The organism is Streptomyces sp. NBC_00986, from assembly GCF_045162565.1.
Lineage (GTDB): Bacteria > Actinomycetota > Actinomycetes > Streptomycetales > Streptomycetaceae > Streptomyces.
This window is the reverse complement of the sequence record NZ_CP108733.1, coordinates 7055286-7516658: the sequence shown is the minus strand read 5'-3', so window position 1 is coordinate 7516658 and position 461373 is coordinate 7055286. Positions and strand designations below refer to the sequence as shown.

Annotated in this window: 400 protein-coding genes, 8 tRNA genes, 3 rRNA genes, 1 other RNA gene, 3 pseudogenes and 1 riboswitch (1 of these 416 cut by a window edge); of the genes and pseudogenes, 187 read left to right on the top strand and 228 right to left on the bottom strand. The window is 69.2% G+C overall.

What is annotated here, in order from left to right; all coding sequences use genetic code 11:
- Positions 1-618 precede the first annotated feature (618 nt).
- Positions 619-801: a winged helix-turn-helix domain-containing protein gene (locus OG504_RS33650; protein WP_405993161.1), complete on the top strand. Its 183-nt coding sequence runs from the start codon at positions 619-621 to the stop codon at positions 799-801.
- Between the two features lie 362 nt (positions 802-1163).
- Here OG504_RS33650 and OG504_RS33645 read toward each other — a convergent pair whose 3' ends face one another.
- Positions 1164-1925: a GntR family transcriptional regulator gene (locus OG504_RS33645; RefSeq protein WP_405996500.1), complete on the bottom strand. Its 762-nt coding sequence runs from the start codon at positions 1923-1925 to the stop codon at positions 1164-1166.
- 197 nt (positions 1926-2122) lie between these two features.
- Between OG504_RS33645 and OG504_RS33640 the strand changes: the two genes are divergently transcribed.
- The 3 genes from OG504_RS33640 (at position 2123) to OG504_RS33630 (ending at position 3389) form a co-directional block, all read left to right on the top strand.
- A complete protein-coding gene (locus OG504_RS33640) occupies positions 2123-2560 on the top strand; it encodes an ATP-binding protein (protein ID WP_405993160.1) in 438 nt (145 codons plus the stop codon).
- Between the two features lie 80 nt (positions 2561-2640).
- Positions 2641-2940 (top strand): hypothetical protein, encoded by a 300-nt coding sequence (locus tag OG504_RS33635; RefSeq protein ID WP_405993159.1) that lies wholly within the window; start codon positions 2641-2643, stop codon positions 2938-2940.
- The gene (locus tag OG504_RS33630) at positions 2937-3389 is read left to right on the top strand and encodes a type II toxin-antitoxin system VapC family toxin (protein WP_405993158.1); all 453 of its coding nucleotides are present in this window, start codon (positions 2937-2939) and stop codon (positions 3387-3389) included. Before OG504_RS33635 ends, OG504_RS33630 begins: the two co-directional genes overlap by 4 nt.
- A gap of 75 nt (positions 3390-3464) precedes the next feature.
- On the opposite strand, the gene OG504_RS33625 is transcribed toward OG504_RS33630, so the two are convergent.
- Positions 3465-4016 carry an HXXEE domain-containing protein gene (locus OG504_RS33625; protein ID WP_405993157.1) on the bottom strand — a complete coding sequence of 184 codons (552 nt, stop codon included), beginning with the start codon at positions 4014-4016 and terminating at the stop codon, positions 3465-3467.
- Positions 4017-4171: 155 nt separating this feature from the next.
- Here OG504_RS33625 and OG504_RS33620 point away from each other — a divergent pair, with 155 nt between their 5' ends.
- Positions 4172-4963 (top strand): VOC family protein, encoded by a 792-nt coding sequence (locus tag OG504_RS33620; RefSeq protein WP_405993156.1) that lies wholly within the window; start codon positions 4172-4174, stop codon positions 4961-4963.
- A gap of 112 nt (positions 4964-5075) precedes the next feature.
- Here the strand turns inward: OG504_RS33620 and OG504_RS33615 are convergent, their stop codons facing one another.
- The 4 genes from OG504_RS33615 to OG504_RS33600 all read right to left on the bottom strand — a co-directional run bounded on the left by OG504_RS33615 (position 5076) and on the right by OG504_RS33600 (position 10049).
- Entirely contained in the window at positions 5076-5660 is a 585-nt protein-coding gene (locus OG504_RS33615; RefSeq protein ID WP_405993155.1) for a hypothetical protein, read from the bottom strand.
- Positions 5661-5811: 151 nt separating this feature from the next.
- Positions 5812-7497: a thiamine pyrophosphate-binding protein gene (locus OG504_RS33610; protein WP_405993154.1), complete on the bottom strand. Its 1686-nt coding sequence runs from the start codon at positions 7495-7497 to the stop codon at positions 5812-5814.
- A 43-nt stretch (positions 7498-7540) separates the two neighbouring features.
- On the bottom strand, positions 7541-8509 hold the full coding sequence (gene speB, locus OG504_RS33605) for an agmatinase (RefSeq protein WP_405993153.1): 969 nt from the start codon (positions 8507-8509) through the stop codon (positions 7541-7543).
- 73 nt (positions 8510-8582) lie between these two features.
- Positions 8583-10049 (bottom strand): sodium:solute symporter, encoded by a 1467-nt coding sequence (locus OG504_RS33600; RefSeq protein ID WP_405993152.1) that lies wholly within the window; start codon positions 10047-10049, stop codon positions 8583-8585.
- Between the two features lie 164 nt (positions 10050-10213).
- Between OG504_RS33600 and OG504_RS33595 the strand changes: the two genes are divergently transcribed.
- A complete protein-coding gene (locus OG504_RS33595) occupies positions 10214-11977 on the top strand; it encodes a PucR family transcriptional regulator (protein ID WP_405993151.1) in 1764 nt (587 codons plus the stop codon).
- An 80-nt stretch (positions 11978-12057) separates the two neighbouring features.
- Positions 12058-12846 carry a phosphatase gene (locus OG504_RS33590; protein WP_405993150.1) on the top strand — a complete coding sequence of 263 codons (789 nt, stop codon included), beginning with the start codon at positions 12058-12060 and terminating at the stop codon, positions 12844-12846.
- Positions 12847-12868: 22 nt separating this feature from the next.
- On the opposite strand, the gene OG504_RS33585 is transcribed toward OG504_RS33590, so the two are convergent.
- From OG504_RS33585 to OG504_RS33570, 4 genes are all read right to left on the bottom strand, one after another.
- Positions 12869-13840 carry a cation diffusion facilitator family transporter gene (locus tag OG504_RS33585; RefSeq protein WP_405993149.1) on the bottom strand — a complete coding sequence of 324 codons (972 nt, stop codon included), beginning with the start codon at positions 13838-13840 and terminating at the stop codon, positions 12869-12871.
- A gap of 4 nt (positions 13841-13844) precedes the next feature.
- Positions 13845-14726 (bottom strand): acyl-CoA thioesterase, encoded by an 882-nt coding sequence (locus tag OG504_RS33580; RefSeq protein ID WP_405993148.1) that lies wholly within the window; start codon positions 14724-14726, stop codon positions 13845-13847.
- A gap of 35 nt (positions 14727-14761) precedes the next feature.
- On the bottom strand, positions 14762-15919 hold the full coding sequence (locus OG504_RS33575; RefSeq protein WP_266768942.1) for an acyl-CoA dehydrogenase family protein: 1158 nt from the start codon (positions 15917-15919) through the stop codon (positions 14762-14764).
- A gap of 168 nt (positions 15920-16087) precedes the next feature.
- Positions 16088-16684, bottom strand: a complete 597-nt coding sequence (locus OG504_RS33570) for a TetR/AcrR family transcriptional regulator (protein WP_405993147.1) — start codon at positions 16682-16684, stop codon at positions 16088-16090.
- Positions 16685-16789: 105 nt separating this feature from the next.
- Between OG504_RS33570 and OG504_RS33565 the strand changes: the two genes are divergently transcribed.
- The 4 genes from OG504_RS33565 to OG504_RS33550 all read left to right on the top strand — a co-directional run bounded on the left by OG504_RS33565 (position 16790) and on the right by OG504_RS33550 (position 22591).
- Positions 16790-18406, top strand: coding sequence for a carboxyl transferase domain-containing protein (locus tag OG504_RS33565; RefSeq protein ID WP_405993146.1), 1617 nt, complete (start codon positions 16790-16792; stop codon positions 18404-18406).
- 68 nt (positions 18407-18474) lie between these two features.
- Positions 18475-20463, top strand: a complete 1989-nt coding sequence (locus OG504_RS33560; RefSeq protein WP_405996499.1) for a biotin carboxylase N-terminal domain-containing protein — start codon at positions 18475-18477, stop codon at positions 20461-20463.
- Positions 20464-20486: 23 nt separating this feature from the next.
- Positions 20487-21425 carry a hydroxymethylglutaryl-CoA lyase gene (locus OG504_RS33555; protein WP_405996498.1) on the top strand — a complete coding sequence of 313 codons (939 nt, stop codon included), beginning with the start codon at positions 20487-20489 and terminating at the stop codon, positions 21423-21425.
- Positions 21426-21430: 5 nt separating this feature from the next.
- Positions 21431-22591 (top strand): acyl-CoA dehydrogenase family protein, encoded by a 1161-nt coding sequence (locus tag OG504_RS33550; protein WP_033283850.1) that lies wholly within the window; start codon positions 21431-21433, stop codon positions 22589-22591.
- 9 nt (positions 22592-22600) lie between these two features.
- Here the strand turns inward: OG504_RS33550 and OG504_RS33545 are convergent, their stop codons facing one another.
- Both OG504_RS33545 and OG504_RS33540 read right to left on the bottom strand, forming a co-directional pair.
- Positions 22601-23239, bottom strand: a complete 639-nt coding sequence (locus OG504_RS33545) for a biliverdin-producing heme oxygenase (protein ID WP_405993145.1) — start codon at positions 23237-23239, stop codon at positions 22601-22603.
- On the bottom strand, positions 23236-24378 hold the full coding sequence (locus tag OG504_RS33540) for a polyprenyl synthetase family protein (protein ID WP_405993144.1): 1143 nt from the start codon (positions 24376-24378) through the stop codon (positions 23236-23238). Before OG504_RS33540 ends, OG504_RS33545 begins: the two co-directional genes overlap by 4 nt.
- A gap of 256 nt (positions 24379-24634) precedes the next feature.
- On the opposite strand from OG504_RS33540, the gene OG504_RS33535 reads away from it, so the two are divergent.
- The 6 genes from OG504_RS33535 to OG504_RS33510 all read left to right on the top strand — a co-directional run bounded on the left by OG504_RS33535 (position 24635) and on the right by OG504_RS33510 (position 31821).
- On the top strand, positions 24635-25684 hold the full coding sequence (locus OG504_RS33535; protein WP_405993143.1) for an ABC transporter substrate-binding protein: 1050 nt from the start codon (positions 24635-24637) through the stop codon (positions 25682-25684).
- Positions 25685-25793: 109 nt separating this feature from the next.
- Entirely contained in the window at positions 25794-26627 is an 834-nt protein-coding gene (locus OG504_RS33530; protein WP_405993142.1) for a siderophore-interacting protein, read from the top strand.
- Positions 26628-26779: 152 nt separating this feature from the next.
- Positions 26780-28222: a lysine decarboxylase DesA gene (gene desA, locus OG504_RS33525; RefSeq protein WP_405993141.1), complete on the top strand. Its 1443-nt coding sequence runs from the start codon at positions 26780-26782 to the stop codon at positions 28220-28222.
- Positions 28206-29489 (top strand): lysine N(6)-hydroxylase/L-ornithine N(5)-oxygenase family protein, encoded by a 1284-nt coding sequence (locus tag OG504_RS33520; protein WP_405993140.1) that lies wholly within the window; start codon positions 28206-28208, stop codon positions 29487-29489. The genes desA and OG504_RS33520 overlap by 17 nt, the downstream gene beginning before the upstream one ends.
- On the top strand, positions 29486-30046 hold the full coding sequence (locus OG504_RS33515) for a GNAT family N-acetyltransferase (protein WP_405993139.1): 561 nt from the start codon (positions 29486-29488) through the stop codon (positions 30044-30046). The genes OG504_RS33520 and OG504_RS33515 overlap by 4 nt, the downstream gene beginning before the upstream one ends.
- On the top strand, positions 30043-31821 hold the full coding sequence (locus OG504_RS33510) for an IucA/IucC family protein (RefSeq protein ID WP_405993138.1): 1779 nt from the start codon (positions 30043-30045) through the stop codon (positions 31819-31821). Before OG504_RS33515 ends, OG504_RS33510 begins: the two co-directional genes overlap by 4 nt.
- 71 nt (positions 31822-31892) lie before the next feature.
- Here the strand turns inward: OG504_RS33510 and OG504_RS33505 are convergent, their stop codons facing one another.
- The gene (locus OG504_RS33505) at positions 31893-33482 is read right to left on the bottom strand and encodes a beta-N-acetylhexosaminidase (RefSeq protein WP_405996497.1); all 1590 of its coding nucleotides are present in this window, start codon (positions 33480-33482) and stop codon (positions 31893-31895) included.
- Between the two features lie 95 nt (positions 33483-33577).
- On the opposite strand from OG504_RS33505, the gene OG504_RS33500 reads away from it, so the two are divergent.
- The gene (locus OG504_RS33500; protein ID WP_405993137.1) at positions 33578-34456 is read left to right on the top strand and encodes a DUF4429 domain-containing protein; all 879 of its coding nucleotides are present in this window, start codon (positions 33578-33580) and stop codon (positions 34454-34456) included.
- A gap of 71 nt (positions 34457-34527) precedes the next feature.
- On the opposite strand, the gene OG504_RS33495 is transcribed toward OG504_RS33500, so the two are convergent.
- Complete coding sequence (locus OG504_RS33495) at positions 34528-36108, bottom strand: purple acid phosphatase family protein (RefSeq protein WP_405993136.1); 1581 nt, start codon at positions 36106-36108, stop codon at positions 34528-34530.
- A 165-nt stretch (positions 36109-36273) separates the two neighbouring features.
- Between OG504_RS33495 and OG504_RS33490 the strand changes: the two genes are divergently transcribed.
- Positions 36274-36531, top strand: a complete 258-nt coding sequence (locus OG504_RS33490) for a hypothetical protein (RefSeq protein WP_019056583.1) — start codon at positions 36274-36276, stop codon at positions 36529-36531.
- A gap of 12 nt (positions 36532-36543) precedes the next feature.
- Positions 36544-38361, top strand: coding sequence for a glutamine--fructose-6-phosphate transaminase (isomerizing) (glmS, locus tag OG504_RS33485; RefSeq protein ID WP_405993135.1), 1818 nt, complete (start codon positions 36544-36546; stop codon positions 38359-38361).
- Positions 38362-38510: 149 nt separating this feature from the next.
- Here the strand turns inward: glmS and OG504_RS33480 are convergent, their stop codons facing one another.
- Positions 38511-39074, bottom strand: coding sequence for a GPR1/FUN34/YaaH family transporter (locus OG504_RS33480; protein WP_405993134.1), 564 nt, complete (start codon positions 39072-39074; stop codon positions 38511-38513).
- A gap of 135 nt (positions 39075-39209) precedes the next feature.
- Positions 39210-39737: a universal stress protein gene (locus tag OG504_RS33475; RefSeq protein WP_019065779.1), complete on the bottom strand. Its 528-nt coding sequence runs from the start codon at positions 39735-39737 to the stop codon at positions 39210-39212.
- Between the two features lie 321 nt (positions 39738-40058).
- On the opposite strand from OG504_RS33475, the gene OG504_RS33470 reads away from it, so the two are divergent.
- From OG504_RS33470 to OG504_RS33455, 4 genes are all read left to right on the top strand, one after another.
- The gene (locus OG504_RS33470; RefSeq protein WP_405993133.1) at positions 40059-40379 is read left to right on the top strand and encodes a hypothetical protein; all 321 of its coding nucleotides are present in this window, start codon (positions 40059-40061) and stop codon (positions 40377-40379) included.
- 386 nt (positions 40380-40765) lie between these two features.
- A complete protein-coding gene (locus tag OG504_RS33465) occupies positions 40766-42028 on the top strand; it encodes a helix-turn-helix domain-containing protein (protein WP_405993132.1) in 1263 nt (420 codons plus the stop codon).
- 120 nt (positions 42029-42148) lie between these two features.
- Positions 42149-42751: an oligoribonuclease gene (orn, locus tag OG504_RS33460; RefSeq protein ID WP_405993131.1), complete on the top strand. Its 603-nt coding sequence runs from the start codon at positions 42149-42151 to the stop codon at positions 42749-42751.
- Positions 42752-42833: 82 nt separating this feature from the next.
- Positions 42834-42906: transfer RNA gene (locus OG504_RS33455), tRNA-His, on the top strand.
- Positions 42907-43004: 98 nt separating this feature from the next.
- Here OG504_RS33455 and OG504_RS33450 read toward each other — a convergent pair.
- The 6 genes from OG504_RS33450 to OG504_RS33425 form a co-directional block, all read right to left on the bottom strand.
- Positions 43005-43793: a serine/threonine protein kinase gene (locus OG504_RS33450; RefSeq protein WP_405993130.1), complete on the bottom strand. Its 789-nt coding sequence runs from the start codon at positions 43791-43793 to the stop codon at positions 43005-43007.
- Positions 43794-43853: 60 nt separating this feature from the next.
- Positions 43854-44909 (bottom strand): LacI family DNA-binding transcriptional regulator, encoded by a 1056-nt coding sequence (locus OG504_RS33445; RefSeq protein ID WP_405993129.1) that lies wholly within the window; start codon positions 44907-44909, stop codon positions 43854-43856.
- 108 nt (positions 44910-45017) lie between these two features.
- Complete coding sequence (locus OG504_RS33440) at positions 45018-46472, bottom strand: GH1 family beta-glucosidase (RefSeq protein WP_405993128.1); 1455 nt, start codon at positions 46470-46472, stop codon at positions 45018-45020.
- A gap of 169 nt (positions 46473-46641) precedes the next feature.
- On the bottom strand, positions 46642-47562 hold the full coding sequence (locus OG504_RS33435) for a carbohydrate ABC transporter permease (protein WP_405993127.1): 921 nt from the start codon (positions 47560-47562) through the stop codon (positions 46642-46644).
- Positions 47563-47576: 14 nt separating this feature from the next.
- Positions 47577-48569 (bottom strand): carbohydrate ABC transporter permease, encoded by a 993-nt coding sequence (locus tag OG504_RS33430; RefSeq protein WP_405993126.1) that lies wholly within the window; start codon positions 48567-48569, stop codon positions 47577-47579.
- A 270-nt stretch (positions 48570-48839) separates the two neighbouring features.
- Positions 48840-50159, bottom strand: coding sequence for an ABC transporter substrate-binding protein (locus OG504_RS33425; protein ID WP_405993125.1), 1320 nt, complete (start codon positions 50157-50159; stop codon positions 48840-48842).
- A gap of 492 nt (positions 50160-50651) precedes the next feature.
- Here OG504_RS33425 and OG504_RS33420 point away from each other — a divergent pair, with 492 nt between their 5' ends.
- The 4 genes from OG504_RS33420 to OG504_RS33405 all read left to right on the top strand — a co-directional run bounded on the left by OG504_RS33420 (position 50652) and on the right by OG504_RS33405 (position 55791).
- Positions 50652-51695 carry a LacI family DNA-binding transcriptional regulator gene (locus OG504_RS33420; protein WP_405993124.1) on the top strand — a complete coding sequence of 348 codons (1044 nt, stop codon included), beginning with the start codon at positions 50652-50654 and terminating at the stop codon, positions 51693-51695.
- Between the two features lie 120 nt (positions 51696-51815).
- Positions 51816-53240 carry a GH1 family beta-glucosidase gene (locus OG504_RS33415; RefSeq protein ID WP_405993123.1) on the top strand — a complete coding sequence of 475 codons (1425 nt, stop codon included), beginning with the start codon at positions 51816-51818 and terminating at the stop codon, positions 53238-53240.
- Between the two features lie 177 nt (positions 53241-53417).
- Positions 53418-54950 (top strand): histidine ammonia-lyase, encoded by a 1533-nt coding sequence (hutH, locus tag OG504_RS33410; protein ID WP_405993122.1) that lies wholly within the window; start codon positions 53418-53420, stop codon positions 54948-54950.
- Positions 54951-55086: 136 nt separating this feature from the next.
- Positions 55087-55791 carry a hypothetical protein gene (locus tag OG504_RS33405; RefSeq protein ID WP_405993121.1) on the top strand — a complete coding sequence of 235 codons (705 nt, stop codon included), beginning with the start codon at positions 55087-55089 and terminating at the stop codon, positions 55789-55791.
- 12 nt (positions 55792-55803) lie between these two features.
- Here OG504_RS33405 and OG504_RS33400 read toward each other — a convergent pair whose 3' ends face one another.
- The 6 genes from OG504_RS33400 to OG504_RS33375 all read right to left on the bottom strand — a co-directional run bounded on the left by OG504_RS33400 (position 55804) and on the right by OG504_RS33375 (position 62900).
- Positions 55804-56697, bottom strand: coding sequence for a carbohydrate ABC transporter permease (locus tag OG504_RS33400; RefSeq protein ID WP_405993120.1), 894 nt, complete (start codon positions 56695-56697; stop codon positions 55804-55806).
- Positions 56694-57674, bottom strand: coding sequence for a carbohydrate ABC transporter permease (locus tag OG504_RS33395; RefSeq protein ID WP_405993119.1), 981 nt, complete (start codon positions 57672-57674; stop codon positions 56694-56696). The genes OG504_RS33400 and OG504_RS33395 overlap by 4 nt, the downstream gene beginning before the upstream one ends.
- On the bottom strand, positions 57671-58969 hold the full coding sequence (locus tag OG504_RS33390) for an ABC transporter substrate-binding protein (RefSeq protein WP_405993118.1): 1299 nt from the start codon (positions 58967-58969) through the stop codon (positions 57671-57673). The genes OG504_RS33395 and OG504_RS33390 overlap by 4 nt, the downstream gene beginning before the upstream one ends.
- A gap of 264 nt (positions 58970-59233) precedes the next feature.
- Positions 59234-60688, bottom strand: coding sequence for a cellulose binding domain-containing protein (locus tag OG504_RS33385; RefSeq protein ID WP_405993117.1), 1455 nt, complete (start codon positions 60686-60688; stop codon positions 59234-59236).
- A 107-nt stretch (positions 60689-60795) separates the two neighbouring features.
- Entirely contained in the window at positions 60796-62199 is a 1404-nt protein-coding gene (locus tag OG504_RS33380) for a sensor histidine kinase (protein ID WP_405993116.1), read from the bottom strand.
- Positions 62196-62900 (bottom strand): response regulator transcription factor, encoded by a 705-nt coding sequence (locus tag OG504_RS33375; RefSeq protein WP_405993115.1) that lies wholly within the window; start codon positions 62898-62900, stop codon positions 62196-62198. Before OG504_RS33375 ends, OG504_RS33380 begins: the two co-directional genes overlap by 4 nt.
- A gap of 111 nt (positions 62901-63011) precedes the next feature.
- Here OG504_RS33375 and OG504_RS33370 point away from each other — a divergent pair, with 111 nt between their 5' ends.
- Positions 63012-63554, top strand: a complete 543-nt coding sequence (locus OG504_RS33370; protein ID WP_405993114.1) for a hypothetical protein — start codon at positions 63012-63014, stop codon at positions 63552-63554.
- A 14-nt stretch (positions 63555-63568) separates the two neighbouring features.
- On the opposite strand, the gene OG504_RS33365 is transcribed toward OG504_RS33370, so the two are convergent.
- Together OG504_RS33365 and OG504_RS33360 are read right to left on the bottom strand one after the other, a co-directional pair.
- A complete protein-coding gene (locus tag OG504_RS33365; protein ID WP_405993113.1) occupies positions 63569-64438 on the bottom strand; it encodes a spermidine synthase in 870 nt (289 codons plus the stop codon).
- Between the two features lie 142 nt (positions 64439-64580).
- Complete coding sequence (locus tag OG504_RS33360) at positions 64581-65015, bottom strand: hypothetical protein (RefSeq protein WP_390159884.1); 435 nt, start codon at positions 65013-65015, stop codon at positions 64581-64583.
- Positions 65016-65285: 270 nt separating this feature from the next.
- On the opposite strand from OG504_RS33360, the gene OG504_RS33355 reads away from it, so the two are divergent.
- Positions 65286-66758: a hypothetical protein gene (locus OG504_RS33355; RefSeq protein WP_405993112.1), complete on the top strand. Its 1473-nt coding sequence runs from the start codon at positions 65286-65288 to the stop codon at positions 66756-66758.
- 84 nt (positions 66759-66842) lie between these two features.
- Here OG504_RS33355 and OG504_RS33350 read toward each other — a convergent pair whose 3' ends face one another.
- Positions 66843-67439 (bottom strand): histidine phosphatase family protein, encoded by a 597-nt coding sequence (locus OG504_RS33350; protein ID WP_405993111.1) that lies wholly within the window; start codon positions 67437-67439, stop codon positions 66843-66845.
- Positions 67440-67648: 209 nt separating this feature from the next.
- Between OG504_RS33350 and OG504_RS33345 the strand changes: the two genes are divergently transcribed.
- The 8 genes from OG504_RS33345 to OG504_RS33310 all read left to right on the top strand — a co-directional run bounded on the left by OG504_RS33345 (position 67649) and on the right by OG504_RS33310 (position 74918).
- Positions 67649-68650, top strand: a complete 1002-nt coding sequence (locus OG504_RS33345; RefSeq protein WP_405993110.1) for a phosphatase PAP2 family protein — start codon at positions 67649-67651, stop codon at positions 68648-68650.
- Positions 68601-69815, top strand: coding sequence for a hypothetical protein (locus tag OG504_RS33340; RefSeq protein WP_405996496.1), 1215 nt, complete (start codon positions 68601-68603; stop codon positions 69813-69815). The genes OG504_RS33345 and OG504_RS33340 overlap by 50 nt, the downstream gene beginning before the upstream one ends.
- Positions 69812-70216 carry a hypothetical protein gene (locus tag OG504_RS33335; RefSeq protein WP_405993109.1) on the top strand — a complete coding sequence of 135 codons (405 nt, stop codon included), beginning with the start codon at positions 69812-69814 and terminating at the stop codon, positions 70214-70216. The genes OG504_RS33340 and OG504_RS33335 overlap by 4 nt, the downstream gene beginning before the upstream one ends.
- A complete protein-coding gene (locus OG504_RS33330; protein ID WP_405993108.1) occupies positions 70207-71805 on the top strand; it encodes a hypothetical protein in 1599 nt (532 codons plus the stop codon). Before OG504_RS33335 ends, OG504_RS33330 begins: the two co-directional genes overlap by 10 nt.
- On the top strand, positions 71802-73142 hold the full coding sequence (locus tag OG504_RS33325) for an AAA domain-containing protein (RefSeq protein ID WP_405993107.1): 1341 nt from the start codon (positions 71802-71804) through the stop codon (positions 73140-73142). The genes OG504_RS33330 and OG504_RS33325 overlap by 4 nt, the downstream gene beginning before the upstream one ends.
- A gap of 291 nt (positions 73143-73433) precedes the next feature.
- Positions 73434-73805, top strand: coding sequence for a hypothetical protein (locus tag OG504_RS33320; RefSeq protein ID WP_405993106.1), 372 nt, complete (start codon positions 73434-73436; stop codon positions 73803-73805).
- Positions 73806-74239: 434 nt separating this feature from the next.
- Positions 74240-74854, top strand: a complete 615-nt coding sequence (locus tag OG504_RS33315; protein ID WP_405993105.1) for a bifunctional DNA primase/polymerase — start codon at positions 74240-74242, stop codon at positions 74852-74854.
- A tRNA-Lys gene (locus OG504_RS33310) sits at positions 74845-74918 on the top strand. Before OG504_RS33315 ends, OG504_RS33310 begins: the two co-directional genes overlap by 10 nt.
- A 61-nt stretch (positions 74919-74979) precedes the next feature.
- On the opposite strand, the gene OG504_RS33305 is transcribed toward OG504_RS33310, so the two are convergent.
- Positions 74980-76317 (bottom strand): M6 family metalloprotease domain-containing protein, encoded by a 1338-nt coding sequence (locus OG504_RS33305; protein WP_405993104.1) that lies wholly within the window; start codon positions 76315-76317, stop codon positions 74980-74982.
- A 366-nt stretch (positions 76318-76683) separates the two neighbouring features.
- Here OG504_RS33305 and OG504_RS33300 point away from each other — a divergent pair, with 366 nt between their 5' ends.
- On the top strand, positions 76684-78573 hold the full coding sequence (locus OG504_RS33300; RefSeq protein ID WP_405993103.1) for a putative bifunctional diguanylate cyclase/phosphodiesterase: 1890 nt from the start codon (positions 76684-76686) through the stop codon (positions 78571-78573).
- Positions 78574-78580: 7 nt separating this feature from the next.
- Here OG504_RS33300 and OG504_RS33295 read toward each other — a convergent pair whose 3' ends face one another.
- Together OG504_RS33295 and OG504_RS33290 are read right to left on the bottom strand one after the other, a co-directional pair.
- The gene (locus OG504_RS33295; protein ID WP_405993102.1) at positions 78581-79714 is read right to left on the bottom strand and encodes an LLM class flavin-dependent oxidoreductase; all 1134 of its coding nucleotides are present in this window, start codon (positions 79712-79714) and stop codon (positions 78581-78583) included.
- Positions 79715-79757: 43 nt separating this feature from the next.
- Positions 79758-81188, bottom strand: a complete 1431-nt coding sequence (locus OG504_RS33290; RefSeq protein ID WP_405993101.1) for a DHA2 family efflux MFS transporter permease subunit — start codon at positions 81186-81188, stop codon at positions 79758-79760.
- A gap of 71 nt (positions 81189-81259) precedes the next feature.
- Here OG504_RS33290 and OG504_RS33285 point away from each other — a divergent pair, with 71 nt between their 5' ends.
- Positions 81260-81679 carry a MarR family transcriptional regulator gene (locus OG504_RS33285; RefSeq protein ID WP_405993100.1) on the top strand — a complete coding sequence of 140 codons (420 nt, stop codon included), beginning with the start codon at positions 81260-81262 and terminating at the stop codon, positions 81677-81679.
- A 262-nt stretch (positions 81680-81941) separates the two neighbouring features.
- On the opposite strand, the gene OG504_RS33280 is transcribed toward OG504_RS33285, so the two are convergent.
- Together OG504_RS33280 and OG504_RS33275 are read right to left on the bottom strand one after the other, a co-directional pair.
- Positions 81942-82673, bottom strand: coding sequence for a decarboxylase (locus OG504_RS33280; RefSeq protein ID WP_405993099.1), 732 nt, complete (start codon positions 82671-82673; stop codon positions 81942-81944).
- Positions 82670-83455, bottom strand: a complete 786-nt coding sequence (locus OG504_RS33275) for an aspartate/glutamate racemase family protein (RefSeq protein ID WP_405993098.1) — start codon at positions 83453-83455, stop codon at positions 82670-82672. Before OG504_RS33275 ends, OG504_RS33280 begins: the two co-directional genes overlap by 4 nt.
- 170 nt (positions 83456-83625) lie before the next feature.
- Between OG504_RS33275 and OG504_RS33270 the strand changes: the two genes are divergently transcribed.
- Positions 83626-84588: a D-2-hydroxyacid dehydrogenase gene (locus OG504_RS33270; protein ID WP_405993097.1), complete on the top strand. Its 963-nt coding sequence runs from the start codon at positions 83626-83628 to the stop codon at positions 84586-84588.
- 22 nt (positions 84589-84610) lie between these two features.
- On the top strand, positions 84611-86014 hold the full coding sequence (locus OG504_RS33265; protein WP_405993096.1) for an amidase: 1404 nt from the start codon (positions 84611-84613) through the stop codon (positions 86012-86014).
- Here OG504_RS33265 and OG504_RS33260 read toward each other — a convergent pair.
- The gene (locus tag OG504_RS33260; protein WP_019056630.1) at positions 85995-86489 is read right to left on the bottom strand and encodes a DUF3830 family protein; all 495 of its coding nucleotides are present in this window, start codon (positions 86487-86489) and stop codon (positions 85995-85997) included. The genes OG504_RS33265 and OG504_RS33260 overlap by 20 nt on opposite strands.
- A gap of 47 nt (positions 86490-86536) precedes the next feature.
- Between OG504_RS33260 and ehuB the strand changes: the two genes are divergently transcribed.
- The 6 genes from ehuB to OG504_RS33230 all read left to right on the top strand — a co-directional run bounded on the left by ehuB (position 86537) and on the right by OG504_RS33230 (position 90742).
- The gene (gene ehuB / locus OG504_RS33255) at positions 86537-87454 is read left to right on the top strand and encodes an ectoine/hydroxyectoine ABC transporter substrate-binding protein EhuB (protein WP_405993095.1); all 918 of its coding nucleotides are present in this window, start codon (positions 86537-86539) and stop codon (positions 87452-87454) included.
- Positions 87451-88158, top strand: coding sequence for an ectoine/hydroxyectoine ABC transporter permease subunit EhuC (ehuC, locus tag OG504_RS33250; protein ID WP_405993094.1), 708 nt, complete (start codon positions 87451-87453; stop codon positions 88156-88158). The genes ehuB and ehuC overlap by 4 nt, the downstream gene beginning before the upstream one ends.
- Positions 88155-88805, top strand: coding sequence for an ectoine/hydroxyectoine ABC transporter permease subunit EhuD (ehuD, locus tag OG504_RS33245; RefSeq protein WP_405993093.1), 651 nt, complete (start codon positions 88155-88157; stop codon positions 88803-88805). Before ehuC ends, ehuD begins: the two co-directional genes overlap by 4 nt.
- Positions 88795-89592 carry an ectoine/hydroxyectoine ABC transporter ATP-binding protein EhuA gene (gene ehuA / locus OG504_RS33240; protein ID WP_405993092.1) on the top strand — a complete coding sequence of 266 codons (798 nt, stop codon included), beginning with the start codon at positions 88795-88797 and terminating at the stop codon, positions 89590-89592. The genes ehuD and ehuA overlap by 11 nt, the downstream gene beginning before the upstream one ends.
- A 220-nt stretch (positions 89593-89812) precedes the next feature.
- Complete coding sequence (locus tag OG504_RS33235) at positions 89813-90571, top strand: IclR family transcriptional regulator (RefSeq protein WP_405993091.1); 759 nt, start codon at positions 89813-89815, stop codon at positions 90569-90571.
- A gap of 97 nt (positions 90572-90668) precedes the next feature.
- Positions 90669-90742, top strand: a tRNA-Lys gene (locus OG504_RS33230).
- A gap of 395 nt (positions 90743-91137) precedes the next feature.
- Here the strand turns inward: OG504_RS33230 and OG504_RS33225 are convergent.
- Both OG504_RS33225 and OG504_RS33220 read right to left on the bottom strand, forming a co-directional pair.
- Positions 91138-92070: pseudogene (locus OG504_RS33225) on the bottom strand (hypothetical protein); the annotation flags it as partial.
- 367 nt (positions 92071-92437) lie between these two features.
- Positions 92438-93145 carry a helix-turn-helix domain-containing protein gene (locus OG504_RS33220; protein WP_405993090.1) on the bottom strand — a complete coding sequence of 236 codons (708 nt, stop codon included), beginning with the start codon at positions 93143-93145 and terminating at the stop codon, positions 92438-92440.
- A 137-nt stretch (positions 93146-93282) separates the two neighbouring features.
- On the opposite strand from OG504_RS33220, the gene OG504_RS33215 reads away from it, so the two are divergent.
- The 3 genes from OG504_RS33215 to OG504_RS33205 all read left to right on the top strand — a co-directional run bounded on the left by OG504_RS33215 (position 93283) and on the right by OG504_RS33205 (position 95532).
- On the top strand, positions 93283-93528 hold the full coding sequence (locus tag OG504_RS33215) for a hypothetical protein (RefSeq protein ID WP_405993089.1): 246 nt from the start codon (positions 93283-93285) through the stop codon (positions 93526-93528).
- 581 nt (positions 93529-94109) lie between these two features.
- Positions 94110-94913 (top strand): hypothetical protein, encoded by an 804-nt coding sequence (locus OG504_RS33210; protein WP_405993088.1) that lies wholly within the window; start codon positions 94110-94112, stop codon positions 94911-94913.
- 103 nt (positions 94914-95016) lie between these two features.
- On the top strand, positions 95017-95532 hold the full coding sequence (locus tag OG504_RS33205; RefSeq protein WP_405993087.1) for a hypothetical protein: 516 nt from the start codon (positions 95017-95019) through the stop codon (positions 95530-95532).
- Positions 95533-95784: 252 nt separating this feature from the next.
- Here the strand turns inward: OG504_RS33205 and OG504_RS33200 are convergent, their stop codons facing one another.
- From OG504_RS33200 to OG504_RS33185, 4 genes are read right to left on the bottom strand one after another with little or no spacing between them, the layout of a single operon-like run.
- Positions 95785-95970 (bottom strand): DUF397 domain-containing protein, encoded by a 186-nt coding sequence (locus OG504_RS33200; RefSeq protein WP_405993086.1) that lies wholly within the window; start codon positions 95968-95970, stop codon positions 95785-95787.
- Between the two features lie 9 nt (positions 95971-95979).
- A complete protein-coding gene (locus OG504_RS33195; protein WP_405993085.1) occupies positions 95980-96834 on the bottom strand; it encodes a helix-turn-helix domain-containing protein in 855 nt (284 codons plus the stop codon).
- 7 nt (positions 96835-96841) lie between these two features.
- Entirely contained in the window at positions 96842-97366 is a 525-nt protein-coding gene (locus tag OG504_RS33190; protein WP_405993084.1) for a DUF6879 family protein, read from the bottom strand.
- Positions 97338-97745: a hypothetical protein gene (locus OG504_RS33185; protein ID WP_405993083.1), complete on the bottom strand. Its 408-nt coding sequence runs from the start codon at positions 97743-97745 to the stop codon at positions 97338-97340. Before OG504_RS33185 ends, OG504_RS33190 begins: the two co-directional genes overlap by 29 nt.
- Positions 97746-97937: 192 nt before the next feature.
- Here OG504_RS33185 and OG504_RS33180 point away from each other — a divergent pair, with 192 nt between their 5' ends.
- The 8 genes from OG504_RS33180 to OG504_RS33145 all read left to right on the top strand — a co-directional run bounded on the left by OG504_RS33180 (position 97938) and on the right by OG504_RS33145 (position 105887).
- Complete coding sequence (locus OG504_RS33180; RefSeq protein ID WP_405993082.1) at positions 97938-98297, top strand: hypothetical protein; 360 nt, start codon at positions 97938-97940, stop codon at positions 98295-98297.
- A 506-nt stretch (positions 98298-98803) separates the two neighbouring features.
- Positions 98804-99058 carry a hypothetical protein gene (locus OG504_RS33175; protein ID WP_405993081.1) on the top strand — a complete coding sequence of 85 codons (255 nt, stop codon included), beginning with the start codon at positions 98804-98806 and terminating at the stop codon, positions 99056-99058.
- A gap of 159 nt (positions 99059-99217) precedes the next feature.
- Entirely contained in the window at positions 99218-100324 is a 1107-nt protein-coding gene (locus tag OG504_RS33170; protein WP_405993080.1) for a radical SAM protein, read from the top strand.
- Entirely contained in the window at positions 100321-100953 is a 633-nt protein-coding gene (tmk, locus tag OG504_RS33165; RefSeq protein ID WP_405993079.1) for a dTMP kinase, read from the top strand. Before OG504_RS33170 ends, tmk begins: the two co-directional genes overlap by 4 nt.
- A complete protein-coding gene (locus OG504_RS33160; RefSeq protein ID WP_405993078.1) occupies positions 100943-101764 on the top strand; it encodes an endonuclease/exonuclease/phosphatase family protein in 822 nt (273 codons plus the stop codon). Before tmk ends, OG504_RS33160 begins: the two co-directional genes overlap by 11 nt.
- 71 nt (positions 101765-101835) lie before the next feature.
- Positions 101836-102159: a MazG-like family protein gene (locus OG504_RS33155; protein ID WP_405993077.1), complete on the top strand. Its 324-nt coding sequence runs from the start codon at positions 101836-101838 to the stop codon at positions 102157-102159.
- A gap of 440 nt (positions 102160-102599) precedes the next feature.
- A complete protein-coding gene (locus tag OG504_RS33150) occupies positions 102600-105350 on the top strand; it encodes a TIGR02391 family protein (protein ID WP_405993076.1) in 2751 nt (916 codons plus the stop codon).
- Positions 105351-105557: 207 nt separating this feature from the next.
- Complete coding sequence (locus tag OG504_RS33145; RefSeq protein ID WP_405993075.1) at positions 105558-105887, top strand: Lsr2 family protein; 330 nt, start codon at positions 105558-105560, stop codon at positions 105885-105887.
- A gap of 226 nt (positions 105888-106113) precedes the next feature.
- On the opposite strand, the gene OG504_RS33140 is transcribed toward OG504_RS33145, so the two are convergent.
- Genes OG504_RS33140 through OG504_RS33130 form a run of 3 tightly spaced genes read right to left on the bottom strand, consistent with a single transcriptional unit; the run spans position 106114 to position 108793 of the window.
- A complete protein-coding gene (locus tag OG504_RS33140) occupies positions 106114-106527 on the bottom strand; it encodes a hypothetical protein (protein ID WP_405993074.1) in 414 nt (137 codons plus the stop codon).
- 44 nt (positions 106528-106571) lie between these two features.
- Entirely contained in the window at positions 106572-107612 is a 1041-nt protein-coding gene (locus OG504_RS33135) for a hypothetical protein (protein ID WP_405993073.1), read from the bottom strand.
- A 50-nt stretch (positions 107613-107662) separates the two neighbouring features.
- Positions 107663-108793, bottom strand: coding sequence for a hypothetical protein (locus OG504_RS33130; protein WP_405993072.1), 1131 nt, complete (start codon positions 108791-108793; stop codon positions 107663-107665).
- A gap of 304 nt (positions 108794-109097) precedes the next feature.
- On the opposite strand from OG504_RS33130, the gene OG504_RS33125 reads away from it, so the two are divergent.
- Both OG504_RS33125 and OG504_RS33120 read left to right on the top strand, forming a co-directional pair.
- The gene (locus tag OG504_RS33125) at positions 109098-109367 is read left to right on the top strand and encodes an HAD-IA family hydrolase (RefSeq protein WP_405993071.1); all 270 of its coding nucleotides are present in this window, start codon (positions 109098-109100) and stop codon (positions 109365-109367) included.
- Positions 109368-109657: 290 nt separating this feature from the next.
- Positions 109658-110890 carry a hypothetical protein gene (locus tag OG504_RS33120; RefSeq protein WP_405993070.1) on the top strand — a complete coding sequence of 411 codons (1233 nt, stop codon included), beginning with the start codon at positions 109658-109660 and terminating at the stop codon, positions 110888-110890.
- A gap of 79 nt (positions 110891-110969) precedes the next feature.
- Here the strand turns inward: OG504_RS33120 and OG504_RS33115 are convergent, their stop codons facing one another.
- From OG504_RS33115 to OG504_RS33065, 11 genes are all read right to left on the bottom strand, one after another.
- A complete protein-coding gene (locus tag OG504_RS33115) occupies positions 110970-112541 on the bottom strand; it encodes a recombinase family protein (protein WP_405996495.1) in 1572 nt (523 codons plus the stop codon).
- A 107-nt stretch (positions 112542-112648) separates the two neighbouring features.
- On the bottom strand, positions 112649-112849 hold the full coding sequence (locus OG504_RS33110) for a hypothetical protein (RefSeq protein WP_405993069.1): 201 nt from the start codon (positions 112847-112849) through the stop codon (positions 112649-112651).
- Between the two features lie 81 nt (positions 112850-112930).
- The gene (locus OG504_RS33105) at positions 112931-113914 is read right to left on the bottom strand and encodes a DUF932 domain-containing protein (RefSeq protein WP_405993068.1); all 984 of its coding nucleotides are present in this window, start codon (positions 113912-113914) and stop codon (positions 112931-112933) included.
- A 93-nt stretch (positions 113915-114007) separates the two neighbouring features.
- Positions 114008-114190: a hypothetical protein gene (locus OG504_RS33100; protein WP_093627084.1), complete on the bottom strand. Its 183-nt coding sequence runs from the start codon at positions 114188-114190 to the stop codon at positions 114008-114010.
- A gap of 113 nt (positions 114191-114303) precedes the next feature.
- Positions 114304-114891 carry a hypothetical protein gene (locus OG504_RS33095; protein ID WP_405993067.1) on the bottom strand — a complete coding sequence of 196 codons (588 nt, stop codon included), beginning with the start codon at positions 114889-114891 and terminating at the stop codon, positions 114304-114306.
- A gap of 144 nt (positions 114892-115035) precedes the next feature.
- Positions 115036-115329 carry a hypothetical protein gene (locus OG504_RS33090; protein WP_405993066.1) on the bottom strand — a complete coding sequence of 98 codons (294 nt, stop codon included), beginning with the start codon at positions 115327-115329 and terminating at the stop codon, positions 115036-115038.
- A gap of 57 nt (positions 115330-115386) precedes the next feature.
- Positions 115387-116202 carry a replication-relaxation family protein gene (locus tag OG504_RS33085; RefSeq protein WP_405993065.1) on the bottom strand — a complete coding sequence of 272 codons (816 nt, stop codon included), beginning with the start codon at positions 116200-116202 and terminating at the stop codon, positions 115387-115389.
- 136 nt (positions 116203-116338) lie between these two features.
- Entirely contained in the window at positions 116339-118627 is a 2289-nt protein-coding gene (locus OG504_RS33080; RefSeq protein WP_405993064.1) for a type IV secretory system conjugative DNA transfer family protein, read from the bottom strand.
- Positions 118628-119091: 464 nt separating this feature from the next.
- The gene (locus tag OG504_RS33075) at positions 119092-119364 is read right to left on the bottom strand and encodes a hypothetical protein (protein ID WP_405993063.1); all 273 of its coding nucleotides are present in this window, start codon (positions 119362-119364) and stop codon (positions 119092-119094) included.
- 62 nt (positions 119365-119426) lie between these two features.
- Entirely contained in the window at positions 119427-119969 is a 543-nt protein-coding gene (locus OG504_RS33070) for a class I SAM-dependent methyltransferase (protein WP_405993062.1), read from the bottom strand.
- Positions 119970-120097: 128 nt separating this feature from the next.
- Positions 120098-120640 carry a glycine-rich domain-containing protein gene (locus tag OG504_RS33065; RefSeq protein ID WP_405993061.1) on the bottom strand — a complete coding sequence of 181 codons (543 nt, stop codon included), beginning with the start codon at positions 120638-120640 and terminating at the stop codon, positions 120098-120100.
- Between the two features lie 129 nt (positions 120641-120769).
- Here OG504_RS33065 and OG504_RS33060 point away from each other — a divergent pair, with 129 nt between their 5' ends.
- Positions 120770-121402: a TetR/AcrR family transcriptional regulator gene (locus tag OG504_RS33060; protein ID WP_405993060.1), complete on the top strand. Its 633-nt coding sequence runs from the start codon at positions 120770-120772 to the stop codon at positions 121400-121402.
- A 150-nt stretch (positions 121403-121552) separates the two neighbouring features.
- Here the strand turns inward: OG504_RS33060 and OG504_RS33055 are convergent, their stop codons facing one another.
- Positions 121553-122641: a J domain-containing protein gene (locus OG504_RS33055; protein ID WP_405993059.1), complete on the bottom strand. Its 1089-nt coding sequence runs from the start codon at positions 122639-122641 to the stop codon at positions 121553-121555.
- A 102-nt stretch (positions 122642-122743) separates the two neighbouring features.
- On the opposite strand from OG504_RS33055, the gene OG504_RS33050 reads away from it, so the two are divergent.
- Positions 122744-122841: transfer RNA gene (locus OG504_RS33050), tRNA-Lys, on the top strand.
- Positions 122842-122946: 105 nt separating this feature from the next.
- Here the strand turns inward: OG504_RS33050 and OG504_RS33045 are convergent.
- The 5 genes from OG504_RS33045 to OG504_RS33025 form a co-directional block, all read right to left on the bottom strand.
- A complete protein-coding gene (locus OG504_RS33045) occupies positions 122947-124569 on the bottom strand; it encodes a long-chain-fatty-acid--CoA ligase (protein ID WP_405993058.1) in 1623 nt (540 codons plus the stop codon).
- A gap of 39 nt (positions 124570-124608) precedes the next feature.
- Positions 124609-125061 (bottom strand): DUF3592 domain-containing protein, encoded by a 453-nt coding sequence (locus OG504_RS33040; protein ID WP_405996494.1) that lies wholly within the window; start codon positions 125059-125061, stop codon positions 124609-124611.
- Positions 125062-125151: 90 nt separating this feature from the next.
- The gene (locus OG504_RS33035) at positions 125152-125760 is read right to left on the bottom strand and encodes a lytic polysaccharide monooxygenase (RefSeq protein ID WP_388114515.1); all 609 of its coding nucleotides are present in this window, start codon (positions 125758-125760) and stop codon (positions 125152-125154) included.
- Between the two features lie 127 nt (positions 125761-125887).
- A complete protein-coding gene (locus OG504_RS33030; RefSeq protein WP_405993057.1) occupies positions 125888-127015 on the bottom strand; it encodes an SPFH domain-containing protein in 1128 nt (375 codons plus the stop codon).
- 52 nt (positions 127016-127067) lie between these two features.
- Positions 127068-128420: a peptidoglycan-binding protein gene (locus tag OG504_RS33025; RefSeq protein WP_405993056.1), complete on the bottom strand. Its 1353-nt coding sequence runs from the start codon at positions 128418-128420 to the stop codon at positions 127068-127070.
- Between the two features lie 180 nt (positions 128421-128600).
- Between OG504_RS33025 and OG504_RS33020 the strand changes: the two genes are divergently transcribed.
- From OG504_RS33020 to OG504_RS33005, 4 genes are all read left to right on the top strand, one after another.
- A tRNA-Lys gene (locus OG504_RS33020) sits at positions 128601-128674 on the top strand.
- A 283-nt stretch (positions 128675-128957) separates the two neighbouring features.
- Complete coding sequence (locus tag OG504_RS33015; protein WP_405993055.1) at positions 128958-129671, top strand: FadR/GntR family transcriptional regulator; 714 nt, start codon at positions 128958-128960, stop codon at positions 129669-129671.
- Positions 129672-129990: 319 nt separating this feature from the next.
- A complete protein-coding gene (locus OG504_RS33010; RefSeq protein ID WP_405993054.1) occupies positions 129991-131943 on the top strand; it encodes a glycosyltransferase family 2 protein in 1953 nt (650 codons plus the stop codon).
- A complete protein-coding gene (locus tag OG504_RS33005) occupies positions 131940-133874 on the top strand; it encodes a galactose oxidase-like domain-containing protein (RefSeq protein WP_405993053.1) in 1935 nt (644 codons plus the stop codon). The genes OG504_RS33010 and OG504_RS33005 overlap by 4 nt, the downstream gene beginning before the upstream one ends.
- A 126-nt stretch (positions 133875-134000) precedes the next feature.
- Here OG504_RS33005 and OG504_RS33000 read toward each other — a convergent pair whose 3' ends face one another.
- On the bottom strand, positions 134001-135032 hold the full coding sequence (locus OG504_RS33000) for a glycoside hydrolase family 6 protein (protein ID WP_405993052.1): 1032 nt from the start codon (positions 135030-135032) through the stop codon (positions 134001-134003).
- A 177-nt stretch (positions 135033-135209) separates the two neighbouring features.
- Here OG504_RS33000 and OG504_RS32995 point away from each other — a divergent pair, with 177 nt between their 5' ends.
- Positions 135210-135953 (top strand): ANTAR domain-containing protein, encoded by a 744-nt coding sequence (locus OG504_RS32995; protein WP_405993051.1) that lies wholly within the window; start codon positions 135210-135212, stop codon positions 135951-135953.
- Between the two features lie 254 nt (positions 135954-136207).
- On the opposite strand, the gene OG504_RS32990 is transcribed toward OG504_RS32995, so the two are convergent.
- Positions 136208-136891 carry a class F sortase gene (locus OG504_RS32990; protein WP_405993050.1) on the bottom strand — a complete coding sequence of 228 codons (684 nt, stop codon included), beginning with the start codon at positions 136889-136891 and terminating at the stop codon, positions 136208-136210.
- Positions 136892-136897: 6 nt separating this feature from the next.
- Positions 136898-137446, bottom strand: a complete 549-nt coding sequence (locus OG504_RS32985) for a hypothetical protein (RefSeq protein ID WP_405993049.1) — start codon at positions 137444-137446, stop codon at positions 136898-136900.
- A gap of 146 nt (positions 137447-137592) precedes the next feature.
- On the opposite strand from OG504_RS32985, the gene OG504_RS32980 reads away from it, so the two are divergent.
- Positions 137593-138372, top strand: coding sequence for an HAD-IIA family hydrolase (locus OG504_RS32980; RefSeq protein WP_366432490.1), 780 nt, complete (start codon positions 137593-137595; stop codon positions 138370-138372).
- A gap of 15 nt (positions 138373-138387) precedes the next feature.
- Here OG504_RS32980 and OG504_RS32975 read toward each other — a convergent pair whose 3' ends face one another.
- The 10 genes and pseudogenes from OG504_RS32975 to OG504_RS32930 form a co-directional block, all read right to left on the bottom strand.
- On the bottom strand, positions 138388-139443 hold the full coding sequence (locus OG504_RS32975; RefSeq protein WP_405993048.1) for a 2-aminoethylphosphonate ABC transporter substrate-binding protein: 1056 nt from the start codon (positions 139441-139443) through the stop codon (positions 138388-138390).
- A 51-nt stretch (positions 139444-139494) separates the two neighbouring features.
- The gene (locus OG504_RS32970; RefSeq protein ID WP_405993047.1) at positions 139495-140292 is read right to left on the bottom strand and encodes an ABC transporter permease; all 798 of its coding nucleotides are present in this window, start codon (positions 140290-140292) and stop codon (positions 139495-139497) included.
- Complete coding sequence (locus tag OG504_RS32965; RefSeq protein WP_405993046.1) at positions 140279-141112, bottom strand: 2-aminoethylphosphonate ABC transporter permease subunit; 834 nt, start codon at positions 141110-141112, stop codon at positions 140279-140281. Before OG504_RS32965 ends, OG504_RS32970 begins: the two co-directional genes overlap by 14 nt.
- The gene (locus OG504_RS32960; protein WP_405993045.1) at positions 141105-142151 is read right to left on the bottom strand and encodes an ABC transporter ATP-binding protein; all 1047 of its coding nucleotides are present in this window, start codon (positions 142149-142151) and stop codon (positions 141105-141107) included. Before OG504_RS32960 ends, OG504_RS32965 begins: the two co-directional genes overlap by 8 nt.
- On the bottom strand, positions 142148-142834 hold the full coding sequence (locus OG504_RS32955) for a phosphonatase-like hydrolase (protein WP_405993044.1): 687 nt from the start codon (positions 142832-142834) through the stop codon (positions 142148-142150). The genes OG504_RS32960 and OG504_RS32955 overlap by 4 nt, the downstream gene beginning before the upstream one ends.
- A 5-nt stretch (positions 142835-142839) precedes the next feature.
- On the bottom strand, positions 142840-143964 hold the full coding sequence (locus tag OG504_RS32950; RefSeq protein WP_405993043.1) for a TIGR03364 family FAD-dependent oxidoreductase: 1125 nt from the start codon (positions 143962-143964) through the stop codon (positions 142840-142842).
- Positions 143965-144118: 154 nt separating this feature from the next.
- The gene (locus OG504_RS32945; RefSeq protein ID WP_405993042.1) at positions 144119-144874 is read right to left on the bottom strand and encodes a GntR family transcriptional regulator; all 756 of its coding nucleotides are present in this window, start codon (positions 144872-144874) and stop codon (positions 144119-144121) included.
- Positions 144875-144905: 31 nt separating this feature from the next.
- Complete coding sequence (locus tag OG504_RS32940) at positions 144906-145706, bottom strand: hypothetical protein (protein WP_405993041.1); 801 nt, start codon at positions 145704-145706, stop codon at positions 144906-144908.
- Between the two features lie 271 nt (positions 145707-145977).
- Positions 145978-147165 (bottom strand): ROK family protein, encoded by a 1188-nt coding sequence (locus OG504_RS32935; protein WP_405996493.1) that lies wholly within the window; start codon positions 147163-147165, stop codon positions 145978-145980.
- Positions 147166-147450: 285 nt separating this feature from the next.
- Positions 147451-147555, bottom strand: a pseudogene (locus tag OG504_RS32930) (hypothetical protein); the annotation flags it as partial.
- A gap of 149 nt (positions 147556-147704) precedes the next feature.
- Here OG504_RS32930 and OG504_RS32925 point away from each other — a divergent pair.
- Genes OG504_RS32925 through OG504_RS32915 form a run of 3 tightly spaced genes read left to right on the top strand, consistent with a single transcriptional unit; the run spans position 147705 to position 150229 of the window.
- On the top strand, positions 147705-148790 hold the full coding sequence (locus OG504_RS32925) for a Gfo/Idh/MocA family oxidoreductase (RefSeq protein WP_405993040.1): 1086 nt from the start codon (positions 147705-147707) through the stop codon (positions 148788-148790).
- Positions 148787-149302, top strand: a complete 516-nt coding sequence (locus tag OG504_RS32920) for a heme-degrading domain-containing protein (protein WP_405993039.1) — start codon at positions 148787-148789, stop codon at positions 149300-149302. The genes OG504_RS32925 and OG504_RS32920 overlap by 4 nt, the downstream gene beginning before the upstream one ends.
- A gap of 60 nt (positions 149303-149362) precedes the next feature.
- Positions 149363-150229 (top strand): LLM class F420-dependent oxidoreductase, encoded by an 867-nt coding sequence (locus tag OG504_RS32915; RefSeq protein WP_405993038.1) that lies wholly within the window; start codon positions 149363-149365, stop codon positions 150227-150229.
- Positions 150230-150337: 108 nt separating this feature from the next.
- Here the strand turns inward: OG504_RS32915 and OG504_RS32910 are convergent, their stop codons facing one another.
- The 4 genes from OG504_RS32910 to OG504_RS32895 form a co-directional block, all read right to left on the bottom strand.
- Positions 150338-151195: a fumarylacetoacetate hydrolase family protein gene (locus OG504_RS32910; protein ID WP_327403741.1), complete on the bottom strand. Its 858-nt coding sequence runs from the start codon at positions 151193-151195 to the stop codon at positions 150338-150340.
- 128 nt (positions 151196-151323) lie between these two features.
- Entirely contained in the window at positions 151324-151998 is a 675-nt protein-coding gene (yidC, locus tag OG504_RS32905; RefSeq protein WP_405993037.1) for a membrane protein insertase YidC, read from the bottom strand.
- 84 nt (positions 151999-152082) lie between these two features.
- The gene (locus OG504_RS32900) at positions 152083-152373 is read right to left on the bottom strand and encodes a DUF6412 domain-containing protein (protein ID WP_318016554.1); all 291 of its coding nucleotides are present in this window, start codon (positions 152371-152373) and stop codon (positions 152083-152085) included.
- Between the two features lie 40 nt (positions 152374-152413).
- Positions 152414-152941, bottom strand: a complete 528-nt coding sequence (locus OG504_RS32895) for a winged helix-turn-helix transcriptional regulator (RefSeq protein WP_405993036.1) — start codon at positions 152939-152941, stop codon at positions 152414-152416.
- A 68-nt stretch (positions 152942-153009) separates the two neighbouring features.
- Here OG504_RS32895 and OG504_RS32890 point away from each other — a divergent pair, with 68 nt between their 5' ends.
- Entirely contained in the window at positions 153010-154425 is a 1416-nt protein-coding gene (locus OG504_RS32890; protein ID WP_405993035.1) for an MFS transporter, read from the top strand.
- A gap of 61 nt (positions 154426-154486) precedes the next feature.
- On the opposite strand, the gene OG504_RS32885 is transcribed toward OG504_RS32890, so the two are convergent.
- The 3 genes from OG504_RS32885 to OG504_RS32875 all read right to left on the bottom strand — a co-directional run bounded on the left by OG504_RS32885 (position 154487) and on the right by OG504_RS32875 (position 157195).
- A complete protein-coding gene (locus tag OG504_RS32885; RefSeq protein ID WP_405993034.1) occupies positions 154487-155617 on the bottom strand; it encodes a CU044_5270 family protein in 1131 nt (376 codons plus the stop codon).
- A complete protein-coding gene (locus OG504_RS32880) occupies positions 155614-156312 on the bottom strand; it encodes an RNA polymerase sigma factor (protein WP_405993033.1) in 699 nt (232 codons plus the stop codon). The genes OG504_RS32885 and OG504_RS32880 overlap by 4 nt, the downstream gene beginning before the upstream one ends.
- Before the next feature lie 97 nt (positions 156313-156409).
- Complete coding sequence (locus OG504_RS32875; RefSeq protein WP_405993032.1) at positions 156410-157195, bottom strand: class E sortase; 786 nt, start codon at positions 157193-157195, stop codon at positions 156410-156412.
- Positions 157196-157422: 227 nt separating this feature from the next.
- Here OG504_RS32875 and OG504_RS32870 point away from each other — a divergent pair, with 227 nt between their 5' ends.
- The 6 genes from OG504_RS32870 (at position 157423) to OG504_RS32845 (ending at position 164497) form a co-directional block, all read left to right on the top strand.
- Positions 157423-158898, top strand: coding sequence for a beta-1,6-galactanase (locus OG504_RS32870; protein WP_405993031.1), 1476 nt, complete (start codon positions 157423-157425; stop codon positions 158896-158898).
- A gap of 50 nt (positions 158899-158948) precedes the next feature.
- Positions 158949-160136, top strand: coding sequence for an MFS transporter (locus OG504_RS32865; protein WP_405993030.1), 1188 nt, complete (start codon positions 158949-158951; stop codon positions 160134-160136).
- A 221-nt stretch (positions 160137-160357) separates the two neighbouring features.
- Entirely contained in the window at positions 160358-161395 is a 1038-nt protein-coding gene (locus tag OG504_RS32860) for an SEC-C domain-containing protein (protein WP_405993029.1), read from the top strand.
- Between the two features lie 108 nt (positions 161396-161503).
- The gene (locus OG504_RS32855; RefSeq protein WP_405996492.1) at positions 161504-161929 is read left to right on the top strand and encodes a very short patch repair endonuclease; all 426 of its coding nucleotides are present in this window, start codon (positions 161504-161506) and stop codon (positions 161927-161929) included.
- On the top strand, positions 161922-162944 hold the full coding sequence (locus tag OG504_RS32850; RefSeq protein WP_405993028.1) for a DNA cytosine methyltransferase: 1023 nt from the start codon (positions 161922-161924) through the stop codon (positions 162942-162944). The genes OG504_RS32855 and OG504_RS32850 overlap by 8 nt, the downstream gene beginning before the upstream one ends.
- Before the next feature lie 11 nt (positions 162945-162955).
- The gene (locus tag OG504_RS32845) at positions 162956-164497 is read left to right on the top strand and encodes a DNA cytosine methyltransferase (protein ID WP_405993027.1); all 1542 of its coding nucleotides are present in this window, start codon (positions 162956-162958) and stop codon (positions 164495-164497) included.
- A gap of 8 nt (positions 164498-164505) precedes the next feature.
- Here the strand turns inward: OG504_RS32845 and OG504_RS32840 are convergent, their stop codons facing one another.
- From OG504_RS32840 to OG504_RS32830, 3 genes are read right to left on the bottom strand one after another with little or no spacing between them, the layout of a single operon-like run.
- Positions 164506-165384 (bottom strand): DUF6339 family protein, encoded by an 879-nt coding sequence (locus OG504_RS32840; RefSeq protein WP_405993026.1) that lies wholly within the window; start codon positions 165382-165384, stop codon positions 164506-164508.
- Positions 165381-166376: a hypothetical protein gene (locus OG504_RS32835; RefSeq protein WP_405993025.1), complete on the bottom strand. Its 996-nt coding sequence runs from the start codon at positions 166374-166376 to the stop codon at positions 165381-165383. The genes OG504_RS32840 and OG504_RS32835 overlap by 4 nt, the downstream gene beginning before the upstream one ends.
- Positions 166377-166380: 4 nt before the next feature.
- Positions 166381-168516, bottom strand: coding sequence for a helix-turn-helix domain-containing protein (locus OG504_RS32830; RefSeq protein WP_405993024.1), 2136 nt, complete (start codon positions 168514-168516; stop codon positions 166381-166383).
- A 364-nt stretch (positions 168517-168880) separates the two neighbouring features.
- Between OG504_RS32830 and OG504_RS32825 the strand changes: the two genes are divergently transcribed.
- From OG504_RS32825 to drmB, 5 genes are read left to right on the top strand one after another with little or no spacing between them, the layout of a single operon-like run.
- The gene (locus OG504_RS32825) at positions 168881-169093 is read left to right on the top strand and encodes a hypothetical protein (protein WP_405993023.1); all 213 of its coding nucleotides are present in this window, start codon (positions 168881-168883) and stop codon (positions 169091-169093) included.
- 59 nt (positions 169094-169152) lie between these two features.
- Positions 169153-173910 carry a sacsin N-terminal ATP-binding-like domain-containing protein gene (locus OG504_RS32820; RefSeq protein WP_405993022.1) on the top strand — a complete coding sequence of 1586 codons (4758 nt, stop codon included), beginning with the start codon at positions 169153-169155 and terminating at the stop codon, positions 173908-173910.
- Positions 173907-175811 (top strand): UvrD-helicase domain-containing protein, encoded by a 1905-nt coding sequence (locus OG504_RS32815; protein WP_405993021.1) that lies wholly within the window; start codon positions 173907-173909, stop codon positions 175809-175811. The genes OG504_RS32820 and OG504_RS32815 overlap by 4 nt, the downstream gene beginning before the upstream one ends.
- The gene (locus OG504_RS32810; protein ID WP_405993020.1) at positions 175808-179062 is read left to right on the top strand and encodes a helicase-related protein; all 3255 of its coding nucleotides are present in this window, start codon (positions 175808-175810) and stop codon (positions 179060-179062) included. The genes OG504_RS32815 and OG504_RS32810 overlap by 4 nt, the downstream gene beginning before the upstream one ends.
- On the top strand, positions 179059-180921 hold the full coding sequence (gene drmB, locus OG504_RS32805) for a DrmB family protein (protein ID WP_405993019.1): 1863 nt from the start codon (positions 179059-179061) through the stop codon (positions 180919-180921). Before OG504_RS32810 ends, drmB begins: the two co-directional genes overlap by 4 nt.
- Positions 180922-181049: 128 nt before the next feature.
- On the opposite strand, the gene OG504_RS32800 is transcribed toward drmB, so the two are convergent.
- Entirely contained in the window at positions 181050-181652 is a 603-nt protein-coding gene (locus OG504_RS32800) for a nitroreductase family protein (protein ID WP_405993018.1), read from the bottom strand.
- A gap of 613 nt (positions 181653-182265) precedes the next feature.
- Between OG504_RS32800 and OG504_RS32795 the strand changes: the two genes are divergently transcribed.
- A complete protein-coding gene (locus OG504_RS32795) occupies positions 182266-183687 on the top strand; it encodes a DUF4157 domain-containing protein (protein ID WP_405993017.1) in 1422 nt (473 codons plus the stop codon).
- Positions 183688-183845: 158 nt separating this feature from the next.
- Here the strand turns inward: OG504_RS32795 and OG504_RS32790 are convergent, their stop codons facing one another.
- Positions 183846-184199, bottom strand: coding sequence for a hypothetical protein (locus OG504_RS32790; RefSeq protein WP_405993016.1), 354 nt, complete (start codon positions 184197-184199; stop codon positions 183846-183848).
- 199 nt (positions 184200-184398) lie between these two features.
- Between OG504_RS32790 and OG504_RS32785 the strand changes: the two genes are divergently transcribed.
- The 3 genes and pseudogenes from OG504_RS32785 to OG504_RS32775 all read left to right on the top strand — a co-directional run bounded on the left by OG504_RS32785 (position 184399) and on the right by OG504_RS32775 (position 186983).
- A complete protein-coding gene (locus tag OG504_RS32785) occupies positions 184399-185250 on the top strand; it encodes a hypothetical protein (RefSeq protein ID WP_405993015.1) in 852 nt (283 codons plus the stop codon).
- A gap of 354 nt (positions 185251-185604) precedes the next feature.
- A pseudogene (locus tag OG504_RS32780) lies at positions 185605-186537 on the top strand (hydrolase); the annotation flags it as partial.
- Between the two features lie 125 nt (positions 186538-186662).
- The gene (locus OG504_RS32775) at positions 186663-186983 is read left to right on the top strand and encodes a hypothetical protein (protein WP_405993014.1); all 321 of its coding nucleotides are present in this window, start codon (positions 186663-186665) and stop codon (positions 186981-186983) included.
- Between the two features lie 263 nt (positions 186984-187246).
- On the opposite strand, the gene OG504_RS32770 is transcribed toward OG504_RS32775, so the two are convergent.
- From OG504_RS32770 to OG504_RS32755, 4 genes are all read right to left on the bottom strand, one after another.
- Positions 187247-187612 carry a VOC family protein gene (locus OG504_RS32770; RefSeq protein WP_405993013.1) on the bottom strand — a complete coding sequence of 122 codons (366 nt, stop codon included), beginning with the start codon at positions 187610-187612 and terminating at the stop codon, positions 187247-187249.
- A gap of 13 nt (positions 187613-187625) precedes the next feature.
- Positions 187626-188060, bottom strand: coding sequence for a hypothetical protein (locus tag OG504_RS32765; protein WP_405993012.1), 435 nt, complete (start codon positions 188058-188060; stop codon positions 187626-187628).
- A gap of 114 nt (positions 188061-188174) precedes the next feature.
- Positions 188175-189689 (bottom strand): MFS transporter, encoded by a 1515-nt coding sequence (locus OG504_RS32760; RefSeq protein WP_405993011.1) that lies wholly within the window; start codon positions 189687-189689, stop codon positions 188175-188177.
- A gap of 78 nt (positions 189690-189767) precedes the next feature.
- Positions 189768-191120 carry a DUF445 domain-containing protein gene (locus OG504_RS32755; protein ID WP_405993010.1) on the bottom strand — a complete coding sequence of 451 codons (1353 nt, stop codon included), beginning with the start codon at positions 191118-191120 and terminating at the stop codon, positions 189768-189770.
- A gap of 106 nt (positions 191121-191226) precedes the next feature.
- Here OG504_RS32755 and OG504_RS32750 point away from each other — a divergent pair, with 106 nt between their 5' ends.
- Complete coding sequence (locus OG504_RS32750) at positions 191227-192561, top strand: SGNH/GDSL hydrolase family protein (protein ID WP_405993009.1); 1335 nt, start codon at positions 191227-191229, stop codon at positions 192559-192561.
- A gap of 24 nt (positions 192562-192585) precedes the next feature.
- On the opposite strand, the gene OG504_RS32745 is transcribed toward OG504_RS32750, so the two are convergent.
- The 4 genes from OG504_RS32745 to OG504_RS32730 all read right to left on the bottom strand — a co-directional run bounded on the left by OG504_RS32745 (position 192586) and on the right by OG504_RS32730 (position 196145).
- Entirely contained in the window at positions 192586-193443 is an 858-nt protein-coding gene (locus tag OG504_RS32745; RefSeq protein WP_405993008.1) for a DUF1707 domain-containing protein, read from the bottom strand.
- A gap of 56 nt (positions 193444-193499) precedes the next feature.
- On the bottom strand, positions 193500-194477 hold the full coding sequence (locus tag OG504_RS32740; protein WP_405993007.1) for an ATP-binding cassette domain-containing protein: 978 nt from the start codon (positions 194475-194477) through the stop codon (positions 193500-193502).
- Positions 194478-194479: 2 nt separating this feature from the next.
- Positions 194480-195256, bottom strand: a complete 777-nt coding sequence (locus tag OG504_RS32735) for an ABC transporter permease (RefSeq protein ID WP_405996491.1) — start codon at positions 195254-195256, stop codon at positions 194480-194482.
- An 88-nt stretch (positions 195257-195344) separates the two neighbouring features.
- The gene (locus OG504_RS32730; protein ID WP_405996490.1) at positions 195345-196145 is read right to left on the bottom strand and encodes an ABC transporter permease; all 801 of its coding nucleotides are present in this window, start codon (positions 196143-196145) and stop codon (positions 195345-195347) included.
- 223 nt (positions 196146-196368) lie between these two features.
- Here OG504_RS32730 and OG504_RS32725 point away from each other — a divergent pair, with 223 nt between their 5' ends.
- Positions 196369-198822, top strand: a complete 2454-nt coding sequence (locus OG504_RS32725) for a transglycosylase domain-containing protein (RefSeq protein ID WP_405993006.1) — start codon at positions 196369-196371, stop codon at positions 198820-198822.
- 13 nt (positions 198823-198835) lie between these two features.
- On the opposite strand, the gene sugE is transcribed toward OG504_RS32725, so the two are convergent.
- From sugE to OG504_RS32710, 3 genes are all read right to left on the bottom strand, one after another.
- Complete coding sequence (gene sugE, locus OG504_RS32720) at positions 198836-199156, bottom strand: quaternary ammonium compound efflux SMR transporter SugE (protein WP_405993005.1); 321 nt, start codon at positions 199154-199156, stop codon at positions 198836-198838.
- A 34-nt stretch (positions 199157-199190) separates the two neighbouring features.
- A riboswitch (guanidine-III (ykkC-III) riboswitch) is annotated at positions 199191-199262 on the bottom strand.
- Positions 199263-199330: 68 nt separating this feature from the next.
- Positions 199331-199687 carry a co-chaperone GroES gene (locus OG504_RS32715; protein ID WP_026150372.1) on the bottom strand — a complete coding sequence of 119 codons (357 nt, stop codon included), beginning with the start codon at positions 199685-199687 and terminating at the stop codon, positions 199331-199333.
- Positions 199688-199743: 56 nt separating this feature from the next.
- Entirely contained in the window at positions 199744-200091 is a 348-nt protein-coding gene (locus OG504_RS32710; RefSeq protein ID WP_019056704.1) for a DUF3618 domain-containing protein, read from the bottom strand.
- A gap of 94 nt (positions 200092-200185) precedes the next feature.
- Between OG504_RS32710 and bcp the strand changes: the two genes are divergently transcribed.
- Positions 200186-200653 (top strand): thioredoxin-dependent thiol peroxidase, encoded by a 468-nt coding sequence (gene bcp / locus OG504_RS32705; protein ID WP_405993004.1) that lies wholly within the window; start codon positions 200186-200188, stop codon positions 200651-200653.
- Here bcp and OG504_RS32700 read toward each other — a convergent pair.
- On the bottom strand, positions 200650-201204 hold the full coding sequence (locus tag OG504_RS32700) for a GNAT family N-acetyltransferase (RefSeq protein WP_405993003.1): 555 nt from the start codon (positions 201202-201204) through the stop codon (positions 200650-200652). The genes bcp and OG504_RS32700 overlap by 4 nt on opposite strands.
- A 110-nt stretch (positions 201205-201314) precedes the next feature.
- Here OG504_RS32700 and OG504_RS32695 point away from each other — a divergent pair.
- A tRNA-Leu gene (locus tag OG504_RS32695) sits at positions 201315-201398 on the top strand.
- Between the two features lie 54 nt (positions 201399-201452).
- Here OG504_RS32695 and rdgB read toward each other — a convergent pair.
- From rdgB to OG504_RS32675, 4 genes are all read right to left on the bottom strand, one after another.
- On the bottom strand, positions 201453-202055 hold the full coding sequence (rdgB, locus tag OG504_RS32690) for an RdgB/HAM1 family non-canonical purine NTP pyrophosphatase (RefSeq protein WP_405993002.1): 603 nt from the start codon (positions 202053-202055) through the stop codon (positions 201453-201455).
- A 31-nt stretch (positions 202056-202086) separates the two neighbouring features.
- Positions 202087-202500, bottom strand: coding sequence for a hypothetical protein (locus OG504_RS32685; RefSeq protein WP_405993001.1), 414 nt, complete (start codon positions 202498-202500; stop codon positions 202087-202089).
- A 155-nt stretch (positions 202501-202655) separates the two neighbouring features.
- Positions 202656-203393 carry a ribonuclease PH gene (rph, locus tag OG504_RS32680; RefSeq protein ID WP_405993000.1) on the bottom strand — a complete coding sequence of 246 codons (738 nt, stop codon included), beginning with the start codon at positions 203391-203393 and terminating at the stop codon, positions 202656-202658.
- Between the two features lie 145 nt (positions 203394-203538).
- Positions 203539-203898, bottom strand: coding sequence for a PTS glucose/sucrose transporter subunit IIB (locus OG504_RS32675; protein ID WP_318016591.1), 360 nt, complete (start codon positions 203896-203898; stop codon positions 203539-203541).
- A gap of 15 nt (positions 203899-203913) precedes the next feature.
- Here OG504_RS32675 and OG504_RS32670 point away from each other — a divergent pair, with 15 nt between their 5' ends.
- Together OG504_RS32670 and OG504_RS32665 are read left to right on the top strand one after the other, a co-directional pair.
- Positions 203914-205206: a PTS transporter subunit EIIC gene (locus tag OG504_RS32670; RefSeq protein ID WP_405992999.1), complete on the top strand. Its 1293-nt coding sequence runs from the start codon at positions 203914-203916 to the stop codon at positions 205204-205206.
- A gap of 204 nt (positions 205207-205410) precedes the next feature.
- Positions 205411-206661 carry a PTS transporter subunit EIIC gene (locus tag OG504_RS32665; protein WP_405992998.1) on the top strand — a complete coding sequence of 417 codons (1251 nt, stop codon included), beginning with the start codon at positions 205411-205413 and terminating at the stop codon, positions 206659-206661.
- A 77-nt stretch (positions 206662-206738) separates the two neighbouring features.
- Here the strand turns inward: OG504_RS32665 and OG504_RS32660 are convergent, their stop codons facing one another.
- On the bottom strand, positions 206739-207491 hold the full coding sequence (locus OG504_RS32660; protein WP_033286049.1) for an MBL fold metallo-hydrolase: 753 nt from the start codon (positions 207489-207491) through the stop codon (positions 206739-206741).
- Between the two features lie 214 nt (positions 207492-207705).
- On the opposite strand from OG504_RS32660, the gene OG504_RS32655 reads away from it, so the two are divergent.
- On the top strand, positions 207706-208125 hold the full coding sequence (locus tag OG504_RS32655; RefSeq protein ID WP_405992997.1) for a type II toxin-antitoxin system PemK/MazF family toxin: 420 nt from the start codon (positions 207706-207708) through the stop codon (positions 208123-208125).
- 84 nt (positions 208126-208209) lie between these two features.
- Here the strand turns inward: OG504_RS32655 and OG504_RS32650 are convergent, their stop codons facing one another.
- The 7 genes from OG504_RS32650 to clpS all read right to left on the bottom strand — a co-directional run bounded on the left by OG504_RS32650 (position 208210) and on the right by clpS (position 212917).
- The gene (locus tag OG504_RS32650; RefSeq protein ID WP_405992996.1) at positions 208210-209160 is read right to left on the bottom strand and encodes a PLP-dependent cysteine synthase family protein; all 951 of its coding nucleotides are present in this window, start codon (positions 209158-209160) and stop codon (positions 208210-208212) included.
- Between the two features lie 16 nt (positions 209161-209176).
- Positions 209177-209455: a MoaD/ThiS family protein gene (locus tag OG504_RS32645; RefSeq protein ID WP_033286046.1), complete on the bottom strand. Its 279-nt coding sequence runs from the start codon at positions 209453-209455 to the stop codon at positions 209177-209179.
- A gap of 104 nt (positions 209456-209559) precedes the next feature.
- Positions 209560-209655, bottom strand: a complete 96-nt coding sequence (locus OG504_RS32640) for a putative leader peptide (RefSeq protein WP_019056721.1) — start codon at positions 209653-209655, stop codon at positions 209560-209562.
- Positions 209656-209745: 90 nt separating this feature from the next.
- Positions 209746-210174 (bottom strand): Mov34/MPN/PAD-1 family protein, encoded by a 429-nt coding sequence (locus OG504_RS32635; protein ID WP_393762112.1) that lies wholly within the window; start codon positions 210172-210174, stop codon positions 209746-209748.
- A 77-nt stretch (positions 210175-210251) separates the two neighbouring features.
- Complete coding sequence (locus OG504_RS32630; protein WP_405992995.1) at positions 210252-211679, bottom strand: amino acid permease; 1428 nt, start codon at positions 211677-211679, stop codon at positions 210252-210254.
- A gap of 302 nt (positions 211680-211981) precedes the next feature.
- Positions 211982-212587, bottom strand: a complete 606-nt coding sequence (locus tag OG504_RS32625) for a DUF2017 domain-containing protein (RefSeq protein ID WP_405992994.1) — start codon at positions 212585-212587, stop codon at positions 211982-211984.
- Between the two features lie 12 nt (positions 212588-212599).
- Positions 212600-212917, bottom strand: a complete 318-nt coding sequence (gene clpS / locus OG504_RS32620) for an ATP-dependent Clp protease adapter ClpS (protein WP_019056726.1) — start codon at positions 212915-212917, stop codon at positions 212600-212602.
- A 160-nt stretch (positions 212918-213077) separates the two neighbouring features.
- Here clpS and OG504_RS32615 point away from each other — a divergent pair, with 160 nt between their 5' ends.
- Both OG504_RS32615 and OG504_RS32610 read left to right on the top strand, forming a co-directional pair.
- Positions 213078-214424 (top strand): nicotinate phosphoribosyltransferase, encoded by a 1347-nt coding sequence (locus OG504_RS32615; RefSeq protein WP_405992993.1) that lies wholly within the window; start codon positions 213078-213080, stop codon positions 214422-214424.
- Positions 214425-214548: 124 nt separating this feature from the next.
- Positions 214549-215133 (top strand): isochorismatase family protein, encoded by a 585-nt coding sequence (locus OG504_RS32610; protein WP_405992992.1) that lies wholly within the window; start codon positions 214549-214551, stop codon positions 215131-215133.
- On the opposite strand, the gene OG504_RS32605 is transcribed toward OG504_RS32610, so the two are convergent.
- The 3 genes from OG504_RS32605 to OG504_RS32595 form a co-directional block, all read right to left on the bottom strand.
- The gene (locus OG504_RS32605) at positions 215130-217370 is read right to left on the bottom strand and encodes an MMPL family transporter (protein ID WP_405992991.1); all 2241 of its coding nucleotides are present in this window, start codon (positions 217368-217370) and stop codon (positions 215130-215132) included. The two genes, OG504_RS32610 and OG504_RS32605, sit on opposite strands and share 4 nt — an antisense overlap.
- A 330-nt stretch (positions 217371-217700) precedes the next feature.
- Positions 217701-218054, bottom strand: coding sequence for a hypothetical protein (locus tag OG504_RS32600; RefSeq protein ID WP_033286088.1), 354 nt, complete (start codon positions 218052-218054; stop codon positions 217701-217703).
- A 135-nt stretch (positions 218055-218189) separates the two neighbouring features.
- Entirely contained in the window at positions 218190-220532 is a 2343-nt protein-coding gene (locus OG504_RS32595; RefSeq protein WP_405992990.1) for an immune inhibitor A domain-containing protein, read from the bottom strand.
- Positions 220533-220967: 435 nt separating this feature from the next.
- On the opposite strand from OG504_RS32595, the gene OG504_RS32590 reads away from it, so the two are divergent.
- Positions 220968-221285, top strand: a complete 318-nt coding sequence (locus OG504_RS32590) for a hypothetical protein (RefSeq protein WP_405992989.1) — start codon at positions 220968-220970, stop codon at positions 221283-221285.
- 100 nt (positions 221286-221385) lie between these two features.
- On the opposite strand, the gene OG504_RS32585 is transcribed toward OG504_RS32590, so the two are convergent.
- The gene (locus OG504_RS32585; RefSeq protein WP_365612889.1) at positions 221386-222033 is read right to left on the bottom strand and encodes an RDD family protein; all 648 of its coding nucleotides are present in this window, start codon (positions 222031-222033) and stop codon (positions 221386-221388) included.
- A gap of 89 nt (positions 222034-222122) precedes the next feature.
- Entirely contained in the window at positions 222123-223847 is a 1725-nt protein-coding gene (locus OG504_RS32580) for an RDD family protein (protein ID WP_405992988.1), read from the bottom strand.
- Positions 223848-224110: 263 nt separating this feature from the next.
- Between OG504_RS32580 and OG504_RS32575 the strand changes: the two genes are divergently transcribed.
- Entirely contained in the window at positions 224111-224584 is a 474-nt protein-coding gene (locus tag OG504_RS32575) for an SsgA family sporulation/cell division regulator (protein WP_405992987.1), read from the top strand.
- A gap of 67 nt (positions 224585-224651) precedes the next feature.
- Here the strand turns inward: OG504_RS32575 and OG504_RS32570 are convergent, their stop codons facing one another.
- Complete coding sequence (locus OG504_RS32570; protein WP_405992986.1) at positions 224652-226058, bottom strand: FAD-binding oxidoreductase; 1407 nt, start codon at positions 226056-226058, stop codon at positions 224652-224654.
- 92 nt (positions 226059-226150) lie between these two features.
- Here OG504_RS32570 and OG504_RS32565 point away from each other — a divergent pair, with 92 nt between their 5' ends.
- Positions 226151-227617, top strand: a complete 1467-nt coding sequence (locus OG504_RS32565) for a tetratricopeptide repeat protein (RefSeq protein ID WP_405992985.1) — start codon at positions 226151-226153, stop codon at positions 227615-227617.
- 28 nt (positions 227618-227645) lie between these two features.
- Here OG504_RS32565 and OG504_RS32560 read toward each other — a convergent pair whose 3' ends face one another.
- Entirely contained in the window at positions 227646-228512 is an 867-nt protein-coding gene (locus tag OG504_RS32560; protein ID WP_405992984.1) for a Teichoic acid biosynthesis protein C (Precursor), read from the bottom strand.
- A gap of 32 nt (positions 228513-228544) precedes the next feature.
- Positions 228545-229690 carry a 4-hydroxyphenylpyruvate dioxygenase gene (gene hppD, locus OG504_RS32555; protein WP_405992983.1) on the bottom strand — a complete coding sequence of 382 codons (1146 nt, stop codon included), beginning with the start codon at positions 229688-229690 and terminating at the stop codon, positions 228545-228547.
- Positions 229691-229815: 125 nt separating this feature from the next.
- On the opposite strand from hppD, the gene OG504_RS32550 reads away from it, so the two are divergent.
- The 7 genes from OG504_RS32550 to OG504_RS32520 all read left to right on the top strand — a co-directional run bounded on the left by OG504_RS32550 (position 229816) and on the right by OG504_RS32520 (position 234839).
- Positions 229816-230310, top strand: coding sequence for an Lrp/AsnC family transcriptional regulator (locus tag OG504_RS32550; protein WP_405992982.1), 495 nt, complete (start codon positions 229816-229818; stop codon positions 230308-230310).
- Between the two features lie 12 nt (positions 230311-230322).
- Complete coding sequence (locus OG504_RS32545) at positions 230323-230970, top strand: ABC transporter permease (RefSeq protein WP_405992981.1); 648 nt, start codon at positions 230323-230325, stop codon at positions 230968-230970.
- Positions 230963-232210 carry a betaine/proline/choline family ABC transporter ATP-binding protein gene (locus tag OG504_RS32540; RefSeq protein ID WP_405992980.1) on the top strand — a complete coding sequence of 416 codons (1248 nt, stop codon included), beginning with the start codon at positions 230963-230965 and terminating at the stop codon, positions 232208-232210. Before OG504_RS32545 ends, OG504_RS32540 begins: the two co-directional genes overlap by 8 nt.
- Positions 232207-233022 (top strand): ABC transporter permease, encoded by an 816-nt coding sequence (locus OG504_RS32535; protein ID WP_405992979.1) that lies wholly within the window; start codon positions 232207-232209, stop codon positions 233020-233022. The genes OG504_RS32540 and OG504_RS32535 overlap by 4 nt, the downstream gene beginning before the upstream one ends.
- Positions 233019-233975, top strand: a complete 957-nt coding sequence (locus OG504_RS32530; protein WP_405992978.1) for a glycine betaine ABC transporter substrate-binding protein — start codon at positions 233019-233021, stop codon at positions 233973-233975. The genes OG504_RS32535 and OG504_RS32530 overlap by 4 nt, the downstream gene beginning before the upstream one ends.
- An 81-nt stretch (positions 233976-234056) precedes the next feature.
- A complete protein-coding gene (locus OG504_RS32525) occupies positions 234057-234629 on the top strand; it encodes an ArsR/SmtB family transcription factor (RefSeq protein WP_405992977.1) in 573 nt (190 codons plus the stop codon).
- 15 nt (positions 234630-234644) lie between these two features.
- On the top strand, positions 234645-234839 hold the full coding sequence (locus OG504_RS32520; protein ID WP_405992976.1) for a hypothetical protein: 195 nt from the start codon (positions 234645-234647) through the stop codon (positions 234837-234839).
- Here the strand turns inward: OG504_RS32520 and OG504_RS32515 are convergent.
- The 6 genes from OG504_RS32515 to OG504_RS32490 all read right to left on the bottom strand — a co-directional run bounded on the left by OG504_RS32515 (position 234836) and on the right by OG504_RS32490 (position 241100).
- Positions 234836-235630 (bottom strand): S16 family serine protease, encoded by a 795-nt coding sequence (locus tag OG504_RS32515; protein WP_405992975.1) that lies wholly within the window; start codon positions 235628-235630, stop codon positions 234836-234838. The two genes, OG504_RS32520 and OG504_RS32515, sit on opposite strands and share 4 nt — an antisense overlap.
- 65 nt (positions 235631-235695) lie before the next feature.
- A complete protein-coding gene (locus tag OG504_RS32510; RefSeq protein WP_405992974.1) occupies positions 235696-236337 on the bottom strand; it encodes an IclR family transcriptional regulator in 642 nt (213 codons plus the stop codon).
- Positions 236338-236690: 353 nt separating this feature from the next.
- Positions 236691-238490, bottom strand: a complete 1800-nt coding sequence (locus OG504_RS32505) for a DEAD/DEAH box helicase (protein WP_033286019.1) — start codon at positions 238488-238490, stop codon at positions 236691-236693.
- A gap of 249 nt (positions 238491-238739) precedes the next feature.
- Positions 238740-239159, bottom strand: a complete 420-nt coding sequence (locus OG504_RS32500; protein ID WP_405992973.1) for a type II toxin-antitoxin system death-on-curing family toxin — start codon at positions 239157-239159, stop codon at positions 238740-238742.
- Positions 239156-239401, bottom strand: coding sequence for a hypothetical protein (locus OG504_RS32495; RefSeq protein ID WP_405992972.1), 246 nt, complete (start codon positions 239399-239401; stop codon positions 239156-239158). Before OG504_RS32495 ends, OG504_RS32500 begins: the two co-directional genes overlap by 4 nt.
- Before the next feature lie 241 nt (positions 239402-239642).
- Positions 239643-241100: an MFS transporter gene (locus OG504_RS32490; RefSeq protein ID WP_405992971.1), complete on the bottom strand. Its 1458-nt coding sequence runs from the start codon at positions 241098-241100 to the stop codon at positions 239643-239645.
- Between the two features lie 208 nt (positions 241101-241308).
- On the opposite strand from OG504_RS32490, the gene OG504_RS32485 reads away from it, so the two are divergent.
- Positions 241309-241383: transfer RNA gene (locus OG504_RS32485), tRNA-Cys, on the top strand.
- 499 nt (positions 241384-241882) lie between these two features.
- On the opposite strand, the gene OG504_RS32480 is transcribed toward OG504_RS32485, so the two are convergent.
- Positions 241883-242572: an HAD family hydrolase gene (locus tag OG504_RS32480; protein WP_405992970.1), complete on the bottom strand. Its 690-nt coding sequence runs from the start codon at positions 242570-242572 to the stop codon at positions 241883-241885.
- A gap of 391 nt (positions 242573-242963) precedes the next feature.
- Between OG504_RS32480 and OG504_RS32475 the strand changes: the two genes are divergently transcribed.
- Complete coding sequence (locus OG504_RS32475) at positions 242964-243341, top strand: antibiotic biosynthesis monooxygenase family protein (protein WP_405996489.1); 378 nt, start codon at positions 242964-242966, stop codon at positions 243339-243341.
- A gap of 278 nt (positions 243342-243619) precedes the next feature.
- Positions 243620-244153: a DUF4328 domain-containing protein gene (locus OG504_RS32470; RefSeq protein ID WP_405992969.1), complete on the top strand. Its 534-nt coding sequence runs from the start codon at positions 243620-243622 to the stop codon at positions 244151-244153.
- 69 nt (positions 244154-244222) lie between these two features.
- Here the strand turns inward: OG504_RS32470 and OG504_RS32465 are convergent, their stop codons facing one another.
- From OG504_RS32465 to OG504_RS32410, 12 genes are all read right to left on the bottom strand, one after another.
- On the bottom strand, positions 244223-244942 hold the full coding sequence (locus tag OG504_RS32465; protein WP_405992968.1) for a DinB family protein: 720 nt from the start codon (positions 244940-244942) through the stop codon (positions 244223-244225).
- Between the two features lie 121 nt (positions 244943-245063).
- Positions 245064-246239 carry an SUKH-4 family immunity protein gene (locus tag OG504_RS32460; RefSeq protein ID WP_405992967.1) on the bottom strand — a complete coding sequence of 392 codons (1176 nt, stop codon included), beginning with the start codon at positions 246237-246239 and terminating at the stop codon, positions 245064-245066.
- Between the two features lie 166 nt (positions 246240-246405).
- Positions 246406-246936: an AAA family ATPase gene (locus OG504_RS32455; protein WP_405996488.1), complete on the bottom strand. Its 531-nt coding sequence runs from the start codon at positions 246934-246936 to the stop codon at positions 246406-246408.
- 17 nt (positions 246937-246953) lie between these two features.
- On the bottom strand, positions 246954-249284 hold the full coding sequence (locus tag OG504_RS32450) for a xanthine dehydrogenase family protein molybdopterin-binding subunit (protein ID WP_405992966.1): 2331 nt from the start codon (positions 249282-249284) through the stop codon (positions 246954-246956).
- Complete coding sequence (locus tag OG504_RS32445) at positions 249281-250924, bottom strand: 2Fe-2S iron-sulfur cluster-binding protein (protein WP_405992965.1); 1644 nt, start codon at positions 250922-250924, stop codon at positions 249281-249283. Before OG504_RS32445 ends, OG504_RS32450 begins: the two co-directional genes overlap by 4 nt.
- Complete coding sequence (locus OG504_RS32440; RefSeq protein WP_019056386.1) at positions 250921-251814, bottom strand: xanthine dehydrogenase family protein subunit M; 894 nt, start codon at positions 251812-251814, stop codon at positions 250921-250923. The genes OG504_RS32445 and OG504_RS32440 overlap by 4 nt, the downstream gene beginning before the upstream one ends.
- 234 nt (positions 251815-252048) lie before the next feature.
- Positions 252049-253671: a beta-N-acetylhexosaminidase gene (locus OG504_RS32435; protein ID WP_405992964.1), complete on the bottom strand. Its 1623-nt coding sequence runs from the start codon at positions 253669-253671 to the stop codon at positions 252049-252051.
- 1 nt (position 253672) lies between these two features.
- The gene (locus OG504_RS32430) at positions 253673-254536 is read right to left on the bottom strand and encodes a carbohydrate ABC transporter permease (protein WP_405992963.1); all 864 of its coding nucleotides are present in this window, start codon (positions 254534-254536) and stop codon (positions 253673-253675) included.
- Positions 254533-255450: a carbohydrate ABC transporter permease gene (locus tag OG504_RS32425; RefSeq protein ID WP_405992962.1), complete on the bottom strand. Its 918-nt coding sequence runs from the start codon at positions 255448-255450 to the stop codon at positions 254533-254535. Before OG504_RS32425 ends, OG504_RS32430 begins: the two co-directional genes overlap by 4 nt.
- A gap of 43 nt (positions 255451-255493) precedes the next feature.
- Positions 255494-256798, bottom strand: a complete 1305-nt coding sequence (locus tag OG504_RS32420) for an extracellular solute-binding protein (RefSeq protein WP_405992961.1) — start codon at positions 256796-256798, stop codon at positions 255494-255496.
- A gap of 242 nt (positions 256799-257040) precedes the next feature.
- Positions 257041-257328 carry a DUF3039 domain-containing protein gene (locus tag OG504_RS32415; protein WP_026178118.1) on the bottom strand — a complete coding sequence of 96 codons (288 nt, stop codon included), beginning with the start codon at positions 257326-257328 and terminating at the stop codon, positions 257041-257043.
- An 85-nt stretch (positions 257329-257413) separates the two neighbouring features.
- Positions 257414-257986 carry a YqgE/AlgH family protein gene (locus OG504_RS32410; RefSeq protein WP_405992960.1) on the bottom strand — a complete coding sequence of 191 codons (573 nt, stop codon included), beginning with the start codon at positions 257984-257986 and terminating at the stop codon, positions 257414-257416.
- A 252-nt stretch (positions 257987-258238) separates the two neighbouring features.
- Between OG504_RS32410 and murA the strand changes: the two genes are divergently transcribed.
- Complete coding sequence (gene murA, locus OG504_RS32405; protein WP_033286008.1) at positions 258239-259585, top strand: UDP-N-acetylglucosamine 1-carboxyvinyltransferase; 1347 nt, start codon at positions 258239-258241, stop codon at positions 259583-259585.
- Positions 259586-259889: 304 nt separating this feature from the next.
- On the opposite strand, the gene OG504_RS32400 is transcribed toward murA, so the two are convergent.
- The 6 genes from OG504_RS32400 to OG504_RS32375 all read right to left on the bottom strand — a co-directional run bounded on the left by OG504_RS32400 (position 259890) and on the right by OG504_RS32375 (position 267045).
- Entirely contained in the window at positions 259890-260171 is a 282-nt protein-coding gene (locus OG504_RS32400; protein ID WP_019056394.1) for an HU family DNA-binding protein, read from the bottom strand.
- 407 nt (positions 260172-260578) lie between these two features.
- Positions 260579-262018 (bottom strand): NAD-dependent malic enzyme, encoded by a 1440-nt coding sequence (locus tag OG504_RS32395; protein WP_405992959.1) that lies wholly within the window; start codon positions 262016-262018, stop codon positions 260579-260581.
- 306 nt (positions 262019-262324) lie between these two features.
- The gene (locus OG504_RS32390) at positions 262325-264637 is read right to left on the bottom strand and encodes a HelD family protein (RefSeq protein ID WP_405992958.1); all 2313 of its coding nucleotides are present in this window, start codon (positions 264635-264637) and stop codon (positions 262325-262327) included.
- A 163-nt stretch (positions 264638-264800) separates the two neighbouring features.
- Positions 264801-265562, bottom strand: coding sequence for an anti-sigma factor family protein (locus OG504_RS32385; protein ID WP_405992957.1), 762 nt, complete (start codon positions 265560-265562; stop codon positions 264801-264803).
- A gap of 38 nt (positions 265563-265600) precedes the next feature.
- Complete coding sequence (locus tag OG504_RS32380; RefSeq protein WP_019056398.1) at positions 265601-266122, bottom strand: sigma-70 family RNA polymerase sigma factor; 522 nt, start codon at positions 266120-266122, stop codon at positions 265601-265603.
- A gap of 329 nt (positions 266123-266451) precedes the next feature.
- Positions 266452-267045 carry a CGNR zinc finger domain-containing protein gene (locus OG504_RS32375; protein WP_405992956.1) on the bottom strand — a complete coding sequence of 198 codons (594 nt, stop codon included), beginning with the start codon at positions 267043-267045 and terminating at the stop codon, positions 266452-266454.
- Positions 267046-267297: 252 nt separating this feature from the next.
- Between OG504_RS32375 and OG504_RS32370 the strand changes: the two genes are divergently transcribed.
- Both OG504_RS32370 and OG504_RS32365 read left to right on the top strand, forming a co-directional pair.
- Positions 267298-267537: a hypothetical protein gene (locus tag OG504_RS32370; RefSeq protein ID WP_405992955.1), complete on the top strand. Its 240-nt coding sequence runs from the start codon at positions 267298-267300 to the stop codon at positions 267535-267537.
- Positions 267534-267929, top strand: a complete 396-nt coding sequence (locus tag OG504_RS32365) for a type II toxin-antitoxin system VapC family toxin (RefSeq protein WP_405992954.1) — start codon at positions 267534-267536, stop codon at positions 267927-267929. The genes OG504_RS32370 and OG504_RS32365 overlap by 4 nt, the downstream gene beginning before the upstream one ends.
- A 6-nt stretch (positions 267930-267935) precedes the next feature.
- Here OG504_RS32365 and OG504_RS32360 read toward each other — a convergent pair whose 3' ends face one another.
- The 7 genes from OG504_RS32360 to OG504_RS32330 all read right to left on the bottom strand — a co-directional run bounded on the left by OG504_RS32360 (position 267936) and on the right by OG504_RS32330 (position 277489).
- A complete protein-coding gene (locus tag OG504_RS32360) occupies positions 267936-269096 on the bottom strand; it encodes a uroporphyrinogen-III synthase (RefSeq protein WP_405992953.1) in 1161 nt (386 codons plus the stop codon).
- Positions 269097-269220: 124 nt separating this feature from the next.
- Positions 269221-270576, bottom strand: coding sequence for a nitrate/nitrite transporter (locus OG504_RS32355; RefSeq protein WP_405992952.1), 1356 nt, complete (start codon positions 270574-270576; stop codon positions 269221-269223).
- A gap of 221 nt (positions 270577-270797) precedes the next feature.
- The gene (locus OG504_RS32350) at positions 270798-271256 is read right to left on the bottom strand and encodes an acyl-CoA thioesterase (protein WP_405992951.1); all 459 of its coding nucleotides are present in this window, start codon (positions 271254-271256) and stop codon (positions 270798-270800) included.
- Between the two features lie 298 nt (positions 271257-271554).
- The gene (locus tag OG504_RS32345; protein ID WP_405992950.1) at positions 271555-272850 is read right to left on the bottom strand and encodes an acyltransferase; all 1296 of its coding nucleotides are present in this window, start codon (positions 272848-272850) and stop codon (positions 271555-271557) included.
- Positions 272847-274979 carry a glycosyltransferase gene (locus OG504_RS32340; RefSeq protein WP_405992949.1) on the bottom strand — a complete coding sequence of 711 codons (2133 nt, stop codon included), beginning with the start codon at positions 274977-274979 and terminating at the stop codon, positions 272847-272849. Before OG504_RS32340 ends, OG504_RS32345 begins: the two co-directional genes overlap by 4 nt.
- A gap of 236 nt (positions 274980-275215) precedes the next feature.
- The gene (locus OG504_RS32335; RefSeq protein WP_405992948.1) at positions 275216-275929 is read right to left on the bottom strand and encodes a hypothetical protein; all 714 of its coding nucleotides are present in this window, start codon (positions 275927-275929) and stop codon (positions 275216-275218) included.
- Positions 275930-276517: 588 nt separating this feature from the next.
- Positions 276518-277489, bottom strand: a complete 972-nt coding sequence (locus OG504_RS32330) for a LysR family transcriptional regulator (RefSeq protein WP_405992947.1) — start codon at positions 277487-277489, stop codon at positions 276518-276520.
- 101 nt (positions 277490-277590) lie between these two features.
- Here OG504_RS32330 and OG504_RS32325 point away from each other — a divergent pair, with 101 nt between their 5' ends.
- From OG504_RS32325 to OG504_RS32295, 7 genes are all read left to right on the top strand, one after another.
- Positions 277591-278775, top strand: a complete 1185-nt coding sequence (locus OG504_RS32325) for an MFS transporter (protein ID WP_405992946.1) — start codon at positions 277591-277593, stop codon at positions 278773-278775.
- A gap of 229 nt (positions 278776-279004) precedes the next feature.
- A complete protein-coding gene (locus OG504_RS32320) occupies positions 279005-280300 on the top strand; it encodes an extracellular solute-binding protein (protein WP_405992945.1) in 1296 nt (431 codons plus the stop codon).
- Complete coding sequence (locus tag OG504_RS32315; protein WP_405992944.1) at positions 280297-281265, top strand: carbohydrate ABC transporter permease; 969 nt, start codon at positions 280297-280299, stop codon at positions 281263-281265. Before OG504_RS32320 ends, OG504_RS32315 begins: the two co-directional genes overlap by 4 nt.
- Positions 281262-282086, top strand: a complete 825-nt coding sequence (locus OG504_RS32310; RefSeq protein WP_365612970.1) for a carbohydrate ABC transporter permease — start codon at positions 281262-281264, stop codon at positions 282084-282086. Before OG504_RS32315 ends, OG504_RS32310 begins: the two co-directional genes overlap by 4 nt.
- Before the next feature lie 15 nt (positions 282087-282101).
- Positions 282102-284342 (top strand): alpha-xylosidase, encoded by a 2241-nt coding sequence (gene yicI / locus OG504_RS32305; RefSeq protein WP_405992943.1) that lies wholly within the window; start codon positions 282102-282104, stop codon positions 284340-284342.
- Positions 284342-285352 carry a LacI family DNA-binding transcriptional regulator gene (locus OG504_RS32300; RefSeq protein WP_405992942.1) on the top strand — a complete coding sequence of 337 codons (1011 nt, stop codon included), beginning with the start codon at positions 284342-284344 and terminating at the stop codon, positions 285350-285352. Before yicI ends, OG504_RS32300 begins: the two co-directional genes overlap by 1 nt.
- Positions 285353-285409: 57 nt before the next feature.
- Complete coding sequence (locus OG504_RS32295; protein ID WP_405992941.1) at positions 285410-288319, top strand: glycoside hydrolase family 3 C-terminal domain-containing protein; 2910 nt, start codon at positions 285410-285412, stop codon at positions 288317-288319.
- Positions 288320-288370: 51 nt separating this feature from the next.
- On the opposite strand, the gene ssrA is transcribed toward OG504_RS32295, so the two are convergent.
- The 5 genes from ssrA to ftsE all read right to left on the bottom strand — a co-directional run bounded on the left by ssrA (position 288371) and on the right by ftsE (position 292403).
- Positions 288371-288758: a transfer-messenger RNA gene (ssrA, locus tag OG504_RS32290) on the bottom strand.
- 100 nt (positions 288759-288858) lie between these two features.
- Positions 288859-289407: an SsrA-binding protein SmpB gene (gene smpB / locus OG504_RS32285; protein ID WP_033286711.1), complete on the bottom strand. Its 549-nt coding sequence runs from the start codon at positions 289405-289407 to the stop codon at positions 288859-288861.
- 81 nt (positions 289408-289488) lie between these two features.
- The gene (locus OG504_RS32280; RefSeq protein ID WP_405992940.1) at positions 289489-290673 is read right to left on the bottom strand and encodes a S41 family peptidase; all 1185 of its coding nucleotides are present in this window, start codon (positions 290671-290673) and stop codon (positions 289489-289491) included.
- A 67-nt stretch (positions 290674-290740) separates the two neighbouring features.
- Positions 290741-291658 (bottom strand): permease-like cell division protein FtsX, encoded by a 918-nt coding sequence (gene ftsX, locus OG504_RS32275; RefSeq protein ID WP_405992939.1) that lies wholly within the window; start codon positions 291656-291658, stop codon positions 290741-290743.
- 55 nt (positions 291659-291713) lie between these two features.
- Positions 291714-292403, bottom strand: a complete 690-nt coding sequence (gene ftsE, locus OG504_RS32270) for a cell division ATP-binding protein FtsE (protein WP_033286714.1) — start codon at positions 292401-292403, stop codon at positions 291714-291716.
- A 260-nt stretch (positions 292404-292663) separates the two neighbouring features.
- On the opposite strand from ftsE, the gene OG504_RS32265 reads away from it, so the two are divergent.
- Entirely contained in the window at positions 292664-292855 is a 192-nt protein-coding gene (locus tag OG504_RS32265; protein WP_043679302.1) for a hypothetical protein, read from the top strand.
- 96 nt (positions 292856-292951) lie between these two features.
- On the opposite strand, the gene OG504_RS32260 is transcribed toward OG504_RS32265, so the two are convergent.
- The 4 genes from OG504_RS32260 to OG504_RS32245 all read right to left on the bottom strand — a co-directional run bounded on the left by OG504_RS32260 (position 292952) and on the right by OG504_RS32245 (position 298372).
- Entirely contained in the window at positions 292952-293569 is a 618-nt protein-coding gene (locus tag OG504_RS32260; protein ID WP_405992938.1) for a hypothetical protein, read from the bottom strand.
- Between the two features lie 314 nt (positions 293570-293883).
- Positions 293884-294990 (bottom strand): peptide chain release factor 2, encoded by a 1107-nt coding sequence (prfB, locus tag OG504_RS32255; RefSeq protein ID WP_405948365.1) that lies wholly within the window; start codon positions 294988-294990, stop codon positions 293884-293886.
- A gap of 262 nt (positions 294991-295252) precedes the next feature.
- Positions 295253-296491 carry a serine/threonine-protein kinase gene (locus tag OG504_RS32250; protein WP_405992937.1) on the bottom strand — a complete coding sequence of 413 codons (1239 nt, stop codon included), beginning with the start codon at positions 296489-296491 and terminating at the stop codon, positions 295253-295255.
- Between the two features lie 177 nt (positions 296492-296668).
- A complete protein-coding gene (locus OG504_RS32245; RefSeq protein ID WP_405992936.1) occupies positions 296669-298372 on the bottom strand; it encodes a serine/threonine-protein kinase in 1704 nt (567 codons plus the stop codon).
- Positions 298373-298715: 343 nt separating this feature from the next.
- Between OG504_RS32245 and OG504_RS32240 the strand changes: the two genes are divergently transcribed.
- The 8 genes from OG504_RS32240 (at position 298716) to OG504_RS32205 (ending at position 314555) form a co-directional block, all read left to right on the top strand.
- Positions 298716-302459, top strand: a complete 3744-nt coding sequence (locus OG504_RS32240) for an FHA domain-containing protein (protein ID WP_405996487.1) — start codon at positions 298716-298718, stop codon at positions 302457-302459.
- A 155-nt stretch (positions 302460-302614) separates the two neighbouring features.
- On the top strand, positions 302615-304000 hold the full coding sequence (locus tag OG504_RS32235; RefSeq protein ID WP_405992935.1) for an ABC transporter substrate-binding protein: 1386 nt from the start codon (positions 302615-302617) through the stop codon (positions 303998-304000).
- Positions 304001-304066: 66 nt separating this feature from the next.
- Entirely contained in the window at positions 304067-305347 is a 1281-nt protein-coding gene (locus OG504_RS32230; RefSeq protein ID WP_405996486.1) for a carbohydrate ABC transporter permease, read from the top strand.
- Positions 305344-306252, top strand: a complete 909-nt coding sequence (locus tag OG504_RS32225; RefSeq protein ID WP_405992934.1) for a carbohydrate ABC transporter permease — start codon at positions 305344-305346, stop codon at positions 306250-306252. Before OG504_RS32230 ends, OG504_RS32225 begins: the two co-directional genes overlap by 4 nt.
- Before the next feature lie 155 nt (positions 306253-306407).
- Positions 306408-308669, top strand: a complete 2262-nt coding sequence (locus tag OG504_RS32220; protein WP_405992933.1) for a CDP-glycerol glycerophosphotransferase family protein — start codon at positions 306408-306410, stop codon at positions 308667-308669.
- 150 nt (positions 308670-308819) lie between these two features.
- A complete protein-coding gene (locus tag OG504_RS32215) occupies positions 308820-311012 on the top strand; it encodes a CDP-glycerol glycerophosphotransferase family protein (RefSeq protein WP_405992932.1) in 2193 nt (730 codons plus the stop codon).
- A gap of 7 nt (positions 311013-311019) precedes the next feature.
- Positions 311020-313242 (top strand): CDP-glycerol glycerophosphotransferase family protein, encoded by a 2223-nt coding sequence (locus tag OG504_RS32210; RefSeq protein ID WP_405992931.1) that lies wholly within the window; start codon positions 311020-311022, stop codon positions 313240-313242.
- Positions 313239-314555: a hypothetical protein gene (locus OG504_RS32205; RefSeq protein ID WP_405992930.1), complete on the top strand. Its 1317-nt coding sequence runs from the start codon at positions 313239-313241 to the stop codon at positions 314553-314555. Before OG504_RS32210 ends, OG504_RS32205 begins: the two co-directional genes overlap by 4 nt.
- Positions 314556-314654: 99 nt before the next feature.
- Here the strand turns inward: OG504_RS32205 and OG504_RS32200 are convergent, their stop codons facing one another.
- Entirely contained in the window at positions 314655-315068 is a 414-nt protein-coding gene (locus OG504_RS32200; RefSeq protein ID WP_366490449.1) for an organic hydroperoxide resistance protein, read from the bottom strand.
- 131 nt (positions 315069-315199) lie between these two features.
- Here OG504_RS32200 and OG504_RS32195 point away from each other — a divergent pair, with 131 nt between their 5' ends.
- Positions 315200-315673 (top strand): MarR family winged helix-turn-helix transcriptional regulator, encoded by a 474-nt coding sequence (locus OG504_RS32195; RefSeq protein ID WP_405992929.1) that lies wholly within the window; start codon positions 315200-315202, stop codon positions 315671-315673.
- Here the strand turns inward: OG504_RS32195 and OG504_RS32190 are convergent.
- Positions 315633-318047, bottom strand: a complete 2415-nt coding sequence (locus OG504_RS32190; protein WP_405996485.1) for a hypothetical protein — start codon at positions 318045-318047, stop codon at positions 315633-315635. The genes OG504_RS32195 and OG504_RS32190 overlap by 41 nt on opposite strands.
- A 179-nt stretch (positions 318048-318226) precedes the next feature.
- On the opposite strand from OG504_RS32190, the gene OG504_RS32185 reads away from it, so the two are divergent.
- The 3 genes from OG504_RS32185 to OG504_RS32175 all read left to right on the top strand — a co-directional run bounded on the left by OG504_RS32185 (position 318227) and on the right by OG504_RS32175 (position 321660).
- On the top strand, positions 318227-319498 hold the full coding sequence (locus OG504_RS32185; RefSeq protein ID WP_405996484.1) for a glycosyltransferase family 87 protein: 1272 nt from the start codon (positions 318227-318229) through the stop codon (positions 319496-319498).
- 85 nt (positions 319499-319583) lie between these two features.
- Positions 319584-320564, top strand: coding sequence for a UDP-glucose 4-epimerase GalE (gene galE, locus OG504_RS32180; protein WP_405992928.1), 981 nt, complete (start codon positions 319584-319586; stop codon positions 320562-320564).
- A 43-nt stretch (positions 320565-320607) separates the two neighbouring features.
- Entirely contained in the window at positions 320608-321660 is a 1053-nt protein-coding gene (locus OG504_RS32175; protein WP_405996483.1) for an ADP-ribosylglycohydrolase family protein, read from the top strand.
- Here OG504_RS32175 and OG504_RS32170 read toward each other — a convergent pair.
- On the bottom strand, positions 321609-322235 hold the full coding sequence (locus OG504_RS32170) for a TetR/AcrR family transcriptional regulator (protein WP_328682918.1): 627 nt from the start codon (positions 322233-322235) through the stop codon (positions 321609-321611). The genes OG504_RS32175 and OG504_RS32170 overlap by 52 nt on opposite strands.
- 512 nt (positions 322236-322747) lie before the next feature.
- On the opposite strand from OG504_RS32170, the gene OG504_RS32165 reads away from it, so the two are divergent.
- Together OG504_RS32165 and OG504_RS32160 are read left to right on the top strand one after the other, a co-directional pair.
- Positions 322748-323665, top strand: a complete 918-nt coding sequence (locus OG504_RS32165) for an ABC transporter permease (RefSeq protein ID WP_405992927.1) — start codon at positions 322748-322750, stop codon at positions 323663-323665.
- Complete coding sequence (locus OG504_RS32160) at positions 323658-324533, top strand: ABC transporter ATP-binding protein (RefSeq protein ID WP_405992926.1); 876 nt, start codon at positions 323658-323660, stop codon at positions 324531-324533. Before OG504_RS32165 ends, OG504_RS32160 begins: the two co-directional genes overlap by 8 nt.
- A 10-nt stretch (positions 324534-324543) precedes the next feature.
- Here the strand turns inward: OG504_RS32160 and OG504_RS32155 are convergent, their stop codons facing one another.
- Both OG504_RS32155 and OG504_RS32150 read right to left on the bottom strand, forming a co-directional pair.
- Positions 324544-324996, bottom strand: a complete 453-nt coding sequence (locus OG504_RS32155; RefSeq protein WP_366432352.1) for a GtrA family protein — start codon at positions 324994-324996, stop codon at positions 324544-324546.
- Between the two features lie 158 nt (positions 324997-325154).
- Complete coding sequence (locus OG504_RS32150; RefSeq protein WP_405992925.1) at positions 325155-330086, bottom strand: NAD-glutamate dehydrogenase; 4932 nt, start codon at positions 330084-330086, stop codon at positions 325155-325157.
- 635 nt (positions 330087-330721) lie between these two features.
- Here OG504_RS32150 and OG504_RS32145 point away from each other — a divergent pair.
- Positions 330722-331288, top strand: coding sequence for a DJ-1/PfpI family protein (locus tag OG504_RS32145; RefSeq protein ID WP_019056759.1), 567 nt, complete (start codon positions 330722-330724; stop codon positions 331286-331288).
- 180 nt (positions 331289-331468) lie between these two features.
- Here OG504_RS32145 and OG504_RS32140 read toward each other — a convergent pair whose 3' ends face one another.
- On the bottom strand, positions 331469-332134 hold the full coding sequence (locus OG504_RS32140; RefSeq protein WP_405992924.1) for an HAD family hydrolase: 666 nt from the start codon (positions 332132-332134) through the stop codon (positions 331469-331471).
- An 86-nt stretch (positions 332135-332220) separates the two neighbouring features.
- Positions 332221-332736: a DUF6912 family protein gene (locus OG504_RS32135; protein ID WP_366432348.1), complete on the bottom strand. Its 516-nt coding sequence runs from the start codon at positions 332734-332736 to the stop codon at positions 332221-332223.
- A gap of 332 nt (positions 332737-333068) precedes the next feature.
- Here OG504_RS32135 and OG504_RS32130 point away from each other — a divergent pair, with 332 nt between their 5' ends.
- Complete coding sequence (locus OG504_RS32130; RefSeq protein ID WP_405992923.1) at positions 333069-333800, top strand: Rv3235 family protein; 732 nt, start codon at positions 333069-333071, stop codon at positions 333798-333800.
- A gap of 386 nt (positions 333801-334186) precedes the next feature.
- Here the strand turns inward: OG504_RS32130 and secA are convergent, their stop codons facing one another.
- Complete coding sequence (gene secA / locus OG504_RS32125; RefSeq protein WP_405992922.1) at positions 334187-337003, bottom strand: preprotein translocase subunit SecA; 2817 nt, start codon at positions 337001-337003, stop codon at positions 334187-334189.
- 268 nt (positions 337004-337271) lie between these two features.
- On the opposite strand from secA, the gene OG504_RS32120 reads away from it, so the two are divergent.
- On the top strand, positions 337272-337850 hold the full coding sequence (locus tag OG504_RS32120) for a GNAT family N-acetyltransferase (protein WP_405992921.1): 579 nt from the start codon (positions 337272-337274) through the stop codon (positions 337848-337850).
- A gap of 69 nt (positions 337851-337919) precedes the next feature.
- On the top strand, positions 337920-339095 hold the full coding sequence (locus OG504_RS32115; RefSeq protein ID WP_405992920.1) for a winged helix-turn-helix domain-containing protein: 1176 nt from the start codon (positions 337920-337922) through the stop codon (positions 339093-339095).
- 25 nt (positions 339096-339120) lie between these two features.
- Here OG504_RS32115 and OG504_RS32110 read toward each other — a convergent pair whose 3' ends face one another.
- From OG504_RS32110 to mtnA, 7 genes are all read right to left on the bottom strand, one after another.
- Entirely contained in the window at positions 339121-339867 is a 747-nt protein-coding gene (locus OG504_RS32110) for a response regulator (RefSeq protein ID WP_405992919.1), read from the bottom strand.
- 205 nt (positions 339868-340072) lie between these two features.
- Positions 340073-340765, bottom strand: a complete 693-nt coding sequence (hpf, locus tag OG504_RS32105; protein ID WP_019056767.1) for a ribosome hibernation-promoting factor, HPF/YfiA family — start codon at positions 340763-340765, stop codon at positions 340073-340075.
- A 313-nt stretch (positions 340766-341078) separates the two neighbouring features.
- A complete protein-coding gene (locus OG504_RS32100) occupies positions 341079-341477 on the bottom strand; it encodes a ComF family protein (RefSeq protein ID WP_405992918.1) in 399 nt (132 codons plus the stop codon).
- Between the two features lie 1225 nt (positions 341478-342702).
- A complete protein-coding gene (locus OG504_RS32095; protein WP_405992917.1) occupies positions 342703-344535 on the bottom strand; it encodes an LpqB family beta-propeller domain-containing protein in 1833 nt (610 codons plus the stop codon).
- Complete coding sequence (mtrB, locus tag OG504_RS32090) at positions 344525-346600, bottom strand: MtrAB system histidine kinase MtrB (RefSeq protein WP_405992916.1); 2076 nt, start codon at positions 346598-346600, stop codon at positions 344525-344527. The genes OG504_RS32095 and mtrB overlap by 11 nt, the downstream gene beginning before the upstream one ends.
- A gap of 1 nt (position 346601) precedes the next feature.
- Complete coding sequence (gene mtrA, locus OG504_RS32085; protein WP_187284748.1) at positions 346602-347291, bottom strand: two-component system response regulator MtrA; 690 nt, start codon at positions 347289-347291, stop codon at positions 346602-346604.
- 8 nt (positions 347292-347299) lie between these two features.
- Positions 347300-348439 (bottom strand): S-methyl-5-thioribose-1-phosphate isomerase, encoded by a 1140-nt coding sequence (gene mtnA / locus OG504_RS32080; protein WP_405992915.1) that lies wholly within the window; start codon positions 348437-348439, stop codon positions 347300-347302.
- Positions 348440-348579: 140 nt separating this feature from the next.
- Between mtnA and OG504_RS32075 the strand changes: the two genes are divergently transcribed.
- From OG504_RS32075 to OG504_RS32055, 5 genes are read left to right on the top strand one after another with little or no spacing between them, the layout of a single operon-like run.
- Positions 348580-349953 (top strand): hypothetical protein, encoded by a 1374-nt coding sequence (locus tag OG504_RS32075; RefSeq protein WP_405992914.1) that lies wholly within the window; start codon positions 348580-348582, stop codon positions 349951-349953.
- A 4-nt stretch (positions 349954-349957) separates the two neighbouring features.
- The gene (locus OG504_RS32070; protein WP_405992913.1) at positions 349958-350743 is read left to right on the top strand and encodes a DUF4129 domain-containing protein; all 786 of its coding nucleotides are present in this window, start codon (positions 349958-349960) and stop codon (positions 350741-350743) included.
- Positions 350740-351933 carry a DUF4350 domain-containing protein gene (locus OG504_RS32065; protein WP_405992912.1) on the top strand — a complete coding sequence of 398 codons (1194 nt, stop codon included), beginning with the start codon at positions 350740-350742 and terminating at the stop codon, positions 351931-351933. The genes OG504_RS32070 and OG504_RS32065 overlap by 4 nt, the downstream gene beginning before the upstream one ends.
- Entirely contained in the window at positions 351933-352922 is a 990-nt protein-coding gene (locus OG504_RS32060; protein WP_019065410.1) for a MoxR family ATPase, read from the top strand. The genes OG504_RS32065 and OG504_RS32060 overlap by 1 nt, the downstream gene beginning before the upstream one ends.
- Positions 352922-354232, top strand: a complete 1311-nt coding sequence (locus tag OG504_RS32055; protein WP_405992911.1) for a DUF58 domain-containing protein — start codon at positions 352922-352924, stop codon at positions 354230-354232. The genes OG504_RS32060 and OG504_RS32055 overlap by 1 nt, the downstream gene beginning before the upstream one ends.
- A 108-nt stretch (positions 354233-354340) precedes the next feature.
- Here the strand turns inward: OG504_RS32055 and rrf are convergent.
- The 4 genes from rrf to OG504_RS32035 form a co-directional block, all read right to left on the bottom strand.
- Positions 354341-354457 (bottom strand): 5S ribosomal RNA (gene rrf / locus OG504_RS32050).
- Between the two features lie 93 nt (positions 354458-354550).
- Positions 354551-357673 (bottom strand): 23S ribosomal RNA (locus OG504_RS32045).
- A gap of 316 nt (positions 357674-357989) precedes the next feature.
- Positions 357990-359517 (bottom strand): 16S ribosomal RNA (locus OG504_RS32040).
- The 16S, 23S and 5S rRNA genes sit together here, the layout of an rRNA operon.
- Positions 359518-360093: 576 nt before the next feature.
- Positions 360094-361101, bottom strand: coding sequence for a stage II sporulation protein M (locus tag OG504_RS32035; protein ID WP_405992910.1), 1008 nt, complete (start codon positions 361099-361101; stop codon positions 360094-360096).
- A gap of 128 nt (positions 361102-361229) precedes the next feature.
- On the opposite strand from OG504_RS32035, the gene OG504_RS32030 reads away from it, so the two are divergent.
- Entirely contained in the window at positions 361230-362243 is a 1014-nt protein-coding gene (locus OG504_RS32030; RefSeq protein WP_405992909.1) for an RDD family protein, read from the top strand.
- A 30-nt stretch (positions 362244-362273) separates the two neighbouring features.
- Here the strand turns inward: OG504_RS32030 and OG504_RS32025 are convergent, their stop codons facing one another.
- Together OG504_RS32025 and ahcY are read right to left on the bottom strand one after the other, a co-directional pair.
- Positions 362274-362888, bottom strand: a complete 615-nt coding sequence (locus OG504_RS32025; protein WP_405992908.1) for a hypothetical protein — start codon at positions 362886-362888, stop codon at positions 362274-362276.
- A gap of 177 nt (positions 362889-363065) precedes the next feature.
- Positions 363066-364523 carry an adenosylhomocysteinase gene (ahcY, locus tag OG504_RS32020; protein ID WP_405992907.1) on the bottom strand — a complete coding sequence of 486 codons (1458 nt, stop codon included), beginning with the start codon at positions 364521-364523 and terminating at the stop codon, positions 363066-363068.
- A 470-nt stretch (positions 364524-364993) separates the two neighbouring features.
- On the opposite strand from ahcY, the gene OG504_RS32015 reads away from it, so the two are divergent.
- Positions 364994-367252: a fructose-specific PTS transporter subunit EIIC gene (locus tag OG504_RS32015; protein ID WP_405992906.1), complete on the top strand. Its 2259-nt coding sequence runs from the start codon at positions 364994-364996 to the stop codon at positions 367250-367252.
- A gap of 88 nt (positions 367253-367340) precedes the next feature.
- A complete protein-coding gene (gene lepB / locus OG504_RS32010) occupies positions 367341-368027 on the top strand; it encodes a signal peptidase I (protein ID WP_405992905.1) in 687 nt (228 codons plus the stop codon).
- Positions 368028-368087: 60 nt separating this feature from the next.
- Here the strand turns inward: lepB and OG504_RS32005 are convergent, their stop codons facing one another.
- From OG504_RS32005 to OG504_RS31980, 6 genes are all read right to left on the bottom strand, one after another.
- The gene (locus tag OG504_RS32005) at positions 368088-369068 is read right to left on the bottom strand and encodes a cation diffusion facilitator family transporter (protein WP_405992904.1); all 981 of its coding nucleotides are present in this window, start codon (positions 369066-369068) and stop codon (positions 368088-368090) included.
- Between the two features lie 146 nt (positions 369069-369214).
- Positions 369215-370366, bottom strand: coding sequence for a mannose-6-phosphate isomerase, class I (gene manA, locus OG504_RS32000; RefSeq protein WP_405992903.1), 1152 nt, complete (start codon positions 370364-370366; stop codon positions 369215-369217).
- 109 nt (positions 370367-370475) lie between these two features.
- Positions 370476-371603, bottom strand: coding sequence for an SIS domain-containing protein (locus OG504_RS31995; protein ID WP_405992902.1), 1128 nt, complete (start codon positions 371601-371603; stop codon positions 370476-370478).
- A 31-nt stretch (positions 371604-371634) separates the two neighbouring features.
- Positions 371635-371805: a Trm112 family protein gene (locus OG504_RS31990; RefSeq protein WP_019072213.1), complete on the bottom strand. Its 171-nt coding sequence runs from the start codon at positions 371803-371805 to the stop codon at positions 371635-371637.
- 645 nt (positions 371806-372450) lie between these two features.
- Positions 372451-373815 (bottom strand): phosphomannomutase/phosphoglucomutase, encoded by a 1365-nt coding sequence (locus tag OG504_RS31985; protein WP_405992901.1) that lies wholly within the window; start codon positions 373813-373815, stop codon positions 372451-372453.
- A 325-nt stretch (positions 373816-374140) separates the two neighbouring features.
- A complete protein-coding gene (locus OG504_RS31980; protein WP_078532602.1) occupies positions 374141-374572 on the bottom strand; it encodes a DUF3499 domain-containing protein in 432 nt (143 codons plus the stop codon).
- Between the two features lie 278 nt (positions 374573-374850).
- Here OG504_RS31980 and OG504_RS31975 point away from each other — a divergent pair, with 278 nt between their 5' ends.
- On the top strand, positions 374851-375300 hold the full coding sequence (locus tag OG504_RS31975; protein ID WP_405992900.1) for a metallopeptidase family protein: 450 nt from the start codon (positions 374851-374853) through the stop codon (positions 375298-375300).
- 30 nt (positions 375301-375330) lie between these two features.
- On the opposite strand, the gene OG504_RS31970 is transcribed toward OG504_RS31975, so the two are convergent.
- The 3 genes from OG504_RS31970 to OG504_RS31960 all read right to left on the bottom strand — a co-directional run bounded on the left by OG504_RS31970 (position 375331) and on the right by OG504_RS31960 (position 380978).
- Entirely contained in the window at positions 375331-376821 is a 1491-nt protein-coding gene (locus OG504_RS31970; protein WP_405992899.1) for a DUF5719 family protein, read from the bottom strand.
- Positions 376818-380540, bottom strand: a complete 3723-nt coding sequence (locus OG504_RS31965; RefSeq protein WP_405992898.1) for a glycosyltransferase — start codon at positions 380538-380540, stop codon at positions 376818-376820. Before OG504_RS31965 ends, OG504_RS31970 begins: the two co-directional genes overlap by 4 nt.
- Before the next feature lie 174 nt (positions 380541-380714).
- Entirely contained in the window at positions 380715-380978 is a 264-nt protein-coding gene (locus OG504_RS31960; RefSeq protein WP_003975777.1) for a WhiB family transcriptional regulator, read from the bottom strand.
- Positions 380979-381588: 610 nt separating this feature from the next.
- Between OG504_RS31960 and OG504_RS31955 the strand changes: the two genes are divergently transcribed.
- The 4 genes from OG504_RS31955 to OG504_RS31940 all read left to right on the top strand — a co-directional run bounded on the left by OG504_RS31955 (position 381589) and on the right by OG504_RS31940 (position 385561).
- Entirely contained in the window at positions 381589-382098 is a 510-nt protein-coding gene (locus OG504_RS31955; RefSeq protein ID WP_405840679.1) for a cysteine dioxygenase, read from the top strand.
- A 44-nt stretch (positions 382099-382142) separates the two neighbouring features.
- Positions 382143-383102: a 2-phospho-L-lactate transferase gene (gene cofD, locus OG504_RS31950; RefSeq protein WP_405992897.1), complete on the top strand. Its 960-nt coding sequence runs from the start codon at positions 382143-382145 to the stop codon at positions 383100-383102.
- The gene (locus tag OG504_RS31945; protein ID WP_405992896.1) at positions 383099-384415 is read left to right on the top strand and encodes a coenzyme F420-0:L-glutamate ligase; all 1317 of its coding nucleotides are present in this window, start codon (positions 383099-383101) and stop codon (positions 384413-384415) included. The genes cofD and OG504_RS31945 overlap by 4 nt, the downstream gene beginning before the upstream one ends.
- Before the next feature lie 138 nt (positions 384416-384553).
- Positions 384554-385561 carry a DNA-3-methyladenine glycosylase family protein gene (locus tag OG504_RS31940; protein WP_405992895.1) on the top strand — a complete coding sequence of 336 codons (1008 nt, stop codon included), beginning with the start codon at positions 384554-384556 and terminating at the stop codon, positions 385559-385561.
- 626 nt (positions 385562-386187) lie between these two features.
- Here OG504_RS31940 and OG504_RS31935 read toward each other — a convergent pair.
- Positions 386188-387270, bottom strand: coding sequence for an NDP-sugar synthase (locus OG504_RS31935; RefSeq protein WP_327403563.1), 1083 nt, complete (start codon positions 387268-387270; stop codon positions 386188-386190).
- Between the two features lie 155 nt (positions 387271-387425).
- Entirely contained in the window at positions 387426-388760 is a 1335-nt protein-coding gene (locus tag OG504_RS31930) for a peptidoglycan recognition protein (RefSeq protein WP_405992894.1), read from the bottom strand.
- Positions 388761-388898: 138 nt separating this feature from the next.
- On the opposite strand from OG504_RS31930, the gene OG504_RS31925 reads away from it, so the two are divergent.
- The 4 genes from OG504_RS31925 to OG504_RS31910 all read left to right on the top strand — a co-directional run bounded on the left by OG504_RS31925 (position 388899) and on the right by OG504_RS31910 (position 394661).
- On the top strand, positions 388899-389642 hold the full coding sequence (locus tag OG504_RS31925) for a TIGR03089 family protein (RefSeq protein WP_405992893.1): 744 nt from the start codon (positions 388899-388901) through the stop codon (positions 389640-389642).
- A gap of 274 nt (positions 389643-389916) precedes the next feature.
- Complete coding sequence (locus tag OG504_RS31920; protein WP_405996482.1) at positions 389917-391032, top strand: LCP family protein; 1116 nt, start codon at positions 389917-389919, stop codon at positions 391030-391032.
- A 208-nt stretch (positions 391033-391240) separates the two neighbouring features.
- The gene (locus OG504_RS31915) at positions 391241-392968 is read left to right on the top strand and encodes an LCP family protein (RefSeq protein ID WP_405992892.1); all 1728 of its coding nucleotides are present in this window, start codon (positions 391241-391243) and stop codon (positions 392966-392968) included.
- 130 nt (positions 392969-393098) lie between these two features.
- On the top strand, positions 393099-394661 hold the full coding sequence (locus OG504_RS31910; RefSeq protein ID WP_405996481.1) for an LCP family protein: 1563 nt from the start codon (positions 393099-393101) through the stop codon (positions 394659-394661).
- A gap of 32 nt (positions 394662-394693) precedes the next feature.
- Here OG504_RS31910 and OG504_RS31905 read toward each other — a convergent pair whose 3' ends face one another.
- Entirely contained in the window at positions 394694-395743 is a 1050-nt protein-coding gene (locus OG504_RS31905; RefSeq protein ID WP_405992891.1) for a glycosyltransferase family 2 protein, read from the bottom strand.
- Positions 395744-395869: 126 nt separating this feature from the next.
- Between OG504_RS31905 and OG504_RS31900 the strand changes: the two genes are divergently transcribed.
- A complete protein-coding gene (locus OG504_RS31900) occupies positions 395870-397327 on the top strand; it encodes an LCP family protein (protein WP_405992890.1) in 1458 nt (485 codons plus the stop codon).
- Positions 397328-397388: 61 nt separating this feature from the next.
- Here OG504_RS31900 and OG504_RS31895 read toward each other — a convergent pair whose 3' ends face one another.
- Positions 397389-397913 (bottom strand): acyl-CoA thioesterase, encoded by a 525-nt coding sequence (locus tag OG504_RS31895; RefSeq protein WP_266769310.1) that lies wholly within the window; start codon positions 397911-397913, stop codon positions 397389-397391.
- Positions 397914-398031: 118 nt separating this feature from the next.
- Here OG504_RS31895 and OG504_RS31890 point away from each other — a divergent pair, with 118 nt between their 5' ends.
- On the top strand, positions 398032-399324 hold the full coding sequence (locus tag OG504_RS31890; protein ID WP_405992889.1) for an LCP family protein: 1293 nt from the start codon (positions 398032-398034) through the stop codon (positions 399322-399324).
- A 7-nt stretch (positions 399325-399331) separates the two neighbouring features.
- Here OG504_RS31890 and OG504_RS31885 read toward each other — a convergent pair whose 3' ends face one another.
- Positions 399332-400168, bottom strand: a complete 837-nt coding sequence (locus tag OG504_RS31885; protein ID WP_405992888.1) for a class I SAM-dependent methyltransferase — start codon at positions 400166-400168, stop codon at positions 399332-399334.
- A gap of 84 nt (positions 400169-400252) precedes the next feature.
- Entirely contained in the window at positions 400253-401410 is a 1158-nt protein-coding gene (locus OG504_RS31880; protein ID WP_317885619.1) for an acyl-CoA dehydrogenase, read from the bottom strand.
- Between the two features lie 178 nt (positions 401411-401588).
- Between OG504_RS31880 and OG504_RS31875 the strand changes: the two genes are divergently transcribed.
- Positions 401589-402932, top strand: coding sequence for a UDP-glucose dehydrogenase family protein (locus OG504_RS31875; RefSeq protein WP_405992887.1), 1344 nt, complete (start codon positions 401589-401591; stop codon positions 402930-402932).
- A 124-nt stretch (positions 402933-403056) separates the two neighbouring features.
- Here the strand turns inward: OG504_RS31875 and OG504_RS31870 are convergent, their stop codons facing one another.
- On the bottom strand, positions 403057-403557 hold the full coding sequence (locus OG504_RS31870; RefSeq protein ID WP_405992886.1) for a CGNR zinc finger domain-containing protein: 501 nt from the start codon (positions 403555-403557) through the stop codon (positions 403057-403059).
- Between the two features lie 101 nt (positions 403558-403658).
- On the opposite strand from OG504_RS31870, the gene OG504_RS31865 reads away from it, so the two are divergent.
- Both OG504_RS31865 and OG504_RS31860 read left to right on the top strand, forming a co-directional pair.
- Positions 403659-404024 carry a VOC family protein gene (locus OG504_RS31865; protein WP_405992885.1) on the top strand — a complete coding sequence of 122 codons (366 nt, stop codon included), beginning with the start codon at positions 403659-403661 and terminating at the stop codon, positions 404022-404024.
- A gap of 34 nt (positions 404025-404058) precedes the next feature.
- Positions 404059-404442 (top strand): VOC family protein, encoded by a 384-nt coding sequence (locus OG504_RS31860; RefSeq protein ID WP_405992884.1) that lies wholly within the window; start codon positions 404059-404061, stop codon positions 404440-404442.
- 18 nt (positions 404443-404460) lie between these two features.
- Here OG504_RS31860 and OG504_RS31855 read toward each other — a convergent pair whose 3' ends face one another.
- The 4 genes from OG504_RS31855 to OG504_RS31840 form a co-directional block, all read right to left on the bottom strand.
- Positions 404461-405603, bottom strand: a complete 1143-nt coding sequence (locus tag OG504_RS31855) for a dipeptidase (protein ID WP_405992883.1) — start codon at positions 405601-405603, stop codon at positions 404461-404463.
- Between the two features lie 119 nt (positions 405604-405722).
- The gene (locus tag OG504_RS31850) at positions 405723-406901 is read right to left on the bottom strand and encodes a dipeptidase (protein WP_405992882.1); all 1179 of its coding nucleotides are present in this window, start codon (positions 406899-406901) and stop codon (positions 405723-405725) included.
- 5 nt (positions 406902-406906) lie between these two features.
- On the bottom strand, positions 406907-407443 hold the full coding sequence (purE, locus tag OG504_RS31845) for a 5-(carboxyamino)imidazole ribonucleotide mutase (protein ID WP_405992881.1): 537 nt from the start codon (positions 407441-407443) through the stop codon (positions 406907-406909).
- Complete coding sequence (locus OG504_RS31840; protein ID WP_405992880.1) at positions 407440-408579, bottom strand: 5-(carboxyamino)imidazole ribonucleotide synthase; 1140 nt, start codon at positions 408577-408579, stop codon at positions 407440-407442. The genes purE and OG504_RS31840 overlap by 4 nt, the downstream gene beginning before the upstream one ends.
- Before the next feature lie 163 nt (positions 408580-408742).
- Here OG504_RS31840 and OG504_RS31835 point away from each other — a divergent pair, with 163 nt between their 5' ends.
- Positions 408743-409273, top strand: a complete 531-nt coding sequence (locus OG504_RS31835) for a GtrA family protein (RefSeq protein WP_405992879.1) — start codon at positions 408743-408745, stop codon at positions 409271-409273.
- Positions 409274-409294: 21 nt separating this feature from the next.
- Here OG504_RS31835 and OG504_RS31830 read toward each other — a convergent pair whose 3' ends face one another.
- Both OG504_RS31830 and OG504_RS31825 read right to left on the bottom strand, forming a co-directional pair.
- On the bottom strand, positions 409295-410572 hold the full coding sequence (locus tag OG504_RS31830) for an ATP-binding protein (protein WP_405992878.1): 1278 nt from the start codon (positions 410570-410572) through the stop codon (positions 409295-409297).
- 138 nt (positions 410573-410710) lie between these two features.
- Positions 410711-411388 carry a response regulator transcription factor gene (locus OG504_RS31825; protein ID WP_174447603.1) on the bottom strand — a complete coding sequence of 226 codons (678 nt, stop codon included), beginning with the start codon at positions 411386-411388 and terminating at the stop codon, positions 410711-410713.
- A gap of 514 nt (positions 411389-411902) precedes the next feature.
- On the opposite strand from OG504_RS31825, the gene OG504_RS31820 reads away from it, so the two are divergent.
- A complete protein-coding gene (locus tag OG504_RS31820) occupies positions 411903-413399 on the top strand; it encodes an oligopeptide:H+ symporter (RefSeq protein WP_405996480.1) in 1497 nt (498 codons plus the stop codon).
- 1229 nt (positions 413400-414628) lie between these two features.
- Here OG504_RS31820 and OG504_RS31815 read toward each other — a convergent pair.
- From OG504_RS31815 to OG504_RS31785, 7 genes are all read right to left on the bottom strand, one after another.
- Complete coding sequence (locus OG504_RS31815) at positions 414629-415969, bottom strand: hypothetical protein (protein WP_405992877.1); 1341 nt, start codon at positions 415967-415969, stop codon at positions 414629-414631.
- Positions 415966-417084, bottom strand: a complete 1119-nt coding sequence (locus OG504_RS31810) for a hypothetical protein (RefSeq protein ID WP_405992876.1) — start codon at positions 417082-417084, stop codon at positions 415966-415968. The genes OG504_RS31815 and OG504_RS31810 overlap by 4 nt, the downstream gene beginning before the upstream one ends.
- Entirely contained in the window at positions 417081-417893 is an 813-nt protein-coding gene (locus OG504_RS31805) for a hypothetical protein (protein ID WP_405996479.1), read from the bottom strand. Before OG504_RS31805 ends, OG504_RS31810 begins: the two co-directional genes overlap by 4 nt.
- A gap of 36 nt (positions 417894-417929) precedes the next feature.
- Positions 417930-418649: an LPXTG cell wall anchor domain-containing protein gene (locus OG504_RS31800; RefSeq protein WP_405992875.1), complete on the bottom strand. Its 720-nt coding sequence runs from the start codon at positions 418647-418649 to the stop codon at positions 417930-417932.
- A gap of 157 nt (positions 418650-418806) precedes the next feature.
- The gene (gene serS / locus OG504_RS31795; protein ID WP_405992874.1) at positions 418807-420081 is read right to left on the bottom strand and encodes a serine--tRNA ligase; all 1275 of its coding nucleotides are present in this window, start codon (positions 420079-420081) and stop codon (positions 418807-418809) included.
- A 529-nt stretch (positions 420082-420610) separates the two neighbouring features.
- Positions 420611-421138, bottom strand: a complete 528-nt coding sequence (locus tag OG504_RS31790) for an ATP-binding protein (protein ID WP_405992873.1) — start codon at positions 421136-421138, stop codon at positions 420611-420613.
- 208 nt (positions 421139-421346) lie between these two features.
- Positions 421347-421724: an STAS domain-containing protein gene (locus tag OG504_RS31785; protein ID WP_033284379.1), complete on the bottom strand. Its 378-nt coding sequence runs from the start codon at positions 421722-421724 to the stop codon at positions 421347-421349.
- 324 nt (positions 421725-422048) lie between these two features.
- Here OG504_RS31785 and OG504_RS31780 point away from each other — a divergent pair, with 324 nt between their 5' ends.
- The 3 genes from OG504_RS31780 (at position 422049) to OG504_RS31770 (ending at position 425534) form a co-directional block, all read left to right on the top strand.
- On the top strand, positions 422049-422930 hold the full coding sequence (locus tag OG504_RS31780) for an RNA polymerase sigma factor SigF (RefSeq protein WP_033284378.1): 882 nt from the start codon (positions 422049-422051) through the stop codon (positions 422928-422930).
- A gap of 199 nt (positions 422931-423129) precedes the next feature.
- Positions 423130-424629: a ricin-type beta-trefoil lectin domain protein gene (locus tag OG504_RS31775; protein ID WP_405992872.1), complete on the top strand. Its 1500-nt coding sequence runs from the start codon at positions 423130-423132 to the stop codon at positions 424627-424629.
- A gap of 104 nt (positions 424630-424733) precedes the next feature.
- Positions 424734-425534: a DUF5995 family protein gene (locus tag OG504_RS31770; RefSeq protein ID WP_405992871.1), complete on the top strand. Its 801-nt coding sequence runs from the start codon at positions 424734-424736 to the stop codon at positions 425532-425534.
- Between the two features lie 24 nt (positions 425535-425558).
- On the opposite strand, the gene OG504_RS31765 is transcribed toward OG504_RS31770, so the two are convergent.
- Together OG504_RS31765 and OG504_RS31760 are read right to left on the bottom strand one after the other, a co-directional pair.
- The gene (locus tag OG504_RS31765) at positions 425559-426458 is read right to left on the bottom strand and encodes a hypothetical protein (RefSeq protein WP_405992870.1); all 900 of its coding nucleotides are present in this window, start codon (positions 426456-426458) and stop codon (positions 425559-425561) included.
- Entirely contained in the window at positions 426458-426871 is a 414-nt protein-coding gene (locus OG504_RS31760) for an ATP-binding protein (RefSeq protein ID WP_405992869.1), read from the bottom strand. The genes OG504_RS31765 and OG504_RS31760 overlap by 1 nt, the downstream gene beginning before the upstream one ends.
- Positions 426872-427080: 209 nt before the next feature.
- On the opposite strand from OG504_RS31760, the gene OG504_RS31755 reads away from it, so the two are divergent.
- The 3 genes from OG504_RS31755 to OG504_RS31745 all read left to right on the top strand — a co-directional run bounded on the left by OG504_RS31755 (position 427081) and on the right by OG504_RS31745 (position 428743).
- The gene (locus OG504_RS31755; protein ID WP_405992868.1) at positions 427081-427932 is read left to right on the top strand and encodes a helix-turn-helix domain-containing protein; all 852 of its coding nucleotides are present in this window, start codon (positions 427081-427083) and stop codon (positions 427930-427932) included.
- Between the two features lie 8 nt (positions 427933-427940).
- Positions 427941-428138 (top strand): DUF397 domain-containing protein, encoded by a 198-nt coding sequence (locus OG504_RS31750; RefSeq protein WP_405992867.1) that lies wholly within the window; start codon positions 427941-427943, stop codon positions 428136-428138.
- A 65-nt stretch (positions 428139-428203) separates the two neighbouring features.
- Positions 428204-428743, top strand: a complete 540-nt coding sequence (locus tag OG504_RS31745; protein ID WP_405992866.1) for a hypothetical protein — start codon at positions 428204-428206, stop codon at positions 428741-428743.
- Between the two features lie 21 nt (positions 428744-428764).
- Here OG504_RS31745 and OG504_RS31740 read toward each other — a convergent pair whose 3' ends face one another.
- The 6 genes from OG504_RS31740 to hutU all read right to left on the bottom strand — a co-directional run bounded on the left by OG504_RS31740 (position 428765) and on the right by hutU (position 435931).
- Positions 428765-429730 carry a CehA/McbA family metallohydrolase gene (locus tag OG504_RS31740; protein WP_405992865.1) on the bottom strand — a complete coding sequence of 322 codons (966 nt, stop codon included), beginning with the start codon at positions 429728-429730 and terminating at the stop codon, positions 428765-428767.
- Positions 429720-430070, bottom strand: coding sequence for a hypothetical protein (locus OG504_RS31735; protein ID WP_405992864.1), 351 nt, complete (start codon positions 430068-430070; stop codon positions 429720-429722). Before OG504_RS31735 ends, OG504_RS31740 begins: the two co-directional genes overlap by 11 nt.
- Positions 430071-430195: 125 nt before the next feature.
- Positions 430196-431383 carry an imidazolonepropionase gene (hutI, locus tag OG504_RS31730; protein WP_405992863.1) on the bottom strand — a complete coding sequence of 396 codons (1188 nt, stop codon included), beginning with the start codon at positions 431381-431383 and terminating at the stop codon, positions 430196-430198.
- A 35-nt stretch (positions 431384-431418) separates the two neighbouring features.
- Positions 431419-432765, bottom strand: a complete 1347-nt coding sequence (locus tag OG504_RS31725; RefSeq protein WP_405992862.1) for a formimidoylglutamate deiminase — start codon at positions 432763-432765, stop codon at positions 431419-431421.
- Positions 432762-433970 carry an allantoate amidohydrolase gene (locus OG504_RS31720; RefSeq protein WP_405992861.1) on the bottom strand — a complete coding sequence of 403 codons (1209 nt, stop codon included), beginning with the start codon at positions 433968-433970 and terminating at the stop codon, positions 432762-432764. The genes OG504_RS31725 and OG504_RS31720 overlap by 4 nt, the downstream gene beginning before the upstream one ends.
- A 296-nt stretch (positions 433971-434266) precedes the next feature.
- Entirely contained in the window at positions 434267-435931 is a 1665-nt protein-coding gene (gene hutU / locus OG504_RS31715) for a urocanate hydratase (RefSeq protein ID WP_405992860.1), read from the bottom strand.
- Between the two features lie 149 nt (positions 435932-436080).
- On the opposite strand from hutU, the gene OG504_RS31710 reads away from it, so the two are divergent.
- The 5 genes from OG504_RS31710 to OG504_RS31690 all read left to right on the top strand — a co-directional run bounded on the left by OG504_RS31710 (position 436081) and on the right by OG504_RS31690 (position 439870).
- Positions 436081-437511, top strand: a complete 1431-nt coding sequence (locus OG504_RS31710; protein ID WP_405992859.1) for a diaminopimelate decarboxylase — start codon at positions 436081-436083, stop codon at positions 437509-437511.
- Between the two features lie 183 nt (positions 437512-437694).
- Positions 437695-438093, top strand: a complete 399-nt coding sequence (locus OG504_RS31705; RefSeq protein WP_405992858.1) for a hypothetical protein — start codon at positions 437695-437697, stop codon at positions 438091-438093.
- The gene (locus OG504_RS31700; RefSeq protein ID WP_405992857.1) at positions 438090-438908 is read left to right on the top strand and encodes a transcriptional regulator; all 819 of its coding nucleotides are present in this window, start codon (positions 438090-438092) and stop codon (positions 438906-438908) included. Before OG504_RS31705 ends, OG504_RS31700 begins: the two co-directional genes overlap by 4 nt.
- A gap of 34 nt (positions 438909-438942) precedes the next feature.
- Positions 438943-439473, top strand: coding sequence for a roadblock/LC7 domain-containing protein (locus OG504_RS31695; protein WP_405992856.1), 531 nt, complete (start codon positions 438943-438945; stop codon positions 439471-439473).
- Positions 439474-439495: 22 nt separating this feature from the next.
- Positions 439496-439870 (top strand): hypothetical protein, encoded by a 375-nt coding sequence (locus tag OG504_RS31690; protein ID WP_033284364.1) that lies wholly within the window; start codon positions 439496-439498, stop codon positions 439868-439870.
- 10 nt (positions 439871-439880) lie between these two features.
- Here the strand turns inward: OG504_RS31690 and OG504_RS31685 are convergent, their stop codons facing one another.
- The 3 genes from OG504_RS31685 to OG504_RS31675 all read right to left on the bottom strand — a co-directional run bounded on the left by OG504_RS31685 (position 439881) and on the right by OG504_RS31675 (position 443482).
- A complete protein-coding gene (locus OG504_RS31685; protein WP_405992855.1) occupies positions 439881-440474 on the bottom strand; it encodes a hypothetical protein in 594 nt (197 codons plus the stop codon).
- Positions 440475-440729: 255 nt separating this feature from the next.
- Positions 440730-441623 (bottom strand): MurR/RpiR family transcriptional regulator, encoded by an 894-nt coding sequence (locus tag OG504_RS31680; protein WP_405996478.1) that lies wholly within the window; start codon positions 441621-441623, stop codon positions 440730-440732.
- 23 nt (positions 441624-441646) lie between these two features.
- The gene (locus OG504_RS31675) at positions 441647-443482 is read right to left on the bottom strand and encodes an aromatic amino acid ammonia-lyase (protein WP_405992854.1); all 1836 of its coding nucleotides are present in this window, start codon (positions 443480-443482) and stop codon (positions 441647-441649) included.
- A 142-nt stretch (positions 443483-443624) separates the two neighbouring features.
- Here OG504_RS31675 and OG504_RS31670 point away from each other — a divergent pair, with 142 nt between their 5' ends.
- The 7 genes from OG504_RS31670 to OG504_RS31640 all read left to right on the top strand — a co-directional run bounded on the left by OG504_RS31670 (position 443625) and on the right by OG504_RS31640 (position 449971).
- Positions 443625-444680, top strand: a complete 1056-nt coding sequence (locus OG504_RS31670; RefSeq protein WP_405992853.1) for an ABC transporter ATP-binding protein — start codon at positions 443625-443627, stop codon at positions 444678-444680.
- A complete protein-coding gene (locus OG504_RS31665) occupies positions 444677-445318 on the top strand; it encodes an ABC transporter permease (protein ID WP_405992852.1) in 642 nt (213 codons plus the stop codon). The genes OG504_RS31670 and OG504_RS31665 overlap by 4 nt, the downstream gene beginning before the upstream one ends.
- Positions 445318-445980, top strand: a complete 663-nt coding sequence (locus OG504_RS31660) for an ABC transporter permease (protein ID WP_033284358.1) — start codon at positions 445318-445320, stop codon at positions 445978-445980. Before OG504_RS31665 ends, OG504_RS31660 begins: the two co-directional genes overlap by 1 nt.
- A 158-nt stretch (positions 445981-446138) precedes the next feature.
- The gene (locus OG504_RS31655) at positions 446139-447074 is read left to right on the top strand and encodes an ABC transporter substrate-binding protein (protein ID WP_405992851.1); all 936 of its coding nucleotides are present in this window, start codon (positions 446139-446141) and stop codon (positions 447072-447074) included.
- Between the two features lie 109 nt (positions 447075-447183).
- Positions 447184-447852 (top strand): carbonic anhydrase, encoded by a 669-nt coding sequence (locus OG504_RS31650; protein ID WP_405992850.1) that lies wholly within the window; start codon positions 447184-447186, stop codon positions 447850-447852.
- A gap of 60 nt (positions 447853-447912) precedes the next feature.
- Positions 447913-449514, top strand: a complete 1602-nt coding sequence (locus tag OG504_RS31645; protein WP_405992849.1) for a SulP family inorganic anion transporter — start codon at positions 447913-447915, stop codon at positions 449512-449514.
- Between the two features lie 19 nt (positions 449515-449533).
- Positions 449534-449971 (top strand): hypothetical protein, encoded by a 438-nt coding sequence (locus OG504_RS31640; protein ID WP_405996477.1) that lies wholly within the window; start codon positions 449534-449536, stop codon positions 449969-449971.
- A 9-nt stretch (positions 449972-449980) separates the two neighbouring features.
- On the opposite strand, the gene OG504_RS31635 is transcribed toward OG504_RS31640, so the two are convergent.
- Positions 449981-450742, bottom strand: a complete 762-nt coding sequence (locus OG504_RS31635; protein WP_405992848.1) for an SDR family oxidoreductase — start codon at positions 450740-450742, stop codon at positions 449981-449983.
- 149 nt (positions 450743-450891) lie between these two features.
- Between OG504_RS31635 and OG504_RS31630 the strand changes: the two genes are divergently transcribed.
- Complete coding sequence (locus tag OG504_RS31630; protein ID WP_405992847.1) at positions 450892-451719, top strand: helix-turn-helix transcriptional regulator; 828 nt, start codon at positions 450892-450894, stop codon at positions 451717-451719.
- Positions 451720-452050: 331 nt separating this feature from the next.
- Here OG504_RS31630 and OG504_RS31625 read toward each other — a convergent pair whose 3' ends face one another.
- Positions 452051-453442, bottom strand: coding sequence for a cystathionine beta-synthase (locus OG504_RS31625; RefSeq protein ID WP_405992846.1), 1392 nt, complete (start codon positions 453440-453442; stop codon positions 452051-452053).
- A gap of 317 nt (positions 453443-453759) precedes the next feature.
- Here OG504_RS31625 and OG504_RS31620 point away from each other — a divergent pair, with 317 nt between their 5' ends.
- From OG504_RS31620 to OG504_RS31610, 3 genes are all read left to right on the top strand, one after another.
- On the top strand, positions 453760-454830 hold the full coding sequence (locus OG504_RS31620; RefSeq protein WP_405992845.1) for an SGNH/GDSL hydrolase family protein: 1071 nt from the start codon (positions 453760-453762) through the stop codon (positions 454828-454830).
- 166 nt (positions 454831-454996) lie between these two features.
- On the top strand, positions 454997-456217 hold the full coding sequence (locus tag OG504_RS31615; RefSeq protein WP_405992844.1) for an acetyl-CoA C-acetyltransferase: 1221 nt from the start codon (positions 454997-454999) through the stop codon (positions 456215-456217).
- 274 nt (positions 456218-456491) lie between these two features.
- Positions 456492-457280, top strand: a complete 789-nt coding sequence (locus OG504_RS31610) for a hypothetical protein (protein ID WP_405992843.1) — start codon at positions 456492-456494, stop codon at positions 457278-457280.
- A 254-nt stretch (positions 457281-457534) separates the two neighbouring features.
- On the opposite strand, the gene OG504_RS31605 is transcribed toward OG504_RS31610, so the two are convergent.
- Positions 457535-457846 carry a hypothetical protein gene (locus OG504_RS31605; RefSeq protein ID WP_405992842.1) on the bottom strand — a complete coding sequence of 104 codons (312 nt, stop codon included), beginning with the start codon at positions 457844-457846 and terminating at the stop codon, positions 457535-457537.
- A gap of 102 nt (positions 457847-457948) precedes the next feature.
- Between OG504_RS31605 and OG504_RS31600 the strand changes: the two genes are divergently transcribed.
- Positions 457949-458179: a DUF4287 domain-containing protein gene (locus OG504_RS31600; protein WP_026178224.1), complete on the top strand. Its 231-nt coding sequence runs from the start codon at positions 457949-457951 to the stop codon at positions 458177-458179.
- Positions 458180-458286: 107 nt separating this feature from the next.
- Here OG504_RS31600 and OG504_RS31595 read toward each other — a convergent pair whose 3' ends face one another.
- The 3 genes from OG504_RS31595 to OG504_RS31585 form a co-directional block, all read right to left on the bottom strand.
- Positions 458287-459174 (bottom strand): Bax inhibitor-1/YccA family protein, encoded by an 888-nt coding sequence (locus tag OG504_RS31595; RefSeq protein WP_393751946.1) that lies wholly within the window; start codon positions 459172-459174, stop codon positions 458287-458289.
- A gap of 171 nt (positions 459175-459345) precedes the next feature.
- Positions 459346-460542, bottom strand: coding sequence for a 4-hydroxybenzoate 3-monooxygenase (locus OG504_RS31590; protein ID WP_405992841.1), 1197 nt, complete (start codon positions 460540-460542; stop codon positions 459346-459348).
- Between the two features lie 189 nt (positions 460543-460731).
- Positions 460732-460818: transfer RNA gene (locus tag OG504_RS31585), tRNA-Leu, on the bottom strand.
- A gap of 426 nt (positions 460819-461244) precedes the next feature.
- Here OG504_RS31585 and OG504_RS31580 point away from each other — a divergent pair.
- Positions 461245-461373, top strand: the start of a protein-coding gene (locus OG504_RS31580; protein WP_384286947.1) for an ABC transporter ATP-binding protein. It continues 642 nt past the right edge of the window; only the first 129 of its 771 coding nucleotides appear in the window; it begins with the start codon at positions 461245-461247; the stop codon falls past the right edge of the window.

Here is a 461373-nt window from a genome sequence, read left to right as displayed (position 1 = left end):
ACGTTCGCCCCTAAGGGTTGCTTTTGGGCGACTGGGACTACGACTTTAACTATGACTCTGATTGGGACGTCGACTGCGTTTCGGCCTGCGCTTCGGACGTGGACTGGCGATTGCGACTGAGCAACGGCAAGAGACTCGGACTGTCGGCTCCCTGCGGGAGTGACATAGATCACTATAGCTAGGGACCTCCACCCATACATTAGGTTTCCCCGAGCCCGTTGCCAAGTCGAGATCAGGTAGAAGGAAGCCCCGCCGACAACAGGCCACTGACCGAGCGGGCGCTCTCATCGCTCGTCACAACCCAGGACCCTCCGCAGGCGATATGCCGTTGGCATGAGGTGTGTGCAGGGCGTGAACGATGAGCGTCGGCGGTTCTGTGAGGGCATCCGGCTGATGGCCTCCGCGCGGTTCGCTTGGGCGAGCCGAGTTCGGTGGTCGCGGAGGAGTTACGAGTCAGCGTCCAGTCGGTACAGCAGCGCGGTCCTGAAACAGCGATGGACCGCAGGCCTTGCGTTCGGCGGATTCGGCCTCGCTGCCACAGTCGACCGGGGCCAAGTTCGTAGTACTGGAGCGGGAGTTGACCAAGAGGCCGATCGCACACGGCTCGCCGGATCAGCGATGGACGCTGTCGAGAATCAAGCCCGCGATCGGGGCGCGCTCCACAAGAGCTACACCCTGCAGAGCGTACGCAAGCTGCTGATCCGGCATGGCTTCCCCTGTCCGATCCCGGACAGACGGCCTGTCGAACGTGACGAAGAGCAGGTCACCGACTGGGGAAGGAGACTGGCGCTCGACGCATAGATCTTCTTCGAAGACGAGTCACGCTTCCGCAGCTCGAAGCCGCAAAACTGCGCCTCCGTCAGCTCCGTGACAAAACCAACGGTTCGACCGCGCCAGGTGAAGACACGATCGCCGCCACAAGCGCGCCAGATCGTGCGAGGAACAACGGAGAACCACAATGAAAGCGGCCACGCCCGATGCGACACCAGCCCGGCCATTCATGCAGGTCAATGGTCAAAGCATTCCGGAATGATCACAGCTTCCCAAGCCAATGACACGACAGCTCAGTACAACCGGGGAAGTTCATGCATACCCCGCACCCCCCCATGCCGGGCCAGCAGAGCAGGAAGGAATCCAACACCACACACCCGCGTGAGCCGCCCTCAACCCTCGAAGTCGTACTCCAAGATGTACGACGCCGCATCCAGCACCATGTCGTTCACCTCGACCGGAACTCCCGCCGCGTCAAAGGCAGTTCGGACGACCAGCACCACCGGCACACCGGACGGGAGGGCGAGCCGGTCGGCCTCGTCCGCGCTCGGCATGCGGGAGCGGATCTCCTCGCGGAAGCGGACGGGCCTACGGCCGAGTTCCTCAAGCCTGGCGTACATACCGCCGGGGCCGGTGTCGGGCTGCGTGATCCGCGTACCGGCGACCAGTTCGGCCAGCAGGTACGAGGTGGACAGCAGTACCGGCTTGCCGTCGAGAACGTACCGGCGGCGGCGCACGCAGACCCGTGCCCCGTCGTCACCCAGTCCCAGCACACCCGCGATCACGGTCGGGGCATCCTCCTCGCCCACCTCGACCGAGTCGACGACGAGTTCACGGTTCCCGGCATCGGCCGCCCAGATGGAACGCCCCTCGCCCCACCGCGCGTGCGCGAGGCGTTCGAGCCCGCGCCGCCGAATCGGCTTGAAGTCCCGGACGAAGACGCCGGCGCCCTTGCGCGCCTCGACGAGCCCCTCTGCCTGCAACGCACCGAGCGCCTGCCGAGCGGTCATACGGGCGACACCATGCTCGGCCATGAGGTCGTTCTCACCGGGAAGCCGCTCACCGGGCCCGTACTCCCCGGCCTCGATGGCCGCCCGCAACTGCGCCGCGATGCGCTGGTACTTCGGCTGACGCCCCGTGTCCCCGCCGCTCATCCAGGCCTCTCCTCCGGTCATCTCTAGACATCCTAGGCACCAGCCGCCACACCCTGACAGCCGACCATCGGTCCCCGGCGAGCAAATTCACACATCTCTAGAGATCTATTGACGCGCCCGCGGGCAAGCGGCTTCACTGGACGCGGCTCACATCTCTAGAGATGTGAGCCTGCCAGCAGCCTGCCGTGGAGGTCTTCATGTCAGCCCATACCGCGCCCGCACAGCCCGCAAGGCCCGACATGCGGGAGGCCCAGTGGCAACTCCCGCGCGACCCGCGCAGCGCCGGCCATGCCCGCGCGCTGCTTCGCCTACAGCTCATCGAATGGAAGATCACCGGCGAAGTCACCGACACCGCCGAGCTGTTGCTCTCGGAGCTGGTCACCAACTCCATCCGGCACGCGCGGACTCCGCCCGGCCGCGAGATCGGTCTGCGTTTCGCCACGTACGACCGGCGGCTGCGAGTCGAGGTCGCCGACGCGAGCGACCGTCGGCCGCGACCCCGGGAAGCAGCCCTCGAAGACGAAGGGGGTCGCGGGCTCACCCTCGTGCAGGCGTTGGCGGAACGCTGGGGATGCTGCCCTCGCCCGCACGGCATCGGAAAGGCGACATGGGCGGAACTGTCCCTGCCACGATGAACACACGCAACACAGCGATACGGCCGATACCGTTGAAATCGCCGTACACCGCATCTCGCAGCGCATACGAGGAGATCCCCGTGGCCGACGCCTCCGTTCCCCCGCCGGACCGACCGGCCACGCCGGACGACGCCGTCACGGTGACACTCACCTACACCGGTGACCAGGCCGAAGTACTGCGCACCCTGGCCCTCTTGGAGGGACGTACGCCCGAGGAAGTGGCGCTTGACCACATTGCGCGTGGCGTCCCGCTGGCTTTCTCGTCCTCCTTGGGAGAGGACTCGGAGGCGATGGCCGTTCTGGCGCGGGCGATGTTCGACGGCCCTTCCGACCTGGCCGCTCGATCTGGCGAGGACCTCTTCGAGGAGCGGGGCCGTTGAAGCGTCATCTGTTCGGCGTCGCGGACACGTCGGTCCTCCTCGCCGTCTACAACCGGAAGGACGCCCACCACGAGTCCTCCGTACAGGCCCTCTCCCTGGTCGACCGACTCGTGGTGTCACCGATGGTCCTGGCGGAACTGGACTACCACCTCACGACGAAGATCAGCGGCAAGGCCGCAGCGGACGCCCTGGCCAGCATGCGCGCCTGGGCCAGCACGGATCGGCTCACGCTCGCCACGGTGGGCTGGCCGATCCTGAGCGAGGCCGAGCGTCTGATGCGTACGTACGCGGATCATGACGCCATCGGCATGACCGACGCAGTCAACGCCGTTCTGGCCTGGGCGTTGCCGCAGCCGGTTGTCCTCGCCCTCGACCATCATTACCGGGATGTCATTGCGCCCAGGACCAGGGCCGAGGTTCCGCTGCACGTGCTCCCAGCAGTCGAGTAGCGCGTTTTCCGCCTTGACGCGAACATCCGCAGTACCGCGAGGAGTTCAACCACTCCGATCGAGTCGGGACACCGTTCACCCCCGGCCCAGCAACCGCCGCGCCACCACATGCGTCCCAACCGTGGCCGCCGCGGCGAGCGCCAGCCCCTGTGCCACGTCACGCGGTCGCGCGGGACGCAGGACACCGGCCCGCCGCAGCCGACCTCGCGCCCACAGCGTGAACGGGATGACCACGAGGGGTGAGGTGACCACCCCGGGCGTGTATCCACGGATGGCGGCGGCCTGGCCCAGATGCGCCAGGGCGTGCAGCCCGAATCCGTTGAGGGCCATTTGGTAGAAGCTGGAACGTCCACCGGTACGGTGCCCGTCAGCGGCGGCGATCGCGACCACCCCGCCCATCACGGCGACGGCCGTCGCGAACTCCCGCCCGTCCGTGGCCTCTAGCCGCCGCCACACCCGTTCCGGCACCCGCGGATACCGCTGCCGCAGCCCGGGCACCTGCCCTCGGGCCCAGCCCGGCATCGCGGCCACCTCCTCCAGATCGTGTACCGCCCACGCGGCCAACAGCCCGAAGGTCACACCGACTTCGACCGCCCGGCCGCCCTCGCCCACCTCGTGTCCACCCATGGCGGGAAGTCTGTCAGCGCGCGCGGCGCCGGCACTGGCGAACGTTCGGCCGTTCGGTGGAAACCGGAGTCCTGTCAGTGCTCGTACGCGGACGGCGCCGGTCGGGACGGCATCGTGGCTCCCGTCCCGGCCCACCCCCCGTCCAGGAGGACTTCATGCTCGGCACCGACTTCACCACCGGATCGCCCAACTGGCTCGACCTCGGCAGCCCCGACACCGAGGCGGCGGCCGCTTTCTACGGCGCCGTCCTCGGGTGGCGGTTCGTCTCCGCCGGTCCCGACACGGGTGGATACGGCTTCTTCCAGGTGGACGGGAAGACCGTCGCCGCCCTCGGGCCGCTCACCGAGGAAGGGGCGAACTCCGCCTGGATGCTCCACTTCAAGACCGACGACATCACGGCCACCGTCCAGGCTGTCACGGCAGGCGGCGGGACCGTCCGCATGGAGCCCATGGAGCCCATGGACGTCATGGGCGAGGGCATGCTGGCCCAGGCCACCGACCCGCAGGGCGCCCAGTTCGCGCTCTGGCAACCCGGCAGGACCGCGGGCCTGGAACTCACCTCCGCCCCCAACACCCTGCTCTGGGCGGAGCTGCACGCCCCCGACCCGGAGGCGGACATCGCCTTCTACCAGGGCCTGTTCGGCTGGCGCAGCCAGGACATGTCGGCGCCCGGGATGACGTACCGGGTACTGAGCACGAACGAGGGCGACCAGCAGGAGGCTTCCTTCGGCGGGGTCGCGCCACTGAACGCGGGCGAGGGCGAACTCCCGCGCTGGGTACCGTACTTCCACTCGACGGACGTCGACGCCACGATCACGACGGCCCAGTCCAACGGCGGTTCTGTCCTCATGCCGGCGACGGACGTACCGGAGGTCGGCCGGATGGCTTGGCTCGGGGACCCGTTCGGCGCGGCGTTCGCCCTGCTGACGCCGGATCCGCGGATGTGAGTCCGAAGCCCCGGCACCCCGGGCCGGACAGGGCCCTGGTCCCCTGCACCACAGGGGATCGGAAAGGCGGCCTTGATCACCGACCCCAAGGGACCGAGGCCTGCTCGGTCCTTCACCGCCAGGCGGGATTCCGGCTCGGCAGCCAGGGGCCGAAGAGCGGTTCGTACGCCTCGCCCGTCTCGTCGGCGAGGACGAAGTCAGGCGTCGTGGCAGAGACCGCAGCATGCAGGCGAGCCAACAGGGCCGGGAAAGACCCGAACTCCAAGCCCAGTGCCGCAGCCAGGCGTACTCGATGCGCGCCGATCTCGGGTTGGTCCTCGAGCTCGTCGTGGCGAAGGTGGTCGGCCGCCGTCCGCATGACCGTCAAATCACCGGATCCGGAGAACTTCAGACAGTCCCACCAGGACGGCAACCCGACCATGATCTCCAGCGCCTCGGTCAGGCTCTGGCCAATCAGGCCGGCCTGTCCTTCGGAGCTGGCATACAGCACAGGTCGGTCCTTGCCGCCGTCACCACAGAGGAAGAACGTCCCGCCGGTGAAGTCGCCGGCAACGACCTCCAGAGCGAGCCCGGAGGAGAGCCGGACGGGCTCCCCGTGATCGCCCCGCGAGAGATCGAACTCGCAGACGCGCCACAGCAGTTCGGCAAGGCCGGAGTCTCCTCGTATCGAGTCCAGGATTGCTTCGTCGCGAGTCACGCCGCGGACGATAGCAGTGGCCTGAACGGCGCGCTTCATACCGTTGACCGGGGAGTGCCAGGGTACGAAGGTATGCGAAGACGCAACGGAGCTGCGGAAACCGACCGTTGAGCCGCAGCCCCGACACGCACCACCGCCCTCGAACCGCCCGTCACCCCAAATGCGTGGCCGCGAACATCCGCAACACAGCCGGAAGTACGACCACGGAAGGCCCCGGTTCCGCCAACGCCTTCGCGAGGTCCGTCTCCAACGCCTCCGGCGAAGTCCGCACCCCCCGCACCCCGAACGACTCCGCCAACGCCACGTAATCCGGCCGGGTCAGCTCCGTCGCCGTGGCCTCGCCGAACGCGTCCGTCATGTACTCGCGGAGGATGCCGTAGCCGCCGTCGTCGACGATGAGCCACGTGACGTTCAGGTCGTACTGCTTGGCCGTGGCCAACTCCGCGATGGAGTACAGCGCACCGCCGTCCCCGGACACCGCCAGCACCGGACGCGTCGGATCCGCCGCGGCCGCGCCCAGTGCCGCCGGGAAGCCGTAACCGAGGCCGCCGGCGCCCTGGGCGGAGTGGAGATGGTTGGGGCCCTTCGCGTCGAAGGCCGACCAGGCCCAGTAGGCGAGGATCGTCATGTCCCAGAAGGACGGGGAGTTGGGCGGCAGGGCCCTGCGTACCGAATCCAACACGCCCTGTTCCAGGGTCAGTTCCTGGGACGCGATGCGTTCCCGGACCTTGTCCAGCACCTCCGCCACCCGCACCGGCGCCGAAGTGTCCGCCCGTTCCGTCACCGTCTCCAGCAGTGCCTGCAAGCCGTGCCACGCGTCCGCGTGGATGCCCAACGCCGGGTGGTTCGACTCCAGTTTGCCGAGGTCCGCCTCGATCTGGATGACGCGGCCTCGTGGTTTGAACGTGTGGTAATTGGAGGAGAGTTCGCCCAGACCCGAGCCGACTACCAGTACTACGTCCGCGTCCTCCAGGAAGTCCGTCGTATGGCGGTCCTCCAGCCACGACTGCAACGACAGCGGATGGGTCCACGGGAACGCGCCCTTGCCGCCGGGGGTCGTGACCACCGGCGCATGGAGTTTCTCCGCCAGTTGCCGCAGCTTCTTCGACGCGTCCGCCCGTACGACTCCCCCGCCCGCGATGATCGCCGGGCGGGCCGCCTTCGACAGCAAGTCGGCTGCCACGGCGGTCAGTTCGGGGCGCGGGATCAAGTCCTCCGGTGTCGCGTCCACCGCCGTCACCACCGGGAGCAACGTCTCCGCCAGCAACACATCCTGCGGAATCTCCACCCACACCGGTCCGTGCGGAGCCGTCAGCGCCGACTTCCATGCCTCCGCGATCGCCGACGGGATCTGCGACTGGGTGCGGACCGTGTGGACGGACTTCACCACTCCCCTGAACGAGGCCGACTGGTCGGGCAGTTCATGCAAATACCCATGCCTGCCGCCGCCCAGGCCCGCCGTCGGGATCTGGCTGCTGATCGCCAGCACCGGGGCCGAGGCCGCCCTCGCCTCCTGGAGTGCCGCCAAGGACGTCAGCGCACCTGGGCCCGTCGACAGCAGCAGTGGTGCCGCCTCGCCCGTGATGCGGCCGTACGCGTCCGCCGCGAACCCGGCGTTGTTCTCCACCCGTAGGCCGATATAGCGCAGGTCGGAACGGCGCAGCGCGTCGAACATCCCGAGCGCGTGCTGGCCCGGCAGGCCGAAGACCGTCGTCGCGCCGAGGCCCGCCAGGGTCTCCACGACCAGGTCACCGCCGTTGCGCCCGGGGGGCGGGTTCAGGGCGGCGGAGATCTGCGCGGCCGTCGGGCGGAGTTCCAGGTCGTGGTCGTGCGTCACTTGCTCTCTGTCTCCCTACGAGTCACCAATTGCCCGGCCGGCGTTACGAGTTGCGCGCCTCGGCGATCTGCCGGGACATGATCGTGATCAGGTCGTACGCGGTGTGCGACGCGGCCACCGACGTGATCTCGGCGTGGTCGTACGCCGGTGCCACCTCGACGACGTCCGCCGACACCAGGTTGCAGGATGCCAGGCCGCGCAGGATCTCCAGAAGTTCGCGGGAGGTCAGGCCACCGGCCTCGGGCGTGCCGGTACCGGGCGCGTGGGCCGGGTCGAGGCAGTCGATGTCGATGGAGATGTACAGGGGTCGGTCACCGATGCGCTGGCGCAGCTGGTCGGCGACCTCGTCGGCGCCCCGGCGGTACACGTCCGCCGACGTGACGATGCCGAAGCCCATCTTCTCGTCGTCCTTGAGGTCCTGCTTGCCGTACAGCGGACCGCGGATGCCGACGTGCGAGAGCGCCTCCGTGTCGAGGATGCCCTCCTCGACTGCCCTGCGGAACGGCGTCCCGTGGGTGTACTCGGCCCCGAAGTACGTGTCCCAGGTGTCGAGATGGGCGTCGAAGTGCAGCAGCGCCACCGGGCCGTGCTTCTTCGCGACGGAGCGCAGGAGCGGAAGCGCGATCGTGTGGTCGCCGCCCAGGGTCATCAACCTCGCGCCGGTGTCCAGGAGTTGGTCCGCCGCGGCCTCGATGGTCTCGACGGCCTCGTTGATGTTGAACGGGTTCGCCGCGATGTCCCCGGCGTCCGCGACCTGCGCGAGCGCGAACGGGGACGCGTCCTGCGCCGGGTTGTACGGCCGCAGCAGCCGCGACGCCTCACGGATCGCGTTGCCGCCGAAGCGCGCGCCCGGCCGGTACGAGACACCGGCGTCGAACGGCACCCCGACCACCGCCACGTCCGCGGTGCCGACCTCGTCCAGGCGCGGCAGCCGGGCGTAGGTCGCGGGTCCGGCGTACCGCGGGGTGCGGGAGGAGTCGACCGGGCCGCGGGGCGTCTCGTTGCTGGTCATGGGCACTGCCTTCTTTCCTACGCTTCGTCGCGTATGGGATTTTTCCTGCGGGTTTGTACGCCTGCCTACGACTTTACTGGTGGGCGGCGACCGGCTCGGACGCGAGTTCGGGTGCGCCGCGCCCCGCGAGCCGGTCCCGCCACGCGGCGAGTACGGCCGCGTCGGTCGCCGGCGTCGCCAGGGACACCGTGATGTAGGCGGCCAGAGACAGCAACAGGCCGTAGTACACAGGCTCGTTGGCGAGGATGCCGTAGGTCGCCATCAGGCCGACGACCGCCAGGCCGCCGACGATCACCGAGGCGAGCGCGCCCTGTGCCGTGCCGCGCTTCCACAGCAGGCCGCCGAGGATCGGGACGAGGAGTCCGCCGACGAGGAGGTTGTAGGCGACTGTCAGCGCCTCTACGACGTTGTTCAGCGCGATCGCCGTGACGATCACCGCGACACCCATGACGAGGATGAAGACGCGGTTGCCCCGTACCTCGTCGTGCTCCTCGCCCTCCTCCCGCCGTACGGCACCTCGCAGCCGCGACCAGATGTCGTTGTTGGCCACCGTGGCGCAGGCGATCAGCGCGCCGGACGACGTCGACATGACGGCGGCCAGGGCGGCGGCGAGCACCAACCCCCGTACTCCGACCGGGAGTTCGTCCTTGACGATGGTCGCGAAGGCGTCGTCCGGGCTGCCGAGGTTCGGGTAGAGGACCTTGGCCGCCGTGCCGATGACGGCGCCCGCGACGGCGTAGACGAGGCAGTACGTGCCCGCGACCGTGCCGCCCCACTTGGCCGTCCTGTCGCTGCCCGCCGTGAACACGCGCTGCCAGATGTCCTGGCCGATGAGCATGCCGAACGTGTAGATCAGGACGTAGGTGAAGATCGTCTCGCCGCCGATGCCCAGCGGGTCGAAGTACTCGGTCGGCAGCTTCGCCTTCATCTCGCTGAAGCCGCCGGCCTTGACGACCGCGATCGGCAGCAGAAGCAGGAGCACGCCGATCGTCTTCACCACGAACTGCACCATGTCCGTCAGCGTGATCGACCACATGCCGCCGAGCGTCGAGTACGCGACGACGATCGAGCCGCCCAGGATGATCGCGAGGGTGCGGTTCATGTCGAAGAGGACGTCGAAGATCGTGGCGTAGGCGATGGTCGAGGTGACGGCCAGCATCAGGGTGTACGCCCACATGACGATGCCGGAGATGACCCCTGCACGGCCGCCGTACCTGAGGTCGAGCATCTCCGACACCGTGTACACCTTGAGGCGGGCGATGCGGGCGGAGAAGAAGACGGAGAGGGCGAGCAGGCCGAGGCCGATGGTGAAGACCATCCAGGCGCCGGAGAGGCCGTACCGGTAGCCGAGCCCGACTCCACCGATGGTGGACGCGCCGCCCAGAACGATCGCGGCCATGGTGCCGGAGTACATGACCGGGCCCAGGCGGCGGCCCGCGACCAGGAAGTCGCTCTTGGACTTGGCGCGGCGCATGCCCCACCAGCCCATGGCCAGCATGCCGGCCAGGTAGACGACGATCACGGTGTAGTCGACGGCCATACGGGGGCCTCCTTCGCGCGCTCTAGGGGTCCGTCTCCGGGTTCTAGGGGTCGTCCCGGTGTCTCGGGGGGCTTGCTTCGCGACTGACCCTAGGTGGCCGGAAAGCGGCTGCGAAGTGTACGTTTCATCCATCCGAGCCCGAGGCGATGGAGGAAACGTCCACCATGCCGGACCTCACGGTTCCGCCCACACCACCCGTGTTTCTCTCCGCCCTCCTGGCCCGCGAGGACCTGGGGCTGCGGCAGATCGCCGGGCCGTCCGACCCCGACATCGCGATCCACTGGGCGCACACGTCGGAGATGCCGGACCCGTATCCGTACCTGCTGGGCGGCGAGCTGCTCCTCACCGCGGGCGTGCACATCCCGGACGCGGCCGGCTCGGGCACGTACTTCGACGACTACGTCGCCCGGATCGTCGAGGCGGGCGGAGTGGCCCTCGGCTTCGGCGTCGCACCGGTCCACGACACCGTGCCGCGCGCCCTGGTCGCGGCCTGCGACCACTACGACCTCCCGCTCCTGGAGGTCCCCCCGCCCACCCCCTTCTCCCGCGTGGCCCGCGCGGTCTGGCAACTGATGGCCCAGGCCCGCCTGGCCGAACTCCGCCGCGTCACCGAGGCCCAGCAAAGCCTGGCCGCAGCGGCCTCCCGCCCGGATCCGGTCCCTTCGGTGCTACGACAACTCGCCCAGCGGGTCGGCGGGCGCGCGGTGTTGTTCGGGCCGGACGGGACGGAGATCGCGGGGGCGGGGCGGGGTGCCGGGGCAGTTGGAGCGAGGGGGGCGGAGGCGGGAGGCAGGGCGGGCTCGACGGGTACGGGGGCGGGAGGTAGGGCGGGCTCGACGGGTACGGGGGCGGGAGGTAGGGCGGGTTCGACGGGTACGAGGGTGGGACGCGGAGCGGGAGTGGTCGGCGCGGAGGCGAGCGGCGCGGAGGTGCGGGAGGCGTTGGCGGAGCTGGCCCGGGTGGTCCGGCCCCCGGCCGCTCCCACCTCGTCCCCCGCGTCCCCCGTCTCATCCCGTAGGTCCCCCGTCTCATCCCCTACGTCCCCCACCGCACCCCCTAAGTCCTCCACCTCCACCTCCACCTCCCTCGACGGCACGCCCCCGAACCGCCCCGCCCCCACGTCCGCCACCGACACCGTCCCCGGCGCACACCTCGCCGCGTACGCCCTCGGTACCGGTCAGGGTTTCGTCCTAGGTGTCGCCGCTCCGCAGCGCGCCCCCGGCGACCACACCATCGCCTCGGTCGCCGCCGTACTCCTCTCCCTCCTCACCGGCGAACACCAGAGCCGCACGGGAGCGGACCGTTCGTCGGCGCTCGTACGGCTGCTGCTGGGTGCCCCGCCGGAGGACGTCGCGTCGCTGCTCGGCGGGGACCGATGGGTCGTGGTGCACGCACGACCGGACGCACACGCCCCCGACCCGGTCGCGGCCTCCGCGCTCGGCACCGCCCTCGGTTCCACGTTGATCGACCTGGCGCCGGACGTCGTACGGGTACTCCTCCCCGCCGATCGCGAACCCGCCCCGCAACCCGGCTGGACCCTAGGGGTCAGCGCCCCCGTCGCCCCCGGGGACTGGGCCGCCGCCGACACCCAGGCGGCCCGTGCCCTGGCCCGCGCCCGTGCGACCCGTACCCCGCTGGTACGACACGGTTCCTCGGGTCGCGCCGGGCTCGACGAACTCGTACCGCACGACGAGGCCGAGGCGCACGCCCGTACCCTGCTCGCCCCGCTCGGCGCGCACCCCGCGCTCACCGAGACGCTGCGCACCTGGCTCTCCCTGCACGGGAGTTGGGACCGTACGGCGGTCGCGCTGGCCGTGCACCGCAACACCGTGCGGCAGCGGATCGCGCGGTGCGCGGCGCTGCTGGAGGCGGACCTGGACGATCCGGACGTACGGATGGAGCTGTGGTTCGGCCTGCGTCATCTCTGAGTAACCAAGTGCGAGTGATCCACATCCCAGCGTTCGGGACGTCGGGCGGACGCACATCTCTCTGCTTCACAATGGGAGGCATGCCGATACCCGGGACCCCCAGCCGCGCCGAGCTCGTCGATCACCTTGTGAAGACCCGTATCGCGGGCGACGTAGCCACGCCCCGTGAGAACAACCTCTCGCACTACCGCAAGCTCGCGAACGGCGACCGCCACTACTGGTTCGGCCTGGAGCTCGGCAGCCGCTGGACCGACGAGCAGGACGTGCTCGCGGTGATGGCGGAGCGGGTGGGGGTGAACGACGATCCCGAGTACCGCTACGGCCAGGACACCATCGACCCGGAGCTGACGGTCGAGGGTCTCGACCGGCTGGCGGCGCGGTTGCGCAAGGCGGCCGACGGGCAGCAGCGGGTGCTCTTCGCGACCGGTCACCCGGGCGGTCTGCTGGACGTGCACCGTGCCACGGCCGCCGCCCTGCGCACGGCCGGCTGCGAGATCGTGGTGATCCCGGAGGGGCTGCAGACGGAGGAGGGGTACGTCATGCAGTTCGCGGACGTGGCCGTCCTGGAGCACGGCGCGACGCTCTGGCACACGCACTCCGGTGAGCCGATGAAGGCGATCCTCACCGCGCTGGAGCGCGAGGGCCGCCCGCTGCCCGACCTGATCGTCGCCGACCACGGCTGGGCGGGCTACGCGGGCCGCCACGGCGTCGACTCCGTCGGGTACGCCGACTCGAACGACCCGGCGCTCTTCCTCGCCGAGTCCGAGGGCACCGTACAGGTGGCGGTCCCCCTCGACGACCACGTCGTCAGCCCCAGGTACTACGACCCGATGACGGCGTATCTGCTGGCGGAGGCGGGACTCGGCTAAAGGGCGGAACTCAACTCCCTTGTCACGGCCAGGGGTTGAGCCCTTCGGCCCGGCGCTGCGCGTACCCCGGTGTCGGGTCCAGATAGACCCGGTTCACCGACGGGAACGCCTCCCGCAGTCGCTGCTCGGCCTGTTCGCAGGCCCACTCGATCTGCGCGGCGCTCGACCGGTCCCGGAAGTCGATCTTCGCGGCCACCAGCGCCTCGCGCGGGCCCTGCACGAGGGTCGTCAACTCCAGTACGGCCTCGATGTGTTCGACCCCGAGCAGCTCCTCCCGGATACGGTCCCGCATGGCCTTGGGGAGCGGGCGGCCGATGAGGAGTTCGGCGTTGGAGCGGCCGAGCACCCAGGCGACGTAGAGCAGCAGGGCGCCGATGCAGAGCGAGGCGATGCCGTCCCAGACGCCGGAACCCGTGAGCTGGCCGCCGAGCAGGCCGCCCGCCGCGAGGACCAGGCCGACGAGCGCGGCGGAGTCCTCAAGTACTACGGCCTTCACCGCGGTGTCGGGGGTGTAGCGGAGGTAGCGCTTGAAGGAGGCGTCGAAGCGGGCCGCCTCGCCGCGCGCCTGGCGTACGCCCGTCCGCAGGGAGTAGCCCTCCAGGAGGAAGGCGACGCCGAGGACGATGTAGGAGATCAGCGGGTCGCCGAGCTCCTCGCCTGCGACGAGGGTGTGGACGCCGTCGTAGATCGAGAAGACCGCGCCGCCGACGAAGGTCGCGACGGCGGCGAGCATCGCCCAGATGTAGCGCTCGGGGCCGTAGCCGAGGGGGTGTTCCTCGTCGGCGGGTTTGCTGCTGCGTTTGAGGGCGGTGAGGAGGAGGAGTTCGGTGACGGTGTCGGCGACCGAGTGCGCCGCCTCCGACAGCATCGCGCTGGAGCCGCTGATGACGCCGGCGACCGCCTTGGCCAGGGCGATGCCCAAGTTGGCGACGGCCGCGACGATTACGGTGCCGGTGGACTCGCCGCCGCCGTCGCTCTCCTCTGTTTCTGCCATGCCCTCAGTGTTCCCGAGGAACCCGGACCACGCCCTCCTGAATGACGGAGATGGCCAGTTGACCGTCCTGCGTGTAGATCCGCGCCTGCCCGAGCCCCCGCCCGCCGGACGCCGACGGCGACTCCTGGTCGTAGAGCAGCCACTCGTCCGCGCGGAACGGCCGGTGGAACCACATCGCGTGGTCGAGCGAGGCCCCTACGACATCCCCTACGGCCCAGCCGCCGCGGCCGTGCGCGAGGAGCACGGAGTCGAGGAGGGTCATGTCGGAGACGTAGGTCGCGAGTACTACGTGGAGCAGGGGTTCGTCGACGGTGCCGTCGAGCTTGCCGTTGGTGCGGAACCACACCTGCGAGTGCGGCTCGCGCGGTGTGCCGAACTTTCCGTACGGCGGCTCCTCGACGTAGCGCAGGTCGATGGCCTCGCGCGCCTCCAGGAACTTCTCCACGACCTCGGGGGCGATGTGGTCGTAGCCGCGCAGCCGGTCCTGCGAGGTGGGCAGGGTGGCCGGGTCGGGGGCGGACGGCATGGGGGCCTGGTGTTCGAGGCCGTCCTCGTGGCGCTGGAAGGACGCGGAGAGGGCGAAGATCGGCTGTCCGTGCTGGACCGCGACGACGCGGCGCGCGGTGAAGGAGCGGCCGTCGTTCATGCGCTCGACGGTGTAGACGATGGGCGCGCCGGGGTCGCCGGGGCGCAGGAAGTACGCGTGGAGGGAGTGGGCGAGACGGTCCGCGGAGACCGTCCGGCCGGCGGCGACCAGCGCCTGGGCCGCCACCTGTCCGCCGAAGACGCGGGGGACGACGGCGGACTGGGACTGGCCGCGGAAGATGTTCTCCTCGATCTGCTCAAGGTCGAGCAGATCGAGGAGTCCCTGAAGTGCCTTGCTCATGGCACCTTTTCTACGGGCCGGTAATTTCGGGGACCTTACAGGCCCATGTCCTTCGCGATGATCGTCTTCATGATCTCGCTGGTGCCGCCGTAGATGCGGTTGACGCGGTTGTCCGCGTACAGGCGGGCGATCGGGTACTCGTTCATGAAGCCGTAGCCGCCGTGCAGCTGGAGGCAGCGGTCGATCACGCGGTGGGCGACCTCGGTGGTGAACAGCTTGGCGCTGGCCGCCTCGGCGGGGGTCAGCTCACCGGCGTCCAGGGCCTCGGTCGCGCGGTCCACGACGGCCTCGGCGGCGTCCACCTCGGCCTGGCAGGCGGCCAGTTCGAACTTGGTGTTCTGGAACGCGGCGACGGGCTGGCCGAAGACCACGCGCTCCTGCACGTACTGCTTCGCGAACCGGACGGCGGCCTTGGCCTGCGCGTAGGCGCCGAAGGCGATGCCCCAGCGCTCGGAGGCGAGGTTGTGGCCGAGGTAGTAGAAGCCCTTGTTCTCCTCACCGAGGAGGTCCTCGGCCGGGACCTTCACGTCGACGAACGCCAGCTCGGCGGTGTCGGAGGTCTTCAGGCCGAGCTTGTCGAGCTTGCGGCCGACCGAGTAGCCCTCGGCCTTGGTGTCCACCACGAAGAGGGAGATGCCGTGGCGGCGGTCCTCCTTGGTGGAGGGGGAGGTGCGGGCGCAGACGATCATGCGGTCGGCGTGCACGCCGCCGGTGATGAAGGTCTTGGCGCCGTTGAGGACGTAGTGCGTGCCGTCCTCGGAGAGCTTGGCGGTGGTCTTCATGCCCGCGAGGTCGGAGCCGGTGCCCGGCTCGGTCATCGCGATGGCCCACATCTCCTCGCCGGAGACGAACTTCGGCAGGAAGCGCTTCTTCTGCTCGTCGGTGGCGAGCAGCTTGATGTAGGGCAGGCCGAGCAGTACGTGCACGCCGGAGCCGCCGAAGGAGACACCCGCGCGCGCGGTCTCCTCGTAGAGGACGGCCTCGAACTTGTACGAGTCGATGCCCGCGCCGCCGTACTCCTCGTCGACGCGGATGCCGAAGACGCCGAGCTCGGCGAGCTTGTAGTAGAAGTCGCGCGGCGCCTGGCCGGCCGCGAACCACTCGTCGTAGACGGGGACGACCTCGGCCTCGATGAAGGCCCGGAGGGTCTCCCGGAACGCCTCGTGGTCCTCGTCAAACACCGTACGGCGCACCGCCGCACCTCCTTTGCGCCTAAACCGGCGCCGCTCTCGCGTATGTGGTCGCTCGCCGTTGGGGTTCCTCAATTGATGGTTGCGGCCCGCATGGCTAAGCGCTTGCTCAGAATCGAGCGTACCGGCGGGTAGGCGGAGGCGTCCAGTGGAACGGGCACGTAACGCTCATCACGCCCCCGCCGCCGCGAACGCCCCCCGCGCCATCCGATGCAACAACTCCGCCGTAGCCCCCCGCCCCGGCAGCGACCCCGGCCTCCCCAGATGCGGGGTCGAGTTCAGCAGCCCGAACACCGAGTGGACCGCCGACCGTGCGCTGGGTTCGGCCAGGTCCGGGTACACCTCCCGTACGACCTCCACCCACAACTCGACGTACTGGCGCTGGAGTTGGCGCACCAGCTTGCGGTCGGTGTCCCGGAGGCGGTCCAGCTCGCGGTCGTGAAGGGTGATCAGGGGGCGGTCGTCGAGGGCAAAGTCGATGTGGCCCTCGATGAGGGAGTCGAGGAGCGGCTCCGCGGAGGTCACGCCCTGCGCCTCCGCCAGGCGGCGCTTCGCGCCCGTGAGGAGCTGGCCGCTGATGCCGACAAGCAGCTCCGCGAGCATCGCGTCCTTGCCCGGGAAGTGGCGGTACAGGCCGGGGCCGCTGATGCCGACGGCCGCGCCTATCTCGTCGACCCCGACGCCGTGGAAACCCCGCTCGGCGAAGAGCCGCGCGGCCTCCTTGAGGATCTGCTCGCGGCGGGTGGGGGCGTCGGTTCTCGTGGTCATGGAAGCAATTCTAGACAGGGAGGTTAGCGGTCGTTAACCTGAGGGAAATGGTTAACGCTCATTAACAGTCGAGAGCAGCCGATCGCTGTGCGAGGGGACCGCAGAATGCAAGAGGCACCGGAGCTGACGAGCGCGGCGGACCCCGCGTCGGAGGCGTGGCGGGCCAACGAGGCGGCGCACCGCGCGCTGGGCGAGGAGCTGCGCCAGAAGCTGGCCGCGGCCCGGCTCGGCGGGGGCGAGCGCGCCCGGGACCGGCACACCGCGCGCGGCAAGCTGCTCCCCCGCGACCGCGTCGACACCCTCCTAGACCCCGGCTCACCCTTCCTGGAGCTGGCCCCGCTGGCTGCCGACGGGATGTACGACGGAGCCGCCCCCGCCGCCGGCGTCATCGCCGGGATCGGGCGAGTGAGCGGGCGCGAGTGCGTGATCGTCGCCAATGACGCCACGGTCAAGGGCGGGACGTACTACCCGATGACCGTGAAGAAGCATCTGCGCGCCCAGGAGATCGCCCTCGAGAACCGCCTCCCCTGTATCTATCTCGTCGACTCCGGGGGCGCGTTTCTGCCCATGCAGGACGAGGTGTTCCCGGACCGCGAGCACTTCGGGCGGATCTTCTACAACCAGGCCCGGATGTCGGGGGCACGGATTCCGCAGATCGCCGCCGTGCTGGGGTCCTGCACCGCCGGTGGGGCCTACGTCCCCGCCATGAGCGACGAGGCCGTGATCGTCCGGAATCAGGGGACGATCTTCCTCGGCGGCCCGCCCCTCGTGAAGGCCGCCACCGGCGAGGTCGTCACCGCCGAGGAACTGGGCGGCGGCGACGTCCACGCACGCGTGTCGGGCGTCACCGACCACCTCGCGGAGGACGACGCGCACGCCCTGCGCATCGTCCGGAACATCGCCGCCACGCTCCCCGCGCGCGGGGCCCTCCCCTGGGAGGTCACCGAGTCGGTGGAGCCGAAGGTCGACCCGTACGGGATCTACGGCGCCGTCCCCGTCGACTCCCGTACCCCCTACGACGTACGGGAGATCATCGCGCGCGTGGTCGACGGCTCGCGCTTTGCCGAGTTCAAGGCCGAGTTCGGGCAGACCCTGGTCACCGGCTTCGCGCGCATCCACGGCCACCCGGTCGGCATCGTCGCCAACAACGGCATCCTGTTCTCCGAATCCGCCCAGAAGGGCGCCCACTTCATCGAGCTGTGCGACCAGCGCGGCATCCCCCTGGTGTTCCTCCAGAACATCTCGGGGTTCATGGTCGGCAAGGACTACGAAGCGGGCGGCATCGCCAAGCACGGCGCCAAGATGGTCACCGCCGTCGCCTGTGCGCGCGTGCCGAAGCTGACGGTGGTGGTCGGCGGCTCGTACGGCGCGGGCAACTACTCGATGTGCGGCCGGGCCTACTCCCCCCGCTTCCTCTGGATGTGGCCCGGCGCCAAGATCTCCGTGATGGGCGGCGAGCAGGCCGCGTCGGTCCTCGCGACCGTGAAGCGGGACCAGTTGGAGGGACGCGGGGAGTCCTGGCCGGCCGAGGACGAGGACGCCTTCAAGGACCCGATCCGGCAGCAGTACGAGCGTCAGGGCAACGCCTACTACGCCACCGCCCGCCTCTGGGACGACGGGGTCATCGACCCGACGGAGACCCGCCAGGTGCTGGGTCTCGCCCTGACCGCCTGTGCCAACGCGCCGCTGGGAGACCCCCAGTTCGGCGTCTTCCGGATGTGATGAGGGTGCCCGAGATGGTCGACACATTCGAGACTCCTGAGACGCCCGGGATGCCCGAGGTACCCGCGATGTTCGACACGGTCCTCGTGGCCAACCGGGGCGAGATCGCGGTCCGCGTCATCCGCACCCTGCGCTCGCTCGGCGTGCGCTCGGTGGCCGTCTTCTCCGACGCCGACGCGGACGCCCGGCACGTGCGCGAGGCCGACACGGCGGTACGGCTCGGTCCGGCGCCCGCCGCCGAGAGCTATCTGTCGGTGGACCGACTCCTGGAGGCGGCGGCCCGCTCCGGCGCGCAGGCCGTGCACCCGGGCTACGGCTTCCTCGCCGAGAACGCGGGCTTCGCGCGCGCGTGCGCCGACGCCGGGCTGGTCTTCATCGGTCCCCCGGCCGACGCGATCGCCCTCATGGGCGACAAGATCCGCGCCAAGGAGACGGTGGAGGCGGCCGGGGTCCCGGTCGTCCCCGGCGGCCGCGACCCCGAACTGGCCAAGGCGGCACACGAGTTGGGCGCCCCCGTCCTCCTCAAGCCGTCGGCCGGAGGCGGCGGCAAGGGCATGCGCCTGGTCCGCGACCTCACCCTCCTGGAGGAGGAGATCGCCGCCGCCCGCCGCGAGGCCCGCGCCTCCTTCGGCGACGACACCCTCCTGGTCGAGCGCTGGGTCGACCGCCCCCGCCACATCGAGATCCAGATCCTGGCCGACGGCCACGGCAACGTCGTCCACCTCGGCGAACGCGAGTGCTCCTTGCAGCGCCGGCACCAGAAGGTCGTCGAGGAGGCACCCAGCGTGCTCCTCGACTCCGGCACCCGCGCGGCGATGGGCGAGGCGGCGGTCCAGGCGGCCCGCTCGTGCGGGTACGCGGGCGCGGGCACGGTCGAGTTCATCGTGCCGGGCAGCGACCCCTCGTCGTACTACTTCATGGAGATGAACACCCGCCTCCAAGTGGAGCACCCGGTAACGGAGTTGGTGACCGGCCTCGACCTCGTCGAGTGGCAGCTGCGGGTGGCGGCGGGCGAGCGACTCCCCTTCACGCAGGACGACATCACGCTCACCGGGCACGCGATCGAAGCCCGCGTCTGCGCGGAGGACCCCGCGCGCGGGTTCCTCCCCTCCGGCGGCACGGTGATCCGGCTGCACGAACCCCAGGGCGACGGCATCCGCACCGACTCCGGCCTCTCCGAAGGCACCGAGGTCGGCAGCCTCTACGACCCGATGCTCTCCAAGGTCATCGCCTACGGCCCCGACCGCGCGACCGCGCTCAGGAAGCTCCGCGCGGCCCTCGCGGACACGGTGACCCTGGGCGTGCCGACGAACGCCGGTTTCCTACGGCGGCTGCTGGCCCATCCGGCGGTCGTGGCGGGCGAGTTGGACACCGGGCTCGTCGAGCGGGAGGCGGACGGGCTCGTGCCCGGTGAGGTACCGGTGGAGGTCTACGCGGCGGCGGCGCTGCTACGGCACGCGGCGCTCGCGTCCGGGCGGGGCTCCGGCTGGGCCGACCCGTTCGCCGCCACCGACGGCTGGCGGCTGGGCGGGGAGCGGGCCTGGACGGCGCATCCGCTCCAGGTGCCGGGCCACGACCCGGTGACCGTACGCGTACGCCGCACGCCCGAGGGCGGGACCGAACTACTGCCGGACGGCGCCGAGAAGCCGCTCGACGGGTCCGGCCGGCCCGGGCCCGACGGCCGGTTCGTCGTGCGGCTCGACGGACTCGTCCACACCTTCACCGCCCTGCCGGACGGCACCTGGCTGGGCCGGGACGGGGACGCCTGGCAGGTGCGGGACCACGATCCGGTGGCCGCCTCGCTCAGCGGGGCCGACCGGTCCGGGGCCGGTTCGCTGACCGCGCCGATGCCGGGGACGGTGACCGTGGTGAAGGTCGCCGTGGGGGATCAAGTGGCCGCGGGGCAGAGCCTGTTGGTGGTGGAGGCGATGAAGATGGAGCACGTCGTCTCCGCGCCGCACGCCGGCACCGTCGCCGAACTCGATGTGACGCCGGGCGCGACGGTCGCCATGGACCAGGTGCTGGCGGTCGTCACACCCGTGGAGGAGGACCAGTGACACTCGGACCGGAGACACTCCCGATGGTCGTACCGGCCCCCGATCTGCCCGCCCGGGTGCGCATCCACGAGGTGGGCGCGCGGGACGGGCTGCAGAACGAGAAGGCGACCGTGCCCACGGAGGTGAAGGCCGAGTTCGTGCGGCGGCTGGCCGACGCGGGCCTGACCACGATCGAGGCGACGAGCTTCGTGCACCCCAAGTGGGTGCCCCAACTGGCGGACGCGGAGCAGCTGTTCCCGCTCGTACGGGACCTGAAGGGCGTACACCTCCCGGTCCTCGTGCCGAACGGCCGCGGGCTCGACCGGGCCCTGACCCTGAAGGCGACCCGCGTCGCCGTCTTCGCCAGCGCCACCGAGTCCTTCGCCAAGGCCAACCTCAACCGCACGGTGGACGAGTCGCTCGCCGTGTTCGCCCCGGTCGTGGCCCGCGCCAAGGACGAGGGCGCCCATGTGCGCGGCTACGTCTCCATGTGCTTCGGCGACCCCTGGGAGGGCGCGGTCCCCATCGCCCAAGTGGCGCGGGTCTGCCGGGCGTTGGTCGACATGGGCTGCGACGAGCTGAGCCTCGGCGACACGATCGGGGTCGCAACTCCCGGGCATGTCCTGGAGTTGCTGGCCGCGCTCAATGAACAGGGCGTCCCCACCGACGTGTTGGGCGTGCACTTCCACGACACCTACGGCCAGGCACTGGCCAACACCTACGCGGCACTGGAGCACGGCGTCACCACCGTGGACGCCTCCGCCGGCGGCCTCGGCGGCTGCCCGTTCGCCAAGTCCGCGACCGGCAACCTCGCCACCGAAGACCTCGTGTGGATGCTCCGGGGTCTCGGCATCGACACCGGAGTCGACCTCACCCGTCTCACCGCCACCAGCGTGTGGATGGCCGAACAACTGGGCCGACCCAGCCCGTCCCGCACCGTCCGCGCACTCGGTAAAACAGCACAGCCCCACAAGGAGCAGTGACCGCCATGGACCACCGTCTCTCCCCCGAGCTGGAAGAACTCCGCCGTACGGTCGAGGAGTTCGCGCACGACGTCGTCGCGCCGAAGATCGGCGACTTCTACGAGCGGCACGAGTTCCCGTACGAGATCGTCCGCGAGATGGGCCGCATGGGCCTGTTCGGACTGCCGTTCCCCGAGGAGTACGGCGGGATGGGCGGCGACTACCTCGCGCTCGGCCTGGTCCTCGAGGAGTTGGCCCGGGTCGACTCGTCGGTCGCGATCACCCTGGAGGCCGGGGTGTCGCTGGGCGCGATGCCGATCCACCTCTTCGGCACCGACGCGCAGAAGGCCGAGTGGCTGCCCCGGCTCTGCTCCGGCGAGATCCTCGGCGCCTTCGGCCTGACCGAGCCGGACGGCGGCTCCGACGCGGGCGCGACCCGGACGACGGCACGCCTGGACCCGGACACCGACGAATGGGTGATCAACGGCTCGAAGTGCTTCATCACCAACTCCGGTACGGACATCACCGGCCTGGTGACGGTCACCGCGGTCACCGGCCGCAAGCCCGACGGCAAGCCGCTGATCTCCGCGATCATCGTACCGTCCGGGACACCCGGCTTCACGGTCGCGGCGCCGTACTCGAAGGTCGGCTGGAACGCCTCGGACACCCGCGAGCTGTCCTTCGCGGACGTCCGGGTCCCGGCGGCGAACCTGCTCGGTGAACTGGGCCGCGGCTACGCCCAGTTCCTGCGCATCCTCGACGAGGGCCGCATCGCCATCGCGGCGCTCGCGACGGGTCTCGCGCAGGGCTGTGTCGACGAGTCGGTGAAGTACGCCAAGGAACGGCACGCGTTCGGGCGGCCGATCGGCGCCAACCAGGCCATCCAGTTCAAGATCGCCGACATGGAGATGAAGGCCCACACCTCACGGCTCTCCTGGCGCGACGCGGCCTCCCGCCTGGTCGCCGGCGAACCCTTCAAGAAGGAGGCGGCCCTCGCGAAGCTGTACTCCTCCACGATCGCCGTCGACAACGCCCGCGACGCCACGCAGGTGCACGGCGGCTACGGCTTCATGAACGAGTACCCGGTGGCCCGCATGTGGCGCGACTCCAAGATCCTGGAGATCGGCGAGGGCACCAGCGAGGTCCAACGGATGCTGATCGCCCGCGAGTTGGGCCTCACGGGCTGACAGCCACAGTTAAACGGTCTCAGGTGTCGAGACGCCCAGGCCTGCCGACAACTCCCCAGAGATCAGGGCGATATGGCGGTAGGCCCGTTCGGCGGCGGCCAACACCCTTTCCTGTACGGCGGGTTCACCTAGCGCGCGATCGAGGCGCTCGGTGAAGCCCGCCCAGCGGGCGCGGTCGCCGCTGCCGTAGTACGAGGCACCGTTCCCGTCCGTGAGCCGGTACGCCTCGGTGACGTACCGGCACAGGAACATCGCGCCGAGGGTGGAGCCCTCCAACACGTAGAGGAAGCCGAGGAGTTCGCGGGGTTCGGTCGCGGCGGTGCGGCGTATCTCCTCGACGAACTCCTCGGCGGCCGGGCCGAGTCCGGGGAGCGCACCCCGGGCGGCTGCGAAGTAGTGCAGGTCGCGTTCGATGAGGGGCAGTTTCACGAGGTCGGGTGACCACACCGACGTGACGGACGGGCAGGTGACACGAGTGAGTTCGCCCTCAAGCGCCTCCAACACCACTCGGTAGGCGGCGAGTTGGCCGACGTAGCGGTCCAGTGGCAGGGTGCCGGAGAGCATCGCGGTGGCGAACCCGGTGGTCTCCAGGGCCTGGTGCCAGGCGCGGGTGCCGTTCCTCAGGCGTCCGCTCAGCAGGTCCGTCATACGCCGCTCCGCTGCCGGACCGTCGCGAGCAGACGGTCGATGAGGTGGCCCTTGCGTTCGATCGTCACGTCGAAGTAGGCGGCGCTGCGCTCGGAGCGGCACACGCCGTGCACGGCGTCCTTCGCGGCGCGCTTCAGGGCCACGGCCTCCTCGGCGAGCGCGAGGAGCGTGCCCTCCAGTTTCGGGTGACCGAGAACGTACGGTTTGAAGTCCTCGGCGGGCGGTGCGCCGCCTTCCTCGTCGAGGAGTTCCAGGAAGACCCGGTTGCCCAGGCCGTCGAAGTCCTCGTGTGTGTTGGCGCCGCCGAACTCGGGCACGAAGTCGGTCAGGTCGTTGAACAGCTGGCTGGCGAGGCCCAGTTGACGTATCGCGCCGTCCAGGGCGAACCGGTCGTCCTCGACCACTCCCAGCCCGGCGACCGCCGCGTCGAGCGGCATCCAGAACAGGGTTCCGGTCTTCAGCGCGGCCGTCGACTCCCAGAAGTCGATCCGTGTGGCGCGCGGCGCGGCCAGCAACTCCGCGCGCGTGAGCGCCGTACGCGAGGACAGGTCGACGGCCTGTCCGGTGAAGCCGCTGCCGACCGAGCGCAGCAGGCTGTCCACGACGGCGGGGTCGGCCGCGTGCCGCAGCGCGGACATGATCAGCCAGGCGCCGGTGTTGAGGGCGAGCGGGGTGCCGTGGGTGGCGTGGAGGGCGGGTTCGCCGTAGCGGACGTCACTGCCGTCCTGGATGTCGTCGAGGGCGACCGCGGCCTTCAACAGAATCCTTACGGCAACTGCTGTGCGGCGGATCACCGCGAGGTCGGAAACGATGTCCGCCTTCTCGGGGAACCCTTCCGTCTCCTCGGGGAACCCCCGGTAGTTCCGGTACGCCCAGTACACCATCGAGGGCCGCAGCGGGGCCCGGCCGCCGGGTGCTCCGGCCGTGGGGGGCAGCGCCTGCTGGCCCACTTTCGACCCGAGGGCGTCGGCGACCGGTTCGTACAGGGCTCGGCGCAGGGCCGTGTCGTGGACGGAGACCCCCGCCGCCCGCGCCGGGGCGGTCAGCGCGTCGAGGAACTCGGCCAGGTCGTCCTCCAGCAGGGCCGCGTCGCTCCGTACGACCGCTTCCACGTCCGTCACATCCATCGTGGTAGCCACTCCACCTCCGCAGACGACCGAACAGCAGTGCGCAGATCCCCGTAGAAGGAGCGTGATCACAACGGCCGGACGAGACAAGGCGGTTGAAAGCCAAATCGCATAGGACATGGGCTCATAAGCCCGGCACAGGACAGCCACAGGGCGCGTACGGACCCGGGCGGCGATCACCCCGCCCACTGGACAGATAGTGAGGTTAGGCTAACCTACCTTCGAATTGTCCGGCGGGCGCTCCCGCCCTGTTCGAAAGCAGCCACACATGTCCAACGCCCGTGCCACTCACCTCTCCCGCCGCGGCATCCTCGCCGCGGGCGGCGCCCTCGGCCTCGGTGCCGCGCTCGCGGCCTGCGGCGACGACGACGCGAAAAGCGGTGGCTCGGACAAGGAGACGGCGGCCGCCAAGTCCGGCCCCTGGACCTTCAAGGACGACCGCGGCACCACCGCGAAGGCCGACAAGATCCCGGCGAACATCGTCTCGTTCATCGGTGTCGCCGCCGCGCTGCACGACTACGGCATCGAGTCCAAGGGCGTCTTCGGGCCGACCAAGCTGAAGAACGGCAAGGCCGACGTGCAGGCCGGCGACCTCGACATCAGCAAGGTCACCATCCTCGGCAACGAGTGGGGCCAGTTCAACATCGAGAAGTACGCGGCCCTCTCCCCCGACGTCCTCATCACCACGATGTTCGACTCGGCCGGGACCCTCTGGTACGTCCCGGAGGAGTCGAAGAAGAAGATCCTCGCCGTGGGCGCGCCGACCGTCGGCATCTCGGTGTACGACATCCAGCTGCCGACGCCGCTCGGGCGGATGCTGGAGCTTGCCAAGTCCCTTGGTGCGGACACGAGTTCGGCCACCATCACCGCGGCGAAGAAGCGGTTCGAGGATGCGGCCGCCCGGCTGCGTGCCGCGGCCAAGGCCAAGCCGGACATCAAGATCCTCGCGGGTTCCGCGAGCCAGGACATCTTCTACGTCTCCGGGTCCAATCTCTCCGCCGACCTCGAGTACTACAAGGCTCTCGGCGTGAACTTCGTCGAGCCGTCCGCTGCCGCGTTGAAGGCGAGTGGTGGGTGGTTCGAGAATCTGAGCTGGGAGAACGTCGACAAGTACGGGGCGGACATCATCATGATGGACAACCGGACGTCGGCGATTCAGCCCGCTGACATCACTGAGGGCACGTGGAAGAAGTTGCCGGCTGTGAAGGCGGGGCAGGTCATCGCGCGTAACCCTGAGCCGATTCTGTCCTACGCCAAGTGCGCGCCATTGCTTGAGGATCTCGCGAAGGCGATCGAGAGCGCGAAGAAGGTCAGCTGATTTAGGGGTGGTTTCGCTTTGTGGGGAGCTGCGGGCCGTGTGTGGCTGGTCGCGCAGTTCCCCGCGCCCCTAGGGAGTTGCCCCTTACCTCCGTTTTAGGAGTTGCCCCATGACTACGGCCGTTGCCGCGCCCTTCCGCTTCTTTTCACTCCAGGTCGTGCGGACGGAGCGGCTTGGGCCGTCTCTTGTTCGGGTCTCCTTTGGTGGGGACGATCTGGCGTACTTCTTCTCCGACGGGTGTGATCAGTCCCTGTCGCTCTTTCTCCCCCAGCCCGGTCAGCTGGAGCCCGCCGTGCCGTTCGAACTCGGTGACGGGTGGTGGCAGGGGTGGCGTGAACTCCCCGACAGCGTGCGGGCGGTGATGCGGTCGTACACACTTCGCGCCCTGCGCCGCGACCCCGACGAGATCGACATCGACTTCGTGTTGCACGAACCTGCCGGGCCCGCCTCCCGTTGGGCCTCCCTCGCCGCCCCCGGTGATCGGGTCGTGTTGCTCGGGCCGGCCGTCGCGGACAATCGGGCGATTCGGTTCCGGCCGCCGGAGGATGCAGATCTCGTGGTCGTGTGGGGGGACGAGACCGCCGTGCCGGCCGTCTCCGCCATTCTCGAAGCTTTGCCGGCCGGCATTCGTGCGCGGGTGTGGCTGGAGGTCCAACACCCCGGTGACATCCAGGACTTGGCGACCGACGCCGATGCCGAAGTGACCTGGCTGGTGCGTGAGAGCCAGGGCGTCGAGGGGTCCCCCATGGCCCTCGGCGCCCTTCGGGATGCCCAACTCCCGCCTACAGAGCGGCCGTACGTGTGGATCGCGGGTGAGGCCGGTCAAGTGAAGGCGCTGCGGCGGCACTTCGTGGGTGAGCGTGGGTTCGACCGGCGGCGGGTGACCTTTGTCGGGTACTGGCGGCGGGGGCTCAGCGAGGAGCAGTTGCGCGACGCCGGGTGACGGCGCGAGGGGCAGCTGGGGCGTGAGTGACGGCTGTCACGGGAGCGGTGGGTTTCATGGACGTTAAGTTAGGTTAGGCTTACCTAAGTTGATGTTGCGGAACCCCGCCGCTCACCTGTCCCGCACGGACTTCCCCACCGGAGGACCCCCACATGCGCTCGCACCTGCTCAATGACACGACTGCGGAGCACTACCGCCGCTCCGTGACGGAAGGCGTGGAGCGGGTGGCGGCCAAACTCGCCACCACCGAACGGCCGTTCACCGGCGTCACGGTCGACGCCCTCTCCCCCCTCATCGACCGGATCGACCTCGACCGTCCGCTCCACGACACCGCCGCGGTGCTGGACGAGCTGGACGAGGTCTATCTGCGTGACGCGATCTACTTCCACCACCCCCGCTATCTCGCCCACCTCAACTGCCCGGTCGTCATCCCGGCCGTGCTCGGCGAGGCGGTGCTCTCCGCCGTCAACTCCTCCCTGGACACCTGGGACCAGTCGGCCGGCGGCACCCTCATCGAGCGGAAACTGATCGACTGGACGAACGAGCGGATCGGCCTCGGGCCGCACGCGGACGGGGTGTTCACCTCCGGCGGCAGCCAGTCCAACCTCCAGGCGCTGCTGCTGGCCCGCGAGGAGGCCAAGACCGACAGTCTCGCCAAGCTGCGTATCTTCGCCTCCGAGGTGAGCCACTTCAGCGTGAAGAAGTCGGCGAAACTGCTGGGTCTCGGGCAGGACGCCGTCGTGTCGATACCTGTCGGCGCCGACAAGCGCATGCAAACGGTCGCGCTCGCCCGCGAGTTGGAGCGCTGCAAGAGCGCCGGGCTCGTCCCCATGGCCGTCGTCGCCACCGCCGGCACCACCGACTTCGGCTCCATCGACCCACTGCCCGAAGTCGCCGCCCTGTGCGAGCAGTTCGGGGTGTGGATGCACGTGGACGCGGCCTACGGCTGCGGGCTGCTCGCCTCGCTGAAGTACCGGGGTCGGATCGACGGCATCGAGCGCGCCGACTCGGTCACGGTGGACTACCACAAGTCCTTCTTCCAGCCGGTGAGTTCGTCCGCCCTGCTGGTCCGCGACGCCGACACCCTGCGCCACGCGACCTACCACGCGGAGTACCTCAACCCGCGCCGCATGGTGCAGGAGCGCATCCCCAACCAGGTCGACAAGTCCCTGCAGACCACCCGCCGTTTCGACGCGCTCAAGCTGTGGATGACGCTGCGCGTGATGGGCGCCGACGGTGTCGGTCAACTCTTCGACGAGGTCTGCGACTTGGCCGAGGAGGGGTGGAAGCTGCTCGCCGCCGACCCGCGCTTCGACGTCGTGGTCGAGCCCTCGCTCTCCACCCTCGTCTACCGCTACATCCCGGCCGCCGTCACCGACCCGGCCGAGATCGACCGCGCCAACCTGTACGCCCGCAAGGCCCTGTTCGCCTCCGGTGCCGCGGTGGTCGCGGGCACCAAGGTCGCGGGCCGCCACTACCTGAAGTTCACCCTGCTCAACCCCGAGACGACGACAGACGACATCGCCGCCGTCCTCGACCTGATCGCCGGCCACGCCGAGCAGTACCTGGGAGAGTCCCTTGACCGCGCTTCCTGAAGCCTCGAACAAGACCTACGACTTCGTGGGCATCGGGCTCGGACCCTTCAACCTCGGCCTCGCCTGCCTCACCGAGCCCATCGCCGAACTCGACGGCGTCTTCCTCGACTCGAAGCCCGCCTTCGAGTGGCACGCCGGCATGTTCCTCGACGGCGCCCACCTCCAGACCCCGTTCATGTCGGACCTGGTCACGCTGGCCGACCCGACCTCACCGTACTCCTTCCTCAACTACCTGAAGGAGAAGGGGCGTCTGTACCCCTTCTACATCCGCGAGAACTTCTACCCGCTGCGCGTCGAGTACGACGACTACTGCCGCTGGGCCGCCGACAAGCTCACCAACGTGCGCTTCAGCACGACGGTCAGCGAGGTGACGTACGAGGACGAGGCCGAGGTCTACGTCGTCCGGACCGAGGCCGGTGACGTGTTCCGCGCCCGGCAGCTGGTCCTGGGCACCGGCACCCCGCCGTATCTCCCGGAGGCCGTCGCCGGTCTGGGCGGCGACTTCATCCACAACTCCCGTTACGTGCAGCACAAAGCGGAGTTGCAGGCCAAGGAGTCGATCACGCTGGTCGGCAGCGGGCAGTCCGCCGCCGAGATCTACTACGACCTGCTCGCCGAAATCGACGTCCACGGCTACGAGTTGAACTGGGTGACGCGCTCGCCGCGTTTCTTCCCGCTGGAGTACACGAAACTCACGCTGGAGATGACCTCCCCGGAGTACATCGACTACTTCCACGCGCTGCCGGAGCAGACCCGCTACCGCCTCACGGCCGAGCAGAAGGGCCTGTTCAAGGGCATCGACGGCGACCTCGTCAACGAGATCTTCGACCTGCTCTACCAGAAGAAGGTCGGCGGGCCCGTCCCCACCCGACTGCTCACCAACTCCTCGCTGGACAGCGCCACTTACCGCGACGGCGTGTACGAACTCGGCCTCCGCCAGGAGGAGCAGGAGAAGGACTACACCCTGCGCTCCCAGGGTCTGATCCTCGCGACCGGCTACAAGTACGCCGAGCCGGAGTTCCTCAAGCCCGTCCACGAGCGGCTGCGCTACGACAGTCGGGGCAACTTCGACATCGCCCGCAACTACTCGATCGACACCACGGGCCGGGGCGTCTTCCTCCAGAACGCCGGGGTCCACGCGCACAGCATCACGTCCCCGGACCTGGGCATGGGCGCGTACCGCAACTCGTACATCATCCGTGAGCTGCTCGGCACCGAGTACTACCCGGTCGAACAGACCATCGCGTTCCAGGAGTTCGCCGTATGACCGCCCTCACCGACACAGGCACCTTCACCTTCCGCCCCCTCGACCCGCTCCAGGACGCCGAGTTGCTGCACCGGTGGCTCACGCACCCCAAGGCCGCGTTCTGGATGATGCAGGACGCGAAACTGGAGGACGTCGAGCGCGCGTACATGGAGATCGCGGCCGACGAGCACCAGCACGCGCTGCTCGGGCTCCAGGACGGTGTTCCTGCCTTCCTGATGGAGTACTACGACCCCCGTCATCGCGAACTCGTCGGCCTGTACGAGCCGTTGCCCGGTGACGTCGGCATGCACTTCCTGACGCCGGCCACCGAGGCGCCCGTCCACGGCTTCACCCGTGCGGTGATCACCGCCGTGCTGGCCCGGCTCTTCGAGGACCCGGCCGTCGAACGTGTCGTCGTGGAACCGGACGTGTCCAACACCGCCGTACACGCACTGAACGAGGCGGTCGGGTTCGTGCCCGAGCGTGAGATCCAAAAGCCGGAGAAGAAAGCCTTGTTGAGCTTCTGCACACGGGAACAGTTCTTGACGGCGACAGCGGCGACGGCGGTGTCCGCATGAGCCTCGCCGACGCCGTGGCCCACCTCTCCCCCGAGCGCTGGGAGAAGGCCAACCGCCTCCTGATCCGCAAGGCCCTCGCCGAGTTCGCGCACGAGCGGCTGCTCACCCCCGAACTCGTCGAGCGGGACGGCGACTTGTACGTCGTCCGCAGCGACGACGGTCTGACCCGCTACCGGTTCGCCGCCACCCGGCACGCCCTCGACCACTGGCAGGTCGACGCCGACTCGATCACCCGGCACCGCGACGGCGCCGAACTCCCCCTCGCCGCCCTGGACTTCTTCATCGAGCTGAAGCAGGCGCTCGGGCTGAGCGAGGAGATCCTGCCGGTCTACCTGGAGGAGATCTCCTCCACCCTCTCCGGCACCTGCTACAAGCTCACGAAGCCGCAGATCCCGGTCGCCGAGCTGGTCAAAAGCGACTTCCAGGCCATCGAGACGGGGATGACCGAGGGGCACCCCTGCTTCGTCGCCAACAACGGCCGGCTCGGCTTCGGCATCCACGAGTACCTCTCGTACGCCCCCGAGACCGCGAGCCCGGTCCGCCTGGTGTGGCTGGCCGCGCACCGCTCCCGGGCGGCGTTCACGGCGGGCGTGGGCATCGAGTACGAGTCCTTCCTGAGGGAGGAGCTGGGAAGTGTGACGCTGAACCGTTTCCGCGTAACACTTTCCGAGCAGGGTCTCGACCCCGACGACTACCTCCTCATCCCCGTCCACCCCTGGCAGTGGTGGAACAAGCTCAGCGTCACCTTCGCCGCCGAGATCGCCCGCGGCCACCTCGTGTGCCTCGGCGAGGGCGACGACGAGTACCTCGCCCAGCAGTCCATCCGGACCTTCTTCAACAAGTCGCACCCCGAGAAGCACTACGTGAAGACGGCCCTGTCCGTCATCAACATGGGCTTCATGCGCGGGCTTTCGGCCGCCTACATGGAGGCGACCCCGGCGATCAACGACTGGCTCGCCCAACTCATCGACAACGACCCGGTGTTGAAGTCCACCGGCCTGTCGATCATCCGCGAGCAGGCGGCCGTCGGCTACCGGCACCTGGAGTACGAGGCCGCGACCGACCGCTACTCGCCGTACCGCAAGATGCTCGCCGCGCTGTGGCGCGAGAGCCCGGTCTCCTCGCTCCAGGACGGCGAGTCCCTCGCGACGATGGCCTCGCTGGTGCACCTGGACCACGAGGGCGCGTCCTTCGCCGGCGCGCTGATCGAGCGGTCGGGGCTCGCCCCGGTGGAATGGCTAAGGCGGTATCTGCGGGCGTACTTCACCCCGTTGCTGCACAGCTTCTACGCCTACGACCTGGTGTTCATGCCGCACGGCGAGAACGTCATCCTCGTCCTGAAGGACGGTGTGGTCGAGCGCGCGATCTACAAGGACATCGCCGAGGAGATCGCCGTCATGGACCCGGACGCGGTGCTGCCGCCGACGGTGGAGCGGCTGCGGGTCGAGGTCCCCGAGGACAAGAAACTGCTCTCGATCTTCACCGACGTCTTCGACTGCTTCTTCCGCTTCCTCGCCTCCAACCTGGCCGCCGAGGGCGTCCTGGAGGAGGACGACTTCTGGCGCACGGTCGCGGACGTCACCCGTGAGTACCAGGACGCGGCGCCCGAACTCGCCGACAGGTTCCGGCAGTACGACATGTTCGCGCCCGAGTTCTCGCTGTCCTGCCTCAACCGCCTTCAACTGCGCAACAACAAGCAGATGGTGGACCTGGCGGACCCGTCCGGCGCGCTCCAGCTCGTCGGCACCCTGAAGAACCCCATCGCCGGGTTCTGACACCACAAGCAGGCGGGCACCCCGGGGTACGGTCCCCCGGGGTGCCCGCCCCATTTACAGGAACTGCTCAACTAGCTCGCGGGCCAGGGAACTTGGGGCGACCGGTAGTAGTCGATCCCCAGCGCGTCCCAGCGCGGGGCCTGTGCCGCGAGCCGGACCTTGTACGTGTCCCAGTCGTGCGTCGAGGCCGGCGACCAGCCCAGCTCGGCCACGCCCGGGAGCCTCGGGAAGGCCATGTACTCGATGTTCGCGCCGGTCACGATCGTCTCCGACCACAGCGGAGCCTCGACCCCCTTGACCGCCGAACTCGGCACCCCGGGAAGGTAGTTGCCCGGATCCCAGTCGTAGGACCGCTTCACCTCGACGAGGCCCGCCCAGTCCTGGCCGAGCGGGGTGTCCTCGGTGTACTTCATGTCGAGGTAGACCCGGTCGGCTGGCGAGAGGATCAGCCCGGTGCCGTTCTTCGCGGCCTCGGCGACCTGTGCCTTCTCGGCGGCGTCGGTGTCGTCGAGACCCCAGTACTGGGCGAGGGCACCCTTCACGGGGTGGGCGCCGGTGATCTGGTGCCAGGCGATCACCGTCTTGCCGTACTTGGTGACGATCGGCTGCACCCGGTCCATGAACTTGACGTAGTCCTCGTGGCTGGTGGACTGCGCCTCGTCGCCGCCGATGTGGAGGTAGCGGCCCGGGGTGATCGCGGCCAGCTCACGGATCACGTCGTCCACGAAGCGGTACGTGAGGTCCTTGCCGACGCACAGGGAGCTGAAGCCGACGTCCGTGCCCGTGTAGAGCGGGGGCGCGACACCGTCGCAGTTCAGGTCGGCATAGGAGGCGAGGGCCGCGTTCGTGTGGCCCGGCATGTCGATCTCCGGTACGACCTCCAGGTAGCGCGAGGAGGCGTAGCGGACGATCTCCTTGTAGTCGGCCTTCGTGTAGTAACCGCCGGTGCCGCCGCCGACCTCCGTTGAGCCGCCGTAAGTCGCCAGGCGGGGCCAGGAGTTGATCGCGATGCGCCAGCCCTGGTCGTCGCTGAGGTGCAGATGCAGGGTGTTGATCTTGTAGAGCGCCAACTCGTCGATGTAGCGCTTGACTTGGGCGACGGTGAAGAAGTGCCGGGAGACGTCGAGCATCGCGCCGCGGTAGGCGTAGCGCGGGGAGTCCTCGATGGTGCCGCCCGCGATCTGCCAGGGGCCGGGCTGCCGGGAGGCCTTCTCCACGGCGGCGGGCAGGAGTTGACGCAGGGTCTGTACGCCGTGGAAGAGTCCGGCGGGCCTGCTCGCAGTGATGGTGACCCCCGAGACCCCACTGACGAGCCGGTAGCCCTCGGCGCCGAACGTGCCCTTGGCCAGGCGGAGTTGGATGCCGCCCTTGCCGCTCGAGGTGATGGGCAGCCGGTAGCCGGTGGAGGGGCGCAGGATGCCCGCGAGGTACTCGCCGATCCGGCGCGACTCACGGGTGCCGTCGACGCGGATCCTGGTGGCGCTCGTGATCCGGTACGGATGGCCCGCGGGGGTGACCTTGGCGGGTGCCGGGACCACCCGGCCCAGCGGGGTGATGGCGGCGGCTCCGGCGGGCGGTGCGGCGCCGACGACGGACACGCTCGCGGCGGCGACGAGCAGCAGCGAACCGAGGAGGCGGGTCGTTCTGTGGCGCTGTCTCACAAGGCGTCTCACGAGCGGTCCCTTCCTTTGAACTTCCTTTGAGCCCGGACAGGTACAGACCATTCTGTCGGCAGAGCGATGGAACAATCCTTCCTATGGCGGAAATCATCCAGAAGGACGGCACCTGGATCTTCGACGGCGACGCCCTGCGGCTGACTCCAGGACGGGACAAGAACGTCGGCCTGTTCCGCAAGACCCTGGGTGAACTCGTGGTCCCCCTGGGCGCGTTGGCGGGCGTCTCCTTCGAGCAGGGCCGAAAGTCGGGGCGGCTGAGACTGCGGCTGCGCGACGGCGCCGACCCGCTGCTGCACGCCACGGGCGGGCGGCTCACCGAGGGCGACGACCCCTACCAACTCCCCGTCGAATCGGACCGGTACGGCGTCGCCGAGTACTTCGTGGACGAGGTGCGCAACGCCCTGCTGCTCGACCGGGTACCGGCCGACCCGGTGGACGAGTTCCTGCTGCCGGGCCCCGCCGTACCGCTCTCGGTGTCCGCCGGGGACGGCACCGCGAGCTTCGACGGTGAGCGCGTACGGCTGGAGTGGAACTGGAAGACCGAGGACGCCAAGTCCGCCGCCGGCGCCCGCACGCTCGCCGTCACGGACCTCGTCGGCGTGGAGTGGCGCCCGTCGGCCGGGCTTGAGAACGGCTACATCCGCTTCTCGGTGCGCAACGCGCCGACCAAGGCACCGCCCAAGTACGACCCCAACTCCGTCGAGTTGTGGGGCTTCAAGAAGGACCCGCTGATGGCCCTGGTCGCCGCGGCCGTACAGGCGCGCCTGCCGCACCCGGCCGCCGAGACGGACGTACGGCCTGAACAACCCGAGCCCGTACGGCAGTTGGCGGCCGCGGCGGAGGACGGCCACGACGCGCTGCTGCGGCGGCTGCGGGAACTCGGGGAGCTGCACCGGGACGGGGTGCTCACGGACGAGGAGTTCGCGATGGCCAAACAGGCGGTCCTCAAACGGATGTGACCATCCGGGGAGGACCGCCTGCGGGATGAGTGGCGCCCTGCCTTCCGGGCGTAACTCGGGCTGATTCAGAGCTACTTGGCCTTGCGGGCCACCGTGAAGCGGTCGATCTCGGCTCCGGTCTCGGCGATGCCGCGGACCGTGAGGGTCGCCGTACGGCCCTTCGAGGCGGGCTGGACGTCGACGCGCAGGAACGAGTAGTTGAGGTAGCGGACGCGCGACCACGCGACCGTCTCGTTGACCTTGCCGTCCTTCGTGTTGACGAAGGCGGCGACCGAGTCGACGTCGGCGACGTGACCCTCGTAGGAGTCCGGGGCGGAGAACGCGTACAGGCTGCGGCCGGCCGCGCCCGCCGTCACGTAGACGACACCCTCGGTCTCCGGGTACGCCGTGCCGCCGATCGGCAGCTTCTTGACGACCGCGTTCTTCTTGATGACGTCGGTGCGCTCGTACTGGTGGTTGTGGCCGTTGATGACCAGGTCCACCGTGTACTTCTCGAACAGCGGCACCCACTCGTTGCGCACTCCCCCCTCCGAGGAGTGCGCGGTCGAGGTGCAGTACGCGCAGTGGTGGAAGAAGATCACCACGAAGTCGATGTCCCTGGACGCGCGGTACTTCTTGAGCTGCGCCTCCAGCCACTTGGTCTGGGTGCCGCCGGAGATGCCGAGGTTGGCCGGGATCTCGAAGGACACGTCGTTGGCGTCCAGCGAGATGACCGCCGTGTTGCCGTAGACGAAGGAGTAGACGCCCGGCAGGTTCTTCTTGTCGGGGCCGTTGTCCGGCAGGTTCCAGCGGGCGTCCTCGCCGCCGTAGCCGTTGGGCGAGTACCAGGCCTCCATGTCGTGGTTGCCGTAGGCGGGCATCCACGGCACGGACTTGGCGACCGACTCGGTCTGCGCGAGGAACTGGTCCCAGGTGCGCGAGTCGAAGCCGGCGTCGGCGGTCTGGCCCGCGCCCGCCGGGTCGGCGTAGCAGATGTCGCCGGCGTGCAGGTGGAAGGACGGGTTCTGGCCCAGCAGGAGGCTGTTGTTGGCCAGGCCGTGGTAGCCGACGCCCTCGTCGCCGAAGGCCGTGAAGGTGAACGGCTTCTTGTGGTCGGGGGCGGTGGTGAAGGTGCCCAGCGTGCCGAGCAGGTGGGCCTCGGCCGGGTCGAAGCCCGCGTGGCCGACACCGTAGTAGTAGGTCTTGCCCGGGCGCAGGTGGGTCAGCTTGGCGTGCAGGTAGTACTGGGTGTGGTCACCGCTCGCGCCGACGCCCGCCGGGGTGTAGAGCGTGCGCACCTCGGCCTCGATCTTGCGGGAGAGGTCCCAGGGGTGCGCGCCGATCCGGACGAACGGTTTCTTGACGTTGATCGGCACCTGCCAGGAGACCGTCACCTCCGTGCTCGGGTCGTTGCCGAAGGCGAGGTGCCGGCCGAACGGGGAGACGAGGGCCCCGTCGACCGTCGACGCGGTGGAGGTGGAGGCGTAGGTGGCGGAGGCCTGGCTGGGGACGGCCGCCTGGGCGACCGCGCCCGGTACGAACACGCCACCCGCGATGGCGCCGAGTGTCACGGCACCGCCTCTGACCATCGTGCGCCGCGAGAATCTCGCGCGCAGGTACTCGTGCTGCTCCGCCATGCTCATGCGCTCTGCGAGCTCCGCGGGTACTCCCATACGAGGAATGTCCATGGCGTCTGAAACTCGTCGACATGAGCAACGGTGCGCAAGACACAGGATGGACAGCTTACGAACAGAGCCCCATAAGACTTTCAACAGGCTGTTGCCCGATATCGGGCAGGATTCTTGCAAACCTCCCTTCGGTACCCCAGGATCAACCAAGTGCACGACGAACTCGTTGATCATCTGACGCGCTCCTCACCCCTCAACCGGGGCGAGGCACTGCGGGTGATCCAGGACGTGCTCGCCTACTTCGACGAGACGACCGAGCAGTACGTCCGTCGCCGCCACCGCGAACTCCAGGCCCAGGGCCTGGTGAACGCGACGATCTTCGACCGGATCGAGGCGGACCTGAAATACCGGGCCGTGGCCCCGCCGGAGCTGACGCTCCGACAGCTGCGCCGGATCGTCTACGGCTAGGAATACCCATACATGTGCGGAATTGTCGGATACATCGGCAGGCGTGACGTTGCTCCGCTTCTGCTGGAGGGCCTGCAGCGGCTGGAGTACCGCGGCTACGACTCGGCGGGCATCGTCGTGACGACCCCCAAGACGGCCGGCCTGAAGATGGTCAAGGCCAAGGGCCGGGTCCGTGACCTGGAGGCCAAGGTCCCGGCACGTTTCAAGGGCACCACCGGAATCGCCCACACCCGCTGGGCCACGCACGGCGCCCCCTCCGATGTGAACGCCCACCCGCACCTGTCCGCCGACGGCAAGGTCGCCGTAGTCCACAACGGCATCATCGACAACGCGTCCGACCTCCGGAAGAAGCTCGAGGCGGACGGCGTCGAGTTCCTCTCCGAGACCGACACCGAGGTCCTCACCCACCTCATCGCCCGCTCGCAGCAGGAGAAGCTCGAGGACAAGGTCCGCGACGCCCTCCGGGTGATCGAGGGGACGTACGGCATCGCCGTCCTGCACGCCGACTTCCCCGACCGCATCGTGGTGGCTCGAAACGGCTCCCCGGTGGTCCTCGGGATCGGCGAGAAGGAGATGTTCGTAGCCTCGGACATCGCCGCGCTGGTGACGCACACGCGCCAGATAGTGACCCTGGACGACGGCGAGATGGCCACCCTCAAGGCCGACGACTTCCGGACATACACGACCGAGGGCACCCGCACCACGTCCGAGCCGACCACCGTCGAGTGGGAGGCCGCCTCCTACGACATGGGCGGCCACGACACCTACATGCACAAGGAGATCTTCGAACAGGCCGACGCCGTGGACCGCGTGCTGCGCGGCCGCATCGACGACCGCTTCTCCACCGTGCACCTCGGCGGCCTGAACCTGGACGCCCGCGAGGCCCGGCAGATCCGCCGCGTGAAGATCCTCGGCTGCGGCACCTCCTACCACGCGGGCATGATCGGCGCCCAGATGATCGAGGAGCTGGCCCGCATCCCCGCGGACGCCGAGCCGGCCTCCGAATTCCGGTACCGCAACGCGGTGGTCGACCCCGACACGCTCTACATCGCGGTCTCGCAGTCCGGTGAGACGTACGACGTCCTGGCGGCGGTCCAGGAGCTGAAGCGCAAGGGCGCCCGCGTCCTCGGCGTCGTGAACGTCGTCGGCTCGGCGATCGCCCGCGAGGCGGACGGCGGCATGTACGTCCACGCGGGCCCCGAGGTCTGCGTCGTCTCGACCAAGTGCTTCACCAACACCACAGTCGCCTTCGCCCTGTTGGCCCTGCACCTCGGCCGCACCCGCGACCTCTCGGTCCGCGACGGCAAGCGCATCATCGAGGGCCTGCGCAAGCTCCCGGCCCAGATCACCGAGATCCTGGACCAGGAGGAGGAGATCAAGAAGCTCGCCGCCGAGTACGCCGAGGCCCACTCGATGCTCTTCATCGGCCGGGTCCGCGGCTACCCGGTGGCCCGCGAGGCCTCCCTGAAGCTCAAGGAGGTCTCGTACATCCACGCCGAGGCCTACCCCGCCTCGGAGTTGAAGCACGGCCCCCTCGCCCTGATCGAGCCGGCCCTCCCCACGGTCGCGATCGTCCCCGACGACGACCTCCTGGAGAAGAACCGCGCCGCCCTGGAGGAGATCAAGGCCCGCAGCGGCCGCATCCTCGCGGTGGCCCACCAGCACCAGGAAAAGGCCGACCAGACGATCGTGGTCCCGAAGAACGAGGACGAACTGGATCCCATCCTGATGGGCATCCCGCTCCAACTCCTCGCCTACCACACGGCGTTGGCACTGGGCCGGGACATCGACAAGCCGAGGAACCTCGCGAAGTCGGTCACGGTGGAGTAGGGCTTTTGTCTTTTAGGGGCGCGGGGAACTGCGCGACCAGCCCCCACGCGCCCGCAGCGGCCGACGAAACAGAACGAACCCCCCGTGCAGCCTCAATGCACGGGGGGTTCGTTCATATCGCCGGGAGTTGAAACCCCCAGCCTGCGCCGCTAGCCGGTAGCCGTCACGCCCCGACCCGCAGCCCGCCGCGGAAGAACCGTCGGCCAGTGAGCGAGCGCAGCCGTCGCCGAATACCAGGCAACAGCCCCCGCAGCGACACCGAACCACCCACCAACCTTGCTCAGCCCGTCGTTACCGGCGAACTGGGCGATCGCGAGCAGCACGAGGGAGACGAAGAACAACCCGTAGGTGCCCTGGGTGAGTTGATCCCCACCCGCGAGCGTCACGGAGAGGGCGACGAGGGCGAACAGGACCAGGAACAACCCGGCCGCGTTGTCAGACACGGAGTTACCCGCGGAGACGGCCCAGGTGAACCAGAGCGCGCCGAACGCCGAGAACGCCGTACCGCTGACCGTGTCGCCGTCGCGGAACGCGAGCAGTCCGACGAGGAAGAGGGCAACTCCGCCCACGTAGTGGGCGATTGACACGGCGTCAGCTGTGGAGACCCCGTTGATGACATTCGTGTACCCGAGCCCGAAGGCCAACAGGGTGATTCCCAGGGCGAGTCGGCCGACGATCGAGGTGGTGCTTCCCGCAGAGACGTCATTGTCCACGGCGGGCTCCCTTCATGCATGTGCGTTTGTGCGGTGTGACCGATATATGCCCTTCACAAGGACACAAACACCTCTGCACAACAGGGAATTCGGAGCCGACCGGTGAGTTCGACCTACGAGTTGCGGGATGGCGCGTCAGGGAATGACGACGACGGGCCGCTGAGCCCGCTTGGCCAACCGCCCCGCGACGGAGCCGAAGATGCGCCCGACGATCCCGTGGGTCGAGCCCACGACGATCGCGTCCGCCTCGTACTCCCGCCCCACCTCTTCGAGTTCATGGCAGATGTCGCCACCCCGCTCAACCAGGATCCAGGGCACTTCCGCCAAGTACTCGGCGCACGCCAGCTCCAGACCCAGCACCTCGGTGCGGTGGTCCGGCACGTCGACGAAGACCGGTGGCTCACAGCCCGCCCACACCGTGGTGGGCAGCCGGTTGGCGACATGCACGATGACCAGGCCCGAGCCCGAGCGATGGGCCATGCCGATCGCGTAGGCGAGGGCACGTTCACTGGATGTGGAGCCGTCGAAGCCGACGACCACTCCGTGCTTGAAGGCTGGATCGCAGGAATGACGTGGCTGTTCCGCCGCCAGGGGCTCGGCCGCCGTGGGATCGGCGACGGGGCGCTTGCGGTCCGCTGGTTCGAAAGATTCGTGACCGGCCATGGGTGTCTCGGCTTTTTGATCCTCTTGGGAGGGGACAACAGGATGCGGCGGAGCTGTGTCCGGGAATCATCTTCCCAACCCCATACCCCCAAGGGTACGGCGGCACTCCTCCTTAGCCCATATCCCGCACATGCTCCGGCGGAGTTCCCCGGAGCATGCACGAGGGGGCGCCCGTAACGCAATGGTTGCTGCCCCGTACAGGCGGTTTGCACAGGATTCACTTATCCGCGGGCGTCCATGTCCCTCCATGGACTGCCCTACAGTGACCGACGCATCGAACACGCGTTGAACCCGGCGAGCCGCCGCCCCAGGGAGCACGCCATGTCCGGACACCGCACGACCTCCGAGGCACACCCCAGCCACGACACCGCCACCGACGTGGTCCGCTGGGCGGTCTTCAGCTGTGTCCTCGTCCCCGTGGTCCTCCTCTGGTACGGCACCTCGTTCGCCGGCGCCACCGGTACGGCCCTGGGCCTCGCGGCCGTCACCGCCGCCTGCCGGGTGCTGCTGCGCCGTTCCGAACAGGGCGCGGCCCGGCTGCTGGCCGAAGAACACTCCTCGCACCGCGGCCACCGTCACCGGGCCGGCGCGGGGGCGCACAGGGGCGGGCGGCACGCCGGGGGAAGTACACCGGTCGACTGACCGGTTTCAGCGCACGCGCCCGACGCTTTTCAGCCAACTTCCGGCCACCGCGCATCTGTTGTCCGAACCACCCCCCAACCCCCGTTCCACCTGCACCGAAAGGGTCTGGGGGGCCTTGCGCACCCTACGGGGATTGGCCACTAAGACGAGGCGCACTTCCCTGCACGGCCCACGAGTGCAACGCTTCGTGATCGAATGCTTCACGCCAAGTTGCCATGTCGACAATGTGCCGGTTGCCGAACTGGTCACCCCGGCACCACTGGACACAGTAGATTCGATCTTGACGTCTTACGGCGGGGGACTCGTGCAGGACCGAGGGGAAACGTGCTGGAGCGACAAGCCCGACAAGATAGGGGCGACGCGACCACCGAGGGGGGCTTAGCAGTATGAGCCACGACTCCACTGCCGCGCCGGAAGCCGCGGCCCGGAAACTTTCCGGGCGACGCCGCAAGGAGATCGTCGCGGTGCTGCTGTTCAGCGGCGGCCCCATCTTCGAGAGTTCCATACCGCTGTCGGTGTTCGGAATCGACCGGCAGGACGCCGGGGTTCCGCGCTACCGCCTTCTTGTGTGCGGTGGCGAAGAAGGACCGCTGCGCACGACCGGCGGGCTGGAACTCACCACACCGCACGGCCTGGAGGCGATCTCACGGGCGGGCACCGTCGTCGTGCCTGCCTGGCGGTCGATCACCTCGCCGCCGCCGGAGGAGGCACTCGACGCGATCCGCCGGGCGCACGAAGAAGGGGCCCGCATCGTCGGCCTGTGCACCGGCGCCTTCGTGCTGGCCGCGGCGGGCCTGCTGGACGGCCGTCCCGCGACCACCCACTGGATGTACGCGCCGACGCTGGCCAAGCGCTATCCGTCGGTGCACGTCGATCCGAGGGAACTCTTCGTCGACGACGGAGACGTGCTGACATCCGCCGGTACGGCGGCCGGAATCGATCTCTGTCTCCACATCGTGCGGACGGACCACGGCAACGAGGCGGCCGGCGCGCTCGCCCGGCGCCTGGTGGTCCCCCCGCGCCGAAGCGGCGGCCAGGAGCGCTACCTCGATCGGTCTTTACCAGAGGAGATCGGCGCCGACCCGCTCGCGGAGGTCGTCGCCTGGGCGCTGGAGCACCTCCACGAACAGTTCGACGTGGAGACGCTGGCGGCACGCGCGTACATGAGCAGGCGTACGTTCGACCGCCGCTTCCGCTCGCTCACCGGGAGCGCTCCCCTGCAGTGGCTGATCACGCAGCGGGTGCTCCAGGCGCAGCGTCTGCTGGAGACGTCGGACTACTCGGTGGACGAGGTCGCGGGTCGCTGCGGCTTCCGCTCGCCGGTGGCTCTGCGCGGCCATTTCCGGCGCCAGCTGGGCTCGTCGCCCGCCGCCTACCGGGCCGCGTACCGCGCCCGCAGGCCCCAGGGCGACAAGCAGGTGGACGGCGACGGCGCCCCCGGCCAGCCCGGCGGTCCGGCGTCCCTGGGTCCGGCCGGGCTGCCACCCGCGCTGCACCCGGACGGCCCGGTCCCGATGCAGTCGCGTCGTACGGCGGCGAGCGCGCTGTCGGCGACGGCGTCCGCGTCGGCCGCCGCCGCGGAGAACGGCCGTGAGGCGTACGCCACAAGCCGGGCCGCAAGTCTGCCCGGCCAGCGGAGCGCGACGTAGCAACCGCACGCCCCCGGAGGTCTCTCGCAGGAGATCTCCGGGGGTTTCCGCATGTACCGGTGGCACAAGGTCAGCGCACGGTCGGCTCAGCCGGGCGGCACGCACCTTAAGGTTAGACACATGAACGATCGCATGGTGTGGATCGACTGCGAGATGACCGGCCTCTCGCTGTCAGACGACGCTCTCATCGAGGTGGCCGCCCTCGTCACCGACTCCGAGCTGAACGTGCTCGGCGAAGGGGTGGACATCGTCATCCGCCCGCCGGACCGGGCGCTGGAGACGATGCCGGACGTAGTACGCCAGATGCACACCGCATCCGGCCTGCTCGACGAGCTGGCCGGCGGTACGACGCTGGCCGACGCGGAGGAGCTGGTCCTGGCGTACATCCGGGAGCACGTCAAGGAGCCGGGCAAGGCCCCGCTGTGCGGCAACTCGGTCGGCACCGACCGCGGTTTCCTGCTCCGTGACATGCCGACGCTGGAGGAGTACCTCCACTACCGCATCGTGGACGTGTCCTCGGTGAAGGAGCTGGCGCGCCGCTGGTACCCGCGGGCGTACTTCAACAGCCCCGAGAAGAAGGGCAACCACCGCGCCCTCGCCGACATCCGCGAGTCCATCGCCGAGCTGCGCTACTACCGCGAGGCGATCTTCGTCCCGCAGCCCGGCCCCGACTCGGAGACCGCCCGCACGATCGCCGCGAAGCACGTCCTGCCCACCTCGTAAAAGGCGTGCGCGAGCACCCCTTCGGACCCTGTACACTTTTTCTCGGCCGGTCGGAAACTTACAGAGTGAACGACCGGGCATGGTGGGTGTAGCTCAGCTGGTAGAGCACCTGGTTGTGGTCCAGGAAGTCGCGGGTTCAAGTCCCGTCACTCACCCTGAGTAATCAGCCGGTGACTTCGGAAACGAGGTCACCGGCTGATTCGTTTTCCGGAGCCTCCCCCTCTGCACGGAGCACGCCACCGAGACGGCGAGGTCAGGTGGCGGCGCGCCACGCGTCCGTGAACTCCCGTACGCCCGCGAACCGTTCGGCGGGATCGGCACGGGTAGCCCTTTCCAGTACGGCGAGTTGACCCGAGGTACCCCGCCAGGCGCGCTCGCCCTCCCCGGCGTCGAGGAGGAGGCGGGCGGTGCGGCCGAGGGCGTAGACCGTCGTGCGGATGTCGATGCGGGCGCCGTGGTGCCACTCCTCGGGGGCCATGAAGCGGGCCGAGCCCGGGAGCCGGTCGCCCTGGAGGACGAAGGGGCCGGGGCGGTACTCGTCGAGGTCGATGAGGTGGAGGACGTCGGCGCCGAAGTCGTAGAGGAACGCGCCGTCGTAGAGATCGACCGCCACCGTCCCCGCGGCCTCCACGGCGAGATGCGCGTCCAGGACGCGGTCGACCGCGCGGAGGACGGAGGCGAGGGGCAGGGCGCGGAAGCGGGCGCGGGCGGGGCCGTAGAGGGACTCGCCGTGGCGCCAGGGCATGACGGCCGCCGTACGGCCGCTGTCCGCGACAGCGATCCGGTGCAGTTGCGGGACGATCGCCGGGTGCCGTACGGCCCGGTGGAAGGCCCAGGCGCCGTCAAGTGAGGTCTGGGCGGCGGGAGTTGTCGCCTCCTTCACGAACCAGCGTTCCCCGTCCGGGAGTTGGACGCCGTAGGAGACGCACCCGGAGTCCTGTTCGCGGAAGGCTCGGAACACCTTGCCCACCGTGTGGAGGTAGGGCTCGGTCGCGGGGATCTCGTCGACGGCCAGGAGGGGGTGGTGGGGGCGGGTGGTCATGGGAACCAGCCTGGACCGCGAACGGCCGGGTGGGGAGAGGAAATCCCTTTCGCCGCACTTTTACGACGACGCCCGCGTCACCAACTCCGTTGCCAGTACGGCATGTTGTCGCTCCGGGCCCCGGGGTGTCGGCGGGCGGCGGTCCGCGATCTCCGCGAGGAGCAGGTCGATCATCGCGCGGCCCATTTCCTCGATCGGCTGGCGGACGCTGGTGAGGGGCGGGTCCATGTGGCGGGCGATGGCCGAGTCGTCGTAGCCGACGAGGGCCACGTCGTCCGGGATGCGGCGGCCCTCCTCGCGGAGGACCTGGCGGGCGCCCGCCGCCATGACGTCCGAGCCGGCGAAGACCGCGTCGACGTCGGGGCGGCGGGTCAGCAGCTCCTTCATCGCTCGGCGGCCGCCCTCCTCCGTGAAGTCGCCCGGCTGGATGAGGTGTTCGTCCAGTTCGTGGCCCGCGTCGAGGAGGGCTTCGCGGTAGCCGTCGACGCGGCGCTGGGCGCCGTACACGTCCAGGAGGCCGGTGATGTGGGCGATGCGGGTGCGGCCGCGGGACAGGAGGTGTTCGACGGCCGAGCGGGCGCCGCCGTAGTTGTCCGAGTCGACCGAGGTCAGGGGCTCGGTGGCCGACCGGGGGCCGCTGATCACCGCCGGGATCTCCAGCGCGGCCAGCAGGTCAGGCAGCGGGTCGTCCGCGTGGACCGAGACGAGCAGGACGCCGTCCACCCGGTGGGCGGCCAGGTACTGGGCGAGGCGCTGCCGCTCCCGGTCGCTGCCCGCGAAGATGAGCAGCAACTGCATCTCCGTGTCGGACAGTTGGGTGCCGACGCCCTTGAGCATGTCCGAGAAGTACGGTTCCGCGAAGAAGCGGGTCTCCGGCTCGGGGACGACGAGGGCGATCGCGTCCGTGCGGTTGGCGGCCAGCGCCCGGGCCGCCGTGTTCGGGACGTACTCGAGCTCCGCGACCGCCGCCTCGACGGCGGCGCGGGTCGCGTCGCTGACCCGGGGCGAGCCGTTGATCACCCGGGAGACCGTGCCGCGGCCCACACCGGCACGGGCGGCGACCTCCTCCAGGGTCGGCCGCCTGCCGCCCCGGTTCCGCCCACCGCTGACCGCCATGGTCGCCGCCTTCCGTTCGCAGCTTTCAGGCCAGGAATGTAACAGCCGAGGCCCGGACGCCCCGCCCTCCATCGTCCCTCGTCGACCGGGGTCCCGGCCCCCCGGGACTCACCCGTCCTCGCCGGCCGGCGGCAGGGCGTTCCCCCGGATCACCCCGGCGTACCAGTGGGCGCTCGCCTTGGGGATGCGGCGCTGGGTGGAGTAGTCGACGTAGACGGCGCCGAAGCGCTTCGAATAGCCGTAGGACCACTCGAAGTTGTCGAGCAGGGACCACAGGAAGTAGCCGCGCACGTCGGCTCCGTCGGCGACGGCCCGGCGGACGGCGTCGAGGTGGGCGTGCAGGTAGGCGATGCGCTGCGGGTCGTTGACCAGGCCCTCGGGGGAGATGTAGTCGTCGAACGCGGCGCCGTTCTCCGTGACCATCAGCGGCAGCCCGGGGTGCGAGGCGGCCAGGTCGGTCAGGAGAGTGTGCAGGCCGCTGGGGTCGATCGCCCAGTTCATGGCCGTGAGGTCGTCGTTGGCGAGGTGGAAGTCCACGTTCTCGGAACCCGTCCACGGTGTGTGGTCGCTCGCGCCGTGGCCGTCGTTCTTGGTGGCGCCGTCGCCGGAGCCGGCCGAGACGACGGTCGGCGCGTAGTAGTTGACGCCGAGCACGTCGATGGGCCGGGAGATCTCGGCCAGGTCGCCGTCCCGCACCAGCTCCGCCCAGTCGACGAGGTGCGCGGTGTCGGCGAGCAGGTCCTCGGGGTAGGCGCCGTCGAGCAGGGGGCCGGTGAAGATCCGGTTGCCGACCGCGTCGATACGGCGTGCGGCCTCCGCGTCCTCGGGGCTGCCGGTGAGCGGGCGCACCTGGTGCAGGTTGAGGGTGATGGAGGTCTGCGCGGTGGCCGGCAGGACCTCGCGCAGCGCCCCGACCGCCTGGCCGTGCCCCAGGTTGAGGTGGTGGGCGGCGCGGAGGGTGGCCGCCGGGTCGGTGCGGCCGGGGGCGTGCACGCCGGAGCCGTAGCCCAGGAACGCGCTGCACCAGGGCTCGTTGAGGGTGGTCCACAGGCCGACGCGGTCGCCCAGGGCCCGGCCCATGATCTCGGCGTACTCGGCGAAGCGGTGCGCGGTGTCGCGCTGCGGCCAGCCGCCCGCGTCCTCCAGCTCCTGCGGCAGGTCCCAGTGGTAGAGGGTGGCGACGGGGGTGATGCCGGCCGCGAGGAGTTCGTCGGCGAGCCGGCGGTAGAAGTCGAGACCGCGCTCCACGGCGGGTCCGCGGCCGGTGGGCTGGACCCGGGACCAGGAGATGGAGAACCGGTACGCCTTCAGGCCGAGGTCCTTCATCAGCGCCACGTCGTCGCGGTACCGGTGGTAGTGGTCGGCGGCGATGTCACCGGTGTCGCCGTTGCGGACCTTGCCCGGCGTGTGGCTGAAGGTGTCCCAGATGGAGGGGGTCCGGCCGTCCTCGGCGGCGGCGCCCTCCACCTGGTAGGCGGCGGTGGCGGCACCCCAGACGAAGCCCGGGGGGAAGGAGGTCGCGGACGCCGACGCGGCCTTGGTCTCATGTCGTACGGCGGTCATGTGAGCGCTCCCGAAGTGGAGTGGGTAAAAGCCGGACGGTGGTCCGGCGATGAGGGGGGAAGCGGACGGGGCACGACGGCGGGCGCCCGGCCGGGTACGGCCCGCGAGCGGGGCGGGCCGTACGGGAGGGTGAACTGGGCTTGCGCGAAAGGCGGTTGGCGACCCCGCGTCAGCCCTTGACGGCGCCCGCCATGATGCCTCCGATGATCTGCTTGCCGAAGATCACGAACACCAGCAGCAGCGGCAGGGTGCTGATCAGCGCCCCGGCCATGACGATGCTCTGGTCGGGGGTGTAGGAGGCGCTGAGCTGGCCGAGCGCGACCTGGATGGTGGGGTTGTCCTGGTTCAGGGCGAGGAAGGGCCAGAAGAAGTCGTTCCAGGCCTGCACGAAGGTGAGCATCCCGAGCACCATCATCGCGGGGCGGGCGGCGGGCAGGACCACGTTCCACACGATGCGGATATTGGTCGCGCCGTCCACCTTGGCCGCCTCGATCAGCTCGTAGGGCAGGGCCTCCAGGAGGTACTGCCGCATGAAGAAGACACCGAAGGCACCGACCAGGGTCGGGAAGATCACCGACTCCAGTTTTCCGCCCCAGCCGATGTCCGCCATCATCATGAACAGCGGTACGACGCTGAGTTGGGGCGGGATCGTCAGGGTCGCGATGACCGCGGTCATCAGGGCGCCGCGGCCGCGGAAGCGCATCTTGGCGAAGGCGTAGCCGGCGAGGGTGCAGAAGAACAGCGTGGCCGCGGTGATGGAGCCGGCCACGATCACGGTGTTGACGATGGCCTTCCCCAGGTGGGCCTGGTCCCAGGCCGACTGGAGGTTGCTCCACAGCCGGCCGCCCGGCAGCAGCGGCGGCGGGCTGTCGAGGACCCGCTGCTGGTCGTGCGAGGCGGCCACCAGCGTCCAGTACAGCGGGAAGACCGAGCCGAGGCCGACGATGATCAGGGCCGCGTAGGTGAACGGGCCGCCCTTGAGCTGCTGGCCGGCGCCGATCTTGAAACGGCGGCGGCCCGTGCCCGGGGTGACGGGGAGGGGCGCGGGATCGAGGTCCGGCGCGGTGGGGGTGGGACTGGTCGTGGTCATCGATTTCGCTCCCGTCACGCCGCGCTCTTGCGCAGGACCCGGCCGACGATCAGGTTGATCAGGGCAATGAGCAGCAGCAGGACGAGCATGGCCCAGGCGACGGCCGCGGCCGGGCCCAAGTGCCCGAGCTTCCAGCCGTAGTTGAAGAGGTAGATGCTGAGCGTCTCGTACTGGTGCTCACTGCCTCCGGTGGAGCCGAGCGTGCCGCCCTGCAGCAGCAGCGGCTCACCGAACAGCTGCATGGAACCGATGGTCGAGATGACGATCGTGAAGAGGATCGTCGGCCGCAGCGAGGGGATGGTCACCTTGCGGAACTGCTGCCAGCGCGTCGCCCCGTCGATCGAGGCCGCTTCGTACAGGTCCGTGGGCACGGCCTGCATGGCCGCCAGATAGATCAGGGTGTTGTAGCCGGTCCAGCGCCAGATCACGATGGCCGAGATGGCGAACTTGGACGTCCACTCCCCGTTGCCCCAGTCGGTGTTGCCGACACCGACGAAGTGCAGCACCCAGTTGAGCAGCCCGCCGTCGGCCCGGAAGACCAGGGCGAAGACGAGGGCCGCGGTCGCGACCGAGGTGGCGTACGGGGTGAGGATCACCGTCCGCCAGAACGTGCTCGCGCGCAGCTTGTAGTTGAGCAGGTGGGCCAGGCCCAGGGCCATCAGGAGCTGCGGGACGGTCGAAATGACGCCGATGACAAAGGTGTTGGTGACCGCGGTCCAGAACTCGGAGTCCTGGAGGATCTTGGCGAAGTTGTCCCAGCCGACCCACTCGGACTGGTTCAGGCTCGTCATCTCCACCCGGTGCATGGCTATCCAGCCCGTGTACAGCATCGGGTAGAGGCCGAAGGCACCGAAGATGAGGAAGAAGGGGGCGATGTACGCGTACGGCGACGCCTTGTCGTCGAGGCGCCACAGGCGGGTGCGCCACACGCCGGGTTCTTTCGACACGGCGCCGACCCCGCCGGGTGGCGGGGTGGGGGCGCCCCGTGTGGGGGTTGTGGTTGCCACGGAGGGAGTCCTTCCCTGGATCTCGGCCGGGTACGGGCAGGGGGCGGGCGCGGGGCCGGGCACCCGGCCCGGGACACGTCGTCGCAGTCGGTCCGGCGGGCGCGGTGCGGCGGCGTCCGGTGCGTGTGCGCCGAACACCGCGGAGAAGACCGGCACTTGACGACCGGGGCCGGTGCGGACGGCCCCGCGCCTACGGCGGGAGCCGCCGCGCGGCCCCACGCACGTGGCGCGGTGCGGGCGGCCGCCGGGCCGCCCGCACCGCGGCCTGTGTCAGCCGATCACCTTGTCGATGGAGTCGGTCGCGGCCTTCCACGCCTTGGCGGGCTTGGTGCCCCGCTGCTCCATGTTGTTGATCTGCGTGGAGATCGTGTCCTTGATCGTGCCGTCCTTCGCGCCGAGCACGGCCTCGGGGATGGCCTTCGCCTCGTCGGCGTAGATCTGGCCGATCGGGGCGTTGTTGAAGTACGGCAGCGTCGCGTTCTTCACGCTGGCGAGGTCGTAGGCGCCCTTGTTCGACGGGAAGACGCCGATCGCCTTGAACACGGCGGCCTGCTGCGCGGGAGCGGTCAGCCACTTGACCAGGTCGGTGGCCGCCTTGACGTTCTTGCCGCTCTTGGGCACGGCCAGGAAGGAGCCGCCCCAGTTGCCCGCGCTGGTGCCGGGCGCACGGGCGATGTCCCACTTGCCCTTGTAGGCGTCACCGGAGTTGATGGAGATCTGGCCGGCCATCCAGGCGGGGCACGCCACGGTGGCGACGGTGCCCTTGCGCAGCGCCGCCGTCCAGGCGTCGGTGAACTGGGGCAGACCCTCGGTCAGCTTCTTGGACGCGGCTTCCGCGGCCAGGTTCCAGCCCTGCTGCACGGCCGGGCTGTTCTTGTAGATCGCCTTGCCGGAAGCGTCGTAGTACTGCTCCGCGGAGGAGCTGACGACCGCGTTGTACATGGCGCTCGCGGAGTCCATGAAGTAAGTGCCCTTGGGCGCCTTCGCCTTGAACTTCTCGCCGAGCTTGAGGTAGTCCTCCCAGCCGCCCGCGACGGCCTTGGCGACCGAGTCACGGTCGCTCGGCAGGCCCGCCGCCTTGAAGAGGTCCGAGCGGTAGCACAGGGACATCGGACCGATGTCGGTGCCGGCGCCGATGACCGAGCCGTCCGATGCGGTGGCCTGCTTCTCCTTCCAGGAGACCCAGTCGCTCACGTTGATCGACTTGCTCAGGTCGGTGAACTTGGCCGCCTGGGTGTCGACGACCTCCTTGATCCGGCCGACCTCGATGCCCTGGACGTCTCCGAGGCCGCTGCCCGTGTTCAGCTGCTGAAGCATCTTCGGGTAGTAGTCCGCCTCGTTGGCGGTGACGTTCTCCTTGACCGTGATGTTCGGGTGCAGCTTGTGGTATTGGGCGAACAGGCCGGCTTCCTTGTAACCGAACTGCCCGTAGTCGGCCACCGTGAGAGTGATGTTCCCGTTCGAGTCCTTGGCGTCCGAGGAGCTGTCGCTACTGCAGCCGGTCAGCAACAGGGCGGAGGCTGTCAGGACCGTCGTGGTCAGGGCCGCTGCTCTGCGGCCGTGGCCGCCGCCGGTACGGGTGATGCGCATTCCACTACTCCTTGTTCCAGTGGGGAACGGGGTCTCAGGAATCGGACCGCCGAGGCTCGGCGATCCGGACCTGTCCTCTCGTTTCGAGCAGCGGCCAGCCCACAGCACGGGTCGTGCGGTGAAAAGGTGCTGGTCAACGGTGTGCCATGCGAGATAGAGGGACGGGCCGTTGGTGGTTTCGTCCACACGGAAGGAAGCCCCCGAGGTTCCGTGGGACCGCTCCCACGCGGCATGCCGGAAGACTCCTTCGTGCCGGGCCGGGTGTCAAGACTTGAAAACGGCGTTGTTGCGCAAGCGTGTTCCGCACGTCACGTGAATGTGTCGCTCCACCAGGCGTCACCGACCGGACACGGACCGGTCCCGCACAGGATTCACGCAGGTGATCCAAGGAGTCGCCGCACGGGCACTGGGCCGGCGTCGTCCGGCCGGGCCGTCGCCCGAATTTCTGGGCAAGAATGAGGCAAGTCCCCGCTGATCGCCGGAAGGTGAACGATGAGCCCTGCCGAGCAGCCGCCCCCGCGCGCGGACGTCCGGCGCCCGACCCTCAACGCCGTGGCCGCGCTCGCCGGCGTCGGCCGCGGCACGGTCTCCCGGGTCATCAACGGCTCCCCCAAGGTGAGCGCCCACGCCCGCGCGGCGGTGGAGCGGGCCATCGACGAACTCGGCTACGTCCCGAACCCCGCCGCCCGCTCCCTGGCGACCCGCCGTACCGACTCGGTCGCCGTGGTCGTCCCCGAGGGCGAGGACCGGCTCTTCTCCGAGCCCTACTTCTCGGGGATCATCCGCGGCGTTTCGGCCCAACTCGCCAGCGCCCAGATGCAGTTGCTGCTGGTCCTGACGCCGGACGAGAAGGAGTACGCGCGGCTGGCCACGTACCTGTCCGCACACCGGGTGGACGGCGTGCTGATCCTCGCGGTGCACAGCGGCGACACGCTCCCCGACCGGCTGCACGAACTCGCCGTACCGACCGTGCTCGCCGGCCGGCGCGGCCACGGGGAACCACTGGGGCACGTCCGCGCGGACAACAGCGGCGGCGCCAGGATCGCGGTCGAGCACCTGCTGGCCAAGGGCTGCCGGACCATCGCCACCATCACGGGCCCCCTGGACATGGACGCCGCCCAGGCCCGACTCGACGGCTACCGCGAGGCGTTGGAGGGCGCGGGCATCACCGCCGACGAGGACCTGATCGCGTACGGCGACTTCCGCGAGGAGGGCGGACGCGCGGCCATGCGGGAGCTGCTGCGCAGACGGCCCGGCCTCGACGCCGTCTTCGCCGCGTCCGACGTGATGGCGTCGGGTGCCGTGCTGGAGCTGCGCGCGTCGGGCCGACGGGTGCCCGATGACGTCGCCGTCGTCGGCTTCGACGACTCGATCGTGGCCCGGCACATCGATCCCCCGCTGACCAGCGTCCGTCAGCCGCTGGAGGAGATGGGCCGCACCATGGCGAGCATTCTGCTGGACGAGATCGCCCAGCGCGGCGGCGGTCACCGGCAAGTGGTGCTGCCTACGCGGCTGGTGGTGCGGGAGTCCGCCTGAGGAGTGTTCTCGCCGGCCGCGTACGCGGCACGAGCGGAAGACGCCGGGAGGAGCGACCCCCTTTCCCATGGGAGCGCTCCCATGCATAATGGGCGCCAATCGACTCATGGGAGCGGTTCCATGCCCGACCTGACGACCGCGGCCTTTCCCCCTGCCTTCCTCTGGGGAGCCGCGACCTCCGCCTACCAGATCGAGGGGGCGGTGCGGGAGGGCGGCCGTACGCCCTCGATCTGGGACACGTTCAGTCACACGCCGGGCCGTACGGCCGGTGGTGAGCACGGTGACATCGCCGTGGACCACTACCACCGCTACCGCGACGACGTGGCGCTGATGGCGGACCTGGGCCTGACGGCGTACCGCTTCTCGGTCTCCTGGCCGCGGGTGCAGCCGACCGGCCGGGGCCCGGCGGTCCAGGTGGGCCTGGACTTCTACCGCCGCCTGGTCGACGAGCTGCTCGCGCACGGCATCAAGCCGGCACTGACCCTCTACCACTGGGATCTGCCGCAGGAGTTGGAGGACGCGGGCGGCTGGCCGGAGCGCGACACGGCGTACCGCTTCGCCGAGTACGCGCAGATCGTGGGCGAGGCGCTGGGCGACCGCGTGGAGCAGTGGACCACGCTCAACGAGCCCTGGTGCAGCGCGTTTCTGGGCTACGGCTCGGGGGTGCACGCGCCGGGCCGTACGGACGCGGGCGCGTCGCTCCGGGCCGCGCATCACCTCAACTTGGCGCACGGGCTGGCGACTTCGGCGCTGCGGGCGTCGATGCCGGCGGGGAACTCCGTGGCGGTGAGCCTCAACTCGGCGGTGGTCAGGCCCGCTTCACTGTCCCCGGCGGACATGGCGGCGGTCCGGAAGATCGACGACCTGGCCAACGGGGTGTTCCACGGGCCGATGCTGCACGGTACGTATCCGCGGTCGCTGCTCGACGCGACGCGGTCGATCACGGACTGGTCCTACGTCCGGGACGGTGACCTGACAGTCATTCACCAGCCTTTGGACGCACTGGGGTTGAACTACTACACACCGGCGCTGGTGGAAGCGACGGAGGCGGCCCCGGTGGGTCCGCGCGCCGACGGCCACGGCCTGAGCGCGTTCTCCCCCTGGCCGGGCGCGGACGACGTGGCGTTCCTCCAGACCCCGGGCGAGCGCACGGAGATGGGCTGGACGATCGACCCGACGGGCCTCTACGACCTGATCATGCGCTACGCCAGGGAGGCTCCGGGCCTCCCGCTCTACGTCACGGAGAACGGCGCGGCCTACGACGACAAGCCCGACCCCGAGGGCAACGTCCACGACCCCGAGCGGATCGCCTACCTCCACGGCCACCTCTCCGCCGTACGCCGCGCGATCACGGACGGCGCGGACGTGCGCGGCTACTACCTGTGGTCACTGATGGACAACTTCGAGTGGGCGTACGGGTACGAGAAGCGGTTCGGCGCGGTGTACGTCGACTTCGCGACGCTCGCCCGCACACCGAAGTCGAGCGCCCGGTGGTACGGCGAGGCGGCCCGCACGGGCACGCTCCCCTCGGCGGAGGGCGCCTGACCCACGGGGAAACCGGGGGACGGGGAACGGGGCGCGGCATGCCATGGGGGGCGTGCCGCGCCTCGGCGTGCTGCGGGGGGCGGGGTACTGCGAGGGCCTCGGCGGGGCCTTGCCAAGCGCTAAATGGAGTGATTCATTCATCACGCAAGTGAATGGATACACGTCAAGCGCGAGGAGATGTCCGTGGCCGTCACCCTGGGCCGGGAGCCGATCACCGTCGAGGAGTTCGTCGCGGTCGCCCGCCACGGCGCCCGGGTCGAGTTCGACGCGGTCCATGTCGACCGGGTGCGGAAGTCACGCGCACTGGTGGAGCGCTTCCTCGCCGAGAACCGCTTGGTCTACGGCGTCACCACCGGCTTCGGCGACAACGTCACGGAGGTCATCGACCCGGCGGACGCGGAGCAGCTCCAGCGGAACATCGTCCGCTCGCACGCCGTGTCGGTCGGGGAGCCGTTGCCCGTCGAGGTCGTCCGGGCCATCGCGCTCATGGAACTGGTCGGGCTCGGGGAAGGGTTCTCCGGTATCCGGTTCGAGACGCTGGAGCTGATCCGGCGGATGCTCAACGCCGGGGTCACCCCGCACGTCCCCGGCGAGGGCTCCGTCGGCTACCTCGCCCCCGAGGCCCACATGGCGCTCGTACTGCTGGGCGAGGGACGGGCCTGGTACGGCGACGAACTCCTGCCCGGCGCCGAGGCGTTGGCCCGGATCGGCGAGCGGCCGACCCAACTCGCCTGCAAGGAGGGGCTGTCGCTGACGAACGGGACGCACTCGGTCACCGCGATCGCCGTCCTTGCCGCCCACGACGCCGAGGTCGCGGCAACCACCGCCGACGTCGCCGCGAGCCTCTCCGTACAGGCACTCAAGGGCACGATCCGCGCCTACGACGCCCGGATCCAGGAGCGGAAGCGGCACCCCGAGCAGGCCGCCGTAGCCGAGAATCTGCGACGGCTGACCGAATCCAGCGCCATCAGCGCCGAGTTCATCGATCACCGGCTTCAGGACGGGCTCTCCCTGCGTGCCGTTCCGCAGATGCACGGCGGTGCGAAGCGGGCGCTCGCGCAGGCCCGGGAGGTCATCGTCGAGGAACTCCACTCCGTGGGCGACAATCCGGTCATCCACCCCGAGGGCGAGGACGGGGTCGCGCTGAGCGGGGCGAACTGCGACAGCACGTACGTCGGCATCCAGGCCGACACCATGGTCAACGCGATGACCGTCCTGGCCAAGGTCTCCGAACGCCGCACCGACCGCCTGGTCAACAGCAACTTCAGCGAACTGCCCGCCTTCCTGGTCCGGCAGCGGCCGGGGCTCAACAGCGGCTACATGATCGCCCAGTACACGGCCGCCGCCCTGACCATGGAACTGCGCGGCCTGGCGGTGCCCGCGTCCGCGGACAACGTCACCACCTCCGCCAACCAGGAAGACACCGTCAGCAACGCCTACTTGGCGGCCCTGAAGGCCTACCGCGCGACCCGCAAGCTCGCCTACGTCATAGCCATCGAGCTGATGTGCGCCGTCCAGGCCCTCGACCTCCTCGCCCCGCTCGCGCCCTCACCTGCCGCGGAGGCGCTGCGCGCCCGTATCCGGGAGACCGTACCGACCGTCGACGAGGACCGCGTCTTCCACACGGACATCGAGCACATCGCCGAACTCGTGCGCGGCGGGGATGTGTTGAGGGTCGTAGAAGGCGTCGTGGGGGCGCTGCGCCGCTGAGACCGGACCAAAGGGCCAGGAACCCCGCCGGCCATTCACAGCCGCCCCTCAGACCCCGTCCAGCGGCCTCTCAGCCCCGAGGCGTCTGATCTTCCTGTACGGGGTGATCCGATCCCGGCGCGGACGGGAGGACGTCATGTTTTTCATCGTGTTGGTGCTGCTGGCCCTGATCGTCGGCGGTGCGGTCGCCTTCAGCAAGAGGCAGGCCGGGGGCGGGAGTTCGCGGTTCGGCGGCAGCGGCCACAACTCCGGCTCCGCTTCGCGGTCCTACGACGCCGACGCCGGTGCCGAGGCCACCCGCTGGGTGGAGCGGCTGGGCGGGAGTCTGTCGACGCTGGACGCCGGGAACAGCACCGCCGCCCGGCAGGCGCTCGCCGACGCCACCGAGCGGCTCCGGGCCGCCGAGGGGCAACTCGCCGTCGCCTACTCGCCGATGCAGTACGGGCTCGTGACGCAGACCGCCGTCGAGGGGCTGCACCACATCCGAACCGCCCGTGGTGCGCTGGGACTCGACCCGGGGCCCGAGTTGCCCGCGCAGGGTGGCGGCGGGCAGGTCACGGTCGGTGGGCAGACGTACACCGCGTCAGCGCGGCCCGGCGCGAGCACGCCGTACTACTACCCTGGCGGGGTCGTCAACGGCCGTTCCATGGCCGGGGGTTGGTACAGCACGCCCTGGTGGAAGACCGCGCTCGTCGCGGGTGCCGCCGGGGTCGGGGGCATGTTGCTCGCGGACGCGCTGTTCGACGGCTTCCACCATCACGGGCCGCACGGTGGGATGTTCGGCGGTGGGCCGGGCGGACCCGGCGGGTTCGGGGGCTTCGGCGGGCCGGGTCCCTTCTGAAACCCCCGCCCGTCAGCCCTTGTTGGCGCCCAGTGTGAGGCCGCTGACGAACTGGCGCTGGAGTGCGAAGTACACGATCAGCGTGGGGATCGCGGTGAGCAGGGCGCCGGCGGCGACCAGGTTGGGGTCGGTGAAGTACTGGCCGGAGAGGTTGTTCAGGGCGGAGGTGATCGGCATGTTCTCGCCGGTCGAGATCAGCACGATCGCCCAGAAGAAGTCGTTGTAGATCCAGATGGAGAGCAGGGTCGCCAGGGCCGCCATCGCCGGCTTGCACAGCGGCAGCACGATCTGCCAGTACATCCGCCACACCGACGCCCCGTCGACCAGCGCCGCCTCGGTCAGCTCGTCCGGCAGCATCCGCATGTAGTTGCTCAACACGAAGGCGCAGAAGCCCGATTGGAACGCCACGTGGATGAGGACCAGGCCGAGCGCGGAGTCGTAGAGCTTGCCGCTCATCGTGATGCCGGGCAGGTCGATGAGCAGGTACATGCGGTACAGCGGGGTGATGATGACCTGCTGCGGCAGCAGGTTGCCGGCCGTGAAGACCAGCAGCAGGAAGATGTTGAGCCGGAAGTCGAACCGGCTGACGTAGAACGCGACCATCGACGCCAGCAGCAGCGTGAGCAGCACGGCCGGGACCGCGATGATCAGTGTGTTGACGAAGTAGTGGATCATGTCGGACTGCTCGAACGCGTTCTTGAAGTTGTCGAGGTTCAGCGTGTCCGGCCAGGAGACGTACCCCTTGTTGCTGGTCTCGGAGTACGGGCGCAGGGCCGCGTAGACCGCCCACAGGAGTGGGGCGAGCCAGGCCAGCGAGGTCACGACGAGGAACGTGTGCAGCAGGACCCGGGCCGGGCGGAGCGGGGTGCGCTGCTTCACGCCGAGTGCGGCGGTGGGGGTGGTCATGCGCGCCGCTCCTTCCGGAAGGTCGAGATCAGGTACGGAATGATGACCACCAGGGAGATGACCAGCAGGACGACGGCGATCGCCGACCCGTAACCGATCCGGCTGGACTCGCCGATGATGTTGTTGGTGATCAGGATCGACAGCAACTCGGTGCCCTGGGCGCCCTTGTTGAAGACCCACACCAGGTCGAAGGCGCGCAGCGACTCGATGATCGTGACGACCAGGACGACCGTGTTGGTGGGGCGAAGGGTCGGGAAGATGACGTTCTTGAACGTCTGCCACTCGTTCGCGCCGTCGAGGGCCGAGGCTTCCCTCAGCGATGGGTCGACGCCCTTCAGGCCCGCCAGGTACAGGATCATCATGTAGCCCGCGTGCCGCCAGGACGCGGCGATCAGGACGGCCCACAGATTGAGCTTGGGATCGCCGATCCAGTCGATGTAGTGGCCGGGCTTGTTGGCCCCGATGAGGCTGTTGATCAGGCCGGTGTCGGGGTTGTAGATGAGCTGCCAGACGAATCCGGTGACCGCCAGCGACATCACGACCGGCAGGAAGAACGCGGTCTGGTAGACGCGGCTGAAGCGGATGTTCTTGTCCAGCTGGACGGCCAGGAACAGGCCGAAGGGGGTCGGCAGCAGGATGAGCACGACGAACCAGATGACGTTGTGCTCGAGCGCGGGCCAGAACTGCGGGTTGTCGTTGAACAGCTCCTTGAAGTTGGCCAGCCCCACCCACTTGATGGCGCTGAAGCCGATGCCGTCCCAGGACGTGAAGGCCAGGAGGATGGAGGCGAGGGCGGTGACCCAGACCAGGGCCACGTGCAGGATCGTCGGCACGCCCGCCATGAAGGCGAGCGTGATGCGGTCACGGCGGGTCAGCAGGCGCTTGGCGCCCTGCGGGACCCGCTTCTTCTCGGGCGCGGGGCCCGGAGGCGGAACGGCGTCCGCCTCCGGGCTCGTCGTAGTCGTCTCGGAGATCATGAGGAGGCGAAGATCGTCTTCTTCTGGCGCTCGATCGAGGTCAGCAGACTGTCGACGCCCTTGGGGTTCTGGAGGAACTTCTGCAGACCGGGCTGCATCACCGTCGAGGTGAAGTCCGGCCGGGAGTCGCGGTCCATGAACTGGGTGAGGTTCTTGGCGGCGCCGATCATGTCGAACGCCTTCTTCTGCAGCGGCGAGTACGCGGAGGTGTCGGCCTTGCTGGAGGCGGCCACCACGCTCGGGTCGGTCTTGAGGTAGAGCTGCTCGGCCGCCGGGGTGCCCAGGTACTCCAGGAGCTTGACGACACCGTCGTGGTTCTTCGGGGCCTTGCTGACCATGTAGCCGTCGGTGGGCGCCTCGACGGTGTCCTGGCCGTACGCGGAGTTGATCTCCGGGAAGGCGAAGAAGTCGAGGTCGTCGAGGTCGGCCTTGACGGTGAACTGCTGGGCCACGAAGGAGCCGAGGAGGTACATGCCGGACTTCTTCGACACCACGCCCTGCGCCGCGTCCTGCCAGGTGCGGCCCATGAAACCGTCCTGGTGGTACGGGAGGAGCTCGGCCCAGTGGTCGAAGACCGCCTTGACCTTCGGGTCGGTCCACGCCTCCTTGCCCGCCATCAGGGACTTGTGGAAGTCGTAGCCGTTGAGGCGGAAGTTGATCTGGTCGAAGGTGCCCATCGCCGGCCAGGCGTCCTTGTCGCCGAAGGCGATCGGGACCAGGCCGTCGCTCTTCATCTTCTTGCAGAGGGCGACCAGTTCGTCCCACGTGGTGGGGACGGTGTAGCCCTTCGCCGTGAAGACGCTCTTGCGGTAGAAGATCGCCCACGGGTACGTGGTCATCGGCACGAAGTAGTACTTGCCGTCCTCGCCCTTGCTGAGCTGCTTCATCGCGTCGGGGAAGTTGTCACCGATCTTCGCCCACACGTCGTCGATGGACGTGGCGAGCTTCTTGGCCGCGAAGAACTGCATGCGGTACCCGGCGAACCAGTTGAACACGTCGTCCGGCGTGCCCTGGAGGTAGGAGTTGATCTGCTCCTGGAAGGTGTTGTGGTCCTTCGTGTTGACCTTGACGGTGATGCCGGACGTCTTCTTGAAGTCCGCGTAGACGCTCGCGAACGCCTTCTTCGGCACCGCGTCGGACGCGTTGGAACCGACGGTGACGGTCTTCGGGTCGGACGAGCTGCCACTGCTGCCGCACGCGCTCAGCAGGGGTATGCCGGCGCCGAGCACGGCAGCGCCGCCTATGCCGCGCAGGACGGAGCGGCGACTGGCGGCGGGGAGGGAGAAGTCGGGCATGAACGGCTCCTGACGGACAGGGTTCGGCCGGAATGCGCCACGCCCCAGGTCGTCGTAACCGACCAGAAACCAACGCGACCAAACACGGTGGCGTAATAACAGTCCTATGTCTGGTCATGCGTCAACACCCGCTGCCTTCATTTGTCGAAACGTAATCGACACTCACGAGCAAAAGGAGCGAACGTGCGGCCGAGTGGCCACACGTCCGCTCCGGGGCGGCCGGGTCGCGAGGTCCACGAGGGGTCCCTGGGGCCCGTGGGGCGACTACTGGAAGGCGGAGAAGGCCTTGGTGAAGGCGGACGGCGCCTGGACGACCGAGCTGCAGGTCGCGTCCGCGCTGGGCTTGGCGCCGCCGGGGCACTGCTTGTCACGGGTCGCGGACCACATCGAGAGGCCACCGAGACCCTTCGCCTTCGCGAAGGCCGCCAATCCGTTCGCGTCCTCGACCGTGAAGACCTCCGATGACACGTCGTTCACGCCGATCATCGGGGTCACTGCAACCGCTTTCCATGCAGCAGCTTCCGAGAGCCCGAGAACACTCTTGACTTGCGCTTGTGTCGCAGTAGCCGCTTGCTGTGAGTACGTTCCCATATTTCCGGAGTACGCCGGTCCGTAATCCATCGCCATGATGTTGACCGTGTTGATCTTGACGCCGTTGGACTTGGCATTGGACAACAAGTTCACCCCGTCCTGGGTCAGCCCCTCGGGCATCACGGGGAGTGTGTAGGAGACGTCGAGGTTCGGGTGCTGCTGCTGGAGCTCGGCTATCGCCTGGGCGCGGATCGTGTTCGCCGCCGCGTTGGGCAGCGCGCCGCCCTCGATGTCGAAGTCGACCTTGGTGAGGTTGTACGCGTCGACGACCTTCCCGTACGCCGTCGCCAGCGCGCTCGCCGAACCGCAGGTCGTCGCCAGCTCCGAGCCGGACGCGCCGCCGAAGGACACCCGCACGTCACCGCCCTTGGCACGCAGCGCGCCGATCTGCGAGGCCACGCCGTCGCTGCCGAGGTCCGAGACCCCGCCCCACTTCGGGGTGCAGCCGCCGCCGTCGGTGATGAAGGCGAGGTTGTAGTTCTTCACGCCGGTCGCGGTGACGTTGGCGAGGAGGTCGAAGGCGGGGTAGAGGGAGGTGTCGACGTAGGGGGCGAAGCCCGCGCTGCCGGCCGTCGTGCCGGTGCCGGTGGTCGTGGTCGGCGAGGCGGTGGGGGTGGGGGTCGCCGTGGGCTTGGGGGTGGCGGTCGGGGTGGGCGTCGGCGACGAGGTCGTCGGGCGGCCACTCGGCTCGGGGGTCGCGGTGCCGTCCGCCGAGCACTGGGCGTTGTCGATGAGACAACTGGTCGGCTGGCCCGTGCCGTTGACCACGAAGCCGACCGTGACCGACTCACCGGCCGCGAGACCGTCCGTGTCCCACTTCGGCGGCTTCACGGTGACGCGCTGCCCGCTCACGCTCGACTCGGCGTTCCAGAGCGAGCTCAGCTTGGAACCGGACGGCAGGTCGAACTCCAGCGTCCAGTCCTTCTTCGTGGCCCCGGTCGTGTTGGTAACGACGTACTGCGCGGTGTACCCCGTCGACCACTCGCTGGTTCTCGTGTAGGCCGCGCCGACGCTCGCCGCCTGGGCGATGCCGGTCAGCATGATCGCGCCGCCACCGACGACCGCGGCGGCGACCGCTCCGCCGATCACCTTGTTCCTGTTGCTGATCCTGCGCCGGTGCATGCTCATCGCGTGCCTGCTTTCGCCGTACGGGGGTGGGGTGCGGCAGCACGCTAGCGATCCGGAACCGGGCAAATACCCTGATCCGGGCGGGGGTTGGCGATCTTAGGGTGCGCTTAAGGGAGGGATCGGGAACGGTTAAAGGTAGAGACCAATTTCCCCCGCCGGCGTCGTCGTACGGCTCCCCGATGCCCGTTGCGCTCCGGCACCCGCCCGTCCAGCTGGATCCAGATCCGCACCTCGGTGCCGCCGAGCATCGAGGAGCCGATGCGGACGTCCCCGCCGGTCGACTCGGCGAGCCTGCGCACGATGTCCAGGCCGAGCCCGGTCGATCCCGCACTGCCGGAGCCGCGCCCGCGGGCCATCGCCGCCTCGGGGTCGCGGATGCCGGAGCCCGCGTCCGAGACGAGCACGATCACCGCGTCCTCGCTGTTGTGCACGTCCACCGCGAAGGCCGTGCCCTCGGCGGTGTGCCGGAACACGTTGCCGAGCAGGGCGTCCAGGGCGGCGACGAGGTCGGCCCGGGCGACGGGTATCCGCACCGGCCGCTCCACCCCGGCCACCCGCACCTTGCGGCCCTCGTCCTCGGCGAGCGCGGACCAGAACCGCATCCGCTCGCGCACCACTTCGGCCGCGTCGCACCCGGCGCCGGGCCCGGCCGCCACGGTCTGCGGCTTGGCCTCGCGCGCGGTCCGGATGATCGTGTCGACCTCCCGCTCCAGCTGCGCGACGGCGGTCCGCGTCTGCTCGGCGGCCGGCCCGTCCCCGAGCGAGGCCGCGTTGAGCCGCAGCACGGTGAGCGGCGTACGCAAACGGTGCGACAGGTCGGCCGCCAACTCCCGCTCGTTCGCCAGCAGTTGTACGACCTGGTCGGCCATGGAGTTGAACGCGACCGCCGCGAGCCGCAGTTCGGTCGGCCCCTCCTCGGGCACCCGCGCCCCCAGCTTCCCCTCCCCCAGTTCGTGCGCGCCCTCGACCAGGCGCTGCGCGGGCTGCACCATCCGTACGCCCAGCCGGTCGGCGACCGCGACGGACCCGACGATCAGCGCGAGGCCGACCCCGGCGAGCACCGCCCAGGCCGTGCCGACGCCGTTGCTGACCTCGGACTCCGGGACGTAGACCTCGACGACGGATATCTCGCCGGAGCTGAGCGCGACCGGCTGGAGCAGGACGGAGCCGCCGGGCACCTCGGTGGTGGAGGCGCGGCCCAATTTCCGTACGGTGGCGATGTCCTTGCCGGCGGCGCGCTGCAGCCCGATGTCGAGGGCGGCCTTCCCCTCCCCCGCCGGTATGTGGACGGCCATTCCGGAGTCCGCGCCCGCGGAGGCGACGACCTTCTCCAACTGGTCCCGGTCGGTGGTGATGGACAGCGCGGGGGCGACGGCGGCGGCCTCCCGCTCGGCGTTCGAGAAGGCGCGGTCGCGGGCCATCTCCTTGATGACCAGGCCGAGCGGCACCGCGAAGGCGACGACGACCATCGCCGCGATCGCCAGACAGACCCTGACCAGCGCCCACCTCATCGCAGCGACTCCGCTCCCGGTGGCTCCAGCTTCACGCCGACACCGCGCAGGGTGTGCAGATAGCGCGGCTGGGCCGCCGTCTCCCCCAACTTCCTTCGCAGCCACGACAGATGGACGTCGATGGTCTGGTCGTCGCCGTACGACTGCTGCCACACCTCGGCGAGGAGTTCCTTGCGCGGTACGACGACACCGGGCCGGCCCGCCAGGAAGGCGAGGAGGTCGAACTCGCGGCGGGTGAGGTCGAGTCGGACGCCGTCCAGCTCGGCCTGGCGGCGCAGCGGGTCGACGGTGAGGCCGCCGACGCTGATGACGGTCGACGGGGGCGCCTCGCCGGTGGTGGCGCGGGAACGCCGTAGGACAGCGGACATGCGGGCGGACAGGTGGTCGACCGAGAAGGGCTTGGTGAGGTAGTCGTCCGCGCCCGCGTTGAGCAACCGGACGATCTCGGTCTCGTCGTCCCGAGCGGTGGCGATGATCACGGGGACATCCGTGATCCCGCGCAGCATCTTCAGCGCCTCGGACCCGTCCAGGTCGGGCAGTCCGAGGTCCAGGATGACCACGTCGAAACGGAAATGGGCGACCTCGCGCAGGGCCTCAAGGGCCGTCCCGACACTGCGCACCGTGTGCGCGGCATCGGTCAGATGCCGGATGAGGGCCGAGCGCACGAACTGGTCGTCCTCGACCACGAGCACACTTGCCATGCGCCGCACCGTACGCCATGCGGGCGACCCGTATCCGGGCCTGTGGACAACTCCCGTCTGTGGACAACCGGTGGGACATCGACGGGACACCTGTGGGGCGCGTGAGGCAGTATGGCGGCGATGCCCAGAGGACTCGTCAACGGATTCGTGCACGTGCTGGCTTGGTCACTCGCCACCGGCGCGGCCGTCACGCTGTCCTGGTGGGGCGTCCACACCGTCATGACCGGCACGGCCTACGACCCGCCGCGCGCCCTGCCCATCACGGCGGCCGGCGCGAGCGCGCAGGCGGCTCAGCCACCGTCCTCGGCACCGGTTCGGGCCGAGTCCTCGCCGAGCCCGTCGAGCACCCCGACCCCGACCCGCAGCCCGAGCCCGAGCCCCACGAAGACGGCGACCACGAGCCCGTCCCCCAGCACCTCCCCCTCCGGCCAGGTCAAGAGCTACGCCACGGACGGCGGGCGGGTGGTGCTCGAACTCGACACCGCGCCGGCCTATGTGGCGCTCGTGTCGGCGACGCCGGGTACGGGCTGGTCGATGCAGGTGTGGAAGACGGAGTCGTGGCTCCGGGTGGAGTTCACCAAGGGCACGGACAAGGTGTCGGTGATCTGCACGTGGCACGACGGGGCGCCGCGGGTGGATGTCGGTAACTACTAGACCCGGGTGACCACTCAGCGGAACACGGACGGGGGCGGTGCCGGTGAGGCGACCGCCGCGGCGTCCGTCACGGGTACGGCGCCGCCGGTGAAGTCGGTGAGTTCCTTGCCGTGTTCGAGCCGGCCCGGGTGTGGGTCGGAGGCGGCGCGCCGGGTCAGCTCGGCGAGCGGCAGCGGGTGGTCGGAGGCGACGAGCACCGCGTTGCCGAACCGCTTCCCACGCAGCACGGTCGGGTCGGCGATCAGCGCGCGTTCCGCGAACCGGGCGGCCACGGTGGCGATCTGGCCCCGGAGATGCGCGAGCGGGGGCCCGTCGGCGAGGTTCGCGGCGTAGAACCCACCGGGCTTGAGCGCGCGACGCACCTCGTCGAGGAACTCGGTGGAGGTGAGGTGGGCGGGCGTACGGGCTCCGCTGAACACATCCGCCACGACGAGATCGGCCCACCCCTCGGGCACTTTCGCGAGCCCCGCGCGCGCGTCGGCCGACCGCACCCTGATCCGCGCGTTCGGGTCCAACGGCAGCTCCCGCCGGACCAGTTGGACCAGCGCCGCGTCGAACTCGACGACCTGCTGGGTGGAACGGGGGCGGGTCGCGGCGACATACCGGGCGAGCGTGAGGGCCCCGCCGCCCAGGTGCACGACGTGGACGGGCTTCCCGGCGGGCGCGACGAGGTCGATGACGTGGCCGAGCCGACGCTGGTACTCGAAGGACAGATACGCCGGGTCGTCGAGATCGACGTACGACTGCGGCGCCCCGTCGATCAGCAAGGTCCAGGCACGCGCGCGTTCCCGATCGGGTATGAGCTCGGCGAGCCCACCGTCAACGGGTTCAACGACGGCTTCGGCGGTGCCGGCACCGCGCCGGATGTTCCTGGACTTTCCCATTGGCCCATTATCGGCGGACGGGGAAGGTCCGGCGCGGCATCCGCGCCCCAAAGGGGCGCGGGGCTGTGTCGATATGCGGCTCCGCCGCGTGGGCGCGACCAGCCCCCACCGACCCGCAGATTGATCGCCGGCCCCTGCGGAGCTACCGGCAGCCGTCCGCCGCCTCGATCAACCGAGCCGCCTCACCCAGCGCGGCCCGCAGGACCTCCGGGTCGGTCGCCAGATCGGCGTCGCCGGGTGGGAGGAGCCAGTCGGAGCCCTCGACCGGGGGCTCGGGGTCGGGGGCGAGGCGCAGACCCCGGCCGTTCGTCTCCGTACACGTGCTGCCCGGCAGGTCCCACGCCGCCGCCGTGCCCGGCGGGACCAGGAAGCCGAGTGTGTCGTCGCCGTCGTCGTGCAGGACGGGTCCGACCCCGTCGCACGCGCCGCGCCGCAGGATGTCGACCGCTTCCAGCCCCTGTCGCGTCGGCACCGTCACCAGGTCGCAGGCCGAGTCCGCGAACGGTGGCGCACTGCACTCCGCGCTCGGCATTCGAGGATCGACGCTCTGCCTGGTCTCCATCCCGGTCTCCACCACGGAACCCCTCCTTGGACGAGCGGGACGGGAGTCGGGTGGCTCCCGGTCCATGGAGTTCAACGCGTTGAAGCGTCAACAGCTACGGCACAAGTCAGCCGCAAAGGATGGCAGTTCATGGCAGATCCCGGATGAGATATCCGGTTTGTAGCCAAACCCTGCGTGGCGGGTCATGCACAGCAGGTACGTTCTTGCCCGCTGGAAACAGGGCGTCACTCAACAAGTCACCCTGAATCCGGCATGGTTCGACGGTTCGCACGAGAGGACCCGGCCATGGCGTCGTCAATGGTGACCCCGTCCCCGTTCCCCCCACCACCGAGACCCAATCTCGCCTTCCGGCGGCTGCGCGGACAGCGCTCACCGGCGGAGTTCGCCGCGGCCGTACGCCGGTCCGCGCGGGAGATCGGCGAGCGGGTCAGCTGCGACGCGCGCTACGTGGGCCGCGTCGAGGCCGGTGAGATCCGTTGCCCCAACTACGCGTACGAACGGGTGTTCCTGCACATGTTCCCCGGCCGCACGCTCGCCGACCTCGGCTTCGCGCCCCGCTCGTCCGTACGCGGACGCGGGGCGCGCACCGCCGAGGACACGCCCCCCGCACGCCTCACAAGCCCGGCCTTCGCCACGGATGAAGCGGCCAGGACGGGTGAGACGCGGGACGTGTACGAGCCGTATGACACGCAGGACCCGTACGACACGCACGAGAACCACGAGAACCACGAGGAGAGCGACGTGCTGCGTCGCGCATTCATGAGGGGCGGCACCGTCACGGTGGCCGCCGGCACGCTGGGCCCGCTCGGGCTCACCTACGACGCCGTGGCAGCGGACCGTTCCGTCCGCCGCCCCGGTACGAGCGAGGCGGGCGCCCTGGAAGAGGCCGTCCGCAGAATCCGGCTGCTCGACGACCGGCACGGCGCCGACGGCCTCTACCGGCGCGCGGCGGCCCCGCTGCGCGCCGCCTACGCCCTGCTCGACGCGGGCACCACCCGGCAGTCGGTCGCCGAGAGACTGCACTCCGGCGCCGGTGAACTCGCCATCTCGGTGGGCTGGTTGGCCCACGACTCCGGCCGCTTCGACGACGCCCGCTCGCACTACGCGGAGGCGCTCGCGACAGCCCGGATGACCGGGGATGCCGGCCTTGAGGCACACGCCTTCTGCAATACGGCGTTCCTCGCGCGGGACGCCGGACGCCCCCGCGAGGCGGTGCGCGCCGCGCAGGCCGCGCAGCGCGTCGGGCGGCCGCTGGGTTCCGCCCGTCTGATGTCGCTGCTCGCGCTGCGCGAGGCGGGCGGCTGGGCGGGGCTCGCGGATCGCACCGGGTGCGAGCAGGCGCTGGCCCGGGCGCAGGCGCTCTTCGAGCGGGGGCACTCGGATGCCGATCCGGAGTGGATGAGCTTCTACGGAGAGGCCGAGTTGGAGGGGCTCGAGGCGCAGTGCTGGTCCACTCTGGGGGACTGGCCTCGTGCGGCGCGGCATGCGCGGCGGGCGGCGCATCTCCAGGATCCGCATTTCGCTCGGAACATCGCGCTGTACATGGCTGAGCTCGCCGACGATCTCGCGCGGGGAGGCCGTCCCGATGAGGCGGCGACTGCGGGGATGCGGGTGCTTGATCTTTTGGATCTGGTGCAGTCGTCGCGGATTCAGACGATGTTGGCGGGGACTGCGCGGGTGCTGTTGCCTCATCGGCGGGCATCAGGGGTGTCTACGTTTCTGGAGAGGCACTCGGGGTTGCCTCGTACTGCGGCTTAGTTGCTACGAGGGAAGCGTTGTGATTCGTCTGCGGGCCGGTGGGGGCTGGGCGCGCAGTTCCCCGCGCCCCTAAAAGCAGAACGCCTAGGCCGCTAGATGGCCCACGTCGTTCCAGCTCTCGATTGCCGGGTCTCCGTAGGCCCAGCCCAGTACTGACAGGGATGTCGGATTCAGCCGTATCCGCGCCGCGAAGTCGATCGGCAGGCCCAGCCAGCGCGCGCCGATCGAGCGGAGGATGTGGCCGTGGGCGAAGACCAGGACATCGCGGTCCTCGGACCGGGCCCAGGTGACGACCTCGTCCGCGCGGGCGGTGACCTCGGCTAGGGTCTCCCCTTCGGGGACGCCGTCGCGCCAGATCAGCCAGTCGGGGCGGGCGGAACGGATCTCCTCCGGGGTCAGGCCCTCGTAGGCGCCGTAGTCCCATTCCATGAGGGTGTCCCAGGGGGTCGCGCGGTCGCCGAAGCCGGCGAGTTCGCAGGTCTCACGCGCGCGTGCCAGTGGGCTGGTGCGGACCTCCACCCCGGGGAGGCCGTCGAAGGGAGGCCGGTGCAGTCGTTCGCCGAGGACCTTGGCGCCGCGTCGGCCCTCTTCGAGGAGGGGGACGTCGGTCCTGCCGGTGTGCTTCCCGGACAGCGACCACTCCGTCTGTCCGTGCCGGGCCAGCAGGATGCGCGGTGCCATGAGGGACCCTTCCGGGAGAAAACGAGAGGCGGGTCACTCCATCATCGCTCACCCTTGAGAAGGGCAACCCGGGGGGCGATCTCTGCGTCTTTGAGGTCCGGGGGCGCCGGAAACACGGCGCTCACATACGCCGTAAAGTGTCCCGACCGGGCTACTGGGAAGCCGCACCACGGGACAGCGCACCAGAACAGAAGGGGGAGGGCGATCGGATGCCGCAGACCGAGACACCAGGCATCGAGGCGGACCGGCGAAGCCGGCTGCGCTGGTGGACCGAGCTGCCGCTGATCCTCATGGTGTACGCCTCGTACTCGGCGGGCCGGCTGCTGGCCCGGGGTGACACGGCGAGCGCCGTGGACCACGGACTGGCGATCCTGCGCATCGAGAAGGTCCTGCACATCAACGCCGAGCACCCGCTCAACCGCCTCTTCACGCGCGAGTCCTGGCTCGGCGTCCCGGCGGACTTCTGGTACGCGTCGCTGCACTACCTGATCACGCCCGCGATCCTGATCTGGCTCTTCAGGTCGCGCTCCCACATCTACCGCGCGGCCCGCACCTGGCTGATGACGTCCACGTTCATCGGCCTGATCGGCTTCACCCTCCTCCCGACCTGCCCGCCCCGCCTGCTCTCCCCGGACTACGGCTTCGTCGACACGATGGCCAAGTACAGCTCGTACGGCTGGTGGGGCGGCGACGCGAGCGCGCCGCGCGGCCTGGGCGGCATGACGAACCAGTACGCGGCGATGCCGAGCCTGCACTGCGGCTGGGCGCTGTGGTGCGGTGTGATGCTCTGGCGCTACGGCGGGACCCGGCTGACCAAGGTCGTCGGGGTCGCCTATCCGCTGCTGACGGCGATCGTGGTCATGGGCACCGCGAACCACTATCTCCTCGACGCGGTCGCGGGCGTGGTCGTGATGGGGCTCGGGTTCCTGCTGGCGCCGCGGGTGATGAAGGCCGCGGACCGGATCAGGGTGGCGTTCGAGGGGCGCGGCTCGCTCGTCGCGGCGCGGTCGCGTGACACCGCCGCCGGCACCTCCCGTGATGCTTCTCGTGACGCCTCTCGTGGCTCAGAAACCTCAATTGTCAGTGGCGGATGCCAGACTTCGCCGGGTGAGCGAATTCCACGGCAGCGCGAGTCACAGCTCGGTACCGGAGCCGAGCCGGGTGCCTCCCCCACGGACGCGGGGGACGGCGCTCCGGCAACGGCTCGCTGAGCTGCGCGGCCCGGACGTCCCGGCCAAGGCGCTGGACGCGCGCGCCCTCGCGGCGCTGGCGGCGAACCCGGGCTGCAAGCGGCGGGCGATCCTGGACGGCGCGGGGGTGAACAAGGCGGTGCTGGCCGACGCGCTCGGCTCGCCGTCGGCCTTCGGGCAGTCCCAGTTCGCCTTCATGCGGGGCAACGCGTTCGAGGCCCGGGTCAAGGCGGACGGCGGCGCGGAGCTGCTGCGGCTGGTGCACGAGAAGCTGGACCCGGGCGCCGAACCGCCGACCCGCGCGCGGGTGCCCGAGCTGGCCGCGATCGGCCCCGAGGGGCGCGCGGCCCGTACGGCGCTGGCGCTGCGCGAGGCTTCCGAGGCCGCCGCCTGGACCCTGCTCGACCATCCGATGCTCGCCCTCGACGTGGCGGGTTCGCCCGCGTTCCTGGAGCCGGACGCGGTCGTCGTGCACCCGGACGGCAGTTGGACGGTCGTGGAGATCAAGTCCTTCCCGATGCTGGACGGTTCGGCGGACCCGGCGAAGGTGGGCGCGGCGGCCCGGCAGTCGGCGGTGTACGTGCTGGCGCTGGAAGAGGTCGCGGCCAAGCTGGATCCCGCTCCCCGGGTCCGCCACCGCATCCTCCTGGTCTGCCCGAAGGACTTCTCGAACCTGCCCACCGCGTCCGCCGTCGACGTCCGCAAGCAACGCGCGGTCACCGGCCGCCAGTTGGCCCGTCTCACCCGCATCGAGGACATCGCCGACACCCTCCCCGAGGGCACCTGCTTCGCCCCCGACCGCCCCGCCGCCGAACTGACCGCGGCCGTCGAGTCGGTCCCGGCGGCCTACGCCCCGGAGTGCCTGGCCGCCTGCGAGCTGGCCTTCCACTGCCGCGACCACTCCCGCGCGTCCGGCGCGGTCACCACCCTCGGCCGCTCCCTCCGCGCCGACCTCGGCGACCTGACCACGGTCGACGAGGTCCTGTCAGCGGCCCACGGAGAGTCCGGCGACCCGGACGACCCGGCGGTGGCGGCCCTGCGCAGAGCGGCGGAACTGCGGGCCGAGGCCCTGGAGAACGCGGCGGCACTGAGGGACGCGGCTGCGCTGCGCGGACAGACGCCGGGAAGCGCGGCCGAGTTGCCGATGGAGGCGCTGGGGAGCGCGACGGGCGGTGGGGTGCGGTGACTGTGATCCTGTTCGGCATGGTCGCCGCCGAGGGGCGAGCCGCGATGGCCGCGAACCTGTGCGCCGTCGTCGCCGAGCCGACGCAACACGCGATGACGGCAAACCTGTGCGCCGTCACCGCTGTCCCGGCGCGACATGCGACGACCACAATCCCGCGCGGCACCCCCGCCACCGCGGCGCAACGCATGATGGCCACGAGCCCGTGCGCCGTCGCCGCCGCGACACGACACCCGATGACCGCGAACGTGGACGCCACCGTCGCCGACCGGGCGCGACCCGCGACGAGCCCGATCCCGCACGCCCCCGACGCGCCGGCAACGCCCCACCAGCCGACACCTCACGCCCCGCACCACCGCACCCCGCCCCCGGTCGCCCACCCCAAGGGGACCCCGTGTCGCTGATCTCAACTCTCGCTCGGCTGGAAGCAGTTCAGACCGGCCGTGCCCAGCCCTCCGCCACTGTCCTGCACCGGCATCTCTCCGCGCGCCCCCTCGTCCTCGTGCCGCTGACCACCGCCGGGGAGGCCGGGGCGCCGCTCGGTGCGCTGGTCGGTACGGATCGAGACGCCCCGCGGCTGCTCGTCGTACCGCAGCCGCGGGACCGGGACCTCAGGTTCGCGTTTCTCGCCCAGCTGGCGGACGTGGTCCTGCCGTACATCGACACGTTCGCGGACGACGTCGAGGCCGCCGAGCGGAACGAGACCGATCCGGAGACCGGCAAGCGGGTCAAGGTCGAGGTCGAACTGTGCGCGGACGCACCGCAGTTGATCGTGCCGAGCCGCGCGGGCATCGAACTCGTACGGCTGCTGGGGCGTTCGATGCGGTTTCGCCGGACCGCCGAGCAGGACCCGGAGACCCCGCACCCCGCGCCGCCCCACGTGCCGTTGCTCGGGCGCTGGCTGACCCACTACGGGGAGCGGGCCCGGGTGCCCGGTTCCGCGCTGCTGCTCGCGCTCACCGAGGTGCTCGGCCGGCACTGGGCCACGGGTCAATCCAGCCTGGAGGACCAGCACTTGGCCGCGCTGCTCGCGTGGATCGACCCGCCGGACGGGGTCTCGGGCGCCGAGGCCGCGCTCGACGCGGAGCTACGGCGGGACGCGCGGGGCCAGTTGGTGTGCCCGCCGGCCGGCCCGGCCACGGACCCGGCGTTCGACAACAAGCTGCTCGCCCCCGCCATCGAGCGCTACGACCGCGCCCGTACCGCCCTCGCCGCCGCCGAGGACGGACTGGAGGCGGACGACCGGCTCGGTGAACTCACCGCCGCCGAGCGGGAGATCAGGTCCCTCGTCGAGGGCATCACCCGTCCGACCTGGGACGCGGTGTGGCACGGGCTCGACCTGCTGCGGGCGTTGCCGGAGGGCGCGCACGCCGTCGACCGGTGGACCCGGGACCGCTGGTCGTTCACCGGTCACCGGGACCGGATCGTCGCCGGTGAGCCCCCGCAGCCGCGCCGCGACGACGCGGTCACCGCGGCCAACAAGCTCGCCACGCGCGAGCGTGAACAGGCCCGGCTGGATGCTCAAGAGGCCCTGGACGACCCGCTGGTGATGGCCGGGCGGCGGCTCGCCGGGGAGGCGTTCGCGGGCGAGGTCATCGATGTCGTCATGGCGTACAGCGAGGGCAAGAGTCCCCGCCCGCGCCCGCTGGTGACCGTGCGCACGGACGACCGGCCGCATCTCGGGGAGCGGGTGAAGGTGTTCCGGTCGCTCGGCGGGAAGCCGCAGTCGGCGGAGTTCGTGGGCCACGAGGAGGAGGGCGCCCTCGTCGTCCTCCGGGTCGTCGACAAGATGGGGCGCGGCAAGGAGCCGGAGACGGGTTCGCTGCCGGAGAAGGGCGACCGGATCTGCTTCACGCTGTTCGAGCACGAGCAGCGGGGCGGCGCGAAGTTGCCCGACCAGGAGGAGACACCGTGGACGCACGGGGGTCCGCCGGGCGAGGAGAGCGCCGTGCAGGAGTCCGCCGACCCGGTGACCGAGGAGGACGTCCTGTGAGCGCCGACACCGTCTTCGACCCCGGTGCCGAGGCCGGCCGCGCCACCGACGCGATCCTCCGCGACACCCTGCACGGCACCGCTCGCGGAGTCGTCGTCGACTCCCCGCCGGGCGCCGGCAAGTCCACCCTCGTCGTCCGCGCTGCACTCGAACTGGCCGACGCCGGGCGCCCGTTGATGGTGGTCGCGCAGACCAACGCGCAGGTCGACGACCTCGTCGTACGGCTGGCCGAGAAGAACGGCGAACTGCCGGTCGGCCGCCTCCACAGCAGTGACGCCGACCCGTACGACAAGGCGCTGGACGACCTGCCGAACGTACGGAAGTCGGCCAAGGCGGGGGAACTCGCCGGGCTCCCGGTCGTCATCTCCACGGCGGCGAAGTGGGCCCACGTCAAGGTCGACGAGCCGTGGCGGCACGCGATCGTCGACGAGGCGTACCAGATGCGCTCGGACTCGCTGCTGGCCGTGGCCGGGCTGTTCGAGCGGGCGCTGTTCGTGGGCGACCCGGGGCAGTTGGACCCGTTCGCGATCGTGGGCGCGGAGCAGTGGGCGGGCTTGTCGTACGACCCCTCGGCCTCGGCGGTGACGACGCTGCTGGCCCACAACCCCGAACTGCCGCAGCACCGCCTGCCGGTGTCCTGGCGGCTCCCGGCATCGGCGGCCCCTCTGGTCTCGGACGCGTTCTACCCGTACACGCGCTTCCGCAGCGGCACGGGCCACGGGGACCGGCGGCTCAACTTCGGTGTCCCGTCGGACGGTTCGGGCCCGGACCGGGTCATCGACGAGGCCGCGGAGTCGGGCTGGGGCCTGCTGGAACTGCCCGCCCGCCACACCCCTCGTACGGACCCGGAGGCGGTGCGGGCGGTGGCGACGGTCGTACGACGTCTGCTGGACCGGGGCGGGGCGGCCACGTCAGAACGCTCACCGGACCCCGCTCCCCTGACGGCCGACCGCATCGCGATCGGCACCGCGCACCGGGACCAGGCGGCGGCGGTCCGGGCCGCGCTGGCGGAGCTGGGCGTCACGGATGTGACGGTGGACACGGCGAACCGGCTCCAGGGGCGGGAGTTCGACGTCACGGTGGTCCTCCACCCCCTCTCCGGCCGCCCCGACGCCACCGCCTTCCACCTGGAGACGGGCCGCCTGTGCGTCCTGGCCTCCCGCCACCGGCACGCCTGCATCGTGGTCTGCCGGGCGGGGGTCGGTGAGTTGCTGGACGACCATCCGTCGACGGAACCGGTGCAGCTGGGAGTGACGGTGAAGTTCCCTGACGGGTGGGAGGCGAACCACGCGGTACTGGCGCACCTGGCGGAACACCGGGTGGTGTGGAGACCTTGACCGGGCCGCCGGCCTGAACACCGAGCGGAACCGACGCATCGATGCCGGTCGGGGGCGCCCGGCGTCGGGCACGTCTGTGCGAACGCCGGGTGGCGCGGGACCTTGACCTGCGGCTCCTCGTGGTTCGGTCTGCGGGGTGATGAATACCGGGGCGGGCGGCTGGGCAGCCACTCATGCGGTGCGGGATCGGTGCCTCGGGACTATGCCCGGGGCCCCTTGCGCGGTCGGGGGACAATGGACGGTGGTCCGCTCGTGAGGCGGGTCATCCGTGACCTACGAGGAGGAGAAGACATGGCGGAGCACACGCCGCGTCGCAACGAATCGCGGCTACGCCCCGCGCCCCTGCTCTTCGAGCCCGCGCAGGCGGCCGAGGACCCGGAGCACTTCTTCGACCTCGAGTCGATGGACGACCCCCGCGCGCTGCTGGCCCGCGCGACGGAGCTGACCCACGCGTTCCGCGCCGCGACCGACCGCGCGGTGGAGTTCCAGGCGATCGCCGCGGCCCAACTCGCCGACCCCCGCCGCTTCGACCGGCTGACACCGGAAGACATCGCCGAGCGCGCCGAGTGGACCGAGGACTACGCCAAGAAGATGGTCGAGTTCGGCCGTGACCTGTTGCGCGGCACGGAGGGCAGGGACAGCGGGGGTGCCGACCCGGTGTGACCTCGGGGCCGGGGATCGGGGCTCGCAGGCCGAGGGCTCGAAGCTAGAGAGCTCGGAGGACGGGGGACTCGGGGCTAGAAATCTCGGAGGCCGGGAGCTCGGGGCCGGAGAGCCGAAGGGTCAGGGGCTCAGGGCCGGAAGCTCGAGGCTAGAGGGCCCGGGACCGGGGTCCACAAATCCGCCTACGCCCCCGACTCCTGCGGCGCCGACCATTCCCGCAGCGCCTCACAACTCCCACCCCGCTCACAATCCCCGCAGCACCTGACAACCCCCGCCGCACCCCACACCCCCGCAACTCCCCCAAACCCCACCCGCCCCCAGAAAGAACTTCTGGCATATGCCGGTCGGGCAAGATACTCCCTCCCGCCCCCTCCTGTCCCGATTTCTGGCAACCCTCGGAGAGCGGGTGCTCACAGCCGGTAGATCTAGGGGACATGAGCCGCACACAGGATGAGCCCTTCGCCGACCGCTTCGACATCTCGGGTGTCACCTCGGACGGTGCCGCCTGGCTCGCCTCGGCAGGAACGTATCCGCGCAGCACTCTCGCCCTCTGGCGGGAGCGGCCGGACGCCCCGGTCGTTCTGCCCTGCGGGTCCGCCTTCGACGTGGTGAGCGCCCCGGTGGTCTTCGGGCGCCGTATGGTCGACCGCTTGTGGGACGAGGGGCCGGGGTCCGGACCGGTCGCGACGCACCGGGGGCGGATGCTCCTGTTCGCCAGCCCGGGTACGGCTCAGCGGCTGCCGTCACTGATGGGGTGGGAGGAGTGGGGCGCGCACCCCGGGGAACGCAGCCGTACGGGGGCCGTCCCGCCGTTGCTGTGCCACGGCAGGGGCGACGCGGTGACCGTCCCGGCGCTGGTCGGCGGGGCCGCGCCGGCCCCGTTCGACTCGCGCTGGCTGGTCGCCCCGGACACCCGTCGGCCCTGGCTTCCCGGGGCCGAGATCCTGCTCTGGGCGGCCGTGCGGGCGGCCCGCGCGACCGTGCGGATATCGATTTTTCCTCCCCCGGATCAGGATGCTAAGGTCTACGACGTCAGCAGGCGCCGCTAGCTCAGTTGGTTAGAGCAGCTGACTCTTAATCAGCGGGTCCGGGGTTCGAGTCCCTGGCGGCGCACCTGTGAAGGGCCCCTCGTGAGAACGAGGGGCCCTTTGACGTGCCCGGTGTCCGGGAGGGATCAGCCTCCCGCCTCGGTCGGCTCCCCCGGCGTGATGGTCACCGTCCACGCCCCCGAAGCCGTCCGCCCCTCCACCTCCACCTTCGCGTTGTCGCCCGGCACGGTGAAGCTCTCACCGAGGGAGACCGGCGCGTCGGCGAGCGGCGGGTAGACCGAGGTCTCCCAGCAGGCCTCGGTGTGCGGGTGGGCGTCGACGACCTCGATCGGGCCGTTCCCGGAGGCCGCGCCGTCGCGTACCCGGTACACGAGGATGCCCTGTTTGCAGGCCGTGCTGTCGTTGCCGACGGGGCTGCGCGCCTCGAAGGCCAGCGCGCTGTCGGTCCCGGTGCGCACGACCGCCAGCTTGGCGCCGAGGCCGAGGCCGAACGCCGGTGATCCCGCGGTGCTGCCGGCCGCGGACGTGCCGGGCCCCGCGGCCACGGGTTCCAGGGTCAGCCGTTTCGGCGCGGTGCCCCGTACGCACACCACCTGGCGCGGATCCAGCCAGCCCAGCTTCCACTTGTGCCAGGCGAACAGGTCGGGCGACAGGCCGAATTGACTGCCCATCAGATCCCAGTCGCCGACGTACGTGTCCCAGTCGCCCTTGCCGTCCACCGGCCGGTGATAGAGGTCGGGGAGGTCGAAGACGTGGCCCGTCTCGTGGGCGAGGACCAGCCGGTCCGGCGGGTGCTTCTCGAAGACCGTGACGACCCGGCGGACGTCCGTGCCGTCGGCCCGCAGCGGGGCGTCCAGGTTGACGACCTTCGTCGCGTCCGAGTCCACGCCGGGCGCGTCCGGATCGGCCACGAAGTAGACGATGTCGTAGCGCGAGAAGTCGACCTCGGGATCGGAGGCGGCGAGCGCGTCGCGGAGGTACGCGGCGCGGTTCACCGGGTTCCAGTCGCGCTGTATGGCGTACGACGTCGACGCGTGCGGCATGCGGATCCAGTTCCGCAGCGGGTGCGGGCGGAGCGTGAACCTGCCGTAGGAGGCACGTTCGTAGAAGCGGGTGGTGGCCGGGAAGTGGTCGGCGGCGAGTTCGGCGGGGGTGGTCCGCGGGGTCGCGTCGGGGAAGGAGAGGAAGATCATCACCGCGTCGAGCCGGCGGGTGGGGCGCGGGTAGGCGGTGTTCCAGGTGTCGAGGCCCTCGGAGTGGTGGGCGTCGGTGCGCTTGAGGGCACAGGGTGTGGTCGAGAACGGCTCGGCGACCGACTGGCTGGACATGATCGAGGTCGCGGCGAGTGCGGACATCGTGGTGAACACGGCGGCGGTGCCGCGCAGTCCGGGTCGGGTACGCCACTGGGCGAGCCCCTTGAGCGCCGTACGGGAGAGCCCCTTCAGGGGGAGCTGACACGGCACGTTGGACCTCCGGGAGCGGGTTCACGGGACACCGACACCCAGCCTGTGATGGTTTGTTGGGGTACGCCCTGTTTATCTGCACCAGATGAGTGAGGGGGCAGCCGGGACACGCCCGGGCCCACATCCGGAAACACTCACGGAACGTCACATGTGGTCGGCCATTTGAAGAACCCGTCCAGGTGCGGGCGGAAACGATCTGACGGAACCGGCCGTTGTTCCGGGACACTGGACAGTGGCTGGAAGGGCCGGGGGCCAACCTCTATGATCGGCACACTTTCCTGCACGGACACGGCACGGCGGCCCCCCACCCGGTCGGCCATCCCGACGAGACCCATCCGAAGATCGAGTGCACTGCGGGAGCGAGCGGTGAGCGGAACGTCCGAAGGGCCGGCGCCCGCGGCAGACCTCATCCGGCCAGCCGTAACAGAGAGTAATGGCGAGGCATCGCCTCGTACCGATGTCCCCGATTCCACCGGGTTCCCGGATCCTCACGAGTCCCATCAGTCCCCCGGGTCCCTCGAGTCCTTCGAAGGCGGCCGTCTCGGGTCGGCCTTCTCCGCGGCCCCGCTCGCGATGGCCGTCGTGGACCGCGACGGTCTGGTCGTCAGCGCGAACGACTCGTTCGGCGCGCTGCTCGGCAAGGCGGGGACCGCGCTGACCGGGCGGGTCGCGGCCGAGCTGATGGACCTGAAGTCGGACGCCCGTACCTGGCACGCCTATCGCGAGGTGCTGCGCGGCCGGCAGGCCAAGCTGAGCTGCACCCGCCGGGTCAAGCACCCCGACGGGCATGTGCTGTGGGTGCAGGTGACCGTGGCGCCGCTGCCGGCCGAGGAGCACGGTGTGCTGCTGTCCCTCACCGACATCAGCGCCCGCCGTGAACTCCAGGCGCGGCTACGGCACTTGGAGATGCACGACCCGGTGACCCGGCTGCCCAACCGCACCCTGTTCTTCGAGCGGCTCTCCGCCGCGCTGGAGGCGGAGTCGTACGAGCAGGGCGGCACCGGGCGGATCGGGCTGTGCTATCTGGATCTGGACGGCTTCAAGGCGGTCAACGACACGCTCGGCCATCGCGTCGGCGACCGGCTGCTGGCCGCCGTGGCCGAGCGGTTGACGCGGTGCGCGGACGAAGCCGGTTACGCGCGGGCGAGTTCGCCGCTGGTGGCGCGGCTCGGCGGGGACGAGTTCGCGCTGCTCGTCGAGGACTCGACCGGGACCGACCAACTGGCCGAGCTCGCCGAGTCGGTGCTGAAGGCCCTGCAGGCGCCGTTCGACCTGTCCGGGCAGCGGCTGTCGCTGTCGGCGTCGATCGGTGTGGTCGAGCGGCACGCGTCCGGTACGACGGCCACCGGGCTGATGCAGGCCGCCGACACGACGCTGTACTGGGCGAAGGCGGACGGCAAGTCCCGCTGGACGCTGTTCGATCCGGAGCGCAACGCGCACCGCATGACCCGCCAGGCGCTGGCCTCAACGCTCCGTCCGGCCATCGAGCGGGGTGAATTCACCCTGGAGTACCAGCCGTTGGTGGGCATGGAGAACGGACGGCTGCGCGGGGTCGAGGCGTTGGTGCGCTGGAACCACCCGCAGTTCGGCATGCTGACGCCGAATCGGTTCATCGGACTGGCCGAGGAGGACGGCTCGATCGTGCAGCTCGGCCACTGGGTCCTGGTCACCGCCTGCCGCCAGGCCCGCCGTTGGCAGCTGGACCACCCGGACGAGCCGCCGATCTTCGTGAGCGTCAACGTGGCCGTACGGCAGGTGTGGGACTCGGACCTGGTCGCGGACGTCGCGGAGACGCTGGCCGAGACCGGACTGGACCCGCGGCTGCTGCAGTTGGAGCTGACCGAGTCCGCGGTGATGGGGTCGGCGGGGCGGCCGTTGCAGACGCTCCAGGCGCTGAGCGACATGGGTGTGCACATCGCCATCGACGACTTCGGCACGGGTTACTCGAACCTGGCGTACCTGAGCCGACTGCCGGTCTCCGTGCTGAAGTTGGACGGTTCGTTCGTGCGCGGCTTCCAGTACGAGGGCGAGGGTGTGGCGCCGAACCCGGCGGACGAGGTCATCGTCGAGGCGATGATCCAACTCGCCCACCGGCTGGGCCTGTCGGTGACCGCCGAGTGCGTGGAGACCTCGGCACAGGCCACCCGGCTGCGCCGCATCGGCTGCGACACCGGACAGGGGTGGCTGTACTCCCGTCCGGTGGCGCCGGATCGTATCTCCGAGCTGCTGGGGACGACGGCCTGTCAGCAGACCTGATGAGCCATCAACTCTGGGGGCCCGTCAACCCGTAGACGTCCGCGATCAGTTCGTACGAGCGCAGGCGCAGGTCGCCGTTGTGGGCGTGGGACGTGAGCATCAACTCGTCGGCGCCCGTGCGCTTCTGGAGGTCGTCGAGTCCGGCGCGGACCTCGTCGGCGGTGCCGTGGATGACGTTGGCGTTCCAGGAGGTGATGAACTCCCGCTCCATGGGGCTGAATTCGTACGCCTCGGCCTCTTCCGGGGTGGGCACGAGTCCGGGGCGGCCGGTGCGCAGCCGGACCATGTTGAGGGCGGCGGCCAGCACCTGGCGGCGGGCCTCCTTCTCGTCGTCGGTGGCGAGGGCGGAGACGCCGATCAGGGCGTACGGCGCGTCGAGCACCGCGCTCGGGCGGAAGGACTCCCGGTAGAGGTCCAGCGCCGGGATCGTGTTCTGCGCGGAGAAATGGTGCGCGAAGGCGAACGGCAGGCCGAGCATGCCGGCCAGGCGGGCGCTGAAGCCGGAGGAGCCGAGCAGCCAGACCGGCGGGCGGTGCGGGGACTGCACGCCGCCGGGCGAGGTCGACTGGATCGGGCCGGGGACCGCGTGGATGCGGGCGTAGGGGTGGCCGGAGGGGAAGTCGTCGTCCAAGAAGCGGGTGAGTTCGGCGAGTTGCTCGGGGAAGTCGTCGGCGCCCTCGTTCAGGCGGTCGGTGCGGCGCAGGGCGGCGGCGGTGGCGCCGTCGGTGCCGGGGGCACGGCCGAGGCCGAGGTCGACGCGGTTCGGGGCGAGCGCCTCGAGGGTGCCGAACTGCTCCGCGATGACGAGCGGGGCGTGGTTCGGGAGCATGACGCCGCCCGAGCCGAGGCGGATGCGCTCGGTGTGCGCGGCGAGGTGGGCCAGGATCACGGCGGGCGAGGAGGAGGCGACGCCCGGCATCGAGTGGTGCTCGGCTACCCAGTAACGGTGGAAGCCGCGCGACTCGGCGAGCTTGGCGATCTTCACGCTGGTGCGCAGCGCCTCCGTGGCGGTGCGGCCGGCGCCCACGGTCACCAGGTCCAGTACGGAGAGGGGGACGGGGGCGGTGCCCTGCGCCGTACCCCGGATCTCGTCACCCCTGATCTCGTCGGTCGCGCCCCGGACCTCGTCGTCTGCCGCCACGGTGGGTGCCTCCTGTTGTGAGCTGTGCGGTGTCCTTTCCGGCCTAACAGGAGGCTGTCTCCGCTTTATTCCCGGGTACGGGTGTCAGAAGGCGGCGCCCGGGCAGCACGAGGGCTCCGGCCGCGAGGGCGAGCAGGACCACCGGGAGCGCCATGGCCAGGTGGATACCGGCCAGCGGGGTCGCACCGGCCGCCATCAGGGCCGCCGCGGCCGCCGCCCCCAGGACCGAACCCAGTTGCCGGACCGTGTTGTTGACGCCCGAGGCCGCTCCCGCGAGCCGCGGCGGGACGTTGCGCATGGCCTCGGTGGAGAGCGGGGCGATCATGCAGCCGGTGCCGAGGCCCATGAACATCAGGGGCAGGGTGAGGGTCAGGGCGTGGGCGCCGGGGGTCGACAGCAGGAGGGCCGCGGTGAGGCCCGCGGCGAAGGAGAGGAGCCCGGCGAGGAGGACGCGACGGCCGCCGATCCGGTCGCTCAGGCGGCCCGCGTACGGCGAGACGAGCAGGGAGACGAGCGGGGACGGCGCCAGGGCGAGTCCGGCGTGGCTCGCGCTGAGGCCGAGCTGCTGCTGGAGGAAGAGACCGAGCGGAAGGACCGCGCCGATCAGGGCGGCGCCGATCGCGCCCATCAAGGCGGTCATCACGGTGAAGCCGCGGTCGGCGAACAGCGCGAAGGGGATGAGGGGTTCGGCGTCCTGGCGGCGGGCCTGCCGGCGGAGGAACAGGGTGCCGAGGGCCAGGGAGCAGGCGGCCAGGGTCCAGATCCCGGGGTTCCAGGAGTAGCGGTCACCTTCCATCAGGGCGAAGGTGAGGCCGGTCAGGGCGGCGCCGGAGAGCAGGACGCCGGGGACGTCGAGGCGGTGGGCGCGGCCGGTGCGCAGGTCGGGTACCCAGCGGAAGGTCAGCGCCAGGACCAGCAGGCCGACGGGGACGTTGACGAAGAACACCCAGCGCCAGCCGACCGTACTGACGACGAGCCCGCCGAGGGTGGGGCCGGAGAGGGTGGCCACACCGGCGACCGAGCCCCAGATCCCGAGTGCGGTACCGCGCCGGGCGGCGGGGAAGGTGGCGACGATCAGCGCCATGGTCTGCGGGGTGAGCAGGGCCGCGCCGAGCCCTTGCACAACCCTGGCCGCGATGAGCGTCGTAGGCCCGGTGGCCAGGCCGCAGGCCGCGCTGGCCAGGGTGAACAGGGCGGTTCCGATGGCGAACAGGGTGCGCTGCCCCTTCATGTCGCCGAGCCGGGCGGAGGTCACCAGGAGGGCGGCGAGGACGAGGGTGTACCCGCTGACCATCCACATCACCTGGTCGAGGCCGGCGTGCAGGGAGCGCATCACGTCGGGGATCGCGATGTTGACGATCGTCATGTCGAGGAGGGTCATGAAGAACCCGAGGGAGAGCGTGGCCAGGACGGCCCAGGGGTTTCCGCGCAGCTTCGGCGTGCCCGCCTTCGTCATGCCTGTCATCCGTGTCATGACGAGAAACATATCCATCAGATCTAGATGCATCAAGATGAGATGCATCTCTTTCTGATATACCTGGCGTCATGAACGTCGACGACCTGTTCCTGCTGGGCGTCCGCCTTCAGAAGATCGCGGAGTCCGCCATCCCCGCCGAGGGCATCGGCGACCACCCCACCAGCACCCGTACGGTCCTGATCGTCGCCGCCGACATCCGGGACCACCCCGGCACCACGGTCACCGAGGTCACCCGGCGCACCGGACTGGTGCAGAGCCAGGTCTCCAACTGCGTCTCCCGGCTGCGCTCCGCCGACGCGCTCGTCACCGAGCCCGATCCGACGGACGGCCGCCGCACCCTGCTCCGCGGCAGCCCCGAGCCGTCGGCGCGGATGAGGGCGGTCCGCGAGGCCCCGATCGCCCCGGCGCTCGCGGCCGCCACCACCGACCCGGCCGAGGCCCTGGCTCTGCTGGAACGGCTCGACGCGCTCCTGAAGCCGGCCGACTGACGCGCCGGGCGCCGTGCGGAAAACGGCGAACCGAAAGCGGGCCGCCCTGCCCGGTCAGCGAGGGCAAGGTCGGGTCAGGGCAACAGCCCGCCCCGGCACGTCCGCGCCCACAGGCGCACCCGGCGCGGCGGACCGCCGACTTCTCTTGTCGCCCGCATCAAACCCGGCGGCCCCGGCGCGACGTCGCGCCCGACCCACCGGGCCCATCGCGCCCCTCCGCGGTTCGGCCGACCCGCACGGCCGAGCCCGACTCCCTTACAGGTCACGCCTGCACGAGCGGCTCCTTGGTGAACAGGGCGCCCAGATCAGGTGCGTTGACCTTGCGGTCCGCCAGGCGCAGGGCCTCCCAGACCGTGACCTGGTTGGCCGTGAGGACCGGCTTGCCGAGTTCCTTCTCCAGGTCGGGGATGTGGGCGGCTGTGTGCAGGGCCGTGTCCGGGAGGAGGACGGCCTCGGCGTCCGGGCCGTCCACCGCCCGGGCCAGGGCGAGCACCTCGTCGTAGCCCCAGGTGCCGACCTCGGCGGCGGTGATGATGCCGGAGGCGCGCACCGTGACCGGTTCCACTCCCCCGGCGAGCAGGAAGGCCGCGAACAGGGCCGCCACGTCGTCCGGATACGTCGCCCCTACGGCCACCCGCCGCACCCCCAGCTCCTGCGCCGCGTGCACGAAGGCGAAGGACGTCGACGACGCCGGCAGGCCCGCCGCCCGGGCCAGGGCGCGGACCTGACCCTGGGCGCCCTCCCAGCCGTAGACGAAACTGCCGCTGGTGCAGGCCCAGACGACGGCCTCGGCGCCGGACATGCGGAGTTGTTCGACGCCTGCCGTGAGCCGCTCGGGGGAGCCCATCTCCAGGAGCGCGTCCACGCGGTGTGCGTCCTCGCCGATGTCCGTGTGGACCACGTCGAGGCGGACGTCGCTGCCGAGGAGCTGTTCGAGGCGGGGGTAGTCGTCCTCGGCGGAGTGGCCCGGGTAGAGGAATCCGAGTGCGGTCATGACCAGCCTTCCTGGTGTTCTTCCGGCAGTACCGGCCCCTGGCGGCGGGCGGACTCGTCCAGCAGCGCCTGATAGGGGCCCACGGCACGCGTACCCAGTCGGCGCAGGGCTGCCCACATCGTGACCTGGTTGGCCGATATCACCGGTATGCGCAGTTCCGCCTCCAGCTGCGGGATCACGTCGTACGTCGGGAGGTTGGTGCAGCTGATGAAGAGCGCGTCGGCCGCGCCCTTGACGGCCTGGTGGGCCATGTCGACCACGTCGCGGTACGGCACCTTCCAGATGTGCCGGGTCAGGCCCATGAAGGCGCGGCCGGTGACCTCGACGCCGGCCTCGGCGAGGTACTCCTCCAGGGACTGGGTGACGGACACGGTGTAGGGGGTGACCAGGGCGATCCGGCGGGCGCCCAGTTCGGTGAGGGCGGCCAGGAGGGCGCCCGAGGTGGTCAGGGACGGGACCTCGCCGGCCCGGGTCATCGCCTCGCACATCGCGCGCTCCCCGGCGACCCCGCCGACGAAGCTGCCGGAGGTGCAGGCGTACGCGACGACCTCGGGGGCGACCGCGTTCAGCGTGCGGACCGCGTCGTGGAGCGTCTCGTGCTCGCTGACGAGCCGGGCCAGGTCGAGGCTGACCTCGACGGGCACGAACGGCGTCCGCGTGAGATGCAGCGAGATGTCGTCGGGGACCCAACGCCACAACTCGCGGTCCAGCGCGAAGTCGAAGGGGGCGACGACACCGACACCGCGCTGCGGGCGGGGTCCGCCCAGGAAGGAAACATGCATGGCTACACCGGCCTCACCAAGAGAAACGGGGTGACAACGGTCCGTGCGGGCGTCCGTGTTGACGAAGGTAGGTTCGAGTGCGAGCGTGGTCAATCCGTGCATGTCAGACGGCCGCGCTCGGTGCCTCCCGCCGTGCTTCACGCTGTACCTCCCGCGAGAAACGGCTTCGCATGACCGCAACTCCCCCTGCCCTGCCCACCCTTCTCGTCCTGGACGCCGAACCGCTGCCCCGGCTCGGCAAGCTGACCGGGCGGGTGCGTGTCGAGCACGCCAGTGAGGCGACACTCGCTGATCAACTTCCCTCCGCCGACGTGCTGTTGGTGTGGGACTTCGCCTCGCACGCGGTCCGCGCCGCCTGGCCCGGTGAGGGCCCGCGACCGCACTGGGTGCATACCGCCAGCGCCGGCGTGGACCACCTGATGTGTCCCGAACTCGCCGACTCCGACACGGTGGTGACGAACGCGCGGGGCGTCTTCGACCAGCCGATCGCCGAGTACGTCGCCGCCCTCGTCCTCGCGATGGCCAAGGATCTGCCCAGGACGCTGGACCTCCAGCGGGAGCGGACCTGGCGGCACCGCGAGGCGCAGCGGGTGGCCGGAACGCGTGCGTGCGTGGTCGGCTCCGGGCCGATCGGGCGGGCAATCGTCCGTACCCTCAAGGCACTTGGCGTGACGACCGCGCTCGTCGGCCGCACCCCGCGCACCGGTATCCACGGCCCCGGCGAGCTCGACCGGCTGATGGCCCGCGCCGACTGGGTGATCTCGGCGGCCCCGCTCACCGACGACACGCGGGGCATGTTCGACGCCCGCCGCTTCGGCTGCATGCAGCCCTCGGCGCGCTTCATCAACGTGGGGCGGGGTCAACTCGTCGTAGAGAACGCGCTCGCGGAAGCGCTGACGAAGCACTGGATCGCGGGCGCCGCCCTCGATGTCTTCGAGGCCGAACCCCTCACCCCGGACAGCCCGTTGTGGCAGGTACCGGGGCTGATCATCTCCCCGCACATGAGCGGCGACACGGTCGGCTGGCGGGACGAACTCGGCACGCAGTTCGTCGCGGCGTACGAGAGATGGGAGGCGGGAAAGCCGCTGCCGAACGTGGTCGACAAGAAGCGTGGGTACGTACCGGGGCACTGAACTCCCCACTCTGGAGGGCCGGATGACGACCGAACTCACCGAGCTGACCGCCGTGGAACTCCTCGACGGCTACCGCAGAAGGGAGTTCAGTCCCGTGGACGCGACCCGGGCGACCCTGGAACGGGCCGAGGAGATCCAGCCCGCCGTGAACGCGTTCGTACGGCTCGACGCGGAGGGCGCGTTGGCGTCGGCGGCCGAGTCCGCGGCACGCTGGCAGCGCGGGGAACCGTCCGGACTCCTCGACGGGGTACCGGTCACCGTGAAGGACATCCTGCTGCAGCGCGGCACGCCGACCCTGCGCGGCTCCAAGACCATTGCCGAGCAGGGCAGTTGGGACGAGGACGCGCCCTCCGTGGCCCGGCTCCGCGAGCAGGGCGCGGTGTTCATCGGCAAGACGACGACCCCGGAGTTCGGCTGGAAGGGCGTGACCGACTCCCCACTGTCCGGGATCACCCGCAATCCGCACGACCCCTCGCGCACGGCCGGTGGTTCAAGTGGCGGGAGCGCGGCGGCCGTTGCCCTCGGCGCGGGCCCGTTGTCGCTGGGCACGGACGGCGGCGGCAGTGTCCGTATCCCCGCGTCCTTCTGCGGGATCTTCGGCCTGAAGCCGACGTACGGCAGGGTGCCGCTGTACCCGGCGAGCGCGTTCGGCACGCTGTCGCACGTCGGCCCGATGACCCGGGACGCGGCGGACGCGGCGCTGCTGCTGGACGTGATCGGGGTACCGGACGCCCGCGACTGGTCGGGCCTCGACCGCGCGCAGGGCTCCTTCACGGAGGCGCTCGCGGACGGCATACAGGGCCTGCGGATCGCGTACTCCCCGTCCCTCGGCGGCCAGGTCGCGGTGCGTCCGGCGGTCGCGGCGGCGGTACGGCGGGGCGTGGAACGGCTGGCCGCGCTCGGCGCGTACGTCGAGGAGACCGACCCCGACTTCAGCGACCCGGTGGACGCCTTCCACACCCTGTGGTTCAGCGGCGCGGCCCGGGTGACGCAGAAACTCGCGCCGCAGCAAAGGGAGTTGCTCGACCCGGGGCTGCGGGAGATCTGTGCGACGGGAGCGGGTTTCTCGGCGCTGGACTATCTGGCGGCGGTGGACGCCCGTATGGAACTCGGCCGCAGGATGGGCCTGTTCCACGAGCGCTACGACCTCCTCGTCACGCCCACGCTCCCAATTACCGCGTTCGAAGCGGGAGTCGAGGTACCCAAGGGCTCCGGGTACCGCCGCTGGACGGGCTGGACCCCGTTCACGTACCCCTTCAATCTGACGCAGCAGCCCGCCGCCACCGTCCCCGTGGGGAACGACGGCGACGGGCTGCCGGTCGGGTTGCAGATCGTGGGGGCGCGGCACCGGGACGATCTGGTGCTGCGGGCGGCGCACGCGCTGTTCGCCGCCGGGATCTCCGGGGTCAGGCCCGCCGGAAGCTGAGGCTCTCCCCCGCCGCCCCTGACCGCCACAGGTCGTTGCAGGCCTCCGCCATCTCCTCCAGGCCCTCGACCACCTGGCCCCAGACGATGCCGGGCACCCAGCCCACATCGCCGTTGAGGAGGAGGTTGTTGCGTTCGTAGAACAGGGCCAGGTCGACGACCGTCGTGCCGGCGCGGACCTCGCGGTCGTAGCCGTAGGCCTTCGTGCCGAGTTCCGTGCCGGCGAAGGCGAAATAGCAGAGATCGCCCGGTATGGGGGTGACTGTGGGGTTCTCCAGCGGGGGTTCCGTTTCTGCGAATGGCGGGAAAAGGGCGTAGATCTCGTTGCGGGCGTACTTGGCGTGGTAGACGTCGCCGATTAGCGGGAGTGCGTCCCAGATGGCCGCGCAGGTCAGCGGGGCGCGTTCCACCAGCAGTTTTGCCCGGCAGTGGACGTTCCGCTTTGCGAGTGAGACCTCGATGAAGTGATCCGTCATGTCTTCCAGGGTGCATAACCCGGGGGCGGTCGGGTAGCTGCGCGCCCATGGCTCCACCAATTGGGAACGACAGACACACATCCGGTCACACGCCGGGTCACACCCGTCGGGCACTGCTCGCCGGGGTGGCGGCGGCAGGTGCGCTGGGCGCGGCCGGCTGCAGTCGTGTGGCCACCGCGTCGACCACGAGCGGCGGTGAACTGCTCGACCGGCTGAAGGCGCAGGGCGTCGTACGGCTGGGGATCTCGGGTGAGATCCCGTTCGGGTACATCGACACGGACGGTCAACTGACCGGTGAGGCACCGAAGTTGGCCGAGGCGATCTTCAAGCGGCTCGGCGTCGACAAGGTGCAGCCCGTGCCCACCGAGTTCGGCTCGCTCATACCGGGGCTGAACTCGCAGCAGTTCGACGTCGTGGCCGCCGGCATGTACGTGAACCCGCAACGCTGTGAGCAGGTCATCTTCGCCGACCCCGACTATCAGGTGCTCGACTCGTTCGTCGTCCGCAAGGGCAACCCGAAGGGGCTCCACAACTACAAGGATGTCGTCGAGAAAAAGGCGAAGTTCGCCACCGGCACCGGGTGGGCGCAGATCCAGCACGTCGTCGACGCCGGGTACAAGCAGAGCGACATCCTGATCGTCCCGGACCAGGTCGCCGGGCTGAACGCCGTAGAGGCAGGGCGAGTTGACGTCTTCGCCGGTACGGCGCTCACCACGCGTGCCGTCGTGAAGAAGTCCGCCAAGGCCGAGTCGACCGCGCCCTTCGCACCGCTCGTCGACGGGAAACCGCGGATCGACGGGGGCGCCTTCGCGTTCCGGCCGACCGAGACGAAGCTGCGCGACGCCTTCAACGTCGAGCTGCACAAGCTCAAGAAGAGCGGGGAGCTGTTCCGCATCCTGCGGCCCTTCGGGTTCACCAAGGCCGAGATGACGGACCTCACCGCGAAGGAGCTCTGCAGCGGATGACCTCCGGACTCTGGGAACTCGTCCTCAAGGGGATCTGGACCACCGTCCAACTCCTCGTCCTCAGCGCGCTGTTGGCGACAGTCGTGTCCTTCGTCGTCGGCATCGCCCGCACCCACCGGCTGTGGATCGTCCGCTTCCTCGCCGGTTTCTACACCGAGGTGTTCCGCGGCACCTCCGCCCTCGTCATGATCTTCTGGGTGTTCTTCGTGCTCCCGGTCGCGTTCGGCTGGCAGCTGGTCCCGCTGTGGGCGGGCACGCTCGCCCTCGGCCTGACCTACGGCGCGTACGGCACGGAGATCGTGCGCGGCGCCCTGAACGCGGTCGACCCGGCCCAGCAGGAGGGCGGGGTCGCGCTCAGCTTCACGCCCTGGCAGCGGATGCGGCTGATCCTGCTGCCGCAGGCCGTGCCGGAGATGATCCCGTCCTTCTGCAACCTGCTGATCGAACTCCTCAAGGGCACCGCCCTGGTCTCGGTCATGGGCATGGGCGATCTCACCTTCAGCGCCAACCTGGTGCGGCTCGCGCTGCAGCAGAGCGCGGAGATCTACACGTACATCCTGCTGATCTACTTCGTGATCGCCTTCACCCTCACCCGGCTGATGCGCGGACTGGAGAAGAAGCTGAAGGCCGGGATCGGCAAGGGGCCCGCGAGCACCGAGTCCAAGCGGGTCCAGACCGTGGGTGTCGGAGGTGGGGTCTCGTGAAGTGGGACTGGAACGCCGTGAACGACTTCCTGCCGTACTTCTGGGACGGCCTGAAAGTCACCCTGCAGATCCTGGTCCTCGGATCGCTGATCTCGTTCGTCCTCGGGCTGGTGTGGGCGCTGCTGATGCGGACGCCGTCGCGCTGGGTGCGCTGGCCGGTCGGAGTCGTCACCGAGTTCGTGCGGGACACCCCGCTGCTGGTGCAGCTGTTCTTCCTGTTCTACGTGCTGCCCGAGTGGGGTCTGACGTTCTCCGCGCTGACCACCGGTGTCTTCGCGATCGGGCTGCACTACTCGACGTACACGATGCAGGTCTACCGCGCGGGCATCGAGGCGGTGCCCGTCGGCCAGTGGGAGGCGGCGACCGCGCTGAACCTTCCGGTGCACCGGACCTGGACGGCCGTGATCCTGCCGCAGGCGATCCGCCGGGTGGTTCCGGCGCTGGGCAACTACGTGATCGCGATGCTCAAGGACACCCCGATCCTGATGGTGATCACCGTGCTCGAACTGATGGGCCAGGCCCGCCTGTTCTCCCAGGACCACTACCAGTTCACCGAGCCCATCACGGTCATCGGTGTGGCCTTCATCCTCATCTCCTATCCCGCCTCCCTGCTGATCCGAGCCCTGGAGCGACGCCTTGTCCGCTGACACGCCCCTGACGAAGGAAACCGACGCCTACGCCAACCCCCCGGTGGACGGCAGCGAGTTGATCCGCCTGGACCACGTCACCAAGCGCTTCGGGTCCAACACCGTGCTCGACGACCTCGACTTCTCCGTGGAGTCCGGCAAGCACGTCACCCTGATCGGTCCGTCCGGGTCCGGCAAGACCACGATCCTGCGACTGCTGATGACCCTGACCAAGCCGGACGAGGGCACGATCACCGTCGACGGGGAGCAGCTCTTCCCGGCGCCCGAGAAGCAGATCCGGGAGATCCGCAAGAAGATCGGGATGGTGTTCCAGCAGTTCAACCTGTTCCCGAACATGACCGTGCTGCGCAATGTCACCGAGGCACCGGTCACCGTCCTCGGCCTGCCCAAGGACGAGGCGGAGGCGCGCGCGCTGGAACTGCTCGACCTGGTCGGCCTCGCCGACAAGGCCGGCGCCCGCCCGACCCAGCTCTCCGGCGGCCAGCAGCAGCGCGTCGCGATCGCGCGGGCGCTGGCGATGCGCCCGCAGGTCCTCCTGCTGGATGAGGTGACCTCCGCGCTCGACCCGGAACTCGTCGCGGGCGTCCTCGACGTCCTGCGGGACATCGCCCGCACCACCGACATCACCATGCTCTGCGTGACCCACGAGATGAATTTCGCCCGTGATATTTCAGACCAAGTCCTGATGTTCGACGCGGGCAGGGTCATCGAATCGGGCCCGCCGGAGCAGATCTTCGGCGATCCGGAACAAGAACGGACCCGGGAATTCCTCGGCGCCATTCTTTGACATTTATTCAATTACGACACGTGAGCATTCGAACACCCAAGGTCCACGTCACGTGGCATGACAAAGGAATATGCCAAAGGATTCGCGCCGCAGTTCGGAGGCCATAAGGAAGGCCACAATCTCGCCAACAGCCGCTCCACATCGGCCGTTTGACAGCTATCGTGGAGGGGATTCGCTGTCCGGTATCACGGCCCAAAAAGCGAGCGCAGGGAGAAACACCGTGGCGCTGATGCACGAGCCGACCGCTCCCTACCACTCGGTACAGGACGCACTGCGCATCCTGGAGACAGTCGCCGGACACTCCACCGGTGTCACGGACACCGAAATCGCCCGTCGCACCGGCGTCGGCGCCGAGCGCCTGACGATACTGCTGCGGACCCTGCGCCGCGAGGGCTACGTCGAGCAGCTCACCGACGGCGCGTACATCACCGGCGACTCCCTGAGCCGCCTCGGCTCGGCGGCCGGCCGGGAGCAGGCGGTGCGCGAGCAGATCCAGCGGACCCTGGACCGGCTGCGCGACTCCCTGGGCGCGGCGGTCTACGTCAGCCGGTACGTCGACGGCGAGGTCACGATCACCCAGTACGCGGCCGGGCCCACCACCCCGGCGGTCAACGAGTGGGTCGACTTCCGCGTCTCCGCGCACGCGACCGCGCTCGGCAAGAGCCTGCTGGGCCAGCTCGACCACAACGGCCGGCGCGACCACCTCTCCCGGCACAAGATGGCCCGCCTCACCTCGCGCACGATCACCAGCGACCGGCTGCTGCTCTCCCGCCTGGAGACCCAGCCGCCGACCGTCCCCCACCTCGACCTCCAGGAGTACGCGGTGGGCACGGTCTGCGCGGCGGTCCCGATCACGGCCGGCGCCTCGGTCGGCTGCCTGGCCCTCTCCCTCCCGGTCGAACACGCCCACCGCCTGCGCCAGGCGGCAGACACGCTGAACCGCGAGGCGGGGCCGGTACTGCTGTCCCTCGCGATCTGAGGGCTGGGAGGGCTGGTCCGAAGCACCCCTCCGGACCAGGTAGTATTTTTCTCGTCGCCCTCCGCGAGACTCTGATCCAGCGGAAGGCGTGAGTCACGCGCCGCTAGCTCAGTTGGTTAGAGCAGCTGACTCTTAATCAGCGGGTCCGGGGTTCGAGTCCCTGGCGGCGCACTGTGTGTGACCTGGGCATCCTTCTCTTCGGAAGGGTGCCCTTGGTCGTTTTCGGGGCTGGATGCTAGCGAGGGGCTAACGCCACCGTCATCCGGCTGCACGGCAGGCGGTTGGGCCACGAGCGCGGCAGCGGCCTCAGCAGCCTGGCGGGCGATCTCCGGCAGTACCGAGGTGTAGGTGTCGGCCGTGATCTGCATCGTCGAGTGTCTGAGCATGGCGGAGACCACTTTCATTTCGGCTCCGGCGGCGAGCGCCAGGGTGGCTGCCAGATGCCGCAGGTCGTGCAGACGTATCGGCGGCAGATAGCCAGGGTGCGGATACGGCCGGAGCGGATGCTCCGGAAAGAGTTGGTACCAGATGTGTGGGTCGACGATGCCGTTGGCTTTGAGCTCGCGGACTCGTTGGAAGCCGGTCACAGCCCGCCGCGTCAGTGGCCCGAAGAACCCATCTACTGGCAGCCCGAGCGTTGCTTGGACATCCTCGACGGCCGGGCCGATATCTCCCTCGCGGAGGGTGTTGGCTCGCTTGATCGTCCGTACGAAGTGGCGGCTGACGTAGTCGGGATGCAGTGGCTTGCCGGTTTCGGTAGTGAAGACGAAGTGGGTGTCGGTCCAGGCCGGCCCCAGTAGCTCTCGCTCCTCCAACTGCCGTTGCCGATGCGCCCGTAGAACCGTGACGGTCATGGAGTCGAGCGCGACGATGCCGTCGCTGTCGTCCTTGGGCCGGGTGACGGCGGTCTCCCAGCCCACCTGGACGATCTGCTGAACGATGGCGAGCGCGCCCGCGTCCAAGTCCACATCCGGCCAGCGCAGTCCGATGCCCTCACCTCGGCGTGGTCCTCGGAAGACCAACAGGTGGTAGTAGGCGTAGAGCCGGTCGGCCGTCATGAGGCCGAGGAAGGAGCCGGTCTGCTCGGGCGTCCAGACGGCGACCTTCGGGCGTCGACCCGAGGCCATCCAGTCGATGACTCGCGGGGCGGTCCAGATGACTGCTTTCGGTCGGGGCGCATTCTCAACTTCGACTGCCAGGGCCGGGTTGTCGATGATGCGGCGCTGACGTACAGCGGCATTGAGCGCTGCCCGGAGCGTGGCATGGATACGTTGAAGCGTTGCCGGACCGATCGGTCGCGGAGTGGTGGCGGCGCTCGCCACGATGGCGTCGTACGCGGTCCGAATCTGGGCCGGCCGGAGCTTTTCCAGGGGGATGTCACCGAGCTGGGGTTTGAGATAGCGACGGATGAACCCCTCATACGAACGGCGGGTGTTGGCCGCCAGCTTGCGCTTGCCACCCATCCATTCATCCAGCCACTCGCCGGTGGTCTGCTCCATCGTGAGGGAGACGCCTGCGCTGAAACGGCGGCGTACATCGGCATGGTCTGGCAGTTGCTGATAGCGGCGGTAGTGGTCGCGGATGGAGGAAACGATCTCAAGCCGACCCGCATCGTCGTCCGTGCTGGGTATCTCCAAGAGCTGGATTGCCTGCCGCAGCTCCACGGCAGCGGTGGTCTGGCTGGCGAAGCCACCACGAGTGATCTGCTGCCGCCCATGCTCCCGGCGACCCTCATCGGACAGTGGCACATCGACGACGTAGGACCAGGTGCCGTGCTTCTTCGGACAGGCCAGACGCTTGCCGGCCGCGTTGCGGCGAACCGGACACTTGCATCGCTTATAGGTGGTGCCTTGCATGACGCACGCCTTACCTTGCGGTCCGCGCGTCGTCAGGATGGACCCCGCGCAGGTCGTGTTCCAGCTCGGTCAGCAACTCCCGGGTGATGTGGCCGCGCAACGTGGCCAGTTGCCCCTTGGATGCCTCGGGCCGACGCTCCTGGAGTCGCAGGTCTCGCTCCTGCGACAAAGTCCGGTCCCACCGTCGCAACGCCACCAGATTGACCCACTCCGGCGACGTTCCGATCTTGCGGGCTACGTGCCGTTCGGCCTCACCGACACTGGCGACTGCTCGCTCGACTAGAGCAGGGTCTGCCCGCCCGGATCGCTGGACCTCAGCCAGGAAGTCAGACGTCCGATTGGCCAGCGCCAGCGACTCGGTGATCTCAACCGCCTGTGCGGGTATGGCCTGCACGGCAGCCGTATTGCCGGACAACAACGCCTTCACCGCGCCGACCGTGAGCCGCACGCCAGGCGACAGCTCAACAAGGTCATCCGGCGCTCCGGCCACAAAGTTGGCCGGCGGCACCTCGAAGGCGAAGGCCAGCAGGAGCACTTCCTCCAGCGCTATACGCCGAGCCCCCACTTCCGCCTGGGCGACGGTCCCCCGAATCCAGGTCGTCAGACCGTGCCGCTGAAGCAGCGCGGCGGCCTCTTCCTGCTTCAAGCCACGGGCTTTCCTGATCTCGCGTAGACCGGCTCCGAGTACCTGCCGCAGCGTGTGTGGCGTGTGTTCCATGAGGTCACCTCGGGGAGAAAGGTGTCTCAACGGTACGTCATGGTCTGCTCATGAACAAGAGCGGTTGACTTGTAACAAACTAGGGCGGATCATCTGCTCTCAGAACAGAGCACACCACTGCCGGTGAGGTGAGCCGCATGGTCGGCATGAGTCAGACCGAGCTGCTGGAGCTACCAGTCGTCATAGACCTCGTCACCGCCGCCCGCGCCCTGGGTATCGGGCGCACGCGAGCCTTTGAGTTGGTCCGTCGAGGCGAGTTCCCGGTGCCCATACTGCGCGTCGGGTCGACGTGGCGTGTGCCCACCGCACCCCTGCTCGGAATGCTTGGCATAACCGCCACGACCGGCGCCACGATAGCCCACGGCATTGCACCGCGTCGCTGAAGGACGCGAGAAGCGACCCTGTGCACCCGTGACCGCGGGACCACCGAGAGATGGCGTAGCTCGCTCTTCACGGAGCGGAAATTTCTGGCCTGAACTCCAAATCGGCGATCCGCGGCCTCCCGCTGAAACCAATAGAACTGGCGTACGATAGGGCGCGCATTTCCGGCAAAAGCCCCCCATCACTTGAGGCCGTCGTTCCAATGTCGCACGGAAAAGGCGTTACTGCGATTATCGAACTCTCGTGCGGCGCAGACTTGACGGCAGGTAACGGTGCGGTCGATTTTCCGCCCACCACCTGACAGCGAGCCCCAACCGGGAGTACCTTCCTTGGCTATCGACCGCTGCCATTTCTGGCCTGCCGGTCGAGTTCTCGTACCAGACGGGGGAGCCATGACGGCTGGGCAGAAGGTGAAGATTTGGGCAGCAGGGATTGCTGCTGCAGGAGTGATTATAGCGGCACTGGTGACAGGCCTATTCGGTCTGATCCATTCGGATCCCCAGATCAGTCAGCATTCAGGTGACAGCGGCGGCGTTAACCAAGCCTGCACCTCGAAAAGCTCGTGCTCTGCCGGCGGCAAGTAATGGATCACAACGGATTTAACGGAAGTGCATCCTCGAAAAGATTGAAGTCGTGGCGGCTCAAATCTGGCGCTCTCCTGTTGGGCTGTTTGGCAATAACCACGGCCGCATGTGGCGGCACCACGATCAATCAGACCGGCAAATATAACCAGACATGCGAAAAAAAGTCCTCGTGTGCGGCAGACATCGGCGATCTTGAGAAAGCTGATAACAGCCGCCAAACCATCGTCTGGACGCACGAGTACATGCCACCAAAGAACGTGGTGACTCACACGCCACGAGAGAGTTGGCCAGCACAACCGGAACTCACCTCGTACGCAAAGTACCAGGACTTCGCCAGAACGGTCGATTCAGTATCAACAGTCAATCGGGTGCTCTGGACAGCACACGTAGCCAAAGACGCCTTGGTGACGTTTGGTCACGTTGATGTACAAGAGTTGTCGGTTCAAAGGTCCGACTCCGGCAACGTGCTGACTCTTGGAGGAGGAGCGAGCTACCGAATCGAAGTGCAGATTTCACTAGGTAATCATGCGGCGAAAGTTCGATATCGAAATGGCGACAGTGATTTCACGGATAACCTCTCGCTCGTGCTAACCCAGAACGACACTGTGGCGTTCGATATTTCTGCATGGTCAGATGGCAGCACCGTCAAGTGGCGCGGCGATTTGGAATACACCATCAACAATAAGCCATACCAACTTCCACTGGCAGATAGTGACAATGGACCGTTCACAGTGACAGGCGATCCTAAAGCAGATCCGCATTTCTTCTATGCTGGCACCGATTGGCGCCGGGATGGGGCATAGGCGTGTGAGCTGGCGTCGGCAGGGCGAGGTAGAGGGAAGGCATACCAGATACACGGCAGTCCGGATCCGTTTCACATTCCTGATAACTCTATTGTTGCCAGGAATGTACTTCTTTGCACTAGCTGCTTGCAGCGGCAACGGTTCTAGTGTCAAAGGAAATAGACCAGCACAGCCGCCTGTGGCGCCAGCGCGAAGCTGCTCAGCTATTGGCTGGATCGACGATACAGGCGACGATCCTCAACGTGACCTTATTGAAGAGATCTATGAGGCCGCCTGCCAGCGGGACTACTCCAGACTGCAGAAAACGATGGGAGACGGGTTTCATAGCCAATACGGAAGCCATTCGGCTCCCGTGACTATCCGGCTCTTCAAGGAGTTCGACGCGTCGCGTAAGGACATCGAGACACTTCCACGGCTACTTGAAGGCAAGCCAGTGACTGACCAAGGCGGCATCACTTATGTACTCGGCCGAGCTGTAGCGGTATTCCCTCGCCCCGTGCAAGATACTCAACCTTCTTGGTCGCTGTATGTTCCAAACTGCAGTGCAGTACCTGATCTATCTGTGGCAGAAGAATGCAAGCTCGACATCAGTCTTTTCAATCAGGCGGCTGACCACTGAGACCGCACGACCCCGGACAACGTGACTGGGTCTGATAGGGGCTCGACAGGACAGGTTAACCTCGGCGTGAGGAGGTCTACGATCGACTCAAATCCCCGTTAGAAGTAACGATGCCAAGCCTATGGTGTCGTGAGAGCCATCTATGTGGACTGCGTTAACGGTAAGCTCGCCTATCCGTCGGGGAAAGCCTGGCTCGCACGCCCAGGCTGGCCAGGACCAGGCCGCCGGTGACGCCGACCTTACGGCGGTCGATCACCATCCGGCCTTGGCCAACTCCACGAATGCCGCCCAGGTGGCCGGCTTGACGGCCAAGGTTCCGCAGCTGCGGTCCTTCGTGTCCCGGATCATTACGTGTGCCGGTTCGTTGTCGGCTACTTCAACGCAGTTCTCGGTCCCGGTGTAGGTGCTGGTACGCCAGTTCGGAGTCACAGGCTGCATGGTGCTCTCCTAGTCGCTCGGCATCTGATCGAAGTGGTGGCTGGCGGTGAGGATGAGGTCGCGGACGGCGGTGCCGTAGACCGCTGACTGCTTCAGAAGGGAGAAGGCCTTGGTGTACAGCTCGATCTCTCGTGGCTGCGTGACGGAGAACTCCGCCGAGTAGGTCTCAACGAGGACGAGCTTGTCGTCGAACATCGAGAAGGAGTTGCCGGGCCAGATACCGATGGACGCGGAGCGCGGGATGATGCCCAGGCTCAGCCGGGGCAGCCGCATCACCGCCAGCAGCCGGTCGAGCTGCCCTTTCATCACCTCCGGTCCTCCGAAGTTCGTGTACAGCGCCTGCTCGCCGAGCACGACGTTGAAGATTCGGTTACCTCGGTACAGGTACTGCTGTCGTTCCAGCCGCTTGGCGGTGGCGGCTTCCGCGTCGTCGGGGATCTCGTAGTAGTCGACGACCTGCCGGAAGGTCTCGGCCGCGTACTCTGCCGTCTGGAGCGTTCCCCACACCAGCGTCGGATGCCAGATACGGAAGACCCTGGTTTTTGCGTAAACCGGCAGAGCCTTCTTCTGCCGCTGCTCCGCGCCGGTCTGGAACTGCCGACGCCACTCAAGCCACAGCTCGTCGATGTGCCGCACTGTGGCGATCAGGTCGGCGAGGTGCTCTTGCCTGTCGGTCTTCATGCACCAGGTGCGGATGTCGTCTTCGCTGGGGTTCTGCTTGCCGTTTTCCAGCCGGGAGACCTTCGACTCCGCCCACTCGGTGGCCACGGCGAATGCCCGGCCGCTCGCGAACCCCGCATCCTTGCGGAACTCACGTAGCCGGGCACCCAGTGCCTCTCGTGCTTCTTGTGCTTGGTTGCTCACTGATAGGTCAGGGCTTGTACTCGGCGTGTGGGATGGCGTCGGCCCAGAGCAGGTCGCGCACACGGATGCAGGCGGCCACCGTGTCAGGGTCCTCGACTATCTCGGAGCCCAGGACACGGCCCTCCGGATCGAAGTGGCCGACCGCAAGGAGACGATCGTCGTACAGCCACCAGTCGTTGCCGTCCAGCGGGAAGGTGACGTCCTCGGGCAACCGATGCCGCGGAAGCCATCGGATGTCCTCGCCGGCCTCAAGGTTGAGGTGGGTCAGCGAGTGTTCCCATCCGACGTACTCGGAGTGTGGCTCCGTGATCACCCGGACACGTCTCACGGTCTTGCCTTCACCCGTGACGCGCTTCATCAGCGTCATCCACGGGTCGAGCCACACGTAGTCGTCCGGCTCACCCCGCTGCCACCTGGCGTACGGCGTGTCCTCGACGGGAGACCCATAGTCGTCCCGCAGCTCCAGGTGGAAGGCATCACGTTCAAAGCTGCGGAACAGCTCGTCACGTTGTGCGGGGCTGATCAGGTCCACTGTCTTCCTCCAGCAGGGCCATGATCGAGGACTTGGGAACCTCGATGCAGGTCTCATAGTCGGGCATGCGCATCTGGCTCAAGGCTTCAGCATCATGCATTTCCGGGCCTTGGAGTACGCATGTTCCCTGTTCCGTGACGAGCATGATCGGGGCGGTGAACTTCCTGATCTCGCAGGACAGTTGGCCGTCCTTGGTCAGGTGCTCGAACAGCTCGGTCGGCACCTCTACGGCAGTCTGTCCTTCCGGTACGTCGAGCTGCGCGAGTAGGTCGTTGGCGAAGATTTTCCAGCCTTGGATGACGTAGCTGTCCTGGTCACTGGCGTACAGGGTGGGGCTGTCCCCGGGGGTGGAGTTCTTACCAAGGAACCGTAGCTTCATGGTTGCTCTCCCGTCCGCTGCCTTGCGCAGGTTTGCGCGTCACGTCGATCGTCGAGGAGCCGTTCGAGCCCGTCAATCGACTTGCTGCAAACTCGCGCAATCTCCTTGGGAGTTGGGCACGGGCCGCTCTACGTTCGTTCTCGAACCCAAGTCCGCGCAGGCGGCATCGAGGGGAGAAGCGTGGTGGCGAGCGTGACCGAGGAACCCGAGGCCGGCGTCGACAACTTGCCCATCGATGTCGAGCTGATCTCGGACATAACAGATGGCGTGCTGAAAATGGAGCTGAGCACGTCGACCCGCAAGGACATGGACTTCAAGACGACGAGAGTCGTCGGTCTCCTGAGTCTGCTCCTGGCCGAAGACCTGGGCGTCGATGACGACGTGGAGGTCATGGATCTGTTCCGTCAGGCGTACAAGCTGCTGGAGCTGACCAACCGTCCCGGCAGACAGGCGCCGAGCTTCACGGCCTTCTTCTTCATGCGCGACGTAGCCAACCTCGCCCAGCGCTTGATGTGGGTCTACGTCGAGAGGAACGGCGAGGTACCGCGATGAACGACAGCAAGCGGCCTGGCGTCGGAGACGAGGTCGAGTACAAACCCGGATGCCGAGCGATCGTGACGGACCTCAGCCGTGGTGTGCCTGTCCTCCGGGCTCCGGCTCGTTCCGAGTGGCTGGCCGACAATCCAGACCAACTCGTTGTGACGCGGACTCGGCAGGAGCGCATCGAGGCCGGAGCATGACCTGTCGCCAGTGGGTCAGCGGCACTTGTCTGCTCTGCCGTCGTCCCGATCAACCCGTGATTTTCATCGGCCCGGTCGAGGTAGGCGGCCTATCGGCCCCGGTTTTCGCTTGTAGCGACTGCTGCGAGTGGTGTCGCCACGTCGTCCGCTCCTACCACCAGCAGTGGGATACGCGCCCTGCCATGTAGCTCCCACCCCAGCTCGGTTCCCCCGTACGAGCTGGGGTGGGGCTCAACCCCAGGAGGTATCGGATGCACCAGCTGATCGTCAGCCCGTTCCTCGACGGCTACCTGGCCGTTCGACCAGGGAGCCCCACCTGTGTTCGGTTGCCAGGCCAAACACTACGAGGAGTTGCGGCAGCGGGCCGGTCCCGACTACTGCGTGCCGGACTGGCTAGCGGAGACCGCAGCTGAGGCCTGGGGCTTTGACCTCGACGGCAAGGCCGCCGACTCGACGCTCCTGATACGCGAGCCGACCAAACTCGGCTTCGCGCGGGCGAGTGTGGGCCTGGAACCGGCCGAGGTGTATGACAAACGGTCCGTGATCGTTGCTGACGTCCAGAACTGGGCCTGAATGCGCATTGGATTCCTCCGCGCGACAGCGGACAGTACTAGATGGTTTTTCAATGAAAGTAGTAGAATAGAGATATAATTAGGGTTTTTTTGCATGCCCCCTTGCCCGTACCCCAAACAGCGCGATCCCGAGATCATCAAGCTGAATCGAGGTCGGCCCATGAATGCACGCACCATCGTCTCGGCAGAACAGGCATGGTCCTGCTACTTCCGCACCACGGTCGAGCACCCGTATCGCAAGGCGCTGGTGCAGATCGAGGAGTGGTGCAACCTCGGCTGCGCCCACTGCTTCGTGTCCGCCGGGCAGTACGGTCCACGGATGCCGCTCGACCAGATCCAGACAAAGGTCATACCCCGGCTTGCCGACTGCCGGGTGAATCGCGTGACGCTCACGGGTGGCGAGCCTTTCGCCCACCCCGACCTGCTCGACATCGTCTCCGCGTTTCGTGAGGTGGACATGGAGGTGGGGCTGTGCACCAACGCCACTATGGCCACCGATGAGCAAATCGAGGCGTTGGCTCGACTCGATGCCCACATCAACATCAGCCTTGACGGGTTCGCGGCCGACTCGCACGGCAAGTTCAGGGGCAACCGAGAGTCCTTCTACACCACTGTGACCACGGTCAAGAAGTTCGCTGCCGCTGGTCTGCTGCAAGGACTGCTGTGTACGCCGAACAACCTCGCTGAGGACGAGGAGTACGCCCAGCTGTGTGAGTTCGCACGTGAGCAAGGAGCGAGGTATGTGCTGATGAACCCGCTGTCGAGCATGGGTCGCGGGGTCAAGAGTCAGCGCAAACTGGCTCGATCGGACGACCACATGCGTCACATCCACGAGCTGACCGATCCGTTCGAGAATGACCAGCTCGACATCGTCCACATCCGCTTTCCCAATGACTCCAAACCGCTGGCTGGCTGTGAGGCCGGCACCATCATCTACGTCTTCACCCCTGGCGAGGTGACCGTCTGTCCCTACCTGGTCTTTGCTGCCCGGACACCACAGTCTCAGCATGCCGACACCGAATTCATCGTCGGCAACATCTTTGAGGACGAGGACCTGGCCGCCCGTCTGGATGCTTACAAGTTCCACGAGCGCTACGTCCTAGGCGACAACCCCACCTGTGGCGCCTGCGCCATGGCGGACGGGTGTGGCAAGGGCTGCCCAGCTGCCGTGGTAGCGGCCGGAGAGCGCATCGGGGCCGTGGACGCGGAAGTTTGTCCCGTTACCTCCGGCGAGCGTCGTCTGCTGCCGCTGGTGACCACATCATGACCGCGAATGATCAGGGCTTGTTCGTCACCATCGACGGACCTGGGGGCGTCGGCAAGTCCACCGCCCTGGAGCACACTCGCGCCCGACTGACCCGTCACGGTCTGCGGGTCCACTCCACGAGGGAACCATCAGGTACCTCCTTGGGCGAGCTGGCCCGGCACGGCACGGAAACCTATCGGGGACTGTCCCTTGCATGCCTGGTAGCCGCGGACCGGTACCACCACATCGAGACGGAGATCCAGCCCGCTGTCGAGCGCGGCGAGATCGTCTTGTGCGACCGGTACATCGCCTCATCACTGGTCTTGCAGCGTCTGGACGACGTGCCAGTTGAGACGGTATGGGCCCTCAACAGCCACGCCCGCCGCCCAGACCTGTCTGTGATTCTCACCGCAGAACCCGGCGTCATCGCCCAACGCCTTCGGGCGCGCGGCGCTCACAGCCGCTTCGAGAAGATGCCGGATGGTTCGAAGAAGGAGACCACGCTGTTCGCCGAAGCCGCTACCTTCTTGCAGGAGGCCGGTTTCGCCACATTGGTCGTCGACTGCACCAGCCGCACGCCAGCAGAAACAGCCGACATCATCGCGGCGGAGATCACCAGACCGTCAGCGAGGAATGAACATGCCAACTGAACAATCGCTGGGGTTGCTGACATTCAACATCGGCAACCCCTCGCGAGAACGTGCTGAGCGGCAGTTGAAATGGCTGGCCCAGCGCCCGGAGGAGATCCTGGTGCTGACCGAGACAGCAGCCAGCAAGGGGTGTGACTTCCTCGCTGAGCGCTTCTCGGATGCTGGCTATGCGGTGAGCTTTCCCGTACCCGGGAAGGGTGAGCGAGGCGTGATGCTGGTCAGCCAGCTACCTCTAGCCGAGGCAGACTCACCCGTCGAGATCGGGTACCTGCCCTATCGGGCAGTGTCCGTGGCGGTCAAGACCCGGCAGGGGCCACTTGACGTGGTGGGCCTGTACGTTCCCTCACGAGATGCCACCCCCGCCAAAACGGAACGAAAGCAGCGATTCATCGATACCTGCCAGGGCTGCTTGCCCTCTGGCGCCTCGGCAGTCGGCCGTGTGGTGCTGGGTGACTTCAACATCCTGGAGCCCAATCATCAGCCCCGCTACCCGATCTTCCGACCCTTCGAGTACGGCTTCTACCAGTGGTTCGAGCGGCACGGCTACCGTGATGCCTATCGCCACCTGCACCCCGATGATCAGGAGTATTCCTGGGTCGGTCGGACAGGCGACGGCTACCGCTACGACCACGCGTTTGTCTCGCAGACATTGGACTCCCTCATGATCTCCTCCTCCTATGTACACGAACCTCGAACCACTGTCCGCATCAGTGACCACTCGGGACTATCCCTGAGTTTGGCACTACCCGATCTAGAACGGTTGGTAGTCTCCGATCCGACCGTTGTGCCGGAGCCAGACGTGTTGTTCTGATGCTGACGTGATCGCACCAAACCCACGCGCTGGCCTTGGCACCAAAATCCCCGCAGCACGGAGCAGCACACATGGATCACACCTGGGACACCGTTGGCCAGCTAGTGCAATGGCTGGATGCGGAGAGCCCGGTGCCGCCCCAGATGGCGCGGTTGCTGCGCGTTATGAAGATCACGGAGGAGGCCGGCGAAGTCGCCGAAGCCGTCCACGGAGCCATCGGCTCCAACCCCCGCAAGGGGAATAGTCACACTTGGGAAGATGTACAAAAGGAACTGTGTGACGTGATCCTCACGTCCATGGTCGCGCTGTCCACTCTGACTCCCGAGGCACAGAAGATCTTCGAGGACCGTCTGGATCATATCGCCAGGCGCTCCCTGACTTCGCGTATGCCCTGATGGAGATCAGTGGATAGTTCGCGTTGGGCCATCTGACCGATGCACTCTCGTTCGCGGCCCGGCAGAGGGCGGGAGTCAAGGGTGACTCCCAACCAGTCAGGCCGGACTTGTAGCAGGGCGGCCCTGTCACGGACCGTACAGAAGAGGCTGCTTGGCGCAGCGAAGACTCCGGCAGCGCCATCGCGCAGCCATCGACTACGACGCCTGGCCACTGAACAAGTCTCTCAACGAAGCTCGCGAGAACGGCACGCTCAGCCTCTACTGACTCGGCCTCGGCATGATCACGCTCACGCCATGGACATCCCGTTCAGCGCTGACCAGATCGGCCGCCTGGCAGCACCGCACTGTGCTGCTGGCACGAAACGGATCAGAAATCATCATTTTTAGTCGCGCGAAGTAAAGGCGTCGCACCTCCGGCAGGGAAACGGAATAATCACGGTGTGACCCAAGCATCCAGTGTGAGCAAATCTGATCAACGCCTTCTTCAGCTGGTCTACAACATGATGGGTCAACGCGGGGCCTGGCCCACCTTCACCGCAGTGGACCTACGGGCCGATCGTGATCTCGGGATCGAAGATGCTCAGGCAGCATTGGCCGCCATTCCAGCCGATTATCTCTCCAAACCGTGGCAGACCTACGGTTTCTCCGACAATGACGAAGTCCGGCTTACGCTACGGGGTGTGGCTGCCTGCGAGGGCGGCGCCGAGGATCTGGCATTGTTGGCGAAGCTCATTGTCTGGGTTGTAAAGATCGAAGGCGAGGACACCGGCGACGTCGAGAACTCGCTTTTGGCGAAGAGCGAAGACTTCGCCGCTTACTTGGAGCTGCCGCTGCGACGGTCACCTCTCGGCAGGGCCAGCTCAGAATCGTCCACCGAAGCACCTGCCACGGCGGAGGAATCCGACCTGACGCAGGAAGTCCTGGCGGCACGAGTGACGCTGTCGAGAGTCCGGGTGCTGGCTGATCTCCTTCCCCACTTCTGGGGAAGTGCCGGCTGGCAGCAGGACGAGCCGTGGCGGTGGCACTACACAATCGATCGTCGACGCCTGCGCCCCTACCGTCATGTGGAGGGAGGGGCTGATGGGCTGCTGGAGTATGTCGAATCTCAGGAACGCGAGCGCACAGCGTCCGCCGCAGCCGACCATCCAACTGCGTTTGATAGCCCGGTCTTTGCCGAAGCTGGAGTCGTTGCTCCGGCGAGAGGCACCGACCTGGATGTCCTTCTGACGATGATGCGTGAGGAGATCGCCGAGGCCAGTGCAGACCTGGTGCACGCGAGTCGCTTCGACGACGCTATCTTCGCGGCTTTCCGCCGCGTCGAACACGAACTCCAGCAACGAACCGGGAACCCCTCGATCGGCAACGCCCTGATCAAGCTTGCCTTTGTAGACCAGAGGAAACCGATCAAGATCACCGAACGTGAGATGGACAAGGACCGACTCGTCGAGCTGTTCGGCGGCGCTATCGGTCTGTTCAAGGGAGACCGGTCGCACAAGGACCGGCCCTTGCTGCCATGCCGGTCGCGCCACGAGTGTCTTCGTCTCCTGGCCCATGCGAGCACCCTGCTGGACTTGCTGGACCGCGACATCGACCGGGCACCGGCCGTCCGCGGCTACGAGCATCACCAGGGCAGCACTCTCGCTCTCTGGGCGGACCGCGCGAGCTCTCAGGCCGATGTCTGGTTGGACGAGACGATCCGGCTGGACAAAATCAGCTTCCAACCTGGAAAACTCGTTGTCGACGTTACAGGCGTCTCCCCTGGCGAACACCGCATCCATCTCGTCGAGGGATACCGGCAGGGTGCCGCCCACACGGTATGGCTCACTAGCGAGCCCGGCCTCTCCTCGTGGTACCGGGTTGTCGAGGTGAACCTCCCACTTTACGGGGACGCCCTGGGCCAAAAGCAGCTCGATACCGCTGGCGTACGGCTTGCTGCCCTGGAGTCAGGTGTCACCAGCAACCGAGTCGTGCCGACACGCGAGGTCTACCAAGTAGGGCACTACGTCGACTGGCACTGGTCGACCACGGCGTCGACAGACGCAGCGTGGGCACGCGACCGCGTCGGCGGCTCGCTGCGCAAGGTGTGGGACCAGTCGTTGCTCTTTGATGGACAGCCCGTCGCGCCAGCCCACCCCCAGCGTCTGATGCACATCAGCATGGAGCCCGGTCAACTACGTCTACGCAAAGGCGAAAAGGCTCCGCTGCGCGTTTTGGCGCACTTCACTGACGGCACCGCGACTTGGAGCGAACCGCTCAACAACCCGCAGGTAGAAACTGGCAACGAGAGCACGGTCGTCTTCACGGGCGGCGCGGCGATCGCAAAAGCACCGGGCAGTACCACCCTACGGTGCCTGTACGCCAGCTGCTCTGCCGAAACCGCCGTAGAGGTCGCAGCCCACCCGCGCGGTACCGTGACCGAGCTGCTGACGGGACTGCCGCCCGTGGCTGGCATCGCTTACACGGGCAAGGGCCTGGTGGTCAGCACACAGGGAACTGACCTGTGGCGGGTTGGCAAAGATGGGGTGTATCGGCTGATCGCCGCGACGCCCCGGCTATCAGCGGAATACCTCGGAACAGACACCCTCGCAGCCCGAGAAGATGGCGAGCTGGCAGTGCGGCTGGCCGGCAACCGCGGGATCCTGGTGCTCCACCACGCCGAGAAGGACGCTGACGACTACTGCAGCAGCCACATCGTCGACCCTGAGTGCTCCGGGACACCGATGGCGTTGGCCTGGTCCGACGAAGCCCTCATCGTCGCGATGGATAGCGGCGCGATTCACTACGTAGCCATGGATAGCACAGCGACGCAGCTCACCTCCGTCGACGGCGTCCCCGTAGCTATTGCACACACGAAGGATGCGCTGCTGGTGCTGTGCGCCCCCGGCCCCGCTGCTGTACCGCCGGACCGCTGCTACTCGCTGTGGCGAATTGCCCAAAACGAGACCGCGCCCACAAACCTACTGGCGGGCCAACGCCTCGCCGGGCTCAATAGCTTGGCCTGCATTAACGACGCCATCTACATCAGTGACTTCGACGGAGGTCGCGTCCTGCGCCTGCCGCCTCAAGGCACAGAAGACCTTCTAACAGTCGCCGACGGTCTCATCAACCCTGGCCAGCTGGCCGCTGGCCTCGACGGGACGCTGTACATCGCAGAATTCGGAGCAGGTACCGTGCGTCGTATCCTCCCCTGACAGCCAGCATGGCGTGCAAGTCATCCACATGTTCGTCTGTAATACAGTCCAGATTGAAGCAGTTGCCCATAACGAATGGGCGCCTTCCTCCCCCTACTGCATGCGCGACGCATCGACCAGGGGTAGCAGGTCACCCTCAGCACATTGACAGATTGCGACTACCGAGGCTATTACTCTTTGTAGCCCAACTAGAAAGAGGAAATTGCTATGGTTCAGCGCACCGTAACTGTCTTCACCGACGACCTGACGGACACCGAGGGTGAGGACATCGCCACGCACACTTTCAGTCTCGATGGCGTCAGCTACAAAATCGACCTCAATCCTGACAGCCACCAGCTACTGCTGGACGCCCTGGCACCCTTCCTCAAGGTCGGCCGCAAGGAAGGCGCTGGCTCTCCGCGCCGCAGCACCAGCAAGCGACCTGACGGTCCGGACCCCATCAAGGTGCGCGAGTGGGCAAAGAGTCAAGGCATTGAGGTCAATGCCCGCGGCCGGGTGCCGCGCGAAGTCATCGAAAAATACGAGGCCGCCCACTGATCATGGGGCTTCTGATTCGACGAGGAACTGCGCAGCTCCGGGTGCACTGCACCCCGGTCTCCTTCGTCTCGCCGGTGGCCTGGTCCTCGTCGCGCATCACGGCCCGACATGGCCAGCATTCCTCAACTTCATAACGAGGACCGTCCGGTACTACGCAGATCGATTGAGGGGAAAATGATTGAGCTGAAGCCACGGTGGAGCAGTTACTGCGACCCAGCAAGTTACTTCAGTCGCCGTCAGAATTCTCCCCGGGCGTCTTCTCTCGGGGCTCTCCGTCTGGCAGGTCGATGAGAATCTCCTTGAGCACGTCGCCACCGGGACCGTATAGAACCTGAATCATTGTGGGTCGCGGCGGAAATTCTGGGTGCGCCTCCTTCTCTCGCCTCCATCGGGCACGAGCCCAGTGGGCCACTTTCTTTACGGCCATCTCGCCGACTGCTCCGATGGCTCCTCCGGCGAGCGCCTTGCCGATAAAGGCGAGTACAACCACCTCGATTGGCGTGACGCCGTAGCCACGCTCCGGTTGAACGTCGACAGTGACTTCGAGTTCAGGTTCTTCGCGGAGGAGTGAAGCGACCTGCTCAAGCTCCTCTTGGCTGAAGTCGTACGGGTTCGCTGATCTAAGGGAGATTTCAGACATGTACGCAACCTAGTGCTTCACTCGCGATGTGTCAGCTTGAACTCCTAATTAAGGTGTTTTGCGCCGATGCCTACTATGTTCGGTCGACGCGAGGAACCCCACGCCCACATGTAGTTGCACGCTGTCGCGAAAGCCTCAGCGCGGGATCGTCCCACAGCGCTCGCATCCGCCTCACGGAGCGGCAGACGCACTTGTGTAGTCCCAGCGTCCGAGGCGAGGTCTTCCCCGATACGGAGTAGATACCGGCCGTACCCCTGTCGTCGACACCCCGGGGGAACCCAGAATTCTGTGAAGGTGCTGACTGCCTGCCGACGATCGTGAACTATGTGAAGCCTGCCCCGAAACTCGGCGCCCTCGCGGATCTCAACGATGTCAAACGGCATGGCATCCCAGACCGTATAGAGCATGCGGCGCCGCACGTCGTGCTGCCGGCCGAGGAGTTGGACGATCTTGGCTTTGATCGGGTTGGGTGTCATCCAGGCGTCCAGAATCGGCGTCAGATCGGCCGAGTTCGGAATGCCTCGCTTCCACGCGATCTCCTTCTTGGCTCTGTCCATCACAGGGGAGGGCCCCACCCAGGCGGGACGAACGGCTGTGGCGGCGTCAACGTGAGCCTCGAAGTAGGCCCGTGAAATGTATCCGTAGCCATGGTCTCCCCAACCGCGTCCCCAACTATTAGCGATGACAATCTCGTCGCGCCGATCGTGCCAGGAGTCGGCTGCGACGACATGCCGTCCCCGGAAGCGCTCCCAAGTCTCCGGCAGATTGAAACGTCCGGTCCTCGATCTGAGCACCGCGTCAAACGTTTCAAGGCCTAGTCCAACGTTGACTCCAAGTGACCCGAAGATGCCGCGCTGGCGAAGCAATCCTGAGAAGAGGAGAACACTGATAGCTTGATCCCAAGAACCGAGGTCTTCATAGGCGAAATCAAGGCCATTCTCTGCGCCGATGAGTAGTCTATGAGTGAATTCAGGGAAGCACCATTGAGCTTCAGGTTCATCGGACAACTGACGAGCAGCTGTCCACACTTCCAGCGGATCACTGAAGTTTTCAGGGGGCTCCCATGGAAGGCGTTTTCGCTGCAAAGTGGCGACTCCTTGTCCTACGGAACCAACAATTCGACCCTGGGCTTACCTCAGGTACTCTCGGCTGGAACACTCCTTCTTATCCGAATCCAATGGCGATCCAGATAACGGGTCGGTGGTCCTGTGCCAAATAACACCGTCCTTTGACTGTTTCTTCGGGTGTTACAGGCCGAGGTGTGGCCCTTTCCGTGGTGGTCTGCCCGGTCCTCCGAGACCCCTGGGGCCGCTCGGGTCGTCGAACGGATCGACACCATCGTCCGGATTCCAAAGGCCGCCGTGTCCGAACTCTTCAGGGAACAGTTCTTCAATAGGGGGCACAAGCGGCTCCCACAAGGAAGATCCGGGCCCGTCAAGATCTTCACGTACCGGGCCTGGCGGGGCAGGCACTCCGTCGTGAGCGCCTGGATGCTGGCTACGCACACAGCGAACCTCTTAACGTTCGTCACGTACACGGCTTTGCCGAGGATCTCCGTGACGTCTCCAAAGATCATCAGGAAGGACGGGTTCAGGAGGTAGCGCGCCGTTTTGAGGATCGCCGACAGATTCTCATCACCCGCCGACACCTCCTTGAGAATCCGCAGCTCCCAAGCAGTCCCGTCGCTAGACGCAACCAGCTGCAGTGTGCCGAGCCCCTCCAGGAAGTCCGCGACGAGGCACTCGCCGGCGTGAGGTTGTCCCTGCCCCTCCCGCGCCTTATGGAGGATCTCCTGCAAATGGGATGTAGCCCAGTTGTGCGCCCGGACGAACACGGCCGCCTCCACCACGAGTCGGGCCAACTTCTCCGCCTCGCCTAGCGTCCGGACGGCAGGTTGCAGCAGGCCGGAGGAGCCCGTCATCTCCCCGAAATCCAGAAGCAGCTCAGCCAGGACCCCCTCAACCTCTGCTTCCCGGTTCGGGTCGCGCAGTACCGCCTGCACCTCCCTGGCTGTACGCAGCGCATGCCGGGCCGCATTGTCCAGTTGCAACCGCGTCATCAGCCGTGGCCCATCTGCCCCCAGTTCACCCAACACCCTCACCACCTTTAACGTATGAGCCCATATTAGGCACTGGACACCGGATATGTCTGCCAGACCGAGTAACTCGACCGGGCCGAAATGTCCTACCTCGGCGTAAGGGTGTCTACACCTTTCACTCGTCTTTTTGACCTTGTCCTTGGCGGAGCCGGAAGCGAGAAATGCCACGACGAGCTTGCGCAGGTACCCTTGGCTGAACCTCTTATTCCGCCTGCATCTCTCGACGTAGGTAATTGGCCGCCTTCGCAAGCGAGGAAAGATCCTCTGCTAGATTTTCAGCATCATCCGACGTCGGAAGCTCGATGGGGCCTCTGAGGCAGGTTTCCAACGACACCCTGGTGCCCCAGATGACGGCAGCAAAGGGTTCACCGCGAGAGCACAGACTTGCTTCACCGACGCACACAGCGAGTCCGAGCAACCGTGCGGAAGTCTCCACCCGCGCGGCGCCGGCAGCCCGGCCGCAGCCCTCACCATGGTCTGCAAGCTCATCGCGTCCGTCCAAGCCCTGGACATCGTGAACACCATCGTCCTGTCCTGCGAGGTCGGATACGCCAAACCCGACCCGCGCATCTACACGGTCGCGCTCCAACCCCTCGACGCCGACCCTGCCGATGTTCTCTTCATCGACGACACTCCTAGTCACGCCGCCACCACCGAGACGTGCGGCATGGCCGGTCACGTACACACGAACGCCGAGGACATCGTCGCCCGAATCACGGACCTCCTGCGACTACCGAACTGAGGCCGACCGGTCCCACACGGCCTCGTCGCACGGCATCGTTGCTGATCTCTGCGGTGAGCCGCGGGATGTCGATCTGCTCACCGAGGAAGTCCGGGTTGTAGCCCTGCTGCGCTACCAGAACACCGGGCTGGTCGGCCATCCCACATCGAAGAGCCCAACGTCACTGAATCCCTATCTGCGACTTCGACGCAAATCCAATCATTCCCAGGGCACGAAGCTGCGGCAGGCGCGAAACTGCTCTCGTGGCCGTCAGACGAGTGATCAGATGCATTACCTTGATCATTATCTCGATGATCCTGGTTCACCGAGCAAGGAGTCGAACACGCAAGCGAGAGCAACCGCGAGAGATAGTAGAAGTGCGGGTCCATACTACGAGCGCAGCGGACATCGGATCCCGCTGGCTTCTTACTGGCGCATCGATTTTTTTGATTGCTGCGTACTTTCTTTTCGCTTACGCCTACGGTTCCCATAAGCAGGCGACCGGTGATCCCGCTGCAGCACGCAGCGCTTTAGGAGCGGGCAATATTGCTCTCGTCTTCAATCAGCCGGTTTCAGGTAAAGTCGATATAGTTTTGGATGACAGCACGCGCCGCACCATGACTCAAATGAGTCAGATTGGTGAACCGGACGGCTCTGGCGTAACCTGTATTAAATATTGCGCTCAAATCACAATCACGGCGCACATCCAAAGGAAGCAACACGCATCTCCATTACAATGGGCCGTCCTCTCTTCTGGGCCGCTCAAACTGTTGCCATTCATTACAGCCATGTCGGGTACAGAGGCTCAAGGTCAAGAGACTTCTGGAGGCATGGTGCTGGCATCCAACATTGATAGGAACTCTTGCGTCCCGAAAAACTTTAAGCACAGCCTTATAAGGTCCGAGGAGGAGAAAAAGCTTGCGGATATCGTTGTTTGCTCAGCGAAGCTGGCATCCAACCCTAACCCTGATGCAATTACCGCGAACGTTGCCATACACACAGGAAGTGTCAATGACACTACAGCCAATGATCTCCAGCTACAACTAACAGGCGCTGTAGCTCGCGTCTCAGAATTCGCGCAAGCTGGCCGGATCCAAGGTCGCGCAGGAATGATTGGCGGACGGGACGCACTTTCACTGATGACTGCTGCACTTATGGCTGATGCGGATGCGGATGCGGATGCGAAAAATGGAACCCACCAACCCGAGTCTAATTTCACCGTGGCGGCGAGCTCCCTCAACGTGCAAGAAACAGTCATAAACGACTGGACGGACTCGCAAGGAGTCTTGATTCCGGAGGCGTCAGTCATGCACTCTGACCCCGCACTCCCTGATTCTCGAAAGCTAAGTTGGAACTGGAGTGGACTATCAAAGCAGACTGAGATGAGTTGGGAAATTGAGAATCAAATCGAGAGGGAGAAATACCAAAGTCAAGATTTCCTTTCCGGCATCTGGTTGGCAACTGCGGCGGCAATGGCAATAAGTGGCCTAACTGTTGCCGGTAAGGTCATCGGACCCTGGCTGACTCGCGCGAAGAAATCCTAGGAGGTGGCCCCTAGACTGCACCTCCTCCAGGCGGGGAAACTGGGGAGATGCAGCCTGAAAGGCTAATTAGCCATTGACATTACTGGTCGAACAGAGTACGAATGCTGTTAGCGACTGCCCGCCAAGAGTAACGAGAAGCCCCAACAGGGGCTTTTTTCGTCTCTCTAGAGCCGGAATCACTCTGTCCGAATTTATCGTTTCCGGAGCCTGTGATTGGCAATATTTCGGTCAGCAGCCAGGCAGCGCGGCGGTTGTAGTGCGGCTGGAGCTGCTCTCCGTTAAGGATGAGCTTGTCGAACAGCTCACTAATCAGCTCGCGCTTCCGCTCGCCGTCCGTGGACTTTGCGAACTCGTCGGCCGCCCGCTGAGTCATCTCAACGAAGCTGAAGGCAGTTTCGAGGTATGACGTGTCCTCCGCTTCCAACGACCTGAGCTGCCGGGCAAGGTCGGCTTGCTGGGCGTGAAGCGACACCGCTTTCAGGTCGTACTCACCAGCGTTGATACGGCCTTCGAGACGGTCGTCGTACAGGATGGTCAGCTTGGCCTGGATGCGGGCCCCCTCCTGTTTGAGACCTTCCGCAGCAGCCTCTTGCAGCGAGAGCTGAGACCGCAGACCGGCCTCAAGTTCGTTCTTGAGCCACGTGGTCAGACGAGGCCGTGGTGCCTTGAGCCGGCTCAAGGCACCAGCCAACTGCTCCTCGATCACCTCTTGCCGGACGAAGCGCCGTCGGCTGCACGACCGCGGCTTGGGGCACTTGCCGTACCAGTAGCCTTTGGCGGTCTCCCAGACCAGCAATCCGTCACACGCCGCGCACGTCACGAACCCCTGAAACAGAGGATGGTGCTTGCGATAGTGCTGAATCTGCGTGGCGCTGCGAGACAACGTGCGCTGCACCTGCTCGAACAGCTCCACCGGGACAATCGGCTCGTGGCTGCCGGGGTACTGCTTGCCGTTCCAGCGGATCACGCCGACGTAGTAGGGGTTGTGCAGCATCCGGAAGACCCGGTCACCCTTGATCGGCTTACCGTCAATCAGCAGCCCGCGCTTGGTCATCTCTCGCGCTAAGGACTTCACCGTGAAGCGCTTCGTCTTGGCAAGCTTGAACATTTCAACCACGAGCGGCGCTACAGTCGGCACGACCCTCTGAACCCGCTTACCGCCATCCAGCACGTTCTCGTACCCGGGTGGCGGGGCTGCCGGAAACCAGCCCTGGCGGATCTTCTCCAGCTGACCCTTGCGTACTTCCTCGCTCAGGTTGTCGGTGTAGTTCTTAGCCACCACCACGTGCATGCCCCAGACAAACTTGTCCTGGGAAGACGAGTTCTTGTGCAGCACGAGCGAGTTCTTGGGGCAGTGCAGCCGGCGAGTGTCGTTGCCCTCCAGCCACTCCTCCACCATGACCGTGTCCTTGAAGTTTCGCAGCAGGCGATCCACCTTCTCGCAGACGAAGTGCAAGATTTGGTGTTTCTTCAGGTAGACCATGGTTTCATTGAACGTCTTGCGCTGATCGACCTTCGAGGCCGTCTCGGAAATATGGAACGACTTAACAGCTCCCAGACCGACTCGCTCGCAGTAGTCACTCAGAAATCGCTCCTGGGCTTGCAGCGAGTAGCCCTCTTGTTCCTGCTCTTTGCTCGACACCCTGACCAGGATGACGGCTCGTTTTAAATTCTTGCTCGTAGAACCTCCTTCTCCGGACCAGGCCGGATAGTTAATGGGTTCCCCGCCCGGCTATTATGTAACCTCCCAGGAATTAGTCAAGACTTGCCACCCTTGGCGGCTTCATGCTCAGCTACTCGACGTTGCACGGCCAGCTTGATTAAGGCGGTGTAGAACCGTCCGAGCCAGTCGGCAATTTCCGTGACCTCGGCCAGATCAAAGTCTTGGCCGTAGTCTTCACAGAGGATGGACTGGAGGTCGTCCAGTCGCTGAGCTTGAGTCCGCATGTTGGTTGGCATGATAAAAACCCTCGATAAAGTAATGAGAAAACCCGGACCAGCAGAAGCGGGTCCGGGCCAGATTTGAGCGTCAAGCATTCGTCAGGCGAGCACCACCTCCCGCGCCAACTTCAGCGCCTGAGACTTCAGTGGCTCGGGCTTGATGAGCGTCCGGTTGAGCTTGGTTTCCCAGGTGCGGGAACGTCGGACGTGGTCCAGGTACTCTCCTGCGGCCTGTACGAGCCCGTAGGCGGTGTGGGCGACAGGAGCGGTGGTCGGGGAAGCCAGGATGGCGCGGATAGCCTGTCGGGCTTCTTCGACGTTGTTGGCGACTCGGTCGGTAACGAGGCCGTCGGGCGGCATGGGGATGAACTCCCTGACGAACAGCTCGCGTTGCCGGGTAGTGACGGGCAGCGTCAGCAGTTCGCGGGCCAGTTCCTCGTAGGCCCTCATTTCGCGACGAGCTCCAGTGACAGCGTCACGGGCCTCATCGACGCGGTTACGCCAGCCGTGTTTGTGCACGAACGAGAACGTGGTGCCAGTACGGTCGCCTTCTAGCTCGGCGGCTCGGAAGGTGTTGCCGCAGACGATGCGGACGGCGGTCGCGCGAGCGGTACAGCCTCCCGGTAGCCCGTGCCGGTTGGTGATACCGAGGTAGGGCAACGTGACGGTGTCGTCGCCGGGCAACACGATGGGCTCGTCCAGCAGGGCCAGGCACCAGACGGAGCGGCCCTCATCGAGGACGCCCGCGGTTTCCCACTTGACGTTCGGCTGAGCCAGAACGGCTTCTACGATCTCGCCCATCTCGCCGTGATCGATGACGGCGTAGGAGTCGCGGTTGATCCACAGGGTGGCGCTGGTGTCGGAGCGGGCTATGCGCTGCCAGCCCTTGATCGGCTCGTACAGCGGTTGGCCGGCTTCGTCGATGCCGCGGAGCTCGTAGACGGCTTCGGTGATGGGGTCCCAGGTGAGGCCGGCGAGCTGCCGTGCCTCGTCCCAGGTAGTGGGGTGCTGGTCCAGGACCAGACCCTCGCGGTGCCAGGGCATCTCCCTGACGGAGAACATCGACTCGACGTTGGCAGGCATGACGCCCGTCCTTTCGTAGGTCGAGAAATGGGACCGGGGAGCCCAAGCACCTGGTGGTGCCCGGACTCCCCGGATGGGATGTGGAAGGGGTGGTCAGTCGCTGTCGACGTACGTCAGCTCGGTGATGTGGAAGCTGGCTGCTGGGTGGAGGGCGTCGGCGTAGCCGGTGATGGGCAGACCGGTGAAGAACCGGATTTGCTCAGCCAGCCAGCACCGGGCCAGCAGTACGTCAGAGCCGTCCTCGGGCTCGAAGGTGATCTTCAGGGTGAGGTCCATGGCATGGCTCCTCTCTGTGGGGATGCCAGGGAACTGGGGAGAGACACCGGCGGCAGGCGGAGCTGCCCGCCGCCAGCATCAGATGCGCCACCTGGGGAGCAGCCCAGGGCGGCCTAGACCTCCGAGACGTGAATCCCCGAGATCTCATAGGTGGAGGTGTCGCCATCGACGTCGTCCAGGCCCGACAGGTCGGGCTGGAGGTACTGAAGGGCGTCGTCCTCGGCAGCGTCCCCGCTGCTGGGATGAACCTCGTAGCTGCCGGTGATGGTGTACGCGACCCGGACGCGGGTCTCGTATGAGGCGAGACTGAACTTGGCCAGGAAGTCGTCCAGGCCTTCGTGGCAGATGTCTCCGTCTTCGTGCCGGTCGATGGCGTACTGCCGGATGGCGTCCAACATCAGTCCGTGCGAGCGGTGCTGCTCGGCGTGCTTTTCGATGGCTACCTTGCGGCAGATGGCCAGGGCCTCGATGGTTTCGCGCAGCGTGGCCTCGCGAACGGCCGGATCGGTGATGGGCCGGATCTGAAGCACCTGAGTGCTGTGTGTGCTGATGCGGCCGGCGAAGTAGAACTCGACCAGGTCGGTGTCGACGAGTCGGAGGACGACACCTGCTTGGTCCCCGGTGTAGACGGGGGCCGGCAGATGGGTGGCGAGATCCTGCGGCGCGAGGCTGCGCAGCATCTCAAGGGTCAGCTCTGACATGGCTGACCTCCTTTGTGAAAAGTGCGAGCGCTGATTTCGGTAGTGAGGCTCAGACGCTCAAGGGGCCCCGGGCAGACGCCCGCCCGACCAGCCCGCAGATGAAACAAATGCGGCTAGTCAGGTGGGCGTCGGCCAGAGCTGGGGCTACAGCGTTCGGCCGCAGACGAAGCATTTCTCACCGTCGCCTAAGTCATCGATGTAGAGAACTTTGGGGAACTCGTACGACGTGTAGCTGTCCTCGTCATGGCAGTTGATCCCGACCGTCTTGGCCGCCTCATCGAGCACTTGCTCAGTGCTGAAGCTTTCTGGACTGTCGATGAGGTAATACGGGGCAGCCAGGTCCTTGGTGCAATCCGGGCAAACGGTCTTCTCGCCGTAGTAGTACGCGATGATGTCGGTAGCACCCGTGAGCGCTTCCTCCTTTACTGATGTGGTCATTTACCGAGTTCCTTTCTCGTTCAGTGATTCGAGCTGGACGTATTCAGTTGTGCAGATTTACGTGATAGGGGACGCGAGGGCGGTCAGCATGTCGGCCTCCGTGGTGACGACGAACAAGCCGCGAGCCGCTGCCGTCTGCCGGTCGATGACGCGCTGCACTGCCAGGCGACGGGCGTCGGTGGGGACGATGAAGATGACGCCGGGGAAAATGCCGAAGCGTTGCTGCTCGACGCCGGAGAGTTCAAAGCGGCGGTAGGCATCGCACTTGTCGGCGATGTGGCGCTGGCCTTCGGTGCCCCGGTCGATCTCGATGAACCAAGACAGCTCCAGGCCGCCTGTCACCAGGCGCACTACGGCGTCTGGTTTGGCCACCAAGGGCTCGTCGCCCAGACCGAGGTAGCGCCGCCAGCTGTCGGGCTCGGCCTTGAACTCTCGTAGCGTCGGGCCGCCGTCACGGCCCTGTTCGATCAGGCGGACGTACAGCTCCGAGATCGCCAGGCGGTGGGCCAGGAAGGCGTCGGACGGCAGCCAGCTGCGACGCTGGCGTTGACGGGCGGCAGTATCAGCCCCGCTGAGGGACCAGCCAGCGTCGGTCAGGGTGAGCACATACCCAGGTGCCCCAACCTTGCGGTCGCGCGAGCGGTTGGCGTAGCGCTGGATCAGGTTGAACCGAACCAGGCGTTCAGCGTGCCGCTGGCCCAGGCGAGCGGTCGTGGCCGGCTTGCAATCGCCGAAGACGAGACGGCCAAGTTGGGCCGTCGTGGCGACGTGGAGGGTAGCGAGTTCGGCGAGGAACTGGCGTTCACGGGTGGTCAGATCGACCGCCAGCTGGGCAAGACGGCCACCGGTGAAGGGGCGAGTGGGCGGAGGCATAGCGGTAGGGCTCCTTTCAAAAGATGTGTACGGAAAGGGGTAGAGATTCATACACGGGGATGAGTCAAAAAGGCGGTCTGAGCAGGGAAAACAGGCATGCAACTCGTGCCATATAGCGACAGGTCTGATGACGGGCTCAGTCGGCGGGCCGGGCTCCGCGAGCACCGCTACGAGGTCGGCTGGCCTGACGTCGATCGGCGATCTCCTGCTCGACCTCGGCCCGGTCTCGGCCATACGCCAGTCGGGAGGCAGCGCGAGCTGTCGGGCCCCAGCCAGATGTCTCGGGTGGCGGACTGGTCGCGAGGGTCACGGGTGGACTGACTTGCCCACCGGTGACGACGGCCGCCACGGCGGAGCGGGGCTCCAGAGTGAGCAGGTCTTCCGGTTTGACCAGTGGGCCGAGAGCACGGGCCAGAGTCGCGGCATCGTCAGCACCAGGTTGAAGGACGACCTTGGTGCGGGCCTCGCTGAGCAAGGCGGCTCGCAGGTTGGGCGGTACCTGAGTGATGTGCTGGAGGGCAGCGATGATGCCGAGGAAGTGGCCACGAGCACGGGCCAGCATGTCGGTCAGGTCGGCTCCGCTGCGCAGGAAGCGGGCAGCTTCATCGATGTAGAGGAACGTCGGCTGACGCTGGTCGCGGGTGACGGCGGCTCGTCGCATGGCGGCGTTCCAGACCATACTGACCAGCAGGCCACCGAGCAGGTCGACGGCATACGAGCCGGCCAGGCCGGACGGCAGGGCCACGAGCAGAATCTTGCGCTGCTCCATAACCTCTCGCATGGTCCAGGCGGGCTTCGCCTGGCCGAGCATGGCCCGCAGCTGTCGCCGATCGGTCAGCGGCGAAATCTTGTTGATCACGGCCGAGACGGCTTGTCCGCGTTCACCTTCGCTCCAGCTGTTGAAGCGAGCGAAGAAGGCTCCCACAGTCGGAGCGAAGGCAGAATCGAGGCGGGATAGCAGTGAGGCACGGAAAACCTCGTCGGTCAGGACAGCCGGCAGTTCCACGAGCGTCATCCCAGGAGTCGCCGCCAACAGCACCAGCGCGGCCTTGAGCACTTCCTCCAGCCGTGGTCCCCAGCTGTCGGCGTTGGCCTTGATGAGTTCCATGACCTGGTCGGCCACCAGCTCGGCGTCGTCCTTGGAGCAGGCCAGTGGGTTGATGCCCACAGGTCGGTCGTCGCTGGCGTCGAGGTAGATGAGGTCGCTGATGCGGGCCTCGGGGATTCGGTCGGCCACGTCGCGGGCCAGGTCGCCGCCGGGGTCGAGCAGGATGACGCCTCGGCCAGCCTGGATGTCCTGCGTGAGCTGATTGAGCAGGAGCGTCGACTTACCAGAACCGGTCGGCCCGGTCACCAACTGGTGCATCAGGCCGTCGGCCGCTGACACCGCGATGGTCCGCTGGAGTCCGTCGTAGGTGGCGGTACCGAGGATGCGGCCGTACGACGGCAGCTCGGGCACGGGTGGGAACGAGCGGCCTCCGGTTAGCGCCAGGCCTGGCACCGTCGGGCCGGCCAACGGCCAGCCCAGCATCGTGGCGGCCTCACGGGCGTTGACGTAGACCGGGGTCGCCGTATTGCCGGTGGCACCCCGAGCCAACCAGTCCGCTGCCTGCTGGGACAGCCAGCGCGGGACCAAGGCCGCACCGTTCTGGTCTAGCTGGTGCAGCGAGGACATGAGCCGGCCAACCAAGAGGTGAGCCTGCGGCCGGTCGCTCGCCGCTGCGCCGACGGTTCCGATGACGGCGAACCAGGGTTCAGCCGTCTTCGCCTTGAAGTCAGCCGCGGCCTGCTTGTCCAGAGTTGCGGGCGGTGCGGCCGTGAGCCACTGACTCAGGGTTTGCAGCCAGGGCGGTACCAAGCCGGAGCCCGAGGTGCGCCGCCTTGCCAGTGGCAGCTGCGGCGTTCGGACGGGATAGACCACTAGCTGGTAGATGAGGGCTTCGTCCCGGGCCAGTGGTTGCAGGGCGCTGAGCACGCCAGTGGTGAACGCCTCGGGGGCATCCGTTCGCAACGGCCGAGCGGTCGTGGTCAGACGGATACGCCGCAGCCACCGGGCCGGTGGCAGTGCCGGATTGTCGATGAGGGTGGTGCGCAGGTTGGGCACGATGCCGCGCAACTGGCGCAGCAGTACGTCCGCCTGGTGTTCGGGCAGCCGGAGTCGGTGCTCGATGCGGCCGGGTCGGCCGACCGACTCGAACACGACGCTGTCGCGGCCAAAGAGCCAACCGCGAGACGGCCGCAGCCGGGTCAGGGCGTGCAAGAAGGCCGTCACCTGCCCGATGGTCAGGTCACGTGGAAAGCCGAGCCGGTACGTTACTCGGGCGGTGTCTCGGGTTAGCTGGTCGCGAAAGCGCAAGATGAGAATAATTGCGATGGTGGCGCTGAAAAGTGCGGCGCTTGCGGCGAGCCTTGTCGTGTCGCTCATGGACGGCCTCCAGTGTGCGGAGGCAGCGGATAAGGGACACCTACGGTCGAGACGAGCCAGAGATTGTGTGATGCTTCACGAAGCATCCACCCCCCTTGGCCACAAAAACCCGCCAAGGCGAATTTGGTGGCGGTTACGCGAAGTGCAAGTAGTTCCATTGCAACTTCACCCATCAATTATAGCACGGCAGGGCCAAAAAGTCAATTACTTTAAGGCCCTGTATCTGGTGCGAGTGGGCTTTTGGAGTGCTGTTTTGGCGCGCTGATTCCGTCACGTTCGGACTAATTAGCGACAGCCTTTGCGAACGTCTAGCGACGGCCGAGGAAGCGAATCGCTAGCAGGCAGAGCACTACCAGGGCTACGAGGTATCCGAAGATTCCGCGGAGGAACTGACCAACCACGATGACGGCGAAGGCAGCCGCGATAATACGGATAGCGGTCTTTTCGTGCGGTGACATCACTGGTCACACCTGGCCTTGGAAAGCAGACAGGGCTTCCGTCAGACCTTCGAGGAGGCTGATGATGAGGGTGGCTTCTGCGTAAGCCGCTTCCAGCAGTTCGCTCGGTTCTATGTTGATGAGCTGCTTGGCCATGATCATGGCACGCAGGCGACATCCAGCCGTGATGACTGCGGAAGCGTCGGCGTGGGCCGATTCACGCAAGGCGTCATACCAGGCGATGGCGGCCTTGAGTTCAGCGATACAGTCGCCACTTCCGGCAACGGAATGGTCTTCCACTGGCGTTTCCTCGATTCATGAGGCTGCACCTAGCTCAACTCGACGAGCGGATCTGTGCAGCGCTAAGGACGGAGGATGAAAGTCTTTCGCTCTCCCCAATCGTCGAAGTATTCCGTGTGGACGTTCACCACATGAGTGAAAGTGGAATGAAGTTCAGAGAGCAGTTGATCGTAGTCGACGGAAATATTTCGAAGTCGAGGCGTCACTTCTTTCCCTTGCCGCGTGACTGGCGTTATCAACACCAGACAGCCGTCAGGCGTCAGGCGATCTCTGACCCATCCCAGAACCGCCGGTCCGTCTCGCAGAAACGAGTAAACAAGCTTACAGGTGATCAGGTCGAATCGTTGACCAGCAAAGTGGCCTCGACCTTTCCCGCTCTCAATATCTTGGACCAGGAACTTGACCTTATCGGCGACTTGGTTGCCGAGGGCCCGCTCCTTGGCCTTCCTGATGGCAACCTCCGACAGGTCTATTCCTGTCACTGTGAATCCCCGGAGAGCCAACTTCACGGCGAGATCACCAGTGCCGCAACCTATATCCAGCACTGCACCGGGTACGCCGGCTTGAGCTTTGAGTAGCACCTTCTCAAGCAGAATATGACTCATTACCGAGTAATCGCGGCCGTCACTATATGGGGCATTCCAATCTGCGGGCATTCATTTAGTACCTGATTAAATTGTATTCTTGAAATGGTCCCCGGCCGGGTCGCAGCCCGACCGGAGGAAGTGGTTTCTCAGGAACAAGTGCATTCGTCGCCGGGGCCGCCCTGTCCGTCGTCGCAGTCCACACTGCAGCCGCCGTTCAGCGTGATGTCAGCACCGTCGGCGAGCACCGCAGCCAACTTCTTTCGGGTTACATGCCCGGTCCAGAGCATCTGATCGACAGGCAACCGGGCCGCCCGGAAGGCGTCGATACTGCGCTTAATGCCGCCAGGCTTCTGCGGGGCGTCAGGCTTGTCGTTCGGCTCGTGGTGGATAAACCTGCCCGCCAGCCGCTGGCAGAAGTCAGCGTACGAGCTTGTGTAGAGGATGAACGTGTGCCAGCCGATGTCCACCAGTGGCGACGGCGAGAAGGATCGTCCGGGCTGAGTCGTACTGAGGTGCAGGAATCCAAGAGCGGACTCCATGATCCGCTCAGCGAGGCCCCGCTCAAGGTCTTCATCCTTGACGATGCGGCCGACTAGTCGATCGAACAGCTCAGGCGACACGAGCTGTCGGTAGTCCGAGGTCGTTTCGAAGTTGAGCCGCTCGGTGGCGACTCCGAGTGCTGCCGTCATGGCAGTCCTCCTTTGGTGAGCCCCCCACCAGAGCTGGTTGCCCTGGCCTTCGCTCTCCCCTCCATCACCATCTTGAACTTGCTTCGAGTTGAAGTCAACTACAAGTTGGCCTCGGCTATAGTTCTGCGTATGTCACTGGGTAGGCGGGTTCATGTCGACCCGCGTCAACGGAGCGGGCAGACTAAACGGGAGCGCAGCCGAAACGCCCTGGTCAACGCCGCAATCACGGTCTTCGCCGAGCGCGGCTGGCACGGCTCCCGGTTGGAGGACATCGCCAGAGCCGCGGGCGTGAGCGTGCCGACGGCCTACAACCATTTCCCTGGCGGCAAGCAGGAGCTCATGGGGGTGGCCTACGCACCGTTGATCGAGCCGTTCTTCGAAGCCGTCGAGGCCGCCATCACGACCCTGCGGGACCCCCTCAAGGCCATAACGCAACTCATCCACCAAATGTGCACCATCATGCGTGCCCACCAAGCCCTCACCGCGGCCCTGGTGTCAGCCGTGAGCGACCAGACCGCACGCGTCGGCGCGCCGACAGACCCGGGCGACGTTCGTAACCTCGTACCGACTACGGCGCCGCTGATTCAGCTCATCCAGTACGGCCAAGACCTTGACATTTTCAACACCCAGCTCGACGCCAAGGAGGTAGGGGCCTACCACGGCAACGGCTTGCTACTGCGTCTTCTCACCCGACCTAACGAGACTGCCGAAGAGACGGCAGGCTTCGTCCTGAGCCAGATGCTGCCGGCCCTCGGGATCTGAACCCCAACCCACTGCCATCCGTGGGTGCTGATTGCGACAGGCGGCATCGAAGTCATGCCTGATCAGCCTGGAGCCAGACCGTCCGTTGCCAAAGGTAGGTCTCCAGGTTCAAGGCGTACTGGCCGCATGATGCTGATCTGAGGCACGGGCTCAACCGTTCAGCAGCTCGTACGCGCCGGCGAACAAGAGGGATCCAACCAGCACCAAGAGACTGAGCAGCATGATCACGCCCAGGCACGTCAGGCGGAAGTTCTGCCAGTTGGCGAGCGTCAGCGGAGGCGCAGGTGGCGTCGTAATAAAGGCGGTCACGCCCACGGTTTCGGTGATGCCGTCCAGCTGGACCTGCAATCGCTCAGTAAACCGGCCTCGCGCACGGTCAGTCGCGACCGGCCCGCCCTTGATGCGGATGGTCAGGCAGGTGGTGTCGCGCATGCTGCGCTGAGACGTGACGTGCCAGAACGAACCCGTCGTGTTGAGGACTCGCGCGACTCGGATCGGCGAGCCGTCGTCAAATCGGGCCTCTACTGTTTGCTCCTGTGTCTCGCCGCCCGGCCACACCGACCCCAGGTTGATGTATCGATGGTTGAGGATGATCGCACGCGGCTTCGGCGGTGGCGCCGGAGGAGGCGGCGAAGGCGCTGCCACTATGTTGATGCGGACCAGCACCACCACTATGAGATCGTCCACCATGATCCGGAGCCGGTCGCTGCGAAGGCCAAGCGCATCGTGCGCCGACAACGGTCGGACTCGGAGTCGCAGTCTCACCGCTGAGACGTCGCGATACGGCTGCGGCTCAACCACCTGCCAGAAGTCGCCGCAGTCTGTCAGTGCCCACGCGTAACGGATGGTCGCGTTGTCGCTGAGCCTCACCGTGATGATCTGGTCGTGCGGCGTCTCGCCGCTGAAGACGGACCCGAAATCCACTGCCTCGGGATCGAGCACGATGACTCGCGGCTGCGGAGTTGGCGGTGGAGTCGGCTCGCGGTGCTGCTCGCGCTTCGCGTTGCCTGCTGTCCGGCGGTCGAGGTCATAGGCAGCCCGCTTGCCGGGGTCCCTCAGCGTCTCGTACGCCAGGTTGAGCAGGACCATCTCCTCGTGGGCCGCCTCAGCGTCCTCGGGCGGTCGACCATCAGGATGGGTCTGCCGCATGCGCGCGCGGAAGGCCTTACGGATGGTGTCCGGATTCGCATCCTTCGAGAGCCCGAGCACCGCGTACAGGTCGATCAACGTGGTCTTCATGACGATGCTCGGACCTGTCGTGCTAGCGCGGGGCTAACGGCGACACCGGACGATCCTGAACTACCCCGTATGAGGCCGGTAGCGTCAGATAGCTGCTGACCTGCGAGAACGAACGATTCCGGACTCATTCGGCATCATCCGGCTCGTCGTCCGGCTGACTCTTAATCAGCGGGTCCGGGGTTCGAGTCCCTGGCGGCGCACGATGACGAGGGCGAGGCACGTTCGCGGAAAACGCGAACCTGCCTCGCCCTCGCTGTTTGTGCACGGCTTCGCCGCGCGCGGTGGGGCTTCGCCACCCACACCCCTCAAGCCGGGCCTCTCGTTCCGACGAGGGACCCTTCGGCGTCCTCGGGGGTCAGCGGTCGATAGGAGGCCTCCCCTGGTGGCCGCCACCACACCGGATCGGCACACCGGACCCCCTCCCGCCGCAGCCCCGCCCGATGGATCTTGTTGGTCGCCGTCACCGGCATCCGCTCCACCACCCGCACGAACCGGGGTGCCATCTTCGTCCCGAGGTCCGGCTGGGCCAGCAGGAACTCCGCGAAGTCGAGGGGGTCGAAGCGCCCGGCGATCGTCGCCATCACCTGGTCCCCGGTCACCGGGTCCGGTACCGCGTACACCGCCACGGCGTCGGCGCCCTCGTAGCGGGCGAGGATGTTCTCGATCATCGCGGCGGCGAGGTTCTCGCTGTCGACGCGGAGGCGGTCGTCGGTGCGGCCCGCGAAGTAGAGATAGCCGTCGGTGTCGCGGTAGAAGAGGTCGCCGGTCCAGTACCAGCCCTCGCGGCGCCGCTCGGCGTCCGCCTCGGGGTTGCGCCAGTAGCCCTCGAAGGGGTTGGGGGCGCGGTTCACCAACTCCCCTATCGCCTCTTCCCCGTTGAGCAGCCGGCCCGCCGAGTCGAAGGCCGCGGCCGGGCATTCGGTCCGCGTTCCGGGATCGAGTACGGCGAGCCCGGGCGCCGCCCGCCCGACCGCCCCGGCCGGTGTCCCCGGCGACCACTGCACCGCCGCCCCGCCCTCCGAGGACCCGTACCCCTCCACCAGCCGCACCCCGAACCGCCGCTCGAACGCCGCCGCGTCCACCGCCCCCGCCTCCGTGCCGAAGCCCATGCGTAGTGGGTTGTCCCGGTCGTCGGGGCGTTCCTCGGTGGCCAGGACGTACTGCACGGCACGGCCCACATAGGTGAAGTACGTCGCCCCGTACGCCCGTACGTCGTCCAGGAACCCCGATGCCGAGAACCGCCGCCGCAGCGCCACCCCCGCCCCGGCCGCCAGCGCCGGTGCCCAGTCGGCGATCACCGCGTTGCCGTGGAACATCGGCATGCAGATGTAGTGCACGTCGTCCGGGCGAACCCCGAAGCTGTCGACCAACGACCGCCCGGCGGCGGCCAGTCGGCCCTGCGTACAGATCGCGGCCTTCGGGGCGCCGGTCGAACCGGAGGTGAAGTAGAGCAGGATGCGGTCGTCCGGGGTGGCCTGGGCGAAGGCGGAAGGGTGCGCGTCCGCGTAGGGGGCGAGCAGGTCGTCGTAGGCCCGAGTGTCCGTCACCAGCAGTCGTACGTCGGGGAGTTGGAGGTCTTCGAGGAGGGGGAGGTGGGCGCGTTCCGTGACGAGGACCCGGCACTCGGTGTGCAGGATGTCCCGGGCCAGTTCGGGGCCCCGGCGGGTGGGGTTGATACCGGCGACCGCCGCGCCCGCGAGGGCCGCCGCGCTCAACCACAGGGGATATTCCGGGGTGTTGTCGAGCAGCACGCCCACGTGGGGCTCGGCGCCGGGTGGCAACAGGTCGGTGAGGAGCGCCGCTCTGGCCGCCGCGCCGGACGCCGTCTCGTGGTGGGTGAGCACCCGTTGCCCGCACCACAACCCCGGGCGGTGGTCCCCCCACCGTGCCTGCACGAGTTCCGCGACGGTGCGCCTCCTGGACTCCATGGGGGCGCAGGGTAGTTGACGTACCGTCAGATATGGAGACTACGAGCCCATGAAGTCGAACATCTTGTGGGCCACGATGATGAAGACGACACAGAAGGCGACGATCACGCCGAAGAACACCAGCGCGCAGCCCGCGCCCGCCGCCAGCTTCCCGCGGGACGGGGCGTGGGCGGTGGCCTGCTCGGGGTGGTCCGCCGCGTAGTACACGGTGACGATGTCGCCCACCAGGGTCGTCCCCGGCCCGCCCCGCTCCTCGAACCGGACGATCCGGCCCTCGCGCGTCGTGAACTCGTACACGTGGTGCAGTGATGTCGACACCATGGTGTCCCCGCCGCCGCTGGTCGTCGTGTACGTCCGCAGGCAGCGGCCCTCGGCCGTGAGCCCGCTGCTCCAGGCGCTGTTGACGCGCCGCGAACGACGGATCACGGCGCCGGCGCCGAACAGCACCAGCACGATCATGAGTACGGGTGCGACGTAGAACAGCGCTTCCATGGTGTCCCCCGAGGTCAAGTGCCGCTTGGTGGAGGGAACCTACCCCCGGGGGATGCCGAACTGTCTCAAGCAATGCTCAGAACATCACGCTCAGAACGTGACGTCATCGCAGGAGTAGAACGCGTTGGTCGTGTCCGCGATCGTCCACACCGCGACGATCACGTGGTGGCCGGAGAGGCCGGACGGGAGGGTGCCGGTGTGGGAGATGGTGGACGACGAGGGGCGCTGACCGTTGTAGGGGACGGTGAGGAACGGGGTGGTGTTGAGGTCCGAGCGGGCGAGGTTGTGGTTCTGGTTCCAACCCGCCTTGGTGACGTAGTACTTGAAGTCCGTCGTCGCGTGGATCGCCGTGAACTGCCAGCGGAACGTGTACGACTGACCACCCGTCACCTTCGTCGTCGGCCAGGCGGCGCCCGACGGGGCCTTCGGTGCGCTGAGTTGGGCGAAGCGGCTGATCCCGCCGTTGCAGATCTGGCCGTCGGCGGGGCCGGCCGCCGGGAAGCCCTTGGGGCCCTCGACGCTCTGCGGCTCGTACTGGATGTCACCGCAGTTCGTCACCGTGCCGTTGGCACAGAGCTTCTGCCTGCTGATGGGGAGGTCGGTGTAGCCGTGGCTGCTCGCGGCCCCGGACGAGAGCACGATGGCCCCGGCCGTGGTGAGCCCGAGCACGCCCGCGTACCACTTGGTCTTTTTGCGCATGCTGCCGCTCCTGGAGAACGTGTGGGGAAGTTCCGTGAGCCGTGCAGGTCTAGACCAAGTCCCAGATTATTGCCCCTACTTGACCGTGTCTATATCAAAGACGCGTCCATCCCCGTCGCACTCCTCATCACGGCGCCGACTCCCCGCGCCCCGAGCAGAACGCGACCGTCAAGTCCTTCACCAGCGCCCGGCGTTCGTAGTCGTCCAGCTCCACCAGACCCCGCATGGTCAGCCGCGTCACCGTGTCCTCCACGGAGTCGACCACCGACGTGAGCATCGTCGCCCGCTGCTGCGCGTCCAGCGTGGCGATACGGCGGCGGGTCATCGCGGCGGCGACCTCCGGGGCGTACTCGACACGGACCGGCCGTACCGAGAACACCTCGATGCCGACCGGCGCCGAGTCCGCCGCGACCAGCCGGGTCAGCGCGTCGACGGCCAGATCGGCCGCGCCCTTCGCGCCCCCGCCCGGCGGCTCCACCGGGACCCGGGCCAGCGCCGCCTCCACGCACTCGCGCAGATACGTCTCGTGGTCCTCGACCCCGAGCGTGGCCCGCGCGGTGTCCCGCACCCGCCACACCACGAGCGTCACGACCCGCAGCGCGACCCCGTTCGCGTCGGCCCCCGGCATCGGCTCACTGCGCCAGTGCCGCAGCCGTACGTCGACGCGGCGGCGCAGCAGCAACGGGTTGACCCACATCAGCCCGGTGCGCCGGACGGTCCCCCGGTAGCGGCCGAACAGGCCCAGCACCCACGCCCGTCCCGTACGACCCCGGGCCAGCCCCCCGAAGCCGAACAGCCCGAGCGCGCCGGCCCCGGCGTACGCGGCCCACTGCGCGGGGCCGAGTCCGGCACCGGCGTAGAACGGCAGTCGTAGCGCCTCGGTCGCGAGCGGGGGCAGGACGCCCGCCCACCACGAGGTGGCGAGGCAGCCGGCCAGTCCGCAGGAACCGGCGAGCACGCCCGCCGAGCCGGGGAGCACCCGAGCCGGGCGCTCCACCAGCTCGGGGTCGACCTCCGGTGCCGGGCGCGGCTTGGCCGGGACCGGGCGGCGGAAGCGGGGCTGTTCGCCGGTGCCCTGGCGGCGCGCCACGACGGCGGGCCTGAGCGGTACCGAGACCGGGTCGGGGTCGTCGCGGAACAGCAGGTGGACGGGGATCTCGGTGGTGGCCTCGTTCTGGATGAGCCGCGCGGGACGGGTCGGTCCCTCGGGCGGCCCCTCGTTCTCGGGCGTCTGTGAAGTGGTCGTCGTACTCATAGGTGCCTCCAGCCTCCGCGCCAGATGCGTCACAACGGGTGGGGATGGGTCGTCAGGAAAAGAGTCGGCGCCAGGTCTCCGGGCCCGGGTAGCCGTCCGCCGCGCCGCCGCGCCAGCCCTGGGCGCGCTGGAAGGCCTCGACGTTGCGCCGGTCCGGCTCGCCCCAGCGCGGTCCCGGGCCGGTCGTGTAGTACTTGCCGAAGCCCTTCTTGACCAGCTGCTTTCCCAGCTCGGTGACGTATTTGTTGTTCGCGCCGAGGCGGAACACGGCCTTGCCCGGATAGCCCGGGACGCCGTGCGAGGCGGGGGCGGGCGGGCCCGCCGCTCCCACGGCCGCGCCGCCTACGTTCTTGCCCTTGCCGGTGACGAGGAGTTGCCAGGTCTGCGGGCCGGGCAGGCCGTCCGCGTCCGCGCCGGTCCAGCCCTGGGCGAGCTGGAACGCCTGGGTGGCCCGCCGGTCCGCGTCCGACCAGCGCGGGCCCGGACCCGAGGTGTAGTACGAGCCGGCGCCCCGGGCGACGAGCATCGTGCCGAGCTGGGTGACGAACTTGTTGTTGGCTCCGGGGCCGAAAAACGACGCTCCCGGATACGGCGTGTTCGTCTTGCCCGCGTCCACCGGGGTCACCGGAGCCACGGGGGTCACGGGGGGCACCCCTTCCGTACCGCCCGTCACGCCCTTGTAGCGGTAGGGGACGTAGCTGTCCGAGTGGCTCCAGTACGCGTACGGCGTGGACTGGCGGCGGGCGTGCGAGGGGGTCTCCTCCAGGGCGATGTAGTAGGTGTGCGTGTAGTCGGTCCAGCCGCCGAAAATGACGACGTGCGAGCCTTTCTCGGGGTTCGCGAGATTGTGGAACAGGAGAATGTCGCCGGGCTCCAGTTCGTCCTTGGAAATACGCACCCCGTACTGGTCGAGACTCCCGGTCCATTCGTTCCCCGGCAGCCCCCACGCCATCGAGACGAACCCAGAGCAGTCCTGCCGGTAACCGTCCGACCAGTACGCGTTCATGCTGTAGGGCACCTGCGCCGCGATCCAGGTCTTGGCCCGGTTGATGATCTCCGCGCGGGTGGTCGTGGGCGCCTTGACCGCGCCGGCCGGCTTCGCCGGTTTCCCGCTCGGGCCGTGCAGCGGGGCCTTGCTCCCCTGCGGGGTCGCGGGCTCGTCACCCGTGTCACCTGCGGGAACGCCGGGGCGAGCCGGAGCGTGGGGAGCGGCGGCGGCCGGTACGGCGTGCCCGGCGGCGAGGGTGGCGGACGCCGCGGCCGCCACGAAGAGGACCCGCTGGGCGGCGGGGTGGCCGCCGGTGCGGCCGGTCGGGGAATGCGGCCGGCGGCGCCGCCGGTCGACACATCCGGGACAGTCGCAATCGCTCGCGGGATCGAATTCCTCGAATACCGGAGTCTCCATGCGACGCCCCTCACACTCCAGGTGGAAATATCCGCGCTCGTGCACATCCGCCAGCTTCTCAACTGTCTTCCGGACTCGCATGTTGACGGTCCGAATGATGTACAGCGGCCCACCGGGACCCGTCCGGGGGTGGTCGGGAGCACCCCCGGGCATCCGGTAGAGTTGTGCAGGTCAACACGCGCGCCGCTAGCTCAGTTGGTTAGAGCAGCTGACTCTTAATCAGCGGGTCCGGGGTTCGAGTCCCTGGCGGCGCACGATGACGATGGCGAGGCACGTTCGCAGAAAGCGCGAACCTGTCTCGCCATCGTCGTTTTTGCACGGCTTCGCCGCGCGCGGTGGGGGCTCCGCCACCCACACCCCCTGCCCCGGCATCACGCTGACCGCGGCCGAAAAGCCCGGCCCCCGAAATCCCCCCGCGACGCCGGAGGCCCTTCGCACCGCGGGGGGCCTTTCCCATGGGCGGGGCATCCGCCCGGACGGAACATCCGTGCGGGCGGAACACAGCTCGCCCCCCGTTTGGCCGGATACCCTCTGGCCATGACAGCCCGTTACCTGCAGGAGCGGATCAAGAAGCTCATCCTCGACCGTCGGCTGTCCTCCGGGGCCCCGCTGCCGACCGAGCCCGAGCTGATGGTGTTTCTCGGTGCGAGCCGGAACTCGGTGCGCGAGGCGCTCAAGGCGCTGCAGGCGATGGGGATCGTCGAGATCCGGCACGGGTTCGGGACGTACGTCGGCCCGATGTCGCTCGCGCCGATGGTCGAGGGGCTCGCGTTCCGTACCGTCGTCGGGCACTACCGCGGCGAGGACAGTCTGCTGCAACTGCTCGAACTGCGGGAGGCCGTGGAGTCGGGGCTCGTCGCCCGGCTCGCGGGACGGCTGCCCGAGCGGGACCTCGTCGAACTCGACGCGCTGGTACGGCAGATGGAGCGCGAGGCCGCCGAGGGGGTCGGGCTCGCGGCCACCGATCGCGCCTTTCATGCCACCCTCTACCGGGGTCTGGACAACGCGCTGCTGAGCGAGGTCCTGGAGGCGTTCTGGGACGCCTTCCACCGCGTCCACACCGATCTCGCGGCCGGCCCGCAGGACCCCGAGGTCACCTGCCGTCAGCACCGGGCGATCCTCGACGCGGTCCGGTCCGGGGATGCGAAACGTGCCGAGAACGCCATAAGAGAGCACTTCGACAACGTGCGCACAAGACTGTCCACAACGGCTCCACATGATCCCCACACGCGCCCCAATGAACGCGTATGACCGGTTAACACCGCGTTTCGTGTCTTGCGATCAAGCTGAGCACCGTAGAACCCTGATTCTGAAGAAGCTGTCGGTACACGGCAGTTGAGGGGGTACGTACGGAACCGGTCGCGCGGTTTCGCGGGGAGGAGGGGCCCCGCCCTGGAACAGATGTCGGAGGGGGCATCGCGCAACCGGACGGTCGCAGTCGCACATCTCCGTGAGTGGACTGTGTGGTCACCGCGGCCGTCACTGACACGCCCGTCGAGGGTCGAGGGGGACGCCGGCGGGCGGCCGAGACAAACAGACACGCGCGTTTTCGCGTGTGGGGGGATGACTCATGACGTCGACGCCGACGGGCGCCCGGCACGACCTCGACCCGTCACAAACACAAACACAAACCACCGAACTCAGAGCCCCGGGACACCGGACCGGCAGTCTCCGCCGGATCAAGAGCACACTGCCGAGATACGACTACGAGCACTACAGCCGCCTGGCGGGACCCCTCACGCAGCCCGACCCGGGCAAGCCGTACAAGGTCCAGTACCGGTCGCTGCTGTCGCAGGAGACGCACCGCCTGCGCGCCGCCCTCGTGCTGGGCGCGGCGCCGCTGCTCTCCCTGATCCTGCTGGGCTGGCTGATGCAGCCCGAGCACTGGACCCAACGCGACTATCCCGCCTACGACTTCCTGCCCGCGCTGGACATCGTGATGCTGGTCGCGATCGGCCTGATCGAGTTCTTCCGCTGCATGAACGTGCTGTCCAACGCGCACGCCACGCTGGTCGCCCGCGACCCGGTCCCGGTGGTGCCGGAGACCGGCACGAGAGTCGCGTTCATCACGACGTTCGTGCCCGGCAAGGAGCCCCTGGAGATGGTCACCAAGACCTTGGAGGCGGCCGTACGGCTGCGCCACCGGGGGCTGTTGCATGTCTGGCTGCTGGACGAGGGCGACGACCCCGAGGTCAAGGCGGTGTGCGGGCGGCTCGGCGTACATCACTTCACCCGCAAGGGAGTTGAGCGCTGGAACCAGCCCAAGGGGCCGCACCGCGCGAAGACCAAGCACGGCAACTACAACGCCTGGCTGGAGGCGCACGGCGAGGAGTACGACTACTTCGCCTCCGTCGACACCGACCACGTGCCGCTGCCCAACTACCTGGAACGGATGCTGGGTTTCTTCCGCGACCCGGACGTCGGCTTCGTCATCGGCCCCCAGGTGTACGGCAATTACGAGGGCCCGGTCACCAAGGCCGCCGAGTCGCAGCAGTTCCTCTTCCACGCCCTGATCCAGCGCGCCGGCAACCGCTACGGCTCGCCGATGTTCGTCGGCACGTCGAACGCCGTACGGATCAAGGCACTTCGGCAGATCGGCGGCCTGTACGACTCGATCACCGAGGACATGGCGACCGGCTTCGAGATGCACCGGGCGAAGAACCCGGTCACCGGCAAGAAGTGGAAGTCGGTCTACACCCCGGACGTGCTCGCGGTCGGCGAAGGGCCCAGCGCGTGGACGGACTTCTTCACGCAGCAGCTCCGGTGGTCCCGGGGGACGTACGAGACCATCCTCAAGCAGTACTGGAAGGGCTTCTTCTCGATGCCTCCGGGCAAGCTCTTCAACTACACCATGATGATCATCTTCTACCCGATGTCGGCCCTCAACTGGATACTGGCGGCGCTGAGTTGCGCGCTGTTCCTGGGCCTGGGCGCCTCGGGCGTGAACATCGACCCGACGGTGTGGCTGATGCTCTACGGCAACGCGTCCGCGCTGCAGATCGGGCTCTACATCTGGAACCGGCGGCACAATGTCTCGCCGCACGAGCCGGAGGGGTCGGGCGGGGTCGCGGGCATGGTGATGTCCGCGCTGTCGGCGCCGATATACGCCCGCTCGCTGCTGGACGCCGTGCTGCGGCGCAAGAGCAGGTTCGTGGTCACGCCGAAGGGCGACTCGGCAAGCCCCGACACGCTGTTCGGGACGTTCCGGGTGCACTGGTTCTTCATCCTGGTCTTCGCCGGGTCGCTGATGGCGGGGTTCGAGAACGGGCACTCCCATCCGGCGATGGTCACCTGGGCGACGTTCGCTCTGCTGATCACCGCTTCGCCGATTCTTGCCTGGCGGTACATGGTGCGGCAGGAGAGGAAGCGGTCGTCCGCTGGCCTCCCGGCCGAGCCGCAGGATGCCGTTCCGCCCCCGCCGATCGCCCATGGCCCGCAGCAGAAGCCCAGTTGGGCGGCCTCGAACAGCGGTGAGCAGACCATGCAGATCGCGCTCGGTGGACCGGGGGGTCGTAAGGAATGAAGGAAGCCGGCCGGCGCCGTGCCCGTCGACTCGCGATCAGCACGGTGGTCGTACTTGCCCTGGCCGGGATGAACGGACCCTGGCTGTACAGATTCGGAACCGAGAGATACCACCAGTACGTCATCAACAAGCCCGAGTACAAAGCGGAGAACGGGCATTGGGACATCATCCAGTTCCCCAAGGAGTACCGGCAGGACACCATTCACGCGGTGCTGCTGCACACCGGGAAGGTGTTGCTCGTCGCGGGTTCGGGGAACAATCAGGACAACTTCAACGCGAAGAAGTTCGAGTCTCGGATCTGGGACCCGGTGAGGGGGACCATCAAGAAGATCCCGACTCCTGCCGACCTGTTCTGCACGGGGCACACCCAACTCGCCAACGGCAACATCCTCATCGCGGGCGGCACCAAGAAGTACGAGAAGCTGAAGGGTGACGTCAAGAAGGCGGGTGGCGTCATGATTCTCTACAACGAGAATCCCGACAAGCCGATGACGTTGCCCCAGGGCACGAAGTTCACGGGCAAGGCGAATGGTAAGTCGTTCGTCTCTACCGACTCGGTTCTCATCCCGCGTGCGACCAAGGTGTTCGACAAGAGCACCGGCAAGTTCCTGCGGAACAACCCCGGTTACGCCCGGGTCGTCGTCGAGGCGCCGAAGGAGGGCACCAAGTACGAGACCGGGACCCAGGACAACTACCGGATCCAGGGGTTGACCGGGGTCGACGAGCGCAACACGTATGGCATCGGGAACAAGTTCGGACTGGACAAGCGGGACTTCGAGGGGATCAAGAACGCGTACGAGTTCGATCCCGTCGCCGAGAAGTACATCAAGGTCGATCCGATGAACGAGGCTCGGTGGTATCCGACGCTGACGACTCTGAGCGATGGGAAGGTGCTCAGCGTTTCCGGGCTTGATGACATCGGGCAGTTGGTGCCGGGGAAGAACGAGGTCTTTGATCCGGCCACCAAGAAGTGGACGTACACGAAGGCCAAGCGGCAGTTCCCTACGTATCCGGCGCTGTTCCTGATGGAGAACGGGAAGTTGTTCTACTCGGGGTCCAACGCGGGGTACGGGCCGGACAACGTGGGGCGGGATCCTGGGATTTGGGACGTCGACACCAACGCGTTCACCAAGGTGCCGGGGCTCAGTGATCCGAACATGCTGGAGACCTCGGCGACTGTGTTGTTGGCGCCGGCGCAGGACGAGAAGTACATGGTCATTGGGGGTGGGGGTGTTGGTGAGTCGAAGTTGTCCACCAACAAGACTCGGCTGGTCGATCTGAAGGATGCCGATCCCAAGTTCGTGGACGGGCCCTCGCTGGAGAAGGGGACTCGGTATCCGCAGACCTCGATCCTGCCTGATGACACGGTGCTGGTGTCGGGTGGGTCCGAGGATTATCGGGGGCGCGGTGAGTCCGACATCCTTCAGGCTCGGCTCTATCACCCGGACACGAACAGTTTCGAGGAGGTCGCCGATCCACTGGTGGGGCGGAACTATCACTCCGGGTCGATTCTGTTGCCGGACGGGCGGGTGATGTTCTTCGGGTCCAATCCGCTGTATGCGGACAAGGCGGACACGAAGCCGGGGGTTTTTGAGCAGCGGATCGAGATCTATACGCCGCCGTATCTTTACCGGGATTCTCGGCCGGATCTTTCTGGGGGGCCGGAGTCTATCGCTCGGGGGGCTTCGGGGACGTTCACGTCGGCGCATGCTTCTTCGATCAAGAAGGTGCGGTTGATTCGGCCCAGTGCGTCCACGCATGTCACGGATGTTGATCAGCGGTCCATCGCGCTGGACTTCAAGACTGCGGGGGACAAGGTCACGGTGACTGTGCCGAAGGATCGGAATCTGGTGCAGTCGGGGTGGTACATGCTGTTTGTGGATGACGATCAGGGGACGCCGAGTAAGGCGCTCTGGGTGAAAGTTCCGTAGGGGCCGCTTTTGGGGGTGCGGGTGCGTGGGGGCTGGTCGCGCAGTTCCCCGCGCCCCTAAAAACAGGGGCGTTGTGGCTGGTCGCGCCTACGCGGCGAAGCCGCAAATCAATACAGCCCCGCGCCCCTAGGGGGTTGAAGTCTTGGCCAGATTCAGAGCGTAGGTTGGCCACCAATCGCCCGCCTTGGGGCCGCCCTTGCACTCGCCGTCCGACTCCCCCGGGCGTTTGATCCACAGGTAGGCGTCCACGAGCGGGTCCGTCGTCTTTGTTGTGGGGGTTTCTCCCAGGGCCCTGCCCGGCGGGTTGCACCAGTTCTCGTCCGAGTCGCCGTCCGTATACGGTCCGTTGCCGTTGCGGCTGGTGTCGATGACGAAGTGTTTGTTGGCGGTCTTTGCCGAGAGTTGTTTGCCGTAGGCGATGGAATCCTGGGTGGAGTAGAAGTTGGAGACGTTGACCGCGAAGCCGTCGGCCTTCGCCAGGCCGGCTCGTTCGAGGGGTTGGTAGATCTCGTCCGGGTGGCCCCAGCCTGCGTTTCCGGCGTCCAGGTAGACCTTTGCGTGGGTGAGGGACTTGAGCTTGGTGATCGCGTAGGCGAGCAGGTCGTAGCGCTCCGCCTGGAATTGGGTGGGAGTGCAGCCGTCCACCAGGTGCAGGAGCGCGTCCGGTTCGAGGATTACCGTCGCCGAGCGGGTCGCGATGCCCTCGGCCACCGCGTCGATCCACTCGCGGTACGAGTCGCCGTCTCCCGCTCCCCCCTGGGAGTACTGGCCGCAGTCGCGGTGCGGGATGTTGTAGAGGACCAGGAGTGCGGTGCGGCCGGCCCGGTCGGCGGCCTCGGTGAAGCCCTGGGCCTCCGCCTTCGGGTTCTCCGCGCCGATCCATTCGCCGGTGGGTTGTTCCGCGATCTTTCGGATCTGCTCGGCGTCGGCGGAATTGCCCGCCTTGACGTAAGTGGCCAGCTGGCGGGCCGCGTTGGTGTCCGGGTTGACCCAGATCGGGTCGGCTCCGTCGGGCTGTTGGGTGACCTTCGCGCTCACGTCGGGTTTCTTGTCTCCGTCCCCGGAGGAGGAGCACCCCGTCATCAGCAGTGCCGCCCCCAGGACCAGCGCCGACGTCCGCGTGCCGAAGGAGACCGAGGTCCCCTGGCTGCCGTACATCCAACTCCCCCTTGGCTGTACCGATCCAAGGGTTAATCGTGACATACGTGGCGTGCCGCCCACGAGAACGCCCGGGGTGTTGTCGGCGGGCTGTTACACCTCCGCCCTTGCGGGTAGATGCGCGGCCTAGGGTCTGCCCGGCGCGCTCGGTTCCGGGGCAGGGAGAAGGTGGCCGTCATGCACCACACGACCCGGGAGGGCCGACTCACCGCGGCGCTGATGGAGGCTGCCGACACCCTGACGGAGACCTTCGACACCGGGGACTATCTGCGGCGGCTCGCTGATCACTGCGTGGAACTGCTGTCCGCTTGGGCTGCCGGGATCGTGCTGATCGACGGTGGTGAGGCGGTGGCACTGGGCGGGAGTACGTACGGTGGCCGAGAGGAGATCGCGTTCGAACTGCTTGCCGCCCAGCGCAACGGCGGGCCCTGTCTGGAGAGTTACCGCTCCGGGCGGCCTGTACCGCCGGTGTCGATCAGCGCGGCCCATGCGGATGCCCGCTGGCCGGAGTTCACCGAACGGGCCCTGCGGCACGGTGTCGTGGCGACCTTCGCGGTGCCGGTGCGGCGGCGGGACACTCTCCTCGGCGCAGTCAACGTGTTCGTGCCGACGCTGCCCAACTGCGCCTCGGACAGCTGGCGTTCGGAGCTGGTGGTGGCGCAGGCGCTCGCCGACTCCGCCGGTCTGGGGCTGGAGAATCACCGCGCGTACGCCCAATCCCGTTCCCTGGCAGGGCAGTTGCAGGAGGCGCTGTCGAGCCGGGTGCGGATCGAGCAGGCCAAGGGGATGCTCGCCGAGCGCTGGCAGGTCGGTACCGACGAGGCGTTCATCGCGCTGCGCGGGCATGCGCGGCGGCGCCGGATGACGCTGGACCGGGTCGCGCGGGCGGTGATCGAGGGGGGAGTTGTGGACCGACTGTGACCAGTGCATATGACAGTGAGCAACTACTGTGAGGCATGGCGTTATTTGCCCTCTAGGCCCGGACGCCCATTCGTTCTAGAGTCTTTCTCGACGGCCCCGGCCCCCGGCCAAGTGCACACCTTCCACCACTGGTTTTCCAGACCTCCCGCGCCGTTCGCCGGGTTACTCCCGCAGCCCGTGCGCGTGCGGTTGAGGACCAGCCCGGTCGGCGGCTTCAGGGGGGAGCAGGTCGTCGGCCGGGCCCGGTTGTCCTGTCAGAGTCCGGTGCCGGTGAGGTAGGCGGACACGATCACGTTCGCCGTGTAGCTGCGGCCGGCGCGGTCGAAGGTACCGCCGCAGGTGATGAGACGGAGTTCGGCGCGGCCCGACTGCCGTGTGCCGTATGCCTGTTGGGCGTCGAAGTGGGCGCGGGTCAGGACGCGGACGTCGTCGACGGTGAACTCGGCCACCTTGCCGTCGTCGCGGATGACGCGGATCGTGCCGCCCGGGCGGAGGGTGCTGAGCTTGTAGAAGACGGCGGGGCGGGTCTCGGTGTCGACGTGCCCGACCATCAGGGCGGTGCCCACGGCTCCGGGTCGTACTCCGCTGCCGTACCAGCCGACCACGCCCGCCTGGTCGAACGGCGGTGGGTCGATCGCGCCCTGTGTGTCGAGGCCGCGGGCCACCACCGGTGCCTGTACGGCGAGTTGGGGGATGTCGATGCGCTGCGGCAGCGCGTTGCCCAACGGCTTTGCCGCGGGCGGGAGTTCGGCTTCCGGGGGGCGTCCGACCGCCGCCACGCCACCGGTCGTGGGCGCGGATATGCCCAGCCGGATGTCGGTCAGGTCCTGCCCCCACAGCCAGAGTCCGAGCAGCAGCACGGCCCAGGCGACCCCGGTCAGCAGCCGCCCGGTGCCGGAGGAACGCTCGTGCTCGGCGGGCCTGTCGTGATCGAACATGGCCGGTCAGCCCGTCCTGCGGCTCCGGCGGGCGCTGCGCAGCGCCACGGCCGCCGCGGCGACACCGGCCAGCAGGAGACCCACCACCGCGTGCGCGGTCCCGGGACCGGCCGCACGCGCGTCCACGGCCGCGAGGTGCGCCGTCGCACCGCCGCCGCCCGCGTGGACGGGAGCGACCGGCGAGGCGGGGACGGAGGGAGGCGCCGAGGGCGACTGCGATGTATCCGCTACGACCTTGATCGCGCCCTTCACCGTCAGACTCCCGCAGGTGATCTTCACGTCGTAGCTGCCCGGCTCCAGCGAGGTGCGGACCCGGGTCTCGCCTGCGAGGGTCCCGGACGCGCCGACCAGCTTGGCGTCGGCGACGAACGCGGCGGACGCCGCCGAGCCCGTCGTACCGGCACAGCCGCTGATCTTCAGCGCTACGTCGGCGCCGGGGGCCGGGGAGACGGGGGTCACCGAGACAGCGCCTCCGTCCGCCGCGTACGCCGTCGGGGTGAGCGCCGCGAGGACCACCGCGGCACCCGCACAGAGTGTGACTTTCAGTGAACCCATCGTGAACCTCCAGATATCTGGAGACTCCTCCTCACAGCGGACGGCCGCATCCTCAGCCACGCCCCGCTGCTCCGTATGGGGGACGGCGCCGGAAGGTGCATAGCATGGTCACCTCACATGCCCGCGTACCGCAGGAGTGCCCACCCATGACAGAGCGCAAGCCCATCGAATCGTGGCTCACCGACATGGACGGGGTGCTGATGCACGAGGGCGTCCCGGTGCCCGGCGCGGAGGCGTTCATCAAGACGCTGCGCGAGAAGGGGCGTCCGTTCCTGGTCCTCACCAACAACTCGATCTACACCGCGCGCGACCTGCACGCCCGCCTCAACCGGATCGGTCTCGACGTCCCGGTGGAGAACATCTGGACCTCGGCGCTGGCCACCGCCGCCTTCCTGGACAACCAGCACCCCGGCGGCACCGCCTATGTCATCGGCGAGGCCGGGCTGACGACGGCGCTGCACGACGCGGGGTACGTGCTGACCGACTCCGACCCCGATTTCGTGATCCTGGGTGAGACCCGGACCTACTCCTTCGAGGCCCTGACCAAGGCGATCCGGCTGATCAACGACGGCGCCCGGTTCATCGCGACCAACCCCGACAACACCGGGCCCTCGCCCGAGGGCGCCCTGCCGGCCACAGGGTCGGTGGCCGCGCTGATCACCAAGGCGACCGGCAAGGAGCCCTACTTCGTCGGCAAGCCGAACCCGCTGATGATGCGGTCGGCGCTGAACACCATCGGCGCGCACTCGGAGACCAGCGCCATGATCGGCGACCGTATGGACACGGACGTCCTCGCCGGGCTGGAGGCCGGGATGGAGACCTTCCTCGTCCTCACCGGGCTGACGACCAGGGGCGATGTGGAGCGTTACCCCTACCGGCCCACGACGGTCGTGGAGTCCATCGCGGACCTGGTCGACCTGATCTGATCCCACCCAGGGGGATCAGCTGTTCGTCGCCGACTGCCAGTCCTCGACGTACGACGTCAGGTTCTTGTCGATGTCCGACCAGTCCGGCTCGAAGACCTCGACGCCGGTCATGAGCTTGGTCAGCGCGGTGGCGTTGGCGTCGGTGGCCTTGACGTCCTGGCGGGCGCTGAAGCCGCCGCCGATCGAGCTGACCTGCTGCTGGGCCTTGAGGCCGAGCATGAAGTCGAGGAGCTTCTTGCCGTTGGCACTGTGCGGGGCCTTGGTGACGAGACCGGCCGCGTACGGCAGGGCGAAGGTGGTGGGCCTGCCGCCCTGCTTCGCCGGGAACCAGATGCCGAGGTTCGGCATGGTCTTGGACTGGGCGTAGTTCATCTGCACATCGCCGTTGGCGACGAGCAGTTCACCCTTGTCGACCTTGGGCGCGAGCTTGCCGGTGGAGGCGGACGGCCCGACGTTGTTGGACTGCAGCTTCTTCAGATAGGCGAGCGCCGCGTCCTTCCCGCCGAAGTCGTGAATCGCCTTGATCAGTACGGCGGTTCCGTCGCCGGCGACTCCGGGCGTGGAGTACTGGAGCTTGTTCTTGTACTTGCCGTCGAGCAACTCGTCCCAGGTCGTGGGCGCTTGGCTGAGCTGCTTCCTGTTGTAGACGAACCCGAAGTAGTTGTTGACGACGGAGGTCCAGGTGCCGTCGGTGGCCTTGTCGGCCCCGCTCACCTGGTCTGCGCCGGCCGGGGTGTACTTCTGCAACAGCCCCTTGCTGTCGGCCTGTTGGATGAACGGCGGCAGGGTCACGAGCACATCGGCCTGCGGGTTGCTCTTCTCGCGGACGGCACGCTGCACCATCTCGCCGGAGCCGCCCTCCACGTACTTGACCTTGATGCCGGTCTGCTTCTGGAAGTCCTTGAAGATCTGGTCGTACCAGCCGTCGCCGTTCTCGCCCTTGAGCCCGTCCGCGCTGTAGACGGTGACGACCTTGGCGTCGGAGGCGGCGGAGGTGCCGCCGCAGGCGGTGAGCAGCGGGGTGGCACAGAGCGAGACGGCTACGGCGATCTTGAGTGTGGTTCTGGGCATGGCGAGGCCAACTCCTGGCGTGGTGAGGTCAGTTGAGGCGGGGCTTGCGAATCAGCGGTACGAGGCCCGGTTGCGGACCCGGGAGACGACGAGCAGGACGAGCAGAGTCGCCGCCATCAGGACCACGGCGAGCGCGGAACCGGCGAAGAGGGCGCCGCGGTCGGTGGCCGAGTAGATGAGGACCGGAAGCGTGGTCCAGTCGGGCGGATAGAGCATCATCGTGGCGCTCAACTCGCCCATGGACAGGGCGAAGCAGAGTCCTACGGCGGCGGTGAGCGAGGGCAGCAGCAACGGCAGCCGGATGCGCCACAGGACGTACAGCGGCCGGGCGCCCAGGGAGGCGGCGGCCTGTTCGTAGGCCGGGTCGAGTCGGACGATCGCCGCGGACACGGACTGGTAGGCGAAAGCGGTCACGAGCACGGTGTGGGCGAGGATCACGATCCACCGGGTGCCGTTGAGCAGCATCGGCGGCTTGGAGAACGCGACCAGGATCGCGAGCCCGACCACGACGGACGGCACGGCGACCGGCAGCACGAACAGGGCGTCCATCACCCGGCGTTGACGCTTCTTGAGCCCGGCGGCGGCGAGCGCGGCCCAGGTCCCGATGCCGAGCGCGAACAGGCTCGCGGTGAGGGCGGTGACCAGGCTGGTGGTGAGCGCCTGGAGGGCCTCACCCCGGGTGGCGGCGGAGTAGTGGGAGGTGGTGAAACCGGAGGGCAGAACGCCGGACCAGTTGGTGGCGAAGGAGGCCCCGAGGACGACGAGAAGGGGCAGCGCGAAGAGGGGCAGGAAGAGAACGGCGAAGACCAGCCACACAGCCCACTTCGCCCTACGGCTATGCACCAACACGACGGCTCACCACCCGGTAGAGGCTATAAAGCCCCACGGATATAAGGACGTTGACGACGGCGACCACACACGCGCCCGGGTAGTCCGACTCCAGGATCGCCTTGCTGTAGACGAGCATCGGGAGCGTCGTGACCCCTTTGGCCCCGGTGAACAGCACGATCCCGAACTCGTTGAGACAGAGGACGAGTACGAGACTCCCGCCGGCTGCGAGCGCGGGCAGCGCCTCCGGCAGGATGACCTGCCGGACGATGCGGGGCGCCCGGGCTCCGAGACTCGAAGCCGCCTCCAACTGCGCGGTGTCCAGCTGCGAGAACGCGGCGAGCAACGGCCGCATCACGAACGGCGTGAAGTAGGTGACCTCCGCGAGCAACACCCCCCAGGGCGTCGCGAGGAACTGGAACGACCCGACGATCCCGGTGGTGCCGTAGATGAAGAGCAGGGCGAGCGTGATCAGGAAGGAGGGGAAGGAGAGGTAGACGTCGATGAACCGCGCGACCGTCTTGGCCCCGGGGAAGGGGACAAAGGCGATGATCAGCGCCAGCACAAACCCGAGGACCAGACACCCGATGGTCGAGACGACAGCGATCCAGACGGTGGTCCAGAGGGCGGTACGGAACAACTCCGAGGCGAAGACGTCGGCGTAGGGCTGGAGGGAGGTGCCTCCGCTGTCGGGCTGAAACGACTGCTGAACAACAAGGGCAAGCGGGTAAAGGAAGAAAAGCCCGAGCAATGCAACGGGCAGCAGGGCCACCCCCCAGGGGCGCGGGGAACTGCGCGCCCAGCCCCCACCGGCCTTAGGCCGACGAACAACCTCACTCATCGCCAACTCCAGCACCCAGCAACACCGCATCATCGGGAGCGAAATGAAGAGTCACCGCATCCCCATGCACAGGCGGCTTCTTCAACTCCGGCACATCAGCCATGACCCGCTGCCCGTCCACATCGACGTAGAGCCTGTGGGTGGCCCCGCGCCACTGGATCTCCCGTACGACACCCGCGAGTTGATTGGGCCCCTGCCCCAGCCCGACGAGATGCGGCCGAACACACAACGTGGCCTCACTCCCGGAAACAACCCCCCGCACCTCAACCCGCTGCTCCCCGAAGAACACCCCCCGCTCCCCCACGGTCACCGGCAACAAATTCGCGCTGCCGACAAACGACGCCGTGAACTCACTCTTGGGCGCCCGGTACAACTCCCGCGGAGTCCCGCACTCCTGAAGCCGAGCCCGATCCATGACGGCAATCCGGTCGGCCAGAGTCAGCGCCTCGACCTGCTCATGGGTGACATAGAGGATCGAAACATCAGGCAACTCCCGGTGCAGCCGGGCAAGTTCGGCCAGCATCCCGGACCGCAGCTGCGCGTCGAGCGCGGAGAGCGGCTCATCCAGAAGCAGAACCCCGGGCCGGATGGCCAACGCACGTGCAATCGCGACCCGTTGCTGCTGCCCGCCGGACAACTCCCTTGGATGGCGCCGCGCATACTCCCCCATGCCGACCATCTCCAGCGCCTCGGCGACCCGGGTACGGATCTCCCCCCGCGCCACCTTCCGCGCCCTGAGCCCGAACGCCACGTTCTCCTCGACCCGCAGGTGAGGGAACAGCGCGTACTGCTGCACGACCATCCCGACCCCCCGCCGGTACGGCGGCAGGTCGGTGACATCGCGCCCGCCGAGGAACACCCGCCCCGACACCGGCCGTACGAACCCGGCGACCGCCCGCAGCGCCGTGGTCTTGCCGGAGCCGGACGGCCCGAGCAGCGCCATGACCTCGCCGGGTTCGACGGTGAGGTCGAGGGCGTCGAGGACGACCGTGCCGTCGTAGGCGACGGTGACGGAGTCGAAGCGGATGCCGTTCGTCATGCGAGGACTCCGGGCAACTGGCCGACACCGTCGAGGACTTGGGTCGCCCCGGCCGCCCGCAGCGCGTCCACGTCGTGCGCGCCGGTCAGGACACCGGCGACCAGCCCCGCCCCCGCACGGACCCCGCTGAGCATGTCGTACGAGGTGTCACCGACGACCGCCATCTGCCGTACGTCGTCGGCAACTGCCGTACGCAGGAAGGCGGTCAGCACCATGTCCGGGTACGGGCGTCCCCGGCCGCCCGCGTCGGCGGGGCACAGCGTGAGGTCGGCGAGGTCCTGCCAGCCGAGCGCGGCCAGGATCGCGTCCTGGGTGGCGCGGGCGAAACCGGTGGTCAACACGACCGTACGGCCTTGGGACTTGAGCGTTTCGATGGTCTCGCGGGCGTCGGGCAGGGCGGCGACCCGGCCACCGTCGACGAGTTCGGCGTACGCCGCCTCGAAGGCCTTGTTGGCGTCCTGGGCCTTGCCCTCCTCGCCGAACAGGTGGCGGAAGACGGAGATCTTGGACTCGCCCATGGTGGCGCGGACGTAGTCGACCATCGAGTCGGGTTCGGCGCCCAGGTGCCGGGCGGCAGCGGCGAACGCCTCCTCGACGAGACCGCCGTCGGCGACGGTCGTGCCGGCCATGTCGAGGACGACGAGACGGATGTCGGGTGTCGTGGGGTTCATGAGGGAGGTCATGGGGGTCACCAGTCCAGTTCGTTCGCGGTGGTCTCGGCGATCGCCGGGGAGCAGGTCATGCCGCGTCCGCCCGGCCCGGTGACCAACCACACGCCGTCGCGCACCTGTTGGCGGTGGACGACACGGGCGGGGTCGGTGCACTGCGCGTACACGCCGGCCCAGCGGCGGCGGATCTTCGGGAGGGGGCGGCCGAGGAACGACTCGACGACCTCGGCGAGATGGTCGTAGGGGTCCTCGGTGGTGTCGAAGGCGAAGGGGTGCTCGTACTCGTGGGTGTCGCCGATGGTCAGTCCGCCGTCGGCGCGCTGCACCATGAGGAGTTGCATGGCGTGCGCGGCCGGTGTCGGCAACTGAGGCTGCTCGGCGTTGAGTTGGTCGAGGGCCTGACCGCGGTAGGCCGGGTAGTAGCGGAAGCTGTCCGCGTCGGCGATCGACGTGGTGAGCGGTTCGCCGAGCGGGTCGGTCTGCATCATCTGCAACCGGACGCGGCGGACGGGGAGTTCGGGTCCGGCGAGTTCGCGGACGAGCCCGCCGAGCCAGGCGCCCGTGCACAGCACGACGGCGTCCGAGGCGTGCACGTCGCCGTGGTCGTCGCGCACCGCGTGCCCGCCGACGACCTCGCGGACCTCGCGGCCCGGCAGGAAGGTGTAGTTCGGGGACTTCGACAGCGCGGCGCGCAGGGCGAGTTGGGCGGTGCGGGGTTCGACGGCCGCGTCCCGCTCGCAGTACAGGGCGGCGGTGAAGTCGCCGCGCAGAGCGGGGTTCATGGCGCGGGCCTCGGCCGGGGTGAGGAGCTTGTAGCCGCGGGCGGCCGAGTCCTCGCGGGCCACCGCGGCTTCGGCGACGGCGAGTTCGCGGTCACCCCGGACGGGAGTCAGCGAACCGTTGGCCCGGAAGCCGAGTCCGGGGACGCGGGCGCCGATCTCCTCCCACAACTCCCTTGCCCGCAGGGCGGTTTCGAGTTCCTCGCCGCCCGCGCGGCCACTCACCCAGATCTGCCCGAAGTTGCGCAACGAAGCGCCGCGAGCCTCCGCCTCGCGCTCGATCTGTACGACCTCATGGCCGCGTTCCACTGCTTGCCAGGCGTGCATGGTGCCCACCACGCCGCCTCCGACGACTGTCACTCTCACGACGGCCACGCTCCTCGGGATCCGGGAACCGGAAAGGTCCGGCTCCCAACGAAAGCGTGAACGACCCATCACGTTTGGGCTAGACCCGTTATCTACCCGTGATAATTGAAGCCCGTTGCGACGGATGTCCCCATCGGCCTCCGGGGCGTGTTCCTCAGCCTGCGTGGTGCGTGGTGAAGGAGAAGCGGTCGCCCCGGTACAGGCCCCGGACCCGTTCCAGCGGGCGGCCCTCCGTGTCCCGTGACACGCGGTGGATCAGCAGCATCGGGAGGGCGGGCGGGGTGCCGATGAGGAGGGCCTCGCGCGGGGTGGCGAGCACGGTCTCGATGCGTTCGTCGGCGTCGCCGAAGTGGATGCCGCGGGCGTTGAGATAGCCGTAGAAGGAGGAGTCGGGCTCGAAGTCGGTGTCGAGGTGCGGGACCCGGGCGACGGAGACATAGGTGCTTTCGAGGCCGACCCGCTCGTCGTCGGCGAGCAGGACGCGCTCCAGGTGCCAGACGGGTTCGCCGCGGGTCAGCCCGGTCTCGGCGGCGAGGGCGTCGGTGCAGGGGAAACGGTCGAGCGTGACGAGGCTGCGTCCCGGGGTGCGCCCCTGCCGCCGTACGCCCTCGGTGTAGCTGGCCAGGGACAGCGGCTGCTCCAGCTTGGGACCCGCGACGACCGTGCCCCGGCCCTGCCGGCGCAGCCTGCCCTCCAGCACGAGTTCGCGCAGCGCCTGCCGCACGGTCTCGCGGGCGACCTCGTACCGCTCGGAGAGGTCGCGCTCGGTCGGGATCAGGCCGCCCTCCCCCAACTCGTCGACGAGCACGGCGATTTGGGCCTTGACCGCGTAGTACTTGGGGATGCGGCCGTGCTCCGGGATGCCGGAGCGGACGGGGGCGCCGGGGGCCTGGTCGTTCGGGTAGTCCACGCGTAGATCGTCGCAGAGGTTGCGGCCGGGGTTATCGGCGCCTCCGGGCCAGCAGCAGGGCGCCGCTGGTGACGAGGAGGACGGACACGGCGGCGAGGACGAGGTGCGCGGGGCCGATTCCGGTGCTGGCGAGTTCGTCGGTGAACGAGAGGTCCTCGGCGGGGGGCGAGGTCGCGGCGGACGGAGCGGGTGTGGCGGGGGAGCTGGCCGAGCCGGTGGGGACGGCTTCGAGGTCGGCGGGGTCGGCGGCCTCGATGTCGAAGCGGTAGTCGTTCGACTGGCCGATCCAGTCCCCGTCGTCGGCATGCCGTTGTACGACGGCCGCGTCGGCGGTGATCTCGTTCGCGACGGCGTCCGGGGCGAGCGCGAGGCGCACCTTCACCGTGAGGGTCTTGCCGGGGTCGACGGTGAAGCCCGGGAAGCCGTCGTCGAAGGCGCCGACGAGTTCGGCCTCGTCGGTCCTGTCGAAGTGGACGGGGTGCGGGCGCGGGCGGATGCCGTCGTAGAACTCGAGCTTGGGCTGGGACGGTTTCAGAGCGCGTTGCTGATCGACGAGGACGACGACCGGGTGGATCGCGGTGCAGCGGCGGGTGGTGGTGTTGGTGAGGTCGAGGTACCAGGTGCCGTAGCCGCCGCCGGCCGTGTAGGTATCGGGGCCGTCGTGGATGCGGGTGGTGAAGGGGAAGGCTCGGGCGTCGGGGGCTGCGCAGGCGGGGGCGGCCGCCGCCGCGTGGGCCGGTGGGGCGGCGGTGACGAGGAGGGGGGCGGCTGCGGCGAGGCAGAGGGACAGGGGTGTGCGCAGTGGGGTGCGTGGACTCAGGGGAAGTCGCATAAACACATGAGCGTGCCGGACGGGCGCTGCCGATCAGGGGTGCCGTGCCGAGCGCGGGCTGCGAATGCCTCGAACGGGCGCGGCGGGACCCCTGTTCGGCGGAAGTGTTACAGATCCGGCGAAAGTGTCACACTTCTCCGGACCACCTACCCGCCCGCCAGTCAGTCCGCCGCGCGAACGCCTCGAACGGCCGCGACAGGACACCTGTTCCGCGGAAGTGTTACAGATCCGGCGAAAGTGTCACACTTCTCCGGACCACCTACCCGCCCGCCTACCCGTCCGCCCGTCCGAACAGCGGCCCCAGCAGCAACTGCGCCGCCCCCTCCGCGACACCCCGCGCCCCGCCGGGGGCAACCCGTACGGGTACGGCGGCCTCGCGAGCGCCCTCGCGCCGGGCGCGTTCGCCGAGAACGGCGGCGACTCCGCGTACGAAGGGTTCCGGGTCGGCGGCGACGGTACGGCCGCCCAGCAGCACGAGGTCGATGTCGAGCAGACCCACGAGATTCGCGGCGCCGGCACCGAGCACCCGCGCCGCCTCATCGACATCACCGCGCGCTACGGCGGCCAGGCACAGGGCCTCGATACAGCCCCGGTTCCCGCAGTCGCAGGGCGGCCCGTCCAGCTGGATCACCTGATGCCCGAACTCCCCGGCCCCGGTCCGCGCCCCCCGGTGCACGCCCCCGCCGATCACCAGCCCGGCGCCGAGCCCGGTCCCGAGATGCAGATAGGCGAACGCCCCGCCCTCCCCGCCGACGGCCAGCCCGAGCGCGGCGGCGTTCGTGTCCTTGTCCACGACCACGGGCACCCCGAGCCGCCGAGCAAGCGCGTCCCGCAGCGGAAACCCGTCCCACTCGGGAAACCCGGTGACCCGGTGCAGGATGCCGTGGGCATGATCGAGGGGACCGGGGAGGGCTACGCCTACGCCGAGGAGGTGAGTGGTGGCGGGGGTGCGGTGCGGTGCGGACGCCGGGGCCGCGGAACCCGCCGGGTCAGTGGGACGGGCGGGGTCAGCGAGACGCGCAGGATCGGTGAGGCACCCAGAACCAGCAGGACGTCCGGACGCCGGAGTCGCGGGAGGCACCTGGCCAGCGGGGTGCGCGGCGTCAGCAGAGCGCACAGCGTCGGCGAGGCGCCCAGAACCAGCAGGACGTCCGGACGCCGGAGTCGCGGGAGGCACCAGGCCAGCGGGGTGCGCGGCGTCAGCAGAGCGCACAGCGTCGGCGAGGCGCCCAGAACCAGCAGGACGTCCGGACGCCGGGTTCCCGGGAGGCACCAGGCCAGCGGGGCTCTCAGGATCGGCGGGGCGCGCGGCGTCAGCGAGGCGGCGCTCGACACCCGCACCCGCCGCACCAACAACCTCCGTGCCAGCGACCTCCGTACTGGCAACCTCCGAGCCAGCACGAACACCGGCACTCGCACCCGCACCCGCACTCACACCGGCACCCACACCACCCGCCAAACCCCCTCCCCCCACCAACCCCTCGACCTCCCGAGCCACCGCCTCCACAACAACCCCGGCCCCCGCCCCCAGGTCCAGCGAAGCGCCCCGCTCCCCCACCACCGCACCGGTGAGATCCACAAGCACCACCCGCAGCTCGTCCCGGTCCAGATGCACCCCCACCGCATGCCCGGCCTCCGGCACCAACCGCAGGACCGTGCGCGGCTTCCCGCCCGTGGACGCGCGCCGACCCGCCTCCGCGGCGAGCCCGGACTCCCGCAGCCTGGCGGTGATCTTGCTGACGGCCTGCGGGGTGAGCCCGGTGCGCTCGGCGAGTTCGAGCCGGCTGATCCCGTCCGCGCCGGCCGTCCGCAGCAGGTCCAGGACCAGCGCGGTGTTGTGACTGCGCACGGCAAGCAGATTCGCGCCCACCACACTCACCGAACGGCCGCCCGTCCCTACGGCCGTTCCTGCCCTCGTCCCGCCCCGCGCACTGTTGTCCACACCCCCATTGTCCCCACCACTTGCACTTTGGCAACAGCGTTGCGAAAGTGGAAGGCATGACTGGACGCACCACTCGCACACCCCTCCGCGTCGGCCTCGTCGGCTACGGCCTCGCCGGCTCCGTCTTCCACGCCCCGCTGATCGCCGCCACCGAGGGCCTCGCCCTCGACACGGTCGTCACCTCGAACCCGGAGCGGCAGGAACAGGCCCGCGCGGAGTTCCCGGACGTCCGCACGGCCGCGAGCCCCGAGGAACTGTTCGCCCGCGCCGACGACCTGGACCTGATCGTCATCGCGTCCCCGAACAAGACGCACGTGTCGCTCGCGACCACGGCCCTCAAGGCCGGCCTCCCGGTCGTCGTGGACAAGCCGATCGCCGGCACGGCGGCCGAGGCCCGCGAGCTGGCGGCCCTCGCCGAGGAACACTCCCTCCTCCTCTCCGTCTTCCAGAACCGCCGCTGGGACAACGACTTCCTGACCCTGCGCAAGCTGCTGGCCGAGGGCGAACTGGGCGACGTCTGGCGCTTCGAGTCCCGTTTCGAGCGCTGGCGCCCGCAGCCCAAGGGCGGCTGGCGCGAGTCCGGCGACCCGGCAGAGATCGGAGGTCTCCTCTACGACCTCGGCAGCCACGTCGTGGACCAGGCGCTGGCCCTCTTCGGCCCCGTCGCCTCCGTGTACGCCGAGTCGGACATCCGCCGCCCGGGCGCGGAGACGGACGACGACACGTTCTTCGCCCTGACCCACACGAACGGCGTCCGCTCACACCTGTACGTCTCCGCCACGACCGCCCAACTCGGCCCGCGTTTCCGGGTGTTGGGCTCCAAGGCGGGCTACGTGAAGTACGGCCTCGACCCCCAGGAGGCCGACCTGCGCGACGGCAAGCGCCCGGGCACCGAGAAGAACTGGGGCCAGGAACCCGAGTCGCTCTACGGCCGTGTCGGCGCCGGCGAGTCCCCGCTCACCGGCGGTGGCCGCCCCGAGCCGACCGTCCCCGGCGACTACCCCGCGTACTACGCGGCCGTCGCCGCCGCCCTCCGTGACGGCGCCCCCAACCCGGTGACCGCCCTGGAGGCGGCCGCCACCCTCGACGTACTGGAAGCCGCGCGCCGCAGCGCCCGCGACGGAGTGACGGTGACCCTGTGACCCAGAACAAGCCCGCGATCACCCAGCGGATCGCCCCCGAGATCACCCCGACGGTGGAGGAACTCGAAGCGCAGGAACGGCACTTGGTGTTCCAGCGCTTCACCTACGACGACGCGTGGGCGCTGGGTTCACTCCTCGTGGAACTGGCCCGCGAGAGCCAGGCCCCGGTCGCCATCGACATCCGGCGCGGCGGCCAGCAGCTCTTCCACGCGGCGCTGCCGGGCTCCTCCCCCGACAACGACGCGTGGATCGACCGCAAGCGCAAGGTGGTTGAGCGCTTCGGCGCCGCCTCCTACCTGGTCGGCACCCGCTTCCGCGCCAAGGGCAGCACCTTCGAGGACTCCTCCCGCCTCGACCCGGACGAGTACGCGGCACACGGCGGCTCGTTCCCGATCAGGGTCGAAGGCGTCGGCGTGATCGGCACGGTGACGGTGAGCGGTCTGCCGCAGTTGCAGGACCACCGGTTCGTGGTGGCGGCGCTGGAGCAGTTCCTGGACGACGATCGGAATTAACCCGCGGCTCCCTCCGGTTGGGACTGACCGACACGTCCGACACCGGAGGGAACGGGACCGATGAGCAGCACCCTGAAGGAAACGGTCGGCCGGTACGGCATCTGGAGCGTGGGTCTGCGCTCGGAAGATCCGTCCCGGCGCGGCGAGTTGGCGGAGGCCACGGCGGAGCTGGAGCAACTCGGGTACGGCGCGGTCTGGTTGGGCGGCAGCAGCGCCGCCCGCAATGCCGTCCCGCTCATCGAGGCGACGTCGCGTATCGCCGTCGGGACCAGCATCCAGAGCATTTGGCAGTACTCGGCGGCCGAGAGCGCGGCGAGCTTCGCCGAACTGGAGCAGGCTCACCCGGGCCGCTTCCTGCTCGGCCTCGGGGTGGCGCACGCCAAGAACACGGCCGAGTACCGTCGTCCGTACTCGGCCCTGGTCGCCCATCTGGACGCCCTGGACACGGCCGGGGTACCCGCCGGGCGCCGCCTCCTCGCCGCGCTGGGCCCGAGGACGATCGAGCTGGCCCGGGACCGCGCGGCCGGCTCGATCCCGTACCTGGTGACCCCGGAGCACACGGCACAGTCCCGCGAGCTCCTCGGCGAAACCCCGCTGCTGGCCCCGGAGTTGAAGGTGGTCCTGGAGACGGACCCGACCCGGGCCCGCGCCCTGGCCCGCGAGACCCTCTCCCCCTACCTCGCCCTCCCGAACTACACCGCCAACTTCCTCCGCAACGGCTTCACCGAGTCCGACATCGCGGACGGCGGAAGCGACCGCCTGGTGGACGCGGTCTTCGCCTGGGGCGAGGAGTCGCAGATCCGCGCCAGGATCGACGCCTTCCTAACGGCAGGCGCAGACCACGTAGCCCTACAGATCGTGGACGGCAACGCGCGAGAGGATCTCCCACGAGAGTCCTGGCGCAGGCTCGCCTCTCTACTGGCCTGACCGTGATGCCCTAAGGGGCGCGGGGCTGTATCTATTTGCGGCTCCGCCGCGTGGGCGCGACCAGCCACAGCGCACGCGCACCCGCAAACAATGCGCAGCCCCCACCCCTTAGGCGTCCTTGAACTCCTGCCGCTGCTTGCCCAACCCCGCGATCTCCAGCTCCACAACATCCCCGGCCCGCAAGAACGGCTTCGGCTCAGGCTGCCCAAGAGCAACCCCCGCAGGCGTACCGGTGTTGATGACATCCCCGGGATACAAGGTCATGAACTGGCTGACATACCGCACCACTTCAGCCACCGAGAAGATCTGCTCCCCCGTCGTCCCGTCCTGCTTCAACTCCCCGTTCACCCACAGCCGTAGCGACAAGGCCTGCGGATCCGGCACCTCGTCCGCCGTCACCAACCACGGCCCGAGCGGATTGAACGTCTCGCAGTTCTTCCCCTTGTCCCACGTCCCGCCCCGCTCGATCTGGAACTCCCGCTCGGACACGTCATGCGCGACCGCATACCCCGCGACATGCGCGAGCGCCTCCTCGTGGGACTCCAGATAACGGGCCGTACGCCCGATGACGACGGCGAGTTCGACCTCCCAGTCCGTCTTCACCGACCCGCGAGGGACCAGCACCGTGTCGTACGGCCCGACGACCGTGTCCGCGGCCTTGAAGAAGATGACCGGCTCGGCGGGCGGCTCCGCGCCAGTCTCGCGGGCGTGGTCGTGGTAGTTCAGCCCGATGCACACGACCTTGCCGATCCGTGCCAGCGGCGGCCCGACCCGCAGCCCGTCGGCGTCCAGCGCGGGCAGTTCCCCGGCGTCGGCGGCGGCCCGGATCCGGCCCAGCGCGGCGGTGTCGGCGAGCAGCGGCCCGTCGATGTCCGGGACGATGCCGGACAGGTCCCGCAGGGTCCCCTCGGCGTCGAGCAGCGCGGGCCGCTCCGCCCCCGCCGTACCGACTCGCAGCAGCTTCATGTTCACCATCTCCATCGATCGCGGACGGTCGACCGATGGGTGCAGCCATCGGAGGACTGGTCGATCCTCCAAGCTCACGGTCCAGTCCGCAATACCTGGTTCACGGACTGGACCGTAACCACGGCCGGTCAGGTGTACAGCACGGCCCGTTCCACGGCGCTCCAGGCCGCGCTGGTCACCACGTACAGCGCCACGGCGAGCGGCACGACGGCGACGGTGATCAGCGTGCCGTAGGAGAGGAGCGGCAGCACCTTGCCGAGGGCGCCGGTGCCGGTGCCGGCCGGGGCGACGGCGGCCGTGCGCCGGGTGCGGACGTAGGTGAAGGTCGCGACCGCGGCGACGACGAGGAACAGCCCGACGTAGACGAGCCCGGCCGGTCCGAACATCCCGTCCCCGGCGAGCGCGTCGGCCCAGCGTCCGCCGAGCGGCGCGGCGAACAGCTGGTGGGAGAGCAGGCCGTCACCGCCGCCGGAGAACAGCCGGTAGAGGAGGAAGAACGCGGGCAGTTGCAGCAGGCTCGGCAGCAGACCGGACAGCGGGGACACCTTCTCCTCGGTGTGCAGTTCGAGTACGGCCTTCTGCAGCTTCTCGGGCTGCTTCGCGTACCGCTTCCGCAACTCGGCCACGCGCGGCTGGAGTTGGGCCCGCGCCTGCTGGCCACGCGCCGCGGCCCGCGACAGGGGATGCACGAGGAGTCGTACGAGAGCGGTGAACAGGACGATCGCGGCGGCGGCCGCGGCCGTGCCGAACAACGGGTGGAGCAGGTCGGCGAGTTGGTCGACCAGGGCAGCGAAAACGGACATGGGTGAGCCCTCCGTGGGTCTCGTCGTGCCGGGAGTGGGCATGGCGACGGGACGACCCCGCACGGGGGCAACAGAGGGAGTTGCCTACGCGGTGGTCGTCCGGAGGGGGTGTCCGGGGGCTCGGGGGCGTGGGCGGCCCGAGGCGTCGGGGTCGCGCTGGGGCAGGAACGCCGTACGGCGGGCCCGGTCGCGAATGGCCGTACGGACCCGGGTGGGCGGTACGGCGGGTGCGCTGCGCGCGGTGAGGAGGGCGCAGACGGCGAGGGCGGTACCGGTCGCGGCGAGTGCGACGGCGGCCGGGAGGCTCGCCGTGTCCACCAGCACGATCGGGAGCAGGAAGAGGAGCAGCAGGGCGCTCGCCCGACGCTGGTTCATGGTCCGCCCCCTCCCTCAACTGCCGTTCTCGTACCGTCCGTTATACCGGATCCGGCTCGATCGGCTGGAGCAGTCGCCTCGGTTTGAGGAACGCCCGGCTGACCGGATCCGCCGGGTCCTGATCGAGACCGGGGCCCGGGTCCATGATGACATCCGCGACGGGGACGACGACGGCACAGGTGGGGCACTCGCCGTAGGAGCCGAGTTCGGTGCCGCAGTCCGCGTGCCGGAAGTAGCGCAGCTGCGTCTCGTCGTACTGCTCGCGCTTCCACCGGCCGAGCGAGCGCAGCACCGGCCACAGGGCGATCCCGCGCTCGGTGATGACGTACTCGTCGCGCGGCGGTGACTCCTGGTAGCGGCGCTTCTCGAGGATGCCCTCGGCGGTGAGGGCCTGGAGGCGGGCGGCGAGGACTGCGCGCGGGATGCCGAGGTGGACGAGGAAGTCGTTGTAGCGCCGGACGCCGTAGAGGGCGTCCCGGACGATGAGCAGCGTCCAGCGCTCCCCGACCACCTCCAGCGCCCCGGCCATCGAGCAGTCCTGTCCCGCGTAGTCCTTGCCTAGTGACATGCCGTCCACTGTAGCCACTTTCCGACAGTAAGTTCAATGAACGAACCTAAGGTGCTACGGTGCTCCACATGACTAGGTTCAGTGAACGAACCCTCGCCGAGGTTCCCGAGACGTCCAAGGCCCCGGAGACATCCCGGGTCTCCGGGCGGAGCGTGCCGCATCCCCGCGCCACCCTCGCCCTGACCAGCGCGGCCACCGCCGTGGCGCTGATGACGTACACCGCGCCGATGGTCACGCTCCCCGACATCGCCGCCGCCCTGCACACCCCGCTCTCCGCCCAGGCCTGGCTCCTGAACGGCACCCCGCTCGGCCTGGCCGCGCTGCTCCTGGTCGCCGGCAGCCTCGCCGACGACTACGGCCGCCGCCGGATCTTCCTGGCCGGCACCTTCGCGCTGGGCATCACGACAGCGCTCTCCGCACTCACGTCCTCGACCTGGCTGTTCACGCTGACCCGGATCGCGCAGGGCGCGTCCAGCGCGGCCCTCCTCGCCAGCAGCCTCGGCCTGATCGTGCACGCCTTCCCGACCCCGCGCGGCCGCCTGCACGCGACCGGCGTCTGGGGCGCGTTCGTCAGCGGCGGCATAGCGGTCGGCCCACTGGTCGCGGGCGCGATGCCGAACTGGCGGATGATCTACGTCGTGCTCGGCGCGGCGGCGATCGTCGTGGCGGCCCTCGGCGTCCGTACGCTGTCCGAGTCCCGCGCGCCGCGCGGCGGACGCCCCGACCTCGCCGGAGCGGTCACCTTCGGGCTGGCCCTGGTCGCCCTCGTCGCCGCCCTCACGCTGGGCCGCGACGGCTGGCTGCGGGCGCCGGTGGGCCTGCTGGCGCTGGCGGCCGTGGTGCTCGTCGGCGTCTTCGCGCTGGTCGAGCGCCGGGGTACGACCCCGATGATCGACCTGAGCCTGCTGCGCCACCGTCTCTTCCTGGCGTCCTCGGCGGGCGGCCTGTTCACGGGCTTCGCGGTGATCGGCCTGTTCAGCTTCCTGCCGGCGCTGTTGCAGCAGACACTCGGGCTGTCCGCGATGGACACGGCCTGGCTGTTCCTCCTCTGGTCGGGCCTGTCCTTCGCGGTCGCCCTCCAGGCCCGCCGCCTCGCCGGCCGCGTCTCGCCCCGGCACCAACTCGCCCTGGGTTTCCTCCTCCACGCGGCCGGCGTCCTGACGATGCTGGGCGCGCTGGACTCCGGTTCCTGGCTACGACTGCTGCCGGGACTGGTGATCGCGGGCGTGGGCAGCGGCCTGCTGAACGCCGCGCTGCCGTTGCTCTCCGTGGAGTCCGTACCGGCGGCGCGCGCCGCGATGGGGTCGGGCGCGCAGCAGACGTTCCGGTACATCGGTTCCTGCGCGGGGGTCGCGCTGACGATCGCGATCGCCACATCGGCGGGCGGTGGGCTTGCGCGGGGCGCGGACATCGCGATGGTGGTGTCGGCGGGGCTCGCGGTGGTGGCCGCGGTGAGTGTGGGGGTGTTGCGGGAGCGGGCGTGAAACGTCTGTCTGTACGCCCGCACACACCCCGGTGTGTCTCAGGGGCACCCCCCGATGTATCTCAGGGGCGCTCCCCCGGCTTGTTCACGACACCCCAGGCTGCGCGGGCCGTGGTCATCTCGTCGGGGTCCGTGCCCGGCGCGGGCGACGCCATCGCGTACGGGCTGCCGTCGGCGCCCTTGGGGATCTCGGCCGGCGCGGCGTGCCTGGTCTCCCCCAGGTACGCGTACGTCTTCGGGTCGAAGAACAGTTCCTGCTTGCCCTGCCAGCCCGAGGCGGTGGGCTTGGCGTAGGTCACGGTGACGCCGATGGCCGTCCGCCCGAGGGGGTCCTTGACGCCCTTCTCCACCCGGGCGCCGGGGATCTTGGCGAGCGCCCGGAACAGACCGGCCTGCGCGTTCGGCGGGATTAGGACGGAACGGTAGAGGACGTCGATCTCCCGCCAGTCGCGCTGCGCCGCGGTCTCCCCCTTGATGTCGCCGAGGGCGTGCTCCTTGCGGATGGCGGCCATCATGCGTTCGGGGTCGCTCGGGAGGGTCGCGAGGAAGCGGTAGAACTGGCGCTGGGACCGGTCGTCGTAGCCCTCCTTCTTCCACTTCTCCTCCTGGTTGGGGCCGTACCAGACCTGGAGTTTGTTCGGGTCGAAGTCCGAGGTGTCTCCCGGGCGCGGGAAACCGGGCAGGCGCGCGGAGCCCGTGCCGTCCCAGCGGGTCCACTGCTCCCCGCTCTGGGGCTTCCCCTGGTCGAAGGAGGTGTTCTTCTCGTAGACCCACTGCTTGGGGCCGGGCTCGGTGGCGCCGATCTTCTCGACGGTGGCGGCGGCCAGTTCGAGGGTGTCGGCCGAGGCCTGCGCGGACAGCAGCTGACGGCCGCCGGAGGCGGCGGACGGGGTGGGGGCGGCGCCCGGGGTGTCGTGGGTGAGGGAGACCACGGCCCCGCCGGTGACGACGAGGCCGGTGGCGGCCGCCGCGGTCAGCAGGACGAACCTGCGGCGGGGCAGCACAGTCGTGGTGGGCCGGGCCGTGGTGGGCCGGTTCCGGGCGGCGACCTCCTGACGGAACGCCTCGGTGAGCAGGGCGCGTTGGGGCGCGAGGCGGTCGCTGTCGGGCAGGGGGACGTCGGTACGCAGGGGGACATCGGCGCGCAAAGGGACGTCGGCGCGCAGGGCACGTGCATCGGCCGGCTCGTTCATGCGGGATCACCTTCTGATACGTGCGGTTCGAGCGGTGGGACGGCGGCACCGGCACTCTCGCCGGACTCGCCGAACGGGCTGTACGGTCCCGCCGTGACGCGGAGTTTCCTGCGGGCCCGGTTGAGCCGGGACCGGACGGTGCCGACCGGGATGTCGAGGGCCTCGGCGATCTCCTGGTAGCTGAAGTCGGCCCAGGCGAACAGGAGCAGGGCGTGCCGGTCCCCCGCGGAGAGGGCGGCCAGCGCCTTGGCCAGGGGCCGGGACGCGGCCTGCGCGGTGACGCGGTCGTCGGCGGAGTCGGTCCATGTCTCGGCCACCGGGTCGCGACCGGTGCGGGCGAGCAGCTTCAGCGCCTTGACCTCCTCACGGCGGTGCCGGCTGATCAGCTTGGCCGCGATGCCGTGCAGCCAGGGGCGGACACCGGCAAGACCGCTGTCGTAGCGGGCCCTGATCCGGAAGGCCGTCAGGAAGGTCTCGGCGGTGACGTCGTCGGCCGCGTCACGGCCGAGGCGCCGGGCGACGTACTGGTGGATGGTGGGCGCGTGGCGGTCGAACAGCACGGCGAAGCGCTCGGGTTCGTCGAGCGACGCCGCGATCAGCAGGGCGTCCGGCTGTGCGGTTTCCGCTCTCGCGGTGTCCGCTCTCGCGGTGCCACTCCCCCAGGAGGAGCGGCACAGTGGATCGGAATCGGTCATCGACGGTCCGTGTGGTCAGAGGAAAGGGACAGCGTTCACCCAGTACTTGCCAGCTGACCGGAATCGGGTTCACGGATCGGGTTCACGGCCCCCAGTGTCACGTGCGGGGCCGCGTGGAGGTGAGCGTGCCCCACACGACCATGCGGTACCGGGAGGTGTACTCCGGGGTGCAGGTGGTGAGGGTGATGTAGTACCCGGGCCGGCTGTAGCCGTAGGCGGGCTTGACGATCGAGCGCGGGATCGGCCGGATGACGCCCGAGTCGGACGCGGAGGTCTGCGGCAGGATCTTGTCGACCGTGTAGGTGAAGGTGGCCGCGCTCGTCTCGACCTGCACGGTGTCCTTGAGGCGCAGACGCGGGAGATACCTGAACGGCTCGCCGTGGGTGTTGCGGTGCCCGGCGAGCGCGAAGTTCCCTGCCTGGCCCGGCTGTTGGGTGCCGGGGTAGTGGCCGACGTACCCCTTGTTGAGCACGTTCCGCTTGCTGACGCCCTCCGCGATCGGGACGCGGAGGTGGAGGCGGGGGATGGTGAGGATGGCGTAGGCCTGGGAACGGCGGGGGGTGGCGGCGGAACCGGTGACCGTGGTGGCCGAGCCATCGGTCGAGGTACTCCGGTTCGGTGAACTGCCGCCCGCCGGACCGGTGTCGGCAGACGGGGTGCCGCCGCTCCCCGCACCACCCGGTGTCGCCCATTGCCGTTCCAGGGCCCGCACTTGGTGCTCGGCGCCCTGACGGGCCTCCCGGTTGGTCCACCACAGCTCGTGGACGACGAGGAGGAGCAGTACGACCCCGGCGGTGACGAGGAACTCCCCACCGGTCCACAGGGCGCGTCGGCCCAGCGCACGGCGTCGACGGCTGCGGTGCTGCACGACGGGAACCCGCATGGGCCGCACGATAAGGGCCGGTTCGCGAACTCACCAGACTCATGGCTCCGATTACCGGAAAGGGTGCCCGTTCGATCCTTCGTACCGGTTCGTACACGGGTTTTAGAAAGGGGTGTCACAACCCTCGACAACCTCACGCACCACGCCCGATGCTTCCTGATGGCACGAGCCGGGGGGATGGCCGACGCCGGTGGGACGACCGGCGGTTGAGCGAATCGGGAGTAGAGATGATCCGACGCAGAACCCTGCTGGCCGCGGCGGGCGGTGGTCTCCTCGGCACCGCCCTGGCGACCGGTACCGCACGCGCCGACGCGACGATCGCGGTCAACCCGGCGACGAAGTACGGCACTTGGGAGGGCTGGGGCACCTCGCTGGCCTGGTGGGCGAACGTCTTCGGCGCCCGGGACGACTTCGCCGACATCTTCTTCACCACCAAGTCGACGACGTACAACGGCACTTCACTGCCGGGCCTGGGCCTCAACATCGCCCGCTACAACCTCGGCGCGTGCAGCTGGAACTCGGTGAACGGCGAGTCGATGGTCGCCTCCGCCAACATCCCGGCGTTCAAGCAGATCGAGGGCTACTGGCAGGACTGGAACAACGAGGACCCCACCTCCTCGGCCTGGGACTGGACGGCGGACGCGACCCAGCGGGCGATGCTGGTGAAGGCCACCTCGCGGGGCGCGACCACCGAGCTCTTCGCCAACTCCCCCATGTGGTGGATGTGTTCGAACCACAACCCGTCGGGCGCCTCGGGCGGCGGCAACAACCTCCAGACCTGGAACTACCGCCAGCACGCCTCCCACCTCGCGTCCGTCGCCCTCTACGCGAAGAACAACTGGGGAGTGAACTTCGCGACGGTCGAGGCCTTCAACGAACCCTCGTCGAGCTGGTGGACGGCGACGGGTACGCAGGAGGGCTGCCACATGGACTCGACGGTCCAGGCGGCCGTACTGCCGTATGTCCGCAGCGAGTTGGACAGCCGCGGCCTGACAAGCACGAAGATCTCGGCGTCCGACGAGACGAGCTACGACCTCGCGCGCACGACGTGGAGCGCCTTCAGCTCGACGACGAAGGGGTACGTGAACCGCGTCAACGTCCACGGCTACCAGGGCTCGGGCGGCCGTAGGGACCTGCTGTACACGGACGTGGTGACGACGGCGGGCAAGGCCCTCTGGAACTCGGAGACGGGCGACAGCGACTCAACGGGCCTCACGATGGCGAGCAACCTCCTCTACGACTTCCGCTGGCTGCACCCCACGGCGTGGACGTACTGGCAGGTCATGGACCCGTCGTCCGGCTGGGCGATGATCGCGTACGACCAGAGCACGCTCACGGCCGGCGCGGTGCAGACGAAGTACTACGTGATGGCCCAGTTCAGCCGCCACATCCGCCCCGGCATGACGATCCTGGACACGGGCGTGAGCTACGCGGCGGCGGGTTACGACGCGTCGGCGAAGCGGTTGGTGATCGTCGCCGCCAACACGGGCTCGTCGTCGACGAAACTGACCTTCGACCTGTCCAAGTTCACGACGGTGGCGGGCGGTTCGAGCGGTCTGGTCCCGCGCTGGAACACGGTGACGGGTGGCGGGGGCGACTTGTACGCCTCCCACTCGGACACGTATCTGAGCGGCAAGACGGTGAGCGCGACATTCGCGGCGGGGGCGGTGCAGACGCTGCAGATCGACGGGGTGGTGATCTGACCCCGGCGCCCCAACTCCGGTACAGCGGCGGACGGTTCGGCCTTCCGGCGTTGGCGCTCGGCGGTTTCGGAATCGGTCTCACCGAGTTCGTGATCGCCGGGCTGCTCCCGCAGGTGAGCGGGAGCCTGAACGTGTCCACGGCCGTCGCGGGCTGGCTGATCTCCGGCTACGCGTTGACGGTCGCGGTGGGCGCGATAGCGGTGACGGCGGCAACGGCGGGGCTGCCCCAAAAGCCGGTCCTGGTAGGCCTGGTGGCGTTGTTCGTCGCAGGAAACCTGCTGTCGGCGCTGGCTCCCAACTACACGGTGATGCTCCTGGGCAGAGTCGTGGCGGCCCTGTGCCACGGCTCGTTCTTCGGCATAGGCTCCCTCGTCGCCCGCCGCCTGGTTCCTCCCGAACGGGCCTCGCGGGCAGTGGCGTTGATGTTCGCGGGCCTGACGGTGGCGAACGTACTGGGAGTCCCGTTCGGCGCCCTCGTCGGCGAACGGTGGGGCTGGCGGGCGACGTTCTGGGCGATCACGGCGATCGGGGCGGTGGCGCTGGTCGCCATCGCGGTACTGGTACCGGCGTGGGCGGGAGCGAGGCGGGGCGGGGCGAACCTCCGTACACAGGTGCGCGCCTTCCGCTCCACGCAGGTCTGGCTGACGCTGACGGCCACGGCCCTCGGCTACGGCGGCATGTTCGGCGCGTTCAGCTATCTCGCGTACACCTTCACGCGGGTCGCGGGCTTCTCGACGACTGACGTGGCCTGGCTGCTGGTGGTCTACGGCACGGGGCTGGTCGTCGGCAACATCGCGGGCGGGCGGGGGGCGGACCACAACCGGGACGTGACGTTGCTCGTGTCGCTGGCGGGCTTGGCGACCACGCTGGTGATCTTCGGGCTCCTGGCGAGCAGCCGGCCGGCCTCCGTGATCCTGGTCTTCCTCCTAGGTGTGTTCGGGTTCGCGACGGTGCCGGGGATGATCACGCGGGTCACGGATGCGGCGGGGGGCGTGCCGTTGGCGGCAAGCGCGAATGTGTCGGCTTCGAATGTGGGGAACGCGGTGGGGGCTTGGGCGGGGGGCTTGGTGATCAGCGCCGGGTTTGGGTATGCGGCTCCGTTGTTTGTGGGGGCGGGGGTTGTGGGGGTGGGGTTGGTCGTCATGGGGGTTGCGGCGTGGGGTTCTTTGGGTGGCGGGAGTGGGACGGGGACGGGCGGGCAACGGGAGGTGAAGGTCGTAGAAGCACGGGAGTCGTAGAAACACCGGGGTTGCAGAAACGCCGCGATTGTAGGAACGCCTGGGTTGTAGGAACGAGGTGGCCGTAAAACTGGCGGAAACCGGGAAGCCACCCGGTGTTCCCCGCGGGGCGGCCCACGCCGGCCCCCTCACCGCTCCCCCACGCCACCCTCACCGGCCGACCTGGGCATATCTCTGCCCTTGCCTCCATCTGTGTCGGCATCGGCAGTACCGTGTCGTTCATGCGCCCCGACACGCCCGCCGAGAACGTCGACCACTCCGCCGAAGCGGCCCGCCTCGAACGGACCGCCGCCCGCTACCCCGAGGACGCCGAAGCCCTGCTCCTCCAGGCCGCGGCCCACCTGGAACTGGCCGGCGACCGCCCCGCCGCCACCGCGCTCTACGACCGCCTGCTGTCATCGGCGGACGCCCTGGAAACCCCGCATCTGGTACGGGCCCTCAAGGCCTCCAACCTCTGGGAGTACGGCCACGAGGCCGAGGCCAGGGCCATCATCGACGGGGTACGGACCGCGTCACCCCGCGATCCCGCCCCCTGGGTGATCGTCGCGGAGTCCCTGGAGTCCCACGACGAGCTGGAGGCAGCGCAGGAGACGTTCACGGAGGGCGTGACGCTGCTCCTGACCGACGTCCCCGAACCGCCGTACTCCACCCACCCGTTGCTGTACGGCCGGCACCGGGTGCGTCGGATGCTGGGCGTGTCACACGACGAGTGGGACACGCTGGCGGACACGTTGCATTCGGCCCACGCGTCCTCGTCGTCACCGGTGTCGTTGGACGAGCTGCACGATCCGAAGAGGGTGTGGTCGCTGGGGTCGGACAACCCGGCGGAGCTTGAGGCCGAGATCTCGCGACTGCGGGCAGAGCTGGGCGCGTTCCGGGAGGCGTTGTCCCGTCCGTTCCCGGTGGCCGTACTCCACTGGCCCGAGGGGGAGTTGGCCGAGCTGGTGGGGGCGTATGCCTCGCTGGCCGTGGAGTACCCCTCGCATGAGGAGCACCTCGCGACGATAGAGGGGTCGCTTCGGGAGCTGGCGGCGAGCGGGACGGCGAACCTTGGGATCGTGACCGGGACGGTGCCTTCTTATGAGGCGTTCGCTGCGTCCGAAGGGGCCTCGCCGGGGGATGTTGATCTGTTGCCGCAGTATGCGACGACGCTTGCGGCTCGGGGGCGGGCTGTGGTTTGGCCGCCTCAGCGGGGGGCCGGCTGTTGGTGTGGGTCGGGAGAGGCGTACGGGGAGTGTCACGGGGCCGCGCAGGCCTGACGGTGTCCCTGCTTCGAAGGTTGACACCCCGGAACGTGGACCATGGGTTCGTGAGGCTGGACGACAGTGAACAGTGTGACGCCCTCCTCTCCGGGCGTATCGGCCCGTATGAGCAGACAGGCGAGCAAGGACACGGAGGCCGAACTGGCGGTGCGGCGGCTGCTGCACGCGAGCGGGCTGCGATATCGCGTGGAGTACCCCGTGCCGGGCATGCCCCGACGCCGGATCGACGTGGCCTTCACCCGGGCCAAGGTCGCGGTCCTCATCGACGGCTGCTTCTGGCACGGCTGCCCGGAGCACGCCACTCGCCCGAAGGCCAACGCGGACTGGTGGCGCACCAAGTTAAACCGGAACATGGCCCGTGACCGGGAGACCACCGAGCATCTGCGGACGGCGGGGTGGACCGTGCTGCGGTTCTGGGAGCACATGCCGGCGGAGGAGGTCGCGGCCACTGTGCGCGCAACGGTGGACCGGCAGACACAGCGGACGCCGGAACAGGACGGCCGGACGGACCGAGAGGGAACGAGTGGCTGACCGACTTCGATTCGTGGACGTCTGCTCCGGCGCGGGCGGGTTGGCTTCGGGGCTGGAGAGTGCGGGCTTCTCGCCGGTGCTTCTGCTCGACAACAAGCTCCAGGCCTGCGAGACGCTCCTGGCCAACAGGCCGCACTGGAGCGTGGTCCGCGAGGACCTGGTCGATTTCCTTCCGGAGGAGCACCCGGAGACCCTCGATGTCGACCTCTTGTCGGCAGGCCTGCCTCGCGTGAAGTCCTCGGCCGCGGTGCGGCGTTCGGACAGCGACCAGGAGCTTCGCCTTCTCACCGCCGCTGTCTATCTGGTCCACTCGATCCAGCCCCGGGCCCTGCTGTTGGAGAATCTGCCCGCGCTCGTCGAGTCCCCGGCCTACGCCGGCATTCGCGACTTCATCCAGTCCGAACTGACGCATCTCGGCTACGGGTTCCGCTGGTTCGTGCTGAACGCGGCCGACTTCGGTGTGCCGCAGGAGCGCAGGCAGGGCATTCTCGTGGCGCTCAAGAAACCGTGGCTCGACGCCTTCACCCCGCCCGAACCCACGGTGGACGTACATGTCCCGGTCGGTCGGGCCCTGCGACGGTCGATGAGCGCTCGGGGCTGGCGCGACGCCGACGCCTGGGCTGCCCAGGCGCTGTCCGTGGCGCCCACCCTCGTCGGAGGTTCCGACAACCGCGGCGGGGCGGATCTCGGCCCGTCCGGAACGAAGCGGGCTTGGGCGCGGATGGGGGTGAACGCGGGCTCGTTGGCCGACGAGGTACCGGGGACGGAGTATCGATGGCCGCGCTCGGCAGATCCCGCGCAGATGCTGAAGATCACGGTGGACCAAGCGGCCCTGCTCCAGTCGTTCCCCCCTGAGTGGCGTATCACCGGGAAGAAGACGGCCAGGTACCGGCAGATCGGACACGCGACTCCCCCACCGGTCGCAGGGGCGCTCGGGGCCGCCATCGCGACCGCTCTGAACTCCTCCGGTCGCACCTCGGCAAGACACACACGACGCCCCGGAAGCGCCGTCTAAACTTCAGGCCCATGAGCCACATCGAGAAGGTAGACTCTCCACCTGCGCATTTCCATATCCTGGACTTGTTCGCGGGACCGGGTGGACTGGATGTGGCAGCAGATGTGCTGGGGTATCAGGTCACCGGCATCGAATGGGATCCCGGGGCATGCGCCACCCGCAGTGCGGCGGGGATGGACACCTTCCAGGGCGATGTCCGGCAGTACCGCGCGGCTTTCTTCCCTCATGCCCAGGTGCTGACCGGCGGCCCTCCTTGTCAGACTTTCACCGTGGCCGGGCACGGTGCGGGCCGTAGGGCGCTGGACGAGGTTCTGCAGTACATCGAGCGTCTGCACACGGCCGTAAGACCCGAGAACCAGCAGGACTGGCGGCAGATCTTCCGGACCTGGCGAAAGATCTCCGAGGAACTCAGGCAGCGGGAGCTCGATGCCAAAGGGGTCAAGGCCGAGAAGCGCGAGGTCGAGGAGCTAAGAGCCAAGATCCGCAAGACCATGAGGAACAGGCTGGACCAACTGGGGGCCTCGCCGGACGAGGTCAAGAAGTTTGTGAAACAGCTGAAGACCCCACAGAAGATCGACTGCGCGGATCGCGAACTCGTGGATCTGGTCAAGAAGTTCAGCGACCTGAACAACAAGCTCGGCAAGTTGAAGATCCAGCTGGAGGAACTGGGCGACGAGCGCACGGGGTTGGTCCTGCAACCCCTGTGGTGGGTGATCGAGCGGAGCCGGCGCCCCGGATGCACTCCCTACGAGGCCGTCGTCCTGGAGCAGGTGCAGGCGGTCATGCCGGTGTGGGAGAAGTACGCCGAGGTGCTGGCCTCCCTCGGCTACCGGACCCGGACCCAGCTCATGCACACCGAGGCATTCGGCGTTCCGCAGACCCGACGACGCGCGGTTCTTATGGCCCGTCTGGATCGGGCCGTCGTCCTGAACGGCACCGAAGCCAGTCGTCTCCCGAGGGTGCCCGAGACCCACGAGCTGTACCACCGGGGCGACTCTCCCGTCCGGTCGTCGAAGACGGGTCACGCGGACACTCTCCCCTTGGGCGCCTCCAAAAAATCATGGGTCTCCATGGAGACAGCCCTCAAGAAAGCACGGCAGATCTCACGCAAGGTGGGTGATCGCCCCGCTTTCACCGTCATCTCCAACTACGGGACCGGTGGCGTTCCCGAGGCTCGCGGCCGACGGGACCACGACGCCCCGTCCGCCACGATCACGGGGAAGGTGTCGCGGAACCGCGTGGTCCACAAGGGCACCGAAGAGGATCTCGTCGACTTCAACCGCTTCAACAACGCCGAGGCGGGGGTGCTCCAGACGTTCCCCGTGGCGTACCCGTGGCGGGGCAACGACGTATCGCAGCAGATCGGCAACGCCGTACCGCCCAGACTGGCTCTGCACGTGTTGCGGCAGGTGCTCGAACCCGGGCTGAGCGCCGACGAGGCCGGGGCCCGGCTGGATCGAGCCGTCGCGAAGCTGGAGAGGTGGAAGCCCGGCAGGCCGGTGGAGATCCGCGAGCACGGCGGATGGGAGGGGCATCCGCTCACCGGCAGATGACCCTCCGCTCAGCCCTGCAGCGCGCGCCCTCTGACCGGGGCCGTCTCAAAGAGTTCGGCGAAGCAGTCGGTGAGTGCGACCACCGCGACCTCCGGTACCGGCTCCTCGTCCGGCCCGGCCGGCAGGGAGTGCCGCGGCACCGGGAGGGCGGACTCCGCCTCCGCGATCCACTGCCGTAACACCTCGGGATCGCGCGGCTCGTCCGTGGCCAGCGCGTCGTAGACCAGGGTCGCGCCGGCGGCGTTGATCGCCGTCATCAGGCCCTCGATCTCCCGGCCGGTGGTGGCGATCCCCCGGCCCAGGACACGTACCAGTGCCTGGGCCGTGGGGCGGTGGTCGATCAGATCCCGTCGCAGCGCACTGTGGATCAGATCCTGGTTGGCGCAGGCCGCCACCACCGGGGAGTAGTCCTTGCCGTTGCGGAACATCTCCGCCGCCCACCACAGGCGCGAGAAGCACTGTCGGTCGAGCGCCCCCCTGAACCGGGCCGGGTTGATGCGCGGCTCGCTCCGGCCCGGCGCGGGAACCGGGGGGTGCCGCCAGGCCACGTAGTCCGGGGCGACGCCCAGCGCGAGATGGGTCCAGAGCCTTCGGTCCGCGGCCTCGCGCCGGGTGATTCGGAGCGTCGCGTGCAGCCGGGGCGCCAGCCAGCCGTCGGCTCGGGTCCTGTTGTCCCTGAACTCGTGCATCGCGTCCTCCACCAGTTCCCTGAGGGGTTCGACCTCCCACCGGGGGTCGTCCGGCGACAACGGTTCGACGGTCCTGGCGAGATCGACACCCGCATGGCCCTGGACCCCCTTGAGCAGATCCTCCGTGAGGAAGGGGTCGGCGGCCGTCGCGGACAACAGGCCGAGTCGCTGCGGAAGTCGGTACGGCTTCTCGATCATGCGCTGTCCCCTCGGTTCATCTGGTGCAGTCCGCGTAGGGCGCCGGCGAGCGCCTTGCCCGCCCCGGCACGCCGTACGGCGGCGTAGTGGATGCGGGTCTGGAGCTCCACCCACCCCGCGTCCCCGGTGCGGCGACGGTGCACCTGGCGGAGCGCCTCCTCGACATGGACACCCGGTACCACGTCGGGGAGCATCTCCCGCAGCACTTCGCCCTGCCAGTCGGTCGGGAAGACCGGCGTGCCGTCGGGTTCGACCTCCAGATCACCCACGGAGCTGTGGAACACCGCGGTCCACACATCGGTGGCCATCTGAGAGACCAACAGTTCGTGGACCTTGCTCTCGATGCCCCCACTCTCACCGCCGAGCAGGTCCGAGAATCCCTCGATGTCGGTGTTGACCAGCACGGTCGGCACACGACCCGAGGCGTCCACGATCCAGGGCGCGTCGGCGTAGGAGTGCAGCCACTCACGCGCACTCTTCGAGAAACCCATCTGCTTCACGTCGAGGCGCAGACCGCCGAGCGGCTCATCCGCGACCACGTCGACGGTCCAGTCGTCGCCGGTCTCGGCGATCGCCCGGCCGAGTACGCCGTCGACCGTGGCGACCGCCTGGACCGCGAGGCCGGCACGGCCCACGTGATCGTCGCGGAGCACCTCGATGTCGCCGGACCACTCCTTGCTCCCGGGGGCGTCCTGCCGGAGAACTACGGCGGTACGCACATTGGTCTCGCCGTCGGTGAGCACCGCCAGGACACGCAGTTCGCTCCACGGCGCGTCAGGGGCGTCGGCACCGGGCGGCAGTGTGGCGGACAGGCCGACCCTGGCCGACACCCAGTCGTCGCGCTGCGCCACGCCAAGGGCGACGGTCCGCTGTCGGGTGGAGTACGCCGAGGTGTCCAGACGGTCCCGGGAGCCGTCGGCGAGCCTCAGGGACACCGAGGTCACCCGAAGAGCGATCGGTCGGTTGAGCCGCTTGTACGGATAGAACTTCACGTCGTCATTCCCCCGTACCGGCACGCAGTTCGACAACGAGCCGGGTGAGCGCGGCCCGGACCGGATGACCGGCGACATCGGTCGAGCCTCGGAAGACCGCCCGTCGGGCGGTCGGCGCGAAGCGGAGCACACCGTCCTCGACCTCGCAGCCGTCCACGGCGACAAGCTCCGCCCAGTCGAGTCTGGGACGGCTGCCCGACCGCACGTCGAGCAGGACCACCGGTGTCATGGAGTGCAGTTCGTCACCGCGGGGCAGCTTCACCTCGGCGGTGATCTGCCACTCCCCGCCCTCGCCGATCCGGGCGTCGAGCCCGTCCAGTTCCGGCAGGACAGGCCCGGAGCCGCGTGTGGGCGCGGTCCTGCGCGGGACGGTGAGCGCCTTCCGCAGCTTCGCCCCCCCAGCCTGACCGCCCGAGCGCTTCGGCTGGACGACCAGTTCCTTCACGGCGGCGTTGACCTCGGTGGTCAACCTGGCGATGCGGTGGTGCGCGGTGTGCGACCAACGGAGGGTCAACTCCTCGGTCTGGCCCCAGCGGTCGTGCTCGGGCGGCTCCGCCGCGCGCAGGAACTCCTCCGCCTCCTCGGCGAAGGGAACCGATTCTCCGGCAGCCTGTCCCACCAGGAGTACGGCCTGGAAGTCGTTGACACCCAGTGGCAGGCCGGCGACACCGGACTTCTTGATGGTCATCCGATTGCCGCGCAACGAGTGCACCTGGTTCGGGGCGCCGTCCGCGTCCTCAGCCTCCGTGACCAGGAGCACCGCCGGGTGGGTGCCGAGCGTGCCACGGCGTTCGCCGGAGAGCGGCAGCCGGAGCGGGACCGTGCGGAGGGCGACCTGACCGGCCTCGGTGAGCCGGTCCACCGTCGTACCGTCGTAGAAGGCGCGCAGTGCCCGGGTACGGGCGGGTTGGGTGTTGGTGGGGTCGACCTTCTGCTCCTCCATGACGACCTTGCCGTTGCGCAGTGTGCGGACCGAGGTCTCCAGGAGAGGAAGTCGGCTTCCGCCACCGGTCATCGCCGCCCAGAAGTCGCGCTCCAGTGCCTGGACCAACCGTCGGTGCATGGCTCCGATGTCACGGGTGCCGTCGTCGCTCGCGTCCTCGTCGTCGGTGCCGGGACCGGACTGGTCGAGGCTCGCCAGGTCGTGGGCGCCGACGATGAGGAAGGAGGTGCCCGGTTCGTCGCTGTCGCGGGTGAGGTGGAGGCGCTCGACCGTCTCGTCGTCGGCCCACCAGGAGCGGGCCACCTCCGCACCCTGGGTGTCGGGATCGGGCCGCCCCAGCCAGGCGGGGCCGGCGTAGTCGCGGCCGTCGACGGAACGCCACGGCAGCTCCAGTCGTCCGATGACACGGCGCTCGGTGCGACCCTCGTGGGGGACGGAGAGAGTGGAGTTGATCAGAACCATGCCGAGAGCGCTGGTCGCCCAGAGCGTCGCCTTGCCCAGGCCGTAGGAACCGCCCGCACCCCGCCCCGACTTGAGACTCTCCAGCTGACGACGGACGACGGCCGCGAACTTGCCGTCCTCGTAGTCGTCGCCGGTGAGACCCGAGGCGTTGTAGTCGTCGATGCGCAGAAGGACCAGGCGTCCCTTCTCGAACATGTCACGGACACCGGCGTCCACGACACGTCCGACCTTCTGGTGGGACGCCGCCTGCGAGACCGCCAGGTAGTGGGGATGCAGATCATCCCAGAGAACGGCCTGACGGAAGGCGTCCAGCGCCTCGCCGGTGAGTTCATGGAGGGTGTACCGCACACGGACCGGACGCCCGTTCTCCGCGAGCCGCTCGTCGAGGCTGTTCTGGCAGGTCTCACGGGCGAGCACCTGGACGTCCGCGTCGAAGGCGAAGGCCGCCGCGTTGCCGCCGTCGCGTCCGCCGTCGGAGTAGCCGGGCCGGTGGTACCAGGTGACGGGGAGACCGATCTGAGTGTCGGTGGTGCGCATGTGCACCGTACCGACGTCCGTTCCGAGCGCCTTGGCGATCTCCGCCATCACGGTCGGACGAGGCACCGACCTCCTCGTGATCCATGCCGAGACCGCGGCCCTGGTCAGCCCCAGTTCCTCCGCCAGCTCCGCCTGGGTCCTGCCCGTCAGTTTGAGTTGACGGGCGAGCCAGGGCCCGAACTCCTCACCGGTCTCCACGTGAATCCACCCGATCCTCCGTTGCGCCTGCGGACACCGACAGGCTAATTTGACATGAGGCTCGACGTCAATTTCTGCTTGACATGAGCCGCACCCGACCGGCCCGGTCACCCATCGACCGAGATGTACCTTTTGGTCGACTTGCTAGAGATATTCGCTTTTGCACAATGCTTCGGAACCTGGAATTCCTATTCCACTCACCGAAGTCCGCGAACCGGGTAGCGCGAGCCCTTGGATTCCCCCTACGCTCGTGACGATGCATCAGCCATCCCGCCCGGAACTCCTCGTCGGAGATTCCGAAGCGGCCGGGGGAAAGCTCTGTCTTTACCCACTTCGGAATCGAATGAATCGGGGGAAACGAATCATGGAAGACCCTCCTGAGGGCGACGGGGAGACGTCGTACCACGCGCCTCCGTACTCGCAGCGAGAGCTGAATTCCCTGCTCCTGTGCCTGATGAAGGCACCCACGGACGCGGACAAGAAGCACATCGTCGACGAGGCCGGAATGACGTTCGAGGAAGCCAAGGAGCACTTCAGCTCCTACGGATTCGGAATTGTCGACTTTACCGGCGACTGACCTGCACAAGGTCCCCGCACCCTCCTTCGTCACCTCTTTCGACTTCAGGAGCCCGAACAGTGTCCGCCGAAACGTCCCCGGTCGTTCGTACCGTTCTCGAACAGTCTTCTCGTGTATTGCAGACCTACGAGGTCGACCCCGGCCTCATTCCGGAACACGCCAACAGTGAACGGCGAATCACCCAGGGTGGCTACGGTGATCGTCAGCTCTTCGAACTCGTGCAGAACGCGGCCGACGAGATCGCCGACGAGCCGGGAGGCTCCGCCCATGTCGTCCTGACCGACACGCACCTCTACTGCGCCAACGAGGGCGCCCCCGTGACCCCCGAGGGCGCGGAGACCATCCTCCGCATGAGCATGTCGCGCAAACGCGGTGGCCAGATCGGTCGCTTCGGCGTGGGCGTGAAGTCGGTCCTGGTCGTCACCGACACCCCTCAGTTCTTCAGCCGCACCGGCTCGTTCGGGTTCGACCGCGTGTGGGCCTACGAGCGGATCCGGTCGGTGCCCGGTGTGGAGGAACACCTGGGCGCCGGCTTCGAGGCGCCGGTGCTGCGCATGGCACGCCCCCTCGACATGGCCGCCGAGCGCGCCCAGGACCCCGTCCTGGACGAGCTGCTCGGTTGGGCCACCACGGTCGTCCGCCTGCCCCTGCTCCCCGACGCCGCAAACAAGTTGGCCCAGGACATGCACGGTGGGCGGACGACCGCGGGCTCCGTCCGGGAGGAGTTCCCGCTCGGTTTCCAGCTCTTCTCCCCCCATGTGGCGAGGGTCGTCCTGGAGGACCGCCGGCCGCGGCCGCTCGTCCGTCGGGTACTGACCACCGAGCAGACCGGCGACCTGCACACCGTGGTCGAGGAACGGACGGGGAAGCCCACCGCCACCGGCCGCTGGCGGGTCTTCACCACCGCGCACGAGCCCGGACCTGCCGCCCGGGCCGACGCCGGCGAGCTGCACGACCGTCTCTCGCTGGCCCTCGCCTGGGCGGTGCCGGCGCTGGAGAAGGACCCGGAGAGCGGCCTGTACCTCAGCCAGAGGGCGCGCGGTCGCGGCCGCTTCTGGTCCTTCTTCCCGACCAAGTACGAGATGTCGCTGAGCGGCATCCTCAACGGGGCCTGGAAGACGAACGAGGACCGACAGAACCTGCTCGACTCCTCGCCCTTCAACCAGGAGATGATCCGGGTTTCGGCGGTGCTGGTGGTCGACTCCCTCCCCGGGTTGGCCCCCGCCGAGGACCCCGCCGCCTACCTTCCCCTGCTGCCAGGCCGCGTGAAGGAGTCAATCAGTTGGGCGGACGAGTTCCTGACGCGGGAGATCTGGGCACAGACAGCGGTCCGCCCCTCGCTGCCGGACCAGGAAGGGGTGTTGCGCGTCCCGACCGATCTGCGTGTCCACCCTCGTTTCGACAAGGACCTGAAGCGCCTCTCCGGCTGGCTGCGGATGTGGCACGAGTGCCCCGGACGTCCCACGGACTGGCTGCACCCCGGCGTCGAGGCCGACGGGCTGCGGTCCGGGAAGGTCGAGCACATCCTCGGCGCGGCCGGACACGGGCGGACCGAGGTCCGCGAGTGGCTGGAGGCACTCGTCGAGTGCGGCACCGCCGAGGCGTCGGCGGTGGCGATCCGCATCCTCGCGGACATGGTAGAGATCCGCTCCCCCTACGCCCAGGAGGCCCGCAAGGCACACATCGTGCTCACCGAGGAGCACGGCCTCGTCGCCCCTGTGCCCGGCCGGGTGTTCCGCCGGGCGGACGAAGGCGGGCTGCGCGAGTCCCTGGTGTACGTGGTCGGGGAGATCGCCCAGGACCCGTCGCTCACCCACGCGCTCAATGCCCTCGGCATCCGGGAGGCGGACGTCGAGGGCCGGTTCATCAGCGTTCTCGACCAGGGGTTCGACGGCTACGGCGACGCCCAGTGGGAACGGTTCTGGGAGTTGTTCCGCCAGGCCGGCGGGCGTCGGTTGGCACACGAGGTGCTGGAGCGGGTGGCCGATCCGCGCGAGACACTGCGCGTGCGGACCGCGGACGGAAGGTTCCGGCCGATGCGCGACTGCATGGTGCCGGGCGCAGTGGTCGACGCGCGACGGGACCCGAGCATCGCCGTCGACAAGGCGTTCCACTCCGACGACCTCTCATTCTTCGCGGAGATCGGCCTGCGGGAGCGGCCCTCGACCGCTGTACGGCCGGAGGACGAGGCCTGGTTCGAGGAGTACCGGCAAGCGGTCCACTCGGTGTACCTGCGCGGACTGGACGAGCGCGCGCCCCGGCCTTCCCTCACCAGGATGAAGGTGGAGGGCTCCGCGATCGGCGGCCCGCTGCATCTGTTCCCGTCGCTGTCCGAGGAGTCCCGCGCGGCCTTCCTCAAGGCGCTGCCGGACGACGCCGTGGTGGACAACTGGACGCGCCAGATCGGTACGCAGTCGAGCACCCGTCAGGCCGTGGAATCGCCGATCCGTTGGATGCTCAGGAAGCACGGAAGGGTCGCCACCTCCCAGGGGATCAAGCCGCTGAGGGAAGCCGTCGGGCCGCAACTGGCCGCCTACCGCGACGTGTTGCCGGTCGCCGACATCTCTCCGGAGAAGGCTCGCAAGCTTCGTCTGCCGACCACGGTCGACGAGGTCCCGGCCGACCGTTGGAACACCCTCCTCTCCGAGGTGTCCCAAAGCGAGGACGACACCTTCGTCGGTGCCACCTACGTGATGCTGACCCGGTTCGGCGCGGACTTCCCCGAGGACTCCCTGACCCGCTGCCGGATCGGCGACGTCTGGGGCACCCGCGCCGACGACGAGATCACCGTCGCGGTCGGCGCCGCCGAGTACCGGGCGCTCCGCGCCGAGCAGCTTCCCGCACTGCTCGTGGCGAGGCCCGAGGACGCCGAGCTGATGGTCGACAAGTGGGGCATGCTCCGGTACGCCGACGTGATCAGCAGAGAGACCCGTGAAGTCCCGGACGGCGATCCGGTGGCCCTGTTGGAGCTGTACCCCGCGCTGCGCCAGCGGCTGAACAACGCCGCCCGGAACAGCCTCGTGCAGCGATGCACCGAGTTGGAGGAGGTGACCCGTACCCCGAACGGCACGCAGCCCACTCCTCTCGACGCGGTACGTCAGGGAAGCACGGTCAAGGTCCGCGTCCCGCTCGACCCGGAGCCCATGCTGCGGCTGATCGACCGCGAGCTGGAACTCGGGCTCGGTGCGGACGGCTGCCGGGCCGTGCTGGAGCATCAGGAGCGCATGGCTCGGGACAGCGAGACGAGGGCTGCGCTCAAGGCCGTACGCGATGCCGAGGACGTGGTCACCAAGATCGAGTTGCTGATCGGCCCGGAGGCCCTGCGGTCCGGGCTGCCCGAAGGGCTGATGGAGGCCGAGCTGCAGGAGACCGACGGAGCGGAGCCTTCCGGTCACCGGGTCGCACAGATGGCTTTCAACGCACACGGCGACGGAGTGCTCCAGCAGCATGCCCGCGACATCCAGGCCACGTTCCCCAACGCGCCGGTCGCCTACGGCGGTTCATCGGCCGCCGTCGCCTTCGTGTCGGACCTGAAGCTGCCCGTCTCCTTCGCCGGTTCCAGGACGCCGTCCCCACCCGCCTTCGAGACCGTGGACGGCCCCCGGGACTTCCCCAGGCTCCACGCCTACCAGGAGGATCTGGTCCGGAACGTCACCACCCTGCTCGACCGACTGGCCCCGCAACGCGGCATGCTGTCGCTGCCCACCGGCGCCGGGAAGACCCGGGTCACCGCCGAGGCGGTGATCCGGTGGGTGAAGCGGGTTGGCGATCTGGAGGGCCCGATCCTGTGGATCGCGCAGACCGATGAGCTGTGCGAACAGGCCGTGCAGAGCTGGAAGTTCGTGTGGAGCAAGGTGGGCGCGGAACGACCGCTCACGATCAGCCGGTTGTGGGCCGGCAACGAGGTGGGAGATGTCGTCGACCATCCGCACCTGGTCGTCGCCACGGACGCCAAGCTGGAGCGCTGTCTGGGCACCGACGCGTACGCGTGGCTGCGTGGGGCGGTGCTGGTGATCGTGGACGAGGCGCACACCGCCGTCTCGAAGCGGTACACCGGGATTCTCGGCCAGTTGGGCCTCACCCAATACACGACCGAGCGGCATCTGCTCGGTCTGACGGCCACTCCGTTCCGCAACACCAACGAGGAGGAGACCAGCCGTCTGGTCAGCCGTTTCGGCAACCGGCGGCTCGACGAGGGCGTCTTCCCGTCCGGAGATCCGTACGGAGATCTCCAGGAATGGGGAATGCTCGCGCAGGTCGAGCACCGCACCCTGGAAGGCGGTCGGATCGAGCTGACCCGGGACGAGAAGGCGCAGGCCGACCGGATGGCGACGCTCTCCCGAGCCGCCGAGCAGCGTCTCGCCGACGACCATGCGCGCAGCCGACGCATCGTCGACGAGGTGGTGTCTCTCCCGGAGAACTCGCCGACCCTGCTCTTCGCCACCTCGGTGGATCATGCCAAGTACCTCGCGGCCAGGCTGAACGACCGGGGTGTCACGGCCGCCGCCGTGGATTCGACCACCAGCGCCCAGGACCGCCGCCGCCGGATCGAGGACTTCCGTTCGGGAGGCATCCAGGTGCTCACCAACTACGGTGTCCTCACCCAGGGCTTCGACGCCCCCGCCACCAGGGTCGTGGTGGTGGCCCGCCCGGTCTACAGCACCAATGTCTACCAGCAGATGATCGGTCGTGGCCTGCGCGGTCCCGGGAACGGTGGCAAGGACACCTGCCTCATCCTGAACGTCAGCGACAACATCGCGAACTTCGACACCCGGCTCGCCTTCACCCAGTTCGAGCATCTCTGGAGCCGTACGTGACCGACGCCTACCTCGACAACCCGCCGCTGACCGACGAGCAGCGGGTCGTGGTCGAACAACCCTGGGACGCACGCGTCCTGGTCACCGCCGGGGCCGGGGCCGGAAAGACGCACACGTTGGTGCGCCGGCTCGACACGCTGTGCGGTCACGAGGACCCCGACCGGGCGTTGGAGGCCGCCGAGATCCTGGTGCTCACCTTCTCCCGGGCCGCCGCCCGCGAGCTGCGCGAACGCATCGTCCGGCACGGGGAACGGGCCCGCCGGGTGCGTGCCCAGACCTTCGACGCCTGGGCGTACGGGGTTCTCCTCCAGGCGTATCCGGACGGGGAGTGGGCCGGGGCCGGTTTCGACGAGCGGATCAACGCCGCGATCCGGGCGATCGAGAACGGGGCGCTGGAGGCCGGCGATGCCGTTCCGCCCGCGCATGTCGTGATCGACGAGGTGCAGGACCTGTTGGGCAGACGCCGAGAGCTGGTGGAGGCCCTTCTCGACCGGTACCAGGAGAGCTGCGGCTTCACCGTTGTCGGCGACGCCGCCCAGTCCGTCTACGGCTTCCAGATCGAGGACCCGACCGAACGCGCCGACGAGACCGGTCGGTTCTTCGACTGGTTGCGGTGCTCGTACCCCGACGACCTCGTGGAACTGCACCTCACGCGGAACTTCCGGGCCGTCACTCCGGAGGCCCGGATCGCGCTGCCTCACGGGCCCCGGCTGCAGCAGGTCACCGACGCGGACGAGGCGGCGATGTACTACGAGGAACTGCGTGACCTGCTCATGGCTCCGGCCAACGGGATGGGTGAGCTCAGCGATCCGTTCACCCTGGACGGGTTGCGGAACCTCTCCGACACCTGCGCGATCCTCACCCGCGACAACCGCCAGGCTCTGGTGGTCTCCGGGCTGCTCCACGAGCACGGCGTCGAGCACCGGCTGCGGCGCCCCCTCGAGGAGCGGCCGGTGCCGTACTGGGTGGCCGAGTTGTTGCGCCGCACCGAGGCGACCGGCCTCGCCGAGGACCGGTTCCGTTCCCTGATCACAGACATCCCACTGGCCTACGAACCGAACGCGACCGCCCTGTGGACGGTGCTGCGTCGGGTCGCACGCGGGCCCGGGGGCGCCGTGCTCGATCTGGAGCGGCTGCGCCGCTCGGTCGCCGACGGCAGGTTCCCCGACGAGGCGGCCGACCCGGAGACCACGCGGATCGTCGTCTCCACGGTGCACCGCGCCAAGGGCCTGGAGTTCGACCGGGTGATCGTCCTGACCCCACCGACCGTCGCCGATCTGTACAGACAGCACAAGGACGAGTCGGACCTCCCGGCCGAGGCCCGCGCCCTCTATGTGGCGATGACACGCGCTCGCCAGGACCTGTACCACATGGACTCTCCCGAACTTCCGATCGTCAAGAGGGCGGGCGGCAGGCGGAACGGCCGTCGGTACGTCGGCGGGTGGCGGCCGTACGACAGATTCGGGATCGTCGCCGAGGCAGGTGACGTCGGCCGGGACAGTCCGCCGGGTCACGGGACCGATGCCGTGGCCACCCAGACCTATCTCCTGGATCAGGTCGGTCCGGGGGCCGAACTGGTGCTGCGCAAGCGCCACGATCTACAGATGGGCGAGTTCCAGAGTCCGCCGTACTCCCTGGTGCACGAAGGGCGGGAGATCGGTGAGGTGTCGGAGCGGTTCCGCGAAGAGCTGTTCCAGGTGCAGAAGGTGAACCGGACCTGGGATCCGTGGTGGCCCGACGAGATCCACGGCATCCGGGTCGACACCCTGGAGACCGTCACGGGCAGCAGTGCCGCCGGCGCCAACGCCGGACTCGGAGACCGAGGCGTGTGGATCGTCCCTCGGATCACCGGCATCGGAAGGTACCGACGGGCCGAGAACGACGAGGAGCAGAGCGCATGACGAACGGAGCGGGTCAGCACTCCGAGCACTATCGGGTCCGGGACGACGAGCTGTTGGTGGGGCTCCGCCGTGAGCTCCTCGGTCCCGCTCCGGGCGCGGCGGCGGGCGACCGGGACGAAGTCCTCACCCAGGACGCACCGATCGATCGCTATCTCACCGGCGTCCTCTACCCGCGATCGGCGAACGCGAGCGCGGAGCAACGGATCCGCGAGGACGAGGCGGAACAGGACGGCCTGGACATCGCCCCGCTGCGCACCGGTGACAGCGTCGAGGAGTCCGGTACCGCGCAGGAGGTGGGCGCTGCGGGGTCCCGTCGCCCCTCCTCGATGGGCCTCACCTTCGCGGTCGCCCCGGCCATAGGCGAGGCGATCGTGGTGTCGGCGCGCGCCGCCGTCTACGAGGCCACCGACGAGGAGGGCAGGCCGATCCCGGCCCGTCGTGCCGAGGCTCGCACCACCTCCGACCAGCGGGAGCGGTGGCGGCGCAAGGAACTCTCACTGCCGGACACCACGATCGACGTGACCAGGCCCGATCCGGACAGGCGGGTCGACCTCGGCACCGGGGCCGAGCTGCGCGTCAACGTACGACGCCCCGACCGAAGCACCGGTACGGTCACGATCACGATCACGCTGGTCAACACCCACCAGGTCGACGAGCGGGAACTGCAGGACGCGTCCGCGCTGTTCCAGTGCGGGCTCACGGTTCGCGCGACCAACGGCTCCACCGCGTTCGTGGAACGCCCTGCACCGTCCGCCGCCCACGATCCCGAGGTCGCCACCAGCAGGCTGCTGCACCGCCACGCCCCTACCTTCGCCGTCGGTCACGGCTGCGCCGCCGAATGGGACTGGACGCCGCCGCCGATCGGCATGACCGACACCGTCCTGGCCGCGGTCACCGAGGTGCGGAGCGAGTTCGTGCCCACCGTCGAGGTGCTGCTCACCGACTCCAACCCGGAGATCGACAGCTCCGCCCTGTCCATGATCGGCCTTGCGGAGCGCCCCGACGCGGAGGTCCTGGCCGCCCTGGCTGCACTGGCCGACGGCTACGAGCGCTGGATCGAACGCAAGGAGACCGAGGCGGGCGCGCTGGCGGGCGACCCGTACGAGAAGCCCGCGCTGGATCAGGTGGTGGCCTGCCGTGAGGCGCTCGGCCGTGTCCGCGAGGGCATCGACCTGCTGGGAGCTAAGCCCGATCTGATGCGGGCGTTCCGGCTCGCCAACCGCGCCATGGCCGACCAGCGCGCCCGCAGCGACTGGGTGAAGGGCGGTCGAACCGGTCGCCCCGACCTGGCAAAGGGCCGCTGGCGCCCCTTCCAGATCGCGTTCCTGCTGCTCTGTCTGGCCGGCATCGACGACCCCGAGCACCGTGATCGCGGCATCTCCGACCTGCTGTGGTTCCCCACCGGTGGTGGCAAGACGGAGGCGTACCTCGGCCTGATCGCCCTCACCTCCTTCCTCCGGCGCATCCGCAAGGGCTCGGCCGGCGGTGGCGTCACCGTGCTCATGCGCTACACCCTGAGACTCCTCACGCTCCAGCAGTTCGAGCGTGCGGCGATCCTGCTCTGCGCCATGGAGTGCATGCGTCGAGGCACGCCCGAGTTGGGCGGGGAGGAGTTCTCCATCGGCATGTGGGTGGGCCGTTCGGCCACGCCCAACACCCTGGAGGAGGCCGAGAACAAGCTCGCCGAGCTCCGCGGGAATCTCGACAGACGCCTCGCCACCGAGAACCCCGTCCAGTTGCACGCCTGCCCCTGGTGCGGAACCCGCCTCGACGCACGCGCCTACGAGGTCGACAAGGACGCCGTACGGATGCGCGTCCGTTGCCCCGGTACCGGTTGCGACTTCGCGGACGGTCTGCCGGTCCACCTGGTGGACGAGACGGTGTACGACGCCCGACCGACGCTGGTGATCGCCACTGTCGACAAGTTCGCGTCGATGCCTTGGCGCCCGGCCACCGCCGCGCTCTTCAACCGTGACGACCCGCACGACGGCACTCCGCCCCCGGAGCTGATCGTCCAGGACGAACTCCACCTGATCTCGGGCCCGTTGGGCACACTCACCGGGCTCTACGAGACCGCCGTGGACGCGCTCGCCGACCGCCCCAAGGTGATCGCCTCCACGGCGACCATCCGTCGCGCCGCCGACCAGGGTCGCCGGCTCTTCGCCCGCGAGGTGTGCCAGTTCCCGCCCGCCGGTCTGGACTCCCGCGATTCCTGGTTCGCCGTGGAAACCCCACGCGAGGAGAAGGCGAGCCGCCGCTACGTCGGTCTCCTGGCCCCCGGCACCAGCCAGTCCACCCTGCTGATCCGTACCTACGCCACCCTGCTGCACCGGGCCGGACAGGCGCGGACCACGGACGAGGTGCGCGACGCGTACTGGAGCCTCGTCGGCTACTTCAACAGCCTCCGGCTGCTGTCCGCCGCCGAACTCCAGGTCCACGACGACGTGGTGGCCTACCTCGAACTGCTCGCCGAGCGTGAAGGAGTGGCGGTGCGCTCCATCGCCAACTACTCGGAGCTGACGAGCCGGATCGACGCCAGCGAGATCCCCGCCCGTCTCAAGGGCATCGAGAAGAAGCTCCCCGACGAGGACACCGTGGACGTCCTCCTCGCCACCAACATGATCGCGGTGGGCGTCGACGTGGAGCGTCTCGGCCTCATGGCCGTGATGGGTCAGCCGCAGACCACCGCCGAGTACATCCAGGCCACCAGCCGTGTCGGCCGCGCCCGTCCCGGACTGGTCGCCGTCATGCTCAACGCGACCCGATCCAGGGACCGCTCCCACTACGAGAACTTCCTGCACTTCCATTCCGCCCTCTACCGCGAGGTCGAATCCACCTCCGTCACACCGTTCTCCGCCCGGGCCCGTGAGCGAGGCCTGCACGCGGTGATCGTGGCCCTGGCCCGCGTCCTCATCCCGGCTGCCCGCCCCAACGAGGCGGCGGGCCGGGTCGACTCCTACGAACACCTTCTCCGCGAGGTCATCAAACCCGTTCTCCTGGAGCGGGTCCGTGCCGTCACGGACGAAGAGGCCGACGCGGTGGCCCGCGCCTTCGACGAGTTCGTCGAGTGGTGGTGCGACGAGGCCGACACACACGGCGGCCTGCTCTTCGAGCCCCGCAGGGGAAGTCGTACCCCCTCGCTCCTGAAGTCGTACGACGACGAGTCCGAGGACGCCGAGGCCTGGCGCACCCTGTGGAGCCTGCGCGACGTCGACGCCGAGTCCGCCCTGTTCATGGAGGCATCCCGATGACCCCGCCCCCCGCACGCCGCCGCCGGACCGGCGCGGAACGCTCCGCGCCCGCACGCAATCTGCTCCGCCGCGGTTCGGTCCGTCGCGCCCAGGCGATCACCACGTACGGGGTCGGCTCACTCGTGGCCGTCGACCAGGAGTCCTTCATCGTCTCCGGCCTCGACGGGGCAGACGAACACTGGAGCCTAGACGAGTCCCCCCGGATCCACGAGCGGCGCCTCGCCCGCCTCCTGGGCGTCCAGCACTTCCGGCTGCCGCCCGCGTCGGACGACTCGAGCAGGGACGGCCTCCGTGTCCGCCGGTTCCCCCTCATGCATTCCTGCCCCGAGTGCGACGACCTGCGCCGGCACCGTGACTTCAATCCGCCGCCCGGTCGGAGCGTCTGCGGCACATGTGAAGTCGACCTCGTGCCCTCCCGTTTCGTGATCGCCTGCGAGGCAGGGCACCTCGACGAGTTCCCCTACTGGCACTGGGTCCATCGCGCCGCCGGACGCGGCATCACGACCGCCGGACAGTGCGGCGGAACCCTCAAGCTGCGCTCCACCGGCCGGAGTTCCTCACTCCGCTCGATCCTCGTCTCCTGCACCTGCGGAGTGCCCGAGGCGTCGATGGAGGGCTCCTTCCGCAAGCGTGCCCTCAAGGATCTGGGCCTCCGCTGCCGTGGCACCCGCCCCTGGCTCGGCACGTCCGTGCCCGCCCATACCTGTGCTCTGACCCCGCGCACCCTCCAGCGCGGTTCCTCGACCGTGTGGCAGCCGGTGTTGAAGTCGGCGCTCTCCATCCCGCCGTGGAGCGACGGCCGCGCCGACCCGCTCGCCGAGCACTGGGACAGGCTGCGTCGACTCAACAGCCGCGAGGAAGTGGAGATGATCCTCAACTACGTGTTCGAGGGCGGGAGTCCGGTCCCGATCGACGAGGTGATGACACTCCTCGACGCGGAACGTGAGGAGGACCCGAACGGCGAGGACACCCCTACCTTCGACCACCGCTACCGCGCTCTGCGCAACAAGGAGTACGAGCGCCTCCGCTCGGGCAACGACGAGCGCGAGCATTCCCGCAACGAACAGTTCATCTGCGAGACCCCGCTCGGCGACTCGACCGCGCTCCACCCGCTCGGTGTCACGGGCCCGATGCTCGTCAAGAAACTCCGCGAGGTACGCGCGCTCAAGGCGTTCACCCGCCTCACCGACCCCGACTCCACGACCGAGTCCAACGAGGTCCCGCTCTCCGACTCCGACATGCGGTGGCTCCCCGCCATGGAGGTGCACGGCGAGGGAGTGTTCCTGCGCCTGGACGAGGACCGTCTCGGCTCATGGGAGAAGGCCCCTGCCGTGGCAGCTCGGGTCGAGAGGATGCGCAGCGCCCACCAAAGGACGTTGGACCAACGCGCCGCGGATGCGAGCCGCGTCGCCCCCTCCCCCGCCACTCCCCGCATGGTGCTGCTGCACACCCTGGCCCATGTCCTGATCAACGAGTGGAGCCTGGAGGCCGGCTATCCGGCCGCCGCCCTGCGGGAGCGCCTGTACGCCGCCGACGACATGGCGGGGATCCTCGTCTACACCGCGACGAGCGACTCCGCGGGCAGCCTCGGTGGGCTCGTCGCCCAGGGCGAACCGGACAACCTCGCCCGAACCCTCCACTCGGCCGTCCACCGCACCTCATGGTGTTCGTCCGACCCGCTCTGCGTCGAGTCCGAGGCGTCCGGCACCGGTGGCACCAACCTCGCCGCCTGCCACGCCTGCGTGATGCTTCCCGAGACAAGCTGCGAGCACAACAACATCCTGCTGGACCGTGCGCTGCTCGTCGGCACCCCGGAAGACCCCCACCTGGGCTTCTTCGCGGACGCACTGGAACAGTGACACCCGGCCGGCCGCGGAGTCACCAGGTCGGGAACGGGGCCGCGGCCGCCGCTCCGTTCCCGGTCCCGGACTCTGTTCACGGCTCGCGCCGCGGGCTTCCGTCGCCTCGAAGCGGATGATCCCCTCTCTCAGGCGTGCCGCCCCCACCGCCCCCGGTGAACAACATCCCCCACGCCCCGCCGCCGCTCCGCGACCCGCCCGCCCTGCTCAGGAACATCCTCAGCCCGGTACCCCACCGTGATCCCCCCGATCGGGTCGTACTCCTCCGGCACCCCGAACTCCGCCCGGAACGGCTGCAGATGCTCGGGCATGATCCCGAAGAAGCAGGCGCCGAGGCCTTCGTCGACCGCGGTGAGGAGCATCAGCAGGGAGGCCATACCCGTGTCGATGTACCAGTACGGCGCGGGCCAGCGGGCTTCGGCGCGGTCCTCCCAGCCCTTGTCGGGTTCGGCGTAGCGCGCCAAGTAAGCGGCCTTGTGCGCCAGGGGTACGACGACCAGCGGGGCGTCCTGCATGGTCGGGGTGTTCTCGACCCGAGTCGGGACGAACGGCCAGAAGCGGGCGCGGTCGGCCGGGGTGGTCAGGGCGAGGAACGCCCAGCCCTGGGAGAAGCCCGCCGACGGGGCTCGTAGCGCGGAGGCGAGGATGCGTTCGGTCACCTCCGGGGTCAGCGGCTTGTCGGTGTAGTGACGGATCATGCGTCGCCGGCGGACCACTTCGGAGAATTCCATGTCCGCAGATCCTGCCACGAACTCACCGAACGCCGGGAGCTGTTGATCAGTCAGTCGTGCCCCGCACGCACCGGGGGGAGAGGTCGTGCAGCATCTTCGCATCGGCACTGCGTTCTCCTGCTTGCACGCAATCTCAGCGCACCGCACGAGATGCGCAATCTGCTGCAACCCTGAGGCGCGGACGGGTGCCGTCCACGCACAACCGCCGATGAATTGGCGACTCAGGACACTGGTCTGGAGGGGAAGTCGCAGCGACCACGTGACCGAAGCCCGTGGATCAAGACTTGAAGCTGCCGTGTCAAACCCCAGCTCGGTCATTCTCCGAGCCGGGCTTCTCCTCTCGCCGGCCGCCGGCGTGACCGTACCCACGCCCACGCCCACGCCCAGGCCCACGCACACGCACACGCACACGCACACGCACACGCCCACGCACACGCCCACGCCCACGCCCACGCCCACGCCCACGCCCACGCCCACGCACCGGGGCTATTCGACGGCTGTGAACAGTGTTCCCCGCAGGGCCTCAACCCTGCCCAAAAGGCTCTGGTGGTGTCTCGATCGGCCGTGCCAGGGTGAGCCGCTCAATGACCTTCGAACCGCTGGAGGAAAAGGTATGAGCCTGGCCCGGGACAAGGACAGCACGACGGTGAAGGGGAAGGCACCCCAGCGGCCGCAAGTGGCTCCCTCCTCCGCCGGAACGACCGTGCAACGGATGCTCGCCCTCCAGAGCGCCGCCGGGAACAGGGCCGTGGCCGAGATGGTGCGGCGTGGCGGGCTGCCGGAGGCGCAGGCGCCCCATCAGCACGGTCCGGCGTGCGGGCACCGGGCGCAGGCGGCGGTGCAGCGGTCCGCGGCCGATGTCACCGTGGCGCGGGCCGAGGACGAGCATGCGCACGGTCATGACACCGGGCCGGAGGGGCAGGGCGCGCTGTTGGCCGCCGCCATGAAGTCGCCGAGCGAGGCGCTGCCCTCGTCAGTTGTGGCGAAGGCCGGGGCGTTTTACCAGAACGACGCCCTCGCCTCCACGCGCGTCCACCACGACGTGGTGGCCCAGCGTGCCACGGAGGCCATGGGGGCCGCGGCCATGACCGTCGGCAACCACATCTTCCTCTCCGCCGGGGCCGCCGCCAGCGAGGAGCTGATCGGCCACGAACTCAGCCACGTCGACAAGAACCTCAAGGGCGTGCCCGAGACGGGCCACGACAGCGGCGCCGGAGTCACCGTCACCAACCCGCGCCAGGACTCCGAACGGGCCGCCGAGCGAGACGGTAACGCCTACGCCACCGGTCAGCGGACCGCCCCGTCCCTCATCGCGTCGCAGACGGGGGCGAACGCCTCCGCCGGGCCCGTGCAGCGGATGCCCGAGGAAGGACAGTCGTCGGAGGAGGGGCGGCGGATCGCCCTCCAGGACGGTCCGCTGGGACTCAGCGGTGAGGACCACATCGCGTCGCTGCCCGAGGACAGCGAACAAGAAGTGATCCTCCAGCGCGGCGTCACGCCCACGCAGCGCAAGGCCATGGTGAAGGAGGTCATCCGCGGCTCCTTCATCAGCCTTTCGAAGATGACGGCGAAACCCGACGAGGATGCCACGAAGCCCGATCCCGAGCATGTCCGGGGATACGTGAACCAGGAGCGCAACGACGATGTCGCCAAGCTCATCGAGTTCTCGACGAAGTCCGATATCGCCACCGGGTTCGCCTCGGAAGCCTCCTTCGGCATCGTGCTCACCATCAAGATCAAGAGGAAGTTCCTGGCGAAGGGCGCGACCGGTAGCGAGCGCGGCTGGATCACGCGGCAGGGAGCGCCCTACGACATCGTCGGGATCGAGCGGAAGGACCAGGGGGTGGAGAAACTGGCCCCGCTGACCGAGGGGGAGTTCCGCGAGGTGGTCAAGAAGGAGGAGATGGCCGAGTTCCTTCTCAAGGTGCAGGATCCGGCAGCCAGGGCGCAGCACATGAGCTCGATCGAACCTTCGAAGAAGATGGCCGAGGCGCAAAAAATCCTCGCCTACAACAAGGCGGTGTACGGGTCCTAGTGTCCTGAGTCGCCCGATGTATCGACCTCGACGTGCCCTTCGCCAACCACGACATCCTGCTCACCGGTCGAATTTCGCTGCCCGCGTCATCCCGTGGTGCGTAACCCATGAGCCGGCCGCGGAGAACGCCGAGGACGCCACCCGTTCCGCCCCGCAGGTCACAGCTCCGGAGCCAACAACGTCAGCCGTAGCAGCGCCGTGACCGCCAGTGCCGGCGGGACCGTGTACCACCACCTGCGGAGCCAGTCCGCCTTGACGAACACCCAACTCAGCCCCGTTGTAACGGCGGTGAGGGCCAGGGCCGTGCCTGACGCGAAGTTCGAGTGGGCGGCCGTTTCGCTGTCCCAGGGGCCTACGGGGGTGGCCGCGTATGCCAGGAGCGTCATGTACGCCGTCGCCAGGTGGCCCAGGGTGAGGACGAGGGCGCATAGCGCGGGCGCTGTGCGGTTGCGCGGGGGCCGGTCCGCTTGCCCGTCGGCGTGGGGAGTCGAGGGGCGGACAGGGCTGGTCACTTCAAGGCCTCCTTGGCGTCGTCCAGTTCGCGGTCGATGAAACCTGGTCGACACCAACTCCCCACCCCCCACTGTCCATTACGCACTTATTGCACAAGAGATCTTCACTATTTCCGACCTGGGTCCATATCATGCGGAGATCAACAGGCCCGGCCAAGGCGACACTTGGGCGGGCCTCTCGGGTTCCAGTGGGGGTTTCATGCGTATACGTGTTGCGGCTGCCGCCGCCGTGTCCGGTGCCGTCGTCCTGTCCGCGCTCGCGCTTCCGGTGGCCGCCCAAGCAGCGGAGCGTACGGGGGCGGCGGCGAAGCTGACTTCCTTCGCCGCCAAGGCCGTTCAGCCCAGAGACTCCTTGGGCAACACCAAGTTCTCGCACGCCGTCATCAACGGTGGCAAGGACATCGTCCTCGGCACCACCGGCACGAAGTCCGTCACCGTCACGTACACCGCGCAGAACGCGAGCGGCATCGCCCTCACCGAGGCCTTCCTGTGGCAGGGGACCGACAGTTCGACCACGGACGGCATCACCGGTGGGCTGGGGACGGACGACGACCCTGCCTGCACGGAGACGGCGACGCAGGGCACGTACACCTGCAAGGCCGTCTTCAACATCCACCCCGCCACCGACATGAAGGACAACGGTGTGGCCGGGACCTGGAAGCTGTTCCTGGGGGCCTGGGACCTGTACGCGAACGCCAGTTACAACGACGACGTCGCCACCGCCTCGATCAAGAAGGCCTCCACGCTGACCGCCAACGCCACGCCCGAGCCGGTCAAGAAGGGCAAGACCATCACGGTCACGGGCAAGCTGGCCCGCGCGAACTGGTCGACGGGCAAGTACGCGGGGTACGTGTCGCAGCCCGTGAAGCTGCAGTTCCGGAAGAAGAGCAGCAGCACCTACACCACCCTCAAGACGGTCAAGACCAACAGCACCGGCGTCCTGAAGACCACCACCAAGGCCACGGTCGACGGTTACTACCGCTACGTCTTCGCCGGCACCGCCACCACCGCCGCGGCGACAGCACCCGGCGACTTCGTCGACGTCCGGTAAGCGGCTAGGAAGCACCTCAGCATCACTACGTCAGCACTTCGGTGCCGGGTCGCCATGCGTCATCGCGCCCGGCACCGCACCATTTCCCCGCCCCCGGTATCGCCGAGTAAGAGATCTACGTGAACCGCCAAGAGGGTCTCCCAACACCCCCGCCCCTCTGTGTACCGTCCTCCCTTGTGTCGATCGGTGATCACTCAACTACCGTTCTACGCGCGAAGATTCACCGCAGTCAGCGACACCAGCAGCACCCGCAACGCCCAACACACCCGCACCCGCACCCCTGTTCATTCCACCCCCACTGATGGAATCCCCCCACTCACGGAGGTTCACCGGATGCTCAGCCTTGGCAAGTCCATGACACGCACAAGCGCCTTCACGTCACGCCACAGGTTCACCACCGCCCTCACCGTCCTCGGCATGCTCGCCACAGGCGCTGCCGTCCAGGCGGCCACCGTCACCCCCGCGCACGCGGCCACCACGCACCGCGTGCTGTTCGACGACGGGCACGCCGAGGAGGCGGGCAACGCGGACTGGATCATCTCCACGAGCAAGCCCGACCCGCTGTCCCAGGACTCCTCCCCCTCCTCCGACAAGGACTGGACCGGGGCACTCTCCTCGTGGGGCATCGCCCTGCAGAAGACCGGTGACTACAGCCTCAAGACCGCGACCAGCGCGCTCACTTACGGGGGTTCGTCGGCGACCGACCTGTCGAACTTCGACACGCTCGTGCTGCCCGAGCCGAACATCAAGTTCACGACCGCCGAGAAGACCGCCATCATGAACTTCGTGAAGGCCGGCGGCGGGCTGTTCATGATCTCCGACCACACCGGGTCCGACCGCAACAACGACGGCTACGACGCGGTCCAGATCCTCAACGACCTGATGACGAACAACAGCGTCGACTCGACCGACCCGTTCGGCTTCTCCATCGACTCGCTGAACATCGCCTCCGGCTACCCGGCCGCCATCAGCGACAGCAGCAACCCGGTGCTGCACGGCTCCTTCGGCACCGTCACCAAGAGCCTGATCGCCAACGGCACCACGGCCACGATCAAGCCGGCCGACAACTCCGCCGCCAAGGGCCTGCTCTACCGCTCCGGTTACTCCGGGAACACCGGCGCCTTCTTCGCCACCAGCACCTTCGGGAGCGGCAAGGTCGCGTTCTGGGGCGACAGTTCGCCGATCGACGACGGCACCGGCCAGTCCGGCAACACGCTCTACGACGGCTGGAACGACACCGGCGCCACCAACGCCGCCCTCGCCCTCAACGCCACGGAGTGGCTCTCCTCGTGAGCCGTGAGCCGTAGACCTGAGGTGTAAGCCGTAGGCCATCGAGGCTGACGTAGAACCGCGCGCTAGCCTCGATGGCGATATCCGGTCAGCTCGGTTCCGTCAGTTCCAGGAGGCACGTCATGGCCAAGGTCCCCAGCGTCCGCAACGTTCCCAGCGCAGTGGTCGCCGCGAGCGGGCTTGTCGGTGGGTACGGCGTGGCCCGCTGGACCAGGAAGCGGCAACTCGGCGGAGTCGTCCTGGCCGCGGCCGGAGCAACTGCCGCACAGCAGTGGAGGCAACAGGCCGGCGGCAAGGCAGCCGGGGCACTCACGGTCGCCTATGTAGCCGCGTTCGCCGGCTCCCACCCCCTGGCCAAGAAGGTCGGCGCCTGGCCCGCCGTCTTCGGGGTCGCCGGCGCCGTAGCCCTCGCATCCTGGGCGGTAGCCGACCGCCACGCGTGACGACCGTCGCCCGCGTACGGCGGCAAGGCGACGTGTCGGGGGGTGTCCGCCCGCAGCGGTCGGCGCGTCAACACGGGCAAGTCGCTGAGCAACGGTCCCCGCGCCGATCCGAGGACGGATACCCCCCGGCGCGGCGCCGCCCCACAACGCACCCCCGCGCCGAAACGCACCCGCACCCACACACGGACCCGCACCCCCCACAACCCAGGGGCGCGGGGAACGGCGCGACCAGCCCCCACCAGCCCGCACCCGAAGACGACGCCTCAGCGCCGATGCCCCAGCACATTCACCACCCGCCCACCCGGATCCCGCACAAAGAACCGCCGCACCCCCCACTCCTCGTCCCGCAACTCCCGCACGATCTCCGCACCGGACGCCACCACCGCCGCCCACACCGCGTCCACGTCCTCGACCTCCACGCTCAGATCGGGGACAACAGGGGCAGTGCGTTCCTCCGTCAGGAAGCTGATCTGAGCGGTGGGGTTCGAGGGAGACGCCAGGGTCATGACCCAGCCCTGGTTCATGACCTCCTCCAAGCCCAGCAGGCCGTAGAAGTCGGCGTTCGTGCTCATCAAGTCCTCGCCCTCTCCCGCCACTTGGAAGTCGGGGACGATCCTGCGAATGGTCATCAGCTACGGCTCCTCACGATCGCTGGGCGGCGCCGCACACCACACCGTCGGTCGAATCCTCCGCGCCGCGCGGCCTGAAGCAGCGTCCCACCGTCGCCGCGATCAGCGACCCCGCCGCGATCACCAGCGTCGCGAACGCCCACGCCAGCGGTTGTTCCGACTCGAAGGACACGTACATCTGCACCGCGGGCGGCACCGCCACCACCAGCAACGGCCAGGCCAGGTCGTCCCTGCGGCCGAAGTAGCCCGCCAGCACCACCAGGATCACCGCGAGTGCCACCCCGCCGCCACCGGGCACCTCGTCCGACGCGGGCACCGGCACCGGCACCGATCCCGACGGAACGCAGACGACGTACGCCGCCGTCGCGATCCCCGCACCGAGCATCCGGGTCAGCCAACGTTCCGGCCAGGGGCGCGTCCGCAGGGGGCTCAGCAGCTTCTCGGTCATACGTACGAGGGTCATCCGTGAGGCGGGGCCACGACAGAGTACGAGTACTCAGATCCACCAGACCCGTCCCCCTTACGCCGACCCCGCCGCCCCCGCCTACCCCGTCGCCCCCGCCTACCCCGCCGCACCACCGACCGAAGGCGACTTCACCGCAGTCAACGGCGTAGCCACATCCTCCAGCGACCGCCCCTCCGCCCGCACCGCCAGCACCGCCGCCACCAGCCCCGCCGCACACATCAACCCGGCCCCGATCTGGAACGCGAGCACCGTGTCGCCGACCTTCCCCGTCCCCGTGAGGTCCGCGAACAGCAGCGGCCCACTGATCCCACCCGCCGCCGTACCCAGCGCGTAGAAGAAGGCGATCGACATCGCCCGGGTCTCCATCGGGAAGATCTCCGAGACCGTCAGATACGCGCTGGACGCACCCGCCGACGCGAAGAACAGGACCGCGCACCAGCACGCCGTCATCGTGGTCGCGCTCAGCGAACCCCGGTCGAACAGCCAGGCCGTACCGAACAGCAACAGCCCCGAGAGCAGATACGTCGACGAGATCATCACCCGGCGCCCGACCGTGTCGAACAGTTTGCCCAACAACAACGGGCCCATGAAGTTGCCGACGGCGATGACCGCGAAGTAGTAACCGGTGTTCCCCGTAGGCACGTTGAAGAACTTCGTCAGGATCGCGCCGAAGCCGAAGGTGATCGCGTTGTAGAGGAACGCCTGGCCGATGAAAAGCGAGAAGCCGAGCGTCGCGCGCTTCGGATAGTCGTGGAAGATCGTGCGGGCGATCTCCCCGAACGAGACACTCTTGCGCTGATGGATGGTGATCTCGCCCTCGGCGGGCGGCAGTTCGTGCCCCTGCTCCGCCTCGATCCGGCGCTCGATCGACGTCACCACCTCGTCCGCCTCCCGGTCCCGGCCATGGATCAGCAGCCAGCGCGGGCTCTCCGGCACATGCCGTCGTACGAGAAGAATGACCAGGGCGAGCACGGCGCCCAGCGCGAAGGTCAGCCGCCAACCCACGTCCGCCGCGAAGATGTTGGTGTTCAGCGCGACGATCGACAACAACGAACCTCCCACCGCGCCCACCCAGAAACTGCCGTTGATGATCAGATCCACGCGGCCCCGGCAGTACGCCGGGATGAGCTCATCGATCGCGGAGTTGATCGCCGCGTACTCGCCACCGATCCCGAAGCCGGTGAGGAAGCGGAACGTGAAGAACCACCAGGTGGAGAAGGAGGCCGCGGTCAGAGCAGTCGCCGCCAGGTACACCACCAGCGTGATCATGAAGAGCTTTTTACGGCCGTAGAGGTCCGTGAGGTGCCCCCAGAACAGGGCGCCCACGCACGCGCCCGCCACATACAGCGCCGCCGCGATACCGGTGACCTGGCCGGAGCTGATCGGCAGCCCGCTACCGGGCTCGGAGAGGCGGCTCGCGATGTTGCCGACGACCGTGACCTCCAGGCCGTCGAGGATCCACACGGTGCCGAGGCCGATGACGATCGTCCAGTGCCAGCGGGACCACGGAAGGCGGTCGAGCCGGGCGGGAATGGACGAGGTGATCGTCCGGCCACCGCTCCCTGCCGGGGTCCCGGCACCCGCGCTCTCACTCGCACTCGCACTCGCCATGTGGGTTCCTCCTCGTCGAGCGAACCCCCTCCGGGTGCCCCCGGGAATCGGCCCCTACACCCGCGCCCGCACCCGCCCCTACACCCCCACCAGCCGCGTCACCGTATAGATCAACAAGCCCACCAACGACCCCACCACCGTGCCATTGATCCGGATGAACTGCAGGTCACGCCCGATGTTCGCCTCGATCTTCCGGGTGGTGTGCTCGGCGTCCCAGCCGGCCACCGTGTCCGTGATCAGGGAGGTGATCTCCTTGCGGTAGGTCGTGACGACGTACACCGCCGCGCCCTCGACCCAGCCGTCGACCTTCGCCTGGAGCTTCGGCTCCACGGCCATCCTCGCGCCCAGCGACAGCAGCGAGGCCCGCACCCGCAGCCGTAGCTCACTGCGCTCGTCCTCGGCGGCCGACACGATCATCGAGCGGACGGACGTCCACGCGCTGGCGATCAGGTCCTGGACCTCGCCGCGGCCGAGGACCTCACCCTTGAGGCGCTCCACGCGCGCGCGGGTCTCCGTGTCGGACTGGAGGTCGGCCGCGAAGTCGCCGAGGAAGCGGTCCAGGGCGCCGCGGGCCGGGTGGGACGGCATGTCGCGCATCTCGGTGACGAAGCGGAGCAGCTCCTTGTAGACGCGCTCGCCGATGCGCTTGTCGACGAATCTCGGGGTCCAGCCGGGGGCCCCGCCCTCGACGGCGTCCATGACCTGCTCGTCGTGCAGGACCAGCCAGTCGTGCGCGCGGGCCACGATCAGGTCCACGACCCGTTTGTGACCGCCGTCGGCGACGATCTTCTCCAGCGTCTTCCCTATGCCCGGCGCGATCTCCTGGGCGTCGGCCCGGCGGGTGATCGCCTCGCCGACGATCGCCTGGACGTCGGAGTCCCGCAGGACGGTGAGCGCACCGCGCAGGGCGGCCGACAGTTCGGCCGTCACGCGGTCCGCGTGCTCCGGTACGGCGAGCCAGGCGCCGAGGCGGCTGCCGATGCCGACCGCGCGCAGGCGCTGCCGTACGACCTCCTCGGAGAGGAAGTTCTCGCCGACGAACTCGCCCAGGGAGACGCCCAGTTGGTCCTTCTTGGTGGGGATGATCGCGGTGTGCGGGATGGGCAGGCCCAGCGGGTGGCGGAAGAGGGCGGTGACCGCGAACCAGTCGGCCATCGCACCGACCATGCCCGCCTCGGCCGCCGCGGCGACATAGCCCGCCCAGGGACCGGCGCCCGAGTGCGACGCCCACTTCGCGAGCACGTAGACGACGGCCACGAAGAGCAACAACGCCAGCGCCGTCAGTTTCATCCGGCGGACGCCGCGCTGCCGCTCCTGGTCGGCCGCGCTGAACGTGGTCATCGTGCGGCGGGACCCGTCACGCTCGGTCGCCGCCCCCAGCCCCGCTTCTGTCCGTTCCATCCGCTCCACCCGTTCGCCGGTACCGTACATATTGTCCCTTCCTGACCGACTCCCAGAACGGAACAGGAGTTCCCGCAGTCACCCGATCGGGCAAAATGGCAGGGCCCTGCCACTCACCCGAGGAGATCCGTACCGCGTGACCAAGCGACGTGGTTATGCCCTGCTTACCGCGATCATCACCTTGATCGCGGTCCTTTCCGTCTGCATATACGTCGGGGCCGCCGCGGGCGACGGAAGCCGGGGCGACGACGGGAAGAACTCCTCCGGTTCCCGCTCCGGCGGCAACTCCGCCGCCCCCGCCTCGGCCGGCACCTGGGTGGGCGCCTGGGCCGCCGCCCCGGTGCGCGCCGAGACCGGCACGGAGCAGACCGGCATGGCGGGCCGCTCGGTGCGCAACATCGTCCACACAAGCGCCGGCGGCGCGGGCGCCCGGATCACCCTCTCCAACCTCTACGGCCGGGCCCCGCTCAGCATCACGCACGCCTCGATCGCCGTCGCCGCCGCCCGCAACAGCTCCGCCGCGGCCGCGGGCACCATGCGCCGGCTCACCTTCGGCGGCGGCGCGACCTCGGTCACGATCCCGGCCGGGGGACAGACCCTCAGCGACGCCGTGCGCCTCCAAGTCCCGGCGGGCGCCGACCTGTTGGTCACCACCTACTCCCCCACCGCGTCGGGACCGGTCACCTACCACCCGTACGCGCGGCAGATCTCCTATCTCGCCGACGGCGACCACGCCGAGGACGCGACCGGCACGCCGTACCGCGAACGCACCGCGATCTGGCGCTACCTGACCGCGGTGGACGTACTGAGCGAGCAGGCGAACGGCACGGTCGTCGCGTTCGGCGACTCGATCACCGACGGGTCCACCTCGACGGAGAGCGCCAACCGCCGCTGGCCGGACGCCTTTTCGGAGCGGCTGCGCGCGGCCGTCGCGGCCGGGCAGGACGTGCCGCGCTACAGCGTCGTCAACGAGGGCATCAGCGGCAACCAGATACTCACGAGCCTCGCCGGCCGGCCCGCCGAGAACCAGAGCGGCCTCGTCCGCTTCGGCCGTGACGTGCTCGGCCGTCCGAACGTCAAGGCCGTCGTCATCGACCTCGGCGTCAACGACGTCCTGCACGGCGCCACCGCCGACCGGGTCCTCACCGGCCTGCGCACCCTGGTCCGCCAGGCCCACGCCCGCGGCATCAAGGTCATCGGCGCGACCCTGATGCCCTTCGGTGGCCACCCCCGCTACTCGGCGGGCCGGAACGCGGTGCGCCGGCAGGTCAACGCGGCGATCAGGAACGGCACGGTCTACGACGCCGTCGTCGACTTCGACAAGGCGCTCCGCGACCCGTACGACCCGCGCCGCTTCGCCTCCGAGTACGACTCGGGCGACCATCTCCACCCCAGCGACCGGGGCTACCGGAGGATGGCCGCGACGATCGACCTGGCGGACCTGAAGGGCGCGGTCCCCGCCCAGTTGTGAGCCGGTCCGCTTCCTGGAGAAACGTCAGTCCCAGTCGCGGTGCCTGCGGTCCCGCCGCTCCCGCTGCCGCTCGCGGCGCTCATCGTGCCGTTCCCTGCGCTCCTCGTGGCGGCGTCGGATCGCCTCGCGGTGCTCCTCCATGGCCTCGCGGTGGGCGTCGTTCAGGCCGGACAGGGCGTCGCGGTGGGAGCCGTAGAGCTGCTTGGCGGACGAGCCGCGCTCCAGCTTCTCCTGGCGGCGCTCCTCCTTGAGGCGCTGGCGTTCCGCGCGGGTCACCTTGCGTTCCACGCCTACGCCGCCCCAGAAGGCGAAGCCCGTGACGATCACGCGCGGGGCGCCCGGGTCGCCCTGCACGCCCTCCTGGCTGTGGTCGAAGCCGCCCATGATGCCGATGCCGCGGACGACGACCTCGACGCCCGGCGGCACGATGATCTGCGCGCCGCCCATGATCGCGATGCAGTTGATCTCGACCTCGCGGTCCGCGAAGTTCGCCTCGCGCAGGTCGATCTCGCCACCGCCCCAAAAGGCGACGGCGGTGAACCGCTTCGGGACCGTCCAGCGTCCCTTGCGCTGGAACCCGGACATGATGGCCACGGCGGCGGTCGAGGACCCCTCGCCGCCGACGATCCGCCCGGCCCAACTCCCGCTGTCCACCGGCTCCTTGACCATGTTCACCGGCGGCGGGGTGACCCCGGCGACCGGCAGGTCCTGGGTGATGGGCGTCAGTTCGCCGTACGTGCGCGCCTTGTACGTCGCCTCCAGACGCTCCTCGAACTCCTCCATGTCGAGGCGGCCCTCCGCGACGGCGTCGCGCAGCACCTCGGCGACCCGCTCACGGTCGGCGTCGGATGCGCGGAGTTCCGGGACTGCGTCGTCGGTCATACAGAGCAGCCTACGAGGTCACTCCGCGCAGGGCCATGAGGTGACTTCACCCCGGTCTACGAGACCGCTTTCTCGGCCTGTTCCGCGTACATCTTGGCGATGACCGCCTCGATGTCCGGCTCCCGCACCGACAGGTCCACCATCGGGTACTCCGCCGCGATCCGCGCGACCAGCGGAGCCGCCGACTCCGACGCCGGGAACGCCAGCCACTGCCTCGGTCCCTCCACCTTCACCACCCGCGCGTCCGGTACCTCGATCGGGGGCAACTCCCGTTCCAGGTCCACCACCAGCGTCCGCTCGCTCTCCCCCGCCTCGTGCAGACCGGTGAGCGGGCCGTCGTACATCAGGCGCCCGTGGTCGATGACCATCACGCGCGAGCAGAGCTGCTCGATGTCCTGGAGGTCATGGGTGGTGAGGAGGACCGTGGTGCCCTGTTCGGCGTTCAACTCCCGCAGGAACTCCCGGACTTTGGCCTTGGAGATGACGTCCAGGCCGATGGTCGGTTCGTCGAGGTAGAGCACCTCGGGGTCGTGCAGCAGGGCCGCCGCGATGTCGCCGCGCATCCGCTGGCCGAGCGAGAGCTGTCGTACGGGGACGTCCAACAGGGCGCCCAGTTCGAGGAGTTCGACACAGCGGTCGAGGTTCTCGGCGTAACGGGCGTCCGGGATGCGGTACATGCGGTGCATCAGCTTGTACGAGTCGATCAGCGGGAGGTCCCACCAGAGGGTGGTCCGCTGGCCGAAGACCACGCCGATGCGGTGTGCGAGCCGGGTGCGCTCGCGGGACGGGTCGATACCGGCGACCCGCAGCCGGCCCCCGCTCGGGGTGAGGATGCCGGTCAGCATCTTGATGGTGGTCGACTTCCCGGCGCCGTTCGGGCCGATGTAGCCGACCATCTCGCCGCGTGCCACGGTGAAGGAGATCGAGTCGACGGCGCGCACCTGCCGCCGTTCCCGTTTCATGAACCCGGTCTTCTTGCGTACGTCGAAGACCTTCTCGACGCGGTCCAGTTCGATGAACGCCTGCTCTGTCACCCTCAACTCCCAGTGCTTCGGTACGACTTGAGCCCGGCGCGCCACGCCAGTGCGGCCAGCGCGCAGAAGCCGAGTGCCACCAGCGGCGACGCGAACTCCGCGCCCGGCGGCAGATCCAGCGGGTACGGCCGCCCCAACACGTAGGAGGCGGGCACCCAGTTGACGAAGGCGAGCGGCAGCATGAAGGTCACGCCCCGCACGAAGTCCTTGCCGAACACGGCCGGCGGATACTGCAACAGCGTGGTGCCGCCGTACGTGAACGCGTTCTGCACCTCGGCCGCGTCCTGCGCCAGGATCTGGAAGGCCGCGCCCGCCACGAACAGCGCCCCGAAGATCGCCGCGCCGCAGATCAGCATCATCGGCACCAACAGCAGCTTCCCCACTGTCCAGTTGACGTCGATGTGGAGCAGCGCGTAGCCCAGCACCAGGCCGCCCTGGGTGATCCGGCCCAGGCGGCGCAGCGCGAACCGGTCGGCGCCGATCTGGGCCAGCACCGGCACGGGGCGCACGAGAAGGGTGTCGAAGGAGCCGTCGCGGATGCGGGCGCCGAGCACGTCCATCGAGCCGAGCACGAGGTCGGAGATGCCGAACGCGGTCGCCGACAGGCCGTAGAGGAAGGCGACTTCGGGCAGGGACCAGCCGCCCAGCGAGTGGACCTGCGAGAACATCAGCAGGATCGTGACGAAGTCCAGGCCGGTCACCAGCAGGTTGCCGAACACCGTGATGACGAAGGACGCGCGGTAGGTCATGCTCGACCGGATCCACATCCCGGCGATCATCCCGTAGGCGCGCAACCCCTCGCGCCAGCGCGGGAGTTCACCGTCACTCGTGTACTTGAAGGTTGTCCCCTCACTCGTTCGGGTCGTCTCAGCCACCCTGCACCACCACTCTCCGCGTAGCCGCCGACTGCATCAGCCGCCCCGCCGTGAGCAGCACCACCGCCCAGGTCGCCTGGAAGGCGTACGCGTGGAGCGGATCGGTCTTCCCCATCAGCACGTCCGCCGGCATCTGGATCTGCGCCGCCCACGGCAGCGCCCGGACGACATCGCCGAGCGCGCCCGGGAAGGCGTTCAGCGGGAGCACCATGCCCGAGCAGAAGATCCCCAGGATCATCATGGCCTGGTTGATGCCCGTGCCGTCCATCAGCCAGAACACGCTCAGGGCCGCGAGGTAGCGGATGCCGAAGCTGACGAGGATCGCCAGCAGCAGGGACACCAGGAGAGCCGCCCAGGATCCGACGTCCGTGGGCAGCGCCATCGGGAAGAACAGCGCGCCGAACGTGAACGGGATCACGCCCCGGCCCAGGAGTTGGAACAGGGCCCGCCCGAAGTCGCTTGCCAGCCACCAGAGTTGGAGGTCGGCGGGGCGGTACAGGTCGACGGCGATGTCGCCCGTGCGGATCCGTTCCATCAGGTCCTTCTCGAACCCGCCGCCCTGGATCGCCAGCGTCGCGTACAGGCACTGCCCCAGCCACACGTACGTCACCGCCTGCGCCTGGTCGTACCCCCCGAGATGCGGGCGCTGGTCCCACAGCGCCAGGTACGTGTAGACGAGGACGACACCGAAGACGGTGTTGGTGAAGACCCCGGCGAGCGTCGCTGCCCGGTACGTCGCGTACCGCCTGAAACCCCCCGCCGCGACGGCCGCGTACAACCGCCCACCGCCCACAGAAACCACCCTCCACCGCCTCTTGACACCGAAGCGCAGGAGCCTAGTCCGCAGGTGGTGACGCACGCCACGCATTTTCCGGGCAAGTGCGTGCCGATCGGCGGGAACGGAACGCATGGTGCGAGAGTCTTCGTCTGGGGGCGCAGAAGCGCACAAGGCCGTACAGGAACGTACGCGAGGGCGTAGGGGAACGTACGACGCGAAACAGGAGTCCGTGCACGACATGAGCGACCAGCCGCAGCCGCAGCAGCCGAACCAGGGCTGGGCACCGAGAGAGCCGGAAGCGGCTGCCGCACCCGAGGCCCCTGGGGCGCCCGGGGCGGCCGGGGGCGAGAAGCCCAAGAAGGCCAAGCGGCCCAAGCGCACCGGATGGCGGCGGGCGATCCCGACCTGGCGGATGACGCTCGGCGGGCTCGTCGTGCTCGCGGCGCTGCTGATCGGCGCGTTCTTCCTCGGCTACTCGCTGGTCAAGATCCCGCCCGCCAACGCCCTCGCGATGAAGCAGTCCAACGTGTACCTCTACGCGGACGGCTCCCAACTCGCCCGCGACGGCGAGGTCAACCGCGAGAACGTCGGCCTCGACCAGATCTCCGCGAACGCCCAGCACGCAGTACTCGCCGCCGAGGACCGGGACTTCTTCACCGAGTCCGCCGTCGACCCCAAGGCGATGGTCCGCGCCGCGTGGAACACCGCGACCGGCAAGGGCACCCAGTCCGGCTCGACGATCACCCAGCAGTACGTCAAGAACTACTACCTGGGCCAGGAACAGACCGTCACCCGCAAGGTGAAGGAGTTCTTCATCTCGATCAAGCTGGACCGCGAGGAGTCCAAGGCCGAGATCCTGGAGGGCTACCTCAACACCAGCTACTTCGGCCGCAACGCGTACGGCATCCAGGCCGCAGCCCAGGCCTACTACGGCAAGGACGCCACCGACCTCGACGCCGGCCGCGGCGCCTACCTCGCCGCGCTGCTGAACGCGCCGAGCGAGTACGACGTCGTGGCGCATCCCGAGAACAAGGCCGCGGCGGTGGCCCGTTGGAACTACGTCCTCGACGGCATGGTCAAGAAGGGCTGGCTCAGCCAGTCCGAGCGCACCGGCATGAAGTTCCCCATGCCGAAGGAGGCCACCGCCTCAACGAGCATGTCCGGACAGCGCGGTTACATCGTCGGCGCGATCAAGGACTACCTCACCACCAACAAGATCATCGACGCGGACACCCTCGAAGCCGGCGGCTACCGCATCACCACCACGCTCCAGAAGAGCAAGCAGGACGCCTTCGTGAAGGCCGTCAACGACCAGGTCATGTCCAAGCTCGACAAGAAGAGCCGCAAGGTCGACAACTACGTTCGCGCGGGCGGCGCTTCGGTCGACCCCAAGACCGGCAGCATCGTCGCGATGTACGGCGGCATCGACTACGTGAAGCAGTACACGAACGGCGCGACCCGCGGCGACTTCCAAGTCGGCTCCACCTTCAAGCCGTTCGTCCTCGCCTCGGCGATCCAGAACGACTCGCAGACCCAGGACGGCCAGACCATCACGCCCAACACCTACTACGACGGCACCAACAAGCGCCCCGTGGAAGGCTGGAACGGCGGCTCGTACGCGCCCGAGAACGAGGACCAGGCCTCCTACGGCGACATCACCGTCCGTACGGCGACGGACAAGTCCGTCAACTCGGTGTACGCGCAGATGGCGGTCGACGTGGGCCCCACGAAGGTCAAGCAGACCGCCGTCGACCTGGGCATCCCGTCCGACACCCCCGACCTGACCGCGACCCCGTCGATCGCGCTCGGCCCGTCCACCGCGAGCGTCCTCGACATGGCGGAGGCGTACGCCACGATCGCCAACCACGGTCAGCGGCACACGTACACGATGATCTCGAAGATCACCAAGGACGGCACGAACGACGTCAAGCTGCCGGCCAACAAGACGACCCGGGCGGTGAGCCGCGAGGCCGCCGACACCACCACCTCGGTCCTGCAGAGCGTCGTCGACAACGGCACGGCCACCGCGGCCCAGGGCGCCGACCGCCCGGCGGCCGGCAAGACCGGCACGGCGGAGGAGGACACGGCGGCCTGGTTCGCGGGCTACACCCCCGACCTGGCGACGGTCGTCTCGGTCATGGGCCAGGACCCGACGACCGCCGCCCACAAGTCGCTCTACGGCGCGATGGGCCTCGAACGTGTCAACGGCGGCGGCGCGCCCGCCGAGATCTGGGCCCAGTACACCAAGTCCGCCCTCAAGGGCACCGAGGCGAGCGACTTCGACCTCCAGCTCCAGGACGGCGCCGAGACCGTCGCACCCCCGAGCCTCCAGCCCAGCCAGCCGGCGACCACGGGCGACCAGGACAACGGCGGTACGACCACCACCGGCGGCCAGGGCGACCAGGGCGGCACGCGGGGCGGCCAGACGGACGGCGGCACGACGACCACCGGCGGCGACACCACGACGACCGGCGGCACCACGGGCACCACGACGGACGGCACCACCACCACGGGCGGCACGACGACCGACGGCGGCACCACGACCACCGGCGGCACGACGGGCACGACCACGGACGGCGGGACCACGACGACGGGCGACACAACGGGGACCACGACGGACGGCACCACCGGTGGCACGACGACCGGGGGGACGACGGCGGGCCCGCAGAGCACCGGCCGCAAGAAGGAGTGACCAACTCCCCCGGCTAGTGACCGGAGGTCGCCTTCAGCCCCACGACCGCGACCAGCAGCAGACACACGAAGAAGATCCGGGCGGCGGTAGCAGGCTCCCCCAGCACCACCATGCCGAGCACCGCCGCCCCGGCCGCGCCGATCCCGACCCACACGCCGTAGGCGGTACCGATGGGCAGCGACTTCGCGGCGTACGAGAGCAGCAGCATGCTGGCGACGATTCCGGCGCCGGTGAACACACTGGGGACAAGGCGGCTGAACCCGTCCGTGTACTTCATGCCGACAGACCAGCCGACTTCGAGCAGACCGGCGACGACGAGCAGGACCCAGGCCATGACAGGCACCTCCGAGACGTACGTACTGAACGGGGGTGCGTCGTCTTTCCGTGTCGCTGTCCCGGTACGGCGCGTCTCGTCGGGTTGCATTCCAACGTAGCAAAGGGACGGCAAAAGGGGCTGGTGACGACGGTCACCAGCCCCTTCGAGGCTTGCCGCTTACCGATACGCGTCCTACAGATACAGCCCGGTCGAGTCCTCGGACCCCTCGAACCGGTCGGCGGCCACGGCATGCAGATCCCGCTCCCGCATGAGGACGTAGGCGACCCCGCGCACCTCGACCTCGGCACGGTCCTCGGGGTCGTAGAGGACCCGGTCGCCGGGCTCCACGGTCCGCACGTTCTGGCCTACGGCGACCACGTCGGCCCAGGCCAGCCGGCGCCCCACGGCCGCCGTCGCGGGAATCAGGATCCCGCCACCCGAACGCCGCTCGCCCTCGCTCTTGTCCTGCCGCACGAGCACACGGTCGTGCAGCATCCGGATGGGCAGCTTGTCGTGCTGGGTGCTCTGCTCGTCTCTCTTGGCGCTCACACCCACGAACCTACCTGCCCAGGACCCGTCCGTACGCGGCCGGGTGACCCACGGTTTCAGCCCTTACGACCACTGCGGCGCCGGGAGCCGAGGACGAACAGGCCCACGACACCGACGGCGACCAGAGCCACAGGAACGATCCGTTCGACGCGCGGCGCGCCCTCTTCGTCCACGAACTGACCCTTGACGTCACTCACGACCCGGTTGACGCCGACGTACGCCCTGCCGAGGGTGTGATCGATGCTGGACGCGACCTTGGCCTTCGCGTCGCCCACGATGGTCTTCGGGTGCACCCGCACCCCGATCTCGTCGAGCGTGTCGGCGAGGACATCGCGGCGGCGCTTGATGTCCGCCTCGATCTGCGCCGGGGTTCTGGTGTCCGGCGTGTTCGACGTGTCCGTCACCGTACGGCCTCCGAAGTCTGCTGGTACTTGTGCCGGACAGTCTGTCAGCTCTCGCGCGGAGTGCACTGTCAGCACCCCCGGTTACGCTAGCGCGATGAGTGAACGACTCCAGCCCGGGGACGTTGCCCCCGCCTTCACGCTCCCCGACGCCGACGGCAACGAGGTGTCCCTCGCCGACCACAAGGGCCGCAAGGTCATCGTCTACTTCTACCCGGCGGCCCTGACCCCCGGCTGCACCAAGCAGGCCTGCGACTTCACGGACAACCTGGAGCTGCTGACGGGCGCCGGCTACGACGTCATCGGCATCTCCCCCGACCAGCCGGAGAAGCTCGCCAAGTTCCGCGAGAAGGAGAACCTCAAGGTCACCCTCCTCGCGGACGCCGACAAGAAGACCCTCGACGCCTACGCGGCCTTCGGCGAGAAGAAGAACTACGGCAAGACCTACATGGGCGTGATCCGCTCCACGATCATCGTCGACGAGTCCGGCAAGGTCGAGCACGCGCTGTACAACGTGCGCGCAACGGGCCACGTGGCGAAGATCATCAAGGACCTGGGTATTTAGGCCGCCCCAACCGCCTTTCCGTACCTGAACGAGATCCACACATCGGGAGCCAGGTCGGGCCGTCCGGGCACCGACCTGCGCTCCTCGCCCCACTCCCCCGGGGCAAGCTCCTCGCCGACCCGCCGCCAGAACGCCACGGCCCCCGGATTGGCGTCCTGAAACGCGACGTCCCAGTCCCCCGGATACCGCGCGACGACATCCCGCACGGCCCGCATCCCGACCCCGGCCCGCCGGGCACCGCGCACGACGAAGAAGCTGTTGAGAACCCGGGTGGGCGCCCCGACCGCCCGCACAAAGGCGAACCCAACGGGCCGCTCCCCACTCCAGAAGAGATACGGCGCCCAGTCCCCGTCCCCCTCGTCGAACGCCGCGTCCACCCGCTCACTGCGGAACGTGCCGTCGGGGTTGGGCAGTTGAAGCTGCCCCGCGGGCGCGAACTCGGACAGGTCATGGCGGAACATCAGCCAGAGTCGCTCGACGGTGGGGCGATCGGCGGGGGTGGCTGGTCGTACGTCTACTGCTACTTCTGCTGCTCCCATAAAAGAGGTCATGAAAAAAGCCTCCCGGGCGGACAAGGGTCCGTGTCTGGAAGGCTTCAGCAGGCCACAGCATAGCCTTCGTTCCGGGCGACAGGCGACTCCCGGTACGATGTCAGGCACTAGCGGCGGTGGTGCAATGGCGACACAGCAGACTTAGGATCTGTGGCCCTTGATCGGGCTTGAGGGTTCGAATCCCTTCCGCCGCACATGAACGGCCTGCGAATCAAAGGATTGGTTCGCAGGCCGTTTTCGTGTCTCGCTCAGCCCAGCAGCTCCCGAACCACCGGCACCAGCGCCCGGAACGCCTTCCCCCGATGACTGATCGCGTTCTTCTCGTCCGCCGTGAGTTCCGCGCAGGTTCGCGTCTCGCCCTCCGGCTGCAGGATCGGGTCGTAGCCGAAGCCGTTCGTGCCGACCGGTACGTGGCGCAGTACGCCCCGCAGCTGGCCCTCGACCACCCGTTCCGTGCCGTCCGGCAAAGCCAGGGCCGCCGCGCACGCGAAGTGGGCGCCCCGGTGTTCGTCCGCGATGTCCGACAGCTGGGCCAGGAGGAGGTTCAAGTTGGCCTGGTCGTCGCCGTGTCGGCCGGACCAGCGGGCCGAGAAGATACCGGGGGCGCCGTTCAGGACGTCCACGCAGAGGCCCGAGTCGTCGGCCACCGCCGGGAGGCCCGTTGCCTGGGCCAGGGCGTGGGCCTTGAGCAAGGCGTTCTCCGCGAACGTCACGCCCGTTTCCTTGACGTCGGGGATGTCCGGGTAGGACTCCGCGCCGACGAGGTCGTGGGGCAGGGCCGCGGCGGTGAGGATGGACCTCAGTTCGGTGATTTTGCCGGCGTTGCGGGTGGCGAGGATCAGGCGTGTCATGGCGCTCAGTATCCCAACCTCCGCCGTACGACTACGACGTGCAGACCTTCGTCAGCTCGCCCGCCGCGTCCGTCACCGGGCTGATGTCGGGGGTGTTGTCGCCGTTCTTGACCGCCGTGCGGACGTTGTCGACGGCCGTCCTCAAGTCGTCCACCGCCTTGTTGACGTCGGCGTTGTCGGTCTTGTCGCCGATCTTGTCGAGGTCCTTCTCGATGGAGTTGAGGGACTGGTCGGTCTGGGTGGGGTCGTTGGCCGCGTTCTCCACCGCCTGCTGGAGGCCGGTGACGCTGTCGGCGATGGTGTCGGCGGTCTGGACGCAGTCGATGGCCTTGTCGACGGCGTCGCAGCCGGTGGCGAGGCCGGCGGTGAGGCCGATCGCCGCCACGGTGGCGGCTATGGCGATACGACGGCGACTGCTGCGGCTTCGTCGGCTTGCGGCGGCCATGGTTCGGTTTCCTCCCCGTGGGGCGGGCCTCGGCGGCCACTCCCCGTTTCCGTTCCGTATGCGTAGGGACGCGGGGGCGGGCCGCCGGGTTGCCCCCGCAGCCCGCCTCTCTTGGTACGACCTTGGCGCGCCCTTTACCTGACCGCCCAAGCCTCTTACTTCTCCAGCGCGGCCTCAAGTGCCTTTCGCTGTACGGCGGTCAGCTCGTCGCAGCCGGCGACCGCGAGGCCGAGAAGGGCGTTGAGTTCGTCGCGCGCGAAGGGCTCCGCCTCGGCCGTGCCCTGGACCTCGACGAAGCGGCCGTCGCCGGTGCAGACGACGTTCATGTCGGTCTCGGCGCGGACGTCCTCCTCGTAGCAGAGGTCCAGGAGCGGGACTCCGCCCACGATGCCGACCGAGACCGCCGAAACCGTTCCCGTCAGCGGCTGGCGGCCGGCCTTGATGAGCTTCTTGCCCTGGGCCCAGGTCACCGCGTCCGCCAGCGCGACGTACGCGCCGGTGATGGCCGCCGTACGGGTGCCGCCGTCGGCCTGGAGGACGTCGCAGTCGAGGACGATGGTGTTCTCGCCCAGGGCCTTGTAGTCGATGACCGCGCGCAGCGAGCGGCCGATGAGGCGGCTGATCTCGTGGGTGCGGCCGCCGATCTTGCCGCGGACGGACTCGCGGTCGCCGCGGGTGTTGGTGGCGCGGGGCAGCATGGAGTACTCCGCGGTGACCCAGCCCTCGCCGCTGCCCTTGCGCCAGCGGGGGACGCCTTCGGTGACGGAGGCGGTGCAGAAGACCTTCGTGTCGCCGAAGGAGACGAGGACGGAGCCCTCGGCGTGCTTGCTCCAGCCGCGTTCGATGGTGACGGGGCGGAGCTGTTCGGGGGTGCGGCCGTCGATTCGAGACATGGCGAAGAGCCTAGTGGTAGGTCCGCCCCGCACATGGGGGAAGGGGCTCCTCCCGCGGCGGGAGGAGCCCCTCGGTGCACCTGGTACCAGTACGCCTAGTACGCGAATACGCCTAGTACGCGAAGCCGGGAACGATCCCCGCGCTTCACATCATGTCTTCGATGTCCGCCGCGATCGGGTCCGCGTCCGTGCCGATGACGACCTGGACGGCCGTGCCCATCTTGACGACACCGTGGGCGCCGGCGGCCTTCAGGGCGGCGTCGTCGACGAGGGCCGGGTCCTTGACCTCGGTGCGCAGGCGGGTGATGCAGCCCTCGACCTCTTCGATGTTGTCGATGCCGCCCAGCCCGGCAACGATCTTCTCAGCCTTGGTGGCCATGTTGTTCTCTCCCTGATCCGAACCGCTTTGTCGCAGTAACCCACAGTTGGCCCAGCTTCGCGAGCGGTCATGTCGTGCGTGCCGAATGATGGTGACGATCACGTCGCCAACTGGTCTACACCACATTACCGAGGGGCGTCCATGAGTGCCGACAGTGCCGCCGCCCGTCCTGGGCGGACCCTTTGGGGCAGCCTGTTCCAGGGGCTGCAGAAGATGGGCCGCAGTCTCCAACTCCCCATCGCCGTACTGCCGGCGGCCGGCATCCTCAACCGGCTCGGGCAGCCGGACGTGTTCGGGGACGACGGCCTGGGGTGGACCAATGTCTCGAAGGTGATGGCGGGTGCGGGCGGGGCGCTGCTCGACGGGCAGCTGGGGCTGCCGCTGCTGTTCTGTGTGGGTGTCTCGATCGGGATGGCGAAGAAGTCGGACGGGTCGACGGCGCTGGCCGGGCTCGTCGGGTTCCTCGTCTACTACAACGTGCTGCGCCAGTTCCCGAAGGACTGCACGGGCGCCACGACGGTGGTGCCCGGCATCGGCTGCCAGGCCCTCGATCACTCGGTCTCGGCGTTCACCTACCAGAATCCCGGGGTGTTCGGCGGGATCGTGCTGGGGCTGCTGACCGCGTTCTTCTGGGTGCGCTTCCACCGTACGAAGCTGGTGGACTGGCTCGGCTTCTTCAACGGCCGCCGTCTCGTCCCGATCATCATGTCGTTCGTGGCGATCGCGGTCGCGGCGGTGGCGCTGTGGATCTGGCCGCCGATCGGCACCGGCCTGGAGCACTTCAGCGACTGGCTGAGCGCGCGGGGTGCGCTGGGTGCCGGGGTGTTCGGTCTGGCCAACCGGGCGTTGCTGGTCGTGGGGCTGCATCAGTTCCTGAACGTGCCCATCTGGTTCCAGTTCGGCAGTTATACGAAGCCGGACGGGACGGTGGTGCACGGTGACATCAACATGTTCCTGGCGGGCGACCCGCACGCGGGGCAGTTCACCTCGGGGTTCTTCCCGATCATGATGTTCGCGCTGCCCGCGGCGGCGCTCGCGATCGCACACTGCGCGAAGCCGAGCCGCCGCAAGGAGGTCAGCGGCCTGATGCTCTCGGTCGCGCTGACCTCGTTCGTGACCGGCATCACCGAGCCCATCGAGTACTCGTTCCTGTTCATCGCGCCGGTCCTCTACGCGGTCCACGCGGTGCTGACCGGGGTGTCGATGGCGGTGACCTGGGGGCTCGGGGTGCACGACGGTTTCAGCTTCTCGGCGGGGCTGATCGACTACGCGATCAACTGGAACCTGGCGACGAAACCGTGGGCGATCATTCCGATCGGGCTGTGCTTCGCGGCGGTGTACTACGTCGTCTTCCGCTTCGCGATCACGAAGTTCGACCTGAAGACTCCGGGGCGCGAGCCGGAGGACGAGCGCGAGGACGTCACGAAAGCCTGACGGAACAGGCAGGCCGAGTACGCGAGTTGGCCCCCGGACCATCGGTCCGGGGGCCCTTTGGCGTGCCCCTCGGGGATTGCCTCGTCGTGTACGTCGCGTAGCGATTCGGTCGCAGGATTCGCGGGTTCCTTTATGCGGACTTCATCTGCTACAACAGGTCTACACCACTGAGTGGTGTAGACCACCACCCGATGGAGGAAGTCCATGAGCACTGCCACCGCGCCAACGGCGGCACCCACGAAGAAGTGGGGATCCGGCCTGTTCCAGGGCCTGCAGAAGATCGGTCGCAGCCTACAGCTGCCGATCGCTGTGCTTCCGGCGGCGGGCATCCTGCTCCGGTTCGGTCAGGCCGACATCCACGACAAGCTGCACCTGCCGGACAAGGTGACGGCTGTCTTCGCCACCGCCGGTGGCGCGATATTCGACAACCTGCCGCTCCTGTTCTGTATAGGTGTCGCGATCGGCTTCGCCAAGAAGTCCGACGGCTCCACCGCCCTCGCGGCGCTTGTCGGCTTCCTCGTCTACAGCAATGTGCTCAAGGCCTTCCCCGTCACCGACGCGAAGATCATGAAGGGCGCGGACATCGCCGCGACCTACAACAACCCCGGTGTCCTCGGCGGCATCATCATGGGTCTGCTCTCCGCGGTGCTGTGGCAGAAGTTCCACCGGACCAAGCTGGTCGACTGGCTCGGCTTCTTCAACGGCCGCCGTCTCGTCCCGATCATCATGGCGTTCGTCGGCACGATCATGGGTGTCTTCTTCGGCCTCATCTGGAAGCCGATCGGCGAGGGCATCTCGAACTTCGGTGAGTGGATCACCGGTCTCGGCGCCTTCGGTGCCGGTCTGTTCGGTCTGATCAACCGCGGTCTGATCCCGGTCGGCATGCACCAGTTCGTCAACTCGGTGGCCTGGTTCCAGATCGGTGACTACAAGGACTCCACCGGTGCCGTCGTCCACGGTGACCTGACCCGCTTCTTCGCCGGTGACCCGACCGCCGGACAGTTCATGTCGGGCTTCTTCCCCATCATGATGTTCGGCCTCCCGGCCGCCGCGCTCGCCATCGCGCACACCGCCCGCCCCGAGCGCCGCAAGGCCGTGACCGGCATGATGATCTCGCTCGCGCTGACGTCCTTCGTGACCGGTGTGACCGAGCCGATCGAGTTCTCGTTCATGTTCATCGCCCCGGTCCTCTACGCGATCCACGCGGTGCTGACCGCCCTCTCCATGGCGATCACCTGGGCCCTCGGCGTCCACGCGGGCTTCACCTTCTCCGCGGGCTTCATCGACTACGCCCTCAACTGGAACCTCGCCACCAAGCCCTGGCTGATCATCCCGATCGGTCTGGTCTTCGGCGCCCTCTACTACTTCATCTTCCGCTTCGCGATCACCAAGTGGAACCTCCCCACCCCGGGCCGCGAGCCCGAGGAGGAGGTCGAGGACCTCACCAAGGCGTGATCCTCGCGGCAGCGTGAAACCAGCGTGACGAAGGCCCCCGGCACCTTTCGGTACCGGGGGCCTTCACATGCGTAGAACTAGATCTCGTACGACGCTCTCGGCGCCGCCAGTTCCACCGGGCCGGCATAGACCTCGCGCGCGTCGGCCAGGTTGGCCTGGGGGTCGGTCCACGGGGGGATGTGGGTGAGGACCAGGCGGCGGACGCCGGCGCGGGTGGCCGTCTCGCCGGCCTCGCGGCCGTTGAGGTGGAGGTCCGGGATGTTCTCCTTGCCGTGCGTGAACGCGGCCTCGCACAGGAACAGGTCGGTGTCCCGGGCGAGTTCGTCCAGGGACTCGCTGACTCCCGTGTCGCCGGAGTAGGTGAGGGACCGGCCGCCGTGTTCGACGCGGATGCCGTACGCCTCGACGGGGTGGCGGACCCGCTCGGTGTGCACGGTGAAGGGGCCGACGTCGAACGTGGACGGCTTCACCGTGTGGAAGTCGAAGACCTCGCTCATCGAGGAGGCGGTGGGGGTGTCGGCGTAGGCCGTGGTCAGACGGTGTTCGGTGCCTTCGGGGCCGTAGACCGGGATGGGGTCGCAGCGGCCGCCGTCGTGGCGGTAGTAGCGCGCGACGAAGTACGCGCACATGTCGATGCAGTGGTCGGCGTGCAGATGGCTGAGGAAGATCGCGTCGAGGTCGTAGAGACCGCAGTGGCGCTGCAGCTCGCCTAGGGCGCCGTTGCCCATGTCGAGGAGCAGCCGGAAGCCGTCGGCCTCTACGAGGTAGCTCGAACAGGCCGATTCCGCGGACGGGAACGACCCCGAGCAGCCGACGACGGTGAGCTTCATAAAGCAGAAACCTCCGCTGGCGGGAACTTCTGGAGTTGGGTGACGGGGGTCGTGCGGTCCGTCGAGCGTAAGGCGCAAAAGGGCCGGTCGCTCCTCCGCCAAGGGCTGTTGTGGGGGAACTCACCTGTGGTGTCACCGGTTCGGCTGGAACCGGGGCGCGTGGGGTCTGTAAGAGGGCGCGCGGCTTGGATTGCGCGCCGGTACGGTCGTCCGTATGAACACGTACTGGTGGCTCGGGCTCGCGGCTGTGGTGTTGCTGGCGTTGGTCGCCACGCTCGTCGACGGGTGGGGGCGGGGGTCGTCCCGACGGGTTCGGGGGAATCGGCCTCGGCCCGCGGAGATCTGGTGGGCGAACGTGCCCTATGAGGATCAACCCGGGGCTGCGAAGGATCGGCCTTGTCTGGTGCTGGCGGTGCGGGGACGGAAGGTCACCGTCGCGAAGATCACCAGTAAGTATCACGATGGGCGGGGTGGGGTGATTCCCTTGCCGCCGGGGGCCGTTGGGGATGCGCGGGGGCGGGCCAGCTATCTGGAGACCGACGAGGTGCGGAGGGTGCCGGTGTCTGGGTTTCGGCGGCGGGTTGGGGTGGTGGACCCGGTCCTATGGGATCAGGTCCGTCACCTCAGCGGATGAAGGTTGTTCTTTGACTGCGGGCTCGTGGGGGCTGGGCGCGCAGTTCCCCGCGCCCCCAAGGTGTCGGCCCCTAGGGCGCTTTCGTCATGCCCAGAGTTGGCCCTGGAGCGTTGCGATCGCTTCCTCTGTTGTTGCTGCTGTGTAGACGCCCGTCGACAGGTACTTCCAGCCGCCGTCCGCCACCACGAAGGCGATGTCCGCGGTCTCCCCCGCTGCTACGGCCTTCTTGCCGACGCCGATTGCCGCGTGGAGGGCCGCGCCTGTGGAGATGCCGGCGAAGATGCCCTCCTGTTGGAGGAGTTCGCGGGTTCGGGTGACCGCGTCGGCCGAGCCGACCGAGAAGCGGGTGGTCAGGACCGAGGCGTCGTAGAGCTCCGGGACGAAGCCCTCGTCGAGGTTGCGGAGGCCGTAGACCAGGTCGTCGTAGCGGGGTTCCGCGGCGACGATCTTCACGTCCGGCTTGTGTTCGCGGAGGTAGCGGCCTACGCCCATCAACGTGCCTGTCGTGCCGAGGCCCGCTACGAAGTGGGTGATCGACGGGAGGTCGGTGAGGATCTCCGGGCCGGTCGTGGCGTAGTGGGCGCCCGCGTTGTCCGGGTTGCCGTACTGGTAGAGCATCACCCAGTCCGGGTGTTCGGCGGAGAGTTCCTTGGCCACGCGGACCGCCGTGTTGGAGCCGCCCGCCGCGGGGCTGGGGATGATTTCCGCGCCCCACATGTTGAGCAGGTCGCGGCGTTCCTGGGAGGTGTTCTCGGGCATCACGCAGACCATGCGGTAGCCCTTGAGCTTGGCGGCCATGGCGAGGGAGATGCCGGTGTTGCCGGAGGTCGGTTCCAGGATCGTGCAGCCGGGCGTGAGGCGGCCGTCCTTCTCCGCCTGTTCGATCATGTGCAGGGCCGGGCGGTCCTTGACCGAACCGGTCGGATTGCGGTCCTCCAGCTTGGCCCAGATGCGGACGTCGGTGGACGGCGAGAGCCGCGGCAGGCGCACCAGAGGGGTGTTGCCCACCGCGGCCAGCGGGGAGTCGTAACGCATCAGCGGTCAGCGGGCCTTAGCGCATGCCGCCGGCGACGGCCGGCAGGATCGTGACGTTGTCGCCGTCCGACAGCTTCGTGTTGATGCCGTCGAGGAAGCGGACGTCCTCGTCGTTCAGGTACACGTTGACGAAGCGGCGCAGTTCGCCGCCGTCCACGATGCGGGCCTGGATGCCCGCGTGCCGGGTCTCGAGGTCGGCGAAGAGCGCGGCGAGGTTCTCACCGGCACCCTCGACGGCCTTCTCGCCGCCGGTGTAGGTGCGGAGGATGGTGGGGATGCGGACCTCGATGGCCATGGCAAGGGGCTCCTGTCGGAAGCGGAAGGGGTCTGGTCTCGGTGGGCGCGCGGCACGATCATGGGCGCGCCTCGGCGCACGGCCGTACGACGACTGCGCGCGGGTCAACAGATGGCGCTGCTGAGCCTGCACAGGTCGACGTGCAGCCGCGCCACGAGCAGTGTGCCCGGCGCCTTGTCGCTCACGTCGAGAAGAACCATGGGCTCATCGTATCGATTCCCTGTCCGGTCCTCGGTAGGGGATCTCACACTTCGGACGGATTTCATCCGGAGTACGAGATCAGGCCCGGATCAGTACGACTCCACCACCTTGACGTCCTCCTCCGTGACCTCGCCTTCCAGGATCTGGTACGAGCGGAACTGGAAGGGTCCCGCCTCGTCGGAGTCGGCGGTGGAGACGAGGACGTAGTGGGCGCCGGGTTCGTTGGCGTAGGCGATGTCGGTGCGGGAGGGGTAGGCCTCGGTCGCGGTGTGGGAGTGGTAGATGATCACCGGCTCCTCGTCGCGGTCGTCCATGTCGCGGTAGAGCTTCAGCAGGTCCTGCGAGTCGAACTCGTAGAACGTGGGCGACCGGGCCGCGTTCAGCATCGGGACGAAGCGCTCGGGGCGCCCCTCGCCCACCGGGCCCGCGACGACTCCGCACGCCTCGTCGGGGTGGTCCGCGCGCGCGTGGGCGACGATCTGGTCGAAGAGGGCCTGGGTGATGGTCAGGGTCGGCATGGTCGTCAGGATAAGCAGAAGGGCCCCGTCGTACCGAGTGGTGGTACGACGGGGCCCATATGCCGGGATCGGATGGGTCAGCCGACCTTTTCGAACTCGGGGTCGCGGCGCTCGGTGACCTGCGGGTTGCGGGACTTGAGGGCGAACCAACCTGCGGCCAGGGCGATGGTCCAGCCGGCCATGACGTAGAGACAGACGCGGGAGTCCGGGTCGTAGGCGATGAGGCCCGTGACGAAGAGGAGGAAGGCGATGGCGATCCAGCTGCACTTCGCGCCGCCGGGGGCCGGGAAGGACGAGGCCGGGAGGCGGCCCGCGTCGACCGCGCGGCGGTAGAGGACGTGGCTGATCAGGATCATCAGCCAGGTCCAGATGCCGGCGGCGGTGGCGACCGAGGTGACGTAGCCGAACGCCTTCTCCGGGACGACGTAGTTGAGGACCACGCCGATGCCCATGAAGGCGACGGAGATCGTGATGCCGGTCGCCGGGGTCTTCGAGGCGGAGAGCTTGCTGAAGACCTTCGGGGCCTCGCCGTTGTCCGCGAGGGTGCGGAGCATGCGGCCCGTGGAGTACATGCCCGAGTTGCAGGAGGAGAGGGCTGCCGTGAGGACCACGAAGTTGACGATTCCGGCGCCTGCCGGGATGCCGATCTTCGCGAACGCCTCGACGAACGGGCTGACGCCGGGCGCGAATTCGGTCCACTTCACGACGCAGAGGATGACCGTGAGGGCGCCGACGTAGAAGAGGGCGATGCGCCACGGGAGGGTGTTGATCGCCTTGGGGAGGGTCTTCTCCGGGTTCTCGGACTCGCCCGCGGTGACGCCGACCAACTCGACCGCCAGGTAGGCGAACATGACGCCCTGGAGGGTCATCAGGGAGGAGCCGATGCCCTTGGGGAAGAAGCCGTCGAACTGCCAGAGGTTGGCGACCGACGCGGTGTCACCGGCGCTGCTGAAGCCGAAGGTGAGGACGCCCAGGCCGATCACGATCATGCCGATGAGCGCGGTGACCTTGACCATCGAGAACCAGAACTCGATCTCGCCGAACAGCTTCACCGAGATCAGGTTGGCCACGAAGAGGATGACCAGGAAGGCGAGCGCGGTCACCCACTGGGAGACGGCGGGGAACCAGTAGTTGACGTAGATGGCGGCGGCCGTGAGTTCGGCCATGCCGGTCACCACCCACATCAGCCAGTACGTCCAGGCGGTGAAGTAGCCGAAGAACGGGCCGAGGAACTCGCGCGAGTACTCCGCGAAGGAGCCCGACACCGGGCGGTACAGGAGCAGTTCGCCGAGCGCCCGCATGATGAAGAAGATGATCACGCCCGCGAGGGCGTACATGAAGATGAGGCTGGGTCCTGCCTTGGCGATGTTCGCCCCGGCTCCCAGGAACAGTCCGACGCCGACGGCGCCGCCGATCGCGATCATCTGGACCTGACGGCTGCCGAGCCCGCGCTCGTACCCCTCCTCGGGGGTCTTGTCCGTCTCGTCGACCTGAGCGGAGGTCATGTGTGTGGTGCGCCTTTCTCCGAATCCCCCCATGGACTGGAGCTGCCCGGCCGAGGTCCGTCGGCCGTACGGCGAACCCGGCGGGACATGGGTGGCGTCCGCCGGGCGGTCGTGAAGATTTATCACGGTCGCAATCTTGATCGAGGGGGGCGTCTGTGGCGCACACCACAGGAAGAAGCGGACAAAAAGGAGCGACGGCCAGCATTCCTGGCCGTCGCGGTGACGTGATCGTTATTCGGATTTGAGCGTCCTCTGAGCGAACTACCGCCGAACTCAGAGGGACCGGACGACGGCTGCTCCGGTCAGCGCAGCAAGGTGTTGACCAGGGTCTCCTGGAGGCCGCCCAGCCAGAGGTACGCCATCACCATCGGCTTGCGCGGGTCCTCGTCCGGGAGCCGGTAGAGGTCGTCGGTGTCGTCCTCGTCGGTGATGTCGAGGCGTGAACCGATCGCCAGGCGCAGGTCGTTGAGCGAGCCGAGCCACTGCCGGGACTCCTCGGCGGTGAGCTTGAGGATCGCGCCGCCGTCGCCGCCGGGGGTGAGCGAGTCGAGGGTGCGGACCACCGCGAGCGCGTTCTCGCGCTTGCCGGCACGGAGGTCGTTCTCGGTGAAGCGGCGGAACTCGGCGGAGTGCGCCATCCGTTCCTCCGCGTCCTGCGGGGAGTCGGGGGCCTGCTCCGGGTCGGTGTACGCGTCCGGGAACAGGCGCCGGAGCACCGGGTCGGCGGGCGGCTCGCTCGGGCCCTCGGCGAAGAGCTCGGCGAGCGGGTCGTCGGAGGCGTCCTCGCCCGGCCCTGGGCCGATCAGCTCCAGGAGCTGGACGGCCAGCGACCGGATGATGGAGATCTCGACGTCGTCGAGCGCGACGGCCGCGCCGCCGCCGCGAATTGGTTCGAAGTGTCCTGGCATCGGGATGGGTCGCTACTTCCGGTCCTGCTGGAGGGTGGCCCACAGACCGTAGCCGTGCATCGCCTGCACGTCGCGTTCCATCTCCTCGCGGCTTCCGCTGGAGACGACCGCGCGGCCCTTGTGGTGGACGTCGAGCATGAGCTTGTGGGCCTTGTCCTTGGAGTAGCCGAAGTACGTCTGGAAGACGTACGCGACGTAGCTCATGAGGTTGACCGGGTCGTTGTGCACGATCGTGACCCAGGGGACGTCCGGCTCGGGTACGGCGAAGACCTCCTCCGCCGACTCGGTGCGTTCGATCTCCAGGGGTGCGGGTGACGTCACACGGCCCATGCTGCCACCACAAGGGGGCCCCCGCACAAATGGACCCCACAAATCGTCAGAGTGACGAGATGGGAGTACGATCCCTTGCCATGCGGCACACACCGGGGGACAACCCCCGGACCCCCGGCGGACCTGGGGGCACCTTGAAATTCACGACCAGGAGAGTTCAGTGGACGTAGCGGACCTTGGGCTGCCGGTGGACGTTCCCTCGACGGCGCTCTTCACCGACCACTACGAGCTGACGATGCTGCAGGCCGCCCTCAAAGCGGGGACGGCCGACCGGCGTTCGGTCTTCGAGGTCTTCACCCGCCGGCTGCCCGAAGGCCGGCGCTACGGCGTCGTCGCGGGCACCGGACGCGTCCTGGACGCGGTGGAGAACTTCCGGTTCGACGCGGACGTCCTCGGCTTCCTGCGCGAGCGGAACGTCGTCAACGAGGAGACCCTGGAGTGGCTCGCCGCGTACCGCTTCAGCGGTGACGTCTGGGGCTACCCGGAGGGCGAGGTGTACTTCCCGGGCTCGCCGATCATGCGGGTCGAGGGCTCGTTCGCCGAGTGCGTGCTCCTGGAGACGGTGATCCTCTCCATCCTCAACCACGACTCCGCGATCGCGGCCGCCGCCTCCCGCATGGCCTCCGCCGCCGGGGAGCGCCCGCTGATCGAGATGGGCGCCCGCCGCACCCACGAACTCGCCGCTGTCGCCGCCTCCCGCGCGGCCTACGTCGGCGGTTTCGCCACCACCTCCGACCTCGCGGCCGGTTTCCGCTACGGCATCCCGACCGTCGGCACCTCCGCGCACGCCTTCACCCTGCTGCACGACAACGAACGCGACGCGTTCCAGGCCCAGGTGGACTCGCTCGGCCGCAACACGACGCTGCTCGTCGACACGTACGACGTGACCGAGGCCGTCCGTACGGCAGTCGAGGTCGCCGGGCCCGAACTCGGCGCCGTCCGCATCGACTCGGGCGACCTGCTGCTCGTCGCGCACCGGGTGCGGCAGCAGCTGGACGAGCTGGGCGCCGTCGACACGAAGATCGTGGTGACCTCCGACCTGGACGAGTACGCCATCGCCTCGCTGGCGGCGGCGCCCGTGGACGCGTACGGCGTCGGCACCCAGCTGGTGACCGGGTCCGGGCACCCGACCTGCTCGATGGTCTACAAGCTGGTCGCCCGTGCCGAGTCCGCCGACCCGAAGGCGCCGCTGGTGCCGGTCGCGAAGAAGTCCAGCGGGGGCAAGACGTCGATCGGCGGGCGCAAGTGGGCGGCGCGGCGGCTCGACGGCGACGGGGTCGCGGAGGCCGAGGTCATCGGCACCGGGGCGGTCCCGGCCGAACTGGCCGACCGGCAGCTGCTCGTCGAGCTGGTCAAGGGCGGCGAGGTCGTCGCGCGCGAACCGCTGGACGTCGTACGGGACCGGCATGCGGTCGCTCGGGCCAACCTGCCTTTGTCGGCGGCCCAGTTGTCGCGCGGTGAGGCCGTGCTTCCCACGGAGTACGTGCATCTGCGGTCGGGTAGCTAAGACAGGTCCGCCGACCGCGACAGGACCGACAGGTAAGACAGGCCCGAAAATCCCGGGTGCGCCCTCCCGTAGTACCGCCGGAGTCTCTAGGCTCGAATCTCACTCTTCGTCGAAGGACACCACCATGCGCCGCGCCTTGATCGTCGTTGACGTGCAGAACGACTTCTGCGAGGGAGGCAGTCTCGCGGTGGCCGGGGGTGCGGATGTGGCCGCCGCCGTCACCGAGCTGATCGGGCAGGCGCCCGCCGGCTACCGGCATGTCGTGGCCACCCGCGACCACCACATCGCGCCCGGCGGCCACTTCGCCGACAACCCCGATTACGCGCACTCCTGGCCCGCGCACTGTGTCGCGGGCACGGAGGGGGTTGGCTTCCATCCGAACTTCGCGCCTGCGGTTGCCTCCGGGGCGATCGACGCGGTGTTCGACAAGGGGGCGTATGCGGCGGCGTACAGCGGGTTCGAGGGACAGGACGAGAACGGGGTTCCGCTCGGGGAGTGGTTGCGGGCGCGCGAGATCGACGAGGTGGATGTGGTCGGGATCGCTACCGATCACTGTGTGAAGGCGACCGCGTTGGATGCCGTGCGGGAAGGGTTTCGTACGCAGGTGTTGCTGGATCTCACGGCTGGGGTGGCGAAGGAGACGACCGACCGGGCGCTGGAGGAACTGCGTTCGGCCGGGGTGGAGTTGACGGGGAAGCCGGTCGTCTAGTGGCTCTTTGTCCGCGGGCCGGTGGGGGCTGGTCGCGCAGTTCCCCGCGCCCCTTCAGGGGCGCTCTCGCTCACCGGGTGCTGGCTGCTCAGGCTCTCACCCTCGATGTCCACGTTCGGCAGGAGCCGGTCCAGCCAGCCCGGTAGCCAGGAGATGCGGTCGCCCAGGATCGCGAGGACGGCCGGGACGAAGGCCATGCGGACGATGAAGGCGTCGAAGAGGACGGCTATCGCGAGGCCGAAGCCGATCATCTTGATCATGGAGTCGCCGGCCGTGATGAAGCCCGCGAAGACCGAGATCATGATGAGGGCCGCGGCCGTGACGACGCGGGCGCTGTAGCGGAACCCGGTCGCGATCGAGGCGTGGGCCGCGCTGCCGTGGACGTAGGCCTCGCGGATGCGGGAGACGAGGAAGACCTCGTAGTCCATGGCGAGGCCGAAGACGATGCCCACCAGGAAGATCGGCATCAGGCTCATGATCGGGCCGGTGGTCTCCACGCCCAACAGGCTTGCGCCCCAGCCCCATTGGAAGACCGCGACGACGCAGCCGAGCGCGGCCAGCACCGAGAGCAGGAAGCCCACGGCCGCCTTGATCGGGATGACGATCGAGCGGAACACCAGGAGCAGGAGCAGTACCGCCAGGCCCACGACCACGATCAGGTACGGGACCAGGGCGCCGCTGACCTTCTGGGCCACGTCGATGTTGAGGGCGGTGGTGCCGGTGACCTCGAAGGTCGTGCCGGGGGCCGCCGCCACGATCGCGGGGCGGTCGTCGCGGATGGTGTGGACGAGGTCGACGGTCTTCTCGCTGGTCGGTGCCTCGGCGGGTACGGCGGTGAACAGGGCTGTGTTTCCAGTGGAGTTGAAGCGGACGGGGGTTACTGACACCACGCCCGGTACCGCCGCGATCCGTCGCTCCACCGTGGCTGCGGCCGCCTTCGGGTGGGCGGAGTCGGTTACGTCCACCACGACCGTCAGCGGGCCGTTGAAGCCGGGGCCGAACGCCTTGGCGAGGTCGTCGTAGGCCCGGCGTTCGGTGGTCGCGGTGGACTTGGCCTCGTCGCCGGACTGGCCGAGTTGCAGGCCCAGCACGGGGAGCGCGAGGACCACCAGGCCGGCGACCGTGCCGAACAGCACCGGCCAGGGGTGGCGCAGGACGAACCCGGCCCAGCGGCTGCCCATGTTGCCGGCCACGCCCTGGATGCGGCGGCCGGTGGTCTTGTAGCGGCGGGAGAGGACGGCGCGCGGCCAGAAGCCGAGGAGGGCGGGGACGAGGGTCAGCGCGATGAGCACGGCGAGGGCGACCGCGGCGGCCGCGCAGAGGCCCATCTTGGTGAGGAGCGGGATGCCCACGACCGAGAGGCCGGCGAGGGCGATGACGACCGTGAGGCCGGCGAACACCACCGCCGAGCCCGCCGTGCCGACGGCGAGGCCCGCCGCTTCCTCGGTGGTGTGGCCGTTGGCGCGTTCCTCGCGGTAGCGGAAGACGACGAACACCGCGTAGTCGATACCGCAGGCCAGGCCGAGCATCGTGGCGAGGGTGCCGGTCGTGTCGGAGAGGCCGAGGGTGGCGGCCAGCGTGGTGATCGCGGTCATGGAGATGGCGACGCCGAGGAGCGCGGTCAGCAGCGGGAGTCCGGCGGCGGCGAGCGATCCGAAGGTGATCAGCAGCACTACGGCGGCGATGCCGACGCCGATGACCTCGCCGACGCCGCCGGCCGCGGGCTGTGCGGCCAGTGCGGTGCCGCCGATCTCGACGGTGAGGCCGGAGGTGCGGGCCTGCTGGGCGGCGTTCCTGAGGTTGTTCTTGGCGGCGTCGGTGAGGTCGTTGGCCTGCACCGTGTACGTGATCGTCGAGTACGCCGTCGTCGCGTCCTTGCTGACCGCGCCCGCCTGGAAGGGGTTCACGGCGCTGGCGACCTGCGGTCCGCCGGAGACCTCGTCGACGAGCCGGACGACGGCCGCGCGATCCTTGCCGGTGGTGATCTTCTGGCCGTCCGGGGCGACGAACACGACACGGGCCACGGCGCCGTCCGCCTGCACTCCGGGGAAGCGCTGCTGGATCAGGTCGAAGGCCCGCTGGGACTCGACACCCGGGGTGGAGAAGGTCGTGGCGGGGGCCTCGGCCGCCTTGCTGGAGGCGAAGCCGAGGGCCGCGAGGATCACGACCCAGATAACGGTCACGTACCAGCGCCGGCGAAAGGCCAGACGCCCCAGGCGGTAGAGGACGGTAGCCACGGACGGGCCTCCGCTGCGGTCTAGGGTGCCCCGAGCCATCCCAGGATGGGGGCGATCGGCCTGGTCCGCCTGTCGGGGGTCGTCTGCGGGCCCGGTGGGGGCTCGTCGCGCAGTTCCCCGCGCCCCTTGAGGGGCCGTGTCTTGTCTGCGGCTCGGTGGGGGCTGGTCGCGCAGTTCCTAGCGCCCCCAAAGGGGCGCGTGCCGCGAGGGGCGCTACGCCGGGGCCGCATCACGCTGTCGCGGCGCCAGCCGCGCCCTGAAGCGGCGCGGGGAACTGCGCGACCAGCCCCCACCGGGCGGCAGAAAAAACACCGCTCCTCCCGCGGAGCGCTACGCCGAGGCCGCCGGCCTCCGTAGCAGCGCCCGGATCGGATGCCACAGCTCCTGCGGCAGTTCCGGGCCCGGGATCACGACAGCGTTGTCAGGGGCCGGCGCCGTGCGCCATATCAGGCCGTCGGGGTGGTGCAGGACGGCCGTGATCTCGTCCGGGGTCGGCGGCTCCGCGTTGCCGCGCAGGTAGACGGCCCGCATTCCGAGGTTGCGGAGCCGGGTCAGGGCCCGGGCGCGGTTGCGTGCGTGGACGAGAACGCGGACGCAGCCGTCACCCTGGGCGCTGGGTCTGGGCAGGTTCAACGCCACCACCACGCTGCCGGTCGGCAGCCTGCAGAAACCTCCTGCGGACAATGCGGTCACACCCCCTGGCGGGTCGTAGTCGAGGTCGGTGTCAATAAGCCGAGCACAGGACGCACCTAAACACGGATCGGCGGCGACCCGCCAGGGGGTCACCGCCGATACGTTTCTGACCTGCGCTTTTACCGACTACTTCGCCGAGGGGCCGACCTGGAGGCTCACCGTCGAGCCGTCGTGCGACTCCTTGACGATCTTGATCCGGGTGTTGGTGTCAGTGATCTTGACACCGGCCGTCGGGTTCGACGTGTCGTAGTAGGTCGACCTGCCGTCGTCGAAGACGGGGACGCCGGGCTGCGACTTGATCCTGGTGGCGACGTCCGCGTTGTGCAGCGTCATCGAGTCCGTCCGGTCCAGGCCGAACGGCGAGTCGTAGGCCTGCACGCGGTTGCGCATCAGCGTGCCGTCGGACCACTTCAGCTGCGTCGGGTGGGAGTCGATCGGCAGGATCAGACCCTCACCGGCGTGCTCGCTGGTGTTGTCGTCCGCCTGCGAGGTGTCCCACTTCCAGATCAACAGGCCGTTCTGGTAGGCGTAGTGCTCCACCCAGTCCGGACGGGTCGTCGAGAAGCCGAAGTTGTACGGGCCGACCTTCAACACCTTGTCGTAGGACACGTATTGACGGTTCTCGGCGATGTAGTACTGCGCGTAGTCGTCCGTGAAGGACGAGCCGATGCGGGTGAAGCCCTTGGCCGTCCACGCGGGGTCGGCGCTCTCGGCGTTGTCGGAGAAGAGGGCGGTGCCGTCGGCGGTCACGGTGATCTCGTCGGCCGTGAAGCCCTTCTGCGCCACCCCGCTGTCCGTCTGGTAGCGGAAGCGGACGTCGATCTTCTTGCCCGCGTAGGCGTCCAGCGGGTACGTCAGCTTCTGGTACGCGGCCGCCGTGCCGGTGAGGGCCGGGTTGCCGCTGCCGTCACGCGGGATTGCGGAGCCGTCGGCCAGGGTGCCGTCGATCGGGGTCCAGGACGTGCCGCCGTCGGTGGACACCTCGGTGTAGAGGTAGTCGTAGTCGGCCTCGGCGTCGTACCAGCCGTCCAGGGTGAGCGCGGCGGACGACTTGCCCGTCAAGTCCACTGTGCGGGAAAGGGTGTTGCTCAGGCTGTTGCCGCTGCCGCTCCACCACTGCGTGGCGCCCTGTGCCGGGGCGATGACGTCGGTGGTGACCGCCTTCTCGGGCAACTGCACCACGAGGGCCTGCGGGTTCTTGGTGTTGTACTCCGCGACGCCCAGCGTGTGCTTCGACTTGGTGCCGGCCTTGGCGATGTCGTAGTCCAGCCAGCCCAGTTGGAGCTTGTCCCAGGCGTTCATGTCGCCGGGCAGGTCGCCGATCGCCTCCTTGCCGGTGCCGAGCCAGGAGCCGGACGACATCAGCGTCCAGAAGCCGGTGGAGTTCTCGCCGCCCGCGGTGTCGTACTCGTCGGGCAGGCCGAGGTCGTGGCCGTACTCGTGGGCGTAGACGCCGAGTCCGCCGTTCTCCGGCTGGATGGTGTAGTCGCCGACCCAGACGCCGGTGTCGCCGACCTGGGTGCCGCCGAGCTTGTTGGTGTCCGGCCCTGTGGAGCCGGCGTCGGTGCCGAACGCGTACCAGCGGTGGGCCCAGATCGCGTCCTCGCCCTGCGCGCCGCCGCCGGCGGACTCGTCCTCACCGGCGTGCACGATCTGGAAGTGGTCGATGTAGCCGTCGGGCTCGTTGAAGTTGCCGTCGCCGTCGTAGTCGTAGCGGTCCCACTGGTCGAACTGGGCCAGCTCCGTCTTGATCTCGGCGGCCGTGTCACCCGCGGCCTCGCGCTGTGCGACCCAGGCGTTGACGCCGTCCTGCACCGCGTACCAGGCGCCGGTGGAGGCCTTGTTGGAGCCGTAACGGGCCTCGTTGTAGGGGACCTTGACCCAGTCGGTGACCTCGCCGTCGACCGAGTAGCGGCCCGAGGACTGCTTCTCGTAGTACTTCTTGAGCGACTCGGTGTTCTTGCCGGTGCCGAAGTACAGGTCCTGGAAGTGCGCCTGGTTGTAATCCGCCTGCCAGGCCGTCGAGTTGTCCTTCGCCCGGTCGGGCGCGGCTATCTGGTTGTGCAGCGGGCCGACGGTGCCGCCGTAGCGGGTGTCGACCTGGTCGCCGAACTCGACCAGGATCGTGAAGATCTTGTCGGTCTTCTCCCGGCTCAGCTCGACGTACTTGCTCTTGCCGCCCTTGCTCTTGAGCTGGACGACCTTCGAGCCGTTGCGGTCCTTGACCGAGGCCTTGCCGGCTATGACCTCGTTCAGGGCCTCCTGGCGCTGCGCGTCCTGCGTCTTGCTCAGCGGGCCGTCGAGGTCGTGCTCCTTCTGTGCGACCGGTGCCGGGTCGTGCCGGTCGACAGTGGTGGCCTTGGCCGAGGTGTTGGCCTCCGCCACGGCGAACGTCGAGAACGTGGCGGTGGCCGCCGCGAGGGCCACGCCCACCGCGGCCGCTCTGAACGTCCAGGGTCTGCTGGTCACTTGAGGTCCTCCCCTGCGCACACTCGACCGCGCGGAAGGGGGGGTCCTGGAGTCATGGAAGGTCCGCGCGCGGTGAACGCGTGATAGTCAAGTGACGTTATTTGACTAGAGGTTTACGGGAAAAGACAGACCTTGACTTGAGCAGGACAAGTGCACTATGCGAAGCCGGGGTCCGCTTTACGGACACGCACGGCCGACTTGTCCATCGCTCAACGGGCGCGTGCATCCGTCCACTTGGTGGACGGTATGACTCCGTGCGCCCCCCATGCTCCGGAGCTGTGTGTTAGGTCATGCTTACTGCACGTTCCACTCGGGCATGCAGGCGAATAGAGTCGCTTGGCGGAACGCCAGGAACCGGCGGAAAACCAGGCCGACATCCTTGTCGCACCCCCCTTTCACAGCTCCCCTCCATCGCCTAACGAGGACTCGATTGCCATGCCTCGTCCGACCGCCGCACAGCTCGCCTACGGTTCGTTCACCGTGATCTTCTCGACGCTCGCCATGCTGCTGCTGTCACAGACGAACTCGGGTCTGGGCATCGCGGTCATCGCGTGCGCGGCACTCGCCCTCGGGCTGCTCGTCTCCCTGACGGTGCCGCAGCCGAAGACCCGCGCCGCCGCAGCCGCCCAGGCCGCCCCCCAGACCACGGCTCCGGCCGCTCCTCCGCAGCGGGTGCCGGTACGGCGGGAGACCGTGTCCGCCGCCGCGTCGTCCGCGTCCGCGGAGCCGGTACGGGAGCGGAGCACTCCCTAGACCAAGCACAAGCCCCGGCTCAAGCACGCGAATCGGCGGGTCCGTTGACCACGGACCCGCCGATCGCTGTGTGCACCCCGGGTGTTGCCCCCCGGTCACGTCAACGCGTGCTGACCACCACGGTCTTGGCGGCCTTGTCGTGCAGCCCCTGCTTGTACGGCTTGTCGAAGAAGCTCCAACCACCGCAGATCGCCGTCCAGATGCAGGCGCAGCAGAACGCGAACGGGATCCACAGCACCGCCGCGCGGATCAGGTTGGTCTGCACGGACGGCGTCGACCCGTTGTCGAGGTTGGCCACGCGCAGGCCCAGCCACTTCTTGCCCAGCGTCTGGCCCGACTTGGCCATCATCACGGTGTCGTAGCCGATGTAGAGCACGGCCGCGATGAGCGACTGGCCGAGCGACTTGGCGTACGACGCGCCGTTGGAGCCGACGTCGTACTCGTGGACGCCGAAGGCCCAGGTGACCAGCCAGACGATGATGCCGACGAGGATCAGGTCGATGATCCGGGCGAGCGTGCGGCGGCCGCTGTCGGCGAGCGGGGGCATGCCGGCGAGCGGGTCGGTGGGGTAGGAGCCGCCGCCGTAGGGGTCACCGCCACCGCCGCCGTACGGAGGGGGCTGCGGAGGCTGGTTCCCGTAGGACTGGTCGTACGGTGAGCCCGATCCCTGGCCAGGAGGGGGCTGCTTCCTGAACGGGTCGTCTTCCGGCGGCTGCTGGCCGGAGCCCGGAGGCGGTTCGGTACTCATGGGCCGAGTCGACCGCGAACCGCCCGCCCCCGCATCCGGCGAGCGGCCGTCCGGGGTACGGAATCGGGTACCCCGGATGCCGTATGCGCCTATGCCGCTACGAACGTATGGGCTGCCTTGTCGTGCCAGCACTGGTGCCAGGGCCGGTCGAACAGACACCACGCGACACCGACGATCCCGATGCCGAGCAGCCCCGGGACGCTGTAGACGAGCCAGCGGCGCAACGCCCCGCCGAAGCCGGGCGGCTCGTGGCTCTCGATGCCGCGGACCTCGATCCCGCAGAGCTTCTTGCCGAGGGTGCGGCCCCACTTGGCGGTGGGCAACGCCTCGTAGAGGACACCGAAGAGGAGGAGGACGGCGAGGACGATGCCCAGGTAGGCGGACGTGGTGCCGTCCAGCAGCCAGACGGTCTCGGTCCGGCCGGAGAGCTTGGCAGCGTCGATCTTCTCGTTGAGATGGTCGACGGCCTTGGTCCCGAGCGGTACGGCGGCTACGGCGGTGACCGCGCCGAGCACGACGGTGTCGATCAGCCGCGCGACCAGCCGCCTGCCGAGCCCCGCGGGCCGCGCCGCCGACTGCCGCCGGGCCGCCGCCTGGAACACGTCCTCGACGGGCGGCTTCCAGGGCGCCACGGGCCCGTCCTCGTCCCCCGCCAGCCGATGCACCTGCTGCGCCCAGGAGGGCTGCCCGCCCCCGGGCCCGGCGGCCATGGGCGTCCCTACGCCGGCACCCTGCGGCTGCGCCGGACCGGACTGTTGGGGGACGCCGGGGGCGCCCTGCTGGGGCCCGGAAAGGGCCGTAGAAGCGGCGGAGGAGGGAGCAGGAGCGGCGGAGGCGGGCACCCCGGTGCCGGTGCCCCCCTGAGCCTGCGCGGCCCGGGCGGCGGCCGCCTTTCCGGCACCGAAACCGAGGCCGGAGGGGTCGGTGGAGGGGGTGGTGCCGGCGGGGTTGTTGGCCCCGAAGCCACCGCCGGCGGAGCCGGTCCCCACGGGACCCTGCACACCGGAACCCCCGGAGTTGCCCCCGACGGCGGAGCCGGACCGGGCCGAGCCCTGCGGGCCGAAACCGCCGGCACCCGACCCGGAGCCTGCCGGCCCCTGCGAGTCATACCCGCCGCCCGCACCGGACCCGGCCGAGCCCTGTCCGCCGAAAGCGCCGCCTCCGGAACCGGACCCCGCCGGACCCTGTGAGCCGAAGGCGCCCCCGGCGCCCGCGCCCCCGCCCTGCGCCCCCAGCCCCCCGCCCTGTTGCGCCGTGCGCGGGGTCGGGCGGCGGAAAGTGGTCGTGCCCTCGTCGGGGGCCGGGGCCGACGGGGACGGAATGTCCGTGCCCGGGGTGGGGCGGCGGAAGACGAAGGTGCCGGGGTTGGGCGGTTCCTCCGGGGAGGCCGGGGCCGAGCCGTCCGTAGCGGGGACGTGGGCCGGGGTGTCCGCAGGCACCCTCGGATCCGTGCCGGTTCTCGGGTCGGCGCCGGATCTCGGGTCCGGGGAGCCCCAGGAGACGCGGCGGTCCTGGTCGCCGCCGAAGCCGCTCTGGTGGGCGCGGTCCGCGCCCCACGCGGCGGCCGGTTCGGGGCGGCTGCCGTGCTGGGCGGCTGCCGGGCTCACCGGGTCCTCGTCGAAGAAGTGCGGGCCGGTCTCCTCGACGGACGCGCCCGGCGCGCCGGGCGGCAGGCCGTCCGACGGTGCCGGGCGGCTGGTGCCGGGCACCCAGGCCGCGCCGTTCCAGTACCGGACATAGCCAGGAATGGACGGGTCCGGGTAGTACCCCTCGCGGGGCCTGTCGTCACCGGGTGCCGGGGTTGGGGCGCTCATGTCCGTCGTCCCGTATCTGCTCGGAGGTCAAATGGGGGTGTCCACATTTATCAGACCCGTGCGACCACCACTGCCCGTCCCGCCGGACCCACCCCTTTCCGGGCAACCTCGTGCACGGAGTCCACACGCCCCGAAGCCCCGCGAAGCCTTCGTGACGCCGGGCGGAAAAAAAGTTTCCCGAACTCGCGTAATGCTTCCGCCCGCACGCCCTCTCCACTCGTACGGGCCCACCGCGGGGCCCGGTCAGCGAGAGGAGACACGTCATGCACACAGTCGTAGAGCGGGAGTTGGAGCTCAAACTCGTCCTGTCGCCGGAGCGGAGCATTCCGGTCCCGGCCCGGCTGAGCTACCGCACCGACGACCCGTACGCCGTCCACATCTCCTTCCACATCAACTCCGAGCACCCCGTGCACTGGACGTTCGCCCGCGAACTGCTCGTCGAGGGGGTGTTCCGGCCGTGCGGACACGGGGACGTGCGGGTGTGGCCGACGAAGGTGGAGCGGCGCAGTGTCGTCTTGATGGCGCTGAGTTCACCCGACGGGGACGCCCTGCTGGAGGCCCCGGCGGCGCAGGTGTCGGCGTGGCTGGAGCGCACCCTGCGGGTGGTCCCTCCGGGCTCTGAGGCCGAGCAGCTCGGCATCGACGCCGGCCTGGCCGAGCTGCTCGCACCGACCCCGGCCGACGATCTGTGGCTGCGCGACCCGTGGCCGTCGGACGAGTCGAGGGACGGGGAGTGAGTTCAGAAAGTGTGTCACTTTCGGCGAAAGTGTCACACTTTTTCAGACAAGGTGTCCCGCGCCCGCGTCAGAACAGCTTGCCCGGGTTGAGGATCCCCAGCGGGTCGAAGGTCGCCTTGACCGCCCGCTGCATCTCGACGCCCACCGGGCCGATCTCGCGGGCCAGCCACTCCTTCTTCAGCACACCCACGCCGTGTTCGCCGGTGATGGTGCCGCCGAGTTCCAGGCCGAGGGCCATGATCTCGTCGAAGGACTCGCGGGCGCGCCGGGACTCGTCGGCGTCCTGCGCGTCGAAGCAGACGGTGGGGTGCGTGTTGCCGTCGCCGGCGTGCGCGCAGACGCCGATCGTCAGCCGGTACTTCTCGCCGATCCGTTCCACCCCTTCGAGCATCTCGCCGAGCCGCGACCGGGGCACGCACACGTCGTCGATCATCGTCGTGCCCTTGACCGCCTCCAGCGCCGTGAGCGACAACCGCCGCGCCTGGAGCAGCAGTTCGGACTCGGCCGCGTCCTCGGCGGGCACCACCTGGGTGGCTCCGGCCGCCTCGCACAGGGCTCCCACGGCGGCCAGGTCGGCGGCCGGGTCCAGCGTGTCGAAGGCGGCGAGCAGCAGCGCCTCGGTCGTCTCCGGCAGTCCCATGTGGGCGAGGTCGTTGACGGCCTTGACGGTCGTACGGTCCATCAGTTCGAGGAGGGACGGCACGTGCCCGCCCTCCATGATCCGGCACACGGCGTCGCAGGCCTCCGTCGCGGACCCGAACTCGGCGGCCAGCACGAGCTGTTGGGGCGGCTGCGGCTTCAGCGCCAGAATCGCCTTCACCACGATCCCGAGCGAGCCCTCCGACCCGACGAACAGCCGCGTCAGGTCGTACCCGGCGACACCCTTCGCCGTACGCCGACCGGTGCTCATCAGCCGCCCGTCGGCGAGGACGACGTCCAGGCCGAGGACGTACTCGGCCGTCACCCCGTACTTCACACAGCACAGGCCGCCGGAGGCCGTGCCGATGTTGCCGCCGATCGTGCACATCTCCCAACTGGAGGGATCCGGCGGGTAGTAGAGGCCGTGCTCGTTGACCGCGCGGGAGAGAGTCGCGTTGATGACGCCGGGCTCGACGACCGCGATGCGGTCGACCGGGCTGATCTCCAGGATGCGGTCCATCTTGACGAGGGACAGCACGATGCAGCCCTCGGACGCGTTGGCCGCGCCCGACAGGCCCGTGCGGGCGCCCTGCGGGACGACCGGGAGGCGCAGTTCGGTGGCGACGCGCATGACGTGCTGGACCTGCTCGACCGTGCGGGGCAGCACGACGACGGCGGGGGTGCCGGACGGGCAGAAGCTCGCCATGTCGTTGGCGTACGAGGCCGTGACGTCCGGGTCGGCCAGGACGGCCTCGGCGGGCAGCCCGGCCAGCAGCCGGTCGACGAGGGTCCCGGTGTCCTGGTCGCGAGGCGCTTCGATACGGCTCATGATCACAGCGTCGCACTCGCGGCCATCGGTGTGAACCCCGTCCGCGCGTGGCTTTGGGTGCCGGGATGTGGTCGTCGTACTGACGCACAGTGAGCGCCATGGAGAACGAACAGCGGAGTCCCGGTACGTCCCTGGTGGCGGAACCGCGCAAGCGCCGCTCCCCCGTTCTGCGGCGGGTGCTGATCGCCACGGTCGCCGGGTGCGCCGTGGTCGGCGGGCTGCTGTGGCTACTGCCCGAGGAGCCGCGCCCCGCGCCGCCGCCCGCGCCGGGACCCAAGGCGCAGGCGCTGACCGCGGTCACCGCGGGAGTGCCGGCCGCGCTGCCCGACCTGGCCGCGCTGATCGGCGACCGGGAGACGCGGGTACGGGTCCGTCCGAGGGACGCGCGGTCCTGGGCGGTGCTCGGCTCGGCCTATGTGGAGCAGGGGCGGCGGACCGGGGACACCCTGTACTACCCGAAGGCCGAGGAGGCCCTCCGCACCGCGCTGAAGGTCCGCGCGAGGGGCAACGACGCGAACGCCGTGGCGATGGACGGCCTGGCGGCCCTCGCGAACGAACGCCGGGACTTCCGCGCGGCGCGCACCTGGGGCGAGGCCGCGGTGAAGGCGGCGCCGAGGCGCTGGACGACGTATCCGCTGCTGATCGACGCGTACACCGGCCTCGGCGACTACAAGGCGACCCAGCGGACGCTCGAAAAGCTGCTGGAACTGCACACCGGCCCCGCCGTGATGGCCCGGGCCGCCGCCGTCTACCGCGACCGCGGCTGGCGCGAGGACGCCGCCGCCCAGCTCGCCGACGCGGCGGCGAAGGCCACGGCCCCGGCGGAGCAGGCGGCCTGGCTGCAACGCGCCGGTGAGCTCGCCTGGGAACGCGGGGACCGCGAGGTGGCTCTACGGCACTTCGAGGCGGCCGTACGACTGGACCCCGACCAGCGGGAGGCCCTGGCCGGCGAGGGTCGCGCGCTGGCCGCCCTGGGCCGCACCTCGGAGGCCCTGAACGCCTACCAGGTCGCCCTCGCCAAGCAGCCGACCCCGCAATACGCCCTGGAACTGGGCGAGTTGTACGAGTCCCTGGGCCTCACCCAGGCCGCCCGCGTCCAGTACGACACTCTGCGCGCCCTCGCCGCCAAGGACGCGGCGGCGGGCGTCGACGACGAACTGGTCCTCGGCGTCTTCGAGGCGGACCACGGCGACGCACACGACGCCGTACGCCGACTGCGCGCCGAGTGGACCCGCCAGCCGGGCATCCCGGTGGCCGACGCGCTCGGGTGGGCGCTGCACAAGGCCGGGCAGGACGAGGAGGCGCTGAAGTTCGCGTCGGCGGCGACGGACAAGGTGCACGGGGGCGGGGTGCGGGACGCGCTGTACGCGTTCCACCGGGGCATGATCGAGAAGGAGTTGGAGAAGCACGCGTCCGCGCGCCGGCATCTCCAGGAGGCGTTGCAGATCAACCCGTACTTCTCACCGCTGCGGATGCCGCTGGCCCAGGCGGCGTTGGCGACACTGGGCGAGCCACCGGAGGAGGGTTTGCCTGCGGACAAGGAACCGCAGGACAAGACGAGTTGAGGACTCTCACGGACAACTGCGGCTACGGCTACGGCTTGTAACAGAGGGAGAACTTCCGTGCGCCCGCCTCCCCGGACGCGAAGCCGACGCACAGCCGGGTGCGGGGCTTGGTGCGGACGGCGAGGCCCTCCGGTTCGCGGTGGGTGAGGGTGTAGCCGGCCTCGGTGCGGGAGCGCTGGACCAGGGCGCCGGTGCGGATGTCGAGGCAGGAGACGTACGTGTTGCCGTGTTTCGCGGGTGGGTTGGTGGTGGAGTCGTAGGCGGAGCCCGCGAGTTGGTAGAGGTAGTCGCCGTCGAGGGCGTAGCCCTGGAACGGGATCGACGGGTCCGGGTGGGCGCCGGTCTGGGCGATGTCGGCGACGGGAGTGGAGTAGTCGCGGGCCACGAAGGCGTCCAAGTCCCAGATCCTGTACCGGGGTTGGTTGGCCAGGCGGTAGCGGATCGCTATGCGCTTCGAGGTCATGCAGACCGTGGGCTGGTTGTTGGTGGAGTTCGCGATCGGCTTGCGGATCGCGACGTCGGCGGCCGTGCGGGTGGCGCCGTTCGCGAAGTGGAAGCGGGTGACGGCCTGGCCGTAGGCACCGCCCGAACCGGCCTTCGCGGCGGCCTCGGTCCAGATCCAGACGTCGCCGTCGGCGGTGTTCTGCACGCCCATGCTGACACCGTGGCCGAAGCCCTGGAGGTGCATGTGGCCGAGCAACTTGCCTGTGTAGTCGAGCTGGTTGAGGCAGAGGTTGCCGGCGTCGGCGCCGCCCGTTCTCAACTGGAGGACGTACAGGCGCTGGTGGACCTCGTCGAGGGCGAACGACTGGAGGACCGTGGGCTCGTGCAGGGTGGCCTTCTGCCAGAGCCAGCGCACCGCCGGTGCGCTCAGGTCGATCGGCGCGACGGCCACGGTCCTCCCAAGTCCCTTGCGGGACCCGTGCGTTACAGGTTGCCCCGCTTCTCCTGCTCCCGCTCGATCGCCTCGAACAGCGCCTTGAAGTTGCCCTTGCCGAAGCCCATCGAGCCGTGTCGCTCGATGAGTTCGAAGAACACCGTAGGACGGTCCTGGACCGGCTTGGTGAAGATCTGGAGAAGGTATCCGTCCTCGTCGCGGTCGGCGAGGATCTTCAGCTCGCGCAGGGTGTCGACGGGGACGCGGGTGTCGCCCACCCACTCACCGAGGGTGTCGTAGTACGAGTCGGGGGTGTCCAGGAACTTCACCCCGGCCGCGCGCATCGTCCGTACCGTCTGCACGATGTCGTTGGTGTTGAGCGCGATGTGCTGGACGCCCGCACCGCCGTAGAACTCCAGGTACTCGTCGATCTGCGACTTCTTCTTCGCCACGGCGGGCTCGTTGATCGGGAACTTGACCTTGAGCGTGCCGTCGGCGACGACCTTCGACATCAGGGCGCTGTACTCGGTCGCGATGTCGTCGCCCACGAACTCCTTCATGTTCGTGAAGCCCATGACCTTGTTGTAGAAGCCGACCCACTCGTTCATGTGGCCGAGTTCGACGTTGCCGACGCAGTGGTCGATCGCCTGGAAGGTGCGGTGGGCGGGGGCCTCGACCAAGGGGTCGGCGGGGGCGAAGCCGGGGAGGTACGGGCCGTCGTAGCCGGTGCGCTCGACGAGCGTGTGGCGGGTCTCGCCGTAGGTGGCGATCGCGGCGAGGACGACCGTGCCGTGCTCGTCCTTCAGCTCGTGCGGCTCGGCGAGGGAGCGGGCGCCGTGCTCGACGGCGTAGGCGTACGCGGCGCGCGCGTCCGGCACCTCGATGGCGAGGTCGACGACACCGTCGCCGTGCTCGGCCACGTGCCGGGTGAGGAACTCGCCCCAGGGGGTGGCGGGCTTGATGACGGAGGTGAACACGAAGCGGGCGGAGCCGTTGGTGAGCACGTACGAGGCGGTCTCGCGGCTGCCGTTCTCCGGTCCGGAGTAGGCGACCAGCGTCATGCCGAAGGCCGTGGAGTAGTAGTGCGCCGCCTGCTTGGCGTTGCCCACGGCGAAGACGACCGCGTCCATTCCCTTCACCGGGAAGGGGTCGGCCTGCCGGGCGGTGTCGGGGGTGTGGTGAGTGGTCTGCGTCATGGGCGAAGGCTCCCGCTCCCCGGCAAGGTGCGCAATAGTTTGCGTATTGGCTGGGCATTCTGTTCAGTACTACGACCGTTTCGGCGGGCTTTCTGTACAGGATGACCATCGTTGGAGGCGGGCGCATGGGGATCGATCGTCTGGACGGCCGGATCATCGTGCTGCTGGCCGAGGAGCCGCGCATCGGGGTGCTGGAGATGTCCCGGCGGCTGGGCGTGGCCCGGGGGACCGTGCAGGCGCGGCTGGACCGGCTTCAGTCGAATGGAGTCATCCGGGGATTCGGCCCGCAGGTCGATCCGGCGGCGCTCGGGTATCCGGTCACGGCGTTCGCGACGCTGGAGATCCGGCAGGGGCAAGGCCCGGACGTCCGGGCGCACTTGACGACCGTCCCCGAGGTCCTCGAACTGCACACCACCACCGGCAGTGGGGACATGCTGTGCCGGCTCGTGGCCCGGTCGAACGCCGATCTCCAGCGGGTCATCGACCGGGTTGTCGGTTTTGATGGCATTGTCCGGGCCGCCACCGCCATCGTCATGGAGAACCCCGTTCCGCTGCGGATCATCCCGCTGGTGAAACAGGCGGCGGAAGACCCGGAAGGGACGACGAGCCGGCCGACGTAGGGGTGTGGGCATGTGAGCTTCTGGGAGTACTTGGGCAACCGGCACCAGCAGCTGCTCACCGACGCCTATCAGCACGCCAGCGCGGTCTTCCAGTGCATGGTCGTCGCCACGCTGATCGGCGTGGTGATCGGGGTCGTCACGTATCGGAGCGAGTGGGCGGGCAACCTCGCCACCACGGCCACGTCGACCATTTTGACCATTCCGTCGCTCGCCATGATCGGTCTGCTCATTCCGATCGTCGGGCTTGGCGTTCCGCCCACAGTGATCGCTCTGACCCTGTACGGCCTGCTGCCGATCGTCCGTAACGCGATCGTGGGCCTGCGCGGGGTCGACCCGTCCCTGGTGGACGCGGCGAAGGGCATCGGGATGTCCCGGCTGGCGCGGCTGATGCGGGTCGAACTGCCGTTGGCCTGGCCGCCGATCCTGACCGGTATCCGGGTCTCCACGCAGATGCTGATGGGCATCGCGGCCATCGCGGCGTACGCCTCCGGGCCCGGTCTCGGCAACGAGATCTTCCGCGGGATCGGGTCGCTGGGCAGCAAGAACGCCCTCAACCAGGTGCTCGCGGGCACGCTCGGGATCATCGTCCTGGCGCTGCTGTTCGACGCCGCGTACGTCCTTCTCGGACGGCTGACCATTCCCAGGGGGATCCGTGCCTGAGCCAGCAGAGACCGCGACCTCCGGTGCCTCCATCGAGCTGGAGAACCTGACCAAGCGGTATTCGGGCAGCGCCGACCCGGCCGTCGAGAGCGTCAACATGGAGATCAAGGCGGGTGAGTTGGTCGTCTTCGTCGGGCCGTCCGGCTGCGGCAAGTCCACGACGCTCAAGATGATCAACCGGCTGATCGAACCGACCGGCGGCCGTATCCGCATCGGCGGCGAGGACGTCACCGACATCGACCCGGTGAAGCTGCGCCGCAAGGTCGGCTATGCGATCCAGTCGAGCGGGCTCTTCCCGCACATGACCGTCGCCCAGAACATCGCGCTCGTCCCGAAGATGATCGGCTGGTCCAAGTCCCGGATCAGGAACCGGGTGGAGGAGATGCTCGACCTGGTCGGTCTTGACGCCGGTGAGTTCCAGGGCCGTTATCCGCGTCAGCTCTCCGGCGGGCAGCAGCAACGCGTGGGCGTGGCACGGGCGTTGGCGGCCGACCCGCCGGTGCTGCTGATGGACGAACCGTTCGGCGCGGTCGACCCGATCACCCGCGATCACCTCCAGGACGAGCTGATCAGGCTCCAGCACGAACTGCACAAGACGATCGTCTTCGTCACCCACGACTTCGACGAGGCGATCAAACTGGGCGACCGGATCGCGGTGTTGCGCGAACGTTCGCACATCGCGCAGTTCGACACCCCGGAGGCGATCCTCACCAACCCGGCGGACGACTTCGTGTCCGGGTTCGTGGGCGCCGGGGCGGCCCTCAAGCGGCTGAACCTGACCCGCGTACGGGACGTGGAGATCACCGACTACCCGACGGTCACCGTCGACGACCCGCTCCAGGACATCTTCAACCGGCTCCGGGACAGCGGCACCAACGAGATCCTGCTGCTCGACAAGCGCGGCCGGCCCTACAAGTGGCTGCGGCGCGGCGACATGATGCGCGCCAAGGGGTCGCTGGCCCGGGCGGGCACGCTGGTCAGCGACACGGTGACCCGGGACGCGACGCTCCGGGACGCGCTGGAGGCGGTGCTCACGGACAACGCGGGGCGGGTCGCGGTCACCGGGCGGCGCGGGGAGTACACCGGCGTCGTCGACATGGAGACGCTGATGAACTCCGTGCACGAACTCCTGGAGGCCGACCGGCTGGAGGCGATGGAGGCCCAGCACGAGCTGGAGGAGGCCCGGGCCCTCCAGACGCACGCCGAGCAGGAAGGCGCCGGCGGGGAGGAGAAGGCGTGACGACTCCCGAGCTGGAGGACGAGGAGACCGGGACCGAGGCCAAGGCCGCGCCACCGCCCCCGACTCCCCCGAAGCGACGCATCACCTGGCAGAAGCTGACCTTCCTGCCCGCCGCCCTGGTGGCGATCCTGCTGGCGACCTGGCTGTGGTTCAACCAGGCCCACCTGGACGCCATTTCGAAGAACGCGCTCTCCAACGGCCAGGTCTCCAAGGCACTTTGGCAGCACGTCCAGCTGACCGTGATCTCCACGTTCTTCGTGCTGATCATCGCGATCCCGCTGGGCATCCTGCTGACCCGCGGAGCGTTCCGCAAGGCCGCCCCGGTCGCGATGACGTTCGCCAACATGGGACAGGCCACCCCGGCGATCGGCCTGTTGGCCCTACTGGTGATCTGGCTCGGCACCGGCGAGAAGGCGGCCCTGATCGGCATCATCATCTACGCCGTCCTGCCCGTGCTCTCCAACACGATCGCGGGCCTGAAAGCCAACGACCCGACCCTCCTCGAAGCCGCCCGAGGCATCGGCATGTCCCAACTCGGCGTCCTGGCAAAGGTGGAGCTCCCCCTCGCGGTCCCGCTGATCCTGGCCGGGGTCCGAACCGCCCTGGTCCTCAACGTCGGTACGGCGACCCTGGCGACCTTCGGCGGAGGCGGCGGCCTGGGCGTCCTGATCACCACCGGCATCACCACCCAGCGCATGCCGGTCCTGGTCCTCGGCTCGATCCTCACGGTCAGCCTCGCCCTGCTGGTGGACTGGCTGGCCTCACTTGCCGAACTCCTGTTGCGTCCAAGGGGATTGGAGGCGGGCTCATGAAACGCACCTGTCTCCTGCTGGCCGGAACCTTGGTCGCCGCCGCCGGCTGCGGACTGACCAGCGGCTCCCCGATGGTCGACGACGTCAGCCCCGGCACCGTCGGCAAGGGCGAGCCTCTCAAGGGCGCCCATCTCACCGTCACGTCGAAGGAGTTCACCGAGCAGCTGATCCTCGGCGCGATGATGGGCATCGCCTTCGAGGCGGCCGGCGCGGATGTCCTCGACCGGACCGGCATCCAGGGTTCGATCGGAGCACGGGAGGCCGTCAAGTCCGGTGACGCGGACGGGATGTACGAGTACACCGGCACCGCGTGGATCACCTACCTCGGCAACAGCAAGCCGATCACCGACCCGCTGAAGCAGTGGCAGGCGGTACGGGACGCGGACCTCAAGAACGGCATCACCTGGCTGCCTCCCTCCGCCCTCAACAACACCTACGCGCTCGCGATGAACCAGGCCAACTTCAAGAAGTACGGCACGAAGACGCTGTCCGAGGTGGCCGCGCTGGCGAAGAAGGACCCGGGTGCGGTGACGGTGTGCGTGGAGAGCGAGTTCGCCAACCGCGCGGACGGACTGCCGGGCATGGAGAAGGCGTACGGGATGAACCTCCCCGCGAAGAACATCACGCAGATGGACACCGGGATCATCTACACCCAAGTGAAGAAGGGGAGTTGCACGTACGGCGAGGTCTTCACCACCGACGGGCGCATCAAGTCGATGAACCTCGCGGTGATGGCCGACGACAAGAAGTTCTTCCCCAACTACAACGCGGCGCCCGAGATCAACACGAAGGCGTTGAAGAAGTGGCCGGCGATCGCGAGGGTCCTGGCCCCGGTCACGAAGAAGCTGAACAACACGGTGGCGCAGACGCTGAACGCGAAGGTGGATGTCGACGGGGAGGATCCGCATCAGGTGGCGCTGGACTGGATGAAGGCGGAGGGGTTGGTCAAGTAGGGCCTGTGGGGGGCGAGTTACAAAGGACCAGTTGCAAAGAAGGTGTTGCAACTGGTCCTTTGCAACGCTATCTTTGTACGCATGTACGAGCCCGAGCCGTCCAAGTACCGCAATCTTGACGCCCGTTCACTGCGCGGGATCGCCCATCCGCTCCGGATGCAGTTGCTGAACGCGCTGCGCCGGTACGGACCGGCCACCGCCTCGATGCTCGCCGAGCGGCTGGGCGAGTCCAGCGGAGCCACCAGCTACCACCTACGCCAACTCGCCACGCACGGGTTCGTCGAGGACGCCCCCGAACGCGGCAAGGGCCGGGAGCGCTGGTGGCAGGCGGTCGAGCAGGGCATCGGCTTCGACGAGAACCTGCTCGTCGACGCCGACCCGGCGGTACGCGGCGCGGCCGACCTGTTCCTGCACGAGGTGGCGACCACCCACGCCCGTGAGCTGTCGACCTGGGTCGGCACCCGGGAGGACTGGCTGCCCACGTGGTCCCACTCGACCGACATGAGCGACTGGACCGTACGGCTGACACCCGAACGCACCCGTGAACTCGTGGGAAAGATCCACGAGTTGCTCGAAACCTACGAGGACGAGGAAGCGCCCGACGCAGAACAGGTGCGCTTCCACCTGCATGCCTTCCCGACCGAATCAGAGTGAGAAGAGGCAACCCCGATGCATCCGGAAACCCACCTCGCGCTGCACCACACCCGAGCCGCGGAACTCCACGCCCAGGCCGACGCCCACCGCCTCGCCGCCGAGGCCAAGCCGCCCCGACGCGAACTCCGCACCCGCGTCGGCTGGACCCTCGTAGAACTGGGCCTTCGCCTGGCCGCAACACCCAACGGCACCAAGCCCGCCGTCGCCTAACAGCCCGGCACGGAACCCTTCCCCGTCTCCAGCGCCTCCAGCGCGCTCACCGCGCCCTTCAGCGTGGTCACCGCGACCAGCCGTAGCCCCTTGGGCAGTTCGGACTTGGCGTCCGAGCACTCGGCCTTCGGGACCAGGAACACCGTCGCACCGTCACGACGCGCGGCCTGGGTCTTGAGGGCCACTCCCCCGACCGCGCCGACCGTGCCGTCGGTGCCGATCGTCCCCGTACCGGCGATGGTGCGGCCGCCCGTCAGGTCACCGCCGCTGCCGTCGCCGTTCAGCTTGTCGATGATGCCCAGGGTGAAGAGCAGGCCCGCGCTGGGGCCGCCGACGTCGGCCAGCTTGAGGGTGACCTTGACCTTCTTGTCGCTCAGGTTCAGGTACTTGAGCGCGGCGGTGGTCGCGTCGTCCTGCGACTCCTGCATCTGCTCGGTGTTGTGCTGCTCGATCTCCTTGACGCTGTTGCCGCTCGGGTAGACCGAGTCACGCGGCATGACCGCCCGGTCGGTGCGGAACCAGCTGTCGATCACATCGCTCAACGAGACATGCTGATCGGGTCCGGTCGCCTCGATCGTCGTCATGCGCAGCTGACCGCTCGTCGTGCGCACCGGCGCCCCGGAGATCGTGATCACCGGGGTGCCCTTGTTCTCGCCGAGCACGTTCGCGGTCAGACCGGGCTGCGCCAGCGAGAACGGCAGCGGCGCGAAGCCCGCCGTGGCGAGCAGCGCCACGACGGGCAGAGCGCAGGCGGCTACGGCCTGGGGGCGCGTGAGGCGAGAGAGGAGCACGGGATCAATCTAACGCGACGGCCACTTCCGGCCGGGCGCCGGTCACCCCGCACCCATCAACGGCCTCAGCGCAGCGCTTCCGCGACCTCGCGCGCCGCGTCCACGACCCGCGGGCCGACCCGCTCGGGCACCGCGTCGGCCAGCATCACGACGCCGACGCTGCCCTCGACCCCCGTGACGCCCAGCAGCGGAGCCGCGGCGCCGCTCGCCCCGGCCTCCAACTCGCCGTGCGTCAGGGTGTATCCGGGTTCGTCCTCGGCCTGGTGCCGGGCGGCGAGGATCGCGCGGCCCGCGGCACCCCGGTCCAGGGGGTGACGGAAGCCGGCGCGGTAGGCCACGTGGTAGTCGGTCCAGGTCGGCTCGACCACCGCGACGGCGAGGGCGTCCGCCCCGTCGACCAGGGTGAGGTGGGCGGTCGCCCCGATGTCCTCGGCCAGCGAGCGCAGCGCGGGGAGCGCCGCCTCCCGTACCAGGGGATGCACCTGGCGGCCGAGCCGCAGCACGCCGAGCCCGACGCGGGCCCGGCCGCCGAGATCACGGCGTACGAGTGCGTGCTGTTCGAGGGTGGCCAGCAACCGGTACACGACGGTCCGGTTGACGCCCAGTTTGTTGGACAGTTCGGTGACGGTCAGCCCGTGGTCCGTATCGGCCAGCAGTTTGAGGACGCGCAGTCCCCGGTCGAGCGTCTGGGAGGTCTCCGCGGTCACGACGCCCACTCCTTAAGTGGTGAGGTCGGCGGCTCCTTAGCGACGGATGCGTCACCGAGTCCCGTCAGTGACGCGCTTCAGAGGCCGCCGATCGGCGAGGCGGCCCGGCGTGTCCGGGCCCAGTCGCTTCACGGCTGCGCTCCGCGGCGGCGCTGCCACGGGGCGTGTGCGTAGCGGGACACTAGCGAAGGCGGTTCGCTGAGCGGAAGTCTCCGTCCAGAATCCGGGCACCGACTGGTACGGACCGGTTCCCTTCATGTCGATATGTCCTGACCTGTGGATCGCGCCTGCGCAGATTCCGCACAGATGTGCGGATCGTTTGGAGAGATGACCGCCAGGGTGACCTGCTGCGATCACTTCATGCGCGTGGCCCACTCCTGGACCTTCGCGATGCGCTGCCGCAGCTGACCGGCCGTGGCCTCGGCGCTCGGCGGGCCGCCGCAGGTGCGGCGCAGCTCGGTGTGGATGACGCCGTGCGGTTTGCCCGTCTGGTGGACGTACGCGGAGACCATGGTGTTGAGCGACTTCCGCAGCTCCATCATCTCCTTGTGGGAGACGACGGGCCGCCGCTCGGCGGGCAGTTCCAGCAGGTCGGCTTCCTCGTCCGGCTTCTTGCGGCTGTGCGCGATCTGCCGGGCCTGCCGCTTCTGGAGCAGCATCTGCACCTGGTCGGGTTCGAGGAGTCCGGGGATGCCGAGGTAGTCCTGCTCCTCCTCGCTCCCCGGGTGCGCCTGCATGCCGAACTCGGCGCCGTCGTAGAGCACGCGGTCGAAGACGGCCTCGGACTCCAGGGCCTCGAAGGAGAACTGCTCCTGCTCGCCGGTGTCCTCGTCCTGCTCCTTGTTCGCCTCCTCCATCTCCTTCTCGGACTCGGCGTACGGGTCCTCCTCGCCCTCCTTCTTCGGCTTGTCGAGGGCGTGGTCGCGCTCGACCTCCATCTCGTTGGCGAAGGTGAGGAGGTCGGGGACGGTCGGCAGGAACACGGAGGCGGTCTCGCCGCGCCGCCGGGACCGCACGAAGCGGCCGACGGCCTGGGCGAAGAAGAGGGGGGTGGAGATGGTGGTGGCGTACACCCCGACGGCGAGCCGAGGCACGTCGACGCCCTCCGACACCATCCGCACGGCGACCATCCACCGGTCGTTGCTCGCGGCGAAGTCGTCGATGCGCTTGGAGGCACCGGTGTCGTCCGACAGCACGACGGTCGCCTTGCTGCCGGTGATCTCGCGGATCAGCTTGGCGTAGGCGCGCGCCGAGTCCTGGTCGGTGGCGATGACGAGGGCACCGGCGTCCGGGATGCCCTTCCTGACCTCGGTCAGCCGCTGGTCGGCGGCGCGCAGCACGCTCGGCATCCACTCACCGCGCGCGTCCAGCGCCGTACGCCAGGCCTGGCTGATCGCGTCCTTCGTCATCGGCTCGCCGAGCCGCGCGGCGATCTCGTCACCGGCCTTCGTCCGCCAGCGCATGTTGCCGCTGTAGGAGAGGAAGATGACGGGCCGCACGACCCCGTCGCTGAGCGCGGAGCCGTAGCCGTAGGTGTAGTCGGCGGAGGACCGCCGAATCCCGTCGTTCCCTTCCTCATACGTGACGAAGGGAATGGGATTGGTGTCGGACCGGAACGGCGTACCGGTGAGCGCGAGCCGCCGGGTGGCCGGTTCGAAGGCCTCGAGGCAGGCCTCGCCCCACGACTTCGAGTCACCGGCGTGGTGGATCTCGTCGAGGATGACGAGGGTCTTGCGCTGCTCGACACGGTTGCGGTGCAGCATCGGCCGTACGCCGACACCGGCATAGGTGACGGCGACACCTTGGTAGTCCTTGCCGAGCGGCCCGGCGCTGTACTCGGGATCCAGCTTGATCCCTATCCGCGCGGCCGCCTCCGCCCACTGCTTCTTCAGGTGCTCGGTCGGCGCGACCACGGTCACCTGCTGCACGACATGGTGGTGCAGCAGCCAGGAGGCGAGGGTGAGCGCGAAGGTCGTCTTGCCGGCACCGGGGGTCGCGACCGCGAGGAAGTCCCGCGGCTGCTCCTGGACATACCTCTCCATCGCCCCCTGCTGCCAGGCACGCAGCTTGCCGGCGGTGCCCCAGGGGGCGCGGCCGGGAAAGGCGGGAGAGAGGTGGTGGGAGCTGGCGGAGGAGGCGGCGGTGGTAGTCACGGTCTCCGGGTTCGGGAGTAGGGCGGCTCGGTCACGTCGGCTACGTATGACAACCGGGCCACCCTACCGGCGGGCCGGGGGTGTCGCCGTGCGGACTGCGCCGGGGTGGCGGGGGATGGGACCGAGGTCACACCGGTTGCCCGGCGAGGCCCCGCAGCACCTCCGCGATCGCTTCTACGTCCCCCTCCGCCCCCGGGCCGGGGCGTCTCCGTGCGGACTGCGCCAGGGTGGCGGGGGATGGGACCGAGGTCACACCGGTTGCCCGGCGAGACCCCGCAGCACCTCCGCGATCGCCTCTACGTCCCCCTCCGCCCCCGAGGCCACGTCGATGACCAGGTCGTACGCACTGTCCTGGTCCACGCCGGCGAGATCGACCCCGTTCACGGCGAGGAAGACCGCGGCGGCGAGCCACGCGGTGCGCTTGTTGCCGTCGACGAGGGGGTGGTTCGTGGCGAGGGCGTGGAGAAGGGCGGCGGCCTGCTCGTACAGATCCGTATAGGCCGCCGTACCGAACATACGAGCCCGCGGCCGATGCACCGCCGAGGCGAACAGCCCCGGCTCACGCACCTCGGGCGCCCGGCCGCCGAAGGCGATCCGCGCGACGTCGGTCACTTCGCCGACGGTGAGGTGACGACGGCCGGCGTCGCTGGAGCCGTAGCCGTGCGTCATTCGCCGAGCCTCCTCAACAGACCGGCGTGCGCGACGGCAAGCCGTTCAGCAGCCGCCCGCACCGGCGCACCCTCCTCATCCAGATACCTGCCTACGGCGTCCCGCACGAGGTCCTCCGGCGACCGGCCGGTGGCGTCGGCGAGGTCGTCGAGGGCCTGGCGGAGGGTGGGGGCGAGATTTAGGTGGGGGTGTGGGTGGGGGTGGTGCGGTTGAGGTTGAGGTTGGGAGGTCGGCTGGTGCATGGGGTGAGGGTAGGGGGGCGATCACCGGCGGGCGACGGAATATCGCCGGAGTTCTGCTCCACGCCTCACTGCTCCTCGCTGTTGCCCCGTACCCGGGTGGTCATCGACGCCCCTGGATGGGCGCCGCCGCCCACCGAGGGAGCCGTCGCGCAGGGGCGTCGAGCTCCTCGTCCGTGAACCGCAGATTCAGTCCAGCCGTCCTTCAACGGCACCGAGCGGCACCACGCGACGCCACCCGACGTCACCGCGATTCCGTCCGCACCCGCGTGCTCACCCACGCCCCCGCCAACGCCACGCCCGCCATCGGCAGAAACACCGCGGCGAACGCCCCCGGATGACCCCCGCCGCCCGCCGACCCGACGACATGCCCCACCGTGCCACCGCCCAGCGCCCCGAACGCGGCCCCGCCGACGGAGAGCAGCACGACATTGGACAGCCCGTCAGAGATCTGCAGCGCGGCGGAGTTGGAACCCGCCTCCTCCGGCGCGGACAACTGGAGGAGCAGCACGCTGGTGGAGGAGATCACCAGCCCCATCCCGAAACACCCGAACCCCCACGCGACGGCGACGATCCACACGGGCACGGCATGGATGAGGACGCTCGGCGCCCCGGCGATGGCGGCGGCCACCAGCACCATCCCGAACGTCATCAGCCGTTCCCGGTACGGTTCGACCCGCGCCCGGGACTGCACCCAGGACCCGAGCGCCCACGTCCCGCCGCCCGCCGCGAGCGAGAACCCGGCCAGGGTCGGCGACAGCCCCCGTTGCGTGACGAGCATCAACGGCACGAAGGACTCCGCCGAGATGAACGACCCGGCGGCCACCCCACGCAACAACACGACGGAGGGCAGCCCACGCGCCGCCCGGTACGTCCCGCGCGGCAACAACCCGAGCACGGCGGGCACGAGCAGCGCGACGCCGGCGGCAGCGGGGAGAAGGGAGAACCACCGCACGTCCTGAGCGGCGTATTGGAAGAGCCCGGCGCCGACCGAGATCCCGAGGGCAAGCCGAATACGACGCCGGTCGAAGGAGGCGGACGGCTCACCGGCATTGCTCACGGGCCCGGCCGCCCGCCGCCGTATCTGAGGAAGGGCGAGGGCGAGCGGAAAGACGACAAGCACCGGAATCCCGAGGAACACCCACCGCCACCCCAGATGCTCGGTCACCGCACCGGAGGCGAGCGGCCCGACGACGGACGGCACGACCCAACTCGCGGCGAACGCGGCCATGATGGCGGGCCGCAACCGCTCCGGGTAAGCCCGCCCGACGACGACATACAGAGCGACGATGACGAGCCCGCCCCCCAGTCCCTGCACGGCCCGCCCGAGAATGAACACCCACATGACCTGAGCGGTCCCCGCCACCACCAACCCGGCGGCGAAAGCCCCGATCCCACTGGTCAACGCCCCGAGCGGCCCCCGCCGGTCCGACCACTGCCCGGCGAACACCATCCCGAAGAGACTGGTGGTGAAGTACCCGGAGAACGCGAACGCGTACAACGACACCCCGCCCAGTTCCCGAGCGGCAACCGGCATCGCCGTCCCAACTGCCGTCGCCTCAAAGGCGATCAGCAGAACAACGGACACGATCCCGACACTGAGCGCCCTATGCGACCGCCCCAACACGGAGTCACGACACTCGTCGGCCAGGTCGGAGGCGGTGTTCGTGACGGCGGCGTCACGAGGTTCAAGGGCGGTCATGCCCGACAGCGTAAGGTCCACGGGCCGGGTTGACCCCTGTCGGAGGACGGTCGAGGGCTGAGACCTTGGTCGTACGACCAGAGGTACCAGGGGTGACTCCCCGGGGGCGCTCTCCCATTCGTGAACGGCGTATGGCAGTCCCGTTGCACCACCCCGGGCCCCCTTGTCCGGGCCCCTCCCCCGGCCCTACGGTCAACTCACCAAACACGGCCGTGTGCCCGAGTGGTTCAGGGACTCGCCTGCAAAGCGAGTTACGCGGGTTCGATTCCCGCCACGGCCTCCACCTTTATGGATGACCTGTACGTTCACACGTTGCGGAGTGCTTCCAACGTCTGGGACTCCCCCACCAGACAGGGCTAGGTCAGTCGCTTGGTCCACTGCCGACTGCCTGGCTCCAGAGCGCCACATGGCGCAGAGGGAGCCACTGTGCCAGCACGTGGCACCGCTGAGAGTGATCGACGGATGCTCAGCCACGGATGCGCGCACGGCCATGCTCGATGAACTCGACCTCCACCTGAGCACGATCACCAACAGGTACGGACGGCCGTTCCAGCGCAAGACCATCAACGCGTGCAAGTTCGCTGGTGTCGCTCTCCACAACTGGATGACCGAGAGCGGCATGGATGGTGACTTCACCGCATGTGACGTGCCTGCTCTCAACCGCTTCTTTCGTTCCGGACTGGTAAGCGGGTCCGCTTGCGCGGTATCGAGCCCGGGGACTGGACGCCGTTCGGTCGCCGGGCCCTCGACATCGCGCCGAAAGTCGCCCCTGTCGGGCCACGTCAGAGGAGTTGGAGCACCTCGGCCAGCGCGCCGGGACGCTGGTCAACGGGCAGGGGATCGACTAGGTGGACCCGGCATCCCAGCGTGGCGGCTCCGACGTCCGCAACAGGCTCGTCTCCCACCATGAGTGCGTCGTCGGGCGCCACACCGAGCTCGTCGCACGCCATCTGGAAGATCCGGGGATCGGGCTTCTTCACCCCGCGCTCGAAGGAGAGGAAGTAGGCGTCCACGAGGTCATCGACACCGTGGTCGCGGAAGACAGGGCGCATGTCCCAGCCGATGTTGCTGACGACAGCGACCGGGATACCTCGCCCGCGCAGGGCGCGGAGGGTTTCCTCGGTGTCGGGATAAGGCAGCCATGCCCCGGGCATTTGGGAACGTTCATACAGGGCCTCGGCCAGGTCAGCCGCAGGCAGTTTCGCTTCCCGGGCAAGGGCTGTGAAGGCAGCCCGGTGTCGTTCGGCGGTCAGATCGCGCTCCCGCCACAGCGCCTCCAGATGGGGCGGCACTGTGCGCGGAGGAACCCCTCCGGGCTGAGCCCCGAACTCTTCCAGCCGGCTGACGCACGCGTCGAGTTCACCCTCGGGCACGTCCAGACCGGCCTTCGTTGCCACCCCGCGCAACCACTGCGCGGCCGATTCGATCCGGAAGAGCGTCCCGGAGAAGTCGAACATCACACCCTTGATCATGCGGCCGATCCTGGCGGCGCCGACGAGCCGGCCGCAAGCCCAAGACGATCAAGAAGCGGAACCACACGATCGAAGTGGGGCCAATTCACCTTGCTGCAGGGGCGTGAATCACACCAACACGCCCCGCTCCTGGGTCGCTGCCGCATCCGGCCGCAGATGGGCTGCCGCCCTGGGCTACTTCCAACGAGGGCGACATCTTCCTTTGGAGGACAGGCCCGGCCGGTCCCCGGGAGTGAACGTGCACCGTCGCCTCCCGGAACGGCGGGTGGTGGCACTACGCGGGCGGGGCGGTCCAGTTCTTGGCCGATCTGGTCAGTGGCGTGCTGGAGCCGTGGAGGCTGCCGAGCATGCGCCCCGAGGAGAGCCGGGTCAGCACTCAGGACCCACTGTCCTGACCAGAAACCGGATCACGCCCGTCGAGGCCTATGAACCCCCGTACTACGCAGCTGTGTTCACCACGGTGCGAACCCAGGGCCCGAGCGGCTACGGCGAGACCGACGCGCGCATGGAGGAGCTGGTCAAGGACATCCCCGGGTACCTGGGGATGGACCACACTCAGACTCCGGGCGGGCTGGGCATCGCCGTCGGGTACTTCCGCGACGCCGACGCCCTCACGGAGTGGCGGACCAACGCCGAGCACGAGCACCGTGTGGCGCAGAAGCGCGGGCAAGCACAGTGGTACGAGAGCTGCACGCCGCATGTGGCGAAGGTGGAGCGGAGTCACGGGTTCGTGCGGGCGCGGGATCCGCGGAGCCCGACGGCCGGCTGACCGGCCGAAGTCACCGGCCGATGGCCCCGACAGCGCTGCCGTGCCGTGCGCCGCGTGCCGCGAGGATCCCCGGACGGAGGGACTTCGCCGCCAAGGGAGAACCCGCCGAGGCCAAGGACCCGGAAATCGTACGCGCGTGCGGCGATCGGACCCTATGATCACTCAGCCCCGGTGTCCGCCGCGGCCGCACCCGCCTCCGAGACAGGCCGAAGTCGATGACGAGTACCGCCCGCAGAGCTCCCCGGATCCTTGTCCGTTCCGCACAGGTGGCGATAGCCGTGTCCGCTGTGGCGGACGTGTTCCGTGCGGCGGCGGTCCGGGATCAATACCTGCACCACTCGGATACATCCGAGTCGGGCCTCATCTCCATGGTCTTCGTCTATCTGACGACTCTCGCGATCGTGCTGTTCCTCGTATGGCTCACCCAATCCCGGCGCAATGCGCAGGAGTTGACGCCCGAGGCCTCGGTTCCGAGCCGGGGCCGGACAGTCGGCATGTGGTTCGTTCCGTTGGTCAACCTCGTTGTCCCTCGCGGGATCGTCCTCGCCATCGGGCGCGCGAGCTCCGCGTCCTGGGCGGAGAAGCGGGACACGGCCCTGGTGAACGCTTGGTGGGCCGCCTGGGTCGGGCACGCGCTGGTGCTCACGGTCGCGAGCCGGGTGGCCCCGGGCTCGATGGCCTTCCTGGTGGTGGAGGAGGCACTCATGATCGCGGCGGCCGTACTGGCGGGGCTCGTGATCGAGCGCATCACGGCTCTGCAGAACGCCGCACTCAGCACCACCGTTCCCGCCGAGCCCCTCGCCCAGGCCTGAGGTGCCGCCCTTCCCTTCCCTCGGTTGAACTACCTCAAGGCGCCTGAACTCCCCCAAGGCGCCTCGGACTTAGCCCTCACTCGCACCCCGCGCCCGCCACAGATCCCGCAACAGCGCGATCTCCGCCATGTGGTGAATGAACTCCAGGTTCGCCCCCGCCAGTACGGCGACATACGGGTCGTCCGGGTCGGACCCGTACGGGTACTGGGAGAACCCGACCACGTCCAGCTGGTCCTCCGTGGCCGTGGCTACGGCTGCTCGCCAGCGGTCGATCACCGGCCAGAAGCGGTCCAGGGTCAGGGCCGCCGAGGGGCTGAAGTCGACCATTTGCTTGGGGTCCTGGCGGCGCTCACCGAACGTCCACTCCCACGCCCCCGCGAACTGGAAGTGCAGGTGCCCCAGGCGCCACGCGATGGTCGTGATCGGGGTCGTGTCGGGCTCCGGCTCGCCCTCGTGGGCGAGGATCTGCTCGACCCGCTCGACGCTCACGCTCCAGTCGTCGGCGATCTTGGCGACGGTCATGCCGTCGGCGGCCTGGCGGGCGACCTCCGTGTACTCGCTCGCCGGGATGTCCGCCGCGCCCAGGTCGAGGACCCACTCCCCCGGTCCGAACGCCCTCGGTGTCACCGCCTCGCTCCGGCGTCGGAGTGACCAGCAGTCGGGTGCCGGCTCCCAGCGGTACTCCTCGTCGCCGAGGCCCTTCAGCCGGACCTGGGCCATCTCCCGGGCCTTGTCGAACTGCTCCAGGAGCAGGCCCAGTCGGTCGGTCCGTATGCGCTCGGTCTCCATGTGTGGTCCCCTCGCCCGTGCCGTCTCGCACCCCGCCCCCACTCACCGCGGTGCGGTCAGGCGGACCGTAACGGCTCGGCCCACCCGGCGCGAACGAATTCCTCGGCCGCCTACGCTCGCGTCACAGCACCCCGCCCGCCTCGTCCTGGAACGCCTCCGTCCAGTAGTGCGGGTGATCGCGGTCGGCCGCCCGGCGACCCGCCACCGTCGGGTCCACCGTCGACAGCGTCTGGAGCATCGTCGTCGCCAACTGGTCGTACGCCTCCGCCGTCAGCTCGCCCGAGAGGTCCGCGTCTATCGCCTTCTCGCGGTGGAGCAGCCAGAGCGTGAAGGCCAGGGTCGAGACGTCCGTGTTGATCGGAGCCAGCGTCGCTTCCGGCTCGCTCCACGTCAGGATCTCGCCCGTCGCGCCGTCCACCACCAGGCTGTTGTCCTCCATGAGGTAGCCGAGGCGGATCAACTGGTCGGCACGGGGCGGGAGTTCCTCGGCCGGCTCGTCCTCGTAGAACTCGGTGAGGGTGGGGAGCGGGACGTCCGTGTCGAGTTGGAAGAGGAACGCGTCCTCGGGCAGGCCGGTCTCGCGCAGGAAGCGGCGGGTCGGTTCGTGGGTGAGGGTGGCGGGGAAGTCGACCTCCTCGAAGCGGGCGACCGTGCCCTGGCCGAACTCCTGGTCCAGCAGGCGGGCCGGGATGTCCAGCGTCAGCCCTGACGTCGTGCCCGGACCCGCCACCAGGGCGAGCGGGCGGATCAGTGCCGCCGCCTTCCAGAACGGGGGCACCTGGCCGTCAGTCCCCGACTCGAACACCGCGAGGAGTTGGCGCGAGGCTTCCGCCGCTGTCTTCGTGCCGTGACGGCCCTCGTAGGACGCGAACTGACCGCGCAGGTCCGTCAGTTCGTCCGTGGTCGTCGTGAAGCGGGTCAGCGTTTCGATCGACGGGGCCAGCGGGCCGGACTCCATCAGGTCCGGGCGGTCCTGGAAGAAGTACGTCGTCGCGATCTCGCCCGTCTCGCCGTCCAGCAGGATCGACTCCGCCTCCCCGCCGTCGGGTCCCCAGAGCGCGCCTATCACCAGCTGGTCCCGGAGCTCCGCCGCCAGCGGGGCGGCGTCGCCCAACGAGTCCGCCACCGTCCGCAGGCCCTCCCTGCGCAGCTCCTCGAACGTCAACAGGCCGCTGTCGCCCGGCAGTCCGGGACCCGTCAGCCAGCGGCGCGTCGACTCGTGCGTGATGTACGGATCGAGGTCGTCCTCGGTCAAAGTGATCATGGTCGCCGTGGAACCGGCGTCGGTCCTGCTCATTGTTCCCCCGTGCATGAATCTTCCCCGTGTGGCACCGCTGTCCCGCTGTCGTCCCCACTGCCCAGAACACTACGCGGCACCACTGACAATGGCCCTGACCAGCGAGAACGCCTCACAGGGCCCGGAGGACGCGAAACGTCCGAGACGTCCTCACCTCATCAGACGCTCAACCCACCCGTGAACGTTCCCGTCCCTCGATGATCGCGTCCACCGTCTCTCCCACCGTCAGGCGGGAGTTGTCCAGCCACAGGCCGATGCGCGGGGTCTCCGTCCGCAGCGCGCGGTCCAGCTCCTCGACCGTCCACGCGCCGTATCCCGTCTTCGCCCGGCCCGTCTCCCGTGCCGTCACGGTCGCCGGGGTCGGTGCGAGGACGATCACGTGCAGGGGGCGGGTGCGGATCAGGTCGACGTACGCCGGCAACTCCGCGCCCAGCACCACGTCCTGGACGACCGCCGTGAACCCGGCCTCCGCGTAAGCGTCCGCCGTCGCCGCCGACAGGCGGTACCGCAACCGGAGTTGGGACTCCCCGTCGCCGCCCGCACCGGGGACGTACCCCTCGCGCCCCGACACGATCATCCGCCGGAAGACGTCACCCCGGACATGCGCCGCCCTGGGCAACCGCTCCGCCAGCGCCTGCGCGACCGTCGACTTGCCGGAGGCCATCACGCCGGTGATGAGGACGACCCCCTCGAACACCGTCACGCGCCGGCCGTTCAGTGGCCGTACTGGCCGTACTGCTCGGCCGTCGCCGTCACCACCGCAGCCTGGGGGCGGATCGGCAGGCGGTTCACCGGGCGGCCCGTCGCGGCGCGCACCGCGGACGCGATCGCCGCCGGGGACGTGACCACCGGTACCGCGCTGACCGCCTTCGCCCCGAAGGGGGCGACCACGTCGCGTTCCTCGACGAGTTTCACGATGCGGATGTCGGGGGTGTCCAGGGCGGTGGGCAGGGCGTAGCCGGTGAGGTCGGGGTGGCGGATCAACCCGCGCGCGGTGCGCAGGTTCTCCGTCAGCGCGATGCCGACGCCCTGGGTGACACCGCCCTCGATACGGGCGACCAGCTGGGTCGGGTTCAGGATCCGGCCCACGTCCTGGGCGAGGGCCAGCTCGACGACCCGTACGGAGCCGAGTTCGATGTCGACGTCGACGACCGCGCGGATCGCGCAGAAGGCGAGCCCTACGAAGGCGTCGCCCTGGCCCGCCTCGTCCAGGGGCTCGGTCGGGTGCGGGCGGCACTGGGCGGTGGCCCACAGTTCCTTGCCGTCCAGGGCCTCGGTGACGGTCGTCGAGAGGACGCCGTCGTACGAGGTGATCTTGCCGTCGGTGATCTGGAGCAGCTCGGTCGACATCCCGAACTTGTGCGCCAGGGGCTGGAGTAGCTGGGTACGGACCATTTTCGCGGCCCGTTCGACCGCGCCGCCCGAGACCCAGGTATGACGTCCTCGGCAACCAGGGCCGGCGGGCGGCTGATCGGTGTCCACAGGGGCGACGTGCACCTCGTCGATGCCGAGGGTCTCCTGGACGATCTGCCGGGCGAGGGTGGTGAAGCCCTGGCCGGTCTCGACGGCGGCGCAGAGCACGGTCGCGATGCCGTCGTGGACCTTCACGGTGGCCGTGGAGACCTCGTCCGCGCCCTCGGCGCCGAGCATGTGCACCATGCCGAGGCCGTAGCCGACGCCCCGGCGCACCGCGCCCGGTTCGCCCGCGCCCTCGGGGCCACCGGGCAGCAGCCACTCGTCCTCGGGGGTGTCCTTGGGGAGCTGCGGCAGCGGGAAGTCCCGTACGGCCTGGAGGAGTTCGGCGACCGGCGCCGGGCAGGTCACCGTCTGGCCGGTGGGAAGGACGTCCCCGGTGGCCATGGCGTTGCGCAGGCGCAGCTCGGCCGGGTCCATGGCGAGCTTCTTGGCGAGCTTGTCCATCTGCGCCTCGTAGGCGGCGCAGACCTGCATGGCGCCCTCGCCCCGCACGTGCCCGGAGGGCGGGTTGTTGGTGCGCACGGCCCAGCCCTCGATGAAGGCGTTCGGGACGACGTACGGGCCGCAGGCGAAGGAGACGGCGGCGGCCAGGGCCTCCGAGGAGGTGTCGGCGTAGGCGCCCGCGTCGAGCAGCACCTGGGCCTCGACCTTGACCAGCCTGCCGTCCTCGTCCGCGTGGTGGCGGTAGCGCAGGAGCGTGGGGTGGCGGTGGGTGTGGCCGAGGAAGGACTCCTCGCGCGTGGCGGTGAGTTTGACCGGGCAGCCGGTCTTCAACGCGAGCAGTCCGAGCGGGAGTTGGAAGCCCTGGTCCTCGCGGTCGGCGGTGGCTCCGGGGACGCCGGTGACGACGACCTTCACGCGGTCGGAGTCCAGGCCGAAGCAGGCGGCGGCCGTGTCGCGGTCGTTGTGCGGGTCCGTGGAGGCGATGTAGAGCTCGACGCCGCCGTCGGGGCGGGGCACGGCGAGACCGGCCTCGGCGCCGATGGGGGCGGGGTCCTGGCGGCCGATGCGGTACAGGCCCTCGACCACGATGTCGGCGGTCGCGTCCGGGTCGCCGTGGCGCAGCGGGATGTGCCGGATCAGGTTGCCGTCGGGGTGCAGCGGCTCGGCCTCGAAGGCCTGCTCGGGATCGGTCACCGGGTCGAGTACCTCGTACTCGACCATGATGGCCGCGGCGGCCATCCGCGCGGTGTCAGGGTGGTCGGCGGCGACCGCGGCGATGGGCTCCCCGTGGTGGCGCACGACCTCGGAGGCGAACACCGGGCGGTCGGCGGTGCCCCGGCCGTAGCGGTCCCGGCCCGGGACGTCCTCGTGGGTGATGACGGCCCGGACGCCGGGCATGTCCCGCGCGTGGGACGTGTCGACGGAGACGATGCGCGCGTGCGGGTGCGGTGAGCGCAGGACGGCCGCCCAGAGCAGGCCCTCGGCCCACAGGTCGGCCGCGTACGGGAAGGTGCCCTCGGTCTTGGCGCGGGCGTCGGCGGCCGGGAGCGAGGCGCCCAGGCCGTGGCCCGGCAGCTCCGGGGCGGGCGCGGCCTCCGTGGTCGCGGTGGCGGCTTCGTTGCTCACGCCTGACCTCCGTCCTGGCCGTACACCTGGTCCTGCGTGCGCGGGGACTCGAACGCCGACTGGTGGACGCCACCGCCCCCGGGACCCGCCTGGTGGGGAATACGCGCCTCGTCGCCGTCCGACTCAGGTTCGGCGGCAGCGGCGTGCGCCTCGCGTTCGGCGACGACTTCCTGGACGGCGTCCAGGACACCCCGGTAGCCGGAGCAGCGGCACAGGTTGCCGCACAGGGCCTGGCGCGCCTCCAGTTCGGTGGGCGCGGGGTTGCCCTCCAGGAGGTCGTGCACGGTCATCGCCATGCCGGGCACGCAGAAACCGCACTGCACGGCACCGCACTTGGCGAGCGCCCGCTGCACGTCGGAGGGCTGTCCCTCGACGGCAAGACCCTCGACGGTACGGACCTCGGAGCCGGCGGCGGTCACGGCGGGCACCAGGCAGGAGGCGACGAGCCGTCCGTCGACCTGGACGTTGCAGGCCCCGCACTCGCCCTGTGAGCAGCCGTCCTTGGCGCCGGCGAGGCCGAGGCGTTCGCGCAGCACGTAGAGCAGCGACTCGCCGATCCAGGCGTCGGTGACGGGCCGGTCGGCGCCGTTGACGCGCAACACGTAGGAGGCGAGCGGGTGTTCCTCGCCGGGGATCTTCGGGGCCGGTTCGGCGGCCTCGTCCGGCGCGTCGGGTTCGACGGCCGTCACGGGCGCCTCAGCGGCATCCGGAGCGTCGTCGGCACCCTCGACCGCGTCGACCGCCGCGGACGCCTCAGCGGGCCCTTCAGCGGCTTCCTCGGCGCCCTCCCCGTCGGCGCTCGCCCCATCGTTCCCGTGCGCCGACTGTGCGTCGGTCGCGGCGAGTTCGGCGGCACTGTCGTCGTGGCGGTCGGCGCGCGCGTCGCCGTAGGGGTCGCCGGGGGCCTCGGAACGGGTGTGCGCGTACGGGTCGCCGGGCTCGCCGTAGGGCTGCCGGGTCGCCTCGGCGGGCGGGCGGGTGGCGGCCTGCGCGGACACCTCGCCGGTCGGGTGCGTGCCGGACCGGTCGGCCGGGTGTTCCAGGCCGCGTCCGTCGGTGTGCTCGCCCGGCCGCTCGACCACTCCGGTGTCCGACGCCTGCTGCGCCCAGTTCTGGCCCGCGCCGTCCGTCGCCCAGGGCGCGGGCGCGCCGCCGGGGAGGGTGGCCGGCGGGGTGCCGCCCCACTGCTCGACCAGGGCCGAGGTGGTGAACTCGCCCGATTCGTCCGGGAGATCACCCCCGGCGACGGGGATCGACCACTCGCCGGTCACATCGCGGCCGGGAGCAGCGCCCGCGTCCGGGGCGTTGGTGTCCTGGAAGGTCCACTGGCCGGTGGATCCGGGGTGGTACGAGAACTGGTCGCTCCCGGCCGTCCCCTGCTGCGGTACGGCGTTCGGGTCGGGCCACCGGACACCCTCGGCGGATACCGCCCAGGAGCCGGTCGACGACGGGTCCGCGTCCGGGGCGGCCTCTATGGGCGGCGGCACATAGCCGTGCCCCGGGGCGGCCAGGAGGGCGTCGATGCCCCCTTCGGGGAGTTTCACGAAGGCCGTGGCGCCGTCGTCGTAGTCGCCCTGGGGCAGCGGGTCCCAGCGTCCGCCGCCCTGAGGTGTGCCCTCTCCGTGCTGGTCGTCGGTCACGACAGCGCCCTCCCGAGTGCTCGTCGGGCCAGTGCGGCGACGGTGCGCCGCAGGTGCAGTACCGCGGGCGGAAGCTGTTCCACGGAGCCGTCCTCGGCCGGTACCGGGTCGGGGATGCAGGCCGCGGCGACGTACTCCCCGAAGGCGCTCAGGGCCTCGGGGACGATCGTGCGGCTGTTGTCCCAGTCGATCAGCCGGGCCACCCACTGTTCGGCGTCCAGCGGTCTCAGCGGCATCGGCGCTATGGCTCCGACGGCGCACCTGACCCCGCGCCGGGCGGGGTCGAGGACGACCGCGACGGACGCGACCGAGCGCCCGGGGCCGGTCCTGCCGGTGGCCTTCAGGAAGACCTGCGGGGCGTGCAGCAGCGGCACGCGCACGAAGCCGATGAGTTCGCCGCCGCGCAGCATCTCCACGCCGGCCAGGAGGTGCGACACCGGGATCTCCCGGCGGGCTCCGTCCTGGCCCGCGATGATCAGCGTCGCCTCCAGGGCGGCCAGTACGGGCAGCGCGTCACCGGTGGGCGCGGCCGAGGCGATGTTGCCGCCCAGGGTGCCCGCGTTGCGGATCTGCGGCGGGCCCGCGGCACGCGCGGAGGCGGCGAGCGCCGGGATGAGCGCGGCGAAGTCGGGGCGGCCCATGCGGGCATGCGTGAGGCCCGCGCCGAGCAGCGCGTGCCCGTCCTGGTACTGCCAGCCGCGGATCTCGCTGATCCGGCCCAGACCGACCAGCGCGCTGGGCCTCAGCTGGCCCGAGTTGACGGCCGCCATGAGGTCGGTGCCACCGGCCACCGGGACGGCGGTGGGCAGGGCCGTGAGCGCTGCCACGGCCTCGTCCAGCGTTGTGGGCAGCGTGACGGACTGCCCCGCCTGCGGTGCGTGCGTGGTCAAACCGGCTGCCCCTTCCCGCTGCCCCACCTGGTCCCACCTGTTGCTGCCGTACGGTACGTGCTGACAGGGCGGACGTGGCAACTCTGGCACATCTTCGCAAGACCCGAGCGCGGGGGTCCGCTAGGAGGCATTCGCCCGTCTCATCCGGGAGATGGTCCGTTTTCGTACGGCATCACCGGTACGCGCGGATTGCCACTCAACGGTGACTCCTGAGGGCTTTCTCCCTTACGGGTTCTATGCGTTCGGGGGCGGGCCGTCCTTGGGTCGTCCGAGCACGCCGGGGCGCCGCTGCCACGGCAGTGGTCCCGTGGGCGGACGGTAGGCGACACCCAGGGCGTCGAGGCGCGGGTAGTGGGCGGTCATCCGGCGCTCGAAGTCGGCGAAGTCCCGTTCCGCGGGCGCCGGAAGGGCACTCCAGGCGACCTCCGCGAAGGCCGCGAGCCGGGGGAACGTCTGGTAGTCCACGCGTGCGTGGTCCTCCATCACCTCGGTCCACACGTTGGCCTGCGTGCCCAGCACATGACGGGCCTCGGCCTCGCCGAGCTGCTCGGGAACCGGCTCGAAGCGGTAGACGTCCTCCAGGGTGCGCACATGGGCGATCGGCACGGGCTCGTCCTCGCCGGGGGCCTGCCGCCAGTCCAAGTACACGTGCTGTTCAGGGCACATGACGACGTCGTGCCCCGCGCGGGCGGCGGTGATCCCGCCCTCGTACCCACGCCAGGACGACACGACCGCCCCGTCCGCGAGCCCGCCCTCCAGGATCTCGTCCCACCCGACGAGCCTTCTCCCGCGCGCGGAGAGCCACTTGTCGAAGTGTCCGATGAACCACGACTGCAACTCGTCCTCGTCCGCGAGCCCGAGTTCCGCGATGCGCGCCTGCGCGGTCGCCGACTGCTTCCACTGGTCCTTGAGGCATTCGTCGCCGCCGACGTGAATGAACTCCGAGGGGAACAGCTCCAGGAGTTCCTCGAACACCCCCTCGTAGAACCGCAGGGTGTTGTCAGTGGGGGCCAGTACGTTGGGGTTGATCCCCCAGTTGTCCCAGACGGAGAGGGAGTTGGTGTCGATGACGTCGGTGTTGCCGAGTTCCGGATACGCGGCGATGGCGGCCTGCGAGTGTCCCGGTACGTCGATTTCCGGGACCACGGTGATATGCCGCTCGGCGGCGTACGCGACGATCTCGCGGATGTCGTCCTGCGTGTAGTAGCCGCCGTGGGGCTTGTCGTCCCACAGCGGTGAGGCACGGTGGCCGAATTTCGTGCGCGCCCGCCAGGACCCGATCTCGGTGAGCCTCGGGTACCGCTCGATCTCCACCCGCCAGCCCTGGTCGTCCGTCAAGTGGAAGTGGAAGACGTTGAGTTTGTGCGCCGCCATGAGATCCAGGTAGCGCAGGACGCCTTCCTTGGGCATGAAGTGCCGGGCCACGTCGAGCATGAGGCCGCGCCAGGGGAAACGGGGGGAGTCCTGGACGTGGGTCAGGGGCAGCCGCCATTCCCGGCCGGGCAGCGGGGCGCGACGAAAGGCGTCCGGGCCCAGCAGTTGACGTAGCGTCTGGGCGCCCCAGAAGAGACCCGCGGGGCCGCCGCCGACCACGTGCACGGTGTGGGGCTGGACCATCAGGCGGTAGCCCTCCGGGCCGAGGTCCTTGGTCACCATGGGGTGGATGTACAGCTGGATGCCGTTCTCGGGTGAGTCCCCCGGGGCGAGCGGAAAGCCGGTGGCCGCGCCGAGCGTGCCGCGCAGCCAGCGCTCGCTCGCGCCGGCGTCCTCGCCCGCCACCAGGCGTGTGTCGGGCCCGAGTTCGAAGTGCCCCCGGTAGGTATGGGCGTACCGGGGCAGCGGAATCAGATCGGTCACGTCAGTCCTTAACCGCTCCGCCCAGCCCCGAGACCAGACGTCGCTGTACGAGTACGAAGAACACCAGCACCGGAATCGTCATCACCGTGGAGGCCGCCATGACCCCGCCCCAGTCGGGATCGTCCGGCTTGTAGAAGACGAGGAGGGCCATCGGCAGGGTCGACTGGGAAGTGTCGCTGATGATGAAGGACTTGGCGAAGAGGAAGTCGTTCCAGGCCGAGATGAAGGAAAACACGCTCGTGGCCACCAGCCCCGGGAAGACGAGCGGGAAAAGGATCTGCCACAGGAATCGCGACCGGCTCGCCCCGTCGATGTACGCGGCCTCCTCCAGCGCGTCCGGCACCGCTTTCACGAACCCCCGCAGCATCCAGATCGCGAACGGCAGCGAGAACGCGATCTGAGGCAGGATCAGCGACCCCAGGGTGTTCAGCAGCCCGAGCCCCCGCATGGTGAAGAACAGGGGGATCGTCAGCGCTTCCACGGGCACCATCTGGGCCACCAGGAACATGATCAGGAGGGTGGTCCGGAAGCGGAACCGGAATCGCGTCACCGCGGTCGCGGCGAGAAAGGCGATCAACGCGGAGACGATGACCACCGAGCACGCCACGACAAGGCTGTTGACGAAGTAACGGCCGAATTCCTGCTGCCCGAACACCCGCCGGAACGAGTCCAGAGAGGGCGCGAGCGTCCACGGCCGGGGCTCGCTCGACTCGATCTCCCCGGCCGGTTTGAAGGCGCTGAGCACCATCCAATAGAGGGGGAAGGCGACGACGACCGCGATCAGCAGCGCCGAGGCCTCGGCAGCGAGCCGCCAGGGCCGCCGGGGTCGTCGTACAAAGCCGTCAAGACCGCGAAGCGGACTCACAGTTCCTCCCCCTGCCTGCGCAGCAGCCGCAGATAGACCAGCGTGACGGCGAGCAGCATCAGCAGCATGACGACACCGATCGCCGAGCCGAGGCTGTACTTCGAGGACGCGAACGCCTGTTGATAGGCGTACACGTTCAGCACGAGGTTCTGCCCCGCGATGCCGCCGCCGTTGGTCATGACGTAGATCTGGGTGAAGACCTTGAAGTCCCAGATGACGGACTGAATGGTGACGACGGTCAGGATCGGCCGCAGCATCGGCGTGAGGACGGACCGCCAGATCCGCCACTGCGAGGCCCCGTCCAGAGCGGCGGCCTCCAGCACCTCGGAGGGCACGGCACGAATCCCGGCGTAGACGGTCACCATCACGAACGGGAAGGAGCACCACACCACTTCGAGCAGGACGAGGAAGAACGCACTCAGCCGCCCGTAGGTCCAGGAGTGATCCCCGAGGCCGAGGATGCGATTCACCGGCCCGAAGTCAGGGTCGAAGAGCAGCAACCAGACGGTCGACCCAGTGACCGCCGGAGTCGCCCACGCTCCGAGCGCGGCGAGCATCAACACCAGCCGCGGCAAGGCCCGCACCCGCGTGAGCAACACCGCAAGCGCACACCCAACGGCCAACGTCGACACCACACACGCCCCCGCGAACAACACGGTGGCCACCAGCACTTGCCAGAACTGACTGTCCGAGAACAACGCCGAGTAGTTCCCGAACCCCTCAAAGGTCGTCGGCTCCCCACCACTGACCTGCGCCTGCGTGTACTGGAAGAACGAGATCAACCCAAGCTGATAGATGGGGTAAACGAGCAGCCCACCCAGAACGACGAGAGCCGGGGCCAGATACAACCAGGGCACACCCCAACCTCCTTGGGGGCGCGGGGAACTGCGCGACAAGCCACGACGGCCCCGCACCCGCGAACGCTCCACAACAACCGAGCTATTGGGCGCCACCGGATCAACCCGCAGAGCTAAACGCCGCGTTCATCTTCTTAGCCGCGTCCTTGGAAGCCGCGGCCACGTCCTTCTTCCCGCTGATGACCTCCTGCAGCATCGTCGGCAGCACCAGCGAAGAGTCGATCTCCGACCAACCGGGCGACGCGGGAACGAACTTCGTGCCGGCAGCCAGGGTCTGAACGAACGGCTTCTCGAACGGCACCTTCGCCGCAGCCGCATCCCGCACATCGGTGAACGTAGGCAGGAACCCCATCGCGTCGAACATGGACGCCTGCGTCGCCTTCGAGGTGAGCTGCTCCATCAGGTCCACGGCGAGCGTGCGGTGCGAAGTGCTCTTCAGGACACCGATGTTGTTGCCCCCGGCGAAGGCGGGAGCGACAGACCCGGACGCGACACCCGGAAGAGGAACCACCGCGTACTTGCCCTTGACCTTGCCCGCTTCGACAGCCGTGTGGCTGAAGTCGCCCCCGATCGCCATCCCGGCCTTGCCCGCCGCGAACGCGGTGATCGTGTCGTTGCCGCCCATCACCGCGCACTTGGCGGCGGGACAGTTGTCGCTGGTGAACAGCGAGGTGTACGCCTTGATGCCCTTCTGGGCGGCCGCACTGTCGATCGCGGAGGTGTACGAACCCCCCGAACCCCCCTTGGCCGTGGCGAGTTCACCACCGTTGGCCCACACGAACGGCATCGCGCCGTACGTGTACGCGCCACCGACGACAAGGCCGTAGAGGTCGGACTTCGCCTTGTGGATCTTCCGGGCGGTGGCGGCCAACTCGGCCATGGACTTGGGGGGTTGGAGGCCCAGGTCCTTGAAGACGTCGGTGCGGTAGTACAGGGCGCGGACGCCGACGTAGAACGGGGAGCCGTACATCTTGCCGTCGACCGTGACGGACTGCTTCGCGGTCGGGTCGGTGTCCTTGGCCTCGCTCCAGGCGCCGAAGTCCTTGGTGACGTCGAGGAGTCCGCCGTCGTGGACGTAGCCGGCCGTGTCGGTGTTGCCGTACTCCATGACGTCCGGCGCGGACTTCGGGTCGTTGAAGGCGGCCTTCACGCGCTGGGCGCGGGTGTCGATCGGGATGTACTCGACGTCGACCTTGGTGCCCTTGTGGGCCTTCTCGAAGGCGGCGACCACAGAGTCGACGACCTTGGCCTTCGGGTCGTTGCCGACCTCCTGGAAGAGCCACACCCGCAGGGTGCCGCTCTGGTCGTCCTTGTCGGAGGACGAGTTGTCGGAGGTCTGGGGCGCGCAGCCGGCGACGACAGCGGCGGCCGCCAGGAGTACGGCGAATCGGGGGGCGAGCTTCATGGAGCGTTCCTCCGGGATTCCGGGCGTGCGTTGCAACATATGCAATGGGCGTTTCGCTCTGCACAACACCACGGAGATTAAGGAGTAGATGAACGCGGCCACAAGAGGTCTCAACCACTTCGTGACACGCGAAAGCCCGCCGAAAAGTCGTCGAAACATGCAAAAGGCCCTCGGGGCGCGCCTAAGCGCACCCCGAGGGCCTCAGAAACCGAGAGCCTCAGAAAGTCGGACCGGCAGAGCGGCTACTTGTCGCCGCCCTTGCCCTTGTCGCCGTCCCCGCCCGAGCCCATGGACTCGTAGATCTCCTTGCACATGGGACACACCGGGTACTTCTTCGGGTCGCGGCCCGGCACCCAGACCTTGCCGCACAACGCCACCACGGGAGTGCCGTCGAGGGCGCTCGCCATGATCTTGTCCTTCTGGACGTAATGGGCGAAGCGCTCATGGTCCCCGTCGCCGTGCGACACCTGGGGCGTCGGCTCTACGAGGGTCCCCGTACCAGTCCCGCGCTCGGGCTCAAGAGTGCTCATAGTGCCAAGGGTACTGAAGCCCACCGGCATCAGTTCCGCGAAGGGGCGTTCCGTTCGGGGATCAGTCCAGGGATCAGTTCGGAGATCAGTTCAGGGAAGGGTCGTCGGGATACGTCGCCACCATCGCCAGCTCGCTGCGCTGGCGGCGCAGCACCTCGCGCCAGAGTCTCTCCGGGGACGGCGAGGACACGTCACCGGGCTCCGACTCGACGACGTACCAGGCGCCCTCCACCAGTTCGGCCTCCAACTGCCCGGGGCCCCAGCCGGCGTACCCGGCGAAGATCCGCAGCGAGCCGAGCGCCGAGGCGAGCAGCTCCGGCGGTGCCTCCAGGTCGACGAGTCCGATCGCGCCGTGCACGCGCCGCCAGCCGAGCGGGGCGCGCTCGCCGGCCGCGCCGCCCGGGATGACGGCGACGCCGAGGGCCGAGTCCAGCTGGACCGGGCCGCCCTGGAAGACGACGCCCGGCTCACCGGCGAGATCCGCCCAGCCCTCCAGGATGTCGCCGACGTCCACGGGAGTCGGGCGGTTGAGGACGACACCGAGGGAGCCCTCCTCGTCGTGGTCGAGGAGGAGCACCACCGCGCGGTCGAAGTTCGGGTCCGCCAGGGCGGGTGTTGCCACGAGCAACCGCCCTGTGAGCGAGGACACCTCGGTCATGCCTGACATGATCCCGCATCTTCCCCGTGATGGGGGAGGCAATGCGGGTACCAGAGTGCATGCAGCTCAGGGCGCACCGAAGCGTCCTACGCGCACACCCCCGCCCCGTGACCCCATGTGCCCGATTGGGAACGGTTCGTGTTGTGACACAGCTATGACGTAGCTGGGTACTCCTTGGGCTTACAGGAGGGGGGTGGGCGGCGATTACTCTGTCTCTTCGGCCCCTGCCCAACTCCACGGAACGCGAGATTCATGACCGTCAACGGCTCAGACGACGTACTGCTTGTCCACGGCGGAACCCCGCTCGAGGGCGAGATCCGTGTCCGTGGTGCGAAGAACCTCGTACCCAAGGCCATGGTCGCCGCCCTGCTGGGCAGTGAGCCAAGTCGACTGCGCAACGTTCCGGACATCCGTGACGTTCGTGTCGTACGCGGACTCCTGCAACTGCACGGGGTGACGGTCCGTCCGGGTGAGGAGCCGGGCGAGCTGGTGCTCGATCCGTCGCACGTCGAGAGCGCCAACGTCGCCGACATCGATGCCCACGCGGGCTCGTCGCGCATCCCGATCCTGTTCTGCGGTCCGCTGCTGCACCGGCTCGGGCACGCGTTCATCCCGGGGCTCGGCGGCTGCGACATCGGCGGCCGGCCGATCGACTTCCACTTCGAGGTGCTGCGGCAGTTCGGCGCGAAGATCGAGAAGCGGGCGGACGGCCAGTACCTGGAGGCCCCGCAGCGGCTGCGCGGCACGAAGATCCAGCTGCCGTACCCGTCCGTCGGCGCGACCGAACAGGTGCTGCTGACGGCGGTGTTGGCGGAGGGCGTCACCGAACTCGCCAACGCGGCCGTGGAACCGGAGATCGAGGACCTCATCTGCGTACTGCAGAAGATGGGCGCGATCATCGCCATGGACACCGACCGCACGATCCGCATCACCGGTGTGGACTCGCTCGGCGGCTACACCCACGCGGCCCTGCCGGACCGTCTGGAGGCCGCGTCCTGGGCGTCGGCGGCGCTGGCGACCGAGGGCAACATCTACGTCAAGGGCGCGCAGCAGCGCTCGATGATGACGTTCCTCAACACCTACCGGAAGGTGGGCGGTGCCTTCGCGATCGACGACGAGGGCATCCGCTTCTGGCACCCCGGCGGCCAGTTGAAGTCCATCGCGCTCGAGACGGACGTGCACCCCGGCTTCCAGACGGACTGGCAGCAGCCGTTGGTCGTCGCCCTCACGCAGGCGACGGGCCTCTCCATCGTGCACGAGACGGTCTACGAGTCCCGGCTCGGCTTCACCTCCGCGCTCAACCAGATGGGCGCGCACATCCAGCTCTACCGCGAGTGCCTCGGCGGCTCCCACTGCCGCTTCGGCCAGCGCAACTTCCTGCACTCGGCGGTCGTCTCGGGCCCGACCCGCCTCCAGGGCGCCGACCTGGTCATCCCCGACCTCCGCGGCGGCTTCTCGTACCTCATCGCCGCCCTGGCGGCCCAGGGCACGTCCCGCGTCCACGGCATCGACCTCATCAACCGCGGCTACGAGAACTTCATGGAGAAGCTCGTGGAGCTGGGCGCGAAGGTGGAGCTGCCGGGCAAGGCGCTCGGCTGACCGCCACCCGCTGGGCGTGAGGGCCGAACTCCCGGGTGAAGGCCCCTTTGACTGACAGCCGCCCGGCCGCTCGGCCCCAGGGCCGCGCTGGGTCTCTGCTGGGGGTCCGGGGGTTATCCCCCGGGCAAGCACAGCATGGAGAAGCTCGTGGAGCTGGGCGCGAAGGTGGAGCTGCCGGGCAAGGCGCTGGGATAGCCGTAAGGAAGAAGCGCTCCTACGACGATGGGGCGGCCACCCTGACCGGGTGGCCGCCCCATTCGCGTTACTTGAGCCTCGTACGCAATCCCGTCGCGTACGCGAAGGACTACTTACCCTTGGCGGCTTCCTTGAGCTTGCTGCCCGCGGACACCTTGACGCTGTAACCGGCGGGGATGTTGATCGGGTCGCCGGTCTGCGGGTTGCGCGCGGTGCGAGCGGCACGGTGGGTGCGCTCGAAGGTCAGGAAGCCGGGGATGGTGACCTTCTCGTCACCCTTGGAGACGATCTCGCCGACGGTCTCGGCGAACGCGGCCAGAACGGCGTCGGCGTCCTTGCGAGTCACCTCGGCACGGTCGGCCAGCGCGGCCACCAGCTCACTGCGGTTCATGTTGTTACTCCCGTGTTCTTCTTGCCGTTTGAGGCGTGCCACGCGGCGGAGCCGCATATCGGGCACGGTGAAGCCGATGCTGCCAGGGTCCTCGGTGAGTCCCCGGACCCGGGTCCGTCGTCCAGACCCTCGCGCCCGAAGACGCATCCTGCCCCTACCTGCGGCGGGAAAGCCAATCCGGCACCCGTAGGAGTCGCGAGAACACCCTTGGGAGTCACACGAAGAGCGCCACGTCCTCTGCGTGGTGACGCTCCGTCGGCTCCTGGCAGCGAGGGCCGGGCCTGGAAGGCCCGAAACCTGGCCGCCACGATAAACGGCCGCCGAAGGCCCCGGGTTCCGCGACGCGCCGGTGCGCGGTCGGCCGTGGCGATCCTCACAACCGCCCCACACCCGCCGTTCGAGGGGTTCTACGACGCGGAGGGCGCCGCCGAGGCCGCCGCGACCCCCGCCGCCTTCGCCGCTTCCCGCACCGCGCCCGCGACCGCGCCGGCGACCTTGTCGTTGAAGACGCTGGGGATGATGTAGTTCGCGTTCAGCTCGTCCTCGGTCACCACGTTCGCGAGTGCGGTCGCCGCGGCGAGCATCATCTCCGTGTTGACGGTGCGGGACTGAGCGTCCAGCAGTCCGCGGAAGACACCCGGGAAGACCAGCACGTTGTTGATCTGGTTCGGGAAGTCCGAGCGGCCCGTGGCCACAACGGCCGCCGTCTGACGGGCGATCGTCGGGTCGACCTCGGGGTCGGGGTTCGCGAGCGCGAACACGATCGCGCCCTCGGCCATCGCGGCCACGTCGTCGCCGTCGAGGACGTTCGGGGCGGAGACACCGACGAAGACGTCGGCGCCGCGCACGGCCTCCTTGAGGGTGCCGGTGAGGCCGTCGGGGTTGGTGTTGTCGGCGATCCAGCGCAGCGGCGAGTCGGGCTTGGCGTCGACCAGGTCCTCGCGGCCGGCGTGCACGACACCGTGGATGTCGGCGACGACCGCGTTCTTGACGCCGGCGGCGATCAGCAGCTTGAGGATGGCCGTACCGGCCGCGCCCGCGCCGGACATGACGACCCGGATGTCACCGATGCCCTTGCCGGCGACCCGCAGCGCGTTCGTCAGCGCGGCGAGGACGACGATCGCGGTGCCGTGCTGGTCGTCGTGGAAGACGGGGATGTCGAGGGCCTCGCGCAGCCGGGCCTCGATCTCGAAGCAGCGCGGCGCGGAGATGTCCTCCAGGTTGATGCCCGCGAAGCCCGGGGCGATCGCCTTGACGATCGCGACGATCTCGTCGGTGTCCTGGGTGTCCAGGCACAGCGGCCAGGCGTCGATGCCGGCGAACCGCTTGAACAGGGCCGCCTTGCCCTCCATGACCGGCAGAGCGGCCTTGGGGCCGATGTTGCCGAGGCCGAGGACGGCGGAGCCGTCGGTGACGACCGCGACGGAGTTGCGCTTGATGGTGAGGCGGCGCGCGTCCTCGGGGTTCTCCGCGATCGCCATGCACACGCGGGCGACACCCGGGGTGTAGATCATGGAGAGGTCGTCACGGTTGCGGATCGGGTGCTTGGACTGCATCTCGATCTTGCCGCCGAGGTGCATGAGGAACGTACGGTCCGAGACCTTGCCCAGGGTGACGCCCTCGATGCCGCGCAGCTGCTGGACGATCTCGTCGGCGTGGGCCGTCGAGGACGCCGCGATGGTGACGTCGATCCGGAGCTTCTCGTGACCGGAGGCGGTCACGTCGAGGCCGGTCACCGAGCCTCCGTGGGACTCCACGGCCGTGGTGATCTGGGATACCGCCGTTCCGCTGGCGGGCACCTCCAGACGGACCGTGATCGAGTAGGAGACGCTGGGCGCCGTAGCCATGGCCGACTTCCTCTGCTTTCACCGTTGAGCTGAGTACGCGTTCCGATGGTCGCACCTACTGCCCGGTAGGCGTTAGCCACCCCCGATTGCGAACGTTTTGTTCGCAAGAAAAAGAGGCCCCCGTCACTTTTCCCGTGACGGGGACCTCTCTGACAAGCAATGACACCGACCCGCCATGCTCGCCTCGCGGCAAGTGGTCGCTCTGAGCGACGAAGGTTGGGCCCGGGGGCTTGGATCGGGCCGGTGTCACGTCCAGGCTAACAAACAGATCCCGTAAGACCATTCCCATCCCGAAGGTTCACCGTATTAGTCCCTGAGAAGGTCCGGCACCCCGTTCGCGTCCGGCTCGTCCCGCTCGGCCGAGACGACCGTCAGCTGCTGGGTCGCGCGGGTGAGGGCGACGTAGAGGACCCGCAGTCCGGCGGGCGACTCGTCGGCGATCTCCGCGGGCGAGACGACGACGGTCGCGTCGTACTCCAGGCCCTTGGCCTCCAGGCTGCCCAGCGCCACCACGCGGTCCCCGAGGCCGGTGAGCCAACGGCGGGCCTCCTCGCGGCGGTTCATGGCGACGACCACGCCGACCGTGCCGTCGACCCGGTCGAGCAGGCTGGCGGCCTCCGCGCGGACGGACTCGGAGAGCGAGTTCCGTACGACGGCGAAGTGTGGCTTGACGCCCGTCGAACGGACCGCCGACGGGGACTCGGAGCCGGGCATCGCCAGGGCCAGGACCTTCGCCGCCAGCTCCGCGATCTCGGCGGGGTTGCGGTAGTTGACCGTGAGGGTGAAGCGGCGGCGGGGGCGGGAGCCGAGGGCCTCGTCGCGGGCCTCGGCGGCCTCGTCGGGGTCGGACCAGGAGGACTGGGCCGGATCTCCTACGACCGTCCAGGTGGCGTGCCGGCCGCGGCGGCCGACCATGCGCCACTGCATCGGGGTGAGGTCCTGGGCCTCGTCGACGATGACGTGCGCGTACTCGGTGCGCTCCTGGGCGAGCCGCTCGGCCCGTTCGCGCTGCGACTCCTCGCGTACGGGCATCAGCTCCTCCAGACCGGTGAGCTGGTCCAGCGGGTCCAGGTCGCGCCGCCTGCGGGGGCGGGCCGGGGTGCCGAGGATCGCCTGGAGTTCGTCGAGGATCGCCACGTCGTGGACGGAGAGGCCGTCCCGCTTGAGGGCGCGGGCGACCCGGCGGACCTCGCCGGGGTTGAGGATGCGCCGGGCCCAGCGGCCGAGCTTGCGCTCGTCGGACATGGACTCCAGGACGGAGCGCGGGGTGAGTTCGGGCCACCAGGCGTCGAGGAACGCGATGAAGTCGTCCTCGCTCGCGATGTCCTCGTCGAAGGACGAGCGCAGTTCGGCGGCGAGTTCGGGGTCGGTGTGCCGTCCTGCCGAACCGGAGCGCTCCCACAGGGCGTCCAGGAGCAGCTTGCGGGCGCGCGGCCGCAGCATGTTGACCGGGGCCGTACCGCTGAGCGCGCTCTGCCGGACGCGCTCCAGGTCGGCGGCCTCCAGTTCGAGCCGGCGGCCGAACGCCACCACTCTGAGCCGGGTCGGCGAATCGTTCAGCTCCAGGGCGCCGCGCGCGGCCTTCCGCAGCACACGCAGCATGCGGTACGAGCCCTTCGCGCGGGCCACGGCCGGGGAGTCGTACAGGGTGGCCTCGGCGCCGTCGACGAGCGAGCCGATCGCCCGGATCGCGACCTGGCCCTCCTCGCCGAGGGACGGCAGGACGCCCTCGGTGTACGCGACCAGCAGCGGGGTCGGCGAGACGATGAGGATACCGCCCGCGTAGCGGCGCCGGTCCTGGTAGAGCAGGTAGGCGGCGCGGTGCAGGGCGACGGCCGTCTTGCCGGTCCCCGGGCCGCCCTCGACGTACGTCACCGAGGCGGCGGGGGCGCGGATCACCAGGTCCTGCTCGGCCTGGATCGACGCCACGATGTCGCGCATGGTGTGGCTGCGGGCCTGGCCGAGCGCGGCCATCAGGGCGCCGTCGCCGATGACGGCCAGTTGCTCGCCGTCGAGGAAAGCGCTCAACTCGGGCCGCATCAGGTCGTCCTCGACCCCGAGGACCCGCCGCCCCTTGGACCGGATGACGCGCCTGCGCACAACCCGCCCCGGATCGACCGGCGTCGACCGGTAGAAGGGCGCGGCGGCGGGCGCCCGCCAGTCGATGACCAGCGGCGCGTACTCGGAGTCCAGGACCCCGATCCGCCCGATGTGCAGGGTCTCGGCGATGTCGGCGGTGCTGTCGTCCCGGACAGCGCCTTCAGCCGGTTCTACGGCGGTGTAGGCGCCGTCGGGCCCCTTCTTGCCATCCTTGCCGAGCAGGAGGTCGATCCTGCCGAAGAGGAAGTCCTCGAACTCGTTGTTGAGCCGGTTGAGGTGGATACCGGCGCGGAACACCTGTGCGTCCCGTTCGGCGAGCGCGCCGGGCGTGCCGACCTGGCCGCGCTTGGCCGCGTCGTTCATGAGGAACTCGGCCTCGTGGATCTTCTCTTCGAGCCGCCGGTACACCCGGTCCAGGTGTGCCTGTTCGACGCTGATCTCCCGGTCCCGTAGCGAATCCTGGGCGGATTTGTCGGACACCGTGTCGAGCGCGGTCTCCTGTTGAGCCTGTGCGGCCACCGGGCCCCCTTCTGACGTGCTGGGCAGCCGTCAACCGTACGCGAAAAAAGGCCTCGGTAGTGAGGGGCCTGCCCGGTGGATCTTGACAAAAACGCGGGGCCCGGCACGCGCGCCTTCCGCGTTCCGGGCCCCACACACCACAACCGGCCGGTTGTACAGGTGCTTACGCGTCCACTGCCACGAGCTTCTTGCCGTCGAAGGTCATGACCTCGAAGTGGTCGATCTCGTTCGGCGTGAAGGCCGCGCCGCCCTGGGCGTAGAGCGGGTTCTTGGCCTCCGTCTTGGTGGCGTTCGCGATGCCGTAACCCCAGGCCGGGACCGACCAGGAGCTCATCGTCTCGCGTTCGCCGTTCTTGCCGACGGCGATCAGGGAGCACTTCAGCGGGCCCTTGACGTTCTTGAGCTCCACGACCCCGAGGGTGCCCCAGTCCTTCTTGGACATCGCCACGGTCGCGGTGACCTTGGTGCTCGCGTCCGTCGCCGTGACCTTGTCGGACAAAGTGTCGAAGGTGGTCTTGGCGGTGGACACGGCCACGTTGTTGCTGCCGCCCGAGTCGTTGCCACCGTTGGCCGCGATGACGGCCAGCGGTCCGGCGATGATCAGGGCCGCCGCGGCGGCGATCATGTAGAAGCTGCGCCGACGCTTCAGGGCCCGACGTTCACCGACGTCGTCGACCAGCCGCTCCACCAGTCGTGGACTGGGTTTCGCGGCCAGGGACTCCGCGATCGCGGGGGTGCCGGTGCCCGGCAGATCCGCGAGCGCCGCCAGCATCGGCTCCATCCCGGCCAGCTCGTCGAGCTGCTGGGCGCACCATTCGCAGGTGGCGAGATGGGCCTCGAAAGCGGTTGCTTCGGCGTCGTCGAGAATCCCGAGGGCGTAGGCGCCGACGGTCTCGTGTTCGTTCGAGCCCTGAGATCCCTGCATGGAACCAGGACTACCCGTTCCGTATCCCCCGTAAATGCTCATGCCGTCACCCCCCGCTCCTCCAGAGCAAGCTTCATCGATCGAAGGGCGTAGAACACCCTTGAGCGCACCGTGCCACTGGGGATGCCAAGCGTCTCGGCCGCCTCATTGACGGTACGCCCCTTGAAGTACGTCTCGACGAGCACCTCCCGGTGGGCCGGGGTCAGGTCGTCCAGCGCGTCCGACAGTGTCATCAGCCACAACGCCTTGTCGATCTCGTCCTCCGCGGGGATGACCTCCAGCGGCGACGGGTCCACCTCCTGCGGCCGGGCCTGCCGGCTGCGGTGACCGTCGATGACGATGCGCCGTGCCACCGTCACAAGCCAGGGTCGTACCGATCCGGTCGCCCGGTTGAGCTGGCCGGCGTTCTTCCAGGCCCGGATGAGCGTCTCCTGCACCACGTCCTCGGCACGCTGCCGGTCCCCGGCGACGAGCCGCAACACATAGGCGAGCAAGGGTCCGGCGTGCTCTCGGTACAGGGCACGCATCAGCTCCTCATCAGGTTCCGAGGACTGGGACATGCGATGTCGGGCCCTCGGTGCGTGTTCATTGGCCACGACGGAATCCTTGCGCACGCCCACCTCCGGTGTCCGGGGGTTCCCCCGGTCGGTCGCTCATGGAGAGGTACGCGAGCGGGTGGGCGAGTGTTCAACGTGAGGCGACAGTTTTCTTGGAAGTGACGTGACGAGCGGGACATGAGTGCACATTCCCACCGTACGATCTTTACATTTCCACCACACGAGCAAGATCACGTGAGCTGCCCGGGCCGCGCCGGAGTGAAACGCACTGTTGTCGAAATCACTTCGCCAATTGACGTCCGGTCAGTTCACAGAAGCCGCATATGGGATTCTCAGGCCCGGGCGAGCGCGGCACGCCGCCGATGCCGGGCCACTCTTTCCCGGTTCCCGCAGACCTCACTGGAGCACCAACGCCTCCGCCGCCCCCGGGACGAATCCAGATAAACGATCGGGCAGTTGTCCCCTTCGCACTCCCTGAGCGAGGCCCGCGCGACGGGATCGGTGAGCAGCTCCACGACGTCCCGAGCAACGACCGCGAGCAGCGCACCGCACCCCGGCGCCCCGTCCAACTGCCGCACCAGCGCGCCCTCTTCATCCCGTACGGCACGGGGTGCGGGGGTCGCGGCGCGGGCGAGGTCGTTGACGCGGGCGAGGGCGAGGTCGTAGGGCCGGGTGTCAGCCGACGGCCTGCTGCGCACCAACTGCCCGATCTGCGCGCGTAGTTCACGAAACCTGACGAGCCAGCCCGAATCGACGTGCGCGAGCGGGGTGGCCGCGGGGACGAGCCCGGAACGGACGATCCACGCGCGGAGCGGCTCCGGCGCGTCGAGCCGTTCCTCGGGATGCGTGGTCGCGAGGAGATCCAGACAGATCCGCCCGGCGTCGAAACGCAGCTCGTACGGGGCCATGGTCGAACCCAGTGCCATGTGCCTGTCACCGCCTTGGGATTACCCCGGTCGTCGGTTGTGTCGGTCGTCGGGAGTCGGTGGGCTGCCAGCGAGGGAGGGAGGAGCGGGGAGAGGAGAGGTGGGGGCGCGGGGAACCGTTCTCTCTACAGTGCCTGCCCGCTCGCGTGGCCGTAACCCCTCGGGGGCGGCCTTGCCCCCGAGGGGTTGATCTGTGCAGGGCCGCACTGTGCAGGCTTGCACAGCCGATGTGCACGCATGCACACTGCATGCATGGTTGCTCTGCAGATTCGGGATGTGCCCGACGAGGTCCGCGACATACTGGCCGACCGCGCCCAGCAGCTGGGGCAGTCGCTCCAGGCGTATCTTCTGCACCTGGTGACGGACGAGGCCGCGCGAGCGAACAACATCGCGCTGCTCCGTACGTTCGAAAGCCGCACGGACGGCGTCGACAGCTCGGCGGAGGACACAGTGGCGGAGATCGAGGCGGCCCGGACGGAGCGAACCTGGTGATCGTCGTCGACGCCTCCGCACTCACCGAGGCACTGACCGGTGACGGTACGGCGGGCAAGGCCGCCCGCGCGCGGCTCATGCGCGACAACCACTGGGCGGCCCCGGAACACCTCGTTGCCGAGACGTTTCACGCGGTTCGCGGGCGGCTCCTGGGAAAGAAGATCACCCTGGCGCGCGCTGACGCGGCCGTTTCCGCGCTGTCCGCGCTGTCGGTCGAAACCGTCGACGTACAGCGCCTCCTCCCCCGCATGTGGGAGCTGCGCCAGAACGTGTCGGGCTACGACGCGGCGTACATCGCGGCGGCCGAGACGTTCGACTGCCCCCTGATCACCGGTGACGCGCGGCTCAGCCGCTGCAAGGCCGCGCGGTGCACGATCGAGGTCATCGCCTGAGGCACCTCACACGTCGGCGTACTTCGTGTCGGCCGCCGGATCCAGCGCCAGCCGATAGCCCCGTTTCACCACCGTCTGGATCAGCTTCGGAGATCCAAGTGCTGTGCGGAGGCGGGCCATTGCTGTTTCCACGGCGTGTTCGTCGCGGCCGGCGCCGGGGAGGGCGCGGAGGAGTTCCGCGCGGGCGACGACCCAGCCCGGGCGGCGGGACAGCGCCCGGAGGAGGGACATGCCGGCCGGTGGGACCGGTCGTAGCGTGCCGTCGACCAGGACCGCGTGGCCGCGGATCTCCATGCGGTGGCCCGCGACGGGCAACGTGCGGGCGCGGGCGGGGAGTTCCTGGCAGAGGAGCTGGACGAGGGGGCCGAGGCGGAAGCGTTCGGGCTGGACCGTGGTGATGCCGTGGTTCTGGAGCGGGAGCGCGGTGACGGGGCCGACGCAGGCCGGGAGGACGTCGTGGTGGAGGGCGGCGAGGAGTTCGGGGAGCAGGCCCCGGGACTCGGCGCGGGAGAGGAGCGACGCGGCGGCCGGTGCGCTGGTGAACGTCAGCGCGTCCAGGCCGCGGGAGACCGCGGCATCGAGGAGCCGGTCCAGCGGGGCGATGTCCTCGGGCGGCATCCACCGGTACACCGGGACGACGACCACGTCCGCTCCCCCGGCCCGCAACGACTCCACGAACCCGGGCAACGGTTCGCCGTGCAGCTGGATCGCGACCCGGCGCCCCTCGACCCCCTCCTCCAGCAACCGGTCCAGCACCTCCGCCATGGACTCGGACGACGGCGACCACTCCTCCGTCAACCCGGCCGCACGCACCGCCCCTTTGACCTTGGGACCGCGCGCGAGCAGTTCCACCCCCCGCAACCGGTCCAGGAGCGCCTCCCCGAGTCCCCACCCGTCGGCGGCCTCGATCCACCCCCGGAACCCGATCGCGGTCGTGGCGACCACGGTGTCGGGCACCTGGTCGATCAACTCCTTGGTCGCGGCGAGCAGTTCACTGTCGTCGGCGAGGGGCACGATGCGCAGCGCGGGCGCGTGCACGACCACCGCGCCGCGCCGCTGGAGCAGTGCCCCCAGCTCGTCGGCACGGCGCGCGGCGGTGACGCCCACGGTGAACCCCGAGAGGGGCCCGTGTTGCGCGCGCTCCGCTGGCTGCTGTTCCTCGTGCATGGCTCTCGTCCCGAACGTAGTCGTACCCGCAGTCGTACATGGAATGACCCGGTGCCTACATGCCGGACGAGCCTGTCAACGGCGCGTGACAGGCTCGGTTCGGCTCTATGTCGCCGGTGTTACGTCACACCTCGGCATAGCTGAGCTGCGACTTCGCCTCCGATGCGGAAGCTTTGGCCCGAGCCTGGGCGGTAGGCCGACGAAGGTATACGGCCCAAGTGACCCCGAAGCAGAGGCCGTAGAAGACGAGGAAGGCGACGAACGCGCCGGTCCCCGAGCCGGAGGACAGGAACGACTGCCGGAAGGCGAGGTTGATGCCGACCCCGCCGAGCGCGCCCACCGCCCCGATGAGCCCCATGGAGGCACCGGAGAGCCGCCGCCCGTAAGCGGCGGCCTCATCCCCCTCGAGCCCCTTCGCGAGCGCCTTGGTCTGGAAGATGCCGGGGATCATCTTGTACGTCGACCCGTTGCCGAGCCCGCTGAGCACGAACAGGACGATGAACACGGTGACGAACAGCGGCAGTGACTTCTGCATGCTGGCGACGACCAGGATCGCGGTCGCGGCGGCCATCGCGACGAAGTTCCACAGGGTGATCCGGGCGCCGCCGTAACGGTCGGCGAGCCACCCGCCGACGGGCCGGATGAGCGAGCCGAGCAGCGGCCCGATGAAGGTGAGATACGCCGCCTGCAACGGCGTACGGCCGAACTGGACCTGAAGCACCTGCCCGAACGCGAACGCGTACCCGATGAACGACCCGAACGTGCCGATGTACAGGAACGCCATGATCCAGGTGTGCCAGTCGCGCGCGGCGTCCTTGGCGGCGCCGGTGTCGTTCTTCACGGAGGTGAGGTTGTCCATGAAGAGGGCGGCGAGGACGGCGGCGACGAGGATGAGCGGGATGTAGATCCCGAGCAGTACGCGCGGCCCGCCACTTGCGCCGATGATCGCGAGGGCGACGAGCTGGATGACGGGCACGCCGATGTTGCCCCCGCCGGCGTTCAGCCCTAGCGCCCACCCCTTCTTCCGCAACGGGAAGAAGGCGTTGATGTTGGTCATGGAGGAGGCGAAGTTGCCGCCGCCTATGCCGGCCAGCAGGCCGATCCAGAGGAAGGTGTCGAAGGACGTGCCCGGCTTCATCACGACGAACGCGGCGATGGTCGGGATGAGCAGCAGGCTCGCGGAGACGATCGTCCAGTTCCGCCCGCCGAAGACGGCGACCGCGAAGGTGTACGGCACCCGCACGACCGCGCCGACCAGCGTGACCATCGACGTCAGCAGGAACTTGTCGGCCGGGGTCAGCCCGTACTCCGGGCCCATGAAGAGCACCAGCACGGACCACAGGGTCCAGATCGAGAAGCCGATGTGCTCGGAGAGTACGGAGAAGACGAGATTGCGCCGGGCGACCTTCTCACCGGTCTCCCGCCAGAAGGTCTCGTCCTCCGGGTCCCAGTGCTCGATCCACTTGCCAGTGGCTGTCATGACGCCTCCACGGTGCACTACGGGGTAACGAGCGGTGATGCATCCCGAAGGTAGGCAGGGGGCGTTTCCACGCTGTGGCTGTGAGTCACCGGAAGGGAACGTTGCTCTCACGGGCGGGGAGTGGGCGCGGTGAGGTCGTGGTGACCGCGTCGGCGCATGAAAATGCCGTAGGTGTGCGCCGGTTGCGGTTCATGAGGACTCCCCGGCTCGAAAGCAGGGGCTCAGGCCTCAGGGCCCTGGATTCGGTCGAACCCCGCTCGGTGGTCCTCGGACCACTCGGCGGGGCGCATCGTCTCCCCGCTCAGATTCACGATGGTCCGCGTCCCGTGTGCGTACGTGGTGCTGCCATCACGGCTGCACACGCGGAAGCCGGTCGTCGCCGATGTGCGGCCCACCCGCTCCGTCCAGAGGTGGACGGCGATCTCCCCCTTGCCGGTCACGGGGAGGTCGAACACGATGGTCACCGCCTTGACGACGTAATGGGTCGGCTTGGCCTCTTCGAATGCGCCGAAGCCCAGGCTCAAGGCGTACATGTTCCAGGCACGTTCGACCATCACGGTGTAACGGCTGTTGTGCAGCATCCCGTATGGGTCGAGGTCGTCGAAATAGACGTCCAGGGGGATCAAGACGCCGTAGTCGACCGACTCGGACACGAGAAGGGGTGTAGTCCTGTCAACCATCAGGAGTCCTCTTTGTATCGCTTGTGGGGTTTTAGGGCGCTGGCACCAATGATCATCGACGTCCCTGCAGGTCTGCCGCCTCGACGGCCCCGGCGCGCGGAAAATCCTCGTGCCGTTCCTCGCCGTTGATCAGGTTCGACTCCACCGTGCGGCCTGATCACCGGTCCTGTCCAAGACCTGTTTCGTGCGCTGTGATGCCCGCGGGGCATGACGTGTCGCCGGCGTTCCGACCGGCAACCCGAGACAGCGCGCCGCACGTCCGGCCTACGGCAGGGCAGTCGCGCGGGACACGCCGACGTCAGCCCCTCCGCCGAGACCCCCCGTTACTCCCGTTGCTCCCGTTGCTCCCCTTGCTCCGCCCGTCCGGCCACAACCGCGGCCCCCGCTTGGCCGCGATGTCCTCGATCCACCCGAACGCGAGGATCGCCAGGGCGATCAGCGGCCAGATCAGCAGGAACATCAGGAACGTGTCCGCCTTGTCGAGGAACGACGTCGCCGCGTCGCTCTCCATGAAGGGCACGTTGTACAGCTGGTCGATGATCGGGACCGTGGCCATGATGAGGAGGTTGTGCCACAAGTAGATCGTGACGGCACGGTTGTTGGAGAGCGTCACCAGCTTGTCCCACTTCGCCAACCGCCCCGGCAACGTCTGCCAGGACGGCGCGTACTGGAGCAGGATCACCACGATGCCGAAGGACCAGGTCGCCTGGGCGAGCGGGATGTCGTTCAAGTCCCAGCCGTCCGGGCCCAGATGACCCGACGCCCACCACAACCCGAAGCCCATGATCAGGGTCGCGCCCGACACCGCGAGGTAGCGCGGGACCTTCTTCAGTACGCCCTCGTGGTGCGCGAAGCCCAGGACCCAACAGCCCCCGTACACCGCGAAGTCGGACACCGCGTTGCCCGTCTCACCGGGGATGGTCACCAGGCCCGTGCCCACAACTGCCGTCAGCGCCAAGGGCGCCAGCAGCGTCGCCCAGGGAACCCGCCGGAACGCCCACAACAGCAACGGCGACGCGATCACGAACCACAGATACGCCCGCAAGTACCACAACGGGCCCGCCGCCTGGTCCGCCCACGTGCTCTCCAACAGGCCCGATTCCGAACCCAGATGCTCGGGATACGGCGGCGCGCCGAACGGGACGATGTAGTCGAAGACCTTCGCCGCGCCCCACCAAGTGCCGCCCATGTCAGGGTCCTTGAGCGGGTTCCAGCCCATCCCGAACATCATCACCAGCACCAGCGCGCTGAACGCCCAGAGCGGGGGCAGCAGTCGCCGTAGCCGACCCCTGATCACACCCAGCGCGGGACGGTTCAGCGAGCGGGCCATCAGGGAGCCCGCCAGCGCGAACATCACGCCCATGGAAGGGAACAGGACCGAGAGCCACGCCCAGCCGAAGAGGTGGTAGACGACGACCCGGACGAGGGCGATCGAGCGGAGGAGGTCGAGGTAACGGTCCCGGCCGCCGCCCTTGGCCTTCTTCGGTTCCGGCGCCAACTCTGGTTCCTGCTGCCGCTGTTGGGGAATCCCGTACGCCGGCGTCGACTCGGGATCCGGGTTCGTGCCCGTACCCGCCGTGTATCCGTGCGTCATGCCACAGTCCTCCGGTCACTACTGCTACCGCTACCGCTGCGTGCCCCCGGCACCGCACCCCCCGGCGTCCCCACAACCCCCGTCCGCCGCAGCTTCTGCCAGCGCAGGCGGCCTCCGGTGAGCGCGGTGATCCAGGACTGGAGCAGTACGACGTACATGAGTTGGCGATAGAGGATCTGTTGCAGGGGCAGGGAGACGAGGTGGGTCATGCGTTCGCGGTCGAGGCGGAAGGCGTAGGCCGCGCAGAACGCCTGGATCGCCAACACGCCCAGCCAGGCCAGGAACGTCTTCTCCGTCGGGCCGAACACCAGGCCGTAGAGCAGGAACACGTCGATCAGCGGGGCCAGGATCGGAGCGATCACCATGAAGAGGGCCACCAGGGGGAGGCCCACCCGCCCGAAGCGGCCGGACGGGCCCCTGTCCAGCAGCGCGCCCCGGTGCTTCCAGATCGCCTGCATCGTGCCGTAGGACCAGCGGTAGCGCTGGGACCACAACTGCTGGACCGTCTCCGGGGCTTCCGTCCACGCCCGCGCCTTCTCGGCGTAGACCACCCGCCAGCCGTCGCGGTGCATCGCCATCGTGATGTCGGTGTCCTCGGCGAGCGTGTCGTCGCTCATGCCGCCGACCCGCTCCAGCGCGCTTCTCCTGAAGGCCCCCACGGCGCCCGGGATCGTCGGCATGCAGCGGAGGATGTCGTACATACGGCGGTCGAGGTTGAAGCCCATCACGTACTCGATGTGCTGCCAGGCTCCGATGAGGGAATCCCGGTTGCCGACCTTGGCGTTGCCCGCGACGGCGCCGACGCGCGGGTCGCCGAAGGGCTGGACCAACTCCCGTACGGTGGCCGGTTCGAAGACCGTGTCGCCGTCCATCATGACGATGAGGTCGTGACTGGCGTTCGCCAGGCCGCGGTTGAGGGCGGCCGGTTTGCCCGCGTTGACCTGACGTACGACCCGGACGTTCGGCAGGAACATCGCCTCCACGATTCTCGCCGTACCGTCCGCCGAGCCGTCGTCGACGACGATCACCTCGACGGGATGCTCGCTCGCCATGAGTGAACGGACCGTGTTCTCAATGCACTTGGCCTCGTTGTACGCCGGGACCAGGACCGTGACCGGTTCCGTCACCGGTGGGCCCCAGGCGAAGTTCTTGCGGCGCACCCGGCGGGCGTGGATGACGGAGAGCAGCAGCATCAGCGCGAAGCGGGCGATGACGAGCGAGCCGGTGATCGCCAGACCCACCACCAGGACGTCCATGATGCTGTCCGAGGCCTGGACCAGGAAGATCCACGCCTTGCCCTTCCAGAGGTTGACGCCGGCCACCGGGGTGAGCGCGCTGCGCGCGCCGAGGGCCTGGGTGAGGTTGTCGAACTTGTAGCCCTTGGCCTGCATCTCCGGCAGGAACTTGTCCAGCGCCTGGACCGTCTGGTGACGGTCGCCGCCCGAGTCGTGCATCAGGACGATCGCACCCTTGCCACCGCGCGGGGTCGCGTTGCTGATGATCTTCGCGACACCGGGCTTCTGCCAGTCCTCGCTGTCCGTGTTGTTGACGACGGTGATGTACCCGCGGGTGCCGATGTACTCGGTCACCGGCCAGGACAGGTTGTCCATCGCGTCGGCGGACGACGAGTACGGCGGCCGGAACAGCGACGTCCGGATGCCCGCCGCGCCGGTGATCGCGAGCTGCGTCTGGGACAGCTCCCAGTCGATGCGCTTCTTCGACTGGAAGGAGAGGTCGGGGTGGCTGAACGTGTGCACGCCGACCTCGTTGCCCTCCGCGACGATGCGTTTGACCAGCTCCGGGTAGCGCGAGGTCATCGTGCCGGTGACGAAGAAGACGGCGTGCGCGTGGTGCTTCTTGAGCACGTCCAGGACCTTGGGCGTCCAGGTCGGGTCGGGGCCGTCGTCGAAGGTCAGCACGATGTCGTGGTCCGGCACGTCCAGGCTGGTCGTACGGCCGCTGCGGGTGTCGATGACCGGGCCGCCGTCGAGGATCTTGTCCGGCACCTTGTTGGTCGCCGCCTCGGGGCGGATGCGGTGGTCGGCCAGGATCTCGCTGTGGACGTAGCCGCGCAGCATCAGCATCGCCAGCAGGGCGACGAGAAGCAGCATCGGCAGCAGGAACCGCATGGACAGCCGGCGGCGCCGGGGATCACGCGCGGCGCGCGGCGCGGGGCCGGACCCACCTCCCTTCCGGCCGCTGGGCCCAGCTCCCTTCCCGTCGCCCGGCCCAGCTCCGTTCCGGCTGCCGGGCCCGGCTCCATTCCGAGCGTGGTTCCCAACTGCACCTGCGACGACCGGAGTTGCTCCGTGACGGCCGCCCGGGGCCTGGTGCGTGGCCTTGGGGCGGCGGTTGTGCGATGCCATCAGAGGATGTGCTCCGGAGTCTTGGACGGGGCCGGCGCCGGCTCGGAAGGAGCGGCCGGCCCCTGCGCCACGGGCGACGGGGTGCTCGGTGCGTCGGCGACCGTGCCGGTGCCCGTCGTCGCGCTCGGGCTCGGCGTCGTGTCGACGGGCGCGCTCACGCTGGTGGACGGGGACGGATCGGACGACGGCGCGGTCGAGGACCGCGACGGCTGTACGACCGGATTGGTCGCGGTGCCACCCGTCGGCGCCGAGGCGCTCCTGCTCGCGGACGCCCCGGGCGACGCGGACGCGCTCGTCCTGCTGCCGGGCTTCGCGGACGCAGCGGTCGTGCCGCTCGCACTCGCGCCCGGCGACGGCGTCGTACCGTCGCTCGCCGTCGGGATGTTCCCCGGCGCCACGCTGCCGCTGCCACCGGAAGGGTGCCCCGACTCGGCGGGCAGCGGCGAGGTGTCGACCTTGCCCGCGGGCGCGTCGTCCTTCTGCCCCGGCACCGGCAGCCACGGCGCGTCCGAACTCCCGGACAGCAGCGTGATGACGATGACGACGGCGTACACCGCGCACGCGATGCCGACGGCCATACCGAACCGCCGGTACCTACGGCTGCGACGCCCGGACTCGTCGACGAAGACGGGCCGGTCGGAACCGTCGTTGCCGGCGCCGGGCTTACTCCCGGCTTCCCCCTGCGGTGCGGGCCCGTCGAGCTGGACGGTCACCTCGTCGGGATCGGCCGCCCCCACTCCCGCTGCCGCCCCGGTTCCCGTCCCCGTCTCCGGAGACGCGCCCCAGGGATCGGCGAGGATTCCCGCGCCGACGGCGGCTACGTCCTTACCGGCGGGCGGCTCGGGCCACCCGGTCCGTATACGACGACCGTCCTTGGCGGCACGACGGCTGTCCTTGCCCGCATGTCGACCATCTGTGCCGCCATGCCGACCGTCCGAGCCGATATTTCGACCGACCTTGGCGGCATGCCGGCCGCCCTCCAGGATTTCTGGTCCTCTGGTTCCTCTGGTTTCTCCGGCTGTTCCGGTCGCTTCGGTGTCCGGAAACGCCTCCTCGGCCTCTCCGCCTATGACCGGTACGTCTCTGGTCGCGGATGCAGCTTGGGGCCATTCCGGTTGGGCGTCTTCTCGCCACTTTTCCATGCGCACGCACATCCCCCCACGGGACTGTTCCGGGTGCGCAAACGACCCTGAGCACACGCCGCCGAACCGGGCCCCCACCCGGTTCTCGCGCCCCCCTTACCACACCGTGCTCAGGCCCTGAAGGTAGCGCACGGGGAGCACTCCATGTGCCGGGATGCGTCATTTTCTCCTTTTTAGCATGTCCACGTCGATGGCTGGAATCCATCCGTTCACCGGCCGACGCAGCCATCCGTCGGCGTTGCCGATCTCCACCGCAGCACGTCGAAGCGCATCGAATCCGGGGTGCACCAGCCCCTTTCGCCACACGAGCGACACGACGGACACCGGCACCGGGCCCACCAGTGGCCTCAACACCGTCCGGGGCATGGCCGGAAAATCCACCACGGCGAGAACCGGCGTCCCCGTCCTCGCCATGACCCGTTCGAACTCCTCTTCGCCTACGGCCATGGGTGCGGGCGCGGCAACCTCGATGTCACGCCCGTCGAACAACCGGCGCGCGAGATCCGTCCACTCAGGGGTACGCGGATTCCCGGCCCCGGCGTACACGACCTCCCCCGCGAGCGCGTCGACGGGCACCTCCGCGAGCGCCGCCAACGGGTGCCCCTCGGGCAACAGCACCGCCATCGGCTCGTACCGCACGAGCTGATGATCGAGCCCGGCCCGCAACCCCGGCTCCAGCCCGGCGAACCGCCCGAACGACACATCGAGCCGCCCCGCCGTCAACTCCCCCACCGCGCCCGCCAGTCCACTCTCGTAGCGGGCCATCAGCTCCTGCTCCGGGGCGAGTTCACGGGCCCGGTGCAGCACGCGGCGCCCGGTGCCCAGCCCCGGCGAGTTGAGATCGACGAGCAGCGGCCGTGCCCCGCCCTCCCGAAACGCGGCAAGCAACTCCTCCTGCGCCCCGAGCACCCGCCGCGCATACGGCACCAACCGCTCACCGTCCGCCGTCAACGTCACCTGCCGAGTGGTCCGTACGAACAGCTCGACCCCCAACTCCCGCTCCAGTCGCCGCACATCACGACTGAGCGCCTGCTGGGCGACATACAGGCGGGCGGCCGCACGGGTGAAGTGCAGTTCTTCGGCCACGACGAGAAAGGCGCGGAGGAGTCGGGGGTCCACGTGGGCTGACATCAAGGGCGTCCAGGGCATCCGGCGAACCTACAACGCAGGTGCGTGAATCACCCCTGACCAGGTGTTGGACCCGGTGATCCACTCGGGTCGAGGCTTGCCGCATGCCCCAACGCACCACCTACCGCCGCCTGTTCACCATCCCCGGCACCCGAGCCTTCACCACTGGCAACCTCATCGCCCGCCTCCCCGCAGGCATGTTCAGCGTGAGCGCGGTCGTGATGATCGCCGGTTCACGAGGTTCGTACGCCCTCGCCGGCGCGGTGACGGCAACGGGGCTGGCGGCGACCGCGGTGACCGCCCCCTGGATCGCCCGGCTCATCGACAGACACGGCCAGTCCCGAACAGCCGTACCGGCAACGGCAGTTGCGGTCCTGGGCTCGCTGTCACTCCTCCTCTGCGTCCACTACGGCGCCCCCGACTGGACCCTGTTCGCCGCCTACGCGGCCACCGCGACGACCCCCAACACCGGCGGCATGTCCCGAGCCCGCTGGGCCCACCTCCTCGCCGACGCCCCCGAGTCCCTCCACACGGCAAACTCCTTCGAGCAGGCGGCCGACGAACTCTGCTTCATGCTGGGCCCGGCACTGGCGGCCTTCCTCTGCGGCACGTTCTTCCCGGAGGCGGGCACGTTGGCGGGGGCCGTGCTGCTGATCACGGGCACCCTGATCTTCACGGCCCAACGCAGGACGGAGCCCCCAACGCGCCCAACCCCGAAGGGCAGTTCACCCCTCCGCACCCCCGGCATCCCACCCCTGATCGCCGGTTTCGTCGCAACCGGTGCGGTGTTCGGCGCGATGGAGGTGGCCACACTCGCCTACGCGGACGCGGCGGGCGACCGCACGGCGGGCGGCGCGGTGCTGGCTCTCCAGGCGGCAGGCTCCTGCGCGGCGGGCCTGCTCTACGGCAAGCGGAAACCGACGGGCCCACCGGAACACCGCCTGCGCTGCTGTCTGTTGGCGATGAGCACCCTGATGTCCTTGCCCCTGCTGGCAGCAAGCACGTTGGATTCCCTTCCCGCACTGGCGACGGCCTTGCTACTGGCAGGCACGGCAACGGCCCCCACGATGATCACCACGATGACCCTGCTCCAACACCGCACCCCCGAGGGCAGGTTGAACGAGGGCATGAGCCTGGCGGTGACGGGCTTGCTGCTGGGAATCGCGTGCGGCTCGGCGACGGGAGGCTGGGTGGCGGAGCACGCATCACCGACGGCGGGCTTCCTGGTACCGGTCGCGGCGGCGACAACGGCCCTCCTGATCGGCGTACCAGGCAGACCAACCCCCTAAGGGCAACTCCCCAGGGGCGCGGGGCTGTATCGATTTGCGGCTCCGCCGCGTGGGCGCGACCAGCCACAGCGGACCCGCACCCAACCCACAACCCATCGAACCGCTTGCGCCAATCTCCGCCCAACCCATTGACGCCCTCACAGCCCCTACATACCTTCCTCCATCGAAGCGCTTCGACACTCCCCGTCGAATCGATTCGACCCCCATCCGACTCCCCTGGAGGCACTGGATGTTGACGGCACGAAGGCGCGCAACCGCCGCCGCAGTGATCCTGAGTGGATCCCTGCTCCTCTCCTCCTGCGGCGGCAGCGACGACGGCAGCTCCTCGGACAGCAAAACCCTCAAGCTCTGGCACTACGAGGGCCCCGACAGCGCGATGGGCGTCGCCTGGAACGAGGCGATCAAGGAGTTCGAGGCCCAACACCCGGGCGTGAAGGTGAAGTTCGAGGAGAAGGGCTTCGAGCAGATCCAGAAGACGGCCCCGATGGTCCTCAACTCATCCGACGCCCCGGACATCATGGAGTACAACAAGGGCAACGCGACGGCAGGCCTGCTCTCCAAACAAGGCCTGCTCACCGACCTCACCGCCGAGGCGGCGAAGCGCGGCTGGGACAAGAAGATCCCGGCGAGCGTAGGCACGACGGACGTCTACAACGCCAACGGGGTGATGGGCTCCGGCAAGTGGTACGGCGTCACCGACTACGGCGAGTACACGATGGTCTACTACAACAAGGCCCTCTTCAAGAAGTACAAGATCGCCGAACCGAAGACGTTCGACGAACTGACCACCGCACTGGGCGAGTTCAAGGCGAAGGGCATCACCCCGCTCGCCAACGCCGGCGCCGAGTACGTGGCCCAGCAGTACCTCTACCAACTCGCCCTCTCGAAGGCCGACCGCGCCTGGGTCGACAAGTACGAGCTGTACAAGGGCAAGACGGACTTCCACGACCCGGCCTGGACCTACGCGGCGACGACGTTCGCCGACTGGGTGAAGAAGGGCTACATCGCCAAGACCTCCAGCGGAACCAAGGCCGAGGACGCCGGAGTCTCCTGGATACAGGGCAAGGCCCCGATCCTCTTCTCCGGCAGCTGGTGGTACGGCCGCTTCCAGACGGAGGCCAAGTTCGACTGGGACACGAGTCTCTGGCCCGGCTCCAACCTCACCCTCGGCTCCGGCGGCAACATCTGGGTCGTCCCCAAGGGCGCCAGGAACAAGCAACTCGCCTACGACTTCATCGACATCACCCTGTCGAAGAAGATCCAGAACCTGATGGGCAACAAGGGCGGCATCCCGGTCGCGGCCGACACCTCCGCGATCACCGACCCCAAGTCCAAGGAACTCATCGCCAACTTCAACACCGTCTCCGCCCGTGACGGCCTCGCCTTCTACCCGGACTGGCCGGTACCCGGCTTCTACGACGTCCTCGTCTCCGAGACCCAGAAGCTGATCACGAACAGCGAGAAGCCGGACGCCTATCTCAGCAACCTGCAGAAGGCGTACGACAAGGGCGTCCCGTCGACATGACGGTCACCGTCGAGAAGGGCGCGCGGGCCACCCGCAAGAGCCGGCACCCCGGCCCGCGCACCCTTCGCAGCCCCCACCCCCGCAACTCCTACGTCCTCTTCCTCCTCCCCGGCGCCGTCGCCGCCCTCGCCGTGATCGTCGTCCCGTTCCTGATGAACACGGCGGTCAGCTTCACGAGTTGGCAGGGCGTGGGCGACCCGAAGTGGACGGGCCTCGCCAACTACCGTGACCTGCTGGACGATTCGGAGTTCTGGGCGTCCTTCCGGCACAGCCTGTTCATGGTCGTGGCGATGGCGGCCGTACCGACGATCGTCGGACTCGTCCTGGCCGCCGCCCTGTTCGACTACATAGCCAAACACTTCGGCACCCGCATCGCCGCGATCCTCCGCGCCTGCTTCTACCTCCCGCAGGTACTCCCGATCGCGGTCGCCGGCATCGTCTGGAGCTGGATCCTCGCCCCCGACAACGGCTCCCTCAACGCCCTGCTGAAAGCAGTCGGGTTGGGCTCCTGGCAGCAGGACTGGCTGGGCGACCCCGACATCGCGCTCTACAGCGTCATGGGCGTCATGGTCTGGGTCCAACTCGGCTTCCCGCTCGTGGTGTTCATGGCCGGGCTGCAACGCGTCGACCCCCAGCTCTACGAGGCCGCCGAGCTGGACGGCGCCGGCTGGTGGCGCCGCTTCTGGCACATCACGCTGCCGCAGATCCGCCCGGAGATATACGTCGTCCTCACCTGGTGCACGATCGCCGCGCTCAAGGTGTTCGGCGCGGTGTACGTCCTCACCAAGGGCGGCCCGGGCGGCGCGACCGACGTGCCGTCCTACTTCTCCTTCACCACGTTCTTCGAGAAGACCCAGGTCGGCTACGGAGCCGCGATATCAACGGTGTTGACGGTGATCATCCTCGTGCTCTCCCTCGCCTTCCTGAAACTCCAGACCCGCGCGGAGGAAGGTGACCGCGCATGACGACCGCCCTGCGCCGCTACCCCGTACTGATCGCCCTGTGCATCGCGGCTCTCTTCATGGTCGTGCCGTTCCTGATCGTCGTCGTCAACGCCGTGAAGTCACCCGCCGAGTACTCCGAACACGGCCCCCTCAGCCTCCCCAAGGGCCTCTACCTGGACGGCCTCAAGGACTTCTGGCAGCGCGTCGACTACGGCCAGAAACTCTTCAACTCGGCCCTGATCAGCGGCTCGGTGGCCCTCCTCGCCGCCGCCCTCTCCGTCCTCAACGCGTACGCGATCGGCATCGGCCGTATCAAGGGCCGCACGTGGGTCCTGGCCTTCTTCGTCCTCGCCAACATGCTGCCGCAGGAGGCGCTGGTCTACCCGATCTACTACCTGAGCAAGCAAGTCGGCCTGTACGACACGAGGTTGAGCGTCATCATCGTGTTCACGGTGATCCAGGCGGCGTTCGGCACGTATCTCCTCTCCTCCGTGCTCGGCCAGTTCCCCCGTGAGATCCTCGAAGCGGCCCGGATCGACGGCGCCAACAAGTGGCAGGTGCTGTGGCGGATCGTGGTCCCGGTCAGCCGCCCCACGATCGGCGTCCTCCTGGTCTTCTTCTTCATCTGGACCTGGAACGAGTTCCTGCTCCCCCTGGTCATGCTGATCTCCAACGACAACCAGACCGTGTCGGTGGCCCTCGGCGTCCTCCAGGGCCAGCGCCTGATGGACGCCACGATGACCAACGCGGCTGCCCTGCTCGGTGTGTTGCCCGCCATCGTCTTCTTCCTCGTCTTCCAGCGGACCCTCACGCGCGGCATCGCCGTGGGTGCCGTCAAGTAGTAAGGGGACCCCCACATGAAGTTCACCGACGGCTACTGGCTGCTGCGCGAGGGCGTCACCGCCGCCCACCCGGTCGAGGTCCTCGATGTCACCGCCCCGGAAGGCGCGTTGGAGATCCACGCCCCGACCATGCCGATCCGCCACCGCGGCGACCTGCTGAAGGGACCGGTCGTGACGATCAGCGCCCACGCCCCGATGCCCGACGTCATCGGCGTCACCTTCACCCACTTCGAGGGCGAACAGCCGCGCGGCCCCCAATTCGACGTGCAGAAAGAGGAGTTCGCGGTTCACACGTCCTACGACGACGAGCACGCGACCCTCACCTCCGGCGCGCTCTCGGTCAAGGTGGCCCGCACCGGCCCCTGGCACGTCGACTTCCTCGCCCACGGCCACACCCTCACCAGCAGCGGCCCCAAGGGCATGGGCATCATGCGCGACGCGACCGGCGCCCACTACCTCCGCGAGCAGCTCGGACTCCAAGTGGGCACTTCCGTCTACGGACTCGGCGAACGCTTCGGCCCGCTCGTCAAGAACGGCCAGGTCGTCGACATGTGGAACGCCGACGGCGGCACCGCCACCGAACAGGCCTACAAGAACATCCCCTTCTACCTCACCGACGCGGGCTACGGCGTCTTCGTCGACCACCCCGGAAAGGTCTCCTTCGAGGTCGGCTCGGAGGCGGTCTCCCGGGTCCAGTTCAGCGTGGAGAGCCAGCAGTTGACGTACTACGTCATCTACGGCCCGACCCCCAAGGACATCCTCCGCAAGTACTCCGCCCTCACCGGCCGCCCGGCGCTCCCGCCCGCCTGGTCGTTCGGCCTGTGGCTGTCGACGTCCTTCACCACCTCGTACGACGAGGAGACGGTGACGTCGTTCATCGAGGGCATGCGGGAGCGTGAACTCCCGCTCTCCGTCTTCCACTTCGACTGTTTCTGGATGCGCGAGTTCAACTGGTGCGACTTCCAGTGGGACCCGAGGGTCTTCCCCGACCCGGAAGCCATGCTGACCCGGCTCAAGGCCAAGGGCCTGCACATCTCCGTCTGGATCAACCCGTACATCGCCCAGCGCTCCCCACTCTTCGCCGAGGGCAAGGCACTTGGGCATCTCCTCCGCCGGCCGGACGGCAGCGTCTGGCAGTGGGACCTGTGGCAACCCGGCATGGCCCTGGTCGACTTCACCAGCCCGGCCGCCCGCGACTGGTACGCCGGAAAGCTGGAGGCGTTGCTCGCGCAGGGCGTCGACTGCTTCAAGACCGACTTCGGCGAACGCGTCCCCGTCGACGTCGCCTACGCGGACGGCGCCGACCCCGAGCGGATGCACAACTACTACACCTACCTCTACAACCGCACGGTCTTCGACGTGCTGCGCAAACACCGCGGCGAGGGCGAGGCGGTCGTCTTCGCTCGCTCGGCCACAACCGGCAGCCAGAAGTACCCCGTTCACTGGGGCGGCGACTGCGAGGCGACGTACGAGTCGATGGCCGAGTCGCTGCGCGGCGGCCTCTCCCTCGGCCTGTCCGGCTTCGGCTACTGGAGCCACGACATCGGCGGCTTCGAGGGCACCCCGACCCCCGCCCTCTTCAAACGCTGGCTGGCCTTCGGCCTGTTGTCCTCCCACAGCCGCCTGCACGGCAGCTCGTCGTACCGCGTCCCGTGGCTCTTCGACGAGGAATCCGTAGACGTACTACGGCAGTTCACCCGCCTGAAGCTGAGCCTCATGCCGTACCTCTACGAGACCGCGCGCACCGCCTCCGCCGAGGGCGTGCCGATGATGCGTGCGATGGTGCTGGAGTTCCCGGACGACCCCGGGTGCGCGCACCTGGAACGGCAGTACATGCTCGGCCCGGACCTGTTGGTCGCGCCGGTGTTCAGCGACGACGGCGACGTCTCGTACTACGTCCCCGAGGGCACCTGGACCCACTACCTCACCGGCCGCACGGTCACCGGACCGCGCTGGGTGCGCGAGAAGCACGGCTTCGACAGCGTGCCGCTCCTCGTCCGGCCCGGCGCGGTGATCCCGGTCGGCGCGGTGGCCGACCGGCCGGACTACGACCACGCCGATGGCGTAACTCTGCGGGCGTACGCCCTGGAGCGGGGCGCGCAGGTGACGGTGGCGGTCGGCGAGGCGACCTTCACCGTCGTACGGGAAGGGGACACGCTCCGGGCGTCCTGCACGGATCCGGCCCTGTCGTGGGCGCTGGCCGCCGGTTCGCGGTCGAAGTCGGGCAGCGGGTTCCTGACCCTGGAGCTGGGCTGATGGTGAAGATCACGGACGTGGCCCGGCACGCGGGCGTCTCCCCCAGCACCGTGTCGTACGCCCTGAGCGGCAAGCGCCCGATCTCCGAGGAGACCCGGCTGCGCGTCGAGGCGTCCATCCGCGAGCTGGGCTACCGGCCACACGCCGGCGCCCGCGCCCTGGCCAGCAGCCGGTCCAACGTCCTGGCCCTGGTGATCCCCTTACGGACCGGCATCCACGTCCCGGTCGTCATGCAGTTCGCCGTCTCCGTGGTGACCACCGCCCGCCGCCACGACCACGACGTCCTGCTGCTCACCCAGGAGGAGGGCGAGGAGGGCCTGCGGCGGGTCGCGGACACGGCACTCGTCGACGCGATGATCGTGATGGACGTCCAACTCGACGACCCCCGGCTGCCGTTGCTGCGTTCCCTGGACCGTCCGTCGGTGATGATCGGCTTCCCCGCCGAGGCCGACGGACTGACCTGCATCGACCTCGACTTCAAGGCGGCCGGCGAGCTGTGCGTGGAACGGCTCGCGGGCCTCGGGCACCGGGTCGTCGCCCTCGTCGGCTCACCGCCCGAGGTGTACGTCCGCGGAACGGCCTTCGCCCAGCGGGTCGTTCAGGGTTTCACGGCCGCCGCCGACCGCAACAGGCTCGCCTCCTCCGTCCACCCGTGCGAGGCGGCACCGGGCGCCGCAGCCGCCGTAGCGGAACAACTGCTGCGTGAGCAGCCTGCGTTGACCGGAGTCGTCGTCCACAACGAACCCCTCCTGGAACCCCTCATCGACGCCTTCGAGCAGCTCGGGCTGCGCGTCCCCGGCGATCTGTCGATCACCGCGATCTGCCCCGACGAACTCGCCGAGTCCGTACGGGTTCCGGTCACGTCGGTCGCGCTGCCGACCGCCGAACTCGGCTCCGGGGCGGTCGAGTTGCTGATGAGGAAGCTGGGCGGCAGGACCGTGCCCGACGCGACGCTCCTGTCTCCCCGGCTGACGGAACGCGCGAGCACGGCACCGCGCAACGCGCCCTGAGGCGCCACCGAGATCCGTAACGCCCGTATGCAAGGCCCTACTTGAAGGAGCCGCGACATGAAAGGCAAGAGAAGAAGACACAGAACCACGCTCGTCGTCGCCTTCGCCCTGATCGCCGGCCTGGGAGCGACGGTCCCCGCGACGGCCGACACCCCGTACCCCTTCCGCGACCCAACTCTCCCGGTGGGCAAGCGCGTTGACGACCTGCTCGGCCGTCTGACCCTCGACGAGAAGATCTCCCTCCTCCACCAGTACGAGCCCGCGATCCCCCGCCTCGGCATCCAGTCCTTCCGCACCGGCACCGAGGCCCTGCACGGCGTCGCCTGGCTCGGCAGGGCCACCGTCTTCCCGCAGGCCATCGGACTGGCCTCGACCTGGGACCCGGCGCTGATGCAGCAGGTCGGTTCGGCGGTCGGCGACGAGGCTCGCGGCTTCCAGCAACAGCGCCCGGACGGCTGGGGGTTGAACCTCTGGGCCCCGGTGGTCAACCTCCTCCGCGACCCGCGCTGGGGCCGCAACGAGGAGGGCTACAGCGAGGACCCCGAACTCACCGGCGCCCTCGCGACGGCCTACGGCGAGGGCCTCACCGGCGGCGACCCGGACCACCTCAAGACGGCCCCCACCCTCAAGCACTACCTCGCCTACAACAACGAGGTCGACCGCGCCACCACGTCCTCGGACCTCCGCCCCCGGGTGGAGAAGGAGTACGACGAGGCCGCCTTCAAACCGGCGATCGAGGCGGACGCGGCGACGGGCGTGATGACCTCGTACAACCTGGTCAACGGCCGCCCCAGCACGGTGAATCCGGACCTGAACGACGTCGTGCGGAAGTGGACCGCCCAGAGTCTGCTGAACGTCACCGACGCCTTCGCCCCCGGCAACCTCGTCACCCCGCAGCAGTACTACCCGACTGTCACGGAGGGCGACTCGGCGGCATTGAAGGCCGGCGTCGACAGCTTCACGGACAACAGTGCCGACCCCGGCCCGACGACGACGGCCATCAACTCGGCCCTCCAGCAAGGCCTGTTGAAGACCTCGGACATCGACACGGCCGTCTCCCACATCCTCTCCGTCCGCGTCCGCCTCGGTGAGTTCGACCCGGGCGGCGGCAAGTACGGCTCGATCGACGCGTCCGTCATCAACAGCCCGGCACATCAGCAGTTGGCGCGCAAGGCTGCGGCCGAGGGGATGGTGCTGCTCAAGAAAAGTGTGACACTTCCGCTGAAAGTGTCACAAGAAAACGTGGCAGTGGTCGGCCCCCTCGCCGACACCCTCTACACCGACTGGTACTCGGGCACGCTCCCCTACGCCGTCACCCCCGCACAGGGCATCGCCGCGAAGCTCGGCACCGGTGTCACGACCAGCGAGGGCGTGGACCGCATCGCCCTGCGCGACACGGCGACCGGCAAGTACGTCACTGCGGGCACCGGCGACACCGGCGCACCCTTGCAGGAGACCACGAACACCCCCACAACAGCAGCCCAGTTCGACGCCTTCGACTGGGGCTCCGGCATCGTGACCCTGCGCTCGGCCGCCAACGGAAAGTACGTCGGCTACAACTGGTCGAACTTCGTCAACGACCAGACACAGCCCAATGGTTGGTACGTCCAGCAGCAGTTCAAGCTGGAACACCAGGACGACGGAACGTACTTGCTGAAGTACGCGGGCTACGAGACGTCGGAGTCCTGGTGGTCGAGCCCCCTCTACCTCGGCCCGACCGACGCGAACGGCACCCTGGGCCTGGTCCCCAAGGACCAGGCCGCGCACTACGCGAAGGACGTAGTCCGCAGCGGAGTCGCCGACGCGGTGGCAGCGGTGAAGGGCAAGGACACGGCGGTCGTGGTCGTCGGCTCCATGCCGTCGATCAACGGCCGCGAGGCCCACGACCGCACGGACATGTCCCTGGCCCCCTCCCAGGAGGCCCTGGTCAAGGCGGTCCACCAGGCCAACCCCAAGACGGTGGTCGTGGTCGAGAACAGCTACCCGACCACACTCGGAGCGCTGCAGAAAGAGGTCCCGGCCCTCCTCTGGACCTCCCACGCGGGCCAGGAAACAGGCAACGCCCTCGCCGACGTCCTCTACGGCGACGTCAACCCCTCCGGCCGCCTCACCCAGACCTGGTACCAGTCGGAGTCGGACCTCCCGTCGATCCTCGACTACGACATCATCAAGTCCGACCGCACCTACGAGTACTTCCAGGGCACCCCGCTCTACCCCTTCGGCTACGGCCTCTCGTACACGACCTTCCGCTACGGCACCCTGAAACCCGTCTCCGGCGGCTACGAGGTCCCGGTGACGAACACGGGCACACGGACCGGCGACGAGGTCGTACAGCTCTACACACATCAGCGCACATCCCGCGACAAAGAACCCCTGAAGCAATTGAAGGCATTCCAGCGGGTCTCCCTGAAACCGGGCGAGACGAAAACGGTCCGCCTGAAAATCCAGCAGAAGGACCTCGCCCACTGGGACGTCACCCGCTCGAAATGGACGGTGGAAAGCGGCACGTACGACGTCATGGCCGGAGCATCCTCCGCCGACATCCGCGCCCGTACGACCTGGCGGGTCCACGGGGAGACCATTCCACCCCGGAACCTGTCGAAGACCACCCGCGCCGAGAACTTCGACGACTACTCCGGCATTCACCTCGTGGACGAGTCGAAGGCGAGGGGTACAGCGGTAGGGGCGGTTGCGGACGGGGCATGGCTGAAGTTCGCGGACGCGCAACTGGGCACGGGGGCGAGGAAGTTCACGGCCCGGGTGGCGAGTACGGGCGCCGGCACGATCGAGGTCCGGCTCGGCTCTCCGACCGGCAAGCTCGCCGGTACGGCACACGCGGGCGGGACGGCATCGTCGTACGACTACGAGACCGTGACCGCCGACCTGTCGAGTGCGGCGAAGGGCCCTACGGACGTGTATCTGATCTTGAGCAACGGGTTGCGAATGGCGACCTTCATTGTTCAATGACAGGAAAAAGCCCCCGCTGCCGAAGCAGCGGGGGCTTTACCCACATGGGATGAGTGGAGATGGCGGGAATCGAACCCGCGTCCACCGGTGCAGAATCAGGGCTTCTCCGTGTGCAGTTCGCTGTGATTTTCTCGGCCCCGGTGATCACGCGAACAAGTCGCCGACGGGCCCAGTCACTGTTTGATTTCCCATCGAACCCCGTGACCGGGCTCGATGGTTTAGTTCCCTAGATTATGCCAGGGTCCGGGTCGGGAACACCCCCGGGCTGACACCCTTTTAGGGTCCTTCAGTCGCTGTTATTAGGCAGCGAGGGCGAAGGACTGGGAATCGCTCTTGGAATTGGCGATTATTGGTTGCGACATATGGTTAACGAGATCATTGCCGCTTCCTCGACACGCTTCACCTGCTTCGACAGCCGCTGTCGAAACCGATCATCCCCATGTTGTTTTTTCAAACCGCTACACACCCGCTGTGGGGTGCAGTAGCCATCGTACGTGAACAACGAGCGGCGATGCCACCGTATTCCCGGCGACCGCTCGCTACTCGCCGCGCTGCTTCCGCTTCGCTGCCGCGATCGCGCGGTCCGACTCCCGGCGGTCCTGCTTCTCGCGCAGGGTCTGCCGCTTGTCGTACTCCTTCTTGCCTCGGGCGAGGGCGATCTCCGCCTTTGCCCGGCCGTTGCTGAAGTACAGGGCGAGGGGCACGATCGTGTGACCCGTCTCCTGGGTCTTGGCCTCCAGCTTGTCGATCTCCTCGCGGTGCAGCAGCAGCTTGCGCTTGCGGCGCACGGAGTGGTTGGTCCACGTGCCCTGGTGGTACTCGGGGATGTGGGCGTTGTGCAGCCACGCCTCGCCCCCGTCGATCTGGACGAAGCCGTCGGTCAGCGAGGTCCGGCCCTCACGCAGCGACTTGACCTCGGTGCCGGAGAGGACGAGCCCGGCCTCGTAGGTGTCGATGATCGCGTAGTCGTGCCGGGCCTTCTTGTTCTGGGCGACGATCTTGCGCTTGCCGCCCTTCTCGCCGTCCCTGGCCTTGCCGCCGGCGGCCCCGCCGCCCTGCTTGGGCTGGGACTCCTTGGGTACGTACATTCCCTTGCTCATAGTGCTGCCCATTTTCGCACTACAGGGGGGTCCGAGGGAAAGGCGATTACAGACGGGCGTCCGGAACGCCTACGACGCGTCCCCGAGCCCGCTCAACACCGTCTCCGCGCGCTCCACGGCGGCCTGTCCCTGTGCGGTGACATCGAGGTCGGGGGTGATGCCCCGGCCGTCGACGGTGTGGCCGGAGGGGGTGCGGTAGTGGCCGACGGTCAGTTCGGCGACGACGCCGTCGGGGAGTTTGCTCGGCATCTGGACCGAGCCCTTGCCGAAGGTCCTGGAGCCCACGACGACCGCGCGGCCGCGGTCCTGGAGGGCGCCGGTGAGCATCTCGGCCGCGCTCATCGTGCCGCCGTCGACCAGCGCGACCAGGGGTCTGGTGGTGTCGCCGCCGGTGGCCGCGTGCAGGGCGCGCTGCCGGCCGTCGACGTCGTACGTGGCGACGAGGCCGCCGTCGAGGAAGGCGGAGGCGGTGGTGACGGCCTCGGTGACCAGGCCACCGGAGTTGCCGCGCAGGTCGAGGATGAACGCGGAGTCGGCCGGGGCCTGCCGTACGGCGGTGCGGACGAGGTCGCCGACGCCCTTGGTGAACGCGGCGATCTTGATGACGGTGACCTCGCCCGCGAGCCTGCGGACGGTCACGGAGTCGGTGGAGAGGCGGGCGCGCCTTACGGTCTCGCTCCACGCGTGCGTGCCGCGTTCCAGGCCGAGAGTGACGGCGGTGCCGGCGGCGGCGTCCTGGGCGTCGCCCCGTAGTAAGGACACGACCTCGGTGACGGGCTGGCCGTCGACGTTCTCGCCGTCGATGCTGCGGAGGCGGTCGCCCTTGCGGACCCCGGCGGTGGCGGCGGGCGACCCGGACTGGACCCGGGTCACCTCGATGCGGCCGTCGCGCTCCCGGCGGGCCCAGAGGCCGACGCCGGTGTACTGGCCGTCGAGGGCTTCCTCGAACTCCTCGTACTCCCCTTGGGAGTACACGGCACCCCACCGGTCCCCGCTGCGGCTGACGGCGCGCTCGGCGGCCTCCATGGGCGACTTGCCGTCGGCCTTGGCCTCGGCGGCGGCCTTCGCGACCTCTTCGGTACGGGCGAGCGGCGCCGAACGGGTCGTACCGGCCGCCGATTTCCGGTCGGACCGGTCGGGTTCGTCGAACGACCCGGTCGCCGCACCGGCGACCAGCACGCTCGCGAACACCAATGTCAGGGCGGCCCCGCGGCGGATGCGGCGGGGCTGACAGAACAGGTCACGACCTGACATGGCGGTGAGTCTAGGACAACGAGAAGGGCCGCACGGGCGGTTGCCCGTACGGCCCTCTTGGCATGTGTCACACCTTCAGGTACTTGCGCAGCGCGAAGAACGCCGCAAGCGCGGGCATCAGGAGGCTCGTTGCGAGGATGAGCGGAAGCTTCGTCAGGACGGCGTCCCAGCCGATGAAATTGATCAGATTCAGCTTGTGGGACAGGTCCAGGCCGTGGTCGATGATGAAGTACCGGGCGACGACCAGGAATCCGCAGGCGACCGTGCCGCCGATCAGGCCGGCCACCGCGGCCTCCATGATGAACGGGGCCTGGATGTAGAAGCCGGACGCGCCGACCAGGCGCATGATGCCGGTCTCGCGGCGGCGGCTGAACGCCGAGACGCGCACCGTGTTGACGATCAGCATCAGGGCGACGACCAGCATCAGGGCCATGACCGCGCGGGCGGCCCAGTTCATGCCGTTCAGGAGGCCGAAGAGGTTGTCCAGGATGCCCTTCTGGTCCTGCACCGACTGGACGCCGTCACGGCCGTCGAAGGCGGTCGCGATGACCTGGTACTTCTCCGGGTCCTTGAGCTTGATGCGGTACGACTCCTGCATCTGGTCCGGCGTCAGGGAACTGGCCAGCGGGGAGTCGCCGAACTGCTGCTTGTAGTGCTTGTACGCCTCGTCCTGGGACTCGAAGACGACCTTCTGGACGACCGACATCTTGTCGAGGTCGGAGACGATCGACTTCTTCTGGTCGTCGGTCACCGCGCCCTTGGCGCAGTTGGGGTCGGACTCGGCGTCGCTCTTGTTGCAGAGGAAGATCGAGACGTTGACCTTGTCGTACCAGTAGCCCTTCATCGTGGTCACCTGGTCGCTCATCAGGAGCGAGCCTCCGAAGAGGGCCAGGGACAGGGCTACGGAGACGACGACCGCGAAGGTCATCGTCAGGTTGCGGCGGAGACCGACACCGATCTCGGAGAGTACGAACTGGGCGCGCATGGCGGCTTTTTCAGGCCTTTCCGTGGACGGACATCAGACGGCGGTCGGTCGGCGGTCAGTGCTGGTAGCCGTAGACGCCGCGTGCCTGGTCACGGACGAGGCGGCCCTTCTCCAGCTCGATGACGCGCTTGCGCATCTGGTCCACGATGTTCTGGTCGTGCGTCGCCATCACCACGGTGGTGCCCGTCCGGTTGATCCGGTCGAGGAGCTTCATGATGCCGACGGAGGTCTGCGGGTCGAGGTTGCCGGTCGGCTCGTCCGCGATGAGGAGCTTGGGGCGGTTCACGAAGGCTCTCGCGATGGCCACGCGCTGCTGCTCACCACCGGACAGCTCGCCCGGCATCCGGTCCTCCTTGCCGCCGAGCCCGACGAGGTCGAGCACCTGGGGCACGGACTTGCGGATCTCGCCCTTGGACTTGCCGATGACCTCCTGCGCGAAGGCCACGTTCTCGGCGACCGTCTTGTTGGGCAGCAGGCGGAAGTCCTGGAAGACGGTCCCCAGCTGACGGCGCATCTGCGGCACCTTCCAGTTGGAGATGCGGGCGAGGTCCTTGCCCAGCACGTGCACCTGGCCCTGACTGCACCGCTCCTCGCGGAGGACCAGCCTCAGGAAGGTGGACTTTCCGGAGCCGGAGGACCCCACGAGGAACACGAACTCGCCCTTCTCCACTTCCAGGGAGACGTCCCTGAGAGCGGGGCGGGTCTGCTTGGGGTAGACCTTGGAGACATTGTCGAATCGGATCACGGGTGCACCACGGGTAGCCGGGGGTAGGTGAGCGTGACCATACGCGACCCGGGTGTGCCCGCGCAGTCGGCGTCCGGGGTTGCGCGAGGCTTGCACGTTTTGTCGCGGATTTGAAGGGCTGGAACGTACAAGGTCGGGGCAGGATAAGGCGAGCCGCGCCGAATCCCGCGGAACCTGGCACAGTGGAGGGGAACGTTCGGGAACGTTCTCGTGTCCCGCGGCGTTGTGTCTGTGATAGCCGGTGCAAGGAGGGCGAGCGCATGACGTACGACCGGTTGGTGTGCGCGAACTGCGCGGCGCCCGTGAACGAGGGCCGCTGTCCCGTCTGCCGCGCGAACCGCGAGCGGCTGCAGCAGGAGAATCCGTGGGGCAATCTCAACCCCATGGCGTTGATCGCCCTGCTCGCGGTGCTGATCGCGGCGCTGGCGCTGGTGGCGCACCAGACCGCGTAAGCGGCCTGTACAAGGACATGCAGAAGGGCCCGGAGCGACACGCTCCGGGCCCTTCGTCGTACGACGTGCGTACGGTCCGTACGGGGACGGCTACCGTCAGGCGACCGTGCCGCCGCGGTTGCTGCTCGCGAGGCGCGGGAGCACGCGGAAGGCGATGCCGCCGGCGATCATCGTCGCGGCGCCGATCAGCAGGAACGCGGTCTGGCCGGCACCGGTCTCGGCGAGCTCACCGCCGTTGCCCTGGGCCGTCGTGTCGGAACCGGTGTCGGTGAGCGCGGAGGTGCCCGCCTCCTGGGCGGAGGAGCCGCCGTCGGGGTCGGTGTTGTTGCCGCCGGTGGAGCCGGAGCCGCTGGTGCTGCCGTCCGACGGGCTGTCGGTGGGCTCGTCCGTCGGCTCGGTGGGGTTGCCGGTGGGCTCGGTCGGCTCGTCGGTGGGAGGCGTCGAGGTCGGCGGCTGCTGTGTGGGCGGCTCCGAGGTGGGCGGCTGCGAGGTCGGGGGCTCGCTCGTGTCCGGGGCGGTCGGGAGACCGGTGTCGGTCGGGGACGAGGAGTCGGTCCCGTCACCGGGCAGGGGCCCGTCGTCGGTGGTGCTGGCGCTCAGCGTCACGCCCAGGTCGAGCGCCGATGCGGCACCCGCGGCGGTCAGCGAGGCGCCGGCGGCGATGATCGCGCCGGCCGCTATGCGCGCGACACGGATCCGCGTCTTCTTGGTCATTAGGTTGCTACCCCCAGTAGCTCGTCGTCAGGGTGGCGCGTCGGTGTCCGGGGCCGTGATCGACGGGGGGTGGCAGCTGGCGAAAGCTCATGTCCCCCGGTTCACATGCGCCCCGCAGACACGCATGCCACGCTTCACCCTTCCCAGTTTTCACAGCAACGTCAAGGCCGTTGCGAGCGCAATGTCCAACTACGGGTTCTTTGCTGGGGGATGGAACCTGTGAGTGTGATGTAAAACCCAGACATCAGGGATCACGGGCGGGAAAACAAAAGGCAACTGCCGCCCACCGGGCGGCAGTTGCCTTGTCGACAAACTTACTTCTCCTGCTGCTTGCGCCAGCGAATTCCGGCCTCCAGGAAGCCGTCGATCTCGCCGTTGAACACGGCCTCGGGGTTGCCGACCTCGTACTCCGTGCGCAGGTCCTTGACCATCTGGTACGGGTGCAGGACGTACGAACGCATCTGGTTGCCCCAGGAGTTGCCGCCGTCGCCCTTGAGGGCGTCCATCCGGGCCTGCTCCTCCTGGCGGCGGCGCTCCAGCAGCTTGGCCTGGAGCACGTTCATCGCGCTGGCCTTGTTCTGGATCTGCGAGCGCTCGTTCTGGCAGGAGACGACGATGCCGGTGGGGAGGTGGGTCAGACGCACCGCGGAGTCGGTGGTGTTGACGCCCTGGCCGCCGGGGCCGGAGGACCGGTACACGTCGACGCGCAGCTCGGACTCGTCGATCTCGATGTGGTCGGTCTGCTCGACGACCGGGAGGATCTCGACACCGGCGAAGGAGGTCTGGCGGCGCCCCTGGTTGTCGAAGGGCGAGATCCGGACGAGCCGGTGGGTGCCCTGCTCGACGGAGAGCGTGCCGTAGGCGTACGGCACGTGCACGGCGAAGGTGGTCGACTTGATGCCGGCCTCTTCGGCGTACGACGTCTCGTAGAGCTCCGTCTTGTAGCCGTGGCGCTCGGCCCAGCGCAGGTACATGCGCTGGAGCTTCTCGGTGAAGTCCGAGGCGTCGACGCCGCCGGCCTCGGCGCGGATGGTGACGACGGCCTCGCGGGAGTCGTACTCGCCGGAGAGGAGGGTGCGGACCTCCATCTCGTCCAGCGCCTTCTTGACGGCGGTCAGTTCGTTCTCCGCCTCGGCGCGGGTGTCCGGGTCGTCCTCCTCCTCGGCCATCTCGAAGAGGACCGAGAGGTCGTCGATCCGGCTGCGCAGGGCCTCGGTCTTGCGGATCTCGGCCTGGAGGTGGCTCAGCTTGCTGGTGACCTTCTGCGCCGCCTCCGGGTCGTCCCACAGGGAGGGCGCTGCCGCCTGCTCCTCAAGGACGACGACTTCTGCCCTCAGCGTGTCCAGGTCCAGGACGGCCTCGATCGACTCCATGGTCGAGGAGAGGGACTTGAGCTCTTCGGATACATCGACGACTGCCACGCCTCCAGCGTAACGGCTCCGCCAAGCGGGGAGTGCCGGGCCTGAATCCGGTCTCTGTTCCCCCGCGCTGGGGCGGGCGCCCCTGGGGGCTCCGCCCCCAGACCCCCGGGCCTTTGCCCACCCACCACCCGTCTCGGTCGGCTGAGAAGTGCACCCCCCAGCCCGTCCGGCGTTTGAGGACGAGGCCGTTCAGGCCGATCGGGGGTCCAGGGGGCAGCGCCCCCTGGGATGGGACGGGTAGGGGCGGCGGGGGCGAGAAAACCTACGGCGAAGCCGGTGCCGAGTTCTTCGTGTCCGGGGAGTCCCCGCTGGAGTCGCCCGACGTCGCCGCCCACGTACCGACCCCGACCGCCGCGACCAGCACGACCCCCGCCGCCGCCAGCGTCAGCCGCCGCCGTCGCGTCGCCGCCCGGTGCCGGGCGGAGCCGGGACGCGGGGCACCCGCCGGGCGCGGAGCGCGGGCCGTACCGCGCGGCCCGCCCGCCAGCTCGTCCGGCGCCGGGACCCGCATCGACGTATGCGTGTCCCGGTTGGAGTCCGCGGGCTTGGCGCCCGGTACCAGCGGTACGGCGCCCCGGCGTACCCGCTCGCTGCGCGCGGGCGTGGCCTCCGGGACCTCCTCCTGCTCCGCCGCCTCCTCCTCGGTGTCCGGCTCGTCGACGTCCAGTGGGGGCATGCCGGCCAGCAGGGGGAGCTGTTCGCGCAGGCGGGCGGCGAGTTCGGAGGCGCGCAGGCGGGAGGCCGGGGCCTTCGCCAGGCACTGGACCATCAGCTGCCACAGCTCGTCGGGGATCCCGGGCAGCGGTACGACGGTCTCGGTGACGTGCCGTCGCAGGACAGCGCCGGGGTGACCGCCGCCGAACGGGGTGAATCCGGCGAGGAGTTCGTACAGGACGGTCGCCAGGGCGTAGATGTCGACGGCCGCGCGCGGGGGCAGTCCCTCGACGATCTCGGGGGCGAGGTAGTCGGGCGTGCCGATGATCTTCGTGGCGCGGGTGCGGCGCGGGGAGTCGATGAGTTTGGCGACCCCGAAGTCGGTCAGCAGGGCGGGGTGCGCGCCGCCGGGGCCGAGGGGGCCCTGCATGTCGAGGAGGACGTTCTCCGGTTTGACGTCCCGGTGGACGACGCCGGCCGCGTGGGCCGCCGCGAGTCCGTCCGCGATGTCGGCGACGATCGCGACGGCGGCCTCCGGGGAGAGCCGGCGTTCCCGGTCGAGGCGGGTGCGCAGATCCGTGCCCCGGACCAGGTCCATGACGAGGGCGAGGTCGTTGCCGTCGACCACGAGGTCCCGTACGGAGACGATGTTCGGGTGCTCCAGGCCGAGCAGGGCCGTGCGCTCCTGCACGAAGCGGCCGACGAGTTCCTGGTCGGACGCGAGGTCCTCGCGCAGCAGCTTGACGGCGACGGGACCCTCGGGTCCCTCGCCCAGCCACACCGTGCCGGCACTGCCCCGCCCCAGGATCTGGTTGGCGGTGTACCGGCTGCCGATCTTCCGTGCCAAGGCTGCTCCTACCGACGCGTGTGTCGCTAAAACTACGCGTCGGATGAGCCAACCTTCACCGCCGAGGCGGAAATCACCCACTGGGTGTCGACAAATCCCCAACCCAGCGTCCGACAAGGGCGATTCGGGGGTCTGTGGCCGGTCGTGCCGAGGGTTGGTTGCCAGTCGCGTCGAGGGTCAGTTGCCGGTCGCGGAACTCAGGTCCTTGACCCAGCCGCTGATCTGTCCGACGACATGGCTGATCTCGTGCCAGTAGCTCCTGCCCGTGCCGATCCAGTCCTGGAGCGGGGTCAGCTCCCAGACCAGCCAGCCCGCGACGAAGAGCAGGACGATCGTGAACAGGCAGCCCTTCAGGCAGCCGAGTCCGGGGATCTTCATCGGGTTGGCGCTGCGCTGCCGCGGCTGGCGGGGCTCGCGCGCGGGCTCCGGCGGCCGCTGGGGCTGCTGGCGGTTCGGCGGGGCGTACTGCTGCGGCTGGTGCTGCTGCGGATGGCCGTAGCCGCCGCCCTGCTGCTGCGGTTGCTGACGCTGCGACGGCCGCTGCTGCGGGCGCTGCTGGGCGGCCTGGCGGGGTTGCTGCTGGGGCTGCTGCGCGCGGGAGACCTGGCGCTGGGGGCGGCGGCGCAGCGGGTCCTCGCCCGGGTCGAGGTAGGGCTGGTACTGGGTCTGTTCGTTGCGGTCGCGGGCGGCGCGCAGCTGGTTCTGCCAGGGGTGCGGCTGCTCGGGGCCGCCGCCGGACTGGTTCTGCTGGTTCTGCTGGCCGTACTGACCGGCCTGGTTCTGCGGCATGACCGTGGTCGGGTCGGCCGCGCCGCGGTTCGGCATCACGGTGGTGGGGTCGGCGGCGCCCACCGGACCGCTGGTGTGCGGGAGGACGCTGGTCGCCGCGTTCGGGTCGTAGGCGCCCGCGCTGTGCGACAGGACCTGCGTAGGGTCGGCGGCGCCGGGCACGGTCGGTACGGCGGCGGGGGCCGGGTCGGGGGCCAGCAGCCTGCCGACGCTCTCGGCGGCGGCGATCTGCGCGGAGTTCGCGTGCACGCCGACGCCCTCGGCGACGACGCGCAGGGCGCGGGCGAGGTTCTCGGCGCTGGGCCGCTCGTCCGGGTTCTTGCGCAGGCAGCGCTCGATGACCGTCCACAGGGGGTCGGGGACCGTCGAGGGGCGGCGCGGTTCGGCGCTGAGGTGCTGGTGGAGGACTTCGAGGGCCGAGCCGCCGGAGAACGGCGGGTGGCCGGTGACCAGCTCGTACAGCAGGATGCCGGCGCCGTAGATGTCCACGGCGGAGGTCTGCGGACGGCCCTCGGCGGACTCCGGCGCGATGTACGCGGGCGTGCCGACGAATTCCTGGGTGCGGGTGAGGCCCGGGGAGTCGGCGAGGCGGGCGATGCCGAAGTCGGTGAGCAGCGGGTACATCTGGCCGCCGCCCTGCTTGAGCAGGACGTTCGCCGGCTTCAGGTCGCGGTGGACGACGCCGTCGGCGTGGCTGGCGGCCAGCGCGTCGGCGATCTGCGCGGTGAGCAGGGCTGCGCCGACGGGGCTGAACGGGCCGTTCTCCCGGAGGTAGTGGTGCAGGTCGGGGCCCTCGACGAGGTCCATGACGAGCGCCAGGAGATCGCCTTCCACGACGAGGTCGCGGACCCGGACGATGTTCGGGTGCGTCAGGCGCAGCAGCACCGACCGCTCGCGCAGGAACCGCATCACGATGTCGGGATCGTTCGCGAGTTCTTCCTTGAGGACCTTGATCGCGACGGTCTCGCCGGGCTGCCCCTGTACGGCTGCCTCGGCGCCCGCGGTCTCACGCTGGCGGGCCCGCCAGACGGTGCCCGTGGCGCCGCGTCCGAGTGGCTCCTCCAGGAGGTACTTGCTGCCTACCGGCCGCACGTCTGCGCTCCCTGCTGCTTGCCTGTGTTCCGGTCCACTGTAGTGCCGCCCCTCTTGCGGCTACCTACGTAAGCATCGCCGTACATGTTCGAAGGAAAGACGCTCTCCCCGGTCTCCCGGTTGCCCCAATGGTCACCGAAGGCGGACATGACCGGTCTCACTCGATCACCGGTGCGGCACTGGTCAGGCACTTTTGGGGACAGAGCTGACCAATCAAGATCACTTGCTGCCGGGCCCCGGGCGAGTTGTCAGTGGCAGGTGCGAGGATGCGTGCAGTACTGGCCGATTGCTCGCGCGGGGTGGGGGAAATTCCGTGTCCGGGCAGAAGGGACCGCTGACGGCGATGCAGATCCGGCTGACCGTCGTAGACCCGTTGGGGCCGCCCGCGCAGCCGCGGGGCCGCTCCGCGAGTTGCGATGTGCTGGTCACCGCGCCCGCCGGCACGGCCCTGGCCGCGGTGGCGTCCGCGCTGGCCTCGGCGGTCTCCGCCGACGCGGCCGCGTCGCAGTCCGAGCGGAGCCGCGAGTCCGGCGGCCCGATCGTGCTGTACGCGGGCGTGGAGCGCCTCGACACCCAGCGCTGCACGCTCGGCGAGCCGCCACTGACGGACGGCGCGGTGCTGTCCCTGGGCGCCCCCGCCGAGCCCGAGGCCCACCCCGAGCTGGACGACGCCCCGACCCAGCTGCACGTGGTCGCGGGCCCGGACGCGGGCGGGGTGCACCTCCTGCACGGCGGCCAGATCCACATCGGCCGCTCCGCCGACGCCGACGTCCCGCTGGACGACCCGGACGTGTCCCGGCTGCACTGCGCGGTGACGGTCGACCCCGGAGGCCGTGTCTCGGTCGCCGACCTGGGCTCGACGAACGGCACGACCCTGGCGGGCACGCGCGTGGGCACCCGTCCGGTGCGCTTCGCCCCGGGCGCGCTGCTCCGTATCGGCGAGTCGGCCCTGCGGCTGACCCCGTCCGGCGGCCCGGGAGCGCGCGCCGAGACGGCCCCCGACGGCGAGGGCCACGTGCGCGTGTCCCCCGGCACCGCGTCCGCCGCCCGCAGCGAACCCCTCGTGGTGCCGGGCCAGGGCAGCGCCCCGAGCATCGAGCACCGCCTCGTCCACGAGGGCGGCGACACCCACGCGGGCCACCTCGGAGTCTTCGGCGAGCCTCTCGGCGACGAACGGTCGGAGGGCGCCGAGGACGTGTTCTCCGCGCCTACGACGACCTCACGCATCCCCCCGTACGACGACACCGACGACGCCCACACCGGACGCAAGGGCACCCCGCTCCGGGGCACCGATGTCCCCCAGGGCGTGCGCAGGCGCGGCGGCATCGGCAAGTGGGCACGCCGTCTGACGGGCAGCCGCGGCGAGTCGACGGCCGAGGGCCCCGAGTCGTCCTACGACGAGGAGGTCGCCGACGAGAGCGTGCCGCCCCCGCCCGTCGTCCTCCAGCAACCGGACACCTGGCCCGACCCGGCGGCCCTGCTGCTCACCGCCCTGGGCCCGGGCCCCCGCCTGTGGGAGCGCGCCCCCGGCCACCCCGAGGCGCTCACGGTGCGGCTCGGCACGGCCGACCGGGCGACCCCGGACGGCTCGGCGCTGCTGCCCGCGGTGCCGGTGACCTCCGGGCTGCGCGAGGTCGGCGCGCTGGGCCTGGCCGGTCCGCGCGCGCGGCTCTCGGGGCTGGCCCGCGCGGTGGTGGCCCAACTCGCCGCGCTGCACTCCCCCGACGCCCTGGAGATCGTGCTGATCAGCACGGACCGCGCGCGTACGGTCGCCGAGCGCACCGCCGAGTGGTCCTGGCTCGGCTGGCTGCCGCACCTGCGCCCGGGACACGGCCAGGACTGTCGCTTGCTGCTCGCCTACGACCGGGAACAGGCGACGGCCCGGACGGACGAGCTGCTGCGGCGGCTTGAGGACCACGCCATGGACGCGCGGGGTGGGGGGCGACCGGGTGTCCTTTCAGGCGCCTCCAGCGCCTCCGTCCGTCGCACTCCGGGCATCGGCGCGCAGCGCGGCTCGGCGGAGGGGCGGTCGGGCCTCCCCTCGCCACACGGTTCACTCGCCTCACAACACGGTTCAGCCGAAGGCCAGTTGAGTGCCGCCGCACGGCACACGGCCGACGACCGTCATCAGCGCGGGGCGACGGGCACCTCCGCCACCCCGACCGCGTACAACACCACCGACGACGCCCACCACCACCGCTCCGGCACCTCCGACGACCCGGCTTCCGGCGCCACCCGGCCCCGGCCCGCCGGCTCCGACGATTCCCTCCGCGGCGCCGCCCACCGCCCCGCGTGGGCCCGCACCGACGACGGTGACGGCTCGGCGGACGGTTTCGTGGGGCCGTACACCGTGCTCGTGGTGGACGGTGACCCCGGTGGGGCCGATGTGCGCGAGGCGGTGGCGCGGCTGGCCCACGACGGGCCCCGGGCCGGTATCCACGTCGTGTGCCTCGCCGAGACGGAAGCGGCCTCGCCCGTGTCCCCCGTGACGGAGACCTACGAGGCGGCCTGCGCGGCGGCGCCGACGTTCCGGGAGTGCGGGGCGGTCGCCCTGCTGAGCGGTGATGTCGCCACGGCGCTACGGCTGTTGCGGGTCGCGCACGGCGGTACGGGGGCGTCTCGGACCGGCGGTACGGGCGGGACGCGACCGGGTACGGAGGCATCCCGACCCGGCACAGCGACGTCACCTCTCCGTACGGAACCGTCCCGCCCCGGCCAGAACGACCCCGACCACGCCCACCTCGGTCAGGCAGGCTTCGGCCAAGCCGACCCGAACCCGTCCGACCCCGACCCCACTGGCCCCGGCCCCGTAGGCAACGGCACCATCGCCGCCGTGGACGCCGTCTCCCTCGCGTGGGCCGAGCGGTTCGCGCGAGCGTTGGCGCCGCTCAGGGCGGACGGGCCCGCGAACGAGCGGCACGCACGCGTGTCGGCGCCGTTGCCTCAATCGGCACGCCTGCTGGACGAGTTGGGGCTGGCGCGGGCCACCCCGGCGTCGTTGCTGACGCGTTGGGCGGATGCCGGGGACGACAAGGACGCGGTCGGCGGGCGGGCCTGGGCGGTGCTCGGGGCCGGGCCGCGCGGGCCGGTCACCGCGGACCTCGCCTCCGAGGGACCGCATCTGCTGATCGAGGGCCCGCCGGGCAGTGGCCGTACGGAGTTGCTGCGGGCGGTCGTCGCGTCCCTCGCCGCCGCCGAGCGGCCCGACCGGCTCGGCATCGTGTTGATAGACGGGCGGGACAGCGTCGGCGCTGGGGGTACCCCCTCTGGGGGAGGCGGGCACGGCGAGGGCCTGCGGGTCTGCACCGACGTACCGCATGTGACCACCCATCTCACCGCCAACGACCCTGTGCGCATGCGGGAGTTCGCGCAGTCGCTGAGCGCGGAGCTGAAGCGGCGGGCCGAGTTGCTTGGCCGGATCGGGTTCGTCGAGTGGCACTCGCGGCACGAGGTGTCGGGGCGGATCATCTCCCAGCGCGGCACGTCCGGTGCCGGGGATCTGGAGTCGCCGTCCAGTTCGACGATCCGGCTGCGCCCGTCGGCGGCGGCTCGTCAACAGACCGAGGCGGCACCGCCGTTGCCCCGGCTCGTCGTGGTGGTCGACGATCTGGACGCGCTGGTGAAACCCCCGCTCGGCTCCCCCGGGCGTCCCGCGGCCGGCTCGGTGATACGCGCACTGGAGGCGGTGGCCCGTGCGGGCGAGCGGCTCGGCGTGCACCTGGTGGCGGCTGCCGCCGTAGAGGCGCGGACGTCCGAGGCCGAGCCCGCGCGGCACATCACGCTGCGGGTCGCCCTCGACGCGACGACCCAGGGTCCGGACGAACCCGCCCCGGGGCGTGGTCGGTTGACGCTGCCGGACGGGCGGGCGACCCCGTTCCAGGGTGGGCGCGTGACGGGCCGTATCCCGCGTACCGCGACGCTCCGCCCCACGGTCGTGCCGCTGGAGTGGCAGCGCATGGGTGACCCCCCGGCGCGCCGGCCGGTCCGCGAACTGGGCAACGGGCCAACGGACTTGGCGCTCCTGGCCAGCGCGCTGGAGCGGGCCACGCGCTCGGTGTCGGCGGTGGAGGTGCCGTCGCTCCTCTGATCGTTCACAGGTCGCCCACACAACCCCACGTCACGACCCAATCACGATCGCGTACTTGACAGCGGACGCCATCTTGCCGCGTTCAAGTACCGGGCGTAGACCAGTGCGCACGGAAGCGTTCGAGCGTTCGACGAGGAACGAAGAACGGGGCAGTGATGCGCAGCACGAGCAGCACACACCGGACACGTACCACCGTACGTACAGCGGCAGTTGTCGCCGCGGGGGCACTGACGCTCTCGCTCGCCGCCTGTGGAGGCAGTGACAACAAGAGCGACAGCGGCAAGTCGAGCAGTCCTTCGGAGACCGCCGGAACCGTCACCCTCCCGAAACTGAACGGCGCGAGCCTCGAAGTGGCCGCCGTGTGGACCGGTGACGAGCAGAAGAACTTCAAGGCGGTCCTCGCGGAGTTCGAGAAGCGCACGGGGGCCAAGGTCACCTTCGTGCCCGCCCAGGACCCGATCATCAACTTCCTCGGCTCGAAGGTCGCGGGCGGCCAGCCGCCGGACGTCGCGATGCTCCCGCAGCCCGGCGCCATCAAACAGGCCGTCGACAAGAAGTGGGCCAAGCCCCTCGGCGCCGACGCGCTCGCGGAGTTGCAGAAGAACTACTCGCAGGGCTGGCAGGACATCGGCAAGGTCGACGGCAAGCAGTACGGCGTCTACTACAAGGCCGCCAACAAGTCGCTGATCTGGTACAACGCCAAGGTCTTCGAGAACGCGGGCGCCAAGGAGCCCAAGACCTGGGCGGAGTTGCTGACGACCGCGCAGACGGTCTACGACTCCGGGGTCACCCCGTTCTCGATCGCGGGCGCGGACGGCTGGCCGCTGACGGACTGGTTCGAGAACGTGTATCTGTCGCAGGCGGGCCCGGAGAAGTACGACCAGCTCGCCCAGCACAAGATCAAGTGGACCGATCCCTCCGTCAAGCAGGCCCTCACGACGCTCGCCCAGATCTGGGGCAAGAAGGCGTACATCGCGGGCGGTCAGAACGGCGCGCTCCAGACGGAGTTCCCGGCGTCCGTCACCCAGACCTTCAACGGCGGCGACCAGCCGAAGTCCGCGATGGTCTACGAGGGCGACTTCGTGCAGGTCAACATCGGTGAGACCAAGGCGAAGGTGGGCACCGACGCGAAGGTGTTCCCGTTCCCGGCGGTGGGCTCGACCGCGCCCGTGGTCTCCGGCGGCGACGCGGCCGTCATCCTGAAGGACTCCAAGGCGGCCCAGGCGCTGGCCACTTTCCTCGCCTCACCGGACGCGGCGACGATCCAGGCGAAGCTCGGCGGCTACCTCTCCCCGAACAAGAACGTGCCGGACTCCGCGTACCCGAACGCGGTGCAGCGGACGATCGCCAAGTCGCTGATCGCGGCCGGTGACGACTTCCGCTTCGACATGTCCGACCAGGCTCCGCAGTCCTTCGGCGGCACCCCCGGCAAGGGCGAGTGGAAGGACCTCCAGGACTTCCTGAAGAACCCGACGGATGTCGCGGGCACGCAGGCGCAGTTGGAGAAGGACGCGGCGGCGGCGTACGCGAGCGGGAGCTGAGCCCCAGTGGCATCGGCAGCGGCGGAGGCCACCGGGGCCTCCGTCCCTCCCCGCAAACGCAAGAGCGTGACCGGCACCCGCAGGACCGTGGCAGTGCTGTTCCTGCTGCCCGCCCTGGTGCTGCTCGGCGCGCTCGTGGTCTACCCGATCGGGTACTCGCTGGTCCGCAGCTTCGGCAACCAGGCCGGTGACGGTTTCGCCGGATTCGACAACTACAAGGCCCTGTTCACCGACGACGGCATCCGCACCGCCCTGAAGAACAACGTCATCTGGGTGATCTTCGCGCCGACGGTCGCCACCGCCCTCGGCCTGATCTTCGCGGTGCTGACCGAACGGGTGCGCTGGGGAACGGCGTTCAAGCTCGTCGTCTTCATGCCGATGGCGATCTCGATGCTGGCCGCCGGCATCATCTTCCGCCTCGTCTACGACCAGGACCCGCACAAGGGCGTCGCCAACGCGGTCTGGGTCGGGATCCACGACACGTTCGCCTCGTCGTCGGCGTTCCCCAACGCCCACCCGGGCCGCGAGTCGCCGCTGAAGGCGGACCACGGCGGCTTCATCACCAGTACGACGGTCCACACGGGCCAGACCGTCACGCTCCCCCTGGTCGGCGTCGCCCCCGACCAGATGCCCGACAGCGCGCAGAAGGCCGCAGCGGCGAAGGCCGAGCCGGGAAAGATCACCGGCACGACCTGGCAGGACTTCACCCGCGGCAAGGGCGTCGGCAAGCTCGGCGGGGTCGACCCGTCCGAACTCGGCTACGGCGGGATGAAGATCGAGGCGGTCAAGAACGGCAAGGTGGTCGCCTCGACGAAGGCCGCGGGCGACGGCACCTTCACCCTGCCCGCCAAGGCCGACGGGGCTCAACTCCGGCTCCCGTCAAGCAACTTCAAGGCGCCCTACAACGGAGTGGAGTGGCTGGGCCCGTCGTTGGTGACGCCGGCCATCATCGGGTCGTACGTCTGGATGTGGGCCGGGTTCGCGATGGTGCTGATCGCGGCCGGACTCGCGGGCGTACCAAGGGAGTTGCTGGAGGCGGCGCGGGTCGACGGGGCCAACGAGTGGCAGGTGTTCCGGAGAGTCACGGTGCCATTGCTGGCGCCGGTGCTCGCGGTCGTCGTCGTCACGCTGATGATCAACGTGCTGAAGATCTTCGACCTGGTCTTCATCATCGCCCCGGGCTCCTCGCAGGACGACGCGAACGTACTGGCCCTGGAGCTGTACCGGAAGGGCTTCTCGGAGGACCAGCCGGGGATCGCCAGCGCGATCTCGGTGTTCCTCCTGCTGTTGGTGATCCCGGTGATGCTCTTCAATGTGCGGCGGCTCAGGCGGGAGGTGCGGCGATGACCACCGATGCCGGAACTCTGGGGAAAACAGGGCCCGTTGAGGTCGTCAAGGCGCGGGAGTCGCTCGGTGGGCGGCTCGCGGCGGCGGCGAGCGGCGGTCTGGTCCGGGTGTTCCTGATCCTCGTCGGCCTGTTCTGGATGGTACCGACGCTCGGGCTGCTGCTGTCGTCGCTGCGCAGTCCGGAGGACATGAGCGCGAGCGGCTGGTGGAAGGTCTTCAGCCAGCCGTCCCAACTCACCTTCCACAGCTACAAGACGCTGCTGGAGAACAGCGACATCACCAACTCGCTGTGGAACACGGTCCTGATCACCGTCCCGGCGACGCTCCTCGTCGTGGTGATCGGCGCGCTCGCGGGCTACGCGTTCGCGTGGATGGAGTTCCCGGGCCGCGACTGGTGGTTCCTGGGCGTGGTCAGCCTGTTGGTCGTGCCGGTGCAGGTGGCGCTGATCCCGATCGCCGAACTCTTCGGAAAGATCGGCCTGTTCGGGACCATCTTCGGGGTGATCCTCTTCCATGTGGGATACGGGCTGCCGTTCGCGGTGTTCCTGCTGCGGAACTTCTTCGCGGAGATCCCGCGCGAACTCCTGGAGGCGGCGCGGCTGGACGGCGCGGGTGAACTGCGGCTGTTCGCGCGGGTCGTGATGCCGTTGGGCGGGCCCGCGATCGCGAGCCTGGGCATCTTCCAGTTCCTGTGGGTGTGGAACGACATGCTGGTCGCGCTGGTGTTCACCAAGTCGAGCACCCAGCCGATCACGGTCGCACTCCAGACGCAGGTACGCCAGTTCGGCAACAACATCGACGTGCTGGCACCCGGTGCGTTCATCTCCATGGTGATCCCGCTGGCCGTGTTCTTCGCGTTCCAGCGGCAGTTCGTGTCCGGTGTGATGGCGGGCGCGGTCAAATAGCCGCAAACGACACATAGTTCGAAGGGGTGGGCCGTCACCGGCCCGCCCCTTTTCGTTCACCGTGCGTCCCCCGTATGCCGTACGCGCCGTAACCAAGTCACTCCATCGGCCGTTCCCGGGCAGAACGCCCGCGCCGACCGACCCATGGATGTCCCTTGCCCAGGTTCAGTGTCATTGTCCCCGCGTACAAGGTGCAGGCGTACCTGCACGAATGCCTGGAATCGGTGCTCTCCCAGTCGTACCCCGATCTTGAGCTGATCGCGGTCGACGACTGCTCGCCGGACGCCTGCGGCGCGATCATCGACGAGTTCGCGGCCCGCGACGCCCGGGTGCGCGCGGTCCATCTCCCCGAGAACCAGGGCCTCGGCCGCGCCCGCAACGCCGGTCTGGAACAGGCGACCGGCGACTATCTCGTCTTCCTCGACAGCGACGACACGCTCACGCCGGACGCGTTGCGCGCGATCGCCGACCGCTTGAAGGAGACCGGCGAGCCGGACGTCCTCGTCTTCGACTACGCGCGCACCTTCTGGTCGGGTGAGGCCCAACGCAACAAGGTCGCCGTCCAGTTGACCGAACAGGGCCCGGCGCCCTTCCGGCTGGAGGACCGCCCCGGGCTCCTGCGGGTCATCATGGTGGCCTGGAACAAGGCGTACCGACGGGAGTTCGTCGAGCGCGAGGGCTTCGCCTTCCCGCCCGGCTACTACGAGGACACCCCGTGGACCTACCCGGTCCTGATGACGGCGGAGACGATCGCGACCCTCGACCGGGTCTGCGTCCACTACCGCCAGCGCCGCCAGGGCAACATCCTCGGCACGACCAGCCGCAAGCACTTCGACGTCTTCGACCAGTACGACCGGGTCTTCGCGTTCGTCGACGCGCGCCCCCAACTCGCCGGGTGGCGACCAGTGTTGTTCCGCCGCATGGTCGACCACCTCGCGACGGTGTTCACCAAGCCCGACCGCCTCCCGCGCGGCACCCGCGCCGAGTTCCTGCGCAAGGCCCGTGCCCACTACCGCCGTTACCGCATCCCCGGCACCCCGGTCCCGCTGCGCACCCGGACGCGCCACACGCTGGTCCACTTCGGCGTCCACCGCACGTTCCGGGCCGTGCAGAAGGCGATGAGCTGGCGCCGCAGCGCGGTCAAGCTCACCGCGAAGGCGCTGCGCGCACTCAGGGCGGCGGTCCTCCAGCTCCACTACCGCGTCCAACTCCGGCTCCCGCTGAGGGATCGCGCGGTGTTCGCCGCCTACTGGGGCCGCGGCCACAGCTGCAACCCGGGCGCGCTGGAGACGGCGTTCCGCACCCACGCCCCGCACATCCGCACCGCGTGGATCGCCCGCCCCGAGCACCACCACACGATCCCGGCCGCCACCCGCAGACTGCGCCCGAACACCGCCTCGTACTGGACGGCGCTGGCCCGCTCCAAATACCTGGTGAACAACGTCAACTTCGACCGCAGGCTGGTCAAGCGCCCCGGCCAAGTCATGATCCAGACCCAACACGGCACCCCGCTCAAGCACATGGGCCTCGACCTCCAGGAACGCCCGGCAGCGGCAAGGGACATGGACTTCGCCGAACTCCTCAAGGGCGTCGACAAGTGGGACCACGTCCTGTCCCCCAACCGCCACACCACCCTGACCTGGGAGCGCGTCTACCCCGGCAGCTACACCACGCTCGCCTACGGCTACCCCCGCAACGACGTGTTCCAGCAGGCGACTTCGGCCGACGTGGCCCGCCTGCGCGAGTCCCTCGGCATCCCCCAGGACACCATCGCCCTCCTCTACGCCCCGACTCACCGCGACTACCGCCGCGTTCAGCGCGCCCACCTCGACCTGGACCGTGTCCTGCGCCGCCTCGGCCCGCGCTTCGTCGTGCTGGCCCGCGCCCACTACTGGCACGAGGGCCCCCTCGCAGCGTCCGCGTCCGGCCGGATCATCGACGTCACCGACCACCCCAGCGTCGAGTCGCTCTGCCTCGCCTCGGACGCGCTGGTCACCGACTACTCGTCCCTGATGTTCGACTACGCCAACCTCGACCGCCCGATCGTCATCCACGCCGACGACTGGGAGGCCTACGAGGCGGCCCGCGGCACCTACTTCGACCTGCGCGCCTTCCCGCCGGGCGCGGTCGCCCGCAGCGAGGACGAACTGATCGACATCTTCGCGACCGACCACTGGCGCGGCTCGCGTTCGGCCCAACTGCGCGCCGCGTTCCGCGAGCGCTTCTGCCCCTACGACGACGGCCGCGCCGCCGAACGCGTCGTACGCCACGTGGTGTTGGGCGAGAGAGACCTCCCGCCGGTCGTGCCGCTCGCCGACCGCCACCCGGTGCCGTCGGCCGCCGCGAGCCTCACGCGCTCCCCGCTCGCCACCGTGCCGCAGCCCTCGACGTCCCTGCCCGTCACCGACCGACTCTGAACGCCGTTCCCACATCCGGGAGTTCACATGCCCTCGAGCCCCTCGCGCCCCACCCCGACCCGCCCGTCCACCTGCCGCCCGACCGGACGCCCCAGGGCCTGTCGCGCGCACTGACACCGGACCCCTCCGGACCACTGGAGAAAGAACAGAATGCCCCGCTTCAGCATCATCGTCCCGTCCCACGGGGTCGCCGGCCGGCTGCCCCTGGCCCTGGACTCGGTCCTCGCGCAGTCCTACGGCGACTTCGAGCTGATCCCGGTCTGCGACAGCCCCGGCTCCCCGGCCGCCGACGTCGCCGCCGATCACGCCGGGCAGGACTCCCGGGTGGCGCCGGTCAACTCCCCACCGTCCGCAGGGCTTAGCGGGGCCCGCAACACCGGTCTCCGGGCAGCGACCGGCTCCTACGTCCTCTTCCTGGACGGCGACGACACCCTCGCCCCGGGCGCACTGGCCGCACTGGACGCCCGGCTGACGGAGACCGGTGACATCGACGCCCTGTACTTCGAGCACGAGCGCACCCCGTGGTGGGAGGGCGAGCCCACCAACCCGGCGGTCCCGCTGCTGGCGAAGACCCCGGCGGGCGCCTTCTCTCCCGCCCAGGCCCCGCAGTTGACGGGCATTCAGCTCCCGGCGTGGAGCGCGGCCTACCGCCGCGCCTTCCTCAGCGATCAACAACTCACCTTCCCCGAGGGCCGGTTCACGGACCTCGGCTGGGGCGGCCTGGTCACGGTCGCCGCCGAGCGGGTGGCGGTCCTGCGCTCCGTCGTCGTACGGCATCTACTGCGCAGGCAGGGCAGCCGGCTCAACCTGCCCGGCGAGCACCACCACCAGCTCCTCGACCAGGTGGAGTTGGTGCTCGCGGCGGCGCAAGGTCTGGCTCCCGAGCGATCGCACGCGCTGTTCGAGCAGCTCTTCGCCGTGGTGCTGAAGACCGCCTCGCGGCCCGAGCGGCTCCCGTCCGGGCACCGTGCCTTCTTCCGCCGGGCCGGGCGGCTGTACCGGGCGCACCGGCCCGCCGACTTCCGTGCTCCGGGCGGGAGTCTGGGGGTGCAGCACCGGCTGCTGGCGTCGGGGGCGTACACGGCGTTCAAGGCGCTGCGCGGTGCCAACCGGTCGGCGTCGGGGGCGGCCGAGCGGGTCCCGCGTCCCCGGATGCTCCGCACCCGTCTGCGCTACGCCCGTGACCTGCGCCGCCCGCTCGACCCCAACCTGGCTGTGTACTGCGCCTATTGGGGCCGGGGCTACGCGTGCAGCCCGGCCGCGATCCACGCCAAGGCGAGCGAACTCGCCCCGCACATCCGCTCGGTGTTCCTGGTGGAGCCGGACGCGGTGGACGCCGTACCGAAGGGCGTCGAGCACGCCGTCATCGGCAGCCGGAAGTACTGGGAGGTGCTGGCACGGGCCAAGTACCTGGTGAACAACGCCAACTTCGCGGAGGGCGTCGTCAAGCGGCCCGGCAGCGTACATGTCCAGACCCAGCACGGGACCCCGCTGAAGAAGATGGGCGTCGACCAGTCGACGTACCCGGTGGTGGCCGCCGCGACCGGCAGCTTCGCCAAGTTGCTGGGCCGGGTGGACCGTTGGGACTACAACATCTCCTCCAACCGGCACTCCACCCAGATGTGGGAGCGCGCCTTCCCGGGCTCGTACGAGGCGTTGGAGTACGGCTATCCGCGCAACGACGTCTACTACACGGCGACCGCCGCCGAAGTGGCCCGTATCCGGGGGGAGTTGGGCGTACCGGAGGGCAAGACGGCCGTCCTGTACGCGCCCACCCACCGCGACTACCAGACCGGCTTCGACACCGGCCTCGACCTGGAGGCCTTCTGCGCGGCGGCCGGCGAGGACGTGGTCGTGCTGCTGCGCGCCCACTACTTCTACGACCAGGGCCGGGCCAAGAGCAGCGGCCGGATCATCGACGTGACCGCGCACCGCTCCTCCGAGGACGTGTGCCTGGCCGCCGACGCGCTGGTCACGGACTACTCGTCGATCATGTTCGACTACGCCAACCTCGACCGGCCGATCGTCGTGTACGCCGACGACTGGGAGGTCTACCGGGAGACGCGGGGCGTCTACTTCGACCTCATGGAGGCGCCGCCGGGCCCCGTCGCGCGGACGCCGGAGGAGCTGGCGCAGGTGTTCCGCGACGGCTCGTTCGCCGGGCCCGAGTCCACGGCTCTGCGGGCCGAATTCCGGTCCCGTTTCTGTGAGTTCGACGACGGGCTGGCCGCCGAGCGGGTCGTACGCCGGGTGTTCCTCGGCGAGCCGCCGGAGACCGTGCCGCCCGTGATCCCGCTCGCGGAACGCGCCCCGGCCCCCGCCGCCACCCTCGTAAGGAGCTGAACCCGAAGTGCCCCGCTTCAGCGTCATCGTCCCCGTCTTCAAGGTGCAGGGCTTTCTGCGCGAGTGCCTCGACTCGGTTCTGGAGCAGTCCTACCGGGACATCGAGGTGATCGCCGTGAACGACTGCTCGCCGGACGGCTGCGGCGCGATCCTCGACGAGTACGCGGCCCGCGACCCGCGCGTCCAGGTGCTGCACCTGCCGAAGAACGTCGGCCTCGGCCGCGCCCGCAACGCCGGACTGCCCCTGGCCACCGGCGACTTCCTCTTCTTCCTCGACAGCGACGACACCCTCACCCCGGGCGCGTTGCGCGCGATGGCCGACCGGCTCGACGCGAGCGGCGACCCGGACGTCCTGGTCTTCGACTACGCGCGCACCTACTGGTGGGGCGGCACCCGGCGCAACGTCCTCGCGCACGTCCTGACGGAGGTCGACGGCACCTTCACGGTCGCCGAACACCCGGAGATCCTCGACCTGTTGATGGTCGTGTGGAACAAGGTGTACCGCCGGGAGTTCGTGCACAAGCACGCCTTCGAGTTCCCGCCGGGCTACTACGAGGACACGCCCTGGACGTTCCCGGTGCTGCTCAGCGCCGAGCGGATCGCCACCCTCGACCGGATCTGCCTCAACTACCGGCAGCGGCGCCAGGGCAACATCCTGTCCACCACCAGCCGCAAGCACTTCGACATCCACGACCAGTACGAGCGGGTCTTCGCGTTCGTCGACTCCCGCCCGGAGCTGACGAGTTGGCTGCCGTATCTGCACCGGAAGATGGGCGAGCACTGTCTGGACATCCTCGGCAAGCCGGACCGGCTTCCTCCGTCCGACAAGGCCGAGTTCTTCCGTCGTACGGCCGAGTTGTTCGCCAGGCACAAGCCGGCGGGGATGAAGGTGGACGCCGAAGTCCGCGCGCTGGAAGGCAGTTACGCGCTGTACCGGGTGCGGCGGCAGGCGGGGCGGGGCGGGCGGCAGCTGGAGCGCCGGGCGATGCAGGCCCGTAAGTCGGCGGCCGGGCGGGTCAAGGGCGGCTGGGGCGCGCTGCACGCCCGGCGCTCGCTGGACCCCAACCTCGTTGTGTACTCGGCGTTTTCGCACCGTGGGGTCCTGGGCGACCCGGCCGCCGTGTACTACAAGGCGAAGGAGATCGCCCCGCACCTCCGGGGCGTGTGGGTCGTACAGGACGCGGAACAGGCCGCGTTGCTGCCGCCGGACGTCGAGCACGTCCTCCTCAACACCCTGCGGTACCGCCAACTCACCGCGCGGGCAACGTACTTCGTGAACAACGTCAACTGGCCCGGCACCCTCACCAAGCGCCCCGGCAGCGTCCACATCCACACCCATCAGGGCACCCCGCTCAAGTACATGGCGGCCGACCTGCTGGACAAGCCCGGCGGCCGCTACGGCGTCGACGTACCGCAGATGCTGCGCCGCGCCGACCGCTGGGACCACAGTCTGGTCGCCAACCGGCACTCGGAGCTGGTGTGGGAGCGGGCGTATCCGTGTCACTTCGCGTCGGCGCGGACGGGGAGCCCGCGCAATGACGTCCTCGTCGGCGCAACACCGGGAGCGGGGGCGGCAGTTCGGGAGCGGCTCGGTATCCCCGCAGGGAACACCGTCGTGCTGTACGCACCGACCCGCCGCGAGTATGTCCGGGGCGGGCATGTCGACCGGCTGGACCTGGCCCGGTTCGCCGAGGATCTCGGTCCGGAGCACACGCTCGTCGTACGGCTGCACCCGTCCTTGGCGACCGGCCCGGCGCGTGGCATGGGTCTCGCGGATCTGCACCGGCGCGGTGTTCTGGTCGACGCGACCGACGAACCGTCCGTAGAGGACGTCATGTTGGCGTCCGACGCGCTCGTCACTGATTACTCGGCCCTGATGTTCGACTACGCCAATCTCGACCGGCCGATCGTGCTGCACGCCGATGACCGGGAGGCTTACGCGGCCAGTCGGGGTACCTACTTCGACGTCAGCGCCGCCCCACCGGGTCATGTGTCCAGCTCCTACCGGGAGTTGGCGTGGCTGTTCGCGTCGGGTGCCTGGCGGGACGACGACTCGGCTCGGCTGCGGGGTGAATTCCGGTCGCGGTACTGCGAGTTCGACGACGGGTGGGCGGCCGAGAGGGTCGTACGGACGCTGCTTCTGGGGGACGTCGACTGGCTGCCGCAGACCGGGTCCGGTACGCGGGTGCCCTCTCCTGCCAGCGGTCACGGCCAGTTGGCGTCCTCATGAGGCCGCGTACGTGGGTGTTGGTGCTGGCCGCCGTGTTCGCGGTGCTTCAACTCGCCAATGTCACGGGGCGGGCGACTCCCGACACGAAGAACTACCTGTCGTACGCGATGAGTTTGCGTGGTGCGAGCGAGCGGGAGTCGGCGGCTGTCGCCATCGACTACAGCTGTGCGAGCCAGGGGGCGAACGCGCGGCGCGAACAGAGCGTGAACCCGTTGAACTTCCACGGCAAGGACCCCGCGGCTCGGGTCGCGAAGAAGTGCCGGGACGCGGAGTGGCGGGGGGTGAACGCGCGGCTGCGGGCCGGGCAGACGGGCGGGTTCATCGCGCCGTTCACATCGGAACGGTTCATGCGGATCTTCGAAGTGCGGCCCGGATACCCGGTGTTCCTGGTGCCGTTCGTGACGCTGCTCGGGCCGGTGTGGGGGATGTGGTCGGCGAGTGTCGTCCTCACGGTCGGGGGTGGCGTACTTGTCTTCCTGATCCTGCGCACGCTGTCCGTGTCGGTGCCGTTCGCGCTGACCGGGCAGGCGCTGTACTACGTCCTGCCGTGCGGGACGACCTCGATGCGGCCGATGACCGAGGGGCTGATGACGGCCCTGACGCTGGCGGCGGTGTGGGGCTGCGCGCTGGTGCTGAAGGGGCGGCGTACGCGTGCCGGACTCGCCCTGGTCGGCGGTTCGTTGGTGCTCCTCTTCGCCGTCAAGCACTCGCAGTCCCTGTTCCTCGGGCTGTGCCTGGGCGGTGCGGGTGCGGTGGTCGCCGTAGGGCGAACGCGGCGTGGGCGGGCTCCGGGTCGGGCGTTGGTGGCGGTCGCCGCGTTGGGGGCAACTGCCGCGCTGGGCACGCTGGTTCTGGCGAGTGTCCTCCATTACCCGTCCCAGACCGACAGCCTTCAGGATCTGCTCACCGATCACTACGCCCGTCCTGACCGCACGCGGCTGTGGCCCGAATTCCTGCACCTGGAGGCGAACTTCTGGGTGGAGTGGACGCGGCAGCAGTTGTGGCAGCCGATGCTGGTGGCCGCACTGGGTGCGGGGGTGTGGGGTGCGGTGCGGCGGCCGGCGTTCGGGGTGTTTCTGATCGGGGCCGCGTTCACCGGGGTTCTTACTCAGGCCGCGCATCCCGATATCAGTGTGTGGGGTGGGCGGTTGATCGTGCTGGTGTGGTTGTTGCCGGTGGTGGGGGTGCCGTTGTTGTTGGAGGGTGTGGTGCGGGGGAAGGCGGTTGTGGGTGTGGGTGGCTCCGTGTCAACACCGGTTCCGGGGCAGGGAGTTGGGACCGGGTTTGGGGAGCACGCTCAGTCGGTGAGGTGAGGTGAGGTGAGGTGAAGCGGGGCGGGGCGTGACAGAGGTGGCCGGCGGCTTGTATGCCGCCGGCCACCTCTGTGCCGGGTCAGGGGAGGGTCGTAGCGACTACTCGACGACGAGGTCGACCTCGATGTTGCCGCGGGTGGCGTTCGAGTAGGGGCAGACCTGGTGGGCGGTCTCGACCAGCTTGCGGCCGGTCGCCTCGTCCACGGTGTCGGGGAGCTCGACGCGCAGGGTCACCTTGAGGCCGAAGCCCTCGCCCTGCTTGCCGATGCCGACCTCGGCGGTGACGGCCGCGTCGGTGACGTCGACCTTGGCCTGGCGGCCGACGAGGCCGAGGGCGCTGCCGAAACAGGCGGCGTAACCGGCGGCGAAGAGCTGCTCAGGGTTGGTGCCCTGGCCGTTGCCGCCCATCTCGACCGGAATGCCGAGCTGAAGGTCGATCTTGCCGTCGTTGCTGACCGCGCGGCCGTCGCGGCCGTGGGTGGCGGTGGCTACGGCGGTGTAGATCGCGTCCATTGGAAACCATCCCTCTCGGAAGTCTTGGTGGGGGTGACCGGTCCGGGTGTCCGGACCGCCTCACGACGACAAGTAGAGCACACAATTCAATTGCCCACAACTAAATGGCCCGCTCGCGCTATCCTGGGGGCATGACCACCACTCCCGCCGCCGCGCCCACCACGGATTGGCTCCGCCTCGACCAGCAGATCTGCTTCTCCCTGAACGCCGCGTCGCGCGCCTTCGGCGGTGTGTACCGGGTGATCCTCAAGGATCTCGGGCTCACGTATCCGCAGTACCTGGTGATGCTGGTGCTGTGGGAGCACGGCGAGCTGCCCGTCAAGAAGCTCGGCGAACATCTGCGGCTCGACTCCGGCACGCTGTCCCCGCTGCTCAAGCGGCTGGAGACGGCGGGTCTTGTACGGCGTGAGCGCAGCGTCCGTGACGAACGGTCGGTGGAGGTGCGGCTCACCGAGGAGGGGGTTGCGCTGCGGGAGCGGGCGGTCGAGGTGCCTCGGCGGATCCTTGGGGCGACGGGGTTCGACCTTGATGAGATCCGTGCGTTGCGGGAGCGGCTTGACCAGCTCACGGGGGCGTTGGATTCGGCGACGCTGGATGAGTCGTAGGCGGGGACACCGGCTGCGTTGACTGCGTCGGCTGCGTTGACTGCGTCGGCTGTGGCGGCTGCGTCGGCTGTGGGGGCATCCGGCGGATGTAGAGGGCCAGCTTCACTCGCCCTCGTACGTACTGCTGTCTTCGCGCGAACTCCCCGTCCACGACGTCGAGTTTGACCCGGTCGGTCGGGTCGCCGGGTACCCAGCGCGAGGGCAGCAGGTTCGACTGCGCGACGATCCATACCCGGTCCACACCGGCGAGCCGCGCCCGCAACTCCCCCGGCCCCACCTCCCGCCCACTGAGCGTCCCCGACCTCGCCCCCGACTCCCCCAACGCGAGATCCCGGGCCCCGACGAACGGCCCCGGGTACGCCAATGCCGTCACCCGCCAGAACGACGGCAGGAACAACACCGGGTCGCCAGGCTGTAGTTCACGTCCGGCTAGCGCGGATACGGCGGCGAGATTCTCGGGGCGGCGGGCCGCGTCACGGTCGCTCCGGTAGGCGGGGAGGCCGTGGAGGAAGGGGGCGGTTGCGGCTAGGACGCCGGCGAGGGTGATGAGGTTGGCGCGGGTGGCGAGGTTGGCGAAGGGGGTGCGGCGGGGTGGGCGGCGGTCGGTCGTGGGAGCGGTGGTCGGGGGGCGGCTGGTGCCGGACCGCAGGAGGGTCGTACGGTCAACTCCGGTGAGAGATGGGTGGCTTGTGGCTGCGGTTGCTGCTCGGATCCCGCCTCCAGCTCCGGCTTCGCCTGCGCCTCCGGCTCCGTCTCGGGCTCCGGCTCTGTCTCGGGCTCCGGCTCTGTCTCGGGCTCCGGCTCTGTCTCGGGCTCCGGCTCCGTCTCGGGCTCCGCCTCCGGCTCCGTCTCGGGCTCCGGCTCCGTCTCGGGCTCCGGCTCCGTCTCCGACTGCGGCCCCAGCTCCCAGTCCGGCTGCGGCTCGGGCTCCGACTGCGGCAGCGGAAGCGGAAGCGGCTCCGCCACGGACATCGGCTCGGCCCCCTGCTCCAGATCCGGCTTCGCCTCGGGTCCCGGCTCCCAGTCCGGCTGCGGCCGCGACTCGGACACCGCCTCCAGCTCCGGCTTCGCCTCGGGTCCCGGCTCCCAATCCGGCTGCGGCCGCGACTCGGACGCCGCCTCCAGCTCCGGCTTCGCCTCCGCTTCCGGCTCTGTCTCGGACGTCGGCTCGGGCCCCGGCTCCGGCTAGGGCTTCGACTGCGGCTGGGGCTGGGGCTGCGGCTGGGGCTCCGTCTGGGGCTCCGTCCCGGGTGTCGGCTTGGATCCCGCCTCCAGCTCCGGCTTCGCCTGCGCCTCCGGCTCTGCCTCGGACTCCGGCTCCGGCTCCGGCTCCGGTCCTACGGTCGCCCCGCAGCCGGTGATCACCCCCGCTCAGCGCACCCACCAACTCGCGGTGGCTCCCAGCCCCAGCCACCACCCGCTTGGCCTCCGCACGACTGGTACTCGGCGCCCCCCGCCCCTCCAGCCACAGCCACCTCATCGCCCCCGCCACTCGATCCGCCCCCGCCGCCACCAGGAGCGGCGCCCCCGCGAGCGCGTACAGGACGTACCGCTCGTGGAACAAGGGCCGGAATTGAGACACCGTCAGCAGGAGCACCGGCGGTACCAGGAGCAATGGCAGGGCGACCGACGTGAGGCGGCCGGAGCCGAGGCCGAGGAGGATCAGGAGGAGGGAGGTCCAGAAGACGAGGCCGGTCGGGGTGACGGCGAGGAAGTCGCGGGCGAGGCGTTCCGTCGTGTCCCAGTCGGGCACCCTTAGCCAGGCCACCTGGGCGGACTGGCGTTGGGACACCCAGGCCAGGGGCAACAGGGCACCCGCCGCCACGCCCACCGCACGGGCCCAGCCGAGCCATGTCGCCCTGGGCGCCCGCGCCGCCGCCAGCGTCAGCAGGTGCGCGCAGAGCACCAGGACCGCGAACTCGTGCAGCAGAAAGGTCACGGCGAGGACGGTGCCGTACGGCCACCAGGGCCGTCCTTCCAGTGCACGCACCAGGAGCAGCGTCGCCCCGGCCACACCCGCCGCGACAAGGGCGTACGAGCGGCCCTCCTGGGCGTAGTGGCCGGTCAGTGGGGTGATCGCGTAGAGGAGGCCGGCCCAGAGGCCGACGCGGGGGCGGGCCAGGCGGACGCCGAGGGCCGCGACCAAGCCTGTGGTCGCCGCCGCTCCGCAGACCGACGGCAGGCGGAGGGTGACCTCGCCGGGATGGACGGCGAGGACGGCGTGCATGAGGAGGTAGTACACGCCGTGCACCGCGTCCACGCCGTGCAGCAGGTGCCAGATCTGCGGCACCGTGCGCCGCCCGACGAGGAACGTGACGCCTTCGTCGCCCCACATCCCGCCCCGGTCGAGCCCCCACAGCCCCAGCGCGAGCATGACGGCCACCGGCACGACCACGGCCAAGGTCTCCGTCCTGGTCCACCGGAATCGCCGCTTGTTCTCGTCCTCACCCTGGGTGTCCACCTGGCTGATTTTGTACTGTTAGCAAGCTCTTACCGACGATTGACGGTGTATTAGCATTCCTGCGGCATTCACCCGGCTTACGATCCGCCATGATGAACGCCGCCCGCAGACACCGCCTCCTCGCCCTCACCCTCGCCTGGCTCGCCACCCGCGCGGGGATGCTGCTCCTCCTCACGTACAACGGCCTCCCCCTGCTCGGCCATGGCGGGGTCGCCCGGGAGGTGTGGCGCCTCTACCACCACTGGTACGGCGTCCTGTCGCACGGCGCGTTCCCGGCGCACGACCCTTTGTGGCAGTACCCGCCGGGCGCCGGGCCCGTGCTCCTGTCCCCCGCGCTGCTGCCGGACCTGACGTACTTCCAGGCGTTCGTCGTCCTCACCCTCGCGACCGATGCCGTGATCACCCTGGTCCTGGCCCGCGCGGGCACCCGTCCCGGCCACAGCCTGCGCGGCGCCGCGTACTGGATCGGCTGCCTCCCTCTCCTCCTGCACATGCCCCTCGTCCGCTACGACGTGCAGGTCACGGCGTTCGCCGTCATCTCCCTGTTGACGTTGTCGCGCTCCACGCGTGTGTGCGGCGCGTTCGCGGCACTGGGCGCGCTGGTGAAGGTGTGGCCGGCGTTGGTGCTGGTGGGGATGCCGAGGGGGCGGACGACGCGGTCGGTGTGGTCGTGGGCGGTGGGGACGGGGGTCTTGTCGCTCATGTCTCTCGTGGTTTTGTTCAACAATCCTTTCGCCTTCTTGCGCCAACAGGGCGGCCGGGGCGTACAGATCGAGTCCCTCGGGGGCACCGCCCTCGGTCTGGCGACCCACGTCGGCTGGCCGGGCCAGGTGCACTATCGGTACGGCGCGATGGAGTTCACGGGGCCGTACGTCTCCGCCGTCGCCGACGCCTCCCTCGCGCTCACGGCGGTCGCCTTCGGGCTGTTGCTGCTGTGGCGGATCCGGGCCCGCCGCTGGACCGACGCGACCCCGTACGATGCCGCGCTGAGCGCCGTCCTGCTGTTCACCGTGACCAGCCGGGTGATCAGCCCCCAGTACATGATCTGGCTGCTCGGCCTGGCCGCCGTCTGTCTGACCTCGCGGCACACCACCCAGCGCGCGGTGGCCGCGCTGATCGTGGCGGCGAGCGCCGTCAGCTCCGTCGAGTTTCCCGTCCTGTACGTCGACGTCATCCACAGCACCTGGACGGGCTGCGCCCTGATGGTCGTACGCAACGGTCTGCTGGCCGCCGCGGCCGTCCTGTCGTTCGTCCGCCTGTGGCGGTCGTCGAGGCCGCTCCCGGCGACGACGCACACGCGCGTGCAGTCTCCTGGCCCCTACGGGGAGGCTCAGCAGTTGACCTCGGCGCACTCCGGCGCCTGATTGACTGTGGGCCGCGACGCGCGGAGACCTGAAGCGCGTGAGGGACGCACCACCACGGATCGAGTGACGGAGGGGACGGCCGCACATGACCTGGCTGATCACCGGCGGCGCCGGCTACATCGGAGCGCACGTCGTGAGGGCGATGACCGAGGCGGGCGAACAGGCGGTCGTCTACGACGACCTGTCCACCGGCATCGCCGAACGCGTGCCCGACGACGTGCCCCTGGTGGTGGGTTCGACCCTGGACGCGGAACGGGTCGCCCGCACCCTCGCCGACCAGGACGTCACCGGAGTCGTCCACCTGGCGGCGAAGAAGCAGGTCGGCGAGTCGGTCGACCTGCCGTTGCACTACTACCGGGAGAACGTCGAGGGCCTGCGCGTCCTCCTGGAGGCGGTCACCACGGCCGGCGTCCCGTCCTTCGTCTTCTCGTCCTCGGCGGCCGTCTACGGCATGCCGGACGTGGAGCTGGTGACCGAGGAGACGCCCTGCGTCCCGATGTCGCCGTACGGCGAGACCAAGCTGGCGGGTGAGTGGCTCGTCCGCGCGACGGGCAAGGCGACCGGCCTGTCCACGGCCTCCCTGCGCTACTTCAACGTGGCCGGCGCCGGCGCCCCCGAACTCGCCGACGTGGGCGTCTTCAACATCGTCCCCATGGTCTTCGAGAAGCTCACCGAGAACGCGCCCCCGCGCATCTTCGGCGACGACTACGCCACCCCGGACGGCACCTGTGTCCGCGACTACATCCACGTCGTGGACCTGGCCGAGGCCCATGTCGCCGCCGCTCGCGCCCTCCAGGCCTCCCCCGGCCGTGCCCTCACCCTCAACATCGGCCGCGGGGAAGGCGTTTCGGTCCGCGAGATGATCGACCTCATCAACGCGGTCACCGGCTACGACCGCCCCCCGACCGTCCACCCCCGCCGCCCCGGCGACCCGGCCCGCGTCGTCGCCTCCGCCGACCGCATCACCACCGAACTGGGCTGGAAGGCCAAGCACGACGTCCAGGACATGATCGCGTCGGCTTGGGAGGGATGGGTGCGGTTGCATCCGGGGGCGGCACGGTCTTGATGAGCGCGATCCGGTGACCTCCGGTCCGATGAACTCCGGTCCGATGAACTCCGGTCCGGTGAACTCCGGTCCGGTGGGCGGCTGTTCGCGTTCGGAACGCGCCCTGGGTGCCGTCCTCGGCTCCGCCGTCGGCGACGCTCTCGGCGCGCCCTTCGAGTTCGGTCCCGAGGGCGCGTTCTCCGCCCGGTTTCCGGTGCCCGGTCAGGGCGGTGAGATGTGCGGGGGCGGCGGCTGGGACCCGGGCGAGGCGACCGACGACACGCAGATGGCCGTACTCGTCGCGGAGTCGCTGCTGGAGTGCGGCGGGCTCCAGCTCCCGGACGTGTTCGGACGGTTCACGCGCTGGGCCGCCGCCGAACCGAAGGACATCGGCCTGCAGACCGAGGCCGTGCTGAGCAGCGGCGATCCCTGGGACCTGGCCGCCGCCCTGCACTTCCAGACCAGCCAACGGGGCGCCGGGAACGGTGCGTTGATGCGTGCCGCCCCGTCGGCCGTCCACTTCGCGCGCGCGGGACGCGATGCCACGATGGACGCCGCCCGCCGCATCGCCGCACTCACCCACGGAGACCGCGCGGCCTGGGAAGGCACCGCCGTCTTCCACGAGTTGGTCCGCGTCGCACTGGACGGCGGCGACCCGCTCGATGCCGTCGAGGAGACGCTCCGGTCCGTCCACCCCGACCACCAGGAGCGCTACGGCGTCGTCCTCGCCCCGGACTGGCACCCCGACCTGGCGACGGAGTTCAACGGCGCCGTGTGGCCCTGCCTCGCCTCCGCCGTCTGGGCCCTGCGGACCACGGCCTCCTACGAGGACGCCGTACGCGCCGCGATCGACCTCGGCGGCGACACGGACACCGTCGCCGCCGTGACGGGCGGTCTCGCCGGGGCGGTGTACGGGGGCGCGGCGATCCCGGAACGTTGGGTCGAGGCCGTGCACGTACCGCTGCCGGGGTTCGGCGGGCGGGTGCTGCGTGCGGCCGAACTCGGTGAACTGGCGCGGCGGTTGGAGCACGGGGGCACCAGTTGGCCGACGGGCACGGCGGAGCCCTACAGCGCCTTGAGCCCCTCCGTCGTCGCCCGGGCCAGCGCGCCCAGGTAGCCCTTCGGCAGCTTCGGGCTGCGGATCACCACTGCGCGCCAGTACAGGGGGCCGGAGATCAGGTCCAGGGCCAGGTCCTCGTCCATGCCGGGGCGGATCTCGCCACGTCGCTCCGCGGCCGCGAGGATCTTGCTGGCCACGCCCTCCTGGCCCTCACGGAGCGCCTTCTGCATGGCGTCGGCGATCTCGGGGTTGCGGGCCGCCTCGGCCTGGAGGTCCGGGATGATCTGCGAGGCGACGGGATGACGCAGCGCCCGTGACGTCACCTCGTACAGCATCCGAAGGTCGCCCTCCAGCGAACCGGTGTCCGGCGTCGGCAGTCCCATCACCGCGATCGCCGACACCACGTCGAGCACCAGGTGCAGCTTCGAACGCCAGCGGCGGTACACCGCCGTCTTGCCCACTCCCGCGCGACGCGCGATCCCCTCGATCGACATCCGGGCATACCCGACCGCCGCCAACTCCTCGAAGACCGCCGCCCGAATGGCTTCGGTCACATCCTCGCGGAGTACGGCCGCCCCGGCGGGGGTGCGGCGGCGCTGACGTGTCTGGGGCTCGTCGGCGTTCGTCGTCATAGCCCAAGCATAGGGGCGTTGCGACGAAACGGTTGCGTTCCGACGCGGCGCGCGTGTGGTGCGTTGCGACGAAACGGGCTCGTCGTAACGCGGACGGCACGCGGCGGGCGGTACGTCGGGACGCAACCGGCCCGTCGCCGCGACGGAACCGGTTCGTCCCCGCGACGCAACCGATCCGTCCTCGCGACGGAACCGGCCCGACCCGACGACGAACCCGGTCCGTCCCCGCGCCGAAACCGTACCGACGCGACGCCCGCCCCCACCGTCCAGCCCCGCCTACCCAGACCGTATCGACGCAACAGGCCCGTCCCGGCCCAAAACCTAACGGCCTCATCACATCCGTCACGACGAAACGGTTGCGTTCCGACGCCGAATCCGCCTACGCTCACGTTGCGACGATACGGTCCCGTTCCGACGTAAGAGAACGTAAAGAGAAGCGTAAGGAAACGCCGGGCGACGGGACACGGCAGCCGGACGCACGCACCCCCTCCCCCCGAGCGAAAGCAGCGGATGTGAGCCAGGTCCTCCACACACCGCCCCATTCGCCGGCCCCGGCCGACGAAGACGACCTCGCGGCGCTCGCCGCACGCCACGGCCTCACGGTCAGTGGCGCCCGCCCCTCGCTGACCGAGTACGTCCGGCAGCTGTGGGAGCGCCGGCACTTCATCACCGCGTTCGCCACCGCCAAGCTGACCGCGCAGTACAGCCAGGCGAAGCTGGGTCAGGTCTGGCAGGTGATGACGCCGCTGTTGAACGCGGCGGTGTACTACTTCATCTTCGGCATCCTGCTGGGCACCAAGCGCGGCGTGCCGGACTACATCCCGTTCCTGGTGACGGGCGTGTTCATCTGGACGTTCACACAGAGCTCGATCATGGCGGGTACCCGGGCGATCTCGGGCAACCTCGGCCTGGTCCGGGCCCTGCACTTCCCGCGGGCCGCGCTGCCGATCTCGTTCGCGCTGCAGCAGCTCCAGCAGTTGCTGTTCTCGATGGCCGCCCTGGTCGTGATCCTGCTCTGCTTCGGTGTGCCGATCAGCTTCTCCTGGCTGATGGCGGTCCCGGTGCTGTTCCTGCAGTTCACGTTCAACGCGGGCGTATCGATGATCATGGCCCGGATGGGCGCGAAGACGCCGGACATCGCACAGCTGATGCCGTTCATCCTGCGCACCTGGATGTACGTCTCCGGCGTCATGTGGAGCATCGACAAGCTGACCAGCAAGGACCACCTGCCGCACATCGTGACGCTCGCCCTGGAGACCAACCCGGCGGCCGTCTACATCGACCTGATGCGCTACTCGCTGATCGACAGCTTCCACTCCAGCCAGCTCCCCCCGCACGTGTGGCCGGCGGCGACCGCGTGGGCGCTGATCGCCGGAGTCGGCGGCTTCATCTACTTCTGGAAGGCTGAGGAGACGTACGGCCGTGGCTGAGCAGACCATCGAGTACCACACCGAGCGGACCCGCGTGGCCGCCGACAGCACCATCCCCACCGTCGTCTGCGACGGCGTGGACATCGTCTACCGGGTCAACGGGACCGGCGCCGGACGCGGCTCCGCGACCGCCGCCCTGAACCGCATGATGCGTCGCGAGAAGACCGAGAAGGCGGCGGGCGTCCGCAAGGTCCACGCCGTCAAGAAGGTGTCGTTCGTCGCCTACAAGGGCGAGGCGATCGGGCTCATCGGCACCAACGGTTCCGGCAAGTCCACCCTCCTCAAGGCCGTCGCGGGCCTGCTCCCGGTCGAGAACGGCCGTATCTACACCCACGGCCAGCCCTCCCTCCTCGGCGTCAACGCGGCCCTGATGGGCGACCTGACCGGCGAGCGCAACGTGTACCTCGGCGGCCTCGCCATGGGCATGTCCCGGGAGCAGGTCAAGGAGCGCTACCAGGGCATCGTCGACTTCTCCGGGATCAACGAGAAGGGCGACTTCATCACGCTGCCGATGCGGACGTACTCCTCCGGCATGGGCGCCCGGCTGCGGTTCTCCATCGCCGCCGCCAAGGACCACGACGTCCTCCTGATCGACGAGGCGCTGGCGACGGGCGACCGGTCCTTCCAGCGGCGCTCCGAGGAGCGGATCCGCGAGCTGCGCCAGCAAGCGGGCACGGTCTTCCTCGTCAGCCACAACAACAAGTCGATCCGCGACACCTGCGACCGCGTGCTGTGGCTGGAGCGCGGCGAGCTGCTGATGGACGGGCCGACCGAGGAGGTCCTGGAGGCGTACGAGGCCTTCACGGGCGGCGCCGACAAGCCCAAGGACGCGGCTCCGGCGCCGACCCCGGCGGGCAAGGTCGCCTGAGAACCAGCCGTCAGAGGTCCTCGTCCTGGAACACCCACGTGCGGTAGACCAGGAAGCGGAACGCGGACGCGAGCACGATCGACAGGGCCTTCACGGCATTCGCCTCGAGCGGACCGTGGAGGCCCAGTCCGTGGTAGCCGACGTAGAAGAGGCCGCTCTCCATGGCCACGCCGATGACGCTGAAGACGAAGAACAGGGCGATCCGGCGGGCGCCGGGGGCGTCGCGGTCGCGGTAGGTGTAGTAGCGGAAGCCGAGGTAGTTGGCGCCCATCGCGACGCAGCTGGCCAGGACGGTCGCGAGCATCGCGGGCCAACGCAGGCCGTGCAGCAGGGCGTTGAAGACCGCGAAGTTGACGAGGACGCCGCTGCCGCCGACGATCCCGAATTTCACGACTTCCAGGACGACCTTGCGCACCGGTCGGACGGGCTCGGTCACGCGTTCCTCGGTGAGGTTCAGAGTCACGTCACCAGGCTTAGCCCGGCAGAGTAAGCCCTCCCCCTGATTACCCCTAAGGCACTCCGTGAAAAGGGCGCCCCGAGCCGTCACAGCCCGGGGCGCCCTCGTCGTCGTAGCGTCGTGGCGACTTCTAAAGAAGAGTCGCAGTAACTACGACCTGGGGACTACGAGTGCGTCCTCAGCAGCGTGCGCATCGTGCGCATCGCCACCGACAGGTTGGCCAGGTCGAACGTCTCCGAGCCCTGGATCTCGTCCAGAGTCGTACGCGCCCGGCCCAGGATCGCCGCGTTCTTCTCCTGCCACGACACGAAGCGCTGCTCGGGGGTCGACGTGCCGTTGCCCGCCGCGAGGATGTCGGCGGTCAGCGCCGCGTGGGCCGCGTACAGGTCCTCGCGGATGGAGGCGCGGGCCATGGACTGCCAGCGGTCCGCGCGGGGCAACTCGATGATGCGGTCCATGAGTTGGGTGATGTGGAGGCGGTCGGCGAGGTCGTAGTAGACCTCGGCGACGTCCATCGGGTCCTTGCCCGTGCGGTCGGCCACCGAGACGATGTCGAGCGCCGGGAAGGCGGAGGAGAACCCGGCCACGCGCGTGGCGAGTTCGGCCGGGACGCCGGCGCCGGTCAGCTCGTCGTAGATCTCCTGGTACCACTCCAGGTCCGCGCCGCGCAGCAGCTTGGGGAGCTGGGACCAGACCTGCTCGACGCGCTCGCCGAAGAACTCGACGGTCTCGGCGAGCTGGAGCGGCTGCGGCCGGTTGTTGAGCAGCCAGCGGGTGCCGCGCTCGCACAGGCGGCGCGAGTGCAGCCGGATACGGGTCTGTACGGGCGCCTCGACGGTGTTGTCGAGTGCTTCCACGCCGTCCCACACCTCGGCGGCGTCGAAGATCGCGCGGGCCGCGGTCTGCGCCCGGACGATCTCCTCCAGGGAGGCACCGGTCTCCTCGCGGAGGCGGTGCAGGAAGCTCGTACCGCCCGTGTTGACCGTGTCGTTGACGAGGACCGTGGTGACGATCTCGCGGTGCAGCGCGTGGGTGTCGATCTGCTCGGCGAACTTCTCGCGCAGCGCGGTCGGGAAGTAGGCGTGCAGCAGCGTGCGCAGGTAGGGGTCGTCGGGCAGCGTGGTGTGCAGCAGTTCGTCGGCGACCGTGATCTTCGTGTACGCCAGCAGGACGGCCGTCTCGGGACTGGTCAACCCCTGTCCCTGGGCGAGCCGTTCGCGGATCTGGCGGTCGGTGGGCAGGAACTCCAGGGCCCGGTCGAGGTGGCCCTCGCGGACCAGGGTGCGCAGGAAGCGCTGCTGGGCGTGGAGCATGTCCTTGGACTGGGCGAGCGCGTTGGCGATCGCGGTGTTCTGCGCGTAGTTGTTGCGCAGGACGAGCGCGCCGACCTCGTCGGTCATCTCGGCGAGGATCTTGTTGCGCTGCTTGACGGTCATGTCGCCGTCGGTGACCAGGCCGTTGAGCAGGATCTTGATGTTCACCTCGTGGTCGGAGGTGTCCACGCCCGCGCTGTTGTCGATCGCGTCCGTGTTGATCTTGCCGCCCTGCTGGGCGAACTCGATCCGGCCGAGCTGGGTCAGGCCCAGGTTGCCGCCCTCGCCGACGACCTTGACGCGCAGGTCGGCGCCGTCGACGCGGATCGCGTCGTTGGCCTTGTCGCCGACGTCCGCGTGGGACTCGGTGCTGGCCTTGACGTACGTCCCGATGCCGCCGTTCCACAGCAGGTCGACCCGCGACTTGAGGATCGCCTTCATCAGGTCGGCCGGGGTCATCTTGGCGACCTTGTCCTCGATGCCGAGGGCCTCGCGGACGTGGGCGTTGACCGGGATCGCCTTGGCCGTACGGGGGAAGACGCCTCCGCCGGCCGACAGCAGGTCGGTGTTGTAGTCGGCCCAGCTGGAGCGCGGGAGCTCGAACATGCGGCGGCGCTCGGCGTACGAGACGGCCGCGTCCGGGGTCGGGTCCAGGAAGATGTGCCGGTGGTCAAAGGCGGCGACCAGGCGGATGTGCTCGCTGAGCAGCATGCCGTTGCCGAACACGTCACCGGACATGTCGCCGACGCCGACGACCGTGAAGTCCTCGCTCTGGGTGTCGACGCCCAGCTCCCGGAAGTGCCGCTTGACGGACTCCCAGGCACCGCGCGCGGTGATGCCCATCTTCTTGTGGTCGTAGCCGGCCGAGCCGCCGGAGGCGAAGGCGTCACCGAGCCAGAAGTTGTAGCTCTCGGCGACCCCGTTGGCGATGTCGGAGAAGGTCGCGGTGCCCTTGTCGGCGGCGACGACCAGGTAGGTGTCGTCCTCGTCGTGCCGGACGACGTCCGCCGGGGGGACGACCTCGCCGGCCACCAGGTTGTCGGTGATGTCGAGCAGGGCCGAGATGAACATCTTGTAGCTGGCGATGCCCTCGGCGAGCCACGCGTCCCGGTCCACGCTCGGGTCCGGCAGCTGCTTGGCGACGAAGCCGCCCTTGGCGCCGACCGGCACGATGACGGTGTTCTTCACCATCTGCGCCTTGACCAGGCCGAGGATCTCGGTACGGAAGTCCTCCCGCCGGTCCGACCAGCGCAGACCACCGCGCGCGACCTTGCCGAACCTGAGGTGCACGCCCTCGACGCGCGGCGAGTACACCCAGATCTCGTACGCCGGACGCGGCGCCGGGAGGTCCGGGATGGCCTGCGGGTCGAACTTCATCGAGACGTACGCGTGCGCGTGCCCGCCGAGCGCCTCCTGGAAGAAGTTGGTGCGCAGGGTCGCCTTGATGACGGTCAGGAAGGAGCGCAGGATGCGGTCCTCGTCGAGGCTCGCCACCTGGTCGAGCGCCGCGTCGACCTCTTCCAGGAGGGCGTCCACGATCTCGCGCCCGGCGCGCTGCCGGTCCGGCGACATCCGCGCCTCGAACAGGGAGACGAGCAGCCGGGTGGTGTGGACGTTGTTGCGGAGGGTGTCCTCCATGTAGTCCTGGCTGAAGGTCGAACCGGCCTGCCGCAGGTACTTGGCGTAGGCCCGCAGCACCATCGCCTGCCGCCAGTCGATCCCGGCGCTCAGCACCAGCGCGTTGAAGCCGTCGTTCTCGGCCTGCCCGGTCCAGGTGGCGGCGAACGCCTCCTGGAACCGCTCACGGCCGTTCTCGCCGAGGGAATCCCCGTTGCCGTTCTGCGACTTGGGCATCCGCAGCCCGAAGTCGTAGATCCACGCCGTCGTACGGTCCGAGCAGCGCAGTTCGTACGGCCGCTCGTCGACGACCTCGACGCCGAGGCGGCTGAGGACCGGCAGTACGGCCGAGAGGGAGACCGGGGCGCCCTTGCGGTAGATCTTGAAGCGGCGCTCGTCGGGGGCGGCGCCCACCGGCTCGTAGAGGCTCAGCTCGAAGGTCTGCTCCTCGGTGAGCTGTTCGAGGTGGACCAGGTCGGCGACGGCGGCGCGCGGGGAGTGGTCCGCCTTGTAGCCCTCGGGGAAGGCGTTGCCGTAGCGGCGCACGAGTTCGGCAGCGCGCTCCTCGCCGCACTCGGCGTTCAGCGCGTCGCCGAAGCCGTCGGCCCAGGAGCGGGCGGCCTCGACCAGGCGGGCCTCGATGCGGTCCTTGTCGGCGTCGGACAGCTCCGGCAGCTCGGTGCCCTGCGGGACGCGGACCACGAAGTGCAGCCGGGAGAGGATCGACTCGGTGTTCCAGGCGGTGAAGTCGACGCTGATGCCGTCGAGCTCTTCTTTAAGGATGTCGATGATCCGCAGGCGTACGCCCGTGGTGTAGCGGTCGCGCGGGAGGTAGACGAGGGCCGAGTAGTAGCGGCCGTACTCGTCCTGGCGCAGGTAGAGACGCAGTCGTCGGCGCTCCTGCAGGTAGAGCACGGACGTGACGATGGACCGGAGTTCGTCGACCGGGGTCTGGAACAGCTCGTCGCGCGGGTACGTCTCCAGGATCTGCAGCAGGTCGCGCCCGTCATGGCTGTTGGGCGAGAAGCCGGCGCCCTCCAGCACCTCGTCGACCGTGCGCCGGATCACGGGAACCCGGCGGACGGACTCGGTGTAGGCGGCGGAGGAGAACAGGCCCAGGAAGCGGCGCTCGCCGACGACCTCGCCGTTCTCGTCGAACTTCTTCACGCCCACGTAGTCGAGGTACGACGGACGGTGCACCGTGGAACGGCTGTTGGCCTTCGTCAGCACGAGGAGCTTGTGCTCGCGGGCCTTGGCCCGGGCGTCGGCCGGGAGCCGCTCGAAGGACGGGCTCACCGGGTGGCTGTCCTCGCCGCCGTGCTGCGGGTCGGAGCGCAGGATGCCGAGGCCGGTGCCGGGGACCGCGGCGAGGGAGTCGTCCTCGCGGAGCTGGTACTCGCGGTAGCCGAGGAAGGTGAAGTGGTCGGCGGCCAGCCAGCGCAGCAGCTGCCGGGCCTCCTCGACGTCGCTGGAGGGCAGGTCGGAGGCGGTCGGCTCGGTGGGCAGCTCGTCGGCCATCCGCAGCGCCGAGTCCCGCATCTTCTCCCAGTCCTCGACGGCCTCGCGGACGTCGGACAGGACGCGCAGCAGGTCGGCGGTGATCTGCTTCAGGTCGGCGCGGTCGGTCTCGCGGTCGATCTGGACGTGGATCCAGGACTCGGTGTGCGCGTCGTGCGGCAGCTCGCCGGCGGGCGGGGTGGTGAGCACCTCGATGAGGTTGCCGGTGAGGTCGCGGCGGACGACGACCTGCGGGTGGATGACGACGTGGATGCCGCGGCCCTGGCGGGTCAGCTCGTTGGTCACCGAGTCGACGAGGAAGGGCACGTCGTCGGTGACGACCTCGACGACGGTGTGGCTGCACGTCCAGCCGTTCTCCTCGACCGTCGGGGTGTGCACCCGTACGTTGGCCGTGCCCTGTGGTCGGGTCTCGGCCAACCGGTAGTGGGAGAAGGCGGCACCGAAGACGTCGACCGGGTCGCGGTCCGCGAGGTCCTCCGGGGCGGTGTGCAGGTAGTAGCGCTGGAGGAACGCGAGCACGGTCTCCTGGTCCGGAGTGCTCTCGTCCGTCGTCCCGGTGGGTAGGTGCCCCCCGACCGGGCTGTTCTCAGCTACCCGAGCAGCCCTCTCGAGCAACTCGGCCTTGGCTTCGTCCAGCTTGGTCTGCATTGTCCTCTGGCTCCTGTCGCGCGCCGTTGCGTGACGTAGAAGGAAGTACGGTGTCTTCCCCTGCGGCTCGACGCCACGGCCCGGGTTCTCCGGTCTGCTCTGACGCTATGCCGCAAGGTGAGATGAGCGGTGGGTTATCAGCCATTTTCGGCACGCCCGACGGATGTGACGCTGCTCTCTGTCGCGCCGGTACCGGGGGTGTGCACGGCGTCCTGGGAGCCCTTGGAGCTCCGTCCCGCCCGCGCGGGCCTGTCGGACAGGCCCTGAGAGGACCAGCGACCGCCGCCCGGTCACGGATGTGGTCCGTGGTCGCCGGGCGCGAAGCAGGGGCGACGATGCCCCCGCGAAATATCGCGCTGATCACGCCACAAGGCTATCTCTCCTCACCGGGGGCTCGTCATGAGCCGGTTGTGTACAAAACAGAGGGTGGAACTTTGACGTTATGCACAGGGGCGCAGAGCATGAAATCGTCGTATTCACGGGCAGTCGGGACGGTGACGGAGTCCGAGCCGCGAGGCCCCTTGGCAGGAACCCCGGCGCGCGGCACGTTGCCCATGGGCTCATGAGTCCACGAGCCCGTGAGCCCACGACGCCCGGCGGAGACGCCTGCCACGGCCACAGAGGAGCGCACCGACATGACAGCGAAGATCCTCATCGTCACCGGCGACGCAGCGGAGTCGCTGGAGGTCCTCTACCCCTACCAGCGCCTGCGCGAGGAGGGCTACGAGGTCCACATCGCCGCCCCCGAGCGCAAGAAGCTCCAGTTCGTCGTCCATGACTTCGAACCCGGCTTCGACACATATACCGAGAAGCCCGGCTACACGTGGCCCGCCGATCTCGCCTTCTCCGAGGTCGATCCCGGCCAGTACGCGGCCCTCGTCATCCCCGGCGGGCGGGCCCCCGAGTACCTCCGCAACGATCCCGAACTCCGCAAGATCCTCAAGTCCTTCTTCGACACGGACAAGCCGGTGGCCCAGATCTGCCACGGCCCCCTGCTCACCGCCGCGATCGACGGCCTGCGCGGCCGGCGCGTCACGGCGTACCCGGCGCTCGAACTCGACATGCAGTCCGCCGGCGCGACCTTCCAGGACGCCGAGACGGTGGTCGACGGCACGCTGGTCTCCGCGCGGGCGTGGCCGGATCACTCCAGCTGGATGCGGGAGTTCCTGACGGTGCTGCGGGCTAAGGCGCCGGTGACGTGACCTTGGCGGTCGGCCTGACGTTGCGGCGGTCGGCGTGACGGGACGGGGTGTGCGGCTTCTCCTGAGCCGTGTCTCTGAAGCGCCGTGTCTCCGAGGCACAGAGCCCTTGAGGCGTGGCGCTTCAGAAGGCACGGTCTCCTTGAGGCACCGCGCCTCGTCACACCGGCCGGCAGGTCACCGTCACGCCGCCAGCCGCTCCGCCTCCGCGACGGCCTCCGCCAGCGAGTCCACGACCGGTACGCCCACGACCTCAAGGCTCGTCCGGCTGTGCGAACCGCCGGTGTAGAGCACGGCCCGCGCGCCCACGTGCAGGGCGGCCACCGCGTCGTCGGCGGCGTCCCCGATCACCACGGTGCGCGCGGGGTCCACGCCGGTCAGCGCCCCGAGGTGCCGCACCATGTGCTCGGCCTTGCTGCCGCCGGAGGGACCGGTGCGCCCGTCGACCCGTATGAAGTGCGGCTCTATCCCGAACTCCCTTACCAGCGGAACGAGTTCGTCATGGCCGTACATGCTGAGGATCGACTGGCTGCGACCCGCGGTCCGCCAGCCCGCGAGCAGGTCCGCCGCACCCTCGGTGAGCCCGCAGACGACGCGGTGCTCTGTGTAGTACCGATGGAAGGTCACGTCCATGACCTCCCACTCGGCGTCGGTGGGCAGCCGCCCGAGCAGTCGCTCGTAGAACTTGGGCACCGGCACGCAGTACAGCGCCCGGTACTCCTCCATCGTGATCGGCGTCAGCCCCAGCTCGGCGAACGCCGCGTTCGTCGCCCCGATGATCGCGTCATTGTCGTGGAACAGCGTGCCGTTCCAGTCCCAGACGATGTGCGCGCTTCCTTGCATCCCCATGCCAAAAACGTACCCGCCACCACTGACAATCAAGATAATCGCAGGTCAACGGGCATATACGGCCGTCCGACCGCGGCCGAGCAGGCTCAGTCGGCCAGCCCGACGAGGTTCGGGATCTCCTGCGTCGCGTACCAGAGCAGCTCGTGGTCCTCGGCCCCGTCCACGACGAACTGCGCGTCGTCGTCCCCGTGATCGGCCGCCGCGAGCGCGTCGGCGGCGGCGCTCACGTCACCCTCCGCGTCGTCCAGATCCACGTGCACGGCGGCCGCCTTGGCCAGCGCCACGGTTCCGGTCACCCGCACCTCGCCGAGCGCCGCGGGGTCGAGTCCGCGGTCGGGGTCACCCTGCGCGGTGCCGTCGGGCACGTCGACGGCGACCACGACCCGGCGCCGCGGCGCGTCGGGGTGGACCGCCAGCAGCCGCAGCGAGGCGAGGGCGGCCCGGTTCAGCGCCGCGTACTCCAGCTCCTCGATGTCGTCGGAGAGGTACCACTCGCGCAGCGCGGGCGTCACGGCGTACGCGACGAAGGGTCCCGTCCCCAGCTCACCCGTCTTGTACGCCTCGGCGAGACCGGGGAGGGTCAGGGGGACGTAGACGCGCATGGCCGACCGCTTTCGTAGTTCGGAGAGTGCCTCGGGGAGACGGTTCCGCGAACGGTGCCGCGCCTCCAAGAGGGCCTCCAGGATACGTGCGCGGGTCCCCTATCGAGTCCCCACCCGGACCGCTGAGGGCGTCCACCTCGCGCCGAGGATTCACCCTCCATGCCCTTGCGGCGATGGCCTTGGAGCCCTCCAGATCACTCGGATAAGTGAACACTCCGGCCCCTCCGACCCGTACCACCACGTCCTTGCTCCCCCTGCCCTTGGCCCCGTACAAGATCCCCAACCAGCAAGTTACTTCCCGGTACATCCCGGGCCGACCCAACGGGGACCCCATGCACAAGGTCATGACCAGGACCGCCCAGCACACCCCGACCCGCCCCCCGACCCGCCGCGACCCCCGCCGCCCCGGCACGGGCACGCCTCGCGGACAGGGCGGGGGAACGTCCCGTACGACCCCTGCGGCCGAGGCCGCGTCGGAGAGCGCGGCTCCGGCGACGGGCGCGGGCACCCCAACTGCGGCTTCCGGCCAGGGCACAGCCCGTAAAGCGCCCGCTCGGACGACAGGCCAGGGCGCAGCCCCTACGGCCCTCACGCGGACGCCGAGCCACCGCACAGCCCCTACGGCCTCAACTCCCGTGGCGGACCGAGCCGAACCCCACACCCCGCCTCACGCCGAACCCGGCACCGTCCCCGCCCAGGCCGCCCGCACCCGCGTCCCGCAGCCCCGCCCCACCGACCTCTTCGCCGACCGTCTCCTCGCCGTGCTGAGCGGTCAGCGGCCCGTCCACTGGATGCTCCGGCACACCGCCGGCCGCGCCTACGACGAACTGGCCCGCCTCGCGGAACACCGCCCCCTGCGCGCCACCCGCGGCACCCGCCCGGTGGTTCGGGACATCGGCTACTACGTCGCCCGCGAGGGCGCCGTGGAGGCCTTCGCCCGCATCGGCGCCGGCGACCAGGTGCGGGCCATGGCCTTCCGCCTGGAGCGGGGCGCGGACCTCCGCTGGCGCTGCACCGCGGTGGAACTGGGCGGCACCCGCGCCCCGCACCCGGACGACGACTGAGCAGGGCTGACGGCGGACCGGGCCTACTGCGGCTGTGGGGCTGGGGCAGGCGGGCAGGCGGGCAGGCGGGCAGGCGGGCAGGCGGGCAGGCGGGCAGGCGGGCAGGCGGGCAGGCGGGCAGGCGGGCAGGGCAACCATCCGCTACGCCGGGTCGTCCCGTCCACGCCGCTCGACACCCCGTCGAACCCCCGGCACCCCGGCAACCGGCACCCGCCCGCAACCCGCCCTCCCGCCCGCACACACGCCGAAGGGCCGGGCACCCTAACGATGCCCGGCCCTTCAAGGTCCTCCACGTCCTCCACCGGAGAGCGGCGCCCCCGGCAAGCTCAACCCCTCACTCGAGGGGCCGCCCGCCACAACTCACCGCTCGACCCGCGGAGCGACCGTCACTTCTTGCGGCGGCTGCTCCGGCGCCCCTGCTTGCGGCGCTCCGCGCGCGTGAGGCCGTCCGCCTCGGAGCGCACCGGCTCGTCGTCGTCGCTGCTGAAGTCGCCCTCGACGATGCCGCCCTCACCGTCCACGGTCGGCGCGGAGAAGTGCAGCCGGTCCGGCCGCTGCGGGGCGTCTAGCCCCTTGGCGCGGATCGCGGGACGGGCGCTCGCCTGCGCGGGCACCGTGTCCTCCTTGTCGAGCGACGGCTTGTCGTCCTCGACGGGGACTTCCTCGACCTGCTGCTCGACCTGGACCTCCAGGTTGAACAGATAGCCGGCGGACTCCTCCTTGATGCCGTCCATCATGGCGGTGAACATGTCGAAGCCCTCGCGCTGGTACTCGACCAGCGGGTCCTTCTGGGCCATCGCGCGCAGGCCGATGCCCTCCTGGAGGTAGTCCATCTCGTAGAGGTGCTCACGCCACTTGCGGTCCAGGACCGACAGCACGACCCGGCGCTCCAGCTCGCGCATGATCTCGGAGCCGAGCTGTTCCTCGCGTCCCTCGTACTGCTCGTGGATGTCGTCCTTGATGGACTCGGAGATGAACTCGGCGGTCAGACCGGCCCGGTCCCCGGCCGCCTCCTCCAGCTCCTCCACGGTGACCCGCACCGGGTAGAGCTGCTTGAACGCGCCCCACAGCCGGTCGAGGTCCCAGTCCTCCGGGAAGCCCTCGGCGGTCTCCGCGGTGATGTACGCGTCGATCGTGTCGTCCATGAAGTGCACGACCTGGTCCTGGAGGTCCTCGCCCTCCAGGACGCGGCGGCGCTCGCCGTAGATGACCTCGCGCTGGCGGTTGAGGACCTCGTCGTACTTGAGGACGTTCTTGCGGGTCTCGAAGTTCTGCTGCTCGACCTGCGACTGCGCGGACGCGATCGCGCGCGTGACCATCTTGTTCTCGATCGGCACGTCGTCCGGGACGTTCGCCATCGACATCACGCGCTCGACCATCTGGGCCTTGAACAGCCGCATCAGATCGTCGCCGAGGGAGAGGTAGAAGCGGGACTCGCCCGGGTCTCCCTGTCGGCCGGAGCGACCGCGCAGCTGGTTGTCGATACGGCGCGACTCGTGCCGCTCGGTGCCGAGGACGTAGAGGCCGCCGAGGTCCTTGACCTCTTCGAACTCGTCCTTGACCGCCTGCTCGGCCCTCTCCAGGGCGGCGGGCAGGGCCTGCGCCCACTCCTCGATGTGCTCCTCGGGGTCGAGGCCGCGCTGGCGCAGCTCCGCCTCGGCGAGGTCGTCGGGGTTGCCGCCGAGCTTGATGTCCGTACCGCGGCCGGCCATGTTGGTCGCGACGGTCACGGCGCCCTTGCGGCCGGCCTGGGCGATGATCGGCGCCTCACGGTCGTGCTGCTTGGCATTCAGCACTTCGTGCTGGATGCCGCGCTTGGCGAGCTGCTGCGAGAGGTACTCGGACTTCTCGACCGACGTCGTACCGACGAGGATCGGCTGACCCTGCTCGTGCTTCTCGGCGATGTCGTCGACGACCGCCTCGAACTTCGCGACCTCGGTGCGGTAGATCAGGTCCGACTGGTCCTTGCGGACCATGGGCCTGTTGGTCGGGATCGGGACGACGCCGAGCTTGTAGATCTGGTGGAACTCGGCGGCCTCGGTCATCGCCGTACCGGTCATGCCCGAGAGGTTGCTGTAGAGGCGGAAGAAGTTCTGAAGGGTGATCGTGGCGAGCGTCTGGTTCTCGTCCTTGATGTCCACCCCTTCCTTCGCCTCGATGGCCTGGTGCATGCCCTCGTTGTAGCGGCGGCCGGCGAGGATACGCCCGGTGTGCTCGTCGACGATCATGACCTCGCCGTCGATGACGACGTAGTCCTTGTCCTTCTTGAAGAGCTCCTTCGCCTTGATGGCGTTGTTCAGGTAGCCCACCAGCGGGGTGTTCACCGACTCGTAGAGGTTGTCGATGCCCAGCCAGTCCTCGACCTTGCTGACGCCGCCCTCGTGGATGGCCACCGTGCGCTTCTTCTCGTCGACGTCGTAGTCGCCCGTCTCCTCCAGGCCCTTGAGCGAGTTGCCTGCCTCGCCCTTCTTCAGGCGGGTGACCAGCTTGGCGAAGTCGCCGTACCACTTGGTGGCCTGGTCGGCCGGGCCGGAGATGATCAGCGGCGTACGGGCCTCGTCGATGAGGATGGAGTCGACCTCGTCGACGATCGCGAAGTTGTGGCCGCGCTGCACCAGTTCGTCCTGCGACCACGCCATGTTGTCGCGCAGGTAGTCGAAGCCGAACTCGTTGTTCGTGCCGTACGTGATGTCGCACGCGTACTGCTCGCGGCGCTGGGCCGGGGTCATGTTGGCCAGGATGCAGCCGACCTCGAGGCCCAGGAACTTGTGGATGCGCCCCATCATCTCGGAGTCGCGCTCGGCCAGGTAGTCGTTGACCGTGATGATGTGGACGCCGTCTCCGGAGAGGGCGTTCAGATACGCGGGCAGGGTGCCGACCAGGGTCTTGCCCTCGCCGGTCTTCATCTCGGCGACGTAGCCCAGGTGCAGGGCCGCGCCGCCCATCATCTGGACGTCGTAGTGGCGCTGGCCGAGGACGCGCTTGGCGGCCTCGCGGACGGTGGCGAACGCCTCGGGCAGCAGGTCGTCCAGGGTCTCACCGTCGGCGTAACGCTGCTTGTACTCCTCGGTGAGGGCCTTCAGCTCGGCGTCGGAGAGGTCCACGAAGTCCTCTTCGATGGACTTGACCTGGTCCGCGATGCGGTGCAGCTTGCGCAGGATCTTGCCTTCGCCTGCACGCATGATCTTCGAGAGGACGGACACGGGGCTTGGTCTCCTTGCCGGTCGGGCCTGGGACGGTCGGTTACCAATGACATGACTGAGCAACGGCCATCGTATGCGAGGACCCCGCCACGCCGGGAGCCTGCCGGGGACGCCGACCGCCCACTCCTTCAAATCTGCTTCAAAGGGGACAACGGCCGGGGGTCGCCGATGGTGCCGCGCCCCTCCGAGGAATTGCGCGAATTGTGATCACCCGCTCACGCAGCGCAAAAGTATGGCGTCCTTGTGCGCCCCCGAGCAGAATCGGCCGATGGAACCCGTCACGCTCACGACCGACCGTCTCCTCCTGCGCGCCGTCGGCCCGCGGGACACCGACGTCGTGTATTCCGCCGCCCAGGACCCCGAGATCCAGCGCTGGACGACGATCCCCTCGCCCTACCTCCTGGAGCACGCGCAGAGTTTCACCGAACAACTGGTCCCGGAGGGCTGGGAGAACGGTTCGATGTTCACCTTCGGTGTCTTTCTCCCCGAACTCCCCGAAGGGGAGTTGGTGGGCATGCTCGCGATCACGATGCGCTCCCTGGGCGTCGGCGAGGTCGGCTTCTGGGCCACCAAGGAGCACCGCGGCAACGGCTACATCACCGAGGCCACCGTCGCCGTCTCCCGCTGGGCCTTCACCCGCCTGTCGGTCGACCGTGTGGAATGGCGCGCGGAGGTCGGCAACAAGGGCTCCCGCGCGGTGGCCGAACACGCCGGTTTCACCATCGAGGGCACGCTCCGCTCCGCGATCAACAACAAGGGCGTACGACGGGACTGCTGGGTGGGCTCCCTGCTCCCGTCGGACCTGGGCCTGCCGTCGACGGCGCCATACCTGCCCACTCAGCCGTAGGGCATCCGTAGCGGGACGAATCCCCAGCTCAGCCCGCGTTGTCAGTGCCACCCTCTATCGTGCGGAGACATGACGAGTGCCCCGCGCCCCACGACCGACCTGTCGGCAGCCGACGCCCGCCGCATCGCCCTGCGCGCCCAGGGTTTCCTCGGCGCCCCCGACCGCCGCGGGGGCGTGCGCGGGGTGCTCCGCCATCTCGGCGCGGTCCAGCTCGACACCATCTCGGTCCTCGCCCGCTCCCACGAACTCATCCCGTACGCCCGCCTCGGCGCCGTCCCCCGCAAAACGGTCGAGGACGCGTACTGGACGGAGACACACGCCTTCGAGTACTGGTCCCACGCCGCCTGCATCCTCCCCGTGGAGGAGTGGCCCCACTTCGCCTTCCGCCGCCGCGCCTACCGCAGCCGCCCGCACTGGAACCACGACCTCCCCGACGGCACCTACGACCAGGTCATCAAGCAGCTCCAAACCGAAGGCCCGCTGACGTCAACGGAGTTGGGCGGCGCCAAGCGCACCAGCGAGTGGTGGGACTGGTCCGGCGCCAAGGTCGCCGTCGAGCGCGCGCTCATGTACGGCGAGGTGGTGTGCGTGGAGCGCCGAGGCTGGAAGCGGGTGTACGACCTCGCCGAGCGCGCGATCCCGCCAGCGTTGCTGCACGACGAGCTGGATGACACGGAGTGCCTCCGCCGCCTGGTCAACCTGGCGGGCGCCTCCCTGGGCGTCGGCACGCGCACGGACATCGCCGACTACCACCGCCTCAAGGGCGAGCAGGTCGACGCAGTGATCGCCGACTCGGGCCTGGTCCCGGTCACGGTCGAAGGCTGGGGCAAGCCCGCCTGGGCGGACCCGGCGGCCCTGGAGACACCCGTGCGCGGCCGCCACCGCACCACACTCCTGTCCCCGTTCGACTCCCTGATCTGGGAGCGGGCCCGCACGGAGCGCATCTTCGGCTTCACCCACCGCCTGGAGGCCTACGTCCCCAAGCCGAAGCGGATCCACGGCTACTTCGCGATGCCGGTGCTTGCGGGGGGCCGGCTGGTCGGTCGCGTCGACCCCGCGCGCGAGGGCCGCACCCTGGTGGCGAAGCAGGTCACCCTGGACGGCGTGAAGGCCGTCCCGTCCGTCGCCCAGGCCCTGGTCGAGGCCGCGAGCTGGGTGGACTGCACGGACGTACGCGTGGAGCGGGTGGACGCCCCCGAGCTGCGCGCACCCCTCGCCAGGGAACTCGTCCGTCTCCTGGCGTGAAAGATGAGGGGCGAGGCGGTGCGGGTCAGCGGATCTCGAGGATCTTCTCCCGCATCGCGTAGACGACCGCCTCCATCCTGGAGTGCAGCTGCAGCTTCTCCAGGATGTTGCGCACATGGTTCTTCACGGTGTTCTCGGAGATGAACAACTGCTTGGCGATATCACGGTTGTTCATTCCGGTGGCGACGAGTTTGAGAACCTCCAGCTCACGGTCGGTGAGCCGGGGCGCGGGCACCAGGCGTCGCTCGTCGGTGCGCTGGATCATCGACTTGAACTCGGTGAGGAGTTTCGACGCCATGGAGGGGCTGATCTGCGACTGTCCGTCGGCCACGGCGCGAATGGCGGTGGCCACTTCGTCGGTCGAGATCTCCTTGAGGAGATAACCCGTCGCGCCCGCCTTGATCGCCTCGTAGAGATCGGCCTCTTCGTCGCTGATCGTGAGCATGATGATCTTCGCGCTGGGTGCCACCTCCTTGATGGAGGTGCACGCTTCGATCCCGCCCCGCTTCGGCATCCGTACGTCCATCAGGACGATGTCCGGCAGCAGATCGGCGGCCTTGTCCACGGCCTCGGCGCCGTCACCGGCCTCGCCGACGACCTGGATGTCCTCCTCGGCCGCCAGCACGATCTCCAGGCCGCGGCGGAAGAGGGCGTGGTCGTCCACGACAAGGACTCTGATCGGTTCCTTGCGTGTCGAGTCCGCTTCCGGGCCCATGCCGACGACGCCGCCGTCGGCATCCCCGACATGCATCGGTCCGAAGCTGTCCGCCATCGTTCCTCCCCCTGAAGGCTGTGGCCTGTGGTCCTGTGCCATCGCCAACCCAAGGCAGCGGCCCACCGGTTGGGCCTGTACGGCCATGATTCCATGCCCGGACGACAGTGCGGTCACGGAGCGGGGCGCGAAGTGGTCGCACACCGGTGCCCCTGGGGGCGCACACGCGCTCCAGGGGCACCGGCTCAGCTGTCTGCCGGGTGGGTCAGCCGCCCAGCGTGCCGCCGGCCGCCGGCGGTTGCGCCTGCGTGACCATCGGGTCCGTGCTGAGGTGGATGACGCCGTAGTCGTAGGCGTGCCGTCGGTAGACGACGCTCGGTTCCTTGGTCTCGGAGTCGACGAACAGGTAGAAGTCGTGTCCGACCAGTTCCATCTCGTAGAGCGCCTGGTCGAGGGACATCGGAGAGGCGACGTGGGTCTTCTCGCGGACGACCAGGGGGCCTTCGCCCTTGACCTCCAGCGAGCCGATCTTCTTGGTGGGCACACCGTCCGACTGCTCGTCCGGGACGGCGTGGCCGTTGCCGTTGAGCGTCGCGGCGCCCGGGACGTGGTCGGGGACCTCGGCGGCGGTGAGCCGGCGGGCGCCGCGTCGCGTGTTGCGCTTGTCGTGCTGCTTGCGCAGCCGGGCGTCCAGCTTCTCCGCCGCGAGGTCGAGCGCCGCGTACGGATCGTTGGCCGATGCCTCCGCCCGGATCACCGGACCGCGGGAGCGGAGCGTGATCTCCACTCGGTCACAGCGGTCGGCCTGTCGGGGGTTCGGCTCCTTGGACACCTCCACGTCGAGGCTGATCACCTTGCCGTCGAGCTTCTGGATCTTCTCCAGCTTCAGCTTCTCGGCCACGTGCTTGCGGAACCGCTCGGGCACCTCGGTCTTGCGGCCCTTGACGACGATGTCCACGCAGAACTCCGTTCCCGGATCGCTCCGCTTCGCTGCGGAGCGTCTCCCTTTCGCACCAGGCTCCGGTCACCCCGGACCCTCGGACTCGGTGACTTCCACCTCCTCCTCCCCCATGGGCAAGATCTCCACCCCATGGCCGCGGGTGATTGCAGAAAACCCGCAGCACGGCATTCGGATAGGAGAGGTGCGGCCTGCGCCTTTCTCTCACAACCGAACATATCTCGCCCGGACGGATGTCGTCACCCTCTACCGCGGTGTACCTCCGTTCAGGTGAATTGCCCCTGTCATTACCTGCAACGACGCAAGTTCGCAGTCAGTTCCGGTTTATTTCGAAGGAATCTGGCGACGCCGCGATCACCGCGGCGCAGATCAGGTCAGCGGGGCCGTTCACACTCACGATTCCCGGTGCACTGAGTGCCATGTCCCTCCCGTTCTCCATTGGTCTGCCGTTTGATCTGTCGATCTGTTCCTCTCTGCCTTCCCTGGACGCACGCGCATACACAGCAGCAGTCGCGCCAACTTCTCCGCCACCCGCGATCGCCTCCCGCACGGCACGCGCCGCCTCCCTCAAGGAGGCCCCGGTCGTCATCAGGTCGTCGACGAGCACGACCGGACCGCTCGCGAGCAACCTGGCACCGCCCGCGACCACCTCCAGCGCACCGGCGAGATTGTCCAGCCGCTGCCGGGAGTTGAGCCCCGACTGATCGGCCACCCACCGCCGCTGCCGCAACACGGCCACCACCCGGGCCGGCGTCCCGCTCCGCCGCAACTCCCCCGCCGCCGCGAGCGCGATCCGCCGCGCTGGATCATGCCCCCGAGCCCGCACGGTGCTACGCGCAGACGGCACGGGGACGAGCAGCACCGGCGCCTGACCGTGCCCGTGGCTCCGGGACGGACCACGACCGGCATCCACGTGCCACCCGGCTTGCGGCCGGTGAAGCCCCGCCTGAACTTGCCCGAACTGAGCCTGGCGCATCCCCACCTGGACTTGCCCAACGTGAGCCTGTCGATGTCCTGCCCGAGCCTGCGCGGCTTCCGCAGCGTGGGCCTGTCGTGCCTGCGGCTGTCGTACCTGACCCTGCCCGCCCTGTATCTGAGCTGCCTGATCCCATCCACTCGGCGCCGCGCCAAGCCCTGCACCAGACCCCGCAGCCCCTGCCGCCGCCTGTCCCACCTCTCCCGTGCCAGACCCGGCCACCCCCGACCACGCGACCCGCCCACCAGAGCCAGGATCTCCCGCATCCCGCCCCGCCCGTTCTGCCACGCCCCGCGCCCAATCGCCCCCGTCGGCCTCCTCCCTCAGCCCCCCACCTACCTGCGTCAAGCCCCCGCCCAGCCCTGCCACACCCCCGTCCATCCCCAGCAAGCCCGCGTCCCGCCCCGCCACGCCCCCATAACCCTCCACCACTCCGCACTCCCCGAGTCCCACCCGCACAGCCCCCGCCAGAGCCGCGCCCAATGCCCCCGCAAGGCCCAGCGCACCCCGTTCCTTGTGGGCGAGGAGCGCCGCCCGCACCTCGTCCGCGTAGGGAGCCGCCGCATACGTCGCCGGCAGCCCCATCGGCTCGGGCATCGGTCGTACCCGGCTCGGTGCGACCCCGTTCAGGGCGGCACGGCACTCCGGGCAGAGCACCGTGCGAGGCCTGCCGCAGCCTCCGCACTCGGCCGGCAGCACCAGATCCGTGAGGTCCCGCCACCAGCCCCGCATGCCCACCACTGTGCCAACGCCCCGGCCGACCGGCCACCCCTGTGGACAACGGCCTGTGGACAACTCCGCGCAACCGTCAACAGCCATCACCCACACGAGTGCGAGGCCATCCCGGAACACGCGAACGGCCGCCTCCACCGGGCCTCAGCCCGACCGGAGACGGCCGCTTTCAGTCCGCCACCTCAATACCTCGACGCGTCGATGCCCGACGCGTCAAGGCGTCGACCCGTCACCCCGGATAGACCGGCGCCGACCCCGTCTTGACGACCTTCTGCCACTGCGCCCCGCTGGACAGCCGCACGATCCCGTCCTCCGAGTAGGCCACCAGCGGCAGCTTGTCGTCCTCGGACGCGGCGATCTCCTTCACCCCGGTCAGGGCCGCAGGCGCCGGGCCCTCCGGCGTGGAGCCGTCGACCTGGACGTACCGCATCTGCACCACGCCCTCGTGCTCGCGCCCCACCACCACGAGCCGGCTGTCCCCGGCCCACGACATGGCCGTGATCTCCTCCAGGTCCGGGGTGACGGACCGCAGTTCGAGGACCGAGATCACCGGAGTCTCCCCCGCCGCCCCGCTCCGCTGGATCCGCCCGACGAGCAGGGACCGCTTGCCGTTCTTCTCCACGACGAGCGCGATCCGCACCCCGTCGGCAGCCACCCGCACCGACTCGATACGGCCGTCAAGACCCGGCATCTCCACCGCTATCGGCTGCCCCGCGCCCTTCTGCAGCAGGAGCAGCCGGGGCTTCTTCGGGTCCCGGTCGGCCACCCAGAGGTCGCCCTGCGCGTCCCAGCTGGGGGCCGTCAGCCGGTCGGCCTCCGTCTTGCCCTGGCTGGTCAGCACGGGGTCCCCGAGCGAGGCACCGGACACCATCGACCCGACGTAGAGCGACTTCCCGTCGAGGCCGACGCCGGCTCCGGTCTCCTCGTCGCGCGACACCGCCACCGACCGCAGCTGCGTCTCGCCCTCGCCCAGCGCGCCCGGCACCGGATCGGCGCGCATGCCGGCGCTGGACATCCGTACCACGCGGTGCTTGTCGTCGAGGAAGTACAGGTACGCGGGCCGGTTCACGGCACCGTGTGCCGCGAGGGTGTCCGCGTTGCTCTCGTTGTAGATGCACAACTGCGCGCCGTCGGCGGCCTGCAGCTCGACCTTGTCGACCGTGGGCGTCATGGTCCGGAGCGTGAAGAGGATCTGCGTGGCCATCTCGTCGCACCGGGCCGGCCCGACCCGCGAGGCCTTCTGGTTCAACGGGACGGTCAGCTTGTTCTGGTCGTCGGGCGTCAACGAGGTGACGCCCTTCCGCAGCGCCGTCCCCGTGGGGAAGCTCGATCTGACCACGGGCCCGAGCCAACTGGTGGGCCCGCCCAGGAGCGACCGCACCATCTGCGTCATCGGGTCCACCCGCCGCCGTACGAACACGGGGTCGGCGACCGCGATCGGCTGCGAGCTCGTCCCGGCCGACGTGTTCGACGCGAAGTAGTACTTGTCGACCGACATGTAGTTGCGCTGGAAGTCCGACTCGCCCATGACGACGCCCTGCGGCAGGTCGTCGATACGCCACTGGCCGCTCTTCGCGTCCTTCGTCAGGTGTACGGCCTTGCTGTACTGCCCGTCCGCCGGCGCGTACGCCTGCTGGGAGTCCACCGTGGCGACCCGGTCGCCGGTCAGGGTGTACGTGAAGGTGCCGGTGTCCTCCCGGCCGACCGGGGGACGTACGGGCTCCGTGCTCGGCCCGTCGGCGAGCACCGTGGTGGACAGCTCCGGCTGCCAGTCCCGCGCGGCCTTCGCGGACAGGTACATGCGCGCCGTCTTGTAGTTCGGATCGTCGCTGGTCAACGCCTCCAGGAAGCCCTGCACGATCTCCCCCTGCGACGCGTCCTCCCGGGGCGGCATCGCGAAAACGCGCACCTGGGTGTCCTGTCGGGGCGTCGACTCGACCCCCCGGAGATCCCCGCTGTCGGGCATCGAGGCACACCCCGCCAGCACTACGACACCCATCGCGACGTACGCCGCCGCGCGTGCCGGCCTCCGCCGGGCGCCCCCCGCGCGGTCAGCGCCCACGAGATGCCTCCCCCTGCTTGTTCGAGTCCTCCGGTACGCCGGCCGGGTCCCTGCTGCCCGCGGCCTCGCTCCGGGCCGGATCCGCGGGCGACAGGTCCTCCTGGCGCCGGGTGCCGCCAGTCGGCCTGGGCACCACGCGCGCGCCGTTTCCGGGCAGCGCTGTCGGGTCCGCCGTGGCGGGCATCCTGGGGGCGATCGGGGTCCGCGAGGGTATCGGCGTCCCCTGGTCACCCATCGGCTGCACCGGGACCGTCGCGCGCTTGTCACCGCCCCCGCTCGGCAGACCGGCGTCATTAAGTCCACGATTACGGCGTGAGTCCTTGGGCTCCAGGGGTATCGGCGAGCCCCGTAGCGGTTCGTCAGCGGTCCGCGGCAGCGTCAGCCGGAACTGCGAACCGCCGCCCGGCTCACCCCACGCCTGCAGCCAGCCGCCGTGCAGCCGCGCGTCCTCCAGGGCGATGGACAGCCCCAGTCCCGTACCACCGGTGGTACGCGCGCGTGCCGGGTCCGCCCGCCAGAAGCGGCTGAACACCCGGGTCGCCTCACCGGGCTTGAGCCCGACTCCGTAGTCGCGCACCGCGATGGCGACCGCCCCACCCGCGGTGGCGAGCTTGACTATGACGTCCTTGCCGTCGCCGTGCTCCACGGCGTTGACGACGAGATTGCGCAGCACCCGCTCCACCCGCCGGGCATCGGCCTCGGCCACCACGGGCTGCTGGTCGCCGACGACGCGTATCTGCGTGCCCTTGCGCTCGGCGAGCGGCTCGGCGCCGCTGAGAACCCGCCGTACGACCTCTCTGAGGTCTATCGGCTCGGCCTCCAGGGCCGCCGCGCCCGCGTCGAAGCGGCTGATCTCCAGCAGGTCCGCGAGCAGCGTCTCGAACCGGTCCAGCTGGTCGGCGAGCAGTTCGGCCGACCGCGCGGTCATCGGATCGAAGTCCACGCGCGCGTCGTGGATGACATCGGCGGCCATCCGTACGGTCGTCAGCGGCGTCCGCAGCTCGTGCGACACGTCGGACACGAACCGCCGCTGCATCCGCGACAGGTCCTCCAGCTGCTGGATCTTCAGCTGGAGGTTCTGCGCCATCTTGTTGAAGGCCTCGCCGAGCCGCGCGATGTCATCCTCACCGGTGACCTTCATGCGCTCCTGCAGGCGCCCGGCGGACAGCCGCTCGGCGATCCCGGCGGCCATCCGCACCGGCGTGACGACCTGCCGCACGACGAGCCAGGCGATGGCCCCCAGGAGTACGACGACGAAGAGCCCGGCCGTCGCGAGGGTCCCCTTGACCAGGCTGAGCGACTTCTCCTCCTGGGTGAGCGGGAAGAGGTAGTACAGCTGGTAGGGATCGCCGTTCGGGTCGTTGACCTGCTTGCCCACGACGAGCGCCGGCTGGGACTCCTTGCCGTTGCTGTAGATGATGCGGGTGTAGCTCTGGGCCGCCGTCGTGCGGTCGTTGACCCGCGCGCGCAGGTCCTCGGGCACGCTCGCGGACGGGTCGACGTACCCGGAGCCGCGCGGGCTGCGTCCGCTGCCGCTGTCCATGCCGGCGGGCAGTGTCACCACGTCGAAGGCGCCCTGTCCGCCGCTGGACAGGGACGACACGAGGTCGCTCATCCAGGAGATGACGTTCTGGGAGGAACCGTCGTCGGTCGTGGAACCGTCTGCGGCGGCACCGCTGCCCGCCTCGTCGGCCCGCTGCTTGGCCACGGCGAAACCGCCCGTGGCCTGGCTCTGCGAGGCCTTCACCTTGGCGTCCAGCAGGCCGTTGCGCACCTGCCCGATGACGACGAAGCCCAGCAGCAGGACGACGCCCAGGGACATCAGCAGGGTGGTGGCGACGACCTTGAGCTGGATATTGCGCCGCCACAGCCGCATGACCGGCAGCAGCGGCCGGCGCACCCAGCGCATGAACAGGCGGAGGACCGGGCTGCCCTGGACCCCGCCCTGCAGCAGCACGCCCTCCCACAGGCGTCCCCAGCGGGAGCCTGCCGCCGTCCGGCCGACAGGCCGCCCCGCGCGGGCCCCGGACCCCCCGGGCGCCGAAGCGGCACTGTCCCTGGACATGTCAGCTCGGTCCCGCCTTGTAACCGACCCCGCGGACGGTCACCACGATCTCCGGCCGCTCCGGGTCCTTCTCGACCTTGGAGCGCAGCCGCTGGACATGCACGTTCACCAGCCGGGTGTCCGCCGCGTGCCGGTAGCCCCAGACCTGCTCCAGGAGCACCTCACGCGTGAACACCTGCCACGGCTTACGGGCCAGCGCGACCAGCAGGTCGAACTCCAGCGGCGTCAGCGCGATCGACTGCCCGTCCCGCTTCACGGAGTGACCGGCCACGTCGATGACCAGATCGCCTATGGCGAGCTGCTCGGGCGCCGGCTCCTCCGACCTCCGCAGCCGCGCCCGGATCCGGGCGACCAGCTCCTTCGGCTTGAACGGCTTCACGATGTAGTCGTCAGCGCCCGACTCCAGGCCCACCACGACATCGACGGTGTCGCTCTTCGCCGTGAGCATCACGATCGGCACCCCGGACTCCGCCCTGATCAGGCGGCACACCTCGATGCCGTCCCGTCCGGGCAGCATCAGGTCCAGGAGCACCAGGTCGGGCTTGCTCTCACGGAAAGCGGCCAGCGCCTTGTCGCCGTCGGCTACGAAAGACGGCTCAAAACCTTCACCACGCAACACAATGCCGAGCATCTCGGCCAGTGCGGTGTCGTCATCGACGACAAGGACTCGTCCCTTCATAAACGACATCATCCCATTAACTAAATCGTTACCTGTCGTGACCTGTCACACAGCTCTGCCAGCGCCTCCGCCGTCACGGGCGAAACAGCGCCTTCTTCGGTGACGATCGCCGTCACCAGCTCGGGAGGCGTCACGTCGAACGCCGGGTTGTACGCCTGAGTCCCCAGCGGTGCCACCGGAATCCCGCCTCCCGCTCCCGACACCGTCACTTGGGGTGACGTGATCTCCGTCACTTCGAAGCCGGGGCGCTGCTCCACCTCGATGGACGCCCCGTCCGGCGTGTCCATATCCACCGTCGTCACCGGCGCCACCACGATGAACGGCACATGGTGGTACCGGGCGAGCACGGCGAGCGGATAGCTCCCCACCTTGTTCGCCACCGAACCGTCGGCGGCGATCCGGTCCGCCCCGATCAGTACCGCGTCCACCTCCCCGGCCGCGAACAATGAGCCCGCCGCGTTGTCCGTGAGCAAGGTGTACGCCATTCCGTTGCGTGCCGCCTCATACGCCGTCAGGCGAGCACCTTGCAGCAACGGACGCGTTTCGTCCACCCACAGCCGCCTCAGCCGCCCGTCCCGGTGCGCCGCGAGCGCCACCGCGAAGGCCGTGCCCTCGCCGCCCGACACCAGCGCCCCGGTGTTGCAGTGGGTCAGAATCCGGTGCCCGCCGCCGGGCAGCAGCTCGTCCAGCAGGGCCAGCCCGTGCGCGGCCATCCGCGCGCTGGCCTCGGCGTCCTCCCGGTGCAACCGCCTGGCCGCCGCCAGCGCCGCCTCCGCCGCCCGCTCGGCGCCACCCCCCTCGGCGAGCGCGGCCCGGTGCGCGGCCTGGGCCCTGCGCACGCCCACGGAGAGGTTCACCGCGGTGGGCCGGGCGCCCGCCAGCGCGATCGCGGCCTCGTCCACGTCGAAGCCTCGCGCGGCGGCGAGCGCGACGCCGTACGCCCCCGCGATGCCGAGCAGCGGCGCCCCGCGCACCGCAAGCGAGCGGATCGCGTCCACCAGCGCGGACGCGTCGGTGCACACCAGCTCGACCTCCTCGGCCGGCAGTCTCGTCTGGTCGAGAAGGACCAGCACAGGGCCCTCGGGGGGTTCGTCCCAACGGATCGCGGGTATCTCGGTCGGCCGGCCGTCCTCGCCGGATTGCGCGTACTGATCAGCCATGCGGTCAGTCTGCCCCGTATCCGGCGGACAATTGAAGGTGTGCAGCCCATACCGCGGCCGGTCACCGCTCGACCACCCCATGGCACGATGGCTGCCAACCTGCCGCCGCGCCCGCGGACGGGCACCGTGAAGGAGCGACGATGAACGACACTCCGGGCTGGGCCTCGCCCGGATCCGCCCCGCCCGACGGGCCCGAGCCCGGCGCGTCCGGTACCACCGAGCCTGCCGACGGCCCCGGCCCCGCACAGCCCGCGGACCAGCAGGGCACCGACCCGTCGGGCCCCGGCCCACAGTGGTCCAAGGAGCAGCCGCCGGCCGCCCAGTGGTCCGCGCCCACCGGCGCCCCGGGCCAGGGCCAGGCACCCCCGCCCCCACCGCCGGGCCCGGGCTGGGGCGGCGGCCACCCCGGCGGCCCGGCCGGCCCCGGAGGCCCTGGGGGATACGGCGGCTACGGAGGGTACGGCGGTCCCAGCGGCAACGGCGCTCCCGGCAGCTGGGGAACCGGCTGGGGCGGCCCCCCGCCAGCGGCCAAGCCCGGCGTGATCCCGCTCCGCCCGCTCGGCGTGGGCGAGATCCTCGACGGTGCCGTCTCCACCATGCGCACCTACTGGCGCACGGTCCTGGGCATCTCGCTCACCGTCGCCGTCGTCATGCAGACCATCGTCGTCCTCGTCCAGGGCTTCGCCTTCAACGACCTCGCCAGCACCAACGCCCTCGACGACCCGAACGCCAGCGCCTCCGAAGTGACCCGCGCCATGAGTGAGGCCTTCCTCAGTACCGGCGTCGTCTACCTGGTCGTCCTCATCGGCACCGTCGTCGCCACCGCCCTGCTCACCTCGGTCACCAGCCGCGCCGTGCTCGGGAAGCCGGTCACCGCCGGAGAGGCCTGGCGCGACGCCCGCCCCCAGGTGCTCAGGCTGTTCGGCCTGATCTGCCTGCTGATCCTCATGGCCGTCGTCCTGATCGGCGTCCCCACCGTGCCGGGCATCATCGTGGCCGTCACCGGGTCGCAGGACGGAGGCATCGCGCTCGCCGTCTTCGGTGGCCTCGCGGGCTGCGTCGTCACCCTGTGGCTGGCGATCCGCTTCTCCCTGGCCTCGCCCGCGCTCATGCTCGAGAAGCAGGGCATCATCAAGTCGATGAGCCGCTCCGCGAAGCTGGTGCGCGGCTCCTGGTGGCGGATCTTCGGCATCCAGCTGCTCGCCCAGATCATCGCGAGCATCCTGTCGTCCATCCTCGTCATCCCGTTCGCCTTCATCGCCGGACTGTTCAGCGGCGACGGCCTCGGCGGCCTCGTCGACGGCACCGGCGGCCTCGGCTGGACGTTCCTCATCATCAGCGGCCTCGGCTCGGTGATCGGCCGCATGATCGCGTTCCCGATCACGGCGGGCGTCACCGTGCTCCTGTACATCGACCAGCGCATCCGCCGCGAGGCCCTCGACCTCGACCTGGCCCGCGCGGCCGGCGTCCAGGACTACGGCACAGCCGCCCCCGGCCCCACTCCGGGGAGCTGATGCGGTGAGCCTGGCGGGGGGAGTTCTCACAGCGGTGCCCACGGCACTGCCGCGCGCCGTCGAATCGGCCGCGGGGGCACTGCTGCGCGCCCACGGCACAGTCGTACGGTCATCAGCCCTCTCGGGCGACGAGCCGCCGGTGACGATCCCGCGCGACCCCGCGCGGGAGGCGGCCCGGCGTGAACTGTCCAAGCAGATGTACCACGAGAACGACCCCAGCCTGGTGCAGCGGGCCCTGGACGCCGTCTCGCGCTGGATCGACAAACTGTTCAGCGGGGCATCGGAGGCGGCACCCGGCGGCACGCTCGGCCTGGTCGTCGTCATCCTGGCCGTCCTCGTGGTCGGGGCCGCCCTGTGGTGGCGCCTCGGCACCCCGCGCCGCCAACCCGTCTCCGCCGCCGCCCTGTTCGAGGACGGCCCCCGCAGCGCCGCCGAACACCGCGCGTCCGCCGAGGCACACGCCGCCCAGGGACACTGGAACCCGGCCGTGCAGGAACGCATGCGTGCCATCGTCCGCGCCCTGGAGGAACGGGCCCTGCTCGACGTCCGCCCCGGCCGCACAGCCGACGAAGCCGTCGCGGAAGCCGGCCGCGCCCTGCCCTCGCACACCGCCGAACTCCGAGCCGCCGCCGCCCACTTCGACGACGTGACGTACGGCGGTCGCGGCGCGAGCGAGCAGTCGTACCACCGCATGGCCGAACTCGACCGCACCCTGGAGCGCACCAGGCCCGTCCTCACGAGCAGCGCCCACAGCACGGCCCACCAGACCAGCCAGGGGGCCGCCGAATGACCTCGGAGGCCACGCTTCCCGCCACTTCGGCCTCGCCGACCGCCCGTCAGGTGTGGACCCGCGCGCGGGGCATCCTCCTCGCGCTCGTGATCCTCCTGGCCGCCGCCGTCGCAATCGCCGCGATCCGCTCCGACGAACGGCACGGCGACCTCGACCCGCGCTCCGCCGACCCCTACGGCAGCCGTGCCGTCGCCGAACTCCTCGGCGACCGGGGCGTGTCCACGCGCGTGGTCACCACCCTGGCCCAGGCCCGCGCCGCGGCCGGCCCGGACACCACCCTCCTGGTCGCCGTCCCCGACCTGCTGACCGAGCGCCAACAGTCCGGCCTGCACTCGGCGTTCACCGACTCCGACAGCCGTACGGTCCTCGTCGCCCCCGGTCCCGCGTCCCTGCCCCGGCTCGCCCCCGGAGTAACCGCGGACGCCGGAACCAGCTTCGACACACTGCTGTCCCCCGACTGCTCCCTGCCCGCCGCCCAGCGCGCGGGCGACGCGGAAACCGGTGACTACAGGTACACGACCACAGCCGCCGACGCCGACGAGTGCTACGCCAGCAACGGCATGCCGACCCTGCTCCGGCTCCCGGCCGCGTCCGGGGGCGGCGACACCGTCGTCATCGGCTCGCCCGACATCTTCTTCAACAAGCGCCTCGACAAGCAGGGCAACGCCTCGCTCGCCCTCCAACTCCTCGGCTCCCGCCCCCATCTGGTCTGGTACCTCCCCTCGCTGTCCGACACCACGGCCACCGACTCCGGCAGCCAGAGCTTCTTCGACCTGCTCCCCTCGGGCTGGCTCTGGGGCACCCTGCAGCTGTTCATCGCCGGAGCCGTCGCCGCCCTGTGGCGGGCACGCCGACTGGGCCCACTGGTGCCCGAAAAACTCCCCGTGGCGATCCGCGCCTCCGAGACCGTCGAAGGCCGCGCCCGCCTCTACCGCAAGGCCAACGCCCGCGACCGCGCGGCCAACGCCCTGCGCTCCACCACCCGCACTCGCCTCGCCCCCCTCGTAGGCGTCCCCGTCTCCCAGGCGCACGCGCCCGAAGCCCTGCTCCCCGCGCTCTCCGCCCACCTCCACGGCGACGGACAGACCCTGCACACCCTCCTCTTCGGCCCGCCGCCCAGCGACGACGCGGCCCTCATCGCACTTGCCGACCAACTCGACGCCCTCGAAAGAGAGGTACGCCGTTCATGATGGACCCGACCACTGACAACGCCGGGTACACGGGGGACGCGGGCACCGCCCGGGCCTCCCTCGAATCCCTGCGAGCCGAGATCGCCAAAGCCGTGGTCGGCCAGGACCCCGCCGTGACCGGTCTCGTAGTCGCCCTCCTCTGCCGCGGACACGTTCTCCTAGAAGGAGTCCCTGGGGTCGCCAAAACGTTGCTCGTCCGCGCCCTCGCATCCGCGCTCGAACTCGACACCAAGCGCATCCAGTTCACCCCGGACCTGATGCCGAGCGACGTCACCGGCTCCCTGGTCTACGACACCCGCTCCGCCGAGTTCCGCTTCCAGCCCGGCCCGGTCTTCACCAACCTGCTCCTCGCGGACGAGATCAACCGCACCCCTCCGAAGACCCAGTCGTCCCTCCTGGAAGCCATGGAGGAACGCCAGGTCACGGTCGACGGCACCCCGCGCCCGCTCCCCGACCCGTTCCTGGTCGCCGCGACCCAGAACCCTGTCGAGTACGAGGGCACGTACCCCCTCCCCGAGGCCCAACTCGACCGCTTCCTCCTCAAACTGACGATCCCTCTCCCCTCCCGCCAGGACGAGATCGACGTCCTCACTCGCCACTCCGAGGGCTTCAACCCACGCGACCTGCACGCCGCCGGCCTACGCCCCGTGGCCGGCCCCGCCGACCTCGAAGCAGCCCGCGCGGCCGTCGCCAAGACGACGATCTCCCCCGAAATCACCGCCTACGTAGTCGACATCTGCCGCGCCACCCGCGAATCGCCGTCCCTCACCCTCGGCGTGTCCCCGCGCGGCGCCACCGCCCTCCTGGCCACCTCGCGCGCGTGGGCGTGGCTCACAGGCCGCGACTACGTCATCCCGGACGACGTGAAGGCCCTGGCGCTCCCCACCCTCCGCCACCGCGTACAGCTGCGCCCCGAGGCCGAGATGGAGGGCGTGACGGCGGACTCCGTCATCAACGCGATCCTCGCCCACGTCCCGGTCCCCCGCTGATGGCCCTCACCGGACGCGCCGCCCTCCTCGCCGCCCTGGGCTCCCTCCCCGTAGGCATCTGGGAACCCGGTTGGACAGGCATCCTGGCCGTCAACGCCCCCCTGGCACTGGCCTGCGCCTGCGACTTCGCCCTGGCCGCCCCGGTACGCCGCCTGAGCCTGACCCGCTCGGGCGACACCTCCGTACGCCTGGGCGAATCCGCCGACGTCACCCTGACGGTCACCAACCCGTCCGGCCGCCCACTCCGCGCCCGCATCCGCGACGCCTGGCCCCCCAGCAGCTGGCTCCCCGGCACCGAATTCGCCGCCTCCCGCCACCGCCTGACGGTCCCACCCGGCGAACGCCGCCGCCTCACCACCCGCCTGCGCCCCACCCGCCGCGGCGACCGCCACGCAGACCGAGTGACCATCCGTTCCTACGGCCCCCTCGGCCTCCTCACCCGCCAGGGCACCCACACGGCCCCCTGGGCGGTCCGCGTCCTGCCCCCGTTCACCAGCCGCAAGCACCTCCCGTCGAAACTTGCCCGCCTGCGCGAACTCGACGGCCGCACCAGCGTGCTGACCCGCGGCGAAGGCACTGAATTCGACAGCCTGCGCGAGTACGTCCCCGGCGACGACACCCGCTCCATCGACTGGCGCGCCACCGCCCGCCAAACGACGGTCGCGGTACGCACCTGGCGCCCGGAACGCGACCGCCACATCCTCCTGGTCCTCGACACCGGCCGCACCTCAGCCGGCCGCGTCGGCGACGCCCCCCGCCTCGACGCCTCCATGGACGCCGCCCTGCTCCTCGCAGCCCTGGCATCCCGAGCCGGCGACCGCGTGGACCTCCTCGCCTACGACCGCCGGGTCCGCGCCCTCGTCCAGGGCCGCACAGCACGTGACGTACTCCCGTCACTGGTCAACGCGATGGCGACCCTCGAACCGGAACTCGTCGAAACAGACGCCCGAGGCCTGGCAGCCACCGCGATCCGCACGGCCCCCCGCCGCTCCCTGATCGTCCTGCTGACAAGCCTCGACACAGCCCCGGTCGAAGAGGGCCTGCTCCCCGTCCTCGCCCAACTCACCCAGCGCCATACGATTCTGGTGGCGTCCGTGGCAGACCCGCACATCGCCCGCATGCGCACGGCCCGTGGGAACACAGAAGCGGTCTACGAGGCGGCGGCCGCGGCACGCGCCCAGACCGAACGCGACCGCACCGCGGAGAAACTCCGCCGAGCCGGCGTCACCATCGTCGACGCGACACCGGACGATCTCGCACCGGCACTCGCGGACGCATATCTGGCCCTCAAGAGCGCGGGCCGTCTGTAATCCAGCAGGCCCTGCTTGAAAAAGCAGAGCCCTTTACAGAATTCAGAGGCCCTTAAACGCAGAAAACCCCCGTACCGAATTAACGGTACGGGGGTTTTCGCAATATTTGTTCGGCGGCGTCCTACTCTCCCACAGGGTCCCCCCTGCAGTACCATCGGCGCTGTAAGGCTTAGCTTCCGGGTTCGGAATGTAACCGGGCGTTTCCCTCACGCTATGACCACCGAAACACTATGAAACACATCAACCGCACCACACCCAGTGGCCCTGGACATGGGGTTGTTCGTGGTTTCAGAACCAACACAGTGGACGCGAGCAACTGAGGACAAGCCCTCGGCCTATTAGTACCGGTCACCTCCAGCGGTTACCCGCCTTCCAGATCCGGCCTATCAACCCAGTCGTCTACTGGGAGCCTTAACCCCTCAAGGGGGTGGGAACACTCATCTCGAAGCAGGCTTCCCGCTTAGATGCTTTCAGCGGTTATCCCTCCCGAACGTAGCCAACCAGCCATGCCCTTGGCAGAACAACTGGCACACCAGAGGTTCGTCCGTCCCGGTCCTCTCGTACTAGGGACAGCCCTTCTCAATGTTCCTGCGCGCGCAGCGGATAGGGACCGAACTGTCTCACGACGTTCTAAACCCAGCTCGCGTACCGCTTTAATGGGCGAACAGCCCAACCCTTGGGACCGACTCCAGCCCCAGGATGCGACGAGCCGACATCGAGGTGCCAAACCATCCCGTCGATATGGACTCTTGGGGAAGATCAGCCTGTTATCCCCGGGGTACCTTTTATCCGTTGAGCGACGGCGCTTCCACAAGCCACCGCCGGATCACTAGTCCCGACTTTCGTCCCTGCTCGACCCGTCGGTCTCACAGTCAAGCTCCCTTGTGCACTTACACTCAACACCTGATTGCCAACCAGGCTGAGGGAACCTTTGGGCGCCTCCGTTACTCTTTAGGAGGCAACCGCCCCAGTTAAACTACCCATCAGACACTGTCCCTGATCCGGATCACGGACCCAGGTTAGACATCCAGCACGACCAGACTGGTATTTCAACGACGACTCCACCTGAACTGGCGTCCAAGCTTCACAGTCTCCCAGCTATCCTACACAAGCCGAACCGAACACCAATATCAAACTGTAGTAAAGGTCCCGGGGTCTTTCCGTCCTGCTGCGCGAAACGAGCATCTTTACTCGTAGTGCAATTTCACCGGGCCTATGGTTGAGACAGTCGAGAAGTCGTTACGCCATTCGTGCAGGTCGGAACTTACCCGACAAGGAATTTCGCTACCTTAGGATGGTTATAGTTACCACCGCCGTTTACTGGCGCTTAAGTTCTCAGCTTCGCCCAACCGAAGTTGGACTAACCGGTCCCCTTAACGTTCCAGCACCGGGCAGGCGTCAGTCCGTATACATCGCCTTACGGCTTCGCACGGACCTGTGTTTTTAGTAAACAGTCGCTTCTCGCTGGTCTCTGCGGCCACCCCCAGCTCAAGGAGCAAGTCCTCTCACCGGTGATGGCCCCCCTTCTCCCGAAGTTACGGGGGCATTTTGCCGAGTTCCTTAACCATAGTTCACCCGAACGCCTCGGTATTCTCTACCTGACCACCTGAGTCGGTTTAGGGTACGGGCCGCCATGAAACTCGCTAGAGGCTTTTCTCGACAGCATAGGATCATCCACTTCACCACAATCGGCTCGGCATCAGGTCTCAGACTATGTGTGATCCGGATTTGCCTAGACCACGTCCTACACCCTTACCCCGGGACAACCACCGCCCGGGATGGACTACCTTCCTGCGTCACCCCATCACTCACCTACTAACCGCTTGGGCCGGCGGCTCCACCACTTTCCATTCCCCGAAGGGTCCGGAACGGCTTCACGGCCTTAGCATCACGATGCTCGATGTTTGACGCTTCACAGCGGGTACCGGAATATCAACCGGTTATCCATCGACTACGCCTGTCGGCCTCGCCTTAGGTCCCGACTTACCCTGGGCAGATCAGCTTGACCCAGGAACCCTTAGTCAATCGGCGCACACGTTTCTCACGTGTGTATCGCTACTCATGCCTGCATTCTCACTCGTGAACCGTCCACCACTAGCTTCCGCTGCGGCTTCACCCGGCACACGACGCTCCCCTACCCATCCATACAGGCGTTGGCCCTATTGTATGAATGACACGACTTCGGCGGTACGCTTGAGCCCCGCTACATTGTCGGCGCGGAATCACTAGACCAGTGAGCTATTACGCACTCTTTCAAGGGTGGCTGCTTCTAAGCCAACCTCCTGGTTGTCTCTGCGACTCCACATCCTTTCCCACTTAGCGTACGCTTAGGGGCCTTAGTCGATGCTCTGGGCTGTTTCCCTCTCGACCATGGAGCTTATCCCCCACAGTCTCACTGCCGTGCTCTCACTTACCGGCATTCGGAGTTTGGCTAAGGTCAGTAACCCGGTAGGGCCCATCGCCTATCCAGTGCTCTACCTCCGGCAAGAAACACACGACGCTGCACCTAAATGCATTTCGGGGAGAACCAGCTATCACGGAGTTTGATTGGCCTTTCACCCCTAACCACAGGTCATCCCCCAGGTTTTCAACCCTGGTGGGTTCGGTCCTCCACGAAGTCTTACCTCCGCTTCAACCTGCCCATGGCTAGATCACTCCGCTTCGGGTCTTGAGCGCGCTACTAAACCGCCCTATTCGGACTCGCTTTCGCTACGGCTTCCCCACACGGGTTAACCTCGCAACACACCGCAAACTCGCAGGCTCATTCTTCAAAAGGCACGCAGTCACGACGCACCAAGTAAACTTGATGCGCGACGCTCCCACGGCTTGTAGGCACACGGTTTCAGGTACTATTTCACTCCGCTCCCGCGGTACTTTTCACCATTCCCTCACGGTACTATCCGCTATCGGTCACCAGGGAATATTTAGGCTTAGCGGGTGGTCCCGCCAGATTCACACGGGATTTCTCGGGCCCCGTGCTACTTGGGTGTCTCTCAAACGAGCCGTTGATGTTTCGACTACGGGGGTCTTACCCTCTACGCCGGACCTTTCGCATGTCCTTCGCCTACATCAACGGTTTCTGACTCGTCCTGTCGCCGGCAGACGACAGAAGAGAGATCCCACAACCCCGTATACGCAACCCCTGCCGGGTCTCACACGCATACGGTTTGGCCTCATCCGGTTTCGCTCGCCACTACTCCCGGAATCACGGTTGTTTTCTCTTCCTGCGGGTACTGAGATGTTTCACTTCCCCGCGTTCCCTCCACTTGCCCTATGTGTTCAGGCAAGGGTGACAGCCCATGACGACTGCCGGGTTTCCCCATTCGGAAACCCCCGGATCAAAGCCTGGTTGACGACTCCCCGGGGACTATCGTGGCCTCCCACGTCCTTCATCGGTTCCTGGTGCCAAGGCATCCACCGTGCGCCCTTAAAAACTTGGCCACAGATGCTCGCGTCCACTGTGCAGTTCTCAAACAACGACCAACCACCCGTCACAACCCACCGAAGCAGATTTTTACCGGGGTCGGCACTGAAGGCAGCTTGTTACAGCCGTGCCCTCAGACACCCAACAGCGTGCCCGGCACCATCGCCACTCGTGATCAGCTTTCCACGCCCCGAAGAGCAGTACTCGCAGCCATGAGATGACCGACAGTGCCGAATAATCAACGTTCCACCCTTGAGCAACCAGCACCGGACATTCGCCGATGTACTGGCCTCTGACCTCACCCCGAAGGGATCGGTAAGAAGTGCTCCTTAGAAAGGAGGTGATCCAGCCGCACCTTCCGGTACGGCTACCTTGTTACGACTTCGTCCCAATCGCCAGTCCCACCTTCGACAGCTCCCTCCCCACAAGGGGGTTGGGCCACCGGCTTCGGGTGTTACCGACTTTCGTGACGTGACGGGCGGTGTGTACAAGGCCCGGGAACGTATTCACCGCAGCAATGCTGATCTGCGATTACTAGCAACTCCGACTTCATGGGGTCGAGTTGCAGACCCCAATCCGAACTGAGACCGGCTTTTTGAGATTCGCTCCACCTCACGGTATCGCAGCTCATTGTACCGGCCATTGTAGCACGTGTGCAGCCCAAGACATAAGGGGCATGATGACTTGACGTCGTCCCCACCTTCCTCCGAGTTGACCCCGGCGGTCTCCTGTGAGTCCCCGTCACCCCGAAGGGCACGCTGGCAACACAGGACAAGGGTTGCGCTCGTTGCGGGACTTAACCCAACATCTCACGACACGAGCTGACGACAGCCATGCACCACCTGTACACCGACCACAAGGGGGGCACTATCTCTAATGCTTTCCGGTGTATGTCAAGCCTTGGTAAGGTTCTTCGCGTTGCGTCGAATTAAGCCACATGCTCCGCTGCTTGTGCGGGCCCCCGTCAATTCCTTTGAGTTTTAGCCTTGCGGCCGTACTCCCCAGGCGGGGAACTTAATGCGTTAGCTGCGGCACCGACGACGTGGAATGTCGCCAACACCTAGTTCCCACCGTTTACGGCGTGGACTACCAGGGTATCTAATCCTGTTCGCTCCCCACGCTTTCGCTCCTCAGCGTCAGTAATGGCCCAGAGATCCGCCTTCGCCACCGGTGTTCCTCCTGATATCTGCGCATTTCACCGCTACACCAGGAATTCCGATCTCCCCTACCACACTCTAGCTAGCCCGTATCGAATGCAGACCCGGGGTTAAGCCCCGGGCTTTCACACCCGACGTGACAAGCCGCCTACGAGCTCTTTACGCCCAATAATTCCGGACAACGCTTGCGCCCTACGTATTACCGCGGCTGCTGGCACGTAGTTAGCCGGCGCTTCTTCTGCAGGTACCGTCACTTTCGCTTCTTCCCTGCTGAAAGAGGTTTACAACCCGAAGGCCGTCATCCCTCACGCGGCGTCGCTGCATCAGGCTTTCGCCCATTGTGCAATATTCCCCACTGCTGCCTCCCGTAGGAGTCTGGGCCGTGTCTCAGTCCCAGTGTGGCCGGTCGCCCTCTCAGGCCGGCTACCCGTCGTCGCCTTGGTGAGCCATTACCTCACCAACAAGCTGATAGGCCGCGGGCTCATCCTGCACCGCCGGAGCTTTTAACCCCCACACATGAGTGCAGGAGTATTATCCGGTATTAGACCCCGTTTCCAGGGCTTGTCCCAGAGTGCAGGGCAGATTGCCCACGTGTTACTCACCCGTTCGCCACTAATCCCCACCGAAGTGGTTCATCGTTCGACTTGCATGTGTTAAGCACGCCGCCAGCGTTCGTCCTGAGCCAGGATCAAACTCTCCGTGAATGTTTTCCCGTAATCGGGACCACATACACGAGAGCGGAACAGTCAGGCGGAATAAGCCCGACCGTTCACAGCGTCCTCGCTGTATGTTTTCTTCAAAGGAACCTCGCCCCAGCCGTGATGGCCGGAGACGGGGTATCAACATATCTGGCGTTGATTTTTGGCACGCTGTTGAGTTCTCAAGGAACGGACGCTTCCTTTGTACTCACCCTCTCGGGCTTTCCTCCGGGCTTTTCCCTTCGGTCTTGCGTTTCCGACTCTATCAGACCGTTTCCGGTCCCGATTTCCTCGGTGCTTTCCAGGTTTCCGCTTCCGCGTTTCCCTTTCCGGCGGTTCCGACTTTATCAGAAGTTCAGGGCCGGACTTACCGGCCGCTCTTTTCCGAGTTCATCGGGAGTGTGGCTTCTTTGAAATCGAGGTTTCCATCGACGTTTCTAGAAGCAGACAGACACTCACTGTCGCCGACCGGATCAGATCCAGTTCTAGGCAACTGTTCGAATCTACCTCCCCGACCGGTCCGTGTCAACGGCTCCTGTGGGGCGAAGAGGAGACTAGCAGCTCAGCGGGAGTGCCCGCACATCAGGCAGCGGTGGGGACGGAGGAGCTGCGTTCGGCCGCCTCGACGTCACCCGTCTCACCGGCGCGAACGGCACGACCGCCCAGGACGTAGACGTAGGTCAGGAAGGCCCCTTCGGCGACGATGCCGATGCCGATGCGGGCCCAAGTGGGGAGGCCTGACGGGGTGACGAAGCCTTCGATGGCGCCGGAGACGAACAGGACCAGGGCCAGGCCGATGGCCATGCCCACGGCTGCTCGGCCTTCCTCGGCCAGGGCCGTGCGGCGCGAGCGTGGGCCGGGGTCGATGAGGGTCCAGCCGAGGCGCATCCCTGTGCCGGCGGCCACGAAGACCGCCGTGAGTTCGAGCAGGCCGTGCGGGAGGATCAAGCCGAGGAACGTGTCGAGTCGGCCCGCCGACGACATCAGGCCGATGCCTACGCCCAGGTTGAGCATGTTCTCGAAGAGGATCCAGAGGACCGGCAGGCCCAGGAAGATGCCCAGAACCAGGCACATCGCGGCGGCCTTGGCGTTGTTCGTCCAGACCTGTGCTGCGAAGGCCGCCGCCGGGTGGCTGGAGTAGTAGGTCTCGTACTCGCCGCCTGGGCGGGTGAGGTCGCGCAGTTGGCTCGGGGCCGCGATGGAGGACTGGACCTCTGGGTGGGTGCCTATCCACCAGCCCAGGAGAATCGCGACCACGGTCGACAGGAGCGCGGTGGGGACCCACCAGTGGCGTGCTCTGTACACCGCGGCCGGAAAACTGTGCCCCAGGAAGCGTGTGACATCGCGCCAGGAGGCACGACGGGTGCCTGTCACCGCACTACGCGCGCGTGCCACGAGTTGGCTGAGCCGACCGGTGAGTTGGGGGTCCGGCGCGCTGGACTGGATCAGGGAGAGGTGAGTGGCCGTGCGCTGGTACAGAGCGACGAGTTCGTCGGCCTCGGCGCCGTTGAGGCGACGCTGACGGCGGAGCAGTGCGTCGAGGCGGTCCCACTCGGCGCGGTGGGCCGAGACGAAGACGTCGAGGTCCATCTGGTTGCCTGCTCCTCGGCTGCTCGTCGACTGCTGGTCGGGGATCAGCTTGTCGTACTGGGGCGCGATGTGCCCTCAGCTTGGCAGACTGGCTGTTCCAGGGGCAGGGCAGGGGAAGGGCGGCAGGCGTGAGTGAGCTGGTGACGGGCGAGGCGGTGGCGCTGGAGTTGCGCCCCGCGAGGCTGCCCAGCAGGGCGCTGGCGGTGTTGCTCGACCTGATGGTGGCCATCGCCGCCTACACCGCCGTGACCGTGGCACTGATGTTTTCCACGGCCTCTTTGGACGTCGCGGCGCAGGTCGCCATGTCGATCGCGGCCTTTGTGCTGGTGCTGGTGGGCGGGCCCATAGCGGTGGAGACGCTGAGTCATGGGCGTTCACTCGGGAAGCTGGCGTTCGGGCTGCGCGTGGTGCGGGACGACGGTGGGCCGATCCGGTTCCGGCACGCGCTCGTGCGGGGTGCGATCGGTGTGATCGAGATCCTGATGACGGTCGGTGTCGTCGCCTGTGTCGCCTCGCTCGTCTCGGCGCGCGGTCGGCGGCTCGGGGATGTGTTCGCGGGCACTCTGGTCGTACGGGAAAGGGTGTCCGCCGGGCAGACGGCCTTTGTGCCTCCTCCGCCGCCGTGGCTGACGGGACGTTTCGCCGAGCTTGATCTGTCCGCCGTTCCCGATGGGTTGTGGCTGGCCATCCGGCAGTACCTGACACGGATGCAGCAACTGGATCCGCAGGTCGGCTGGGCCATGGCCGAGCGGCTCGCCGCGGATCTCGTGGCTCGTACGGGCGCGCCGGCTCCGCAGGGTGTTCCGTCGGCCGCGTATCTGGCGGCGGTGGTGCAGGAGCGGCAGGCTCGTGATGTGCGGCGGGCCTTCGGGAACGGCGCGGTCGGGGGCGTACCGGCCGGCGGCTTCGGGCCCGGGGCGGGTGTGCCGGGCGCCTTCGGCAACTCGGCGCTCCAGCCGGCGCCGGCTCCTCAGCAGCCGTACGGTTCCCCTCCCCCGCCGGCACCTGCTTCTTGGCCGGCCCCTGCCGCTCCCCCTGTTCCGGCCGCGGGCGGAACAGGACCCGATCCGGCCGCGCCCAGTGCCCAGCCCCCGGCGCCCGTCGAACCTCGGCCCTCCACGGGATTCGCGCCGCCCGCCTGACCTCCCACGAGCACCCCGGAACACCGCCGCTCAGCCGAAGGCGGACGGCGGCGACTCCAGTTCCTCCAGCTCGAGGCCGGGGGCTGCGAGCACCACGTCTCCGGCGATGTGCACGGCGTGCTGCTCCCCCGTATCCAGGGCTGTGACCTGGTATTCGTCCACGGTCAGGGGGCCGTTGTCAGTGCCGTGTGTTTCTCTTTTCAGCAAGGCCCAGGACTGGTCCACGGTGCGGGGGGCGAGGACCGGTTCCGTGAGGCTGACCAGGCGGACGCGGGTCGCGGTGGGGGAAGGGGTGAGGCGCAGGAGACGGGTGGTGGCGATGAGGAACGCGGGGGAGGTGCCGGTGAAGGCGTGGGCGCGCACATTGCCTTCGGTGGCATCGGCGCCGGTGGGGTCGGTGCGGACCCAAGTGACGCCGTCGAGAGCGGCGCCGCGCACCTGCCAGCTCGCGGCGTGGAGTTCCAGCCGGATGGGGCGGCCGAGTTCGTCGAGCGTGAGGTCGACGGAACCGCTGTGGTCGCCCGAGGGGGTGGTGAGTTGGGAGACATAACGCCAGCCGGACGGGCCGGGGGCGCACTGGAAGTGTTCGTCAGCGAGGGGGGTGTGATCGTGCGGATCGTGGAGCGAATAACGGCCGCGGGGCATCGGGGTCCTGGGTCTTGACGGGCCGGTCCGGCCGATGGAGCCAAAGGGGCAGGCCCCCGGCACGGGGGTGCGGGGGCCTGCCTCGGAGGATCTGCTGCTGAGTACCTGCCGCTGAGGCCGCGTCAGTGCACGGACGCGGTCACAGCGGGCGGGGTCACAGCCAGCGGGGTCGCCGGATCAGTAGCGGTAGTGGTCCGACTTGTACGGGCCCTCGACCTCGACGCCGATGTACGACGCCTGCTCGGGGCGGAGCGTGGTCAGCTTCACGCCGAGCGCGTCCAGGTGGAGGCGGGCGACCTTCTCGTCGAGGTGCTTGGGCAGCACGTAGACGTCGGTCGGGTACTCCTCGGGCTTGGTGAACAGCTCGATCTGGGCCAGGGTCTGGTCCGCGAACGAGTTGGACATCACGAACGAGGGGTGGCCGGTGGCGTTGCCCAGGTTCAGCAGACGGCCCTCGGACAGCACGATGAGGACCTTGCCGTCGGGGAACGTCCAGGTGTGGACCTGCGGCTTGACCTCGTCCTTGACGATGCCCGGGATCTGCGCGAGACCGGCCATGTCGATCTCGTTGTCGAAGTGACCGATGTTCCCGACGATCGCCTGGTGCTTCATCCTGGCCATGTCCGCGGCCATGATGATGTCCTTGTTCCCGGTCGTGGTCACGAAGATGTCGGCCTTGTCGACGACCTCGTCCAGCGTCGTGACCTGATAGCCGTCCATCGCCGCCTGCAGCGCACAGATCGGGTCGATCTCGGTGACGATCACACGGGCACCCTGCCCGCGCAGCGACTCCGCACAGCCCTTGCCCACATCGCCGTAGCCGCAGACGACCGCGGTCTTGCCGCCGATGAGGACATCGGTGGCACGGTTGATGCCGTCGATCAGGGAGTGGCGGCAGCCGTACTTGTTGTCGAACTTCGACTTGGTGACGGCGTCGTTCACGTTGATCGCCGGGAACAGGAGGGTGCCGTCACGGTGCATCTCGTAGAGACGGTGCACACCGGTCGTGGTCTCCTCGGTCACGCCACGGATCTCCGAGGCGAGCCGGGTCCACTTCTGCGAGCCCTCGGAGATGGTGCGCTGCAGGACCTGGAGGACGACGCGGTGCTCGTCGGACTCGGCGGTGTCGAGGGAGGGGACCTTGCCGTCCTTCTCGTACTCGACGCCCTTGTGGACAAGCATCGTGGCGTCGCCACCGTCGTCCAGGATCATGTTCGGACCGCCGGTGGGAGTGTTCGGCCAGGTCAGCGCCTGCTCCGTGCACCACCAGTACTCCTCCAGGGTCTCGCCCTTCCAGGCGAAGACCGGGATGCCCTGGGGGTTCCCGGGCGTGCCGTCCGGGCCGACGGCGACGGCGGCGGCCGCGTGGTCCTGGGTGGAGAAGATGTTGCAGGACACCCAGCGGACCTCGGCGCCCAGAGCGACCAGGGTCTCGATCAGGACGGCGGTCTGCACGGTCATGTGCAGCGAGCCCATGATCCGGGCGCCGGCCAGCGGCCGGCCGGCGGCGAACTCACGGCGGATCGACATCAGGCCGGGCATCTCGTGCTCGGCGAGGGTGATCTCCTTGCGGCCGAACTCGGCCAGGGAGAGATCGGCGACCTTGAAGTCCTGTCGGTTGTCGACAGTCGTCATGGAGAGGTGCTCCTCGGGATTGGGGCGAGGTGGATACGGCTGGTCTGCGCGGCGGCGGACACAGGGGTGCCCGAAGGAGGGCACAGGAATGCCCGCGTACGCGCAGCGCAGTCCGTCGGAGGCCCTCTCTCCCTCGGTCGGTCCGCGGTGGGACCGCCCGACCGCCATCAGCAGCGACGTCTGGCTCCCACCCAAGCTACACCGGTGGACCCGGCCGCCCCCAGCCCACCTCGGGACGGATCCAGCCGAACTCCGCCGGGTGTCCGTTGTCGAGTCGGGTTTCCGGGGGAGCTGCGACAGGGGGCCCGCGACCGGTGGGCGGAGAGGAGCGGACGACGGCGACCAGGGACTTCCGCGTCTTTGAGTCGGCCGTCGGATGTTGCAGGATGCACGGAGATCAGGAACCTCTGATCGATCTTGCGGGACGTCCGGGACGGCGTTCCGCACGACGAAGGTGTTAGGAGAACGACGTGACGACTACGGCCGGCCCTCCCCCCACGGGCGGCGGCGAAGGTGAGCGGCAGCGGTTGAGGCTGCTCGCGGTGACCGCGTGCCCGACCGGCATCGCCCACACGTACATGGCCGCGGAGAAGCTCGCGCAGGCCGCCGCGAGCCGCGGTATCGACATGAAGGTGGAGACGCAGGGTTCCATCGGAGCTGAGAACGTCCTCGATGACAACGATGTCAGCACCGCGGACGGTGTGATCGTCGCCGCGGACAAGGACGTGGACCTGAGCCGTTTCGTCGGCAAGCGGGTCCTCGTGGTCGGGGTCGCCGAGGGCATCCGGCATCCCGAGCGGCTGATCGAGCAGGTGCGGTCCGCGCCCGTGCACACGGCGGGCGGTACGGCCGCGGCGACAACGGCGCCGGGCGGCAGGGAGCGGAGCGTCGCGTACAAGGCGCTGATGAACGGGGTCAGTTACATGATCCCGTTCGTCGTGGTCGGCGGGCTGCTGATCGCGATCTCGCTGTCGCTCGGCGGCCACCCGGACCCCTCCGGCGGTCTGGTCATCCCGAAGGACTCCTTCTGGATGGACGTGAACAACATCGGCGTGATCGGTTTCACGCTGATGGTGCCGATCCTGTCCGGCTACATCGCCTACGCGATCGGCGACCGGCCCGCGCTCGTGCCGGGCATGATCGGCGGGTGGATCGCCAACACCGGTTCACTGTACGACTCGAAGGCGGGCGCCGGGTTCATCGGGGCGATCGTGACCGGGTTCCTCGCCGGGTATCTGGTGCTGTGGATCAAGAAGGTCAGGGTCCCGAAGTTCGTACAGCCGATCATGCCGATCATCGTGATCCCGATCGCGGCGACGACGGCGCTCGGGCTGTTCTTCATCAACGTGATCGGGAAGCCGATCTCCTGGGTGTTCGAGCACCTCACCAGCTGGCTCGGCGGGATGACCGGCACCAGCGCGATCCTGCTCGGCACGATCCTGGGGCTGATGATCGCGTTCGACATGGGCGGGCCGGTCAACAAGACGGCGTTCCTGTTCGGCGCGGGGCTCATCGCGACCGGCAACCAGGCCGTCATGGGCATGTGCGCCGCCGCGATCCCGGTGATGCCGCTCGGCCAGGGCCTGGCCACGTTGATACGGCAGCGGCTCTACACCGAGCAGGAGCGGGAGACCGGTCTGGCCTCGCTGTTCATGGGCTGTTTCGGCATCTCCGAGGGCGCGATCCCGTTCGCGGCGGCGCGGCCGGCGCAGGTCATCCCGGCCAACATGCTGGGTGGCGCGGTGGCCGGTGCGGTCGCCGGGCTCGCCGGGGTGAAGGACGCGGTGCCGCACGGCGGGCCGATCGTGGCGGTGCTGGGCGCGGTGAGCGGCGTACCGATGTTCTTCGTGGCGGTGGCGATCGGCACGGCGGTCACCGCGGTGACGACGGTTGCGCTGGTCGACGTGAGCGAGCGGAAGCGGCGCGGAGAGCCCGTCGGGCACGGGGTCAGCCCGGACGAACCCGAGCTTGCGTTGGTCGGGGCCGGGGTTGGAGCGCAGGGCGCCGGGGGCGTCGTAGCAGAGCGGGCTTCGCGTACGGGCACGGCAACGGTCAGTGCGGTCGGGTCGGCCGGGTCAAGTGCGGATGCTGCGGCTGCCGTTGAGGCCACGGTCGGCGCTGGCACGGCCGGCATCGACTCAGCGAACTCCGGCTCGGCCGACACCGGCTCGGCCGACTCCGAAGGCGCCCCTGGTTCCGGCTCCCCCGCCACGAGCCCCGCCCCGGAGATCCACCCCGGAATTCTCCCCGAGGCTCTCCCTGAAGTTCCCCCCGAAATCCTCTCCGGCTACCTCACCCAGGAAACCGTGAAGGTGCGGCTCGACTCATCCGACAAGGAGGCCGCGATCCGGGAGATGGCCGGGCTGTTGGCGCGGACCGGGAAGGTCGTGGACGTCGAGGAGTTGGTGGCGACCGCGTTGCGGCGGGAGGCGCAGGGGACGACCGGGCTCGGGGAGGAGATCGCGATTCCGCATGCCAAGACGGATGCGGTGAGTGCGCCGGTGGTCGGGTTCGCGCGGTCGGCGGAGGGGGTCGAGTGGGGCTCCCTGGACGGTACGAAGGCGCGGCTGGTGTTCATGATCGCCGTGCCGGAGGCGGCCGCCGGGGATGAGCATCTGCGGATTCTGGCGTTGCTGTCACGGAAGTTGATGGATGCCGGGTTCCGGGAGCGGCTGCTGGCGGCCGAGGACGAGTCGGCGGTGCTCGGTGTACTGAGCGAGGTCGGTTAGCCGCTGCGGGCCCGCGGCTGTCGCAGGTCGCGGGCCCGCACAGACCGTTCACAGAGACCCGCTACCCTCGCGCCCGCGGAAGTGCCGCATGGGGAGGGAAACGATGTCGGGCAAGGGGCGGGGACTTGGGGTCGCGGCTGTCGTGGTGGGGTTGTTGGGAGTGGTGCTGGCGGTCGGCGGGCTCGCGTACGCGCTGAATTCCTACGGCAGTTCCACCATCAGCAGCCAGAGCATGGCGCCGACGTACGAGCCGGGCGACCGGATCATCTACGAGCAGGTCGACGGCGGCGAGGTGCACCGCGGTGACGTCGTGCTGTTCTCGGCGCCGGACCGCTACGGGTTCAGCGCGAGCGTGATGCAGCGGGTCGTCGGGGTGGGTGGCGACCGCGTGGTGTGCTGCACGGGATCGGGCACGGCCGCGCGGATCACCGTGAACGGGAAACCGCTGGCGGAGCCCTATGTGAAGCACGGCGATGTCGACGGCGTGCACAAGACGTACGACGTGACGGTCCCGAAGGGCCGGCTGTTCCTGCTCGGTGACAACCGGGCGAACTCGAGGGACTCGCGTCTCTTCGCGAGCGACCACGACGGCACGGTGGCCGACTCCGCCGTCCGGAGCCGGGTGACCGACGACCGTACGGTCGCCTCCGGCATCGGGGCGGCCGTCATCGGCGGGGTCATCCTCGTCCTGGTCGGTATCGGCCTGGGCATCGCCGCGTTCGTACGGCGGCGGAGGGCGGTGCCGGTGGCGCCGTGGCCCGTTCAGCAGGGCTAGCGGGAGCCGCGGGGCTCGTCGGACGTCCGGCGGGCCCCGCTGTCGTAGCGGCGGAGGGGCTCAGTGCTCGGCGGGGTGCTGAGCCGGGCCTCCGGGGGTGGCTTCGCGGTCCGGACCCTTCGTGGCTTCGGACTCGCTGTAGATGTCGGGTTCGAGGTAGATCACGCGGGCGATCGGGACGGCTTCGCGGATCCGGGACTCGGCGGCGTTGATCGCGGTGGCGACCTCGGTGGCCGTGTCGTCGTGCTGGACGGCGATCTTGGCGGCGACGAGCAGTTCCTCGGGGCCGAGGTGGAGCGTGCGCATGTGGATGATGCCGGTGACCGTGTGACCGTCGACGATCGCGGCCTCGATCTTCTTGACGTCCTCGATGCCGGCGGACTCGCCGAGCAGCAGGGACTTGGTCTCGGCGGCCAGGACCAGCGCGATCAGGATGAGCAGGATGCCGATGCAGAGCGTGCCGATGCCGTCCCAGACGCCGTCGCCGGTGAGCAGGGCCATGCCGACGCCGCCGAGGGCGAGGACGAGGCCGATGAGCGCGCCGAAGTCCTCCAGGAGGACGACCGGCAGTTCGGGGGCCTTGGCGCGGCGGATGAACTGCGACCAGGAGTGCGTGCCGCGCAGTTCGTTCGACTCCTTGATGGCCGTACGGAACGAGAAGCCCTCGGCGATGATCGCGAACACGAGGACGCCCACCGGCCAGTACCAGTGCTCGAGTTCGTGCGGGTGCCTGATCTTTTCGTAGCCCTCGTAGACGGCGAACATGCCGCCGACGGAGAAGAGGACGATCGAGACGAGGAAGGCGTAGATGTACCGCTCGCGGCCGTAGCCGAAGGGGTGTTGCGGGGTGGCCTCGCGCTGGGCCTTCTTGCCACCGATCAGGAGCAGGGCCTGGTTGCCGGAGTCGGCGAGGGAGTGGACGCCCTCGGCGAGCATCGAGGACGAGCCGCTGAAGGCGAACGCGACGAACTTCGATGCCGCGATCGCGAGGTTGGCGCCGAGTGCCGCCACGATCGCCCTGGTGCCGCCTGACGCGCTCATGTGTTCGCGGTGTCCCTTCGCCTTCGTACGTCTACGCCGGACGTCTGCCCCGGATGGAGCGTCCAAGCCTCTTTGCCCGTCCTTTGCCGGTGGGCCATTCTTGCAGCCCTGCCCGACGACGGCTCGTCAGGTATCCACAGGCCCGGTCATACGATCACAGTGGCCCGGAAGACCGTGCCCACGCCGGACACCTCGGCCTTGTCTCCCGCCGGGACGAAGACCGACTGGCCGGGCGCCAGTTCGAACTCGCCCGCCTTCACCGCACCCGCCGTGCAGAGCAGGATCTGCGGGGTGTCGAGGGTGAGGTCGTGGGCGCCGGCGCCTTCCGGGAGGACGTACCGGGACAGCCGGAACTCGTCGATGGGGGTCTCGTAGACCTCCTCGCCGTCGGGGGACGCCTCGGGGCGCAGCACTCCGGGGTCGCTCGCCTCGAAGCGGACGACGCGCAGGAGTTCGGGGACGTCGACGTGCTTGGGGGTGAGGCCGCAGCGCAGGACGTTGTCGGAGTTGGCCATGATCTCGACGCCGAGGCCGTTTAGGTAGGCGTGCGGGATTCCGGCGCCGAGGAACAGGGCCTCGCCGGGCTGGAGTCGGACGTAGTTCAGGAGCATGGCCGCGATGACGCCGGGATCGCCCGGGTAGTGGTGCGCGATGTCGGCGTAGGGCGCGTAGTCGCCGCCCAGGCGCGTGCAGGCGGTCGCCGCCGCGGTGACCGTGTGGCGCATCTCCTCGGGGTCTGCGGTGAGGATCGCCGTGAGGACCTCGCGCAGGGCGGCTTCCTCGGGGTGTGCGTGCAGGAGATCGACGTACGGCTTCAGGGAGTCGACGCCGAGGCCGGCGAGCAGGTCGGCGGCGTGCAGCGGGTCGCGGAAGCCGCACAGGCCGTCGAACTCCGTAAGCGCGCAGATCAGTTCGGGCTTGTGGTTGGCGTCCTTGTAGTTGCGGTGCGGGGCGTCCACGGGGATGCCCCGGCGCTCCTCGTCGGCGTAACCCTCCTTCGCCTGCTCCAAGTTGGGGTGCACCTGGAGGGAGAGCGGGGCGCCGGCGGCGAGGATCTTCAGCAGGAAGGGCAGCCGGGGGCCGAACTTCGCGACCGCCTTGTCGCCCAACTCCCGCTCCGGAGAAGCCTCGATGACCTCGACGAGCGTCCCGCGCGCGGTGCGCGAGGGTGCCCCCGGGTGCGCGCCCATCCACATCTCCGCCTGCGGCTCGCCGTTCGGCTCGACGCCGAGCAGCTTGGGGATGGCGGTCCGGGAACCCCAGGCGTAGGGGCGGATCGTGTTGTCGAGGCGGTCCATGTGGCTCTCTACCGGTTCTCTCTGCGTACGACCCGAGGACGACCTGGGTACGACGTGGCTTCGCGCCCCGTACGACGCTGTACGGCGGCTCAGGGCTTCGACGACAAGATCAGGCGCCCGAGGCGAGCGCCAGGTAAACGGCGGCGAAATCCGTCATGGCGATCAGCTCCGCGAGGGTCTCCAACTCGCCCCCCTCTTCGGGCTCCAGCTCGCTGATCGGCGTGTCGTGGCTGAGGGCCAGGTCACGGGCGGTGGGCGCGGCGGTGAGGCCGCCGAGGGGACGGTCCCGAAGCAGCACCACGCGTGCGTGCAGCGCGGGTGCCTCCTCGACGCGGTCCCTGAAGAAGTCGTCGGGGTCGGCGCTGGCGGCGAGCGGGCCGGCCAGCAGCGCGTTGTGCTCGGCGAGCGCCTCGGGGAGTTCGGAGACGAGCGCGGGGCGGCCGGCCAACTCCGCGAGCGCGGCGGCGAACCGGCGGCCCGCCGGACCGGCCGACGTGCCCTCCGTCCAGATCACCGGGAGCGAGTCGGCGAGTTCGGAGGCCAGGGTCTTCGCGGGATTGCTGTACGTCGCGACGGCGGGCCCGCAGCGCTCGGCGACCTGGTCGAGCCGGTCGGCGACCTTCTCCAGGGCCTCGGGCGGCGCGCTGAGCAGTCCGGTGCGGTCCAGGATCGCGAGCAGCGGGGTGAGCAGCGCCCAGAGGACTCCGGGGGCGGAGGCGGCCAGGGGCTCGTCGTGCTCGTACGGCGCGGTCGCCATCGGCACGAAGAGGCCGTGCGCGCCGTCCACCGCCTCGGTGAGCGGGCTGCGGGTCGGTGCTACGGCTACGACGGTGCAGCCGCGGCGGTAGGCCTGCTCGGCGAGGAGGGACAGGCCGGGTTCGGTGCCGTCCGGGGTGGTGATCAGCAGGAGGTCCACGGAGCCTGCCCAGCCCGGGAGTTCCCAGCGCAGGGCGCCGGCCGCGGGGGCTACGCCGGTGGGCGCGAGGCGGGTGACGGGGCTGCTGGCGCCGGCGAGGGTGCCGAGCAGGTCGGCTACGCAGGTCGCGGCGGCACCGGGGCCTGCGATCAGGATGGCGCGGGGGCGGCCGTCCGGTTTCAGGTCGTGGACGCCGGCCTCGGCGGCGTGCCGGGCGGCTGTGCGCACCCGCGCACCGGCTTCGGCGGCACCGCGGAGCAGGGCTCTGCGGTCGGCCTCGGCCAGTGCCTCCGGGGTGTCGAGCAGCGATTCGTCGAGCATGGGCGGCGGCCTCCGATCGCGTCGTCGTCGGTTACGCGGGGTGGCGGGCCTCGTCGACGAGCAGTACGGGGATGCCGTCCCGGACGGGGTAGGCCAGGCCGCAGTCCTCGCCGGTGCAGATCAGCTCGGTGTCCTGCTCCTTGAGGGGGGCGTGACAGGCCGGGCAGGCCAGGATCTCCAGGAGGCCGGCTTCGAGCGGCATGAGGTGTCCCTCCGAGGGGGTGTCTGCGACGCGCGGGCGGATGTGCCTGGTCAGGGTACCGCCGCTTGAGAAGGCTTGCCGGGGTTGGGGCCGACGTCCCTGGGGGCTGCGCCCCCAGACCCCCCTTCGGCCTGAGCGGCCTCGTCCTCAAACGCCGGACGGGCTGAGAATGGCGGCCTGCATTGGAGAGGTGTGACCCCTCGCCTGGGCGGGCGGGGTTCGGACGGTGAACTCGGCCCCGACGCCAGACAGGTCGAAAATGCGGGCCTGTGTTCGGGAGATGCACCCCCTCCCGGGTGGGTGGGGGGCGAGACGGCTGGCTCGACCCCCGACGCCAGACGGGTTGAAATTGCGGGCCTGCGTTGCAAAGGCGCCCCCCTCCGGGGTGGGTGGGGGTTCGGGACGGTGAACTCGGCCTCCCGCGCGAGGCAGGTCGAAAATGCCGACCGGCGCCGCAGAAGCGCGCCCCCTCTGGGGGAGGGCGGAACGGTGCGCTCGGCCTCGGACACCGGGCCGGCTGAGAATGCCGACCGGTGCCGGAGATGTTCGCCCCTCCTGGTGGGCGGGACGATGAACTGGGCCTCAGATGCCGGGTGCGCTGGATCTACCGACCGGCATCGAGACGAACCGCGGGCCCAAGCGCCGTCAGCCCCTGATGATCCCCAGCACCTCGTCCCGCACCTTCCCCATCGTCGCCTCGTCCCGTGCCTCCGCGTTGAGCCGCAGGAGCGGTTCCGTGTTGGACGGGCGGACGTTGAACCACCAGTCGGCGGAGGAGACGGTGAGGCCGTCGAGTTCGTCGAGGGTGAGGTCGGCCTGGTTCTCGTAGGCGGTGCGGATCGCCGCGAGGCGGGCCTGTTGGTCGTCGACCGTGGAGTTGATCTCGCCGGAGCCCACGTAGCGGTCGTACTGGGCGACGAGGGCCGAGAGGGGGCCGTCCTGGCCGCCGAGCGCGGCGAGGACGTGGAGGGCGGCCAGCATGCCCGTGTCGGCGTTCCAGAAGTCCTTGAAGTAGTAGTGCGCGGAGTGCTCGCCGCCGAAGATCGCGCCGGCCTTCGCCATCTCGGCCTTGATGAAGGAGTGGCCCACGCGTGTGCGTACCGGTGTGCCGCCGTTCTCCTTGACGACCTCGGGGACCGACCAGGAGGTGATCAGGTTGTGGATGATCACACCCTTGCCGCCGTTCCTCGCCAGCTCGCGAGAAGCCACCAGGGCGGTGATCGCGGACGGGGAGACCGGGTCGCCGTTCTCGTCGACCACGAAGCAGCGGTCTGCGTCTCCGTCGAAGGCGATACCGAGGTCGGCGCCCTCCACGCGCACGCGTGCCTGGAGGTCGACGATGTTGGCCGGGTCGAGCGGGTTGGCCTCGTGGTTCGGGAACGTGCCGTCCAGCTCGAAGTACATCGGCACCAGCGTGAGCGGCAGGCCGGCGAACACCGTCGGGACCGTGTGGCCGCCCATGCCGTTGCCCGCGTCGACGACGACCTTCAGGGGGCGGATGGAGGTCAGGTCGACGAGGCCGCGGAGGTGCGCCGCGTAGTCCTCCAACGTGTCCCGCTGTGTGATCGTTCCCGTCGGTCCGGAGACCTCCGGCGTGCCCGAGTCCAGCCAGGACTCGACGAGTTGGCGGATCTCGGCGAGGCCGGTGTCCTGGCCCACGGGGGCCGCGCCCGCCCGGCACATCTTGATGCCGTTGTACTTCGCCGGGTTGTGCGAGGCCGTGAACATGGCGCCGGGGAGGTCGAACGCGCCCGACGCGTAGTACAGCTGGTCCGTGGAGCACAGGCCGATCTCGGTCACGTCGACGCCGCGCGCCGCCGCCCCGCGCGCGAAGGCCGCGGACAGGCCGGGGGACGAGGGCCGCATGTCGTGCCCGGTCACGATCGCGCTCGCGCCGGTCACTTGGACGAAGGCCGCTCCGAACAGCTCGGCCAACGACTCGTCCCACTGGTCCGGGACGACGCCCCGTACGTCGTACGCCTTCACGAGCTGCGACAGATCAGCAGACACGGCCAACCCTCCAGAAAGTTCCATCGGTCGCCTCAAACTACCCGCCAGGACCGCCGTGCGACGTGCGGCAACCGAGCCGTCCACACACCGTTACCTCAGCTCAGGGCGGCATCTACCCGAGCGGCACAGGGTGGTTGGGCGAGGGGCCGCGTGAATCGTTGAACAACTCGCCCGCAGGCCAGGCGAATCGTTGAAGGACTGGATCACCGAGCGAGCGGATCGTTGAACGACGGGTTCATTGAGCAACCCGATCGTTGAACGATCGACCCGCTGAACAACGGGACCGTTGAACGAACTCCCGCAACGAACTCCGCGACAGACGCCGTCAGTTGTCCGGCGAGCGCAGCACCCGAAGATGACCCCGGCGTGCGACCTCCATCGGGTCCGCCGTGCGGGCCCCGCCTCCGCCGCCGGCGCCTGCAGCCCGCTCCTGGGGTCGAGCTGCCTCGCGCACGGCGTTGGCGAGCGCTTCCAGGTCGTCGCCGCTCGGGCGGGCCGGGGCGGAGCTGTCGAGGAGGCGGACGACTTCCCAGCCGCGGGGCGCGGTGAGGCGCTCGGAGTGCTCGGCGCACAGGTCGTAGCAGTGGGGTTCGGCGTAGGTGGCGAGCGGGCCGAGGACCGCGGTCGAGTCGGCGTAGACGTACGTCAGCGTCGCGACGGCGGGGCGGCCGCAAGCGGTGCGCGAACAGCGACGTACAGGGCTCACGACGTTGGACGGTACCGCACTCTTGAGCGGGCCGCGACGACTCTCCCCCAGGTCACCCCACCGTGTCGGGCTGTGAAACACCCCACACACCCCACCGGCAAAACACCTCTGACCTGCATGGACACCCCTTCCCGAGATCTCGAACGGGGTCGGACCCGGTCACCACTCGGCACAAACACCGTCAATTGCCTTGAGAGGGACGGTCTTCGAGACATACGGATTCGAGCCCGACCTTGGCCGGAATGGTCATCCGGCGACATGCCGTGCGGAGCTCCGGCGGTGGGTGGAGGCGGGCGGGCGGACCCGGCGGGGACTACGCTTCACCAGTGATGGACACCTCCGTACCGCCCTCCGCCGCCGGCCCCGGGCCCCGCCGCCGCGATCGCCACGGCCGGGGCATGCGCGGCCCGATCGCGCCGCCCCAGGTTCCGCTCGCCGCGAGCCGCGCCGACGCGTTCGCGGACCTGGTGCAGGACTCCGTGGAGCGCCTGGAGCGACGCTGGCCGCAGTTGTCCGAGATCGACTTCCTCGTCCTGGAAGTCCCTCGACTGGGTGGTGCGGGCGAGGGCTGGAACGACGAGTCGGTGCCCCTGGGGGGCACGATCGCCGCCCGCGAGGGACAGCCCGCGCGCGTGGTCATCTACCGGCGCCCGGTCGAGATCCGCACGAAGGGGCGCGACGAACGGGCCGCCCTCGTCCACGAGATCGTCGTGGAGCAGGTCGCCGAACTGCTGGGGCTCACCCCGGAGACGGTCGATCCGCGCTATGGGGAGGACTGAACCCTCCCCACGCGCGCGTGCCCCCTGCTCCTACTTCTTCTGCAGCACCGACAGGTCCTCGTCCGTCTGCGGCACCGACACCGTCCCCCGGTCGTCGGGCAGGGTCTGGATCGTGAAGCCCGGTACGCCCTCCTCGGTCGCCGACAGGGTGCGGGCCGCGTACACCGGGCCGCCCGACTGCGGTTCGAGCGTCAGCGCGTAGGTGCCCTTCAGGCCTGCGGGGACCGGGAGTTCGACGTCCTCGGTGGTGCCGGCCTTGATCGTGTACGTCTTCGAGAAGGGCGTGCCGCCACCGCTGCCCGCGGACGCGGTCACCTTGACCGTCGCGGTGCGGGTGGGGGCGACCAGGGACAGGGTGGAGCCCTTGGCGCTGTTGTCGGCGGACGTCGCGCGCGTGCCGACCTGGCCGGTCGCCGGGATGAACGCCGTCTCCTGCTTGCTCCCCTTGCCGCGTACGACCTTCAGGGCGGCGACGATCGGCACGGACTGGTCGGTCGGGGTCAGGACCAGGGAGCCCGGGTCGCCGCGCGTGACGTCGCCCAGGTCGACGGCGGTCGTCATGCCCGCCTTCACGTGCACGGTCTCGTGCCCGGCCGGCGTGATCATCCCCGTGGGTGACGACAGCCGCACCTTCAGGTCGGCGTCCGAGTCGCCCGGCGTGAAGGCGATCAGCCGCACCGAAGTGGCGTCCTTCGGGATGCCCGGCATGACCAGGCTGCCGGCCGGGTCGGTGGACGCGGCCAGCCAGTCGCCGCCGAGCTTGGAGTCGAGGGCCTGCACGGACGCGCCGACCCGGCCGCTGCGCACGCTCACGTGCACGGTCAGGTCGGTCTCCTGGTCGTCGGTGAGCGTGGACAGCAGGATCGGCTCGCTGGCGTGCGGCTCGACCGTGATGCCCTCCCCCACCGTCGACTTGAGGTCGCCGTCCTTGCCGTAGAGCTGGATGTCGACGACGGCCGCGGAGTCGTCCGGGTTGGTGAGGTGCACGTAGTCGGTGCGGCCGGTGGCGGTGCTGGCGCCCGGGAACCAGAACTCGGTGTCCGGGGCGGTGCAGTTGACGCCCTGGAGGCCGCGGCCGTTGCCCGCGGCGACCTCGGTGGTCTCCTGGGCGGTCCAGCCGGGCGCGTACTTGCCCTCGGCGGTGCCGAGCAGTGCGGGTGAGTCGGCGCCGGAGCTGTCCCCGGTGGCCGGGGTGCCGGGGGCCTTCGGCTCCAGGACGGGCTTGGCGGGCTTCTTCTTGCTGCTCGTGCCGTCGCCCGACTCCTCGGTGGCGGACTGGAGTTCGGCCTTGCCGTCGCTGTCCGTGCCCTCGGTGACGGGCGTGAAGGACGTGTACGACGTGTCGGCGAGGTCCGAGGTGCTGGGCGCCGGGCAGAGCAGGCTGGTGCGCTCCACGGGCAGCTGGGCCGCCGCCTTGGCGGTGCCTGTGCCGGACGCGGCCGGTGCCTTCATCTCGGCGAACCCGGTGACGGCGGCGAGCGCTACCACGCCGGCGAGGAAGGACAGGGTGGGGCGGTTCACTGCTGGCTCCCGTCGGGGCGCTCGTCGCCGTGCGGTTGTTGCTGCTGGGCCGGGTCGTACGTCGGGTCGTAGGCGGGGTCGTAGTTCGGGTCGTAGCCCTGGTTCTGGTCGTAGCCCGGGTCGTACGCGGGGTCGTACGCCGGAGTCGCGGGCCGGCCGCCGTACGCGTACGGGTCGTACTGGCCGACCTGACCGTCTTGGTAGGGGTCCGCCTGGTACGACTGGTCGTAAGTACCCGCCGGGTACTGCTCGTTGGCCTGGTACTGCTGCTCGCCGCCGTAGGTGCCGTACTCGGCGCCCGCGTAGCTCGCCGCGTCCCACTCGCCGTAGGACTGCTGCTGCGGGATCGCGGCGACGGCCTCCTCCTCCGGAGGAGGCATGGTGTTCGTCGCGAAGGCGTCGAACTGCCCGGTGTCCGCGGTCTCGTCGGTCTGGTCGGTGGTCTCGGCCTCCGCCTGGGCGCGCAGGCGGCGGGCCCTGCGGCCCTCGCCCGCGACCGCCTGGGCCGGGATCAGCTCCTCCTCGGGGAGGTCGTCGTCGATCTCACGGCGGCGGCCCGGGAGGGCGAGCACGACGAGGACGAGGGCGAGCGCGCCCTGGGTCCACAGCCAGGCGGTGTGCCCGATCGGGTCGTCGTAGGTGACGTCCAACGTGCCGCCGGAAGCGGGGAGTTCGAAGCCCTGGGCCCAGCCGTCGACCGTGGTGCGGGTGAGCGGCCTGCCGTCCAGGGTGGCCGTCCAGCCCGCGGCGGCGGAGTCGGCGAGGCGCAGGACGCGGCCGGTGGCGCCGGACGCGATCTTGGTGTGGATGTCGACGGGTCCGGCGGCGACGGGCTTCGGGGTGGCGGAGCCGGCGACGATCGCCGCGCGGGAGACCTCCTCGTCCACCTGCCACAGGGCGCTGCCGTCGGCCTGGCTGAGCCTGCTGAGGCCGGGGGTGGCGTCCAGGACGCGGCTGACCTCGCGGGGCGCGCCCTTGTGGACGAGGACGTAGCGCACGGCGAAGCCGCCGAGTTCGTCGGCCTGGTCGGCGCCGGAGCCGGCGACGAGGTTGGCGACGACCTTGTCGAGCTTGGTGTTCTCGCCGTCCGCCGCGGCGAACTCGCCGTCTCCCATGCGGGCGCCGGAGCCGCGCACCAGCATGTAGCCGACGTGGGCGGCGGAGTCGCTGTCGAGGACGAGGGTGCGGGCCTGGTCCCGGGTGCCGCTCTCCTCGGCGACGAACGCGGGCACCTGGGTCGGGTCGTGGCGCTCCAGGGGGCCGTCGGCGCCGCGGATCATCCAGCCGGCGGCGACGAGCAACGGGCCCGCGGCCGAGGCGAAGGCGATCAGCACGGCGACCGGCTGGCGCCAGCCGAAGCTCTGCTCGGCCACACGCGCGCGTGCCCCGTCGGCGCCGAGTGCGGCGGCGGCGAGGAGGGCGAGGCCGTAGACGAGGGTCGCGGGGCCCGCCCAGGTGGAGCTGTTGGACAGGACGGCGAAGACGAGGCCCACCAGGGCGACGCCCCAGGCCGTCCAGATTCCGAACTGACGCTCACTGCGCAGCAGGGCGGCGAGCGCGGCCAGCACGATGCCGATGAGCATCAGGCCGCTGACTGTGCCGGGGCCGCCCGGGCTGGCGCCGAGCAGGTCGAGGGGGGACGCGGACCCGGAGCCGTACTCCAGTCCTGCCTGCTGGAAGAAGCCGAACGGGAGCAGGGTCAGCGACCAGGGGGCCAGGATCAGCAGCGGGGTGCCGTACTGGGCCAGGAAGCGCGGTCCGTAGCCGACGAGGTCGCCGCGGCGCACGGCCAGCAGCGCGACGCCCAGGAGCAGCGTGATGGGCCAGATGATCGGCGTGAAGGCCGTGGTGATCGTCAGCAGCAGCGCGTACGCCCAGGTGGCGCGCCAGCTGCCACGGGCCCCGGAGGCGTGCGTGAGGCCGCTGGCCGCGATGCCCGCGCGGGCCATCAGCGGGAGCAGCACCGCGAGTACGGCGGTGCCGATGTGGCCGCCCGCGAGGGCGCCGGTGGCGGCGGGCAGGAAGGCGTAGACGACGGCCGCCCACGCGCGCAGGAGGCGCGATTCGACGAGCGGACGGGACGCGAAGTAGGCGGTGAACCCGGCCAGCGGGACCGATGCGACCAGGAGGACCGTGACCGCGAGGCCGGTCGAGCCGAAGAGCAGCGAGGAGAGCATCGCGACGAACGCGAGGTACGGCGGCGCGGACGGGGTGCCGCCGACGCCCACCGGGTGCCAGGAGTCCAGGAAGCGGGACCACAGCTCGCTGGAGTCACCCGGGGCGGGCAGCAGCGCGCCGCCCGTGAGCGCGCCGCTGGCGAGCAGGCCGCGGCACGCGACGAGCGAGACGAGCAGCAGCACCAGGAACAGCACCGGGCCCGGCTTGCGGGCGATGCGCTTCACGCGCGCGAACTGCTCGATCTCCAGGAAGTCCGCGTCGTCGCCGCCGGGTCCGGACTCGACGGCGCCGCCGTGCCGCCCGGCTCCGGAGGTGATCTCGGGGTCGGAGGTGTCGACGAAGCTTCCGGCGACCTGTTCGAAGGTGGCCCGCACGGTCGCGCCCGGCGGCGGGAACAGGGGCCGCAGTTCGGCCTTGTCGATCTGGGCGCCGGCCCGCCTGCGCCGGCCGGCGAGGATCCGCTCGGGGCGCAGCAGGGTGCCCAGGAGGCCGCGGATCTCGTCGAGGGCCTGTCCGGGGACCTTGCCGACGAGGTTGGCGACGGTCCGCAGCAGTGTGCCGACGACGACCCTGAAGAGGACCCAGGGCAGCACGGCCGTACGGCTGTTGACGAGCAGGGTGTAGACGGCGCCGGCCTTGTCGACCTTGTGCGGGGAGGCGACGGTGCGGCCCGCGCAGTCGACGGCGCGGCGCTCGCGGGAGGCCGCCTCGGCGTGCCGGACGACCGCCTCGGGGGCCACCAGGACGCGGTGGCCGGCGGCGGTGGCGCGCCAGCACAGGTCGACGTCGTCGCGCATCAGGGGCAATCGGCGGTCGAAGCCGCCGAGTTCGTCGAAGATGTCGCGCCGGACGAGCATGCCGGCGGTGGACACGGACAGCACGGGCCGTACGTGGTCGTGCTGGCCCTGGTCCTGTTCGCGGCGGTCCAGGCCGGTCCAGCGGCGCCCGGAGTGGGCGATGGTGACGCCGACCTCCAGGAGCTGCCGCCGGTCGTACCAGCCGCGCAGCTTGGGGCCTACGACGGCCACGTCCTCGCGGCCCAGTTCGTACTCCTGGTCCACGACCCGCAGCAGTTGCGCCAGGGCGTCCGGCTCCGGGGCGGAGTCGTCGTGCAGCAGCCACAGCCACTGGACGGGCTCGCCGTACGGGAGTTCGGGCAGGTCGTAGGCGTCGTCGCGCCACGTGCGCGTGACGGGGTCCCAGCCGCTGGGGCGCTTCAGGTACGGCAGCTCGTCCGGGGTCAGCAGGGGCGCGGTGCGGTTGGCCTCCTCGACGGCCTGGCCGAAGCCGGTGCGCCGGGCGAGGTGGAGCACGCGGTCGGCGCCGAGGGCGTCGGTGACCAGCTGCGCGGAGTCGTCCGCGCTGCCGGTGTCGGCGGCCATGACGCTCTGCACGGGGCGCTCCTGGCCGAGCAGCCCGGCGAGCGCGTCGGGCAGCCAGCGGGCGCCGTCGTGGGAGACGAGCACCGCGGTCACCACGTGACGCGGGAACTCAGGAGTGGCAGCGTCGTGTTGGCCTGCCGTGTGGCTGTGCACGGACATCGAGGTACGGGCCCCGGTTCGATGGACTGCGGTGGACGCCCGTGTCCCGAGGGGACCGCGGTACGTCTCGGACGAGCGCCCACACTATCGGCTGGGCATGACGACGGCCCGCCGCCTGTGGATAACCCAGCTGCGACGGGCCGTTCGGTACGTCCCGAGGTATGTCGGCCGGCTTCAGACGGCGGCCTTCTTGAGCCGACGGCGTTCCCGCTCGGAGAGGCCGCCCCAGATGCCGAAGCGTTCGTCGTTGGCGAGGGCGTATTCGAGGCATTCGGAGCGGACCTCACAGGCCAGGCAGACCTTCTTGGCCTCGCGGGTGGAGCCGCCCTTCTCGGGGAAGAAGGACTCGGGGTCGGTCTGGGCGCACAGCGCGCGCTCCTGCCAGCCGAGTTCCTCGTCCGCGTCGTCGACCAGCAGTTGCTGCACCAGCTCGGTCATGTGCGCCCCTCGTCTGTCTTTCGCGTCCCCGTGATGTGGCCGCCGTTACCGATGTCGGCTGAACGACACGAGTGAAATTACAAGTGTGCTGCTCCGGGCGAGTCAAGCCGAGATCTGCTATTGGGCCCCTTATTCACTCTGCGGAACCAAGGGCTAGCGGAAAGTGTTCAAATCGGCATAAACCTTGACAAGCAGAAGAGACCCTCCGAGCGCCTCCTACCCCGAGACGGAGCCTGTACGGGGGAGGACGCTCAGCAGTTCGATCTCGTTCCACTGGGGTTTGTGCGCCCGGTTGTGCGCCATGTGTCCCGGTAGACACCTGAACAAACCTTTCACCTCGGAGATGAACCGGATGAGGTGAAACATGTCCCACATGCCGGGCGTCGAGTTGACAGTGCGGGTGTGAACCGCTGTTCTTGTGGGCATGCTCGCGAACTCGGCACTCACCTCGACCCGCACCGCCGGGTCCCTCGGTGCTGCCCACGCTCGCTGTAGCTGTTGTTGCTGTTCCGGCTGTTGAGCCCCACGCGCTCCGGCCTTACCTGCCTGTCTCTCTGGTGACACCCAGCCCCCGCCGTTACTTCTTACGCCGAGGAACCACCGCACCCCCATGAACAGCGACAGCGACCTCCAGATCGCCGGCGACATCCTCGAAGTCCCGCACCTCCTCCAGCCGCCGCGCGAACACCCGGCCACCGTGGCCGAGTTCGTCGGCCTGGCGCGCTCCGTCGCGGCCGACCGCGCCCAGTGGGAACACCTCGTCGAGTACGACGCGACGACCCGCTGGTACCACCGGCTGCGCACCGGCCCCGGCTACGAGGTGTGGCTGCTGTCCTGGGTGCCCGGACAGGGCAGCGGGCTGCACGACCACGGCCGCTCCTCCGGTGTGCTGACCGTCCTGGACGGCACGCTGACCGAGCGCACCGAGCGGGGCACGCGCGCGTTGGGGGCGGGCGCGCAGCGGGTGTTCGCGCCGGGGTACGTCCACGAGGTCGTCAACGACACCCTCGAACCGGCCATAAGCCTGCACGTCTACTTCCCGGGTCTGACCGAGATGCCGATGCACACGGCCTGCGCGCGGCGCACCGGGTCGGAAGCGGTCGACGCCGTGACTGCCTGAGACTGGCTGCCGCGTTGTCAGAGCCGCCTGCAAGACTTGTCCCCATGCGCATTGTGGTTCTGGCAGGCGGTATCGGTGGTGCCCGGTTCCTGCGCGGTCTCAAGCAGGCCGTGCCGGACGCGGACATCACGGTGATCGGCAACACGGGGGACGACATCCACCTCTTCGGGCTGAAGGTCTGCCCGGACCTCGACACGGTGATGTACACGCTCGGCGGCGGTATCAACGAGGAGCAGGGCTGGGGGCGGGCCGACGAGACCTTCCACCTCAAGGAGGAGCTCGGGGCGTACGGGGTCGGGCCCGAGTGGTTCGGGCTCGGCGACCGGGACTTCGCCACGCACATCGTGCGGACCCAGATGATCGGCGCCGGGTTCCCGCTGAGCGCGGTCACCGAGGCGCTGTGCGACCGGTGGAAGCCCGGGGTGCGGCTGATCCCCATGACGGACGACCGCGTCGAGACGCATGTCGCCGTCGAGGTCGACGGCGAGCGCAAGGTGATCCACTTCCAGGAGTACTGGGTACGGCTGCGCGCGTCGGTCGCCGCCGAGGCCGTCGTGCCGGTCGGGGCCGAGCAGGCCAAGCCCGCGCCCGGGGTCCTGGAGACGATCGCGGAGGCGGACGTCATCCTCTTCCCGCCGTCCAACCCGGTCGTCTCCGTAGGCACCATCCTTGCCGTGCCCGGCATCCGGGAGGCGATCGCCGAGGCCGGGGTGCCCGTGGTCGGCCTCTCCCCCATCGTCGGGAACGCGCCCGTGCGCGGGATGGCCGACAAGGTCCTCGCGGCGGTGGGCGTCGAGTCCACGGCCACGGCGGTCGCCGAGCACTACGGCTCGGGGCTGCTCGACGGCTGGCTCGTCGACACCGTGGACGCCGCCGCCGTACCGGACGTCGAGGCGGCCGGCATCCGCTGCCGGGCCGTACCGCTGATGATGACCGACACCGAGGCGACCGCGCGGATGGCGCGGGAGGCGCTGGCGCTGGCGGAGGAGGTGCGGGCGGCATGAGCGAGGTGGCACCGGTGGAGGGGTACCGGGTCTGGGCCGTGCCCGGCCTGCCCGAGGTGGCGGCCGGGGACGATCTGGCCAAGCTGATCGCCGCGGCCGAGCCCGGGCTCGTCGACGGGGACGTGCTCCTCGTCACCTCGAAGATCGTGTCCAAGGCGGAAGGGCGGATCGTCGAGGCGACCGACCGGGAGGCCGCGATCGACGCCGAGACCGTACGGGTCGTGGCGCGGCGCGGAGCCCTGCGGATCGTGGAGAACCGGCAGGGGCTGATCATGGCCGCGGCCGGCGTCGACGCCTCCAACACCCCTGCCGGGACCGTGCTGTTGCTGCCCGAGGACCCGGACGCGTCCGCGCGCGCGATCCGCGACGGGCTGCGGGACGCGCTCGGCGTCGACGTCGGCGTCGTCGTCACCGACACCTTCGGGCGACCGTGGCGCACGGGGCTCACGGACGTCGCGATCGGCGCCGCCGGGGTGCGTGTGCTGGACGATCTGCGCGGGGGTACGGATGCCTACGGCAATCCGCTGAGCGCGACCGTCGTGGCCACGGCGGACGAACTGGCCGCCGCCGGTGATCTCGTCAAGGGCAAGGCCGCGGGGCTGCCTGTCGCCGTGGTGCGTGGGTTGCCGCATGTCGTGACCTCTGAGGATGACGAGTTGGGCGCGCGGGCCATGGTGCGGGGCGGGCGTGACGACATGTTCCGGCTGGGGACGTCGGAGGCGGTACGGGAGGCGGTGACCCAGCGTCGTACGGTGCGGGCCTTCACGGACGAGCCGGTCGACCCCGGTGCCGTACGGCGGGCCGTGGCCGCTGCGGTGACCGCGCCGGCGCCGCATCACACGACGCCGTGGCGGTTCGTGCTGCTGGAGTCCGCGGAGTCTCGGACTGCGCTGCTGGACGCGATGCGGGACGCGTGGATCTCCGATCTGCGGCGGGACGGGAGGTCCGAGGAGTCCATCGCGAAGCGGGTACGGCGCGGGGATGTGTTGCGGGGGGCGCCGTATCTCGTGGTGCCGTGTCTCGTCATGGACGGGTCGCACACGTATGGGGATGTGCGGCGGGACGGGGCGGAGCGGGAGATGTTCGTGGTGGCGGCGGGGGCGGGTGTGCAGAACTTCCTGGTGGCGCTTGCCGGGGAGCGGTTGGGGTCGGCGTGGGTTTCGTCGACGATGTTCTGCCGGGATGTTGTGCGGGGGGTGCTGGGGTTGCCTTCGGGGTGGGATCCGATGGGGGCGGTGGCTGTGGGGCATGCGGCCGGGGCGCCTGCGGCTCGGGCTGAGCGGGATGCGGGGGCGTTTATCGAGGTGCGGTGAATCGCCGTTGGGGCTCGTCTCGGTTGCGGGTGCGGGTTGCTTGTGGCTGAGCGCGCAGTTCCCCGCGCCCCTGTCGGGGCGCTGACACCTAGGCTCGTAGGACTCTTCAGGCCTCTCACATCACCCTGGAATCTCACTGTGGCCGGACGTTTTGCTCCTCGGCCCACTCGTACGACTGTGCGGGGTGGGGATGTTGTCGTGCCTGGGGGTGTGCCTCGGCAGGACTCGGAGGCTGGGCGGGTTCGGCGTTGGGTGCCGGGCGGGGTGATTGATCTCGGGCTGGTGCTCGGGCCGTTGCGGCGGGGGCCCGGGGATCCCACCTTTCGGGTGGACACGGACGGGGCTGTGTGGCGGGCCAGTCTTACGCCGGTCGGGCCGGGGACCCTGCGGGTGTCCGCGCACGGGGGTGAGGTGCGGGGGGAGGCCTGGGGGCCGGGGGCGGAGTGGTTGTTGGAGCGGTTGCCGGAGATGCTTGGCGCCGCTGATGATCCTGGCGCGTTTGTGCCTCGGCATCGGCTTCTGGCCGTGACTCAGCATCGGCGGCCCGGGTTGCGGTTGATGCGGACCGGGCTGGTGCTGGAGTCGTTGATTCCGTCGGTGCTGGAGCAGAAGGTGACGACCGACGAGGCGTATCGGGCCTGGCGGTTGCTGGTACGGAAGTTCGGGGTGCCGGCGCCCGGGCCCGGTCCTGTCGGCGGACGGATGTGGGTGATGCCGGCCCCGCGCGCGTGGGCGTTGATTCCGTCGTGGGAGTGGCACCGCGCCGGGGTCGACGACAAGCGGGCCTCCACGATTCTGCGTGCCGTACGAGTCGCTGCGCGGCTTGAGCAGGCGGGGGCGATGTCCGCGGAGGATGCGCGGGCTCGGTTGGAGGTCGTGCCGGGGGTGGGGGTGTGGACGTCCGCGGAGACCGTGCAGCGGAGTCATGGGGCGGCGGATGCGGTGACCGTGGGGGATCTGCATCTGCCGGGGATCGTGGGGTGGGCGTTGGCCGGGGACCGGGACGCGGACGACTCGGTGATGTTGTCGTTGCTGGAGCCGTATGCGGGGCAGCGGCATCGGGCGGCTCGGTTGATTCTGCTGAGCGGGCGGACTCCGGCGAGGCGGGCGCCGAAGATGCCGCGGGGTGACATCGGGGCGTTGTGACGTGCGGGGGGCTTCGGTTGCCGGGGGTGTTTCGGTTGCCGGGGGTTTCAGCTGCCCGGGAGGCTTCAACTGCCGTCCCTGGGGGCTCCGCCCCCAGACCCCCAGGCCTATGCCCACCCACCACCCGACTCGGTAGGCCTAGAAGTGCCGCACTACCGACTCAGTACGCCGAGAAGTACCGCACCCGCCGACTCGGTAGGCCGCGAAGTACCGCTCCGCCGACTCCCTACGCCGCGAAGTACCGCTCCGCCGACTCCCTACGCCAAGAAATACACCCGGCAGTCGACTCGGTACGCCAAGAAGTGCCGCACCGCCGACTCCCTACGCCGCGAAGTACCGCACCCCCGACTCGGTACGCCAAGAAATACACCGGCTGTCGACTCGGCACGCCAAGAGATGCACCGACAGTCGACTCGATGGGCCGGAAGCGCGGCACCACCGGCCCACTACGCCCAAAAGCGCGGCACCACCAGCCCGGTAACTCCCAGAAGCGCACCCTCACCGGCCCTGTACGCCCACAAGCGCACCCCCACCCGACCCGGCAGGCTTGGAGGCAGGCCAACAGTCGCCCACCCCCACCCCGACCCCCCCTGTCCCCCTACTGACCCGACCTCACTGATCCGACCTCACTGATCCGAAGAGAACCTCACCGCCCCCGCCGGAATCCGCGCATCGCACCACACCCGCATGCCGTCGCGGAGTTCGTTGTCGGCGCCGATGATCGCGCCGTCGCCGATGACCGTGCCGGTGAGGACGGAGCGTTCGCCGACTCGGGCCCGGGTGCCGATGAGGGAGTCGGTGATCACCGCGCCGGGTTCGATGACGGCGCCAGGGAGGATCGTCGAGCCGAAGACCCTCGCGCCCTCCGCCACGAACGCGCCCTCGCCCACCACCGTGCCGCCCGTCAGTTTGGCGTCGGCGGCCACCCGGGCCGTGGGGAGGACCAGGCGGTCGCCGCAGCGGCCCGGGATCGCAGGCGATGGGGCTCGGCCCAGGACCAGGTCCGCCGAGCCTCGGACGAAGGCCGCCGGGGTGCCCAGGTCCAGCCAGTACGTCGAGTCCACCAGGCCCTGGAGGTGGGCGCCGGCAGCCAGGAGGTCCGGGAACGTCTCCCGTTCCACCGACACCGGGCGGCCCGCCGGAATCGTGTCGATGATCGAGCGGCGGAAGACGTACGCGCCCGCGTTGATCTGGTCGGTGACGATCTCCTCGGGGGTCTGGGGCTTCTCCAGGAAGGCCAGGACCCGGCCCGTCTCGTCGGTGGGGACCAGGCCGTACGCGCGCGGGTCCGTCACCTTGGTCAGGTGGAGGGAGACGTCCGCGCCCGTTGTCTCGTGGGTGTGGACCAGGGCTCTGATGTCCAGACCCGTCAGGATGTCGCCGTTGAAGATCAGGACCGGGTCGTCGGGGCCGGAGTGGAGGCGCGAGGCCACGTTGCGGATCGCGCCGCCCGTGCCGAGGGGCTCGTCCTCCGTGACGTACTCGATGTGGAGGCCGAGGGACGAACCGTCACCGAAGTGCGGTTCGAACACCTCCGCCAGATAGGAAGTGGCCAGGACGATGTGGTCCACGCCCGCCGCTCTCGCTCTCGCCAGCTGATGCGTGAGGAACGGCACCCCCGCCGCCCTGACCATCGGCTTCGGGGTGTGCACCGTGAGCGGGCGCAACCGGGTGCCCTTGCCGCCGACCAGGAGGATCGCTTCTGTCACCTGTCGTCTCTGCTTCCTGCCGGGACCGGCCGAGGTGTTTTTTCGGCCGGCCAGTGTATGCAGACCGTGGATCTGCGCAGCCGCGCGTCTCTGTGCGGCTGCGCAGGTGTTCCGCAGACCCTTCCCCGGCCCCCCCACCTGTCGGTCCGCCCCTGTCAGCGGCCCTGGTACCGGGCCGACGTGGAACGGGCCGAGCCGAGCTTGCCGTAGAGCTGCCGTCCTGGGCACTCCGTGGCGAACCCGTCCCGATGGCCGGAGATCACATTGAGTCGTACGTTCTTTCCTTTTCGGTAGAGATTGCCACCACCGGACTTCAGGTATGTCTTGCCGCGCGGATTGACCCCGTAGAGCCCGAGCTTCCACGCGGTGAGCCTGGCGATCGCGGTCACCGCCGCCGAGGACGGTTTGGCGCTGCCGAAGGTTCCGAGGACCGCGATCCCCATGCTGTCGGTGTTGAAACCGAGGGTGTGGGCGCCCATGACCGCCTTCGCCACTCCCCCGGCGCGGCCCTCGTAGATGGTCCCGCACTTGTCGACGAGGAAGTTGTAGCCGATGTCACGCCAGCCACTGCTCTTGACGTGGTAGCGGTAGATACCGCGAATGACGGAAGGCGCTTGCGAGCAGCGGTAGTTGTTGCCGGTCGCGGTGTGGTGCACGAAGGCCGCCTTGACCTTCTTCGTGTACACGAACCCCTTCTCCCGCAGCTTCTCGTCGGCACCCCAGCCGTGCCGGGTGACGATGCGTGGGCGCGGGCCGATGTACGGCTGCGCCTTGGCGCCCTGGGCCACCAGTTCCCGTTCCGTGGCCTGCCTGCTCAGCGCCGGGAGTTCGGTGGCGGCGAGGCGGGGGGTGGCGGTGCGGTTGCCGTTGGTGGTCGCTCGGGCGCCCGCGAGCGGGGCTTGTGCCGCGCCGGGGTCCACCAGTTCCAGGTGCAGGCCGGCGGGGAGGCGGGACGGCTGTTCGTCGGTGTTTCCTACGGTCCGTGTCGTCGCCGTGTCCGCTCTTACGCGTACGTCCACTCCGTCCGAGTCGCCCACCCACAGCGGGGCCGTGGAGCCGTGGACGTGGCCGGAGTCGCGTTCGGCGGTGCCGGGGTCGGCGCCGTGGTCCTCGTTGTGGGTGTCGACGTCCTGCCAGCCGGACCAGTCACCGGTGGCGGTGGCCCGGGTGCGGACCTGGACCCGGCCGAGCAGTTCGGTGTCGGGGTCGGTCCAGGTGACGCCGACGAGGGAGAAGCGGTGGACGTCGTCGCGGGTGAGGCCCTGTTCGGGGGCCGCGCCCAGGGTGCGGTCGCGGGTACGGGGGGTGAGGGGCAGCGACTGGGTGCTGCCGGGGAGGTCCGGTGCGGCGGTCGTCGACGCGGTTCTCGCGCCGCTCGTCGACTGCGTCGCCGACGCCGCGGACGGTGCCGCGGCCGCGGGCAGGGTGAGCGGGAGGGCCAGTGCGGCCGCGCAGGTGACGCCGATCGAGGAAGCAAGGAATCCACGCATGCCCCTGATTCTGAACATAGTCATACATATCTGCCCATCCGGGAATTGACGGACCGTCGGCTGCCGTTCGTCCGAACCGGTGGTCCGGCGCCGGACGCGGGGGCGTGCGGTGGTGGGCGCCCGCGTACGCTTGCGCGGGTGAACGCCACCGATCGCACCCCTGCCGACCTGCTGCGTTCCGCGCTCGCCGCGGATCCCGGCCGCCCCCTGGTGACCTTCTACGACGACGCCACGGGGGAACGTGTCGAATTGTCCGTGGCCACCTTCGCCAATTGGGTGGCCAAGACCGCGAACCTGCTTCAGGGGGACCTTGGGGCTGGGCCCGGTGATCGGGTCGTCGTGTTGTTGCCGGCGCACTGGCAGACGGCGGTGTGGTTGCTGGCGTGTTCGTCTGTGGGGGTGGTCGCGGACGTGGGTGGGGATCCCTCCGGGGCCGACGTGGTTGTCAGTGGGCCGGAGTCGTTGGAGGCGGCGCGGGCGTGTGGCGGGGAGCGGGTTGCTCTTGCCTTGCGGCCGCTCGGGGGGCGGTTTCCGCAGACTCCGGCCGGGTTTGTCGACTATGCCGTTGAGGTGCCGAGTCAGGGGGATCGGTTTGTTGCGTTCTCGCCGGTGGATCCTGAGGAGCCTGCGTTGGTCGTGGGTGGGGTGGAGTTGACCGGGGTGGAGGTTGTTGAGCGGGCCCTTGCCGACGGGGGTGTGGATGCGGGGGGTCGGGTGTTGTCCGGGCTGTCGTACGACACGTGGGGCGGGTTGAGCTCAGGGTTGTATGCGCCGCTTGCCTCTGGGGGGTCCGTGGTGTTGTGCCGGAATTTGGATCAGCTGGGTGAGGGTGCTCTGGCGAAGCGGGTTGAGAGTGAGCGGGTGACCGTTTCGCGCCTCTGAAGGGGGTGGCGAGGGTTGCTTGGCGCGTCACGGCCGGTGGGGGCTGGTCGCGCAGTTCCCCGCGCCCCTTAAAAGCAAAGAGCGTCAGTCACCCGAATGGGTCAGCAACGCCCACCTCCCCCGCCCCATCCGCGCCATGGTCGTAAGAGCAGAACCACCGCAGGACCACACACTCTTACGACGGCCATGAGGGGTGGAACCGCACGTGTTCGACGACACCGCAGGAGGCGTTCTCGGGCCGGGTGCGGGGGCTTCCGCTTCCGGGACGGGGCTCATACGTCGGCGGCGTCGGCGGTGGGTGCGGGGGGTCGGGGCCGGGGTGGGACTGGTCGTCGTAGCGGCCGCGGGTGTCGGATGGGGCGTCTACGCCAAGCTCGACTCGAACATCACGCCCGACAACGCCGCCGCCGCCGAGCTCGCCCGGTACGAGAAGGAGCGGCCCACCGCCCTCGTGAAGGGGGCGCAGAACATTCTGCTGATCGGGTCCGACTCGCGGTCGGGGGACGGGAACGCGGAGTACGGGCGGGACTCGGGGACCGAGCGGTCGGACACGACGATCCTTTTGCATCTGGCGGCCGACCGGCGCAGCGCGACCGCCGTGTCGTTGCCGCGGGACCTGATGGTGGACGTACCGGGGTGTCTGCGGCCGGACGGGACGCGGACCGAGCCGATGTTCGCGATGTTCAACTACGCGTTCCAGGTGGGGGGTTCGGGGTGCACGATCCGGACCGTGGAGAAGCTGACGAACGTGCGGATCGACCATCACATGGTCGTCGACTTCCATGGGTTCAAGGACATGGTCGACGCTGTTGACGGGGTTCAGGTCTGTCTGAGGAGTCCCATTCGTGACAAGGCCGCCCGGCTGAAGCTGCCCGCTGGGCGCGTCACCCTCGACGGGGAGCAGGCGCTCGGGTACGTGCGGGCGCGGAAGTCGCTCGGGAACGGCAGTGACACCGATCGGATGGACCGTCAGCAGGGGTTTCTGGGGGCGCTCGTCAACAAGGTGCAGAGTGACGACGTGCTGTTCAATCCGGTGAAGCTGTACCCCGTGCTGGACGCGGCCACCTCGTCGCTCACCACCGATCCGGAATTGGCGAATCTGCGCGGTTTGTACGAACTGGTGCGCGGGCTGCGGAACATCCCCACCGAACATGTGCAATTCCTCACCGTTCCGCGGGAGTCGTACATTTACAACGCGAATCGCGACCAGCTCGTGGAGCCCGAGGCCGAAAAGCTGTTCGCCCGGCTGCGGGCGGACGCGACCGTCGCCGTGCGGAAGCAGGTTCCGCAGGATTCCGTCGCAAACGCCCTTAATACGGCGCCCGGTTCAGGGGTCTCGCCCGCGCCCACGTTTCGTGGGAACACCGCCGCCGAGGACACCTGCGGGTAAAACGATCGCCAAGTCGACGAACTTTTGTTCCGAAAAATAGGACGGATTGACCGGTTGTAGGGACGTGGAATTTGTCACCGCAGTCACTTGCCGCTCAACTGGACGGATAGTGTGAGCGATCCGGTGTGCTTGCCGCACTGGATGAACGAGACCCGAGCGCCTGGAGGGGGAAGGCGCCGCGTGGCCCCGACGGAGGATTCGGTAAACCGTGGACGCGCAAGGCCGTGGGCGGGCGGACAACATCGACCCCGCAGACCAGTGGGTACTCAATCCGAACACTGGTGAATACGAACTGCGACTGACTCCTTCCACACCGCAGTCAGCGGTGCCGGGGCCCCGTAGAGCGACTGCGCAGAACCGCAGTGTCGCGGCGCCGGAGCGGGAGACGGTCCCGAGGAGTCCCGGGCGTGAGGTGCCGCCGCCGCGCAGACGGCGGGGCGCGCCCGAGGAGCCACCGGCCCGGCGCGGGCGCCGGCCGGTGAAGAAGAAGGCCAAGGGCAAGAAGGTCCTGATGTGGACCGGCGGCGGGCTGGCCTTCGTGCTGGTCGCCGTCTCCGCGGCCGGGTACCTCTACATCAAGCACCTCAACGACAACATCACGGCCGTGTCCGACGACGGCGCCAGCACCGGTGGCTTCAGCAAGGGCAAGGCCATCAACCTGCTGGTCATCGGCACCGACAAGCGCACGGGCTCGGGCAACGAGGGTTACGGCGACGCCGGCAGCGTCGGCCACGCGGACACCACGATCCTGCTGCACGTGTCCAAGGACCGCTCCAACGCGACCGCGCTCAGCATCCCCCGTGACCTGATCACCGACGTCCCGGACTGCCAGACGACCCAGTCGGACGGCACGACCAAGGTCATCCCGGGCACGACGAGCGTCCGCTTCAACACCAGCCTCGGCCAGGACGGCCGTACGGCGAGCTGCACCGTGCGGACGGTCACCGAGCTGACCGGGATCCAGGCCGACGACTTCATGGTGGCCGACTTCAACGCCGTGAAGACGCTGACGGACGCGGTCGGCGGGGTCGAGGTCTGTCTGGCCAAGAACATCGACGACGCCGACTCGCATCTGAAGCTGTCCAAGGGCACGCACAACCTCTCGGGCGAGCAGGCGCTGGCGTTCGTACGGACCCGGCACTCGGTCGGCTTCGGCGGTGACCTGAGCCGGATCACGCTGCAACAGCAGTTCCTGAGCGCGCTGATGCGGAAGCTGAAGTCCAACTCCACGCTCACCAGCCCCTCGAAGATGCTGAAGCTGGCCGAGGCCGGCACCAAGGCGCTGACCGTCGACGACAACCTCGACTCCATCGGCAAGCTGAAGGACCTCGGTCTTGAGCTGGGCAAGCTCAACCCGAAGAACCTGACGTTCACCACCGTGCCGGTCGTCGACAACCCGGCGGAGAAGACCCCGGTGACGGTCGTCCTCAACAACACGACCGCCCCGCAGGTCTTCTCCCTGATCAAGAGCGACACCTCCTTCACCGCGGTCAAGCAGCAGGCCGCGAAGGAGAAGGCCGCCGTGGCCGCCCGGCTCAAGGGCACCAAGTCCGCCGCCTCCGCGGTGCGGGTGCGGATCCTCAACGGAGGGGCCGTCGCCGGCAGCGCACAGGAAACTCTTACGTGGCTGCAGAATGATGAGGGCGTGCTCAAGTCCGAGAACGCGGGCAACGCTCCGGCGGCGCTCGCGAAGACGACCCTCGAGTACGCACCCGACCAGGCGGACCAGGCTCGACGGCTCGCCGACATCATGGGTCTCTCGGGGTCCGCGATGAAGCCGGGCAAGAGTGTGCAGAACTCCCAGGGGCTGCCGGCGATGACGCTGACCCTGGGCAAGGACTTCAAGGGAGCCGGCGTCCCGCTCACCTCGACCGCGGGGTCGACGCCGGAGGGGGTCCAGAAGTCCACGGCGGACAAGGTTGAGTGCGCCAAGTAAGTGACCACACGGGTCCGTTCCGCGTCTAACAGGGCGCGGGGCGGACCCGTGCGTCAGGGCGTGGGGTGGGAGGGGTGGGGACGTGACGCAGAGCAGCGTGCGTGGGGAGGTGCCGGCGACCGAGGACACGATGTCGCTCACGCCGGCGGACGGGAAGAGACCGTCGGACGGAAAAGGGGACGCGGACGGGGGCAGACCCAAGGGCCGTAGCCGACGGGCGTTGCGCTGGTCGGCGAGTGTCCTCGTGCTGGTCATACTCGGGACGGCCGGCGCCGGATTCCTGTACTACCAGCACCTCAACCACAACATAAAGAAAGACCCCCTGAACATCGGGGACGAGAAGGACCGGGCGGCCGAGTCCAAGGCCAACGCGGCCGGGCAGAAGCCGCTGAACATCCTGCTGATCGGTTCGGACGCGCGGGACTCCGCGGAGAACCAGAAGCTCGGCGGCGCGAAGGACACCTTCGACACCCCGGCCCGCGCCGACGTCCAGATGCTGCTCCACGTCTCCGCGGACCGCAGCAACATGTCGGTCGTGAGCATGCCGCGCGACACGTTGACGGACATCCCCAAGTGCACGGACCCGGACACCGGCAAGACGTACGCGGCCGAGACCGACGTCATCACGAACGACTCCCTGGGCCGCGGCGGCCCTGGCTGCACGGTGGCGACCTGGGAGAAACTGACCGACATCCACATCGACCACTTCATGATGGTCGACTTCTCGGGTGTCGTGTCGATGGCGGACGCGATCGGCGGGGTGCCGGTCTGCGTGGACGCCAACATCTACTCGCACACCTCCTCCGGCAAGGGCTCGGGCCTGAAGCTGAAGAAGGGCACCACCGCGGTGAAGGGCAAGCAGGCCCTGCAGTGGCTGCGCACGCGCTACGGCTTCGAGGACGACACGGACATCGCCCGGACCAAGGCGCAGCACCAGTACATGAACTCGATGGTCCGCCAGCTGCGCGAGAACGCCACGCTGAGCAATCCGACGAAGCTGCGCAGCCTCGCCGAGACGGCCACGAAGGCGCTCACGGTCGACAACGGCCTCGGGACCGTCGCCAAGCTGTACGACCTGAGCAAGGAACTGAAGAAGGTCCCGACGAACCGGATCACCATGACGACGATGCCGTGGGAGTACTCCGGCAGCAGCGGCCGGGTGGTCCCTAAGACGACCGACGCCGACCAGCTGTTCCGGCTGGTCCGCCAGGACATCGCGCTGGACGGCAAGGACAAGAAGAAGTCGACTACGACGGTGAAGGCATCCACCGATCCGGCCGCCGCCGACGACAAGATCGCCGTACAGGTGGAGAACGGCACCCGCACCGACACGACCGGCGCGGTCCGCGGCCGGGCCACCTCGATCGCCCAGCTCCTCGTCGACAAGGGCTTCAAGGAGGCGGTCGCCGACTCCTCGACGACCCCCAGCCAGGCCACGACGCTCGTCCGCTACCCGAGCGCCGACCTCGAGGGCGACGCCCAGCGGGTCGCCAAGGCCCTCGGCATCCCGACGAGCGCGGTGAAGAAGTCCACGAGCGTCTCCGGCGTCACCCTGGTCGTCGGCGCGGACTGGACCACCGGCACGAAGTACAAGGCCCCGGCCGAGGACGACAAGACCCCGACCTCGGCGGACGCCCTCAACGGCTCGGACACGACGGCGTGCATGCACGTCGACCCGAACTACGTCTGGTAGCAGTCCGGGTCGTCGTCGCGGCGGTGCTCAGCTCAGCTGCTGGTCGAGCTGAGTACCGCGGGTCGGCGGGACGCGATCACCCTGCGGGCAAGGGACTTGGGGCTGGTGAGGAAGCCGTAGCCCCAGGACATGTGCATGGTGGCGAGGGCGACCGGGATCTGGAGGCGGGCCTTCAGGGAGAGGCCCTTGCCTGCCGGGAGGGAGCCGAGGGCGATCGCCGCGAGGTAGCCGGCCGGGATCAGGAAGCCCCAGGGTGTCAGTGCCGCGCCGACCACGATGCCCGCCGCGATCGCGCAGACCGCCGTCGGCGGGGCGAGGTAGCGGAGGTTGATGGAGCCCTCGTGGTAGCGGGCGACGACGTGGCGCCAGCGGCCGTAGTCCTTGTACTGCTTGGCCAGGGCCTTCACCGACGGGCGGGGGCGGTACGACACCCGCAGCTCCGGTGAGAACCAGATCAGGCCGCCCGCCTCGCGGATGCGGAAGTTCAGCTCCCAGTCCTGGGCGCGGATGAACTCCTCGTTGTAGCCGCCCTGTTGCTCCAGTGCCTCGCGGCGGAACACCCCGAGGTAGACCGTCTCGGCGGGCCCCGCTTCCCCTCCCGTGTGGAAGGCCGCGTTGCCGACGCCGATCTTCGAGGTCATCGCGGCGGCGACCGCGTCCTCCCAGGCGTTCTCGCCCTCGGCGTGCATGATGCCGCCGACGTTCTGCGCGCCGGTCTCCTCCAGGAGCCGTACGGCGGTGGCGATGTAGTTCGGCGAGAGGATGCCGTGGCCGTCGACGCGGACGACGATCGGATGGCGGGAGGCCTTGATCGCGGCGTTGAGGGCGGCGGGCGTGCGGCCGGTGGGGTTCGGGACGGTGTGCACGCGCTTGCTCTTAAAAGATGCAGTTTCGGCTACGAGCTCGGCCGCGATCTCGTCCGTACGGTCCTTCGAGGGACCGATGGCGATCACGACCTCCATCTCGCCGTCGTACTCCTGCGCGAGGATCGCTTGGACGGCTCCGCGCAGATGCCGCTCCTCGTCGAGGACGGGCATGATCACAGAAACGGCGGGGAGTCGCACGTCGGGCTTGGCGTTCATAGGGGGCTCACGTTACCGCGAACGGGGGACACGGACGCGCCCCGCCCGGGCGTCTGCCGTCGTATCAGATCGTATCGGCCTACGGTGCTCAAGATCCCACGTACGGCCCTCGCGGAGGTGTCCCCCATGCCCACGCCGCCCCGCCGCTCCCCCGCCGCCCGTCCCCCTCAGCGGCGCCCACGGCCCCCCGTACGACCGAAGAAGAAGCCGCGCTGGGCCATGCGGGCGGCGACCACACTGTCCGTGGTGGTGCTCGCGTCCGCCGGGATCGGGCACGCGGTGGTCACCAGCCTCGACGCCGACATCGCCCGCGTCGACCCCTTCAAGGACATGAAGAACCGCCCGCGCGCGGGCCACGGCATGAACGTCCTGCTCGTCGGCACCGACGGCCGCGACAAGATCACCGAGGCGGAGCGGCGCCAGTACCACCTCGGCGGCGCCCCCTGCCACTGCACCGACACGATCATGATCGTGCACATCTCGGAGGACCGGGAGCGCGCCAGCGTCGTCAGCCTCCCCCGCGACTCCTACGCCATGACGCCCCCGCACACCGACCAGACCACCGGCGAGCACCACGGCCCGCACCCCATCAAGATCAACGCGGCGTACGCGGAGGGCGGCCCCAACCTCACCGTCCAGACCGTCGAGTCCATGACCCACGTGAAGATCGACCACTACCTGGAGGTCGACTTCACCAGCTTCATGAAGACCGTCGACGTCCTCGGCGGCGTGAAGATCTGCACCGCCGAGCCGCTCAAGGACTCGTACACGGGTCTCGATCTCCCTGCCGGCACCCACACGTTGATGGGCGGGCAGGCCCTGCAGTACGTCCGCTCGCGGCACGTCGACGGCGCCTCCGACCTCGGCCGGATGAAGCGCCAGCAGCGTTTCCTGGCGGCGCTGATCGACCAGGCCACCTCGTCCGGGGTACTGCTGAACCCGCTGAAGTTCCGTGACGTGACGCGAGCGGTGCTCGGCTCGGTCCGCGCGGACAAGGGCTTCGGCACCGACGAACTCCTCGACCTGGGGCGGGCGATGCGCAACTTCTCCCCCTCCTCGTCCGAGTTCACCACGGTCCCGATCGGTCAGATGGGATACGTCGTGAAGGGCATCGGCTCCACCCTGAAATGGGACCAGGCGAAGGCGGCGAAGCTCTTCCAGGCCCTGCGCGACGACAAGCCCCTGGCCGTGCACAAGGCGGCGCGCGCCAACGCCGTGAAGGTGGACGTGGCCCCGCAGCAGATCCAGGTCCAGGTGGAGAACGGCACGGCGACCGGCGGCCTCGGCAAGCGCGTCGACGCGGCGCTGGCGGCGACCGGCTTCCGTACGACGCACCTGCCGACGAGCGCGGCCGACCACGGCGTACGACGGACGGTCGTGGCCTACGACCCCCGCTGGGACCGTTCCGCGAAGTCCCTCTCCGCGGCGCTGCCCGGGAGCGAGCTGCGCGCGGTGAAGGGACAGGGGCCGGTGCTGAAGGTGATCGCCGGGAGTGACTTCAAGCAGGTCACGCGGGTGCGGGCGACGGATGTGCAGCAGGGCGAGTTCGGGGTGGTGACCGGGGACGAGGTGGGGTGTTCCTGAAAAAGTGTGACACTTCGGCGAATTCTGTAACACTTTTTTCAGGAGGGTAGGTCCCCCCTCGTCAGTCGTCGAGGCCCTCCGCGGCCCGCTTCTCGCGCAGTTCCATGATGGCGCGGCGGCGGGCCAGGCGATGGGTGCGGCGGATCTGGGCCTCCTGGTAGCGGCGCTCGTCGCGCTCGGTCTCCGGGAGGACCGGCGGCACCGCGCGGGGCTTGCCGTCGGCGTCGACGGCGGCGAAGACGAGGTACGCGGAGCCGACCTGGGTGGCCGGGGTCGACTCGTTCCACCGCTCGGCCATGACCCGCACGCCGACCTCCATGGAGCTCCGCCCGGTCCAGTTGACCTGGGCCTTCACATGGACGAGGTCGCCGACGCGGACCGGTTCCAGGAACGCCATCTCGTCCATCGACGCGGTGACGGCCGGTCCGCCGCTGTGCCGCCCGGCGACGGCGCCCGCCGCGTCGTCGACCAGCTTCATGATGACCCCGCCGTGCACCGTCCCCAGCAGGTTCGTGTCGGCGTTCGTCATGATGTGGCTGAGGGTGGTCCGGGAGGCGGACGTCGGCTTGCCCGGCAGATCTGTCATGGACGCCACCCTATGTGAGGGGACATCTGCGGACTTTGTGTTGGCTTCGCAACAGCAGTGCCCTGATTTTCCTACGACCCTTGTAATGGACCAGGTCGCAACCTGCACACTGGGCCCCATGAACGATTGGCCCGAGGGATGGTCCGGCGGCAACCGCGGCAACGAGTACGGACGCGGTAGCGCGAACGCACAGCCGGAGAGCGCACGTGTGATGCGCCAGGTACGACGCGGCCCGCAGGCCCCGCCGTACGGCGCCGGAGTCCCGCCGCAGCCGTCGTACACGGACGGCCAGGGCTATGACGAGGGCCAGAACGGCTACGGCCAGGGCGGCTACGACAACAACGGGTACGACGGCTACAACACCGGCCAGGTCTACGGCGGTGGCGGACCGGGCGGCCCCGAGGGCCCCGACGGGCGCGGCCCGCGCCGGCCCCCGAACTGGCGCCGCCGTATCAAGTGGACCGCGATCACCCTGGTCACCGTGCTGGTCGTGACCTCCGTGGCGACCTACTTCTGGGCCGACTCCAAGCTGAACCGCGACGTCGACCTGTCGAAGGTGATCGACCGGCCGGAGGCGGGCGACGGCACGAACTACCTGATCGTCGGCTCCGACAGCCGCGAGGGGCTGACCGCGGCCGAGAAGAAGAAGCTGCACACGGGCTCCGCCGAGGGCAAGCGCACGGACTCGATGATGATCCTGCACGTGGGCGACAGCGGCGACACCCTGATCTCGCTGCCGCGCGACTCGAACGTGACGATCCCCTCGTACGTCGGCTCCACCTCCGGCAAGACGTACCAGAACACGGGCCGCCAGACGAAGCTCAACGCGGCGTACGCGGAGGACGGCCCGACGCTGCTCGTGCGGACCGTCGAGTACAACATGGGCCTGCACATCGACCACTACGTCGAGATCGGCTTCAACGGCTTCGCGGACATCGTGGACGCGGTCGGCGGGGTCACCATCGACATCGACAAGGGCTTCAAGGACTCGTACTCGGGCGCCGACTTCAAGGCGGGCAAGCAGACGCTGAACGGCGAGGAGGCCCTGGCCTTCGTCCGCACCCGGCACGCGTTCGCGGCCTCCGACCTCCAGCGCACGAAGAACCAGCAGAAGTTCCTGTCGGCCCTTGCCCACCAGGTGGCGACCCCGGGCACCCTCCTGAACCCCTTCAAGCTCTACCCGACGCTGGGCGCGGGCCTGGACTCGCTGAGCGTCGACAAGGACATGTCGCTCTGGGACCTGGCGTCCATGTTCTGGGCGATGAAGGGCGTCAGCGGCGGCGACGGCACCTCCATGAACATGCCGATCTCCGGCTCCACCGGCGGCAACCTCGTCTGGGACAAGGCGAAGGTGAAGACGCTGGTGAACGAGCTGAACAACGACCAGAAGATCACGGTCTCCGGTAACTGAGAAGCTGTCAGTCGGCCCTGCCGCACGCCAGCACGGCGATGTGCGGCAGGGCCAACTCATGTCCCCCTACGGCGAATTCACCCGCCAGCCGCTCGTACTCCCGCCTGATCCGTACGACCGTCCCTTTGTCCTGCGAGGTGACGACGAGCCCGGCGGTGGCGACACCGGCGGCGGGCCCGCCCCACCACTCGTCGAGGGTGGTGCGGTGGTCCCACTCCAGCTCGACGGCCCGGGCGTCCGTGAAGCCCGAGCCCGCCTCGCGGAGCAGCTCCGCGAACCCGTCCGCCGTACGCGCGAAGTCCTCGGCGGGATCGAGTCGCGGCAGATCCGCGGGGATCACGGCCTCCGCCGCCGCGAAGGCCCGCCCGAACAGCTCCTGCCCGGCACCGCGCCGCGCGCCCCAGAAGGTCAGCGCGACCCGGCCGCCGGGCTTCAGTACGCGGCGCAGTTCGGTGAGGGCGGCGCGGGGGCGGCCGACGTGGTTGATGACGAAGTTGCCTACGACCGCCTCGAACTCGCCGTCAGGGAAAGGCAGTTGGGGCAGTGCGGCGACCCGCGCCTCCACACCCCCCGCCCGCGCGACCGCCACCATCCCGGCATCGGCGTCCACGGCGGACACCCGTGCGCCTCGCGCCAGCGCGGCCAGGGCGACCGTACCGGTCCCGGTGCCGACGTCGAGGACGTACGTCCCCGTCTGGATCCCGGCGGCGTCCAGGAGCCGCTCCACTGGGTGTGCACAGAGCCGGGCGAAGCTCGCCGCGTAGGCGTGGGCGCGGCCGGACCACATGGTGCGTTCGGCGGTGTCGAAGGCGGTCTGGGTCTGGCGCTGTGTCGGGTCGGTCATGGCCGCAGCATGCCCGACGAAACGGTGAGGGCACCCGCCGGGAGACCGGGGGTGCCCTCGATGCCGCTCGTAACTGCCCGTCGGCTACGGCAGGTTGCGTGCCATCACGATCCGCTGGACCTGGTTCGTGCCCTCGTAGATCTGGGTGATCTTGGCGTCGCGCATCATGCGCTCGACCGGGTAGTCGCGGGTGTAGCCGTAGCCGCCGAGGAGCTGGACGGCGTCGACGGTGACCTCCATGGCGACGTCCGAGGCGAAGCACTTGGCCGCCGCGCCCTGGAAGGTGAGGTTCTTGTCGCCGCGCTCCGAGGCCGCCGCGGCCTGGTAGGTGAGGGCGCGGGCGGCCTCGATCTTCATGGCCATGTCGGCGAGCATGAACTGGATGCCCTGGAAGTCGGCGATCGGCTTGCCGAACTGCTTGCGCTCCTTGACGTAGCCCTTGGCGTAGTCGAGGGCGCCCTGGGCGATGCCGAGGGCCTGGGCCGCGATGGTGATGCGGGTGTGGTCCAGGGTCTTCATCGCCGTGGCGAAGCCGGTGCCCTCGGCGCCGATCATGCGGTCGGCGGGGATGCGGACGTTGTCGAGGTAGACCTCGCGGGTCGGGGAGCCCTTGATGCCGAGCTTCTTCTCCGGGGCGCCGAAGGAGACGCCCTCGTCGGACTTCTCGACGACGAAGGCGCTGATGCCCTTGGAGCGCTTCTCGGGGTCCGTGACCGCCATCACCGTGTAGTACTCGGAGACGCCCGCGTTGGTGATCCAGCGCTTCACGCCGTTGAGGATGTAGTGGTCGCCGTCGCGGACGGCCTTCGTCTTCATGCCGGCCGCGTCCGAGCCCGCGTCCGGCTCGGAGAGGGCGTACGAGAACATCGCGTCGCCCTTGGCGAGCGGGGTCATGTACCGCTTCTTCAGGTCCTCGGAGCCCGAGAGGATCACCGGGAGCGAGCCCAGCTTGTTCACCGCGGGGATGAGGGAGGAGGACGCACACACGCGTGCCACCTCCTCGATCACGATCACCGTGGCAAGGGCGTCCGCGCCGGTGCCGCCGTACTCCTCGGGGACGTGGACGGCGTGCAGGTCGTTCGCGACGAGGGCGTCGAGGGCCTCCTGGGGGAAGCGGGACTCCTCGTCGACCGCTGCGGCGTACGGCGCGATCTTCGCCTCGGCCAGGGAACGGATCGCGTCGCGGAGCATGTCGTGCTCCTCCGACGGGCGGTACAGGTCGAAGTCAGCCGATCCGGCCAAGGTCTCTCACGCTCCAAGGACGCTGTGATCACAGTGCTAATTACCGTTAAGTAACCCAAATTTTAGGGGCCCGCCCACGGGAGGGATACGTGAGCTTGGCGACAGGGCGAAAGGTGCCCGGTGAGAGCGCCGGTTATGCTCGGGCGCGCATCGCCCCCGTACCCCTTCTGGAGCACTCATGGCCCTCAAGATCACCGTGATCGGCACCGGCTATCTCGGCGCCACGCACGCCGCGGCCATGGCCGAGCTGGGCTACGAGGTGCTGGGCCTTGACGTCGTCCCCGAGAAGATCGAGATGCTCCAGCGGGGTGAGGTCCCGATGTACGAACCGGGGCTCGAGGAGCTGTTGCGCAAGCACGTCGCCGGGATCGAGGGTTCCACCGGGCGGCTGCGCTTCACCATGGACTGGGCCGAGGTCGCGGAGTTCGGCGACGTCCACTTCATGTGCACGAACACCCCGCAGAAGCACGGCGAGTACGCCTGCGACATGTCGTACGTCGACCGGGCCTTCGAGCTGCTCGCCCCGCACCTCACCCGGCCCGCGCTGGTCGTCGGCAAGTCCACCGTGCCCGTCGGCTCGGCGGACCGGCTGGCCGCCTACCTCGCCGAGCACGCGCCCGTCGGTGCGGACGCCGAGCTGGCCTGGAACCCGGAGTTCCTGCGCGAGGGCTTCGCCGTCCAGGACACGCTGCACCCGGACCGGATCGTGGTCGGCGTACGGAGCGAGCGGGCCGAGAGGCTGCTGCGCGAGGTGTACGCCTCGCCGATCGCGGCCGGGTCGCCGTTCGTCGTGACGGACTTCCCGACCGCCGAGCTGGTGAAGACGGCCGCGAACTCCTTCCTCGCCACGAAGATCTCCTTCATCAACGCGATGGCCGAGGTCTGCGAGGCCGCGGACGGCGATGTCGTGAAGCTGGCGGAGGCCATCGGGCACGACGAGCGGATCGGGAAGAAGTTCCTGCGGGCCGGCATCGGCTTCGGCGGGGGCTGCCTCCCGAAGGACATCCGGGCGTTCATGGCGCGGGCAGGTGAACTGGGTGCCGACCAGGCGCTGACCTTCCTCCGCGAGATCGACTCCATCAACATGCGGCGGCGCGGCCAGATGGTCGAGATGGCCCGCGAGGCGCTCGGCGGCGGGTCCTTCCTGGGCAAGCGGGTCGCCGTACTCGGCGCGACCTTCAAGCCCGACTCGGACGACGTACGCGACTCCCCCGCCCTGAACGTCGCCGGCCAGATCCACCTCCAGGGCGGCCAGGTCACCGTGTACGACCCGAAGGGCATGCCCAACGCGCTACGGCTCTTCCCGACGCTGGGCTACGCCGACACCGCCGTCGAGGCCGTGCGCGGCGCCGATGTCGTCCTGCACCTGACGGAGTGGCGCGAGTTCCGCGAACTGGACCCGGCGGCCCTCGGCGAGGCCGTCCGCGCCCGGGTGGTCCTGGACGGCCGCAACGCACTCGACCCGGCACTGTGGCGCAAGGCGGGCTGGACGTTCCGCGCGATGGGGCGCCCCACGGCATAGCACGCGGTCGGCCGGACGACGCCGGTCCGGCCGAGGCTCAGTCGGCCGGACCGGCGTCTGGCTGCATTCTGCACCACTGGACCGTGCTGGGCGTCAGGACCGCTCAAGTCGCCTTCCCTGAGGGCTACTTGGCGCGGTAGCGGCGCATCTTCGCGCGCGAACCGCAGACCGCCATCGAGCACCAACGGCCCCGGCCCGCCGGGCTGCGGTCGTAGTACGCCCAATGGCAGGTCGGCGCCTCGCAGGCCTTGAGGCGGGGCCAGGTTCCCTCGACCAGCGACCCGGCGATCGCCGCCGCCACGCGGGAGAGCAGGGGTTCCGCGTCGGCGGGGGTGAGGCGGGCGGAGCCGTCGTGGGCGTCGAACTCGATCAACAGCGGGGCCCGGGCGAGGAGTTCACCGAGCAGGGTCACGTCCTGGTGCGCGGGGTGGCCCGCGTGGGCCAGCAACGTGGCGCGCAGGGACTCGCGGAGTTCGCGGGCGTGCGGAACCTGGTGCGCGGTGAGCCCGAAGGGGGTCCGGCCGTCCTCCGTGTCGAGCGCGTCGGCTCCCGCCTCGATGTCCAGCGTGTTCACCAGGGCCTCGATCAGGGCCAGGCCGCCGGGGGCGGGACCTCGTTCACTCATGGCTGCGACCACTTCATGCTTGCGACGTTACCTCCAATGCGAGAGCATGCAGTAACCGTTACCTCCTAACGGCATGTATGGGTAACCCGAAGGAGTCCGTCATGGCCATCGCCGAACTGGGTGCCGTCGTCCTGGACTGTCCCGATCCGCGCGCGCTCGCCGCCTTCTACGCCGGGATCCTGGGCGGCACCGTCGAGGACGAGGACGGCGGCGACTGGGTGGACCTGAAACTGCCGGGCGGGCGGACGCTGGCGTTCCAGGAGGCCCCCGGACACGTACCGCCGAAGTGGCCCGCGGCCGGCGACTCCCAGCAGTTCCACCTCGACCTGACCGTCACGGACCTGGACGCGGCCGAGAAGGGCGTCCTGGCGCTGGGCGCGACGCCGCTGGAGACCGAGGACCGCTCGCGCACGTGGCGCGTGTACGCCGACCCGGCGGGGCACCCGTTCTGCCTCTGCGCCTGCTGACCAGCCCCCGTACCCCGAGACTCTGGAGGTCACCATGTCCGCCGTGGCACGTTTCCGTTCCACCGTGCTCGACTGCCCCGACCCGCTCGCGCTCGCCGCGTTCTACGCCGGGATCCTCGGCGGTACGCCCCGCGCCGCCGACGACGAGTGGGTCGTACTCGACATTCCGGACGGGCCCCGGCTCGCCTTCCAGCGGGTGGCGGAGTACGTCCCGCCCCAGTGGCCGCGCGCGGACCGGCCGCAGCAGTTCCATCTCGACTTCGACTCCGGGCCGACCTGGGAGCAGCTGGAGGTCGCGGAGGCGAAGGCGCTGGCGCTCGGCGCTCGGCCGTTGCACCAGGAGGACAAGGAGGACTTCCGGGTGTACGCCGATCCGGCAGGGCATCCCTTCTGCCTCTGCCGGATCGACCACCCGTAGAACCCGTGGAACCGCGTGTTACCCGTCCAGCTCGGCGATCTTCGCCGTCGACGGCTCGCGGCGCTGCTGGGCGGCGCGGGCCGTGAAGTCGGCGCTGCGCAGGGCGCGTTGGACGTTGCCCCAGCTGAGGAGGGCCAGGTCGGGCTCGGACCAGCCGCGGTGCAGGAGCTCGGCGATGAGGTTCGGGTAGCAGGAGGCGTCGGCCAGGTCCTGCGGGTGGGCCGTGCCGGCGTCGTACGTGCCGGACAGGGCGACGCACTCGCGGCCCGCGACCTCGTGGACGTGGTCGAGGTGGTCGGCGACGTCCCGGACGGACGGCCCGGTCTGTTCGGCGGTGAGCGGCACCATGCACAGGCCCTTGGCGGCGCCGACCGCGGCGAGGAGTTCGTCGGAGAGGTTGGCCGGGTGCGGGCGCAGCGAGCGGGCGGCGGAGCGGGTGAACAGCACCGGCGCCTTCGAGACCGCGAGGGTGCGGCGGATCGTGCCGTCGGAGGCGCCCGAGAGGTCGGCGAGCACGCCGAGGCGGTTCATCTCGCGGACGACCTCCTCGCCGAACCGGGTCAGCCCGGCCTCGCTCGCCCAGGACACCCCGGACAGTGTGAGGACCCGTAGACCCAGCGCGTGCAGGGAGCGCAGGATGCCCAGGGAGTCGCCGAGCGCGGTGGCCCCGGCGGGGCCGAGCAGCACGGCGATACGGCCGCAGTGGCGCACGTCGGTGGTCTCACCGGCGGTGTACGCGAGGCGCAGGCCCTCGGGGTGGGCGCGGACCACCGTGTTCACCAGGTCGAGCTGTTCCAGGGTGGCGCCGACCGCCCGGTCGCCGGCCAGCCCCTCGGGCAGGTGCAGCGACCAGAACAGTGCGCCGACATGCCCCTCGCGCAGCCGCGGCACATCGGTGTCCACGGAACTCTCCCCCAGCTCCAGGTCGAACCACGGCAGGTGCCGCAGCGCCCACGGCAGCCCGCTGTAGCCGTCCGCGACCGGGTGCGCGGCGAGGATGGCGTGCGCGCGCTCCAGCGGGGCGGCGGCCGGGTCGGAGACGGGGTCGTACGGTTCCGCGGTGTCCGGCGGGAACGGCCCGCCGGGAAAGGGCTCGTGGACCAAGTCGTCGAGCTCGCCGACCTCGGTCGTCGCGTGCAGTTGGTCCTGGAGGTCGGCCATGGCGGGCTCCGTACGTCGTTACGGCAGTACGGTCACCGTCGCACGCCCGCAAGGGGGCCACCTGGTGGGCGGGGCGTTCGGGGTACGGCGCGGGAGTGGGCGCTCCCGCGCCGCGCCAATCAGCCGTCCAGCGACTCGATCGTCGCGTTCGACGGCCCCCGCGTCGCCTGGATCCCGCGCGCCACGTCCTCGGCCGCGCCCAGCACCCGTACCGCGTTCTTCCAGGTCAGCTTGGCGAGGTCGGCCTTGGACCAGCCGCGGTCCAGCAGCTCGGCGATGAGGTTCGGGTAGCCGGAGACGTCGTTCAGGCCGTCCGGGGTGAAGGCCGTGCCGTCGTAGTCGCCGCCGATGCCGAGGTGGTCGACGCCCGCGACCTCACGCATGTGGTCGAGGTGGTCGGCGACCGTGGAGACCGTGGCGACCGGGCGCGGGTGGAGCTCCTCGAAGGCGCGGTGCACCTTCATCGCCTCCTCCGTGGTCTCCAGGTGGTGCAGGCCGTGCGCGCGCATGTTGTCGTCGGCCGCGGCGGTCCAGTCGACGGCGGCCTGGAGCACGAACTTCGGCACGAACGTCACCATCGCCATGCCGCCGTTGCCCGGCAGCCGCTCCAGCACGTCGTCAGGGATGTTGCGCGGGTGATCACAGACCGCCCTCGCCGACGAGTGGGAGAAGATCACCGGGGCCGTCGACGTGTCCAGCGCGGCGCGCATGGTCGTCGCCGCCACGTGCGAGAGGTCGACGAGCATGCCCTCGCGGTTCATCTCCCGCACGACCTCACGCCCGAACGCCGACAGTCCGCCGACCCCCGGCTCGTCCGTCGCCGAGTCCGCCCACGCCACGTTGTCGTTGTGGGTGAGGGTCATGTAGCGGACGCCGAGGGCGTACAACCCCCGCAGCGTGCCGAGGGAGTTGGCGATCGAGTGCCCGCCCTCCGCGCCCATCAGGGAGGCGATACGGCCCTCCCCGCGCGCCGACTCCATGTCCGCGGCGGTCAGCGCGGGCGCCAGGTCCTGCGGGTAGCGGGCGAGCAACTGCCGTACGCAGTCGATCTGTTCCAGCGTCATCGGCACCGGGTCGGGCAGGTCCGAGCGGACGTACACCGACCAGTACTGCGCGCCGACGCCGCCCTCGCGCAGGCGCGGGATGTCGGTGTGCAGATGGGCGTTCTGGTGGACGGCGATGTCGCGGGCGTCGAGGTCGTAATCGACCTGCTTGCGCAGCGCCCAGGGCAGGTCGTTGTGCCCGTCGACGACCGGGAACTCGCGGAGCAGCTCCCGGGCTTGGTCCAGTGACGTCATCGCCGTCACTTCCCGAAGCCGAAGCCGCTGCCGGTGCCCTCGGCCTTGGCGCGCAGGCGCTTGCCCTTCTCGGTGGCCTGGTCGTTGAGCTCCTGCTGGAAGTCCCGCATGCGGACGAGGAGTTCGTCGTCGTGCGTGGCCAGGATCCGCGCGGCGAGCAGGCCCGCGTTGCGCGCGCCGGCGACCGAGACGGTGGCGACGGGGACACCGGCCGGCATCTGCACGATGGACAGCAGCGAGTCCATGCCGTCCAGGTACTTCAGCGGCACGGGGACGCCGATCACCGGCAGCGGGGTCACCGAGGCGAGCATGCCGGGGAGGTGGGCGGCGCCGCCCGCGCCCGCGATGATCACCTTGAGGCCGCGGCCGTCGGCGCGCTCGCCGTACGTGATCATCTCGCGGGGCATGCGGTGCGCGGAGAGGACGTCGACCTCGTACGCGATCTCGAACTCGTCGAGGGCCTTCGCGGCGCCCTCCATGACGGACCAGTCGGAGTCCGACCCCATGACGATTCCTACGACGGGTCCTGCGACGGGGCTCATTCGGTGATCGTGCCTCTCAGATAGCCGGCTGCGTGACGGGCGCGGTCCAGGACGTCGTCCAGGTCGTCGCCGTAGGTGTTGACGTGGCCCACCTTGCGGCCGGGCTTCACGTCCTTGCCGTACATGTGGATCTTCAGCTGGGGGTCCCGGGCCATGCAGTGCAGGTACGCGGAGTACATGTCCGGGTAGTCGCCGCCGAGAACGTTACACATGACGGTCCATGTGTCACGTGCCCGCGGATCGCCCAGCGGGAGGTCGAGGACCGCGCGGACGTGGTTGGCGAACTGGCTGGTGATCGCGCCGTCCTGGGTCCAGTGACCGGAGTTGTGCGGGCGCATGGCGAGTTCGTTGACCAGGATGCGACCGTCGCGGGTCTGGAACAGCTCGACGGCGAGATGGCCGACGACCCCGAGTTCCTTGGCGATGCGCAGCGCCATCTCCTCGGCCCGGAGCGCGAGGGACTCGTCCAGGTCGGGGGCGGGCGCGATGACCGTGTCGCAGACGCCGTTGACCTGCTGGGACTCGACGACGGGATAGGCGACGGCCTGCCCGTGCGGGGACCGTACGACGTTCGCCGCCAGCTCCCGCACGAAGTCGACCTTCTCCTCGGCGAGGACCGGAACACCGGCGCGGAACGGCTCGGCGGCCTCCTCCGCGGAGTCGACGACCCACACGCCCTTGCCGTCGTAACCGCCGCGGACGGTCTTGAGGACGACGGGAAAGCCGTCCCCTTCGGCCGCGAACGCGACGACATCCACCGGATCGCTGACAAGCCGGTGCCGCGGGCACGGCACCCCGATCTCGACGAGCTTCGCCCGCATCACGCCCTTGTCCTGGGCGTGCACGAGCGCGTCCGGGCCGGGGCGCACGGGGATGCCGTCCGCCTCCAGAGCGCGCAGATGCTCGGTGGGTACGTGTTCGTGATCGAAGGTGATCACGTCGCAGCCCCGCGCGAAGTCACGCAGCGTGTCGAGGTCGCGGTAGTCGCCGATGACGACATCGCCGACGACCTGCGCCGCGGAATCCTGAGGGGTGTCACTGAGGAGCTTGAATTTGATGCCGAGCGGGATGCCCGCCTCGTGTGTCATACGAGCGAGCTGCCCCCCGCCGACCATGCCGACTACCGGGAACGTCACTCCCCCAGAGTATCGGTCACGCCACGGCGGCCTGATTTCCGTACCTCTTACCGTTCTTTTCCGGGTCTCTTCCCGACCTGTGAGCGGCTTCACGGGCGCCGGGGGAAAGCGGTGGTTAGCATGGCTGGGTCGAGAATCCGAGAAGACGGGGGCCTGCACAACCATGGAGCCTGGTTCCGAAGGGCCTTTCAAACGGCTCGCCCGCGAGGTCGCCAAGTTCGGCGCGGTGGGCGTGGTGGGCACCGTGGTGAACTTCGCGGTCTCCAACCTGCTGTGGCATCTGACCAGCCTGCAGGCCGTGCGCGCCAACGTGATCGCGACGATCGTCGCCATCGCGTGCAACTACGTCGGCTTCCGGTACTTCACCTACCGTGACCGCGACAAGAGCGCCCGCACCAAGGAACTGAGCCTGTTCCTGGCGTTCAGCCTGGTCGGCCTGGTGATCGAGAACGGCATCCTGTTCGCCGCGATCTACGGCTTCGGCTGGGACAGCTCGCTGCAGCGCAACGTCTTCAAGGTGCTCGGCATCGGCATCGCGACGCTGTTCCGCTTCTGGTCGTACCGCAGCTGGGTGTTCAAGGCGCTGCCGGTGGAGGACGAGGGTGAGGCCGGGGAACCCGTCGCGAAGACGGAGGCCCCCCTCATCGAGCCCCAGCGTGAGCCGCTGCCCCGCCCCAAGCAGCACGTGAGCTGAACAGCCCACCCCCTCCGGCCCCTAGCGGACCGTGGGCTCGTCCTCGTCCACGGGCAGCCGCTTCGTCGGCGGCGTACGCGACAGGAACAGCCCGAACACCGGCGGCTGCGCCTGCAGCATCTCCAGCCGCCCGCCGTCCGCCTCCGCGAGATCCCGCGCGACGGCCAGCCCGATCCCCGTGGAGTTGCGGCCACTGATCGTCCGCTCGAAGATGCGCGCACCGAGGTCCGTAGGGACCCCGGGCCCCTCGTCCGTGACTTCTACGACGGCCTGGTTGCCGGTGACGCGGGTGCGCAGAGCGACCGTGCCGCCGCCGTGCATCAGGGAGTTCTCGATCAGCGCGGCCAGCACCTGCGCGACGGCGCCCGGGGTGCCGACGGCCTGGAGATGCCGCTTGCCCGAGCTGACGATCGCGCGGCCCTCGCTGCGGTAGGCGGGCCGCCACTCGGCGAGCTGCTGCTGGATGACCTCGTCGAGGTCGAAGGAGACGGCGGACCCGGTACGAGGATCACGCGCGTTGGTGAGCAACCGCTCCACGACATCAGTGAGCCGCTCGACCTGCGTCAGCGCGATCGTCGCCTCCTCCTTCACCGTGTCCGGGTCGTCGGTGAGGGTGATCTCCTCCAGCCGCATGGACAGGGCGGTCAGCGGCGTACGCAACTGGTGTGAGGCATCGGCAGCCAGCCGTCGCTCGGCGGTGAGCATGCGGGCGATCCGCTCGGCGGAGGAGTCGAGGACGTCGGCGACCCGGTCCAACTCCGGCACGCTGTACCGCTTGTGCCGGGGCCGCGGGTCACCGGAACCGAGCCGCTCCGCGGTCTCCGCGAGGTCGGTGAGCGGCGAGGCGAGCCGGTTGGCCTGCCGTACGGCGAGCAGTACGGCGGCGACCACGGCGAGCAGGGCGACGGCGCCGATGATGAGCAGCGTCCGCCCGACCTCCCGGGTGACGGTCGACCGCGGCTCCTCCACGGTGACCGTCTCGCCCTCCTCGCCCTTGGCGGTGGAGCGGATGACGTCACCGGCCGGCTTGGTACCGACCTCGATCACCGGATCACCCGGGATCCGGATCACGGCGTACCGGTCCTCCGTGACCTGCGTACGCAACACCTCGGAGTCGACGATCTCCGCCCCGAGAATCCGGCTGTCCACGATGCTGGCCAGCCTGAGCGCCTCGGAATCCACCCGTTCCTGGGCGCTGTTGCTGATGGTCCGCGTCTCCACGATGACAAGAGACACACCAAAGACAGCGATCACCACGAGCACGACGGCGAGGGTGGACTGAATAAGACGACGACGCACGGGACTCTCCGAGAAAGGGTGACGTCAACGCCCCTTTAGGGGCGCTTCAGGGGCGCGGGGAACTGCGCGACCAGCCACACGCAGCCAGCACCCGCACACCCACCCAAGCCACCATGGCGATGACGCGCGTAAACCGGGCTAGCTCTTCTCGAACCGGAAACCGACACCCCGCACCGTCGCGATGTACCGGGGGTTCGCGGCATCGTCACCGAGCTTCTTCCGCAGCCAGGAGATGTGCATGTCGAGGGTCTTGGTCGACGACCACCACGTCGTGTCCCACACCTCGCGCATCAACTGGTCACGAGTCACCACTCGCCCGGCGTCCCGCACAAGAACCCGCAGCAGGTCGAACTCCTTGGCGGTGAGCTGGAGTTCCTCGTCGCCCATCCACGCACGGTGGGACTCGACGTCGATACGGACGCCGTGCGTGGCGGGCGGCTGCGCGGGCTCGGCCGCACCGCGCCGGAGCAGGGCCCGGACGCGGGCGAGCAGTTCGGCGAGCCGGAAGGGTTTGGTGACGTAGTCGTCGGCGCCCGCGTCGAGGCCGACGACGGTGTCCACCTCGTCGGCGCGCGCGGTCAGGATGAGGATGGGGACGGTGTGGCCCTCGGCGCGCAGTCGGCGGGCCACTTCCAGGCCGTCCATGCCGGGCAGGCCCAGGTCCAGGACACACAGGTCGATGCCGCCCTGGATGCCGGCGTCGAGCGCTGTCGGTCCGTCCTCGCGCACCTCGACCTCGTAACCTTCCCGTCGCAAAGCGCGGGCCAGCGGCTCCGAGATGGACGCGTCGTCCTCGGCGAGCAGTACACGGGTCATGAGGTGATGGTAGTCCGCCTCGGACAGCGGTCGGGGTGTGATCGCCACGAGTGATTCTTACCTTGGGGCAAGTCGGATTCGCAGCGGTGAAGAATCTGGTCCGAACCTGTGTCTGTGGGATGCCATCCTTGTATTCACCTTCAAAAGATCGACCACGGTTCCACTTATCCCTGTGATCGATGTCTCAAGTCCTTCCATTTCCGGCGGTGTCCTGCCGTATGGTGACCTGAACGCCTGTAGCAACACCGGTGACCTTTGGCGAGCATTTACAGCTGAAGGTCTCTTTTGTGTGCGGGCTGGCTGTCGCCAGCCTTGAAAGGAATGACCTGTGGCCGGGCCCGAGCGCAGTACGCGCAGGGCGTGGATCCCGGTGGTCGCCGTCCACCGTCCCGTGACCCGGGGCGGACTCCCCGAGGGCGTGGGGACGGACGTGCCGATCCCGCCGGTGCCGGCCGCCCCCCACCGGGCGCGCGACCGCTCCTGCACGCGCGTCCCGAACCAGCAAGGATCGACCATGGCGTCCAGCCTGACGAAGGACTCGGTGACTCCGGGCACCCCCGGTTCCGAGAAGACCTTCTTCGGCCACCCCCGCGGACTGGCCACTCTCTTCATGACCGAGATGTGGGAGCGATTCTCCTACTACGGCATGAAGGCTCTGCTCCCGCTGTACCTGGTGGCACCGGGCGGCCTGCACATGAGCGCGGCCACCGCGACCGCGATCTACTCGGTGTACCTGTCACTCGTGTACCTGCTCGCCCTCCCCGGCGGCTGGTTCGCGGACCGCGTCCTCGGCCCCCGCAAGACGGTCGCCGTAGCGGGCGTGATCATCATGCTCGGCCACCTCACCCTGGCCCTGCCGTCCTCGGGCACGTTCTTCGCGGGCCTGGGCCTGGTGGCGATCGGCTCGGGTCTGCTCAAGGCCAACATCTCGACGATGGTCGGCCACCTCTACGAGGGCCCGGACGACCCGCGCCGTGACGGTGGCTTCACGCTCTTCTACATCGGCATCAACATCGGCGCGTTCGCCGCGCCGCTGGCCATCGGTACCGTCGGCGAGAACGTCAACTGGCACCTCGGCTTCGCGCTCGCCGCGGTCGGCATGGCCCTCGGCCTCGCCCAGTACCTGCTCGGCACGCGTCACCTCAGCTCCCGCTCGGACATCGTCCCCACGCCGCTGTCCGCCGAGGAGAAGGCGGCCACGCTGCGCAAGTCGGCGTTCTGGGCGGCCGTCGCGGTCGTCTTCTACGCGATCGTCGGCCTCTCCGGCCACTACACGCTGAACTGGCTGCTGGTCCCGATCACCGTCGCCGGCCTGCTGATCCCCGTCCTGGTCATCGCCCGCATCAAGCGCGACAAGGACCTCGACCGCGCCGACCAGTCGAAGATGTCCGCGTACATCTGGTTCTTCGTCGCCGCGGCCGTCTTCTGGATGATCTACGACCAGGGCGGCTCGACGGTGTCCCTGTTCGCCGACTCCTCCGCGAAGAACACCGTCTTCGGCTGGAACTTCCCGATCTCCTGGTACCAGTCGGTCAACCCGGTCCTCATCATGGCCCTGGCCCCGGTCTTCGCCTGGGCCTGGCTGGCCCTGGCCCGCCGGGGCAAGGAGCCGAGCACGGCGACGAAGTTCGCGATGGGTCTGGTCCTGATCGGCGCGTCCTTCTTCCTCTTCCTGGCCCCGCTCGCGATCGCCGACGGCGGTCACAAGGCGGCGGCGATGTGGCTCGTGGCGATCTACTTCGTCCAGACGGTCGGCGAGTTGACCCTCTCCCCCGTCGGCCTGTCCGTCACCACGAAGATGGCTCCCGCGAAGTACGCCTCCCAGATGATGGGCGTCTGGTTCCTGGCGGTCACGGCAGGCGACGCCACGACAGGCCTCCTGTCCATCGCCGGCGTCAACCTGAACAAGACGGGCATCGTCACCCTCGAAGCCGCCCTCGCGGTCCTCGCGGGCGCGGCGGTCTGGATGTACCGCAAGAAGGTCAGGGAACTCATGGGCGACGTCCACTGACACGCGCCTACGGCGACACAACAAAGGGCTGCCGTATCCCTCGGGGTACGGCGGCCCTTTCGCATTCCCGGCGCTTCACAGTGGACGTTGGGCCACTCGCTTCTTGGTCAGTGTCGGGCTTCCACGGCCCGAGTAAAGGGCGCTCCCTGCGGTCGCGTCGGCTACGCCGATTCCGCTCCGCTCCACCCTTGACTAGGGCCGCTCCAGCCCGTTTCAGAAGCGAGCGAGCGGCCCGGAGGAACGGGTGGCCAGGTACGTATGCCCGTACCTGTACTGCGTTGCGGGCCGGTACGGAGGGGCGCGTTCGCGTCTCGCCGGCACGCCACCTCGGCTCAGCGGCCAACGGTGAGTGGGCGGGGGTGGGTGGATGGGTGGTTGCTGGAGGCTGTAGGTAACACTAACCACTGTCATGACCTTTGACTGGTTAGAAATGACCCCAGCCTCCAGAGGGTGCGGGGCCGAGGGCCGGGGTGGGGTGGGGGTGGGGTGGGGTGGGGCTGGAAAGTGTGACACTTCCGCTTCAACTGTCACACTTCTACAGACCGGGTACCCCGGGAGGGGCGGTTGGCAAGCGGAAGTCACCACCCGCGCCATCACCCAGGCCATCACCCAGGCCGTCGCCCAGAACCGGCAGCCGGGAAGCCCCCACCGGCCGACAGCCGCCGAGCCGACCCGGCATGCAGCCGAGACGCCAGCGCGCCACCACGCCCCCAACCACGCCCCCGACCCCGCCCTCTCCGGAAGCCGGGGTCCTTTCTAACCAGCCAAAGGGCATGACAGTGGTTAGTTTTACCTACAGCCTCCAGCAACCACCCATCCACCCACCCCCGATCCACCCACCCCCGCCCACTCCCCCATCCACCGTTGGCCGCTGAGCCGAGGCGGCGTGCTGGCGAGGCGGCAGCGCGCACCCTCGCACCCTCGCACCCTCGCACCCTCGCACCCTCGCACCCCACCGGCCGGTAGCCGCTAAGCCCGCCCGGCGTGCCGGCGAGACGCGAACGCGTCCCCTCCGCACCGGCCCGCAACGCAGTACAGGCAAGGGGATTCCTACCTGGGCCACCCATCCCCCTGGGCCGCCCGCTCGCTTCTGAAACGGGATTGCGGGAGACGAGTCAAGGGTGAAGCGCAGCGGAATCGGCGCAGCCGACGCGACCGCAGGGAGCGCCCTTTACTCGGCTCCCGCAATCCCGACACTGACCAAGAAGCGGGCGGCCCACCCGTACTTGTCAGCGCAGTCGCCTCCGTCCCGGCATGAACGTGAACACCGCCACGCCAAGCAGGATCGCCGTACCGGAGACCAGGCCGAGTGCTTTCAGGCCGCCGTGGCTGTCCGAGCCCGTCTCCGCCAAGCCCCCTGAAGTGGATGTCGACGTTGACGTACCGCCCGATGTTGAGGAGCCGCCGGACGCGCCGCTTGCCTGTTCCGTCGTGTCCAGGGTCAGGGAGACCTCTGACTTCGTGGGGGTGCAAGTCGTCGTCGTGCCGAGGGCGTTGACCGTCAGAACGCCGGGGGACAGCGTCGACGTACCGCTCGCGCCCGGTTTGTATGTGCCGGTCAGGTCCGGGATCTCTATCGGGTCGCCGGATTTGATGGCAGCGGAGTTGGTCGGGCCCTCCACGTGGACCGTGCCCTTGTCGGCGCCGCCCAGGACCACCTCCATCGACGGCTTCACTGAGTCCGCCGGGATGTCCGCCGGGCTGTCCATCACCGACCCGTTGAACTTCACGGTGAGGTCGTAACTCCCGCCGTCCTTCGTGGCGTTGATCTGGACAGGTGAGGTCGCGTTCTTGTCACCGATCGGCGTCTTGCACGCGTACGGGACGGAGACCTCCTTGCCGGTGAAGTCCGTCTGGCCGGTCCCGGTGCCGTCACTGGGGCTCGCGGACGCCGATGTCGAATCACTGGGCGATGCAGACTCCGAGGCTGATTCCGATGCCGATGCGGAGGCCGACGTCGAGTCCGATGGGGTCGGGGACGTGCTGGACGAACTGCCGTCACCCGCCGTCACATTGATCGTCGCCGAAGGCGAGACCGTTGCCGTCGGTGTGCACTTCGTGTCCGTCGAGAACGCGTTGACCGTGTACGCGTCCGGAGTCAGCGTCACCGACCCCGCCGTCGTCAGCTTCAACGAGCCCTTCATGTCGGACAGGGTCATCACCGCACCCTTGGGGATCGCCGGGTTCGTGCGCGGGCCCTGCATCGCGATGTCGGCGGTCTGTGCGCCGGCCGCCTTCAGAATCCCGGACGGCTGGACCGAGTTGGCGGGCAGGTCGATGATGTCGGGGTTCTTGGACGCGGCCTGGGTGAAATGCCAGACGACGTCGACCGTGTCGCCCACCTTCGCCGTGGCGGGCGCGGTGATCTCGACCTTGGTGGTGCCGTCGACCGGGTCGATGCCGGCGGGCGGCACGCAGTGGGTGGCGTAGGACACCTCGGCGGCCTGCGCGGTCCCGGCGGTCAGGCCGAGCGCGAGGCCCGCACTGCCGAGGACCAGCGCGAACGTGGCCGCGCCCGCTCTCCGTACACCGCCTCCGCCGGCCGGTATGACTCTCCTTCGCTTGCTCACGTAAGTCCCTTCCTGGTGGGAGTCGTCGGACTCGTCGGGCTGTCGTCGTGCGGTGCGGAGAGTCGACCGGCCGCCGTGCCCGGATCGGAGTCCGGGGTGAACCACGGCAGGGTCGAGGTCGTAGGGGCGGCCGCGGCTGCTTCCCGGGACGCGGCCGCCCTGCCCAACTTCGGCATGCGCAGCGTGACTTGGGAGGGCATGTGCAGAGCCCTGTGCCGGGGCGGGCCCATGCTGCGGGCCGCCTTGCGTGGCCGTAGGCGGTCCACCACGGCCATTCCGATGCGGAACACCGCCGCCGGTACGACCACGCAGACCAGGACCCAGAACAGGGTCACGCCCCAGGGGCGGCCGACTCCCCATGGCTGTTCGGCGAGCACCCGGCCGCCGTACTTCATCGAGACGGAGTAGTCGCCGTGTGCTCCGGCCGAGAGTTCGACGGGGAGTTTGATCTCCGCCTTTCCGCCGGGCGCGATCGTGCCGCTGAACTGCTGGTCGTCCCACTGCGGCGCGAACACCCCGTGGGAGGTGCCGACTTTGAACACGGGGTTCTTGACGGGGGACGAACCGGCGTTGCCCACGGTGAAGACCAGCGTGCGGGACGGTGGTGCCCCGAACCAGGTCAGCAGCCCGCTCGAACCGTCCAGCCGGGTGTCGGAGAGGACCGACAGACGGCCGGCCGAGGACTCCGCGGGGAGTGGTTCGACCGCGTGGCCCGCCACCTGGAAGACCGTGTCCGCCGACGCGCTCGCGCCCGTCACCGTCGCCACATGCACCACGCACGGGCACGGCACCGGCGGTTCGGACACCGGCAGCTTCTTGCTGAAGATGCCCTTGGCGTCCGTCGTCACGGCTCTGCCGTCCGCGTTCGCACAGGAGTTGGTGCCGCCGATCACCCCACGCGCGGGTGTCGCCTGTCCGCAGATCAGCATCATCAGCAGGGCGTGCGGCCGCCAGTCGCTCCCGGAGACGGTGATCGAACCGCCCGTTCCCGCCTGCGACTTGGAGAGCTTCACACTCGGGCCGACCGCCGCCGCGGCGGACGTCGTCCCCGCCAACGGCAGCAGGAGCAGCGCGAGTACCGCCACCAGCGCCGGAATCCGCACCTTGCCGCTCACATCACCGCTCCCGTCAACTCGGTCCGACGTCGTAGGCGTAGGCGTAGGCGTACGAGGAGCAGCGCGGTCCCCGCCGTGGCCAGGACCCCGATGCCCGTCACCGCTCCCCACGGCACGAACCGTGTCGACACGTTCGCCGTGTCGTGGGCGCCGCCCGTCGCTGTGACCGTGAGGCGTACGTCGACCGCGTCCAGGGTGGGGTGGCCGGGCCAGGGTTCGGTGAGCTTCAGGCGTTGGCCCGGCGGGAGTTGGACCGGGAGGGTGCGGGGGGCGCGGTTCAGGAGGGTGCCGAAGAGGCCGGTGGCGTGGACGGCGAGTTTCGGGGTGAGGGGTGTGGTGCCGCGGTTGACCAGGTCGTAGGTGATGCCGTTGTCGTGGGCTGTTATGTGTTCGATGGTGAGTGCTGACAACGCCGGGCCGCGTACGTGGAGTTGGAGCCGTACCGTCGCCTCTCCGCCCTTCGCGTCCCGTGCGGTGATCGTGGCGGTGTGGTCGCCGGGGGACGCGGCCGTCGGGACGTTCACCGTGAAGGGGATGTCCGCCCGGGTGCGGGCCGGGACCCCGACTCCCGTGTCGGCGAAGGTGATCGGGACGCCTGTGGCCTGCAGTCGTACCGTGATCGGGCGGCCGGTCGGGTTGGTCACCGACACCGTGTCCTGGAGGGTGGTGCCTGGCTCGCCCTCCGCGTAGAACGTCGGGCGTCCGCCGCCCGCGGGCGCAACGGTCCATCCCCCGGCGGCCGTTGCGGTCGGCGTGGCCGCCAGGAGGGCGAGGAGGGACAGGCACAGGACGCGGGCGGTCGACGACAGCATGGGCGGCTCCAGCGTGCTTGCGGGGGGGGGCTGTCAGCGGCGGGCGTGGGCCGTCTGGTTGCGCCGGGTCAGCCACAGGGTGCCCGCCGCGCCCGCGAGCAGGACCGTGCCGCCGAGGGTGCCGAGGGCGATGACCGAGTCGTCGGGGCCGGTCTTCGGGAGCGTGCCGCTGGAGTCGGTGCCGGTACCGGAGCCGGTGGTGCCGCTGGTACCCGTCGAGCCGCTGGATCCCGACGAACCGCCCGCCGCCGTGACGTCCAGCGTGAGGGACGGGCCGGGGCTGTTGGTGGGGGTGCACGTCGTCGTCGTACCGAGGGCCTTGATGGTGAGGACGGCCGCCGTGAACGTGACCTTGCCGGACGCCTTCGGGGTGTACGTGCCCGTCAAGTCGTTGATTTTGATGGGGGTGTTGGCGGGGATCGCGGCCTGGTTGGCCGGGCCCGACACCGCGACCGTGCCGCTGTCCGCGCCGCCCACCTTGATGGTGGCGCTCGGGCTCATCGCGCCCTTGCCGAGCTCGACGGGGCTGGACGAGACGCCCTTCTGCCAGGACATGGTGAGTTTGTAGGCGCTGCCGCTCTTGACGCCCTTGATGTCGATCGGCGAGACGGCGGTCTTGACGCCGATGGGCGTCTGGCACTTGTAGTTGACGTCGACCACATCGGCCCGGGCTGCGGGGGCGGCCATGAATACCGCCGAGCCGGCCAGGGCCGCGACGGACGCGAGCGCTGCGGTTCGTTTCTGGTACGACACGGTCCCCTCATTCCTGACGGCACATCAGATCGGCCGTCAAGGTACGCCCGGGGTCGTGAGGAGGGAAGACAAGGCGCACGCCGGAGTTGTGACGATCCGGCGTGCGCGAAGAGGTCGACAAGTGGACAGGGTGACCGGGGGTAACCCGAGGTGGGCGTCAGCCGAGCAGGTCGGGCAGGCCCCAGCGGCGCAGCACCTCGGGCACCACGACCGTGCCGTCGGACCGCTGGTGCTGTTCGAGGATCGCGGGGAGGAGACGGCTGGTCGCCAGCCCCGAGGCGTTGAGCGTGTGCACGTACGCCGCCCTGCCGCCGCCCGCCGGGCGGTACCGGATGCCGCCGCGCCGGGCCTGGTACTCGCGGGCGTTCGACACCGAGCTGACCTCCGTGTACGCGCCGAGGCTGGGCAGCCAGACCTCCACGTCGTACGTCTTCGCCTGGGCGGGGCTGGTGTCCCCTGCGGCGAGTTTGGTGACCCGGTAGTGCAGTCCGAGGCCGGCCACCAACTCCTCGGCGCGGGCGAGGAGTTCGAGCTGGGCCGCGTCCGAGTCCCCCGGGCGCGCGAACTGGAACAGCTCGACCTTGTTGAACTGGTGGCCGCGCAGCGTGCCCCGGTCCGCGGTGCGGTGGCTGCCGCTCTCCTTGCGGTAACAGGGCGTGTACGCCACGTACTTGCGCGGCAGCTCGGCCTCGTCGAGGGTCTCCCCGCGGTGCAGGTTGACCAGCGCGGTCTCGGCGGTCGGCAGCAGGAACCGCTCCGGGCGCCCGCCCTCGCCCTCCTCCACCACGAACACCTCGTCGGCGAACTTCGGGAACTGGCCCGCCGTATAACCCGCTTCGTAGGTCAGCAGATGCGGCGGCAGCACGAACTCGTAGCCCGCCCGGCGGTGGCTGTCGAGGAAGTGGTTGAGCAGGGCCCACTCCAGCGCGGCGCCGTCGCCCCGGTAGATCCAGTGGCCGTTGCCGGCGAGAGCGGTGCCGCGCCGGTAGTCCACCAGGCCGAGATCCTGGGCGAGTTGGACGTGGTCGCGGGGAACGAAATCGGGGCTCGGGGCGCCTACGGTCCGTACGACCTCGTTGTTCTCCTTGCCTCCCGCGATCACGTCCTCGTCGGGGAGGTTGGGCAGGGCGTCGAGGAACTGCTGGTGTTCGCGGGCGAGTCGGGCGAGTTCGCCCTCGGCCTTCGTGACCTGGTCGGCCAGGGTCGAGGCGGTCGCCTGGAGCTCGTCCGCCGCGGTGCCCGCCCTGCGGTGGGCCGCGATCTCCGCCGAGATCCGCTTGCGCTCGCCGCGCAGCCGCTCCACGGCCGTACGGGTGTCCCGGAAGCGGGTGTCCAGGGCGAGGAACGCCGGAAGGTCGGCGTCCACCGCGCGCTTGCGCAGGGCCTCGCGGACCCGCTCGGGCTGCTGTCGGATGAGGGTGACGTCGAGCATCGTGCATGCTCCGTTCGCTACATCGGCGCGGCTCACCTCCGGAGCGCCCAAGTCGGTGTCGAGAGCCCGACCGTGCTCAGCCCTTCGGGCCTCCGCGCGCTCGACCTCTCGACACCGACGCGCCCCTTCGGCTCGCCTCGCGTCGGCCGGGGCACAAGAATCGCCCCGGGGGTGATCCCTCGGGGCGTGGGCGAGAGGGTGCTCGCGGTGCCACCACGCCTTCACCGGTCGCGGGCCGCACGGCCGTGGAAACGGTCGCGTACCGCCGTAGAACGGTCTCGTTCTGGCCCGATGACGGGGGCCGGCCGGCGGGGCATGGGGCCCGTCACAGCGACAGGCCGTTCCTCCCCGCGCTCGGGAGGGGATTCGCCCGGGGTGCGAGGCCGCCTTCACAGCGTCGGCGGCTCTCTCGGCTCGCGGGACCCGGGGTACTCGTCTCCGTCAGCGCGTTGGGACGAGCGTAGGGCCGGGTCGGGGGGCGGGGAAACGAATTTCTCAGCGCCCCATGGATCAGCCCCGTGCGGGCGGGCTAGGCGGGGGCGCCCAGCTCCGCCCAGACCGTCTTGCCGGTGACTCCTGGGGCGCGGACGACGCCCCAGTCCAGGCAGAGCCGCTGCACGATGAACATGCCGTGGCCGCCGGGGCGGCCCGCGCGGTGCGGGGTTCTGGGGGCGGGCTGGCCCGTGCCGCGGTCGGAGACCTCGACCCGGATCACCTTGTTCTCACAGGTGATCCACATCTCGTCCGGGCCTTCGGCGTGCAGACAGGCGTTGGTGACCAGCTCAGAGACGACGAGGAGCACATCCTCGGCGGCGGCGCGCCGGTCGGCGCCCTCGGCGGGCAGCCAGCCCCAGGCGTACAGGGCCTGGCGGGCGAAGTCGCGGGCCAGTGGTACGACCCCGCTCTCGCCCGCGAAACTGAGCCTGCGGGTGTTCCGGCCGACGGCCGGTTCGGCGTCGTCCCCGACGAACGGCACGGAAGCGCCTCCGGCGGGCGCCTCCGCGGCGCCACCGGACTCCGGGCGGTCGCCCGGCGGGTAGGGCCGGGTGGTGCTCATCAGCGCTTCACCTCACCGATTCACCGGTTCACGATTCAAGAGTCGGTACGTGTTCAAGAGTCAGTACGTGGATCAGGAGCGATTTGGTCGCTCGGGGTCTCGACAGGTTCAGATGTTCTCCTGCCCGAGCGAACCGGCAAAACACCCCTTACTCGGCACGGAAGACGAGGCACGGGGAATCCGCCGGTCACACGGGGGAGAACAGGGCTCAGCCGGACTCGTCGGCGAGGGCGGCCCCGAGGGTGTCGTGGACGGTGAAGACCGCTTCCGCCCCTGTGATCTCGAACACGCGCGCCACCGCGGGCTTCATCCCCGCGAGGTGCACTCCGCCACCTGCGGCTTCCGCCTTCAGGCGTGCGCCGAGCAGCACGTTCAGGCCCGTGGAGTCGCAGAACTCCAGCCGTGAGCAGTCCACGACGAGCCGTGCGTACCCATGGGCGAGCAGGTCCTCCAGCGGTTCCCGCAACAGATCGGCGGTGTGGTGATCCAACTCACCCGCCGGTGTCACGACTGCGCTGAGGCCCTGTTTCCGCACCTCGACCAGAAGCCGGCCAGACTGTGCGCTGCCGACCGTCCCGCGGTCCATGCCGTCTCTCTCTCCCGAGGTCGTGGCTGTTGACGTTCGCCCTGGAACACTACGCCTTCCTCACACTCTCCGACACCCGAACAACCGCCCACAAGTGGACATATGGGTACGCAACGCACTTGCGGCGAGCTCCGGAAAACGGGTAGGGCTAGTAGAGACAAGTATTTGGACATTCGATACGACGGACAAGTCCGGCAACCGACCGGTTCTCGCCCCGACTGTCGAAACGACCGACCGACCGACACGACCGGCTTTGGAGGCGCCGCACTCCGCAGTGCACGCACCGGCTTCGGCAGCCATATGCCGAGAACGATGGAGGACGCCATGTCACCCCGGCTCGACGCATCGCCTACCCCGACAGCGACGTCGACACCCCCACCGGCACAACTGGATCCCAATGCCATCGAGGGGCTCCCCGAGATCCCCCCGTACGACGAGATCGGCGCCGTAGACGCACGCGCGCTCTCCAAGACCCTCTTCGAGCGGCTGGAGTCGCTCGAGGAAGGCACGCACGAGTACTCGTACGTCCGCAACACCCTCGTCGAACTCAACCTCGCGCTGGTCAAGTTCGCCGCCTCCCGGTTCCGCTCGCGCAGCGAACCGATGGAGGACATCATCCAGGTCGGCACGATCGGCCTGATCAAGGCGATCGACCGCTTCGAACTCAGTCGCGGCGTCGAGTTCCCCACCTTCGCGATGCCAACCATCGTCGGTGAGATCAAGCGCTTCTTCCGCGACACCTCGTGGTCCGTGCGCGTCCCGCGCCGGCTGCAGGAACTCCGGCTCGACCTGGCCAAGGCCGGCGACGAACTGGCCCAGCAACTCGACCGCGCCCCCACCGTGGCCGAGTTGGCGGAGCGCCTGAAGATCTCCAAGGAGGAGGTCGTCGAGGGCATGGCAGCGTCAAATGCCTACACGGCCAGCTCACTTGACGCGCAGCCGGAGGAGGACGACTCCGAGGGCGCCCTCGCGGACCGCATCGGCTACGAGGACCACGGACTCGAAGGCATCGAGTACGTCGAGTCGTTGAAGCCGCTGATCGCCGAACTCCCGTCCCGGGACCGGCAGATCCTCTCCCTGCGCTTCGTCGCCAACATGACGCAGTCGGAGATCGGCGACGAGCTGGGCATCTCGCAGATGCATGTGTCGCGGCTGCTGTCGCGGACGCTGGTGCGGCTGCGGAAGGGACTTACGGTCGAGGAGTAGAACTCCCCTGGCCGTACGCCCGTATCGCCTGTGCTGAGCGCGGCGCGCGCGTGTGCGCCGCGCTCAGGCGTTCCCGGACGCTCCCGCACCACGTCCGGGGTTACCCACAGAAACCTCTTTCCCCACCGGGCGCCTTCCACCACTATGGTCACCCGACAAACTGGCTGGTCCGTCAGGACGGGCGCGAGGAGGCGGGTGAATGGTTCGCTCCGAGAAGGACGACGGCATCCCCGGAGCGTCCGACGCCCGGCTCACGGAGTCACTGCGCGCCGAACCGTCCACGGTCTACACGGCCCTGCAGGAACTCCGCTCCCGGCACCAGCCGTCCGTACTCTCCTACGCCCGCCTGTGCACGACGAGCGACTCGGCGGCACGGCAGTTGGCGGCCCAGGCGTTCACCCTCGCGGCCCGCGAGACGGCACGCGGCGTGGACCCGTCGGTCCCCTGGCGGCACCAACTCCTGCTGCTGACAGGGCGGGTGGCCGCCTCATGGTCCCGGGACGACCGCTCGACCGGCCTGGACGCCGGCCTCCTCCTGCTCCTGAACACCACGGACCCGGCACCTTCCATGCTCCCGGCGTTCCGCTCGCTCCCCTCCCGGACACAGGGCCTGGTCTGGTACGGCATCGTCGACCGGGAACCGGAAACCGTGACCGCCTCCCTCCTGGGCCTCACCCCCGAGGACGTCGTCCACGGCACCGGACCGGCCCTCCAGTCCATGGCCCAGGCCTGCCTGAAGTCCCGCCTGGCCGCCTCCGACGACCCGCGCTGCGGTGACTTCCGGCGTCTGATCGAGGAGTCGGTACGCCCCGACAACCCCCGCGACAGCGCCGACCTGCACGCGCACATGGCGCAGTGCGCCCACTGCACGGGCGCGTACGAGGAACTGACGGCGCTGCGGGACGCTCCGCGGGCGACGCTGGCGGAGGGGCTGTTGGCGTGGGCGGGGGCGTCGTACGCGATGCGGGACCGCGAGGAGGCGAGGGACAACGCCCTCGGGACTCAGGCGAGTTGGGCACCTTCGCGGCGTCGGCTGGTGCTGGCGTCGGCGGCGCTGGGGGTGGCGTTGGTGCCGCTGCTGTTCTTTCTGCTGCGGCCGGGTGGGGCGACGTCGCATCCGGGTGCGGCGGCGGGCGCGGCGGCGATTCCGTCGACTCCGTCCGAGGTGACGGTGACGGCGACGGTCCCGGTGACGCCGTCGGTGTCCGCCGCCAAGTCACCGTCCCCGACGAGGAGTTCGAAGCCGACGCGCTCCGCGAGCGCCACGCCCTCCTCGTCCCCGTCCCCGGCCACGCACGCGCCCGACGGCACCTACGCGCAGGTCGTGAACGTCTCCACGGGCCGCTGCCTGGACATCCGCGACGGCGACCTGACGGAGGGCACGGATGTGATCACGGCCCCCTGCACCTCGTCCGACACCCAGCTGTGGCGCGTCGACTCCGGGCGCGGGGTGGTGCAGTCGTCCGCCGACTCCGACCTGTGCCTGGACAGCCGGGGGTCCGTGGACAAGGGCGTCGGCATCTGGGAGTGCGATTCGGTGGACGGGAGCCATGGCGAGAACCTGCGGTTCACGGTGGACGCGGACGGGGTGATCCGCCCGGCGATCGCGATCCTGACGGGGATGACGCCGGACGGGGAGGAGGGGGTGTCACTCGTGCCGCTGAGCGGGGGTGCGGAGCAGCGGTGGCGGGCGGGGTGAAGCGGGGTCCCGTCGGCCGGGTGTGGGTGTGAGCCGTACCGGAGCTGTCATTCTCGGTGAGACTGAGTGGTCCGAACTGTGGCTCCGCCAAAGGGGAGTTGGGCATGGCTGCACAGGCACAGGCGCAGAACATCGACGAGGTCGTGGACGGGCTTGCGGGGATCGTGCGGGAGGCGACCGGTGCGGGTGACCGGGTCGGGTACTTCGCGACGCTGTACCGGCAGGTGACCGTCGAGATCCGCAAGGCCATCCACGCCGGGCAGTTCGAGGACGGTCCCCGGATGGACCGTTTCGACACGCTCTTCGGCAACCGCTATTTCGACGCGTACAACGCCTGGCGCCGCGACCGGAGCGGGCCGCGCTGCTGGCGAGAGACGTTCGGGCTGCTGTCCGACGCCGACACGGTGATCGTCCAGCACCTGATCCTCGGCGTGAACGCCCACATCAACCTCGACCTGGCCGTCGCCGCCGCGCGAACGAGCCCCGGCGAGGACATCCACGCCCTTCAGCACGACTTCCTGCTGGTCAACGACATCCTCGCGGGGGTGGTGCTGGTGCTGGAGGACTCGGTGGGCGCCGTATCCCCTCTCCTGTCCCTGCTGGACAAGGTCGGGGGTCGCACGGACGAGGAGATCCTGGACTTCAGCGTCGTCCAGTCCCGGCAGGAGGCCTGGTACAACGCGGTGCTGCTGGCGGGGCAGAGCGAGGCGGAACGCACGGCCACCATCGAACGGCTTGATGTGCGGGCTGCGGTGCTGGCGCGGTTGATCGCCCGGCCGGGCCTTCTCGTCCGGCCTGCGCTGGAGTTGATCCGGGGGACGGAGAGTGGGGACGTACCGGCGGTCATTGCGCATCTGGACGGGGCGATGGATCGGGCGTCCGCCGGGCGGCCGACAACGGGGTGAGGCCCGGCGGATCGGCCTTCCGCTTCAGGAACCCTCGGTGAACAACTCCCGCGCGTCGACGACCTCGTGGGAGCGGTCGAACCAGGTGCCGAGTTCGTCGAGGTCGGTGGAGGCGAGGATGCGGTCGCGGACGTCGGCGGGGACGTCGATCTGACGCCGCTGGAAGGTACGCAGAATGGCCGCGGCCCACCCCTCAGCGCGCCCTTCCTCCCTGCCCTCTTCCCGGCCTTCACCCCTCACCTGCTCCGCCAGCGGGTGCCGCCAGAAGTACTGGATCGCCGTCATCAGGTCCCTCCACATCTGCTGGGCCTGGCGGTCTGCCAGGCATGAGTCGACGAACTGCACGAAGACCGCGGCACTGTCCGGGTCGATGGTCCGCAGGGCGGTGGCCAGGTTTTCCAGTATGGCGGCGGCCTGCGGGCCACGGCCATGTGTCATCGCCGAAAGCACCGCGAGGGGTACGTCCCGTTCGGCCTCGCGTTCGTCCACGATCACCGGCACGTTGTCCGGGCCCAGGACGAAGGGGCGCACCGTAAGCGAAGGGCATCCGCGCACCCCGAGATGGATGGGCTCCGCCGCCCAGCGGGCCGTGGCGCTGTTCTGGGTGATGACGATGAGCACCGGTTCGCAGCGGTACTTCTCGTGCAGGTAGCTGAGGTAGTACGGCCAGCTGCCGCGTTTCCTCTTGTCGATATCGCCCTGCGATTCGACGACCAGGAGGTAGTCCCCTTCGTCGGTCTCCGCCCGGAGCAACGTGTCCACGCGCCTCTCGACCGGTTCGATCTCGGTGAGGTCCACGTTCATGGCGGCGAACTCACGCGGTTCGGGGAAGGGGATGCGTAACACGCTCTGCAGGGCGCGGGTCAGAAGCGCGGGATCTTTCTGGAAGATCCGGTGCAGCGCCTCGTGCGACGAGCTGGGCACTACGCCACCGCCAATTCGCACCAGACGTACTTGCCGCGCTGCCCGTTCCTCGACAACGGCTGCCACCCCCAGGAGTCGGCGCATGCCCGCACCAGTGCCAGCCCTCTCCCTGCCTCGGCGTCCAACAGGTTCGCCAACTGCCCCGGCGGTTCAGGGGGTTCGGGATCCGCGTCCCACGCCCCGACGCGCAGCACGCCCACCGACCACCGCACTCGGAGCATCACCGGCCCCTTGGTGTGGAGTACGGCGTTGGCCACCAGCTCCGTCGCGAGGAGTTCGGCGGTGTCCACGACCCGGATGAGGCCGTGCGCGGTGAGGACGAGGCGCAGGGTGCGGCGGCAGACGGTGACGGCACGGCGATCGTGCGGCACGGAGAGGGAGTACTCCCAGGGTTCGGGCTCGGTTTCTGGCATGCGGCAGCTCCGGACGGGGTGAGGTGGGTGATGGGCGCGGGCGGTGGCATTGCCGCAGCCGTCATGGCAGGACGAAGCGGTGCACTTCCGCAGCGTGTGCGTCGCATCACCGACGGTATTTCCTAAGATTAGGAAGGCGCAAGTGATTGCCGTATTCTGACCCTCGAACGAGCTACGAGCACAGGGCAGTTGAGACGAGGAGGTGCCGGTTGCCGCCGAAGAGGCATCTCACGGCCCGCAGGCTGCGACTCGGCGCCGAACTGCGCAAACTACGCGAGGCGACGGGAATGAAAGCCCGGGAAGCCGCAGCGCTACTCGGGGCCGACAGCGTCCAGATGAGCCAGATCGAGTCCGGCGTCGCAGGCGTGAGCGCTGAACGTGTCCGCCGCCTGGCGGCCCACTACGCCTGTACGGACGAGGCGTTGATCGAAGCCCTCGTCACCATGGCGACCGACCGCACGCGGGGGTGGTGGGAGGAGTACCGGGGTGTGCTTCCCCCCGTCTTCCTGGACACGGCCGAGGTCGAACACCACGCGGCATTCCTGCGCGAGGTGGTGATCACGCACGTGCCGGGCCTCTTGCAAACGCCGGATTATGCACGCGCCGTGTACACGTACATGGTCCCCGGCCTGCCCGAGACCGAGTTGGCCCCTCGGGTTGAGCACCGGACGACCCGGCGCACTGTCATCGAGGGCGAGAATCCGACACCGTACGAGACCCTGATCCACGAGTTCGCCCTGCGCATCCGCGTGGCCGATCGACAGACGTCCCGTGCTCAACTCCGTCAGATCCTCGACCAGATCGAGCAGGGCCACGCAACCGTCCGCGTCATCCCCACCGACCAGGACGGTTTCGCCGGCGCCGGTGCCTCGATGATGTACGCGGGCGGCGCGGTCCCCCGCCTGGACACGGGCCTGCGTGACGCCCCCACCGGCACCGCGTTCATCGATGCGGAACCCCAACTGGCTCAGCTTCGAACGCTCTTCCGTAAAGTGGAGAAGGCGGCGCTGGACCCCGTGACATCCCGGGACTTCATCCACCGCCTGACGAAGGAGTTGTGAGGCACACCATGGACCACGTTCTCCACTGGCAGAAGTCCACCTTCTCCGACGGCGGCGACGGCAACACCTGCATCGAACTCGCCGCCACCCCCACCACCCTCCACCTCCGCGAAAGCGAAACCCCCGACACCGAACTCACCACCACTGGAACCCCGTTGGCGCACCTCATACGCACCCTGAAGTCGGGCCTGTTCCACGCAACCTGACCCTGTCAGCAGCTCCGGCTGAATTCTGAACGTCCGCTTGTTCAGGGTCGCCATACGATGCCGAAATGCACGCGGACAACCCCCGGAACGCTCGCGCCCTCCTGATCAACGGCACGGTCGGCGTGGGCAAGACAACCGTCGCCGAGGCGGTGGGCGGCCTGCTCGCTGACGCGGGGGTCCCTCATGCCGTGCTGGACCTCGACTGGCTGAGCAACTCGTGGCCCGCGCCTCCCGGTGACCGGTTCAACTTCGGCATGCTGCTGCGGAACCTGCGGAGCATCGCCGGTCACTACCTCGACGCGGGAGCCAGGCGCCTCGTACTCGCCGGTGTGATCGAGGGACAGGACGAGCGGAAGGAACTGGCCGACGCCGTAGGCGTTGACCTCACGGTGTGTCGGCTGCGGGCCGAACTGCCGGTCATCCACCATCGTCTGACCCACCGTCACAACATCGGGACTCAGGCACTGCAATGGCACCTGAACCGGTCCGGTGAACTGGACGGCATCCTCGACCAAGCCGCTGTCGACGACTTCACCATCGACACCGGCGCAGGCTCCGTCACCGACATCGCCCTGTCCGTGATCAGGGCGGCCCGCTGGCAATGACCACCGGCCTGCAGACGGTGATCAGAGCAGAGTTACCGGGTTGCTCAGCGCCGCCATCCGCCCTCCCGGATGACGTACTTCAACACGGACAAACGGCGACTCCCGCGCACTGGTACGCCACTCGACCGCGCCCACTCCCGCAGCGGACAGCGAAGCAACGTGGACCTTCCCCTCCCCGGTGTGAAAACTGACCACCCCTGAAGGCACACCACGCACACCCACCCGAGCCACGATCGGTCCACCGCAACTCTTCAACTGCCCACCGACACACGTCTGTTGAGCGCCAGCAGAAACCGTGAACGACAACTCGACGGCGGCAGACTCAGCGATCCAACTCCGCCCGGCGCGGATCCCGGCGAGCACCGCGCCCATACTCAACTCCTCGGCCCGTACCACGGTGTGCGGAACGCCGATCTGGCCCGACAGGTGCGCGTCACTGTTGCCCATCGCCGGCCGCCACCCGCCCTGTCGCCGGATGTCCGCATCGAGCCCGCGCCCCCACTCCGCCAACGCCGCCTCGTTGTCCGCCTGCCAGGGCAGGTCCGAACTCCACGGGCCGTTCCAGACCTCGACCACGTCGAACCCCTCGTACGGGTACAGGAACGTGCCCGAGTCGTACGGTGCATGCGGATGGGCTGCCACGCACAACCCGCCGCCGCGACGGACTTCGTCGAGATGCCGGTCGATCACTCCGTCCTGCACGCCGTAGCGCCAGTCGACGACCTGCCCGGGGCGAACGCCCAGCGCGAGCCAGTGGCCGGTACGGGTGGTGACCTCCTGCCCCAGGATCACCAGGAGATCGTCACCGGCGTACCGGCCCCAAGTGGCGTGCGTGTCCGCGTTGTTGTGCTCGGTCGCCGCCAGGAAATCCAGCCGCGCCGCACGGGCCTCGTCGGCAAGGCGTTGCGGCGTCAGTTCGCCGCCGTGCGAGCACACCGAGTGCACGTGGCAGTCGCCGCGGTACCAACCGCTTTCGCTACCGGACACTCGTTCCCGGTTCCTCGGCGCCGCCCGGCTTGCCGCGCTCTCCCCGCACCAGCGCAAGCAGTCGCACCCGGGAGTAGCGGAACCAGCGGAAGCCGATCCACATGGCCAGCACCGGGCCGCCGATGGCGAAGTCGAGGCGGGCCCTCGGTGACCAGTCCGTCTGGAACCACCACATGTCCGCCGCCAGCGCCAGGTTGAGGAGGACGAAGAGCGGGCCGTAGACGAAGCAGGTCCAGTCCTCCCAGAAGGCCCAACTGCCGCGGCGCTTGCTGGAGAACGCGATGGTCCAGTCCGTCAGGACGAGGGCCACCAGCATGCCCGCGAGTATGTAGAAGGCCATGCGTGGAGTATGTCCGCCCGAGTGCCCGAAGATCCGTAAAGGTTCAGAACCGGCCGACGCACACCTGCACCCTCTGAACGCTGGGGTCTTTTCTAACCAGTCACAGCGCCCGACAGTGGTTAGATCTAGCCCCGGCTTCCAGCAACCACCCGCGTCCCCCGCCGCCACACCTCAGTCACCAGCGGCACCCCCGGCCGATACGCCAGATGCACATGGCTGGGCGCATCGAGCAGGATCAGGTCCGCCCGCGACCCCACCGCGATCCGGCCCACGTCGTCCCGTCGCAGCGCCGCCGCACCACCCGCCGTGGCCGCCCACACCGCCTCGTCCGGGGTCATCCCCATGTCCCGTACCGCCAGCGCGATGCAGAAGGAGACGGAGGACGTGAAGGACGAACCCGGGTTGCAGTCGGTCGAGAGCGCGACCGTGACGCCCGCGTCCAGGAGGCGGCGCGCGTTCGGCCATTCCGCGCGCGTCGAGAACTCCGCGCCGGGGAGCAACGTGGCGACCGTCGCGCCGCTCGCCAGCGCGTCCACGTCCGCGTCCGTGAGGTGCGTGCAGTGGTCCGCGCTCGCCGCGTCCAGTTCTACGGCGAGTTGGACCCCGGGGCCGTAGGAGAGCTGGTTGGCGTGGATGCGCGGGTGCAGGCCCTTCGCCTTGCCCGCCGTCAGGATCGCGCGCGCCTGGTCGCCGTCAAACGCGCCCTTCTCGCAGAACACGTCGATCCAACGGGCGTGCGGGGCGCAGGCGTCGAGCATCTCGCCGGTGACCAGGGACACGTACGCGGCGGGGTCGTCGGCGTAGTCCGGCGAGACGATGTGCGCACCGAGGTACGTCACCTCGTCCGTGTGCGCGGCGGCGATCCGGAGGGCGCGGGACTCGTCGGCGACCGTCAGGCCGTAGCCGGACTTCGTCTCGAAGGTGGTGGTGCCCTGGCGGAGGGCCTCGTCCAGGTAACGGGTGAGGTTCGCCTCCAGTTCCGCGTCGCTCGCCGCGCGCGTCGCCGCGACCGTCGTACGGATGCCGCCAGCGCTGTACGCCCGCCCGGACATGCGGGCGTTGAACTCCTGGGTGCGGTCGCCGGCGAAGACGAGGTGCGAGTGGGAGTCCACGAAGCCGGGCAGGACCGCCCGCCCACCGGCGTCGACCCGGTTGTCAGTGGCGGGTGCTTTGCTTGTTTCACCGGTCCACGCGATGCGGTCGCCGTCGATGACGACGGCCGCGTCCTGGATCAGACCGAGAGGGGATCTGTCACCGAGGGAGGGGTCGTTGGTGACCAGCGTGGCGATGTTGGTGATGACAGTGCTGCTCATTGTGTCCTCGTGGGTGCGGGGGGCGGCGATCGGCTTTACGCGCGCAGGGCTTCGACAGCTGCGGCGAGCGCCTGCGGTACGTCCGGTACGAGCGCGTGCGCCCCGTCTCGTACGACGTGCCGACCGCCCACGACCGTGTGCCGTACGTCCGCTGCCGTCGCCGCGAATACGGCCGTCTCGGCGCCGAGCCTGGGCACCGGCCCCGCTGTCCTGACCGAGTCGAGCGCGATCGTCGTGAAGTCGGCGAGGGCGCCCGGTTCGAGGGTGCCCGCGTCCTGCCAGCCCAGCGCCGCGTGGCCGTCCGCCGACGCTGCCCGGAGCAGGGCCGCTGCCGTCCAGTGGCCTCGCGTGCGGGTGCGGAGGCGCTCGTTCAACTCCATCGCTCTGGCCTCCTCCAGCAGGTCGATCACCGCGTGGCTGTCGGAGCCCAGGGAGAGCGGGGAGCCGGCTCGTTGGAGGGCGACCGCCGGGCCGATGCCGTCCGCCAGGTCGCGTTCCGTCGTCGGGCACATGCAGGTGCCGGTGCCCGAGCGCCCCAGCAGCGCGATGTCCTCGTCCGTGAGGTGGGTGTTGTGGACGCCGGTGGTGCGGGGGCCCAACACCCCGTACTCGGCGAGGAGTTGGGTCGGGGTGCAGTCGTGGGCCGTGCGGCAGGCGTCGTTCTCCGCCGTCTGCTCGGACAGGTGGACGTGAAGCGGGGCCCGGCGCTCCTCGGCCCAGCGCGCCACCGTCGCCAACTCCCTTGCGGGTACCGCCCGTACGGAGTGGATCGCGGCACCGATCCTCGCGTGATCCCGTTCCTTGAGAAGTGAACAGCGTTCGGCCCAGGCGTCCGCGCTTCCGTCGGAGAAGCGGAGCTGGTGGCGGTTGGGGGGCTGTCCGAAGCCGGAGGAGAGGTAGGCGGTGTCGAGGAGGGTGATGCGGATACCGGCCTCGGAGGCGGCGGCGATCAGGGCCTCGCCCATGGCGTTGGGGTCGGCGTACGGGGTGCCGCCGTGGGCGTGGTGCACGTAGTGGAACTCGCCGACCGCCGTGATCCCGGCCAGCGCCATCTCGGCGTACACCGCGCGGGCCAGGGCGTGGTAGGTGTCCGGGGTGAGCTGGTCGGCGAAGGAGTACATGAGCTCACGCCAGGTCCAGAAGGTGCCGGAGCCGACCTGGACGGTGCCGCGCAGGGCGCGGTGGAAGGCGTGGCTGTGGGCGTTGGCGAGCCCGGGGAGGGTGAGGCCCCGGAGGATCTCGGCGCCCGGGGGTGGGGTGTCAACTCCCGTAAGGAGGGCGGCGATCCGTCCGTCCGTCACCTCCAGGGCGACGCCCGGCTCGACGTTGGTGTCGAGCCAGGCGTGTTCCAGCCAGTACGTCCGCGTGGTGGGGTGCGTCACCTGCAGGCCAGCCCTTCCAGTACGTCGGCGAGTGCGGTCACCCCGGCCACGCAGTCGTCCTCGGCCGCGAACTCGGCCGGGGAGTGCGAGATACCCGTGGGGTTGCGCACGAACAGCATGGCGGTCGGGATGCTCCCGGAGAGGATTCCGGCGTCGTGTCCGGCACCGGTGCCGAGGACGGGGACGGTCAGCTCCGTCTCCCTCCCCTTCCCCAGGACCCGGGCGAGTTCGTCGCGCAGGGCGTGGTCGAACTCGACGACCGGGGTGAAGGACTCCCGGACGATGTCGAGGTCGATGCCGTGCGCCTCGGCGTACTCGCGGGCCGCCTTCTCGACGCCGGTGACCACGGTGTCGAGGGTCTGCTGGTCGGCGGCGCGGGAGTCGAGCCAGCCGCGCACCAGGGAGGGGATGGCGTTGACGCCGTTCGGTTCTACGGCGATCTTCCCGAACGTGGCGACGGCGCCCGCGAGTTGGGCCTCGCGGCGGGCGGCGAGCACGGTCTCGGCGTACGACAGCATGGGGTCACGCCGGTCCACCAGCCTCGTCGTACCGGCGTGGTTGGCCTCGCCCCGGAAGTCGAACCGCCACCGCCCGTGCGGCCAGATGGCGCTGGCGATGCCGACCCGGTCGCCGGAGAGGTCCAGCGAGCGGCCCTGTTCGACGTGGAGTTCGACGAACGCGCCGATGCGGGCGAGCCGTTCGGGGTCGGGGCCGATGGCGTCGGCGTCGTAACCGGCCGCCGCCATGGCCTGCGGCAGCGTGACCCCGTCGCCGTCGGTCAGCCGGTGCGCCTGCTCGACGGTGAGCTGCCCGGCGGTCAGCCGCGACCCGACACAGGCGAGCCCGAAGCGGGCGCCTTCCTCGTCCCCGAAGTTCACGATGGCGAGCGGCCTGGTGAACTCCGCTCCCCTGCCCCGCAGTTCGTCGAGGGCGGCGAAGGACGACACGACGCCGAGGGGACCGTCGAAGGCCCCACCGTCGGGTACCGAGTCGAGGTGCGAGCCAGTGACGACAGCGTCCCCGGCGGCGGGATCACCGAGCCAGGCCCACTGGTTGCCGTTGCGGTCGAGCTCGTAGGCCAGGCCGCGCGACCTTGCCTGCTCCTCGAACCAGGCCCGGCACTCGGTGTCGGCACCGGTCCAGGCGTAGCGGCGATACCCACCGGAGTCGGCGTGCCGCCCGATGGGACGCAGCTCGCGCCACATCTCGTGGAAGGAGGTCGGGGTGGCAGCCGCGCCTTCGGGCCGCGCGGGCTGAGCCCGGCCGTCACTCGCCGACGGGCGCGACTGGCCTTCACCTTCGGCAGGCTGAGGCTGAGCGCCGCCGGTCGCGGACGACGTGGTGCCGTCACCCGCTCCAGGCCGCAGGCCGCCGTCACCCGCCACAGACCGTGGGCAATCGTTCCGCCCTGCGGAACGGGTGGGCACGGTCGGACCCGCACCCGGCGACGAAGGACCCGCCCCCACCGGACCGTCGCCGCCCCGCTCATCTGCCGGAAGGGTCACGCGTCTCCACCCTCGCGCATCGGCACCCGCACACCCCGCTCGTCCGCGACCCGCTCCGCGATGTCGTAGCCCGCGTCCACGTGCCGGATGACGCCCATGCCGGGGTCGTTGGTCAGGACGCGGCGGATCTTCTCGCCGGCGAGGGCCGTGCCGTCGGCGACCGTGACCTGGCCCGCGTGGATGGAGCGGCCCATGCCCACGCCGCCGCCGTGGTGGATGGAGACCCAGGATGCGCCGGAGGCGACGTTGACCATGGCGTTCAGCAGGGGCCAGTCGGCGATCGCGTCGGAGCCGTCGAGCATGGCTTCCGTCTCGCGGTACGGGGAGGCGACGGAGCCGCAGTCGAGGTGGTCGCGGCCGATGGCCAGAGGGGCCGCCAGCTCGCCGGAGGCCACCATGTCGTTGAAGCGCTCGCCGGCCTTGTCGCGCTCGCCGTAGCCGAGCCAGCAGATGCGGGCCGGGAGGCCCTGGAAGTGGACGCGCTCGCCGGCCAGCTTGATCCAGCGGTGGAGGGACTCGTTCTCCGGGAAGAGGTCGAGGATCGCCTTGTCGGTCTTGTGGATGTCGGACGCCTCGCCGGACAGCGCGGCCCAGCGGAAGGGGCCCTTGCCCTCGGAGAAGAGGGGGCGGATGTAGGCGGGGACGAAGCCGGGGAAGGCGAACGCCCGCTCGTACCCGGCGAGTTGGGCCTCGCCGCGGATCGAGTTGCCGTAGTCGAAGACCTCGGCGCCGGCGTCCATGAAGCCGACCATCGCCTCGACGTGCTTCGCCATGGACTCACGGGCGCGGGTGGTGAAGCCCGCCGGGTCCTTGGCTGCCTCGTCGGCCATGTCCTCGAAGGCCATGCCCACCGGGAGGTACGCGAGGGGGTCGTGGGCCGAGGTCTGGTCGGTCACGATGTCGATGGGGGCGCCCTCGGCCAGCATCTGCGGAAGCAGGTCCGCCGCGTTGCCGAGGAGGCCGATGGAGAGCGGGCGGCGGGCGTCGCGGGCCTCGACGGCGAGCTGGAGCGCGTGCGCGAGGGAGTCGGCGCGGACGTCCAGGTAGCGGTGCTCGATGCGGCGTTCGATCGCGCGCGGGTCGACGTCGATGCAGATCGCGACGCCGTCGTTCATCGTGACCGCGAGGGGCTGGGCGCCGCCCATGCCGCCGAGGCCGGCGGTGAGGGTGATGGTCCCGGCGAGGGTGCCGTTGAACTTCTTCGCGGCGACGGCGGCGAAGGTCTCGTACGTGCCCTGGAGGATGCCCTGGGTGCCGATGTAGATCCACGAACCGGCCGTCATCTGGCCGTACATGGTGAGGCCGAGGGCCTCAAGGCGCCGGAACTCCTCCCAGTTCGCCCAGTCGCCGACGAGGTTGGAGTTGGCGATGAGGACGCGCGGCGCCCACTCGTGGGTCTGCATCACGCCGACCGGGCGGCCGGACTGGACGAGCATCGTCTCGTCCTGCTTCAGGGTGCGCAGGGTGCGGACCATGGCGTCGAAGGAGCGCCAGTCGCGGGCGGCCTTGCCGGTGCCGCCGTAGACGACGAGCTTGTCGGGGTGTTCGGCGACCTCGGGGTCCAGGTTGTTCTGCAGCATCCGCAGGGCGGCTTCCTGCTGCCATCCCAGGGCGCTCAGTTCCGTACCGCGGGGTGCTCGTACGGGGCGGGGTCCTGACATGGTCTGCCTCCTAGCGGACTGCTCTCAGCGGATCTGCGTTACGCGTTTTTACTGTTGCTATTCACATCCTGTCTTCGTGAATAGAACTAGTCAATACATCGAGGCGTCTCTGTGGGCAGGCTCTGAATGTTTGGCTGGATGTACCGATCATGGGCGACGACACGACGGGGGCTGCAGTGAACGACGAAACCCAGGGTCACACGGACGGCATCGATCCCGGCATGGATCCCGGCGCCGAACGCACCGCCCGCCGGGACGAAGCCGTGCAGGCCGCCGTGGAGCAGGGGCTGCTCGGGCCCGGCGCCCCCATCGCCGCTCTGCTGGACGTCACCGGTATCCGGGAGTCCGCGGCTGCACTCCGCGCGGCGTTCGACGAGGTGACGGCGCCCGGGACGCCCGTGCTGCACGCGTTCGCCGTGAAGGCGAGTCCGCTCGTACCGGTGCTGCGGCTGCTGCACGACGAGGGCATCGGCGCGGAGGTGGCGAGCCCGGGTGAGCTGGCCCTCGCGCGGGCGGCGGGCGTACGGCCGGAGCGGACGGTGCTGGACGCGCCCGCGAAGACGCCGGCCGAGTTGCGGGAGGCGCTGGCGCTGGGGATCGCCGTAAATGCCGACAACCCGCAGGAGCTGGAGCGGATCGACGCGCTGATGCGGTCGGCGACCAGTCGCTCCCCGCTCGGGATCCGGGTCAATCCGCAGATCGGCGGCGGGTCCATCGCCGCGCTCTCCACGGCGACGGCTACCTCGAAGTTCGGGGTGGCGCTGCGGGACGAGGGGGCGCGGGAGTGGGTGGTGCGGGCGTTCGCGGAGCGGCCGTGGCTGACCCGGCTGCACGCGCACACCGGGTCTCAGGGCATCCCGCTGTCGCTGCTGGCGCGGGGCGTCGCGGAGACGTACGAACTGGCGGAGGAGATCAACGCGCGGCTCGGGCGGCCGCAGATCGACACGCTCGACATCGGCGGCGGCCTCGGGGTGAACTTCGGCTCGGACGCGACGACTCCGACGTACGCGCAGTACGCGCGGCTGCTCAAGGAAGCGGTGCCGGGGCTGTTCGACGGGCGGTACGGGCTGGTGACCGAGTTCGGGCGGTCGATGCTGGCCAAGCAGGGGACCGTGGTGGCCCGGGTCGAGTACGCGAAGAGTGCCGGGGGACGGCCGATCGCGATCACGCACGCGGGCGTGCAGGTGGCGACGCGGACGGTGTACGCGCCGCAGTCGTGGCCACTGCGGATCGCCGCCTACGACGGGAAGGGGCGGCCCAAGTCGGGGGCGGACGTGGTGCAGGACGTCGCCGGCCCCGCGTGCTTCGCGGGTGACCTGCTGGCCGAGGGGCAGGCGCTGCCCCTGCTGGAGCAGGGTGACTACGCGGCCGCGCTGGACACCGGGGCGTACTACTTCGCGGCGCACTACGCCTACAACTCCCTTGCCCGGCCCGGCATTTACGGCTTCGTGCGGGACGGTGCCGGGGGCATGTCGTTCGCGACCGTGCGGAAGCCGCAGACGGTCGCGGAGATCGTGGCCGAATCCGGCGGGGCGCACGCCGCCGCGCTCACCACCCTGCGGGCGCCTGGGCGCCGTTGACGCACACCGGTGCGAGCAGGGTTCAACTGACCCATGCAACTCGTGTGAAAACGGGGTCAGTTGACCCACCTTAGTCACTCGAGGGCATGTTCCACTGGAAAATGCCAGATCCCTCACCCCTCGGCCACACGGTGCGTAGCTTCGTCGTCACTCAGCCGAACCGCAGGCGGGAGGGGAGCCACGGTGCCCGGAATCGACGAGTGCTTACTTGAGGCCATGCGACTGCCCGGTGCCCGAGGCGCCGCGCTGGTCGACTGGACGAGCGGGCTGGCCCTGGGCGTCGTAGGAGAGTCGCCCGGGGGTGACCAGGAGGCCAGTGCCGCCGAGGCCGCCGAGCTGGCGCGGCTCGCGGCGGAGCACCGGGCGTTCGCGTCCGTCGGGGAGGACGGTACGGCCGCCGGCGATCCTCCGCTGGAGGACCTGATCGTCAGCAACCGCGACAGCTATCACGTGCTGCGGTTCGTGCCGACGTCGTTCGACAGCAGCGTGTTCCTGCACCTGTGGCTGGCCCGCGCGGAGGGCAATCTCGCGCTGGCCCGCATCCGGCTCGGCGAGATGGCCGGACGGCTGGTGCTGGGATGACCGCGGTCAAGGCCACGCCCACCACCCCGCCGCCCCGGCTGCCCGTGCGGGCCAAGGCCGACGCCGGCGAACGGGGTTGGGGCGGGGTCTCCCCGATGCTGACGCGGCTCGCCGCCGAGAAGGCCACCGGTGTGCTCGTCCGGGAGCGCGGCAGCCTCCACCTCGTCGACGGCCGGGTCGCGCACGCCGAGAGCCCGTCCGCCCCCGGCCTCGACCTCCTCCTCACCGCGCACGGCACCCTGCGCGCCGAGGCCTGGGAGGCCGCGGCCAAGGCGAGCGACGACCGGCACGCCACGACCCGACTCCTGCTGGACGGCGGCCTGTTGAGCCCCGGCGCACTGGAACTGTGCCATCTCGGGGCCCTGTACGACGCGGCGTACTTCGTGCTCGCCCCGAGCAGCACCCCGGGCCGGTTCCGCTACGGCGTCACGCATCCGCTCGGTTCCGTGCGGCCGGTTCCGGTGGCCGCACTGGAGCGCGAGACGCTGCGCCGCCGCGATCTGCTGCACCGGGTGTGGCCGGACGCGGCGACGGACGGCGCGCCGCTGGTGCGGGCCGACCCCGTCGCGCCCGCGCCGGTCACGGCCCGGCAGGCGGCGGTGCTGGCCCGGGTGGACGGCGTCCGCACGGCGCCGGACATCGCGCGGGCGCTGGGGCGGCGGGCGTACCCCACGCTGCTGGACGTCCGGCGGCTGGTGTCGGCGGGGCTCGTGTCGCCCCGGCCGCCCGCGCCCGCCGTCGCTCCCCTGCCCGACGTCACCGATCCCGACATCACCTTGCTGAAGAGGCTCAGAGATGCGCTGGAGGCCCTTTGAGTGGCAGCGAACACGCGCCGAGAGGAGAGAGCCGATGGCCTCCGAGGCAGAGATCCTCGACGAGCTGCGCCGGTTGAGAGCCCGCGTGCCCCAGCTGACCGGGGCGCTGGCGGCGGGCATCGACGGTCTCGTCCTGGCCCAGGACACCCCGGGCGTCGAGCCGGAACGGGTGGCCGCGCTCACCGTGACGGCGCTCGGCGTGGCCGTACGGATGGCGGACGCGACCGGGCAGGGCGACTTCCGCGAGCTGATCGTGCGCGGGGTCTACGGCTATGTCGCGACCTACGCGGCGGGCCGCGGCGCCGTGCTGACCGTGCTCGCCCAGGACCGCGTCCACGTCGGCCGGCTGCTGCTGGAGGGCCGCCGCGCGGGGGCCCGGATCGGCGAGCTGATCGACGCCGAGGCGGCGGTCGCGGCCGAGGCCGAAGCCGTCGTGGCCGAGGAGCGGACCGACCCGGCGCCGCCCGCCAAGGCGCCCCCGAAAACCACCACCGCACGCACGAGAACACCGCGCGCACCACGCACCACCACAGGCACCAACGCGCGGACCACCACGGAAAGTTGAACAGAACCAAAGGAGCACTGTCATGGCCAACACCGAAACCTCTCTCAAAGAGGCGCTGACCTCCATCGAGGGCGCGACCGGGGTCGCGCTCGTCGACTACACCAGCGGTATGGCGCTCGGCACGATGGGCGGCAGCAAGACCTTCGACCTCGGCGTCGCCGCCGCCGGGAACACCGACGTCGTGCGCTCCAAGCTGCGCACGATGGAGCACCTCGGGCTGAAGGGCGAGATCGAGGACATCCTGATCACCCTGTCCAGCCAGTACCACCTGATCCGCCTGCTCAAGGGCCGCGGCGGCAACGGCCTCTTCCTCTACCTGGTGCTGGACGCCGGCCGCGCCAACCTGGCCATGGCCAGGCACCAGTTGAAGAAGATCGAGGCGGACCTGGAGGTCTGACCGGACCCGGCTACGCGAAGACGTCGCTACGGCGGCGCGCCCCGCCCGGGGTCGCGTCGCCCGCGGCGATGCCGGTGGAGCGGTAGCCCTTGACCGGCTTGCCGGCCGGGGCGCCGTCGCGCTTGTTCAGCCAGTCCACGCGGATCCACAGCAGGACGTCGTCGGCGCGCTCGCGGCGGCCCAGCCAGGCGGCCTTGAGGCGCAGCCCGGTACCGGCACCGGCGAGCAGCATCCCGCCCGCCGCGGGCACGGCGAACCCGCTGGCCAGCGCGAGGGCGAAGGCGAGGACGAGCCACCAGCGGTGGGCGCGACGCCAGTTCCGGGTGCTCACCGCGCGGTCCTGGAGCACGTCGTGCTTCCCGGCCCGGGCGGCGCCACGGGCCAGCGCGGTGTACCGCCGACGCCGCGTGTACGCCACCACGATCGCCGCGAGAATGAACAGCGCGGCCCCGGCCATCACCCCGATCCGGCGCCCGGTGATGCCGGGGAGCAACACCCCGACACCCGCCGCGAGCACCCCGAACCACCACATCGGGGCGGCCCCGGCCCGTACGACGACTGCCACTCGGGCCAGCCCCTGGACTCTCCGATCTCCGCGTGCCACGTCCCGCCTCCTGGTCGTCCCGGCACAGTTCCGTAGTGCGGGGAGACTAGTGAGCGAACGTGAGACGAGTCTGAGAGCACGGCAGCGGGGACGGTTTTTCCGGCTGGGCGGAAGAGGCCCACTCAACAGCTGGGCAAGCACGGACACCCCAGGGGCGCGGGGCTGTGACATCGGCGGCTCCGCCGCGGGGCGCGACCAGCCACAGCGCACCTGCACCCGACAACTACGCCTCCGCCTCCGCCAGCCCAACGCCCGTCACTCCACGAACAACCCTCGCGCCGCCGCCCGCGCATCGAACTCCTCAAGCCTCGCCTGCGCATCCGGCAGGTCGTCGCACATCGCCTCCAACAACACCCGCCCGAGCAACATCGGCGCACACGCCGTGTCGAAGGCAAGGCCCGTGCCGACCGCCGCCGGGATCAAAAGGTCGGAGACCTTGGCGACGGGGGCGAACGCCGAGTCCGCGACGGTGACGACGGTCAGGCCCGCCTCCCTCGCATACGCCAGGGTGTCGACGACCTCGCGCGGATGCCGGGGCAGCGCGAAGCACAGCAGGGTGGTGGCGCCGGCCCGGACGGCCGCGTCGATCCGGTCGTGGATCATCGTGCCGCCCTCGTTGAGCAGCCGTACGTCCGGATGGACCTTCGCGGCGAAGTACGCGAAGCCGTACGCCTGGGAGGCCGCCGCGCGCAGCCCGAGCACGGGCAGCGGGCGCGAGGCGGCGAGCAGGCGGCCGGCCTTCGCGACCGGGCGGGGGTCGGCCAGTATCTCCGCGAGGTGCTTGAGGTTCTCGATCTCGGCCTCTACGGCCTGCTGGTACTCGTTGTACGACGCCGTGTCCGGGGCCGACTCGGAGGGCGCGACCTCGCGGAGGTGTTTGCGCAGCGCCGGGTAGCCGTCGAAGCCGAGGGCGACCGCGAAGCGGGTCACGGAGGGCTGGCTGACACCGGCGAGTTCGGCGAGTTCGACGCTGGAGAGGAACGGCACGTCGGCGGCGCGGCGCACCATGCTGTGCGCGATGCGCCGCTGGGTCGGCGTGAGCCGGTGCCCCTCGAAGAGCGCCTGCAGCCGGGCGGCCGGGCTGTCGGTCACGCCCGCATTCCTGTCCACGGCCGAGTCCACGCTCGCATCCGCGCTCCCCTCCACCATCCCGTCCATACTCCTGTCGGCGCTCATGACGTGCTCCCCCTCCAGATCTCCGTGAACCGGTCCAGCAGTCCCGCGGCCGCCGACACATCGTCCGTGAGCGGCCGGTCCGCCGTCTCGTCGTCGAGCACCGATTCGGCCAGCTCCAGCGCGCGGCCGACCGGGAGTTCCGGGTCGGGCCGCAGACCACGCTGGCGCAACGCCCGTACGGCGGCGACGAGTTCGCAGCCGACGACGAGACGGTACGCGCGGCAGGCGCGCAGTGTCTGACGTGCGGCGAGCGAGGCGAAGCTGGCCTGTTCCTCGACGCCCCGGGAGAGTACAGCGTGCCCGAGCGAGGCGGGAGCGGAGAAGGCCCGCAGGTCGCCGAGGGCCGCCGCGGCGGCGTACTCCAGGATCATCACCCCGGAGGACGCGGCCTCGTTGTCCGCGAGGAACGGCTTGAGCCGGGTGAACGCGGGCTCGTTCAGCGAGGAGAGCCGTGACGTCGACAGCCGGGCGACCTGGGTGAGCGCGAGCCGGAAGTGGTCCAGGGCGAGGACGAGTTGGGCCTGGTAGAAGCCGCCGTGGTGGTAGGCGGTCATGTCCTCGGCGGAGATGAAGGGGTTCTCGGCGGCCGCGTTGATCTCGATCGCCAGCACCTCCTCCAACGCGTCCGCCGCGTCATGCGCGGGCCCGTGAATCTGCGGCAGACACCGGAACCCGTACGGGTCCTGAATCCGCCCGAGCGGAGGAGTGGGCCGATCGGCGGCCCCGATCAACTCCCGCATGCGCCGGGCGACTTCGATCGACCCCCGGTGCGGCCGGGCGGCGTGCACGGGCGCTGCGTACGGCTCGTGCGACCCGTCGACGGCGAGGAGGGAGAGCGCGCCGACGACCTGGGTCGCCCCGATCAGCCCCCTCAACTCGTGTAGCGCGAGGGCGGATTGGCCGAGGGTGAGGGCGTTGCTGCTGATGAGCGCAAGCGCGTCATTGTTGTCGAGAGGCTGGGGCTCGGGAACTCCGGTGAGGGCACGGGGTCCCTGAACTCCATTGAGGATGTGGGCACTTGAGGCGAGGGCACCACGGCCGCCGGAACCCTCGACGCCGCCAGGACCGGAGCCTTCAGCATCGCGGCTGACGAAACCCCGGGCGTCGCGGCCACCGGAAACACTCGCGCCACGGCCATCGAGACCCTCGGCGCCACGCCCCCCAAAGCCCTCGGCATCACCAGCGCCGGGCCCCCTAGAAGCTCCGGCGCCACGGCCGACGAAACCCCCGCCGTCGCGATCCCCGGCGCCACGCCCGCCGGAACCCGCCACACCCGGCCCGGCAACATCCCCAGCAATCCGCCAAGGATGCTCCCCCACCAACGCCAACCCCACCTGAGCCAGCGCGGCGATGTCCCCCGTCCCCACCGAGCCGAACTCGTTGACGACGGGATACACCCCGTTCTCCAGCGCCTCGCACAACGCCGTGACGACGGTCGGCCGTAGCCCCGCGCCCCCGGCCAGCAACTGGTTGGCCCGGACGGCAAGCATCGCCCGCACCTCCCGCGCCGGGAGCTCGTCGCCGATCGCGCCGGCGTGGCTGCGGAGCAACCGCAGCCCGTGTTCAGCCGCGGCCTCGGTGGGCACGTCCTCGTTCCGGTTCGCGCCGACGCCGGTAGAGCGGCCGTAGACGCGGCCCGTCGCGGCGATCTGGCGGGCCGCGTCCCAGGACTCCGTCGCGCGCTTCATCGCGTCGGTGCCGGGGACCGGGCGGGCGTCCCCGTCGGCGAGGCGTACGACGTCGGTGACCCCGAAGCCGACCCCGTCGAGGACGACCAGATCGGTGCCTCCGGACAGCGCCACATCGGAGGCGTCCACGATCTGAGACGACATAAGGCGACGAACTCCCCTCAATCAGGACACTCGATCTTGCCTGCCGGTCATCCGTTACCTCGGATTAACGCGGAGACATTGACAAACTATTCAGACACCGAGAACTCTGCATGACGTTATACAGCCGGGCAAGGGACAACTCATGATCCAGTTCGACGCGGTCCACAAACGCTTCCCCAACGGCACGACAGCAGTTCACGACCTCTCCCTGGAGATGCCGGAAGGCGGGGTCACCGTACTGGTCGGTTCCTCCGGTTGCGGCAAGACGACCACCCTTCGGATGATCAACCGGATGATCGACCCGACCTCGGGCGTCATCAAGGTCGGCGGCAAGGACGTCACCCAGCAGGACGCGGCCGAACTGCGCCGTTCCATCGGGTACGTCATCCAACAGTCGGGGCTCTTCCCGCACCGCACGGTGCTGGACAACATCGCCACCGTGCCGCTGCTCCTGGGCCACGGACGGAAGAAGGCGCGGGCCCGCGCGGCCCAACTGCTGGAGACCGTCGGGCTCGCCGCCGACGCCGGCAAGCGCTACCCGCACCAGCTCTCCGGCGGCCAGCAGCAGCGCGTCGGCGTGGCCCGCGCGCTCGCCGCCGACCCGCCGGTGCTCCTGATGGACGAGCCCTTCGGTGCCGTGGACCCGGTGGTCCGCACCCAGCTCCAGGACGAACTCCTGCGCCTGCAGAAGGAGTTGAACAAGACCATCGTCTTCGTCACGCACGACATCGACGAGGCCGTACGGCTCGGCGACCGCATCGCGATCTTCCGCACCGGCGGTCACCTCGTCCAGTGCGCGGCCCCCGCCGAACTCCTCGCCCGCCCGGCCGACGACTTCGTCGCCGACTTCCTCGGCGCCGAACGCGGCCTCAAGCTGCTCTCCCTGACGACCCTCGCCGAGGTCCCGCAGGGTCCGGCCCCCGAGGGCACCGCCTGGACTCTCGTCCTCGACGAGGCGCGCAAGCCCCTGCACTGGGCCGCGCAGGACGCCGAGATCCCCGTACGACCGCTCAAGGACGGCGATTCCCTCCTCGCCGCCCTCAACGAGTCCGTCGCCTCCCCGAACGGCCTGATCGCCCGCGTCGACGCGGACGGCGTCCTCACCGGCGTCTCCTCCCGCGACGACATCCACACCCACGCGGGCCAGGCGCACGCAGACGCGCGGACGCACACGGAGACCGAGGCGGCCGCCGCATGACCATCGACTGGTCGTGGATAGGCGACCACACCGACGACCTCACCAGCCTCACGTTCTCGCATCTCCAGGCCGCGATGACCGCCGTCTTCCTCGGCCTGCTGATCTCGCTCCCGCTGGCGGTCGTGGCCCACCGCGTCCGCCCGCTCCGGGGCTTCCTGCTCGGCCTGTCGAACGTCCTCTTCACGATCCCGTCGATCGCGATCTTCGTGCTCCTGCTCCCGATCAGCGGCCTCACCCGCACGACCACGGTCATCGGCCTGACGGTCTACACGCTGGTCGTGCTGCTGCGGAACACGGTCGAGGGCCTCGACTCGGTCCCCGCGAAGACGAAGGAGGCCGCGAAGGCGATGGGCTCGCGCCCCCTGCGCACGCTCCTCACCGTCGAACTCCCCCTCGCGCTCCCGGTGATCATGGCCGGCGTCCGTATCGCCACGGTCATGTCGATCTCGCTCGTCTCGGTCGCGACCTACATCGGCGACGGCGGCCTCGGCCAGCTCTTCACCGACGGCTTCCAGCGCGACTTCCCGACCCCGGTGATCGTGGGCGTGGTCCTCACCCTGCTGCTCGCCGTGGTCGCGGACGCGGCCCTGGTCGCCCTCCAGTACGTACTCACCCCGTGGAAGAGGCGGCGAGCCTGATGTTCGAACTCTTCAAGAACCTCGGCAAGTGGCTGACCAGCGGCTCCCAGTGGGCCGGTTCGGACGGCATCGCGCACCGCCTCGCCGAGCACCTCCAGTACTCGCTCCTCGCGACCCTCATCGCGGCCGCGATCGGCCTCCCGCTCGGTCTGCTGATCGGCCACACCGGCAAGGGCGCGTTCCTCGCGATCAACCTCGCCTCCTTCGGCCGCGCGCTGCCGACCGTCGGCCTGGTCGTCCTCGTCTTCCTGGCCAGCGGCCTGTCGATGTGGCCGGTGTACATCGCGCTGGTCGCCCTCGCGGTCCCGTCGATCGTGACGAACACCTACGCCGGGATGACGGCCGTGGATCCGGACGTGAAGGACGCGGCACGCGGCCAGGGCATGCGCGGCCACCAGGTCCTCTTCCAGGTCGAGTTGCCCCTCGCGCTTCCCCTGATCATGACCGGCCTGCGGCTCGCGCTCATCCAGGTGGTCTCCACGGCCACCGTCGCCGCGTACGTCTCCTTCGGGGGCCTCGGCCGCTTCGTCTTCGACGGACTCGCCCAGCGGGATCTTGTGCAAGTGCTGGGCGGGGCGGTGCTTGTTGCCGTTGTCGCCATCGTGCTGGACCTCGGTCTCTCCGGGCTTCAGCGCTTCCTCTTCCGTCATCGCACGGCGTGAGCCCTTCGCTCGATATGCCGTCGATCGTCTGCGGCTTCGTCGTGGCTGGTCGCGCCCACGCGGCGGTGGCCGGACATCGGCACGGCCCCGCGCCCCTTCAGGGCGCGCTGCCCCTCGGGGCACTACAGACTTCACCCGACCCGACCAGGGAACCCGAAATGAACCGTCGCACCCTCCTCGGCGCCCTCGCCGGAACGGCCGTCGCCGTGCCCGTCCTGTCCGCCTGCTCCAGCGGTGTCACCTCGCTCGACGGCGGTGGCTCGGCGGGCGGTGGCAGCGCCTCCAGCAAGAACGGCGTCACCATCGGCACCGCCAACTTCACCGAGAACCAGGTCCTCGGCTACCTCTACGCCGCCGCCCTCGAAGCGGCCGGCGTGAAGGTCAAGGTCCGCCCCAACCTCGGCACCCGCGAGATCGTCTTCCCCGCCCTCAAGAGCGGCGACATCGACCTCCTCCCCGAGTACCAGGGCTCCCTGCTCACCTACCTCCAGCCCAAGTCCAAGGTCGCGGAGGCGGGCGAGATGCAGAACGCCCTCACCCTCGCCCTCCCCTCCGGCCTCCAGGTCCTGCCGTACGGCATCGCCGAGGACGCGGACTGCTTCGTCGTCACCCGCGCGACCGCCAGGAAGTACGGCCTGACCTCGCTGGCCGACCTGGCGAAGCACAACGGCAAGCTGACCATCGGCGCCTCCGCCGAGGTGAAGACCCGTCAGGTGGGCGTCGTTGGACTGAAGGACGTGTACGGCGTGGAGTTCAAGGAGTTCAAGTCCCTTGATTCCGACGGGCCGTTGGTGAAGGGCGCGCTGAAGAAGGGCGATGTGGACGTGGCGAACCTGTTCACCACCGACACCGACATCAAGGCCAACGACTGGGTGGTCCTGACCGACCCCAAGACCCTGATCCCCAGTCAGCACATCGTCCCGCTCATCGCCGACCGCGTGGCCGACCCGACGGTCCGCAAGGCGCTCGCGCGGCTCGGCAACCTCCTCACCACGGCCCAGCTCACCGAGCTGAACCGCCAGGTGGACAAGGACAAGAAGGACCCGGAGGACGTGGCGAACACGTACGCGAAGCAGCACGGCATCACGAAGTAATGGCACGCTGATGATCTGACGAGGGATCAGTCAAGTGTCGTTAAACCGGCACTCTCGGTAACTGATCGCATGCGTAGGGTGATTTCACGCTCACCACCTGAGGAAACGCATGGCCTCGAACCGCAGGGCCTTTCTGACGGCCACCGCCGTCGGCGCGCTGGCCACCGCCCCTACGACCGCCACCGCCGCCGTCGGCCCACAGCCCCACCCAACCACCGCCCCCGCCGCGCTCGCCGAACTCCTGGACGGCAACCGCCGCTACGCCACCGACCACTCCCGCCACCCGGACGAGAGCCGCCGGCTGCGCCGCCAACTGGCCGGCGCACAGCACCCGTTCGCGGTGATCGTCGGCTGCATCGACTCCCGGGTGCCGCCGGAGCTGGTCTTCGACCAGGGCCTCGGCGACCTGTTGTGCATAAGGACGGCCGGCGAGGTCCTGGACGAGGCGGTGCTCGCGTCCATCCAGTACGGGGTGGAGGAACTGCACATCTCCCTGGTGCTGGTGCTCGGTCACGAGCGCTGCGGCGCGGTGGCGGCGACCCTCGCGCACCTGGAGACCGGCGCCCCCGTCCCCGGCCATCTCGCGCTCCTGGTCGACGAGATCAGCCCCGCCGCGCGCCGCACCCGCGCCCTGCCCGGCGACTGGGCCGAACACACCATGCGGGCCCACACGGCCTGGGTCCGGGACGCGATCCGCGCCGACCCCGCCTTCACCTCCGCGCATGTCGTCGCGGCCCGCTTCGACCTCGACACGGGCCTCGTGACCCTGCTGCCGTAGCCCGAACTCCCGCTGCGGCAAGCCCACTTCACCCCCCACGCTCCTGACGCGAAGAAGCTCATGAACATGAACGGCGTGCTCTCCGTCCTGCCCTCCCCCGCCGACTTCCGCACCATGACCCGCGCCCCGCGCCGGGACCTCCTGTGCGGCCTCACGGTCGCCGTCGTGGCCCTCCCCCTGGCCCTCGGTTTCGGGGTCACGTCCGGTCTCGGCGCGGCCTCCGGCCTGATCACCGCGATCGTCGCGGGCTCGCTCGCCGCGCTGTTCGGCGGCTCCGCGCGCCAGGTCAGCGGGCCGACCGGCGCGATGACCGTCGTCCTCGTCCCGATCGTCCACGAGTACGGCGCGAACGGCGTCCTGACGGTCGGTCTGATCTCCGGCTTCATGCTCCTCGTGCTCGCCTTCGCCCGCGCGGGGGCGGCGATGGCGTACGTCCCCGCACCCGTGATCGCCGGTTTCACGATCGGCATCGCGTGTGTGATCGGACTCCAGCAGGTGCCGTCGGCGCTGGGCGTGCCCACCCCGAGCGGTGACCAGGTCGCGGTGGTCGCGGCCCGGGCGGCGGAGGAGTTCGACGCGACCCCGCACTGGGCCGCGCTGCTGCTGGCCCTCGGTTCGGCGGCGCTGATGCTGGCCGGGGCGCGCTGGAAGCCGACAATTCCCTTCTCCCTGGCGGCAGTTGCGGTGGCGACGGTCGTCTCGGAGGCGCTGCACCTGCACGTCACCCGCCTGGGCACGCTCCCGGCCTCGATCCCGGCCCCGTCCCTCGCCTTCCTGGACGTCTCCCGGGTCCCGTCCCTCCTCCTCCCCGCGGCGGCGGTGGCGGCACTGGCCGCCCTGGAATCCCTCCTGTCCGCCTCGGTCGCGGACGCGATGCGCCCCGGTGAGCGCCACGACCCCGGCAAGGAACTCTTCGGCCAGGGCATCGCCAACCTCGCGGCCCCGCTCTTCGGCGGTGTCCCGGCGACGGGTGCCATCGCCCGCACCGCCGTCAATGTCCGCACCGGCGCCACCTCCCGCCTGGCCGCGCTCGCGCACGCCGTGATCCTCGCCGGGATCGTCGCGGTCGCGGCGCCGCTGGTGGGCCGTATCCCGCTGGCCGCGCTGGCCGGAGTACTGCTGGCGACGGCGATCCGCATGGTGGAGACGGACGCGGTCCGCGCGATGGCCCGCTCGACGCACGGCGACGCCCTGGTCCTGGTCCTCACCGCGGCCGGCACCCTCGCGCTCGACCTGGTGCGCGCGGTGCTGATCGGCCTCGGCGTCTCGGTCCTGCTCGCCCTGCGCGCGGCGATGCGCGGCACCCGCCTCACCCCGGCCACGACCGACGAACTCCCCGCCCCCGCAGGCACGGTGACCTACCGTTTCGACGGCCCGCTCCTCTTCGCCGCCGCCCACCGCTTCCGCCGCAGCCTCGCCGACGTCCAGGACGTGACGGCCGTGGACCTACGGCTGTCGGGGCTGACAGCGGTCGACGCGACGGGTGCGCTCGCGCTGAGGGACGCGGTCGGTGAGCTGCGCGACCGGGGTATCGAGGTCAGCATCACGGGCGTCGAGCACGGTGGTCATCGCCGGGTGCTGGAGTCGCTCGGGGTGCTCCCGGTGAACCCGACGTCCAACAGGGGGGCTATCCCCAGTGCAGCGGGCGCGGCGGCTCCCTAATCTGAGTCGCATGACGGGAATGGATGCGAACGACGTCGAACTCAAGAAGGAACTCAACGCCACCCTGCAGGCGCGCAGGGAACTCGGCGACGAGTACGAGTCGGCGCTGGTCGACTCGTTCCTGGAGAAGGTCGACCAGCGTATCGACGGCGCGGTGGAGCGCCGGGTGCGCCGGCAGATGGCCGAGCAGCAGATGGTGGTCGCGCGCGGTTCCCGCGGGCCGAAGGCCGCCACCGACTCCTGGGGCGAACGCTTCGGTTTCGGCATCGTCTCGATGGTCCTGGCGATCCCGCTGTCCGCGATCGGCGGCGGCATCGCCCACCTCCCCGGCCTGCTGGTGGCCTGGGCGGGCATCGTCGGCGTCAACGCCGTCCAGGCCGCCCGCACCAACCCCGGGCTCTTCGGCAGCCGGCGCCACAAGTCCTCCCAGTCCTCAGACGACGCGTGGGAGGACTGACCGTCCCGGTCACGCCTGGCGGGTCGGCAGCACCACGATCTGCCGCAGGTTGACGTGCCGGGCGCGGCTCGCCGCGTAGGCCACTACGTCGGCGACCTCCTCGGGGGCCAGTCCGCCCAACGCCCCGAACAGCTGGTCCAGTTGGGCGGTCATCTCGGCGCTGTCGACGTGCGTCCCCAGCTCGGTGTCGGTCAGTCCGGGCTCGATGTTGGTGACCCGCACGTCACGGGGTCCGAACTCGGAGCGCAGCGACTGGGAGATGTAGGTGACGGCGGCCTTGGTGGCGCCGTAGACGGCGTAGGCGGGGAACGTGACGTGCGCGCCGATGGACGAGATGTTGACCAGGTCAGCGGTACGGCCTTCCCCGGCCGCGGACACCAGGTCCCCGGTGAAGGCACGGATCACCCGCAGCACTCCGGTCACGTTGGTGTCGAGCATCCGCCGCCACTCGTCGATCCGCCCGTCGTCGACGGGGTTCGGCAGCATGACACCGGCGGCGTTCACGACCAGGTCGACGGTCCCGTACGTGTCGTGGACGCGCGCGGCCGCCGCCTCCACGGACGCGTCGTCGGTGACATCGGCGACCACCGCGAGGGCCTGTCCCCCGTCGGCCCGGATCTTCCCGACGATCGCCTCCAGCCGCTCCCCGCGCCGGGCCAGCAGCGCCACCCGCGCCCCGTTCGCGGCCAGTTGAACGGCGGTCGCCTGACCGATCCCGCTGGCGGCCCCGGTGACGACGGCGGTACGGCCGGCCAGATTCTCGTACGACATGAGGTGCTCCTCGGTGAGGTGGCCACCGGGGCGGTTCCCCGGCGACACCCACCACACTGGTCCGGCGCGAGGGGGCTACCCAGGGATGCGTTTTTCCTGGGTCTGGCAGTACCAGGTTGGAAACCGGCGGACGGCCTAGCATCGAACCCATGGACGGGGACATCGGAGACTTCCTGCGCTCACGCCGTGCTCGTATCCAGCCCGAGGAGGTGGGGCTGGCCTCGCACGGACGCCGTCGCGTCCCCGGGCTGCGCCGCGAGGAGGTGGCGCAACTGGCCGGGGTGAGCGTCGACTACTACATCCGGCTCGAACAGGGCCGCGGACCCAGCGTCTCGGACGCGGTGCTCGACGCGATCGCCCGCGTCCTGCGCATGGACGACACGGAACACGCCTACCTGCGTACGGTGGCCCGCCCCCGGCGCGGGAAGAAGGACCGGACGCCCGCGCCCGCGGTCCGCCCCGGTGTCCAGGTGCTGCTGGACGGCATGGACCGCATGCCGGCGTTCGTACTGGGCCCGCGGATGGACGTGCTGGCGTGGAACACGCTCGCCGACGCGCTGAGCGGCTTCAGCCGCATGCCCCCGGCCGTGCGCAACATCCCCCGCCACGTCTTCCTCGACCCGGCCTCGCGCGACCTCTATCCCGACTGGACCGCGGTCGCCGCGCAGGCCGTCGCCAACCTGCGGGTGACCTCCGGCCGCGACGGCGACGACCCGGAGCTGAGCGCGCTCGTCGGCGAACTCTCCGTCCGCAGCGAGGACTTCCGCCGCCTGTGGGCCGACCACGAGGTCAAGGAGTGCGCCTACGGTGTGAAGCGCGTCCGGCACCCGGTCGCGGGCCTGCTGACCCTGCCGTACGAAACACTGGTGGTACCAGGGGAGTTGGCGCAGACGATCGTGGTCTACACGCCGGAGCCGGGTTCGGAGACGGCGGAGCGCCTTGCGCTGCTGGGGAGTTGGGCCACTACAGGGCCGTAGAAAAGCTATGCGCGGGGACCGCCGCACCCCCCGTTGCCGGGAGGGCGGGACGACGGCGGTCCCCGCGAGGGACGCGTGCCGGGTCAGGGCCGGGCGTGCGCGTCCTAGGCGTCGGTGGAGGTCCGGGAGCCGCTCCGGAGGTCCGTGACGCCGTTTTTGTGTCGGCGAGGCGGGGAGCCGCTCCCGCCCTGCCGACACCCACTAATCTGCCCGACGCTTGTTAAGCGTGTGCTGCGTGGACGTGACGCCCTCGTACCACTTCCGCGAAGTCCACCGTTTCGGTGGGCAACCGCAAAGTCGCCGTCGGCACGGCCCGTTCACCGGACGTTTGCTACTGCTTCCCGCCCTTGGCGAGGAAGGACAGCAGGTCCTGCCGGCTGATGACACCGGTCGGCTTGCCCTCGACGAGGACGATCGCGGCGTCGGCGGCGCCCAGCACGGTCATCAGGTCACCCACCGGCTCACCGGAACCGACCTGCGGCAGCGGGGCCGACATGTGCTTCTCCAGCGGGTCGGTCAGCGAGGCGCGCTGGGTGAACAGCGCGTCCAGCAGCTCCCGCTCGACGACCGAGCCGACGACCTCCGCCGCCATGACGTCCGGGTGACCGGCGCCCGGCTTCACGATCGGCATCTGCGAGACGCCGTACTCGCGCAGCACCTCGATGGCCTCGCCGACCGACTCCTCCGGGTGCATGTGCACGAGGGACGGGATGGCGCCGTGCACCTTGTCGTTGAGGACATCGGCGACGCGGGCGCTGGGCCCCTCGTCCTCCAGGAAGCCGTAGTCGGCCATCCACTCGTCGTTGAAGATCTTCGAGAGGTAGCCGCGCCCGCTGTCGGGGAGGAGGACTACGACCACGTCGTCCGGCCCGAGCCGCTCGGCGACCCGCAGCGCGGCGACGACGGCCATGCCACAGGAGCCACCGACGAGCAGCCCCTCCTCCTTGGCCAGCCGGCGGGTCATCTGGAAGGAGTCCTTGTCGGACACGGGGACGATCTCGTCGGCGACGGTCCGGTCGTAGGCGGTCGGCCAGAAGTCCTCACCGACACCCTCGACGAGGTACGGCCGCCCGGAGCCGCCGGAGTACACGGACCCCTCGGGGTCGGCGCCGACGACCTGCACCCGGCCCTCGCTGGCGTCCTTGAGGTAGCGCCCGGTGCCGGAGATGGTGCCGCCCGTGCCCACACCCGCGACGAAGTGGGTGATCTTCCCCTCGGTCTGCTCCCAGAGCTCGGGGCCGGTCGAGTGGTAGTGGGAGAGGGGGTTGTTCGGGTTGGAGTACTGGTCGGGCTTCCAGGCGCCCGGCGTCTCGCGGACCAGGCGGTCGGAGACGTTGTAGTACGAGTCCGGGTGCTCGGGGTCGACGGCGGTCGGGCACACGACCACTTCGGCGCCGTACGCGCGCAGCACGTTGATCTTGTCCGTGGACACCTTGTCGGGGCACACGAAGATGCAGTGGTACCCCTTCTGCTGGGCGACGATGGCCAGGCCGACGCCGGTGTTGCCGCTGGTCGGCTCGACGATGGTGCCGCCGGGCTGAAGCTCCCCGCTCTTCTCGGCCGCCTCGATCATGCGCAGCGCGATGCGGTCCTTCACGGATCCGCCGGGGTTGAAGTACTCCACCTTGGCGAGCACGGTCGCCTGGATGCCCGCGGTCACGCTGTTGAGCCTCAGCAGCGGGGTGTTGCCGACGAGGCTGATCATCGAGTCGTGGAATTGCACCGTTGTCTCCGGTTGCTGCAAAGAAGTGTCGTGAATGGTCCTGTCAGCGTAAGGCCCGTTCGGGGGGTCGGTACGCAGGGAATCCGCGGGGCCGGCGGGTACCGGTGAGCGGGGTCCGGTGCGTGCGGCCGCAAGGCGGAGGGCACGTCGGCGCCTTGACGACCGTGGGGAGCGCGTGCCGGAACCCTCGCCCGCGGCAGGATCCGCCGGGCGGACCCCGGGGCACCCGAAATCCACGTTCACCGCCTGTTGAGATTGGGCGACGTGCTGTTCGGGGCAAGGAGTGGATGACGGCTTAGAGGAGGTGGCGGCGGCGTATGACGAGGATGTCGAGGGCGCGGGTGGCCCGGCGGATCGCGGCCGGTGCGGCGTACGGCGGTGGCGGGGTCGGACTGGTGGGCGCGGCGGCGATCGGGCTGGTGCTGGCCGAGGTCCGCTTCGTGAAGCGCCATGTGGGCAACGGCCATGCGCCGGGCAGCAACCATGTGCCGAGCGCGGACGGCCGGTACGGACATGTCTACGACACCCCGGGTGAACCCCCGATCCGGCTGACCATGCTCGGCGACTCCACGGCGGCGGGCCAGGGTGTGCACCGGGCGGCCCAGACCCCGGGCGCGCTGCTGGCCTCGGGCCTGGCGGCGGTCTCGGAACGCCCGGTCGAGCTGCACAACGTGGCCCTCCCCGGCGCCCAGTCCGACGACCTGGACCGCCAGGTGGCGCTCGCCCTCGCGGACACCACCCGGGTGCCCGACGTCTGCGTGATCATGATCGGCGCGAACGACGTCACCCACCGCATGCACCCGACCCGCTCGGTGCGTCACCTGTCGGCGACGGTACGACGGCTGCGCACGGCCGGTGCCGAGGTGGTCGTCGGCACGTGTCCCGACCTCGGGACGGTGGAGCAGGTCCAGCAGCCGCTGCGCTGGCTGGCCCGCCGGGCGTCCAGACAGCTGGCGGCGGCCCAGACGATCGGCACGGTCGAGCAGGGCGGGCGCACGGTGTCGCTGGGCGACCTGCTGGGCCCCGAGTTCGCGGCGAACCCGCGCGAGCTGTTCGGCCCGGACAACTTCCACCCCTCGGCGGAGGGGTACGCGACGGCGGCCATGGCCGTCCTGCCGACCGTGTGCGCGGCCCTGGGCCTCTGGCCGGCCGAGGAGGACCGCCCGGACGCGTCCCGCCGCGAGGGGTTCCTGCCGGTGGCGCGAGCGGCGGCGGAGGCGGCTTCGGAGGCGGGGACGGAGGTCACGGCGGCGATGCCGACCGGGCCGCGGGGGCCGTGGGCGTTGCTGAAGCGGCGGAAGAGGCGCCGGGTGCAGGAGGCCTCGCCGGTTCACTCGTCTGTTTCGGTGACTTCTCGGCGTACCGAGGCGGGTGGTGGGTGGGCATAGGCCCGGGGGTGCAGAGGGCGGAGCCCCCTGGGAGGGTCAGCGGGCCAAGCAAGCGCTTAGAAATTGCGGTCAGGGTCACACGGTCATCCCCGTGACCCAGACCATACGTACGGGTAACTTCCCAAGAAGCCCCGCACATCACCGTACGTACGCCAATGGAGCCGTGATGCCCGAAGCCGTCATCGTCTCGACCGCCCGCTCCCCCATCGGCCGCGCCGTCAAGGGCTCCCTCAAGGACCTGCGCCCCGACGACCTCACCGCCACGATCATCCAGGCCGCCCTCGCGAAGATCCCCGAGCTGGACCCGAAGCTCATCGAGGACCTGATGCTCGGCTGCGGCCTCCCCGGCGGCGAGCAGGGCTACAACCTCGGCCGGATCGTCGCCGTACAGATGGGCATGGACCACCTGCCGGGCTGCACGATCACCCGTTACTGTTCCTCGTCGCTGCAGACGAGCCGCATGGCCCTGCACGCCATCAAGGCCGGCGAGGGCGACGTCTTCATCTCGGCCGGTGTCGAGATGGTCTCCCGTTACGCCAAGGGCAGCTCGGACGGCATCCCCGGCACCACGAACCCGATCTTCGACGAGGCGCAGGCCCGCACCGCCGCCACCGCCACGTCCGAGGGCTCGACCTGGCACGACCCGCGCGAGGACGGCCTGCTCCCCGACCCGTACATCGCGATGGGCCAGACCGCGGAGAACCTCGCCCGGATCAAGGGCGTCACCCGCCAGGACATGGACGAGTTCGGCGTCCGCTCGCAGAACCTCGCCGAGGAAGCCATCAAGAACGGCTTCTGGGAGCGCGAGATCACCCCGGTCACGCTGCCCGACGGCACGGTCGTGTCGAAGGACGACGGCCCGCGCGCCGGCGTCACCCTGGAGGGCGTCTCCGGCCTGAAGCCGGTGTTCCGCCCCGACGGCCTGGTCACGGCCGGCAACTGCTGCCCGCTGAACGACGGCGCCGCGGCGGTCGTCATCATGAGCGACACGAAGGCCCGCGAGCTGGGCCTGACCCCGCTGGCCCGGATCGTGTCGACCGGCGTCTCCGGCCTCTCCCCCGAGATCATGGGCCTCGGCCCGGTCGAGGCGTCGAAGCAGGCCCTCGGTCGCGCCGGTCTCACCGTCGACGACATCGACCTGTTCGAGATCAACGAGGCGTTCGCCGCCCAGGTGATCCCGTCCTACCGCGACCTGAACATCCCGCTGGAGAAGCTGAACGTGAACGGCGGCGCGATCGCCGTGGGCCACCCCTTCGGCATGACCGGCGCCCGCATCACCGGCACGCTGATCAACTCCCTCCAGTTCCACGACAAGCAGTTCGGTCTGGAGACGATGTGCGTCGGCGGCGGCCAGGGCATGGCGATGGTCATCGAGCGCCTCAGCTGACCAACTCCCCGTAATCGCGCGGGAACTTTGCGTCACCTCTTGGCCCGGAACCCAGTAACCACCTGGGTTCTGGGCCGATTTGTGATCCAATCTCCCCCAGGATGTGACCTATCTCCCTTCGAAGAGGGATTTCCCCAGGTCAGGCACGTTTCACCACCAAACATCGGGCCCAAAGTCCTGCCCGTTTCGTGACGTTACGCACTGACAGCTGGTTAGTCCGCCCTTCAAGCTGATGTAGGAAGTCGGGGGTCGACTTTGAACCGGGAGTACGTCAGTGAGCGCCATGCCGATCGCTTTGCTGCTCACCACGGCCGCCACAGGCGCCGTGGGCGTCGCCGTCCTGCGCACCCTCTTGGTGCTCCGTCGCCAGGTAGCAGCCCTGCACACCGAACTGGCCGAGGGCCGGGCCGCCGCCGTACGGGCGCTCGTGCCCGCCGCCCGCAACCACACCGACGCGGATGAGATACGCGCCGCCGTGGCCGAGGCGCTGGCCGAGGAGCGGGAACGGGAACTGGCCGAGGCACGGGCCTTCTGGGCCGCCCAGGAGTCCCGCGACACCGAGGTGCCGACCCTGCTGGGTCTGCCCGACAGTGAGCTGTTCCTGCCCCGCCAGAGCGACTTCGTGGGCCTCGAACCGCTGGAGCCGGTCACCGAGTTCTCCGCGGACGCCGACGAGTTCGCCGGCGAGTCCCCCGAACTGGCCGCGGCCCGCCGCCGCCACCCGTCCCACCCGGACTTCGTCCCGGCCCAGTCACCCGTCGCGAACGACCACGAACGCACGGTGGCGACGCTGGAGGAACTCGCGGAGTCGGCGGTCGAACTGGCCGACGTCCGCCCCGGCCCCCTGGGCACCCTCGACGTCTACGTCTTCGCCGACGGCACCACCCTCTGCATGACCCCCGGCCACCGCGAAACCGCCGAACGCCTCGCCGCAGCCCTCCACGCCGGCGAAACCCCGTTCCTCCTGGGCGGCTCGGGAGTCTCCGGCGCCTACACCCTCACGTTCGCGTGCGGCGAGGAAAACGTGTACATCCTGGCGGACAGGGTCATAGCGTCCCTTTGAATCCGGGGACGTCAGGGTGCGTCGTCGAGTGCGGGCGAGTGGGGGCTGGTCGCGCAGTTCCCCGCGCCCCTAAAGACTAAAAGCGCAGGCCAGCCGTGTTCTTTTAGAGGCGCGGGGCTGTGTCGATTTGCGGCTCCGCCGCGCGGGCGCGACCAACCACGACGGACCGCAAGCCACAGACGGCGGGCCAGCATCTTCAGGGGCGCGGGGAACTGCGCGACCAGCCACGACGCACCCGCACCCGCCGACGCACCTCAGACGCCCGCCCTCTTCTGCGCCTCCGCGACCAGCCCGAGCGCCTGCTCGACCTCGGCGTCGCTCACCAGGACAACCGCCAAGTCATGCACAGCCACGGTGATTTGATCAGCCGCGGCGAACATCCCCGCGTCCGGCATCTCCCGAGGCTCCCCCGAGGGATCCTCAACCCGCTGCGCCCACAGGGCAAACTCCCTGGCCAGCCCCAACGCCTCGCCGGCAGCACCCCGTTGCAAACGACTCTGCGGCGCAGCCCGAAGCCGGTCCGCGAAGTGATCCACCGCTTGAGTCAACCGCGTCGTATCCACCACGCCGCGAGACTACGCGCCGTACCGGGACTGTTGCCAACGGGCGAACGCTCAGGCACGGTGACCTGAAGGACCGGCTTACACCCCATGCGTCCGGAGGCGCCGATGTCCCAAGTGTTCTCCCAGGAGACCCACCGTAATCTGCTCGCCCGCATCCCCCACTGCACCGGTCGTGAAGTGTCCGACTGGCTGCGCACCGTCGACGAAGGCCCCGCCCTCTTCCGCTTCGAGGAGAAGGTCAGCTGGCTCCGCGCCGAGCACGACCTCGCGTACGGCCACGCCAAGGCGATCATTCACGAGTACGACCTGAGGAGGGCCGCGCGCAAACTGCTCTAGGCGCGCACCACAGACCGACCCATCACGGACACGAACATGACGAAGGGCCCCGGGAACGAACCCGGGGCCCTTTCGCGCAAGCGGGCGGAACTACCGCCGTACCGCCGCTAGTTGTTGCTGTTCAGGATCGAGATGAGTCGCAGGAACTCCATGTAGATCCACACCAGCGTCAGCGTGAGCCCGAAGGCCGCGAGCCAGGCCTCTTCCTTGGGCGCGCCGTAGGCGATCCCGTCCTCGACCTGCTTGAAGTCGAGGGCGAGGAAGCACGCGCCGAGGATGATGCCGACGACGCCGAAGAAGATGCCGAGCGGGCCGCTGCGGAAGCCGAGGCCGTCACCGCCGCCGAACACCGCGAACAGCAGGTTCACGACCATCAGCAGCACGAAGCCGAGCGCGGCCGCCATCACGAAGCCGTAGAACCGGCGGTTCACGCGGATCCAGCCCGCGCGGTACGCGATGAGCACGCCGGCGAAGACCGCCATCGTGCCGATCACGGCCTGCATGGCCGCGCCGCTCGCGATGCGGTTGTCGACGACGCTGGAGACAACGCCGAGGAAGACGCCTTCCAGTGCGGCGTACGACAGGATCAGCGCCGGGACGGGCTTGCGCTTGAAGGACTGGACGAACGCCAGGACCATCGCGATCAGCGCGGCACCGATGCCGATGCCGTACGAACGGTTGATGTTGGCGTCGTCGACCGGGAGCAGCGCCCAGGCGAGGGCGGCCGTCACGATCAGCGTGCCGAGGGTGGTGCCGGTACGCAGGACGACGTCGTCCATGGTCATCCGGCCGGTGGTGGCCGGGGCCTGCGGCGGTGCACCCTGCTGAAGGTCCTGCTGGGCGTACGGGTTCTGCGCGTACGGGTTACCGCCCGCGTAGGGGTTGCCCTGCGTGCCCACGGCGGGGCCCCCGGCCTGCGGCGCGGTGTTGAAGCCCGCGTAGCCGTTGTCGCGGCTGAACCCCCGTCGCGAGAAGACCGGGTTTCTGCTCCTCATTTCACTCCTCCATGGCCGCCTCGCGCGGCCTTGGGCTCAAGAGTAATAGGTAGGCAAAGGATTGACCCTACCTCTTGGGGAGGATCTTCCCCTCGTCCTGACAAGGTACGCGGTGGATCGCACGCCGTGCGAACACTGGTACCAAGCCGTGACGCCCCTCTTGGAGCCCCCTTATCCCCGCCCGTCCCCCCGTTCGTCCAGGGGGAACCCGGTGTACGCCTCGGCAAGATCCGTCTCGGCCGCCCGCGAGGTCGCGATCCGCTCCAGCCGGGCCAGCTGGAGCCGCCCCTCGAAGGCCGTCGCGTCGGGCGCGCGGTGCAGGAGGCTCGTCATGTCGTAGGAGAACCGCTCGGCCTGCCACACCCGCCGCAGACAGGTCGCGGAGTACCCGTCGAGCCGTTCCTCGCTTCCCGTCTCCTTCTTGTACGTCAGCGCCCTCGCGAAGGTGACGACGTCGCCGACGGCGAGGTTGAGCCCCTTGGCCCCGGTCGGCGGCACGATGTGCGCGGCGTCCCCGGCGAGGAAGAGCCGCCCGTACCGCATGGGCTCGTGGACGTACGAACGCATCGGGGTGACGGACTTCTGGGTGATGGGACCGCGGTCGAGCTTCCAGCCGTCCTCCGTCTCGAACCGGCGCTCCAGTTCGGCCCAGATGTCGTCGTCGCTCCAGCCCTCCGCGTCCGCGCCCTCCTCCACCTGGAGGTAGAGACGGGAGACGGACGGGGAGCGCATGGAGAGGAGGGCGAAGCCGCGCTCGTGGCGGGCGTAGACCAGCTCGTCGTGGGAGGGCGCGACGTCGGCGAGGATGCCGAGCCAGGCGTAGGGGTACGAGCGCTCGAAGACGCGGGTCAGTTCGGCGGGGATCGCGTTGCGGGCGACGCCCCAGAAGCCGTCGCACCCGACGACGTAGTCGCAGTCGAGGACGTCCTCGCGGCCCGCGTGCCGGAAGCGGACGCGGGGGTGGTCGGTGTCCGCGCCCTCCACCTCCAAGGCCTCCGCCTCGAACAACAGCGGCCCGCCGTCGGCGAGTTGAAGGGCGATCAGGTCCTTGCACACCTCGGTCTGCGCGTAGACCGTGACGCTACGGCCGCCGGTGAGGGCCGGGAAGTCCACCCGGTGCCGCTTCCGGTCGAACCGCAGCTCGATCCCGTCGTGCCGCAGTCCCTCCCGGTCCATCCGCTCACCGGCGCCGGCCGCCCGCAGCACGTCGACCGTGCCCTGTTCCAGGATCCCGGCCCGCTGCCGGTGCTCGACGTACTCCCGGTCCCGGCTCTCCAGCACGACGGAGTCGATCCCGGCGTTGTGCAGCAGCCGGGCGAGGAGGAGCCCGGCGGGGCCGGCTCCGATGATGCCGACGGTGGTACGCATCGGACGTTCCCTTCGAGCGGGCGACAGTCACGTATGTTCGCCTGGTGAAATTCTCTTCACCTGATCGGTGCGCCTCAAGTCTCCGACCGCACGGGTCACCTGTCAACGGTCGGGAAGGGGGTGGCGGGGACTGTCGAGGAGACACTGCGGCAACTCACTGTTCCCGCGCGTCACGCCGAGTAACTGCGATGGTGCCCGGAGCCGGACTTGAACCGGCACGCCCGCGAAGGGGCAGCGAGGTTTAAGCTCGCCGTGTCTGCATTCCACCATCCGGGCAGGCCGTGGGCTCCGCATCGAGGTCACGAGCCTATCGGGACGCGCGTCCCCAACAGCGGGCAGGCGGACCGATGTTGTCTTATTTTATTGATGTCTGAGGGTGCATCAGACCACGGAATGCGCCATCAGCACTTGCCAACAGCCTTGCGTGCGATCTGGGGCCTCGTATGCGGAATGACGGAATTTCACCGCCCGAACGAGGGTGCTCCACCGGTTCTTGACGTGATCGTTCACAGAGGCGGGTCCAGAGGTTGTCCTGGGGGCCGTCTCGGGGGTGGTCGTCATCCCCAGGTATGACACCGCTGAGCGCAGTCCGACTGAAGGCTGCCCCCGGAACCGGAACAGCGGCTGACTACACGGCGCGATGGGGCCGAGAGGATGGGTGGCGTATCCAGCAATACCGTCGTCCCGACAGGAGCGCCCTCCGTGACCACCACCCCCATCGCCGACCGGACCACCTCCGTGGCCGCGCGTGCCACGGATCTTTCCAAGATCTACGGACAGGGCGAGACCCAGGTGGTCGCCCTCGACCGGGTCTCGATCGCCTTCCGGCAG

What these genes read in the sequence shown, in the direction of transcription:
- OG504_RS33650 (WP_405993161.1), top strand. Translation starts at nt 619, where the DNA reads ATGGACGCTGTCGAGAATCAAGCCCGCGATCGGGGCGCGCTCCACAAG.
- OG504_RS33645 (WP_405996500.1), bottom strand. Translation starts at nt 1,925, where the DNA reads ATGAGCGGCGGGGACACGGGGCGTCAGCCGAAGTACCAGCGCATCGCG.
- OG504_RS33640 (WP_405993160.1), top strand. Translation starts at nt 2,123, where the DNA reads ATGTCAGCCCATACCGCGCCCGCACAGCCCGCAAGGCCCGACATGCGG.
- OG504_RS33625 (WP_405993157.1), bottom strand. Translation starts at nt 4,016, where the DNA reads ATGGGTGGACACGAGGTGGGCGAGGGCGGCCGGGCGGTCGAAGTCGGT.
- OG504_RS33620 (WP_405993156.1), top strand. Translation starts at nt 4,172, where the DNA reads ATGCTCGGCACCGACTTCACCACCGGATCGCCCAACTGGCTCGACCTC.
- speB (WP_405993153.1), bottom strand. Translation starts at nt 8,509, where the DNA reads ATGACCAGCAACGAGACGCCCCGCGGCCCGGTCGACTCCTCCCGCACC.
- OG504_RS33600 (WP_405993152.1), bottom strand. Translation starts at nt 10,049, where the DNA reads ATGGCCGTCGACTACACCGTGATCGTCGTCTACCTGGCCGGCATGCTG.
- OG504_RS33595 (WP_405993151.1), top strand. Translation starts at nt 10,214, where the DNA reads ATGCCGGACCTCACGGTTCCGCCCACACCACCCGTGTTTCTCTCCGCC.
- OG504_RS33590 (WP_405993150.1), top strand. Translation starts at nt 12,058, where the DNA reads ATGCCGATACCCGGGACCCCCAGCCGCGCCGAGCTCGTCGATCACCTT.
- OG504_RS33585 (WP_405993149.1), bottom strand. Translation starts at nt 13,840, where the DNA reads ATGGCAGAAACAGAGGAGAGCGACGGCGGCGGCGAGTCCACCGGCACC.
- OG504_RS33580 (WP_405993148.1), bottom strand. Translation starts at nt 14,726, where the DNA reads ATGAGCAAGGCACTTCAGGGACTCCTCGATCTGCTCGACCTTGAGCAG.
- OG504_RS33570 (WP_405993147.1), bottom strand. Translation starts at nt 16,684, where the DNA reads ATGACCACGAGAACCGACGCCCCCACCCGCCGCGAGCAGATCCTCAAG.
- OG504_RS33565 (WP_405993146.1), top strand. Translation starts at nt 16,790, where the DNA reads ATGCAAGAGGCACCGGAGCTGACGAGCGCGGCGGACCCCGCGTCGGAG.
- OG504_RS33560 (WP_405996499.1), top strand. Translation starts at nt 18,475, where the DNA reads ATGTTCGACACGGTCCTCGTGGCCAACCGGGGCGAGATCGCGGTCCGC.
- OG504_RS33555 (WP_405996498.1), top strand. Translation starts at nt 20,487, where the DNA reads ATGGTCGTACCGGCCCCCGATCTGCCCGCCCGGGTGCGCATCCACGAG.
- OG504_RS33550 (WP_033283850.1), top strand. Translation starts at nt 21,431, where the DNA reads ATGGACCACCGTCTCTCCCCCGAGCTGGAAGAACTCCGCCGTACGGTC.
- OG504_RS33545 (WP_405993145.1), bottom strand. Translation starts at nt 23,239, where the DNA reads ATGACGGACCTGCTGAGCGGACGCCTGAGGAACGGCACCCGCGCCTGG.
- OG504_RS33535 (WP_405993143.1), top strand. Translation starts at nt 24,635, where the DNA reads ATGTCCAACGCCCGTGCCACTCACCTCTCCCGCCGCGGCATCCTCGCC.
- OG504_RS33530 (WP_405993142.1), top strand. Translation starts at nt 25,794, where the DNA reads ATGACTACGGCCGTTGCCGCGCCCTTCCGCTTCTTTTCACTCCAGGTC.
- desA (WP_405993141.1), top strand. Translation starts at nt 26,780, where the DNA reads ATGCGCTCGCACCTGCTCAATGACACGACTGCGGAGCACTACCGCCGC.
- OG504_RS33515 (WP_405993139.1), top strand. Translation starts at nt 29,486, where the DNA reads ATGACCGCCCTCACCGACACAGGCACCTTCACCTTCCGCCCCCTCGAC.
- OG504_RS33510 (WP_405993138.1), top strand. Translation starts at nt 30,043, where the DNA reads ATGAGCCTCGCCGACGCCGTGGCCCACCTCTCCCCCGAGCGCTGGGAG.
- OG504_RS33500 (WP_405993137.1), top strand. Translation starts at nt 33,578, where the DNA reads ATGGCGGAAATCATCCAGAAGGACGGCACCTGGATCTTCGACGGCGAC.
- OG504_RS33495 (WP_405993136.1), bottom strand. Translation starts at nt 36,108, where the DNA reads ATGGGAGTACCCGCGGAGCTCGCAGAGCGCATGAGCATGGCGGAGCAG.
- glmS (WP_405993135.1), top strand. Translation starts at nt 36,544, where the DNA reads ATGTGCGGAATTGTCGGATACATCGGCAGGCGTGACGTTGCTCCGCTT.
- OG504_RS33475 (WP_019065779.1), bottom strand. Translation starts at nt 39,737, where the DNA reads ATGGCCGGTCACGAATCTTTCGAACCAGCGGACCGCAAGCGCCCCGTC.
- OG504_RS33470 (WP_405993133.1), top strand. Translation starts at nt 40,059, where the DNA reads ATGTCCGGACACCGCACGACCTCCGAGGCACACCCCAGCCACGACACC.
- OG504_RS33465 (WP_405993132.1), top strand. Translation starts at nt 40,766, where the DNA reads ATGAGCCACGACTCCACTGCCGCGCCGGAAGCCGCGGCCCGGAAACTT.
- orn (WP_405993131.1), top strand. Translation starts at nt 42,149, where the DNA reads ATGAACGATCGCATGGTGTGGATCGACTGCGAGATGACCGGCCTCTCG.
- OG504_RS33450 (WP_405993130.1), bottom strand. Translation starts at nt 43,793, where the DNA reads ATGACCACCCGCCCCCACCACCCCCTCCTGGCCGTCGACGAGATCCCC.
- OG504_RS33445 (WP_405993129.1), bottom strand. Translation starts at nt 44,909, where the DNA reads ATGGCGGTCAGCGGTGGGCGGAACCGGGGCGGCAGGCGGCCGACCCTG.
- OG504_RS33440 (WP_405993128.1), bottom strand. Translation starts at nt 46,472, where the DNA reads ATGACCGCCGTACGACATGAGACCAAGGCCGCGTCGGCGTCCGCGACC.
- OG504_RS33435 (WP_405993127.1), bottom strand. Translation starts at nt 47,562, where the DNA reads ATGACCACGACCAGTCCCACCCCCACCGCGCCGGACCTCGATCCCGCG.
- OG504_RS33425 (WP_405993125.1), bottom strand. Translation starts at nt 50,159, where the DNA reads ATGCGCATCACCCGTACCGGCGGCGGCCACGGCCGCAGAGCAGCGGCC.
- OG504_RS33420 (WP_405993124.1), top strand. Translation starts at nt 50,652, where the DNA reads ATGAGCCCTGCCGAGCAGCCGCCCCCGCGCGCGGACGTCCGGCGCCCG.
- OG504_RS33415 (WP_405993123.1), top strand. Translation starts at nt 51,816, where the DNA reads ATGCCCGACCTGACGACCGCGGCCTTTCCCCCTGCCTTCCTCTGGGGA.
- hutH (WP_405993122.1), top strand. Translation starts at nt 53,418, where the DNA reads ATGTCCGTGGCCGTCACCCTGGGCCGGGAGCCGATCACCGTCGAGGAG.
- OG504_RS33405 (WP_405993121.1), top strand. Translation starts at nt 55,087, where the DNA reads ATGTTTTTCATCGTGTTGGTGCTGCTGGCCCTGATCGTCGGCGGTGCG.
- OG504_RS33400 (WP_405993120.1), bottom strand. Translation starts at nt 56,697, where the DNA reads ATGACCACCCCCACCGCCGCACTCGGCGTGAAGCAGCGCACCCCGCTC.
- OG504_RS33395 (WP_405993119.1), bottom strand. Translation starts at nt 57,674, where the DNA reads ATGATCTCCGAGACGACTACGACGAGCCCGGAGGCGGACGCCGTTCCG.
- OG504_RS33390 (WP_405993118.1), bottom strand. Translation starts at nt 58,969, where the DNA reads ATGCCCGACTTCTCCCTCCCCGCCGCCAGTCGCCGCTCCGTCCTGCGC.
- OG504_RS33385 (WP_405993117.1), bottom strand. Translation starts at nt 60,688, where the DNA reads ATGAGCATGCACCGGCGCAGGATCAGCAACAGGAACAAGGTGATCGGC.
- OG504_RS33380 (WP_405993116.1), bottom strand. Translation starts at nt 62,199, where the DNA reads ATGAGGTGGGCGCTGGTCAGGGTCTGTCTGGCGATCGCGGCGATGGTC.
- OG504_RS33375 (WP_405993115.1), bottom strand. Translation starts at nt 62,900, where the DNA reads ATGGCAAGTGTGCTCGTGGTCGAGGACGACCAGTTCGTGCGCTCGGCC.
- OG504_RS33370 (WP_405993114.1), top strand. Translation starts at nt 63,012, where the DNA reads ATGGCGGCGATGCCCAGAGGACTCGTCAACGGATTCGTGCACGTGCTG.
- OG504_RS33365 (WP_405993113.1), bottom strand. Translation starts at nt 64,438, where the DNA reads ATGGGAAAGTCCAGGAACATCCGGCGCGGTGCCGGCACCGCCGAAGCC.
- OG504_RS33355 (WP_405993112.1), top strand. Translation starts at nt 65,286, where the DNA reads ATGGCGTCGTCAATGGTGACCCCGTCCCCGTTCCCCCCACCACCGAGA.
- OG504_RS33350 (WP_405993111.1), bottom strand. Translation starts at nt 67,439, where the DNA reads ATGGCACCGCGCATCCTGCTGGCCCGGCACGGACAGACGGAGTGGTCG.
- OG504_RS33345 (WP_405993110.1), top strand. Translation starts at nt 67,649, where the DNA reads ATGCCGCAGACCGAGACACCAGGCATCGAGGCGGACCGGCGAAGCCGG.
- OG504_RS33320 (WP_405993106.1), top strand. Translation starts at nt 73,434, where the DNA reads ATGGCGGAGCACACGCCGCGTCGCAACGAATCGCGGCTACGCCCCGCG.
- OG504_RS33315 (WP_405993105.1), top strand. Translation starts at nt 74,240, where the DNA reads ATGAGCCGCACACAGGATGAGCCCTTCGCCGACCGCTTCGACATCTCG.
- OG504_RS33290 (WP_405993101.1), bottom strand. Translation starts at nt 81,188, where the DNA reads ATGACACGGATGACAGGCATGACGAAGGCGGGCACGCCGAAGCTGCGC.
- OG504_RS33285 (WP_405993100.1), top strand. Translation starts at nt 81,260, where the DNA reads ATGAACGTCGACGACCTGTTCCTGCTGGGCGTCCGCCTTCAGAAGATC.
- OG504_RS33280 (WP_405993099.1), bottom strand. Translation starts at nt 82,673, where the DNA reads ATGACCGCACTCGGATTCCTCTACCCGGGCCACTCCGCCGAGGACGAC.
- OG504_RS33275 (WP_405993098.1), bottom strand. Translation starts at nt 83,455, where the DNA reads ATGCATGTTTCCTTCCTGGGCGGACCCCGCCCGCAGCGCGGTGTCGGT.
- OG504_RS33270 (WP_405993097.1), top strand. Translation starts at nt 83,626, where the DNA reads ATGACCGCAACTCCCCCTGCCCTGCCCACCCTTCTCGTCCTGGACGCC.
- OG504_RS33265 (WP_405993096.1), top strand. Translation starts at nt 84,611, where the DNA reads ATGACGACCGAACTCACCGAGCTGACCGCCGTGGAACTCCTCGACGGC.
- OG504_RS33260 (WP_019056630.1), bottom strand. Translation starts at nt 86,489, where the DNA reads ATGACGGATCACTTCATCGAGGTCTCACTCGCAAAGCGGAACGTCCAC.
- ehuB (WP_405993095.1), top strand. Translation starts at nt 86,537, where the DNA reads ATGGCTCCACCAATTGGGAACGACAGACACACATCCGGTCACACGCCG.
- ehuC (WP_405993094.1), top strand. Translation starts at nt 87,451, where the DNA reads ATGACCTCCGGACTCTGGGAACTCGTCCTCAAGGGGATCTGGACCACC.
- OG504_RS33220 (WP_405993090.1), bottom strand. Translation starts at nt 93,145, where the DNA reads ATGGAACACACGCCACACACGCTGCGGCAGGTACTCGGAGCCGGTCTA.
- OG504_RS33215 (WP_405993089.1), top strand. Translation starts at nt 93,283, where the DNA reads ATGGTCGGCATGAGTCAGACCGAGCTGCTGGAGCTACCAGTCGTCATA.
- OG504_RS33210 (WP_405993088.1), top strand. Translation starts at nt 94,110, where the DNA reads ATGGATCACAACGGATTTAACGGAAGTGCATCCTCGAAAAGATTGAAG.
- OG504_RS33205 (WP_405993087.1), top strand. Translation starts at nt 95,017, where the DNA reads ATGTACTTCTTTGCACTAGCTGCTTGCAGCGGCAACGGTTCTAGTGTC.
- OG504_RS33200 (WP_405993086.1), bottom strand. Translation starts at nt 95,970, where the DNA reads ATGCAGCCTGTGACTCCGAACTGGCGTACCAGCACCTACACCGGGACC.
- OG504_RS33185 (WP_405993083.1), bottom strand. Translation starts at nt 97,745, where the DNA reads ATGAAGCTACGGTTCCTTGGTAAGAACTCCACCCCCGGGGACAGCCCC.
- OG504_RS33170 (WP_405993080.1), top strand. Translation starts at nt 99,218, where the DNA reads ATGAATGCACGCACCATCGTCTCGGCAGAACAGGCATGGTCCTGCTAC.
- tmk (WP_405993079.1), top strand. Translation starts at nt 100,321, where the DNA reads ATGACCGCGAATGATCAGGGCTTGTTCGTCACCATCGACGGACCTGGG.
- OG504_RS33160 (WP_405993078.1), top strand. Translation starts at nt 100,943, where the DNA reads ATGCCAACTGAACAATCGCTGGGGTTGCTGACATTCAACATCGGCAAC.
- OG504_RS33155 (WP_405993077.1), top strand. Translation starts at nt 101,836, where the DNA reads ATGGATCACACCTGGGACACCGTTGGCCAGCTAGTGCAATGGCTGGAT.
- OG504_RS33145 (WP_405993075.1), top strand. Translation starts at nt 105,558, where the DNA reads ATGGTTCAGCGCACCGTAACTGTCTTCACCGACGACCTGACGGACACC.
- OG504_RS33140 (WP_405993074.1), bottom strand. Translation starts at nt 106,527, where the DNA reads ATGTCTGAAATCTCCCTTAGATCAGCGAACCCGTACGACTTCAGCCAA.
- OG504_RS33125 (WP_405993071.1), top strand. Translation starts at nt 109,098, where the DNA reads ATGGTCTGCAAGCTCATCGCGTCCGTCCAAGCCCTGGACATCGTGAAC.
- OG504_RS33120 (WP_405993070.1), top strand. Translation starts at nt 109,658, where the DNA reads ATGATCCTGGTTCACCGAGCAAGGAGTCGAACACGCAAGCGAGAGCAA.
- OG504_RS33110 (WP_405993069.1), bottom strand. Translation starts at nt 112,849, where the DNA reads ATGCCAACCAACATGCGGACTCAAGCTCAGCGACTGGACGACCTCCAG.
- OG504_RS33105 (WP_405993068.1), bottom strand. Translation starts at nt 113,914, where the DNA reads ATGCCTGCCAACGTCGAGTCGATGTTCTCCGTCAGGGAGATGCCCTGG.
- OG504_RS33100 (WP_093627084.1), bottom strand. Translation starts at nt 114,190, where the DNA reads ATGGACCTCACCCTGAAGATCACCTTCGAGCCCGAGGACGGCTCTGAC.
- OG504_RS33095 (WP_405993067.1), bottom strand. Translation starts at nt 114,891, where the DNA reads ATGTCAGAGCTGACCCTTGAGATGCTGCGCAGCCTCGCGCCGCAGGAT.
- OG504_RS33090 (WP_405993066.1), bottom strand. Translation starts at nt 115,329, where the DNA reads ATGACCACATCAGTAAAGGAGGAAGCGCTCACGGGTGCTACCGACATC.
- OG504_RS33085 (WP_405993065.1), bottom strand. Translation starts at nt 116,202, where the DNA reads ATGCCTCCGCCCACTCGCCCCTTCACCGGTGGCCGTCTTGCCCAGCTG.
- OG504_RS33080 (WP_405993064.1), bottom strand. Translation starts at nt 118,627, where the DNA reads ATGAGCGACACGACAAGGCTCGCCGCAAGCGCCGCACTTTTCAGCGCC.
- OG504_RS33070 (WP_405993062.1), bottom strand. Translation starts at nt 119,969, where the DNA reads ATGAGTCATATTCTGCTTGAGAAGGTGCTACTCAAAGCTCAAGCCGGC.
- OG504_RS33065 (WP_405993061.1), bottom strand. Translation starts at nt 120,640, where the DNA reads ATGACGGCAGCACTCGGAGTCGCCACCGAGCGGCTCAACTTCGAAACG.
- OG504_RS33060 (WP_405993060.1), top strand. Translation starts at nt 120,770, where the DNA reads ATGTCACTGGGTAGGCGGGTTCATGTCGACCCGCGTCAACGGAGCGGG.
- OG504_RS33055 (WP_405993059.1), bottom strand. Translation starts at nt 122,641, where the DNA reads ATGAAGACCACGTTGATCGACCTGTACGCGGTGCTCGGGCTCTCGAAG.
- OG504_RS33045 (WP_405993058.1), bottom strand. Translation starts at nt 124,569, where the DNA reads ATGGAGTCCAGGAGGCGCACCGTCGCGGAACTCGTGCAGGCACGGTGG.
- OG504_RS33040 (WP_405996494.1), bottom strand. Translation starts at nt 125,061, where the DNA reads ATGGAAGCGCTGTTCTACGTCGCACCCGTACTCATGATCGTGCTGGTG.
- OG504_RS33035 (WP_388114515.1), bottom strand. Translation starts at nt 125,760, where the DNA reads ATGCGCAAAAAGACCAAGTGGTACGCGGGCGTGCTCGGGCTCACCACG.
- OG504_RS33030 (WP_405993057.1), bottom strand. Translation starts at nt 127,015, where the DNA reads ATGAGTACGACGACCACTTCACAGACGCCCGAGAACGAGGGGCCGCCC.
- OG504_RS33025 (WP_405993056.1), bottom strand. Translation starts at nt 128,420, where the DNA reads ATGGAGACTCCGGTATTCGAGGAATTCGATCCCGCGAGCGATTGCGAC.
- OG504_RS33015 (WP_405993055.1), top strand. Translation starts at nt 128,958, where the DNA reads ATGACAGCCCGTTACCTGCAGGAGCGGATCAAGAAGCTCATCCTCGAC.
- OG504_RS33010 (WP_405993054.1), top strand. Translation starts at nt 129,991, where the DNA reads ATGACGTCGACGCCGACGGGCGCCCGGCACGACCTCGACCCGTCACAA.
- OG504_RS33005 (WP_405993053.1), top strand. Translation starts at nt 131,940, where the DNA reads ATGAAGGAAGCCGGCCGGCGCCGTGCCCGTCGACTCGCGATCAGCACG.
- OG504_RS33000 (WP_405993052.1), bottom strand. Translation starts at nt 135,032, where the DNA reads ATGTACGGCAGCCAGGGGACCTCGGTCTCCTTCGGCACGCGGACGTCG.
- OG504_RS32995 (WP_405993051.1), top strand. Translation starts at nt 135,210, where the DNA reads ATGCACCACACGACCCGGGAGGGCCGACTCACCGCGGCGCTGATGGAG.
- OG504_RS32990 (WP_405993050.1), bottom strand. Translation starts at nt 136,891, where the DNA reads ATGTTCGATCACGACAGGCCCGCCGAGCACGAGCGTTCCTCCGGCACC.
- OG504_RS32985 (WP_405993049.1), bottom strand. Translation starts at nt 137,446, where the DNA reads ATGGGTTCACTGAAAGTCACACTCTGTGCGGGTGCCGCGGTGGTCCTC.
- OG504_RS32980 (WP_366432490.1), top strand. Translation starts at nt 137,593, where the DNA reads ATGACAGAGCGCAAGCCCATCGAATCGTGGCTCACCGACATGGACGGG.
- OG504_RS32975 (WP_405993048.1), bottom strand. Translation starts at nt 139,443, where the DNA reads ATGCCCAGAACCACACTCAAGATCGCCGTAGCCGTCTCGCTCTGTGCC.
- OG504_RS32965 (WP_405993046.1), bottom strand. Translation starts at nt 141,112, where the DNA reads ATGAGTGAGGTTGTTCGTCGGCCTAAGGCCGGTGGGGGCTGGGCGCGC.
- OG504_RS32960 (WP_405993045.1), bottom strand. Translation starts at nt 142,151, where the DNA reads ATGACGAACGGCATCCGCTTCGACTCCGTCACCGTCGCCTACGACGGC.
- OG504_RS32955 (WP_405993044.1), bottom strand. Translation starts at nt 142,834, where the DNA reads ATGACCTCCCTCATGAACCCCACGACACCCGACATCCGTCTCGTCGTC.
- OG504_RS32940 (WP_405993041.1), bottom strand. Translation starts at nt 145,706, where the DNA reads ATGCGACTTCCCCTGAGTCCACGCACCCCACTGCGCACACCCCTGTCC.
- OG504_RS32925 (WP_405993040.1), top strand. Translation starts at nt 147,705, where the DNA reads ATGACTGGACGCACCACTCGCACACCCCTCCGCGTCGGCCTCGTCGGC.
- OG504_RS32915 (WP_405993038.1), top strand. Translation starts at nt 149,363, where the DNA reads ATGAGCAGCACCCTGAAGGAAACGGTCGGCCGGTACGGCATCTGGAGC.
- OG504_RS32910 (WP_327403741.1), bottom strand. Translation starts at nt 151,195, where the DNA reads ATGAAGCTGCTGCGAGTCGGTACGGCGGGGGCGGAGCGGCCCGCGCTG.
- yidC (WP_405993037.1), bottom strand. Translation starts at nt 151,998, where the DNA reads ATGTCCGTTTTCGCTGCCCTGGTCGACCAACTCGCCGACCTGCTCCAC.
- OG504_RS32900 (WP_318016554.1), bottom strand. Translation starts at nt 152,373, where the DNA reads ATGAACCAGCGTCGGGCGAGCGCCCTGCTGCTCCTCTTCCTGCTCCCG.
- OG504_RS32895 (WP_405993036.1), bottom strand. Translation starts at nt 152,941, where the DNA reads ATGTCACTAGGCAAGGACTACGCGGGACAGGACTGCTCGATGGCCGGG.
- OG504_RS32890 (WP_405993035.1), top strand. Translation starts at nt 153,010, where the DNA reads ATGACTAGGTTCAGTGAACGAACCCTCGCCGAGGTTCCCGAGACGTCC.
- OG504_RS32885 (WP_405993034.1), bottom strand. Translation starts at nt 155,617, where the DNA reads ATGAACGAGCCGGCCGATGCACGTGCCCTGCGCGCCGACGTCCCTTTG.
- OG504_RS32880 (WP_405993033.1), bottom strand. Translation starts at nt 156,312, where the DNA reads ATGACCGATTCCGATCCACTGTGCCGCTCCTCCTGGGGGAGTGGCACC.
- OG504_RS32875 (WP_405993032.1), bottom strand. Translation starts at nt 157,195, where the DNA reads ATGCGGGTTCCCGTCGTGCAGCACCGCAGCCGTCGACGCCGTGCGCTG.
- OG504_RS32870 (WP_405993031.1), top strand. Translation starts at nt 157,423, where the DNA reads ATGATCCGACGCAGAACCCTGCTGGCCGCGGCGGGCGGTGGTCTCCTC.
- OG504_RS32860 (WP_405993029.1), top strand. Translation starts at nt 160,358, where the DNA reads ATGCGCCCCGACACGCCCGCCGAGAACGTCGACCACTCCGCCGAAGCG.
- OG504_RS32855 (WP_405996492.1), top strand. Translation starts at nt 161,504, where the DNA reads ATGAGCAGACAGGCGAGCAAGGACACGGAGGCCGAACTGGCGGTGCGG.
- OG504_RS32845 (WP_405993027.1), top strand. Translation starts at nt 162,956, where the DNA reads ATGAGCCACATCGAGAAGGTAGACTCTCCACCTGCGCATTTCCATATC.
- OG504_RS32840 (WP_405993026.1), bottom strand. Translation starts at nt 165,384, where the DNA reads ATGATCGAGAAGCCGTACCGACTTCCGCAGCGACTCGGCCTGTTGTCC.
- OG504_RS32825 (WP_405993023.1), top strand. Translation starts at nt 168,881, where the DNA reads ATGGAAGACCCTCCTGAGGGCGACGGGGAGACGTCGTACCACGCGCCT.
- OG504_RS32810 (WP_405993020.1), top strand. Translation starts at nt 175,808, where the DNA reads ATGACGAACGGAGCGGGTCAGCACTCCGAGCACTATCGGGTCCGGGAC.
- drmB (WP_405993019.1), top strand. Translation starts at nt 179,059, where the DNA reads ATGACCCCGCCCCCCGCACGCCGCCGCCGGACCGGCGCGGAACGCTCC.
- OG504_RS32800 (WP_405993018.1), bottom strand. Translation starts at nt 181,652, where the DNA reads ATGGAATTCTCCGAAGTGGTCCGCCGGCGACGCATGATCCGTCACTAC.
- OG504_RS32795 (WP_405993017.1), top strand. Translation starts at nt 182,266, where the DNA reads ATGAGCCTGGCCCGGGACAAGGACAGCACGACGGTGAAGGGGAAGGCA.
- OG504_RS32785 (WP_405993015.1), top strand. Translation starts at nt 184,399, where the DNA reads ATGCGTATACGTGTTGCGGCTGCCGCCGCCGTGTCCGGTGCCGTCGTC.
- OG504_RS32775 (WP_405993014.1), top strand. Translation starts at nt 186,663, where the DNA reads ATGGCCAAGGTCCCCAGCGTCCGCAACGTTCCCAGCGCAGTGGTCGCC.
- OG504_RS32770 (WP_405993013.1), bottom strand. Translation starts at nt 187,612, where the DNA reads ATGACCATTCGCAGGATCGTCCCCGACTTCCAAGTGGCGGGAGAGGGC.
- OG504_RS32765 (WP_405993012.1), bottom strand. Translation starts at nt 188,060, where the DNA reads ATGACCGAGAAGCTGCTGAGCCCCCTGCGGACGCGCCCCTGGCCGGAA.
- OG504_RS32760 (WP_405993011.1), bottom strand. Translation starts at nt 189,689, where the DNA reads ATGGCGAGTGCGAGTGCGAGTGAGAGCGCGGGTGCCGGGACCCCGGCA.
- OG504_RS32755 (WP_405993010.1), bottom strand. Translation starts at nt 191,120, where the DNA reads ATGTACGGTACCGGCGAACGGGTGGAGCGGATGGAACGGACAGAAGCG.
- OG504_RS32745 (WP_405993008.1), bottom strand. Translation starts at nt 193,443, where the DNA reads ATGACCGACGACGCAGTCCCGGAACTCCGCGCATCCGACGCCGACCGT.
- OG504_RS32735 (WP_405996491.1), bottom strand. Translation starts at nt 195,256, where the DNA reads ATGATCGCCGGGATGTGGATCCGGTCGAGCATGACCTACCGCGCGTCC.
- OG504_RS32725 (WP_405993006.1), top strand. Translation starts at nt 196,369, where the DNA reads ATGAGCGACCAGCCGCAGCCGCAGCAGCCGAACCAGGGCTGGGCACCG.
- sugE (WP_405993005.1), bottom strand. Translation starts at nt 199,156, where the DNA reads ATGGCCTGGGTCCTGCTCGTCGTCGCCGGTCTGCTCGAAGTCGGCTGG.
- bcp (WP_405993004.1), top strand. Translation starts at nt 200,186, where the DNA reads ATGAGTGAACGACTCCAGCCCGGGGACGTTGCCCCCGCCTTCACGCTC.
- OG504_RS32700 (WP_405993003.1), bottom strand. Translation starts at nt 201,204, where the DNA reads ATGACCTCTTTTATGGGAGCAGCAGAAGTAGCAGTAGACGTACGACCA.
- rdgB (WP_405993002.1), bottom strand. Translation starts at nt 202,055, where the DNA reads ATGACACGCCTGATCCTCGCCACCCGCAACGCCGGCAAAATCACCGAA.
- OG504_RS32685 (WP_405993001.1), bottom strand. Translation starts at nt 202,500, where the DNA reads ATGGCCGCCGCAAGCCGACGAAGCCGCAGCAGTCGCCGTCGTATCGCC.
- rph (WP_405993000.1), bottom strand. Translation starts at nt 203,393, where the DNA reads ATGTCTCGAATCGACGGCCGCACCCCCGAACAGCTCCGCCCCGTCACC.
- OG504_RS32675 (WP_318016591.1), bottom strand. Translation starts at nt 203,898, where the DNA reads ATGTGGTGTAGACCAGTTGGCGACGTGATCGTCACCATCATTCGGCAC.
- OG504_RS32670 (WP_405992999.1), top strand. Translation starts at nt 203,914, where the DNA reads ATGAGTGCCGACAGTGCCGCCGCCCGTCCTGGGCGGACCCTTTGGGGC.
- OG504_RS32665 (WP_405992998.1), top strand. Translation starts at nt 205,411, where the DNA reads ATGAGCACTGCCACCGCGCCAACGGCGGCACCCACGAAGAAGTGGGGA.
- OG504_RS32660 (WP_033286049.1), bottom strand. Translation starts at nt 207,491, where the DNA reads ATGAAGCTCACCGTCGTCGGCTGCTCGGGGTCGTTCCCGTCCGCGGAA.
- OG504_RS32655 (WP_405992997.1), top strand. Translation starts at nt 207,706, where the DNA reads ATGAACACGTACTGGTGGCTCGGGCTCGCGGCTGTGGTGTTGCTGGCG.
- OG504_RS32650 (WP_405992996.1), bottom strand. Translation starts at nt 209,160, where the DNA reads ATGCGTTACGACTCCCCGCTGGCCGCGGTGGGCAACACCCCTCTGGTG.
- OG504_RS32645 (WP_033286046.1), bottom strand. Translation starts at nt 209,455, where the DNA reads ATGGCCATCGAGGTCCGCATCCCCACCATCCTCCGCACCTACACCGGC.
- OG504_RS32640 (WP_019056721.1), bottom strand. Translation starts at nt 209,655, where the DNA reads ATGGTTCTTCTCGACGTGAGCGACAAGGCGCCGGGCACACTGCTCGTG.
- OG504_RS32635 (WP_393762112.1), bottom strand. Translation starts at nt 210,174, where the DNA reads ATGCCGACCCTGACCATCACCCAGGCCCTCTTCGACCAGATCGTCGCC.
- OG504_RS32630 (WP_405992995.1), bottom strand. Translation starts at nt 211,679, where the DNA reads ATGACCTCCGCTCAGGTCGACGAGACGGACAAGACCCCCGAGGAGGGG.
- OG504_RS32625 (WP_405992994.1), bottom strand. Translation starts at nt 212,587, where the DNA reads ATGCCAGGACACTTCGAACCAATTCGCGGCGGCGGCGCGGCCGTCGCG.
- clpS (WP_019056726.1), bottom strand. Translation starts at nt 212,917, where the DNA reads ATGGGCCGTGTGACGTCACCCGCACCCCTGGAGATCGAACGCACCGAG.
- OG504_RS32610 (WP_405992992.1), top strand. Translation starts at nt 214,549, where the DNA reads ATGCGCCGCGCCTTGATCGTCGTTGACGTGCAGAACGACTTCTGCGAG.
- OG504_RS32590 (WP_405992989.1), top strand. Translation starts at nt 220,968, where the DNA reads ATGCCTCGTCCGACCGCCGCACAGCTCGCCTACGGTTCGTTCACCGTG.
- OG504_RS32585 (WP_365612889.1), bottom strand. Translation starts at nt 222,033, where the DNA reads ATGAGTACCGAACCGCCTCCGGGCTCCGGCCAGCAGCCGCCGGAAGAC.
- OG504_RS32580 (WP_405992988.1), bottom strand. Translation starts at nt 223,847, where the DNA reads ATGAGCGCCCCAACCCCGGCACCCGGTGACGACAGGCCCCGCGAGGGG.
- OG504_RS32575 (WP_405992987.1), top strand. Translation starts at nt 224,111, where the DNA reads ATGCACACAGTCGTAGAGCGGGAGTTGGAGCTCAAACTCGTCCTGTCG.
- OG504_RS32565 (WP_405992985.1), top strand. Translation starts at nt 226,151, where the DNA reads ATGGAGAACGAACAGCGGAGTCCCGGTACGTCCCTGGTGGCGGAACCG.
- hppD (WP_405992983.1), bottom strand. Translation starts at nt 229,690, where the DNA reads ATGACGCAGACCACTCACCACACCCCCGACACCGCCCGGCAGGCCGAC.
- OG504_RS32550 (WP_405992982.1), top strand. Translation starts at nt 229,816, where the DNA reads ATGGGGATCGATCGTCTGGACGGCCGGATCATCGTGCTGCTGGCCGAG.
- OG504_RS32530 (WP_405992978.1), top strand. Translation starts at nt 233,019, where the DNA reads ATGAAACGCACCTGTCTCCTGCTGGCCGGAACCTTGGTCGCCGCCGCC.
- OG504_RS32525 (WP_405992977.1), top strand. Translation starts at nt 234,057, where the DNA reads ATGTACGAGCCCGAGCCGTCCAAGTACCGCAATCTTGACGCCCGTTCA.
- OG504_RS32520 (WP_405992976.1), top strand. Translation starts at nt 234,645, where the DNA reads ATGCATCCGGAAACCCACCTCGCGCTGCACCACACCCGAGCCGCGGAA.
- OG504_RS32500 (WP_405992973.1), bottom strand. Translation starts at nt 239,159, where the DNA reads ATGACGCACGGCTACGGCTCCAGCGACGCCGGCCGTCGTCACCTCACC.
- OG504_RS32495 (WP_405992972.1), bottom strand. Translation starts at nt 239,401, where the DNA reads ATGCACCAGCCGACCTCCCAACCTCAACCTCAACCGCACCACCCCCAC.
- OG504_RS32490 (WP_405992971.1), bottom strand. Translation starts at nt 241,100, where the DNA reads ATGACCGCCCTTGAACCTCGTGACGCCGCCGTCACGAACACCGCCTCC.
- OG504_RS32480 (WP_405992970.1), bottom strand. Translation starts at nt 242,572, where the DNA reads ATGATCAAGGGTGTGATGTTCGACTTCTCCGGGACGCTCTTCCGGATC.
- OG504_RS32465 (WP_405992968.1), bottom strand. Translation starts at nt 244,942, where the DNA reads ATGGAGACCGAGCGCATACGGACCGACCGACTGGGCCTGCTCCTGGAG.
- OG504_RS32460 (WP_405992967.1), bottom strand. Translation starts at nt 246,239, where the DNA reads ATGAGCAGGACCGACGCCGGTTCCACGGCGACCATGATCACTTTGACC.
- OG504_RS32420 (WP_405992961.1), bottom strand. Translation starts at nt 256,798, where the DNA reads ATGAAGCTCGCCCCCCGATTCGCCGTACTCCTGGCGGCCGCCGCTGTC.
- OG504_RS32415 (WP_026178118.1), bottom strand. Translation starts at nt 257,328, where the DNA reads ATGAGCACTCTTGAGCCCGAGCGCGGGACTGGTACGGGGACCCTCGTA.
- OG504_RS32410 (WP_405992960.1), bottom strand. Translation starts at nt 257,986, where the DNA reads ATGACCGAGGTGTCCTCGCTCACAGGGCGGTTGCTCGTGGCAACACCC.
- murA (WP_033286008.1), top strand. Translation starts at nt 258,239, where the DNA reads ATGACCGTCAACGGCTCAGACGACGTACTGCTTGTCCACGGCGGAACC.
- OG504_RS32400 (WP_019056394.1), bottom strand. Translation starts at nt 260,171, where the DNA reads ATGAACCGCAGTGAGCTGGTGGCCGCGCTGGCCGACCGTGCCGAGGTG.
- OG504_RS32395 (WP_405992959.1), bottom strand. Translation starts at nt 262,018, where the DNA reads ATGGCTACGGCGCCCAGCGTCTCCTACTCGATCACGGTCCGTCTGGAG.
- OG504_RS32385 (WP_405992957.1), bottom strand. Translation starts at nt 265,562, where the DNA reads ATGCAGGGATCTCAGGGCTCGAACGAACACGAGACCGTCGGCGCCTAC.
- OG504_RS32380 (WP_019056398.1), bottom strand. Translation starts at nt 266,122, where the DNA reads ATGTCCCAGTCCTCGGAACCTGATGAGGAGCTGATGCGTGCCCTGTAC.
- OG504_RS32375 (WP_405992956.1), bottom strand. Translation starts at nt 267,045, where the DNA reads ATGGCACTGGGTTCGACCATGGCCCCGTACGAGCTGCGTTTCGACGCC.
- OG504_RS32370 (WP_405992955.1), top strand. Translation starts at nt 267,298, where the DNA reads ATGGTTGCTCTGCAGATTCGGGATGTGCCCGACGAGGTCCGCGACATA.
- OG504_RS32360 (WP_405992953.1), bottom strand. Translation starts at nt 269,096, where the DNA reads ATGCACGAGGAACAGCAGCCAGCGGAGCGCGCGCAACACGGGCCCCTC.
- OG504_RS32355 (WP_405992952.1), bottom strand. Translation starts at nt 270,576, where the DNA reads ATGACAGCCACTGGCAAGTGGATCGAGCACTGGGACCCGGAGGACGAG.
- OG504_RS32350 (WP_405992951.1), bottom strand. Translation starts at nt 271,256, where the DNA reads ATGGTTGACAGGACTACACCCCTTCTCGTGTCCGAGTCGGTCGACTAC.
- OG504_RS32345 (WP_405992950.1), bottom strand. Translation starts at nt 272,850, where the DNA reads ATGACGCACGGATACACGGCGGGTACGGGCACGAACCCGGATCCCGAG.
- OG504_RS32340 (WP_405992949.1), bottom strand. Translation starts at nt 274,979, where the DNA reads ATGCGGTTCCTGCTGCCGATGCTGCTTCTCGTCGCCCTGCTGGCGATG.
- OG504_RS32330 (WP_405992947.1), bottom strand. Translation starts at nt 277,489, where the DNA reads ATGTCAGCCCACGTGGACCCCCGACTCCTCCGCGCCTTTCTCGTCGTG.
- OG504_RS32325 (WP_405992946.1), top strand. Translation starts at nt 277,591, where the DNA reads ATGCCCCAACGCACCACCTACCGCCGCCTGTTCACCATCCCCGGCACC.
- OG504_RS32320 (WP_405992945.1), top strand. Translation starts at nt 279,005, where the DNA reads ATGTTGACGGCACGAAGGCGCGCAACCGCCGCCGCAGTGATCCTGAGT.
- OG504_RS32315 (WP_405992944.1), top strand. Translation starts at nt 280,297, where the DNA reads ATGACGGTCACCGTCGAGAAGGGCGCGCGGGCCACCCGCAAGAGCCGG.
- OG504_RS32310 (WP_365612970.1), top strand. Translation starts at nt 281,262, where the DNA reads ATGACGACCGCCCTGCGCCGCTACCCCGTACTGATCGCCCTGTGCATC.
- yicI (WP_405992943.1), top strand. Translation starts at nt 282,102, where the DNA reads ATGAAGTTCACCGACGGCTACTGGCTGCTGCGCGAGGGCGTCACCGCC.
- OG504_RS32300 (WP_405992942.1), top strand. Translation starts at nt 284,342, where the DNA reads ATGGTGAAGATCACGGACGTGGCCCGGCACGCGGGCGTCTCCCCCAGC.
- OG504_RS32295 (WP_405992941.1), top strand. Translation starts at nt 285,410, where the DNA reads ATGAAAGGCAAGAGAAGAAGACACAGAACCACGCTCGTCGTCGCCTTC.
- smpB (WP_033286711.1), bottom strand. Translation starts at nt 289,407, where the DNA reads ATGTACGTACCCAAGGAGTCCCAGCCCAAGCAGGGCGGCGGGGCCGCC.
- OG504_RS32280 (WP_405992940.1), bottom strand. Translation starts at nt 290,673, where the DNA reads ATGTCAGGTCGTGACCTGTTCTGTCAGCCCCGCCGCATCCGCCGCGGG.
- ftsX (WP_405992939.1), bottom strand. Translation starts at nt 291,658, where the DNA reads ATGCGCGCCCAGTTCGTACTCTCCGAGATCGGTGTCGGTCTCCGCCGC.
- OG504_RS32265 (WP_043679302.1), top strand. Translation starts at nt 292,664, where the DNA reads ATGACGTACGACCGGTTGGTGTGCGCGAACTGCGCGGCGCCCGTGAAC.
- OG504_RS32260 (WP_405992938.1), bottom strand. Translation starts at nt 293,569, where the DNA reads ATGACCAAGAAGACGCGGATCCGTGTCGCGCGCATAGCGGCCGGCGCG.
- OG504_RS32240 (WP_405996487.1), top strand. Translation starts at nt 298,716, where the DNA reads ATGCAGATCCGGCTGACCGTCGTAGACCCGTTGGGGCCGCCCGCGCAG.
- OG504_RS32235 (WP_405992935.1), top strand. Translation starts at nt 302,615, where the DNA reads ATGCGCAGCACGAGCAGCACACACCGGACACGTACCACCGTACGTACA.
- OG504_RS32225 (WP_405992934.1), top strand. Translation starts at nt 305,344, where the DNA reads ATGACCACCGATGCCGGAACTCTGGGGAAAACAGGGCCCGTTGAGGTC.
- OG504_RS32215 (WP_405992932.1), top strand. Translation starts at nt 308,820, where the DNA reads ATGCCCCGCTTCAGCATCATCGTCCCGTCCCACGGGGTCGCCGGCCGG.
- OG504_RS32205 (WP_405992930.1), top strand. Translation starts at nt 313,239, where the DNA reads ATGAGGCCGCGTACGTGGGTGTTGGTGCTGGCCGCCGTGTTCGCGGTG.
- OG504_RS32200 (WP_366490449.1), bottom strand. Translation starts at nt 315,068, where the DNA reads ATGGACGCGATCTACACCGCCGTAGCCACCGCCACCCACGGCCGCGAC.
- OG504_RS32195 (WP_405992929.1), top strand. Translation starts at nt 315,200, where the DNA reads ATGACCACCACTCCCGCCGCCGCGCCCACCACGGATTGGCTCCGCCTC.
- OG504_RS32190 (WP_405996485.1), bottom strand. Translation starts at nt 318,047, where the DNA reads ATGCTCGCGCTGGGGCTGTGGGGGCTCGACCGGGGCGGGATGTGGGGC.
- OG504_RS32185 (WP_405996484.1), top strand. Translation starts at nt 318,227, where the DNA reads ATGAACGCCGCCCGCAGACACCGCCTCCTCGCCCTCACCCTCGCCTGG.
- galE (WP_405992928.1), top strand. Translation starts at nt 319,584, where the DNA reads ATGACCTGGCTGATCACCGGCGGCGCCGGCTACATCGGAGCGCACGTC.
- OG504_RS32175 (WP_405996483.1), top strand. Translation starts at nt 320,608, where the DNA reads ATGAACTCCGGTCCGGTGAACTCCGGTCCGGTGGGCGGCTGTTCGCGT.
- OG504_RS32170 (WP_328682918.1), bottom strand. Translation starts at nt 322,235, where the DNA reads ATGACGACGAACGCCGACGAGCCCCAGACACGTCAGCGCCGCCGCACC.
- OG504_RS32150 (WP_405992925.1), bottom strand. Translation starts at nt 330,086, where the DNA reads ATGCAGACCAAGCTGGACGAAGCCAAGGCCGAGTTGCTCGAGAGGGCT.
- OG504_RS32145 (WP_019056759.1), top strand. Translation starts at nt 330,722, where the DNA reads ATGACAGCGAAGATCCTCATCGTCACCGGCGACGCAGCGGAGTCGCTG.
- OG504_RS32140 (WP_405992924.1), bottom strand. Translation starts at nt 332,134, where the DNA reads ATGGGGATGCAAGGAAGCGCGCACATCGTCTGGGACTGGAACGGCACG.
- OG504_RS32135 (WP_366432348.1), bottom strand. Translation starts at nt 332,736, where the DNA reads ATGCGCGTCTACGTCCCCCTGACCCTCCCCGGTCTCGCCGAGGCGTAC.
- OG504_RS32130 (WP_405992923.1), top strand. Translation starts at nt 333,069, where the DNA reads ATGCACAAGGTCATGACCAGGACCGCCCAGCACACCCCGACCCGCCCC.
- OG504_RS32120 (WP_405992921.1), top strand. Translation starts at nt 337,272, where the DNA reads ATGGAACCCGTCACGCTCACGACCGACCGTCTCCTCCTGCGCGCCGTC.
- OG504_RS32115 (WP_405992920.1), top strand. Translation starts at nt 337,920, where the DNA reads ATGACGAGTGCCCCGCGCCCCACGACCGACCTGTCGGCAGCCGACGCC.
- OG504_RS32110 (WP_405992919.1), bottom strand. Translation starts at nt 339,867, where the DNA reads ATGGCGGACAGCTTCGGACCGATGCATGTCGGGGATGCCGACGGCGGC.
- mtrB (WP_405992916.1), bottom strand. Translation starts at nt 346,600, where the DNA reads ATGTCCAGGGACAGTGCCGCTTCGGCGCCCGGGGGGTCCGGGGCCCGC.
- mtrA (WP_187284748.1), bottom strand. Translation starts at nt 347,291, where the DNA reads ATGATGTCGTTTATGAAGGGACGAGTCCTTGTCGTCGATGACGACACC.
- mtnA (WP_405992915.1), bottom strand. Translation starts at nt 348,439, where the DNA reads ATGGCTGATCAGTACGCGCAATCCGGCGAGGACGGCCGGCCGACCGAG.
- OG504_RS32075 (WP_405992914.1), top strand. Translation starts at nt 348,580, where the DNA reads ATGAACGACACTCCGGGCTGGGCCTCGCCCGGATCCGCCCCGCCCGAC.
- OG504_RS32065 (WP_405992912.1), top strand. Translation starts at nt 350,740, where the DNA reads ATGACCTCGGAGGCCACGCTTCCCGCCACTTCGGCCTCGCCGACCGCC.
- OG504_RS32060 (WP_019065410.1), top strand. Translation starts at nt 351,933, where the DNA reads ATGGACCCGACCACTGACAACGCCGGGTACACGGGGGACGCGGGCACC.
- OG504_RS32055 (WP_405992911.1), top strand. Translation starts at nt 352,922, where the DNA reads ATGGCCCTCACCGGACGCGCCGCCCTCCTCGCCGCCCTGGGCTCCCTC.
- OG504_RS32035 (WP_405992910.1), bottom strand. Translation starts at nt 361,101, where the DNA reads ATGGACCTCGACGTCTTCGTCTCGGCCCACCGCGCCGAGTGGGACCGC.
- OG504_RS32025 (WP_405992908.1), bottom strand. Translation starts at nt 362,888, where the DNA reads ATGCCCCGCGGCCGTTATTCGCTCCACGATCCGCACGATCACACCCCC.
- ahcY (WP_405992907.1), bottom strand. Translation starts at nt 364,523, where the DNA reads ATGACGACTGTCGACAACCGACAGGACTTCAAGGTCGCCGATCTCTCC.
- lepB (WP_405992905.1), top strand. Translation starts at nt 367,341, where the DNA reads ATGGGGAGGGAAACGATGTCGGGCAAGGGGCGGGGACTTGGGGTCGCG.
- OG504_RS32005 (WP_405992904.1), bottom strand. Translation starts at nt 369,068, where the DNA reads ATGAGCGCGTCAGGCGGCACCAGGGCGATCGTGGCGGCACTCGGCGCC.
- manA (WP_405992903.1), bottom strand. Translation starts at nt 370,366, where the DNA reads ATGGACCGCCTCGACAACACGATCCGCCCCTACGCCTGGGGTTCCCGG.
- OG504_RS31995 (WP_405992902.1), bottom strand. Translation starts at nt 371,603, where the DNA reads ATGCTCGACGAATCGCTGCTCGACACCCCGGAGGCACTGGCCGAGGCC.
- OG504_RS31990 (WP_019072213.1), bottom strand. Translation starts at nt 371,805, where the DNA reads ATGCCGCTCGAAGCCGGCCTCCTGGAGATCCTGGCCTGCCCGGCCTGT.
- OG504_RS31975 (WP_405992900.1), top strand. Translation starts at nt 374,851, where the DNA reads ATGGACACCTCCGTACCGCCCTCCGCCGCCGGCCCCGGGCCCCGCCGC.
- OG504_RS31965 (WP_405992898.1), bottom strand. Translation starts at nt 380,540, where the DNA reads ATGTCCGTGCACAGCCACACGGCAGGCCAACACGACGCTGCCACTCCT.
- OG504_RS31960 (WP_003975777.1), bottom strand. Translation starts at nt 380,978, where the DNA reads ATGACCGAGCTGGTGCAGCAACTGCTGGTCGACGACGCGGACGAGGAA.
- OG504_RS31955 (WP_405840679.1), top strand. Translation starts at nt 381,589, where the DNA reads ATGAACAGCGACAGCGACCTCCAGATCGCCGGCGACATCCTCGAAGTC.
- cofD (WP_405992897.1), top strand. Translation starts at nt 382,143, where the DNA reads ATGCGCATTGTGGTTCTGGCAGGCGGTATCGGTGGTGCCCGGTTCCTG.
- OG504_RS31945 (WP_405992896.1), top strand. Translation starts at nt 383,099, where the DNA reads ATGAGCGAGGTGGCACCGGTGGAGGGGTACCGGGTCTGGGCCGTGCCC.
- OG504_RS31930 (WP_405992894.1), bottom strand. Translation starts at nt 388,760, where the DNA reads ATGCGTGGATTCCTTGCTTCCTCGATCGGCGTCACCTGCGCGGCCGCA.
- OG504_RS31910 (WP_405996481.1), top strand. Translation starts at nt 393,099, where the DNA reads ATGTCGCTCACGCCGGCGGACGGGAAGAGACCGTCGGACGGAAAAGGG.
- OG504_RS31905 (WP_405992891.1), bottom strand. Translation starts at nt 395,743, where the DNA reads ATGAACGCCAAGCCCGACGTGCGACTCCCCGCCGTTTCTGTGATCATG.
- OG504_RS31900 (WP_405992890.1), top strand. Translation starts at nt 395,870, where the DNA reads ATGCCCACGCCGCCCCGCCGCTCCCCCGCCGCCCGTCCCCCTCAGCGG.
- OG504_RS31895 (WP_266769310.1), bottom strand. Translation starts at nt 397,913, where the DNA reads ATGACAGATCTGCCGGGCAAGCCGACGTCCGCCTCCCGGACCACCCTC.
- OG504_RS31890 (WP_405992889.1), top strand. Translation starts at nt 398,032, where the DNA reads ATGAACGATTGGCCCGAGGGATGGTCCGGCGGCAACCGCGGCAACGAG.
- OG504_RS31885 (WP_405992888.1), bottom strand. Translation starts at nt 400,168, where the DNA reads ATGACCGACCCGACACAGCGCCAGACCCAGACCGCCTTCGACACCGCC.
- OG504_RS31875 (WP_405992887.1), top strand. Translation starts at nt 401,589, where the DNA reads ATGGCCCTCAAGATCACCGTGATCGGCACCGGCTATCTCGGCGCCACG.
- OG504_RS31870 (WP_405992886.1), bottom strand. Translation starts at nt 403,557, where the DNA reads ATGAGTGAACGAGGTCCCGCCCCCGGCGGCCTGGCCCTGATCGAGGCC.
- OG504_RS31865 (WP_405992885.1), top strand. Translation starts at nt 403,659, where the DNA reads ATGGCCATCGCCGAACTGGGTGCCGTCGTCCTGGACTGTCCCGATCCG.
- OG504_RS31860 (WP_405992884.1), top strand. Translation starts at nt 404,059, where the DNA reads ATGTCCGCCGTGGCACGTTTCCGTTCCACCGTGCTCGACTGCCCCGAC.
- OG504_RS31855 (WP_405992883.1), bottom strand. Translation starts at nt 405,603, where the DNA reads ATGGCCGACCTCCAGGACCAACTGCACGCGACGACCGAGGTCGGCGAG.
- OG504_RS31850 (WP_405992882.1), bottom strand. Translation starts at nt 406,901, where the DNA reads ATGACGTCACTGGACCAAGCCCGGGAGCTGCTCCGCGAGTTCCCGGTC.
- purE (WP_405992881.1), bottom strand. Translation starts at nt 407,443, where the DNA reads ATGAGCCCCGTCGCAGGACCCGTCGTAGGAATCGTCATGGGGTCGGAC.
- OG504_RS31835 (WP_405992879.1), top strand. Translation starts at nt 408,743, where the DNA reads ATGGAGCCTGGTTCCGAAGGGCCTTTCAAACGGCTCGCCCGCGAGGTC.
- OG504_RS31825 (WP_174447603.1), bottom strand. Translation starts at nt 411,388, where the DNA reads ATGACCCGTGTACTGCTCGCCGAGGACGACGCGTCCATCTCGGAGCCG.
- OG504_RS31820 (WP_405996480.1), top strand. Translation starts at nt 411,903, where the DNA reads ATGGCGTCCAGCCTGACGAAGGACTCGGTGACTCCGGGCACCCCCGGT.
- serS (WP_405992874.1), bottom strand. Translation starts at nt 420,081, where the DNA reads ATGCTCGACGTCACCCTCATCCGACAGCAGCCCGAGCGGGTCCGCGAG.
- OG504_RS31790 (WP_405992873.1), bottom strand. Translation starts at nt 421,138, where the DNA reads ATGAGCACCACCCGGCCCTACCCGCCGGGCGACCGCCCGGAGTCCGGT.
- OG504_RS31785 (WP_033284379.1), bottom strand. Translation starts at nt 421,724, where the DNA reads ATGGACCGCGGGACGGTCGGCAGCGCACAGTCTGGCCGGCTTCTGGTC.
- OG504_RS31780 (WP_033284378.1), top strand. Translation starts at nt 422,049, where the DNA reads ATGTCACCCCGGCTCGACGCATCGCCTACCCCGACAGCGACGTCGACA.
- OG504_RS31775 (WP_405992872.1), top strand. Translation starts at nt 423,130, where the DNA reads ATGGTTCGCTCCGAGAAGGACGACGGCATCCCCGGAGCGTCCGACGCC.
- OG504_RS31770 (WP_405992871.1), top strand. Translation starts at nt 424,734, where the DNA reads ATGGCTGCACAGGCACAGGCGCAGAACATCGACGAGGTCGTGGACGGG.
- OG504_RS31760 (WP_405992869.1), bottom strand. Translation starts at nt 426,871, where the DNA reads ATGCCAGAAACCGAGCCCGAACCCTGGGAGTACTCCCTCTCCGTGCCG.
- OG504_RS31750 (WP_405992867.1), top strand. Translation starts at nt 427,941, where the DNA reads ATGGACCACGTTCTCCACTGGCAGAAGTCCACCTTCTCCGACGGCGGC.
- OG504_RS31745 (WP_405992866.1), top strand. Translation starts at nt 428,204, where the DNA reads ATGCACGCGGACAACCCCCGGAACGCTCGCGCCCTCCTGATCAACGGC.
- OG504_RS31735 (WP_405992864.1), bottom strand. Translation starts at nt 430,070, where the DNA reads ATGGCCTTCTACATACTCGCGGGCATGCTGGTGGCCCTCGTCCTGACG.
- hutI (WP_405992863.1), bottom strand. Translation starts at nt 431,383, where the DNA reads ATGAGCAGCACTGTCATCACCAACATCGCCACGCTGGTCACCAACGAC.
- OG504_RS31720 (WP_405992861.1), bottom strand. Translation starts at nt 433,970, where the DNA reads ATGTGGCGCGAGCTGCGTCCCATCGGGCGGCACGCCGACTCCGGTGGG.
- hutU (WP_405992860.1), bottom strand. Translation starts at nt 435,931, where the DNA reads ATGTCAGGACCCCGCCCCGTACGAGCACCCCGCGGTACGGAACTGAGC.
- OG504_RS31710 (WP_405992859.1), top strand. Translation starts at nt 436,081, where the DNA reads ATGGGCGACGACACGACGGGGGCTGCAGTGAACGACGAAACCCAGGGT.
- OG504_RS31700 (WP_405992857.1), top strand. Translation starts at nt 438,090, where the DNA reads ATGACCGCGGTCAAGGCCACGCCCACCACCCCGCCGCCCCGGCTGCCC.
- OG504_RS31695 (WP_405992856.1), top strand. Translation starts at nt 438,943, where the DNA reads ATGGCCTCCGAGGCAGAGATCCTCGACGAGCTGCGCCGGTTGAGAGCC.
- OG504_RS31690 (WP_033284364.1), top strand. Translation starts at nt 439,496, where the DNA reads ATGGCCAACACCGAAACCTCTCTCAAAGAGGCGCTGACCTCCATCGAG.
- OG504_RS31680 (WP_405996478.1), bottom strand. Translation starts at nt 441,623, where the DNA reads ATGGTGGAGGGGAGCGCGGATGCGAGCGTGGACTCGGCCGTGGACAGG.
- OG504_RS31675 (WP_405992854.1), bottom strand. Translation starts at nt 443,482, where the DNA reads ATGTCGTCTCAGATCGTGGACGCCTCCGATGTGGCGCTGTCCGGAGGC.
- OG504_RS31670 (WP_405992853.1), top strand. Translation starts at nt 443,625, where the DNA reads ATGATCCAGTTCGACGCGGTCCACAAACGCTTCCCCAACGGCACGACA.
- OG504_RS31665 (WP_405992852.1), top strand. Translation starts at nt 444,677, where the DNA reads ATGACCATCGACTGGTCGTGGATAGGCGACCACACCGACGACCTCACC.
- OG504_RS31660 (WP_033284358.1), top strand. Translation starts at nt 445,318, where the DNA reads ATGTTCGAACTCTTCAAGAACCTCGGCAAGTGGCTGACCAGCGGCTCC.
- OG504_RS31655 (WP_405992851.1), top strand. Translation starts at nt 446,139, where the DNA reads ATGAACCGTCGCACCCTCCTCGGCGCCCTCGCCGGAACGGCCGTCGCC.
- OG504_RS31650 (WP_405992850.1), top strand. Translation starts at nt 447,184, where the DNA reads ATGGCCTCGAACCGCAGGGCCTTTCTGACGGCCACCGCCGTCGGCGCG.
- OG504_RS31645 (WP_405992849.1), top strand. Translation starts at nt 447,913, where the DNA reads ATGAACATGAACGGCGTGCTCTCCGTCCTGCCCTCCCCCGCCGACTTC.
- OG504_RS31640 (WP_405996477.1), top strand. Translation starts at nt 449,534, where the DNA reads ATGGATGCGAACGACGTCGAACTCAAGAAGGAACTCAACGCCACCCTG.
- OG504_RS31635 (WP_405992848.1), bottom strand. Translation starts at nt 450,742, where the DNA reads ATGTCGTACGAGAATCTGGCCGGCCGTACCGCCGTCGTCACCGGGGCC.
- OG504_RS31630 (WP_405992847.1), top strand. Translation starts at nt 450,892, where the DNA reads ATGGACGGGGACATCGGAGACTTCCTGCGCTCACGCCGTGCTCGTATC.
- OG504_RS31620 (WP_405992845.1), top strand. Translation starts at nt 453,760, where the DNA reads ATGACGAGGATGTCGAGGGCGCGGGTGGCCCGGCGGATCGCGGCCGGT.
- OG504_RS31615 (WP_405992844.1), top strand. Translation starts at nt 454,997, where the DNA reads ATGCCCGAAGCCGTCATCGTCTCGACCGCCCGCTCCCCCATCGGCCGC.
- OG504_RS31600 (WP_026178224.1), top strand. Translation starts at nt 457,949, where the DNA reads ATGTCCCAAGTGTTCTCCCAGGAGACCCACCGTAATCTGCTCGCCCGC.
- OG504_RS31595 (WP_393751946.1), bottom strand. Translation starts at nt 459,174, where the DNA reads ATGAGGAGCAGAAACCCGGTCTTCTCGCGACGGGGGTTCAGCCGCGAC.
- OG504_RS31590 (WP_405992841.1), bottom strand. Translation starts at nt 460,542, where the DNA reads ATGCGTACCACCGTCGGCATCATCGGAGCCGGCCCCGCCGGGCTCCTC.